Origin of the sequence: Agrobacterium sp. 22117, from assembly GCF_052045735.1 — a bacterium.
GTDB lineage: Bacteria > Pseudomonadota > Alphaproteobacteria > Rhizobiales > Rhizobiaceae > Agrobacterium > Agrobacterium cavarae.
In genome coordinates this window covers 1-461,373 of the sequence record NZ_JBQEPP010000005.1, presented here as the reverse complement: position 1 = coordinate 461,373, position 461,373 = coordinate 1, and the positions used below count along the sequence as shown (strand labels likewise).

At 57.6% G+C, this 461,373-nt stretch carries 390 protein-coding genes, 3 tRNA genes and 2 pseudogenes (1 of these 395 only partly in view); 203 read left to right on the top strand and 192 right to left on the bottom strand.

Annotated features, from left to right (window positions below; all coding sequences use genetic code 11):
- Positions 1 to 970 carry the 3' portion of a sensor domain-containing diguanylate cyclase gene (locus ACTJKV_RS16870; RefSeq protein ID WP_274101431.1) on the top strand. It extends 440 nt beyond the left edge of the window, so 970 of the gene's 1,410 nt are visible here — the last part of the coding sequence; the start codon falls outside the window, past its left edge; the stop codon is at positions 968 to 970.
- A gap of 98 nt (positions 971 to 1,068) precedes the next feature.
- On the opposite strand, the gene ACTJKV_RS16865 is transcribed toward ACTJKV_RS16870, so the two are convergent.
- The 7 genes from ACTJKV_RS16865 to ACTJKV_RS16835 all read right to left on the bottom strand — a co-directional run bounded on the left by ACTJKV_RS16865 (position 1,069) and on the right by ACTJKV_RS16835 (position 8,717).
- A complete protein-coding gene (locus ACTJKV_RS16865; protein WP_274101430.1) occupies positions 1,069 to 1,803 on the bottom strand; it encodes a copper homeostasis protein CutC in 735 nt (244 codons plus the stop codon).
- Entirely contained in the window at positions 1,796 to 3,040 is a 1,245-nt protein-coding gene (locus ACTJKV_RS16860) for an MFS transporter (RefSeq protein ID WP_274101429.1), read from the bottom strand. Before ACTJKV_RS16860 ends, ACTJKV_RS16865 begins: the two co-directional genes overlap by 8 nt.
- 225 nt (positions 3,041 to 3,265) lie before the next feature.
- Entirely contained in the window at positions 3,266 to 4,705 is a 1,440-nt protein-coding gene (locus ACTJKV_RS16855; protein ID WP_274101427.1) for a M81 family metallopeptidase, read from the bottom strand.
- A gap of 14 nt (positions 4,706 to 4,719) precedes the next feature.
- Entirely contained in the window at positions 4,720 to 6,639 is a 1,920-nt protein-coding gene (locus ACTJKV_RS16850; RefSeq protein WP_274101426.1) for a beta-N-acetylhexosaminidase, read from the bottom strand.
- A gap of 27 nt (positions 6,640 to 6,666) precedes the next feature.
- Complete coding sequence (locus ACTJKV_RS16845; RefSeq protein ID WP_274101424.1) at positions 6,667 to 7,449, bottom strand: SDR family oxidoreductase; 783 nt, start codon at positions 7,447 to 7,449, stop codon at positions 6,667 to 6,669.
- 4 nt (positions 7,450 to 7,453) lie between these two features.
- Positions 7,454 to 8,320, bottom strand: a complete 867-nt coding sequence (locus tag ACTJKV_RS16840; protein WP_274101423.1) for a MurR/RpiR family transcriptional regulator — start codon at positions 8,318 to 8,320, stop codon at positions 7,454 to 7,456.
- A gap of 10 nt (positions 8,321 to 8,330) precedes the next feature.
- Positions 8,331 to 8,717: a RidA family protein gene (locus ACTJKV_RS16835; RefSeq protein ID WP_062424125.1), complete on the bottom strand. Its 387-nt coding sequence runs from the start codon at positions 8,715 to 8,717 to the stop codon at positions 8,331 to 8,333.
- Positions 8,718 to 8,829: 112 nt separating this feature from the next.
- On the opposite strand from ACTJKV_RS16835, the gene ACTJKV_RS16830 reads away from it, so the two are divergent.
- Entirely contained in the window at positions 8,830 to 9,318 is a 489-nt protein-coding gene (locus ACTJKV_RS16830; RefSeq protein WP_274101843.1) for a hypothetical protein, read from the top strand.
- 34 nt (positions 9,319 to 9,352) lie between these two features.
- On the top strand, positions 9,353 to 10,828 hold the full coding sequence (locus ACTJKV_RS16825; protein ID WP_274101422.1) for a M81 family metallopeptidase: 1,476 nt from the start codon (positions 9,353 to 9,355) through the stop codon (positions 10,826 to 10,828).
- A gap of 138 nt (positions 10,829 to 10,966) precedes the next feature.
- Here ACTJKV_RS16825 and ACTJKV_RS16820 read toward each other — a convergent pair whose 3' ends face one another.
- From ACTJKV_RS16820 to ACTJKV_RS16800, 5 genes are all read right to left on the bottom strand, one after another.
- Positions 10,967 to 12,085: an ABC transporter ATP-binding protein gene (locus ACTJKV_RS16820; protein WP_274101421.1), complete on the bottom strand. Its 1,119-nt coding sequence runs from the start codon at positions 12,083 to 12,085 to the stop codon at positions 10,967 to 10,969.
- A 127-nt stretch (positions 12,086 to 12,212) separates the two neighbouring features.
- Positions 12,213 to 13,376 carry an ABC transporter substrate-binding protein gene (locus ACTJKV_RS16815; protein ID WP_111847223.1) on the bottom strand — a complete coding sequence of 388 codons (1,164 nt, stop codon included), beginning with the start codon at positions 13,374 to 13,376 and terminating at the stop codon, positions 12,213 to 12,215.
- A gap of 95 nt (positions 13,377 to 13,471) precedes the next feature.
- Positions 13,472 to 14,332: a carbohydrate ABC transporter permease gene (locus tag ACTJKV_RS16810; protein WP_062424129.1), complete on the bottom strand. Its 861-nt coding sequence runs from the start codon at positions 14,330 to 14,332 to the stop codon at positions 13,472 to 13,474.
- Complete coding sequence (locus ACTJKV_RS16805) at positions 14,329 to 15,213, bottom strand: carbohydrate ABC transporter permease (protein WP_112954070.1); 885 nt, start codon at positions 15,211 to 15,213, stop codon at positions 14,329 to 14,331. Before ACTJKV_RS16805 ends, ACTJKV_RS16810 begins: the two co-directional genes overlap by 4 nt.
- Positions 15,214 to 15,226: 13 nt before the next feature.
- Positions 15,227 to 16,405 (bottom strand): Gfo/Idh/MocA family protein, encoded by a 1,179-nt coding sequence (locus ACTJKV_RS16800; protein ID WP_274101420.1) that lies wholly within the window; start codon positions 16,403 to 16,405, stop codon positions 15,227 to 15,229.
- A 470-nt stretch (positions 16,406 to 16,875) separates the two neighbouring features.
- On the opposite strand from ACTJKV_RS16800, the gene ACTJKV_RS16795 reads away from it, so the two are divergent.
- The 4 genes from ACTJKV_RS16795 to ACTJKV_RS16780 are packed head-to-tail and all read left to right on the top strand — an operon-like array spanning position 16,876 to position 20,760.
- Positions 16,876 to 17,625: a GntR family transcriptional regulator gene (locus ACTJKV_RS16795; protein WP_062424132.1), complete on the top strand. Its 750-nt coding sequence runs from the start codon at positions 16,876 to 16,878 to the stop codon at positions 17,623 to 17,625.
- Positions 17,626 to 17,648: 23 nt separating this feature from the next.
- The gene (locus tag ACTJKV_RS16790) at positions 17,649 to 18,671 is read left to right on the top strand and encodes an SIS domain-containing protein (RefSeq protein ID WP_274101419.1); all 1,023 of its coding nucleotides are present in this window, start codon (positions 17,649 to 17,651) and stop codon (positions 18,669 to 18,671) included.
- On the top strand, positions 18,668 to 19,849 hold the full coding sequence (gene nagA / locus ACTJKV_RS16785) for an N-acetylglucosamine-6-phosphate deacetylase (protein ID WP_274101418.1): 1,182 nt from the start codon (positions 18,668 to 18,670) through the stop codon (positions 19,847 to 19,849). The genes ACTJKV_RS16790 and nagA overlap by 4 nt, the downstream gene beginning before the upstream one ends.
- Positions 19,846 to 20,760 (top strand): ROK family protein, encoded by a 915-nt coding sequence (locus tag ACTJKV_RS16780; protein ID WP_440599105.1) that lies wholly within the window; start codon positions 19,846 to 19,848, stop codon positions 20,758 to 20,760. The genes nagA and ACTJKV_RS16780 overlap by 4 nt, the downstream gene beginning before the upstream one ends.
- A 33-nt stretch (positions 20,761 to 20,793) precedes the next feature.
- Here the strand turns inward: ACTJKV_RS16780 and ACTJKV_RS16775 are convergent, their stop codons facing one another.
- Positions 20,794 to 21,726, bottom strand: coding sequence for a methylenetetrahydrofolate reductase (locus tag ACTJKV_RS16775; protein WP_274101416.1), 933 nt, complete (start codon positions 21,724 to 21,726; stop codon positions 20,794 to 20,796).
- Between the two features lie 262 nt (positions 21,727 to 21,988).
- Here ACTJKV_RS16775 and ACTJKV_RS16770 point away from each other — a divergent pair, with 262 nt between their 5' ends.
- From ACTJKV_RS16770 to ACTJKV_RS16720, 11 genes are all read left to right on the top strand, one after another.
- On the top strand, positions 21,989 to 24,199 hold the full coding sequence (locus ACTJKV_RS16770; protein ID WP_274101415.1) for a putative bifunctional diguanylate cyclase/phosphodiesterase: 2,211 nt from the start codon (positions 21,989 to 21,991) through the stop codon (positions 24,197 to 24,199).
- 43 nt (positions 24,200 to 24,242) lie between these two features.
- A complete protein-coding gene (locus ACTJKV_RS16765; RefSeq protein ID WP_112519834.1) occupies positions 24,243 to 25,151 on the top strand; it encodes an amino acid ABC transporter substrate-binding protein in 909 nt (302 codons plus the stop codon).
- Entirely contained in the window at positions 25,148 to 26,050 is a 903-nt protein-coding gene (locus ACTJKV_RS16760) for an amino acid ABC transporter substrate-binding protein (RefSeq protein WP_440599104.1), read from the top strand. Before ACTJKV_RS16765 ends, ACTJKV_RS16760 begins: the two co-directional genes overlap by 4 nt.
- A 456-nt stretch (positions 26,051 to 26,506) precedes the next feature.
- Positions 26,507 to 26,728: a hypothetical protein gene (locus ACTJKV_RS16755; RefSeq protein ID WP_113265322.1), complete on the top strand. Its 222-nt coding sequence runs from the start codon at positions 26,507 to 26,509 to the stop codon at positions 26,726 to 26,728.
- A gap of 42 nt (positions 26,729 to 26,770) precedes the next feature.
- On the top strand, positions 26,771 to 27,331 hold the full coding sequence (locus ACTJKV_RS16750) for a DJ-1/PfpI/YhbO family deglycase/protease (RefSeq protein WP_440599103.1): 561 nt from the start codon (positions 26,771 to 26,773) through the stop codon (positions 27,329 to 27,331).
- A gap of 668 nt (positions 27,332 to 27,999) precedes the next feature.
- Positions 28,000 to 28,680: a sugar transferase gene (locus tag ACTJKV_RS16745; RefSeq protein WP_062424139.1), complete on the top strand. Its 681-nt coding sequence runs from the start codon at positions 28,000 to 28,002 to the stop codon at positions 28,678 to 28,680.
- Positions 28,681 to 28,799: 119 nt separating this feature from the next.
- A complete protein-coding gene (locus tag ACTJKV_RS16740; protein ID WP_440599102.1) occupies positions 28,800 to 30,083 on the top strand; it encodes a polysaccharide biosynthesis/export family protein in 1,284 nt (427 codons plus the stop codon).
- A 7-nt stretch (positions 30,084 to 30,090) separates the two neighbouring features.
- Positions 30,091 to 31,362 carry an O-antigen ligase family protein gene (locus ACTJKV_RS16735; protein ID WP_144620395.1) on the top strand — a complete coding sequence of 424 codons (1,272 nt, stop codon included), beginning with the start codon at positions 30,091 to 30,093 and terminating at the stop codon, positions 31,360 to 31,362.
- Between the two features lie 117 nt (positions 31,363 to 31,479).
- Positions 31,480 to 32,241 (top strand): ImuA family protein, encoded by a 762-nt coding sequence (locus tag ACTJKV_RS16730; protein WP_144620396.1) that lies wholly within the window; start codon positions 31,480 to 31,482, stop codon positions 32,239 to 32,241.
- Positions 32,156 to 33,670 (top strand): Y-family DNA polymerase, encoded by a 1,515-nt coding sequence (locus ACTJKV_RS16725; protein ID WP_440599101.1) that lies wholly within the window; start codon positions 32,156 to 32,158, stop codon positions 33,668 to 33,670. Before ACTJKV_RS16730 ends, ACTJKV_RS16725 begins: the two co-directional genes overlap by 86 nt.
- Positions 33,667 to 36,933, top strand: a complete 3,267-nt coding sequence (locus ACTJKV_RS16720) for an error-prone DNA polymerase (protein WP_440599100.1) — start codon at positions 33,667 to 33,669, stop codon at positions 36,931 to 36,933. Before ACTJKV_RS16725 ends, ACTJKV_RS16720 begins: the two co-directional genes overlap by 4 nt.
- 49 nt (positions 36,934 to 36,982) lie before the next feature.
- Here the strand turns inward: ACTJKV_RS16720 and ACTJKV_RS16715 are convergent, their stop codons facing one another.
- From ACTJKV_RS16715 to ytfQ, 5 genes are all read right to left on the bottom strand, one after another.
- The gene (locus tag ACTJKV_RS16715; protein WP_062424144.1) at positions 36,983 to 37,714 is read right to left on the bottom strand and encodes a FadR/GntR family transcriptional regulator; all 732 of its coding nucleotides are present in this window, start codon (positions 37,712 to 37,714) and stop codon (positions 36,983 to 36,985) included.
- 21 nt (positions 37,715 to 37,735) lie between these two features.
- Complete coding sequence (yjfF, locus tag ACTJKV_RS16710; protein ID WP_082546327.1) at positions 37,736 to 38,716, bottom strand: galactofuranose ABC transporter, permease protein YjfF; 981 nt, start codon at positions 38,714 to 38,716, stop codon at positions 37,736 to 37,738.
- Positions 38,713 to 39,756, bottom strand: coding sequence for an ABC transporter permease (locus ACTJKV_RS16705; RefSeq protein ID WP_440599099.1), 1,044 nt, complete (start codon positions 39,754 to 39,756; stop codon positions 38,713 to 38,715). Before ACTJKV_RS16705 ends, yjfF begins: the two co-directional genes overlap by 4 nt.
- Positions 39,756 to 41,279, bottom strand: coding sequence for a sugar ABC transporter ATP-binding protein (locus tag ACTJKV_RS16700; RefSeq protein WP_440599098.1), 1,524 nt, complete (start codon positions 41,277 to 41,279; stop codon positions 39,756 to 39,758). Before ACTJKV_RS16700 ends, ACTJKV_RS16705 begins: the two co-directional genes overlap by 1 nt.
- Positions 41,280 to 41,452: 173 nt before the next feature.
- Positions 41,453 to 42,412, bottom strand: coding sequence for a galactofuranose ABC transporter, galactofuranose-binding protein YtfQ (gene ytfQ, locus ACTJKV_RS16695; RefSeq protein WP_062441680.1), 960 nt, complete (start codon positions 42,410 to 42,412; stop codon positions 41,453 to 41,455).
- Between the two features lie 495 nt (positions 42,413 to 42,907).
- Here ytfQ and ACTJKV_RS16690 point away from each other — a divergent pair, with 495 nt between their 5' ends.
- Entirely contained in the window at positions 42,908 to 44,719 is a 1,812-nt protein-coding gene (locus ACTJKV_RS16690; protein WP_062424148.1) for an IlvD/Edd family dehydratase, read from the top strand.
- A gap of 80 nt (positions 44,720 to 44,799) precedes the next feature.
- Here ACTJKV_RS16690 and ACTJKV_RS16685 read toward each other — a convergent pair whose 3' ends face one another.
- Together ACTJKV_RS16685 and ACTJKV_RS16680 are read right to left on the bottom strand one after the other, a co-directional pair.
- Positions 44,800 to 45,522: a metallophosphoesterase gene (locus ACTJKV_RS16685; RefSeq protein WP_130978693.1), complete on the bottom strand. Its 723-nt coding sequence runs from the start codon at positions 45,520 to 45,522 to the stop codon at positions 44,800 to 44,802.
- 170 nt (positions 45,523 to 45,692) lie between these two features.
- Positions 45,693 to 46,613: a LysR family transcriptional regulator gene (locus tag ACTJKV_RS16680; RefSeq protein WP_274101404.1), complete on the bottom strand. Its 921-nt coding sequence runs from the start codon at positions 46,611 to 46,613 to the stop codon at positions 45,693 to 45,695.
- A 109-nt stretch (positions 46,614 to 46,722) separates the two neighbouring features.
- Here ACTJKV_RS16680 and ACTJKV_RS16675 point away from each other — a divergent pair, with 109 nt between their 5' ends.
- From ACTJKV_RS16675 to ACTJKV_RS16620, 12 genes are all read left to right on the top strand, one after another.
- Positions 46,723 to 47,499 carry an SDR family NAD(P)-dependent oxidoreductase gene (locus tag ACTJKV_RS16675; RefSeq protein ID WP_274101403.1) on the top strand — a complete coding sequence of 259 codons (777 nt, stop codon included), beginning with the start codon at positions 46,723 to 46,725 and terminating at the stop codon, positions 47,497 to 47,499.
- A 102-nt stretch (positions 47,500 to 47,601) separates the two neighbouring features.
- Positions 47,602 to 48,588, top strand: coding sequence for an aldo/keto reductase (locus tag ACTJKV_RS16670; protein ID WP_440599134.1), 987 nt, complete (start codon positions 47,602 to 47,604; stop codon positions 48,586 to 48,588).
- Between the two features lie 198 nt (positions 48,589 to 48,786).
- Positions 48,787 to 49,422: a hypothetical protein gene (locus ACTJKV_RS16665; protein WP_274101400.1), complete on the top strand. Its 636-nt coding sequence runs from the start codon at positions 48,787 to 48,789 to the stop codon at positions 49,420 to 49,422.
- A gap of 2 nt (positions 49,423 to 49,424) precedes the next feature.
- Complete coding sequence (gene alkB / locus ACTJKV_RS16660) at positions 49,425 to 50,078, top strand: DNA oxidative demethylase AlkB (protein ID WP_274101841.1); 654 nt, start codon at positions 49,425 to 49,427, stop codon at positions 50,076 to 50,078.
- Positions 50,079 to 50,257: 179 nt separating this feature from the next.
- A complete protein-coding gene (locus tag ACTJKV_RS16655; protein ID WP_274101399.1) occupies positions 50,258 to 52,000 on the top strand; it encodes a chemotaxis protein in 1,743 nt (580 codons plus the stop codon).
- Between the two features lie 253 nt (positions 52,001 to 52,253).
- Positions 52,254 to 53,147: a DMT family transporter gene (locus tag ACTJKV_RS16650; RefSeq protein WP_274101398.1), complete on the top strand. Its 894-nt coding sequence runs from the start codon at positions 52,254 to 52,256 to the stop codon at positions 53,145 to 53,147.
- Positions 53,148 to 53,251: 104 nt separating this feature from the next.
- On the top strand, positions 53,252 to 53,503 hold the full coding sequence (locus ACTJKV_RS16645; RefSeq protein ID WP_062600022.1) for a DUF2188 domain-containing protein: 252 nt from the start codon (positions 53,252 to 53,254) through the stop codon (positions 53,501 to 53,503).
- 2 nt (positions 53,504 to 53,505) lie between these two features.
- Entirely contained in the window at positions 53,506 to 54,015 is a 510-nt protein-coding gene (locus ACTJKV_RS16640; RefSeq protein WP_337993145.1) for a 2'-5' RNA ligase family protein, read from the top strand.
- Between the two features lie 51 nt (positions 54,016 to 54,066).
- Positions 54,067 to 54,726 (top strand): ABC transporter ATP-binding protein, encoded by a 660-nt coding sequence (locus ACTJKV_RS16635; RefSeq protein ID WP_274101839.1) that lies wholly within the window; start codon positions 54,067 to 54,069, stop codon positions 54,724 to 54,726.
- On the top strand, positions 54,723 to 57,131 hold the full coding sequence (locus ACTJKV_RS16630; RefSeq protein ID WP_274101397.1) for an ABC transporter permease: 2,409 nt from the start codon (positions 54,723 to 54,725) through the stop codon (positions 57,129 to 57,131). Before ACTJKV_RS16635 ends, ACTJKV_RS16630 begins: the two co-directional genes overlap by 4 nt.
- Positions 57,121 to 58,191 carry a lipocalin-like domain-containing protein gene (locus ACTJKV_RS16625; protein ID WP_116493540.1) on the top strand — a complete coding sequence of 357 codons (1,071 nt, stop codon included), beginning with the start codon at positions 57,121 to 57,123 and terminating at the stop codon, positions 58,189 to 58,191. Before ACTJKV_RS16630 ends, ACTJKV_RS16625 begins: the two co-directional genes overlap by 11 nt.
- A 106-nt stretch (positions 58,192 to 58,297) precedes the next feature.
- Positions 58,298 to 59,539 carry a glucoamylase family protein gene (locus tag ACTJKV_RS16620; RefSeq protein ID WP_274101395.1) on the top strand — a complete coding sequence of 414 codons (1,242 nt, stop codon included), beginning with the start codon at positions 58,298 to 58,300 and terminating at the stop codon, positions 59,537 to 59,539.
- A gap of 17 nt (positions 59,540 to 59,556) precedes the next feature.
- Here the strand turns inward: ACTJKV_RS16620 and ACTJKV_RS16615 are convergent, their stop codons facing one another.
- Both ACTJKV_RS16615 and ACTJKV_RS16610 read right to left on the bottom strand, forming a co-directional pair.
- Positions 59,557 to 60,297: an MOSC domain-containing protein gene (locus ACTJKV_RS16615; RefSeq protein ID WP_274101393.1), complete on the bottom strand. Its 741-nt coding sequence runs from the start codon at positions 60,295 to 60,297 to the stop codon at positions 59,557 to 59,559.
- A 52-nt stretch (positions 60,298 to 60,349) separates the two neighbouring features.
- Complete coding sequence (locus ACTJKV_RS16610) at positions 60,350 to 62,029, bottom strand: FAD/NAD(P)-binding protein (RefSeq protein WP_274101392.1); 1,680 nt, start codon at positions 62,027 to 62,029, stop codon at positions 60,350 to 60,352.
- 202 nt (positions 62,030 to 62,231) lie between these two features.
- Between ACTJKV_RS16610 and ACTJKV_RS16605 the strand changes: the two genes are divergently transcribed.
- On the top strand, positions 62,232 to 62,465 hold the full coding sequence (locus ACTJKV_RS16605) for a DUF2171 domain-containing protein (RefSeq protein ID WP_062424162.1): 234 nt from the start codon (positions 62,232 to 62,234) through the stop codon (positions 62,463 to 62,465).
- Positions 62,466 to 62,540: 75 nt separating this feature from the next.
- Here ACTJKV_RS16605 and ACTJKV_RS16600 read toward each other — a convergent pair whose 3' ends face one another.
- The 3 genes from ACTJKV_RS16600 to fba all read right to left on the bottom strand — a co-directional run bounded on the left by ACTJKV_RS16600 (position 62,541) and on the right by fba (position 66,245).
- Positions 62,541 to 64,169, bottom strand: a complete 1,629-nt coding sequence (locus ACTJKV_RS16600; protein ID WP_111847097.1) for an ABC-F family ATP-binding cassette domain-containing protein — start codon at positions 64,167 to 64,169, stop codon at positions 62,541 to 62,543.
- Positions 64,170 to 64,335: 166 nt separating this feature from the next.
- Positions 64,336 to 64,995 carry a peroxiredoxin gene (locus ACTJKV_RS16595; RefSeq protein ID WP_274101387.1) on the bottom strand — a complete coding sequence of 220 codons (660 nt, stop codon included), beginning with the start codon at positions 64,993 to 64,995 and terminating at the stop codon, positions 64,336 to 64,338.
- 185 nt (positions 64,996 to 65,180) lie between these two features.
- Positions 65,181 to 66,245 (bottom strand): class II fructose-bisphosphate aldolase, encoded by a 1,065-nt coding sequence (gene fba / locus ACTJKV_RS16590; protein ID WP_274101386.1) that lies wholly within the window; start codon positions 66,243 to 66,245, stop codon positions 65,181 to 65,183.
- A gap of 413 nt (positions 66,246 to 66,658) precedes the next feature.
- Here fba and ACTJKV_RS16585 point away from each other — a divergent pair, with 413 nt between their 5' ends.
- The 4 genes from ACTJKV_RS16585 to ACTJKV_RS16570 all read left to right on the top strand — a co-directional run bounded on the left by ACTJKV_RS16585 (position 66,659) and on the right by ACTJKV_RS16570 (position 70,895).
- The gene (locus ACTJKV_RS16585; RefSeq protein WP_111847098.1) at positions 66,659 to 67,660 is read left to right on the top strand and encodes an ABC transporter substrate-binding protein; all 1,002 of its coding nucleotides are present in this window, start codon (positions 66,659 to 66,661) and stop codon (positions 67,658 to 67,660) included.
- A gap of 152 nt (positions 67,661 to 67,812) precedes the next feature.
- Positions 67,813 to 68,700 carry an ABC transporter permease gene (locus ACTJKV_RS16580; protein WP_062441642.1) on the top strand — a complete coding sequence of 296 codons (888 nt, stop codon included), beginning with the start codon at positions 67,813 to 67,815 and terminating at the stop codon, positions 68,698 to 68,700.
- A complete protein-coding gene (locus tag ACTJKV_RS16575) occupies positions 68,693 to 69,781 on the top strand; it encodes a quaternary amine ABC transporter ATP-binding protein (protein ID WP_274101385.1) in 1,089 nt (362 codons plus the stop codon). Before ACTJKV_RS16580 ends, ACTJKV_RS16575 begins: the two co-directional genes overlap by 8 nt.
- A gap of 91 nt (positions 69,782 to 69,872) precedes the next feature.
- The gene (locus tag ACTJKV_RS16570) at positions 69,873 to 70,895 is read left to right on the top strand and encodes an LLM class flavin-dependent oxidoreductase (protein ID WP_274101384.1); all 1,023 of its coding nucleotides are present in this window, start codon (positions 69,873 to 69,875) and stop codon (positions 70,893 to 70,895) included.
- A 133-nt stretch (positions 70,896 to 71,028) separates the two neighbouring features.
- Here ACTJKV_RS16570 and ACTJKV_RS16565 read toward each other — a convergent pair whose 3' ends face one another.
- The 8 genes from ACTJKV_RS16565 to ACTJKV_RS16530 all read right to left on the bottom strand — a co-directional run bounded on the left by ACTJKV_RS16565 (position 71,029) and on the right by ACTJKV_RS16530 (position 79,468).
- On the bottom strand, positions 71,029 to 72,750 hold the full coding sequence (locus ACTJKV_RS16565; protein WP_274101383.1) for an ABC transporter substrate-binding protein: 1,722 nt from the start codon (positions 72,748 to 72,750) through the stop codon (positions 71,029 to 71,031).
- Between the two features lie 80 nt (positions 72,751 to 72,830).
- Positions 72,831 to 73,112 carry a DUF2160 domain-containing protein gene (locus tag ACTJKV_RS16560; RefSeq protein WP_113265306.1) on the bottom strand — a complete coding sequence of 94 codons (282 nt, stop codon included), beginning with the start codon at positions 73,110 to 73,112 and terminating at the stop codon, positions 72,831 to 72,833.
- Positions 73,113 to 73,126: 14 nt separating this feature from the next.
- Positions 73,127 to 73,942, bottom strand: a complete 816-nt coding sequence (locus ACTJKV_RS16555) for a carbohydrate ABC transporter permease (protein ID WP_062424172.1) — start codon at positions 73,940 to 73,942, stop codon at positions 73,127 to 73,129.
- A gap of 14 nt (positions 73,943 to 73,956) precedes the next feature.
- Complete coding sequence (locus ACTJKV_RS16550; protein ID WP_062424173.1) at positions 73,957 to 74,823, bottom strand: carbohydrate ABC transporter permease; 867 nt, start codon at positions 74,821 to 74,823, stop codon at positions 73,957 to 73,959.
- A 3-nt stretch (positions 74,824 to 74,826) separates the two neighbouring features.
- Positions 74,827 to 75,897 carry an ABC transporter ATP-binding protein gene (locus ACTJKV_RS16545; protein WP_274101382.1) on the bottom strand — a complete coding sequence of 357 codons (1,071 nt, stop codon included), beginning with the start codon at positions 75,895 to 75,897 and terminating at the stop codon, positions 74,827 to 74,829.
- 12 nt (positions 75,898 to 75,909) lie between these two features.
- A complete protein-coding gene (locus tag ACTJKV_RS16540; RefSeq protein WP_274101381.1) occupies positions 75,910 to 76,992 on the bottom strand; it encodes an ABC transporter ATP-binding protein in 1,083 nt (360 codons plus the stop codon).
- An 87-nt stretch (positions 76,993 to 77,079) separates the two neighbouring features.
- The gene (gene glpD, locus ACTJKV_RS16535; RefSeq protein WP_274101380.1) at positions 77,080 to 78,588 is read right to left on the bottom strand and encodes a glycerol-3-phosphate dehydrogenase; all 1,509 of its coding nucleotides are present in this window, start codon (positions 78,586 to 78,588) and stop codon (positions 77,080 to 77,082) included.
- Between the two features lie 82 nt (positions 78,589 to 78,670).
- Complete coding sequence (locus ACTJKV_RS16530; RefSeq protein WP_274101379.1) at positions 78,671 to 79,468, bottom strand: DeoR/GlpR family DNA-binding transcription regulator; 798 nt, start codon at positions 79,466 to 79,468, stop codon at positions 78,671 to 78,673.
- A 381-nt stretch (positions 79,469 to 79,849) separates the two neighbouring features.
- Between ACTJKV_RS16530 and ACTJKV_RS16525 the strand changes: the two genes are divergently transcribed.
- The 5 genes from ACTJKV_RS16525 (at position 79,850) to ACTJKV_RS16505 (ending at position 85,691) form a co-directional block, all read left to right on the top strand.
- The gene (locus tag ACTJKV_RS16525) at positions 79,850 to 81,448 is read left to right on the top strand and encodes a peptide ABC transporter substrate-binding protein (protein WP_440599097.1); all 1,599 of its coding nucleotides are present in this window, start codon (positions 79,850 to 79,852) and stop codon (positions 81,446 to 81,448) included.
- Between the two features lie 56 nt (positions 81,449 to 81,504).
- Positions 81,505 to 82,428 (top strand): oligopeptide ABC transporter permease OppB, encoded by a 924-nt coding sequence (oppB, locus tag ACTJKV_RS16520; RefSeq protein ID WP_274101377.1) that lies wholly within the window; start codon positions 81,505 to 81,507, stop codon positions 82,426 to 82,428.
- Positions 82,421 to 83,551, top strand: coding sequence for an ABC transporter permease (locus ACTJKV_RS16515; protein ID WP_274101376.1), 1,131 nt, complete (start codon positions 82,421 to 82,423; stop codon positions 83,549 to 83,551). The genes oppB and ACTJKV_RS16515 overlap by 8 nt, the downstream gene beginning before the upstream one ends.
- A 1-nt stretch (position 83,552) precedes the next feature.
- Complete coding sequence (locus tag ACTJKV_RS16510; protein ID WP_113180238.1) at positions 83,553 to 85,160, top strand: ABC transporter ATP-binding protein; 1,608 nt, start codon at positions 83,553 to 83,555, stop codon at positions 85,158 to 85,160.
- 183 nt (positions 85,161 to 85,343) lie between these two features.
- Positions 85,344 to 85,691, top strand: coding sequence for a hypothetical protein (locus ACTJKV_RS16505; RefSeq protein ID WP_113180239.1), 348 nt, complete (start codon positions 85,344 to 85,346; stop codon positions 85,689 to 85,691).
- 755 nt (positions 85,692 to 86,446) lie between these two features.
- On the opposite strand, the gene ACTJKV_RS16500 is transcribed toward ACTJKV_RS16505, so the two are convergent.
- The gene (locus tag ACTJKV_RS16500) at positions 86,447 to 90,250 is read right to left on the bottom strand and encodes a vitamin B12-dependent ribonucleotide reductase (protein WP_440599096.1); all 3,804 of its coding nucleotides are present in this window, start codon (positions 90,248 to 90,250) and stop codon (positions 86,447 to 86,449) included.
- 755 nt (positions 90,251 to 91,005) lie between these two features.
- Here ACTJKV_RS16500 and ACTJKV_RS16495 point away from each other — a divergent pair.
- Positions 91,006 to 91,584 carry a histidine phosphatase family protein gene (locus ACTJKV_RS16495; protein WP_440599095.1) on the top strand — a complete coding sequence of 193 codons (579 nt, stop codon included), beginning with the start codon at positions 91,006 to 91,008 and terminating at the stop codon, positions 91,582 to 91,584.
- Positions 91,585 to 91,771: 187 nt separating this feature from the next.
- The gene (soxR, locus tag ACTJKV_RS16490) at positions 91,772 to 92,239 is read left to right on the top strand and encodes a redox-sensitive transcriptional activator SoxR (RefSeq protein WP_112357923.1); all 468 of its coding nucleotides are present in this window, start codon (positions 91,772 to 91,774) and stop codon (positions 92,237 to 92,239) included.
- Between the two features lie 104 nt (positions 92,240 to 92,343).
- On the opposite strand, the gene gpt is transcribed toward soxR, so the two are convergent.
- The 5 genes from gpt to purC all read right to left on the bottom strand — a co-directional run bounded on the left by gpt (position 92,344) and on the right by purC (position 95,309).
- Positions 92,344 to 92,841 (bottom strand): xanthine phosphoribosyltransferase, encoded by a 498-nt coding sequence (gene gpt, locus ACTJKV_RS16485; RefSeq protein ID WP_062424236.1) that lies wholly within the window; start codon positions 92,839 to 92,841, stop codon positions 92,344 to 92,346.
- Positions 92,842 to 93,022: 181 nt separating this feature from the next.
- Positions 93,023 to 93,427, bottom strand: coding sequence for a hypothetical protein (locus tag ACTJKV_RS16480; RefSeq protein ID WP_111847113.1), 405 nt, complete (start codon positions 93,425 to 93,427; stop codon positions 93,023 to 93,025).
- A gap of 66 nt (positions 93,428 to 93,493) precedes the next feature.
- Positions 93,494 to 94,165, bottom strand: coding sequence for a phosphoribosylformylglycinamidine synthase subunit PurQ (gene purQ / locus ACTJKV_RS16475; RefSeq protein ID WP_062424238.1), 672 nt, complete (start codon positions 94,163 to 94,165; stop codon positions 93,494 to 93,496).
- A 119-nt stretch (positions 94,166 to 94,284) separates the two neighbouring features.
- Positions 94,285 to 94,527, bottom strand: coding sequence for a phosphoribosylformylglycinamidine synthase subunit PurS (gene purS, locus ACTJKV_RS16470; RefSeq protein ID WP_062441600.1), 243 nt, complete (start codon positions 94,525 to 94,527; stop codon positions 94,285 to 94,287).
- Between the two features lie 17 nt (positions 94,528 to 94,544).
- Positions 94,545 to 95,309: a phosphoribosylaminoimidazolesuccinocarboxamide synthase gene (purC, locus tag ACTJKV_RS16465; protein WP_027673419.1), complete on the bottom strand. Its 765-nt coding sequence runs from the start codon at positions 95,307 to 95,309 to the stop codon at positions 94,545 to 94,547.
- Between the two features lie 247 nt (positions 95,310 to 95,556).
- Between purC and ACTJKV_RS16460 the strand changes: the two genes are divergently transcribed.
- Positions 95,557 to 95,898 carry an ATPase inhibitor subunit zeta gene (locus ACTJKV_RS16460; RefSeq protein ID WP_111847114.1) on the top strand — a complete coding sequence of 114 codons (342 nt, stop codon included), beginning with the start codon at positions 95,557 to 95,559 and terminating at the stop codon, positions 95,896 to 95,898.
- 194 nt (positions 95,899 to 96,092) lie between these two features.
- Here the strand turns inward: ACTJKV_RS16460 and ACTJKV_RS16455 are convergent, their stop codons facing one another.
- The 9 genes from ACTJKV_RS16455 to bcp form a co-directional block, all read right to left on the bottom strand.
- A complete protein-coding gene (locus ACTJKV_RS16455; RefSeq protein WP_144620422.1) occupies positions 96,093 to 96,680 on the bottom strand; it encodes an RBBP9/YdeN family alpha/beta hydrolase in 588 nt (195 codons plus the stop codon).
- Between the two features lie 152 nt (positions 96,681 to 96,832).
- Complete coding sequence (purB, locus tag ACTJKV_RS16450) at positions 96,833 to 98,140, bottom strand: adenylosuccinate lyase (protein WP_440599094.1); 1,308 nt, start codon at positions 98,138 to 98,140, stop codon at positions 96,833 to 96,835.
- A 114-nt stretch (positions 98,141 to 98,254) separates the two neighbouring features.
- Positions 98,255 to 98,932, bottom strand: a complete 678-nt coding sequence (gene rpe / locus ACTJKV_RS16445) for a ribulose-phosphate 3-epimerase (protein WP_062424243.1) — start codon at positions 98,930 to 98,932, stop codon at positions 98,255 to 98,257.
- A 138-nt stretch (positions 98,933 to 99,070) separates the two neighbouring features.
- Positions 99,071 to 100,144, bottom strand: a complete 1,074-nt coding sequence (locus ACTJKV_RS16440; protein ID WP_082479279.1) for an ABC transporter substrate-binding protein — start codon at positions 100,142 to 100,144, stop codon at positions 99,071 to 99,073.
- A 149-nt stretch (positions 100,145 to 100,293) separates the two neighbouring features.
- A complete protein-coding gene (locus ACTJKV_RS16435; RefSeq protein WP_062599998.1) occupies positions 100,294 to 100,704 on the bottom strand; it encodes an NUDIX domain-containing protein in 411 nt (136 codons plus the stop codon).
- The gene (locus ACTJKV_RS16430; protein WP_440599093.1) at positions 100,704 to 102,206 is read right to left on the bottom strand and encodes a DEAD/DEAH box helicase; all 1,503 of its coding nucleotides are present in this window, start codon (positions 102,204 to 102,206) and stop codon (positions 100,704 to 100,706) included. The genes ACTJKV_RS16435 and ACTJKV_RS16430 overlap by 1 nt, the downstream gene beginning before the upstream one ends.
- Before the next feature lie 187 nt (positions 102,207 to 102,393).
- Positions 102,394 to 103,656, bottom strand: a complete 1,263-nt coding sequence (locus ACTJKV_RS16425; protein WP_440599092.1) for a peptidoglycan DD-metalloendopeptidase family protein — start codon at positions 103,654 to 103,656, stop codon at positions 102,394 to 102,396.
- 72 nt (positions 103,657 to 103,728) lie between these two features.
- A complete protein-coding gene (locus tag ACTJKV_RS16420; protein ID WP_130978665.1) occupies positions 103,729 to 104,550 on the bottom strand; it encodes a ferritin-like domain-containing protein in 822 nt (273 codons plus the stop codon).
- A gap of 24 nt (positions 104,551 to 104,574) precedes the next feature.
- Positions 104,575 to 105,042, bottom strand: a complete 468-nt coding sequence (gene bcp, locus ACTJKV_RS16415; protein WP_144620427.1) for a thioredoxin-dependent thiol peroxidase — start codon at positions 105,040 to 105,042, stop codon at positions 104,575 to 104,577.
- 175 nt (positions 105,043 to 105,217) lie between these two features.
- Here bcp and ACTJKV_RS16410 point away from each other — a divergent pair, with 175 nt between their 5' ends.
- The 6 genes from ACTJKV_RS16410 (at position 105,218) to ACTJKV_RS16385 (ending at position 116,887) form a co-directional block, all read left to right on the top strand.
- Entirely contained in the window at positions 105,218 to 108,619 is a 3,402-nt protein-coding gene (locus ACTJKV_RS16410) for a YhdP family protein (protein WP_440599091.1), read from the top strand.
- 106 nt (positions 108,620 to 108,725) lie between these two features.
- Positions 108,726 to 111,653 carry a valine--tRNA ligase gene (locus ACTJKV_RS16405; RefSeq protein WP_440599090.1) on the top strand — a complete coding sequence of 976 codons (2,928 nt, stop codon included), beginning with the start codon at positions 108,726 to 108,728 and terminating at the stop codon, positions 111,651 to 111,653.
- Between the two features lie 403 nt (positions 111,654 to 112,056).
- Entirely contained in the window at positions 112,057 to 113,295 is a 1,239-nt protein-coding gene (locus tag ACTJKV_RS16400; RefSeq protein WP_274101361.1) for an OmpP1/FadL family transporter, read from the top strand.
- A gap of 157 nt (positions 113,296 to 113,452) precedes the next feature.
- Positions 113,453 to 113,812 carry a hypothetical protein gene (locus tag ACTJKV_RS16395; RefSeq protein WP_440599089.1) on the top strand — a complete coding sequence of 120 codons (360 nt, stop codon included), beginning with the start codon at positions 113,453 to 113,455 and terminating at the stop codon, positions 113,810 to 113,812.
- Entirely contained in the window at positions 113,806 to 114,600 is a 795-nt protein-coding gene (exoR, locus tag ACTJKV_RS16390; protein WP_062424253.1) for an exopolysaccharide production regulator ExoR, read from the top strand. Before ACTJKV_RS16395 ends, exoR begins: the two co-directional genes overlap by 7 nt.
- A 301-nt stretch (positions 114,601 to 114,901) precedes the next feature.
- Positions 114,902 to 116,887 carry a methyl-accepting chemotaxis protein gene (locus tag ACTJKV_RS16385; protein WP_274101360.1) on the top strand — a complete coding sequence of 662 codons (1,986 nt, stop codon included), beginning with the start codon at positions 114,902 to 114,904 and terminating at the stop codon, positions 116,885 to 116,887.
- Between the two features lie 87 nt (positions 116,888 to 116,974).
- Here the strand turns inward: ACTJKV_RS16385 and xth are convergent, their stop codons facing one another.
- Positions 116,975 to 117,769: an exodeoxyribonuclease III gene (xth, locus tag ACTJKV_RS16380; RefSeq protein ID WP_113180485.1), complete on the bottom strand. Its 795-nt coding sequence runs from the start codon at positions 117,767 to 117,769 to the stop codon at positions 116,975 to 116,977.
- Between the two features lie 84 nt (positions 117,770 to 117,853).
- Positions 117,854 to 118,183, bottom strand: coding sequence for an iron-sulfur cluster insertion protein ErpA (gene erpA, locus ACTJKV_RS16375; protein ID WP_062424255.1), 330 nt, complete (start codon positions 118,181 to 118,183; stop codon positions 117,854 to 117,856).
- A 175-nt stretch (positions 118,184 to 118,358) separates the two neighbouring features.
- Here erpA and ACTJKV_RS16370 point away from each other — a divergent pair, with 175 nt between their 5' ends.
- The 12 genes from ACTJKV_RS16370 to ACTJKV_RS16315 all read left to right on the top strand — a co-directional run bounded on the left by ACTJKV_RS16370 (position 118,359) and on the right by ACTJKV_RS16315 (position 132,365).
- On the top strand, positions 118,359 to 119,576 hold the full coding sequence (locus tag ACTJKV_RS16370; RefSeq protein ID WP_274101358.1) for a deoxyguanosinetriphosphate triphosphohydrolase: 1,218 nt from the start codon (positions 118,359 to 118,361) through the stop codon (positions 119,574 to 119,576).
- 62 nt (positions 119,577 to 119,638) lie between these two features.
- Positions 119,639 to 121,396: an arginine--tRNA ligase gene (gene argS / locus ACTJKV_RS16365; protein ID WP_274101356.1), complete on the top strand. Its 1,758-nt coding sequence runs from the start codon at positions 119,639 to 119,641 to the stop codon at positions 121,394 to 121,396.
- 68 nt (positions 121,397 to 121,464) lie between these two features.
- Complete coding sequence (locus ACTJKV_RS16360; RefSeq protein WP_274101355.1) at positions 121,465 to 124,587, top strand: SPOR domain-containing protein; 3,123 nt, start codon at positions 121,465 to 121,467, stop codon at positions 124,585 to 124,587.
- 99 nt (positions 124,588 to 124,686) lie between these two features.
- Positions 124,687 to 125,703 (top strand): beta-N-acetylhexosaminidase, encoded by a 1,017-nt coding sequence (gene nagZ / locus ACTJKV_RS16355; RefSeq protein ID WP_274101353.1) that lies wholly within the window; start codon positions 124,687 to 124,689, stop codon positions 125,701 to 125,703.
- Between the two features lie 47 nt (positions 125,704 to 125,750).
- Entirely contained in the window at positions 125,751 to 126,596 is an 846-nt protein-coding gene (locus ACTJKV_RS16350; protein ID WP_274101351.1) for a segregation and condensation protein A, read from the top strand.
- A 7-nt stretch (positions 126,597 to 126,603) separates the two neighbouring features.
- Complete coding sequence (scpB, locus tag ACTJKV_RS16345; RefSeq protein WP_274101836.1) at positions 126,604 to 127,317, top strand: SMC-Scp complex subunit ScpB; 714 nt, start codon at positions 126,604 to 126,606, stop codon at positions 127,315 to 127,317.
- 159 nt (positions 127,318 to 127,476) lie between these two features.
- Positions 127,477 to 127,689: a twin-arginine translocase TatA/TatE family subunit gene (locus tag ACTJKV_RS16340; protein WP_113261070.1), complete on the top strand. Its 213-nt coding sequence runs from the start codon at positions 127,477 to 127,479 to the stop codon at positions 127,687 to 127,689.
- Positions 127,690 to 127,778: 89 nt separating this feature from the next.
- Positions 127,779 to 128,612 carry a Sec-independent protein translocase protein TatB gene (gene tatB, locus ACTJKV_RS16335; RefSeq protein WP_440599088.1) on the top strand — a complete coding sequence of 278 codons (834 nt, stop codon included), beginning with the start codon at positions 127,779 to 127,781 and terminating at the stop codon, positions 128,610 to 128,612.
- The gene (gene tatC, locus ACTJKV_RS16330; RefSeq protein ID WP_062424262.1) at positions 128,609 to 129,421 is read left to right on the top strand and encodes a twin-arginine translocase subunit TatC; all 813 of its coding nucleotides are present in this window, start codon (positions 128,609 to 128,611) and stop codon (positions 129,419 to 129,421) included. Before tatB ends, tatC begins: the two co-directional genes overlap by 4 nt.
- Before the next feature lie 95 nt (positions 129,422 to 129,516).
- Positions 129,517 to 130,800 carry a serine--tRNA ligase gene (gene serS / locus ACTJKV_RS16325; RefSeq protein WP_274101347.1) on the top strand — a complete coding sequence of 428 codons (1,284 nt, stop codon included), beginning with the start codon at positions 129,517 to 129,519 and terminating at the stop codon, positions 130,798 to 130,800.
- 138 nt (positions 130,801 to 130,938) lie between these two features.
- Positions 130,939 to 131,715, top strand: a complete 777-nt coding sequence (gene surE, locus ACTJKV_RS16320; protein WP_313558402.1) for a 5'/3'-nucleotidase SurE — start codon at positions 130,939 to 130,941, stop codon at positions 131,713 to 131,715.
- On the top strand, positions 131,712 to 132,365 hold the full coding sequence (locus tag ACTJKV_RS16315; RefSeq protein WP_062424265.1) for a protein-L-isoaspartate(D-aspartate) O-methyltransferase: 654 nt from the start codon (positions 131,712 to 131,714) through the stop codon (positions 132,363 to 132,365). The genes surE and ACTJKV_RS16315 overlap by 4 nt, the downstream gene beginning before the upstream one ends.
- A 74-nt stretch (positions 132,366 to 132,439) precedes the next feature.
- Here ACTJKV_RS16315 and ACTJKV_RS16310 read toward each other — a convergent pair whose 3' ends face one another.
- The 7 genes from ACTJKV_RS16310 to ACTJKV_RS16280 form a co-directional block, all read right to left on the bottom strand.
- The gene (locus ACTJKV_RS16310) at positions 132,440 to 134,092 is read right to left on the bottom strand and encodes an OFA family MFS transporter (protein WP_440599087.1); all 1,653 of its coding nucleotides are present in this window, start codon (positions 134,090 to 134,092) and stop codon (positions 132,440 to 132,442) included.
- Positions 134,093 to 134,266: 174 nt separating this feature from the next.
- A complete protein-coding gene (locus ACTJKV_RS16305) occupies positions 134,267 to 134,611 on the bottom strand; it encodes a formate dehydrogenase subunit delta (RefSeq protein ID WP_062441549.1) in 345 nt (114 codons plus the stop codon).
- Entirely contained in the window at positions 134,601 to 135,425 is an 825-nt protein-coding gene (gene fdhD, locus ACTJKV_RS16300; RefSeq protein WP_113261073.1) for a formate dehydrogenase accessory sulfurtransferase FdhD, read from the bottom strand. The genes ACTJKV_RS16305 and fdhD overlap by 11 nt, the downstream gene beginning before the upstream one ends.
- Positions 135,426 to 135,434: 9 nt before the next feature.
- Entirely contained in the window at positions 135,435 to 138,317 is a 2,883-nt protein-coding gene (gene fdhF / locus ACTJKV_RS16295) for a formate dehydrogenase subunit alpha (RefSeq protein WP_440599086.1), read from the bottom strand.
- 4 nt (positions 138,318 to 138,321) lie between these two features.
- On the bottom strand, positions 138,322 to 139,878 hold the full coding sequence (locus tag ACTJKV_RS16290) for a formate dehydrogenase beta subunit (RefSeq protein ID WP_274101342.1): 1,557 nt from the start codon (positions 139,876 to 139,878) through the stop codon (positions 138,322 to 138,324).
- Positions 139,875 to 140,354 (bottom strand): formate dehydrogenase subunit gamma, encoded by a 480-nt coding sequence (locus ACTJKV_RS16285; RefSeq protein ID WP_274101341.1) that lies wholly within the window; start codon positions 140,352 to 140,354, stop codon positions 139,875 to 139,877. The genes ACTJKV_RS16290 and ACTJKV_RS16285 overlap by 4 nt, the downstream gene beginning before the upstream one ends.
- 134 nt (positions 140,355 to 140,488) lie before the next feature.
- On the bottom strand, positions 140,489 to 141,424 hold the full coding sequence (locus ACTJKV_RS16280) for a LysR family transcriptional regulator (protein WP_440599085.1): 936 nt from the start codon (positions 141,422 to 141,424) through the stop codon (positions 140,489 to 140,491).
- A gap of 302 nt (positions 141,425 to 141,726) precedes the next feature.
- Here ACTJKV_RS16280 and ACTJKV_RS16275 point away from each other — a divergent pair, with 302 nt between their 5' ends.
- A complete protein-coding gene (locus ACTJKV_RS16275) occupies positions 141,727 to 143,328 on the top strand; it encodes a peptidoglycan DD-metalloendopeptidase family protein (RefSeq protein WP_440599084.1) in 1,602 nt (533 codons plus the stop codon).
- A gap of 51 nt (positions 143,329 to 143,379) precedes the next feature.
- On the opposite strand, the gene mobB is transcribed toward ACTJKV_RS16275, so the two are convergent.
- The 6 genes from mobB to ACTJKV_RS16245 form a co-directional block, all read right to left on the bottom strand.
- Complete coding sequence (mobB, locus tag ACTJKV_RS16270) at positions 143,380 to 143,901, bottom strand: molybdopterin-guanine dinucleotide biosynthesis protein B (RefSeq protein WP_112519640.1); 522 nt, start codon at positions 143,899 to 143,901, stop codon at positions 143,380 to 143,382.
- Entirely contained in the window at positions 143,898 to 144,530 is a 633-nt protein-coding gene (mobA, locus tag ACTJKV_RS16265; RefSeq protein ID WP_274101337.1) for a molybdenum cofactor guanylyltransferase MobA, read from the bottom strand. Before mobA ends, mobB begins: the two co-directional genes overlap by 4 nt.
- On the bottom strand, positions 144,527 to 145,753 hold the full coding sequence (locus ACTJKV_RS16260) for a multidrug effflux MFS transporter (protein WP_274101336.1): 1,227 nt from the start codon (positions 145,751 to 145,753) through the stop codon (positions 144,527 to 144,529). The genes mobA and ACTJKV_RS16260 overlap by 4 nt, the downstream gene beginning before the upstream one ends.
- Positions 145,750 to 146,652 (bottom strand): DMT family transporter, encoded by a 903-nt coding sequence (locus ACTJKV_RS16255; protein ID WP_062424276.1) that lies wholly within the window; start codon positions 146,650 to 146,652, stop codon positions 145,750 to 145,752. Before ACTJKV_RS16255 ends, ACTJKV_RS16260 begins: the two co-directional genes overlap by 4 nt.
- A gap of 148 nt (positions 146,653 to 146,800) precedes the next feature.
- Positions 146,801 to 147,850, bottom strand: a complete 1,050-nt coding sequence (gene moaA / locus ACTJKV_RS16250) for a GTP 3',8-cyclase MoaA (RefSeq protein ID WP_113225846.1) — start codon at positions 147,848 to 147,850, stop codon at positions 146,801 to 146,803.
- 275 nt (positions 147,851 to 148,125) lie between these two features.
- Positions 148,126 to 149,115 carry a carbon-nitrogen hydrolase family protein gene (locus ACTJKV_RS16245; RefSeq protein ID WP_274101332.1) on the bottom strand — a complete coding sequence of 330 codons (990 nt, stop codon included), beginning with the start codon at positions 149,113 to 149,115 and terminating at the stop codon, positions 148,126 to 148,128.
- 369 nt (positions 149,116 to 149,484) lie between these two features.
- Here ACTJKV_RS16245 and ACTJKV_RS16240 point away from each other — a divergent pair, with 369 nt between their 5' ends.
- The 3 genes from ACTJKV_RS16240 to ACTJKV_RS16230 are packed head-to-tail and all read left to right on the top strand — an operon-like array spanning position 149,485 to position 152,366.
- Entirely contained in the window at positions 149,485 to 149,865 is a 381-nt protein-coding gene (locus ACTJKV_RS16240; protein ID WP_111847146.1) for a gamma-butyrobetaine hydroxylase-like domain-containing protein, read from the top strand.
- Positions 149,866 to 149,900: 35 nt separating this feature from the next.
- Entirely contained in the window at positions 149,901 to 151,718 is a 1,818-nt protein-coding gene (locus ACTJKV_RS16235) for a monovalent cation:proton antiporter-2 (CPA2) family protein (protein ID WP_274101330.1), read from the top strand.
- 39 nt (positions 151,719 to 151,757) lie between these two features.
- Positions 151,758 to 152,366, top strand: coding sequence for a pyridoxamine 5'-phosphate oxidase family protein (locus tag ACTJKV_RS16230; protein ID WP_274101329.1), 609 nt, complete (start codon positions 151,758 to 151,760; stop codon positions 152,364 to 152,366).
- A gap of 47 nt (positions 152,367 to 152,413) precedes the next feature.
- Here ACTJKV_RS16230 and ACTJKV_RS16225 read toward each other — a convergent pair whose 3' ends face one another.
- Both ACTJKV_RS16225 and fumC read right to left on the bottom strand, forming a co-directional pair.
- Entirely contained in the window at positions 152,414 to 153,484 is a 1,071-nt protein-coding gene (locus ACTJKV_RS16225) for a GGDEF domain-containing protein (protein WP_116493582.1), read from the bottom strand.
- A gap of 263 nt (positions 153,485 to 153,747) precedes the next feature.
- Positions 153,748 to 155,139 carry a class II fumarate hydratase gene (gene fumC, locus ACTJKV_RS16220; RefSeq protein ID WP_062424281.1) on the bottom strand — a complete coding sequence of 464 codons (1,392 nt, stop codon included), beginning with the start codon at positions 155,137 to 155,139 and terminating at the stop codon, positions 153,748 to 153,750.
- Between the two features lie 421 nt (positions 155,140 to 155,560).
- Between fumC and ACTJKV_RS16215 the strand changes: the two genes are divergently transcribed.
- From ACTJKV_RS16215 to ACTJKV_RS16195, 5 genes are all read left to right on the top strand, one after another.
- Complete coding sequence (locus ACTJKV_RS16215) at positions 155,561 to 157,447, top strand: L,D-transpeptidase family protein (RefSeq protein WP_440599083.1); 1,887 nt, start codon at positions 155,561 to 155,563, stop codon at positions 157,445 to 157,447.
- Positions 157,448 to 157,507: 60 nt separating this feature from the next.
- Positions 157,508 to 158,437, top strand: a complete 930-nt coding sequence (locus tag ACTJKV_RS16210) for a glutaminase (RefSeq protein WP_274101326.1) — start codon at positions 157,508 to 157,510, stop codon at positions 158,435 to 158,437.
- A 68-nt stretch (positions 158,438 to 158,505) separates the two neighbouring features.
- On the top strand, positions 158,506 to 159,384 hold the full coding sequence (ttcA, locus tag ACTJKV_RS16205) for a tRNA 2-thiocytidine(32) synthetase TtcA (RefSeq protein WP_144620455.1): 879 nt from the start codon (positions 158,506 to 158,508) through the stop codon (positions 159,382 to 159,384).
- A gap of 44 nt (positions 159,385 to 159,428) precedes the next feature.
- A complete protein-coding gene (locus ACTJKV_RS16200) occupies positions 159,429 to 160,256 on the top strand; it encodes an inositol monophosphatase family protein (protein WP_062424283.1) in 828 nt (275 codons plus the stop codon).
- A 24-nt stretch (positions 160,257 to 160,280) separates the two neighbouring features.
- Positions 160,281 to 161,105 (top strand): inositol monophosphatase family protein, encoded by an 825-nt coding sequence (locus ACTJKV_RS16195; RefSeq protein ID WP_112357961.1) that lies wholly within the window; start codon positions 160,281 to 160,283, stop codon positions 161,103 to 161,105.
- Positions 161,106 to 161,179: 74 nt separating this feature from the next.
- Here the strand turns inward: ACTJKV_RS16195 and ACTJKV_RS16190 are convergent, their stop codons facing one another.
- Both ACTJKV_RS16190 and grxD read right to left on the bottom strand, forming a co-directional pair.
- Positions 161,180 to 162,388: a multidrug effflux MFS transporter gene (locus ACTJKV_RS16190; RefSeq protein WP_113265257.1), complete on the bottom strand. Its 1,209-nt coding sequence runs from the start codon at positions 162,386 to 162,388 to the stop codon at positions 161,180 to 161,182.
- Positions 162,389 to 162,525: 137 nt separating this feature from the next.
- Positions 162,526 to 162,861: a Grx4 family monothiol glutaredoxin gene (grxD, locus tag ACTJKV_RS16185; protein WP_062424286.1), complete on the bottom strand. Its 336-nt coding sequence runs from the start codon at positions 162,859 to 162,861 to the stop codon at positions 162,526 to 162,528.
- Positions 162,862 to 163,048: 187 nt separating this feature from the next.
- Here grxD and ACTJKV_RS16180 point away from each other — a divergent pair, with 187 nt between their 5' ends.
- Positions 163,049 to 163,765 (top strand): polysaccharide deacetylase family protein, encoded by a 717-nt coding sequence (locus ACTJKV_RS16180; protein ID WP_274101325.1) that lies wholly within the window; start codon positions 163,049 to 163,051, stop codon positions 163,763 to 163,765.
- A gap of 12 nt (positions 163,766 to 163,777) precedes the next feature.
- Here the strand turns inward: ACTJKV_RS16180 and ACTJKV_RS16175 are convergent, their stop codons facing one another.
- Complete coding sequence (locus ACTJKV_RS16175) at positions 163,778 to 164,041, bottom strand: hypothetical protein (protein ID WP_062424288.1); 264 nt, start codon at positions 164,039 to 164,041, stop codon at positions 163,778 to 163,780.
- A 153-nt stretch (positions 164,042 to 164,194) separates the two neighbouring features.
- On the opposite strand from ACTJKV_RS16175, the gene ACTJKV_RS16170 reads away from it, so the two are divergent.
- Entirely contained in the window at positions 164,195 to 165,349 is a 1,155-nt protein-coding gene (locus ACTJKV_RS16170; RefSeq protein WP_274101323.1) for a hypothetical protein, read from the top strand.
- Positions 165,350 to 165,421: 72 nt separating this feature from the next.
- On the opposite strand, the gene ACTJKV_RS16165 is transcribed toward ACTJKV_RS16170, so the two are convergent.
- The 3 genes from ACTJKV_RS16165 to ACTJKV_RS16155 all read right to left on the bottom strand — a co-directional run bounded on the left by ACTJKV_RS16165 (position 165,422) and on the right by ACTJKV_RS16155 (position 169,436).
- Positions 165,422 to 165,655: a BolA family protein gene (locus ACTJKV_RS16165; protein ID WP_003516012.1), complete on the bottom strand. Its 234-nt coding sequence runs from the start codon at positions 165,653 to 165,655 to the stop codon at positions 165,422 to 165,424.
- Positions 165,656 to 165,674: 19 nt separating this feature from the next.
- Positions 165,675 to 167,909 (bottom strand): phosphoribosylformylglycinamidine synthase subunit PurL, encoded by a 2,235-nt coding sequence (purL, locus tag ACTJKV_RS16160; protein ID WP_274101319.1) that lies wholly within the window; start codon positions 167,907 to 167,909, stop codon positions 165,675 to 165,677.
- A 114-nt stretch (positions 167,910 to 168,023) separates the two neighbouring features.
- Complete coding sequence (locus tag ACTJKV_RS16155; RefSeq protein WP_274101318.1) at positions 168,024 to 169,436, bottom strand: aminotransferase-like domain-containing protein; 1,413 nt, start codon at positions 169,434 to 169,436, stop codon at positions 168,024 to 168,026.
- A 94-nt stretch (positions 169,437 to 169,530) separates the two neighbouring features.
- On the opposite strand from ACTJKV_RS16155, the gene ACTJKV_RS16150 reads away from it, so the two are divergent.
- From ACTJKV_RS16150 to ACTJKV_RS16130, 5 genes are all read left to right on the top strand, one after another.
- On the top strand, positions 169,531 to 169,824 hold the full coding sequence (locus ACTJKV_RS16150; RefSeq protein ID WP_440599082.1) for a DUF1127 domain-containing protein: 294 nt from the start codon (positions 169,531 to 169,533) through the stop codon (positions 169,822 to 169,824).
- A gap of 225 nt (positions 169,825 to 170,049) precedes the next feature.
- Positions 170,050 to 170,124 (top strand) — tRNA-Glu (locus ACTJKV_RS16145).
- Between the two features lie 80 nt (positions 170,125 to 170,204).
- Positions 170,205 to 170,786 (top strand): hypothetical protein, encoded by a 582-nt coding sequence (locus tag ACTJKV_RS16140; RefSeq protein WP_274101317.1) that lies wholly within the window; start codon positions 170,205 to 170,207, stop codon positions 170,784 to 170,786.
- A 65-nt stretch (positions 170,787 to 170,851) separates the two neighbouring features.
- Complete coding sequence (locus ACTJKV_RS16135; protein WP_274101316.1) at positions 170,852 to 171,295, top strand: VOC family protein; 444 nt, start codon at positions 170,852 to 170,854, stop codon at positions 171,293 to 171,295.
- Positions 171,296 to 171,454: 159 nt separating this feature from the next.
- The gene (locus ACTJKV_RS16130) at positions 171,455 to 171,913 is read left to right on the top strand and encodes a lipocalin family protein (RefSeq protein ID WP_376782042.1); all 459 of its coding nucleotides are present in this window, start codon (positions 171,455 to 171,457) and stop codon (positions 171,911 to 171,913) included.
- Positions 171,914 to 171,998: 85 nt separating this feature from the next.
- Here ACTJKV_RS16130 and tyrS read toward each other — a convergent pair whose 3' ends face one another.
- The gene (gene tyrS / locus ACTJKV_RS16125; protein WP_440599081.1) at positions 171,999 to 173,252 is read right to left on the bottom strand and encodes a tyrosine--tRNA ligase; all 1,254 of its coding nucleotides are present in this window, start codon (positions 173,250 to 173,252) and stop codon (positions 171,999 to 172,001) included.
- Between the two features lie 174 nt (positions 173,253 to 173,426).
- Between tyrS and ACTJKV_RS16120 the strand changes: the two genes are divergently transcribed.
- Entirely contained in the window at positions 173,427 to 173,972 is a 546-nt protein-coding gene (locus tag ACTJKV_RS16120; protein ID WP_440599080.1) for a GNAT family N-acetyltransferase, read from the top strand.
- Positions 173,973 to 174,072: 100 nt separating this feature from the next.
- Here the strand turns inward: ACTJKV_RS16120 and ACTJKV_RS16115 are convergent, their stop codons facing one another.
- Positions 174,073 to 174,750: an alpha/beta hydrolase gene (locus ACTJKV_RS16115; RefSeq protein WP_062441481.1), complete on the bottom strand. Its 678-nt coding sequence runs from the start codon at positions 174,748 to 174,750 to the stop codon at positions 174,073 to 174,075.
- A gap of 211 nt (positions 174,751 to 174,961) precedes the next feature.
- Here ACTJKV_RS16115 and ACTJKV_RS16110 point away from each other — a divergent pair, with 211 nt between their 5' ends.
- The 7 genes from ACTJKV_RS16110 to sufA all read left to right on the top strand — a co-directional run bounded on the left by ACTJKV_RS16110 (position 174,962) and on the right by sufA (position 182,211).
- A complete protein-coding gene (locus ACTJKV_RS16110; protein ID WP_440599079.1) occupies positions 174,962 to 176,131 on the top strand; it encodes a cysteine desulfurase family protein in 1,170 nt (389 codons plus the stop codon).
- A 201-nt stretch (positions 176,132 to 176,332) separates the two neighbouring features.
- Positions 176,333 to 177,802, top strand: coding sequence for a Fe-S cluster assembly protein SufB (gene sufB / locus ACTJKV_RS16105; protein ID WP_062441476.1), 1,470 nt, complete (start codon positions 176,333 to 176,335; stop codon positions 177,800 to 177,802).
- Positions 177,803 to 177,982: 180 nt separating this feature from the next.
- Positions 177,983 to 178,738, top strand: coding sequence for a Fe-S cluster assembly ATPase SufC (gene sufC, locus ACTJKV_RS16100; protein WP_062424300.1), 756 nt, complete (start codon positions 177,983 to 177,985; stop codon positions 178,736 to 178,738).
- Positions 178,739 to 178,762: 24 nt separating this feature from the next.
- The gene (sufD, locus tag ACTJKV_RS16095) at positions 178,763 to 180,034 is read left to right on the top strand and encodes a Fe-S cluster assembly protein SufD (RefSeq protein WP_440599078.1); all 1,272 of its coding nucleotides are present in this window, start codon (positions 178,763 to 178,765) and stop codon (positions 180,032 to 180,034) included.
- Positions 180,027 to 181,280: a cysteine desulfurase gene (locus ACTJKV_RS16090; RefSeq protein ID WP_111847161.1), complete on the top strand. Its 1,254-nt coding sequence runs from the start codon at positions 180,027 to 180,029 to the stop codon at positions 181,278 to 181,280. The genes sufD and ACTJKV_RS16090 overlap by 8 nt, the downstream gene beginning before the upstream one ends.
- 23 nt (positions 181,281 to 181,303) lie before the next feature.
- The gene (locus ACTJKV_RS16085; RefSeq protein ID WP_082447347.1) at positions 181,304 to 181,711 is read left to right on the top strand and encodes an SUF system Fe-S cluster assembly protein; all 408 of its coding nucleotides are present in this window, start codon (positions 181,304 to 181,306) and stop codon (positions 181,709 to 181,711) included.
- Positions 181,712 to 181,821: 110 nt separating this feature from the next.
- Entirely contained in the window at positions 181,822 to 182,211 is a 390-nt protein-coding gene (gene sufA, locus ACTJKV_RS16080) for a Fe-S cluster assembly scaffold SufA (RefSeq protein ID WP_438370892.1), read from the top strand.
- A 68-nt stretch (positions 182,212 to 182,279) separates the two neighbouring features.
- On the opposite strand, the gene ACTJKV_RS16075 is transcribed toward sufA, so the two are convergent.
- The 5 genes from ACTJKV_RS16075 to ACTJKV_RS16055 all read right to left on the bottom strand — a co-directional run bounded on the left by ACTJKV_RS16075 (position 182,280) and on the right by ACTJKV_RS16055 (position 187,080).
- Positions 182,280 to 183,215 carry an MYG1 family protein gene (locus tag ACTJKV_RS16075; RefSeq protein ID WP_440599077.1) on the bottom strand — a complete coding sequence of 312 codons (936 nt, stop codon included), beginning with the start codon at positions 183,213 to 183,215 and terminating at the stop codon, positions 182,280 to 182,282.
- 75 nt (positions 183,216 to 183,290) lie between these two features.
- The gene (gene greA / locus ACTJKV_RS16070; protein WP_440599076.1) at positions 183,291 to 183,773 is read right to left on the bottom strand and encodes a transcription elongation factor GreA; all 483 of its coding nucleotides are present in this window, start codon (positions 183,771 to 183,773) and stop codon (positions 183,291 to 183,293) included.
- Positions 183,774 to 183,846: 73 nt separating this feature from the next.
- Entirely contained in the window at positions 183,847 to 185,055 is a 1,209-nt protein-coding gene (locus ACTJKV_RS16065; protein ID WP_440599075.1) for an ABC transporter permease, read from the bottom strand.
- Positions 185,045 to 185,767, bottom strand: coding sequence for an ABC transporter ATP-binding protein (locus ACTJKV_RS16060; RefSeq protein ID WP_062441459.1), 723 nt, complete (start codon positions 185,765 to 185,767; stop codon positions 185,045 to 185,047). The genes ACTJKV_RS16065 and ACTJKV_RS16060 overlap by 11 nt, the downstream gene beginning before the upstream one ends.
- Positions 185,768 to 185,781: 14 nt before the next feature.
- On the bottom strand, positions 185,782 to 187,080 hold the full coding sequence (locus tag ACTJKV_RS16055; RefSeq protein WP_062441456.1) for an efflux RND transporter periplasmic adaptor subunit: 1,299 nt from the start codon (positions 187,078 to 187,080) through the stop codon (positions 185,782 to 185,784).
- Positions 187,081 to 187,338: 258 nt separating this feature from the next.
- On the opposite strand from ACTJKV_RS16055, the gene ACTJKV_RS16050 reads away from it, so the two are divergent.
- Positions 187,339 to 187,415 (top strand) — tRNA-Pro (locus ACTJKV_RS16050).
- Positions 187,416 to 187,676: 261 nt separating this feature from the next.
- Here ACTJKV_RS16050 and ACTJKV_RS16045 read toward each other — a convergent pair.
- Positions 187,677 to 187,817: a hypothetical protein gene (locus ACTJKV_RS16045; protein ID WP_200924757.1), complete on the bottom strand. Its 141-nt coding sequence runs from the start codon at positions 187,815 to 187,817 to the stop codon at positions 187,677 to 187,679.
- A gap of 344 nt (positions 187,818 to 188,161) precedes the next feature.
- On the opposite strand from ACTJKV_RS16045, the gene ACTJKV_RS16040 reads away from it, so the two are divergent.
- Together ACTJKV_RS16040 and ACTJKV_RS16035 are read left to right on the top strand one after the other, a co-directional pair.
- Positions 188,162 to 188,467 carry an ETC complex I subunit gene (locus ACTJKV_RS16040; protein ID WP_062424309.1) on the top strand — a complete coding sequence of 102 codons (306 nt, stop codon included), beginning with the start codon at positions 188,162 to 188,164 and terminating at the stop codon, positions 188,465 to 188,467.
- A 31-nt stretch (positions 188,468 to 188,498) separates the two neighbouring features.
- Positions 188,499 to 188,575: transfer RNA gene (locus ACTJKV_RS16035), tRNA-Arg, on the top strand.
- A 527-nt stretch (positions 188,576 to 189,102) separates the two neighbouring features.
- Here the strand turns inward: ACTJKV_RS16035 and ACTJKV_RS16030 are convergent.
- Entirely contained in the window at positions 189,103 to 190,266 is a 1,164-nt protein-coding gene (locus ACTJKV_RS16030; RefSeq protein ID WP_440599074.1) for a M20 aminoacylase family protein, read from the bottom strand.
- Positions 190,267 to 190,506: 240 nt separating this feature from the next.
- Between ACTJKV_RS16030 and ACTJKV_RS16025 the strand changes: the two genes are divergently transcribed.
- The 3 genes from ACTJKV_RS16025 to ACTJKV_RS16015 all read left to right on the top strand — a co-directional run bounded on the left by ACTJKV_RS16025 (position 190,507) and on the right by ACTJKV_RS16015 (position 194,243).
- Positions 190,507 to 191,547 carry a D-alanyl-D-alanine carboxypeptidase family protein gene (locus tag ACTJKV_RS16025; protein WP_425532530.1) on the top strand — a complete coding sequence of 347 codons (1,041 nt, stop codon included), beginning with the start codon at positions 190,507 to 190,509 and terminating at the stop codon, positions 191,545 to 191,547.
- Positions 191,548 to 191,659: 112 nt separating this feature from the next.
- Positions 191,660 to 192,790 (top strand): CobW family GTP-binding protein, encoded by a 1,131-nt coding sequence (locus ACTJKV_RS16020; protein WP_440599073.1) that lies wholly within the window; start codon positions 191,660 to 191,662, stop codon positions 192,788 to 192,790.
- 160 nt (positions 192,791 to 192,950) lie between these two features.
- The gene (locus tag ACTJKV_RS16015) at positions 192,951 to 194,243 is read left to right on the top strand and encodes a diguanylate cyclase (RefSeq protein WP_440599072.1); all 1,293 of its coding nucleotides are present in this window, start codon (positions 192,951 to 192,953) and stop codon (positions 194,241 to 194,243) included.
- A gap of 149 nt (positions 194,244 to 194,392) precedes the next feature.
- Here the strand turns inward: ACTJKV_RS16015 and ACTJKV_RS16010 are convergent, their stop codons facing one another.
- The 3 genes from ACTJKV_RS16010 to ACTJKV_RS16000 form a co-directional block, all read right to left on the bottom strand.
- Entirely contained in the window at positions 194,393 to 196,402 is a 2,010-nt protein-coding gene (locus tag ACTJKV_RS16010; protein ID WP_440599071.1) for a hypothetical protein, read from the bottom strand.
- 131 nt (positions 196,403 to 196,533) lie between these two features.
- A complete protein-coding gene (locus ACTJKV_RS16005) occupies positions 196,534 to 198,663 on the bottom strand; it encodes a sensor histidine kinase (protein ID WP_440599070.1) in 2,130 nt (709 codons plus the stop codon).
- Positions 198,660 to 199,406, bottom strand: a complete 747-nt coding sequence (locus ACTJKV_RS16000; protein ID WP_062599891.1) for a response regulator transcription factor — start codon at positions 199,404 to 199,406, stop codon at positions 198,660 to 198,662. The genes ACTJKV_RS16005 and ACTJKV_RS16000 overlap by 4 nt, the downstream gene beginning before the upstream one ends.
- A gap of 215 nt (positions 199,407 to 199,621) precedes the next feature.
- On the opposite strand from ACTJKV_RS16000, the gene ACTJKV_RS15995 reads away from it, so the two are divergent.
- From ACTJKV_RS15995 to ACTJKV_RS15935, 13 genes are all read left to right on the top strand, one after another.
- Positions 199,622 to 200,650, top strand: a complete 1,029-nt coding sequence (locus ACTJKV_RS15995; RefSeq protein ID WP_113272752.1) for an ABC transporter substrate-binding protein — start codon at positions 199,622 to 199,624, stop codon at positions 200,648 to 200,650.
- A 98-nt stretch (positions 200,651 to 200,748) separates the two neighbouring features.
- Positions 200,749 to 201,774 (top strand): ABC transporter substrate-binding protein, encoded by a 1,026-nt coding sequence (locus tag ACTJKV_RS15990; protein ID WP_440599069.1) that lies wholly within the window; start codon positions 200,749 to 200,751, stop codon positions 201,772 to 201,774.
- A 94-nt stretch (positions 201,775 to 201,868) separates the two neighbouring features.
- The gene (locus ACTJKV_RS15985) at positions 201,869 to 204,100 is read left to right on the top strand and encodes an ABC transporter permease (RefSeq protein WP_440599068.1); all 2,232 of its coding nucleotides are present in this window, start codon (positions 201,869 to 201,871) and stop codon (positions 204,098 to 204,100) included.
- Entirely contained in the window at positions 204,097 to 205,158 is a 1,062-nt protein-coding gene (locus tag ACTJKV_RS15980) for an ABC transporter ATP-binding protein (RefSeq protein WP_312804454.1), read from the top strand. The genes ACTJKV_RS15985 and ACTJKV_RS15980 overlap by 4 nt, the downstream gene beginning before the upstream one ends.
- A gap of 30 nt (positions 205,159 to 205,188) precedes the next feature.
- A complete protein-coding gene (locus ACTJKV_RS15975) occupies positions 205,189 to 205,998 on the top strand; it encodes an inositol monophosphatase family protein (protein WP_440599067.1) in 810 nt (269 codons plus the stop codon).
- Positions 205,999 to 206,202: 204 nt separating this feature from the next.
- Positions 206,203 to 206,940 carry a FadR/GntR family transcriptional regulator gene (locus ACTJKV_RS15970; protein WP_440599066.1) on the top strand — a complete coding sequence of 246 codons (738 nt, stop codon included), beginning with the start codon at positions 206,203 to 206,205 and terminating at the stop codon, positions 206,938 to 206,940.
- A gap of 64 nt (positions 206,941 to 207,004) precedes the next feature.
- Positions 207,005 to 208,516: an ABC transporter substrate-binding protein gene (locus ACTJKV_RS15965; RefSeq protein ID WP_440599065.1), complete on the top strand. Its 1,512-nt coding sequence runs from the start codon at positions 207,005 to 207,007 to the stop codon at positions 208,514 to 208,516.
- Between the two features lie 80 nt (positions 208,517 to 208,596).
- On the top strand, positions 208,597 to 209,544 hold the full coding sequence (locus ACTJKV_RS15960) for an ABC transporter permease (RefSeq protein ID WP_062441422.1): 948 nt from the start codon (positions 208,597 to 208,599) through the stop codon (positions 209,542 to 209,544).
- Positions 209,541 to 210,413 (top strand): ABC transporter permease, encoded by an 873-nt coding sequence (locus ACTJKV_RS15955; protein ID WP_113180329.1) that lies wholly within the window; start codon positions 209,541 to 209,543, stop codon positions 210,411 to 210,413. Before ACTJKV_RS15960 ends, ACTJKV_RS15955 begins: the two co-directional genes overlap by 4 nt.
- Positions 210,414 to 210,434: 21 nt before the next feature.
- Positions 210,435 to 212,219, top strand: coding sequence for a gamma-glutamyltransferase family protein (locus ACTJKV_RS15950; RefSeq protein WP_440599064.1), 1,785 nt, complete (start codon positions 210,435 to 210,437; stop codon positions 212,217 to 212,219).
- 3 nt (positions 212,220 to 212,222) lie between these two features.
- Positions 212,223 to 214,049 carry an ABC transporter ATP-binding protein gene (locus tag ACTJKV_RS15945; RefSeq protein WP_440599063.1) on the top strand — a complete coding sequence of 609 codons (1,827 nt, stop codon included), beginning with the start codon at positions 212,223 to 212,225 and terminating at the stop codon, positions 214,047 to 214,049.
- A gap of 165 nt (positions 214,050 to 214,214) precedes the next feature.
- Positions 214,215 to 214,748: a cytochrome b gene (locus ACTJKV_RS15940; RefSeq protein WP_440599062.1), complete on the top strand. Its 534-nt coding sequence runs from the start codon at positions 214,215 to 214,217 to the stop codon at positions 214,746 to 214,748.
- 10 nt (positions 214,749 to 214,758) lie between these two features.
- Complete coding sequence (locus tag ACTJKV_RS15935) at positions 214,759 to 215,592, top strand: RibD family protein (protein WP_440599061.1); 834 nt, start codon at positions 214,759 to 214,761, stop codon at positions 215,590 to 215,592.
- On the opposite strand, the gene ACTJKV_RS15930 is transcribed toward ACTJKV_RS15935, so the two are convergent.
- The 4 genes from ACTJKV_RS15930 to ACTJKV_RS15915 are packed head-to-tail and all read right to left on the bottom strand — an operon-like array spanning position 215,521 to position 218,768.
- Complete coding sequence (locus tag ACTJKV_RS15930) at positions 215,521 to 216,315, bottom strand: class I SAM-dependent methyltransferase (protein ID WP_440599060.1); 795 nt, start codon at positions 216,313 to 216,315, stop codon at positions 215,521 to 215,523. The genes ACTJKV_RS15935 and ACTJKV_RS15930 overlap by 72 nt on opposite strands.
- The gene (locus ACTJKV_RS15925) at positions 216,312 to 217,358 is read right to left on the bottom strand and encodes a glycosyltransferase family 4 protein (RefSeq protein ID WP_440599059.1); all 1,047 of its coding nucleotides are present in this window, start codon (positions 217,356 to 217,358) and stop codon (positions 216,312 to 216,314) included. The genes ACTJKV_RS15930 and ACTJKV_RS15925 overlap by 4 nt, the downstream gene beginning before the upstream one ends.
- Positions 217,355 to 217,753 (bottom strand): 6-pyruvoyl trahydropterin synthase family protein, encoded by a 399-nt coding sequence (locus ACTJKV_RS15920; protein ID WP_062424332.1) that lies wholly within the window; start codon positions 217,751 to 217,753, stop codon positions 217,355 to 217,357. Before ACTJKV_RS15920 ends, ACTJKV_RS15925 begins: the two co-directional genes overlap by 4 nt.
- 13 nt (positions 217,754 to 217,766) lie before the next feature.
- Positions 217,767 to 218,768 (bottom strand): zinc-dependent alcohol dehydrogenase, encoded by a 1,002-nt coding sequence (locus ACTJKV_RS15915; RefSeq protein ID WP_440599058.1) that lies wholly within the window; start codon positions 218,766 to 218,768, stop codon positions 217,767 to 217,769.
- 156 nt (positions 218,769 to 218,924) lie between these two features.
- Here ACTJKV_RS15915 and ribA point away from each other — a divergent pair, with 156 nt between their 5' ends.
- The 3 genes from ribA to ACTJKV_RS15900 are packed head-to-tail and all read left to right on the top strand — an operon-like array spanning position 218,925 to position 221,572.
- Positions 218,925 to 220,031 (top strand): GTP cyclohydrolase II RibA, encoded by a 1,107-nt coding sequence (gene ribA / locus ACTJKV_RS15910; protein WP_440599057.1) that lies wholly within the window; start codon positions 218,925 to 218,927, stop codon positions 220,029 to 220,031.
- A 24-nt stretch (positions 220,032 to 220,055) separates the two neighbouring features.
- Positions 220,056 to 220,820 (top strand): CDP-alcohol phosphatidyltransferase family protein, encoded by a 765-nt coding sequence (locus ACTJKV_RS15905; protein ID WP_112519687.1) that lies wholly within the window; start codon positions 220,056 to 220,058, stop codon positions 220,818 to 220,820.
- Positions 220,817 to 221,572, top strand: a complete 756-nt coding sequence (locus ACTJKV_RS15900) for an FkbM family methyltransferase (protein ID WP_113261088.1) — start codon at positions 220,817 to 220,819, stop codon at positions 221,570 to 221,572. Before ACTJKV_RS15905 ends, ACTJKV_RS15900 begins: the two co-directional genes overlap by 4 nt.
- An 8-nt stretch (positions 221,573 to 221,580) precedes the next feature.
- Here ACTJKV_RS15900 and ACTJKV_RS15895 read toward each other — a convergent pair whose 3' ends face one another.
- On the bottom strand, positions 221,581 to 222,498 hold the full coding sequence (locus ACTJKV_RS15895) for a lysylphosphatidylglycerol synthase transmembrane domain-containing protein (RefSeq protein ID WP_440599056.1): 918 nt from the start codon (positions 222,496 to 222,498) through the stop codon (positions 221,581 to 221,583).
- 69 nt (positions 222,499 to 222,567) lie between these two features.
- Between ACTJKV_RS15895 and ACTJKV_RS15890 the strand changes: the two genes are divergently transcribed.
- Positions 222,568 to 224,193, top strand: coding sequence for a sulfatase (locus ACTJKV_RS15890; protein WP_440599055.1), 1,626 nt, complete (start codon positions 222,568 to 222,570; stop codon positions 224,191 to 224,193).
- A gap of 20 nt (positions 224,194 to 224,213) precedes the next feature.
- On the opposite strand, the gene ACTJKV_RS15885 is transcribed toward ACTJKV_RS15890, so the two are convergent.
- The 8 genes from ACTJKV_RS15885 to dinB form a co-directional block, all read right to left on the bottom strand.
- Positions 224,214 to 225,947 carry a M14 family metallopeptidase gene (locus ACTJKV_RS15885; protein WP_440599054.1) on the bottom strand — a complete coding sequence of 578 codons (1,734 nt, stop codon included), beginning with the start codon at positions 225,945 to 225,947 and terminating at the stop codon, positions 224,214 to 224,216.
- Positions 225,948 to 225,952: 5 nt separating this feature from the next.
- Positions 225,953 to 226,801: an ABC transporter permease gene (locus ACTJKV_RS15880; protein ID WP_062441393.1), complete on the bottom strand. Its 849-nt coding sequence runs from the start codon at positions 226,799 to 226,801 to the stop codon at positions 225,953 to 225,955.
- A 6-nt stretch (positions 226,802 to 226,807) separates the two neighbouring features.
- Positions 226,808 to 227,731, bottom strand: coding sequence for an ABC transporter permease (locus ACTJKV_RS15875; protein WP_062424339.1), 924 nt, complete (start codon positions 227,729 to 227,731; stop codon positions 226,808 to 226,810).
- A gap of 74 nt (positions 227,732 to 227,805) precedes the next feature.
- Positions 227,806 to 229,341, bottom strand: a complete 1,536-nt coding sequence (locus ACTJKV_RS15870; RefSeq protein ID WP_112357988.1) for an ABC transporter substrate-binding protein — start codon at positions 229,339 to 229,341, stop codon at positions 227,806 to 227,808.
- A 39-nt stretch (positions 229,342 to 229,380) separates the two neighbouring features.
- Complete coding sequence (locus ACTJKV_RS15865; protein ID WP_440599133.1) at positions 229,381 to 231,216, bottom strand: ABC transporter ATP-binding protein; 1,836 nt, start codon at positions 231,214 to 231,216, stop codon at positions 229,381 to 229,383.
- A 473-nt stretch (positions 231,217 to 231,689) separates the two neighbouring features.
- Positions 231,690 to 232,043: a hypothetical protein gene (locus ACTJKV_RS15860; protein WP_440599053.1), complete on the bottom strand. Its 354-nt coding sequence runs from the start codon at positions 232,041 to 232,043 to the stop codon at positions 231,690 to 231,692.
- Positions 232,040 to 232,816, bottom strand: coding sequence for an exonuclease domain-containing protein (locus ACTJKV_RS15855; protein WP_112519692.1), 777 nt, complete (start codon positions 232,814 to 232,816; stop codon positions 232,040 to 232,042). The genes ACTJKV_RS15860 and ACTJKV_RS15855 overlap by 4 nt, the downstream gene beginning before the upstream one ends.
- Positions 232,817 to 232,819: 3 nt before the next feature.
- Complete coding sequence (gene dinB, locus ACTJKV_RS15850; RefSeq protein WP_112519693.1) at positions 232,820 to 233,917, bottom strand: DNA polymerase IV; 1,098 nt, start codon at positions 233,915 to 233,917, stop codon at positions 232,820 to 232,822.
- A gap of 151 nt (positions 233,918 to 234,068) precedes the next feature.
- Here dinB and ACTJKV_RS15845 point away from each other — a divergent pair, with 151 nt between their 5' ends.
- The gene (locus ACTJKV_RS15845; protein ID WP_062441378.1) at positions 234,069 to 234,362 is read left to right on the top strand and encodes a hypothetical protein; all 294 of its coding nucleotides are present in this window, start codon (positions 234,069 to 234,071) and stop codon (positions 234,360 to 234,362) included.
- A gap of 125 nt (positions 234,363 to 234,487) precedes the next feature.
- Complete coding sequence (locus ACTJKV_RS15840) at positions 234,488 to 235,378, top strand: LysR substrate-binding domain-containing protein (protein WP_062424345.1); 891 nt, start codon at positions 234,488 to 234,490, stop codon at positions 235,376 to 235,378.
- 6 nt (positions 235,379 to 235,384) lie between these two features.
- On the opposite strand, the gene ACTJKV_RS15835 is transcribed toward ACTJKV_RS15840, so the two are convergent.
- Positions 235,385 to 235,651, bottom strand: coding sequence for a CBU_0592 family membrane protein (locus tag ACTJKV_RS15835; protein ID WP_062424346.1), 267 nt, complete (start codon positions 235,649 to 235,651; stop codon positions 235,385 to 235,387).
- 235 nt (positions 235,652 to 235,886) lie between these two features.
- Here ACTJKV_RS15835 and ACTJKV_RS15830 point away from each other — a divergent pair, with 235 nt between their 5' ends.
- The 5 genes from ACTJKV_RS15830 to ACTJKV_RS15810 all read left to right on the top strand — a co-directional run bounded on the left by ACTJKV_RS15830 (position 235,887) and on the right by ACTJKV_RS15810 (position 242,920).
- On the top strand, positions 235,887 to 237,449 hold the full coding sequence (locus ACTJKV_RS15830) for an ABC transporter substrate-binding protein (RefSeq protein ID WP_112519694.1): 1,563 nt from the start codon (positions 235,887 to 235,889) through the stop codon (positions 237,447 to 237,449).
- Complete coding sequence (locus tag ACTJKV_RS15825; protein WP_112519695.1) at positions 237,449 to 238,396, top strand: ABC transporter permease; 948 nt, start codon at positions 237,449 to 237,451, stop codon at positions 238,394 to 238,396. The genes ACTJKV_RS15830 and ACTJKV_RS15825 overlap by 1 nt, the downstream gene beginning before the upstream one ends.
- Positions 238,393 to 239,217, top strand: a complete 825-nt coding sequence (locus ACTJKV_RS15820; protein ID WP_112519696.1) for an ABC transporter permease — start codon at positions 238,393 to 238,395, stop codon at positions 239,215 to 239,217. Before ACTJKV_RS15825 ends, ACTJKV_RS15820 begins: the two co-directional genes overlap by 4 nt.
- Complete coding sequence (locus ACTJKV_RS15815; protein ID WP_440599052.1) at positions 239,214 to 240,827, top strand: ABC transporter ATP-binding protein; 1,614 nt, start codon at positions 239,214 to 239,216, stop codon at positions 240,825 to 240,827. The genes ACTJKV_RS15820 and ACTJKV_RS15815 overlap by 4 nt, the downstream gene beginning before the upstream one ends.
- An 89-nt stretch (positions 240,828 to 240,916) precedes the next feature.
- Entirely contained in the window at positions 240,917 to 242,920 is a 2,004-nt protein-coding gene (locus ACTJKV_RS15810; RefSeq protein ID WP_440599051.1) for a CocE/NonD family hydrolase, read from the top strand.
- Between the two features lie 139 nt (positions 242,921 to 243,059).
- Here ACTJKV_RS15810 and ggt read toward each other — a convergent pair whose 3' ends face one another.
- Complete coding sequence (gene ggt / locus ACTJKV_RS15805) at positions 243,060 to 244,817, bottom strand: gamma-glutamyltransferase (protein WP_112519699.1); 1,758 nt, start codon at positions 244,815 to 244,817, stop codon at positions 243,060 to 243,062.
- Between the two features lie 552 nt (positions 244,818 to 245,369).
- Between ggt and ACTJKV_RS15800 the strand changes: the two genes are divergently transcribed.
- The 7 genes from ACTJKV_RS15800 to ACTJKV_RS15770 all read left to right on the top strand — a co-directional run bounded on the left by ACTJKV_RS15800 (position 245,370) and on the right by ACTJKV_RS15770 (position 253,099).
- Positions 245,370 to 246,254 carry an AraC family transcriptional regulator gene (locus ACTJKV_RS15800; RefSeq protein WP_062424623.1) on the top strand — a complete coding sequence of 295 codons (885 nt, stop codon included), beginning with the start codon at positions 245,370 to 245,372 and terminating at the stop codon, positions 246,252 to 246,254.
- A gap of 93 nt (positions 246,255 to 246,347) precedes the next feature.
- The gene (locus tag ACTJKV_RS15795; protein ID WP_082479273.1) at positions 246,348 to 247,259 is read left to right on the top strand and encodes an ABC transporter substrate-binding protein; all 912 of its coding nucleotides are present in this window, start codon (positions 246,348 to 246,350) and stop codon (positions 247,257 to 247,259) included.
- Between the two features lie 128 nt (positions 247,260 to 247,387).
- Complete coding sequence (locus tag ACTJKV_RS15790; protein ID WP_062424353.1) at positions 247,388 to 248,890, top strand: sugar ABC transporter ATP-binding protein; 1,503 nt, start codon at positions 247,388 to 247,390, stop codon at positions 248,888 to 248,890.
- The gene (locus tag ACTJKV_RS15785; RefSeq protein ID WP_062599863.1) at positions 248,880 to 249,857 is read left to right on the top strand and encodes an ABC transporter permease; all 978 of its coding nucleotides are present in this window, start codon (positions 248,880 to 248,882) and stop codon (positions 249,855 to 249,857) included. The genes ACTJKV_RS15790 and ACTJKV_RS15785 overlap by 11 nt, the downstream gene beginning before the upstream one ends.
- 37 nt (positions 249,858 to 249,894) lie before the next feature.
- Positions 249,895 to 250,626: an SDR family oxidoreductase gene (locus ACTJKV_RS15780; protein WP_062424355.1), complete on the top strand. Its 732-nt coding sequence runs from the start codon at positions 249,895 to 249,897 to the stop codon at positions 250,624 to 250,626.
- An 80-nt stretch (positions 250,627 to 250,706) separates the two neighbouring features.
- Positions 250,707 to 252,317, top strand: coding sequence for an FGGY-family carbohydrate kinase (locus ACTJKV_RS15775; RefSeq protein WP_440599050.1), 1,611 nt, complete (start codon positions 250,707 to 250,709; stop codon positions 252,315 to 252,317).
- Between the two features lie 56 nt (positions 252,318 to 252,373).
- Positions 252,374 to 253,099 carry an SDR family oxidoreductase gene (locus ACTJKV_RS15770; RefSeq protein ID WP_274101245.1) on the top strand — a complete coding sequence of 242 codons (726 nt, stop codon included), beginning with the start codon at positions 252,374 to 252,376 and terminating at the stop codon, positions 253,097 to 253,099.
- Positions 253,100 to 253,165: 66 nt separating this feature from the next.
- Here ACTJKV_RS15770 and ACTJKV_RS15765 read toward each other — a convergent pair whose 3' ends face one another.
- The 4 genes from ACTJKV_RS15765 to ACTJKV_RS15750 are packed head-to-tail and all read right to left on the bottom strand — an operon-like array spanning position 253,166 to position 256,219.
- Complete coding sequence (locus tag ACTJKV_RS15765; protein WP_274101243.1) at positions 253,166 to 254,227, bottom strand: CobW family GTP-binding protein; 1,062 nt, start codon at positions 254,225 to 254,227, stop codon at positions 253,166 to 253,168.
- On the bottom strand, positions 254,227 to 254,526 hold the full coding sequence (locus tag ACTJKV_RS15760) for a hypothetical protein (protein WP_274101242.1): 300 nt from the start codon (positions 254,524 to 254,526) through the stop codon (positions 254,227 to 254,229). The genes ACTJKV_RS15765 and ACTJKV_RS15760 overlap by 1 nt, the downstream gene beginning before the upstream one ends.
- Before the next feature lie 26 nt (positions 254,527 to 254,552).
- On the bottom strand, positions 254,553 to 255,452 hold the full coding sequence (locus ACTJKV_RS15755) for a polysaccharide deacetylase family protein (RefSeq protein WP_062599858.1): 900 nt from the start codon (positions 255,450 to 255,452) through the stop codon (positions 254,553 to 254,555).
- 41 nt (positions 255,453 to 255,493) lie between these two features.
- Positions 255,494 to 256,219, bottom strand: coding sequence for a FadR/GntR family transcriptional regulator (locus ACTJKV_RS15750; protein WP_194286661.1), 726 nt, complete (start codon positions 256,217 to 256,219; stop codon positions 255,494 to 255,496).
- A gap of 165 nt (positions 256,220 to 256,384) precedes the next feature.
- Here ACTJKV_RS15750 and ACTJKV_RS15745 point away from each other — a divergent pair, with 165 nt between their 5' ends.
- A complete protein-coding gene (locus ACTJKV_RS15745) occupies positions 256,385 to 257,368 on the top strand; it encodes an asparaginase (protein WP_440599049.1) in 984 nt (327 codons plus the stop codon).
- A gap of 64 nt (positions 257,369 to 257,432) precedes the next feature.
- Here the strand turns inward: ACTJKV_RS15745 and ACTJKV_RS15740 are convergent, their stop codons facing one another.
- The 7 genes from ACTJKV_RS15740 to ACTJKV_RS15710 form a co-directional block, all read right to left on the bottom strand.
- Positions 257,433 to 258,482 carry a sn-glycerol-3-phosphate import ATP-binding protein UgpC gene (locus tag ACTJKV_RS15740; RefSeq protein WP_274101238.1) on the bottom strand — a complete coding sequence of 350 codons (1,050 nt, stop codon included), beginning with the start codon at positions 258,480 to 258,482 and terminating at the stop codon, positions 257,433 to 257,435.
- Positions 258,482 to 259,330: a sn-glycerol-3-phosphate ABC transporter permease UgpE gene (ugpE, locus tag ACTJKV_RS15735; protein ID WP_062424364.1), complete on the bottom strand. Its 849-nt coding sequence runs from the start codon at positions 259,328 to 259,330 to the stop codon at positions 258,482 to 258,484. Before ugpE ends, ACTJKV_RS15740 begins: the two co-directional genes overlap by 1 nt.
- Before the next feature lie 9 nt (positions 259,331 to 259,339).
- The gene (gene ugpA / locus ACTJKV_RS15730) at positions 259,340 to 260,221 is read right to left on the bottom strand and encodes a sn-glycerol-3-phosphate ABC transporter permease UgpA (RefSeq protein WP_112358007.1); all 882 of its coding nucleotides are present in this window, start codon (positions 260,219 to 260,221) and stop codon (positions 259,340 to 259,342) included.
- 79 nt (positions 260,222 to 260,300) lie between these two features.
- A complete protein-coding gene (gene ugpB, locus ACTJKV_RS15725) occupies positions 260,301 to 261,605 on the bottom strand; it encodes a sn-glycerol-3-phosphate ABC transporter substrate-binding protein UgpB (RefSeq protein WP_112519702.1) in 1,305 nt (434 codons plus the stop codon).
- Positions 261,606 to 261,899: 294 nt separating this feature from the next.
- Positions 261,900 to 265,091 (bottom strand): efflux RND transporter permease subunit, encoded by a 3,192-nt coding sequence (locus ACTJKV_RS15720; protein WP_440599048.1) that lies wholly within the window; start codon positions 265,089 to 265,091, stop codon positions 261,900 to 261,902.
- 123 nt (positions 265,092 to 265,214) lie between these two features.
- Positions 265,215 to 266,405: an efflux RND transporter periplasmic adaptor subunit gene (locus ACTJKV_RS15715; RefSeq protein WP_440599047.1), complete on the bottom strand. Its 1,191-nt coding sequence runs from the start codon at positions 266,403 to 266,405 to the stop codon at positions 265,215 to 265,217.
- Positions 266,406 to 266,455: 50 nt separating this feature from the next.
- Entirely contained in the window at positions 266,456 to 267,253 is a 798-nt protein-coding gene (locus ACTJKV_RS15710; RefSeq protein WP_162692974.1) for an alpha/beta hydrolase, read from the bottom strand.
- Positions 267,254 to 267,391: 138 nt separating this feature from the next.
- Here ACTJKV_RS15710 and ACTJKV_RS15705 point away from each other — a divergent pair, with 138 nt between their 5' ends.
- Both ACTJKV_RS15705 and ACTJKV_RS15700 read left to right on the top strand, forming a co-directional pair.
- Complete coding sequence (locus ACTJKV_RS15705) at positions 267,392 to 268,303, top strand: LysR family transcriptional regulator (RefSeq protein ID WP_112519703.1); 912 nt, start codon at positions 267,392 to 267,394, stop codon at positions 268,301 to 268,303.
- A 181-nt stretch (positions 268,304 to 268,484) separates the two neighbouring features.
- The gene (locus ACTJKV_RS15700) at positions 268,485 to 269,378 is read left to right on the top strand and encodes an NAD-dependent epimerase/dehydratase family protein (protein ID WP_274101235.1); all 894 of its coding nucleotides are present in this window, start codon (positions 268,485 to 268,487) and stop codon (positions 269,376 to 269,378) included.
- Positions 269,379 to 269,543: 165 nt separating this feature from the next.
- On the opposite strand, the gene rsgA is transcribed toward ACTJKV_RS15700, so the two are convergent.
- The 6 genes and pseudogenes from rsgA to ACTJKV_RS15670 form a co-directional block, all read right to left on the bottom strand.
- A complete protein-coding gene (gene rsgA, locus ACTJKV_RS15695; protein WP_112519704.1) occupies positions 269,544 to 270,554 on the bottom strand; it encodes a ribosome small subunit-dependent GTPase A in 1,011 nt (336 codons plus the stop codon).
- Positions 270,555 to 270,569: 15 nt separating this feature from the next.
- Entirely contained in the window at positions 270,570 to 270,743 is a 174-nt protein-coding gene (locus tag ACTJKV_RS15690; RefSeq protein WP_165456979.1) for a hypothetical protein, read from the bottom strand.
- A 176-nt stretch (positions 270,744 to 270,919) separates the two neighbouring features.
- Positions 270,920 to 272,503 (bottom strand): annotated as a pseudogene (locus tag ACTJKV_RS15685) (ABC-F family ATP-binding cassette domain-containing protein); the annotation flags it as partial.
- Positions 272,504 to 272,810: 307 nt separating this feature from the next.
- Entirely contained in the window at positions 272,811 to 273,110 is a 300-nt protein-coding gene (locus tag ACTJKV_RS15680) for a hypothetical protein (RefSeq protein ID WP_112519705.1), read from the bottom strand.
- 217 nt (positions 273,111 to 273,327) lie between these two features.
- A complete protein-coding gene (locus ACTJKV_RS15675) occupies positions 273,328 to 274,026 on the bottom strand; it encodes an anti-sigma factor (protein WP_112519706.1) in 699 nt (232 codons plus the stop codon).
- A complete protein-coding gene (locus ACTJKV_RS15670; RefSeq protein WP_062424375.1) occupies positions 274,023 to 274,568 on the bottom strand; it encodes a sigma-70 family RNA polymerase sigma factor in 546 nt (181 codons plus the stop codon). The genes ACTJKV_RS15675 and ACTJKV_RS15670 overlap by 4 nt, the downstream gene beginning before the upstream one ends.
- 203 nt (positions 274,569 to 274,771) lie before the next feature.
- Here ACTJKV_RS15670 and ACTJKV_RS15665 point away from each other — a divergent pair, with 203 nt between their 5' ends.
- A complete protein-coding gene (locus ACTJKV_RS15665; protein WP_440599046.1) occupies positions 274,772 to 275,560 on the top strand; it encodes a DUF4394 domain-containing protein in 789 nt (262 codons plus the stop codon).
- A 172-nt stretch (positions 275,561 to 275,732) separates the two neighbouring features.
- The gene (locus ACTJKV_RS15660) at positions 275,733 to 276,758 is read left to right on the top strand and encodes a hydroxyacid dehydrogenase (protein WP_112519707.1); all 1,026 of its coding nucleotides are present in this window, start codon (positions 275,733 to 275,735) and stop codon (positions 276,756 to 276,758) included.
- Positions 276,759 to 276,830: 72 nt separating this feature from the next.
- On the opposite strand, the gene ACTJKV_RS15655 is transcribed toward ACTJKV_RS15660, so the two are convergent.
- Positions 276,831 to 279,842, bottom strand: a complete 3,012-nt coding sequence (locus tag ACTJKV_RS15655) for a DEAD/DEAH box helicase (RefSeq protein ID WP_440599045.1) — start codon at positions 279,840 to 279,842, stop codon at positions 276,831 to 276,833.
- 468 nt (positions 279,843 to 280,310) lie between these two features.
- The gene (locus tag ACTJKV_RS15650) at positions 280,311 to 282,347 is read right to left on the bottom strand and encodes an NADH:flavin oxidoreductase (RefSeq protein WP_162743452.1); all 2,037 of its coding nucleotides are present in this window, start codon (positions 282,345 to 282,347) and stop codon (positions 280,311 to 280,313) included.
- Positions 282,348 to 282,488: 141 nt separating this feature from the next.
- Between ACTJKV_RS15650 and ACTJKV_RS15645 the strand changes: the two genes are divergently transcribed.
- Positions 282,489 to 283,127 carry a TetR/AcrR family transcriptional regulator gene (locus tag ACTJKV_RS15645; RefSeq protein ID WP_112519710.1) on the top strand — a complete coding sequence of 213 codons (639 nt, stop codon included), beginning with the start codon at positions 282,489 to 282,491 and terminating at the stop codon, positions 283,125 to 283,127.
- 138 nt (positions 283,128 to 283,265) lie between these two features.
- Here the strand turns inward: ACTJKV_RS15645 and ACTJKV_RS15640 are convergent, their stop codons facing one another.
- Positions 283,266 to 285,107 carry a putative bifunctional diguanylate cyclase/phosphodiesterase gene (locus ACTJKV_RS15640; protein WP_112519711.1) on the bottom strand — a complete coding sequence of 614 codons (1,842 nt, stop codon included), beginning with the start codon at positions 285,105 to 285,107 and terminating at the stop codon, positions 283,266 to 283,268.
- 56 nt (positions 285,108 to 285,163) lie between these two features.
- Positions 285,164 to 285,658: an oxidoreductase gene (locus tag ACTJKV_RS15635; RefSeq protein WP_162692977.1), complete on the bottom strand. Its 495-nt coding sequence runs from the start codon at positions 285,656 to 285,658 to the stop codon at positions 285,164 to 285,166.
- 803 nt (positions 285,659 to 286,461) lie between these two features.
- Here ACTJKV_RS15635 and proV point away from each other — a divergent pair.
- From proV to ACTJKV_RS15610, 5 genes are all read left to right on the top strand, one after another.
- Entirely contained in the window at positions 286,462 to 287,694 is a 1,233-nt protein-coding gene (proV, locus tag ACTJKV_RS15630; RefSeq protein WP_062424387.1) for a glycine betaine/L-proline ABC transporter ATP-binding protein ProV, read from the top strand.
- A gap of 36 nt (positions 287,695 to 287,730) precedes the next feature.
- A complete protein-coding gene (locus ACTJKV_RS15625) occupies positions 287,731 to 288,621 on the top strand; it encodes an ABC transporter permease (protein WP_112519713.1) in 891 nt (296 codons plus the stop codon).
- A 66-nt stretch (positions 288,622 to 288,687) separates the two neighbouring features.
- On the top strand, positions 288,688 to 289,587 hold the full coding sequence (locus tag ACTJKV_RS15620; protein ID WP_440599044.1) for a glycine betaine ABC transporter substrate-binding protein: 900 nt from the start codon (positions 288,688 to 288,690) through the stop codon (positions 289,585 to 289,587).
- Between the two features lie 63 nt (positions 289,588 to 289,650).
- Complete coding sequence (locus ACTJKV_RS15615) at positions 289,651 to 289,923, top strand: transcriptional regulator (RefSeq protein WP_274101221.1); 273 nt, start codon at positions 289,651 to 289,653, stop codon at positions 289,921 to 289,923.
- Between the two features lie 288 nt (positions 289,924 to 290,211).
- A complete protein-coding gene (locus ACTJKV_RS15610; RefSeq protein WP_113180499.1) occupies positions 290,212 to 291,618 on the top strand; it encodes an HD-GYP domain-containing protein in 1,407 nt (468 codons plus the stop codon).
- A 119-nt stretch (positions 291,619 to 291,737) separates the two neighbouring features.
- On the opposite strand, the gene ACTJKV_RS15605 is transcribed toward ACTJKV_RS15610, so the two are convergent.
- The 10 genes from ACTJKV_RS15605 to ACTJKV_RS15560 form a co-directional block, all read right to left on the bottom strand.
- The gene (locus tag ACTJKV_RS15605; protein ID WP_440599043.1) at positions 291,738 to 294,482 is read right to left on the bottom strand and encodes a LuxR C-terminal-related transcriptional regulator; all 2,745 of its coding nucleotides are present in this window, start codon (positions 294,480 to 294,482) and stop codon (positions 291,738 to 291,740) included.
- 92 nt (positions 294,483 to 294,574) lie between these two features.
- Entirely contained in the window at positions 294,575 to 295,663 is a 1,089-nt protein-coding gene (locus tag ACTJKV_RS15600; RefSeq protein WP_112519714.1) for a DUF917 domain-containing protein, read from the bottom strand.
- A gap of 1 nt (position 295,664) precedes the next feature.
- Complete coding sequence (locus ACTJKV_RS15595) at positions 295,665 to 296,753, bottom strand: DUF917 domain-containing protein (RefSeq protein WP_062424391.1); 1,089 nt, start codon at positions 296,751 to 296,753, stop codon at positions 295,665 to 295,667.
- A gap of 10 nt (positions 296,754 to 296,763) precedes the next feature.
- A complete protein-coding gene (locus ACTJKV_RS15590; protein ID WP_062424392.1) occupies positions 296,764 to 298,305 on the bottom strand; it encodes a hydantoinase/oxoprolinase family protein in 1,542 nt (513 codons plus the stop codon).
- A 99-nt stretch (positions 298,306 to 298,404) separates the two neighbouring features.
- Positions 298,405 to 299,463 carry an ABC transporter ATP-binding protein gene (locus ACTJKV_RS15585; RefSeq protein ID WP_112519848.1) on the bottom strand — a complete coding sequence of 353 codons (1,059 nt, stop codon included), beginning with the start codon at positions 299,461 to 299,463 and terminating at the stop codon, positions 298,405 to 298,407.
- Positions 299,464 to 299,555: 92 nt separating this feature from the next.
- Positions 299,556 to 300,659 carry an ABC transporter substrate-binding protein gene (locus ACTJKV_RS15580; RefSeq protein WP_236769456.1) on the bottom strand — a complete coding sequence of 368 codons (1,104 nt, stop codon included), beginning with the start codon at positions 300,657 to 300,659 and terminating at the stop codon, positions 299,556 to 299,558.
- 54 nt (positions 300,660 to 300,713) lie between these two features.
- The gene (locus ACTJKV_RS15575; RefSeq protein WP_112519715.1) at positions 300,714 to 301,517 is read right to left on the bottom strand and encodes an ABC transporter permease; all 804 of its coding nucleotides are present in this window, start codon (positions 301,515 to 301,517) and stop codon (positions 300,714 to 300,716) included.
- Entirely contained in the window at positions 301,517 to 302,449 is a 933-nt protein-coding gene (locus ACTJKV_RS15570) for an ABC transporter permease (RefSeq protein ID WP_112519716.1), read from the bottom strand. The genes ACTJKV_RS15575 and ACTJKV_RS15570 overlap by 1 nt, the downstream gene beginning before the upstream one ends.
- A 23-nt stretch (positions 302,450 to 302,472) precedes the next feature.
- A complete protein-coding gene (locus ACTJKV_RS15565) occupies positions 302,473 to 303,246 on the bottom strand; it encodes an aspartate/glutamate racemase family protein (protein ID WP_440599042.1) in 774 nt (257 codons plus the stop codon).
- A 558-nt stretch (positions 303,247 to 303,804) separates the two neighbouring features.
- Positions 303,805 to 304,698 (bottom strand): helix-turn-helix domain-containing protein, encoded by an 894-nt coding sequence (locus tag ACTJKV_RS15560; protein ID WP_112519718.1) that lies wholly within the window; start codon positions 304,696 to 304,698, stop codon positions 303,805 to 303,807.
- Between the two features lie 194 nt (positions 304,699 to 304,892).
- Here ACTJKV_RS15560 and ACTJKV_RS15555 point away from each other — a divergent pair, with 194 nt between their 5' ends.
- The 5 genes from ACTJKV_RS15555 (at position 304,893) to ACTJKV_RS15535 (ending at position 310,635) form a co-directional block, all read left to right on the top strand.
- Positions 304,893 to 307,019, top strand: coding sequence for a molybdopterin-dependent oxidoreductase (locus ACTJKV_RS15555; protein WP_112519719.1), 2,127 nt, complete (start codon positions 304,893 to 304,895; stop codon positions 307,017 to 307,019).
- Positions 307,020 to 307,070: 51 nt separating this feature from the next.
- Positions 307,071 to 307,376 carry a ferredoxin family protein gene (locus ACTJKV_RS15550; protein ID WP_112519720.1) on the top strand — a complete coding sequence of 102 codons (306 nt, stop codon included), beginning with the start codon at positions 307,071 to 307,073 and terminating at the stop codon, positions 307,374 to 307,376.
- Positions 307,373 to 308,713: an FAD-dependent oxidoreductase gene (locus ACTJKV_RS15545; protein ID WP_440599041.1), complete on the top strand. Its 1,341-nt coding sequence runs from the start codon at positions 307,373 to 307,375 to the stop codon at positions 308,711 to 308,713. Before ACTJKV_RS15550 ends, ACTJKV_RS15545 begins: the two co-directional genes overlap by 4 nt.
- Positions 308,713 to 309,729: a GTP 3',8-cyclase MoaA gene (gene moaA, locus ACTJKV_RS15540; protein WP_440599132.1), complete on the top strand. Its 1,017-nt coding sequence runs from the start codon at positions 308,713 to 308,715 to the stop codon at positions 309,727 to 309,729. The genes ACTJKV_RS15545 and moaA (ACTJKV_RS15540) overlap by 1 nt, the downstream gene beginning before the upstream one ends.
- A 186-nt stretch (positions 309,730 to 309,915) precedes the next feature.
- Positions 309,916 to 310,635 (top strand): SDR family NAD(P)-dependent oxidoreductase, encoded by a 720-nt coding sequence (locus tag ACTJKV_RS15535; protein ID WP_062424401.1) that lies wholly within the window; start codon positions 309,916 to 309,918, stop codon positions 310,633 to 310,635.
- A gap of 146 nt (positions 310,636 to 310,781) precedes the next feature.
- Here ACTJKV_RS15535 and ACTJKV_RS15530 read toward each other — a convergent pair whose 3' ends face one another.
- Positions 310,782 to 311,729: a 2-hydroxyacid dehydrogenase gene (locus ACTJKV_RS15530; RefSeq protein WP_274101220.1), complete on the bottom strand. Its 948-nt coding sequence runs from the start codon at positions 311,727 to 311,729 to the stop codon at positions 310,782 to 310,784.
- A 249-nt stretch (positions 311,730 to 311,978) separates the two neighbouring features.
- Here ACTJKV_RS15530 and ACTJKV_RS15525 point away from each other — a divergent pair, with 249 nt between their 5' ends.
- The 10 genes from ACTJKV_RS15525 to ACTJKV_RS15480 all read left to right on the top strand — a co-directional run bounded on the left by ACTJKV_RS15525 (position 311,979) and on the right by ACTJKV_RS15480 (position 324,633).
- Entirely contained in the window at positions 311,979 to 313,526 is a 1,548-nt protein-coding gene (locus ACTJKV_RS15525) for an ABC transporter substrate-binding protein (RefSeq protein WP_062424404.1), read from the top strand.
- A gap of 68 nt (positions 313,527 to 313,594) precedes the next feature.
- Positions 313,595 to 314,566 carry an ABC transporter permease gene (locus ACTJKV_RS15520; RefSeq protein WP_062424405.1) on the top strand — a complete coding sequence of 324 codons (972 nt, stop codon included), beginning with the start codon at positions 313,595 to 313,597 and terminating at the stop codon, positions 314,564 to 314,566.
- Positions 314,563 to 315,402 carry an ABC transporter permease gene (locus tag ACTJKV_RS15515; RefSeq protein WP_062599833.1) on the top strand — a complete coding sequence of 280 codons (840 nt, stop codon included), beginning with the start codon at positions 314,563 to 314,565 and terminating at the stop codon, positions 315,400 to 315,402. The genes ACTJKV_RS15520 and ACTJKV_RS15515 overlap by 4 nt, the downstream gene beginning before the upstream one ends.
- Before the next feature lie 2 nt (positions 315,403 to 315,404).
- Positions 315,405 to 317,108 carry an ABC transporter ATP-binding protein gene (locus tag ACTJKV_RS15510; protein WP_440599040.1) on the top strand — a complete coding sequence of 568 codons (1,704 nt, stop codon included), beginning with the start codon at positions 315,405 to 315,407 and terminating at the stop codon, positions 317,106 to 317,108.
- 125 nt (positions 317,109 to 317,233) lie between these two features.
- On the top strand, positions 317,234 to 318,586 hold the full coding sequence (locus ACTJKV_RS15505; RefSeq protein ID WP_440599039.1) for an aspartate aminotransferase family protein: 1,353 nt from the start codon (positions 317,234 to 317,236) through the stop codon (positions 318,584 to 318,586).
- Between the two features lie 17 nt (positions 318,587 to 318,603).
- Positions 318,604 to 320,031, top strand: coding sequence for an amidase (locus ACTJKV_RS15500; RefSeq protein WP_440599038.1), 1,428 nt, complete (start codon positions 318,604 to 318,606; stop codon positions 320,029 to 320,031).
- Between the two features lie 69 nt (positions 320,032 to 320,100).
- The gene (locus ACTJKV_RS15495; protein ID WP_440599037.1) at positions 320,101 to 321,186 is read left to right on the top strand and encodes a phosphotransferase; all 1,086 of its coding nucleotides are present in this window, start codon (positions 320,101 to 320,103) and stop codon (positions 321,184 to 321,186) included.
- Entirely contained in the window at positions 321,183 to 322,517 is a 1,335-nt protein-coding gene (locus ACTJKV_RS15490) for an aspartate aminotransferase family protein (RefSeq protein WP_440599036.1), read from the top strand. The genes ACTJKV_RS15495 and ACTJKV_RS15490 overlap by 4 nt, the downstream gene beginning before the upstream one ends.
- A gap of 37 nt (positions 322,518 to 322,554) precedes the next feature.
- A complete protein-coding gene (locus ACTJKV_RS15485) occupies positions 322,555 to 323,793 on the top strand; it encodes a Zn-dependent hydrolase (RefSeq protein ID WP_440599035.1) in 1,239 nt (412 codons plus the stop codon).
- Between the two features lie 129 nt (positions 323,794 to 323,922).
- On the top strand, positions 323,923 to 324,633 hold the full coding sequence (locus tag ACTJKV_RS15480; protein ID WP_440599034.1) for a GntR family transcriptional regulator: 711 nt from the start codon (positions 323,923 to 323,925) through the stop codon (positions 324,631 to 324,633).
- Positions 324,634 to 324,740: 107 nt separating this feature from the next.
- On the opposite strand, the gene ACTJKV_RS15475 is transcribed toward ACTJKV_RS15480, so the two are convergent.
- Entirely contained in the window at positions 324,741 to 326,807 is a 2,067-nt protein-coding gene (locus tag ACTJKV_RS15475) for an ATP-dependent helicase (protein WP_440599033.1), read from the bottom strand.
- Positions 326,808 to 327,167: 360 nt separating this feature from the next.
- A complete protein-coding gene (locus tag ACTJKV_RS15470; RefSeq protein WP_440599032.1) occupies positions 327,168 to 328,637 on the bottom strand; it encodes a diguanylate cyclase domain-containing protein in 1,470 nt (489 codons plus the stop codon).
- Between the two features lie 294 nt (positions 328,638 to 328,931).
- On the opposite strand from ACTJKV_RS15470, the gene ACTJKV_RS15465 reads away from it, so the two are divergent.
- Positions 328,932 to 330,143 (top strand): CHASE3 domain-containing protein, encoded by a 1,212-nt coding sequence (locus ACTJKV_RS15465; RefSeq protein WP_440599031.1) that lies wholly within the window; start codon positions 328,932 to 328,934, stop codon positions 330,141 to 330,143.
- Between the two features lie 189 nt (positions 330,144 to 330,332).
- Here ACTJKV_RS15465 and ACTJKV_RS15460 read toward each other — a convergent pair whose 3' ends face one another.
- Positions 330,333 to 330,563: a hypothetical protein gene (locus tag ACTJKV_RS15460; protein ID WP_062424414.1), complete on the bottom strand. Its 231-nt coding sequence runs from the start codon at positions 330,561 to 330,563 to the stop codon at positions 330,333 to 330,335.
- 23 nt (positions 330,564 to 330,586) lie between these two features.
- Here ACTJKV_RS15460 and ACTJKV_RS15455 point away from each other — a divergent pair, with 23 nt between their 5' ends.
- Both ACTJKV_RS15455 and ACTJKV_RS15450 read left to right on the top strand, forming a co-directional pair.
- The gene (locus ACTJKV_RS15455; protein ID WP_153310440.1) at positions 330,587 to 330,733 is read left to right on the top strand and encodes a hypothetical protein; all 147 of its coding nucleotides are present in this window, start codon (positions 330,587 to 330,589) and stop codon (positions 330,731 to 330,733) included.
- A 48-nt stretch (positions 330,734 to 330,781) separates the two neighbouring features.
- Entirely contained in the window at positions 330,782 to 331,756 is a 975-nt protein-coding gene (locus tag ACTJKV_RS15450; RefSeq protein ID WP_440599030.1) for a YihY/virulence factor BrkB family protein, read from the top strand.
- Between the two features lie 162 nt (positions 331,757 to 331,918).
- Here ACTJKV_RS15450 and ACTJKV_RS15445 read toward each other — a convergent pair whose 3' ends face one another.
- From ACTJKV_RS15445 to ACTJKV_RS15410, 8 genes and pseudogenes are all read right to left on the bottom strand, one after another.
- The gene (locus ACTJKV_RS15445) at positions 331,919 to 332,122 is read right to left on the bottom strand and encodes a cold-shock protein (protein WP_062424416.1); all 204 of its coding nucleotides are present in this window, start codon (positions 332,120 to 332,122) and stop codon (positions 331,919 to 331,921) included.
- Positions 332,123 to 332,570: 448 nt separating this feature from the next.
- Positions 332,571 to 334,880, bottom strand: coding sequence for a glycosyltransferase (locus ACTJKV_RS15440; protein ID WP_440599131.1), 2,310 nt, complete (start codon positions 334,878 to 334,880; stop codon positions 332,571 to 332,573).
- On the bottom strand, positions 334,877 to 338,119 hold the full coding sequence (locus tag ACTJKV_RS15435; protein WP_440599029.1) for a glycosyltransferase: 3,243 nt from the start codon (positions 338,117 to 338,119) through the stop codon (positions 334,877 to 334,879). Before ACTJKV_RS15435 ends, ACTJKV_RS15440 begins: the two co-directional genes overlap by 4 nt.
- A gap of 113 nt (positions 338,120 to 338,232) precedes the next feature.
- A pseudogene (locus ACTJKV_RS15430) lies at positions 338,233 to 339,372 on the bottom strand (glycosyltransferase family 1 protein); the annotation flags it as partial.
- A 71-nt stretch (positions 339,373 to 339,443) separates the two neighbouring features.
- Positions 339,444 to 340,604 carry a glycosyltransferase family 4 protein gene (locus ACTJKV_RS15425; protein WP_440599028.1) on the bottom strand — a complete coding sequence of 387 codons (1,161 nt, stop codon included), beginning with the start codon at positions 340,602 to 340,604 and terminating at the stop codon, positions 339,444 to 339,446.
- A gap of 173 nt (positions 340,605 to 340,777) precedes the next feature.
- On the bottom strand, positions 340,778 to 341,380 hold the full coding sequence (locus tag ACTJKV_RS15420; protein WP_440599027.1) for a hypothetical protein: 603 nt from the start codon (positions 341,378 to 341,380) through the stop codon (positions 340,778 to 340,780).
- A gap of 74 nt (positions 341,381 to 341,454) precedes the next feature.
- The gene (locus ACTJKV_RS15415; RefSeq protein ID WP_440599026.1) at positions 341,455 to 341,775 is read right to left on the bottom strand and encodes a PepSY domain-containing protein; all 321 of its coding nucleotides are present in this window, start codon (positions 341,773 to 341,775) and stop codon (positions 341,455 to 341,457) included.
- A gap of 537 nt (positions 341,776 to 342,312) precedes the next feature.
- Positions 342,313 to 343,374, bottom strand: coding sequence for an SDR family oxidoreductase (locus ACTJKV_RS15410; protein WP_440599025.1), 1,062 nt, complete (start codon positions 343,372 to 343,374; stop codon positions 342,313 to 342,315).
- Positions 343,375 to 343,471: 97 nt separating this feature from the next.
- Between ACTJKV_RS15410 and ACTJKV_RS15405 the strand changes: the two genes are divergently transcribed.
- Positions 343,472 to 343,849, top strand: a complete 378-nt coding sequence (locus ACTJKV_RS15405) for a winged helix-turn-helix transcriptional regulator (RefSeq protein ID WP_112519742.1) — start codon at positions 343,472 to 343,474, stop codon at positions 343,847 to 343,849.
- A gap of 432 nt (positions 343,850 to 344,281) precedes the next feature.
- Here the strand turns inward: ACTJKV_RS15405 and cydB are convergent, their stop codons facing one another.
- The 7 genes from cydB to ACTJKV_RS15370 all read right to left on the bottom strand — a co-directional run bounded on the left by cydB (position 344,282) and on the right by ACTJKV_RS15370 (position 352,886).
- Entirely contained in the window at positions 344,282 to 345,286 is a 1,005-nt protein-coding gene (gene cydB, locus ACTJKV_RS15400; RefSeq protein ID WP_440599024.1) for a cytochrome d ubiquinol oxidase subunit II, read from the bottom strand.
- Positions 345,276 to 346,700: a cytochrome ubiquinol oxidase subunit I gene (locus tag ACTJKV_RS15395; protein ID WP_440599023.1), complete on the bottom strand. Its 1,425-nt coding sequence runs from the start codon at positions 346,698 to 346,700 to the stop codon at positions 345,276 to 345,278. Before ACTJKV_RS15395 ends, cydB begins: the two co-directional genes overlap by 11 nt.
- A 332-nt stretch (positions 346,701 to 347,032) precedes the next feature.
- Complete coding sequence (locus ACTJKV_RS15390; protein ID WP_438370957.1) at positions 347,033 to 348,532, bottom strand: ABC transporter substrate-binding protein; 1,500 nt, start codon at positions 348,530 to 348,532, stop codon at positions 347,033 to 347,035.
- 34 nt (positions 348,533 to 348,566) lie between these two features.
- A complete protein-coding gene (locus ACTJKV_RS15385; RefSeq protein ID WP_440599022.1) occupies positions 348,567 to 350,240 on the bottom strand; it encodes a dipeptide ABC transporter ATP-binding protein in 1,674 nt (557 codons plus the stop codon).
- Complete coding sequence (locus ACTJKV_RS15380; RefSeq protein WP_440599021.1) at positions 350,237 to 351,058, bottom strand: ABC transporter permease; 822 nt, start codon at positions 351,056 to 351,058, stop codon at positions 350,237 to 350,239. Before ACTJKV_RS15380 ends, ACTJKV_RS15385 begins: the two co-directional genes overlap by 4 nt.
- On the bottom strand, positions 351,055 to 351,996 hold the full coding sequence (locus ACTJKV_RS15375; protein ID WP_440599020.1) for an ABC transporter permease: 942 nt from the start codon (positions 351,994 to 351,996) through the stop codon (positions 351,055 to 351,057). Before ACTJKV_RS15375 ends, ACTJKV_RS15380 begins: the two co-directional genes overlap by 4 nt.
- A complete protein-coding gene (locus tag ACTJKV_RS15370) occupies positions 351,996 to 352,886 on the bottom strand; it encodes a proline iminopeptidase-family hydrolase (protein ID WP_112519748.1) in 891 nt (296 codons plus the stop codon). Before ACTJKV_RS15370 ends, ACTJKV_RS15375 begins: the two co-directional genes overlap by 1 nt.
- A 140-nt stretch (positions 352,887 to 353,026) precedes the next feature.
- Here ACTJKV_RS15370 and ACTJKV_RS15365 point away from each other — a divergent pair, with 140 nt between their 5' ends.
- The gene (locus tag ACTJKV_RS15365; RefSeq protein WP_440599019.1) at positions 353,027 to 353,794 is read left to right on the top strand and encodes a LuxR family transcriptional regulator; all 768 of its coding nucleotides are present in this window, start codon (positions 353,027 to 353,029) and stop codon (positions 353,792 to 353,794) included.
- Between the two features lie 193 nt (positions 353,795 to 353,987).
- Complete coding sequence (locus ACTJKV_RS15360) at positions 353,988 to 354,899, top strand: proline iminopeptidase-family hydrolase (protein WP_112519750.1); 912 nt, start codon at positions 353,988 to 353,990, stop codon at positions 354,897 to 354,899.
- Positions 354,900 to 355,630: 731 nt separating this feature from the next.
- Here ACTJKV_RS15360 and ACTJKV_RS15355 read toward each other — a convergent pair.
- The 7 genes from ACTJKV_RS15355 to ACTJKV_RS15325 form a co-directional block, all read right to left on the bottom strand.
- Positions 355,631 to 356,497, bottom strand: coding sequence for a D-psicose 3-epimerase (locus ACTJKV_RS15355; RefSeq protein ID WP_112519751.1), 867 nt, complete (start codon positions 356,495 to 356,497; stop codon positions 355,631 to 355,633).
- A gap of 61 nt (positions 356,498 to 356,558) precedes the next feature.
- Complete coding sequence (locus tag ACTJKV_RS15350; RefSeq protein WP_440599018.1) at positions 356,559 to 357,215, bottom strand: nucleoside triphosphate hydrolase; 657 nt, start codon at positions 357,213 to 357,215, stop codon at positions 356,559 to 356,561.
- Positions 357,216 to 357,260: 45 nt separating this feature from the next.
- Complete coding sequence (locus ACTJKV_RS15345) at positions 357,261 to 358,118, bottom strand: sugar phosphate isomerase/epimerase family protein (protein ID WP_440599017.1); 858 nt, start codon at positions 358,116 to 358,118, stop codon at positions 357,261 to 357,263.
- Position 358,119: 1 nt separating this feature from the next.
- Positions 358,120 to 359,115 carry an ABC transporter permease gene (locus ACTJKV_RS15340; protein WP_112519753.1) on the bottom strand — a complete coding sequence of 332 codons (996 nt, stop codon included), beginning with the start codon at positions 359,113 to 359,115 and terminating at the stop codon, positions 358,120 to 358,122.
- Positions 359,112 to 360,125: an ABC transporter permease gene (locus ACTJKV_RS15335; RefSeq protein ID WP_112519754.1), complete on the bottom strand. Its 1,014-nt coding sequence runs from the start codon at positions 360,123 to 360,125 to the stop codon at positions 359,112 to 359,114. The genes ACTJKV_RS15340 and ACTJKV_RS15335 overlap by 4 nt, the downstream gene beginning before the upstream one ends.
- Positions 360,118 to 361,608 (bottom strand): sugar ABC transporter ATP-binding protein, encoded by a 1,491-nt coding sequence (locus ACTJKV_RS15330; RefSeq protein ID WP_112519755.1) that lies wholly within the window; start codon positions 361,606 to 361,608, stop codon positions 360,118 to 360,120. Before ACTJKV_RS15330 ends, ACTJKV_RS15335 begins: the two co-directional genes overlap by 8 nt.
- 162 nt (positions 361,609 to 361,770) lie before the next feature.
- A complete protein-coding gene (locus ACTJKV_RS15325) occupies positions 361,771 to 362,748 on the bottom strand; it encodes a substrate-binding domain-containing protein (RefSeq protein ID WP_113176035.1) in 978 nt (325 codons plus the stop codon).
- A 242-nt stretch (positions 362,749 to 362,990) separates the two neighbouring features.
- On the opposite strand from ACTJKV_RS15325, the gene ACTJKV_RS15320 reads away from it, so the two are divergent.
- Complete coding sequence (locus ACTJKV_RS15320; protein WP_440599016.1) at positions 362,991 to 364,058, top strand: LacI family DNA-binding transcriptional regulator; 1,068 nt, start codon at positions 362,991 to 362,993, stop codon at positions 364,056 to 364,058.
- Between the two features lie 64 nt (positions 364,059 to 364,122).
- Here the strand turns inward: ACTJKV_RS15320 and ACTJKV_RS15315 are convergent, their stop codons facing one another.
- The 9 genes from ACTJKV_RS15315 to ACTJKV_RS15275 all read right to left on the bottom strand — a co-directional run bounded on the left by ACTJKV_RS15315 (position 364,123) and on the right by ACTJKV_RS15275 (position 373,439).
- The gene (locus tag ACTJKV_RS15315) at positions 364,123 to 365,733 is read right to left on the bottom strand and encodes an FGGY-family carbohydrate kinase (RefSeq protein WP_112519758.1); all 1,611 of its coding nucleotides are present in this window, start codon (positions 365,731 to 365,733) and stop codon (positions 364,123 to 364,125) included.
- A 39-nt stretch (positions 365,734 to 365,772) separates the two neighbouring features.
- Entirely contained in the window at positions 365,773 to 366,501 is a 729-nt protein-coding gene (locus ACTJKV_RS15310; RefSeq protein WP_112519759.1) for an SDR family oxidoreductase, read from the bottom strand.
- A gap of 105 nt (positions 366,502 to 366,606) precedes the next feature.
- Positions 366,607 to 367,689, bottom strand: coding sequence for an ABC transporter ATP-binding protein (locus ACTJKV_RS15305; protein WP_440599015.1), 1,083 nt, complete (start codon positions 367,687 to 367,689; stop codon positions 366,607 to 366,609).
- 58 nt (positions 367,690 to 367,747) lie between these two features.
- On the bottom strand, positions 367,748 to 368,743 hold the full coding sequence (locus ACTJKV_RS15300; RefSeq protein ID WP_112519761.1) for a sugar-binding transcriptional regulator: 996 nt from the start codon (positions 368,741 to 368,743) through the stop codon (positions 367,748 to 367,750).
- Between the two features lie 16 nt (positions 368,744 to 368,759).
- Entirely contained in the window at positions 368,760 to 369,665 is a 906-nt protein-coding gene (locus ACTJKV_RS15295; RefSeq protein WP_062424442.1) for a sugar phosphate isomerase/epimerase family protein, read from the bottom strand.
- Positions 369,662 to 370,480, bottom strand: coding sequence for a carbohydrate ABC transporter permease (locus ACTJKV_RS15290; protein WP_062424443.1), 819 nt, complete (start codon positions 370,478 to 370,480; stop codon positions 369,662 to 369,664). Before ACTJKV_RS15290 ends, ACTJKV_RS15295 begins: the two co-directional genes overlap by 4 nt.
- Positions 370,480 to 371,382: a carbohydrate ABC transporter permease gene (locus tag ACTJKV_RS15285; RefSeq protein WP_112519762.1), complete on the bottom strand. Its 903-nt coding sequence runs from the start codon at positions 371,380 to 371,382 to the stop codon at positions 370,480 to 370,482. The genes ACTJKV_RS15290 and ACTJKV_RS15285 overlap by 1 nt, the downstream gene beginning before the upstream one ends.
- 59 nt (positions 371,383 to 371,441) lie before the next feature.
- Positions 371,442 to 371,993, bottom strand: coding sequence for an SIS domain-containing protein (locus ACTJKV_RS15280; protein ID WP_112519763.1), 552 nt, complete (start codon positions 371,991 to 371,993; stop codon positions 371,442 to 371,444).
- Positions 371,994 to 372,089: 96 nt separating this feature from the next.
- Entirely contained in the window at positions 372,090 to 373,439 is a 1,350-nt protein-coding gene (locus ACTJKV_RS15275) for an ABC transporter substrate-binding protein (RefSeq protein ID WP_112519764.1), read from the bottom strand.
- A gap of 315 nt (positions 373,440 to 373,754) precedes the next feature.
- Here ACTJKV_RS15275 and ACTJKV_RS15270 point away from each other — a divergent pair, with 315 nt between their 5' ends.
- Complete coding sequence (locus tag ACTJKV_RS15270; protein ID WP_112519765.1) at positions 373,755 to 374,558, top strand: inositol monophosphatase family protein; 804 nt, start codon at positions 373,755 to 373,757, stop codon at positions 374,556 to 374,558.
- Between the two features lie 322 nt (positions 374,559 to 374,880).
- Here the strand turns inward: ACTJKV_RS15270 and ACTJKV_RS15265 are convergent, their stop codons facing one another.
- Complete coding sequence (locus ACTJKV_RS15265; protein ID WP_112519766.1) at positions 374,881 to 375,249, bottom strand: winged helix-turn-helix transcriptional regulator; 369 nt, start codon at positions 375,247 to 375,249, stop codon at positions 374,881 to 374,883.
- 101 nt (positions 375,250 to 375,350) lie between these two features.
- Between ACTJKV_RS15265 and ACTJKV_RS15260 the strand changes: the two genes are divergently transcribed.
- The 4 genes from ACTJKV_RS15260 to ACTJKV_RS15245 all read left to right on the top strand — a co-directional run bounded on the left by ACTJKV_RS15260 (position 375,351) and on the right by ACTJKV_RS15245 (position 379,090).
- The gene (locus ACTJKV_RS15260; protein ID WP_112519767.1) at positions 375,351 to 376,316 is read left to right on the top strand and encodes an NmrA/HSCARG family protein; all 966 of its coding nucleotides are present in this window, start codon (positions 375,351 to 375,353) and stop codon (positions 376,314 to 376,316) included.
- Between the two features lie 96 nt (positions 376,317 to 376,412).
- Entirely contained in the window at positions 376,413 to 377,132 is a 720-nt protein-coding gene (locus ACTJKV_RS15255) for a helix-turn-helix transcriptional regulator (RefSeq protein ID WP_113176036.1), read from the top strand.
- Between the two features lie 47 nt (positions 377,133 to 377,179).
- Positions 377,180 to 377,548, top strand: a complete 369-nt coding sequence (locus ACTJKV_RS15250) for a DUF1330 domain-containing protein (protein WP_062424450.1) — start codon at positions 377,180 to 377,182, stop codon at positions 377,546 to 377,548.
- A gap of 222 nt (positions 377,549 to 377,770) precedes the next feature.
- Positions 377,771 to 379,090 (top strand): alpha/beta hydrolase family protein, encoded by a 1,320-nt coding sequence (locus ACTJKV_RS15245; RefSeq protein ID WP_112519769.1) that lies wholly within the window; start codon positions 377,771 to 377,773, stop codon positions 379,088 to 379,090.
- 142 nt (positions 379,091 to 379,232) lie between these two features.
- Here ACTJKV_RS15245 and ACTJKV_RS15240 read toward each other — a convergent pair whose 3' ends face one another.
- The 6 genes from ACTJKV_RS15240 to ACTJKV_RS15215 are packed head-to-tail and all read right to left on the bottom strand — an operon-like array spanning position 379,233 to position 385,721.
- Positions 379,233 to 380,117, bottom strand: a complete 885-nt coding sequence (locus ACTJKV_RS15240; RefSeq protein ID WP_112519770.1) for a PfkB family carbohydrate kinase — start codon at positions 380,115 to 380,117, stop codon at positions 379,233 to 379,235.
- Positions 380,114 to 381,154, bottom strand: coding sequence for an ABC transporter ATP-binding protein (locus tag ACTJKV_RS15235; protein WP_111846558.1), 1,041 nt, complete (start codon positions 381,152 to 381,154; stop codon positions 380,114 to 380,116). Before ACTJKV_RS15235 ends, ACTJKV_RS15240 begins: the two co-directional genes overlap by 4 nt.
- Positions 381,154 to 382,668 (bottom strand): argininosuccinate lyase, encoded by a 1,515-nt coding sequence (gene argH, locus ACTJKV_RS15230; protein ID WP_112519771.1) that lies wholly within the window; start codon positions 382,666 to 382,668, stop codon positions 381,154 to 381,156. Before argH ends, ACTJKV_RS15235 begins: the two co-directional genes overlap by 1 nt.
- A gap of 4 nt (positions 382,669 to 382,672) precedes the next feature.
- A complete protein-coding gene (locus ACTJKV_RS15225) occupies positions 382,673 to 383,515 on the bottom strand; it encodes a carbohydrate ABC transporter permease (protein ID WP_062424455.1) in 843 nt (280 codons plus the stop codon).
- Positions 383,512 to 384,453 (bottom strand): carbohydrate ABC transporter permease, encoded by a 942-nt coding sequence (locus ACTJKV_RS15220; protein WP_062424456.1) that lies wholly within the window; start codon positions 384,451 to 384,453, stop codon positions 383,512 to 383,514. The genes ACTJKV_RS15225 and ACTJKV_RS15220 overlap by 4 nt, the downstream gene beginning before the upstream one ends.
- 14 nt (positions 384,454 to 384,467) lie before the next feature.
- Positions 384,468 to 385,721, bottom strand: a complete 1,254-nt coding sequence (locus ACTJKV_RS15215) for an extracellular solute-binding protein (RefSeq protein WP_112519773.1) — start codon at positions 385,719 to 385,721, stop codon at positions 384,468 to 384,470.
- A 249-nt stretch (positions 385,722 to 385,970) separates the two neighbouring features.
- Between ACTJKV_RS15215 and ACTJKV_RS15210 the strand changes: the two genes are divergently transcribed.
- Genes ACTJKV_RS15210 through ACTJKV_RS15200 form a run of 3 tightly spaced genes read left to right on the top strand, consistent with a single transcriptional unit; the run spans position 385,971 to position 390,513 of the window.
- Positions 385,971 to 387,194 carry an ROK family transcriptional regulator gene (locus ACTJKV_RS15210; RefSeq protein ID WP_062424458.1) on the top strand — a complete coding sequence of 408 codons (1,224 nt, stop codon included), beginning with the start codon at positions 385,971 to 385,973 and terminating at the stop codon, positions 387,192 to 387,194.
- A 17-nt stretch (positions 387,195 to 387,211) separates the two neighbouring features.
- Positions 387,212 to 389,614, top strand: coding sequence for a PIG-L family deacetylase (locus tag ACTJKV_RS15205; RefSeq protein ID WP_112519774.1), 2,403 nt, complete (start codon positions 387,212 to 387,214; stop codon positions 389,612 to 389,614).
- A complete protein-coding gene (locus ACTJKV_RS15200; protein ID WP_062424460.1) occupies positions 389,611 to 390,513 on the top strand; it encodes a DMT family transporter in 903 nt (300 codons plus the stop codon). Before ACTJKV_RS15205 ends, ACTJKV_RS15200 begins: the two co-directional genes overlap by 4 nt.
- Positions 390,514 to 391,028: 515 nt before the next feature.
- Here the strand turns inward: ACTJKV_RS15200 and ACTJKV_RS15195 are convergent.
- The 8 genes from ACTJKV_RS15195 to pcaQ form a co-directional block, all read right to left on the bottom strand.
- Positions 391,029 to 391,280 carry a hypothetical protein gene (locus ACTJKV_RS15195; protein WP_062424639.1) on the bottom strand — a complete coding sequence of 84 codons (252 nt, stop codon included), beginning with the start codon at positions 391,278 to 391,280 and terminating at the stop codon, positions 391,029 to 391,031.
- Positions 391,281 to 391,404: 124 nt separating this feature from the next.
- Positions 391,405 to 392,109, bottom strand: a complete 705-nt coding sequence (locus tag ACTJKV_RS15190; protein WP_112519775.1) for a TfuA-like protein — start codon at positions 392,107 to 392,109, stop codon at positions 391,405 to 391,407.
- Complete coding sequence (locus ACTJKV_RS15185) at positions 392,106 to 393,329, bottom strand: YcaO-like family protein (RefSeq protein ID WP_335323912.1); 1,224 nt, start codon at positions 393,327 to 393,329, stop codon at positions 392,106 to 392,108. The genes ACTJKV_RS15190 and ACTJKV_RS15185 overlap by 4 nt, the downstream gene beginning before the upstream one ends.
- Before the next feature lie 33 nt (positions 393,330 to 393,362).
- Positions 393,363 to 393,581: a hypothetical protein gene (locus ACTJKV_RS15180; protein ID WP_112519776.1), complete on the bottom strand. Its 219-nt coding sequence runs from the start codon at positions 393,579 to 393,581 to the stop codon at positions 393,363 to 393,365.
- A gap of 30 nt (positions 393,582 to 393,611) precedes the next feature.
- The gene (locus tag ACTJKV_RS15175) at positions 393,612 to 395,567 is read right to left on the bottom strand and encodes a hypothetical protein (protein WP_440599014.1); all 1,956 of its coding nucleotides are present in this window, start codon (positions 395,565 to 395,567) and stop codon (positions 393,612 to 393,614) included.
- Positions 395,568 to 395,618: 51 nt separating this feature from the next.
- A complete protein-coding gene (locus tag ACTJKV_RS15170; protein ID WP_112358064.1) occupies positions 395,619 to 396,080 on the bottom strand; it encodes a helix-turn-helix domain-containing protein in 462 nt (153 codons plus the stop codon).
- Positions 396,081 to 396,480: 400 nt separating this feature from the next.
- Positions 396,481 to 397,575 carry a diguanylate cyclase gene (locus tag ACTJKV_RS15165; protein WP_440599013.1) on the bottom strand — a complete coding sequence of 365 codons (1,095 nt, stop codon included), beginning with the start codon at positions 397,573 to 397,575 and terminating at the stop codon, positions 396,481 to 396,483.
- A gap of 592 nt (positions 397,576 to 398,167) precedes the next feature.
- Positions 398,168 to 399,100 (bottom strand): pca operon transcription factor PcaQ, encoded by a 933-nt coding sequence (gene pcaQ, locus ACTJKV_RS15160; RefSeq protein WP_440599012.1) that lies wholly within the window; start codon positions 399,098 to 399,100, stop codon positions 398,168 to 398,170.
- An 84-nt stretch (positions 399,101 to 399,184) separates the two neighbouring features.
- Between pcaQ and pcaDC the strand changes: the two genes are divergently transcribed.
- From pcaDC to aroQ, 10 genes are all read left to right on the top strand, one after another.
- On the top strand, positions 399,185 to 400,396 hold the full coding sequence (gene pcaDC, locus ACTJKV_RS15155) for a bifunctional 3-oxoadipate enol-lactonase/4-carboxymuconolactone decarboxylase PcaDC (protein ID WP_113176037.1): 1,212 nt from the start codon (positions 399,185 to 399,187) through the stop codon (positions 400,394 to 400,396).
- Entirely contained in the window at positions 400,393 to 401,133 is a 741-nt protein-coding gene (gene pcaH / locus ACTJKV_RS15150; RefSeq protein ID WP_113176038.1) for a protocatechuate 3,4-dioxygenase subunit beta, read from the top strand. Before pcaDC ends, pcaH begins: the two co-directional genes overlap by 4 nt.
- A gap of 1 nt (position 401,134) precedes the next feature.
- Positions 401,135 to 401,755 carry a protocatechuate 3,4-dioxygenase subunit alpha gene (pcaG, locus tag ACTJKV_RS15145; protein WP_113176039.1) on the top strand — a complete coding sequence of 207 codons (621 nt, stop codon included), beginning with the start codon at positions 401,135 to 401,137 and terminating at the stop codon, positions 401,753 to 401,755.
- A 5-nt stretch (positions 401,756 to 401,760) separates the two neighbouring features.
- Complete coding sequence (locus ACTJKV_RS15140) at positions 401,761 to 402,843, top strand: 3-carboxy-cis,cis-muconate cycloisomerase (protein ID WP_113176086.1); 1,083 nt, start codon at positions 401,761 to 401,763, stop codon at positions 402,841 to 402,843.
- A 325-nt stretch (positions 402,844 to 403,168) separates the two neighbouring features.
- A complete protein-coding gene (locus ACTJKV_RS15135) occupies positions 403,169 to 403,837 on the top strand; it encodes an amino acid ABC transporter permease (RefSeq protein WP_062424470.1) in 669 nt (222 codons plus the stop codon).
- A 10-nt stretch (positions 403,838 to 403,847) separates the two neighbouring features.
- A complete protein-coding gene (locus ACTJKV_RS15130) occupies positions 403,848 to 404,498 on the top strand; it encodes an amino acid ABC transporter permease (protein ID WP_062424471.1) in 651 nt (216 codons plus the stop codon).
- A 113-nt stretch (positions 404,499 to 404,611) separates the two neighbouring features.
- Positions 404,612 to 405,451: a transporter substrate-binding domain-containing protein gene (locus ACTJKV_RS15125; RefSeq protein ID WP_112519782.1), complete on the top strand. Its 840-nt coding sequence runs from the start codon at positions 404,612 to 404,614 to the stop codon at positions 405,449 to 405,451.
- An 11-nt stretch (positions 405,452 to 405,462) separates the two neighbouring features.
- Positions 405,463 to 406,221, top strand: coding sequence for an amino acid ABC transporter ATP-binding protein (locus tag ACTJKV_RS15120; RefSeq protein ID WP_112358073.1), 759 nt, complete (start codon positions 405,463 to 405,465; stop codon positions 406,219 to 406,221).
- A 56-nt stretch (positions 406,222 to 406,277) separates the two neighbouring features.
- Positions 406,278 to 407,147, top strand: a complete 870-nt coding sequence (locus tag ACTJKV_RS15115) for a shikimate dehydrogenase (protein WP_112519783.1) — start codon at positions 406,278 to 406,280, stop codon at positions 407,145 to 407,147.
- Positions 407,144 to 407,581, top strand: a complete 438-nt coding sequence (gene aroQ, locus ACTJKV_RS15110) for a type II 3-dehydroquinate dehydratase (RefSeq protein WP_062424474.1) — start codon at positions 407,144 to 407,146, stop codon at positions 407,579 to 407,581. The genes ACTJKV_RS15115 and aroQ overlap by 4 nt, the downstream gene beginning before the upstream one ends.
- Here aroQ and ACTJKV_RS15105 read toward each other — a convergent pair.
- Positions 407,559 to 408,254, bottom strand: a complete 696-nt coding sequence (locus ACTJKV_RS15105) for a TetR family transcriptional regulator (RefSeq protein WP_062424475.1) — start codon at positions 408,252 to 408,254, stop codon at positions 407,559 to 407,561. The two genes, aroQ and ACTJKV_RS15105, sit on opposite strands and share 23 nt — an antisense overlap.
- A 118-nt stretch (positions 408,255 to 408,372) precedes the next feature.
- Here ACTJKV_RS15105 and ACTJKV_RS15100 point away from each other — a divergent pair, with 118 nt between their 5' ends.
- Entirely contained in the window at positions 408,373 to 410,274 is a 1,902-nt protein-coding gene (locus tag ACTJKV_RS15100; protein ID WP_440599130.1) for a bifunctional sugar phosphate isomerase/epimerase/4-hydroxyphenylpyruvate dioxygenase family protein, read from the top strand.
- Positions 410,275 to 410,521: 247 nt separating this feature from the next.
- Here the strand turns inward: ACTJKV_RS15100 and mhpT are convergent, their stop codons facing one another.
- Together mhpT and ACTJKV_RS15090 are read right to left on the bottom strand one after the other, a co-directional pair.
- Positions 410,522 to 411,754 (bottom strand): 3-(3-hydroxy-phenyl)propionate transporter MhpT, encoded by a 1,233-nt coding sequence (mhpT, locus tag ACTJKV_RS15095; RefSeq protein WP_113261149.1) that lies wholly within the window; start codon positions 411,752 to 411,754, stop codon positions 410,522 to 410,524.
- A gap of 192 nt (positions 411,755 to 411,946) precedes the next feature.
- Positions 411,947 to 412,354 (bottom strand): MarR family winged helix-turn-helix transcriptional regulator, encoded by a 408-nt coding sequence (locus ACTJKV_RS15090; RefSeq protein ID WP_162741887.1) that lies wholly within the window; start codon positions 412,352 to 412,354, stop codon positions 411,947 to 411,949.
- A gap of 179 nt (positions 412,355 to 412,533) precedes the next feature.
- Here ACTJKV_RS15090 and ACTJKV_RS15085 point away from each other — a divergent pair, with 179 nt between their 5' ends.
- The 4 genes from ACTJKV_RS15085 (at position 412,534) to pobA (ending at position 417,602) form a co-directional block, all read left to right on the top strand.
- Positions 412,534 to 413,946, top strand: coding sequence for an aldehyde dehydrogenase (locus ACTJKV_RS15085; protein WP_113261151.1), 1,413 nt, complete (start codon positions 412,534 to 412,536; stop codon positions 413,944 to 413,946).
- Between the two features lie 53 nt (positions 413,947 to 413,999).
- A complete protein-coding gene (locus ACTJKV_RS15080) occupies positions 414,000 to 414,839 on the top strand; it encodes a p-hydroxycinnamoyl CoA hydratase/lyase (RefSeq protein WP_113261152.1) in 840 nt (279 codons plus the stop codon).
- Positions 414,840 to 414,870: 31 nt separating this feature from the next.
- Positions 414,871 to 416,367, top strand: coding sequence for an AMP-binding protein (locus tag ACTJKV_RS15075; protein ID WP_440599011.1), 1,497 nt, complete (start codon positions 414,871 to 414,873; stop codon positions 416,365 to 416,367).
- A 62-nt stretch (positions 416,368 to 416,429) separates the two neighbouring features.
- A complete protein-coding gene (pobA, locus tag ACTJKV_RS15070) occupies positions 416,430 to 417,602 on the top strand; it encodes a 4-hydroxybenzoate 3-monooxygenase (protein ID WP_113261154.1) in 1,173 nt (390 codons plus the stop codon).
- Between the two features lie 15 nt (positions 417,603 to 417,617).
- Here the strand turns inward: pobA and ACTJKV_RS15065 are convergent, their stop codons facing one another.
- The gene (locus ACTJKV_RS15065; protein ID WP_113180463.1) at positions 417,618 to 418,379 is read right to left on the bottom strand and encodes an IclR family transcriptional regulator domain-containing protein; all 762 of its coding nucleotides are present in this window, start codon (positions 418,377 to 418,379) and stop codon (positions 417,618 to 417,620) included.
- A gap of 134 nt (positions 418,380 to 418,513) precedes the next feature.
- Here ACTJKV_RS15065 and ACTJKV_RS15060 point away from each other — a divergent pair, with 134 nt between their 5' ends.
- From ACTJKV_RS15060 to pcaF, 3 genes are read left to right on the top strand one after another with little or no spacing between them, the layout of a single operon-like run.
- Positions 418,514 to 419,236, top strand: coding sequence for a 3-oxoacid CoA-transferase subunit A (locus ACTJKV_RS15060; protein WP_440599010.1), 723 nt, complete (start codon positions 418,514 to 418,516; stop codon positions 419,234 to 419,236).
- Positions 419,233 to 419,934: a 3-oxoacid CoA-transferase subunit B gene (locus tag ACTJKV_RS15055; protein ID WP_272865800.1), complete on the top strand. Its 702-nt coding sequence runs from the start codon at positions 419,233 to 419,235 to the stop codon at positions 419,932 to 419,934. The genes ACTJKV_RS15060 and ACTJKV_RS15055 overlap by 4 nt, the downstream gene beginning before the upstream one ends.
- Before the next feature lie 11 nt (positions 419,935 to 419,945).
- Positions 419,946 to 421,151, top strand: a complete 1,206-nt coding sequence (pcaF, locus tag ACTJKV_RS15050; RefSeq protein ID WP_113261156.1) for a 3-oxoadipyl-CoA thiolase — start codon at positions 419,946 to 419,948, stop codon at positions 421,149 to 421,151.
- A 292-nt stretch (positions 421,152 to 421,443) separates the two neighbouring features.
- Here the strand turns inward: pcaF and ACTJKV_RS15045 are convergent, their stop codons facing one another.
- The 3 genes from ACTJKV_RS15045 to ACTJKV_RS15035 all read right to left on the bottom strand — a co-directional run bounded on the left by ACTJKV_RS15045 (position 421,444) and on the right by ACTJKV_RS15035 (position 423,048).
- Positions 421,444 to 421,758: a putative quinol monooxygenase gene (locus ACTJKV_RS15045; RefSeq protein WP_113261157.1), complete on the bottom strand. Its 315-nt coding sequence runs from the start codon at positions 421,756 to 421,758 to the stop codon at positions 421,444 to 421,446.
- 136 nt (positions 421,759 to 421,894) lie between these two features.
- A complete protein-coding gene (locus ACTJKV_RS15040) occupies positions 421,895 to 422,689 on the bottom strand; it encodes an alpha/beta fold hydrolase (RefSeq protein WP_112358084.1) in 795 nt (264 codons plus the stop codon).
- Complete coding sequence (locus tag ACTJKV_RS15035) at positions 422,686 to 423,048, bottom strand: nuclear transport factor 2 family protein (protein WP_111846535.1); 363 nt, start codon at positions 423,046 to 423,048, stop codon at positions 422,686 to 422,688. The genes ACTJKV_RS15040 and ACTJKV_RS15035 overlap by 4 nt, the downstream gene beginning before the upstream one ends.
- Positions 423,049 to 423,066: 18 nt before the next feature.
- Between ACTJKV_RS15035 and ACTJKV_RS15030 the strand changes: the two genes are divergently transcribed.
- Positions 423,067 to 423,957: a helix-turn-helix domain-containing protein gene (locus ACTJKV_RS15030; protein ID WP_440599009.1), complete on the top strand. Its 891-nt coding sequence runs from the start codon at positions 423,067 to 423,069 to the stop codon at positions 423,955 to 423,957.
- Positions 423,958 to 424,011: 54 nt separating this feature from the next.
- Here ACTJKV_RS15030 and ACTJKV_RS15025 read toward each other — a convergent pair whose 3' ends face one another.
- Positions 424,012 to 424,434 (bottom strand): hypothetical protein, encoded by a 423-nt coding sequence (locus ACTJKV_RS15025; RefSeq protein ID WP_062424489.1) that lies wholly within the window; start codon positions 424,432 to 424,434, stop codon positions 424,012 to 424,014.
- A gap of 372 nt (positions 424,435 to 424,806) precedes the next feature.
- Here ACTJKV_RS15025 and ACTJKV_RS15020 point away from each other — a divergent pair, with 372 nt between their 5' ends.
- Positions 424,807 to 425,382, top strand: a complete 576-nt coding sequence (locus ACTJKV_RS15020; RefSeq protein WP_112358086.1) for a GNAT family N-acetyltransferase — start codon at positions 424,807 to 424,809, stop codon at positions 425,380 to 425,382.
- A 211-nt stretch (positions 425,383 to 425,593) separates the two neighbouring features.
- On the opposite strand, the gene ACTJKV_RS15015 is transcribed toward ACTJKV_RS15020, so the two are convergent.
- Positions 425,594 to 426,970 (bottom strand): MmgE/PrpD family protein, encoded by a 1,377-nt coding sequence (locus tag ACTJKV_RS15015; protein ID WP_440599008.1) that lies wholly within the window; start codon positions 426,968 to 426,970, stop codon positions 425,594 to 425,596.
- Positions 426,971 to 427,070: 100 nt separating this feature from the next.
- Between ACTJKV_RS15015 and ACTJKV_RS15010 the strand changes: the two genes are divergently transcribed.
- The 9 genes from ACTJKV_RS15010 (at position 427,071) to ACTJKV_RS14970 (ending at position 438,116) form a co-directional block, all read left to right on the top strand.
- Positions 427,071 to 427,982 (top strand): LysR family transcriptional regulator, encoded by a 912-nt coding sequence (locus ACTJKV_RS15010; RefSeq protein WP_112957053.1) that lies wholly within the window; start codon positions 427,071 to 427,073, stop codon positions 427,980 to 427,982.
- 40 nt (positions 427,983 to 428,022) lie between these two features.
- The gene (locus tag ACTJKV_RS15005; protein WP_062600543.1) at positions 428,023 to 428,937 is read left to right on the top strand and encodes a LysR family transcriptional regulator; all 915 of its coding nucleotides are present in this window, start codon (positions 428,023 to 428,025) and stop codon (positions 428,935 to 428,937) included.
- A 169-nt stretch (positions 428,938 to 429,106) separates the two neighbouring features.
- A complete protein-coding gene (locus tag ACTJKV_RS15000; protein WP_111846531.1) occupies positions 429,107 to 430,051 on the top strand; it encodes an ABC transporter permease in 945 nt (314 codons plus the stop codon).
- Positions 430,048 to 430,866, top strand: a complete 819-nt coding sequence (locus ACTJKV_RS14995; protein ID WP_062599723.1) for an ABC transporter permease — start codon at positions 430,048 to 430,050, stop codon at positions 430,864 to 430,866. Before ACTJKV_RS15000 ends, ACTJKV_RS14995 begins: the two co-directional genes overlap by 4 nt.
- Positions 430,863 to 432,491 carry an ABC transporter ATP-binding protein gene (locus tag ACTJKV_RS14990; RefSeq protein WP_116493325.1) on the top strand — a complete coding sequence of 543 codons (1,629 nt, stop codon included), beginning with the start codon at positions 430,863 to 430,865 and terminating at the stop codon, positions 432,489 to 432,491. Before ACTJKV_RS14995 ends, ACTJKV_RS14990 begins: the two co-directional genes overlap by 4 nt.
- Before the next feature lie 17 nt (positions 432,492 to 432,508).
- Positions 432,509 to 433,369 carry a serine hydrolase gene (locus ACTJKV_RS14985; RefSeq protein ID WP_440599129.1) on the top strand — a complete coding sequence of 287 codons (861 nt, stop codon included), beginning with the start codon at positions 432,509 to 432,511 and terminating at the stop codon, positions 433,367 to 433,369.
- 39 nt (positions 433,370 to 433,408) lie between these two features.
- Positions 433,409 to 434,950 carry an ABC transporter substrate-binding protein gene (locus ACTJKV_RS14980; protein WP_113265123.1) on the top strand — a complete coding sequence of 514 codons (1,542 nt, stop codon included), beginning with the start codon at positions 433,409 to 433,411 and terminating at the stop codon, positions 434,948 to 434,950.
- Between the two features lie 104 nt (positions 434,951 to 435,054).
- Positions 435,055 to 436,506 carry a M20 family metallopeptidase gene (locus ACTJKV_RS14975; protein WP_440599007.1) on the top strand — a complete coding sequence of 484 codons (1,452 nt, stop codon included), beginning with the start codon at positions 435,055 to 435,057 and terminating at the stop codon, positions 436,504 to 436,506.
- A 470-nt stretch (positions 436,507 to 436,976) separates the two neighbouring features.
- The gene (locus ACTJKV_RS14970; protein ID WP_440599006.1) at positions 436,977 to 438,116 is read left to right on the top strand and encodes an RHE_PE00001 family protein; all 1,140 of its coding nucleotides are present in this window, start codon (positions 436,977 to 436,979) and stop codon (positions 438,114 to 438,116) included.
- A gap of 45 nt (positions 438,117 to 438,161) precedes the next feature.
- Here the strand turns inward: ACTJKV_RS14970 and ACTJKV_RS14965 are convergent, their stop codons facing one another.
- On the bottom strand, positions 438,162 to 440,828 hold the full coding sequence (locus ACTJKV_RS14965; RefSeq protein ID WP_440599005.1) for an ATP-binding domain-containing protein: 2,667 nt from the start codon (positions 440,826 to 440,828) through the stop codon (positions 438,162 to 438,164).
- Positions 440,829 to 441,018: 190 nt separating this feature from the next.
- On the opposite strand from ACTJKV_RS14965, the gene ACTJKV_RS14960 reads away from it, so the two are divergent.
- The 7 genes from ACTJKV_RS14960 to ACTJKV_RS14930 all read left to right on the top strand — a co-directional run bounded on the left by ACTJKV_RS14960 (position 441,019) and on the right by ACTJKV_RS14930 (position 449,271).
- Positions 441,019 to 442,035: a hypothetical protein gene (locus ACTJKV_RS14960; RefSeq protein WP_440599004.1), complete on the top strand. Its 1,017-nt coding sequence runs from the start codon at positions 441,019 to 441,021 to the stop codon at positions 442,033 to 442,035.
- A 4-nt stretch (positions 442,036 to 442,039) separates the two neighbouring features.
- Positions 442,040 to 442,459 (top strand): hypothetical protein, encoded by a 420-nt coding sequence (locus ACTJKV_RS14955; protein ID WP_440599003.1) that lies wholly within the window; start codon positions 442,040 to 442,042, stop codon positions 442,457 to 442,459.
- A 7-nt stretch (positions 442,460 to 442,466) separates the two neighbouring features.
- Positions 442,467 to 443,948 (top strand): DEAD/DEAH box helicase, encoded by a 1,482-nt coding sequence (locus ACTJKV_RS14950; RefSeq protein WP_440599002.1) that lies wholly within the window; start codon positions 442,467 to 442,469, stop codon positions 443,946 to 443,948.
- The gene (locus ACTJKV_RS14945; protein ID WP_440599001.1) at positions 443,945 to 444,958 is read left to right on the top strand and encodes a hypothetical protein; all 1,014 of its coding nucleotides are present in this window, start codon (positions 443,945 to 443,947) and stop codon (positions 444,956 to 444,958) included. Before ACTJKV_RS14950 ends, ACTJKV_RS14945 begins: the two co-directional genes overlap by 4 nt.
- Before the next feature lie 71 nt (positions 444,959 to 445,029).
- Complete coding sequence (locus ACTJKV_RS14940) at positions 445,030 to 446,082, top strand: DGQHR domain-containing protein (RefSeq protein ID WP_440599000.1); 1,053 nt, start codon at positions 445,030 to 445,032, stop codon at positions 446,080 to 446,082.
- Positions 446,075 to 447,706, top strand: a complete 1,632-nt coding sequence (locus ACTJKV_RS14935; RefSeq protein ID WP_440598999.1) for a radical SAM protein — start codon at positions 446,075 to 446,077, stop codon at positions 447,704 to 447,706. The genes ACTJKV_RS14940 and ACTJKV_RS14935 overlap by 8 nt, the downstream gene beginning before the upstream one ends.
- A complete protein-coding gene (locus ACTJKV_RS14930) occupies positions 447,703 to 449,271 on the top strand; it encodes an ATP-binding protein (RefSeq protein ID WP_440598998.1) in 1,569 nt (522 codons plus the stop codon). Before ACTJKV_RS14935 ends, ACTJKV_RS14930 begins: the two co-directional genes overlap by 4 nt.
- 20 nt (positions 449,272 to 449,291) lie before the next feature.
- Here ACTJKV_RS14930 and ACTJKV_RS14925 read toward each other — a convergent pair whose 3' ends face one another.
- Both ACTJKV_RS14925 and ACTJKV_RS14920 read right to left on the bottom strand, forming a co-directional pair.
- A complete protein-coding gene (locus ACTJKV_RS14925) occupies positions 449,292 to 450,887 on the bottom strand; it encodes an ATP-binding protein (protein WP_440598997.1) in 1,596 nt (531 codons plus the stop codon).
- Between the two features lie 4 nt (positions 450,888 to 450,891).
- The gene (locus ACTJKV_RS14920) at positions 450,892 to 452,808 is read right to left on the bottom strand and encodes a PIN-like domain-containing protein (protein WP_440598996.1); all 1,917 of its coding nucleotides are present in this window, start codon (positions 452,806 to 452,808) and stop codon (positions 450,892 to 450,894) included.
- 439 nt (positions 452,809 to 453,247) lie between these two features.
- On the opposite strand from ACTJKV_RS14920, the gene ACTJKV_RS14915 reads away from it, so the two are divergent.
- Positions 453,248 to 453,619 carry a hypothetical protein gene (locus tag ACTJKV_RS14915; RefSeq protein WP_440598995.1) on the top strand — a complete coding sequence of 124 codons (372 nt, stop codon included), beginning with the start codon at positions 453,248 to 453,250 and terminating at the stop codon, positions 453,617 to 453,619.
- A gap of 116 nt (positions 453,620 to 453,735) precedes the next feature.
- Here ACTJKV_RS14915 and ACTJKV_RS14910 read toward each other — a convergent pair whose 3' ends face one another.
- Positions 453,736 to 454,227: a CBS domain-containing protein gene (locus tag ACTJKV_RS14910; protein ID WP_440598994.1), complete on the bottom strand. Its 492-nt coding sequence runs from the start codon at positions 454,225 to 454,227 to the stop codon at positions 453,736 to 453,738.
- An 886-nt stretch (positions 454,228 to 455,113) separates the two neighbouring features.
- Between ACTJKV_RS14910 and ACTJKV_RS14905 the strand changes: the two genes are divergently transcribed.
- The gene (locus ACTJKV_RS14905) at positions 455,114 to 460,843 is read left to right on the top strand and encodes a toxin TcdB middle/N-terminal domain-containing protein (RefSeq protein ID WP_440598993.1); all 5,730 of its coding nucleotides are present in this window, start codon (positions 455,114 to 455,116) and stop codon (positions 460,841 to 460,843) included.
- A gap of 74 nt (positions 460,844 to 460,917) precedes the next feature.
- A partial coding sequence (locus tag ACTJKV_RS14900) for an RHS repeat-associated core domain-containing protein (protein ID WP_440598992.1) occupies positions 460,918 to 461,373 on the top strand: 456 nt, incomplete at its 3' end.

The following is a 461,373-nucleotide window of genomic DNA, read 5'->3' as shown; positions in this document are numbered from 1 at the left end:
TGAGCACCAGCCGAAGAAGAGCGGCATTCCGGACAGGATCTCATCAAGCAAAATCGAAGTGGTGGGGAATGACGCTCTCTTGCTGACGGCGAGCCTCTTCCAGGCCGATATCGGGACAGTCGTGCCCAATACCGACCGCGCGCCAATCCTTGTTTCGGCCATTCCAATCGCAGGCAGCCTTCAGGCGTTTTTCGGCGAGCGCTTCATGCTTGACGATGCAGCCGTCGAGCCGTCTGAGCAGGTCAAGCCCGGTCGCGCGTCTGTGGACATTGCCGCTGCCCCGCATGGGCAGGTACAGGTTTTGTCGTGGCAGGCGAACACGCCAGCCCATGATCTGCTGCGGCAGTCACTGCCCTTTGCCGCGGCCACGCTCTGCATCTTCATCGCGAGCTGTGCCCTCGCAATCTCGACATCGCGTCAGGCGCTCAGGATGCTTGTCGATGCGGAAAAGCACATGCGGCATGCGGCAACACATGATTTCCTCACGGGGCTTGCCAACAGAACACTGGTATCGACCAGGTTTACGCAGCTGTCGGAGCAGGGGCCGTTGACGGTTGTCTGCATCGATCTCGATGGGTTCAAGGCAATCAACGATCGCTTCGGTCACGCCGATGGAGACGATCTTCTGAAGCAGGTTGCCGAGCGGTTGCGTGCCGGATGCGCTGAGGATGATGTTTGCTTCCGTCTTGGGGGCGACGAATTTGCGGTGATGATGCCGAAGGTTTCCGAAGAGGAAGCGGAGGCGCGGTGCCGTCAACTGGCTGCGGTGATTTCCAAGCCTTACGAAGTGAACGGCACAATCATGGCGGTTGGCGCGTCCTATGGAATGAGCAGGGTTCTGGCAGAGGAGACCTCACCAGATCCCGTCTTCAGACGTGCAGACGAGGCGCTCTATATTGCAAAACGTCTCAACCGCGGTGGAGCCAATCCATTCCGGGGCGAAGTCGATCTGGCAGCGTCCTCTTCTTGATCATTAGCGCGTCCTTGATCGACGCATCGTGCTTTCCGAAAATCGATTCCGATTCTCGGGCCGATGCTGTAGCGACGCTGCCGTGCGCGTTGGCCAAATCAGACTTCAAGAACAATCGTCTTCAACGCGCGAATAACCTGCGGGCTGGTTTGTCTGCGCTGCTCAGGCGCAAAGCCGAATTCCACAAGAGAATGGTCCTCTTTCGAAGAGGCACTGCCTGAGGCATGGATTTCGTGGATGCCAGTTGCGGCCAGAAGCTCGGGCACGAGATCGGCCGTTACGCCACCGCCCGGCATGATGCTGATACGGCCATCCGCTTGATGCGACAGTCGCTTCAGCATCTCCATTCCAAGGGATACGTTCTTTGCGCAGCCGGAGGTCAGGATGCGGGAGATGCCGAGATCGATCGCAGTCTCGAGCGCTTCGATTGGATCGCGCACCATATCAAAAGCGCGGTGGAGGCTGATGTCCAGGCCGGATGCGGCTTCAATCAACCTCTCTAGAACCTGTCGGTCGAGGCGTCCGTCTGTGGTCGTCGCACCGATGACGACGCCGGGTAGCCCAAGCTCCCGTGCCTGCGCAATATCCGCCTCCATGATGGCGACATCGGCCTCGTCATAGATGAAGTTTCCGGCTCTTGGGCGGATGAGCGGGTAGACGGGGATTGGGCTCGTTCGTTTCGCGTGCTGCATCAGGCCGTAGGACGGCATCAATCCACCGACGCCCAGTGCGGAGCAAAGCTCGATGCGGTCTGCCCCGCCCTCGATCGCGGCGGCGAGACCCTCTGCGCTGTCGACGCAAATCTCCAGCAACCGCCCGGTGTGATCAGCCATGATGTTCGCTTCCTTGTTGGGTGTGGAGATCGTCCTTAACAGCCGGCCGCTTGTGAAGGAAGCCGAGCAATGCCACGCCGCACAGACCTGCAAATGCGCCGAGCATTGCCGTGTGGGAATAATCACTGACGGCCGTGCCGACCGAGAAGAGCAGGGAGCTCAGGCCGCCGCCCAAGAAGATGTTGACGGCAATGAGCGAGCTTCCAAGACCTGCGCGCCTGGCGATCAGGTTTTGCAGATAGGTGATGGGCAGGGAAATGATGCCGGCTGCGCCGAGACCCGAAAGAGGTGTCAGCAGGTAGACTGTCATCGGGTCTTTCGCCAAGCCGAGACCGAGCATGTAAGCGCAATAGATAAGCGCACTGGCAGCGATGGCGACTGCGGCCGATGTCTTGGTTTCCACCCATCCCCAGAAGAAGATGAAGACGATCTCGAGAAGAGCAACGATGCCGACGATCGCGCCGACATCGGCCGGTTGCCCGCCCGCCTTTCCAGTTACCACAAGCGGCAACACGATGCCGTTGACATGCAGGGTGCATGAGATCAGCGCAATGGCAAGCACGAAGGGCCAGATCTGGCGTGAGCCGAGATGGCGAATGGATGCCAGGAACGCGTAAGCCGGTTCCTGCCGTTCGGCATGGGCAACGGTTTCTTCACGCATGAAGCGGGCAAAGAGAATGAAACAGAAGGCGCATGCGATCGCCGCCAGCAGAAAAGCCGGGAGCATGCTCGTTCGGCCCGCAAGCGCGTAACCGACAATGCCGGGCACAAGGACCCAGGAGAGCGAGATCGCGGCACGAACCGCGGAGTTGACGGCAATGAGATCACGCGGCGGCATGCCGGCGCAGCTTGCGCGGACATAGGCGAAAATCAGCGAGTTGAGCGCTCCGTAAACCGGAACGGGAATGAGCAGCGCAAGTGCGAAGGTCCAGATGGTCGGAAAGGCATAAACCACGCCATAACCCAACGCCCCGGATATACATGCTCCGAGAATGGGAAGCTTATAGTGGCCGAGCCGGTCCGAGAGGATGCCCATGCTGATGCTGGCCGACACGTTGACCAGCGCTGCGACGAAACTCAGGATCGAGAAGCCGGCATCTGTCAGGCCAAGCTCGCGAATGCCGATCAGCGACATATAGGGCGCGGTCGCCGCACCGGTGAAACCGAAGACGAAAATACCGGCAGCCGAAAGCCGCAGCTGGTCATGTCGATAAACAAAGGGCAGCGCCGACAGCATGGATCGTCCACTTAAAGCATGGTCCAAGCAAAAGTGTGGAGTGATTTTGCGATGACGACATGCGGTAAAAACAGGACCCAAAGCATATCAGCGAATCTGCAACATCGCGTTACGCTTCAGGAGAGACAGCCTGCGGTCACGCAGGATGGGAAAGTTGAAGGGGCGCTCGGAAGGTATCCCGAGCGCCCGCGAGTAATTTAGCAGTCAGCGGCTTGGCCGAAAGCCTCAACGCCATCGTGCGGATAGTTTCGCAGACGGGGTATAGTCGAAGTCTTTGACGAAAGGAAATATCGGTTGCACCCGCCGCTTCGATGGCAACGTCTCGATATCCTGGTTGATAACGCCATCCGTCAGCGCCATCAGGTTGGGGTTGGACAGCGGCTGAAGCTCTGGCGAGAGATAACCGGATTTCACCACCAGTAATCTTACTTTGGCGGGATCGATGCCATGACGCGTGAAGTCTGCGATATTGTGGTAGGGGCGACGGCGGGCTGCCAGAATGAGCGTTATGCCGCCGATCTTGACGACAGCCTGTCGCTCATCCGCTGCGCCTGGATCATCGAGGCTGACAATCTCGGCACCGACCTCGACGAAGGGACTGGCCGGATCGAGTGAACCGCCGATCTTGAGGCTGAGCGTCTTGCCGATACCAGCGGCAAAACACGCTTCCACCGCCGGACGGTCGGTAATGCCGCCAATGACGGCACCTTCGAAGCCGCGCAGGATCAGCGACTTCAACACGTCCGCACGATCGCCCACGCCACCACCAGTGGGATTATCGCCGGAATCGGCAAGAATGACCGGCTGCGTTTCGGCCTTTTCGGCCAGGTCGAGCATATCGTCGAGATCGCCGGTGACGGGACCGAAGCGAAAGTCTTCTCTCGCCTGCCAATAGGACAGTGCGATCTCTTCCGCTGCGCGTTTCGCCGCTTCGGGATTTGACCCAGTCACAACAGCGCAGGCGGTTGCTCGCGGCTCATCTGCCCAGACATAGCCGACCATCAGATTGGCATCCCAAACGCCGTCGATCCGATCATGCTCCGGCAGGCGATGGTAGAGCGATTTGGCAGGCTCATCTTCCGTCGAGGTTTTCTCGCCCGGCAGCAGAACCGGAACCGGAGCCCAGGCGACACCTGGCTTTGCGCCCGTCTTCAGCGTCCTGATCAGCATCGACCAAGTCCGCACCATCGTCTCGCGCACATCGATATGGGGCGCGGTACGATAGGCGGCGAAGATGTCGATCTGATCGACGATCTTCTGGGTCACGTTGCCGTGCAGATCGTAGCTGACAGCCAGCGGAATATCCGGACCGATGATCGAGCGGGCATTGGCAATCCAGTCGCCTTCGGCATCGTCCATGCCTTCGACATTCATTGCGCCGTGCATGGCAAGATAAAGACCGTCGAGCGGCAGGGTTGCCCGCAGCTTGTCGGAAAATTCTTGCCTGAATTCCTCATAGGTGGCACGGGAGACCGGGCCCCCTGGAATGGCGCGGGCGTGAAGGAGCGGAGAGATTTCCACCCCCTCGGTCGGCAGGAAGCTGAAATACTCAGCGCCCGTCAGATCGTTACCGCGCAACACGCGAAAATCTTCCGGCTGCATGAGAACAGGCGAATAGGTGGAGCACTCCGTATGAATGCCGCCGACTGCAATGCGTAACACCATGGCACTGTCTCCGATCAAAGCGTGGGGCTGAGGCGCACGAGCGCCGAGAAGCGATCCCAATCCTTGCGCTCACGCGGTGTCCAAGCGGCTTCTGCCACGGCCGGCAGACGCGGGAAGACCAGATGGTTGAAGTAGTCGCGGTTGAGAAAGTGTTCGGTCCAGATGCAGGCCTGCACGCCACGAAGACGCGGCTTCAGGTCCTCGGGAAAATCACCCACTGCCTCATAGTGATAGGTGTGATGCGGCGGCACGGTGCCGGCCCAGCTGGCGCCCGGCTCCTGCCAGGCTTCGTCCTGCACCATGTCGAGATAATAGGCCTGGCCCGGCGTCATCACGACGTCGTAGCCCTCTTTCGCCAGCTCGACGCCGACTTCGGGCGCGCGCCATGCCATCAGCAACGTGCCGTCCGGATCGACGCCGCCGCCGTGGGAGACCTCGTCCCAGCCCGCCATGCTGCGGCCTCTGTCGGCCAGCATTTTCTGAATCCGCTTCATGAAGTGGCTCTGGAGCCCGAAGGTGCCATCCAGACCCTCCTTCTCCATCAGTTTGCGCGCCAGTGGCGAGGCCATCCAGGTGTTGTCGGCGACTTCGTCGCCACCGATATGGATGAGCTTTGACGGGAAGAGCTCGACCATTTCATCGAAGACCTTCCCGAGGAACACATAGGTCTCTTCGATGGCGGGATTAAGGGCGTTGTTCGGGAAGCCTTGAACCGAGCGATAGCTATCCGGCGCTTCCTGACCGTCAACCAGTTCGGGAAGAGCGGCCAGGATCGCAGTGCTGTGGCCGGGAATATCGACTTCCGGTACGACTTCGACATTCAGCTCGCTCGCATGGGCGATAATCGCAGCGACATCCGCCTGGGTGTAGAAGCCCCCGACCGGTTCTGCGGCGTTGCCAAGCTGCGGAAGCATCGGTTCATCGGGGCCGCGCATGACGCCCACGGTGGTCAATTGCGGATAGGCACGAACTTCGAAGCGCCACGCCTCATCATCGGTCAGGTGCCAGTGGAACACATTCATCTTGTACCAGGCGAGAATATCGATGAGGCGAAGCACGTCTGGTGCCGGAGCAAACTGGCGCGATACATCAAGGTGGCACCCGCGCCATCCGTAACGCGGTTCATCCGTGATGGTGCCCGAAGCCGGGAAGCGGAACAGCGCCGCGTTTCTGCGCGCGCCATCATGAAGCTGTGCGAGTGCTGTCAGGCCATATTGGCGGCCCGCATCGCCGCCATAGGCAAGCACGATCTCATATTCGGCGAATGTCAGCTCATATGCTTCCGCCGCAAGCGAAGCGCTCTGTTGAAAACGAACAGCCTTACCCTGTTCGACCGCGATCAGCGAAAATGGCTGATGGGCTGCAGAAAACAGGCGGCGATGAAGACTGAGGACGGTGTCCATCGCCTTCACGTCAGCCAGCGTGCTGCCCGCTGCCGGGTAGAGCACGACGGGTGTTTCCCCGGCTTGCAACTGCGCCTGTTTCGGCCAGGGCAGAAGCGAGAAAGGCTCAGTGACGCGTCCTTCCGGCAGGAGCGGCTTTTGCGGTTCGCTGACCCTGCCTTCCAGCATCAGATCGGCAACGTCGATGGTGTGATGGGTACCATCGGAGAATGTCAGATAGGCCGATTTCGCCCCGTCGGTTCTATGCTTGGCAGGCCGCCAGAGGCCGCGCACGGTAAAGCGCCAGCCGGCGCCGGGCTCCAGAACGAAGCCGGCAGGCGGCGCGTATTGGTGGAAGTTGGCGTTGCGCAGCAGGAACGTCGCGTTCTCGCAAGCTGGGTTATCCATGACGCGCGTCAATGCCGTATAGGCGAGTTTGAAGTCGCTCATCGGCGTGTCGGTGAGGTTGACGAGGGTAAAGACAAACCCGCCTGACGGGTCGCCCTCAATGGGATGCCATGCGTTTTCGAGGCGGAATCCGGTCTTGCTCATCGTCGTTCCCTTGATTTTTATGTGTGTTCAGTAATGTTCGGATTGAGAGAAGGTGTGGGCCAGCTCGGCTTGGCCCGCCGTCAGCCCGCAATCGACGGGCAGGCAGACACCGGTGATCGCCGCTGCCTGATCGCTTGCCAGAAAATGGACGGCATTGGCGACGTCGTGCGTGGTGGCGATACGGCGCAGTGCATACCAGCGTTTCACCTCTTCAAACACATTCGGATTGGCTTCGGCGCGCGCTTCCCAGGCTTGGGTGCGCACGGTTCCGGGCGCCACGGCGTTGGCTCTGATGCCGAATTTTCCGTATTCGACCGCGATCAGCTTGGTCAAATGGATCAACCCCGCCTTGGCGGCGCTATAGGCCGGATGACCGAAGACAGCCATACCGTTGACGGAGGCAATGTTGACGACGGATCCTTGCATTTCCGTCAGGTCGCGCTCGACCGCGCGGAAGGTCAGGAATGCAGCCTCCAGATTGAGGCTCGAATCCATGCGCCAGATCTCCGGCGTCGTGTCGTGTAGTGAAACGGCGCGTGCTGCACCGGCATTGTTGACGAGGGTTACGACCTTGCCGAGCGCCTCTAATTGGTCCGTCATGGCCTTGAGGCTATCGGCACTGGTGACATCGGCGACGATCGTTACGTAAGCGGCTCCGCCGCCAAGCGCGGCGACCGCGCTTTCCAGAGCGCCCGCATCATTATCGACAAGGGCTATAAGGTCATGGCTCGCTGCCAGAAGGGCAGCGATTGCGCGCCCGATATCGCCGGCAGCGCCTGTCACCACGGCGATGCGCTTATGGGTCGTCATGTCGTCAGTCTCCCAATATCTGGCGGTCGTCGCCGCCATCGCGATGCTCCAGCAACTGCTGCTTGATCTGGCGCAGCGTGATGGTGGAGTGTTTGCGGTTCTTGTAGGCCACCAGGCTGGCAAGCACATCGATCACCGCGAGATAGGCAAAGCGCGTCGAGGTGGGGCGATAAATGTTGTCGCCTTCTGGAAGGTCGATGCCGATGACATGATCTGCGAGCCTCGCCACCGGGCTTTTCACTTGAGTGAGCGCGATGGTGCGAATGCCGTTTTCTCTTGCGAGTTTGAAGCAGCGCATCAGCTCCTGATTGCGGCCCGAAAAGGACGAGCCGATGATCACATCACCCTCCTGCGCTGCTGCCGTCAGCATGAGTTGCATATTGTGGTCATTGCTGGCGGTGATGCGGGTGCCCAGGCGAAACAGCCGGTTCTGCAGTTCGAGGGCCACCATTGAGGAATTGCCGCCGGAGCCGAGGGCATAGACCATGGAGGCCGCGGCAATCCGCTCGGCCACAGCATCGAGTGCCTGTGGATCGAGCGCGCGGTGGACCATGAAGAGTGCGTTCTGGGCTTTGGTAATGATGTCTTCGGCGACATCCTCCGCCGACGTGCTCTTGGCTTCCGGGTTGAGGTAACGCACGCCGACGAAGGCGGTCTTGGCAAGACGGACCTTGAAGTCGGCGAAGTTCTGGCAGCCGAGGCGGCGGCAGAAGCGGGTCACCGTCGGCGGAGAGACATCCGCCTTTTCGGCCAGTTCGATGATCGAGGCGCCGACGGCGAAGTCGAACTCGTTCAGCAATATCTCCGCGATGCGCTGTTCGGATGGCGAAAACTGCGCTCTTTCATCCTGAATGGTCGCGAAGATATCCATCGGCCTGCTTTCAGGACTTGGGCTTATAGGCGATGCAGTCGATCTCGACCTTGCAGTCCACCATCATCGAGGCCTGAACGCAGGCGCGCGCCGGCGGATGTTCGCCGAAATAGCTCTGGTAGATGCGATTGAAGGTCCAGAAGTCGCGCGGATCATCCAGCCACACGCCGCAACGCACGACATGCTCGACGCCGTAGCCTGCTTCGTGCAGAATAGCGATCACATTCTCGATGGTCTTGTGAGTCTGTTCGATGATGCCACCGGAGATGATCTCGCCATTTTCCATGGCCACCTGACCGGAAACGTGCAGCCAGCCATCGGCCTCGACCGCGCGTGCAAAAGGAAGTGTCTGTCCACCTGCGCCGGATTTTTCAGCGCCATATCGTTTGATGCTCATGGGATTGGCCTTGCAAATTATTTTCGTTATTCATTGACAAGTGACCATAGAAAACGGATTTTTGCCAGAGATTTTTGGTCATCATGAAAATAATTTAGATATGGAGCCCTCGATGCGTGATCCCTTCAGAAACCCGTTTCCTGCCTCGGATGCGGCGCGACACGCCATTTGGGAGATGTTGGTTCCGCGCGATATCGATGCATTTCTGGCCGCGGACTGGTCAATGGTGGCAGATGACTTCGTGGAAGACGGTTTCATCGGCATCAGCGGCAATCGCGAACCGAATCCCGACAAGTGGACGCTGGCCTTCCCCAATCTTCCCGCCTACCGCGACGAGTGGCTGAAACAGGCACGCGAGTTTGCAGAAGGTAGTTACGGCGAAGACCCACGGACGGCAATTTTCACCACGACGACCCTGGAAGAGATCGAGATTTCTGACGAAACGGCGTTGGTGCGCAAAAAATTCGACGGCAGCATCAAGAAGGCTGATGGCTCGACCGATGTGATGAAGTGGCAGACACTCTATTATTGCCGCCTGCATGAAGGTCGCTGGAAGATTTCCGGCTTCACCGGTTATCTGCCGAATCCAATGGGCCAGTAAACGTCCTGCCCTTCAGCAAAAAAGGCCCAAGCCCTTGCGCATCTTTACCGCGGCTCTCGCCACTGAGACCAATACTTTCGCGCCGATCTGCATCGACAGGCGGGCTTTCGAGGAATCGCTGTATGCACCGCCGGGCCAGCATCCCGTCACACCCACGCTTTGCACCGCTCCGATCACTGTCGGTCGCACGGTCTGCGCCGCCAAAGGCTGGACGCTGATCGAAGGAACGGCGGCATGGGCGGACCCGGCGGGCCTCATCAACCGTCAGGCCTTCGAGAGCCTGCGGGATGAAATTCTCGATCAGTTGCGCGCGGCAATGCCCGTCGATGCAGTGGTGCTTGGCCTCCATGGCGCGATGGTTGCGGATGGATACCTCGACCCGGAAGGCGATCTTTTGGCGCGCGTCCGCGAGATCGTCGGGCCCGATATTCTGGTCTGCGCCGAGCTCGATCCGCACAGCCACCTGACGAGCAAGCGCGTCGATGCCGTGAACTTCTTCGTCGTCTTCAAGGAGTTTCCGCATACGGACTTCGTCGACCGCGCTGAGGATCTGTGGCGGATCGCGGTGGATACGCTGGAGGGGCGCGTCAAACCGGTCATGTCCGTGTTCGATTGCCGCATGATCGACGTGTTCCCGACGTCCCGCGAGCCGATGCGCAGCATCGTCGATCGGATGATGGCGACAGAGAAGCAGGACCCGGAAGTACTATCGCTGTCCGTTATCCATGGCTTCATGGCGGGCGATGTGCCGGAGATGGGAACGAAGACCATCGCGGTGACCGATGGCAATGCGGCCAAGGGCGTGGCGCTGGCGCGTTCCATCGGGCTTGAGCTCTTCGACAAGCGCGGCACCTTCATGATGCCGCAGATCGGTGAGGCCGAGGCTGTGTCGCTTGCGATGAAAGCGGATACCTCAACCGGTCCGGTGGTGATCGCAGACGTGTGGGACAATCCAGGCGGCGGTACGGCGGGCGATGCAACGGTGCTGCTGCGTGAATTGATGGCCCAAGGCGCTACAAGCGTCGCTGCCGGTCTCGTGTGGGATCCAATTGCCGTCCAAATCTGCATGGCGGCAGGCGAGGGGGCTGAAATTCCGTTGCGCTTCGGGGCGAAATCCGCACCCAATACCGGCGATCCCATCGATGCCCTAGTTAAGGTCGTGAAGGTTGTGCCCAATGCCGAGATGAAGTTTGGAGACAGCATCGCGCCGTTCGGTGATGCTGCCCATATCCACTTCGACGGGATCGACGTGATTTTGGGGACGGTGCGGGTTCAAAGCTATGACCCGTCTCTCTTCACGGCCCTCGATATCGATCCGCTGTCGAGGAAGATCCTGTTGATCAAATCGACCAACCACTTTTATGCCGCCTTTTCCAAGATCGCGTCGCAGATCCTTTATTGCTCGGCTGGGAAACCCTATCCCAACGACCCGGCGACCAATCCTTATCGCCGCGTCAGGCGGGATATTTGGCCGATCGTGCAGGACCCGCATGGACATAAGGCGGCGTGAACGGTCACCGATGGTCGTGAGAGCTCGCGGATGCTCTCTCGGCATCTATCGAATGAGCACATAGTATAAGGGCGCTTCCTTCAACCGAGGAAACGCCCTTAAACTTTATCTGCGCTTCAAGCCGCCTCGTAACGGAGGTCAGGCCAGAACGGGCAGCTCCTGTGTCTTCCAATCGATACGACGTTCCAGCGCGTTGCCATCGCCATCGAAGAGGTGGCAGTCCGCGCCGTTGATGGCAACCGAGACGGGCTGCTCGACTGCAACAGGCGCCGAGCCCGAAAGAAGAGCGCACCACTGCTGGCCCGTAGAAAGCGTCGAATAGGAAATGGTGTTGATGCCGAGACGCTCGATAACGCCTGGCACTGTCGTAATGGTCATGTCGCCGGTGCCGAGGCTCAAATGTTCCGGACGTATGCCGAGGGTCAGCGTATCGCCTGCACGCACGTTTCCACGCGCGACAGGCACGGTCAGTTGCTTGCCTTCGTAGGCGATGGTCACGCCGGTGTCGGAAGCTTCCACACAGGTCACGGGCAGGAAGTTCATCTTGGGGTTGCCGATGAAGCCTGCGACGAAGAGATTGTCCGGCTTGTGGTAAAGCTGCAGCGGCGAGCCGACCTGCGCGATGCTGCCGGCATTGAGAACCACGATACGGTCGGCCATGGTCATGGCTTCCACCTGGTCGTGGGTCACGTAAATCATCGTCGCTTTCAGCTGCCGGTGAAGCTTGGTGAGTTCGATGCGCATGTCGGAGCGAAGTGCTGCATCAAGGTTGGACAGGGGCTCGTCGAACAGGAAGATTTTCGGTTCGCGCACGATCGCGCGGCCAATAGCAACGCGCTGGCGCTGGCCACCAGACAGCATGCCGGGGCGCTGCTCGAGGCGATGCTCAAGCTGCAGGATCTTGGCGACCGCGTGGACCTTTTCGCGGAGCTTGTCTTCCGCCATCTTCTCGACGCGCAGCGGGAAGGCGATGTTCTCGAAGACGGTCATGTGAGGGTAAAGTGCGTAGGACTGGAAGACCATGGCGATGCCACGCTCGACCGGCGGCTTTTCGTTGACGCGGATACCATCAATGACGATATCGCCGTCGCTGATCGATTCCAGGCCTGCAATCATGCGCAGCAGCGTTGATTTTCCGCAGCCGGATGGGCCGACGAAAACGACGAATTCTCCGTGCGGAACATTGAGTTGCACGCCTTTGAGGACTTCAAAGTCGCCGTAGAATTTTTGAACGTTGTTGAGATGAAGCTGACCCACGATCGTCTCCAGAGGGCCGTTTGCACCCGGTGCATTCGGCAGCGCTGTTTGGTGTACCGCAAGGCTGTTCGTCACATGCGGTGGTGTCGAAGGGGACGTTTGAGAGAACGCCCCCTTCGGTTCGATATTACTTGTACTGCTCGAGGTCGGCCGACGCCTTCTTCAGCGCGGCTTCAGGCTCAGCCTTGCCGGTGACGACAGACTGGACCATCTCGATCATGGTGTTCTGGAAGCCCTTGTAGTCGGTGAAGAGCGGCTCAGGACCACCATAGGTGATGCCTTCGATCAGAGGCTTCCAGTAAGGATCCTTTGCAACGAATTCATCAACCTTTGCAGAAGGACGCAGAGGCGTCAGGCCGGCATCGCCCTGAAGCTCATACTCGCCCTGCGGACCGGGAGAGGTGATGAACTTGGCAAATTCGATCGCCTTGTCTTCCACGCCCGAACCCTTGAAGATGGCAAGGCTGTCGGTGATGAGCAGCGTGCCCGGACCCTTGGCCGATGGGCCAAGCGGAAGCGTTGCGATGCCCCAGTTGATGCCGGTCTTCTGCAGACGCGAAGCGGCACCCGAGCCAGCCTGGATCATGCCGACCTTGCCGTCGAGGAAGATCGCGCGGATTTCGTTCTGCTCGTAAGCAGTTGCGCCTTCGACGGAATAGGGGGTGATGTCCTTGTAAGCCTTCAGAGCGGCCAGCACTTCAGGGCTGTCCATGACGATCTTGTCGCCATCGATGACCTTGCCGTTGTTGGTGTAAACCCAGTGCATGAACTGGTGCATGGTGTTGTCGAAGGTCTTGGCAGGCAGGCCGTAACCGGCAATACCCGTCTTTTCCTTGATCTGCTTGGCGAAAGCGATTTCTTCCGCCCAGGTCTTCGGTGGCGTTTCAGGATCGAGACCTGCCTTCTTGAACAGATCCTTGTTCCAGTAGAGAGCCTTGGTGGAGAAAGCGACCGGAACGCCCCACTGTTGATCATCAATGGTGACGGTATCGACGATGTGCGGATAGTAGGACTTCTTTTCCTCGTCCGTCATCGGAACGGGAACGATCATGTCGTTTTCGGAGAACTGCTTCAGCGTGCGCGAGCCGACATAGGCCATGGCGGCTGGAGAGCCGGATGCAGCAAGCGTCGTTGCCTTGTCCTGGCACTGTTCCCAGCCCACGACTTCCGGCTTGACGGTCCAGCCCGCGTTCTTGCCTTCCCATTCCTTGATGTATTTTTCATGGATCGGGTCGATCTTGTCGCCGCAATAGATCCAGGAAATTTCCTTGTCGGCGGCGTGTGCAGACATGGCGCCCAGTGCTGTCGAAGCAGCAAGGCTCAGCGCGTAGAGGGTAAACTTGAATTTGGTATTCACGGTCAGTCTCCCATTCTCTGGTGGTTATCTTATTGTTTCACCGCGCCTGCGGTCAGTCCGCTGACGAGATAGCGTTGCAGGAAGAAGATCACGATCATCGCCGGGGCAATGCCGACGAAACTTGCGGCCATGAGTTCGTTCCAGATGACCTCCTGGCGGCCGAAATAGGCAAACAGGCCGACCGGCAGAGGCATGTATTCCGTTTTTGAGTTGAAGGTCAGTGCGTAGATGAACTGTTGCGCGTAAGAACCGATGAACGTCGTGATCGCGACCACCACGATGCCGGGCATTGCGATTGGGATGATCACGCGGCGTAGGGTGTAAAAGTAGCTGGCACCATCGACATAGGCTGCTTCATCCAGCTCACGCGGGATGCGCATCATATAGGTTCGCAGCAACCAGATAGCGGACGGGATGAGGAAGGCCACGCCCGGCACGATCATGGCGAGATATGTATTGAGAACGCCGATCGAGCGCATCAAGCGGAAGAGCGGGATGAGCAGGACCGCGCCGGAGAACATGTTGACGGCGAGAAAGGCGCCGAGCAACAGACCGCTGCCGCGAAACTCGAAGCGAGCAAAGGCATAGGCGGCGGGGATGACAAGTGCCAACACGACGGCCGTGACGATGCCGGAGATAAAGAACGAGTTGAAAATGTACCGGGCAAAACCCGGTACGCTCACCCACATCGTCCGGTAAGCTTCGAAAGAGCCATTTTCTGGCCAGAAGCGATAGGGTGACGAGAAGAGCTGGCTGAGCGGCTTCAGCGACACCAGAAAACCTTCGACAAAGGGCGACAGCACGAAGATCAGGAACAGCGCGATGCCGCAATAGATCGCGAGGATTTCGTACCACTTGTAGCGGTTGATCAGTGCGGGAGGAGGTGTCATCGCTTGTCTCCGGCAGAAAGCTTGCTGACAATGCGGAAGTAGGCAAGGCAGAAGATGGACAGGAAAATGCAGATCAACACGGCGCGGGCAGCACCCTCACCATACTTATAAGAGCCGATGGCGGTCTTGTAGGTATCGATGATCATCGTCGTTGTTTCGCCGTTCGGGCCACCGCGGGTCAAGATCCAGATGATGTCGAAGGAGTTGAAGGTCGAGATCAGCGACAGCATCGACATGGTGATCATAGAAGGCACGAGAAGCGGCAGCGTGATGCGGCGGAAACGATAGAAGCGTCCGGCACCATCAACCCAGGCGGCTTCGTAAAGATCCTGCGGAACGGCCTGCATGGCGGCGAGAAGGTAGAGCGTCACCATCGGCACGCCGATCCACACATCGGTGATCACGGTTGCCCAGAACGCGGTGGAGCCCTGCGCCAGAAAGGCAACCGGTCCATCGACCAGACCGGTGCGCTGGAGCATGCCGGAAATCATGCCGAACTGGCCATTATACATCCAGCCCCACATGAAGATGCCAATTGCCATGGGGACGATCCAAGGCGGCATTGTCAGAATGCGGAAGATTGCACGGCCTGGTACTGCGGCATTCAGCATGGTCGCGCCAAAGGTGCCGATAATCATCTTGATGGCGACCGAGAAGAACGTCCAGATGAAGGTACGGATAATGACTTCCGCAAAAGTAGCGTTGAAAATCTTGTCGTAGTTGGCCCAGCCAACCCAGTTGGTGGTCTTCTTCAGCGATGCGTCGGTAAAGGACAGAATAAACGTATCGACAAGCGGGTAGGCGACAATTGCGAGAACATAGAGGAGGGCTGGCGCTAAAAGCAGCCAGGCAAAGAAAACGGCGCTTCGTCTGGTGTCCATGATCACCCTTTCATCAGGCGGAGCGCTTTTGCGCGTCTTCGGTGCCGTGAAGGCAAGCGTCGTACTTTGCCCAGACTGGCGCCAGATCGACCACCTTGCGGGCAGCACGCGCCTCGTCCATGGCAATCGCCAGGATGCCGGCTTCGATTGCGTCGAGCGCCGAAACCGGTAGGGCAGCGCCTGTCGTGACATGGGCAAAGACATCGGTGGCCATCTGCTCGTCCGCGCCGTAATGGTGCGATTTTACCGATGGGGCCTGATAGGTGTTGCCGATCAGCTTGGCGCTGTCATGGGCGCGGTGAACGTCGAGGAAGCCACGGACGAAATCGCCTTCCGCCATGCCTTTCGCGCCGACGACGCAGAAGCGGCGGAACTCGTCCGGCACGTTGAGGTTCGTGTGGAAGGCCAGCGACGCACCATTTTCATATTCGACGATGGCGGTCTGGAAATCGATGATGTCGCCATCGCTGTCGAACACCTTGTCGGCACCCATCCAGCCGCTTGGCTTGCGGAAATAAATATCAAGATCGTTGACGCCGCTATTCTGTGGGGCGTTTTTCGGCACGAAACTACGGCGTCCGCCGAAGCTCGAAACATAGCGCGGGCGCACACCCATCACGCCGTTATAAAGGTCGAGGTCGTGGCAGCACTTTTCCAGCATGAAGCCGCCCGCTAGCTTGTCGTAACGGCGCCAGTCGCGCATGAAGAAGGCGCCATGATAGGGTGCAATATGCTCGGAGGCTTCGATCGAGGCGATATCGCCGAGAAGCCCTTGAGCCTGTGCCTGCCGCAGATCGCGGTAAAGCGGTGAGTAACGAAGGACGAGACCGACCATCAGACGGTCCTGGCCGTACTGGTTCAGAAGCCGCGCGAGTTCGAAGCTTTCTTCGATGGTTGTGACGATCGGCTTTTCGGTGAACACCGTCAGGCCCGCTTCCAGACCGATGCGAATATGCTCTAAGTGGAAAGTATTGGGGGAGCCGATCATGAGCAGATCGAAGGTTTCCTTCGCGATCATCTCCTCGGGTGTTTCGTAAGCGTGGCCAGCCGAAATATTCTCTGCCTCCAGCTGCTTCATGCCCGCTGGTTCGGGGTCGACATGGGCGACGATCTCAAAATCAGGATCGATTTCCGTAAAGACCTGGCCAAGATAGCCAAGGCGGAATCCGAGTCCGATTATTGCGACTTTCATGGCTTTGCAGCTCCCCTTTTCGTAATTTATTTTCGTAGCCTGTTGCAAATTTCCGATATGGTCAACCGGAAAAACCGCAATCGAGTGTGGCTATGAAAATAATTTTCACGCGCTGAATGTTCTTCTTTGTCTCCCGCTTTTTGGGCGTGGAGGATAAACGTCTAAACACTGGAGTCTTGGGTATTTCCCCTCGCCAGCCACTTTCGGTTTTCCGCAGGCCGGTCGTCGTTGTTAATAACTAATACCAAAAAAATACCTTCTGTCTATAGTGGAACAAAAATTTGTTTCGAAGCAGCCGTGGAATATATGTTCGGCGTTGAAATCACTGGTATTTTGGCATTTATCGATTGATTGGTCCTGCATATTGCCAATGTGGCGTTGTATTGGTATCAGTTTTGGTATGGTGTTTGAGAGGCGATTTCTGCTGTAGGTGGCGGACCATCTCCCCATGCAAAGATCGGAGAGGCGCAATGGACGGTGTTTTGCCGTTTGGTGAATTGCAGGCATTACGGGGCGGGCCGCTTTACCAGAAGTTGCGCCGCTTGATCGAGGATGCCGTATCCAATGGGCGATTGAAGCACGGCGATGCCCTGCCAGCCGAACGGGATATCGCCGATGCTGCAGCGATCAGCCGGGTGACCGTGCGAAAAGCGATCGACGAACTGGTCGAGCAGGGCATTCTGGTTCGGCGCCGCGGTTCTGGAACCTTCGTCGCCAAGCCGGTGCCGAAGATGCAGCAGCCTCTGACACGGTTGACGTCCTTTACCGAAGATATGCGTCGTCGTGGAATGGTGGCAGGATCGCGCTGGATCGAGCGCGGGCTCAAATTTCCCACAGCTGAGGAAACCATGATGCTCGGCCTTTCGGGCGGGGCTCGCGTTTCACGTATCCTTCGTTTGCGCACCGCCGACGATATGCCGATTGCGCTCGAGCGGACCAGCCTTCCGGACGACATTCTGCCCGAACCTGAGACGGTCGAAGACTCGCTTTATCTCGCGCTTGCGGCCCGCGACATTCGCCCGGTGCGCGCCAATCAGAGAATCTCCGCGGTGCTGCTGCGCGATGACGAAAGCGAGTTGCTGGAGGTTCCACCCGGTTCCGCAGCGCTTTCCGTGCAGCGTATCGCCTATCTCAATACCGGGCGCGTGATGGAAGTCTCCACTGCGCTTTATCGCAGCGACGCCTACGATCTCGTCGCAGAACTCACGATCGGCGCCTGATCAAAACCTTAGAGGCCATACTCATGACGACAATGATGCGACGCGAAATCGACGAAATCCCCCAGGCCGTGGCCCGGCTTCTGGATGCTGGGAAAGACGATATTTCGCGGGCAGGACGCGCTCTTGCGGCCCATGATCCGGCCGTTGTGGTCACCGTTGCTCGCGGCTCTTCCGACCATGCTGCCTATTTCCTGAAATATGCGATAGAGCTTGAACTCGGCCTTCCGGTCGCGTCTCTCGGCCCGTCATTGGCCTCGATCTACAAGGCGCCACTGCGCTTGGAGCGGGCTGCGGCCTTCGCGGTCTCCCAGTCGGGTGCGAGCCCGGATATCGTCTCGATGTTGGAAGGGGCGAAGGCGGGCGGCGCCTTGACCTTATCTCTGGTCAATACGACACCGTCTCCTCTCGCCGACACCGCCTCGATTGCCCTTAATATCCAGGCTGGACCGGAAATCGCTGTGGCAGCCACCAAGTCCTACGTCAATTCGATCGTCGCAGGACTGGCGGTTCTTTCCGAATGGAGCGGCTCGGACTCCTTGAAGAAGGCTGTGGCAGCGCTCCCAGACCAGCTCGATAAGGCGCTTGCGCTCGACTGGAGTGTGTTGGTGGAGCCGCTGGTCAAGGCTGAATCTCTTTACATGCTCGGCCGCGGCCCGGCACTTGCCATTGCGACGGAGGCGGCGCTGAAGTGCAAGGAAACCTGCGAGTTGCACGCCGAAGCCTATTCATCCGCTGAGGTGCTGCATGGTCCGGTTTCGCTGGTTGCCGAAAGCTTCCCGGTGATCGCCTTTGCTGCGCGTGACAAGGCGGAAGTCTCGATTGCCGAAACGGCATCGGGTCTCGTCGGCAAGAATGCCAATGTCTATCTGACGTCCGACAAGGGCAGGGGTGCCACCATTCTTCCCTTCGTAGAGACGGGTCACCCACTGACCGATGCCTTGGCCCTGATCGTTCCTTATTATGGCATGGTCGAAATGCTGTCGCGCGCGCGAGGCTTTGATCCCGACAAGCCCGCAGCTCTCAAGAAGGTGACGGAAACACGATGATTGGCTCATTCGCGCTGTGTGGCGGCCGGATTTTCGACGGGGCTGTCTTTCTGGATGGCCACGCGCTTGTTGTCGAAAACGGCCGGATCAAGGCCATTACGCCGGTGGCAGATCTATCGTCTTCCATCAAGCGTCGTGATGTGGCCGGTGGCCTCATCGTTCCAGGGTTCATCGATCTTCAGGTGAATGGCGGCGGCGGCGTATTGCTGAACAACCAGCCTGATCTCGACGGCATTCGCACGATCTGCTCGGCACACGCTTCCTACGGCACGACCGCCCTTCTGCCCACCCTGATTACCGATACGGTCGATATCCGGAGCAAGGCCGTTGCAGCGGGTATTGCTGCCTTTGCGGAAAAGGTACCAGGCTATCTCGGTCTCCATCTGGAGGGTCCGCATCTCTCGGTCGCCCGCAAGGGAACCCACGATCCCTCGTTGATCCGCCCACTTGAGAGCGACGATCTGCAATTCCTCGTGGAAAAAGCCGGTCACTTCGGCGAGGCTCTTATCACGCTAGCGCCCGAAAGTGTCTCGACCGCCGATGTCACCAAATTGGTTGAAGCCGGATATGTCGTCAGCCTTGGTCACACCAATGCCAAGGCGCAAGACATTTTGCCTTACGTGTCGGCCGGCGCCTCCATGGTCACGCATCTCTTCAATGCGATGAGCCAGATGGAAAATCGCGAGCCGGGTCTGGTTGGTGTGGCACTGGCCAATGGCCGCTTGTCCTGTGGCCTTATTGCGGATGGCTTCCATGTTGATCCGATCGTTATTCAGGTGGCGCTCGCTGCCAAGCAGGGACCGGGGCGGATATTCCTGGTCACCGACGCCATGTCGACCATCGGCACTGATCAGCAGGGTTTCCTCCTTAATGATCGTGAAGTGTTCCGTCGTGGCGGACGATTGACGCTTGCTGATGGTACGCTTGCGGGCGCCGATATCGATATGCTCTCTTGCGTGCGCTTTGCCCATGAGCATATCGGATTGCCTTTGACGGAAGCGTTGAATATGGCCTCGCTCTATCCGGCTGAGGCGATTGGCTGCGCCACCAAGGGCAGTCTCGCCGCCGGGATGGACGCCGACATGCTGGTACTGAAGCCGGATCTATCTTTGATGGCGACCTTCATCGGCGGCGCTTGCGTCTTCGGCGAAGATTTTTCAAAAGGGGCTGCGGCTTGATCGTCTGTTTCGATATTGGCGGCACCGCCATCAAGGGCGCTGGCGCCTGGGCTGTCGACGACATCCGCCCGGTTGCACGCCGGCAAACGCCGATCCATGATTTCGATGCCTTTGTCGATGTGTTGAGATCCGTGATCGAAGAAATCGGAGAGAGGCCGGACTGCGTCGCTCTGTCGATTGCAGGCGTCATCGACCCCGATACCGACCGTGCCAACATTGCCAATATTCCCTGCGCCCATGGACGTCTGTTGAAAGCAGACCTTGAGGCAGCGCTTGGGATTCCCGTGCTGATTGCCAATGATGCGGATTGCTGCGCGCTTGCGGAATATGGCGCAGGCGCAGGGCGTGGACATCGCGTCGTCTTCGGGGCCATTCTCGGCACGGGTGTCGGTGGTGGTCTCGTTGTGGATGGCAAGCTGATCAACAGCGCCGGCGGTTTTGCCGGGGAGTGGGGCCATGGCCCCGTTGCTGCCACGCGTGCCGGCAATCCCGCTGTGGAACTGCCGCGCTTTGCCTGCGGCTGCGGCCTCGATGGGTGTGTCGATGCCATTGGCAGCGCTCGCGGCATGGAGAAGCTTCACCGTCACCTGACCGGCACCGAGATGAAGGCGGAAGAGATCCTTGCTGCCTGGCAGGACGGCGATGAAAAAGCTGCGCGCACGATCGATATCTATATCGACATTCTCGCAGGACCCCTGTCGCTGGTCATCAACATGACCGGTGCGACCATCGTTCCGGTCGGCGGAGGCCTATCCAACTCGCTGCCGCTGATCGAGGCGCTCGATCACGCGGTGAGAGCGAGAATTCTCCGCAAATTCCAAAGACCGCTCGTGGTACAGGCTGAGTGTGCCATTGAGCCCGGTCTCGTCGGGGCGGCCGTGCTGGGACTGGCATTCGCTTCAAGTCGGTAGAGGCTCGGTCGCGCCAACGCCTTCTGCTCTATATTACGACGTACCAGTGGCAGCCTGAGCCTGGGTCATGGTGTTGTCTCCAACCCAGCGCGCTGCCGGCTCAATTCCGCCCAGAGGAAAGAGGTGGAGTTGCGATATCAGCGACGCCGGATTGTTCTCGACATAAGCCGTCAGCGCGTCCACCATCTCGGTCGGCTCATAGGGCATGAGCAATCGCGTCACGTCCAAAGCCCGCTTTTGCAGCACCTTCAATGAGGGGCCGACGCCGCAGGAGATGGCGGACTTGATCAGGGTCTGGAGTTTGGCCGGGCCCGCGATCCCCACATGGATTGGAAGACTGACGCCCGCCTCTGCAATTCGCTCCGCCCAAGTTGTGATCACCCCGGGCTCGAAACCGAACTGCGTGACGATCGCCATCTCGGCATCGGTCAGTCGAGAGAAGTCCGTTTTCCACTTCAAAGCGCTATCGACATTGCTGGTCGTGCCGTCCGGATCGATGTCACGGCTCCCTTCCGGATGGCCCGCCACATGCAGCCGCTGGAAACCATGCCGGTCGAAGAGACCGCTCTCCAGCAAGTGGATCGAGCTTTCGATCGTGCCGACCGGACGCGTCTCCCCGCCGCCCAGCAACAGGGCCTCGGTGACATCAGCCTCATTGCGATAAAGTTCTATCCAACTCTTCAGAGTGGCGATGTCGGGAATGCTGCGTGCGGGAAAATGCGGCATGACGGCGAACCCGTCCTGGCGTAGCCTTTTCGCCGTCGCGACCATGTCCTGGATCGATGTCCCGGTGATGTGGGCAATATAGACTCGTGTTCCAGGCGGCAGGAGCCTGGAAAAGTCAGTGATCTTCGCGGCGGTCTTCGGCGTCACCTCGATGGAATACGGATTGAGGAGAAAACTCAAATCTTTCGCGCCAAGCGCGCTCTTGTTCTTCGTCCGATCGGTAAACTTCAGTATTGCCATAAGCCGATTTTCTTTCCGCATGCCAAGCGCGATATTTAGAGCCGCAGCGATCTTCAATCCAGACCTAAAACTGGACAGCCGTGCGGTTACCCGGATCGATTTATTTGCTCTTTTTTATCCATTGCATCGAATCCTGCCGAACCATGTGAGGATATTTTTACTCTCTTGCTGAACAGTGGTGTTTCAAACTGCGACGTAACGAGACGCTAGAAGATAATTTTGACCTGATTTCTCTTTCATAAGAGGCCAAAGTGAGAGCCAGATGCTCTTGAGCACGGAAAGTGCGGATCATTTTGAGGCAGAAGCGCCAGCACGGCCGGCCAGAATTGTCTGGTATCAGTCGTTGTTCTGGAAGATCACCGTTTCGCTCGTGTCCAGTGTCGTGCTTGCCTATCTCGTTGGCGCTGCTGTCGGCTGGGTGATGGTCCAGCGGGACTCGCTTGACCAATGGCGTCGCGAGGCAGAACTGAACGCGCAGGTGACGAGTTCTGCGATCCGCACCATCTACACCTTTATCTCCATCGACAGTGATAGCAGCGGCCAGATCGTCAAGATCACCAGCGAGCGACCGCTGGGTGACGATGCCTCCATTTTGGATACGGGCTTCAATCCCGGGGACGTTCTGGCGCTTGCCGCTGCGCAAACCAAGAACAATGTCTGGATTTTTCAAAAGGACCCCGCTGGTCAGACCTTTACCAGTTCCGCCGACGCGCTGGGGGAGGTGGAGAATATCTCGCTGACATTGCCAGAAGGCACGGCGATGGATGCATTCTACGTCGGCTTTGCCGAGCTTGGTACGGTGCGGCACTTCATTGCTTTCGTTCCGGTGGTCGATCAGAATGGAAAGCTGCAGGGCAGTGTGGTCACGACGATCGGCGAGGCTTCCAAGCTTCTCGAAACACAAACGAAGCTTCTACAGAATTCGCTTGCGCTTCTGATCACCATTTTGCTCGTGACCGGCGGGGTCGTTGCACTTCTGATGCGCAAGGTCTTCATGCCGGTGCCGGCGCTGATTGAAGCACTCACCAAAATCGCCCATGACGACACGGCCTCGGTGACGCCGTTTCAACATCGCAAGGACGAGATCGGTCGCGTTGCCGTCGCGATCGAGAAGGTGCGCGAAGCCGTGGTCGAGCGGGAGAACCTGCGCCAGATCCGCGATGTGGCGAAACAGATGGAACATCTTGCCCATCACGATCCGCTGACCGGACTGCCAAACAGAGCCTTCTTCAGCAAGCGGCTGGAGAGCGAGATTGGGGAACTGGCAAATGGCCGACGGTTCAATGTCATGCTTCTCGATCTCGATCGCTTCAAGGCGGTCAATGATGTGTTGGGCCACGCGAGCGGCGATGCTCTTCTCGTATCCTTCGCAGAGCGCCTGCTGCAACTGATCGGGCCGCAGGACATGGTGGCTCGACTAGGCGGTGACGAGTTCGCGATCCTGCAGATCGTCCGTAAAAATGCGGTGCGTGAGGCCAGTCGCCTGGCGAAGGGTATCATCACGTCAGCATCACACCCGTTCATGTTGCTGGGCAAAGAGGCCTCCGTCGGGGCCAGCGTCGGTATTTCGATAGCGCCCCTTCACGGTCACGAGATGTCCGAACTGCTCAAACATGCCGATGTGGCGCTGTACTGCGCCAAGTCCGGCGGTCGCGGGAATTTCCAGTTCTTCGAACATGGCATGGAAATGTCGAAAGAACAGGACCACGAACTGCAGCAGGACCTCGACCTCGCGGTTCAGCGGGACGAATTCGTGCTGCACTACCAGCCGATCTTCTGCTTCTCCAATCCCGAGCCTGTCGGCTATGAAGCGCTGGTGCGCTGGCAGCACCCGGTTCGCGGCTGGGTGACACCCGACGACTTTATTCCGCTGGCCGAAAAGACCGGCCAGATCTGTGCGATCGGCGACTGGGTGTTGAAGCGGGCCTGCCAGGAAGCCATGCGATTGCCGAACGAGGCAACGGTGGCCGTCAACATCTCGGCGATCGAGTTACAGCAGGGCGATCTTGTCGAGAAGGTGCAAAGGGCGCTGAATGACAGCGGCTTGCCGCCATCTCGGCTCGAGATCGAGTTGACGGAAACGGTTCTGCTCTCCGGATCGGAGGCCATCACATGTCTGCAAGACATTCAGGCGCTTGGGGTCAGGATCGCGCTTGATGATTTCGGAACCGGCTATTCGAGCCTTGCTTATCTGACCAAACTACCGATCAGCAAGATCAAGATCGACCGCAGCTTCGTTGCCGACGTGATGACCAGCACCCAGAGCCTGGCAATCATTCAAGGTGTGATCCACATCGCCGCAGGACTTGGATTGAAAACGACGGCGGAGGGCGTGGAAACGCCAGAACAGCTTTCGCTGCTTCGTGCTGCCGGATGCGACCTGTTGCAGGGCTATTACCTTGGCCGCCCCATGCCACTTGCCGATATCGAGAGCCATTATCGTTCCGCACCCGCAAAGATGGTGCACCGCTAGGAGTAGAGACATGAAGCATATTTCTCTTACCCTCCATGGGCTGATGCGCCGCTCGGTCATTCCCACTTTGTTCGCCGCGCTCGTCTCTTCGCCGTTTCTCACGCTTTCTGCTGCGGCTGAGGAGTTGAAGAGCCCGACCCTCGACAAGATTGCGCGTACCAAGACGATCACGTTCGGGCACCGCCAGGACGAACTGCCGTTTTCCTATGTGACGCCGGATGGCGTCGTGCGCGGTTACTCCATCGATATATGTCAAAGGATCGCGGATCACGTTCGAGACGCGCTTAAGCTCGATACCCTGAAGACCGATTATGTGGTGGCGACGCCTGCAACCCGTTTCCTGTTGGTGAAGTCCGGCAAGATCGACATGGAATGCAGCGCGACGACCAACAATGCCGAGCGGCGAGAGCAGGTGGCATTCTCCTATCCCCACTTCATCACAGCGACCCGCTTCGTGACGAAAAAATCGAGTGGGTTGAACAGTATCAAGGATCTGGCCGGACGAACGGTGGCTTCGACCACGGGGACCATCAACATCGCGCAATTGCAAAACGTCAACAGGGAGCAAAAGCTGAACATCTCTGTGCTGATCAGCAAGGTGAATTCCGAAGCTTTCGCCATGGTCGAAAACAATCGCGCCTCCGCCTTCGTGATGGATGATGTTCTTCTGGCTGCCCACGTGGCTTTTTCAAATGCACCTGGAGACTATATGATCTCGAAAGAAACGTTCGGGCCGCCTGAACCCTATGGTATTCTTCTGCCAAAGGGCGATGATGCGTTCAAGACGTTGGTGAATGAAGCTCTCTACAAGATGTTTACGGACGGCGAAATCGAGACGATCTACAACAAGTGGTTCATGTCGCCTTTGCCGCCGGACGGGCGCAATTTCAACCTTCCGCTATCCCCAGAGCTGCAGGCCGCCTTCAAGGAGCCCAAGGAGTACCTGCAATGAGAATGTACATCTTTCATTGCTTCCTGCTTGCATTCTGCGCGCTCGGCTCGATTGCAGCCAAGGCGGAGGAAAAGGTTTTCGACACGCCCACCCTCGATCGAATTGCCCAGACCGGCAAGATCAGGATCGGCTATGGTTCGACCGCACCCTTCTCCTTTCTCAATGCGGACGGCCAGGTCCTCGGCTACTCGATCGACCTTTGCCGTGCTGTGGTGGAAAAATTAAAGCAGCGGCTCAAGGTGCAATCCATCGATGTCCAGTTCGTGCCGCGTACGCCCAGCAATCGCGTGCAGCTTCTCAATGATGGGACGATCGACATCGAGTGCAACGCAAGCACCAACACGGCAGAGCGGCGCAAGAGCGCAGCCTTCGCCTACCCGCACTTTTTCACCGTGACACGGTACGTTTCCCTGCGGAAAAGCGGTTTCAAGACATTGGATGATCTGAAGGGGCGTTCGGTGAGCGTGGCTCTCGGCACCGTCAATGTCAACGAAATCAATGAGAGCAGCCGCAGGCGGAAACTGAATATCTCCGCCGTTCCTGTTGAAAGTCTTCAGGCTGCGTTCGATATGGTCACAGAAGGTCGTGTTGCGGCCTTTGCCATGGACGAGGTTTTGCTGAAAACGATGATTGCCCGCACGCAAAACCCGTCCGATTATGTGCTTTCCGAGGAGCAGGTGACAGACGCCCAGCCCTTTGGTTTTATGATGCGCGTGAACGACAAGGCGTTTGTCGGGGCGGTGAACGAAGCACTGAGCGAGATTTACAAGTCAGAGACTGCCAAAGAGATTTACAAGCGCTGGTTCGAGGAATCCATGCCGGGGCTCAATATCAACCTTGGTCTGCCGATGAGCAATTTCCTTGCGGAAGCTCTCCGCAACCCGAAGATCGTTGAATAAGCGCAGAAGGGGGTAATATCCCTTCTCTCCTTTCGATCTACAAGCGTGCCGCGCAAACCTGTGTCACGGTTTTGCGATCACGCTACGTGGCAAAACAAGAACTAAAGCGTAAAGAGCAAATCTGAAAGATTGCAACGCGCTTAGGTCCATGCTGCGACTATTTCGCTAGACGTCGCGCCCGCGTGTCAAAGCCTGAACGCCAGCCTCGCGCGTCCCGTTTTGTCTTCTCCCCGAGTTGTTCCGGCCTTTGCGCCGTTAATTTTTCAGGAACCAATGCCTGAGGGGCACGTTCGATTGGCAGGAGACGCGCCGTGTCAAACGGACGTGATGGTGCCGGAGAACATCGGGATTTTTCCGTTTTCTCTCGATGGCCAACGAAAAGGCAGACGAGCTTCTTATCCATCCGGCCGTCTCCGCCCAATGCCAAGACAATTTGGCTGCCAAGGAGGTTTTGACGTGGAAAAGACCGAAACGCGAAAGCTTGCGGAAGAATACATGCTCCTTGGCGGCACCCGCCAGGTCATGATCGACGACAACAAGACATTTGTCCGTCAATACGACCATGAGCCGGAAGAAGCCGAGCGCTTCTGGCAGGAGCGCATCGCAATCCTCGACAAGGCACGGATCGCCGATGTCGAATTTTTTCTACCGTCTGTCAACTCAGACGTAGAATCCTAACAAGCCCACCCCAACACAAAATATACCAGGAAGGAAACAGTCATGACTGCTATCAATTCTGCCAAGATCGTCATTCTCGCGACCGACGGATATGAGCGCTCGGAGCTTCGCGTGCCGTACGAAGAGCTGCAGCGCAAGGGCGCAGACGTCAAGATCGCCTCGATCAAGGATGGCGAGATCAAGAGCTGGGACGAGAAAGACTGGGGCGACAGCGTGAAAGTCGACCTGCTTGCCAAGGACGTGCGGATCGAAGATTTCGACGCTCTAGTCCTTCCTGGCGGCCAGATCAATCCGGATGTCCTGCGCGCCAGTGACGACGCAATGCGCGTGGTCAAGGAATTCGTGAAGTCCGGTAAGGTTGTGGCTGCCATTTGCCACGCACCATGGCTTCTGGTCGAAGCCGATGCGGTTCGCGGCCGTGAAGTGACGTCTTACGGCTCTATCAAGACCGACGTGAAGAATGCCGGCGGGATTTGGAAAGACGAGAAGGTCGTTTGCGACAAGGGCATCGTCACCTCCCGCAACCCCGACGACCTGGAAGCTTTCGTTGCAAAGATCGTCGAAGAGGTCGAAGAAGGCCGTCACGAACGTAAGGCAGCATAAGCTATTTTTCATAGCTTCAAGATCGATGAAGGGCTGGTGCACCATGGGTGCGCCAGCTTTTCTTTTGGGTGCGGCGATATGAGGCGAATATGAAGAAGGAGGCGCCAGTGCAGGTGCCTTCCAATCGCGAGTCGGGGCAGGCAACACTTCGTGAGGCAGAGATTTTGCCACATTCTTGCCTTATTTAAGCCACTCTTTCGTCTCGGAAACGTTTCAGAAAGCGGTTGAAATTAATTTTTCCCAACAAAAACGGTTTATTTTTAATTATTTTATATGTGCGGCGCCATAATTTTGCTGCGCTGCATATAAGAAATATTACATGTCTCTTATTTAATCGAGCCTTAGAGAAGCGCTCCATCTTACCCGCAAGACCAGTAAACCAGAAGAACAGTTTTAATATAAATGGCTGCGCAATACATAGAGATGGTCACCATGCGTCAACTGCATGACGCCTGCCTGTCTTTGTTCCTTTTATAGGCGTTCATCAATAGTATCAGCCAACATGATGTGAGGAATTTGGGGCGGCCGGTTTTAGGCAGCCGGGTAACGTTGCCTCACAAAAAATTCAAAAGCACCAAATTCCGACCACAGACTTCATGTCTCATGATGACTGCATGACGCGCCCAACGGGTACCGACCTATCGCAAAACATAAATGGAGTTCTCTCTATGAAGTCCGCGACTCGATCGGCTGTTTCGCCGCTTAGTGGTTCTGAAGAGTCTGATGTGAGCTTTCCTATCGGGGGCATCGTGAAACGCAGTTTCGATGTTTCCTCGGCACTGCTTGCCCTTCTTGTGCTCAGCCCGATCTTTCTCATGATCGTGGTCTTGGTCAAACTCTCCGACAAGGGACCCGCTTTTTACGGCCACCGCCGTATCGGCCATAATGGCCGCACGTTTCATTGCCTGAAATTCCGCACGATGGTCGTGAACGGAGATGAGGTGCTGAAACAATATCTGACGTCTGACCCGCAAGCTGCGGAAGAATGGCGCCAGACGAGAAAACTGAAGAACGATCCGCGTGTCACAGCTGTCGGAAGCGTTCTTCGCAAGCTGAGCCTTGATGAACTGCCACAGCTCATCAACATCATTCGTGGTGAAATGAGTGTTGTGGGTCCTCGTCCTGTCGTGGACGAAGAGCTCAACTACTATGAAAGTGCCGCGCGCTACTATCTCAGCACGCGTCCTGGTCTTACCGGTCTCTGGCAGATCAGCGGTCGTAACGACGTCTCCTACAAGGAGCGCGTTGATTACGACACGCAATATGTTCAGAACTGGTCGATGATGAGAGACATTTCCATCATCATGAAAACCGTGCCAGCTGTCTGCATGTCCCGCGGCAGCTATTGAAGCCAGATTAGATACTCGGCGTGAACGCAGGCCCTCCCACCTGTGCCATGCCTTGCGGCTGCGACCGGACCTGAGCCGGTCGCACATTCACTTTTCAAGGCATCAACATGGAGTTTTACATGGTTGGCATTGCCGACGAAGCCCTCCCTAAAAAACGGCGCACCCAAACATGGTGCAAAGGTACTGCTCTGGCTGTTGCCGCGGCGCTGCTCTTCACCACTCCGCTCAGCGCGCTTGCGCAGGATAGCCAATACCGCCTCGGAACCGCTGACAAGCTTCGCATCCGCGTTGCCGAATGGCAGCCGGCAGACGGCACCATCCGCAACTGGGATGTGATCAATGGCGATTACTCGGTCGGCCCGTCAGGCACGCTGGCGCTTCCCTTCATCGGCCAGTTAAATGTTGCCGGAAAGACGGCAGGCGAGGTGGGAGAGGCGATCGGGGCGCAGCTTCAAAGCAAGTTTGCTCTGCGCAACCTTCCATCAGCCTCCGTCGAAGTTGCCCAGTTCCGTCCGGTCTTTCTGACGGGGGATGTGCAAACGCCCGGCGAATATCCCTATGCGCCCAATATGACGGTTCTGAAAGCTGTCAGCCTCGCGGGCGGTTTGCGCCGCTCCGATGCAGGGCAGCGTTTTGCCCGGGATTTCATCAATGCCCGCGGTGACGCCGCCGTCTATGACGACCAGCGCGGCCGTCTTCTGGCCCGTCAGGCAAGGTTGCTTGCCGAAGTGAGCGGCGACCAGGAGATCAAGAAGACGCCTGAAATGGAAAAGGTCGTCAATATCGATGCGCTCCTGGAAAGCGAAAGTGCGCTGATGAAGTCTCGCACCGAGCGCTATACGCTTCAATTGAAAGCGTTGAAGGATTTGCGTGAACTGCTCGATGCGGAAGTGGAATCCCTGCGCAAGAAAGCAGAGAGCCAGCAGCGTCAGTTGCAATTGGCAAATGAAGACCGGGAAAAGGTCAACCGCTTGAACGAGCAGGGTCTTGCGCTTGCTCAGCGTCGTATCTCGGCGGAGGAACGCGCAGCCGAGGTGGAAGCGACGCTTCTCGACATCGATACGAATGCTTTGCGCGCCAAGCAGGATATCAACAAGGCGATCCAGGATGAGATCAACCTGCGAAACGACTGGGACGCGCAGCGCTCCAAGGAATTGCAGGATACGCAGGCCGAATTGCAGAAGCTGAACCTGCAGCTTTCCACCAGCCGCGAACTCATGTCGGAGGCCTTGGCGCAATCGGCGGAAGCTCTGCGCTTCGATCCTTCCGGCAAGTCGGCCTCGATTTCCTATGTCGTTGTTCGTGAGGACGAAGGAAAATCGAAGGAAATCAAGGTTGACGAAACCACGGCGCTTGAGCCTGGCGACGTTATCAAGGTTTCCTCGGAAGTGCTGATGCAGTGAGGCTGCCATGCGGATTGCGAAATCGGCATTGATCGATCCTGACAGAAATGGGCTCTACGGAACGGCGGCCGTGGCGCTGTCCTTCTTCGTCTTCGCCTATTCGTCGAAGTTCGGCCAGATCTCGATCCTTGCCTATTACGCCGTCTGGCTGCCTCTGGTCGTGGTGGATTATCGCCGGGTGCTCGGCAATTACACCCGCTACTTGTGGATCTTCGCCTTCGGCATTCTGGCCGTGCTGTCGAGCTTCTGGTCGGACGCCATGTCCGTCAGCCTGCGCGCCTCCATTCAGTACATGACGCACATCGTTTGCGCGCTGATTGCCATGCGCGTCATATCGATCAAGACGCTGACGCGCGGAGCGCTGATCGGCATTACCATCGTTCTTCTCTATTCACTGCTGTTTGGAACCTATCTTTTCGATGCGCTGGATGGCACGACCAGCTTCGTCGGCGCATTCTCTTCCAAGAACCAGTTGGGCTTCTATGCCTCGCTTGGCGTCCTCTTTGCCGCAGCTTCTGTGCTTGTGCTGCGCCAAAGAGGTTTGTGGCTGCCGATCGCGGGCGTTGCTGGTCTGATCTCGGCCTACAGCCTGCTTGCATCGCAGTCGGCAACATCCGCGATCACCACTGCAGCCGTCGTCATCATGATGGCGGGTCTGCTGCCGCTCTGGGCCTTGTCCCCTAGCAATAGGAAGATGCTGTTTTTTGCAGCCGTTGGCTTGGGCGGTCTGTTTGTCGTGGCCGCGCTACAGTTCGGCCTCTTCGACGCGATCCTCGGTGTCTTCGGCAAGGACACGACACTGACAGGACGCACCTATCTCTGGCAGCAGGGCATCGAGGCGGCCAAGCGGGCGCCAATTTTCGGTGTCGGTTATCAGGGTTTCTGGGTGCCGGGCTTTTCCGATGCCGAACGGCTCTGGGACGATTTCTTCATTTCCGGTCGCAGCGGCTTCCATTTCCACAACACCTATATCGAGGTGGTGGTGGAAAACGGCTTCGTCGGTCTCATTCTGCTTGTCATCCTGCTCTACGGCACGCTTTTAGGTCACTTGCGGTCAATCCTCATGCGCAATCAGGATCCGCAGGCGCTCATCCTGTTTTCGCTTTGCGCCCTGTTTGTCGTCCGCTCCTTCGTCGAGATCGACATTATTTTCGCATACCAGATCGGCTCGTTCCTGCTATTCTACGCGGCTGGCAAACTCTGCCTGCCGCGGCGAACCCCTGCGGTCACATCGCCCTTCTTGGCAGGTATCGCGGTACGGCCATTGGCCGGGAGATAAAGGAATCGTCCACCTCTCCACAGGAGTCCGGCGGACTCGTGTTGACTCTTTTGTGAATCTAGAACAAAAAGTGAACATTAGTTTTTTAGCGTGGAATGCTCTGAGAAGTTTCGTGTCATGCAGAAGCGCGCAGAACAGCTTGTCGTGGAGGAATTGCGAGAAAGGCTGGAGAGGATCACCCAAGGTCCTGCCAGACAGCAGGAGACTCTGCCCTTCAATATTCCAGCCATGGATGAGCGTCTCCCCGGTCAAGGCCTGAAGCTTGGCAGCTTGCATGAGGTGAGCGGCGGCGGAAATGGTGCCGTGGATGGCGCAGCGTCAGCGCTCTTTTGTGCGGGCATCGCTGCCCGGTTGAAGGGCAAGATCCTTTGGTGCGTGACCCGTCCCGATCTCTTCATGCCTGCTCTCACACAGGCAGGGCTCTCGCATAACCGGCTGATCATCGTCGAATGCCGCGAAGAAAAGGGCGTGCTGGATTGTTTCGAGGAGGGGCTTCGCTGCAACGGCTTTGGTGCGGTGATCGGTGAAGTGTCGAAGCTGCCGATGAACATGTCGCGGCGTCTGCAATTGACGGCGGAAGCTTCGGGCGTGGCAGCCATAGCGCTTCGCCGCTGGCGTCATGTGAGCGGTGTTGCCGATTTTGGTCAGCCGACCGCAGCCGTCACCCGGTGGCGCATTTCCATGCGTCCCTCCACCCCGCTGCCGGTACGCGGGGTAGGGCGGTCACGCTGGTTTGTAGAAGCGCTGCGTGTCCGGGGCGGAGAACCTTTTGAACTGGAAGTGGAAGCCTGTGATGCAGAGGGTCGTCTCGCTATACCTGCCGACATGGCAGACGGATCGATACCGCAGGATGCTTGGGGACGAAGCGCCGCCGGTTGAAACTCCGGTGGTCATGATCGCCCGCCAGGGAAGCCGCCGGCTCGTGGCTGCTCTGAATAGTGCCGCGCTGAAAGCGGGCTTGCGCCCCGGCATGCCGGCCAGCAAGGCGCAGGCCATTCTACCGGGCCTGATTGTCGAAGACTTGAAGCCGGTGGAGGATGCAAAAGCTCTTGAGGATCTGGCCTTCTGGTTTCTGCGCATCTATGCCCCCATCGTCGCGCCGGATACGCCCGATGGGTTGGTGCTCGATACGACAGGGGCCGATCACCTGCATGGCAATGAAAGACTGATGCTGACGGGCATGATCAATCGCCTGCATGCGCTGGGATTTACAGCACGTGCGGCAATTGCCGAAAGCTGGGGCGCGGCCCACGCGCTTGCCCGTTTCGGGCGCGAAGCCGTCACCATTTTACCTGAAGGCAGTGCGCGCGAAGCGCTCTCGGCTCTCCCGCTTGCCGCCCTGCGACTGGATGCACATCTGGTCAATGAGCTGAAGGTCCTTGGCTTTCGCCGTATTGGAGAACTGGCAGCCGCGCCGCGCGCGCCGATCACCTTGCGGTTCGGCCCGGAAGTGGGTCGCAGGCTGGATCAGGCTCACGGTATCCTGTCGGAACCGATAGAGCCGGTCCGCGTGGCGGAACTGGTGACCGTGCGCCGCTTCTTTCCCGAACCGATTGGTGCCGCAGAAACCATTGCAAAATACACTCGAAAGCTTGTGTCCGACCTCTGTCTGGATTTGGAGAAGCGGGGTTTAGGTGCGCGCCGTGTCGATCTCGTTTTCCATCGTGTCGATAGTGGTGTGCAGGCCATTCGGGCCGGAACCTCCAAACCCGCACGCGATAGCAAGCAATTGTCGCGCCTTCTGACCGACCGTATCGAGACGATCGATCCGGGTTTCGGCATCGAGAAGATGACGCTGACGGCGACCCATGCCGAGCCGCTTCTTGCCGGGCAGGTACGCTCCATCCTTCTGGAAGAGGCGGGAGGCGATATTGGCGAGGCTGTCGATATCATCCTCAACCGTGGCCACAAGGTCTATCGCTATGCGGCGGTTCAAAGCGATGTGCCGGAGCGCTCCGTTCAGAAAATTCCAGCCGAGGCTACGGATGCGCCCGGCTGGCCGAAACATTGGCCGCGACCGGTGAGACTTCTGTTCAAGCCGGAGCCGATCCAGACAGTGGCGCTTCTGCCCGATCACCCTCCCCGAAGCTTCACATGGCGCGGGGTGCGTCACATCGTCAAGCGGGCCGACGGGCCGGAGCGCGTCTTTGGCGAATGGTGGAAGCGCGATCGAGAGCTCTCGGCAGTGCGCGATTATTTCCTTGTCGAAAACGAGAGCGGCGAGCGTTTCTGGATCTTCCGTTCCGGCGATGGCGAGCACACAGAGACAGGCTCTCTGGAGTGGTTCATGCATGGATTTTTCGCATGAGTACGGGTGTTCGTTATGCCGAACTGCAGGTCACCTCGCATTTTTCCTTTCTGCGTGGCGCCAGTTCCTGTGAGGAGCTTTTCGCTCAGGCGAAAGCGCTCGGCATAGAGGCACTGGGCATTGTCGATCGGAACAGCCTCGCGGCCATTCCTCGCGCGCACAAGATTGCCGAAGAGCTTGGTATGCGGCTGGTAGTCGGTTGTCGACTGGACCTAGTGCAGGATGTTTCCGTGCTGGTCTATCCGGTGGACAGGGAGGCCTATGCCCGCCTATGCCGCCTGCTGACATTCGGCAAGAGAGATGGCAAGGCTGGCAAGTGCTCGCTCACCTGGAGTGATCTGGTCACCTATGGCGAAGGGCTGATCGTGGTTCTCCTGCCGGATGAGACGGATGAAGGGCTTTCCAGCCATTTGCGCCGGATAAGGGCTGATTTCGGCGATCGCGCCTATGTGGCGATGAGCCTGCGTCGCCGACCGAACGATGCGCTGCGCCTCCATGAGCTTTCGCAGATGGCAGCGCGCGCCAGTGTGGCAACGGTCGTCACCAATGACGTTCTTTTTCATGAGCCCGGTCGTCGCATGCTTCAGGATGTCGTCACCTGCATTCGCCATAACTGCACCATCGACGATGCCGGCTTTCGCCGCGAGCGTCATGCCGATCGCTATCTGAAGCCGCCGGAGGAAATGTATCGGCTTTTTTCTGCCTATCCGGATGCCTTGGAAAACACGCTGAAAATCGTGAAAAAATGCCGCTTTTCGCTCTCTGAATTGAAATATCAATATCCGGACGAGCGGCAGATACCAGGCCTGACGGCGCAGGAAGCGCTGGAAAAATTCGTCTGGGATGAGGCACCGAAGCGATATCCCAATGGCGTGCCGGAAAAGGTGAAGAAGGCGCTTCGGCACGAATTGACCATCATCGCCAAGAAGGAATATGCGCCCTACTTTTTGACCGTCAATACCATCGTCAGGAAGGCACGGGAGATGAAGATTCTTTGCCAGGGACGTGGATCTGCGGCCAATTCGGCCGTCTGCTATGTCCTCGGCATCACCGCAATCGATCCGGATGAAAGCGACCTTCTGTTCGAGCGTTTCGTTTCCGAGGACCGTGACGAACCGCCGGATATCGATGTTGATTTCGAGCACCAGCGGCGCGAGGAAATCATCCAGTGGATTTATGATCACTATGGGTTCGATAAGGCGGCGCTTTGTGCTGTGGTGACCTGTTATCGCGGCAAGGGCGCCATCCGCGATGTCGGCAAGGTACTGGGCCTTCCCGAAGATCTGACCAAACTCATGTCCTCCCAGATATGGTGGTGGACGGAAGGGACCGGAGAGAAGCACGCCAAGGAACTGAATATCAATCTGGAAGATCGGCGCGTCAGGCTCGCCTTCGATCTCGCGCGCCAGTTGATCGGAACGCCCCGCCATTACAGCCAGCATCCCGGCGGTTTCGTTTTGACCCATGACCGTCTGGACGAACTCGTTCCCATTCTTCCAGCATCCATGAAGGACAGGCGGATCATCGAATGGGACAAGGACGATATCGAGATCGTCAAATTCATGAAGATGGATTGCCTGGCGCTCGGCATGCTGTCCTGCATGCGCAGAGCCTTCGAGATGCTGACGGTTCGCGAAGGCAAAGAGTTCGGGCTGACCAGCATCAAAAACAATGACGGTCCGACCTACGACATGATCTGTAAGGCCGATACGATCGGCACGTTCCAGATCGAAAGCCGGGCGCAGATGTCGATGTTGCCAAGGCTGAGACCGAGGGAGCTTTACGATCTGGTCATTCAGGTCGCAATCGTGCGGCCGGGTCCGATACAGGGCAATATGGTCCATCCCTACCTGAAGCGGCGTCAGGAAATAGCAGAGGGTAAGAAGATCGTTTACGAGCATCCCACCCTTGAAAAGGTTCTTGAGAAAACGCTTGGCGTTCCGCTGTTTCAGGAACATGCCATGCGCATTGCCATCGACTGTGCCGGCTTTACCCCCAGTGAAGCGGATAAGCTGAGACGGGCGATGGCCACATTCAAAAATGTTGGGACTATCGCGAATTTCGAAAAACGGCTCATCGGCGGGCTTATTGAAAATGGCTTTAGCGAAGAGTTTGCCAAAAGACTCTTCGCTCAGATTCAAGGTTTCGGCAGCTATGGCTTTCCCGAAAGCCATGCAGCCTCCTTTGCCTTGATCGCCTATGCATCGGCATGGGTGAAGTGCCACCATCCCGATATCTTCTGTGCGGCGCTGTTGAACTCCCAGCCCATGGGATTTTATGCACCGGCACAGCTTGTTCGCGATGCGCGCGATCATGGGGTCGTGGTCCGGCCCGTTTGCGTAAATGCCAGCCGCTGGGATTGTACGCTCGAGGAAAAGACTGCACCGGACCGCGAAGCTGTGAGGCTGGGCATGTGCCTCGTGAAAGGCTTGTCCAACAAGCATGCAGCAGCGATTATTGCATGCCGGGAGGAGCGACCTTTCCAGTCTATAGACGATCTGTGGAGGCGAGCAGGGGTACCTGTTTCAACACTGGTATGTCTCGCGGAGGCGGATGCGTTTCTAACCGCGTTCGGACTTTCGCGCCGTGAGGCGCTTTGGGCCATCAAGGGGTTGCGGGATGAGCCACTACCGCTCTTTGCCGCTGCCGCAGCGAGAGAAAACACCTTGATCGAGGAGTTGCAGGAGCCGGACGTCAACTTGACCCCCATGACCGCAGGCGGAGAAGTGGTGCAGGACTATGGACATATGGGGCTGACACTGCGTGAACATCCCATGAGCTTTCTACGTCAGGATCTTGCCCGACGGCGGATCGTCACATGCGCTGAGGCCCATAGAACCAATGACGGTCGCTGGCTGGAAGTGGCCGGCCTCGTGCTCATCCGTCAACGGCCGGGCTCTGCGAAGGGGGTCATCTTCATGACGCTTGAAGATGAGACTGGAATTGCCAATGCCGTCGTTTGGGTCAAGACCTTCGAAAAATATCGACGTGTCGTCCTGTCGGCGAGCATGGTCGGAATTTACGGCAAGCTTCAGCGTGAAGGTGACGTCGTTCATATCGTCGCCCACCGCATCACTGATCTGTCGGACATTTTAAGAAGTGTCGGGGAAAGGGATAAGCCGTTTCCGCTGCCGCATGGTCGCGGCGATGAGTTTCATCACGGTAGCCCGCCGACACGGGATAGACGGGGGTTGCCACCGAGATCAACTCTTCAGACCAGCGATGACGACCACATCATCATCAAAGGCCGCAACTTCCATTGAGAGCCGCAGCGCGCCTTCGTTGCAAGACCGATTAATGCTCTTGAGCCTCTCAGGTGAGAGCGGCGTTTTTGATCCGGTCCTTGCCGACCTCGATCACATGCCGCATGGCTTTCACAGCGGCGTTTTCATCTCGCGCTGCAATGGCGTGCACAATGCGCAAATGGTTGGCGGCAATCTCCGCGATGGTGGCCGGAGCAGAGGCTGGCGACGATAGCTTGAAGGAGATGGCGAGTGCCGCCTCGATCAGACCGCTTGCCGAACGCATGAAGGGATTGCCGGAAATGCTGGCCACGGCCAGATGGAATTCCAGATCGATCTTGGCAATGCTTTCGGCGGTATGGGCGGGGTTGTCGAATTTCGCGGCGATCGCGTAGAGCGCGACAATATCTTCACTGGATGCATGCCGAGCAGCCGCTGCCGCCGCTGCCGGCTCGAGCGCCAGGCGAATTTCGGCCAGATGCTCGATGAACTCCGGATCGAGCCCCGCCTCGCAACGCCATCCCAGCACATCAGGGTCAAAGAAGTTCCAGCTCGATTTGTCGAGAACGCGTGTACCGACTTTCGCTTTGGCTTCCACCAGCCGCTTTGCGGCCAGCGTTTTCATCGTCTCTCTGAGAACGGTCCTTGATACGCCGAAGCGAAGCGAAAGTTCGGCATCGTTGGGGAGAAGGGAACCCTCCGGTATCCGGCCCGAAACAATGGCGCTGCCAAGTTCCGCCACGACGTGCGCATGGCTGTTGCGCCGCTTTCGTCCCGATATCGTGTTTTCCAGTAGCCCCAACAACTATCTCCCTCGCTGATGTTATGCCGGGTGAGCCGCCGCCATTCTTCTGTTTGAGTACCAGATGATTGTGCGTTGCAAAACGATGAATATGAACAGAAGTATGCCGATGACGATTTTCGTCCACCAGGATGACAGTGTTCCGTCAAAAACGATATAGGTCTGAATGAGGCCCTGGATCATCAGGCCGATGAAAGTGCCGGCAACGAGGCCTGTTCCGCCTGTCAGCAGCGTCCCGCCGATCACCACGGCGGCAATCGCGTCCAGTTCGACACCAACGGTTGCCAGTGAGTAACCGGACGAGGTGTAGAGCGTGTAGACGATGCCCGCGAGACCGGAGAGAAAGCCGGATAGCGCGTAGATACCGATCGTGGTTTTGGCGACGGGTACACCCATCAGTTCCGCCGATTGCTGGTTTCCGCCGAGCGCGTAGACATTGGCACCGAAGCGGGTGCGGGCTGCCACCAATATGCCGACTGCAAAGACAATCAGCATCAGGATGGCAAGCGCCGTCAGTCGACCGCCACCGGGCACACGAATATAGAAGCCCTGGATGGCGTCGATGACCGGATGGGAGATCGGGACGGAATCGGTCGACATGAGATAGGCTGCCCCGCGTGCCAGAAACATGCCTGCGAGGGTGACGACGAAGGGCGGGATTGCGAGAAAGCGGATCATCGCGCCCATCAGGCTGCCAAAAATCGTGGCGATGACGAGCACCGCCGCGAAGGCAACGAGCGGATGAACACCATATCCGTTGACGAGCACGGCGACGAAGACGCTGGAAAAGGCGATGACCGATCCGATGGACAGATCGATGCCGCCAGACAGGATCACGAATGTCATGCCGACGGCCGCGATGCCGAGAAACGCATTGTCGGTCAGAAGATTGCCGATGACCCGTGTGCTGAGGATGCCCGGATATTGGGAAACGCACAGCGCATAGGCAATGATGAAGATCGCCAGCGTGGTGAAGAAGGGAAGGTTGCGTGTGTGTATCATCGCGCAGCTTCTCCTTTGTTGGCGGTGGGCGCCGGTGCCGCCGGGCTTGGTTTTTTCGGCGTCCTGGTAAAGCCGAGCAAAGTGACAAGTGCCGGCGATTGAAGCGTCAGAACCACGATGATGATGCCCGCCTTGATGATCAGGTTGAATTCCGGTGGGAAGCCCGAGACGAGAATACCGGTATTGATCGTCTGGATGATCATCGCACCGATTAGCGACGCGGTGATGGAGAAGCGTCCGCCATTCAGCGACGTGCCGCCGATGACGACCGCCAGGATCGCATCGAGTTCAAGCCAAAGGCCGGCATTGTTGGCATCCGCACCGCGAATATCGGCGGTCACAATCATACCGGCGATGGCGGCACAAAGGCCCGAAATCGCATAGACGAAGAACAGCAGGAAGCGGGCGCGAACACCGGCAAGGGCGGCCGCGCGGCGATTGATGCCGGTTGCCTCGATCAGGAAGCCGAGCGCGGACTTGCGCACCAGAAGACCGATCAGAATGGCACTCGCCACCCAGATCACCACAGGCAGTGGAACGCCTGCAAAGGAGCCGGACCCAATGGCGGCAAAGCTGTCATTGTTGAAGGTCAGGATGACGCCTTCGGTGATCAGCTGTGCAATGCCGCGGCCGGCAACCATGAGGATGAGGGTCGCAATGATCGGCTGGATGTCGAGGACGGCGACCAGAATGCCGTTCCATATGCCGCAGGCGATGCCGACTGCCAATGATACGGCAATCACGACTGGAATGGAGTGCCCGGCACTGATCAGCGTGGCTGCAACCGCACCGCAAATGGCGATGACCGCGCCGATGGATAGATCGATACCCTTCGTGGCAATGACCAGCGTCATGCCGATCGTCAAAAGTGCCACGGGTGCGGCGCGCACCAGAATATCGATAAGGCTGCCATAGAGGCGTCCATTTTGCATCGAGACGTTCAGGAAGCCAGGCGATATCACCGTAATGGCAGCCAGAATGATGAACAGCGCAATGAACTGCGGCGCCAGTCTCTTCAATTTCAACGTTACGCTCTTCATCACGCGGCCTCCGTGCGGGCGGAGGTGGCGATCGCCTTCATGATGTTTTCTGCAGTCACGTCGGACCCCTTGAGTTCTTCAACATGGCGACGGTCCGACAGGACGATGACGCGATGGGCGACCGCCGTCAATTCTTCCAGTTCCGAGGAAATGACGACAAGTGACATGCCCTCCTGGCAGAGCTTCTCGATCATCTTGAGGATTTCGGCGTGTGCACCAATATCGATGCCGCGCGTCGGCTCATCAAGAATGAGGAGGCGAGGCTCGGTTGCCAGCCAGCGGGCAAGGATTGCTTTCTGCTGATTGCCGCCAGAGAGGAACTTGATCGGACGTTCACGATCGGCGGGACGAATGTCGAGCGACTTGATGAAGTCGTCGGCAAGTGCTGCCTTCTGACGCTTGGAGATCGGTCGCATCCAGCCCTGACGGGCTTGCAGGGCAAGCGCGATATTATCGGCGACGGAAAAATCACCAATGATGCCATCCGTCTTGCGCTCTTCAGGACAGAAGCCGAAGCCCTGGTCGATGGCCGCTTCCGGTGATTGGATGGATACCTGCTTGCCATCGATGGTCGCCGTTCCGCTTTCCGGCTTGTCGATGCCGAAGAGAAGGAAGGCGGTTTCGCTGCGTCCTGAGCCGAGCAGCCCTGCAATGCCGACCACTTCTCCCGGACGAATATCAAGATCGAAGGGTTCGACGCTGCCGCGCTTGCCGTAGCCTTGAAACCGGATGGCAGGCGCCCCTTCGACCACATCATTGTCGGAGGGCTGGCGGTTATGGGTGACATTCTGCAATTCGCGCCCGAGCATCATGGAAATGAGCTCGCCTCTTGGAAGCTCAGAAATGGTGCGTGTGCCCACCAGCTTGCCATTGCGCAGGACCGTGACGCGGTCGGCAATGTCGTAGACCTGGTTGAGGAAGTGGGTGATGATGACGATGCCGAGACCTTCGGCGCGAAGCTGTCTCAGCACCGTGAAAAGCATCTTGACTTCATGCGCGTCAAGACTGGCTGTCGGCTCATCCAGAACGAGCACCTTGCCGGAGAGATCGACGGCGCGCGCAATCGCAATGATCTGCCGGATGGCGACCGAATAGCTGGAGAGCAGGGCATTGACGTCGATGTTCAGGCCATAGCGGCCAAGCAGCTTCTGGGCCTCGTCGCGCATCGTGCGCTTGTCGATGAGGCCGAAGCGGCGCGGCTGGCGGCCGAGAAAGAGATTTTCGGCAACGGTCAGGTTTTCCAGGAGATTGACCTCCTGGTAGACGGTCCCAATGCCAAGCGCCTGGGCTTCACCAACATCGGCAGGGGAAATCTCGTCGCCATCGAGGCGCACTGTTCCTTTGTCGCGGGTGTAAACGCCGGTCAGGATCTTGATGAGCGTGGATTTGCCGGCACCATTTTCGCCGAGCAGCGCATGGACTTCACCCGCACGAAGGGTGAAATCAACATTGTCGAGAGCGGTTATGCCGAGGAAGGACTTACCGATGGCACGTGCTTCCAGAAGGGACGGTTGTTCGGACATTCTGAAGCATTCCATTGAAGAAAAAGCGTGATGGAAACGGTGCCGAAGCACCGTTCCGATCGCCACTTCCGATATGAGGCATGTTCAGCAAAGAACCAGCGGCACTCTGCAATGCGCAAGAACGGAAGCGTTTGGATATCTGGGGTGAAGCGGACTTCACCCCCAAACCGGTCTTAGTAGCCGAGGCCTTTCTTTGCCTCATAGACCTTCATCGGATCGTCAGATGCCGTATAAAGCTTGGATTCCGTCTGGATCCACTTCTTCGGCTCTTTCTTGTCCTTGAGGTAAGCGTCAAGTGCATCGAAGGCTGGACCAGCCATGTTCGGCGTCAGTTCGACCGTTGCGTTCGCTTCACCGGCAGCCATGGCCTTGAAGATATCCGGAACGGCGTCGATGGAGACGACCTTGATGTCTGTGCCGGGCTTCAGACCGGCTTCCTTGATCGCCTGGATCGCGCCGACAGCCATGTCATCATTGTGGGCGTAAACAGCGCAGATGTTCTTGCCGCCATTTTCAGCCTTGATGAAGCTTTCCATGACTTCCTTACCCTTGGTGCGGGTGAAGTCGCCGGTCTGCGAGCGCGTGATCTTGATGTTCTTGTGCGAAGCGATGGCTTCTTCGAAGCCCTTCTTGCGGTTGATGGCAGGGGAAGAGCCTGTCGTGCCCTGAAGTTCGACGACATTGCAGTCCTTCGAACCGACATCCTTGACCAGCCAGTCGCCTGCAACCTTGCCTTCGTGAACCTGGTCGGAGGTTACAGCGGTCAGGTAGAGGCTGTCTGGAGCTTCGATTTGACGGTCAAGAAGAATAACAGGAATGTTTTCTTCTTTGGCTTCTTTCAGAACGGCGTCCCAGCCGGTGGCGACGACAGGGGCAATCAGAATGGCATCGACGCCCTGGGCGATGAAGCCGCGAACGGCCTTGATCTGATTTTCCTGCTTCTGCTGCGCATCGGCAAATTTCAGAGTGATGCCACGCTTTTCAGCCTGTTGCTTGGTGACGGTGGTTTCTGCAGCGCGCCAGCCCGATTCGGAGCCGATCTGCGAAAAGCCGACGGTGAGCGACTTTGCGGATACGCCAGAAGCCAGGCATACGGAAAAAGCGACGGTAACCGCCGCGAGTGCTTTTTTCATCTTTAATCCTCCCAGAGATGATGTCGGCTGACGGGGCGATATGAGCATATAGTATTATCTTTGAAAAGCGATTTTTTGCTTCGGATCGCCACTCAGCTTGAAATAGAACGGGTTATTCTAAATAAAGATAATTAGATTCAATGGGATAATTTAGTAATATTTTTCCAGCGGCATTGCCGCGTCTGTCTTTGCGTTCCTTGACAATTGCGTTCATCCCGAAATAGTAATACGAATACAAAGAACAATCTGCGGCATTGACCGCATTCCTCAATTGCCGCAGATCAGGCAAGGGAAGAAGAAGATTGAGGCGGGAGGAATCGTGCGAATCGTCAGCGAGAGTTTGGACGCAGTGGAAGGTTTGGGCAGATGTCCGCCTTGCCAGATGTCGTCGTCTCCGCTACGCGTCTGCGTGGTCCCATTGTCGACGCTTCACCATGAATTCGTCGCACTCCCGTTGACCTACCCGTTCGCCACTTCCGGCTGGAGACCATTATCATGACAGACTCGAAGAATTTGACCGCCCCCCAAGGCAAGCTGCGTTCGCGCGCCTGGTTCGACAATCCCGCAAATGCCGACATGACGGCGCTCTATCTCGAGCGTTACATGAATTTCGGTCTGAGCCAGGCCGAGCTTCAGTCGGACCGCCCGATCATCGGCATCGCGCAGACAGGGTCCGACCTTTCGCCTTGCAATCGCCACCACCTTGAGCTGGCGAACCGCCTTCGTGAAGGTATCCGCGAAGCGGGCGGCATTGCCATCGAGTTCCCGGTTCATCCTATCCAGGAAACCGGCAAGCGCCCGACTGCCGGTCTCGACCGTAACCTTGCCTATCTGGGCCTCGTCGAAGTGCTGTATGGCTATCCGCTCGATGGCGTCGTTCTGACGATCGGCTGCGACAAGACGACGCCTGCCTGTCTTATGGCGGCGGCCACCGTCAACATTCCGGCGATTGCTCTGTCCGTCGGCCCGATGCTGAATGGCTGGTTCCGCGGCGAGCGCACCGGCTCCGGCACCATCGTCTGGAAGGCTCGCGAACTTCTGGCGAAGGGCGAGATCGACTACCAGGGCTTTGTCAAACTCGTTGCCTCGTCCGCGCCGTCCACCGGCTATTGCAACACCATGGGCACGGCGACCACGATGAACTCGCTGGCCGAAGCGCTCGGCATGCAGCTTCCGGGCTCTGCCGCGATCCCTGCACCGTATCGCGATCGCCAGGAAATCTCCTATCTCACGGGTCTTCGTATCGTCGAGATGGTCAAGGAAGACCTGAAGCCGTCCGACATCATGACGAAGGATGCCTTCATCAACGCCATCCGCGTCAATTCGGCCATCGGTGGTTCCACCAACGCGCCGATCCATCTGAACGGTCTTGCACGCCACGTCGGCGTCGAGCTCACCGTCGATGACTGGCAGACCTATGGCGAAGAAGTTCCGCTGCTTGTCAACCTGCAGCCGGCTGGCGAATATCTCGGCGAAGACTACTATCACGCCGGTGGCGTTCCGGCGGTCGTCAACCAGTTGATGGAACAGGGTCTCATCATGGAAGACGCCCTGACCGTCAACGGCAAGACGATCGGCGAGAACTGCCGTGGTGCGATCATCGAAGACGAGAAGGTCATCCGTCCTTACGATCGTCCGCTGAAGGAGCGCGCAGGCTTCCGCGTGCTGCGCGGCAACCTCTTCTCTTCTGCCATCATGAAGACCAGCGTTATCAGCCCGGAATTCCGTCAGCGCTATCTCTCCAACCCGAACGATCCCGAGGCTTTCGAAGGCCGTGCGGTCGTGTTCGACGGTCCGGAAGATTATCACCACCGCATCGACGATCCGTCGCTCGGCATCGACGCGCAGACGGTTCTGTTCATGCGCGGCGCAGGTCCGATCGGCTATCCGGGTGCGGCAGAAGTCGTGAACATGCGTGCTCCCGACTACCTGCTGAAGGAAGGTGTCAACTCGCTGCCTTGCATCGGCGACGGTCGTCAGTCCGGCACGTCGGGCAGCCCGTCGATCCTCAATGCCTCGCCGGAAGCGGCAGCAGGTGGCGGTCTTGCCATCCTGCAGACCGGCGACCGCGTGCGCATTGATGTGGGCAGAGGTACCGCCGATATCCTGATCTCGCCGGAAGAACTGGCAAAGCGCCATGAGGCGCTGAACGCTCAGGGTGGTTACAAATATCCGGATCACCAGACGCCGTGGCAGGAAATCCAGCGCGGCATCGTCGGACAGATGGAAACGGGTGCAGTGCTCGAGCCAGCCGTGAAGTACCAGCGCATCGCCCAGACAAAGGGTCTTCCGCGCGACAACCACTAACGCATGGTCCGATGTGCCGGAGCGATCCGGCACATCATTTCTCGCCGCCGGTTGTGACACAGCCGGCGGTTTTTCTTTCTCTACCTGTCCGACGTCATGACGGTGATCTCGCCGCTGCGTTTGATCTTCACGCCTGAAAGTCGTCGCGTCATGAAGGCACCGGTGTCGACATTCAACCTGTTATGGACCATGGCGACGTTGCGCACCGGCGTATGACCGTGGACGGTCAGAAATGGGTTTGCCACCGAAGGTGCTCCCTGTTGGCTTGGTCGAATCCAGAGGAGGTTCTTGTCCTCCTGCTGTTCGAGGGGAACGTCGTTCAAAAGTCCGGCATGGACAAAACACAGCCCCGGCACCGCAATGAGCGAAGGAAGGCTGGCGGCAAAGCTAATGTGATGTGCCGGTATGGCCTTCTGCACGGCTGCTCGCAATTGCCGATTATCCTCTGGCAACCTGGCAATGCCATAAGACCGCAAGGTTTCAAGACCGCCGAATTCCAGCCAACGATGATCACCATGCGGATTTCGGATGAAATCCACCATCGATTCCTCGTGGTTCCCAGCGAGGCAGAAACGCCGAATTCCGTCGGGCTGGGTCGTGATCAACTCTTCGAGGACCGCAGAGGACTTCGGTCCGCGATCCACATAGTCGCCGAGCATGATGATCCACTTTTCGCCGACTTCACGTTCGGCGTCGGCCACAATCTTCTCCTGCAGAATGTGAAGAAGGTCGAGGCAGCCATGGACATCGCCTACTGCATAGATGACCTCCGGTCGTTCGGAGAAGAAGAGCTTCTGGCGCATGGCTGGACCATTTGATCTGGAGAAGTGGCTAGAGCCGGGAAATCTCTACCAGCCTTAGAGCACTTCGAGTTGAAAAGGAAACCTGTCAGCGCGATCCTGCGGGACTTGAAAACTCCTCATCCCCGACGCGCAACAACGCCGCGCTTCACCGACTGGCCGTCGGTCGTGTATCATCGCACCAAAGGCGGCAGTCCTTCCCGCACCCGGATGAGTTCGATCAGGTGACGCAGCGCCGGGTGGTTTTGCCGTCGGCTCGGATAATACATGTGGAAGCCTGCACCGGTCGATGACCATTGAGGCAAAACGACTTCCAGCCGTCCATCGCGCAGCTCCGCATCGGCACGGCGTTTCAGGACGTAGCCCAGACCCAAACCGTCGGCAGCGGCATCGATGGTGCTCTGCGTATCGCTGATCGTGCAGTTGCCGGGCACGTCGATCCGTATCATGGCATCACCATTGCCCAGTTCCCATCGGAACGCCGAGTTGTCACCCAGAAGAAGGCGCAGGCAGGAATGCTGCATCAGGTCGTCCGGCTTCTTCGGTCGGCCATGCCTGTCGAGATAGGCTGGCGAACCGACGATGACCCACTCCAATGGCTCGGTCAGCGCGACTGCGATCATGTCCTCAGGAACAGTGTCCCCGTATCGTATCCCGGCATCGAAGCCTTCGGCCACCATATCGACCGGGCGATTTTCGACGACGACCGTAAACCGCATATCTGGCAAGAGCTTCAGAAAACTCGGAAGTACGGGGCTGACGAGAAGGCGACTGGCGTCGGCGGGAATGTTCAGGCGCAGTTCGCCGAAAGCGCCGGCATGCCCGTCGTCCATCTCGGAGAGCGCCGAGCCGATCTCATCGAACCCTGCCTCCAGGCGCGCGGCGAAGCGCAGCCCCGCGGGCGTCGGCGCGACGCTTCGGCTTGTGCGATTGAGGAGCTTCGTGCCCAAACGCTCTTCCAGCCGGCGGATTGCGTGGCTGAGAGCAGATGCCGTGATCCCCAGTTCGATTGCGGCTGCCTTGAAACTGCGGCGACGAACGACGATCGAGAAGGCTGCAAGATCGGGCAGCTCCGAGCGGAGAAACGGCGGCATGAATGATTTCTGTTCAGTGCATCGTTGAATGTGATGCAAGCATAAGAACTTGCTTCTGTGCCTGCAAGGCCTAGGGTCTTTCCAATCGAAGCGTGCGGAGGAGCACCCCATGTGGCACGAATTGAAGATCCCGGATTTGAACGACAGAGCCGTTCTCGTCACGGGGGCCTCCACCGGTATCGGCGCGGCGGTGGCCAAGGCCTTGGCCGCGCAAGGCGCAAAGGTCGCGGTTCATTACAATGCAAGCGCTGCGGCGGCCGAGGCGGTGCTTGCCGACATTCGCCACGCTGGAGGTGAGGCCATCCTTATCCAGGGAGATGTATCAAAGCCAAGCGGGAGTGAACGCGTGGTCGAGGCTGCAGCTGAAAAGCTCGGTGGGCTCGACGGGCTCATCAATAATGCCGGAGGCATGCTCGGTCGTGTGCCGACGGCGGATATGGACGACGCCCATTATGCGCGTGTCATGGACCTCAATGCCCGCTCTGTGTTGGCTGCGACAAAGTCGGCCGTTCCGTTTCTGAGGCGGCGGCAGGGCTTCGTCATCAACACGACCTCGATTGCGGCACGCAACGGCGGCGGCAATGGTGCAATCCTCTACGCTGCCGCCAAGGGCTTCGTCTCGACGATCACCCGCGGCCACGCAAAGGAGTTCGTCGGCGACGGTATTCGCGTCAACGCCGTCGCACCCGGCATCATCGCGACACCCTTTCATGATCGCTACACCAGCCCTGAAATGCTCGACGCCCAGCGACAGAGCGTCCCGATGGCCCGTGTCGGCACACCGGACGAATGCGTCGGCGCCTATCTCTTTCTCGCCTCGCCACTCCTGTCCGGCTACATCACCGGACAGATTATTGAGGTCAACGGCGGACAGCTGATGCCGTAGGGCGCCTCTGGCGCCTTTGTCCCTCCCGATCTTTGCCCCCAACATAGCCGACCGGCACACCGCCGAAGTCGTCGGCCTTTCTCACGGAGTACATTCATGACCATTCAGACACGCCGTCTCGGTCGGACGGAATGGAATATCTCGGAAATCGGGTTTGGCGCGTGGGCCATCGGCGGCTCATGGGGAGACGTGGACGAGACTGATGCGAAGGCCAGCGTCCATGCCGCGCTTGATGCCGGTATGACATTCATCGACACGGCTGATGTTTATGGTGATGGTCGCTCCGAGCGCATCATCCGTGACGTGCTGAAGGAGCGCGGCGGTGAGCGGCCGATCGTTGCAACGAAGGCCGGACGCAGGCTGAGCCCACATGTGGCCGATGGATATACCAAGGCCAATCTCGAGGCTTTCGTTGATCGGAGCCTGATGAACCTTGGCGTTGAGGCTCTTGACCTCGTCCAGCTCCATTGCCCGCCGACAGAGGTCTACTATCGCCCCGAAGTCTTCGGCGCGATGGACGACCTCGTTTCGGCAGGCAAGATCCGCTTCTATGGCGTATCGGTCGAGAAGGTGGAGGAAGCGCTCAAAGCCATCGCCTTCCCGAACGTATCGACGGTTCAGATCATCTTCAACATGTTTCGCCACCGCCCCGCCGACCTGTTCTTCTCCGAGGCCAAGCGCCGCGACGTCGGCGTCATCGTGCGCGTGCCTCTGGCAAGCGGTATGCTGACGGGGAAGATGCGCAAGGACTCGACCTTCGCTGCTGACGACCACCGCAACTTCAATCGCCACGGTGAGGCATTCGATGTCGGCGAGACGTTTTCGGGTGTTCCATACGATGTTGCGCTTGAGGCAGTCGAGGAACTGCGAGCGCTCGTTCCGAGCAACGTCACCATGGCGCAGTTCGCGCTGCGCTGGATCCTGATGGAGGAGGCCGTCTCGGTCGTCATCCCCGGTGCAAAAAACCGCGATCAAGCAACCTCTAACGCTACGGCGAGCCGTGTGGCGGCAATCCCCTCAGAGGTCATGGATAAGGTGCGGGCGCTTTACCGTGACAAAATAGCGCCGCATGTCCATCAGCGCTGGTAGGTGAAGAGACGAAGAAGAACGCCGTGGGCCGCATCGCGCACGGCCCTGCCGCGGGTCAAGGATGTGTATCCGCCGACCTCTTGAGATCAAAAAAAGTCGTATGACGCGTTATTTGTCGATCTACTCGTTCTGACCCTAAAATGGTCCAGTTTCTGGAAACTACTGTTGATGTTGCTCTGGAAGCAAGGGAGGAAGGACATGCCGCTGCAAAACCGCGTCGATCCATTCGGGGATATTCTTGACCTGCCACTGCGAGGCCTCTTCACCGGCAATCGCGGCATCATTCACGATCCGGCCTCACGAACGCTGACGACCAAGCGATGGGCTTCGAAATCCTGGTTGATTTGCAGTTGCAGCTATAAAGACGTCCGTCGTGATGTCATGGCGTCGCGAAGCTGGACGGAGCTGTTCTTTCTCGATGAGGCGACTGCGCTGGCAGCCGGGCATCGCCCCTGCTTTCAATGCCGGCGTGAGGAGGCAGGTAAGTTCGTTGCCGCCTGGGTTACGGGCAATGGTTCTCCTGCAAGTTCCATCCGCGATATCGACGCGACACTGCACCGCGAACGCCTGCAGATGAAACGAAAGCGCGTCAATGTCCTTTTGACGCTTGTCGAGGAGCTGCCGGACGGGACGATGATTGCGGCGCAAGGCGAGGCCTATCTCGTTTCCAGTGGCAATACCTACCGGTGGAGCCCTGAAGGTTATCGTCAAACATCCACGCTGCCTTTCGTTGACGGGCTTTTGACGCCGCCATCGACGCTAAAAGCTTTGGAGGCGGGTTATCGACCGGTGCTGCACCCGTCTCTTGAAACAGCCGATCTGGATGCTGCGTAATGATGAATGACCTCTTCGCCGGGCTTGAGCCTCAGCAGGCGTCCCGGCAGGATATGGCAGAGGGTGCCGTGCTCATGCGCGGCCGTGCACTTGCCCAGGCAGATGAACTGATCGCCGATATTCACCGCATTTCATCGTCTGCCCCCTTTCGCCACATGGTCACACCCGGTGGTTTTTCCATGTCGGTCGCGATGACCAATTGCGGCACCTATGGCTGGGTGACAGATCGGCGCGGTTATCGCTATGAGCGGCAGGATCCTCTGACGGGTGAGAACTGGAGCCCGATGCCAGAGAGATTTCTGTCACTTGCGGTAAGCGCTGCCAACGAGGCCGGTTATCCCGACTTCCTGCCGAATGCCTGCCTTATCAATCGCTATGAGCCAGGCGCGAAAATGTCGCTGCATCAGGACAAGGACGAGAAGGACTTTTCCCGTCCCATCGTTTCCGTGTCGCTCGGTCTCCCCGTTGCCTTCCAGTTTGGCGGGTTGCAACGCACCGATCCTGTGACGAAGTATCCGTTGCAGCATGGAGATGTGGTGGTATGGGGCGGACCCTCCCGCCTTTTCTATCACGGTGTGCTGACACTGAAAAACGGCGTCCACGAGAAAGCCGGCCCCTTCCGTTATAACCTCACGTTCCGCCACGCTGTGGTGTAATCAAGGCGTCGCCCACGCCCACGCTGTGCTGAGGTCTCGACGATCGTCGCGGAAAGACTGGACTTTAACGAGTGTGTTAACTCTAAAAACGATCTCCGCCCTTTCCTCAGGTCGCGTTTACCTGTCGTTTCGTCATTCCTGTGTAGCGTGAAAGCACAACACGAGATCGGGAAACGACCATGGGTGCAATGCTCAAGCCGAACAGGGCCTACGATACAGACCAACAGATTGAGTTTAACAGCAAGCTGACGGCTGCGCATGCACGCATCGAGAAGCGGTTTCTTGATGGCGGCGCAGTGCTCGTTTCCGTCATGGAGATGCTCAACGATCTTATCGGCATTCTCGATGGGATCACAGGAACAATGGACCAGGGCAAGACCGAGGAGACGGTTGCCGGTCTGCGCAGGACGATGACGGATCTGGCGCATCTGCCGGAAATCGAGCGCGATCGTAAATCCGGTTTCGAAGCACTGACCACCATGTGCGCCTCGACCCGCGGCCATATTGACGACATTCACGAGACCATCCGCTACCTCAAGACCTTTGCCATAACGGTGAAGATTGCCGGTGCGGGGCTGGCGGAGTTCTCCGGTTTTGCCGACGAAATTCGCGATCGCATCCAGTCGGGTGCGGATGAGGTTGCCCGCTTCGGTGCCAATCTTGAGGCGATGCGCGCGCAACTCACCGATGCCCGCTCATTTTCATCGAAAACACTGACCGACTTCGGCTCGATCATTCCGCCCATCATCAAGGGACTGACGGAAAACTCCGCCCGCATCGTTGCCCAGCATCGGGAAATGGCGGAGATCGCAGGACAGGTCAAAAAGATTGCCCAAGGGGTGCAAGGCAAGATCGGGTCCGTCCTGTCCAATCTGCAGATCGGCGACATTACCAGACAGCGCATCGAGCATATTCAGAGCATTCTCCAACTGCTGGAAGAGTTCGTCGCCTCGTCGGAAGGCGAAGCGTTGACCGAGACCGAACATGAGGTGCTGCGCGAAGCAGTGCTGCAGCTCGTCAGTGCACAGATGGACGAAACGGCTGCGGACTTCCAGCGCGATTGCAGCAAGATTTTCACCAGCATTTCCAGCTTTATCGATGATGCGGGCCGCATTCTGTCCCTGCGGGACGAACTCGTCGATCGCAGCTCGAACGGTGACAACAACGTGCTTGCGCTGATGGAAAGAGATATTGTCGAGGCCTGCAAGCTGGCTGAACGCGTCCAGGGCAGCAGCGGCGACGCGGACAAGGTCGTGTTCTCCGTTGCCGAGAGCGCTCAGGAATTGCTGCGCGGTATCGAGGTGCTGCGTTCAATCAAGATCGACATCCATTACATGGCGCTGAACTCCAACCTGCGTTGCTCCAAGCTTGGCGAAGCTGGACGTTCCGTCAACGTCGTCAGCGGCGAGATGCGGATCTTCGCCGGCAAGCTTGAAACGCCGGCCGACGCAATCGTCGAGGATCTGCGCGGCGTAGAACTTGCCACACAGGCGCTGGTGGAACAGGGGCAGGGGCTTTCGAAGAACTTCAGCGCGCCGCTCAACGAAGCGCTGGATTCGATCCGGAATGCCAAATCTCAAATGGAGCAAGGGACGCAGGCGCTCGCCGAAGAGGGACAGGCCGTGTTCAGCCGCATCAGCGCTGTCGTCACCACCCTCGATTTCGAAAGCGAGCTCGGTGCCACCTTCAACGACTGCTGCAATATTGCAGCCCAGTTGTCGCAGGGGTTCCAGGCCGATGTATCGAGCTTCGCCGACAAGATCGAAGGCTTTTCGTCGCGCGTCTACAAGCTCTACACCATGGCCCATGAGCGCGATATCCACGTGCGATATCTGCCGGCCAACGGCGCCAGCGCTCACGCGACGGCCACACCGTCGGCGGAAGCAGACGATGACGATCTCTTTGCCGATGCGCTGTTCTGATCACTTGGAACCGTTTTAGCGCATGTGCGAAAGCCGTGGGGTTCGCTCCGCGGCTTTCTGCTATTCTAGCAAGCGTTGGTCGGAGTTAAACTGGTGAACCAGCCTGATGCATTTTGGGGTTGCAAAAGCCGGCAGGATATCCGATCCATCCTGCACTGCGTTGCCTGAGGCGGACGCATCCATGTTTGCTCGATAGTCCGGTCGCCGATCGGTATTTCAACGGGCTAGCATCGACAGCCAGTGGTGAATGAGCATGACGGGTTCTTTGGAGGCTAGGCCGCTTTTCGGCATCAGTCTCGCGGCTATGGGCTATTCCTGCTTTGCCATGCAGGATGCGTTGGTGAAGTACCTTGTGGAAACCTATTATGTTCCCCAGATCCTTTTCGTCCGTAGTGCAGTCATCGTGGCGATCACCGGAACGCTGGCTTATTTCTACGGTCACCCATCCATTTTGAAGAGCAAGTATCGCGGCACGCTGGTGCTGCGCGCAACGCTGATGCTGATCGCCTGGATGCTGTTCTACAGTTCGTCCCTCTATCTTGGGCTGGCGGAACTGACGACGCTTTACTTCTCTGCGCCGATCATGGTGGTCGTCCTTTCCATCTTTGTCTTGAAGGAAAAGGTCGGCATGGGGCGCTGGATTGCATGTGCCTTCGGCTTCATCGGCGTGCTCGTCGCAGCTAATCCGACGCACTCGCCGAACTGGCTGCCGGCGCTTCTATGCATCGTTGCCGGTTTCTGCTGGGCCTGGAGCACCATACTCGTTCGCATCGTCAGCAAGAGTGAAACGACGCTGACGCAGATGTATGCGACGAGCGCGTTGTTTGGCATCGCCTGCGCGCTGGCTCTGCCTTGGCTGTGGATGAACCCGGACATGCAGGGCTGGACACTGATGATCGGAGTCGGCCTGATTTCCACGCTCGGCCAGTTTCTGCTCTATGAGGGGTTCCGGCACGCCGAAGCTTCCTCACTCGCCTCGGTCGAGTATACCGGACTGATCTGGGCGTTTCTCTATGGCTATCTCATCTGGTCGGAAATCCCGGCCGCCAATGTCTTCATCGGCGCCCTTCTGATCGTGACCGCAAGCCTTGTGCTTGTTGGCTGGGAGCGGCGCACAGTGCGATCGCCGAAGGAGCGTATTCTTTAGACGTCCCGTGTTTGCGCTGCCCATGCTTTCGCTGTCGAAGCCACCTTGCTTGGGAACATCCACGCTGTCGCGACGTTTTCGAGAGCCTGTAAAAGGAGACTCTCATGGCAGTTGTTTATCATGTCGATCAACATGACGGTGGATTTGCGTATCGCGTCGATGATGTCTGGTCCGAGACTTTTCCAGACCATGACACGGCTCTGGAAGCCGCGCGGGATGCGGCGCGCCGCCAGCAGATCGGCGGAGACGAAGTTGAAATTTCCTACCAGCTTGCCGATGGGCACTGGCAATCGCAGCATGTAAAGGGTGGAGACCGGCCGGAAACGGACGTTGTCGACGACACCGCAGACCGATAAAAATGACGCTTCCGCCGATCATCGTCACGGCACATGCCGCGCCAGGCGATATGGCATATTTTGACCAAATGAGGCGGAAGCATTTTCCGCCCCATCGGAACTTCCTAAACGCCCACGTCACCCTGTTTCACCACTTGCCGGGACGGGTCTTTGGCGAAGCGTCCGGTGTTGCCCAAGAGGTTGTGGCGCAAACTCAGCCCTTCACGGCAGAGGTTTCTGGCGTCAGGCATCTGGGAGCTGGCGTCGCTTTCGAGATCATGAGCCTTGAATTGGAAACCCTGCGCGCCAACCTTTTTAGAGCCTTCGGATCGTGGCCCGGGCCGCAGGATCGACAGAAGTTCAAACCGCATATCACTGTCCAGAACAAGGTGGAGAAGGCGTCCGCGGATACTCTCTACGATGCGTTGCGTGCAGGCCTTGAACCGCGTCATATCACGATCCTTGGAATTGACCTGTGGGACTATCTCGGTGGACCATGGGGACACCGCGCGTTTCTGCCTTTTCCGCAGTAGGGTGCTGCTTCCGGCGTTCCGCCGGCAAATACGAAAGTGATGCCTTCAGCAATGCTTCTCACGCTCTCCAATGTCAGCAAGTCCTACCGAACCGCAGAGGGACCGATTGCTGTTTTGCGTGGCATAGACCTGTCCGTGGATGCGGCGCAAAGTGTGGCTCTGACGGGGGAATCGGGCAGCGGCAAGAGCACGCTTCTCCATCTTGCCGGCGGGCTGGATCGGGCCGACACCGGCTCGATCATAGTCAATGGGGAAGATATTACCGCGCTGGATGAGGCTGGACGCGCCAGCTACAGGCGCAAGACTGTCGGGCTGGTGTTTCAACAGTTCAACCTTATTCCTTCCCTCAGCGTCGCAGACAATATTGCCTTTCATGCGAAGCTTGCCGGCCGCTACGATGCGGACTGGGCGCGTGAACTTACCGACACCCTGGGCCTCAGTACGCTGCTCAATCGCTATCCCGAGCAACTGTCGGGCGGGCAGCAGCAACGTGTGGCGATCGCCCGGACGCTAGCGGCACGCCCCACACTGGTTCTGGCCGATGAGCCGACCGGCAATCTGGACGAGACAACCAGCGAAGTGGTGCTCGACCTGATGATCTCGCTGAGCCGAAGTGCGGGCTCGGCACTGCTGCTGGTAACACATTCAAGCCGCATGGCGAGCAAGCTGGACCGGCAGGTGGTGTTGCGCGGTGGAAAGATCGTCGCATGATCTGGGCCGTTTTCCACGCGCTGATCTCGCACTGGCGCTACCGCCCGCTGCAGCTTGTGACGCTCGTGCTCGGGATCGGTCTTGCGACTGCATTGTGGTCCGGCGTTCAGGCCATCAATGCGGAGGCCAGGGCGAGTTATGCGCGCTCGGCGTCGATCATCGAGCAAGGCAGCCTTCCGCGCCTCGTTGCCAGCGACGGAGGCTTGATCGCGCCGGAAAATTTTGGTGCGCTTCGGCGGGCGGGATGGAACGTCTCGCCAGTGATCGAGGGTGACTACCGTTTCAATACGGTGCGGATCAGGCTGATCGGAGTCGATCCGCTGACAATGACGGGTGAGGGCGGCCCGGTTCAGATCGCCGGCTCTTCCGATCTCGTGGACTTCATGGCAGACAAGGGCCTGCTGATCGTATCGCCTGCGACCGCAGCGCGACTTGAGGGTCAGACGCAGATCCCCTTGAAGATTTCGCCGGATGTGCCGGATGATGCCGCCTTCGTCGATATCGGACTGGCGGATAGGTTGTTGGTTCGAGACGGGCGATTGAGCCGCGTTGTGATGGCGCAAAACCAGCGCTCCGGCTTGCCGGATGTGCAAACCATTGCGCCGGAGCTCCACCTCCAGCCGATGGAAGACAGGGCGGATATGGCCCGCCTGACCGACAGTTTCCACCTGAACCTCACCGCCTTCGGCTTTCTTGCCTTCATCGTCGGTCTCTTCATTGTCTACTCGGCAACCGGCTTGTCTTTCGAACAGAGACGAGCCAGCTTTCGCACCATCCGCGGGCTTGGCGTTTCGCTGCCCATGCTGACCGTGCTTCTCCTGGTGGAAATCCTGGTTCTGGCGTTGCTGGCCGGAGTTATCGGCGTTGCCCTTGGCTACGTCATCGCTTCGTCCTTGCTTCCTGGCGTGTCATCGACACTGCGTGGTCTCTACGGCGCGTCCGTTCCGGGAAGCCTCCAATTGCGACCGGAGTGGTGGGCCACGGGAATGGGCATGGCGCTTGTCGGCACCCTGCTATCCTCCATCCAAAGCCTCTGGCGGGTGCGTCGCATGCCGCTTCTCGCCTCCTCGCAGCCGCAGGCCTGGGGCCTTTTATCGGCTCGTGCACTCCGCCTGCAGGCCATCGCGGGCACCGGCCTTCTCCTGATCGCGGTGATGGTGGCGCTGTTCGGCAAAGGGCTGGTCGCCGGTTTCACAGTGCTGGGCGCATTGTTGTTGGGGGCAGCACTGCTTCTGCCTGCCTTCCTGTCAAGAGCGCTCACATGGGCGCAACGGCGCGCAAAGGCGGCGCTGAGCGTCTGGTTCTGGGCGGATACGCGCTTGCAATTGCCGGGCCTGTCTCTTGCTTTGATGGCGCTGCTTCTGGCGCTCTCGGCCAATATCGGCGTGGGCACGATGGTGTCGAGTTTCCGAATGACCTTCATCGGTTGGCTCGATCAGCGCCTGGTCTCTGAGCTCTATGTCACCGCCAGAAACGACGAGGAAGCCGCTCGCCTCAGAGCATGGCTGCCACAACACGCCGATGCCGTGCTTCCGATCTTCAGTGCTGAAGGGGAGGTCATGGGCAAGCCGGTGCAGATATCAGGGGTCGCGGACCATGCGACCTATCGCGACCACTGGCCGCTTTTGTCCGAGCAGCCAGATGCCTGGGACGCCGTTGCATCTGGGGCCGGCGCTCTCATCAATGAGCAGCTTTGGCGCGGAGAGAGTTTGAAACTCGGAGAAACACTGCGGCTTGTGGACGGCTGGACCGTGCGGATCGTCGGCGTCTATTCCGACTATGGCAACCCGCGCGGTCAGTTGATGGTCGGCGCAAATGCTCTGACGACGCATTACCCGCAAGCCTCGAAACTGCGCTATGGCATCCGTGTCGAGCCCGCCCGCGCTGCCGAGCTGAAGAGGCGGATGGTTACGGAGCTTGGCTTGCCGGAGGGAAACATTATCGATCAGGCGGCGATCAAGCGTCAGTCCCGGGCAGTCTTTGAGCAAACCTTCACCGTAACGGCGGCCCTCAATATATTGACGCTTGGCGTTGCCGGTTTCGCCATGTTCGCCAGCCTTCTTACTCTTTCGGGCGCAAGACTCCCACAGCTCGCACCCGTTTGGGCTATGGGGATCAGGCGGCGCAATCTGGCGTTTTTCGAAGTGTGGCGAACGCTCGCTCTCTGGTTCATCACCTTCATTTTCGCTATTCCCGTTGGCCTTGCACTGGCATGGGTGCTGCTCGCGATCGTCAATGTCGAGGCCTTCGGCTGGAAGCTTCCGATGATGATCTTTCCGTTGGAGTGGCTGCGCCTTGGCGTCATCGCGCTGATTGCGGCGCTGCTCTCCATCCTCCTGCCCGTCCGCCGCCTGGCCTCCATCGATCCGGCGGATCTTCTCAGGGTGTTTGCCAATGAGCGGTAGAATACATCTCAGCCTCCTGCTTTTATGTCTCACCCTGGTGCAGCCGCTTGCAGCATCGGCGCAAGGATTTGCGGGGCTGGGCTCGGAGGCGCAAGGCTTTGCAATACCACAGCGTGGCGTGAGCTTGGTCTTTCCCAAGGATCATGGAGCGCATCCGGACTATCGTATCGAGTGGTGGTATGTAACCGCCAATCTGACGACCGAAGATGGCCGTGCTCTCGGGGCGCAGTGGACACTTTTTCGTTCCGCCCTTGCGCCCACCGACAAGCAAGGCTGGTCCAGTTCTCAGATCTGGATCGGCCACGCTGCGGTCACCACCCCGGAAAAGCATTTCGTTGCCGAGAAATTGGGACGGGGTGGTGTCGGGCAAGCCGGCGTAGAAATCGCGCCGTTCAGTGCCTGGATCGATGATTGGCAGATGACGGTCCGCCCGCAGGATTCCGGTGACGCCCTGGATCATTTGACGCTGACGGCCAACGGCACGGATTTCTCCTATCGACTGCAACTGGATGCCAAAGGACCTCTCGCGCTGCAGGGAGATCGCGGTTTTTCGGTCAAGTCGCTCGCGGGCCAGGCAAGCTATTACTACTCCCAGCCCTTCTATCAGGTCACAGGCAGTGCCGAACTTGATGGCAGATCGATCAAGGTCAGCGGGCGCGCGTGGCTTGATCGCGAGTGGTCGTCGCAGCCGCTTGCCGCAGATCAGACCGGATGGGACTGGTTCTCGCTTCATCTGGCATCGGGCGACAAGGTCATGGCCTTCCGGTTGCGGGATAGCAAGGGTGGGTACACGTCTGCCAATTGGATCTCCGCCGATGGCAAGACGACGCCGCTTTCGCCCGATGACGTCATTCTCGAACCGCTGCGGAGCGCCGATGTGAACGGCAAGACCATTCCAGTCGCGTGGCGGGTGAGAATTCCGGGCAAAGGTCTTGATATCACGACGCGCCCCCTCAACGAGCAGGCCTGGATGGCAACGTCCACGCCCTATTGGGAGGGGCCAATTTCCTTCGAGGGTAGCAGCAAGGGTGTGGGTTATCTGGAGATGACGGGCTATTGATACATAAGCCTATGCTCAGCATCGTCTTTTCGAGACGGAGAAAGCGAGTTTTATACATGATCTCGATGCCAGGGGCGGCTGTCGCAAAGGCGATAGCCGGACAAGAGTGCGAATAGAAACGTCCGAGTCGAACGCCTTTCCCTCCGTCAATCTTTTCGACGATATCCATCGGTCGACCTTCGACTATTTCTGGTCGGGCGCTCACCCCGACACAGGCTTGCCTTTTGACCGGCTGAGTGCCGAGGGAAAGCCGATCAATGATATCGTCTCGATATCCGGCGCTGGCTTCGGCCTCATGGCCATTCTTGTCGGTGGCGAGCAGGGATGGATCGGTCGCGGGCAAGCGCTCGAGCGGGTCGCACGCATGCTTCAGTCGCTGTCCTCCGTGGAGCGGTTTCACGGTGCCTTACCGCATTTCGTGCATGCGCAGACGCTGACGATTCTCCCCTTCGGCCGCAGGGACGATGGTGCCGATCTGGTAGAAACTTCGCTGTTTCTGCAGGGCCTCATCTGCGCTAGGGAGTATTTCGCAGGACAGGCTCCGGACGAGACGGCCTTTAGAGCTTCGGCGGATCACATCATTCAAGGCGTGGAGTGGTCGTGGTTCACCCGCAAGAAGGATGGGCCGCTCTATTGGCATTGGAGTCCAAAGTATCACTGGGCGCGCAACGTGCCGATCACCGGCTGGAACGAGGCGCTGATCGCTTACGTGCTTGCAGCTGGCGCAGAGCATCATGCCATCAAGCCGGAGAGTTACCATGCCGGGTGGGCAAGGCATGGCGAGATGGTCAATGGTAACACCTATCTCGATACGGTTTTGCCTCTGGGCGAACCCTTTGGTGGCCCGCTGTTCCTGTCGCAATATTCGTTCTGTGGCCTCAACCCGTTCGGGCTTCGCGACCGCTATTGCGATTACGCTGAGCAGGTGACGGCCCACGCGAAGATCAATCACGATTACTGCAAGTCCCAGTTTGGCGCTCACGGTGCCTGGGGGATGACGGCCTGCGATGGGCCGAAAGGCTACCGCGCCTTCTCGCCAAGCGTTGATGGCGGCATTATCGCGCCGACGGCCGCCCTTTCGAGTTTTGCGTTTCTGCCGGATGAGGCGGAACAGGCGCTGGAGATCTTCGCGTCCAATCAAAATGGAAAGCTGCTGGGACGATATGGTTTTGTCGATTCCTTCTCACCCGCCACCGGTTGGGCGGCGAAAACGCATCTGGCCACCAACCAGGGGCCGATCGTCGCGATGATGGAAAACCATCGCTCTGGTCTGCTTTGGCGGTTGTTCATGAACGCACCCGAAGTACAGCGCGGACTGGACAGGTTGGGGTTCGAGCGACCGAAGTGAAGCCAAACGGCCGGTCCTCATCCTTCGATGAATACGTCTGTTCCCGTTTCCAGAACCCCGCTTTCGACCACATCGCAATAGACGCCAAGGCATCTGTGGTTCGTGCGCAGGATGGTTCTCAAGACATCCGGCTGCTCCGGTAGCTCCGGTTGCGGGATCAGGGTAACGCCGCAGCGCTTGGTCTTCTCAATGACGATGGCGCGGATATTGCCGATATGCAGGATGGCACCGAGCCAGTCGTCTTCGGGAAAGGCATCCGCTACCGATGCCTGGAGAAGGATCGACGGTCTGAAGCGCCTGCGATCGGCCTCGCCTGAAGCCAGACGGTTTCGGATCTGCTCGACCGAGGCCGAGGAGAGAAGGTGGAGCGGGCTTGCCTGATAGGCCCTGCCGATAACGGGGAGCCTCTGTTCGAGCTTCTCCGCCGCATCGGCGTATTTGCCGATGGAGACGCTGAAGCCGAAATGCGCAGACAGTCTTCTTGGAAGATGGTGATCGTCAATGGGCAGTTCATCGCCATCGGGAAACAGAAGCCAGGTTTTTCCGGCGCCATCGATCCGGCTGGAGAGCATGAGGGCAGGGCGCCAGCGTGCGTCCTTTTCCGGTGTGGCGATGGCGCCGGTGCTGGTCTCGAAAAGTCCAAAGCACCGATCGCCGGCAATACCTCTCTCATGGAGGGTAACGGTTTCACATCTTTCGCCTCCAGTTGAACTGACGGGGTAACGCCAGATTTCCTGGATGTGGCCGACTTTATTCATGCTGCGAATTCCAACGGTTGATCAGAGTGCTTCCCTGTTACGGGAAGCGTCTTCAAGCCGTAAGACGCTCGTGCAGGTCAATTTTCGCCAAGTCCTTGATAATCGACCCTGCAACGACTTCTCCTATTTCAGCAGCACTGGTGATCCCCTGTATAAATGGATGTTTGTGCAGGAGATAGGGAATTGCGGCGCAATAGAGCGCTGTCTGAAGTGCACCCCCGGAGATAACGCGATACTCCTCATCCACATCGATGCCACCAAGATGGGCAACTGCGCGCGCATTGTCGTCCGATAATACGCTGCGTTCCAGCACGGTTGGCGCCTCGCGCACCACCTCACTGCTAACAAGGCTGGGGAAGGGAATGTCCTTGGCGGAATGGGCGCTTTGACCCGTCGCATCGATGAAGGTGTCGAACTGGAGTGTCGTATCGTCCGTCGTCACCGTCGCGCCACGGCGCCCGGGATCGGTCGCGATCTCATAATCGTTTCCGAGTTTCTGGATCGACAGCACGCCGGCATTGCGAAGCGCAAGGACTCGCTCAATAGAGAGATGCGGGACAGTCGCATACTCATCGATGAAGATGCTTTTGAAGGACTTTCCGAACCGCTTGAAGTCCTCAAGATCCAGATGAGGCACGATTCTCGCAACGATCTCATGGGTGATCATGATGGCATTGCGCCACGGCACCGTGACCTCATTGGCCATATTGCTCTTCGCTTCGGCGAGATTGAGCGCGGCCCAGGCAAAGGGGTCGGTTCCAGAGCGATACGCATAATAGGCATCGGCAAAAGTATCGACGTCGAGATCCGACAATCCGATCTGCATGGCATAGTCCGGATCGCGCAGCGAGAGTTCCTGACGGAAAAGCTCGAATGTCGCATCGAGAAGACCGCTCGGTCCCTGGGCAATCAGCGCATCGACCGCTTCTTCCGTACAGATGCTCGGCGTCTCGTAGGGAATGGGGAAATAGAAGTCGGCTTCCGGCAGCAGACCTTTTCGCGACATCAAGGTCGCTTGAAAATCACCGGCGTCGCTTGCAGCCTTATAGGTCAGCGCGCCTGCCTCGTCATAGAGGAAAGAGCCGTTCGACGTCGAGACGGTCATCAGGGCGTCGATGGCGCTCAGCGACGTTCCGAGAATGCCGAGCCGTCCGCCGCGAATGCTCTCCAGAGCGGTAGCCGGCCAAGGAGAGACGAAGTATCCGGGCTTCGTCTCGGTCGTTTCAGGCCAATCGTGGCCGGTCGCCATGATCACATGACCAAAAGCGCTCCCCAACTGCTCGGCATGCTCCGTTTTCACCTGAATGGCGCCTGGACCGACGACAATGTCCGACACGCGATGGCCAGGCTTCACCGTGACCACGTGCCCTCTCTCCTCTGCCTCTGCGAGAAGGAAACGGAATTGCGTATGGAAATAGTCTCCCAGCACCACGCGCGGATAAAACTGGCGCTCGTTGATCTCGCTTTTGACAATGCCGAAGCGCTGAAGATAAGCGTCCGGCTGCTGTTTCAGCCAGTCCGTCAAGATCTGGCCGATCAATGGAATTTCGATGCTCGGGATATTGCACAACATCACCGGGTCGTTGATGCCGGGAAGATAAGGGGTTCCCTTGCCTGCCTCGCTTTCGGCCTCGTAGATGGTGATGTCGAGAGGAGTGGCGGATTCGATCAGGTTCTTCAGCGTGTAGATGCCGGTCGGACCCGATCCGATAATGCAGATTCTGTTTTTCACGTGGATCCCGCCCAGTCCGGATGATGATAGTGACCACATTAAAGTCTAGGATCGGAGTGTTGTTCCATCGTCTCTTAAAGCGTCCGCTAACGGACGGTCAGTCTGGGTCTTTTGGGCGGCTTGAGTGATTTTTTTGTCGGAACGAAACGGCGCCGGGCTCATTTCCTTCGCATCCGAAACGATAAAACAGGAGGAAATACCAATGGTATCTGCAGACAATATTCGCGAGCATATGGAAGTCAAAGCCGCTGATGGCAGCCATGTCGGCACCGTCGATCATCTGGAGGGCCAAAGCCGCATCAAGCTCACCAAGAACGATGCCGATGACGGCAAGCATCATCTTATCCCACTTGACTGGGTCGACCATGTCGATTCCCATGTTCACCTCAGCAAGTCGGCATCGGATGTGCGCCAGAACTGGGAAACACTCAACTAATCGAGTGACACTCCTTCACGAAAAATGCGGCGTTCCAGCCGCATTTTTTGCTCATTTGTCTTGCTACGAGCGCCATCAGGCGGCGCGTTCCAGACCTGGCGCTTCCATGCCTGTCCGCTCGACATATTCGGTGTAGCCACCGTCATATTGATGGATGCCATCCGGCGTCAGCTCGAGGACACGGTTGGAGAGGGCGCCCAAGAAATGGCGGTCGTGCGATACGAATAGCATGGTGCCTTCATATTCCGAAAGCGCCTTGATCAGCATTTCCTTCGTGTCGAGATCCAGGTGGTTGGTCGGTTCGTCGAGGACGAGGAAGTTCGGCGGATCGAACAGCATCGCGGCCATCACCAGGCGTGCTTTTTCCCCACCGGAAAGAACGCGGCACTTTTTCTCCACATCGTCACCGGTAAAGCCGAAACAGCCGCTGAGCGCACGAAGGGGGGCCTGTCCCGCCTTCGGGAAGCGTTGTTCCAGCCACTGCAGGATGGTGGCATCACCATCCAGAAGATCCATGGAATGCTGAGCGAAATATCCGAGCTTCACGCTCGCACCGATCGTGACGACGCCTGCATCCGGCTCGGCGCTGCCCGTTACCAGTTTCAACAGCGTCGATTTGCCGGCGCCGTTGACGCCCATCAGGCACCAGCGTTCCTTGCGGCGGATCATGAAATCCAGGCCGTCATAAATGGTGCGGCTGCCATAGGCCTTCTTGACCTTTTTCAGCGACACGACGTCTTCCCCCGAGCGAGGGGCAGGAAGGAATTCGAAGGCCACCGACTGGCGACGACGCGGCGGCTCGACACGTTCGATCTTGTCGAGCTTCTTCACCCGACTCTGGACCTGGGCGGCGTGCGATGCGCGCGCCTTGAAGCGTTCGATGAACTTCAGTTCCTTCGCAAGCATCGCCTGCTGGCGCTCGAATTGCGCCTGCTGCTGCTTCTCGTTCTGCGCCCGCTGCTGTTCGTAAAAGCCATAGTCGCCGGAATAGGTGGTCAGCGAACCGCCGTCGATCTCGATGATCTTGTTGACGATGCGGTTCATGAACTCCCGGTCGTGAGAGGTCATCAGCAGGGCACCGTCATAGGTCTTCAGGAAGTTTTCCAGCCAGATCAGGCTTTCGATATCAAGATGGTTGCTCGGTTCGTCGAGAAGCATCACGTCCGGACGCATCAAGAGAATGCGGGCGAGCGCCACGCGCATCTTCCAGCCGCCCGAAAGCTTGCCCACATCGCCGTCCATCATTTCCTGGCTGAAGCTGAGGCCCGCCAAGACTTCGCGTGCACGGCCTTCAAGCGAATAGCCATCAAGCTCCTCATATCGGGCCTGGACCTCGCCGTAACGTTCGATGATCTCGTCCATCTGGTCAAGTTGATCGGGATCGACCATGCGGGCCTCAAGCTCGCGAAGTTCAGCGGCAATGACGCTGACGGGGCCGGCGCCTTCCATGGCTTCGGCAACCGCGCTGCGACCGGCCATCTCACCGACATCCTGATTGAAATAGCCAATGGTGATGTTCTTCTCGGCGGCGACCTGACCTTCATCGGGCAGTTCCTCGCCGGTAATCATGCGAAACAGCGTGGTCTTGCCAGCACCGTTCGGTCCCACCAGACCGACCTTTTCGCCGCGGTTGAGCGCAGCTGACGCCTCAATGTAAAGAATGCGATGGCTGGCGGATTTGCTGATATTTTCAATGCGGATCATGGGGAGCGGACCAAACTGTCAAAACGTTGCGCCCCTATGCCACGGCCTGCCTGCGGTGTCATCCGTTGAATGTTCGGCGTAGCCAAGAACAGTGCCAAAGCCGCTCTCAAATGGAAAAAGCGGCCGCTTATGGCCGCTTTTTCCTCTTCTCGCCTTGGGAGGCTGGTTATGCCTGGGGCTGCTTGGTCTTGCGCAGATAGGGCAGCACGGTATCGAACGACCCGAAACGCTTCACCGCATCTTCATTCGAAACGGCAGCGGTGATGATCACATCGTCGCCCTGCTTCCAGTTGGCGGGCGTTGCCACCTGATGCTTTGCCGTCAACTGGATGGAGTCGATCGTGCGCAGGATTTCATCGAAGTTTCGGCCGGTCGTCATCGGATAAGTGAGGATCAACTTGATCTTCTTGTCCGGGCCGATGACGTAGACCGAGCGCACGGTCGCGTTATCCGCCGGTGTGCGTCCTTCGGAGCTGCTGCCGGCGTCTTCCGGCAGCATGTCGTACAGCTTGGCAACCTTCAGTTCCTTGTCGCCGATCAACGGATACTCGACATTGAAGCCAGTTGCGGTCTTGATGTCCTGCTTCCACTGCGCATGGCTTTCGACCGGATCGACGGAAATGCCGATGACCTTGACGTTGCGCTTTTTGAATTCCCCATCAAGGCCAGCCATCGCGCCGAGCTCGGTTGTGCAGACAGGAGTGAAGTTCTTTGGGTGAGAGAAGAGTACCGCCCAGCTGTCGGCGATCCAGTCATGAAAGCTGATCTGGCCCTGGGTCGTGTCAGCCGTAAAATCCGGTGCGGTCTGGTTGATGCGCAATGTCATTGTCTGCTCCCATTCACATGTTGACGGAATAGTGCCGTGAAACCCACTGCATGTCGCCGCAGATTTGTGCTTGCTGCAAAGGTTCAAAGAAAAATGAGTCTGAATTTTGTATGAGGGCGCAAAGTTTATCCTACAAATGATCGATGGCCGAACGAGATGTTCGGCCATCGATAGGATGTGCGCTCTTAGGAAATGACCGGATCGAGCGAACCGGAGGCGTAACGCTTTGCCATGTCGCGCAGCGGGATCGGCGTGATCTTGGATGCCCGGCCTGCGGTGTTGAACAGCTCGAAACGCTCCTTGCAGAGCTTGGTCATGGCTTCGCGCGCAGGCTTCAGATACTTGCGCAGATCGAATTCAGCAGGCTCTTCGACAAGGACCTTGCGGATCTGACCGGTAATCGCCATGCGGCAATCGGTGTCGATGTTGATCTTGCGAACGCCGTTCTTGATGCCGCGTTGGATTTCCTCGATCGGAACGCCGAAGGTTGGCTTGATCGCGCCGCCATAGGCATTGATGATGTCCTGCAGATCCTGCGGAACCGTTGAAGAACCGTGCATCACGAGGTGCGTGTTTGGCAGCTTGCGGTGGATTTCTTCAATGACGTTCATGGCCAGAACGCTGCCGTCCGGCTTGCGTGTGAATTTGTAGGCGCCGTGGCTGGTGCCCATGGCAACGGCCAGCGCGTCGACCTTTGTCTCGCGAACGAATTTCACCGCTTCATCCGGGTCTGTCAAAAGCTGGTCATGCGAGAGAACGCCTTCCGCACCATGGCCGTCTTCGGCCTCGCCCATGCCGGTTTCGAGAGAGCCGAGAACGCCGAGTTCGCCTTCGACCGAAATGCCGCCATAATGGGCCATGTTCGTGACCTGGCGCGTCACATCGACATTGTAATCCCAGTCGCCCGGCGTTTTGCCGTCGGCTTTCAGCGAGCCGTCCATCATTACCGAAGTGAAGCCAGCCTGGATGGCCGTCATACAGTTTGCAGGCTCGTTGCCATGGTCGAGGTGAACGCAGACGGGGATGTCCGGGTAGATTTCCACCACAGCGTCCATCATGTGCTTGAGCATGATGTCATGCGCATAAGCACGGGCGCCACGCGAGGCCTGCATGATGACGGGCGAGTTGGTTGCGCTGGCGGCATCCATGATGGCCAGTGCCTGTTCCATATTGTTGATGTTGAAGGCGGGCACGCCATAATCGTGTTCAGCTGCGTGATCGAGCAGTTGGCGGAGCGTAATTCGAGCCAAGGTTTCTCCCCTTAATTGAGGTCGCCGTCGATTGCGGGGACCATTTGAACCGAGTGTGTGACCGATTTTTCATCACGGAAAACACTCTTGTCTTGAAGGACATAACTCGCCAAGCACTTTTTAACGGCATGAGTTTTTCAAACGATTTGGATCGAATCTTTTTTTGGGATGGTCGGTCAAAGCGGTTCCGGGACCGTCATTTTCAACCTAAGCGAGAATCGAATCGGTTCTTTCAATATGCGAATTCAAAAGAAATTAACCTGTCGTAGTTGAGCGAAAACCCGTCGCTTTCTGCGCAGGCTGTCGGCGGTCTTCACGCCATCATCCACCCAAGCTTGCAAAAGACAAGAAATGAGCCTGGTGCCAGCGGCGCACTTGCGCTTTCATAGATGCCGCCAACAAAGGGAACAGATATGAAGAAACTTCTTGCATCGACCTGTCTTGTATTTGGACTGCTGGGTGGCGCCGTCGCCGCCAACGCTGCCGAATGCGGTAGCCCCACCATTGCCAGCATGAACTGGCAGAGTGCTGAAGTGCTCTCCAACATCGACAAGATCATCTTGAACGAAGGCTATGGCTGCACCGCCGAGATCACGGTTGGCGACACCGTTCCGACCATCACTTCGATGGCTGAAAAGGGCCAGCCGGATATCGCGCCGGAAGCCTGGGTGGATCTGCTTCCAGATGTCGTCAAGCGCGGCGTCGATGAAGGCAAGCTGGTCGTTGCGGCCAAGGCGCTGAAGGATGGCGGCGTCCAGAGCTGGTGGATCCCGAAATATTTCGCGGACGCGCATCCTGAAATCAAGACCTTCGCAGATGTCTTCAAGAACCCGAAGCTGTTCCCCGATCCCGAAGATCCGAGCAAGGGTGCTGTCGTCAACGGTCCGCAGGGCTGGGGTGGCACGGTCGTAACCGCGCAGCTCTTCAAGGCCTATGGCGGCGAAAAGGCTGGCTTCACCTTGGTCGACAGCGGTTCAGCCGCGGGTCTCGATGGCTCGATTGCAAAGGCTTATGAGCGCAAGCAGCCATGGGTCGGCTATTACTGGGCGCCGACCGCTATCCTCGGAAAGTACGAGATGGTGAAGCTGGCTCAGGACGTGCCGAACGATCCGGCAGAATGGAAACGTTGCAACACGGTTGCCGATTGCCCGGATCCCAAGCCGAACGCTTGGCCGGTTGACCAGGTCGTGACGCTCGTCGCCAAGCCCTTCTCCGAAAAGGCCGGCCCTGATGTTATGGCTTATCTCAACAAGCGTTCCTGGGACAACGCCACCGTCAACAAGCTGATGGCGTGGATGACCGACAACCAGGCAACCGGTGAAGACGGTGCCAAGCACTTCCTCAAAGAAAATGCCGACGTCTGGTCGACGTGGGTATCGCCGGAAGCAGCCGAGAAGATCAAAGCGTCTCTCTAAATACTCCCCCGCGCCACGTCGTTCTTTTTTCAGGAACGCTTGGCACGCGAAACGACATGCGGCGCCCATCTGCCGCATGTCAACGCCGTGGGTGACGATACGTCACTGTTCGACCGTTCCCCCTGTCGGGGCAGCGCTCACAGGGGATGACTATGGATTGGTTTTACACATTTCCGCATATGAATGATGAGGCTCTTCGAAACCTCAAGAAGGTGATCGACGACGGCTTCCGCGGCTTTACCCGGGAATGGGGCGGCACGATCGAAACGTTCTTTTCGCCGCTTCAGCATTTCCTGATCTCGGCCGAACGCTTCATGACACAGACACCGTGGCCGATCATCATCCTGATCATCATGGCAATCGCCTGGTTTGCCAGCCGCAGCATCAAGATCGTTTTCGGCTGTCTGATCACACTCCTCCTCATCGGTTACTTTGACATGTGGACCGATACGATGCGAACGATCTCGATGATCTTCGTCTGTACGGTGCTATCCATTGCCATCGGCCTTCCACTCGGCATTGCCATGTCGCGGTCCGATCGCTTTCAGCGGATCGTCAATCCCGTGCTGGACGTGATGCAGACGATGCCGAGCTTCGTCTATCTGATCCCGGTTGTCATGCTGCTCGGCATCGGCAAGGTGCCAGGCCTGATCGCCGTCGTTATATATGCCATCCCGCCGATGATCCGCCTGACCGATCTCGGTATCCGCCTCGTCGACAAGGATGTGCTGGAAGCGGCAGATGCATTCGGTTCCTCCGGCTGGCAGAAGCTCTTCAAGGTGCAGCTACCGCTCGCCTTGCCGACAATCATGGCCGGTATCAACCAGACGATCATGATGGCACTTGCCATGGTGGTGGTCGCATCCATGATCGGCGTGCAGGGGCTGGGTCAGCCGGTGCTCAAAGCCATCGCCAACCAGTACTTTACGCTCGGCATCTTCAACGGTCTTGCCATTGTCGGCATCGCCATCATCTTCGACCGGATCAGCCAGGCCTATGGCAAGCGGCTCCAGAAGCACCAGGAGGTCGCCCATGGCTGATGGTTTCGGCGGTATTGAAATCCGCAATCTCTACAAGATTTTCGGTTCCAACCCTGCGTCCCATGTGGAGGCCGTGCGCAACGGTCTGACGAAGCAAGAGTTGAACGAGAAGTACGGCCATGTGCTCGGGCTTCGCGATATCAACATCACCATTCCGTCCGGCTGCATTCAGGTCATCATGGGCCTTTCCGGGTCCGGCAAATCCACACTGATCCGCCACATCAACCGGCTGATCGATCCAACCGCCGGCGAGGTGCTGGTGGATGGCGTGGACGTGGTGAAGATGTCACCGACGGAGCTTCGCGAGTTCCGTCGTCATCAGACGGCCATGGTGTTTCAGAAGTTCGCACTTCTGCCGCATCGCAACGTGCTGGACAACACGATCTACGGTCTCGAGGTTCAGGGTGTCGCCCGTAACAAGAGCATAGACATTGCCATGCGGTGGCTGGAGCGCGTCGGCCTGAAGGGTTTCGAACAGCGTTATCCGAACCAGTTATCGGGCGGCATGCAGCAGCGTGTAGGCCTTGCGCGTGCGCTTTCCAACGACGCGCCGGTTCTGTTGATGGACGAAGCCTATTCCGCCCTTGATCCGCTGATCCGCACGGACATGCAGACGGTGCTTCTCGATATTCAGAGCGAAATCAAGAAGACCATCGTCTTCATTACCCATGATCTGGATGAGGCGCTTCGTCTCGGCGACCAGATTGCAATCCTTCGCGATGGCGAAGTCATTCAACAGGGAACGAGTCAGGATATCGTCTTGCGCCCTGCGGACGCTTACATCGAAAGCTTCGTCAAGGAAGTGAACCGAGGCCGGGTTGTCCACGTGGAAGCCATCATGACGCCGGTACGCAGCGGCGTTGTTGCGGATGCTCCGCCGATCCCCGCCGGTACCAGCATCGAAGAGGCCATGCGACTGCTTTCTATGAGCGTGCACGAGGTTGCGACGGTGGTGGGCAAGAAGGCAGAGCCGCTCGGCATAATCACCTTCCGTCAGCTGGCAGGTGCCATGGTCAATGCGCCGGGCTCCGGACCAGCGGAAACCTCTCACGGAGATCATGTCGTGCGTGCACAGGCCTGAACGCACTGTTCACCAATCGCTTCGGTACATCCTGCTGGCGGCGCACTATATGTGGGACAACCACATCAATTAAGCCAGCAGGTTTTATCTCATGAAGAAGATCGGTTTTCTGTCCTTCGGCCATTGGAGCCCTGGATCCCATTCACAAGCGCGTTCCGCCAAGGACGTTCTGCAACAATCCATAGAACTCTCCGTCGCCGCCGAGGAAATCGGCGTTGATGGCGCCTATTTCCGCGTGCATCACTTTGCACGCCAGCTTGCTTCCCCCTTTCCCCTGCTCGCCGCAGTCGGTGCGCGCACCAGGTCGATCGAGATCGGCACGGCCGTCATCGATATGCGCTACGAGAACCCGCTCTACATGGCGGAAGATGCCGGCTCTGCCGATCTGATTTCGAACGGACGCCTGCAACTGGGCTTGAGCCGCGGATCGCCGGAACAGGTGATCGACGGCTGGCGCTACTTCGGTCATCGCCCCGCCGAGGGCGAAAGCGACGCCGATATGGGTCGACGCAACACCGAGATCCTGTTGGAGGTCCTGAAAGGCGAGGGCTTTGCCGAGCCCAATCCGCAGCCAATGTTCCCCAACCCTCCCGGTCTCTTGCGACTGGAACCCCATTCGGAAGGCTTGCGCGACCGCCTTTGGTGGGGTGCCGGCTCCAACGCCACGGCCCGATGGGCGGCAAAGCTCGGCATGAACCTGCAAAGCTCCACCTTGAAGGACGACGAGACGGGTGAACCCTTTCACGTCCAGCAGGCGGCGCAGATCCGAGCCTATCGCGAGGCGTGGAAAGAGGCCGGTCACGAACGAACGCCCCGCGTATCGGTCAGCCGCAGCATCTTCGCGCTGGTGGATGATCGCGACCGCGCCTATTTCGGTCGCGGTTCGAAGGAAAGCGATAGCATCGGTTATCTCGACGCGAATACGCGCGCCATCTTCGGACGGTCATATGCCGCCGAGCCCGATGTGCTGGTCAAGGAACTGGCGAAGGATGAAGCGGTTGCGGAAGCCGATACGCTGTTGCTGACCATTCCGAACCAACTTGGCGTCGACTACAACGTCCATGCGCTAGAGGCGATCTTGAAATATGTCGCGCCGGAACTCGGCTGGCGTTGACTTCAGGGGGCTCTAACTCTTTGAGTTTTTGCGTAGCGCTTACCGAGAACAGATTTCCGTTTTCGATAAGTGGCTGTCATAAAAAAGCCGGAGCGAATGTCGCCCCGGCTTTCTTTTTATCGGACAAGCAGGCTTACTTCTGCCAGCTCTTTACCAGTTCGTCGTAGTTCACGGTGACCGGCTTTTCCTTCTCGTTCTCGACCTTCAGCTGCGGTGCCAGGTTGCCCTTGGCGACGGCATCCTTGTGCCAATATTCGAGATCGTGCTCTTCCGCCAGCTTCGGACCTTTGTCGCCCTGAACGCCTGCACGTTCCAGGCGCTGCATGACCTTTTCCTGTTCGGCGCAAAGCGAGTCCATGGCTTCCTGCGCGGTCTTCGCACCGGAAGAAGCATCACCGACGGCCTGCCACCACAGCTGAGCCAGCTTCGGGTAGTCAGGAACGTTGGTGCCGGTCGGAGACCACTGAACGCGAGCGGGCGAACGGTAGAATTCGATCAGACCGCCAAGATCCTTGGCGCGCTTGGTGAAGCTCTCGTGGTTGATGGTCGATTCACGGATGAGGGTAAGACCCACATGTGCCTTCTTCACGTCCACCGTCTTGGAGGTGACGAACTGCGCATAAAGCCAGGCGGCCTTTGCGCGGTCGGTTGGAGTGGACTTCATCAGCGTCCAGGAACCCACGTCCTGATAGCCGAGCTTCATGCCGTCTTTCCAGTACACACCATGAGGGGAGGGGGCCATACGCCACTTTGGCGTGCCATCCTCGTTGACGACCGGCAGACCCTTCTTGACGGCATCCGCGGTGAAGGCGGTGTACCAGAAGATCTGCTGCGCCACTTCGCCCTGCGCCGGCACGGGACCGGATTCGGAGAAGTTCATGCCCTGCGCTGCTGGAGGAGCGTATGCCTTCAGCCAGTCGAGGTATTTCTGGATGGCGTAAACAGACGCAGGACCATTGGTGTCGCCGCCACGCGCTACGCAGGAGCCGACCGGCTGGGACTTTTCGTTGACCTTGATGCCCCATTCGTCGACCGGCAGACCGTTTGGCAGGCCCTTGTCGCCGTTGCCAGCCATGGAGAGCCAGGCATCGGTGAAGCGCCAGCCGAGCGACGGGTCCTTTTTGCCATAGTCCATATGGCCGTAGACCTTCTTGCCGTCGATTTCGCGACCGGTGAAGAAGGCGGCGATATCCTCGTAGGCAGACCAGTTGACCGGAACGCCGAGGTCATATCCGTACTTCGCCTTGAAGTCGGCCTTGTTCTTGGCATCGTTGAACCAGTCGTAGCGGAACCAGTAGAGGTTCGCGAACTGCTGATCAGGCAACTGGTAAAGCTTGCCGTCGGGAGCGGTGGTGAACTTGGTGCCGATGAAGTCGGGGAGGTCGAGACCTGGATTGGTCACGTCCTTGCCTTCGCCCGCCATCCAGTCTGTCAGGTTGCGAACCTGCTGGTAGCGCCAGTGCGTGCCGATGAGGTCGCTGTCGTTGACGAAGGCATCATAGATGTTTTCGCCCGACTGCATCTGCGTCTGCAGCTTTTCAACGACGTCACCTTCGCCGATGAGGTCATGGGTGATCTTGATGCCGGTGATTTCCGAGAACGCCTTGGCCAGGACCTTGGATTCATACTCGTGCGTCGTCAGCGTCTCGGAGACGACCTTGATGTCCATGCCTGCAAAGGGCTTTGCAGCGTCGATGAACCATTGCATTTCCTTTTCCTGGTCCGCACGGGAAAGGGAAGAAAGGTCACCGACCTCCTTGTCGAGAAAGGCTTTGGCTTCATTCATGCCGGCGTGAGCCACGCCGGTGATTGCCAGCAGCACCGCTGCTGTCGTGGTAAGAAGATGCATTCGCATAAGAGGTCCTCCCAAGGTTTTGCGATTGCGTCATGCGTAGAACTGCCGGGCCGTCCTCCGCCCCGGTATGTTGTCGGCAGCTATACGAAGCGGAACACGCCGATCGCATAGACAACCGAAAGAGCGAGCGCCCACCAAAGGCCTGTGCCGACGAAGCCGAGCCAGGCGAGGTTGATGAAGGCGGAGCCGAGCAGCGAGACGAAGAGCCTATCCCCCCGTGTCGTCTCGAAGCGTAGAATGCCGACGCGCGGATTGCCGCCGGGCGAAAGATACTCCCACACCGCCATGCCGATCATCAGGGTCAGGATCGTCAGGAAAAACAGTGCCGTCGGTAACGTCCACGCCATCCAGGAAAAATTCATTTCTGTTCTCCTTCTCAGACGCGACCGAGGGCGAAGCCCTTGGCGATGTAGTTGCGGACGAAATAGATGACGAGCGCGCCGGGAATGATGGTCAGTACACCGGCTGCAGCCAGAACGCCCCAGTCCATCCCCGATGCGGAAACCGTGCGCGTCATGGTCGCGGCAATCGGCTTTGCTGCTGTCGTCGTGAGTGTTCTGGCAAGCAATAGCTCGACCCATGAGAACATGAAGCAGAAGAAGGCCGCCACGCCGATACCGCTTGCGATCAGGGGCATGAAGATCTTCACGAAAAAGCGCGGGAAGGAGTATCCATCAATATAGGCGGTCTCGTCGATTTCCTTTGGGACGCCGGACATGAAGCCTTCCAGAATCCACACGGCCAGCGGCACGTTGAACAGGCAGTGGGCAATCGCCACGGCAATATGCGTATCGATCAGGCCGAATGCCGAATAGAGCTGGAAGAAGGGCAGGGCGAAGACGGCGGGTGGAGCCATTCGGTTTGTGAGGAGCCAGAAGAACAGATGCTTATCGCCAAGGAAGCGATATCGAGAGAAGGCATAGGCCGCTGGAAGCGCCGCCGCCACCGAGATGACGGTGTTCAACGCGACATAGATGATCGAGTTGATGTAGCCATTATACCAGGCCGGATCGGTGAAGATGATCGTGTAGTTGCGCAGTGTCGGGTTTTGCGGCCACAGCGAGAAGGCGCCGAGGATTTCGGCGTTCTCCTTGAAGCTCATATTCACCAGCCAGTAGATCGGCAGCAGCAGGAAGATGATGTAGATCGTCGGGATCAAAAAGGAGAAGCGGCTCATGGTGGAATTGCTCATATCGATCTCCTTTCTCACGCATCCGCGTCGCTGTTGGTCATGACGGTGTAGAAGATCCAGGACAGCGCCAGGATGATCAGGAAGTAGATGATCGACATGGCCGCTGCCGGACCAAGGTCGAACTGACCGATGGCCATCTTCACGAGATCGATGGAGAGGAAGGTCGTGGAATTGCCGGGGCCGCCGCCGGTGACGACGAAGGGCTCGGTGTAGATCATGAAACTGTCCATGAAGCGCAGCAACACGGCAATCAGCAGCACGCGTTTCATCTTAGGCAGTTGAATGAAGCGGAAGACGGACCACCGCGAGGCGCCATCGATGCGAGCCGCTTGATAATAGGCGTCCGGTATGGAGACGAGGCCGGCATAGCAGAGCAGCACGACGAGGCTTGTCCAGTGCCAGACATCCATGATGATGACGGTTGCCCAGGCGTCCACCGGGTCCTGCGTGTAGTTGTAATCGATGCCGAGCTTCGAAAGGTAGTGGCCAAGAAAGCCGATATCGACGCGACCGAAAACCTGCCAGATGGTACCGACTACGTTCCAAGGGATGAGAAGCGGTAGCGCCATCAGAACGAGGCAGACCGGAACACCTAGCCCCTTTTTCGGCATGTTCAGTGCGATCAGAATGCCAAGCGGAATTTCGATCGCCAGAATGACGAGCGAGAAGATCAGGTTGCGGATCAGCGCATCCCAAAAGCGTGGCGAGTGCAGCATTTGCACGAACCAGTCGGTGCCTGCCCAGAAGAACTCATTGTTGCCGAACGTATCCTGCACAGAATAGTTGACGACCGTCATCAGCGGGATGACCGCCGAAAAAGCGACGAGCACCAGAACCGGAATGACGAGGAACCAGGCCTTGTTGTTGACTGTCTTGTCCATGGCTCAGGCTCCTGTTCCCACGCGCCAGCTATCGGCATAGATGCCGATGGCCCTCGGATCGAAGGTCACGCGCGGGTCTGCGGGGATTTCACCGTCCTCCGGGACTACAATCGTCAGTGGCTGACCGGCAAAGCTGGAACGCACCACCTTCTGGCGACCGAGGTCCTCGACCTTGGTGATCGAAACGGGCATGCCGTCGCGGCCAAGCGAGATGAATTCAGGCCTGATGCCGAGTTCCGTCTTGGCACCCACATTGACGTCTGGAGCGGAAGACAATGCAATCGTCTCGTCACCAATCTTAGCCTGCGCGCCGTTTAGAGAAACAGGCAGCACATTCATGCCGGGCGAGCCAATGAAGTAACCGACGAAGGTGTGGCTGGGGCGCTCAAACAATTCCGCTGGCGTGCCGATCTGGACGATCTGGCCATCATACATGACGACGACCTTGTCGGCGAAGGTCAATGCTTCGGTCTGATCGTGCGTGACGTAGACCATGGTGAAGCCGAACTGGCGGTGCAGGCGCTTCAACTGCGAGCGAAGCACCCATTTCATATGGGGATCGATGACGGTCAGCGGTTCATCGAAGAGAATGGCGTTGACGTCGTTGCGCACAAGACCGCGACCGAGCGAAATCTTCTGTTTCTGGTCTGCGGTCAGGCGGCGCGCGCGGCGCTTCGCCATGGCGCCGAGATCGATCATCTCCAGGATTTCGTTGACGCGACGATCGACGTCGGGTTCGGAAACGCCGCGGTTTCGCAACGGGAAGGCAAGATTGTCGTAAACCGTCATCGTGTCGTATATAACCGGAAACTGGAACACCTGGGCGATGTTGCGCTGTTCGGTCGGCAAATTCGTCACATCCTTGCCATTGAACAGAATGCGGCCGTCGGACGGATGGATCAGGCCGGAAATGATGTTGAGCAGGGTGGTCTTGCCACAGCCGGAAGGGCCGAGCAGCGCATAGGCGCCGCCATCGCTCCAGTCGTGGTGCACCTCCTTCAAAGCGTAATCGTTGGCCGCTTTTGCTTTCGCGTTATAGGCGTGGCGGATATGGTCGAGACTGATACGTGCCATGTCTCTATCTCCTCACGCGGCAGCGAGCTTTGGGGTTGCAAGGGAGCGGCCATTCATGTCGAAGGCCATGAGATGGCGGGTGTCGAGATAGATGTCGATCTGGCGATCCGGCTCGATGTCGAGAATGCCACGGGTCAGCATGACCCAGCGATGGCCGGCAAAGTCGAGATGGATGAAACTTTCAGAGCCGGCGATTTCCGAGACCAGCGTTTTTGCCTGAAGCTTGGCCGCAGCAGCATTGGTTGGGTCAGGGTAAAGGTGATGCGGATGAAACGCCGCTGTTATCGGACCGTCGGGAATGCCGGCTAGATGAGCCGGCACGGCGAAAGCCGGTTGGTCGTTTTGTAGAAACGAACCGCCTGATTTGGTCAGTTCGACGATGTTTAATGGCGGATCGGCAAAGGTTCTGGCAGAGACGAGATCGACCGGATTGCGATACATGTCGATGGTCGGACCGTATTGGGTAATCTGACCCTGGTTCATCGTCGCAGTGTTGCCGCCTAGAAGAAGTGCCTCCGAGGGCTCCGTCGTCGCATAGACGAAAATCGCGCCGGACGAGGCGAATATCTTTGGCAGCTCCTCACGCAGTTCTTCACGCAGCTTGTAATCGAGGTTGGCAAGCGGCTCATCCAGGAGAACGAGGCTAGCATTCTTGACGATGGCGCGCGCAAGTGCGGTGCGCTGCTGCTGGCCGCCGGAGAGATTAAGCGGCGTCCGCTCCAGATAGGGCGTCAATTTCAACAGGTCGGCCGCTTTTCGAACCTCGCGGTCGATCGTCGCATTATCCTTTTTTGCAATCCGCATCGGGGAGGCGATGTTTTCGTAAACGGAGAGCGAGGGATAATTGATGAACTGCTGGTAAACCATGGCAACGCTGCGATCCTGCACGCGTTTGCCGGTGACGTCGGTGCCATCAAAGACCAGCGAGCCTTCGGTCGGTTTGTCGAGGCCTGCCATCAGTCGCATCAGCGACGTCTTGCCGGACAAAGTCGGTCCAAGCAGGACATTCAGCGTGCCCCGCTTGAGTGTCAGATTGGTGGGGTAGATGTGATAATCCCCGCCCACCATCTTCGCGATGTTGCGCAATTCAAGCATTCTGTCCCGCGGCCTCCTCCACCGGCAAGATGTCTGCAATCAATACGTCTTATGCAGCGCCGTCGCGGCGCGTCCAAATCAGTCGTCTCAGGCAGCCCTTGTCGTCATGTAATCGTTGAGCGCTGCAACTTCCTCCCGGGAAAAATGCAGGCCCTGCTTCGTTCTGCGCCAGAGCACGTCCTCGCTGGTTCTGGCCCATTCCTGTTCCATCAGCCAGGCAACTTCGCGCTCGTAAAGATCCCCGCCGAAATGCCTGCCCAGTGCCTCCACGCCGGTGGCATCTCCCAGGAAGACGGCAGCCTTCGTTCCGTAAAGGCGGACCAGCCGACGGGCATGACGATCCGAAAGAAAGCCGTAGCGGGCCTTCAGTTTCGCCACTTCAGCCTCGTAGCCGGTCGGTGCAAAATCGCCGCCGGGCAACGAACTCTTCGCGGTCCAGGGCGAGCCCTTGGTGCCGATCGCTTCGTTGATCTTTTCCAGAGCATGTTCGGCAAGACGACGATAGGTGGTGAGCTTGCCACCGAAAACGTTGAGCAGTGGTGGCTCGCCGGTGTTCTGTTCAAGCTTCAACACGTAATCGCGTGTTGCTTCCTGGGCCTTGGATGCACCGTCATCATAGAGCGGGCGAACGGCGGAATAGGTCCAGACGATATCGTCCTTCGTCACGGGCTCGGCGAAATACTCGCTGGCTGCCTTGCAGAGATAATCCGTTTCCTCTTCGCTGATCCTCACCTGCGATGGATCGCCGTCATAGTCCCGGTCGGTGGTGCCGATCAGGGTGAAGTCGGTTTCGTAAGGGATGGCAAAGATGATGCGGTTGTCGGGGTTCTGGAAGAAATAGGCGCGCGGATCGTTGAACTTCTTCTTCACGACGATGTGGCTGCCTTGAACGAGGCGTACATTATGGACCTGGTTCTTGCCCGCCGCGTTGGACAATACCTGATCCACCCAGGGACCGGCTGCATTGACCAGCATCCGCGCCTGCACGGTTTTCACATAGCCGCTCTCGATGTCCTGCACGTCGATGGTCCAAAGACCATTCTCCCGGCGAACGGAGATGACTTTCGAGCGGTTCATGATGTCGGCGCCGCGGTCTGCCGCGTCACGTGCGTTCAGCACCACGAGGCGGGCATCATCCACCCATCCATCGGAATATTCGAAGGCCTTGGTGAAGAGCGGCTTCAACGGCTTGCCGGCCGGGTCACGCCGCATGTCGAGCGACTTGGTGGCAGGCAGCAATTTGCGGCCGCCAAGGTGGTCGTAGAGGAAAAGACCAAGCCGGATCAGCCAGGCGGGACGAATGCCACCCTTGTGGAAGGGCAGAACGAAGCGCATTGGCCAGATGATGTGGGGCGCCATGGCCCACAGAACTTCGCGTTCCATCAAGGCTTCGCGCACGAGACGGAATTCGTAATGCTCCAGATAGCGCAGCCCGCCATGGATCAATTTGGTGGCACCAGAGGACGTGCCGGAGGCAAAGTCCTTCATCTCAGCAAGCGTAACCGAATAGCCTCGCCCGGCCGCATCACGCGCAATGCCGCAGCCATTGATGCCGCCGCCGACGACGAAGATGTCGCGAACCGCCTCTTGAGCCACCTGTCCCTACTCCCTGTTGTTGCGCGTGCAAGCCGAACGATTTTTTTGTTGAAGGGAAAATAAAAGGAACTCAAAGCGAATGTCAAACGAAACTATCGTCTATAGTATCTGTATTCGCTGGGGCTGTTTCGATCAGTTGGACGCCTGCTTCTCTGCAGATGTCTCGTATCGACTCCGATGGGCAATGGTCTGTAATGAAGGTCTGAACCTGCGAGAGATGGCCGATCCTCACCGGTGCTGTGCGCTCGAATTTGCTGGAGTCACTGGCGAGAATCACATGACGCGCATTGGCGATGATTGCCTGGGCCACTTTCACCTCGCGAAAATCGTAATCGAGCAAGGCGCCATCCGGATCGATGGCCGAGACGCCGATCACCGCATAATCCACCTTGAACTGACGAATAAAGTCGACTGCCGCCTCGCCGACAATGCCACCATCGGTGCCGCGCACCACACCACCGGCTATGATAACTTCAATGGAGGGGAAGATCCGCAGCCGGTTTGCGACATTGATATTGTTGGTAATGATCATCAGTTCGTGGTGATCGAGAAGTGCGTCGCCGACCGCCTCTGTCGTGGTGCCGATATTGATGAAGAGGGAGGACTTGTTGGGAATAATGTTCGCTGCCGCCTTGCCTATGGCCTGCTTCTCGCTCGCTGCAATCGAACGTCGCGCCTCGTAGCGCATATTTTCGGTGCCGTTGGGGAAAATCGCGCCACCATGAATGCGGTTCAGCGTCCGGTTTTCGCAAAGCTCGTTCAAGTCCTTACGGATCGTTTGCGGGGTGACGGAAAAGCGTGCTGCGAGGTCTTCGACGAGCACGCGTCCTTCAGATTTTGCAAGCTCTATGATCTCGGTTTGACGCGCGCTGAAAAACATCGGATGGCCCCCCTAAAGCCTTTTCGTTTTGTTTCAGTTTAGCCAAAAACGAAAGCCGCTCAAGCGTCCTTCACTTTCTATCTCAATCAGCCCTTCAGCGCAGGGATTCTCCTGGGGGATCGGCCACCTTCAGGTTTGTGGTCATCTTTTTCCACAGCTGGACACGAAATTCAGCGTAAATTTGTCAGTCAGCTAGACGGATTGCGGCTTGACGTATCCTGATATTTTTTCAGCATATTTTGCATCTGCCGCATTGTTGCGCAGTCACGGTTGTGCCTGTTCAAGGGGCAGGTTTGATGTGGCTGAAAATATTGGGGGTTGCGCGTCAAGCCAATATGCCCTTGTTTTAGGCCTCTCAAACTGTCTGGGAGCATTAAAAAAATGATTTCGTTTAAAACGACAACGCGGGCCGCACTTCTTCTTGGCTCACTTCTGATTGGCGCCAGTTCCGCTCTTGCTGAAACCGTTCTGCATCGCGGTAATCCGGGGGAACCCCAAACTCTCGATCAGGCACAGACCTCGATCAATATCGAAGCCTTCATCCTGAAGGACCTCTATGAAGGTCTGACGATTTATGACTCTGCCGGCAAGATTGTGCCCGGCACAGCCGAAAGCTGGAAGCTGTCGGATGACGGCACCGTCTATACGTTCAAGCTGCGCGACAACGCGAAGTGGTCGGATGGCTCTCCGGTCACCGCAGAGGACTTCGTGTTCTCCTACCAGCGCGTTCAGGACCCGAAGACGGCTGCCAAATACGCCAATATTCTCTATCCCATCAAAAATGCCGAAAAGATCAACAAGGGCGAGTTGCCGCTCGATCAGCTTGGCGTGAAGGCGGTGGACGAAAAGACGCTCGAAATCACCCTTGAGCGCCCGACACCCTTCTTCCTAGAGCTTCTCGCGCACCAGACGGCACTGCCTGTCTCCAAGGCAAGCTTTGACAAGAACGGCAAGGACTTCGTCAAGCCGGGCGTCATGGTCTCGAACGGCGCCTATACGCTGCAGTCGCATGTTCCCAATGACAGCCTGACTGTGGTGAAGAACCCGAACTTCTGGGACGCTGCCAATACCAAGATCGATAAGGTGATCTTTTACCCGATCGACGACCAGGCAGCCTCGGTTCGTCGCTTCGAGGCGAAGGAAATGGATCTCGCCTACAACTTCTCGGCCGATCAGCTCGATCGCCTGCGCAAGGCCTATGGCGAGCAGGTCCATGTGTCGCCTACACTTGCGACCTACTACTACACTTTCGATACGCGCGAAGCGCCCTATAGCGACGTTCGCGTTCGCCGTGCGCTCTCCATGGCTGTCGATCGCGACTTCCTGGCCAAGGAAATCTATAGCGGATCGCAGGTTCCGGCCTATTCCATGGTGCCGCCCGGCATGGACTCCTACGGCGAGCCGGCCAAGGCCGATTTCGCAACGCTCTCCCAGCTCGATCGTGAAGACGAAGCCGTCAAGCTGATGAAGGAAGCCGGTTACGGTGAGGGGGCCAAGCCGCTCTCCATCGAAATCCGCTACAACACGAACCCGAACCATGAGCGCGTGGCAACCGCCATCGCCGATATGTGGAAGAATACGTTTGGCGCCAATGTGTCGCTGGTGAACCTCGACGTGGCGTCGCACTATGGTTACCTGCAGGAAGGCGGCAAGTACAATGTCGCGCGTGCCGGCTGGGTCGCCGACTACGCAGACGCGGAAAACTTCCTGGCACTCTCCATTTCCTCCAACAAGACCTTCAACTATGCGAAGTTCAACAACGCGGAATACGACGCGTTGATGAAGAAGTCTTACGAGGAGAAGGACCCGGCTGCCCGCTCCAAGCTGCTGCATGAGGCTGAAACGATCCTTATGAAGGAGCAGCCGGTGGCACCGCTTCTGACCCAGGCCGATCTCTGGCTCGTATCGAATCGCGTCAAGGGTTGGCACGACAATGCTGCCAACGAACACTTGAGCCGCTTTCTGAGCGTTTCCGAATAAGCTGCGCTGGCACGGCGGCTGNGCCCGCCGTGCCATGCCCCGGAGCCTGAAAAGCCATGATTTCATTTGTTCTGCGCCGTCTGGCGAGCGCGGTGCCGACGCTGTTTATCGTCGTCACCATTTCCTTTTTCCTGATGCGTTTTGCACCGGGCGGTCCGTTCAACCTTGAACGGCCCCTGCCGCCACAAACGATGGAAAACCTGATGAGAACCTATCATCTGGATGAACCATTGTGGCGTCAGTATCTGATTTATCTGCGTAATGCCGTCACAGGCGATTTTGGTCCGAGCTATATTTACAAGGATAACACCGTCGCGCAGCTGATCGGCAAAGGCCTGCCTTACTCGCTGGAGCTCGGCTGCTATGCGCTGTTTCTGGCTGTGATCGGTGGCGTCATTGCCGGTACCTTCGCGGCCCTTCGGCAAAACAGCGCCTTCGATTTCTCCATCATGTCGATTTCGACGGTGGGTGTAACGGTGCCAAATTTCGTCGTCGCACCTGTGCTCACGCTTGTTTTTGCGGTTTTCCTTGGCCTTCTGCCTGCCGGCAGCTGGGGCGACGGATCGCTGCGTTATCTCATCCTGCCAATGATTGCGCTTGCTTTGCCGCAGCTTGCGGTTATTGCGCGTCTGACGCGTGGCGCGATGATCGAGGCTCTGCGCATGGACCATATTCGCACCGCCAAGGCCTATGGCCTTCCGGCGAGAAGCGTGGTCGTCTTCCACGCCATGCGCGCTGCCATGCTGCCGGTCGTCTCCTATCTGGCACCTTGCGCTGCAGCGCTTTTGACCGGTTCTGCCGTCATCGAAACGATCTTCACCATTCCAGGTGTGGGCCGTTACTTTGTTCTCGGCGCCATCAATCGCGATTACACGCTGGTCATGGGAACTGTCGTTCTCGTCGCCATCTTCGTCATCCTCTTCAATCTCGTGGTCGATATTCTCTACGGCCTTCTCGATCCGAGGGTTCGACATGACTGATATTTCGACCAATCTTCCACCCCAAGCCGAGGTGCGGAGCCGAAGCCTGTTCCAGCTGGCAGCGATGCGCTTCCGCCGCAATAGGGCGGCGATGGCGGGCTCCGTCATGCTGGTGCTGATCACGCTCTTCTCCTTTATCGGTCCGCATTTCCTCACCCACACCTATGACCAGGTGTTCTCCTCCTACGTCTCCGTGCCACCGAGCCTAGAGCCACGTCCGGATGTGAACAATTTGCAGGAGGTGATGGAAGGTGTTGCAAGCCGTGCCCGTGTCGATCTGAAGGAATTCGCCGTCAGCGGCCAGACCTTCACGGCAACGGTGACATCCAGCAGCGCCATCGATCCGCGCACGACACGCTATTTCGACCGTGCCAACGAGTTCGAAAACACCAAGGTCGTCGCAACGGAAGACGAGGGACGGACACTGAAGCTGGAAGGCGAGGTGAACCGGGAGTACTTCTTCTTCGGCACCGATACCAACGGGCGTGATATGCTGGCCCGTGTCATGCTGGGCGGGCAGATTTCGATCGCGGTCGGGGTTCTGGCGAGCCTCGTGTCGCTCGGCATCGGCGTGGTCTATGGCGCAACGGCCGGCTATATCGGCGGACGCGTCGACAATGTGATGATGCGCTTTGTCGAAATCCTCTACTCGCTGCCCTTCGTCTTTCTCGTCGTCGTCCTCGTGGTGTTCTTCGGCCGAAGCTTCATCCTGATCTTTCTGGTGATCGGGGCTGTGGAGTGGCTGGATATGGCGCGTATCGTCCGAGGCCAGACGCTTGCGCTCAAACGACGGGAATTCGTCGGGGCGGCACAGGCTTTGGGCTTGAGCGACTGGCAGATCATCCGCCGTCACATCATCCCCAATACCATTGGCCCGGTGGTTGTTTTTGTTACCGTAGTCGTGCCGAAGGTCATTCTTCTGGAAAGCTTCCTGTCCTTCCTCGGCCTTGGCGTGCAGGCGCCGTTGACGAGTTGGGGCGCGCTGATTTCGGAAGGCGCCAACAACATGCAGTCGGCACCCTGGCTGTTGATCTTCCCGGCTCTGTTCTTCGTGCTGACCCTGTTCTCCCTCAACTTCGTGGGCGACGGGTTGCGTGACGCACTTGATCCAAAGGATCGCTGACATGACGACATCTGAAACCATATTGACGGTTCGCAATCTCAAGGTGGACTTCACCACGCCGGACGGCATGGTCAATGCCGTCAAGGGCATCGATCTTGATGTTCGCCAGGGTGAGACGCTTGCCGTGGTCGGTGAATCCGGCTCCGGCAAGAGCCAGACGATGATGGGCATCATGGGGCTTCTCGCCTCCAATGGCGTCATCAATGGCTCTGCGAAATATCGCGGGCGCGAGTTGATCGGCCTTCCGGTCGATGAACTCAACACCATCCGCGGCGCGAAGATCACCATGATCTTCCAGGAGCCGATGACCTCGCTCGATCCGCTCTACCGGATCGGTGCGCAGATCGCCGAGCCGATCCTGCATCACCGCGGTGGCAGCAAGAGCGAGGCGCGCGCCCGTGTTCTCGAACTTCTGAAGCTCGTGGGTATTCCCGATCCGGAACGCCGCATCGACAGCTATCCGCATGAGCTTTCCGGCGGGCAGCGCCAGCGCGTCATGATTGCCATGGCGCTGGCAAACGAGCCGGACATCCTGATTGCGGACGAGCCTACGACAGCACTGGATGTCACGATCCAGGCGCAGATCCTCGATCTGTTGAAGTCGCTGCAGCAACGCTTCGGCATGGCTGTGGTGCTGATCACCCATGATCTCGGCGTGGTGCGTCATTTCGCTGATCGCGTCACGGTGATGCGGCGTGGCGAGGTGGTCGAGGCGGGCACGACGGAGGATATCTTCGAACGCCCGCAGGCGGACTACACCAAGATGCTGCTGGATGCCGAACCGAGCGGCCACAAGCCGCCAGTGGCAGACGGCACGCCCGTTGTGCTCTCAGGCCAGAATGTCACCGTCGATTACGACATTCCCGGCGGCTTCCTCTCCAAGGCGAGCGTGTTTCGCGCAGTCGATGGCGTGAATATCAATCTACGCCAGGGCCAGACCATCGGCATCGTGGGCGAATCCGGTTCTGGCAAGTCGACGCTCGGCCGGGCGCTGCTCCGGCTCACCAATGCCAAGGGGCGGATCACCTTTGAGAAGAAGGAGATCACCGGGCTGGATCGCAAAGCCATGCGGCCGCTGCGCCGGCGGTTGCAACTCGTGTTCCAGGACCCCTACGGTTCGCTCTCGCCGCGCCAGACGGTGGGCGAGATCATCACCGAAGGCCTCTTCGTCCATGAGCCGCAATTGAGCCGCGCGGAGCGTGACAAGCGCGCCATCGAAGCGCTGAAGGAGGTCGGGCTCGATCCTGCGGCCCGCAACCGCTATCCGCACGAATTCTCCGGCGGCCAGCGTCAGCGTATCGCGATTGCCAGAGCCATCATCCTGAAACCGGATGTCGTCATCCTAGACGAGCCGACCTCGGCGCTGGACCGGTCGGTGCAAGGCCAGGTGATCGATCTGCTGCGCGAATTGCAGAAGACGCATGGCCTCTCCTACATCTTCATCAGCCACGATCTTTCAGTCATCAAGGCGATCTCAGATTATGTGATCGTGATGAAGGATGGGAAAATAGTGGAGGAGGGAGAGACCGACGCGATCTTCAACGCGCCGTCTGCCGACTACACCAAGACGCTGATCAAATCGGCTTTCACGGCGGATGTCGCAGCCTGACGTGTTGATCCTCAATACGCACTACCAATCTCTTATGCCCCGCTTCGGCGGGGCATTTTATTGTGATCTGCGTGCCGTCCCAAGATCATCGTGAAACAACCATGAAGGAACCAGTGAGACGTCTCGACGTTATAGCGCGGTGAACATTTATGTGTGCCGAAGTAATGGCACTGAGGAGGCAACATGCGGAAGATTATTCAAGTTGCGGGACTTGCTGTTACTATGGCAGTTTCAAGCGTCGCCGTGTCCGGCGTGGTACAGGCGCAGGATGTGGAGCTGCGGATCGGCCCCGATGGCGTCCGCCCGGTTATCCGCGATCGCGACCGCGACCGCCGCGACATGGATCGCCGTGGCCCGCCACGTATGGCGGGTTGCAGCGAACGCGAAGCCCGCGCCGCTGCACGCGCATCCGGCCTGCGCGATCCCGAAGTGGTGCGTATCACGCCACGCCGTGTGGTCGTCGAAGGCGACACCCGCCGCGGCCCCGACACCATCACCTTCGCCAACCAGCGCGGTTGCCCGGAGATTTGATTGTAGGTTTTCAGAAGGTGAGAAAGGTCCGCTTGGGCGGACCTTTTTCTTTGGGATATGGCCTGATTACGAGAGATTCAATTCCGGAAGTTTGGCGGCGTAAACAAGAGCTAGAAATCAAAAAGTGGCAACGAGCTTACGGCCACACCACAGACACTCTTCTCACAGTGCCGCCACTAACCTCAATCTCGACGGCACTCTCAAGATCTCTAGCTTCTTTAGTATAAACCACGATTATATTATCTTTTTCACGTATTATCTCGCCTCGTAAGTAGATCAGATGGGTTTGCCCTCCAACTCCAGGCGGAATTATGTTTAGTATCCGTGAGGCTTGATCTTCATCGCCGAGGAAAAGCTCAATGTCTCTCTCGTCACGGATGCGCACAAACGAAGCGTCCAACGGAATTTCAACAACACAACTCCTCATGAGACTCCTTTAGCGACTCACGTTTGTATTAGACGGCTGGGGGCATCAATTCGTAGCTTCACGACAAATACTGGTGCTTTTGCTTCCAGCTGAGTCTCGAATTTCAATAATGTTTGGTCTCATTGGCTTAAGAGCCTTTTGATATCGAGCTAGTGAAGCGTATTCGCTGCGAACTCACCGCTGCAACCGTTTTTTTGTCGTCGCAGCTCCGTTGTTCTTGGCTCTACTGGAATAACTGATCTGTCTCCTTTAGAAAAAAAGCCCAAGGATGGTTTCCTCGGGCTTTTTTCGTTTTTACAACTCATCAGTCACGCCACTAAATCCTATTTTAGCTGCAACCGCTCGTCGCACCGCACGTATCGCACTTCTCGCAAGTCCCATTCCGGACCATCGTGAAGTTCTGGCACTCGGAGCACATGTTGCCCGTATAACCTTGGGCAATCGAGCGCATGCGGCGTTCGTTTTCCACCTTCTTGGCGTCGGCCTTGGCAGAGGCTGCGTCGGCAGCGGCCTTGTCCGAGAAGAGGCCGGTGGCGCTCTGTTCGGTTTCGACCACTTCTTCTGCAATCTCTTCGGCCAGTTCGCGGGCGCGTTCCTCATAGTCACGCTTGAAGGCGACGACTTCCGAGGTGGCGACTGAGACTGTTGCTTCCAGCTTGCGGGCTGCGTTGCCGGAAATTGCCGTCACATTGGCCGAGGCGCGGGCAGGGGCTGCCGTTGCCGAGCCCTTGATTTCCGCCGAGCCGCGTTCGCTTCCATTGTTGGAGACGAGTGTTGGCTTGTAGCCGCGGGTCAGGCCCTTGGAGACGACATCTGCCTTGCCTTCCGACACGCCGCGACCAAGTGCGGTGTTGGAGAAGTCCGACGTATCGACATGCGCCAGGTCGTGGCGGCCGAGATAGGAGATGGCGAGTTCGCGGAACACGTAGTCGAGGATCGACGTGGCGTTCTTGATCGCGTCATTGCCCGTAACCATGCCGGCAGGCTCGAACTTGGTGAAGGTGAAGGCGTCGACATATTCTTCCAGCGGCACGCCATATTGCAGCCCGAGCGACACGGAAATCGCGAAGTTGTTGATGAAGGCGCGCAGTGCCGAGCCTTCCTTGTTCATATCAAGGAAGATTTCGCCAAGACGGCCATCGTCATATTCGCCGGTGCGAAGGAAGATGGTGTGACCACCGATCTTGGCCTTCTGGGTGTAGCCCTTGCGGCGGGTCGGCAGCTTTTCCTGGCTGCGAACGACGCGCTCGATGATGCGCTCGACGATCTTTTCGGTGATGGTGACGGCCTGGGCTGCCTGTGGCTGAGCCAGCAGCTCTTCCATGGCATCCTCGTCGTCCTCATCTTCCACCAGCGAAGCATTGAGCGGCTGGGAAAGCTTGGAGCCATCGCGGTAAAGCGCGTTTGCCTTCAGTGCCAGCTTCCAGGACAGCATGTAGGCTGCACCGCAATCTTCCACCGTCGCATCGTTCGGCATGTTGATCGTCTTGGAGATCGCGCCTGAGATGAAGGGCTGTGCCGCCGCCATCATGCGGATGTGGGATTCGACCGAGAGATAACGCTTGCCGATCTTGCCGCAGGGGTTGGCGCAATCGAAGACGGACAGATGCTCGTCCTTGAGGAAGGGCGCGCCTTCCAGCGTCATCGCACCGCAGACGTGAACGTTTGCCGCTTCGATGTCCTTCTTCGAGAAGCCGAGATGCTCCAGCAGGTTGAAGCTGATGTCGGAAAGCTGCTCGTCGGAAACCTTCAGCGTGTCCTTCAGGAAGTCCGCGCCGAGCGTCCACTGGTTGAAGACGAACTTGATGTCGAAGGCGCTTTTCAGCGCGCCATTGACGGCGTCGATCTTCTCATCGGTGAAGCCCTTGGCCTTCAGCGAGCCGGGGTTGATGCCAGGCGCCTGGTTCAGGTTGCCGTGGCCGACAGCGTAAGCTTCGATCTCGGCAATCTGGCTTTCCGAGTAGCCGAGCGAACGCAGCGATTCCGGAACCGCACGGTTGATGATCTTGAAGTAGCCGCCGCCGGCAAGCTTCTTGAACTTCACCAGCGCGAAGTCAGGCTCGATACCGGTGGTGTCGCAATCCATGACGAGGCCGATCGTACCTGTCGGTGCGATAACCGTGGTCTGGGCGTTGCGGTAACCGTTCTGCTCGCCAAGTTCGAGCGCCTTGTCCCAGGCAGCAACGGCGTGCTTGATCAGTTCCTGATCGGTGCAATCGGCATGGATGAGCGGAACCGGGTTTACCGACAGGCCTTCGTAACCATAGGCAAGGCCCTGGGCCGCACGGCGGTGGTTGCGGATGACGCGCAGCATGTTGTCGCGGTTCGGCGCAAAGCCCGGGAAGGGGCCAAGCTCGCCTGCCATTTCAGCAGACGTCGCGTAGGACACACCGGTCATGATCGCGGTCAAGGCACCTGCAATCGCACGGCCTTCATCGCTGTCATAAGGAATGCCCGACGACATCAGCAGGCCGCCGATATTGGCGTAGCCGAGGCCGAGCGTCCGGTACTCGTAGGAGCGTTCTGCAATCTGGCGCGATGGGAACTGCGCCATCATCACTGAGACTTCGAGAACAACGGTCCACAGGCGCACCGCATGTTCGTAATCGGCAATGTTGATCTTCTTGGTCGCCGCGTCCTTGAACTGGAGGAGGTTCAGCGAAGCAAGGTTGCAGGCCGTATCGTCCAGGAACATGTATTCCGAGCATGGGTTGGATGCGCGGATGGAACCTGCGGCTGGCGAGGTGTGCCAGTCGTTCATGGTGGTGTTGAAGTGCAGACCCGGATCGGCAGAGGCCCAGGCGGCATGCGAGATCTTCTCCCACAGGTCGCGTGCCTTCAGCGTCTTCATCACTCTGCCGTCGCGGCGTGCGGTCAGGTTCCAGTCGCCGTCGCTTTCGACAGCGCGCAGGAAGTCGTCCTTCAACGAAACAGAGTTGTTGGAGTTCTGGCCAGAGACCGTGAGGTAGGCTTCCGAATCCCAGTCCGTATCATAGGTCTTGAATTCGATATCTTTGTAGCCCTGCTGGGCGAACTGGATGACGCGCTTGATGTAGTTTTCCGGAACCTGATCCTTCTTGGCAGCGCGGATTTCGCGCTTGAGGGCAGGGTTCTTGGCAGGATCGAAGCAATCGCCGTTATCGCCTTCGCAGTTGAGGCAGGCCTTCATGATGGCCTTGAGATGCTTGGCGACGATCTTGGAACCGGTGACGAGGGCGGCAACCTTCTGCTCTTCGTTCACTTTCCAGTCGATATAGGCTTCGATATCGGGGTGATCGGCATCGACGACGACCATCTTGGCCGCACGACGGGTGGTGCCGCCGGACTTGATGGCGCCGGCTGCGCGGTCACCGATCTTGAGGAAGCTCATCAGGCCGGAGGACTTGCCGCCGCCGGAAAGCTTTTCGCCTTCGCCGCGCAGATAGGAGAAGTTGGAACCGGTGCCGGAGCCGTATTTGAAGAGGCGCGCTTCGCGAACCCAAAGGTCCATGATGCCGCCTTCGTTGACGAGATCGTCTTCAACGGACTGGATGAAGCAGGCATGCGGCTGCGGATGCTCGTAAGCGGACTTGGACTTGGTCAGCTTGCCGGTGAAGGGGTCGACATAGAAGTGGCCCTGGCCCGGACCGTCGATGCCATAGGCCCAGTGCAGGCCAGTGTTGAACCACTGCGGCGAGTTCGGCGCGACGCGCTGGGTGGCGAGCATGTAGGCAAGCTCATCGCGGAAGGCGAGAGCATCTTCTTCGGACGAGAAATACTTGCCCTTCCAGCCCCAATAGGCCCAGGTGCCGGCGAGGCGATCGAAAACCTGACGCGCGTCGATTTCCGAGCCATAACGCTCAGCCTCAGGTACATCCTTCATGGCAGCCGTATCGGCAACGGAGCGCCACAGGAAGGACGGGACGTCGTTCTCTTCGACCTTCTTCAGAACCTTCGGAACGCCGGCCTTGCGGAAATACTTCTGCGCCAGAACGTCGGTCGCCACCTGGCTGAACTGCGCCGGCACATCAATATCCGCGAGACGGAACACGACGGAACCATCCGGATTCTTGATTTCGCTGATTGCCTTGCGGAATTCGATTTCCGCGTAGGGCGACTGGCCGGGCTTCGTAAAGCGGCGTTCGATGCGCATCGTTGGTGTCCTTGTCCGTTGGCGCCTGATCGGGCGCAAAATATCGTTCCGGAGTCGCATGGGCCATGCGCCACCAGTTGTCTGCCGATGAATGGAAACGCTCATCCTTGGATGTCGTTCCCTTATGTCGTGGTTATGATGGCTGCAAGCATACTATATATAGTATTAACAGTTTCTTGTCGCCAGACCCCGCCTCACGTTTTGGCAGCTCCCGAACATGGACACGACCTAGCGTTCCTCACCCCTCGTGGTTGGAACGCAAGACATCGCGTGAACAGATACAGGAGAGAACCGCAGATGAACCTGCCGATTCCGTTGCCGCCGCAACATGGATCTACTTTTAGAAAACGTGCTGATTCCGTCAAGGCCTAGTTTGTAAGGGTTCATTTACCACAAGATGTGGTGTGGATAGGGTGTGGAAAACGGGGAAAGAAAAACCTTCCATAAATATCAGGCACTTGCGGCGCATTATGGCTGGCCGCTTCCCTTGCGTGAAGCTTGCCTGCCGTTGCGGAGAGGGCGCTATGGCAGCATTCCGGGAACGTGTCGTTGTTGCGTACAAGCAACAAGTGCCGGCCTGTCCACAAGGTTTGCGATGCGTGGGGCATGCGGAAGCGGTGCGCTACAAGATATAGCGGTACCTGGAAGGGTTTCAGCTCCGGCGCCCACTCCAGAAACGGAACAGAACAACACAATCTTGAAACGACGAGCGAGCTTATCTAACCTCGGATCAACACTCATGGAAGGGATACGCGATGCAAACATCGCTGCCACTTATTTTTCTGGTTCGACACGGCGAGACTGCGTGGTCGGTGTCCGGTCGTCACACCGGAAGGTCGGATATCGATCTGACGCCCAACGGCGAAAATGCTGCAAGATTGCTCGCCGAGCGACTGAAAGGGATAACCACTGATGTGGTGTGGTCGAGCCCGTCTTTGCGAGCGCGCAGAACATGCGAGCTTGCCGGATTTGCATCCGCAATGTCCGTCAAGTCGGACCTCAACGAGTGGGACTACGGACAATATGAAGGCGTCACCACAAAGGACATCCATCAGACGGCGCCCGGCTGGCAGCTTTTCCGTGACGGCGCTCCCGGTGGTGAAAGCATTGAGCAGGTGGGTGTGCGAGCAGATCGCATCATCCAAGATATCAGGGCCAGCGGCATGACCATCCTGATTTTCTCCAGTTCGCATTTTCTGCGCGTGCTGGCAGCCAGGTGGCTCGGGCTTCCGCCTGAACACGGAAGAAGCTTCGTCCTCGATACCGCAACTGTCAGCGTATTGGGCTACGAACACAATATGGAAGAACCAGTCATTCGAGCATGGAATACGTGATCAGTCCCGATCACTGCTGCATGTGATTGATCTCGATATTTTGCAGATCAATTCGCATGTGGCCCTTGGCACGGGCGCTGCCCAGAATCATGCGGAGCGAGAGCGGTTTGTCTGTCATGGATGGATATCCCCTTTCAGCGTTGACCTCCACGTGGTAATGCCTCAAGTAAAGTTGAGGTCAACAGGCATGACGAAAAAACTTCAGCAGATACCTCTGGTTCGCGACCTCTCGGTTGGCGATGTTGCCGAGCGCGCTGGCGTGGCGGTCTCGACGCTCCACTTTTACGAGGCCGAAGGGCTGATCAAGGGCTGGCGCAACAGCTCAAACCACCGCCGCTATGGGCGAGACGTGCTGAGGCGCATCGCCATCATCAAGGTGGCGCAGAGGGCAGGCATTCCGCTGAAGGAAATACAGCAGGCTTTGAACACCCTACCGGATGGCCGCACGCCAACGGGAAAGGACTGGCAGAGGCTTGCCACCCATTGGCAAGCGCAACTGGATGACCGTATCGCGCGGCTTACGCGGCTGCGCAATCAACTCACAGGTTGCATTGGCTGTGGTTGTCTTTCAACTGATGAATGTCCGCTGCGCAATCCGGCAGATATATTGGGAGACAAGGGTCCTGGGCCGGTGCTGCTGGAGCCTGGGGAGTAAGCCAAGAGGTCTCAGGCTTGTAAGGCGATCATCTGGGAAACAGGATCGGACCGCGTCGCGCAAAACCCATCAGGATTTCGCGCGACGCGAATTTTGCGTGGTGATCAGCCGGGCGCGCCCTTGGCAATCGGCTCCTGATAGGTGAAGCCCATGTCCCACGGGAAATAGATCCAGGTGTCCTGGCTCACTTCGGTGACGAAGGTGTCGATGGTCGGAACGCCGGTTGGCTTGGCATAGACGCAGGCAAAATGCGCCTTTGGCAGCATCTCGCGCACTTCCAATGCAGTCTTGCCGGTATCGGTCAGATCGTCGACGACGAGAATGCCTTCACCGGACTTTTCCAACAGTTCTGGAGAGATGCCCTTCAGCAGAACGGTATCGCCCTGATTCAGGTAATCGTGGCGCGTCGCAATGCATACCGTGTCGATCAGGCGGATGTTGAGTTCGCGGGAAATGATCGCTGCCGGAACGAGACCGCCACGGGTGATGCAGACGATAGCCCTGAACTCCTGGTTCAGGCCGGCAAGACGCCACGCCAATGCGCGGGCATCGCGGTGAAACTGATCCCAGGAAACAGGGAAGGCTTTATCGGGAAGGGACATGGTGGGTTTGCCATCTCATTCAATTGCTGATGGCTTTGGCTAATAGCGGCAAGAAACGGCAAAAAGCAAGTCTGTGCGCTTTCGGCGATCATGATCTTGTTGACGGCGCTCGATGCAGAGCCCTGGACTTTCGGGGGTCTTTGAAAGAGGCCACAACCGGTCGTAGCCTCTCTGGTGGATGTCAGCAGCCCTTACCGCCATTCGCCCAACGCTTGATGTCGGCGGAAATGCGCGGTGCATGACCGTCGTTCATGACGGGACCGAACGCCTGGAGGTTTGCCGGATTGCCTTCGGCCTGGACCACCAGCATCGGGCGTGATTCCGGGCTGTTACGTGGAACGAGCAGAATACGGGGGCGACCGGAGAAGGAGTTGAGTTCCGGTGCCAGGCGGTAGGCCTTGAAGGCCGGATCGCCAGACTTGAACCAGCAGGCATTGGCGCCGAGCGCGACGCGCTCCATGACCGGAAGGGCGGCCTGCGACGCGGCCCTTGGGGGCTCAGGCTTTGGCTGGCATGCGGCCAGTGCGAGTGCAGCGAGGGCCAGAGCGGCAATGCCAATGGAACGTCCAGAAAGGATATGGTTCATTCTTCAATCCAGCATGAGCTGCAAAAATAAAGCCGGGCGGATGCGCCCGGCTGGATGTGTCCGATATCAGGCAGCGATCACGCCAAGCGCTGAGGCAAATATGCCTCGGCCATCCTTGCCGCCATGGGCCGCTTCGATCAGGTTTTCCGGATGCGGCATCATGCCCAGAACATTGCCCTTGTCGTTGATGACGCCGGCAATATCATTCAGCGAACCATTCGGATTGGTACCTTCGGCGTAACGAAACACCACCTGGCCATTGTCTTCCATCGCCTTCAACTCGTCGGCTTCGACGAAGTAGTTGCCATCGTGATGGGCAACGGGCGAGCGGATGATCTGGCCCTTGTCGTAGGTGCGGGTAAACTCCGTGTCGTTGTTGACGACCTCGAGCTTGACTTCACGGCAGACGAATTTGAGCGAGGCATTACGCATCAAGGCGCCTGGCAACATGCCGGCCTCGACCAAGATCTGAAAGCCGTTGCAGACACCCAGAACCTTGACGCCCTGCTCCGCCTTTTCGCGGATCGCCTGCATGACGGGCATGCGGGCGGCGATGGCACCACAGCGGAGGTAATCGCCATAGGAGAAGCCGCCGGGGATGACGATCAGATCGACATCCGGAATCTGGGTTTCCGTCTGCCAGATGGTGACGGGCGCCTGACCTGAAATCTTCGTCAAGGCCGCGATCATGTCACGGTCGCGATTGAGGCCAGGAAGCTGGACGACTGCGGATTTCATGGGCCTTGGCTCCGAAATTCAGAGCATTTCCAGCAAGAGTGCCTGCGGTTCTGCATGGAAAATGCGTCAAACAAAGAGTTGAGAGCAGTGGGGGTGAACCATCGTTCACCACACTTGCCCTAGAGGATGGCGATCGCGTAGTTTTCGATGACGGTGTTGGCGAGCAGCTTCTCGCACATCGCCTTCAGGTTTTCTTCGGCTTTCGCCTTGTCGGTGGTGTTCAGTTCAAGATCGAAGACCTTGCCCTGACGGACCTGGCCCACGCCATCAAAACCGAGGCTGCCCAGCGCGCCTTCGATTGCCTTACCCTGCGGATCGAGAACGCCGTTCTTCAGCGTAACAGTCACCCGTGCCTTGATCACCTGATGGTCTCCTGATTTCACTTGACGAGAACCGGGCCTGTGCCGCGGATCGGTTCGTTTTCATTGATGATGCCGAGACGGCGCGCGACTTCCGAATAGGCTTCCACAAGCCCACCCATATCGCGGCGAAAGCGGTCCTTGTCCATCTTTTCCTGCGTCTCGATATCCCACAGGCGGCAGCTATCCGGCGAAATCTCATCCGCAAGGATAATGCGCATCATATCGCCTTCGAACAGACGGCCGCATTCGATCTTGAAATCGACGAGCTGAATGCCGACGCCGAGGAAAAGACCGGAGAGGAAATCGTTGACGCGAATGGCAAGCGCCATGATGTCGTCGAGTTCGGCGGGATTGGCCCAGCCGAATGCAGTGATGTGCTCCTCGGACACCATCGGGTCTTCCAGCGCATCCGACTTGTAATAGAACTCGATGATCGAGCGCGGCAGCACGACGCCTTCATCGATGCCGAGGCGCTTGGAGAGCGAGCCTGCCGCAACGTTGCGCACGACAACCTCGAGCGGGATCATCTCCACTTCCTTGATCAACTGCTCGCGCATGTTCAGGCGGCGGATGAAGTGGGTGGGAATGCCGATCTTGTTCAGATGCGTGAAGACGTATTCCGAGATGCGGTTGTTCAGAACGCCCTTGCCGTCGATGACTTCATGCTTCTTTTTATTGAAAGCAGTCGCATCATCCTTGAAGAACTGGATGAGCGTTCCGGGTTCCGGACCTTCATACAGGATCTTGGCCTTGCCTTCGTAGATTCGGCGGCGACGGTTCATAGTGACATATCTCTTGTTTTAGCGCCGGTGCTGATGGCGGTCGTTTCGTTTCTTGAAGCGGTCCCATAGCGGAAAAGAAGCCATTTCACAATGCGACGGCACGCGGTTGTTTGCAATTCTTCAACCCTGTTTTTGGCTGTTCCAAGGCAACATCTCAAAGTTACGCTTTTTCAATAGTTGTATTCTAGAACAGTGGTGTCCCGATCAAGAGGACGCAAATAACGACACAGTAAAACGGGGTATAATCATGGGTCTGAGACAACGCGGTAAAGCGCTCGAGAATTTGTATTTTCACGAAGAAGAACTGAGCTTCCGTCTTCACGGCATGCGTAGCAGGTTGATGGGCCTTTGGGCTGCATCCCTGATGCACAAGGACGACGCCAATTCCTATGCCAGCGAGATCGTTGCCGCTTCCATCGGCCGCGAAGGCGACGACGCGATGTTCAACAAGCTCCATGACGATTTCGTCGCCGCCGGCGTCGGCGTTACCGATGATGTCATCCATGATCAGATGACCAACCTTCTGCGCTGTGCCGCCGACGAGCTCCGCAATGGGATCGCGCAATTCGACGGCAAGCGCGCTGCCTGAACTTTCATTCCGTATTTTAACCATCTGACAGGTCTGAGTGTCGTGCGTGGAGATCGTCCATTCTCCATGCGAGCTGAGATGCGGGATGTTTGAGCGCAAGTGCCGAAAGGCCGGAGCCGCGCAGGGTATACTTGCGCGGCATTTCCGTTTTACTTTCTATTCGCCAAAGCAGTCGCGAACAGAGCTGATCTTGTTCAGCTTTTATTCTCAGTAATCGCAAAGCCCGACGGAGGCTTGAGCTTGCTCAGGAACTGAGCAAAGACCATGGTGCCTTCCGGCCACGGGCCATGGCCCGATTCCGCGTTGATATGCCCTGACATGCCAGCATCGATCAGAAGCGAACCCCAGGCGGCGGCAATGTCATCGGCATGCTCATACGTTCCGAATGGGTCGTTACGGCTGGCGATGGTGATGGCCGGGAATGGCAGCGGATCGCGAGGATAAGGTCCGAACGTCATCAGATGTTTCGGGCGGATGTCGGGATTGGCGACATCTGGCGGCGCGACAAGCATTGCACCAGCCACTCTGGGCGCGATTTCCGGCAAGGCGTGCAAGACCGTCGGCACCCCTAGCGAATGCGCGACGAGGACCACAGGCTTCGTCGAGGCGTTCACCTCCTCGACAAGGCGAGCGACCCAGTCTTCACGCACGGGCTTCGACCATTCCGCCTGCTCGACGCGGCGTGCTGTCGACAGCTTCTCTTGCCAACGGGTCTGCCAATGGTCGGGGCCGGAATTGGTGTAGCCGGGAACGATGAGGATATCTGCTTCTGATGCTTTCATGCCGCTTATCTTGGTGTGTTGGCTGGCGTTATCAAGGTGCAAAGCAAGGGATCGCTCACAAAGCTCCAGGGTTCTTTGGTATCAGAATATAGTGGCGCTCACCTCGGTACTGGCCGAGGTGAGCAATTCCTACCTTTGCCGGCTACCAAGGATCAAGCCTCGCCGAAAACGCGCTTGAAGATCGTGTCGACATGCTTGGTGTGGTAGCCAAGATCGAACTTTTCGCGGATCGTCTCTTCCGGAAGGGCTGCGCGCACTTCCTCATCCGATAGCAGTTCTTCGAGGAAGTCCTTGCCTTCTTCCCAGACCTTCATCGCATTGCGCTGAACGAGACGATAGGAGTCCTCGCGCGAAACACCGGCCTGTGTCAGCGCTAGGAGCACACGCTGCGAATGGACGAGGCCGCGGAACTTGTTCATGTTCTTCAACATGTTTTCCGGGTAGATCACCAGCTTCTCGATGACGCCTGCCAGACGGTTGAGGGCAAAATCGAGGGTGATGGTGGTGTCTGGACCGATGCCTCGCTCCACGGACGAGTGGCTGATATCGCGCTCGTGCCACAGGGCAACATTTTCCAAAGCAGGAACCACAGACATGCGCACCAGACGGGCGAGACCCGTCAGGTTTTCGGTCAGAACAGGGTTGCGCTTGTGCGGCATGGCGGACGAACCCTTCTGGCCGGGCGAGAAGAACTCTTCCGCTTCCAGAACTTCGGTGCGCTGCATGTGGCGAATTTCGATGGCGACGTTCTCGATCGACGAGGCGATGACGCCGAGCGTGGCAAAGAACATGGCGTGGCGATCCCGCGGGATGACCTGCGTGGAGACAGGCTCCGGCGACAGACCAAGGGCCTTGCACACATGTTCTTCGACGGATGGATCAATATTGGCGAAGGTGCCGACAGCGCCGGAGATGGCGCCGGTGGCGATTTCGGCGCGGGCGTTGACGAGGCGGGCGCGGTTGCGGTCCATCTCGGCATAGAAGCGCGCAAATGTCAGACCCATCGTCGTCGGCTCGGCATGAATGCCGTGGCTGCGACCGATACGAACGGTGTTCTTGTGCTCGAAGGCGCGGGTCTTCAGCGCGGTCAAAACCCGGTCCATGCCGGTGATCAGCAGGTCGGCAGCGCGGACCAATTGGATGTTCAGCGTCGTGTCGAGCACGTCGGATGAGGTCATGCCCTGGTGGACGAAGCGGGAATCCGGACCAACGAATTCTGCAAGATGGGTGAGGAACGCGATGACGTCATGCTTGGTGACGGCTTCGATTTCGTCGATGCGGGCAACGTCGAACTCGGCCGCGCCACCCTTTTCCCAAATGGTCTTTGCCGCTTCCTTCGGGATCACGCCGATGTCCGCCAGCGCGTCGCAGGCATGCGCCTCGATTTCGAACCAGATGCGGAACTTGGTTTCCGGCGACCAGATAGCGACCATTTCCGGCCGGGAATAACGAGGGATCATGGCAAAGCCTTCTTGAACTGAGAAATCTGGTGCCCGTTTAGCAAAGTGTTTCGGCAATCTCAACGCATTCGGCGCGTCAGGGTAAACCCGGCAACACGGACGTCTGCCTGGAGATCAAGCTCTGCCGCTTTCGGCCGATGCTCTGAGAGCGGAGACGGTTTTCGTATAGTCATCCACACCATCGCCCTTGAAGACGGCAGAACCGGCAACCAGCACATTGGCGCCAGCTGCAATGGCGCTGCCTGCCGTCTCGGTGGTGATGCCGCCATCCACTTCCAGTTCGATCGGGCGATTGCCGATGAGCGACTTTGCCGCGCGGATCTTGTCGAGCATGGCTGGAATGAACTTCTGGCCGCCAAAGCCCGGATTGACGCTCATGATGAGGATGAGGTCCACATCATCCAGAACGTTTTCGAGCACCGAGAGCGGGGTTGCCGGATTGAGCGTGACGCCGACCTTCTTGCCGAGCGCGCGGATGGTTTGCAGCGAGCGGTGCAAATGCGCGCCGGCCTCGGCATGGACCGTGATGCTGTCGCAACCGGCCTTGGCAAAGGCCTCAAGATAAGGATCGGCGGGCGCGATCATCAGATGGCAATCGAAGAAGGCCTTGCTGTGGGGGCGCAGTGCCTTGATCACATCCGGCCCAAAGGAAATGTTTGGCACGAAGTGACCGTCCATCACGTCCAGATGAATCCAGTCGGCGCCAGCGGCCGTGACATCAGCGACTTCCTGTCCGAGCTTGGCGAAGTTGGCTGCAAGAATGGAGGGGGCGATCCGGACGGGGAGGGTCATCTGCAAATGCTCCTGATTGGCAAGGCGTAGCTGGCCCTTAGCATCGCACGCATGGCTCAACAAGCGTCGATCCGAACCTCGAAAGGGGCAAATCGATTAGATAGAAACCGATCGTCCGATACCATGTTGCTGGAGGGCCTAATTCAACGCCTTGTCGACGACGACGAAGTCGGTACCAGTCCAGCGCTGAAGCCGGTAGGGATTGTCCTGCAACTCGTGGCGTTCGTTGAAGATGACGGGGCCGATGACCGTATTGAAGGTTGTACCAACCATCACGACAGGTGTTGGTTTCGATTGTTCCGATGCCTTCTCCAGCGCCTGGGCTGAGAGTTGGGCGGCGGCATAGGCCGGAAGAACGTAGCCTTCGGGTTCGATACTGGCAGCGCGCAACTGCTGCACCGCCTCTGCCGCGGAGGGCAGTGCTGCGTAATCCGGCAAGGCGACAGCAAGCGTGCCAGGCTGCAGCGGAACAGGCGCGTTTGCCGCCCGCAACGCATCGCTGCCCATAAGCACGAGGGGAATTTTCTCTGCGGCGGCGTCGCGTGCGATGATCGATAGGTCGTTGCGTTCTGTCGCCGCGAAGACATGTGTCACGCCGGTGCGGCTCAGGCGACGCACGAGCGCAATCTGCTGTTCCTGCGAAGGGCGTAGCGTGTCCGTGAAGGTCGGTTTCAAACCTGCCTCTTCCAATCGCGCACGTACACGATCCACGAGTTCACGGCTATAGATCGTCCCGTCATCAAGAAGCGCAAAGGGCAAGCCCTTCCAATCGCGCAGCATGATCTCCGCAACCGCCGAGGTTTCATCGTTTTCCGAGGGTGCCATACGGAAAAGCGGCCAGCCGCGCTTCAATGCATCTTCCATCAGAATGGGCGAGCGGCTCGAGAGAGTGATGGCCGGGATGGCGGCATTCTTCAATGTCGGCAGAGCATCCGCGAGAGTTTCCGTACACAGGAAGCCGACGACCACGGAGACTTTCGACGCCACAAGACCGTCGGCGATGGCACCACCGCTGCCGTCCTCGCAGCTTTCATGAATTTCCATGACATCGAGGCCAACCTTCGCGGCTGCCGCCTTCACACCCTGCCGAATTTGCAAGCCCAGCATCTCATATGCGCCGTTCTGCGGAGCAACGACTGCAATCGTCGCAGCATTTGCAGCGCCAGCGATGCTGAGACTAAAGGCAAAACTGAGCAGGCGGAGTGAATTCATGGACGGCATTATCCTGTGCGATTGTCCGATGTTATCGAGGCTGAGCAGGATGCAAAAGGTTCAATACCTAGAAAAATGCGCTTTATGACAAAGAATGCTCGTTCGTCGCGTGATTGGCGAAATGCCGACGCCGGCAGAGCGTTATCCCGTCACGATGCGAGATGGCGAAACGCATCCCGGGCGAAAACAGAGAGAGGGGAGGGCAGGTCGTCGACATCGAACCAGCCCATGTCGGATAGCTTGTCCGGCTCCGTCAATTGGGCCGTTCCCGTCACGTCGTCAGTCACGTAAATCAGTGACAGCCAGTGTTGCCTGTCGGCTGCTATGATCTGCTCGCTGATACAGAGGAAGCGGACGTCACCGATGGTCAGCCCGCTTTCTTCCTCAGCTTCGCGACGGGCAGCCTCAAGGGCGTGCTCCATGTGATCGACCTTGCCGCCCACAATGCTCCAGTGGCCGGCTTCGGGTGATTTCACGCGCTTATAGAGCAGCACCTTGCCGTCCCGCCTGATGACGAGACCGCATCCGACACCGGGAAAATCGATGCCTGGCTGTGCCATCAGCCTTTGGCGTTTGCGACGATCAGCATGAAGGCCGGGATGTCGTCGCCGAAGCCGACGGGTGTCGGGCCATCATCATGGTCGCGGTAGTGGCGGCGGCGATCACGATTGTCGTCATTCGCATGGGAAGCACCGTGGCTCCGCTCGAAATTACGCGGTGCCTTCTCGTGCCTGCGCTCTGCCTTCACTTTGTCGCCTCCATTTGCCGCAACCTGGATGGTGTCAGCCGGTTTCACATTCGGGATTTCCGCTTCGACCTCTTGAGGCGCTTCGCGGCGGCTCCGATCGCGGCCACGACCACGATCCTTGTCTTTGTCCTTGCCGCGGCGCGGACGATCGGTGGCGAAACTTTCCATGGGTGCGGGAAGTTCCGAAAGATCTCCGCTCAGCCACTCAATCTTTTCGCCAATCAGCTTTTCGATGGCGTCGAGATACTTGGTGTCACGGCGATTGACGAGCGTGAAGGCAGCACCCGAGCGACCCGCGCGGCCGGTACGGCCGATGCGGTGGACATAGTCTTCCGCATGGATCGGGACGTCGAAGTTGAAGACATGGCTGACATCTGGAATGTCGAGGCCGCGTGCGGCAACGTCGGACGCAACCAGCAGCGTGATCTGATTGTCCTTGAAGCCCGCGAGCATCTTCGTGCGCGAGTTCTGGTCCATATCGCCATGCAGGGCACCGACGGAGAAACCGTGCCGTTCAAGCGAGCGGTAAAGATCGGCCACGTCCTTCTTGCGGTTGCAGAAGATGATCGCGTTCTTGAGCTCGGTCTGCACCTTGATGAGTTCGCGAAGCACGGCGCGCTTCTCGTAATCCTTGTCGTGGGTCGCAACGATGCGCTGCGTCACGGTCTTTGCCGTCGAAGAGGGCTTGGCCACTTCGATGCGGACTGGATTTTGCAGGAAGCGATCGGCCAGCTTCTGGATTTCCGGCGGCATGGTGGCCGAGAAGAACAGCGTCTGGCGCGTGAAGGGAATCATCTTCGCAATGCGCTCGATATCGGGGATGAAGCCCATGTCGAGCATGCGGTCTGCCTCGTCGATGACGAGGATTTCCACGCCCGTCATCAGAAGCTTGCCGCGTTCGCAGTGGTCAAGCAGACGGCCGGGGGTGCAGATCAGGACATCCGCGCCACGCTCCAGCTTACGATCCTGCTCTTCAAACGAAACGCCGCCGATGAGAAGCGCAACGTTCAGCTTGTGATTCTTGCCGTATTTTTCGAAGTTCTCGGCAACCTGTGCCGCCAGTTCGCGCGTCGGCTCCAGAATGAGCGTCCGCGGCATTCTTGCGCGCGCTCTGCCCTTTTCAAGCAGGGTGAGCATCGGCAGCACGAAGGAGGCCGTTTTGCCGGTTCCCGTCTGTGCAATGCCGCAAATGTCGCGTCTTTCCAGCGCCGGAGGAATAGCGCCCGCCTGGATAGGTGTTGGCGTGCTGTAGCCAGCATCGGCAATAGCGGAAAGGACTTTTTGGCTCAGGCCAAGATCAGAGAATGTTGTCAAAGGAAAAACTGTTTCCGTTCTGGTTCGAAGAACAAACGACTGTCGTAGCGTTAGTGCCGCAGATCGTGGTCCGCGACATAGGCCTAAATCGCCGAAAAGTCAAGGAAACAGGGATTTGTCCCAAAATGGCACATGAAAACTGGCCGATGGAAGAAAATCCGGCTCGAATTCTGATGCGTGACGGTCTTTACTGCAGATAGGTCTTTAATTCGGTGCCCGCAACGAGGAAGCGCATAGGGTCGACCGCCTCGTCATTTAAGCGCACTTCGTAATGCACGTGGGGTCCTGTGGAGCGCCCAGTGCTGCCAGCCTTGCCGATGACATCGGACAGCTCGATCTTTTCGCCGGTACGAACGAGGATTTGCGACAGATGGCCATAGCGCGTCGTGACACCCTTGCCGTGATCGACCTCTACCATGTTGCCGTAACCGCCTGAATAGCCTGCAAAAGACACGGTTCCGGCACCGGTGGCTCGCACATCGGCGCCGGTTTCGGCGCGGAAGTCTATGCCGGTATGCAATGCGGGCCGACCGAGGAACGGGTCCATGCGATTGCCGAAGCGGCTGGTAATGTCGCGACCGGGTGCCGGATTGCCGAGCGGCAGGCGCTCTGCAGTGCCACGAACGGTTTCCAGACGGTCCAAGGCGTTGTCAAGATCTGCGAGCGAGGCCTGAAACGGATTGGTCGAGGCTTCCACAAAGGGACCGCCAACGGCATCGTCAGCCTTGTCATCGATCTTCAGGCCGGTGCTACGAATAATATCGGCCATGGCATCGGCCCGGCTCTTCGCGCCGATCGTCAGCGAAGCGATTCGCCCGAGCTGGTCCGATTCGATGCGGTTGAGCGAGACGAGCATGCGTGTCAGCGCGCGACCGGATACCGCGTCCCTGTTGTCGCTATAGGTCAAGCTGCCTTTAAGCGTCGATCCTTTCTCCGGACCACGCAGTGCACGGTCGATGGCGGATGCCCCGCCGGAAAGGCTGGCCTTTTTCTGGGGGGCGAAAGCGTTGGCCGACGGCGTGACACTCTGTTCATCCGGCGCCGATCGAGTGTCTTCCTCATTGAGGAGTTCGTTGGCGCGTCCGTGGCGGGAGGAAAGGGCATTCTGCTGGGCAAGAAGCGTTTCAACCTTCTTTTCAACAGCTTGCTGATCAAGGAGCTGACGCGAAGTAATCTGATCCACCTGCGAGCGTAGTGCTGCGATGCGGTCCTCATAATCCTTTTGCATGCGCGATTGCCGCGCGATCATTGCGCCCAGCATATCGTCCCGGAAGACGAGATAAGCCGTCGAGCCGATAAAGCCGAGGCTCATGACGAGGATAATCAGCAGTGTGGGGACGACGAGCAAGGGTCTGATCGTGACATGGCGAACCTTTTCGCCGTTCGCCAGAATGAGGAGGTGCTGCTTGCGCTTCTTGCCAAAGGCCAGGTTTGTCCTCGCTTCCGTCATCTCTGCTCCAGCGGTTCGTCGTCCACTGAGGAATATAATTTGTTAGGGTTAACGAAGCTTTTACAAACGCGCTCAGCTTTGGCTGACGGCGGTGAGCGAACGATAGAAGGACGGTGTCAAACCCGCCTCGGCGCGGGCTAGATCGTTGAAAGGCGGCTTCAGTGGTCCACGAAAGTTGATCCTGACCAGTTGCTTGAATGTTTCCGCAGGGTCCTTCTTTTCCCGCGCGCACAGGAAGCGGAACCATTTCGCGCCGATCGCGACGTGACCCTTTTCGTCATTATAGATGACGTCTAGAACGGCAGCGCTCTCAAGATCGCCGGTCTCCCGCATCTTGGCCTGGAGAGAGGGTGTGACATCGAGACCGCGTGCTTCGAGAATGAGCGGCACGACCGCAAGCCTTGCGGTCAGGTCGTTGCGCGTCTGGTGCGCGGCCTGCCAGAGCCCGTCATGGGCTGGAAGATCACCGTAATCGGCGCCCATCGCCCGCAGGCGATCTCGCACCAGCCGGAAGTGCTTCGCCTCTTCGAAGGCGACCTGCATCCAGCCATCGAAAAAGGAATGCGGAACAGGCTCGCTGGCGTAGCGGGCAACGATGTCCAGTGCGAGATCTACCGCGTTGAGTTCGATATGGGCAATGGCATGCAACAGAGCGATCCGGCCCTTCACACTGTGAAGCGACCGTCGCTTGACCGCGGTTGGTGGAACAAGTTCCGGCTTCTCAGGTCGCCCCGGGCGATCCGGCAGCTTGGGATCGAGCGGTGACCGCAAGGAGATGCGCCGCTCAAACCAGCGGGTCGCGGCGTCCTGCGCCAATCCCGTCTTCCGGTCGAGATCGGCTGTGGCGATGGCCTCGGTTGCCGCGCCGCGGAGTGATGTCATCGTGAATGGCATGGTCACCGGATCAGGCTCGACCGGTCAAAGCGCCTTTGCCTCATCGAGAACTGCCTGCGCATGGCCTGGAACCTTCACTTTGCTCCAGATTTTTGCGACCTTGCCGTCCGGGGAAATAAGGAAGGTAGTGCGCTCTACGCCCATGTACTTCTTGCCATACATGCTTTTTTCCTTCCAGACGCCATAGGCTTCCAGCGCGCTCTTGTCCTCGTCGGCGGCCAGCATCACGGTGAGCGAATGCTTGGCGGCGAACTTGTCGTGACTTTTCACCGAATCGGGCGAAATCCCAATGACGACCGTATTTGCCGCTTCGAACTGTGCGCCCAGTGCGCTGAAGTCAATTGCCTCTGCCGTGCAGCCGGATGTGTCATCCTTGGGGTAGAAATAGAGGACGACCGCTTTACCCTTCAAGTCGGAAAGAGAAATATCGCCACCGCCGTTTCTGGGAAGACGGAAATCGGGTGCTTCGTCGCCAATCGTCAGTTCTGCCATGGTTCACCTTTCTTTTGCCCGGATTGTTGAGCATGGGGGCAGGTATTCGATATATACCGAATAACAGCTTCGTCCAGTCTTGTGGCGAGTCAAGCGGGATGGCAGGGTGAAACCGCCAAACTGAAAAGGCCCTGGCTTGGGGTTCAGGATATTTCCGGGAGCGGGCAGGGGACGGATGGCGGAAATTCGCGGGGAGAAGGTCAGTTTCAGCAAGCGAGACATCGTGCCGCTGCACGATTTACCGTCTGCGCAGGCCGAAGACCCGATCATCGTTCACTGCCCGGCGCCACGCTCCATGCTGCGCGCCTTCGCAAAGGTCTTTGTTGCACTCTTTATCCTCGCCTTCCTGTCCATCGGCGGCATCATTCTGTCCGTCGAAACCGGTTCAGTAGACAGTGTTCTCTCAAGCCAGGCGCAGCAGGCTTTGGAGCGCGCACTTGGTCCCCGCTACCAAGCGCGCATAGGCTCCACCGCAATTCGCTTTTCCTCTGGCCTTCGGCTCTCGCTGGTCGCCCAGGATGTCGATATTACCGATAGCGAATCGGGGCAGCACCTAAGCCGGGCGCGGTCCATCGGCATGGCACTCGATCCTGTCGCTTTGCTGACCGGACGTGTGTCAATTGCCACGCTGGAAGCCAACGGAATGGAGCTCGACACGGCGCTGTTGCCGAAGGGGCAGGCCTTCGATCTCGCGCAGCTTCGCATCGATGCGATTCCTGCGCTTCTGGAAAATGCCTTTGGCGACCTCGATCGCCTGTCGCAGACCTTCCAGCGCAGCGGCACGGAGGAAATCGATCTTTCCGATATCGCGATCCGCCTGCCGCCGCGCGACGACGGCAAGCCGCGCACGATCAATCTCAGCGAGTTGTCTCTCGTTCCCGATGGCGAGGGAGGCTATACGCTTGATGGCGATGTGGCATTCAACGGCCAGGTTGCGGAATTGGCGCTCGCCGCCACCGCTGTCGATGGCCGCATCAACAATTTCTCCGCTCGGCTCGATGGGTTCGATATCGGTCCCCTTCTGGAACAGTTCGATAACGAAGGGCTGATGCACCAGGGGCTCAACGTCAAGACCGGCATCAACATCGCTGCGGCCCGCGGTGCCGAGAATGAAGAGCCCGCCCTTGATTTATCTTTCGCGCTTGGAAACGGTGAGCTCTATATCGGCGGGGAAGCACAGCCTGTCAGCGGTGGCGTGGTCAACGCGCACTACGATTTCGACGGCAAGGCCGTTCTGGTCGACAATTCGAACCTCCAATTTGGCCGCACGACGCTGCCCATCCAGGCCAAAATCCTTGACAACGACAAGGGTTTCGATCTTTCCGTTCATCTGCCGAATGCGACGGCCGTTGCCGATGCAGGTGGCGAGGAGCCAGTGACATTCGATCTGAAGGCGGACGGCACCTTCGACCGCACGACACGCGAGATCAATGTGCCGTCCCTTTATGTTTCAAGCCAGCTCGGCAACATGGCGGGCTCGCTGAAGGTCCATTTCGGCCAAGGGTCTCCGGAAATCAGCTTTGGCGGGCAAGTCCCGAAAATGGAGTCCACGGCCGTCAAGCAGCTTTGGCCGTTCTGGATGGCGCACAAGGCGCGGCCATGGGTTATCGCCAACCTGTTTGGCGGTACGGTGCGCAACGGCTCCATTGCCGTGTTCATCCCGGCTGGTCGAATGTGCGGACCGAACTGCCCGCTGGAGCTATCCGCCAGCGAATTGCAGATCAAATTCGATGTTGAGAACACCCGCTTGAACGTGGCGGGTGACATTCCACCGCTTCGCGATGCCTACGCTCATTTCGAACTCGTCGGCGAGAAGATCGACGTGACCGTGTCGAAAGCAACCTCCTTCTTTCCATCGAACCGCAGTCTCGAACTTGAAAACAGCCGCTTCTCGATTGCCGATGTTTACGACAAGCCGCTGATGGCCGACCTCGATCTCAATGTCAAAGGATCGGCCGACAGTATTGCGGAACTGGCGTCCTTCCAGCCGATCAATGCGTTGAGGGACACCGAATTTCAGCCCGGCGATTTCTCCGGAAATGTGACCGCCCATGCCAAACTGCGGGTTGGCCTCTTGAAAAGCCAGTCTCCGCCCGATCCGGTATGGACTGCCGATCTGGCGCTCAACGACGTTTCGCTGGCGCGGCCAATCTCCAACCGCAAGGTTTCTTCGGTCAATGGCAGCCTGAAGCTCAACAATGAGACGCTGCATCTTCTCGGCAAGGGGCGGATCGATGATGTGGCGATGAACATCGATTTCACCCTGCCCATTCGCAAGACCAGCACAGCGGGCCGAAAGCTGGTGCTGAACGCGGTGCTGGAGCCAGGCCAGATTGCCAAGTTAGCACCGGAACTCTCCAGCGTGCTGGGCGGAACGACGTTGCTCGAAATCGACAGCACCGATCCCGACCGGCAGGATGTGAAACTTGATCTTTCCAATGCTTCCATGGTTCTGCCGGGGCTTGGCTGGACGAAGGGTGTGGGCGTCAAGGCGAATGCGTCCTTCAGCATGGAGACCGTCAACGGTCGTACCAGCATTCATGATCTCGCGTTGAAGGGCGATGGCTTTGGCGCCGCTGGCGATCTCGCCTTTGATAAGAGCGGTCTGATCTCCGCCAATTTCTCTCGGTTCCAGTTGTCGCCTCAAGATGATTATGCGATCTCCGTTTCCGCGGCAAAAAGAAGCTACACGGTCAATATCAACGGCAAGTCGGCTGATCTCAGGCCCATCATCGCCAAGCTGCGCAATTCCGATAGCGGACCCTCTGGCGCGTCCGCCGGTACGGCCCAAAGCGGCGATCTCGGCTCGCTCAACATCAAGGCAGATCTCGACCGGGTCTATGGCTTCAATGACGAGGCGCTATCCAACGTCACCGCCAGCGTTGGGGTCAGGGATGGCAAGGTGCGCTCGGTGGATTTCAAGGGCGTGTCCGGTCGCGGTCAGGCCGTGGTGGCGCAGACCACGAACCAGGGCGATGGCGGCACGATCAATCTGACCAGTAGCGATGCCGGCGCCTTTGCCCGCTTCACCAATCTCTACACCCGCATCCGCGGTGGTCTGTTAAATCTGGTCATGACCACGTCCAATGGCACGTCGTGGAGCGGTTCGCTCGATCTACGTAACTTCGCCGTTCTCAATGAAGCCAAGCTGCAGGATATTGTTGCGACCCCTTCCGGTCAGGATGGACGCAGTCTGAATGCGGCGGTACGGCGCAACATAGATGTCAGCTCGGAGAAGTTTCAGCGCGGCTTCGCTCGCGTCGTCGTTGTCAACGGCGTCGTGGCACTGGAGAACGGCGTGGTCCGTGGCGAGCAGATTGGCGCCACCTTCCAGGGGGTTTTGAAGGACCAGAACGGCAATATCGATATGACCGGGACCTTCATGCCTGCCTATGGCCTCAACCGTCTCTTTGGCGAGTTGCCGTTCATCGGTATCTTTTTGGGCAATGGTCGTGACCGTGGTCTTCTCGGCATCACCTTTAAGCTGACGGGTCCGACGGCCACGCCGCGGTTGCAGATCAACCCCTTGTCGCTGATTGCGCCTGGCGTTTTCCGGCAGATATTCGAATTCCAATGATAAAGCGGTTACGCATACACCTGATGCCGCGTCGGCAGCTGTTGACTCTCAACCTGCCATCCTTATTTAAAAACCAAAAATAGAACTCCAGATTTCAGGCCAGGAAATGCTCGATAAGACCTACGATTCCGCTTCCGTAGAACCCAAAATTGCCAAGGCCTGGGACGAGGCCGATGCATTTCGCGCCGGCGCGAATGCCAAGCCGGGTGCCGAGACCTTCACAATCGTCATTCCGCCGCCGAATGTCACCGGCTCGCTGCATATGGGCCATGCGCTGAACAACACGCTCCAGGACATTCTGGTTCGTTTCGAGCGCATGCGCGGCAAGGATGTTTTGTGGCAGCCGGGCATGGACCATGCGGGCATCGCCACGCAGATGGTCGTCGAGCGCAAGCTGATGGAGAACCAGCTTCCCGGCCGTCGCGCCATGGGCCGCGAAGCCTTCATCGATAAGGTCTGGGAGTGGAAGGCCGAATCGGGTGGTTTGATCTTCAACCAGCTGAAGCGTCTTGGTGCGTCCTGCGACTGGTCGCGCGAACGCTTCACCATGGATGAGGGTCTGTCGAAGGCGGTTCTCGAAGTCTTCGTTACGCTTTACAAGCAGGACCTGATCTATCGCGGCAAGCGTCTGGTCAACTGGGACCCGCATTTCGAGACGGCCATTTCCGACATCGAGGTCGAAAACCGCGAAGCCGACGGCCATATGTGGCACTTCAAATATCCGCTGGCGGGCGGTGAGACCTACACCTATATCGAGAAGGATGCCGATGGCAACATCGTCTTCCAGGAAGAGCGCGACTATATCGCGATCGCAACCACGCGTCCGGAAACGATGTTAGGCGACGGCGCCGTTGCCGTTCATCCTTCCGATGAACGCTATGCGCCAATCGTTGGCAAGCTGTGCGAAATTCCTGTCGGCCCGAAGGAAAGCCGCCGCCTGATCCCCATCATCACCGACGAGTATCCTGATCCGACCTTCGGTTCCGGTGCCGTCAAGATCACCGGCGCGCATGACTTCAACGACTATCAAGTCGCCCGTCGTAACAATATCCCGCTCTATCGCCTGATGGATACGCAGGCGCAGATGCGCGATGATGGCGAGCCTTATGCGCGCTGCGCGGAACTCGCCGGCGAAATCACCCGCTCCGGCAAGCTGCCGTCCGAAGCCGACGTCGACGCCATCAACCTCGTACCCGACGAGTATCGTGGTCTTGACCGCTACGAGGCGCGCAAGCGCGTTGTCGCGGCTATCAACGCCGATGGTCTTGCCGTCACGGTGAAAGATGCTGAAGGCAACGACGTTCCGTACGTCGAGAACAAGAAGATCATGCAGCCCTTCGGTGACCGTTCCAACGTCGTCATCGAGCCGATGCTGACTGACCAGTGGTTCGTTGATGCAAAAACGCTTGCCGAACCTGCCATGGAGTCGGTTCGCGAAGGACGCACGAACTTCGTACCGAAGAACTGGGACAAGACCTATTTTGAATGGATGGAAAACATTCAGCCATGGTGCATCTCGCGCCAGCTCTGGTGGGGCCATCAGATTCCTGCCTGGTATGGTCCCGATGGCCAGGTATTCGTCGAGAAGACAGAGGAAGAAGCGCTTGACGCTGCCGTTCAGCATTATCTTGCCCATGAAGGCCCTTGGAAGGCCTGGGTGCAGGAGAAGCTTGAGAACTTCAAGCCGGGCGAAATCCTGACGCGTGACGAAGACGTTCTCGACACATGGTTCTCCTCCGCGCTTTGGCCGTTCTCCACTCTCGGCTGGCCAGACAAGACGCCGGAGCTTGCGCGCTATTACCCGACCAACGTTCTCGTCACCGGCTTCGATATCATCTTCTTCTGGGTCGCGCGGATGATGATGATGGGTCTTCACTTCATGAAGGACGACGCCGGTCACGCCGTCGAGCCGTTCAACACCGTCTATGTTCACGCGCTGGTTCGCGACAAGAACGGTCAGAAGATGTCGAAGTCCAAGGGCAACGTCATCGATCCGCTGGAACTGATCGACCAATATGGTGCTGACGCGCTGCGCTTTACGCTTGCCATCATGGCGGCGCAGGGGCGTGACGTGAAGCTCGATCCGGCACGTATTGCCGGCTACCGTAACTTCGGCACCAAGCTGTGGAATGCCACGCGTTTTGCCGAAATGAACGGCGTAAAGCGTGATCCGCACTTCCTGCCGGCAGCCGCAACGCAGACGATCAACCGCTGGATCCTGACCGAGCTTGCCAACACGGCAAAGGAAGTCACGGCATTCATCGAGAACTACCGCTTCAATGATGCGTCCAGCACGCTTTACCGCTTCGTCTGGAACCAGTTCTGCGATTGGTATCTCGAACTCCTGAAGCCTGTCTTCAACGGAGAGGACGAGGCAGCAAAGGCGGAAGCGCAGGCCTGTGCTGCCTATGTTCTGGAAGAAATCTACAAGCTGCTGCATCCCTTCATGCCATTCATGACGGAAGAACTGTGGGCCCATACAGCGGGCGATGGTGCGAGCCGCGACCAGTTGCTTTGCCACGCCGACTGGCCCGCCCCAGAGTTTACGGATGAGGCTGCTGCGGCTGAAATCAACTGGTTGATCGATCTCGTCTCCGGCATTCGCTCGACGCGCGCGGAAATGAACGTGCCGCCAGGTGCCACCGCACCTCTGGTCGTCGTTGCGGCCAACCCGACGACCGAAATGCGTCTCGACCGCCACTCCGCCGCGATTCGTCGTTTGGCCCGCGCCGACGAGATCCTGGCTGCCGACACAGCACCGAAGGGCTCGGCGCAGATCGTCGTCGGCGAGGCGACCGTGTGCATCCCGCTCGGCAATCTCATCGATGTCTCTGCCGAACGGAGCCGTCTCGAGAAGGCAATCGGCAAGTCGGAGGCCGAACTGGAGCGTATCGACAAGAAGCTCTCGAATGAGAAGTTCGTGGCAAATGCCGATCCGGAAGTGGTCGCAGCCGACCGTGACCGCAAGGCTGAACTCGAGCTTCAGATCAAGAGCTTGAAGATCGCATTGCAGCGGGTCAACGAAGCCGGTTGATCTAACGTCGACACAAGCTAAAAGGCGCCTTCTCAACGGGGGCGCTTTTTTTATTCTCGTGGTAGGCCAGCTTAGTTGAGTCGTCGAGAAACGGCTCACGTCATAGGCTCCCAACCAAGTTCCTCAGAACGTGACAGAAATCGGACTTTTTTGAGCGAAAACTATGAATGTTGTGTCGCGGTCACACATGTTACCCGCAGGGCAAATATTTTCTTAAATTGGGCATTTGGTGGTCTCGGATTGGAAGAATATTTCGATTGGGTGCTGATTTTCGTCTGACTTCGATTATTCACGTAAAGCTTTGATCAAAGTCACCTCGGATGCTGAGACCTGGGGTGCATTGTCATTTTCTCCAAAGCATTTCAATTTCTAGTCATTGCATTGCCTTTGATTGGGGAGAGAGATGGCAAAACGAGTTTCAATTATACATGGTGCGGTATGCCTTGCTGTCGGCATCACTTCTGTCACGCCTGCATTTGCGGGTGGCCTTGAGCGCGGCGGTTATAACATTGACCAGTTGTTCGACGCATCGCCCTTCACGTTTCAGTCCGGCGTCACTTTTGTTGCGCCTCAAAGAAAGCTCAAAAACGTTCAGGATGGGCCAGCTGGTGGCGCCTTTGTTGGCGGCACGACGACGGCGGATGATACTGAGAATTACGCCATTCCATACGTAGGCTTTAAAGGCAGCTATAACGATGTAGATTGCTTGATTGACTATTCTCAGCCATTCGGGGCTCACCTCAACCCAGGCGCTAATTGGGCTGGCGCCCAAAGCAACATCGAGACGAAGCTACGAACGGATAATTACGGGCTGACTTGTTCCTACAAGTTCGACATGGGTCCCGGTCAGTTTCGAGTCATAGGCGGTGGTTTCTACCAAGAGATCGAAGGCTTTAAAACCAGGAACGTGGCGCAGATTCCTGCTGGCCTAGGAACTGGTGTCGGCAGGCTTGATCTTGGTGATGAGTCGTGGGGCTGGCGCGCAGGTGTGGCCTATGAAATTCCTGAGTACGCACTCCGGGCTAGCTTGGTCTACAACAGCAGGGTCAAGTACGATCTGACGGGCACTCTCGACCTTACGCAGATTGCGTCGGCAGTTAATCCCTTAAACCCCTATCTTGGTAGGCGCTTCAACGTTCTAGGCTCTGCGGAAGCGCCTGATTCCCTAGAACTGAAAGTCCAGAGTGGCATCGCTCCGGACTGGCTGGCATTTGGTTCGGTAAAGTGGACTAACTGGAGCTTGATCCAGTCTATTCGATTCTGTGAAGAGAATGGTGCGTTTGGCTGCCCTACTACGGGTGTCACGTCGCTTGATCTGCTCTACCGGGACGGCTGGACTGTAAGCGGCGGCATCGGCCATAAGTTCAACGATAAGCTTTCAGGTGCTGTTAGCGTGACCTGGGACCGGGGTACAAGCACCGGCATTGGCGCATCGTCTGACACATGGACACTTGGTGCAGGCGTTCAGTATGCCGTTACAGATAATATTGAATGGCGTCTGGGCGCGGCTGTCGGTGTGCTGACTAGCGGTAGTTCTGGTCAGGTCACGCGCGGCGGTGTCACGTACGGTACCGACGCGACGTACGACTACGGCAATGACGTTGTTGCTGCGATTAATACATCGGTAAAAGTGAAGTTCTAACTCTCTAAAAACACTCAATTGAAACCCGGCCGTTCGCGGCCGGGTTTTTTTGTTGCCGATCGGCAATATTGTGACGATTTGGCAACAAATTTCTGCAACCTTCACGTAGCGTAAGAATGTGGTCGTATTTGTCCATTTCCCGCCACAAAGCATGTGCTTGAGTGCTTTCGACGGCGCGGGAATGGAAGAATATGCAGACATCAAAAGTGGTGCTGCGGAAGTGGTGGAAGTGAAAACAGGTGCGGATTCAGGCTTTAAGCAAGTAAAGATGGGTTGTTCCCGTCAAAGCTTGTTTGGTGGAGTTCAGACGGCAAACAGACGCCGTGATGTTGCCGGAAACGGTGCTTATACCTGTGCTCATGAGATTGCTGATTTATTACCGCTCAGGACCACCGGCAGCACATTGAAAGCTGTTGCCGGAACGACGCAGTGTGTTGAGAGATCGCGGCCGGCTATGGACGTAAGGTTCGCCTTCGCCATGTGCGGGAAGAGTGAGAGAAGTTCGTTGAAATGCTGAGATGTGACATCAACGTTTTGAAACCGCTATGTCTGGGGCTGATGCTCGCATCGCTTTCAGTGCCGGTTCTGGCATTCGATATCAATTCAGGCGTTACCAAGGAATCGGGCCCTTTCGATCTCTTCAAGTTCGGCTTCAAGTCCTACAAGAATGGCAAGAAGGAAGATGCTGTCGAGGCGTATCGCTACGCGGCTGAAAAGGGTCACACCGGTTCTCGCTGGGCTCTTGCCAATATGTACGCCTATGGTGATGGCGTTGCCAAGAACGACTTCGAAGCCTTCAAGATTTACAGCGAGATTGCCAGCCAGGGCGTAGAGCCCGGTTCGGAAGACACGGGCTTTTTCGTCAATGCGTTGCTGTCTCTCGCCGATTATTACCGGCACGGCATTCCCGGCAGCCCTGTGAAGATGGATCTTGGCCAGGCACGCCAGCTTTACTTCCAGGTCGCATCGACCTTCGGTGTGGCCGAGGCGCAGTTTCAGCTGGCCCAGATGATCCTCGCAGGCGAGGGCGGTCGTGCGGACGCACAGCAGGCCAAGAAGTGGCTGAACCAGGCTCGCAAGCACGGTCATGCAGGCGCCATGTCGATCTTCGGCAATCTCCTGTTCCAGGAAGGACAGACGGTTCGCGGACTGGCCTTCATGACCGCCGCGCTGGACAAATGCGCAGCCGCGAACTGTGTGTGGATACAAAACCTTCAGGAGCAGGCTTTCTCTGTCGCCGCTGAAGATGACCGTCGCGTCGCAATTCAACTCGCACGCAACATTTCCTCCGGTGATGCGGATTAAGCAGATGTCTGCGGAATTTCCGGAGGTTCTGTTCTAAAGCATGTCGCGATCTTTCAGATTCGCTCCTTCGCTTTAGGCCCTTGTTTTATCGCATGTCTTTATCGCAAAACCGCTGCACACTTTTGCGCAACATGCTTTAGCGAACTCTCAGTCCTTCACAATAACGTTATATTAAACATAGAGAGCGACCATAGGTTGCTTTCGTGTCTCCTTCTACTCTTGCGGGCTGAATGAATCGCGCCCGCGTTGCTCCACAAAGCATGTCCTGTTCATCGTGAATTTTCGTCAATGGGATGCTGCTATGGCGTTGGATTTTTCCCGCATTCGTACCAAACTCGCCCTCATGTCAGGTACTGGCGTTGTCCTTGTTCTGACTGCTTCGGTGGCGGGCTGGTTTCTCTCTCAATCCGTGGATGCCGCTGTCTCAAAGGGGCGCGTTCAGGCTGACCTCGCCCGCAACATGGTGGACATGAAGGCCTCGCTGCGAGGCATGGAAATCGGTGTGGGTGACATAAGGTTAGCGTCTACGCCGACTGAACTGAAAGAGGCGCAGACCTACACAACGAAGCGCCATGAGTCGGCGGTCAAATATCTCGAGCTTGGAGCAGCCGCGATGGTGTCCTCCAGCAATAAGGACCGTGCTCAGAAAATTTCCGACGTGCTCGCAAAGTACAGCGCTGACGTCGATAAGCTCGCGACCGATCGTGCCGCAAACGCCGATATCTCTCAGCAGCTTCCTCCCTTGAAAAATGCGAGCGCTGAACTGGCATCGCTGGCTGATGAGATCGTCAATGACGCGAAAGCGAGATCGGAGGCAGCCAATGAAGAACGCCGGCAGCTTCAGGCGCTTGCCTCCACGATTACCATCATTCTCTCAGGCCTCATGGTTCTGCTGATGATCGTCTCCGCCTTCTTTGGCCGCCGGGCCATTGCGACGCCGATTACGAGAACCACCGATTGCATGAAGGCGCTGGCGGACGGCGATCTGTCCGTCGCGATCCCCTACACCGACAATAGGGACGAGGTCGGTGATATGGCCAGAGCTGTTCTGGTGTTCAAAGAAAATGCAGTGAGGGTTCGTGATCTTGCTGCTCAGGAGGCCGCGTTGCAGGAGCAGAACGCGGATCTACAGAGCAATATCGCCCAGGTCGTTTCCTCTGCGGTTGCGGGTGATTTCTCCGCTCGCATCAGCAAGCGTTATGAGAACCCAGACCTCAATCGCTTCGCGCTCAGCGTCAACGAACTGGTCACATCGGTCGACCGCGGCGTGGCAGAAACCAATCGCGTCGTCGCGGCGCTTGCGGATGGCGACCTGACGGAATCGATGCAGGGTGATTTCCGCGGTGTGTTTCTCGAACTGCAGCGCAACGTCAACGCAACGATGGACAGCCTCCGTTCGGTGATGATGGAGGTTCGTTCCGCAATCGATATGATCAGGAGCGGGGCGGGCGAGCTGCGCATCGCCTCTGACGACTTGTCGAAACGCACCGAACAGCAGGCCGCTTCGCTTGAGGAAACGGCAGCGGCACTCGAGGAAATCACGTCGGCCGTGAAGAACTCCACCGCCCGCTCGACCGAAGCCTCTGAAATGGTTGCGCAGGCCCGCCAGAGTACCGAACAATCGAGCGATGTCGTCAGAAACGCCGTTTCGGCCATGGGGCGCATCGAGCAGGCGTCCAATGAGATCGGCAACATCATCAATGTCATTGACGAGATCGCCTTCCAGACAAATCTTCTGGCATTGAATGCGGGTGTAGAAGCTGCTCGTGCCGGCGAGGCTGGTAAGGGCTTTGCAGTCGTGGCGCAGGAAGTGCGGGAGCTTGCCCAACGGTCAGCAACAGCGGCGAAGGACATCAAGACGCTGATCGTCAGATCCCGCAATGAGGTGACTGCCGGCGTATCGCTCGTGACAGAGACCGGGGGGGCGCTGGAAGCGATCCGGGACCATGTCGGGAAAATCGATGAACATGTTCATTCGATTGCCACTGCCTCGAAAGAACAGTCCACCGGCCTCAGTGAAGTGAACGGCGCCGTCAACCAGATGGACCAGACGACCCAGCAGAACGCGGCGATGGTGGAGCAATCCACAGCGGCGACCAGCAAGCTTGCTGACGAGGCAGTCAATCTCAGCAATCTCGTGGCCCGCTTTAAGACGGGCAGCAGTCCAGCCGCACCCGCGCAGACAGCAGCGAATTCCCAGCATCATGCGCCAGTGAGGAGGTCGACCGTATCGCCATATCGCGGCAATGCAGCGGTGGCCATGAAGAGCGAGTGGGAAGAGTTCTGACCTGCAGTCTCTTCCGATACCAACGAGGCACGGGGCCGGGCGTGAGATGATCGCGTCCGGCCTCATCCCATCTTATCCGCCGCGATGTCAGGCTGCTTCGAAGTCAAAGTAGCCGGAGACCGGCACGTGGTCGGATGGCTTTTCCCAGGCGCGGACATGTTTCTCGATGGAGACGGAATGCAGCCTGTCTGCTGCTTCCGATGACAGCATCAGGTGGTCAATGCGGATGCCGTTGTTCTTCTGCCAGGCGCCTGCCTGATAGTCCCAGAAGGTGTAAAGCCCGGCCTCGTCGGAGGTGGCGCGGGTGGCATCGGTGAGGCCGAGATTTTCGAACCTTCTGAAAGCCGCGCGTGTCTGCGGCAGGAACAGGGCGTCGCCGGCCCACACCCTTGGGTCATGGCAGTCGAAAGGCTCAGGAATGACGTTGTAGTCGCCGGCCAGAATCAACGGCTCTTCCAGTCGCATCCGCTCTTCGGCAAAGCGGCGCAGCCTCTCCATCCAGGCCAGCTTGTAAGGATACTTCACCGGATCATCCGGCGGGTTGCCGTTCGGCAGATAGAGCGAGCAGACGCGGATGACACCGCCCTGCACGGAAAACACACCTTCGATGAAGCGCGCCTGTTCATCAGCGTCATCACCCGGCAGGCCGCGATTGACCTCATCGGGGCGCATCTTGGAGAGAAGCGCGACCCCATTGAAGCCTTTCTGGCCGTGGGTTTCCACATGGTAGCCCAGCGCTTCGATCTCGAGGCGCGGGAAGTTTTCATCGACGGATTTGATTTCCTGAAGGCAGGCGATATCCGGGCTCGAATCCTTCAGCCATTCGCAAAGGTTTTCGATGCGCGCCTTGACGCCGTTGATGTTCCAGGTGGCAATCTTCATCGCAGGTTCCATTCCGTTTGGACCCTGTTTTACCCGATGAGGCAGCGAAAGCCACCGGTTTTCACTCTTTCAACAGGAAGCGCTCTAGATCGAAAAGCTGGTCCCGCAACCGCAGCTGGCAACCGCGTTGGGGTTCTTGATCTGGAAAGACTGGCCGAGCAGGTTATCGACAAAATCGATTTCGGAACCGGCCATGTAGACGATCGACATGCTGTCAATCAGCACCTTTGCCTCGCCGCGCGATATGACGATATCGTCGTCGGTCGGTGCGCCGTCGAGGTCGAACTTATAGGAAAAGCCGGAACAGCCGCCGCCTTCGACGGATACGCGGAGCGCCTGCTTGCCTGCCTCGGCGGAGACGATCTGGGCGATTCGTTTCGCAGCGGATTCAGAGAGTGTAACGTCTGTGGTCATGTCATTTCTCCAACCGGGGTCAAGAACCGGAGAGCAAAGTTCTGTGTAAGACCGATTATAAACCAGTCAAATTCACCGTCTATAGCGTTACCACCAGCAAACGCGCTTTGCGGCAACCTTCGCGATAGGTATGAAGGGCAGTGTAAAAGGTCAATGGGCCGATGGCAGGACAAAGATGATTATCGATCAACGTGCGTTGGGTTTTGGTAGCGGAGAGAGAGCGGTCTATGCCGCCGATCCATGGACGACGCGCGGGCGCCTGTTTCCTGAGGTCTCCAGCCTGACTCGCTCCGAGTTCCAGCGCGATCGCGACCGCATCGTCCACACGACGGCCTTTCGGCGCCTTAAGCACAAGACGCAGGTGTTTATCAGCCCGGATGGTGATCATTACCGCACGCGTTTGACCCACACGATCGAGGTCGCACAGATTGCCCGCGCCCTTGCCCGTGCCCTGAAGCTGGATGAAGATCTGGCGGAAGGCGTGGCGCTGGTGCATGACTTCGGCCACACGCCCTTCGGTCACACCGGTGAAGATGCGCTGGATGCGGTGTTGAAACCCTATGGCGGCTTCGATCACAACGCCCAGTCACTGCGCATCGTCACCAAGCTCGAGCGGCGCTACGCCGAATATGACGGCATCAACCTGACCTGGGAAACACTTGAAGGTCTGGTCAAGCATAATGGCCCGTTGTTGAATGCGGCGGGTGAGGGGACGCATGGTCCTGTGCCGCTGCCGATCCTCGAATATTGCCAGCTGCAGGATCTGGAGATCGGCACATTTGCCAGCCTGGAGGCGCAAGTCGCAGCCATTGCCGATGACATTGCCTATAATACGCATGACATCGACGATGGTCTGCGTGCAGGTTATCTGACCTTCGATATGCTGGAGGAAGTGCCGTTTCTCTCAAGCCTGATGGCCCAAGTTCGGGCAAAATACCCGTCGCTCGACGACGATCGTTTCGCACATGAGATCATGCGCCGTCAGATCACAAGGATGGTTGAAGATGTGATAGGCGTTGCGCAACAGAATCTTGGCAGTCTAAAGCCGAAAAGTGCGGCCGACATTCGCGCCGCCGACCGCACCATCGCGACCTTTTCGCCGCCGATGGCTCAGACCGACAAGCAGATCAAGAAGCTGCTCTTCGGACATATCTATCGCCACCCGGACATCATGCGCATACGCGCAGGCGCGACACAGATCGTCACCGATCTTTTCCATCGCTACATGGAAACGCCAGCGGAGATGCAAAGCCACTACTGGGTGGACAGCATTCCCGGCATGACCGAGGCTGCCAGAGCCCGCCATGTGGGCGATTATCTGGCCGGCATGACAGACAGTTATGCCCTGAGAACACACCAGCGGCTGTTTGACCATACACCCGATTTGCGATAGGCAGCGCGCAACTGCGAAGCCGATACCCGATGAATGAAAGCCCTTCGCGCAGGTAGATGATCATGAACCTTTTTGCCGATTTTGACGCACGAATCAAAAAAGCTCTCGAGACGATCGATCTCGTCAAAGCCCATCGCGATGCTGTCGATTTTGGCCGTGTCACCGTGGAATCGCCACGCGATCCAAGCCATGGCGATGTCGCGACCAACGCGGCCATGGTGCTGGCAAAGCCACTCGGCACCAATCCGCGCGCGCTGGCTGAACTGATCGTTCCGGCCCTTGAGCAGGATGCCGATGTCGATAGCGTCAATGTTGCCGGTCCCGGTTTCATCAACATTCGCGTATCGGTCGGTTACTGGCAGCGGCTCCTGGCCGGCATGATTTCGCAAGGTCTGGATTTTGGCCGGTCCAAGGTAGGAACGGGTAAGAAGATCAACGTCGAATATGTGTCCGCCAATCCGACAGGTCCGATGCATGTCGGTCACTGCCGCGGCGCTGTCGTCGGCGATACGCTGGCGAACGTGCTCTCCTTTGCCGGCTATGACGTGACCAAGGAGTACTACATCAACGATGCTGGCTCGCAGATCGATGTGCTGGCGAAGTCGGTGTTCCTGCGTTACCGCGAAGCACTCGGTGAAGATGTCGGCACGATTCCGCCCGGTCTTTACCCGGGCGACTATCTCGTTCCCGTTGGAAAGGCACTGGCGGATGAGTACGGCATCAAGCTTCGGACGATGCCGGAAGAACAGTGGCTGCCGATTGTTAAGGACAAGGCAATCGATGCGATGATGGCGATGATCCGTGAGGATCTCGCGGCATTGAACGTCAAGCACGATGTGTTCTATTCCGAGCGGACTCTTCATGCTGGCAATGCCGGCCCGATTCTTTCTGCCATCAACGACCTGACCTTCAAGGGTCATGTCTATAAGGGCACGCTGCCGCCGCCGAAGGGCGAGGTTTCGGAAGATTGGGAAGACCGCGAACAGACGCTCTTCCGCTCGACGGAGGTGGGTGATGATATGGATCGCCCGCTGATGAAGTCAGACGGCACCTACACTTACTTTGCAGCCGACGTCGCCTACTTCAAGGACAAGTACGATCGTGGCTTCTCCGAGATGATTTATGTGCTCGGTGCCGACCACGGCGGTTACGTCAAGCGTCTGGAGGCGGTTGCGCGCGCCGTTTCCGAAGGCAAGTCGAAGCTCACCGTTCTGCTCTGCCAGCTCGTCAAACTTTTCCGTGATGGCGAGCCCGTCAAGATGTCGAAACGCTCCGGCGATTTCGTTACATTGCGGGACGTCGTCGACGAAGTCGGACGCGATCCGGTGCGATTCATGATGCTCTACCGGAAGAATTCGGAGCCCCTGGACTTCGATTTTGCCAAGGTGACCGAGCAATCTAAAGACAATCCGGTATTTTATGTGCAATATGCTCATGCCCGTTGCAAGTCGGTTTTCCGGCAGGCGAACGAGGCGTTTCCGGGGCTGGATCTGGAGGTTTCCGCTCTTTCTTCCGGATCGGTTTTGATTAACGATGTCAATGAGTTGCAGTTGATCGCAAAGCTGGCGGAATATCCGCGTCTGATCGAGTCTGCGGCACAGAATCATGAGCCGCATCGCTTGGCATTTTACCTCTACGATCTGGCCAGTTCCTTCCACGGACACTGGAACAAAGGTAAAGATCAGCCGGAATTACGTTTTGTTAACGATAAAAACCGAGAATTGAGCGTTGCCAGACTAGGGCTGGTGAGTGCTGTCGCAAATGTGCTGAAGTCCGGATTGACGCTTTTGGGAGCGGATGCGCCTGACGAGATGCGATGACATCCCTCACCATTATTTGCTCACAATACGCTGGCAAGTGCTGTGATGCGTAGATGGTGGAACACGTAATGGTCGAAAAAAATGTCGCGTATAACCGAGACACTCGGTCGCAGGAATTCGCTGACAACGATCCCCTGGCTCAATTGGCGCAACTCGTCGCGCAAGAGGATCGTCCTCCCCATGTCGCTCCCCTGGCTGCGCAGAACGCTGCGCCGCCTGCCACGCGCCGGGAGCCGGAATTCAACCTCGAGGATGAGCTGCTTCGCGAGTTCGCCGTCTATGACGCGCCGCGCCACGAGCCCATCGCGCTGGATCCCGCCAACGATGTGCGCGCGCCTGTTCCGGTCAACGAGTTCATGCAGCGGGTTGAATCGGTGTTCTCCCGCCGCGAGCCTGAGCTCGAGCCGGTTGCGCCACAAGTCCCTGCGGGCCATGAAGACTATCTGGTCGCAGAGCACGCTGCACCAGCACCCCGTTCCGATCTGAGAGACGATTTCAGCGACGACCCCCACTCGGTGGCCGCTGTGTTTGATGTCAATCATCGCGACCAAGCACCAGAACCCCTTGAACCGGACTATGCCGCTGCACCCGAGGCCGTCGTAGAAGCTCCGGTCCCTGCTGCTCTTTCACCTGAGCCCCGCGCTTACGAACAGCCGGTCCAGATGCAGCAGCCGGTCGCTGCGCCGCAGCCAGCCACGCAGTACCAGCCAGCCCCTGTTCAGGAGCCGGATTGGGAGCGCATGGCGGAGACGTCCGGAGAGACGGCGATCGATCTCGCCAGCGAACTGGAAATGTCGGTCGCCGATGACGTGCCCTCTCTCCAGCCGACCGCGCCATCGCTGCGCAAGTCCTCGCTCGATTTCTCCAGCCTGCGGTTGCCGCTTGCCAATTTCGGCACGACCCGGGCGACGCCTGTCGCTCCGAAGGCTCAGCCGCAGCCTGCTCCAGCGGCGATCCCAGCCGTTGAACCACGCGCGTCTGTCGCCGATGAATTGACCGCCGATGTGCTCGCAGGTCAGAAGATGTCCGCCATGGACGAGCTGATCTATGACGTTGCACGCTACGAGATCAGCAACAAGAGCGTCGATGCTGCTGCGCCTGTTGCCAGAATGGAGCCGGTCGTCACGGCTGCCCCGATCTTGCCAGCCGTCGAGCCGGTGATCAAAGCCCAGGCCGTCAAGCCAGCGCCTGCACCCGTCCGCGCAGAGCCTGTTTTCGAAACGCCTGTTGCGGCACCAAAGCCAGTCGCACCGCAACCGGTTGTCTCGGCACCTGCCGCGCCTGCGCCGGTCGCTGCTGCCCCTGTCGCTCCAGCCCAGCGTATCTCTGCACCGGTCGCGCCAGCGCCTCGCGCTGAAGCACCGGCTCCCATCGCAGCCCCTTCTGCTGCCGATGACTTCGACGCTTTCAACGACTCTGATTTCGAGCTTGCGCTTGAGGATATCGATTTTGACATCGATTTGTCCGAGATCGCCAATATCGAAGTGGCACCTGCACCCGTCGCCCCGGCTGCGCCTGCCGCCCAACCTGCGCCTGCCCCAAAGTCGGCGCCAGTCATGCAGCCGAAGCCAGCTGCGGCACCGATTGTCGCCGCTGCACCTGTCGCTTCCCGCTCGCAGCCTCAGCCGGTCGTTGAGCGTGCGCGCTACGAGGAACGTCGTCCTGCAGCGCAGCAACCAGTTGCACCTGTCGCGTCGCTGGAAAGCCTGCCTTTCGATCCGAGCCAGATCGGTGAGACCGAGGATGCGCCTGAAACCATCACCGAGTTGGACGTTCCGGAATTGCCCGTTGGCGTTTTCGAGCCGAAGCCGGTTCCGCGCCGTCAGGAAGAAGATCTCGATCTCGACACCGAGCTTGCCTCGCTGTTTGCCTCGCCTGCTTCCGGTGGTCTTGATCGTCACAAGAATGGAGCGCCGCGTCAGGCACAGCCTCAGCCGACACAGGAAGAGGTAGACGAGTTCGAGCGTGCGCTGGAGCAGGACTTCCGCCGCAGCATGCAGGAGGCGGCAGAAGGCCGCCTCGGGTCGCAGACACGCGAAGATGCCGCTCCAGAGCAGCAGGTTCGTTATGCCGAGGATGAGCGCGAAGGCGGTGCCCGTCGTTGGTTCGTCCCAATGGCAGCGGCTGTCGGTCTCCTTCTCGTCGGTGGCGGCACCTACGCGCTGATTGGTGGCGGTTCCTCCCACATGGGTTCGAACGGCGCGCCGGTGATTATCTCCGCCGATAGTGAGCCAACGAAGGTTGTGCCGGAAAATCCGGGTGGTCGCGTCGTACCGAACCAGGACAAGGCGGTTTATGATCGCGTTGCCGGTGCCGCACCGTCTGACCCCAAGCAGCCATCGCTGATCTCGACCAATGAAGAGCCTGTGGATGTCGTGCAGCGCACGCTCATTCCTGAGCAGCTTCCGATGGAAGACGAAGCCGACCAGATGCAGGACGGTACGTCCACACCGGTTGGCGAAACGGAAGATCCGCGTCTGCTCTCCCGTGGCGAGAACACCCAGACCGCAGACCATAACGGTCAGTCCGGCGTGAATGTTTCGCCCCGCAAGGTGCGCACCATGATCGTCAAGCCGGACGGTACGCTTGTTGCACAGGAAGTGCCGGCACCTGCGGCTGAAACACCACAGCAGGATAAGGTCGAAGAACTGGCGGCTCCGGCAACCACGGAAAAGGCACCATCGGTACTCGCCACCTCTCGTGTGCCCGTGACGCCTGAGCAGCCTGCCCAGGCAGCGCAGACCTCGGCTCGTCCGGCACCTGCCGCGGCTCAGCCGGCCCAGACCCAAACGGCTGCACCGCTTCCAGCGGCCCGTCCGTCCAGCCAGCCCGCAAACGTGGTTGCCACCGTAACCAATCAGGGTAACGTCCGTCCTGCGGCACCGGCCCAGCCTGCTCAGCAGACGGCGTCCGCTGCTCCTGCAGCGGCAACCAGCACGCCGTCTTCGGGTGGCTATTACATCCAGATCGCATCTCTGCCGAGCCAGGCAGAAGCGCAGAAGTCCTATCAGAACATGTCGGCGAAGTTCGGCTCTGTCATCGGTGGACGTGGTGTAGACATCAAGGCTGCCGAAATTGCCGGCAAGGGCACGTTCTACCGTGTTCGCATCCCCGCTGGTGACAAGAACGAAGCGGCGGCATTGTGCGAACGCTTCCGCTCTGCTGGCGGCAGCTGCCTCGTCGCCCGCTGATCGCGAAACTCAAATCCAAAAGCCGGGATGGTCACGCCGTCCCGGCTTTTTTCGTAACTGATATCGATTGCACGTGCCCTCATCGACAGGACCCATACCATGACTGAATCGAAAGCTATGATCCTTGGCTGCAGCGGCTTGACGCTGACACAGGAGGAGATCGCCCTCTACAAGGCGGAGCAGCCTTGGGGTTTCATTCTCTTCGGTCGTAATATCGGTGACGCGCAGCAGATTACCGATCTGGTGGCCTCCATGCGTGAGGCGGTCGGTCGCCCGGACGCGCCGGTCCTGATCGATCAGGAAGGTGGGAGGGTCCAACGCATTCGCCCGCCGATCCTTCAGTCCTACCCGAACGCCCAGGCCTTGGGCGCGATCTATCTGCGCGATCGTGAGCAGGGTCTGCGCGCCGCCTGGCTGATGTCTCGCCTGCACGCCTTCGATCTCATGCGCTTTGGCATCAATGTGGATTGCCTGCCCGTTCTCGATGTTCCGGTGGAAGGCGCGAGCAATGTCATCGGCAACCGCGCTTACGGCTTCGATCCGAAGATGGTCTCGGACATGGGGCAGGCGGCTGCTGACGGTCTGAAGGCCGGCGGGATGCTGCCGGTGATGAAGCACATTCCAGGCCATGGACGCGGCATGGTGGATTCGCATCATGAACTACCGGTGGTGGACGTGCCGCTGGATGATCTCGATGCGCATGACTTCGTCCCGTTCCGTGCCTTGAACAAGGAACTGATGGGCATGAGCGCGCATCTGGTTTTCAATGCCATTGATCCCGAGCGCCCCGCCACGACGTCCCGCAAGGTGATCGAGGAGATCATTCGCGGACGCATCGGTTTTGACGGACTGCTGATGTCGGATGATAGTTCGATGAACGCATTGAAGGGGACGCTTGGCGAGCGCGCTGCCAATATTGTTGCGGGCGGTTGCGATATAGTCTTGCATTGCAACGGCGTGATGAGTGAAATGCTTCAGGTCGTGAAGGAAGTTCCCCCTCTCAGAGGCCGGTCACTGGAACGCGCCAAGGCCGTCGAAGCGGGTTTCCCCGCTGCAGACGATGCCGATGAGGCAAGCTTGAGAGACGAATTCAACGCCATGCTGGCGGTTGCCTGATCCGCTGAGCGGGCAGAGCGCCAGCGAAAGGCCCGACAGACGAGACGATGGCAGCAGAGAAATCGCGCGGCGGCACGCCGATGGACAAGCTCTGGCAGGATGTGACGCCAGAGCGTGCGACAGGCGAGGCAGCATTGATGATCGATGTGGCGGGCTTTGAGGGCCCGCTCGATCTGTTGCTGCACCTGGCTCGCGTTCAGAAGGTCGATCTCTCCCGCATTTCCGTTTTGGCGCTGGCGGAGCAATATCTACAATTCGTCGAAACCGCGCGCCGGGTCCGCATCGAACTTGCTGCCGATTACCTGGTCATGGCGGCCTGGCTCGCCTTTCTCAAATCCAAGCTGCTGATCCCGCAACAGAGCAAGGATGAAGGCCCAACGGGCGAGGAAATGGCGGCGACGCTGGCCTTCCGCCTCAAGCGTCTGGAAGCCATGCGCGACGCCGCCGAGAGGCTGGTGAACCGCAATCAACTCGGCCGCGATATCTTCGCCCGTGGTGCGCCGGAGCATATTCCCCATCGCAGTCGTTCCGCATTCGAGGCGAGCCTTTACGACCTGCTGAGCGCCTATGCGATGCTTCGCCAGCGCCAGGCGATCACGCAGGTGACAATCGAGAAACGCCAGGTCTGGTCTCTGGTGGAAGCGCGTGAGTTGCTGACCTCTATGCTCGGTGAAATCGGCGAATGGACGGAGCTTGACCGGTATCTCCTGCAATATGTTCCCGATCCCTCGATGCGCGCGACGGCCATAGCCAGTGCCTTTGCAGCGTCGCTGGAACTGGTGCGGGAAGGATCGCTGGAGATTCGGCAGGATGGAGCGTTTCAACCGATCTTCATGCGTAAAGGCTCTGGTAGAGCGCGGGAACGTTCTGAAAGGGCCGATGATGTCGAATGATGTGGATATGGACGGCGGCGTTTCTGACGAGGGTGCAGAGATCGGCGGCGGCACGGTTGCGGAGCGTCTTGAAAGAGAGGCGGAGCGCATTGCTGAAGCCCTGGTCTTCGCCTCAGCGCAGCCCGTGTCGGAAGCCTTCATCGCTGAGCGCATCCCGCGCGGTGTCGATGTGCCGCTTTTGATGAACCGGCTGAAGCAGGTCTACGCAACACGTGGCGTCAATCTCGTGCAGGTCGGCGGCAACTGGGCCTTCCGCACGGCGGGCGATCTTTCCTTCGTCATCCATGTCGATGAAAAGGAACCGAAGAAGCTTTCGCGTGCCGCACTCGAAGTATTGGCGATCATCGCCTATCATCAGCCCGTCACGCGCGCCGAGATCGAGGATATACGCGGTGTTCAGACCTCGCGCGGGACTTTGGATGTGCTGATGGAGGCGGGGTGGGTGCGCTTTCGAGGACGCCGCCGCACCCCTGGACGTCCGGTGACCATGGGAACGACGGTGGAGTTTCTGGATCACTTCGGCCTTGAGGAGTTGCGCGACTTGCCGGGCCTCGATGAACTGAAGGGAGCGGGGCTGCTGTCCGGCCGCATTCCGCCGAATTTCGGCATTCCCGTGCCGTCGATGAGTGACGAATTGACCGAGGACGAGGACCCGATCACGCAGCTCGATCTCGAAGAACTGGGGCTGCTTGCCCCCCGCGGTGGCGACGTAGACGATTGATTTTGTTGCGGCTGCGGGGCGATCACGTAGATGTGTCGATATGCTGCTGCATCACAGCATTTCTCGCTGGCTTACTTTGTTGAATAGCCATTTTGTTGTTTGAAAAAGCCATTCAAACGGCTTACATCGTTTCAAAGCAAAATTCAGGGAGTTTGCGTTATGGGTTCTTTTAGTGTTTGGCACTGGCTGATCGTTCTGGTGATCGTGCTGGTTCTGTTCGGCCGGGGCAAGATTCCCGAATTGATGGGGGATGTCGCAAAGGGCATCAAGAGCTTCAAGAAGGGCATGGCTGATGACGATACCACGCCACCGCCTGCCGACACCAATGTCAATGCCAAGACGGTCGATCACAAGGCTGACGAGATCAAGTAATTGATCCGGGGTAGGACGGTCACGTCTTTGCCCTGGTCGTCGGGACTTGAGGATCATGGCGCGTTGTTGCGCGTGTCGGGAGCTTTTTGATGTTTGATATCGGCTGGAGCGAGCTGCTGGTGATTGCGATCGTCCTGATCGTGGTTGTTGGCCCGAAAGACTTGCCGCCCATGATCCGCGCCTTCGGCAAGACGATGGCCGGCTTCCGCAAGATGGCGGGTGATTTTCGCGCGCAGTTCGATGAGGCCATGAAAGAGGCCGACATGGACGACGTGCGCCAGACGATCGCCGATGTCCGCAATCTAAACCCGACAAATTCCCTGCGCGATGCGATGAACCCTTTGCGTCAGCTCGGTAATGACATCCGCTCCGATCTGCAGAAGGCGGCAACGCCTTCTGGACCGGCAACCAGCGCCCCGGTCGATGCCCCGGATGTCACCCTGTCCGGTCCGGAGATGACGTTGCCCGACGTCCCGCCGCCTGCTTTGACGCCTGCGCCGATCGCCGCCGCACCGATGGCTCCAGCGCCCGTTGTTGCGCAAGCAACGCCGGTCGTAGATCCGGTTGCCGAGAAGCCGAAGCGGAGCCGCAAGGCTGCCGCGAAAACCACGCAGGAAGTCGAAGCCGAGGCGGTCGCTGCGAAGCCGAAACGCGCGCCGCGCACGATTTCGGCCAAGGCCGATGCGAAGAAGCCGAAGGTCTCTTCCATCGCTGAAATGCAGGCGGAGCCCGCAATTTCTCCTGCGCTGACGGACGTTGCGGCCAAAGCTGCGAAACAGACGTCAGCAAAGGCTGCGGATAAAAAGGTCGCATTCGCTACCGCGCCAAAGCCGAAGGCGGCGCGCACCAAGCCCGACGCCACCATGGCTGCCGAGCCAGCCAAGAAAGCAAGAACGGCCAAGGCCAAGAAGGATGAAGTATGAGTGAGGATATCGAGGATAAGCCGCAGCCGCTTATCGAACACCTCATGGAATTGCGCACGCGGCTGATCTGGTCGCTGGGGGCATTTTTCGTGGCCTTTCTGGCCTGCTTCGCCATGGCCAAGCACCTGTTCAACCTCCTCGTCATCCCCTACAAATGGGCGGTGATCTGGGCAGGGCTGGACGTCGCCAAGTCCTCGCTGATCTATACGGCCCCCCAGGAATTCTTCTTCACTCAGATCAAGGTTGCCATGTTCGGCGCCATGGTGATTTCCTTCCCGGTGGTGGCGTCGCAGCTTTACAAGTTTGTCGCGCCCGGTCTCTACAAGAACGAGCGCGCTGCCTTCCTGCCGTTCCTGATCGCATCGCCCCTGCTGTTTCTGCTTGGTGGCGCGCTGGTCTACTTTTTCTTCACGCCCATGGTCATGTGGTTCTTCCTCGCCATGCAGCAGCTGCCGGAAGACGGCGAGGTCGCAATTTCACTGATGCCGAAGGTTTCTGAGTATCTCAGCCTCATCATGACGCTGGTTCTGTCCTTCGGTCTCGTGTTCCAGCTGCCGGTCGTCACCACGCTTCTGGCGCGTGTCGGATTGCTGACCAGCGACTGGCTGAGAGAGAAGCGCAAATTCGCGATCGTCGCTGCCTTCGTCGTGGCCGCCGTTCTGACGCCACCCGATCCGATGTCCCAGATCGGTCTTGCCTTGCCAGCGATCCTTCTCTACGAGGTTTCCATCTATATGGCTCGACTCGTGGAGAAGAAACGCGCTGCCGAAAACGCTGGCCGGGAGCTTGACGGTCCCGAAGAGGCGTGACGGCTTCTTGAGTTCTTTCTTCAGACGCCGGGTCATTTGTCCCGGCGTTTTGTTTTTCAACAAGCAAAGACGTAAAACCACGGTCTGGAACCACGATGCACGATATTAAATGGATACGCGACAACCCTGAAGCTTTCGATGCGGCGCTGGCAAAGCGCGGAGCCGAACCTCAGTCCGCGAGCCTGATTGCGCTCGACGAGAAGCGCCGCTCCGTTATCCAGACGTTGCAGGATATGCAATCCCGCCGCAACACCGCCTCCAAGGAAATCGGTGCGGCGATGGCGCAGAAGAATGCTGAGCTTGTGGAGAAGCTGAAGGCAGAAGTTGCCGACATCAAGGACAGCATGCCGAAGCTGGAAGACGAGGACCGTCAGGTTACCAGCCAGTTGAACGATGCCCTGTCGCGCATCCCCAATATCCCGCTGGACGATGTGCCGGTCGGCAAGGATGAGAACGACAACGTCGTGACCCGCGTCGTCGGCCAGAAACCCGGCTGGAACCACGAAGCCAAGGAGCATTTCGAGATCGGCGAAGCGCTTGGCTACATGGATTTCGACCGTGCGGCAAAGCTTTCCGGCTCGCGCTTCACGGTTCTCACGAGCCAGATTGCTAGACTGGAGCGTGCGCTTGGTCAGTTCATGATCGATCTACATACAAGCGAGCATGGCTATACGGAAGTGTCGTCGCCGCTGATGGTACGCGCCGAAACGCTGTATGGAACGGGCAATCTTCCGAAGTTCGAAGAAGACCTCTTCAAGACGACGGATGGACGATACCTGATCCCGACCGCTGAAGTGACGTTGACAAATCTGGTCGCTGGCGAAATCCTCGATCAGGAGAAATTGCCGCTTCGTTTCACGGCGCTCACCCCATCGTTCCGTTCGGAAGCGGGCTCTGCGGGTCGCGATACGCGCGGCATGTTGCGCCAGCACCAGTTCTGGAAGTGCGAACTCGTCTCGATTACCGATGCGGAAAGCTCGATCGCCGAGCATGAGCGCATGACGGCCTGTGCTGAAGAGGTGCTGAAGCGTCTTGGCCTGCATTTCCGCACCATGACGCTGTGCACCGGCGACATGGGCTTTGGCGCGCGCAAGACCTATGACCTCGAAGTCTGGCTTCCAGGCCAGAACACCTATCGCGAAATCTCGTCCTGCTCCGTCTGTGGTGACTTCCAGGCACGGCGCATGGATGCGCGCTATCGCGGTAAGGGCGACAAGGCTACGAAGTTCGTTCATACGCTGAACGGTTCGGGCACGGCCGTCGGGCGTTGCCTGATCGCGGTTCTGGAAAACTATCTTAACGACGACGGCTCTGTGACCATTCCGGACGTGTTGTTGCCTTACATGGGTGGCTTGACTCGGATCGAGAAGGCAGCCTGAGCTTCGATATAGACTCCTGCGTCGACGGCGCAGGAGTACTTCATCTCTGCCCGGAGGAGAGCGTCTGTCCAGCAAGACATTTGGTTGAGCGGAGACGGGCGCTGTGTGCTGTAGAACGAACCGATGAGGGAGACGACCATGCGGATTTTGCTGACCAACGATGATGGCATCCATGCCGAGGGGCTGGCAGCGCTTGAGCGCATTGCCCGCACGCTCTCGGACGATGTCTGGATCGTCGCGCCGGAAACCGACCAGAGCGGTCTTGCACATTCCCTGACGCTTTCCGAGCCGCTTCGCCTGCGCAAGATTTCCGACAAGCACTATGCGCTTCGCGGCACGCCGACAGACTGCGTGATCATGGGCATTCGTGAAGTTCTGCCCGGCAAGCCCGATCTCGTTCTCTCCGGCGTCAATTCCGGCGCCAACATGGCCGATGATGTGACCTATTCGGGTACGATTGCCGGCGCTATCGAAGGTACGCTGCAAGGTGTGCGTTCCTTCGCGCTTAGCCAGGCCTATGCCTATACGGGTAATGCCGAGCGGATCGTTCCATGGGAGGTCGCCGAAACCTATGCGCCAGATCTCATCCGCAAGCTGAGCGAGATCGATTTACCGGATGGCACATTCCTCAATCTCAACTTTCCGAATTGCCCACCGAAAGACGTGCAGGGCGTGAGCGTCACGGGGCAAGGCAAGCTCGATTTTGGGCTGACGGTAGAGCAGCGCCAGGACGGCCGCGGCCTTCCTTACTACTGGCTGCGCTTCGGGGAGCGGCTCGGAAACTTCATGGAGGGCACAGATATCCATGCCGTCAAGAACAACAAGATTTCCGTAACACCTCTCAAGCTTGACCTTACCGACTACACAGTCAAGGATCGGATCGCCAAGGCACTTGGATTCGGAGTGAACGATTGAAATCCCCCATGGTGGAGAAAGAAGGCTTTGCCGCTCTCGTCCTGAGGCTGCGGGCCGAAGGCATTTCCGATCTCGATCTCCTTACCGCTGTCGAGCAGACGCCCCGCTCTCTCTTCGTCCCGGCACCGCTTGCGGCGGATGCTTATTCCAGCCGCACCATCCCGATCGACTGCGGAGCCTTCATGGAAGGTGCCGATATGGCGGTCAAGATCATCTCCCGGCTTCAGGTCAAGCCCGGCCAGCGCGTGCTTGAAATCGGCACCGGCAGCGGCTTCATGACGGCGGTGCTTGGGCGCAGAGTGGAGCGCGTGCTCTCGGTTGAGCGCTACAAGACGCTGGTTCAAGCGGCACAGAACCGGATGGATGATCTCAGCATTCGTAACGTTGTGATCCGTCAGGCCGACGGCTCCAACGGCCTTGTCGGCGAGGGCACATTCGACCGTATCGTCTCCACTGCTGCCTTTTCTGCCATGCCACGCTTTTTCACCGAGCAGATCGTGTCTGGCGGCATGATGATTGCACCGATCATTCTAGAAGACGGTCGCTGCGTGATGACCCGTTTCTCCAAGACTGGCAGCCGTTTCGAGCGCGAGGAGTTGTTCGAGACGCCTTATTTGCCGATCGAATCCCATATCGCGACCTACCTGTAGAACGCCGGGGCAAACTGGCAAAAAAAGAGCCGACTTTCGCCAGCTCTTAGTGGTCTTTGAGATCCGTCGGCAACTTACCCGAAGAGCGCAAAGCTGCTCTTCAGCGTCACCCATACGCCCCACAGAAGCGGGAGGCCAACAGCGGCCCAGGCGAGAGCTGCCTTGCCGTCGAAACCGCCCTTGCCGATGCCGAAGGAACCGGTCGGGCCGGCATTTGCGGCTGCGGTCTTGGCCTGGAGCGAGGCGACTTCCTCATCCGACATGAACCACTTGTCGGAGAGCGGCTTGACGAATGCGTTTGCGATGAGGCCAAGCGCCAGCATACCGGCAAGAATATACATGGTGCTGGTATAGAGGGCCGGCCCCGGCGCTACACCGGCGGCGATCTGCGCCTCACGGATATAGTTGACCACGACCGGACCGACGATGCCGGCCGTTGCCCAGGCGGTCAGCAGGCGACCGTGGATGGCACCAACGAATTGCGTGCCGAAGATGTCTGCCAGATAGGCTGGAATGGTGGCGAAACCGCCGCCATACATCGACAGGATAATGCCGAAGGCGAGGACGAAGAGAGCCTTGGAGCCCATCAGAGCAAGCGTGGGTGCCAGCGCATAGAGGATGATGCCGAGGATGAAGAAGCAGAAGTAGGTGTTCTTTCTGCCGATCTTATCGGACATAGAAGCCCAGAAGAAACGACCACCAATGTTGAAGAGCGACAGAAGCCCGGTGAAGCCTGCGGCGATTGCCGCAATCTGTGCCTTCTGCGCGGCATCAAGATCGGCAAAGGCAACGCCTGGCTGACCGATCAAGGAGCCAGCGAAGATTTCCTGCAGCATGGGCGAGGCCATGCCGATGACGCCGATACCGGCGGAGACGTTAAGGCAGAGAACTGCCCAGATCAACCAGAACTGCTTGGTCTTGTGAGCATCACGCAGATGCACATGACGCGTCGTGATCATCGCGCTTTTGGCAGCCGGCGGCGTCCAGCCTTCGGGGCGCCAGCCAGCCGGTGGTATGCGGTAGCCGAAAGCACCTGCCATCATGAAGACGAAATAGATCAACGCCATCACGACGAAGGTCTGCCACACGCCGACCGTCGTATCGGTCTTAAAATAGCCCATCAGCAGGTTGGCAAGTGGAGCGCCGATCATTGCGCCGCCACCAAAACCCATGATGGCCATGCCGGTTGCCATGCCGCGCCGGTCCGGGAACCACTTGATCAGGGTCGAGACGGGAGAGATGTAACCAAGACCAAGACCCACGCCGCCAATCACGCCAGCACCAAGCCACATCAGCCACAACTGATGGGTCATAACGCCGAGCGCTGCAACGAGAATACCGCCGCACCAGCAGCAGGCGGAGACGAAGCCGGCTTTGCGCGGGCCGACCCGCTCCAGCCAGCCGCCCCAGATGGCCGCCGAGCAGCCGAGCAGAACGAAGAAGAGCGTGTAGATCCATCCAAGGTCCGCCACGCGCCAATTGCAGGCGGTGGTGAAGAGAGCGCCGACGAGCGTCAGGCTTGAGCAGCTCGGATCGGTGGCCGGAAGGGCTCGCGACAAAGGCAGCCAGAACACGCTGAAGCCATAGGCCATGCCGATGCACAGATGGATTGCCAGTGCGGCTGGCGGAACCAGCCACCGGTTGAAACCGGGTTTGGCGATAATTCGCTCTCGATCAAGAAGACCGGTCCCCGCCATGCCTCCTCCGCTTACGTCTGCAACTGCCATCGACAATACCTCCCTCTTTGGAATGTCAGGACAACGTCAAATGCTCTCGCTCATACGTGATGAGCGGGCATCGATGAAAAAGGGGAAGCCGGGCTGATCAGAGACCCGTCTTCCAGGATGTAGGTTTCGACCTCATATTGGCGTGCGCAAATACCGTGCGCTTTCGGTCCACCTTCACGCCGCGCCGGAAGGAACGCTGGGTTCCGACAGAGATTCTCCAGCAATCGGACCTTTGCCTCCCGGCGCACCCTTTGCTGCGTCTTCCCCCAGGCCGACCGCCTGCGTGGTTGGGTCTCCCGGCCGCTTGATTTTTGCCGATGCCGTCACGACGAGCGGCAGGAAGCCGTCTGCGCCATTGTCGATCATTTCGAAGAAGCGCCGCCGCATGCGCGGCTCCCAGAACTTGTTGATGTGCGTGGCCACCCCATCCACCTGCACGTCCTGCGGCTGTGATGTGAAGAATGTGGCGATCTGGTTTGCCATGCGGATCAGCTTCTCATCTGTGTGGCTAAGCGACATGACTGTTCTCCCCGGAAGCCAGACGGTCGGGTCTGGTAAACACTTCAAACTCATCACCACGGGCGATACCGATCAGGCTGATACCGGCCTCTTCTGCCGTCTCGATGGCGAGTGCGGTCGGCGCCGAAATCGCAACGAGGACCGGGCATCCGAGAAGGGCCGTTTTCTGCACCATTTCGACGGAGAGACGGCTGGTGACGACCACGATGCCATCGGCTGCCGGACGTCCGGAGCGAAGGATCGCACCGGAGAGCTTGTCCAGAGCATTGTGCCGCCCGACATCTTCTCGCACCGCGACGATGCCGTTCTCTGGCCTGTAGAAACCCGCGCCGTGTACCGCACGTGTTTCGCGATTGAGGTTTTGCCCATCGCCAAGCAGGCGAATGGCTTCGCTGATCTGCCTCGGCATGAGGCGGGCCGCCGGATCTTTGACCGTTGCGACCTTGCGGGTTGCCTGCTCGATCGACTCGATACCGCAGAGACCACAGCCAACCGGTCCTGCCATGCGCCGGCGGCGCGCCACCAGCGCGTCGGCTGTCGTATCCTTCAGCGTAATCTGCACGTCGATCCCGCGACCCGCTTCAACCAGATCGACCTCGAGGATATCCTCCGCCGACGTCACGATTTCCTCCGCCAGCGAAAAACCATAGGCGAAGTCGATGAGGTCTGTCGGCGTTGCCATCATCACCGCATGGGTGGAGCCTCCATAGGAGAAGGCGACCGGTACTTCCTCCGGGACGATGCGGTGGCCCGCCTCCATTCGCCCCTGTCGGAAGCGCCATTCGTCGATCGTTCGGCTCGGTTTCTGCTGCATTCTCCGATCCTATTCCGCCGCGTCGAGTTTCGCCACGATTCGGCGCGACTGGCGGGAGAATTCCTCATAATCTTCCTGCCACTCCGTCGGACCGTTGGACGGCGAGACCTGAACCGCCGTTACCTTGTATTCCGGACAGTTGGTCGCCCAGTCGGAGAAATCCGTGGTGATGACATTGGCCTGCGTGTCTGGATGGTGGAAGGTCGTATAGACGACGCCCGGCGCAACACGGTCGGTGATCAGCGCCCGAAGCGTCGTGTCGCCTGAGCGGCTGGCGAGCTTGATCCAGTCACCTTCCTTGATGCCCCGCTGCTCGGCGTCGTGAGGATGAATTTCCAGCCGGTCCTCCTCGTGCCAGACGACGTTTTCCGTCCGTCGCGTCTGCGCGCCAACATTGTACTGCGACAGGATACGACCTGTCGTCAGCAGCAATGGGAAGCGAGGGCCCGTGCGCTCGTCGGTCGCCACATATTCGGTGCGAATGAACTTGCCCTTGCCGCGGACGAAGCCGTCGACATGCATGATGGGTGAGCCGAGCGGGAATTTCTCGTTGCAAGGCCATTGGACCGAGCCGTGCTTCTCCAGATAGTCGTAGGAAACACTGGCAAAGCTTGGCGTTGTTGCTGCGATCTCGTCCATGATCTCGGATGGATGGGTGTAGTTCCAATCTAGCCCCATCGCCTGGGCGAGCTTCTGCGTTACCTCCCAATCAGCATAGCCATTTTTCGGGCTCATCACCTTGCGCACGCGATTGATGCGGCGTTCGGCATTGGTGAAGGTGCCGTCCTTTTCGAGGAACGTCGATCCCGGCAGGAAGACATGGGCGTAGTTTGCCGTCTCGTTGAGGAAGAGGTCGTGCACCACGACACATTCCATGGCAGCGAGTCCTGCAGACACATGCTTGGTGTCAGGATCGGACTGCAGAATGTCCTCACCCTGAATGTAGATGCCCTTGAACGACCCTTCGACAGCGGCATCCAGCATGTTGGGGATGCGCAAGCCCGGCTCATTGTTGAGCGTCACGCCCCATAGCTTCTCGAAAGTCTCGCGCGTGGCGTCGTCCGAGATGTGACGATAGCCCGGCAGTTCGTGGGGGAAAGAGCCCATGTCGCAGGAGCCCTGGACGTTGTTTTGACCACGCAGCGGGTTCACGCCAACGCCCGGACGACCGATATTGCCGGTCGCCATGGCCAGATTGGCAATTGCCATGACGGTCGTCGAGCCCTGACTGTGTTCGGTGACGCCAAGACCGTAATAGATGGCGCCATTGCCGCCGCGGGCATAAAGACGCGCAGCACCGCGAAGCTCTGCTGCCGGAACGTTGGTGAACTTTTCCGTTTCTTCCGGGCTATGCTCGTCTTCGGACACGAAGGCCGCCCAGTCCTCGAATTCGGACCAATCGCAACGTTCGCGAATGAAGGCTTCGTTGAAGAGACCTTCGGTGACGATGACGTGGGCAAGTGCGGTCAGCACCGCAACGTTCGTGCCGGGCTTGAGCGGCAGATGGAAGGCAGCCTCCACATGCGGCGTGCGCACAAGGTCGATGCGGCGCGGATCGATGACGATCAGCTTGGCGCCCTGGCGCAGCCGCTTCTTCAGCCGGGAGCCGAAGACCGGGTGGCCGTCCGTGGGGTTCGCGCCAATGACAAGCACGACGTCAGACTGTTCGACACTATCGAAGTTCTGCGTGCCGGCAGATGTGCCGAAGGCCTGGCCGAGGCCATAGCCGGTTGGCGAATGGCAGACGCGGGCGCAGGTATCGACATTGTTGTTGCCGAAGCCAGCGCGGATCAGCTTCTGCACCAGATAGGTCTCTTCATTGGTGCAGCGCGAGGAGGTGATGCCGCCAATCGAGTCCTTCCCGTACTGGTTCTGGATGCGACGGAATTCGGACGCCACATGGGAGTATGCCTCTTCCCACGTCACCTCGCGCCAGGGATCGGTGATTTTTTCGCGGACCATCGGATTGAGGATGCGGTCCTTGTGGCTGGCATAGCCATAGGCAAAGCGGCCCTTGACGCAGGAATGGCCACGATTTGCCTGTCCATCCTTCCACGGCACCATACGGACCAGCTCTTCGCCGCGCATTTCCGCCTTGAAGGAGCAGCCCACGCCACAATAGGCGCAGGTGGTGACCAGTGAATGTTCTGGCTGACCAATGGCGATCACGGATTTTTCCGTCAGTGTCGCCGTCGGACAGGCCTGAACACAGGCGCCACAGGAGACGCATTCGGAATCGAGGAAGGCTTCATGCGCACCGGGCGACACGCGGCTGTCGAAGCCGCGCCCTTCGATGGTCAGCGCGAAGGTTCCCTGTACGTCTTCGCAGGCGCGGACGCAGCGTGAGCAGACGATGCACTTTGACGGATCGTAGGTGAAGTAGGGGTTCGACTCGTCCTTCGGCATCCACTGCGCGTTGATGCCGCCATCAGTCGAGCGCGCCTTGACGTGGTTGTCGCCCTCATAGCCATAGCGCACATCACGCAGGCCAACCGCACCTGCCATGTCCTGCAACTCGCAATCGCCATTGGCCGCACAGGTCAGACAGTCGAGCGGGTGGTCGGAGATGTAGAGTTCCATCACCCCCTTGCGGATCTGCTTCAACCGTTCCGTTTGTGTGTGGACGACAAGGCCTGGGGCAACCGGCGTGGTGCAGGAGGCGGGGGTGCCGTTTCGACCCTCCACCTCCACCAGACAGAGGCGGCAGGAGCCGAATGCGTCGACCATATCGGTGGCGCAGAGTTTCGGAACCTGGATACCCGCTTCCATGGAGGCGCGCATGATGGAAGTGCCGGCAGGCACAGTAATTTCGCGACCATCGATGGTCAGCGTCACCACGTCCGTGGATTTGGAGGCCGGAGTGCCGTAATCGATTTCGTGAACAAGGGTCATGGTATCACTCCGCCGCTTCAACAAGTGGGTTGGGTGCGAAATCCTCCGGGAAGTGCGTCATCGCGCTCATCACCGGATAGGGGGTGAAGCCGCCCAGCGCGCAGAGCGAGCCGAACTTCATGGTGTTGCAGAGATCGGCCAGAAGCTGGCGGTTCTTTTCAGGCTCGATCCCTTGCGCGATCTTGTCGGCAGTCTCGACACCGCGTGTCGAGCCGATGCGGCAAGGCGTGCATTTCCCGCAGCTCTCGACCGCGCAGAATTCCATCGCAAACCGCGCCTGGTTCAGCATATCGACGGTGTCGTCGAAGACGACGATGCCAGCATGACCGATCAGGCCGCCGGCGGCGGTGAAGGCTTCATAGTCGAAAACCGTGTCGAAGAGCGATGGCGGGAAATAGGCACCGAGTGGACCGCCCACCTGCACCGCCTTGACCGGGCGACCGGAAATGGTGCCGCCGCCGATCTCGTTGACGAGTTGGCCGAGCGTCATGCCGAATGCGGCTTCGTACAGACCGCCATGTTTCAGGTTGCCGGCGAGCTGGATCGGGATCGTGCCATTGGACCGACCGACGCCGTAGTCGCGATAGAACTGCGCGCCGCAATCCATGATCACCGGAATGGAAGCCAGCGACATGACGTTGTTGACGACGGTCGGCTTGCCGAACAGGCCCTGGAGGGCGGGAAGTGGCGGCTTGGCCCGAACGATACCGCGCTTGCCTTCCAGGCTGTTGAGGAGGGAGGTTTCCTCGCCGCAGACATAGGCACCAGCACCCACGCGCACTTCCATATCGAAGGCGTGAGGCGAGCCCATCACTGAAGGGCCGAGGATGCTAGCAGAGCGGGCAATCTTTATCGCCTCGTCCATGACGGCGATCGCATGCGGGTACTCGGAGCGGGTGTAGATGTAGCCCTTGGTCGCACCGACTGCGATTGCGGCGATCGCCATGCCCTCGATCAGGACGAAGGGATCGCCTTCCATGATCATGCGATCTGCGAAGGTACCGCTGTCGCCCTCATCGGCGTTGCAGACAATGTATTTCTGGTCAGCGGAAGCGTCTGCGACGGTCTTCCATTTGATGCCTGTCGGGAAGCCTGCACCACCGCGTCCACGAAGGCCGCTGTCGGTGACCTGTCGGACGATGCCCGCAGGAGGCATCCCGATCGCCTTCTCCAGGCCGGTCAGGCCCTGATACTGGCGATAGTCATCGAGCGACAGAGGATCGGTGACGCCACAGCGGGAAAAGGTGAGGCGTGTCTGGCCTTTAAAGAATGGGATATCCTCTGTCAGGCCATGGCCGAGCGGGTGCTCGCCGCCATTGAGGAAACCCGCTTCGAAAAGAGACGGGACATCAGATGCCTTGACCGGACCATAGGCGACACGACCCGCGTCCGTCCGTACTTCGACCAGCACTTCCAGCCAGAGCATCCCGCGAGAGCCGTTGCGGACAATGTGGACATCATGGCCGCGGGAAACGGCTTCTCGCTCGATGGCTGCTGCCACCTTGTCGGCACCGACAGCAAGGGCTGCCGCATCACGGGGAACGAAGACGGTGATGGTCATTTGCTGACCTCCGCCACGATGTCGTTCAGACAGTGCTCATCCACGCGACCATAAAGCTCGCCATCCAGCATAGCCGCCGGAGCGGAGGCGCAGAGGCCGAGACAGAAGACGGGCTCAAGCGTGACGGAGCCATCGGGTGCGGTTTCGTGCCAGTCGAGGCCAAGCCTCGCTTTCGCGCGTTCGGCAAGCCTGTCGCCGCCCATCGACTGACAGGCCTCGGCGCGACAGAGTTTCAGGGTGTGGCGCCCGGCGGGGTGGTCGCGAAAATCGTGGTAGAAGGTGATGACACCATGCACTTCGGCGCGCGAGACATTGAGCGCAGAGGCGATCAACTGCTTGGCACTTTCCGGAATATAGCCGAACTCCACCTGCACCTGGTGCAGGATAGGCAACATCGGACCTTCCAAGTGGCGACAGTGATCGATGATTTCGGATATCCGGCTTGCCTCGGTACTGGCAACCGCTCGAATGTTCATGGTCAGTCCTCCCAAACCGACGCCAGACAGACAGAGACTTATCTCCGTGAAACCCGCGATACCGAGGAGCCGAGTGCTCGTAGGTTGCGCGTGTTCCAATCTGGCTTTCGGGAAGGATGGCGAGAATGCATCCGTCAGGTCAATAAAGACGTCCCGTTGTGCGATAGAAAATTTCTATCAAAAGCGGATGCCGCCGCGCGGGATCTGGCTTCATGGAGAAGCGCCGAAACGAGAGGTGTGTGAGGCTCACGATGGGTTGCGACCAATCCCACCAAGTGTTCAGCATCCGGCTCGGAGATCGGTATCATCCGGATCTGCTCCGGAAAACCGAATGATTCCGCCACGTTACGTGGCATGATGGAAGCCCAATGACCGGTTCGTATGTGGGAAAACAGCACGATCATCGAATTCGATTCAAGTGTCGGCTTGGCTTGGACGCCAGCTTCAGCCATATGCGCATTGATGATACGACGGTTTTGCATGTCCGGTGTTAATAGACAAAGCCGAAGACCGGAGACCTCCTTCCACGTCACAACTTCGCGATCGGCAAGCGGCGTTCCGGCTGCTGTAATGAGGTGGTAGCGTTCCGAATAAAGAGGAACGGTCGTGACCCGGCCCAGCGGTTCATTGTCCAGGTAGGTGATTCCCGCGTCGATCTCGAGATTTTCCAGCTGACTGAGAACCTGCAGAGACGTCCGAGAGGTGACCGAGAAAGTAACGTCCGGGTGACGTGCCTGAAAAGGCTCGGTCAGCCTTGGCACCATGGCTAGCGCTGTGGGGATAACGGCGATCCTGATATGCCCCGCGAGACCCTTTCGGGCTGCGCGCATCTCTTCGCGCATGGTGCGAGCATCGCCGACGATCCGCCTTGCCCATTCGAGAACGCGCTGGCCTTCCGGGGTCAGCCCCTGATAGCGCGACCCACGCACGACCAGTACGACGCCCAGCTGATCCTCAAGCTGGCGGATTGCTGCCGAAAGTGTCGGCTGCGAGACGCGGCATTCTTCGGCTGCCCGACCGAAATGTTCCGCGCGGGCCAGAGCAATGAAAAATTCCAGCTTGTCAATCATTGTGGTTCCTCCCCTCCATTCCGGTTTGGCGCGGATGAGGGGTCGCGGTCAACTGGTGGGAATCAAGCAGGGCCATGCATTGGCGACGGATGAGACCCCATGCTGGATGTCGCTGAGGCCGGCATGGTTATCGAATTGTCAAAAAATATGCGAAGAGCTTAACGTTTTAACGGCGTGGTAACACTAACGCGCTTTAATCATCTCATCGACGCATGGTTTTTCCGTTCGGAAGAGGGGCCTTGCAAGTGTTTGTTCAGCCGGATCGATTCCGATGCGGCGTTTGCGTCAGTGTAGATCGAGTCATGCGTATGAGTCATTCGCCTAAAACCGGAAAATCAATCGCAAAGATGTTCGCAGCGGCATTGCTGGCAAGCGTCGCAACGGGTTGCAGCTCGGACGCGACACGCTTTAGCGGACTCTTTTCCAGCAACAATACGGACCAGATGACGACCGCGTCCATTCCTCAGCGCAACGGTGCCGGTGCCTATGGTCAGGCGCCCGTTCCCCAGGCTGACATGAATGGTGGCGGTTATGCTGCCGCCCCGCAGGGCGGTTATGGCAACCAGAACGCGGCCATGAACCAGCCTTATCCGGCTTCGAATGGCGGCTATGGTTCGGTCCAGCCATCAACGGCCCGTTCGGCATCCTCTGCCGCACCTGTTCAGCGCGCCGAGCTCTCCGCTCCATCGCCGGTAGCAAGCCGCGATCCTGCGACGAGACGCGAAGCCATGGCACAGCCATTCCCATCTGCGACCGCAAACGGCGCGCCCTCCATGGCGTCGGCGCGGCTGCCAGCGAACAACAGCGCCGATACGCTGTCGACCGGCTCCGTCAAGCGCGACAATAATGGCTGGCACACGGAAGGCGCGTCTTCGGTCACGCTGAATTCCGGCGAGACCGTCGCAACGCTCTCCAGACGCTACGGCGTGCCGGAGAAGGCAATCCTGCAGGCAAATGGCCTGAAGAGTGCATCGGCTGCGCGTCCTGGTCAGTCGATCGTCATTCCGCGCTTTGGTCAGACACCCAATGCTGCCCGTGCTGCGTCCAACAATATCGATTTGAGCAAGAACAACGCCCCGGCTCCAACCCGTGGTCAGGAACAAAACCTCGCTGTCCTACCCGCACAGGGCGCTGCTCGCGACAAGGTTTCGGCTGAGAACGGCAAGCTGACCCCTCCAGGTGGCAAGCCGCTGCCCCCAACCGGTGGCTACAAGGTCAAGCCGGGCGACAGCCTTGCCAAGATCGCTCGTGAAAACGGCGTCTCCGTTGCCGAGCTGAAATCTGCCAACAACATTGCAGATGGCAGTATTCGCATTGGTCAGACGCTCGCCATTCCAGCCGCTGGAACAGACGGTATCAAGACCGCCTCAGTCAAGCCGCATGAGACTGCTGCGCCCGCGGCGGCTGCAAAGGCTGTCGAGACACCTGTTGCCAAGACAGAAGTGCCGAAGGCGCCGGCTGCCGAAGCAAGTGTCAGCGATGTCGAGAAGAAGTCCGATGTCGCGTCGATCGCGCCGGAATCCACCGGAATCGGCAAATATCGCTGGCCGGTTCGCGGTGCCGTGATTTCCGGCTTCGGCGAGAATGTCGATGGCAACCGCAATGACGGCATCAATATCTCCGTTCCGGAAGGCACGCCGATCAAGGCTGCCGAAAACGGTGTTGTCATCTATGCCGGCAACGGCCTGAAGCAGCTCGGCAACACGGTCCTGGTGCGTCACGACGACGGCAAGGTCACGGTTTACGGCAACGCTGCCAACCTCGATGTTCAGCGCGGCCAGAAGGTTCAGCGCGGCCAGACAATTGCCACCTCCGGCATGACTGGCAGTGCCAAGCGTCCTCAGGTTCACTTCGAAGTCCGTAAGGACGCAACGCCAGTGAACCCATCCTCTTTCCTTGAATAGTGTTTTGCGTATCAAGGTAAAGGAAAAGCCGGGTCGGAAGGCCCGGCTTTTTCATTTTGATGGACGTTCAAGTCCGACCGTCGCCTCGATGAAGTCGGCGATACCGCCTGTGTCATCGAGATCGAAAACGGGGAGAGTACTTTCCGGGATCAAGTGATCGGCAGCGATTGCAATGATATGCGGATCGCTCGGCGCCAGCGGGTCCGTCTTTGCGGCGTCCTTCCGACGGGCCTCTATTTTCGGCACGGGCTCGTATTTATAGCCTTCGATCAGAACCAGATCGCAGGGCGCGATGCGCGCGAGGATTTCCTCGAAAGAGGGTTCAGCCGCGCCGCGCAGCTCATGCATGATGGCAAAGCGCGTGCCGGAAACGATCGTCACCTCATGCGCGCCAGCCTGTCTGTGCCGCCAGCTATCCGCACCCACCTTGTCGATGTCGAAATCATGATGGGCGTGCTTGATCGTGGAAACTCGGTAGCCGCGCGCGGTAAGCTCCGTGACGATGCGCACTGCCAGCCCAGTCTTGCCCGAGTTTTTCCAGCCGGAAATGCCAAACACTTTTTGACGCGTCATGGAGTGAGACTCTTCAGGAAGGTTTGCGCTTGCGACAGCTCTTCCGGGGTGTTGATGTTGAAAAACGGATCGATGGAACTGGTGGCGCTTTCCACTGGTGGAAAGGACACGCCGATCGTGGGGTGGCGCGCCAGAAAGCTGCGGATGCGACGGTTGTCGTCCTCCGCAAGCCAGTTCTCCAGATCCTCGACGATAGCAAACGGCCAGAGAGCAAAGACGGGATGAACCTGTCCCTTGGATGCGGCGATGACAATGGTGTTCTCGTCCGGTAGGTGATCCAAAAGCTTCGAGGCAAGATCGTCCGGAAAAAACGGGCTGTCTGAAGGTGCCGTCAACATGTGGCTCGCGCCAGATGGGTGGTCTCTAAAGTGCTGCAAGCCTGCGAGAACGCCGGCAAGAGGTCCTGCATGACCCATCTTGGTATCTGGCACGAGAGGCAGGTCAAAGGCCTTGCCCCACTCGCCGGTGGCATTGAGCGCCAGCGTCGAAATCTGTGGCGCCAGTCTATCAATGACGTGGTGCAGGAGGTGTCGCTCGCCGAAGGGACAGAGAGCCTTGTTGGAGCCCATGCGTCGCGAAAGACCGCCGGCCAGAATCAGGCCAGGAAGGGAGCGTGCGGTTTTCATCATGCCTCACCTCTTAGCAGACGCTGCGCGTGGCGGCGCTCCTGTCTGCCCGCATAAGCGCTTGTCGCCACGGCAAGCACGCCATTCACCAGCATGACGAGGAGCAGATGCGTCGTTCCAGCTTCCTCCGATAGCAGAGACGAGGCGACAACGGAAAGCATCGCTCCACCGCCAATCGTCAGCGCGCCTCCAAGTCCGGAGGCGGAGCCTGCCAGATGGGGCTGGGCGCTAACCATGCCGGCATTGGCGCTCGGCAGTGTCACGCCGTTGCCGACGCCGATGAGCGCGAGCGGAATGAAGAACTCATAGTGGCTGCCGAGATCAAGATGAAGGAGCAGGTATGCAACGACGATGCCGACAAGCGCGATCACATTGCCAGCCAGCATCATCACCGGGATGCCGATGCGGCTGGCGTAGCGGCCGGAAACGAAGTTGCCCAGCATATATCCTGTCGCCATGAAGAAGAACTGCATGCCCAGCACCGCTGGCGTCAGCCCGTAGAGCACGCTGCCGACGAAAGGCGCGCCGCCGAGGAAGGCGAAAAACAGGCCGGAGGAGAGCGTGCAGGTCAGTGCATAGCCCCAGAAACGGGTGGAGCGAAGAAGCTGCGGCCAGGCCTGGAACTGGGCTGCGAAACTTGCAGATTTCTGCCGGTTGGTTTCGCCCATATCGAAAAAGACGAGCAGCAGAACCGCCACCGCCGACAGGCCGACAAAGGCAAAGCTTGCCTGCCAGCCGGCGAGATCATTGAGAAAGCCACCGACGGTGGGCCCGACCATAGGCACCACCGACATGCCCATGGTGACGTAGCCGATCATCGAGGCTGCCTGCTCGGCAGGCACCATGTCGCGAACGATGGCTCTTGCCAGCACGAAACCCGAGGCAATAGCCGCCTGCAGAACGCGGCCAATCATGAAGACGGTGATGTTCGGCGCGAATGTGCAGATCAGCGTGGCGACAATCATCAGCACGATGCTGACGAGCATAACCGGTCTGCGACCGAAGAGATCGGACAGCGGTCCGATCACGAGTTGAAGCACGGCAGTGGCGGCGAGATAGCCTGAGACGGCAAACTGCATGACGGCATAATCAGTGCCGAAATAGACCGACATTGCCGCAAGCGACGGCAGGAAGACATTCATGCTGAGTGCTGCAACACCGGCCACCAGAACGAGTGTCATCACATGCGGTGGGGTCGAGCGATCGAGAAAGCGCGCCTTGTTCATTCGATACCTATCGCTTGCTTGGCGATCGGCGCACGGTGACGCCGGCTTTCGCGGTAGAATGTGTAGAGACCGGAGGCGACGATGATGGCCGTGCCCGACAGCGTCCAGACATCCAGATGATCGCCGAAGAAGAAAAAGCCGATCGAGAAGGCCCAGATCATGCTGGTGTAGCGGAAGGGTGCGACGAAGGAGATGTCACCGCTGCGCATTGCCGTGATGACCGCCTGATAACCAATCACGACCAGCAAGGCGGCTGCCACGAGATGCGACCAGACGTAGGTGTCCATTGGCTGCCAGCCACCGAAAGGCATGATCAGCGCCGCACCAAACAAGGTGTTGACGACGGTGGTTGTCATGGTGACGGCCATGGAGGGAACATCTGCATACATGCGCCGGGTCAAGAGGTCGCGTCCGGCGGTGACGAACATCGCACCCAGCACCAGGAGTGCGCCGGAGGTAAAACCTTCCGGGCCGGGTCTAAGAATAACAAGGACTCCAAGAAAGCCGACCAAAATCGCCGTCCAGCGTCGCCAGCCCACAGGCTCCTTCAAGAAAAGTGCTGCACCGAGCGTCACCGCAAGGGGGAGGGACTGCATGATGGCCGCCACATTGGCGAACTGCATCATGCTGAGCGCCTTGAGGTAAAGGATGGAGGCCGAAATCTCGCAGAGACAACGCATCAGGATGACGGGGCGCAACATGGTCTTGAGCGGGCGCAGCGCGCCCATATGGCGCGCAATCACGTAAACCAGAACGCAGGTCATAACGCCGCGAACGAAGAGGATCTGTCCGATATTGATGTAGGGCGTGACGGACTTGGTGAAGGCGTCGTTGACCGTAAAGCTGGCCATCGCCAGAGCCATGAGCAGCGCTCCGCGCGTATTGTCCGTCAATGCCATGATGCCATCCCAAGAACGAGGTCGCGATGCGGGCCTTCCGCAGCGAGGCGACTCCGTTCACTCCTCCTGTCCCAAAGTCGTGGCATGGTGAGCGGACGAATTCAATCCATTTAATGTAAGGGTATCAAATAATAAGCTAGCGGAAGAATCAGCCGCCGGTGACGCTCATGTGGCGGGCGACAGCGGGACGCTTGCGATTCCGATCGATGATGAAGTCGTGACCCTTGGGTTTGCGCAGGATCGCGTCGTCGATCGCCTGAGACAAAAGCGCGTCGCTGTCGGAGGCGCGAAGCGGCGTTCTCAGATCCGCCGCATCGTCCTGACCGAGGCACATATAGAGCGTGCCGGTGCAGGTAATGCGGACGCGGTTGCAGCTCTCGCAGAAATTATGCGTCATCGGCGTGATGAAGCCGAGCCGTCCACCAGTTTCCTTCACTTCCACGTAGCGTGCGGGTCCGCCCGTCTTGAACGGAATATCGATGAGCGTGAAGCGCTCTTCGAGCGAAGCACGAAGGTCCGATAGCGGTAAATAGCGATCGGTGCGGTCCTCCTCGATCTCGCCCATCGGCATGGTTTCAATGACCGTAAGATCCATGCCCCGCGCATGGGCAAAACGCATGAGTTCAGGAATTTCGTGCTCGTTGAAGTCTTTCAGCGCTACTGCATTGAGCTTGATCTTGATGCCTGCCGCAAGAGCCGCGTCAATACCGGCCATCACCTTGGAGAAATCACCCCAACGGGTGATCTGTCGGAACTTCTCCGCATCGAGCGTATCAAGCGACACATTGATCCGGCGCACGCCGCAATCGTAAAGTTCGGCAGCATGAGCGGCAAGCTGCGAGCCATTGGTGGTCAGCGTCAACTCATCCAGCCGGCCCGCTTCTACGTGGCGACCGAGATTGCGGATGAGATGCATGATGTTCTTGCGCACAAGGGGTTCACCGCCCGTCAGGCGCAGCTTGCGCACGCCCTTGGCGATGAAGGCGGAACAGAGCCGGTCGAGTTCTTCGAGCGTCAGCAGATCCTTCTTCGGCAGAAAGGTCATGTGCTCCGACATGCAATAGGTACAGCGAAAATCACAGCGATCCGTCACCGAGACGCGCAAATAGGTGACCGCCCGACCGAAGGGGTCGATCATGGGAGCCCTGACTTCAGAGAGCGGACTTGCCGTTGAGGGAAAACCGGTGACGCTGTTCATGTCCAGAGTCTGGGGATGCGACTGGCTAACGTCAAGTCGAAACTCCGTAATTGCGCTTGGATTGACCGTTGTTGGATCACAATCGATTGCTGTCCCGCCACGCCCACTTGGAAAAGGCCGAGCGCGCGGGCTTGATCGAGGGCACCTTCACGCTCCGGCCATCCACTCGAAAGTCTGTGATCATCTAACACAGAGAGCCCGGGTGCAGTGTCCGTTGACGAATCTGCCCGTTTTGAAAGCGATCGCTGACCGACCGTCCCCGAGCCACTGTTCAATCAAAACAAGCTTCGCTCATCGCTCCTTAGATCACCTTCGATCTGGTGCGGCGCGTAAAGGTTGTTGCGAACCTGTTTCCGCCATGACCGCGCAAGACCTTCAGGGTTCGTCTGGATTTCTGTGACCGCAAAGGCAGGTTGACCATCGATGGGGCATTGAACCGCCCATTGCCCGTCCGGCGAAGCGATACCGGAGGGAGCACCCGGACTTTGAGGCACGAGCGTGGAGAAGCTGATCCAGTAGCTGTTGCTCGCAGCATGGCCTAGAGCCTCTGCCGCGAATGCGGGAGCTCCGGACGGTGTTCCTCCTGCGGTGGAGAACAGGACACAGTCGACCCCAAGCGTTTCGTACTCAACGAAGATTTCCGGGTAATGCACCTCCATGCCCAGCGCGCACCCGATGCGCACGCCATCGACCTCAAACGTCACGGGGTTCCTGCCGGGTGAATACATGAAGGAGATTTTCGTGTTCGAGAGAAGGCGCTCGTCATAGCGCGTCACCAACTCTCCATGATCGGAAACGACATATAGGCTGTTGTGTGGTCGATGCGGCGAAGTCAGGCGATGAACGGACCCAAACACGATCCAAAGCTTGAGTGCGCCGGCCAGTCTCCTGGTTTCCTCCAGTTCCTCGCGCAGCACGTCCCATTGGAAGCGTGTCCAATCGGAAGGCCCGATGGAGCGCGGCCCCGTTTCGGACATGATGCGCTTGCCGGGCCAGCAGGTTGTGCCCTCCGGAAAATGGAGCAGGCGAGACCCTGCTTGATGGGCATCACGCATGAGGCGACGCATCTCCGCTCCACTGGCGCGAAGTGCCGATACATCGCGAGGATCGTCGAAGAGAGACGTTTGTGCCACAGCCAACCGCAGCGACCGGAGTTCGGGACGGCCTGGCTGCTGGCGGATATTACGAAGTGCGGCGGTGTAGGATTCGCCGGTTTTTGCGGCACGGGCACGCACGCGGCGTTTGAGATTTCCATTCTGGGTCATGATCTAGCCTTTCACGTCCCGGACAGGGTTCCCCAGCAACCATCCGGCACGATCGGACCAAGATGAGCGACCCGAGACGAAAGTCCCTTTGCCTCGGTTGAAGACCATGCTGGGGAAGGTCTGAGAGGTTGGGCGCAGGCCACGCCGAGATCAAGATGTCCAGTGACCCTCGATTCGTCAAGCTGTCTACAAAAGTGGAAAGAGCCGGATTTATTCTCTCTGTAGATACCCAGTGGCTGTCATTTTGGATGAAGCCGAGCAACGTCTTTAGCCTTCTGCATAGTGGGGGCTGACGCAATAGCCATCGTCGCTGGGGACTGCTATGACGAACAGCCAAATCTTCACACCTCGATAGAACGATCAGAAATCATGAGCAGCAGCGACAATCAGGCATGGCCCACCGAATTGCGGGTTTCCAAAGATCGCAAACACCTGACTGTGGTGTTCGATAATGGTGTCTCTCACACGCTCCCCGCCGAAATGCTGCGCGTCCTATCCCCTTCGGCGGAAGTTCAGGGACATGGGCCCGGGCAGAAAGTCACGGTGCCGGGCAAGCGCGATGTGGCGATCCGCAACGTGGTCGCCACCGGCAACTATGCCGTGCGCATCGCATTCGATGACGGGCATGACAGCGGCATCTTTACCTGGCGCTATCTCCAGGAGTTGGGTGAAAAGGGAGACGCACTGTTCCAGACTTACGAACAGGAACTTACGGAAAAAGGCTTGAGCAGGGAGCCGCGGTTCCGTTAGGGAAGTTGCATGTGATTTCAATATGGAGGTGACACTTGGCCGTCGAGGGAAATGCGAATGATCTGGCCCAAGTGGTCGTCCTGCTGGCCGCCGGTGTGGTGGCAGCACCCATCTTCAAGCGCATTGGTCTCGGCTCGGTTCTTGGTTATCTCGCGGCCGGTCTCGTCATCGGCCCTTTCGGCTTAGGTGCCTTTTCCGATCCGCAGGCCATCATCCATATCGCCGAACTCGGCGTGGTGATGTTCCTCTTCATCATCGGTCTTGAGATGCAGCCCTCAAGGCTGTGGTCCATGCGTAAGGACATCTTCGGTCTCGGCGCGCTTCAGGTGATGGTCTGTATCGGCGGCCTGACGATGATCGGCGCGGCTTTCGGCTATGCTGTCATTCCCTCCTTCGTCGCAGGAACGGGTTTCGTTCTGACATCCACCGCCATCGTCATGCAGATGCTTCAAGAGCGCAACAGCCTCTCGACGTTGAAAGGGCAGCGTATCATCGCCATCCTTCTCTTCGAGGATCTGGCAATCGTGCCACTTCTGGTGCTCGTCACATTCCTCGGCAGTGGCGGCGAAGAAGTCACGATGGCGGAGCGGCTTTCCTCGATCGGTATTGCTTTGGCTGCGACCGTTGCCCTGATCTTTGCCGGTCGCTATCTGCTCAACCCTCTCTTCCGGTTGCTGGCATCTTCCGGTGCGCGAGAGGTCATGACTGCTGCGGCTCTGCTCGTCGTTCTCGGATCAGCCCTGCTGATGCAGGTCAGCGGCTTGTCCATGGCGATGGGCGCCTTTCTTGCTGGCGTGCTTCTCTCCGAATCCGCTTTTCGCCATCAATTGGAAGCCGATATCGAGCCGTTTCGCGGCATCCTGCTTGGGCTTTTCTTCCTTGGTGTCGGCATGGCGATCGATCTTTCGGTAATTGCTGCCAACTGGAAGATCGTGGTCATCGGCGTCATTGCCTATATGTTCGTCAAGGCGCTGTTGATCTACAGCGTGGCCCGCCTCGTCGGTACCTGCCAGCGTGAGGCGATCGAGCGTGCCGTGCTGATGGCGCAGGGCGGCGAATTTGCCTTCGTCCTCTATTCCGCCGCATCCACTGCAGGCATTCTCGATGCCGAAACCAATGCGGTGCTGACCGCGATGATCATCATCTCGATGATACTGACGCCCTTGATGGTCATTGCCCATGACCGGATCATGCCTGCGGCAAAGCCCAACACGGATGGTCTGGAGCTTCCCGAAAATGTCGAGGGCAGCATTCTGATCATTGGCTTCGGTCGCTTCGGTCAGATCGTCAGCCAACCGCTGCTTGCGCGTGGCTATACGCTGTCGCTGATCGACAAGGACGCGGATTTCGTCCGCGATGCGGCCGATTTCGGTTTCAAGGTCTATTATGGCGATGGCGCCCGTTCGGAGATCCTGCATGCAGCTGGCGCCGCAACCGCGCGCGCGGTGCTGATCTGCGTCGATGACAAGGAGGCTGCGATCCGCATTGCCGAGATCGTCAAGCACGAGTTTCCACTCGTACCGGTTCTGGCCCGCGCTTTCGATCGCGGTCACGCCATCGATCTGGTCAAGGCCGGCGTCGATTATCAGATCCGCGAAACCTATGAATCGGCGCTGGATTTCTCGCAGAAGGCCCTGACCTCCGTCGGTGAAGAACGGGATACCGCCGAGCGCCTCGTGGAAGAGTTTCGAGATGTGGATGTCGAGCGCTTTGCGATCGAGGTCGTGGGCGGTATTTATGCGGGCCGGTCGCTGATACGCGGCAATGCTTCGCCCGCCGATCTCGTGGCTGCCAGGACAGCGCGCGAGCGCGCGCAACGCGAAGCACGTGAAGAGGCAGAGGCCAGCGGCTGACGCGTTGTGGAAAGACAGCTTAATCGGGAGTGAGGGGTTATGGGAATTATTCGTTCTGTAGAGGAGTTGAAGGCAATCTATGACGGTTGCTCCGAGGCTTCACTGGTCAAAGTCACATCATCTCTCACGCCCGAATACCGCAAGATGATCGAGGCGGCACCCTTTCTGGCGCTGGCAACCGTCGGGCCGGAGGGAATGGACTGTTCGCCGCGCGGCGACAAGGGCGGTGTCGTTCGGGTTCAGGATGAGAAAACCGTTCTGCTGCCAGACTGGCGCGGCAACAATCGCGTCGATTCTCTCATGAACATCGTGCGCGACCCGCGTGTAGCCCTGATGTTCCTCGTCCCCGGTTCGACAACGACGATGCGCATCAACGGCAAGGCGGTGGTATCGGCAGAACCCGCGCTGCTCGCGAGCTTCTCAATGGATGGGAAGAACCCGCGCACGGTGACTGTGGTCACCATCGACGAAGTCTACTTCCAATGTGCCCGTGCGCTGATCCGCTCTGAGCTGTGGGATCCTGAGAACTTCATCGATCCGACGTCGCTGCCGACACCCGGCGCATTGTTGAAAGCGGCAAAAGCAGATTTCGACAAGGAGACGTACGACAGGGAGTGGCCGGAGCGCGCGGCGAAAACCATGTGGTGAAAAGTGCGATTCCCATGAGCTCTGCGGCCCGCCGCTGAGCCCGATCCTTACGTCCGGTAGATCAGCCAGCTTTTCCCGGAGTAGTTTTTCTGCATCCCGTCTTCAAACATGATGGTGCGGTTTCGCCCGGACGTCTTGGCATTGTAGAGCGCGACGTCTGAACGGGCGTAGAGTTCGACAGGATTTTGCGCCTGAGAGGCCATGGCGTAACCGATGGAAACAGTAATCTGCCCGTAATCCACGCCGGTCTTCGAGTTTCGGAACGGGGTCTTCTCAAGCGAGAGGCGAATGCGCTCGCACATCTCCCGCACTTCGTCGGCATTCATGTTGTCGACGATGATCGCGAATTCCTCGCCGCCATTTCTGGCCACAAAGATATCCTTACGGACCGACTTACGGATGACCGATGCAACGCTTGCAAGAATCTTGTCTCCGACTGGGTGGCCGTAAGTATCGTTGACACGCTTGAAGTTATCGATGTCCAGCAGGATCAGGGACGACAGATGGAGCCCGAAGCTCGTATCGTAGGTCGATGCGAGCCTTTCATCAAAGGCTCGGCGGTTCGACAGACGCGTGAGCGAGTCTGTATTGGCGATGCGCTTGTATTCATCCAGTTCAAGACGAACCTGCTGCATCTCTTCAGCATGTCTGTCCAAGTCTTTGGAACTGCTCTCGCCTTGGGCGATCTTGGTGCCGGTTGCCTCTGAAAGGATCGCGATGGCCGCGCCAACGAGCGAGGTGCTTGTCGCGCTTTTGACCGTGATCCGCTCGCGCGTTTCATCCAGCAGCCGATTGTATTTCTCAAGGCTTGACTGCTCGTGCTTCAGAACAGTGAGCAAGGCGTCCAGCTCGAGATGCAGCTTCTCGTGAACCGTCTCGATGATCTTGCTGTGGCTGTGGTTGAAGTAGCGGGTGCCCAGTTCGTCCAATTCTTCCTGGGTCGCCTTGCTGCCAAGCTGCAGCAGTTCCTTGGACAGAGCGGGGTTGGAGCCGATGAAGGCTTCGTAGAAAAGATTGTAATTGCGGGGGATGGGCGAGATACCCATGCTGCGCATGGCGTGCAAGATTTGGCTCGCCACGTCTGCTCCGGGAAAATTTTGTGTCGGCCCCGTACTCATGATGTGTCCCCAGATCGTCCCGTTTTTGTTCTGACCGACACGCCTCAACGACGGTTCCCCAACCGATTGTTGATGCTGCATGGAAAGTCGGCGTGTTCTTAGGCGTAGCCTTCTCCGAGAATCGCACGTGAACACGGAATCCAGTTACAGTCTCGCAAAGATTTTATCTACGAAAATTAATGGCTGTAAATAGTATTTCAGAAAAGCCTGAGATGGGAAGGGTGGTCAGACAACGAGTGCGACCCGTTGCCTGACCTTTGTCATTACTTGGGGCCGATCATGTTTTCCGGACGGACATACTGATCGAATTCCTCGTTCGACAGATATCCGCCACCGACAGCCTCTTCGCGCAGCGTCGTGCCGTTCTTGTGCGCGGTCTTGGCAATCTTGGCGCAGGCGTCATAGCCGAGCTTGGTGTTCAGTGCAGTCACGAGCATGAGCGAGTTCTCCACGCCCTTGCGGATGTTGTCTTCGCGCGCTTCGATGCCGACCACGCAATTGTCGGTGAAGGAAACGGCTGCATCGCCAAGAAGCTGGACGGACTGCAGGAAGTTGTAGGCCATCATCGGGTTATAGACGTTGAGCTCGAAGTGGCCCTGCGATCCTGCGAAAGTAATGGCAGCCTGGTTGCCGAAGATGTGGGCGCAGACCTGGGTCAGCGCCTCGGACTGGGTCGGGTTGACCTTGCCTGGCATAATCGAGGAACCTGGTTCATTTTCCGGCAATGCAAGTTCGCCGAGACCGGCGCGTGGGCCGGAACCCAGGAAACGGATATCGTTGGCGATCTTGAAGAGCGCTGCTGCCGCCGCGTTGATCGCGCCATGGGCGAAGACCATCGAATCATGAGCGGCCAGTGCTTCGAACTTGTTCGGAGCGGTGACGAAGGGCAGGCCGGTGATGGTGGCAATCTCTTCGGCAACCTTTTCGGCAAAGCCGACAGGCGCGTTGAGGCCGGTGCCGACGGCAGTGCCGCCCTGTGCCAGTTCGCAAAGGCCGGGCAGCGTCAGTTCGATGCGCTTGATCGATGATGCTACCTGCGCCGCATAGCCGGAAAACTCCTGGCCGAGCGTCAGAGGCGTTGCATCCTGAGTATGGGTGCGGCCAATCTTGATGATGTGGGCAAAGTCCTTCGCCTTCTTGTCAAGCGCGGCATGCAGGTGCTTCAGGCTCGGCAGCAGGTGATGAACGATCTGCTCGGCGCAGGCGATATGCATGGCCGTCGGATAGGTGTCGTTGGACGACTGGCTCATGTTGACGTGATCGTTCGGGTGAACCGGCTTCTTCGAGCCCATCACGCCGCCGAGCATTTCAATGGCGCGGTTGGAGATCACTTCATTGGCATTCATGTTGGACTGGGTGCCCGAACCCGTCTGCCAGACAACGAGCGGAAAATGCTCGTTCAGCTTGCCATCGATGACTTCCTGAGCCGCCTTGACGATCGTCTCGGCGAGTTGAGCGTCGAGGCCACCGAGCGCCATATTAGCGCGTGCGGCTGCCTGCTTGACGATGCCGAGCGCACGGATGACGGATGTGGGCTGCTTTTCCCAGCCGATCTTGAAGTTGCCGAGCGAGCGCTGGGCCTGCGCGCCCCAGTAGCGATCGCTGGCGACTTCGATCGGGCCAAAAGTATCAGTTTCCGTGCGTGTGGCTGTCATCGTTGGTGCCTCTCCATTGTGTTCCGGTGGCAAGGCGGCGTTTCAAGCCCGTCTTGCGCGCGGGCCGACATATAGAGCCATCCCGCAACTCTGGAAAGCCTCACGCGCCGCAGGGCGTCAGATTTTGCCGCAGATTCGAAAGTCAATTGACGTGACTTTTGGGTAACGTTCGCAAAAGAGACAATTCCATGGCGCTTCAGGCTTAACAGATGAAAAAACATCTTTCTGCAATGCTTCGAAATTAAAGAGAAATTTAACTATTCCTGCCAAAAATTAAGGAGATTGCCAGAGCTTTTTTGACGAACGGCAGGACAATTCTGGCACGAGATCGGGCTTTGCGCGTTTCCTTTTCAAGCGAAGACCAATCAGCTAGACAGACAATGTTTTATTCGCGCTTCGATGGATGATGGCGCTGGACGCAATGAGGACCAAATTGCAGATCACTTCAGGAAAAAAATCGGCGGCGTTCATACTGGCTCTCGGTGTTTCCGTCTCAGCGGGCATTCCAGCTCCAGCCAGCGCCATCACCCTTATGGATCTGCTTCGTGGCGGTCCTGGTAAGATCGAGCGCGAACGCCAAGACCGTGGCCTTCCAGGCGTCGTCCAGCAAAACGCTCCGGTCGGTGGCGATATCGATCCCGAGCCGACACCGCGCATTTCCGGTCCTCGCTATTACACCTACAAGGCAGATGGCACCCGTGCGGTTGATACGTCGAAGTTCGGCCCGGACTATGCCGGCGTAAAAGTCTCGGCAACGCCTGAGATCGCCAAGGCGCTCGAAGCTTACTATGCGGGCGGCGCAAAACCGATCTGGGTTTCCAATGGCGATATCAACGAGCGCGCGTCTGCCGTTCTCGCCTTCTTCGAAACCGTAGGCGACAGCGGCCTGGACCCGGCCGATTACAGCATCTCGGCTCCCTCTTCCGACGTCACGGCCAGCATCGCCAGTGAGCCGCAGGCGGAAGTTCAAACGGTGAGTGCCACGGAAAACGAGGACAAGCCGGTCAACCGCGCGATGATGCAGTTCGAGCTTGCCCTCTCCGCAAAGGTTCTTGGCTATGTGCAGGACACCACCCGCGGTCGTATCGATCCAAACAAGCTTTCCGGCTATCACGATTTCAAGCGCAAGACGGTCAATCTTTCGCCGGTTCTTAAGCTTGCAGCATTGAGCCCGGATGTGACGGCCTATCTGAAGTCGCGTGAGCCTTCCAGCCCGGAATATCAGGCGCTGAAGGCCGAACTGGGCAAGCTTCTTGATGAGGACAAGTCCGGTGAAAACAAGATCGCTGTCCGCGCCGATCTGGTGCTGAAGCCTGGCGAAGATAACGCTGAACTCGCCAATGTGGTGAAGGCGATCGAGCATCGCTCGTCCGAGGCGCTGAAGTCGCAGCATGCACCGGCCCTGACAGGCTATCAGCACACGACGCAATACACGCCGGAACTGGTTGATCTGGTCAAGGCTTTCCAGAGCGAAAACGGTTTGAAGGCTGATGGCGTGATTGGTCGCGCCACCGTTCGTGCAATGACGGGGGATAGCAACGAGGCGAAGATTGCCAAGCTTGAAGTTGCTATGGAACAGGTTCGCTGGCTGCCGGCAGATCTCGGCGACCGCTATGTGTTCATCAATCAGCCGGCCTTCATGGCCTATTACCATGACCAGGGCAAAGAGCAGTTCGGCATGAAGGTGGTCATCGGTTCGAAGACCAACCAGACCTATTTCTTCCAGGATGAAATCGAGACTGTCGAGTTCAACCCCTATTGGGGCGTTCCGCAGTCCATCATCGTCAACGAAATGCTGCCAAAGCTGCGCAATGATCCATCCTATCTCGATCGCCTTGGCTACGAGGTTTCGGTCAATGGCCGGGCCGTTTCGTCGTCGAGCGTAAACTGGTACGGTTCGACCAACGCGATCTCGGTTCGCCAGCCGCCAAGCAGCGACAATGCATTGGGCGATCTGAAAATCCTCTTCCCGAACAGCCATGCAATCTACATGCATGACACGCCATCGAAGAGTTTCTTCAACCGTGATATGCGCGCTCTGAGCCACGGCTGTATCCGTCTTGTCGATCCGCGCCGCATGGCAGCGGCCGTTCTCGGCACGACGATTGACAACGTCAACAAGCAGATTGCAGCCGGTGAAAACCGTGCAGTGTCCGTGCCGGTGAAGATTCCGGTCTATGTCGCCTACTTTACCGCATGGCCGGACAAGGACGGTAAGGTGCAGTATTTCGACGACGTTTATGATCGCGACAGCTATGTGATGAAGGCGTTCGCCACCACCACCAAGGCGCGCTCAACCTCCATCTGAGGCGGCTGAAACATCTGACAAAAGCGCCCTACGGGCGCTTTTGCTGTATCGGGGCAGGGCATGCAGAACATTCAGACGGTCATCGACTCCATCTATGACGAGATGAAGAACCACCTCGGAGAGGGGAAGGTCGCGGATTATATTCCCGAGCTTGCCAAGATCGATTCGAAACAGTTCGGCATTGCCGTCACCACCGTCGAAGGCGAGACTTTCGTTGCGGGCGATGCCGCCGTTCCTTTTTCGATTCAAAGTATTTCCAAAGTCTTCATGCTGACGCTTGCGCTCGGCAAAGCCGGTGAGTCCGTCTGGAAGCGTGTTGGACGCGAGCCTTCTGGCTCATCGTTCAATTCCATCGTTCAGCTCGAACATGAACACGGCATTCCCCGCAACCCTTTCGTCAATGCGGGTGCAATCGTTGTGACCGACATGGTGCTCGCGGGACACCAGCCGCGAGAGGCCATAGGCGAGTTGCTGCGTTTTGTACGGTACCTCTCCAACGATGATACGGTCTCGATCGACAACACCGTCGCCAAATCCGAGCAGGCCACCGGTTTTCGCAATTTCGCGCTCGCGAACTTCATGCGCAGCTTCGGCAATATTCACCATCCTGTCGACCATACGCTTGGTGTCTATTTCCACCAGTGCGCGCTCTCCATGAACTGCGTGCAGCTAGCACGGGCAGGGCTCTTCCTCGCCAATCGCGGACGTAATCCGCTGACGGGGCACACGGTGGTGTCGGATCGCCGGGCGCGCCGTATCAATGCTCTGATGCTGACCTGCGGCCATTATGATGGGTCGGGCGACTTTGCCTATCACGTCGGTCTTCCCGGCAAGAGCGGCGTCGGCGGGGGCATTCTGGCAGTGGCGCCGGGCAAGGCGTCGATTGCCGTCTGGTCGCCGGGCCTCAACAAGGTCGGGAACTCCGCGCTCGGGTCCGACGCGCTTGAAATGCTGGCGAACCGCATGGGCTGGTCCGTATTCGGGGCTTGATCTTACGCCTATATGAGGGCATTGCCTGTCGTTAACCGCTTTCAAGCGGATCAGACAGCGAGATGACCATGACCATTGCCGCACAGATCGATGACATTCAGAATGCCGGCGAGGTCGAAGAGGCTGGTGGCTCGCATCCTCTCTTTGCCGATGCGCCGCGCTCCGTCTCCTTCAACAAGCTGCGCAAGCGTCTGTTGCGAAACGTGCGACAGGCCTTCGACGATTTCGGCATGTTGAAGGGACAGAAGCGCTGGCTGGTGGGCCTTTCAGGCGGCAAGGACAGCTATGGTCTTCTGGCGCTGCTGCTCGATCTGAAATGGCGCGGCCTTCTGCCCGTCGAACTGATTGCCTGCAATCTCGACCAGGGTCAGCCGAACTTTCCCAAGCACATCCTGCCGGACTATCTGACGAAGATCGGCATGCCGCACCGCATCGAATACCGCGATACCTATTCCATCGTGAAGGAAAAGGTCCCGGAAGGAGCCACCTACTGCTCGCTCTGTTCGCGTCTTCGCCGTGGCAATCTCTATCGTATCGCACGCGAAGAGGGCTGCGACGCGCTACTTCTGGGCCATCACCGCGAAGACATTCTGGAAACCTTCTTCATGAATTTCTTCCATGGCGGCCGGCTTGCTGGCATGCCGGCGAAGCTGATGAATGACGAAGGCAACCTGATGGTGCTGCGCCCGCTTGCCTACTGCGCAGAAGACGACCTGGCGAAATTCGCAGCGGCAATGCAGTTCCCCATCATTCCCTGCGATCTTTGCGGTTCCCAGGACGGTTTGCAAAGGAATGCCATGAAGGACATGCTGGCCGATATCGAACGGCGTATGCCCGGTCGCAAGGATGTGATGTTGCGGGCACTCGCACACGTCAATCCCTCGCATCTGCTGGATACAAAGCTGTTCGATTTTTCCGGCCTGACTGTCACGGATCCGTCATCCTAGAGGAATAGGTGAGGCGCATTCCTCACCTATTCAGATTGTTTTCCATGACCCTTTCCGATTCAGATATCGACTTCCTCGTTGCAACCGTTGCCCATGCCGGCACCAGCGAAATCATGCCGCGCTTTCGCAATCTCAGCGCTTCGGCCATTTCCGAGAAGACATCGGCTGTCGACCTGGTCACGGAAGCGGATGTCCTTGCGGAAAAGCAGATCACTGCAGCCTTGCTGCAGCGTTTCCCCACCGCGCACATCGTTGGCGAAGAAGCCTATGATGCCGACCGCTCCGTTATTCCGGCACTTCGCGACGCGCCGCTTGCCTTCGTGATCGATCCCGTAGACGGCACATTCAACTTCGCCTCCGGTTTTCCAGCCTTTGGAACGCTGCTCGCCGTGACCGTCAAAGGTGAAACGGTCGCTGGAATCATTCATGATCCGGTGATGGGCGACAGCATCGTCTCGGTCAAAGGCGCAGGCGCCGTGCTGAAGCGCGCAAACGGCAGCGAAGCGAAACTGCGCGTCGCCGAGCCCGTCGGTCTTTCGGACATGGTGGGTATCTTCTCCTGGGGTCATAGCCATCCCGACCGCCGACCGGTGATCGCTGCAAATATGGCCAAGACGAAAATGGCGCTGTCCCTGAATTGCTCTGCGCACGAATATTGGCTGGTGGCGACAGGCAAGCTGCATTTCATCGGTCATGAGAAGCTTATGCCTTGGGACCATCTGGCAGGCGTGCTAACCCATCAGGAGGCGGGCGGCTACACGGTGAAGCTCGATGGCACGCCCTACCGCCCAGGAGATACCGAGGGTGGCATCCTTTCTGCACCAGACAAGGAAAGCTGGAAGATGCTGCGCCGGGACATTCTCGGTCTTTGATCTGAACATGTAAAGGAACCTCCCATGTCCGTCGAACTCGACATCGCCTCGCTTGCCAATGCCCTACAGGAAGCGGCGGCGGTGGAAATCCTCCCGCGGTTCCGAAATCTCGGCGAGGGTGACGTGCGGGTGAAAACCGAGGCGATCGACCTTGTGACGGAGGCAGACGAGGCGGCAGAGCGCTTGATCCGCGCCCGTGTCGCCGAGTTTATGCCCGACGCGCTGTTCGTCGGAGAGGAAGCGGTCGCTGCAGATCCGTCGCTGCTGGAGAAGCTTGGCGACGCTGACCTTGCGGTGGTCGTGGACCCAATTGACGGCACCTATAACTTTGCTGCCGGATTGCCGCTGTTTGGCGTGATGCTGAGCGTCGTCTCCAAGGGTGAGACGGTCGCAGGCATCATCTTCGATCCGATGGGCAATGACTGGGTGATCGCGGAGAAGGGCTCCGGTGCCTGGCTTTGCAGCGCCGATGGCTCCCAGACGCAGTTGCAGGTGGTTCCGGCGCCGGAACTCTCGCAGATGGTCGGTATCGCCAATACCGGCTACTTTGAGGTCGAGACGCGCCGTCGCCTCTTGAACAATCTTGCCGATGTCAGGCTCTTCACCAGTTACCGTTGCGCAGCGCATGAGTACCGCATCTTCTGCGGCGGCCACATGCACTTTCTGATGTACAACAAGCTGATGCCTTGGGATCACCTAGCTGGCACGCTGATCTCACAGGAGGCGGGTGCCTACGCGGCACGCTTCGACGGATCTCCCTATCTGCCAAACCATGTCAGCGGCGGCTTGCTGCTGGCCCCGGACAAAGAGACATGGACCGTGTTGCGCGAGAAGATCTTCACGGTCTGATCGACTGAACGACGGCACAAAAAAGGCGCGGTTGTCATGGCAGCCGCGCCTTTGCTTTACTTTGAAGGCTTGTGTCAGTGCGTCGGCTTGTTGTGAGCTTGGAACAGCGTGCCCTTTTCGCCGATCAAAACGAACACGAGACCAATGATCGAGACGATGAAGAAGCCGCTGACCATGGGCAGCGCCGTGCCATTGAAAGCCTGACCGATGCCGGCGCCGATCAGCGAGCCACCCACCGTTCCGAGAAAGCCGATCACGGACGATGCGGTTCCGGCCACGTGACCAAGCGGCTCCATGGCAAGTGAGTTGAAGTTCGAGCCAATTAAACCAAACTGGAACATCGACAGACCGAACATCACGATGAACAGCGCAAATGGCATTGGCTGCGGACCGAGGATCATCATCAGCAGCCAGATGAAGTTGATGCCGATGAAGCCCAGCAGGGAGCCGTGCGACAGCTTGCGCATTCCGTAACGCCCGACGAGCTTGGAGTTTAGGAAGGACGACAGCGACATGAACAGCGCGACTGCGGCAAAGGCGGCGGCAAACCAGGCGCCGAGATCGTAGATGCCCTTATAGACTTGTTCGGCGGAGTTGATGAAGCCGAACAGTGCACCGAAGATGATCATGCTGGCGATCGTGTAACAGAGCGCGACACGGTTGGTGAGAACGATCTTGAAGCCGGTGAGGACGGATGAGACAGTCAGCGGGCGCACGTCCTCGGGTCGTAGCGTTTCGGGAAGCCGAATGTACATCCAGACCGTCACGACGGCAGCGATCGCGGCCATGAAGCCGAAGATGAGGTGCCAGTCGCCAAAGAACAGCACGATCTGTCCTGTGCCGGGTGCGATGACCGGGACCACCATGAACACCATCATGATCAGCGACATGACTTCGGCCATCTGACGCCCGCCATAGATATCGCGAACGATGGAAACGGTGATGACACGTGTCGCCGCAGAGCCGATCCCCTGGATAAACCGAAGGGCCAGAAGGCCGGCAAAGCTCGGCACAAAGATCACGGCGATGGACGACAGGATGTAGATGCCAAGGCCAAACAGCATCGGCTTGCGGCGCCCGAAGCGATCCGCAAGCGGGCCGTAGAAGAGCTGGGCGATACCGAAGCCGAGCAGGTAGGCAGAGACGACATATTGTCGATGGTTCTCGTTATCGACGCCAAGCGATGCGCCGATTTCCTGCAGGCCAGGAAGCATGATGTCGATGGCAAGAGCATTAAGCGCCATCAGCATGGCAGCCAGCCCGATGAATTCCGCGCGCCCCATGGTCCCTGCGGGCGAAGCGGTCGTTTGTGGTGGATGTGTCACAGGATTGCCTCAAAAAGAACGGCAAAGGCGTTGCATGACGCAACGCCTGGCATAGTTTTCTGACAATCAGGGTGGGCCGGATGAACCGGCCGAAATCAGGCCGCGCCGCGGACGCTGATACCCTGCTCTTGGAATTGGCTTTGAAGTTCGCCGGACTGGAACATTTCTCTTACGATATCGCAGCCGCCGAGGAATTCACCCTTGACGTAGAGCTGAGGGATCGTCGGCCAGTTGGAATAGTCCTTGATGCCCTGACGGATGTCGGCATCGGCAAGGACGTTGACGCCCTTATAGTCCACGCCGAGATAATCGAGAATCTGGACCACCTGTCCGGAGAAACCGCACTGCGGAAACTGGGGCGTGCCCTTCATGAAAAGAACGATGTCGTTGCTCTTCACTTCGTTGTCGATCAGGTCGTGAATGCCGCTCATGGCTGTATTCCTTTCACATGCGGGTCAAGGCCGCTGCTTCGTTCGCTCTTAAATAACATGGAATATCGTTATTTCCAGTCGCAAAGGCGAAAAAACCAATGGCGGTCGGAATTGGAACAGACAGTCATGATGCTGCCCCGAAGGTGTGGTGCCCTGATGCTTCATTCAACCAAAGCCGAGGCCGGACATGCGCAAATTTGGTGTTTGGATCATCGCGCTGGTGGTGATCCTGCTCTTAGTGTTTGGGCTGTTCCAACTGAGCAAGGCGCGTGGCTATCAGCTGTTTGGAACGATCGTGCCGCGGGTGGAGACGAGCGAGCCCCTCGTGGCGCTCACTCTCGATGATGGCCCCACACTTCGCTATACGCGCGACGTCTTGAACCTGCTGGATGGAAAAAACGTCAAGGCGACATTCTTTCTCACAGGTCGGGAAATGGAGGAAACGCCGGCGCTCGCGGCCGATATCGTCCGGCGCGGTCACGAGATCGGCAATCACTCCTTCTCCCACTCCAATATGAGCTTGATGGGTTCAGACAAGGTACGCGACGAGATCGAGCGAACGGATCGCGCCATTCGTGCGGCGGGCTATCAGGGCGAAATCTATTTTCGGCCACCCTACGGCAAGAAGCTGCTGACCCTGCCGTGGTACTTATCCCAGACCGGGCGAACCTCGATCACCTGGGATGTCGAGCCGGAATCCTACCCGGACATCGCTGAAGATGCAGATGCGATCGCGGAGTATGTGATCCAGAACGCCCAGAACGGCTCGATCATTCTGCTGCATGTCATGTATCGAAGCCGCGAAGCGTCCCGCCAGGCTCTACCCAAGATCATCGATGGTTTGCGGGAGCGTGGCTTCCAGTTTGTCACCGTGTCGGAGCTGATGAAGCAGCAACAGAAGTGACCTGAATTGCGGCTATCTCGCGCGTTGCTTGCTGCGCGCGGCAGCGGTCCGGCGTTTGCTGACCTGCCTTTTGGCGGGCGTCCGCTTTTTCTTTCGCGCGGGTTTTTCACCGAGGGCTGCCTCCAGAATGCCGCCAAGGATACCGCCGCCAAGCGATGTGCCGGCTTTCGCCTTTCCTCTTGCCCGTCGTGTCTTCCGGACACCTGTTTTCGACAGGATCTCCGACATGGCGCCTTTCACGACACTCCCGATGATCTGATCAACGATTTTCGACAAGATCTTCTCCGCTCCGCAACAAAATCCTCTGGCCCGCTTATGATATAAAACATAATTAAGCCACGGTGTTTACTATATGGGCGACACCCATTGTATCAAGCGATCCTTTTGGGCTCTTCGCAACCTTCAGGTTTTGAACCCTTGGCTCGTTTTATGGCGTCTGTCTCCTCACGTCTCGTTTTCTACTTCCCCGGCTTCGATCCTTTGGATGCTGCCGCCCATCACCGTCGCTATGAGCGCAGTGCTGCTCAATCCGGCAAGACCTTTGGTCTCGACTATGAGGTCGGTCCGGTTCGAGAGGTTGAAGCTGGTAGCCGAGTGGAGGCGGTCTCGATCTCCGACGGCCAGGAGACGAAGAGCACCATCTACATTCATGATCATAACAGCATCATCTCGGACTTAAGAGCGCCTCCAATCTGGAAACAGATCCTTCTCGGTTTCAAGGCCGGGGCCGAGATCATCACCAGCGGCGCGGCATTCCGATACTTTCGTCACGCCTGGCGTTTTGGCCTGTTTTTCCTTTTTCCCTATCTACTCATCTTCACGGGCCTTTTGCTCGCGGCGTTGATCGCCGTCTTGCCGCTGCTGCTCGATGTTTCGCCGTTCCTCTGTCTTTTGAGTGTGCCAGCGGCATGGCTGTTCTTCGACAAGGGCGTCATTGCGTTCTCCGGGCGATTTCACACCTTGCATCTCTTTGCCGACTGGCGATTTGCGCTGATGGTGGGCCGCGACGAGCCGGTCGCACGTGCCTGGATCGAGGACAAGGCGCAGAAGATCCTGCTCGCTCTCCAAACATCCTCAGATGAGGTGCTGTTTGTATCGCATAGCATGGGCGCAAGCCTGGCGCTGGCGGTGGCGGGGCGTGTTTTGGAATTGAAACCGGATGCGTTCGATGGACGCAATGTCTCTTTCGTCACTCTGGGCGGTGCAGCACTTCAATGCGCTTTCATTGCCAAAGCCACGCGCCTTCGCGACAGCATCGGGACGCTTGCGCGCCACGGCGAGGTGACATGGTTCGATATCCAGTGTCTGTCCGATCCGATCCATCTCTACAAATGCAATACGGCGCACCTGACGGGGCATGGCGATGCTGGCCAGCCCAAGATCGTGAGGATCAAGTTCAAGCATTCGCTTTCGGATGACCGTTATCGCAAGAACAAGATGAACTTTCTGCGCATGCATCGTCAATATGTGCTGGGTTCGGACCGAAAGTCCGGCTTCGATTTCACGCTGCTGACAGCCGGTCCGCTGCCGGCCGCATCCTTTGTCGGCCTGAAGTCCGACGTGCCGCCGCCAGCGTTTCAGTAAACGCAATGCCGTAACAGAAAGGCCCGCGTGACGAGCATCACGCGGGCCTTTTTGTTGATCAGTGAAAGAGCCTTATTCAGGCGCGGAGGTCTGCAGGGCCAATGCATGCAGAACGCCACCCATGTTGCCCTTCAACGCGTCATAGACCATCTGGTGCTGCTGCACGCGCGTCTTGCCCTTGAAGGCGTCTGCCACGACTTCAGCGGCGTAGTGATCGCCGTCACCGGCCAGATCGCGGATGGTGACCTTTGCTCCGGGAATTCCAGCCTTAATCATGTCTTCAATGTCGCCGGGCTTCATGGGCATGGTGTCTACTCCTCAATTCTTATTCTGCTGCGACGAGTGTCTCGCCGTCCATGAACTGAGGGAACCACGATTCATGGGCATTGCGCAATTCTTTAATCTCGACCGCGCGCGCCGTACCCAGCTTTACCGAAGAGCCGCCGGTCTTGCCGATAACGGCGAGCGAAACGCCTGCCGAAGCAGCCTGCGCCTTGACGGTTTCGAGATCGGACTGCTTGACGGTCAGGACATAACGGCCCTGATCTTCGCCGTAGAACGCCAGGATCGGGTTGTTGCCGGATACCGTTTCGATCGTCGCGCCGATCTCCGATGCCATCGCCATTTCGGCAATCGCTAGAGCGAGGCCACCGGAGGAGCAATCGTGAACTGCACTCGTCAGGCCCGCTGTGATGATGGTGCGAACAAAGTCACCGGTCTTCTTTTCGTTGTCCAGATCGACATGCGGGGCAGGGCCGTCGATGCGGCCATGAATGTCGCGCATGTAAACCGACTGGGCAATGTGGGTACCAAGTCCCTCAGGCGCGCCAGCGAGCAGAATGACCTCGTTAGCTGCAGCAAAGCGAATACGCGCCATTTTCGACCAGTCCTTCAGAAGGCCCACGCCGCCGATGGTCGGGGTCGGCAGGATAGCCTGGCCGTTGGTCTCGTTATAGAGCGAGACGTTGCCCGATACGATCGGGAATTCCAGCACCTTGCAGGCTTCGCCGATACCCTTGATGGCATGGACGAGCTGGCTCATGATCTCCGGCTTTTCGGGATTGCCGAAGTTCAGGTTATCGGTTGCCGCCAGTGGCAGTGCGCCGGTAGCGGTGATGTTGCGCCAGCATTCAGCCACTGCCTGCTTGCCGCCTTCGAAGGCGTCGGCTTCCACGTAACGCGGAGTGACGTCGGAGGAGAAGGCAAGCGCTTTTGTCTCATGGCCCTCGACGCGCACAACGCCTGCGTCGCCGCCCGGCAACTGCAGCGAGTTGCCCTGGATCAGCGTGTCATATTGTTCGTAAACCCAGCGGCGCGATGAATTGTTGGCCGAGCCGACAAGCTTGATGAGCGCATCTGCAATATCGGTTTCCGGAATGTCGTTTTCGGAAAGCGGCGCGGAGACCTTTGCCGGTGTCCAAGGACGGTCATATTCCGGCGCCTGATCGCCCAGTTCCTTGATCGGCAGGTTGGCGACTTCCTCGCCATTGTGCAGAACGCGGAAGCGCAGATCGTCGGTGGTCTTGCCGACGATGGCGAAGTCCAGGCCCCACTTGACGAAGATCGCCTTGGCGACCTCTTCCTTGGAGGGCTCGAGAACCATGAGCATACGCTCCTGGCTTTCGGACAGCATCATTTCGTAGGCGGTCATACGCTCTTCGCGAACCGGAACCTGATCGAGGTTTAGCTCAATGCCGAGATCACCCTTTGCGCCCATTTCTACTGCCGAGCAGGTGAGACCAGCAGCACCCATGTCCTGAATGGCGATGACGGCGCCCGTCTTCATCAGTTCCAGGCAGGCTTCCAGCAGGCACTTCTCGGTGAAGGGATCGCCAACCTGAACAGTCGGACGCTTCTCTTCGATAGACTCGTCGAACTCGGCAGAGGCCATCGTCGCACCACCGACGCCGTCACGACCGGTCTTGGCGCCAAGATAGACGACAGGAAGGCCAACGCCCTTGGCTTCCGACAGGAAGATGGCATCGGACTTCGCCAGACCGGCTGCGAAGGCGTTGACGAGGATGTTGCCGTTGTAACGCTGATCGAACTCCACTTCGCCGCCGACCGTCGGAACGCCGAAGGAGTTACCATAGCCACCAACGCCTGCAACGACGCCTGCCACAAGGTGGCGGGTCTTCGGGTGGTCGGGAGCGCCGAAACGCAGCGCGTTCATCGCGGCAATCGGGCGCGCACCCATGGTGAAGACGTCACGCAGAATGCCGCCGACGCCGGTTGCCGCACCCTGATAAGGCTCGATATAGGAAGGGTGATTGTGGCTCTCCATCTTGAAGACGACGCAGTCGCCATCGTCGATGTCCACCACGCCGGCATTCTCGCCGGGCCCTTGGATGACGCGCGGACCTTTGGTCGGCAACGTCTTCAGCCACTTCTTCGACGACTTGTAGGAGCAGTGCTCGTTCCACATGGCGGAGAAGATGCCAAGTTCGGTAAAGGTCGGCTCGCGTCCGATCAGGTCGAGAATGCGCTGATATTCATCGGGCTTCAGCCCGTGGGATGCAACGAGTTCCGGGGTGATCTGAATATGATTTGGAAGTGTCATAGGTCTCACGGGGTTCGAGCCGGTACGGGAATTTCCGGTTCTTTACCCTAAGACATGCATTCTTGCGATAGGAAAATGCCTCGGCAGGCCTTCAATTCAGCGTCTTCGTCGCCTCTATTCAATGCTGTCATAGCCCGCAGAACCGTTGTCGAGCAGCCTTCTGAGGACGCCGAGCCCGCGTTTTAATTCGTCATGGGTCTTGGGCAGCGAAAAGCTGATCCGGACCCGATGGAAGATCCGGTCGGTTCTGGCTGGCTTGAATTCGTCTTCATCGTCGATCAGGACATTCTCGTTCATCGCCGCATTTCGGAAGGTGCCGGAAAGCCAGGGTTCGGGAAGTTTCACCCAGACGAAAGCGATGCCCGGTGCGCTATTGAAATCCACCCCCTTCAAGGTTTCGCTGACGATGGCTTTTCGCGCCTCGATCTCCTCTATGCACCCCTTTCGGATGTCCTCCGCATCGCCGCTGATCACCAGTCGCGCGGAGAGCTCTGCCATCAGGAAGGGAATGCCACCGGTCAGCATCTTGTGAGCCACGCGAATGCGTGTGACGAAGGCGGGCGGGCAGGCCACCCAGCCGCCACGCAAACCCGCGCTGACCGATTTTGAAAGGCCGTTCACCAGGAACGTTCTGTCCGGCGCAAGTTCGGCGATCAGCGGCAGGGGGTTGCCGGTCATCGCACCGTAGAGATTGTCTTCGACGATCCAGACATTGTGGCGATGGGCGATCTCGACGATTGCCTTGCGGCGCTCAAGCGGGAGTGTTGAGCAGGTTGGATTTTGACCGGCAGGCATCAGAAAAACGATCTTCGGGTGCTGCTGTGCGCAGATCCGTTCGAACTCGTCCGGGATGATGCCATCGGCATCAATATCTACGATTGATATCCGTCGACCGGAAAGCGAAGCGGCGCGGCTGATTTGCGAATAGGTGACGGGTTCGAAGACGATACGGTCCCCAGGCGCGGTCATGGCGGTGATGATGCTCATCACGCCCGCATGGGCGCCAAGCGTTGTGACGACATGTTCCGGCCTGGGAGACCAGCCTTGATGGGAAAGCCACCTTGCCCCCGCTTCCGCCCAGAAGGATGGGAAGGAGCGGGTGTAGTCCATGATCTCGGACGGCTTCTCTCTGACGATCTCGGTCACATGCGATGCAATGACCTCCTGCTGGCCATTATCTGGCGCTGCGGTGCCGTTGAAGGCGATCTGGCCGGGCGCCGCCAATGACATCCTTGTGCCGCCGAAGGGGCTCTCGACCGCCTTCTGTGCCGCCTCTGCAGGCTTGCGGTCATTCACATAGGTTCCGCGACCAACTTCGCCGCTGACGAGGCCACGCTCGTGAATCAGCGAGTAGGCTCGGCTAATGGTGCCGATCGTAACCCCCAGGTCGAAGGCGAGATTTCGTTGCGGCGGCAATTTTGTCCCTGGAGCCAGAACGCCATCTTCAATCGCAGATTCGATATGGTCGGCAAGGCGGACATAGATTGGGCCGGAGCCCTCGGCGAGGTTTGGAAGCCAATTTGTCATGGTGACAATATAAGCATTGTACCCCTATATATGTCAATTGTATTGATTGTCTCGAAGATCAAGCAGAAGGGCAGAACGCCAGGCAGGTACAATCATGCGCAGGATGGAAGAATATCTAGCACTAGCGGAACAGGAGAGCGTTGAGCCGACACCGGCAAGGTTCGTCCGAGATCAGATGACACCCGCCAGGCTTTTTGTGCCGACGGAAACGCAAAGCGTTCTTGCCCGCGTGTTGCAGCGCCTCGCATTCTGGTATGTCAAACGGCAAAGCCGGCTGAGCCTCCACGATCTTTCCCCTGAACAACTCGCAGATATCGGGCTGTCCCGGACGGAAGCCTATGAGGAGACCCGAAAGGCGTTCACATTGAGCTGGACGCGTTTTCTCTGAGGACCTGCTTCTCGATGCGGATATGCATCGAGATGAGAAGCCCGCAGCACCTGTCCCAACCGGTGCAGCGGGCTTTTTGCTATCGAACAAGCTTTTGTTTTGAATAGGTAATCCTTGTTATTCAGAGCGTTGCGACTGCGATGTCATTTTTTTGTCAAATCCTGCATTTTACCGCTTGCGGTATCGAAAACCTCTGACTATAAGGGCGCCACAAACCAAGCGCACGCGCCCTTCGTCTATCGGTTAGGACGTCAGATTTTCATTCTGAAAAGAGGGGTTCGACTCCCCTAGGGCGTGCCACTTGGCTTTGTACTCCCCCTCAAAATTGCCTTTTCCAACATCTATTCCTCGCGTTTCTTGTTGCCTGCACGAGGACGCTAATGACTGCCCGCTTGTTTCTCATCGGCGGATCTTCCCATGCCGGGAAATCGACTCTGGCCGAGGCCGTCGCCAACCATCTCGGTTGTCGTTGCATTTCAACCGACAGTCTGGCGCAGCATCCTGGACGGCCCTGGCGCGATCCGCCTGAGCTACCGCCACCGCATGTCGTTGAACATTATCGCGATCTGGCGCTGGATCAGATGATGCAATCCGTGCTCGCCCATTATCGCTCCATGTGGAGCCCACTCGTGCTGCCACTGATCGAGAGCGGAGAGCGTCTTGTTTTAGAGGGCTCGGCGCTCTTGCCGGAACTCGTTTCACAGTTGGATATGCAGCATGTGCGGGCAATTTGGCTCGTTGCTGCCGAGGGCGTGCTGGAGCGCCGGATCACAGCAGAGAGCAATTACGGTTCGCGCGATCCCCATGCTCGGTTTCTGATCGACAAGTTTGCTCAACGGGCGGTCGCGTTCAATCGCTTCGTCGGCGAGGAGGCATCACGTCTCTCCCTGCAAAAGATTGAGGTGGGTCGCGAGACCTCGGTCAACGAACTGCTCCAGCTTTGCCTGGAAGAACCCAGGTAAGGTTTGCAGTTGACCCTATCCGCCATTGCGTGATGTTTGTGAGCGTCATTCTGGGAGGATTTTTCGTGACATCGAATGTACCGTTTTCGCTTGTGGGAATAGATCACGTCGTGCTGCTGGTCGACGACATGGAAAAGGCGCTCACATTCTACCATGAGGTGCTGGGATGCCGGCCCGGCTATTCCTATCCGGCACTCGGCATGGAGCAGGTTTGGTGCGGCGCGTCGCTGATCGTTTTGTGGGATATCACTCACCCAGGCGGCCAGAAGGCTGCGCCACCGGTGGCCGGTGGACGAAATGTCGATCATATCTGCATTGCGACGGGACCGTTCGAGCACGATGCGTTGCGAGCGCACCTGGAACATCATGGCGTGATCATCGAGCGTGAGGCGATGCATGGCGGTGCACGTGGAATGGGGCATTCCTTTTATATCCGCGATCCTTTCGGTAATTTGTTGGAGGTGAAGGGACCGGCAGAATATCCGGATGGGCGCGCTGTGACCGCCTAATCCTCATCACCATCTTGTTGATGCAACCGCTCTGCAAGCCAAGCGTTTCCGGCAACACCTTTGCGGAGAACCAGCATGAACACACTGCTTCGATGGGCCAGCGCAGGCCTCGTCTCGTGCGCCTTGGGTATTAGCGTCTTTTCCCCAGCGCAGGCCGAGATGGCGAAAGCGCCAGCGGTTGCGCAGACCGACATGTCGCACTACCGCGGGAAGTGGCTCGAAATTGGCAGGACGCCCATGTGGCTGACCGATGGCTGCGTGGCGGGCTATTCGATCTATAAGCCCGGTTCCTCGCCCGGGCAGGTGCTGGTTGAAGATGGATGCCGCGAAGGATCGCCGACCGGAAAGCTCAAGACGGTCGAGGGTATTGGGACTATAACGGACGCGAAAACGACCAAGGCGAAGATGCGGGTTCGCTATCCGCTCTTCATCACCTTCAATTACTGGGTGCTCTACAATTCGCCTGACAAGACGTGGTTTATCAGCGCAACGCCGGACATGGAGAATCTGTGGATTTATTCTCGCTCCGTTCCGTCTAAAGCCAAGCTGGCTGTGATGGTCAGGAAGGCAAAGGAACTCGGCTACGATACCTCGAAGCTCGAGTTTCCCGAGTTTTGATGTCGCGAATTGTGGGGCCGCGTTGCACTGCAGCTTGGGATGATCTAAGGGCCGCTTTCGCGGCCCTTAGACTTTGGCAAATGGATTAGGCCGGGCGCACCAGAATGTGCTTCTTCTTGCCAAGCGAAAGCTTGATGATGCCATCTGCTGTCACTTCGCCCGAGCCGATAAGTTTGCGCTCGTCCGAAACGCTCTCGTCGTTGATGCGCACCGCACCTCCCTGAACGTGACGACGGGCTTCGCCGTTGGACGCGGCAAGACCGGCACGCACGATCAGCGAGAGAAGACCGATGCCTGCTTCCAAGTCTGTCTTCGGCACTTCGATCGACGGCAAGTTGTCGGAAAGCGCACCTTCCTCGAAAGTCTTGCGAGCGGTTTCGGCAGCTTCCTCCGCCGCAGCGCGGCCGTGCAGGATCGCGGTCACTTCCGTCGCGAGGATCTTCTTAGCGTCATTGATTTCCGACCCACCAAGCTTTGCGAGACGATCGATCTCGTCCATCGGTAGTGTGGTGAAGAGCTTGGCGAAACGAATAACGTCCGCGTCTTCGGTGTTACGCCAGTACTGCCAGAAGTCGTAGACGGGCAGCAAATCCTTGTTCAGCCAGACGGCACCCGACGCCGATTTGCCCATCTTTGCGCCGGAAGATGTGGTCAGCAGCGGCGATGTGAGGGCGTAGAGCTGCGGCGTTCCCATGCGATGGCCGAGATCGATTCCGTTGATAATATTGCCCCACTGATCCGAACCACCCATCTGCAGGCGGCATCCGGTGCGCCTGTTGAGCTCTACATAGTCGTAGGCCTGCAGGATCATGTAGTTGAACTCGAGGAAGGACAACGACTGTTCGCGATCGAGACGCGTCTTGACACTATCGAAGGAGAGCATGCGGTTGACCGAGAAATGCCGACCCACATCGCGCAGGAATTCGAGATAGTTCAAGCCGCGCAGCCAATCAGCATTGTTGATCATCAAGGCGGGGTTGGTGGCCCGGTCGTAATCGAGGTAATTGGCGAAGACGTGCTTCAGCGAGGTGATGTTGTCTTCGATCATGTCGATGGTCATCAGCTTGCGCGCTTCTTCTTTGAAGGAAGGGTCACCCACCATGCCGGTGCCGCCACCCATCAGCGAGATCGGCTGATGGCCGGTCGCTTGCAGCCAATGCAACATCATGATCTGCGTCAGGTGGCCGACATGCAAGCTCGATGCCGTTGGGTCATAGCCGATATAGGCAGTCACGGTTTCCTTGGCGAACAGTTCGTCGAGACCTGCCTCATCGGAGATCTGGTGAATGAAGCCGCGCTCATCGAGCGTGCGGAGGAAATCGGACTTGAACCTGGACATAACCTTTTTCTTTCTGGGATTAGTCGTGACCTTCACTGCGTTTCAGTGAATGGCAGCGGCTTTATCATTGTTTTTTGAAAATTACACCCGTTTCGGCCATGAATGTTCGCTTCGATGGACGCTTAGTCGCTACGGGGTGGGCGATAGCGGTACGGCAATGGAAAGGTAGGAAAAATGCGCGAGCAAGTCATACTCGAGACTGAGAGGCTGAAAGTGACAATGTGGGCGCCCGGCGACGTCACGCTTGTCCATCAGCTGCATTCAACAATCGAGACGACTCGCTACCTCACGGGATCGGCACCCTGGAGCAACGAGAAATGCGAGGAACGATTGTCGCGCTGGATCGATGATCACCACAGTTATGGCACTACGAAGTACAAGCTCCTGTCACGTGACGACGATCGTTTTCTAGGAAGGGCAGGTTTTTCCTTCTTTGGAGGCGAGAGACCCGATTTCGAATTGGGTTATTCGCTTTGCCAGCCGGAGTGGGGCAGGGGCTATGCGACAGAGATCGGCATGGCATTGCGAAACTGGTTCTTCGACCGAAAGATCGCCGACAAGTTCGTTGCCTTCACCCACCCGGACAATATCGCCTCTCAGAAAGTGCTGACCAAGATCGGCATGCGACCGTGCCAGTCGATGACCGTCGAGGGGCTCGCGTGTCCGACATTTGAATATACTGCTGCCATGCACGACCAGATCGCAGCGCGATTGAGTTGATGTGAGTTCGGGCCGGTCAGAGCATCAGGCTTGAAATCCATAACTGTTCCAACAAAAAACCGCCGGAGTGACCGGCGGCTCTTAAGGTTCTTTCGATCTTTTAGCGGATGCGCTTGGCCGCGGGCTCCGGCACCAGTTCGCCATTCAGGCGGCGGTCGAGATAGTCGCCGCATTCGCTCATCAACTCGTCCACCTTGCCGCTGAAGAAGTGGTTTGCGCCAGGCACGGTGCGGTGGGTGATGAGAATACCCTTCTGGGTCTTCAGCTTTTCCACCAGGCCGTTGACGTCCTTTTCCGGTGCAACCTTGTCCGCATCGCCATTGATGATCAGGCCGGACGACGGGCAGGGGGCCAGGAAGGAGAAGTCGTAGGTGTTGGGCTGCGGGGCAATCGACATGAAGCCTTCGATTTCCGGACGGCGCATCAGAAGCTGCATGCCGATCCAGGATCCGAAGGAGTAGCCAGCGACCCAACAGCTCTTGGAATCAGGATGCAGGCTCTGCACCCAGTCGAGCGCGGACGCAGCGTCCGACAATTCGCCAGCGCCGTGATCGAACTCACCCTGGCTGCGGCCGATGGAGCGGAAGTTGAAACGCAACGTCGTGAAACCGCGCTTCTGGAACATGTAGAAGAGCTGGTAGACGATCTGATTGTTCATCGTGCCGCCGAACTGCGGATGCGGATGAAGAATGATGGCGATCGGTGCGCTTTTTTCCTTGGAGGGCTGGTAGCGGCCTTCGAGACGACCTGCGGGGCCGTTGAAAATGACTTCAGGCATAGGTACTCCGGTCGGTTTTTATGTTTCTGACTCTTTCCCCGCGCAAGAAGACTTGACGTGGATGGTCAGCTTTTCTAAAACCTAGTTTAGAACTGTTCGAAACTTGCGTTCCGTGGCGCTGTTGGTGGTGTCATAAGGCAAGGGTGACGGAAATTTCAAGGAAAATGCGCTTTGAGGCGCGAATGATCGGGATAAAGGCACGATTTGCGCCATGGGCACAGCGGAGCGCACATATCTGGACTGGAATGCGACAGCACCTTTGCTGCCGGCCGTCCGTGATGCGCTTCTCTCTGCTCTCGATCTATCCGGCAATCCGTCGTCTGTTCACAAGGAAGGACGTGCCGTTCGCGCCGCCGTCGAGACTGCGCGTCGTGATGTGGCTGCGCTGGTAGGCGCTGAGGCGTCGCACGTCGTTTTCACCAGCGGTGCGACGGAAGCTGCAAACCTTGTGCTGTGCCCGCACTTTAAAATGGGCCGTTCACCCTTAAATATAAGCCACCTCTACGTATCCGCGATCGAGCATCCGGCAGTTCGCGAGGGCGGAAGGTTTAGTCGGTCCGCAGTCACGGAAGTTCCGGTGACGGAGCAGGGTCTACTCGACATCGAAGCATTGGAAAGCCTGCTTTCGCGACACGACCGGGCACTGGGCCTGCCGATGGTGGCGTTGATGCTGGTCAACAATGAGACAGGCATCATACAGCCAGTAAAAGAGGCGGCGCGGCTCGTTCATGCTGCCGGTGGCTTGCTCGTGGTCGATGCCGTGCAGGCCATTGGGCGCATCCCGGTGGAGATCGAAGCGCTGGACGCAGATTTCCTGATCGTGTCGTCGCACAAGATCGGTGGCCCGAAAGGTGTTGGCGCCCTGGTCTCCCGCGGTGAAGTGATGATGCCTTTGCCGCTGATCCATGGTGGCGGGCAGGAAAAGGGGCATCGGTCTGGTACCGAGAACACGCTCGCAATTCTCGGCTTTGGTGTGGCCGCAAAAGAAGCGGCGCGGATGCAAAAGGCGGAAAGCGCGCGTTTGGCCTCGTTGAGGACCCGGCTGGAAGACGGAATGCGCGTCTCCGCGCCGGATGTCATCATCCACGGTGCGGATGTCGCGCGCGTCGGCAACACGACCTTCTTCACGCTTCCCGGCTTGAAGTCGGAAACCGGGCAGATTGCCTTTGATATCGAAGGTGTTGCTCTCTCCGCAGGTTCAGCCTGCTCTTCGGGCAAAGTCGGAGAGAGCCATGTGCTGACGGCCATGGGGCAGGATCCGAAGCTCGGTGCTCTGCGCATTTCGCTCGGGCACGCGACAACGGTAGATGATATAGAGAAGGCGGTCCGCGCCTTTAGCAAGATTGCAGGACGGCGCAAGCTTTCCGGTCAGGCAGCCTGAGGGCTGGGATAAACTGCGAAATGTCAAAATTTCGCTTGCGGTGCGGTGGGAAAAACGCCAACCCGCTCTTAAATAAACGCATGAAAGCGCTGGCCTCAGATGGCTCCCGCATTTATGTGAAGCGCGAATGAAGGCGGGGGTTCCGTCTTGATACGTTGACAAGCCACCGGACCTTGTATCCGGCGAGATTGGAGAACGACAATGGCAGCGGTTCAGGAAACAATCGATCAGGTTCGCCAGATCGATGTGGACCAGTACAAATACGGTTTCGAAACCGAGATCGAAGTCGACAAGGCGCCTAAGGGTCTGTCGGAAGAGGTTATCCGGTTCATTTCCGCCAAGAAGCAGGAGCCGGAGTGGCTGCTCCAATGGCGCCTCGACGCTTATCAGCGCTGGTTGACGATGGAAGAGCCCACCTGGGCGCGCGTCAATTATCCAAAGATCGACTTTAACGACCTTTATTACTACGCGGCTCCAAAGAGCACGCCAGGGCCCAAGTCGCTTGAAGATGTCGATCCTGAACTGTTGAAGGTTTATGAGAAGCTCGGTATTCCGCTGAAGGAACAGGAAATCCTGGCCGGCGTCGAGAACCGTCGCGTGGCCGTGGATGCCGTGTTTGACTCGGTTTCCGTCGTTACGACCTTCAAGGAAGAACTGAAGAAGGCGGGCGTGATCTTCATGTCCATCTCGGAAGCTGTTCGTGAGCATCCCGAACTGGTGAAAAAGTATCTCGGCTCCGTCGTTCCGACGACCGACAACTTTTATGCCACCCTGAACTCGGCGGTCTTTACAGACGGTTCATTCGTTTTCATTCCGAAGGGTGTGCGTTGCCCGATGGAGCTTTCCACCTATTTCCGCATCAATGAGAAGAACACGGGCCAGTTCGAGCGCACGCTGATCATTGCGGAAGAAGGCGCCTACGTTTCCTATCTGGAAGGCTGCACCGCACCGCAGCGCGATGAAAACCAGCTTCACGCCGCTGTTGTCGAACTCGTTGCGCTCGACGATGCCGAGATCAAGTACTCCACCGTCCAAAACTGGTATCCGGGCGACAAGGAAGGCAAGGGCGGCATCTACAACTTCGTGACCAAGCGCGGCGATTGCCGCGGTCATCGCTCGAAAATCTCCTGGACGCAGGTCGAAACAGGTTCTGCCATCACGTGGAAGTACCCATCCTGCATTTTGCGTGGTGATGACAGCCGCGGCGAGTTCTACTCGATCGCTGTCTCCAACGGTTACCAGCAGGTCGATTCCGGCACCAAGATGATCCATCTCGGCAAGAACACGTCGAGCCGTATCATCGCCAAGGGTATCGCAGCAGGCTTCTCGGAAAACGTCTATCGCGGTCAGGTCTCGGCCCATCGCAAGGCGACCAATGCGCGCAATTTCACGCAGTGCGACAGCCTTCTGATTGGCGACAAGTGCGGGGCGCATACCGTGCCTTACATCGAAGCAAAGAATGCCTCGGCGCATTTCGAGCATGAAGCAACGACATCCAAGATTTCCGAGGATCAGCTGTTCTACTGCTTGCAGCGTGGCATTCCCGAAGAAGCCGCGATCGCGTTGATCGTCAACGGCTTCGTCAGGGACGTCATTCAGGAACTGCCGATGGAATTTGCTGTCGAAGCGCAGAAGCTGATTGGCATCTCGCTGGAAGGTAGCGTCGGCTAAGGCCTTGCTCCGCGTCATCCTCGGGCTTGACCCGAGGATCCACTGACGCGGCGTCGCATATCGAATTGACCGGTTGGATCCTCGGGTCAAGCCCGAGGATGACGGATGTGAGAATTGAGAACGGCCTGCACCGGCCTCTGAGGCGGTCCTTGAAGCCGCACTACGAACAGGAATTGAAACATGCTTGAAATCATCGACCTGCACGCAAAGATCGCCGATACCGAAACCGAGATCATCAAGGGTCTGAACCTGAAGGTTGCCGCTGGCGAAGTCGCCGCCATCATGGGTCCTAACGGCTCCGGCAAGTCCACGCTGTCCTACATCCTTTCCGGCCGCGAAGACTATGAAGTGACCTCCGGCGACATCCTCTACAATGGCGAGAGCATTCTGGAGCTGGACGCTGCCGAACGTGCTGCCAAGGGTATCTTCCTCGCCTTCCAGTATCCGGTCGAAATTCCAGGCGTTGCGACCATGCAGTTCCTGAAGGTTGCGATGAACGAGCAGCGCAAAGCACGCGGCGAAGCTGAACTTACAACGCCTGACTTCATCAAGAAGGTGAAGGAAGCGGCAGGCGATCTGAAGATCGACATGGACATGCTGAAGCGTCCGCTCAATGTCGGCTTCTCCGGCGGTGAGAAGAAGCGCGCGGAAATCCTGCAGATGGCCCTGCTTGAGCCGAAGCTCTGCGTTCTGGACGAGACGGACTCCGGTCTCGACATTGATGCGCTGAAGATCGTTGCCGATGGCGTCAACGCATTGAAGTCGCCGGATCGTGCGACCGTCGTCATCACCCACTATCAGCGCCTGCTCGATTACATCGTGCCGGACAGCGTCCATGTTCTTTATAAGGGCAAGATCATCCGTTCGGGCGACAAGGCACTGGCGCTGGAACTGGAAAACAATGGTTACGCCGACATCATCGGTGAAGCGGCCTAATCAACGGGCCAGGAGACCATGTCCATGAATATTCAAACGACAAACCGGCTGACACCTGCGGAAACCGCACTGGTAGAAGCCTTCACGGCCAAGTTCACCGAGCTTCCCGGCAATGGCGATGTCGTTGCTGCGCGCGACGTGCTGTTCGACGACCTGAAGACCGCCGGTCTTCCGACGCGCCGCATCGAAGCCTGGCACTATACCGATATGAAAACCCTGCTGCGCAGCATCCCCGAGGATGCCTCTGCGCCGGTGATCGAGAAGCGTGATTCAGCCGTTGCCGGATCGCAGGTTGCCTATCTACGCCACGGCAAGTCGGCAGATACCGAGATCGTCGATTTCGAAGTCGCAAGCTTTGCCGAAAGCCTCCTGGATGGCACGGCTGCCGGATCGCTCGTGGCGGCTGACAAGGACGACATGATCGGCCGCCTGAATGGCAGCTTCGTGCGCGATGGTTACTCGGTAACCGTGCCGGATGAGGCCCAGATCGAGCGTCCGCTCGAGCTTCAGGTGATCCATGGCGCCGGGCAGGTTCACACCCGTTCGCCAGTTCGCTTCGGCAAGGGCTCCAAGGCCACGATTATCGAGCGTCATCTGTCGGTTGCGGCGGAAGCAGCACTCGTCACGCATGTCACCGATCTTGAGGTTCAGGACGGGGCGGAAGCCACCTATATCCTTTTGCAGCAGCAGGGTGCGGCCGATACGCATCTGGCTCAATTGCGCATCAAGCTTGGCGCAGACGCCAATCTTCGTCTCTTCATCATCAATGCAGGCGGCAAGCTCGTGCGCCAGGAATTGCGCATTGATGTGGAAGGTGAGGGCACCGATCTCTCCGTGCGCGGCGTCAACCTGCTGGGTGGCGAAACCCATACGGATGTGACGATGGTTCTCGGCCACAACGTGCCGAACACGACCTCGACGGAAATCTTCCGAAACGTCGTCTTCGATCGTGCCAAGGGTATCTTCCAGGGTATGATCCGGGTCGCGCCCGATGCCCAGAAGACAGACGCCAAGATGGCCTGCAACACCCTGCTGATGTCCGACGATGGCGAGTTTTCGGCAAAGCCTGAACTTGAAATCTTCGCTGACGACGTTCAGTGCGGCCATGGCGCAACGGTTGCCGATATCAGCGACGAACACCTTTATTACCTGATGGCGCGTGGCGTACCGCGGGCGAAGGCGCGTGCCATGCTGGTGAACGCATTCGTCGCGGCAATCGTCGAAGAGTTGGAAGACGACAATCTGGTAGAGGCGCTGGAAGGTATCATCTCCAGCTGGCTGGAAGATCATGCCTGATAACAGCGAACGCGCCGTCAAAGCGGCTCCCTACGATGTCGAGGCCGTGCGCAAGGATTTTCCAATCCTTTCGCGTGAGGTCTATGGCAAGCCGCTTGTCTACCTGGACAATGGCGCGTCCGCGCAGAAGCCGCAGGTGGTCATCGATGCGGTGTCGCATGCCTATTCCGACGAATATGCCAATGTGCATCGCGGCCTGCATTTTCTCTCCAATGCGGCAACAGATGCCTATGAAGCATCGCGCGAAAAGGTGCGGCGCTTTTTGAATGCCGGTTCGGTGGATGAAATCGTCTTCACCAAGTCCTCCACCGAGGCGATCAACACGGTCGCCTATGGCTACGGCATGCCGAAGATCGGCGAGGGCGATGAGATCGTCCTCTCGATCATGGAGCACCACTCCAATATCGTGCCTTGGCATTTTATCCGTGAGCGGCAGGGTGCCAAGCTCGTCTGGGTGCCGGTGGATGACGAAGGCGCGTTTCATATCGAGGCGTTCGAAAAAAGCCTGACGGAGCGCACCAAGCTCGTCGCCATCACCCATATGTCCAACGCGCTCGGCACTATCGTGCCGGTCAAGGAAATTTGCCGCATTGCCCACGAGCGCGGGATTCCCGTGCTGATTGATGGCAGCCAGGGTGCGGTTCACATGCCGGTCGATGTCCGCGATATCGATTGCGACTGGTACGTGATGACGGGCCATAAGCTCTATGGCCCATCGGGTATCGGCGTTCTCTACGGCAAGGCCGACCGGTTGAAAGAGATGCGTCCCTTCCAGGGCGGCGGGGAAATGATTCTCGACGTCTCTGAGGACGAGATCACCTATAACGAGCCGCCGCATCGTTTCGAGGCGGGCACGCCGCCGATCGTCCAGGCGATCGGTCTCGGCTACGCGCTGGACTATATGGACAATCTCGGACGCGCGGCGATCGCTGCACATGAGGCGGATCTTGCCGCCTATGCCACCGAACGTCTGCGTGACATCAACTCTCTGCGCATCATTGGCAATGCGCCGGGGAAGGGTGGCATCTTCTCCTTTGAGCTTGAAGGCATCCATGCCCATGATGTCTCGATGGTCATCGACCGCCGCGGCGTCGCCGTGCGCGCCGGTACACATTGCGCCATGCCACTCTTGAAACGCTTCGGCGTGACCTCCACATGCCGAGCATCATTCGGGCTTTACAATACCCGCGCGGAAGTGGATGCGCTGGCCGAAGCACTCGATTACGCCCGCAAATTTTTCGCCTGACATCGGAATTGAGGATCAGGATCATGAGCACCGATACGACCGAACAGCTGCAGGATCTGGCACAATCGCCTGCAGAAGAGGCTGTGCAAGCCCCTGCCAAGACCTCCAGCATCGCCCCGGATGAGCTGGCGCGGCTCAGCGACGACGTCGTCGCCGCGCTGAAGACCGTCTACGACCCGGAAATTCCCGCCGATATCTTCGAGCTTGGTCTCATATACAAGATTGACATCGAAGACGACCGGATGGTCAAGATCGTCATGACGCTGACTGCACCCGGTTGCCCCGTTGCCGGAGAAATGCCGGGCTGGGTGGAAAATGCGGTTGGCGCCGTCGAGGGCGTATCCGGGGTGACGGTTGAAATGACCTTCGATCCGCCATGGACGCCGGATCGCATGTCGGAAGAAGCGCAGGTTGCGGTTGGCTGGTACTGAGCGGCGTCGATTGCACAATCGACAACACTTGATACCGTCTCGACGCAGGACTAGATTTAAGTCCATAAACATCGGGCCTTGAACCCGACTGTCGAAGGAGTGATGAGCCCATGGGCTTTGCAGTGATGACAATGACGGAGGCTGCGGCCTCTCGCGTCAAGGCGATCGTCGATAATTCCGGCGCCGAGGCCAAGGGCGTGCGCGTCGGGATCAAGAAGGGCGGCTGCGCCGGGATGGAATATACCATCGATCTCGTGACCGAGCCTGATTCCAAGGACGACCTGATCGAGCATGGTGGTGCAAAGGTCTGGATCCAGCCTTCCGCCGTGCTCTACCTGCTTGGCACGCAGATGGATTTTGAAGTCACCAAGATGCGCTCCGGCTTTACCTTCAACAATCCGAACCAGACATCGGCATGCGGCTGCGGCGAGTCCGTCGAACTGAAGGCCGCAGATCTTGCCATGCTCGCCAAGCAGCGTGAGGCTGAGGCTAGCGTCTGAGAAATGCCTGTTGGCATTGCGGTGCTTGTTCCCAAGCACCGCACCGGTTCATTTTCTACAAAAGATATTCAAGCAGATGTCCGCTCTACTAGGGCTTCCTGTGTGGCGATTTCCGCCATCGTCATTGCCGCTTCGCGCGTCTTTGCAGCCGCGATAAAGCGACCATTGTGACAGAAGGTTGCGCCTTCAACGCCGCTCGCCTGTTCCAGATCGCCATTGGTCAAGCCAGCCCAAGAGACCGGCAGATCGGCGCGAAGCTCGAAGCCTTCTTCCGCGCGGCGGATGCCTGTGACGCACCAGTCCTTGTCACGGGGATGAACGACGAAGAGCAGATGATCCGCACCGGCCTTGACGATCGCTGGTCTGAAAGGCATGCCGATCGGCAATTCCAGGATACGGCTTTCGCCGGTGCGCTCTATGGCTTTGAGAACGAGCGTTTCCGCTCGCAGCTTTGCGGCCTTCTTCTCGATGCCGGCTTCGACAAATGCGCGAGCAATCGCAAGCGCGCTCTGGAAGGCTGCGTCGTCAGCACCTGGTTCACGGTTGTCGAATGAAGGTTTCAAGGTTTCCAAAAGAGACGGCAAGGTGAGACCGGCAAGCTCGCCGGCAATGGCCGGGCTCAGCGCCCCATTGTCGGTAAGGTCGATCGGTAGCACAAAGTTCTTGTCGAAAGACGCGTGGACGTTTTCAATATCGGAGCCAGCAACGCCAAGCGCGGTGAGATAATCTCGACCGTAATGTTTCCACACAAGGCCAAAAGAGCTGTAGGGCTGACCATCGTCACGCAGCGGCGCGCCGCGCTGGTGGTGATCGAAAATCTGCGCCTCGGCATCATAGGCCCCGCCAACATCATAGATAATCCGGTCTTGCGCAGGGGTGATCCACTCCGGCGCGCGGCTGCGAACGATCTTGGCCGTCGGATAAAGCCGGGTGAGAATGACGCTGGAGAGCAATTCATCGGCATGGAAGCCGCCGGAATGAGTGACGAGGAATTCCACCGCCATGGCGCAGTAAACCTTTTGCTGAAAGTCAAGTAACCGGGCAGTTACCCGTTATTTCGACCTGCTGCAACTGGCGGCTCATTGAATGGCTGTAATTTCCAACTCTTGCTCGCCGACCGTGACAATATCACCAACGACCTTGCCGTTGAGAGCGCGAGCGACGGGGGAAACATAGGAAATGGACCCGGCCTTCGGGTCGGCCTCATCTTCGCCGACTATACGGTAGGATTGCACGCGGCCATCTTCACGCGTGAAGGTGACGGTACTTCCGAAGGAGACGACATCGTTCGTCTCGGGTGCGGGCATAACCTGCGCGGTGCGCAGCCGCTCCGCCAGATAGCGGATATCGCGCAGATGTGGCGCGATCTGGCGCCGGCGTTCGTTCACGTCCTCCACCGCATTGGCGATCTCATACGCGGCGCGGGCAGCTTTCATCTGTTCTTCAAGGAGCTTGAGACCTGCTTCGGTAACGAGGTTGGGATGTTGTGAGACAGGGCGATCCGGCAGCTGGGTTTCCGCTGCAGTTTCCGCACTCTCTTCTTTCACAAACGCAACGCTCACGGTCCGACTCCCTCAATTCTTGCTTGTTTTCATATGGGGAGCGCAGGGCGCTTCAGCAAGTTCGGCAGCCCCGTTACTCGTGGCGCAATGCCTCGATAGGGCTGAGGCTTGCGGCACGGCGAGCCGGGAAATAGCCGAACACCACGCCGATGGCGGCCGAGAAGGCGAAGGCGACCGCGATGATCACCGGGCTGGTGACGAAGGGCACCCCCAGGAAGCTGACGACCGCATAGGCCAGGCCAAGGCCCGTCAAAATCCCCGCGGTCCCACCGAAGGCCGAAAGCATGACGGCCTCGACGAGGAACTGTGTCAGAACCTGCTTTTCCTGAGCGCCGATGGCAAGCCGGATGCCGATCTCGCGCGTTCGTTCCGTCACCGACACCAGCATGATGTTCATGATGCCGATCCCGCCCACCAGAAGACTGACGGCGGCGACAGCGCCGAGCAACCCCGTCAAAAGGGTGGTGGTACCGGTCATGGCAGACGCGATCTGCGCCATGTCGTTGACAGTGAAATCGTCCTGGCGGCCAAGCCCGATGCGCCGACGCTCGCGCAGCAGATTTTCCAGGTCGGACTGCACTTTTGCAGTCGAGACTCCATCCTGGGCGGAGACCATGATGGAGGAAATCGTCGTCGTGCCGCCAATGCGGCGCTGATGGATTTTCAGCGGCATGATCACGGTGTCATCCTGATCATCGCCGAGACCTGATTGCCCCTTGCGCGCCAGAACAGCGATGACCGGGCAGGAGATGTTGCTGACACGGATCGTCTGGCCTACCGGATCGGACGATCCAAACAGCTCCTGTCGAACGGTTTCACCGATGATGCAGCCGATCTGTCCACCACGGTCTTCAGCGGGCAGAAACTCGCGGCCCAGCGCTATCGTCCAGTCCTGCGCGATCAGATAGTCGTTGGTGGTGCCCACGACGCTTGTCTGGTGGTTCTTGCCGCCATAAATGACCGTTGCCGCAGATGACCGGTTCAACGGCGCGACAGCCCGCACACCGCTGATCTGGTCGCGGATCGCCTGCACGTCGCTATCAGTGAAGCGTTTGGCATCGACACTGGCGCGACCGGGGCCGAATTGTCCAGGCCTGACGAAAAGCATGTTGGTGCCGAGGCGAGAAAGCTCGGACTTTACCTGTTCCGTCGTGCCGTTGCCGATGGTGACCATGGCGATGACCGCTGCCACACCGATAACGACGCCGAGCACGGTGAGGAAGGAGCGCAGCATGTTGCGGCTGATGGCGCGCATGGCGAGCCTGACGGTCTCAAAGAACATCGGTGGCCTCCATTCCATGCTTGACGGCGCTGTCCGAACCTAGACGGCCATCGACGAAGCGCAGCAGGCGCTTGGCGTGGGCGGCGATATCTTCTTCATGGGTCACCATCACGACGGTGATGCCGCGATCGCGATTGAGCGAGGTGATCAGGTCCATGATCTCGATGCTGGTTTTGGTGTCGAGATTGCCTGTCGGCTCGTCGGCAAGAAGTAAGGCCGGCTTGGTGACGATGGCACGGGCAATTGCCACGCGCTGCTGCTGCCCGCCGGACAACTCCTGCGTGGTATGGTGTTCACGCCCCTTCAGCCCGACCTGCGCCAGGGCTTCCATGGCGAGCGCGCGCCGCTCTGCTGATTTCATGCCGCGATAGATCAAAGGCAGTTCGACATTCTCGACAGCCGAGGTGCGCGACAGCAGGTTGAAGCCTTGAAAGACAAAACCCAGCATGTGGCGGCGAAGCAGCGTCAGGTGCTCATTGTCAAAGCCGCTGGTGGGCACGCCCTGAAACAGATATTCTCCCGATGTGGGCGTATCCAGGCAGCCGATGATGTTCATTGAAGTGGACTTGCCGGAGCCGGATGGTCCCATGATGGCAACGAAGTCGTGTTCATTGATAGACAGGCTGACGCCGTCCAGCGCCCGAATGGCCGCTTCGCCTTTGCCATATTGCTTCACGACATCGCGGAATTCGATCAGAGGCGGTGCGCTCATGCTTCCATTCCCGCCTAGCTGCTGCGTTGGGTTGCGTCGGTGATCACCTGGTCGCCGGGCTTCAACTCGTCCGAGGTCACGGCGGTGAACTGGCCGTCGGTGGAGCCCGTCTGGACCGATACGCTGACAGGCGTGCCGTTGCGCAGAACCCAAACCTGACGCTTGCCCGCCGCTGCCTGCTCGGCGCCGCTGCCGCGCGAGCGGTTCATGCGTGGAGGGCGGAAAAGGCCCATCAGGCCGCCGCCGCGCGAAGCGTTCTCCCGCGGTGGGGTGTAACGCAAGGCGGCGTTGGGCACGAGCAACGCATCTTTCACATGTTCTACCACGATATTTGCGGTCGCCGTCATGCCAGGGCGCAGCAGGAGTTCGGCATTATCCACCGTCAGAATACCCTTGTAGGTCACGACGTTGGAGACGGTTTCTGACGCAAAACGAACGGTTTCGATTTTCGCCGGGAAGCGTCGCTCTGGATAGGCATCCACATTGAAGGTGGCCTCCTGACCAGCCTCTACCTTGCCGACATCCGCCTCATCGATCGAGACCTGAAGCTCCATGCGGCGCAGATCGCCGGCGATGGTGAAAAGCACCGGCGCGTTCAAGGACGATGCCACGGTCGCACCGGGATCGACATCGCGCGTCAGGATCACGCCATCGATCGGAGACACAATCTTCGCCTTGCTGAGATTGACTTCCGCAAGCCGCAGATCCGCCTCGGATGAAAGCACCGTCGCTTCATTGACCTCCAGCGTTGCCGCAGCCGCATCGCGGTTGAACTGCGCCGCATCAAGATCCTGCTGACTGGAGACGCGGTTCTGCACCAGCGATCTCAGCCGCTCCAGCGATGTGTTGGCCGAGCCGAGATCGGCTTTCGCTTTTGCGACATTGGCTCTGGCGGAGGCAAGCTTGGCGCGCGCGCTCTGCACATCGGCCTCAAGTTTGTTGGTGTCGAGTTCAGCCAGAATGTCGCCCGCTTTCACCGGACTGTTGAAGGTGACGTTGACCTTGCGGATCGTGCCGGAGAGCTCGCTCGATATATCCACCTGGTCGGTGGGCTGCACCGAACCGGTGGAGGTAACAATGACGGAGAGATCGCCGCGCTTTGCTTCCTGCGTCGTGTAGGTGTAGGCGACCCGAGCACCGGCAAAGGCAAAATAGTAGGTCGCCGCGCCAGCAATCATCAGCAGCGCGAGAATGATATAGAGCGAACGCCTGGATTTCTTTTTTCCGGTTTTCGAAGACACCAGAATGTCGCGAAGATCGGGCTTCGCTTCCTGGCTGGTCGTTTTCTCGCTACTGGCGTCCAAGTGGTTCATTCCCATTGTCTGAGAGATTGCAGTAGTTATGCCTTGATAGGTGGCTATCTGAGGAAGCTACTGCAACTGCTAAAATACGACTGCTGGATCGCACGGCTGGAAGGGTGGGTGAAGTGAAAACTTCGTAATCTTCCCGCCACCTGCATCCCATCCCACAGTCAGGGACCCCGGAGCCGATTGAGAAAAAACAAACGAAAAGGTGATTTTAGCTGTTGCAGGGTCTGCGGTAACCGTGTATCTCCCCGCTCACGACATCGGCGGAGTGTAGCGCAGTCTGGTAGCGCATCTGGTTTGGGACCAGAGGGTCGGGAGTTCGAATCTCTCCACTCCGACCATTCGACAAATAATCGATTTGTCTTAACTTTATAATTCCCCATTCAAAGTTGAAATTGCTCTGGTAAGCGTGTGAGAAAGTTAAGCGTTTTCTGTTGCGCTTGCTGTTTTCACTGTGATCGACGTCTCGCAATGTGACGTCGAGGCGCCGATGGATTGCGTTTTGCGGTGTTGTCTAAAGCCTTGGTAATGTCCCTTGCCTCTGACCGCTCTCCTCCTGGACGATGGGCGGGCTCTTGCCGCGCGCCTTGAAGCCTTAAGCCTCATACTCCGTATTGGAAGTGCACCCAGATCAAAACACAGAGCGCGATGCCGCCGATAATAACTGCGAGCAGCTTGCTCTGGCCGGGACGGGGCTTCTTCGGCGGTTGTGGCTTGCGAAACTTGATGACGTTATCGCTCATGATGCGTGTCTCCTCGTAGTTGTCGCGATAGAATATGCTTCGCGCGTCTCATTCAAGCGTGGCTTTCGCTTTTTCTGTTGGTTAAGGCTCTCATGTTTCGTAGAGCGCTGGTCTCCTCGCGGAGGTATAGCGGAGGCTCTATCGTCTTTGAACCGAGGCATCGTGCTTTCGGAAAATCGGTTAGGATTTTCAGGCCGATGCTGTAGCATCTACAAAGCAAGCGGCTTGACTTCGCGCAGGAGTCAGTCCAAGTGAAATTCTGATGCCGACCGTAATAAACTGGTTACGGGAAGCCGCGTAGAAAGAGCGTCATCGCGCTTGATCGCAAGACTGGAGCAGTTGAAATGTCTGCAAAAATTTATCGTCCGGCAAAGACCGCCATGCAGTCCGGCAAGGCCAAGACGAATATCTGGGTGCTGGAATTCGACGCCGAAGTTCCGCGCAAGATCGATCCGATCATGGGCTACACGTCCTCGTCGGACATGAAGCAGCAGGTCAAGCTCAATTTCGACACACAGGAACAGGCCGAAGCCTATGCACAGCGCAAGGGCATCGAGTACCGCGTGATCCAGCCTAAGGAAGCTGAGCGCCAGACGGTTTCCTACACGGACAACTTCCGCTATACGCGCACGCAGCCTTGGACACACTAACCGTTTTCGGCGCCACCACGGCGCCGCGAGTGGCCCCTTAGCTCAACTGGATAGAGCAACTGCCTTCTAAGCAGTAGGTCGCAGGTTCGAGTCCTGCAGGGGTCGCCATTTTGCTACTGTGCAGACTGAATACATGTAGCACTCCGTAACTCTGACACTCACATTACATTTGTCGATCACCAAGGCGATAGAGATCGCTAATTAAGCTTGTCTTAAGCTATTGAATTCTCAGGATTATGGTGTCCACGAGAGGATTCGAACCTCCGACCCCAGGATTCATACCACTTCGGCTTTCGCCGCCGTCCCGCCGTTAGGTGGGCGCGTTCGTGGTCTGGACTGTCCCTTCACCATGGGCGTAAACGCCTTTAGGTGCTGCCCATCCAGTCTCTACACCTTCAACGGATTTCTCCGAAGCTTGGCTCGGGATTGGCATGCTGGAAGCCCAGCGAAGCGTTCCCCGACTTTGAGCAGATCGATCGCGTCGTTTCCGGGCGCGACCCCCAATTTCACTTAGGAATCCTGTGCTCTATCCTGCTGAGCTACGTGGACACACAATGGCGCTTTTAAACCACTGGTCTTTCAGGATCAACCGCGTTCTGAGGCACATTTGTGATGTGCCCAGAAATTTTGAGACATCACCCCTGCAGCCGCTGCTCCGCAAGCTTCACCCAGTAGGAAATGCCATAGGCAAGCGCCTCGTCGTTGAAGTCGTAGCTTGGGTTATGCAGTCCTGCTGTGTCGCCATTGCCGATGAAGATGAAGGCACCGGGGCGCTCCTTCAGCATGTAGGAGAAATCCTCGCCCGCCATGGAAGGATCGACATCGGCATCGACATTATTGGCGCCGACCACGTCGCGGGCAATTTCGGCTGCATAGTCGGTCTCTGCGGGATGGTTGACGGTTATGGGACAGTAGCGGTGATACTCCGCTTCCGCTTCAGCGCCGTTGGCAAGAGCGATGCCTTCGGCAATCTGGCGGATCCGCGTTTCCGCCATGTCGCGCACATCTTCATCGAGTGTCCGCACCGTGCCGGCGATCAGCGCCTCGTTGGGAATGATGTTGTGGCTGGTGCCGGCCTGGAAGCGGGTGACCGAAACGACGATCGAGCGCAGGGGATCGGCATTGCGGGATGCGATCAATTGTAGATTGGTGACGATCTGCGCGCCGATGGCGATCGGATCTGCGGTGCGGTGAGGCTGAGCGGCATGGCCACCACGGCCTTTGACGGTGATGGTGAACTTGTCTGGCGCGGCCATGATGCCGCCCTTGCGAATAGCGAACTGGCCAAGCGGAATGCCCGGCATGTTGTGCATGCCATAGACCTCGTCTACCCCGAAACGATCCATCAACCGGTCTTCCACCATGGCGAGCGCGCCAGCGCCACCTTCTTCGGCAGGCTGGAAGATGACCACCACCGAGCCGTCGAAGTTGCGGGTCTCGCAAAGATATTTGGCGGCACCCAGCAGCATGGCCATATGTCCATCATGGCCGCAGGCGTGCATGTTGCCGGGCGTGAGAGAGGCCCAGGGCTTTCCGGTTTCCTCAAGGATCGGCAGGGCATCCATATCGGAGCGGAGGCCGATCGTTCGGCCGTTCCTGCTGCGGCCGTGGATGACGCCAACAACGCCGGTGCGGCCGATGCCATTGACGATTTCGTCGACCCCGAACTCGGTCAGCTTCTCGGTGACAAAGCGCGCGGTCTCCTCCACATCATAGAGAATTTCCGGGTTCTGATGAAGATGGCGGCGCCATTGCGTCGCTTCTTCCTGCAACTCGGCGGCTCTATTCAAGATGGGCATTCTCTTGGGTCCTGACTTTAGAAAAACGGCATGCGTGAATCGTGCTTCGGCTTGCCCCGATATTGCGCCGCATAATTGACGCAATCAATCTAGTTTGCCATTGCTAGGCCATATATGGTGACTATTGCCAATCCCGCAAAGAAGACGGGAATTTGAGGACAGGCCTTGCAAGACGATCGCAGAACACGCCGCGCCGCCGGGCGACTTTCGAAAACTGTTGCCGCTGTGGCCGCCAGCATAATGGCGCTGACATCGGTTGCTGCGGCCAATCCCAAGATGGTGGTCGATGTCAAGACAGGTAGGGTGATCGCGCATCAGGAGGCCTTCCGCAAATGGTATCCGGCATCGCTGACAAAATTGATGACGGCCTATATCGCCTTCAGCGCCATGAAGTCCGGAAAGCTCAGCCCCGATACGCCTGTCGTCTTCAGCAAACACGCCTCCGATCAGCCAGCCAGCAAGATGTATTTCAAGCCGGGCTCCAAGCTTACGCTCGATAGCGCGCTGAAGCTGCTGTTGATCAAGTCGGCTAACGATGTGGCTGTGGCGATTGCCGAAACCATCGGCGGTACCGAAGGCAATTTTGTCGCGCAAATGAACGCGCAAGCCGCGCGTCTGGGCATGTCGTCGACGCATTTCATCAATCCGAACGGCCTTCCCGGCGCTGGACAATACACGACCGCGCGCGATCTGGCGCTGCTCGCGCTCATCATCAAGCGTGAGTTCCCGGACTATGCCAGCTACTTCTCTCTCGAGGGTGTGACCACGGGCAAGAAGAACTACGCCAATTACAACATGCTGGTCGGCCGCTTCGAGGGAGCCGATGGCATGAAGACGGGTTTCATCTGTGCCTCCGGTTTCAACCAGGTGTCCTCTGCAAAGCGGGACGGACGGCAGGTTATTTCCGTGGTTCTCGGCTCCGACAGCCTTGCCGGGCGCACCGATGAATCCGCCGAGCTGTTGCAGCTTGGGCTGACGTCGCCAGCTGGCCAGGGGGTATCGCTTGCCTCTCTGGCACCCTATGGCGATACGCTTGCGGTGAATGATATCAGCAAGGAAATCTGCAATCCCAAGGCCGCCAAGGTGCGCAGCGAAAGCCGCGACGAGGCTGGCCGCATGATCATCAAGTCGCCCTATGTTCGCGAGATGACGCGCCCGCCGGTCTACTCCTTCGCAGGCCTTATACCCGGCACGGAACCCGTGGCGGTGGCGGAGACCAAGGGCAAGGGCGGAAGCGAAATGGCCAATGTGCCGATCCCCATCCCGCGTCCGGCTTTCTGACGCTTTGCATCTGCGGAGAAGTGGCAAATCCGTTGAGACGCGTTGCGGCTTTCCCAACCCGCGTTAGATGCTATAAGCGGTCTATTGTAACATTGTAACGAAAAGGTGCCTTATGGCATTCGAACGGATTCCCGTGTCCATTCTCACCGGCTTTCTTGGCGCCGGCAAATCGACCCTGCTCAATCGGCTGTTGAAAGATCCGGACATGGCCGATGCAGCGATCATCATCAACGAGTTCGGTGATGTGAGTATCGATCACCTGCTCGTGGAGCGTTCGGGCGATGGCATCATTGAGCTTGCCGAAGGCTGCCTATGCTGCACGGTGCGCGGCGAATTGGTGGATACGCTGGCCGAGTTGATGGATGGCATCCAGACGGGACGTTTGAAGCCCGTAAAGCGCGTGGTGATCGAAACAACGGGGCTTGCCGATCCTGCACCCGTCATGCAGTCGATCATGGGTAATCCTGTCATTGCGCAGAACTTCATGTTGAACGGCGTCATCACGGTTGTCGACGCGGTCAACGGTGCCTCGACGCTTGATCATCATGAGGAAGCCTTAAAGCAGGTGGCCGTTGCCGACCGGCTGGTGCTGACGAAACGGAAGCTCGCCTCTGCAGACGCCGTCGCCGCACTTGCTTCCCGCATCGGTCATCTCAATCCCCGTGCTGCGGTTGAGGATGGCGATCAGGAGACCTGGAGCGCCGCCGTTCTTCTGGACAACGGTCTTTATGATTTTGCCAGCAAAAGCGCGGACGTCAGCCGTTGGCTGGGTGAAGAAGCCGCGCATGACAAAGATCATCACCATGGCGATCATCATCACCACGACCACGACCACCATCATCACCATCACGATGTGAACCGGCACAACGCATCGATCCGGTCTTTCTCCATCATGCATGATCGCCCCATCGATCCGATGGCGATTGAGATGTTTGTGGATTTGCTGCGCTCGGCTCATGGGGAAAAGCTTTTGCGCATGAAGGCGATCGTTGCGCTCTCAGACAATTTAGATCGACCGCTCGTTCTGCATGGCGTGCAGTCCATCTTCCATCCGCCACAGCGCTTGCAAGCCTGGCCCGACCCTCAAGATCGCCGCACCCGCATGGTTCTCATCACTAAGGATTTGAGCGAGGATTTCGTCAAGGATTTGTTCGCGGCCTTTACCGGGACAGCGACGATCGACAGGCCGGATCGGCAGGCGATGACGGACAATCCTCTCGCTGTGCCGGGTCTGACGTTCTAGCGCAACAAGCGGCATTCCAACGAAGATGCCGCGCGCTGCGCGTCGTTAAGTCGTTCGTCCCAGGAATGCGATGAGACTAGACCATGATTTCTTGTGCTTGAATCAATTACATTCGTGCCTACTAATTAATAGGCAGTGTACTTGGTTTTAGGAGAAGATTTTGCATAGAGGAGCGCAGTGGCTGAGAGAAAATGCGCAAGCCCGCTTAGCGCTTTTTGACTTTGCTTTCGAACATGCCCCTGTCGGCATCGTGTTCCACGATGTCGCCGGTCGCATTCGCCGGGCGAACCAGGCCTTCTCGAGACTTGTCGGAATTCCCCTCGATACGCTTCAGGGCATGTCATTCAAGAAGTTTGCCCATCCTGACGATCTCGACAGGGACGAGACGCTCTTCAATGCCGTTATTGAGGGTACACGCGATGGCTACTCCATCGAGAAGCGGTATATCAATCACCAGGGCGCTATCGTTCATGTGGTGATCCATCTGACAGCAATGCGGGATGCGGTGGGAAATATCGTGCAGTTGCTGTCACAAGTGCAGGATATCTCCGCGCAGAAGGAGAGCGAGCGCCAACTCGCGGAGAAGGCGGCGCAACTCGAGCTGGCCATGGAAGCCGTGCGTGGAGGGTTCTGGCACATGGATGTGGCGGCCGGACGCTTCGAGACCTCCGAACGGCTGGCGCAGTTTATTGGTGGACCGGACGCTGGGCGGCTCGATCTGGAACTTTATCTGGCGCGGGTCAATCCCAGCGACATGGCCTCCGCTGATCTCACGCCTCTGCTTTTGGGCGAAGTCGATCACTCCTGTGCCGAGTATCGGTTGAACACCGTGTTCGGCGAGAGATGGATGCGCTGCGACCGTCGTCTCCTTCGCAACCCGGATGGAACTCCGCGCCGGATCGTCGGGGTCGCTATCGATTTCACTGACGAGCATATGCGTCTCAAGGAATTCGAGCGTCGTTCGGAAACCGACGCTCTGACCGGCCTTCTCAACCGGCGTGGTCTTGCCATGCGCTATCCGCTGTTGCCATCATCTTCTGGATGGACGGTGTTGCTGATGGACCTCGATGGCTTCAAGACCGTGAATGACGTTCACGGTCACTCCGCCGGCGACAAGGTGCTGCTGGAGACAGCCAGACGTCTGGAGCAGGACGTCCGCGCCGAAGATCTGGTCTGTCGAACAGGCGGCGACGAGTTCGTGATCGTCGTTGCGGGCGATCTTAGCGTTGCGGATCAGGTCGCAGCCCGCATTGTTGAAGGCATGCGCGCACCCATCGCTGTTGGCGCAACAACTGTCGAGGTTCGTGCCACCATCGGCGGGGTCTGGATACCTGCCAAGACATCGCTCGACGAGCTTCTGGCCGATGCCGATGCCTTGCTTTACAAGGCGAAAGCTGCCGGGAAGGACCGGTGGCACCTGCAAGCCAAAAATGTACCAGCCGCTGCGCACTGATATGCCGGGTCGACAACTGGCCATGGTTCGATTGACCGAGGTCTGCGTGTCTTACAACGCCCTTTGGTAAAGCACTATGCATAGATTAAAAAAGGTAAGGCGCCGTGCGTCCATTAGGACGCACGGCGCTTTAATGGTTCGCGTTCCGATTATTCAGCCGCAGCCTGAATATCGACCTTGTCGAGGAGAATGAGCGGATCCTGCGATGCGGCCGCGAGATCGAAGATCCCAAGTCCATTCGGGTTCTTCGCCTTGACGGTGACGGTGAGGGTGCCTGGCTTGAGGGCGAAGGCGGCAAGTGCATCGGTCGCGCCTCTCAACTGTGGCCGCTCGGCGGCGAGTTGCTGCATCAGGAAGCTTGCGCCCAGCGTCAACGTCGTGCGCGCTTGTGCTTCGCTGATATTATTCTGCAAAGCGTAGAGCTTGGTCAGGAGTGCTACCCCACCTTCATCCTTCCAGGTGAACTTGATCTCACGACCCATCACGCTGAAAAGCGCCGCGTAAGCATTGGCGACGTCGAACGAGAAGAACTCTTTGGTGATCCCGCTCAACAGGCCTGAGAGTTCGATTCGGCCAAAATCCTTGCCGCTTACAGAGATTTGGCGAATTGCCAGGCTGCTGTTTTTTTCATCCCATGCGCTTGAGAGCGCGTAGGAGAGTGTCAATTCCTTCAAGCCGAGAGCGCGTGCCTCGGCAAATTCAGAGGAACCCTCCGGGACTGGGATAACGAGATCTTCCATCTTGTTTTCGAAATCGGTCGGAATGCCGTTAACCGGATTCTTCAGCACCGTTTCAAAGTTCTTGAGCGCGAACTTGATGCGCTCAGGCTTGCCGGTCGCGGGTTCGTCGGTCTTTTCCGGCGCCGAGGTGTCGAAGTCTAGGCCGCTGATGCGGAAGCGTTCGAAGCTCGGCAGGAACTGTCTGTAGGGGAAAGTCGCAAGCTCGTCTGGCTCCAGGGCAGCGGCTTTGGAAAGTCCCTCTGCGGGTAAGGTCCAATCAAATGCCTTGATGCTCGCCTCTTCCATCGAGACCTTGTCTTCACCGTTGGCGATGGACAGGCCGTGCAGGCCGAAGTCTGTCTTGTAGCCCTCGATCTGCATTTCAATGCGATCGATGGTGGCGATCGACCGTTTATCTTGCGTCCCTGAAACCTTTTCGGGAGCATCGATTTTGAGGCCGATCAACTGGATGTTGCTCTTTCCAATCATACCGAAGATCGAGAGGACCTTGCCGAAATATGCCTGGCGTTGCTCAGATGTCAGATCGTCGATGTTTTGGACGGCAGTGATTGCTGCAAGCGTTTCGACAAGTGGTTGAGCGGGCATTTTGGCGCTGAAGCCGTCGCTGCGCAGTTCCTCATAACTAAATCCACCCGACTGATCGGACATGGACAGCTTGCGCACGGAAAGAGGGCCATAGACCTGCTTGGCCTCCTTGTCGTCCGGACCGGCCGTTTCCGTATAGAGCCTCGCCGCGTAGGCAACGTCGACATCCTGGCCTTTGATCTCGCCGGTCGACATCGTCATTGGTTTCGGTTGAGACGCGCCGTTGCCGCCGCTTGCAGCAATGGTGGCATCGATATTTGTCTTGTCGATCGTGTATTGGGCGATCCGACCATGGGCAATATCCGACATGGCCGCGTTTGTATAAACGATCTTCTGCTGCACGCTCCCTACGGATTGCGAGACCGTCATAACAGGTATGGAGATGCGCTTTGCCGACAGGCGTTCGATGCGCTTGGAGAGCGAGATGTCAGCATCTTTCCCTTCTGCTTCCGACGAAGCAGGTCGTTCGATCTCGGCATTCTCGATGCGGGCATTGGGAATGGCGATATTGGTTTTCGCCACCTCCATGGAGATGTTCTTAAGCTCCAACACGCCGTCGGCAAAGGGGAGTTTCGGGCGTCCGTCAACCGAGGCGACGCTGATTTTCTCGCCTGTCTTCAAGGGCAACGTCAGCTCTTTGATGTGAACCTGTCCCAGAAAATCGACATCGACCGAAGCCGCGGTTGCACCTCTTTCGGCAATGAGTTTTTCGACCTGCTTCTGGTAGTATACCTTCGCCCCGATCGCGCCTGCGCCAATGATGACGATTATCGCCGTTGCGGCCAAAAGGGCCTTCTTCGCTCCGCTGCCGGTCTTGGTGTTTTCCTGTTCCACGATGCCTGTCCTCTCCGGCGCAAATTACGATCCAGGACTTCTTAGGCACGGCAAAGTAGCGAGGCAAGGGGACAATCGCCGACCGGCACAACATATTGCAGGGTTCTTCGCGTCTTCGGCGAATCAGCAAATCAGAACGTCGAATTACCGCCTTGCTCATCGCCACGGGTCGGAAATGTCAGTGCAACACGGACACCTTGCTCAGGCTTTGACGTGATCTTTGCATCGCCGCCGCTCTGGCGCATGAAGCCATAAACCATGGCAAGGCCAAGGCCCGTGCCGCCCTGCTGGGCGCGCGTGGTGAAGTAAGGTTCGAAAGCCCTGTCTATCGCGTCCTGATCCATACCGTGCCCGTTGTCTTCAACCGACACTTCCACCTCTTGCTCCAGCAGCCGTGCCGAAATGAGGATCGACCCACCAGTCGGTAAAGCGGCTGCGGCGTTGAGGCAGAGGTTGAGAATGGATTGTTCGAACAGGGCGGCATCCAGTGCGAGCCTGGGCAAACCGTCTTCAATTTCAAGCGCAATCTCGTTGTTAGGCCCGACCGCAATCTCGAGCACATCCATCATTGCGCGCAAAAGCGCGCCGATGTCGATGGAGGCTGGGTGAATGGGTTGCTGACTGCCAATCGAGAGCATGCTGCTGGCAAGTTCGCGCCCGCGATTTGCCGCCTTGCGAATCCGATTGATGTTGCGCTGCTGGCGCTCGCTAAACCCCGTCTCGCGCTCCAGAAGTCCAAGACTTCCCGTGATGATGCCGATCATGTTGCCGACCTCGTGGCTCAGTTGATGGGTCATGCGCATGATGCCATCGAGCCTTTGGGCTTTCGCCGCTTCTGCCTCCTGTCGATCAAACGCTGTGACATCGCGCGCCAGGATGACAATGCCGCCATCTGGCTGGCGTGAAATGGCAATTTCCGTGACCTGCTGATCATCGGTGCGATGACGCAGGGTGATCCGATTTGCAAGCGTTCCAGGGGCTCCGTCACGCGGTAATAATTCGGGGTCTATCGCAGGGATCGTGTCGATGAACTTGCGCAGGGACAGCTTTCTTGACGATCCACCCCGTCTGCCGACAAGCTCGATGACCCGCCTGTTCATGGTGATGGGATGGCCTGTCGCGTCGAAGAGCGCGATTCCCTCGTTCATGGTCCGGAACGTCGAGCGGATCGTTCTCGCTGCCGCTTCGGCCGTGCGGCGCAGACGCGAGACTCGATCGACGCTGTCCTTGAAAGCGTGGAATGCATCCGACAGACGCACAAGCTCGGTTTCCGAGCCTCTATAGGCGGGAAGGGTGACATCCTGCTCACCCTTGGCAAGCGAGTTCATGCCGGTGGACAGTGCCGTGATGCCGCTCGATACCCGCATGACAGAGCGGATCGACAGGGTGGAGAGAATGACGACGATGAAAAAAGCAATCGCGACCATGACAATCAGTCGCGTCAGTGCGGCCGAAGCTGAATTAAGTCCGTTGGTCAGCCTCTCGGCGACCGCTCCGCTTTGCGTTTCCGTCGTGTGAGACAGGGTGCGGGACACAGTGTGGAGTTTCGACACGGACGACTGGATGGAAAACATTTCCAGAAGATACTGCGTCTGCGCGTCGAACACGCTCTTGTAAAGCGCAAGCCCTTCTTTGCCGACCTGCGGAGCCGCTGCCGGGTCATTCAAGAAATAGCCGGTCTCTGCGGTGAAGCGGCGCTGTAGTTCGCCCAGTTGGAACAGGCTCGCAGAATTGGCGGCGGCCTGGACAAGAGCATTGAGACGCTGGCGAAGCGCATCTTGGTTTACCGTCTGCTGGGTCGCAATCTGGCCAAGCGCTGCAGCTGCCTCCGCCTTGTGTTGTTGTGCCGCGTCTGCATCCGCTGCAAGCGACATGGTTTGCTGACGAATGGACTGCAGAAGGCTGACGATATCATCATTGGGAAGAGCGTTCTGGCTGTCTCCGTGCTTGTACTGCGCGATCGTCTGAAGAAGCCCATCGACTTGTGCCACGACCGCTCGGCTCTCGCTGGAGACCCGGTATGGAGACGTGGCGTTCATCAGCAGAGGCGCGCTGGACACCAGATCGGCCACCTGGCGGGAGACGAGGGACGCCCGGGCGAGGCTAGAAAAGGCCTGCAGGCTATAGGCCGCCATCTCCGTCTTCGCCTTATGCAAACCGTAGATCGCAACTGACGAGAGAATGAAGACCGACGAACAGATGAACACGATGGCGAAGGGCAGCCGAAACGCGATGGACTGGAGGAAGCGCCGCTCGATCACAATGGTGGCTCTGCTGCTTCGGTGTGCAGGACATATCCCTTGCCCCTGCGTGTCTGGATATGCTGCGGCAGGTCTGGATTGCGCTCGATCTTCCGGCGCAGGCGCAAGACCAGCACATCGACATTGCGATCGATGAAGCGATCACTCTCCGCACCGAGGCGATCGAGGATCTGGGACCGGCTGACCGGTTTGTTCGGTGTCTGCGCCAATATTTCCAGGAGAGCAAACTCGGCGCTGGTCAGCGTCTTGCTGCGATCGGCAAGGCAGAGAGCGCGTCGCGCGGACAGATCGACCGCCCAGTCACCAAGCCGCAAAGAACTCGCCTCATGCTCGCGCTCCGGCTCCTTCTCTACCTTGAGCGATGGCGCGATGCGGCGAAGGACCGCCTTGATGCGAGCCGTCAGTTCGATCGGCTCGAAGGGTTTTACGACATAGTCGTCGGCCGCTGTTTCCAGCCCCAGGACACGTTCGGTGGCACTGCCGGCGGCCGTGACCATCAGGATGCCGACATTGAGCCCGAGGTTCGTGCGGATGCGTTGAGCAAATGTCCTTCCGGAGATCCCGGGCAAATTGTGGTCGAGCAGAACGATATGGAACTGGTCGCGCCCTAAAATCGCGGTAGCGTCTTCGGCAGAATGGACGACCGTCGGTGACCAGCCCTCGGCTTCGACAAGATCCGCAATCAATTCTGCCATATCCGGATCGTCCTCGACGATCAGAATCTTGATCCTCTGGTTTTGCAAAATCAAGTCCTCCCAGCATCGATCATAGGCAAGAGCGCGGGATTATTCAAAAGGTCGATGATGACCGGCTTTGTCAGATTTGTAACATTCGTAACGGAATGTCCTTGCATGATCCAACTGCTGAAAAATCGGTAACCATTCAGCGATTGCGCAAGCGGTCGGTTCTGGCATTCTCTGCGGCAAGAATGGAACGGGGAGGTTCCAGGGAGGATCGATTGAAATCACTGCTTGCGGCATTGAGCGCCGGGCTGATCCTGTGGGTTGGCGGCGCGGCCTTTGCACAGGACGGCGGGAAGCTAAGCGTGCTCTGCGCGGCGGACGAAGCCTGGTGTGGGGCAATGCAACGCGCCTACGAGCTGAAAAGTGGCGTCCAGACCGTGATGGTGCGCAAGAGCACGGGTGAAGTTCTCGATCAGATCAGACGAGAAAAGAATGCACCAACCGTTGATGTCTGGTGGGGCGGCACCGGCGACACGCATCTGCAGGCGGCGTCCGAAGATTTGCTAGAGGCCTACGCTTCCGTACATGAAACCGAGGTTCTTCCCTGGGCTCAGAATTTCTTTGCCATGTCGGGTGGGCAGGCGGCGGGGATTTACGCCGGTGCGCTCGGCTTTGCCTACAATAGCGAGCTTCTGCAGAAGCAAGGCCTTCCGGCGCCAACGTGCTGGAAGGATCTGATTAGCGAGGCCTATCGCGGTAAGATCGTCACGCCCAATCCCAACTATTCGGGTACGGCCTTCACGATGCTTGCGACACTCGTGCAACTCTTCGGTGAGGACGAGGCATTCAGCTACATGACGGCGCTTAATCGCAATGTCACCGATTATACCAGAGCAGGTTCCGCACCGGTAAAGGCTGCCGCTCGTGGAGAAGCCCTGATCGGGATATCCTTCATGCACGATGCGGTGACGCAGAAGGAGGCGGGCGCGCCGCTTGTCATCGTCGCCCCTTGCGAGGGCACAGGATACGAGATCGGCGCGGTCAGCATCATTCGTGGCGCGAAGAACAGGGACGAGGCAAGGCATTTCGTGGATTTTGCACTGAGCCCAGAAGGGCAGGCGACAGGTGCTGCTGCCGGGCAGAACCAGGTCCCTTCCAACGCGAAGGCCGTCCTGCCACCGGGAGCACCCGACCTCTCGCTTATCAAGATGGTCGATTATGATTTTGCAACATTTGGCAATCCAGAGGAAAGAGGCAGACTTCTTCTAAGGTTCGATACGGAAGTCCATCCGCCTAGCCAGTAAGCGAGCAACCTTGAACGGGACAGACGGCAGCGACGGCATGCCGAATGGCGAAGCCATGTCCTGAGATCAGCATTCAGACGCACATCATGGAGGAAAACATGCGACTGACACTTATTTCCAGCCTGCTTCTGGCAGGTACAACTTTGATGAGCTTACCCGCCCATGCGGCCGGTGACCTCAACCTCATCTGCGCTGCAGATGTGGTCATCTGCGAACAAATGAAGGGCGACTTCGAAAAGAGCCACGACATCAAGGTCAACATGGTGCGCATGTCGTCCGGCGAGGCATACGCCAAGATCCGCGCAGAGGCGCGCAATCCGAAGACCGATGTCTGGTGGGCTGGTACCGGCGATCCGCACCTGCAGGCAGCATCTGAAAACCTGACGCTCGAATACAAATCCAAGATGTTGGACCAGCTGCAGGATTGGGCAAAGAACCAGGCAGAGAGCGCCGGCTACAAGACGGTTGGCGTCTATGCCGGTGCTCTCGGCTGGGGCTACAATACCGACATCTTCAAGAAGAAGGGTTTCAAGGAGCCGAAGTGCTGGGCAGACCTGCTTGATCCAGAGTTGAAGGGCGAAATCCAGATCGCCAATCCGAACTCGTCGGGAACGGCTTACACAGCACTCGCGTCGCTTGCGCAGATCATGGGAGAAGATCAGGCCTTCGATTATCTGAAGAAGCTTAACGTCAACATCTCCCAATATACCAAGTCAGGTTCGGCGCCCGTAAAGGCTGCCGCCCGTGGTGAGACAGCGCTCGGGATCGTCTTCATGCACGATGCCGTCGCGCAGACAGCGGAAGGCTTCCCTGTGAAGTCGGTCGCCCCTTGCGAAGGCACGGGTTACGAGATCGGCTCCATGTCGATCGTCAAGGGCGCGCGCAATATGGAAAACGCCAAGATCTGGTACGACTGGGCGCTGCAGGCCGATGTGCAGTCGCGGATGAAGGATGCCAAGTCGTTCCAGCTTCCATCCAACAAGAATGCTGAAATACCAAAAGAAGCTCCACGCTTTGAAGATATCAAGCTGATCAACTACGACTTCAAGACCTATGGCGACCCCGCAAAGCGCAAGGCCTTGCTGGAACGTTGGGACAAGGACGTCGGCGCAGCCGCCAACTGATAGCTCCCTCCTGCCGCCTTCGTCTTCAAGTCTTCTACTGGTTGAGGGATGAAGGCGGCCCCTTTCCGATACACTCAAATTTGTGAGGTTGACCATGACACATGGCAATCGCCGGCTGGACATTGTTCTGGCCGTGGGACTAGCGGCCCTTGTGCTTGTTCCCTGGTACCGCATTGAAGGCGGTTTCTACGGCCTCGGCTGGCTGGCGGAATTCCCGCTGTCCAAGGCGGTCGCTCCCGGCATTCTTCAGATGGTGTCGGAAGGTCGCGTCTGGCTGTTCGGCGTTCTTGGGTTTTTCCTCCTGGGGGTGACAGCACGGATCGTACCGGACACCGAAAAGCGTGGCGCCTTGCTGGTGATCGCGGGCAGCCTCGGTCTTGGGTTCCTCGTCCTTCAGGGACTGGCAATCGGGTTTTCCGGCTGGACTTGGCAGGCGACAGAAGGTCTCTTTGGCCCCTTGGCGGATGGTCAGCCCTCTATGGGTGCAGGCGCGGTGACAATGGCTTTCGTCTTTGTCCTTTTCATTTCCTTCGGGCTTGCCGAACGGGGCTTCATGAAGGGCGATGCCTTTATCGTCTCATGCATCTCGCTGCTGATTTTTCTTGTGAGCGTCTTCGTCTTTTATCCGATCGGCAGCATGATGGTCGGGGCGCTTCAGGACTTCGACGGTTCCTTCAATCCTGACGGCTTCATCCGCAACATGCGCGATCCAGGCATCTGGAGCCTTGACTGTGTCATGGGCGGTGGCCGTTGCGGCGTGGCATGGAGAACTCTGTTTCTGGCGATCATGACGGCAGCAGGTTCCACCATCCTCGGTCTTGCCTTCGCACTGGTGGCGACAAGAACACGCTTTCCTTTCAAGACGGGTTTGCGTTTGTTGACGGTGCTGCCGATTATCACGCCTCCATTCGTGATCGGCCTCGCACTCACGCTGCTTTTCGGGCGCGCGGGTGTCGTGACCGAATTCATGTCTGGCGTCTTTGGCGTCGAACCGGGTCGTTGGCTCTATGGTCTTCCGGGTATCTGGATCGCCCAGGTTCTCTCGTTCACGCCCATCTCCTTCCTCGTCCTCATCGGCGTTGTCGAAGGGGTGAGCCCTTCCATGGAAGAGGCATCTCAGACGCTTCGTGCCGACCGCTGGCGGACCTTCTGGCGCGTATCCCTGCCGCTGATGAAGCCTGGCCTCGCAAACGCGTTCCTGATCGGCTTCATCGAAAGTATGGCCGACTTCGGCAACCCGCTGGTGCTGGGTGGAAGCCATGGCGTTCTCTCGACCGAAATCTTTTTTGCAGTGGTTGGTTCTCAGAACGACCCTTCGCGAGCGGCCGTGCTCGCTATCGTCCTGCTTTGTTTCACGCTCTCTGCCTTTATTGCGCAGCGCTTCTGGCTGGCGGGAAAGAACTTTGCCACGGTGACGGGCAAAGGAGACAGCGGCGCGCATATCGCGCTGCCGAAGTCGATGTCCATTGCAGTCCACGCGCTGGTGGTTCCGTGGATGATCTTTACCGTCGTCGTCTATGGCATGATCCTTGTCGGTGGGTTTGTGAAGACCTGGGGCTTGGACAACACTCTGACGATCGATCACTACGTTCGTGCCTTCTCCGTCAGCATCAGCAACGGCTCCATCGCCTGGACCGGCGTTGCCTGGAACTCCTTCTGGACGACGATGGAAATCGCGCTTATTGCTGCACCCCTGACGGCGGCCGTCGGCTTGCTTACCGCTTACATCATCGTCAGGCAGAAATTTGCCGGGCGCAATCTCTTCGAATTCGCGTTGATGATGAGCTTTGCCATTCCGGGCACAGTCATCGGCGTCAGCTACATCATGGCATTCAACCTGCCTCCGCTTGAAATGACGGGCTCGGCCCTCATCCTGATCCTGTGCTTCGTGTTCCGCAACATGCCGGTTGGCGTACGCGGCGGCATCGCTGCCATGAGCCAGCTGGACAAGAGCCTGGATGAAGCCTCCATGACGCTGCGCGCAAACAGCTTCCGCACCATACGGCTGGTGGTGCTGCCGTTGCTTCGTCCGGCGATCCGCGCGGCACTCGTCTATTCCTTCGTGCGCGCCATCACGTCCATCAGTGCTGTGATCTTTCTCGTCAGCGCCCAGTACAACATGGCGACATCCTACATTGTCGGTCTCGTTGAAAATGGGGAATACGGCGTGGCGATCGCCTACTCGTCCATGCTGATCGTCGTCATGATCACCGTCATTGCCGGCTTCCAACTTGCCGTTGGGGAAAGACGCCTTCGCCCTGAAAACCGCGTTGCCGGCGTGCCCCTAGCTACATCCCCATCCAATCCTCAGGAGAAAGCCGCATGATTACCGTCAAACCCGGCTCAGTCGTTTTCCAGAATGTTCGCAAGACCTTCGGCGCGTTTACTGCCATACCGGATCTCTCCTTGACGATCGAGCCGGGCACGCTCGTGACGCTCCTCGGTCCATCCGGTTGCGGGAAGACGACGACCCTTCGAATGCTCGCTGGCCTCGAGCATCCGAACTCCGGCCGTATCCTGATCGGCGACAAGGATGTCACCATGCTACCCGCCAATGAGCGCGACGTGTCGATGGTGTTCCAGTCCTATGCGCTGTTTCCGCATATGAGTGCGCTGGACAATGTGGCCTACGGCCTTCGATCCTCCGGGCTAAAGAAGAACGAGGCGCGTGACAAGGCGGAGGAAGGGCTGCGCCTCGTCGGTCTCGCGGGCATGGGCCATCGTCTACCTGCCGAACTTTCCGGCGGGCAGCAGCAGCGCGTGGCAGTTGCGCGAGCCCTTGTGCTGGAGCCGCAGGTGCTCCTGCTCGACGAGCCCTTGTCGAACCTCGACGCACGTCTGCGCCGAAGGGTCCGCACCGACATTCGTGAACTGCAACAGCGCATCGGCTTTACGGCTGTCTACGTCACGCACGACCAGGATGAGGCGCTGGCGGTCTCCGATCGCATCATCGTCATGAAGGAGGGTGAGATTGCCCAATCGGGAGCACCGCGCGAGCTCTACGAAGCCCCGGCATCGTCCTTCATTGCGGACTTCATGGGCGAGGCAAATGTCGTGCCTTGCGAGGTCATCTCACAGTCGGGCGAGGAAGCGATCGTCCGGATCGGTAAGACGGAACATCGCATTCCAAGCAGGCATCCGCGCGCTGGCGCGGCGAAACTCGCCGTTCGTCCAGGGTCTATCCGGATCGGCGCGCCGGGCGAGGCCGGGATGCCGGGACGCGTGCTGCACACCGCCTATCTCGGCGGGCACCTGGAATACGAAGTCGAAACGGAAGTCGGCACGCTGTTCATCGTTGATCACGACATGAACCAGACTGTGAACGAGACCAGCGATGTCACACTCAGTTTTAAAAATCGTGGCATAGCGCTCATCGACGCGTGACCTAAGTGAATTCAATCAAGGACATTGGAAATGACAGAACGGAATGACGGCCTCGAACAGCGCTTTGCGCTTGCACAGGAATTGGCGGCTGAGGCCGGTGCGACGGCGCTCGACTATTTCAACAAGCGCGACAGCCTGGTGATCGAGACGAAGAGGGATCTTCAGGACGTCGTCTCGATCGCCGATCGCAACGTCGAAACCATGCTGCGGGAGCGCGTCGCTGCGACCTTCTCCGGTGACGGCTTTCTTGGCGAGGAGCATGGCTATGATGACGGTGTCTCTGGCTACACCTGGGTGGTAGACCCGATCGATGGGACCGCGCCCTTCGTCAACGGCATGCCGAGTTGGTGCGTCTCGATCGCCGTGGTCCGGGAAGGAAAGCCAGTCATCGGCGTGATCCGCGTGCCATGTGCCGACGAGACTTATGCATCTGCTGAAGGACATGGCGCGACCTTGAACGGCAGGCGTTTGACGCTTGATCCTTCCAGAAATATTCAGAACGCTCTGACCGGTATTGGTTCCAACAATTACGTAACGCCGGAGAGAGTTGGTCGGATCATCAGTGATGTGATGGCGCGTGGCGGCAATTTTATCCGCAACGGCTCCGGCGCGCTGATGCTGGCCTATGTGGCTGCAGGCCGGCTAGTCGGTTACTATGAACCCCATATGCGGGCCTGGGACTGCATGGCCGGTTTCTGTCTGGTGAAAGAAGCGGGCGGGCAGGTCATGCCATTCTCGCTGGAGGGCGAAAAGCTCTTCGAGGGTCAGCCTGTTCTTGCAGGAAATACATCATGCTATCAGGAGCTTGTGGAAATTCATCAAACCGGTTTGGCAGCTTGAGCTTGCTCTAATTTAAAAATCATCTTTAGTGATTTTAGAAAGCAGCGGTCCGTACCATGGCCGCTGCTTTTTCCATCTATCTCAGGCAAGCATATTCGCTCGGTGGTGCGTTTTCTGCATAAAATTTCTGCGTGGATAAAATTTGTGCTTGACGAATGGGCTCGTTCCGCATTCATTGAACCAATGTGAAATTGGTACGCACCAATGAATGAGAAATCCAACATCGCTGGTCTCGACAATGCGAACTACGCGCTTGAACGTCTGCGCGAATTTATCGCTGTAAGTGCTTTTGGCCGCGATGGAAAATTGCCGACGGAGCGCACGTTGAGCGAGCGCCTTGGTGCGGGCCGCCGTGAAATTCGGCGAGCACTGGAAGTGCTTGAAGCAGAAGGCTTGATCTGGCGTCGCCAAGGGGCAGGCACCTTCCTCGGTCAGAAGCCCGATAGCTGGGGCGACCATGCGGCAAGCCTCGTCCCCGGCACGAACTTCATGGAAATCATGGAGGTGCGTCTTCGCATCGAACCGCAACTGGCGCAGCTTGCCGCCATGCGAGCCAAACCTTCCGATATTCTGCGCATGCGCGAAACCTGCGCCAAGATCTATGAGCGCACCGATGCGGATTGGCGAGAGCTTTGGGATGGTTCGCTCCATCGTCTGATTGCGCAGAGCGCGGGCAATCAGCTTTTTCTGTCGCTCTTCGACGTCGTCAATCGCGTGCGCCAAGACCCGTCCTGGCAGGCGGTTCGCGAACGTGCACGCCGACTCGATGACACGCTGAAGGAATCGCGCGACCAGCATGCCGAAATCATCGACGCGATTGCGGCACGCGATCCGTCCAAGGCGGGTGAAGCCATGCGCAATCACCTCCTGACATTGCAGGAACGCCTTATCCGCCAGACATCGATGGATCATCTCGATCACGGATCGAAGGGAGAGATCTGACAGACATCACCGCGGCAAGAACCGGAACACCGGCTGCCTGAACACCATCCAGAGGAAGAACGACATGAGACAGATCACCAAATTTTCCGCCACTCTGCTGACCGCAGCATTGCTCTCCACCTCGGCCTTTGCCGCGGATATTCGCATCGGCTTGCAGGACGACGCCGACGTGCTCGATCCTGCCCAATCACGAACCTTCGTGGGACGCCTCGTCTATACCAGCATGTGCGACAAACTGGTGGACCTCGACAACAATCTGTCCGTCGTTCCGCAACTGGCCACCAAATGGGCCTGGGGCGACAATGGCAACACGCTGACGATGGACCTGCGCGAAGGCGTCGTTTTCCACGACGGCACGCCATTCAATGCCGAGGCGGCCGTCTATACGATCGAGCGCAACATGACGATGCCGGAATCGCGCCGCAAGAGCGAGCTCGCCTCCGTGGCGAAGGTGGAAGCGACCGGCGAGTATCAAATCAAGTTCACGTTGAAGAAGCCTGATGCCAGCCTGCTGGCCCAGCTCTCTGACCGCGCCGGCATGATGATTTCGCCGAAGGCTGGCAAGGAACTCGGTGCGAACTTCGGTTCCAAGCCGGTTTGTGCCGGACCGTTCAAGTTCGTCGAGCGCATTCAGCAGGACCGCATCGTGCTGGAGAAATTCGCCGATTATTGGAACAAGGACAACATCTTCCTCGACAAGGTGACCTTCCTGCCGATCCCGGACACCACCGTACGTCTGGCAAACCTGCGCGCCGGTGATCTCGACATGGCGGAACGCATCTCTGCTTCGGATGCGGCGTCGGTCAAGGACGATCCGAAGCTGACCTATGGCGAAGTCGTGGGGCCGGGCTACATGGCCATGTATGTCAATATCGGCAACGGTCCGAAGGCCAATAATCCTTTTGGCAAGGACAAGCGTCTGCGCCAGGCTTTCTCGCTTGCCATCGACCGCGAGGCGATCAACCAGGTCGTCTTCGAAGGGACGGCAATGGCCGGTAATCAGGCGTGGCCACCGACAAGCCCCTGGTACAACAAGGACGTCCCCGTACCGGCGCGCGACGTGGAAAAGGCCAAGGCACTGATGAAGGAAGCTGGCTTCGACCGCTACGAAATCGAATTGCAGCATGCAAACAACACCACCCAGACGCAGATGATGCAGGTCATCCAGGCCATGGCGGCGGAGGCTGGCTTCGATGTGAAACTGAAGGCAACCGAATTTGCGACACTGCTTTCCGAGCAGACGGCGGGCAACTACGTGCTTTCACGCTCAGACTGGTCTGGTCGTTCCGATCCCGACGGCAATATTCACCAGTTCGTGACCTGCAAGGGTGGCATCAACGACACCAAATATTGCAATCCGGAAGTGGACAAGCTGCTCGACGAGGCGCGTGCCTCGACTGACGATGCGGTTCGCAAGGAGAAGTATGACGCGGCGACTAAAATCCTCGATGACGATCTGCCGCTGATCTATCTCGGCCATCAAGCCTATCTCTACGCGACCTCCAAAGCGGTGACCGGCTTCACCCCTTCATCCGATGGCATGATCCGCCTGACCGGTGTGAAGAAAGGCTCATAAGCACTTGATGTTCCGTCGCAGGCGCTGGCAACGGCGCCTGTGCCAATCTCCGGCACACCGGTGTTTCAAGGATCGATCCAATGCACATCTATATCGGCAAGCGGCTCTTGGTTGCCATACCGACGCTGCTTATCATTTCCATTTTTGTTTTCTCGCTGCAAAAGCTTCTGCCGGGCGATCCCATTCTCGCCATGGCGGGCGAGGAGCGCGATCCTGCCGTCATCGAACTCCTGCGCGAGCGGTATCGATTGAATGACCCGGTCGTTTACCAGTATTTCTACTGGCTCGGATCGGTGCTTCAGGGGGATTTCGGCATATCGCTGAGGACCAATCAGCCGGTTCTTGAATTGATCGGCCAGAAGCTGCCGGTCACCATCCAGCTTGCCGTGATGTCGATGTTCTTCGCGCTGATCATCGGTGTGCCGATCGGCATTCTTGCTGCCGTCAAACAGAATACGTGGATCGATTATCTTTCGAACATCGTGGCTCTGTCCGGTCTCTCGATCCCGAATTTCTGGCTTGGTATCATGCTGATCCTGCTGGTGTCGGTCCATCTCGGATGGCTTCCGGCATCAGGCTACGAATCTATTTTCGTTGATCCTGTTCGCTCGATCCAGACCATGATCATGCCGTCCTTCGTTCTCGGTAATGCGCTGGCCGCGACGCTGATGCGTCACACGCGATCTGCCATGCTCTCGGTGATGAAGTCCGACTATATCCGTACCGCGAGAGCCAAGGGACTATCCAGCTGGCAGGTGGTGCTCAGCCATTCCTTCAGAAACGCTCTTCTGCCCATCATCACTTTGTCGGCGCTGCTCTTCGGAGAATTGCTGGCCGGTGCTGTTTTGACCGAGCAGATTTTCACCATTCCAGGCTTTGGGAAGCTCATCGTCGATGCGGTCTTCACGCGTGATTATGCCGTCGTCCAAGGTGTGGTGCTGTGCACTGCGATCGGCTTCATCCTGATGAACCTTCTGGCGGATGTCGTCACGGTTCTGCTCAATCCACGCATGAGGGCTGCCATATGAGTGCGACCGTTCAGATAGCCGCCCCGGTCGCCAAGCGCTCGCAAAATCGCGCATGGAAAAAGATGAAGCGCAACAAGAGCGCCATCGCAGGTCTCATCATCATCGTGTTCTTTGCAGTTGTCGCTCTGCTCGCACCCGTTCTGCCGATCGCCGATCCCTATGCCACAAGCTGGAGCGCCATCCGCAAGGCGCCGTCGGCGGCACATTGGCTTGGCACGGATGATATCGGTCGTGACATCCTCTCGCGCATGATCTGGGGAGCACAGGCCTCGCTAATGGCGGGCGTCGTCTCCGTGTTCATCGCGGTCATCACGGGTGTGCCGCTCGGTCTTATCTCCGGCTATTTCGGCGGTTGGCTCGACCAGGTGATCTCGCGCATCACGGAAGCCTTTCTGGCAATGCCGTTCCTGATCATGGCGATCGCGCTTGCCGCCTTTCTTGGCCCAAGCCTCACCAACGCAATGATCGCGATCGGTCTTTCTGCCATGCCGATCTTCATCCGGTTGACACGTGCACAGGTGCTTGCAGTCAAGACGGAGGACTATATCGAAGGGGCGCGCTCGATCGGGCTCGGTCATCACGATATCATGCTTCGCTACATCCTTCCCAACATCGTGCCGCCTATCATCGTTCAGGCGACATTGACGGTGGCAACAGCAATCATTGCCGAGGCAAGCCTCTCCTTCCTCGGCCTTGGACAGCAGGCGCCGGCGGCAAGCTGGGGCTCGATGCTCAATGTCGCGAAGAACTATCTTTCACAGGCACCCTGGATGGCCATCTGGCCGGGTGCAGCCATCTTCCTCGTGGTGATCGGTTTCAATCTCCTGGGCGATGGCCTGCGAGATGCGCTCGATCCACGTGAACACTGATAATCCCGAAGGACTGATCCTATGACTGTATTCACAACTCGCCCTGAAATCCTCGGTACCTTCGGTGTCGTGACCTCCACGCACTGGATCGCATCCTCGGTCGGCATGAGCATTCTCGAAAAGGGCGGAAACGCCTTCGATGCTGCCGTGGCAACGGGCTTCGTGCTCCAGGTTCTCGAACCACATCTGAATGGTCCAGGCGGCGATATGCCCGCGGTGATCTATTCGAAGAAGAAGGACAAGGTCGAGGTCATCTGCGCGCAGGGTCCGGCCCCTGCTGGCGCCACTATCGAGCACTACAAAGGCGAAGGCATCGACATCATCCCCGGCGACGGGTTGCTGGCAACCGTTATTCCGGGCGCCTTTGACGGCTGGATGCTGATGCTGCGCGACTACGGTACGATGAGTGTCCGGGACGTGCTGGAGCCCGCCATCCATTATCTGGAAAACGGCCATCCGCTGCTGGCGCGCGTTTCCGCCTCGATTGCCGGGCTGGCGCATTTCTTCGAGACGGAATGGCCGACATCTTACGAGACGTGGGTGCCCGGCGGTCACGCTCCGCAGCCACTGTCAAACTTCAAGAACCCGGTTCTTGCCGAAACCTGGAAGCGGATCGTCAAGGAGTCTGAAGCCAAGCCTGGTCGTGAAGCTGGCATTGAAGCGGCACGCGATGCATTCTACCGCGGCTTTGTCGCTGAGAAGATTGCCGACTATCTCGCTGGAGCTGAGGTGATGGATGCCAGCGGTTCGCGCCACAAGGGTGTCCTGACAGCCGATGATATGGCGGGCTATCAGGCCACCATCGATGCGCCGACCACCTATGATTATCACGGCTGGACGGTTGCCAAGACAGGTCCGTGGGGGCAGGGGCCGGTGCTGTTGCAATCGCTTGCGCTGTTGAAAGGCCTTGATATCGGTAAGATGGATCCGGCTGGCCCGGATTTCGTCCACACCGTCGTCGAGGCGATGAAGCTCGCCTATGCTGACCGCGAGGTTTACTACGGAGACCCGGACTTTGCGCAGGTGCCGGTGCAGACCTTGCTGTCGGACGCTTACAATGACGAGCGCCGCAAGCTTATCTCGGACCAAGCATCGATGGACCTGCGGCCGGGACTCGTGCCCGGCTTTGAGAACCAGCGCGATCTGACGCTCTCCATGCTGAACTCGATGCAGGGCACCGGTGCGGTCTATGAGCCGACCATGTCGCATCTGACCGAAAAGCGCGGTGACACCGTCCATATCGATGTCATCGACCGGGAAGGTAACATGGTCTCGGTCACGCCGTCCGGTGGCTGGCTGCAAAGCTCGCCCATCGTTCCTGGCCTTGGATTCTGCCTGAATTCCCGCGCGCAGATGTTTTGGCTGAAGCCCGGTCTTCCGACCTCTCTTGCGCCGGGCAAGCGCCCTCGCACGACATTGACACCGTCGCTGGCACTTTTAGAGGGTCGCCCGACATTGGCGTTCGGGACGCCTGGTGGCGACCAGCAGGACCAGTGGCAACTGTCCTTCTTCTTGCGCTATACCCACTTTGGACTGAACTTGCAGGAAGCAATCGATCTGCCGCTCTTCCATACGTCGCACTTCCCGGGGTCGTTCTATCCGCGGACCCGCCAGCCCGGTAACGTCATGATCGAGACGAGCGTCGGTGACGATACTCTGCGTGAATTGCGCAGCCGCGGTCATGACGTCACGCCCGCCGAACCTTGGACCGTGGGCCGTTTGACGGCAGCGCGACGCGATAACGATGGGCTGCTGCGCGCAGCGGCCACACCACGCCTGATGCAGGCCTATGCTGTGGGGAGATGAGCCATGACCGCCAATGGGCAGACGTCTAGCGAAACAGTTCTGCGTGTCAAAAACCTGACGACCTCGTTTAAGGTCGATGACGAATGGAAGACGGTGGTCCGCGGACTTTCCTTCGAGGTGAAAGCCGGTGAGACGGTGGCGATTGTGGGTGAAAGTGGTTCGGGCAAAAGCGTTACCTCGCTATCGCTGATGCGGCTTCTCGATCCCCTGGTCAGCCGGATCGAAGGTGAGGTGGAACTGAACGGCAAGGCCATTCTCTCGCTTTCCGAGCAGGAGATGCGCCATGTGCGCGGCAATGATGTTGCGATGATCTTTCAGGAGCCGATGACATCGCTCAATCCGGTCTTCACCATCGGGCGGCAGATTTCTGAGGTGCTGATCCGGCACAAGGGGATGACCAAGGGTCAAGCCAGGGACGAAACGATACGGCTGCTGGAAAAGGTACGCATTCCCAATGCTGCTGGCCGTTTTGACGAGTATCCGCATCAATTTTCCGGCGGCATGCGCCAGCGTGTCATGATTGCCATGGCGCTGGCCTCGAAACCGAAGCTTCTGATCGCCGATGAACCGACGACCGCACTCGACGTGACGATCCAGGGGCAAATCCTCGATCTGATCAAAACCTTGCAGGAAGAGGAGGGCATGGCCGTCCTCTTCATCACCCATGATATGGGTGTCGTCGCCGAAATTGCCGATCGCACCATCGTGATGTTCCGCGGCGACCAAGTCGAGACCGGTGACACCGCGGATATCTTTCACCGTGGACAGCATCCCTACACGCGCGCGCTTCTGGCAGCAGTGCCGAAACTTGGTTCGATGGATGGACATGGCAGACCTTTGCGCTTCCCCAAGGTCGATATGCAGACGGGAGAGGTGGGCGAGAGCGTCGAGGTCGCGGACACCGTGGAGGGCGGCCTGACGCCGGTTCTTTCGGTCAAGAACCTTGTCACGCGCTTTGCCATCCGCTCCGGTCTCTTCGGCCGGGTGACGGGCGCTGTGCACGCTGTCGAGAATATCAGCTTCGATCTCTTTCAAGGTGAGACGCTTTCCCTGGTAGGCGAGTCAGGTTGCGGCAAGTCCACAACGGGCCGGTCGATCACCAGGCTCGTGGAGCCGGAGTCCGGTGAAGTCTCTCTCGACGGTTACGATGTGCTGAAGCTCGGCCCAACGGACTTGCGTTCGTTACGGCGAAGCGTGCAGATGATCTTCCAGGACCCGTTCTCGAGCCTCAATCCGCGCATGACAGTGGGTTCGGCTGTGGCGGAGCCGATGATCAAGCACCGCATCGCGTCGCCATCGGATGCGCGTCGAAAAGCGGCTGATCTGCTGGAGCGGGTCGGATTGTCATCGACCATGATGGATCGCTACCCGCACGAGTTTTCCGGCGGTCAGCGTCAACGCGTGGCGATTGCTCGCGCTCTGGCGCTCAATCCGAAAGTCATCGTTGCTGATGAAAGCGTCTCCGCCCTTGATGTGTCGATCAAGGCGCAGGTCTGCAATCTGCTGATGGATTTGCAGGAACAGTTCAAAATCGCCTTCCTTTTCATCAGCCATGATATGGCGGTTGTCGAGCGCGTCAGCCACCGGGTGGCGGTGATGTATCTTGGAGAGATCGTCGAAATCGGCCCGCGTACGCAGATCTTTGCCAATCCACAGCACGCCTACACGAAAAAGCTGATGGCAGCGGTTCCTGTGCCAGACCCAGCCCGCCGCGGCATTCGGCGCAATGCCGGTATCGAAGAGCTGAAAAGCCCTGTCCGCAATGTTGGCTATGTCGCGCCCAAGAGGGAGTATCGTGAAGTTTCGCCGGGACATCTTGTGCTGGCCTGATCGGGCTGCGACGAATGTGATCAACAGCGTGACCTGACATCGGGTCACGTTGGGGTCACTCGGTGCCTCGCAAACGTACCGCACCGATTTCCATCCATGCCGACAACTATCCTTGGCTCCGTCCGTTGTGGCATGATGATGCTCAATCCTGGAGGAGTCATGAGGATGGGTGATCGATCGCTGCCGGATATTCCAAGATACAGTGCCGCTTCTCGGCTGCTGCACTGGATCGTTGCCATCCTGGTTTTTCTGACATGGCCGCTCGGGCTGATGATTGGCTTCGTAAAAGATGAAGTGAAGCTCGACTTCTACCTCGTCCATGAAAGCCTTGGCTTTCTCATTCTTTGGGTCATGTTGCTGAGGGTTGGAGTCAGGCTGTATAGACGGGCGCCGCCAATTGAGGGACCGGCGCTGGAGCGGATTGCCGCCCACTCAGTCCACGGTCTGCTCTACCTCTTCCTCATCATTATGCCGGTGTCGGGTTTTCTCGCCACGAATGCGCATGGCTTTCCCCTGCAGTGGTTCGGACTGGTGCCCATCTGGAGCCCGATCGGAAAATCTCCAGACATCGCGCCGATATTTTCAGCGATCCATGAATGGAGCGCGTGGATCATTTTGACGTTGGTCGCGTTACACATGCTGGCTGTGATCTTCCACCATTTGATCCGCCGGGACGCCACGCTTTACCGCATTCTTTAAAGGGACGTCGATGCGCAACCTTCACATGACCGACAGGCTCTGGACGAAGCTTCTTTCCATTCGCGATGGGAAGGACACCCTCCGCCGTAAGGAAGCCGACCCGGCGCTGATGCTCTATGGTTCAATTGCAGCAGGAAGGGACGGTTTCGTCATCGCGCAGGTCGGTCAGTCGCTCGATGGGCGCGTCGCAACGCCGACAGGCGATGCCCGCGACATTTCCGGACCCGATGGTTTGGCGCATCTGCATCGGTGCCGCGCGCTTGTGGACGCGGTCATCGTCGGTGTTGGTACAGTCCAGAACGACAATCCCCGCCTCTCCGTGCGCGAAGTCAAGGGACCAAGCCCAACGCGTGTCATCATCGACTGCAAAGGTGAACTGACGGGGAAGGAAGGACTGTTCAATGATGACGGTGCGCCGGTGATCGTCATTCAAGGGCATGACGCTCCCGCAACGTCGTATCGCGCCGAGGTGGTAAAGCTCCAGCGCAGCGGCCGCGGTCTTGATCCGCGCGACATTCTTGATTGTCTTGCAGAGCGTGGCCTCAAGCGCATTCTTGTCGAAGGCGGAGCGCGCACAATCGCCCGCTTCATCGACGCGGGACTGGTCGACCGACTGCATGTCGCGATTGCGCCCCTGATCATTGGTTCAGGCCCGTGCGGCATCTCGCTTCCGCCGATCGCACAGCTTTGCAATGCTCACCGCCCTCAGGCCGATATTTACAGCCTTGGAAGCGATGTGCTTTTCGACTGCTGTCTGAAGCCGCAGGCAGATTCAAGCGTTCGGAAGGGCCAGGAAATCCGTGTGGCCGACGATGCACCGGCTTCCATCTATGCCAATGCGTGACAGACGAAAGTCGAGCCACTGCTTGAACTCTGCGGGGTCGATGTTTCCGATTTCGTGGATAGGGGTGGCAAGCCCAGCAAGAAACTCGATTTGAAGCGCCTCGGATTCCGGTCCAAGCTCCCATGGGCTGGAGGCCGTCTCAATGGAGAATCCCGCTTCTTCGCATAAGCCCGATAAATAATCGGTGGCATCTGGTCCCAGAGCGGGTCCGAAACCCTTGTCCTTGCGCTGATGCGCGTTGAAATCGGCCACAACGGCACTATCCAAAGAGTGCTTGATCGACCATTCCATGACGCCATCATAGTTGAGCGCGGCATAAAGCCCGATCTTTTTGCGTGCCAATCGCTCGACAAATCGGCGGCAGAAATCCTCCGAACAGAGGTCGAACAAAGCGGATGCGGTGACGACCGCGACATTCTCGAGCAAACTCTCGTCCAGCGTATTCAGGTCGGCGCAATGAAATGATACATCGTCCCGCGATCCGATCTGGCGTTTTGCTTCGTCAAGCAACACCGTCTCATAATCCAGCAGTTTCCACTCCACATCGGCCAGAAGCGGTGAGAGGGTACGGAAGGTCGATCCGGTACCGCAACCGATATCCATGACGACATGCTGAGAGTGGGATTCTATGTAAGCTTTCACCGTCTCAACAAGAGAGGACGATCGTGCCGCGCGATCGGCCGGTTCACGAAGGCGAAGCCATTCCTTGTCAAAGCCGCTCATATCAAATCTTTCAATCTGTTGGAAATGATGGTGGACGTATCGGTCCAGGTCGGAAGCTCTGCGCCCGCGAATGCGGCAGCCTCGGCCCGGCGAGTTCGCTCGTCGGGATCGATCAAGAGGCGTCTCAGCGCAAAGGCCATAGCCTCGACATCATCCACCGGGACCAGGAAACCGGCATCGCTTGGGACGACATCCGGCACGGCGCCCGAATGACATGCAACGATCGGCAGGCCGTAAGAGAGTGCTTCCGCAAACACCATGCCGTAGCCTTCATACCGGCTGGCAAGGGCAAAGATATCAGCACCGGCATAGGTGGCCGAAAGATCATCGCATTCGCCCGCAAGCGTGATGCGGTCGTTGAGGCCAAGAGCTCTGATCTGCTCCTCCAGAGCCGAGGAGACAGAAGGGTCGAGATGTGGGCTGCCGATGATCGTGGCCTGCCACGAAAGATCGACGATCATTGCGAGCGATGCGATCAGGACATCGTGGCCTTTCCGTCTCGTGAGGGAGCCGACGGAGAGGATCTGCGGGATCTCGTTGTGTGTCTTATGACCTTGCAGCGGTTTTGCTGTGCCGGGCACAGCGACGCTAACCTTGGATTCCGGCACATCAAAGTTCTCGATCAATTCGCGCGCCGTCATCGGTGAGGTGACGAAAACATGCTGCGTGGCGGCAAGCGCGTTTGTTTCGGTGCGCCGCAAGCGCATTTGATCGCTCTCGCTGACGCCGGTCTCGAGCGCCAAGGGATGATGAACGAGCGCCACGATCTTGAGACGCGTTTCCTCCCGCTTTGCCCACTCGTCCATAACGCCAAAAGCAAGCCCGTCGATCATCACGGGCATGCCGTCAGGCAGCGCACAAAGCCGCCTTTCAGCCTCTCTCAGAACGTTTGAAGACGGGGAGGGGAAACCCTCCCCGAGGGGAACGAGATCGATCGCCCATCCAAGCCGCTCGAGCCCTGCTATGATTTCGCGATCATAGCCGTAGCCCCCGGTTTTCAGCTCGAGATCACCGGGGTAGGCAAAGGCCAGCCTTGATATCAAAGGTCGGCCTCATACCAGCCGCGCGCGGCATGCGATTCATGCAACAGCACCCGAATGCGGCAAATCCGATGGCTGCCTGGGCCAAGACGCTTGACGGCAACGGCTTCAGCCAACTGATCGAAAATGTGTTTTGCGATGACTTCAGTGGTGCTGACCTTGCCCTTGAAGATATCGAGCTCATCAAGGTTCTGGTAATTCAAGGGTTTAAGGGTTTCGGAGAGAACGGTCGTCGCTGCCCCGATGTCGACTGCAAGACCGTCTTCGTCCACGTCTTTCGTGAAGAAAGCTGCATCGACGACGAAGGTGGCGCCATGCATGCCCTGTGCCGGTCCGAATACCGGACGCGGAAGGCTGTGGGCGATCATGATGTGGTCTCGGACTTCGACTGCGAACATGGTCTCTCTTTCGTTAGTAGCGGATGCGGTGGCAGAGCGTCGTCTGCGATGAAAGGATACGGGGATAATCCTCGGCCAGATCAGCAAAGTCTGTCTCGCCGGAAATGAGGTGATCGAGGCTATCGTCCGCCAATAGGTCCAAAGCTTTCGCCATGCGTCGGCCAAAACTCCAGCGCGCTCGCCGTGCAGGGGGCACGGCCCCGACCTGCGAACTTATCAGTTGCAGGCGCTTTGAGTGGAACGCGCCGCCGAGCGGAATGGAAATGATCTTGTCGCCATACCAGCTTGCCTCGATGATACGCGCCTCGGTGCCAGCATGTTCGATGGCTTCGGAAAGCGCCGCGCCGGCCGCTGATGCGTTGATCAGTACGTCAAATTCGCCCTTGAGCGTGCCAGCCTCTGCAAAGGAAATACCCATGGCCTCAGCATGCGCGCGCCGATCGGTATTGGTGTCCACCAATACCGTATCGGTGCCCGCAATTCTGCGAGAAAGGTTGGCGACTAGCGTTCCCACGACGCCGGCGCCAAAGACAGCGACGCGGTCACCGGGTTGGATCATGGCATCCCAGACGATGTTGAGTGCCGTCTCCATATTTGCTGCGAGAACGCCACGCTCCGGGGGAAGACCTTCCGGCAATACAGCGATCATGTCCTTCGTGGTGACGAAACGATCCTGATGCGGATGGAGGCAGAATACCGTCTTGCCGATCAGATCGTCCGGGCCGGCTTCAATCCTCCCGACTGTGGAATAGCCGTACTTTACCGGAAATGAGAAGCTGCCTTCCATGTGAGGGCCGCGCATTCTGTCAAACTCGCTCTGCGGCACCTTGCCAGCAAGCACCAGAGATTCGGTACCACGGCTGATCCCACTGTAGAGTGTGCGGACAAGAACCTGATCTGCCTGAAGAGGTTCGATGCTCTCTTGCCTGATGGCGCAACGGTTGGCCGTCTCGATCCACAGCGCCCGGCATAATGTGGTCTTGTTACTCAAAGTTTCGGCCGATGCTGATGCCAAAATGGTGATCCTAATAAATGCGAATTCCAATGGAGCGTATTGCCGAGACACGCGTTTTGTTCCGTACGGATTGTTAAAATAAATTCCGTGTCTGCGAGAAATCCAACCATGATCTTCTCCGTAGAAAACAAAAACCGTCTAGGGAGAGTATGTCACATGTCGTCTGCCACCCATGCTGCTTTTCAGTTTTCCACCCCTGAGATTGAAGTCGAGCGCGCCGTTTCGGAACTCCGCTACGGTCGCCCAATCCTCTTCTCCTCAAACGAGCGACGCCTCGCTGTTCTTGCACTGGACGCCGTTGCGCCTTCGATTTACGACCAGTTTGCGATGGCGACCGAAAACAGCCATTCTCTCCTTCTCACTGCACCGCGCGCAACGCGCCTGGGCATTGTGGGTGGTGGAGACGTACTCACGCCGCTTTCGGGCGTCAGCTTCGAGGAGGCGTCGCGGCTGTCCTACGTTCTTGGCGCAGACCGTCCCCAGAATTGGACGACAGCCGACGAACTTGCATCGCAGACGGCAGAATTGGCGCGTGTCGCGCTTCTCCTGCCTGCTATGGTCATGGCCGATGTTTCTTCCTCGCCTGAGCGTTTTGCCGGATGCTGCGAGCTCTCTGCGTCACGCCTGCTGAATACAGAAATGGCGCTCCAGCGCTTCGAGAAGGTGGTAAGAACGCGCGTTCCACTCAAAGACCTGGGCAATTCCGAGTTTGTCGTTTTTCGCGGCGGTCTTGCGCAAAAAGATCAGGTTGCGATCGTCGTTGGCAATCCGGACGTGTCGCGCACCGTACCGATCCGCATCCATTCGTCCTGCATTACGGGTGACCTCTGCAACTCGCTGAAATGCGACTGTGGGGATCAGTTGCGCAATGGTCTCGCACTGTTGAAGCAGGCGGGTGGCGGCGTGCTGCTTTATCTTGACCAGGAAGGTCGTGGCACTGGCATCGGCGCGAAAATGCGTGCCTATGGCTACCAGCATCTCGGCCTTGACACGATCGACGCTGACGCCGAACTTGGCCTTTCCGAGGACCACCGTCGTTATGAAGCGGCGGTTGCGATGTTGGGTCATATGAACATCAAGAAGGTCGCCGTCTACACAAACAATCCAACCAAGATCATTGGCCTTCGTGCCGGAGGTATCGAGGTGGAGGCGCGCGCTCCGGTAACGGGCACCGTCACCGCCGAGAACCAGAACTACCTCCGCACCAAGACCGTCCGTGCCGGGCATCTGATGGACCTTGAAACGCTCGTTGCAGCCGAATAAGTCCATGATCCCGGGAGGATAAAAATGGCACTAATACAGGGCGAGTCGCTCGCGACCTTGAGAGACCGAAGGCCTCTCGTGCGAAACACGTTGGCAAATCTCGCCTGCCTGCTGCTCGGCACCATCGCCGTAGCGGTCTTGGTGCGTGTGGAAATGTCGCTGGGTTGGGATTTTGTCGTTGCCGCAACGCTGTCCCTTTCGGCGATATTCGCCTTCGTGCTTTATCTGCTTCCGCAATATCCGCATCGGCGGTTCGGTTATGCCAATACGGTGACGGCCATTCGAGCCTCGCTCGTGAGTTTGACAGCAGCAACTGTGCTCTGTTTCGAAAGTCTGCAGCAGGCGGACACGGTCTTATGGATCCTCGTTGGCGTCGTTGTGGTAGCGCTGGCGCTTGACGGAATAGATGGCTATCTCGCACGGCGGTATCGTCAAGAATCCGAGCTTGGCGCTCGCTTCGATATGGAAGTCGATGCCTTCCTGATCCTCATCCTCTCGGCCGCGGCCGCTCTTCTGGACAAGGCGGGTGCCTGGGTGCTGCTGATCGGACTGATGCGGTATTTCTTCGTCGCGGCCGGTTGGCTTGTTCCGGGGCTCGCAGCCGATCTCCCGTCATCGATCAGGCGCAAGTTCGTCTGTGTGGTGCAGGTGTCGATCCTGTGCCTCATCCTCGTTCCAGCCGTGGTTGCTCCAGTCTCGAACTATCTGGCCGCGGCGGCACTTCTGGCGCTCGTCTACTCATTTTCAGCAGACATCGTTTATCTCATGCGCAAACGGGTGAGCGCATGACGGTGGCCAAAACGCTATCGTCATCGCTCGGTCTTGCTCGCTCTCTCGTCGTTTATTACGGTCAGCCGTGGCGGCGCTTTGGATTGAAGCGCTTTTACCGCTCTCTCGTCTCTCCCGGACAGCTTGTCTTCGACATCGGCGCTCATGTGGGAAGCCGCAGCCGAACGCTGATCGAGATCGGAGCGAGGGTCGTCGCAATCGAGCCTCAGCCTCTCTTCGCGGACTTCGTCGAAAAGCATCTTGGCAAAGAGCTTGAGGGCTTCGAAAGGGTGGCTGTCGGTGCAACGCGAGGAAGCGTCGATCTGCTGATCTCCAGCCGTCACCCAACGGTCACCAGCGTTTCGTCCAGCTTTGTCGAGGCGGTTAAGAAAAATGCAGGGTTCTCCCACGTCAAGTGGGATGGGAAGGTCACCGTGCCCATGGTGCGACTAAATGATCTCATCGAAAAATACGGGGTGCCCGCCTTCATCAAGATCGATGTGGAAGGCGCCGAAGCCGCGGTTCTGGCAGGCCTGAGCCAGCCCATCGACCTGATTGCGTTCGAGTACATTCCCGCCATGCCGTCGGTTGCCAACGACGCGATCGCAAAGCTTGCCTCGATCGGCGACTATCGTTTCAATCGCGTCGAGGGCGAAACGCATCGCTTCGTTTCGCAAGGGTGGAAAACGGGAAGCCAGATGCTGACGGAACTTGCTGCGATGCCGGCCGATGCCAAATCGGGCGACATCTATGCGCGCATTGATCGTCGGTGAGGCAGTGGTCAGGCGTGGCTCGGTCGTCTCTTCAAGGCGCTCGCGGCAAGAAAGATCACGCCGGGCGCCGTGCCAAGGAGCGACAGCCAGCCATAGGTGATGCTCGCCGCCAGTCCATCGAGCGGCGCGGCTCCCAACAACGGCCAGAGCGCCATTGCCGCAGCCTCACGCGTGCCCCAGCCGCCAAAGCCTGTCGGAATGAGCATTGCCACGAGACAGAAGGGAATAATGGTCAGACAGGCGACCCAGGGCAGCTGCGTGCCCGTCGCGCCAGCGGCAATAAAGAATATGATCACATAGGTCGAAAGCACGCCCGCACTTGTTGTGGATTGCACGATCCAAGCTCCCCTTCGCACGAAGGCTTCGGCTAGGTCTTCACGCAGCGCGTTTTGCGTGGCCCATTTGGGCTTGGCGACATAAAGAGCGACGATCGCGGCGAGAAGCAATGCGCCGGCGAACAACAGGTAGTGCCGCAGCTGATGGCCGAAATCCGTTTGCGTCACCAACGGCCAGACGCTGAGGCCGACGATCGCAAGGATGAAAAATGCGATCTGTCCGGACAGTCTCTCAAATATCACTGCCTTGGCAGGTTGCCGCCAGCCGCCTGGTTCGTCACCCCGCATGCGCCAAGCTCTGATCGCATCTCCACCCACGCCGCCAGGGAGCGTCTGGTTGAGAAAACTTGCGACATAATATTCGCGTATTGCCTTCATCGGGGCGATGTCCTGCCCAAGACGGCGGGAGGTGAAACGCCAGCGAAGTGCAGAGAGAACGATTTGCAGCTGGACGAGCGCAAGACACACTGCGACAACGATCCACGAGGTGCGGGAGAGCGATTGTCCAAGCGCATTCAAATCTGTTCTCAGGACGATCGCCGCCAGAAAAGCAAGCGTGATGAAAGAGACGACTATTCGCAGTTTGTTCAAGCGGAAGACCTTTGCATTTTGGCTGCTTTTCCAGCTCAGTGATACGCACTGCATTGAGAGTGGATTGAAGTGAACGGGAAAATCGGGTTCAGCCGCAAACACATTAACTTGAAAGCCGCGATCGGCGCATTGCTTTTCTCTGGTGCTGCATTGCTCGCTTTCAACCTGCCTGATCACCCCGACGCGTTCGGTGTGGGAGCTTTCGCGAGGCTACCGCTCGAATGGGCGCTCATCGGCCTTCCCACGCTTTTGACGAGGGGCTGGCTGCGGCGCATCGTGATTTTCTTATGCGGCTTTATTGTCTTTCTCGTCCTTTTCCTGAAGCTGGCTGACATCGGCGTCCAGTCCGCCTTCCAGCGCTCATTCAATCCCTATCTCGATCTGAAGATGCTGAAGGATGGCTGGAACCTGATTTCAGGTACGATCGGCACACCGGCAGCGCTCGCAGCGCTGATCGGCGGCGGTCTGCTTTTCCTTCTTGTTGCAAGCATCTTTCTGAGGTCGCTCAAATGGATGGCCAGCGCAACGGGATCGACGCGGCGGATTTTGACTGCGGCGTTTGCGGCAATCCTTGTGAGCGGGGCAGGGCTTATGTGGCTCGGCTTGCCTTGGGTCGATCTTCGCACGCCTGTCTATTTGTCGAACAGACTTAGCCTCGTCGTCCGCTCCGCGGAGGATATGCAAGCTTTCGAAAAGGAGCTGGCGACCGGGCTCGGTCCGACGGATGGACGCGATCTTTTCCGAAGGGTCAAGGGCAAGGATGTCATTCTGGTCTTCGTGGAATCCTACGGGCGGTCCGCAGTCGAAGATCCTCTTTACGCCGATGTCACAGGTCGGCGGCTCGGTGCCATCGATCAGCAGCTCAAAGCCGCGGGCTTACACGCGGCCAGTGGCTGGGTCACGTCTCCAACGGTTGGAGGTCTGAGTTGGCTTGCTCACGGCACCTTGCTGTCCGGGCTGTGGGTCGATAGTCAGGCACGCTACGATCGGCTGATGATCAGTCACCAGCCGAGCTTGAACCGGCTGTTTTCTCAAGCCGGATGGCACAGCGTGGCGGTCATGCCGGCGATCACCATGGCTTGGCCGGAAGCGGACTATTTTGGCTACAACCAGATCCTGTCGGCATCCGGCCTTCAATATCGTGGCAAGCCATTCAACTGGGTCACGATGCCGGATCAATACACCATGTCTGCCTTCGATCGGTTGGCGCTGAAGCCTGCCCATGAGCGCGGACAACGGCTCATGGCCGAGATTGCGCTCATATCCAGCCACGCGCCCTGGACGCCGGTGCCGACGCTCATCGATTGGGGCAAGGTCGGCGATGGCTCCGCCTTCAATGACCAGGCTGTCAGCGGCGACCCGCCGTCCGTCGTCTGGGCCGTTCCAGACCGGGTGCGTCGCCAATATATACAGACCATCGATTATTCGCTGGCGACGCTTGGGGAGTTCATGAAAAGGCAGCGCCGAGATGTGGTCTACGTCATCCTCGGTGATCACCAGCCGGCGTCGATCATCACGGGGCAGGGTGCGTCACGCGCGGTGCCGGTGCATATTGTCAGCGATGATGCAGACCTTGTTGCGCGCTTCGAAGCCGAGGGATTTGCCAGCGGTATGATGCCCGCTGACACGACGAAGGAGCAACCGATGAGCACGCTTCGCCAAACTCTGATCGATACCTTCAGTGGCGCGCCCTGAGAAAGGCGCGCCTGCCTGCATCAGGCAGATGCGCGTTCGCGCATGATGTCCTGCCAGGCATCATAGGCCGAGAGAACCGTTTCCATCTGCGCCGTATGGCCGGTGATAAAATCGTCGCCATAGATCGTTTCGTCCGGGTACTCCGTGATCAGGGTCATCGGGACGGTATGCCGATCATCGACGGATGAGAGGCAGGGGAAGCCGTTGATGATCCGAAAACCGGTTTCGCCAGCGTGGATTTCATAGAGCGCGATCTGGCGGTTGTTGTAATCGAGAAGCCCAGGGATAGCACCGAGATGACGGGTCACCCTGTCCAGTAACGCTTCGGCCTGACGTTCCCAGTCCGGGTGATGGCGGATGATGAGGAAGAAGCCCTTCGGCAATGTCCACATGGCGAAGTTGCGGGGCACATAGCCGGAAAGCGGTCGCGTCCATTCATGCGAGGGATAGCCATGCAGATTCACATGCAGCTTGGCATCGCTCCTTTTCTCAGCCTTGAAACGGATTTCCTTCTCGAACAGGTTAGTGCCCGCGTTCTCGGAGGTCCGATATTCGAGATCGTCGCCCAGCGCGGTGTAACGCGCGGCATGGTGCATGTGGCGCGGGTTGTCGAGGCGAAGACGCTGGTGCACGGCATATCCGTCGGGGTTCTCCAGCGGCGATATCGTAAAGTGGGCCTGCTTCCTCTGGCCGAGCTTCCGGGCCGCGCGAAGAGCGCCGACAATGCCCGTCGTTTCGTTCGGATGTTGCCCGCCGCTGATCATCACCGCGGCATCGTCGCCGGATTTGTAGCGGGCAGAAAGGATGCGTCCGGAACGGGACCGTGCTTCGAAAGCGTCTCCGCCGACTTTGGCCAGGAGCTTCCTCACCTGGCTTTCCGCAATCGGCTCTTGAGCGGTGTCGAGCGGCTGCTCATTCCCGTCGGAGAAACCTGTGGTAAGCGCCCGCGTCTCAATGACGACAGAAATTTCGCCATTGCTCTTGGCGATTTCAGGCACGATCTGTCCCGGTCTCAGACCTCGATCACCCAATGGGCGGCCCGACTTCTTCTGGAAAAATTCGAGAAGCGAAAAATAGAAATCCTCGTGCAGCGCCTCGCGAAGGCTGACGACCTCATCGCCCACCGGCAACGAGATGTCTTTCGCGGGGTGAACAACGCGGATGTTCAGCTCTTCGAAATAGGGCTCCTGATCGCCCCAGGCATGATCGGCTATGGCTTTGTTGCCTGCTTCGAAGAGCTCCTCGTAATCCGTTGCCAGTCGCTCGCCCGGCTGCCCGCCAAGCTTCAACCAACCTGTGGGCGAGACATTGATTTCGCCGACGATATCCGTATGCACCCGGTTCGGCGCGAGGACGGTCACGCTCTCGATCTGCTCCCCGCGCTTCAGCGAGACATCATAGTGAAAGTCATCGTCGTTACGGGCAATGAAGTCAATCTTCGCCTCACCACCCAGAGCCGCGAGCGGATAGGCCTCCAGGCGGAAGCGGTTTGCCGGGGCGTTGGCATGGACCGGATAGTGCACTTCGATCGCCTCGACACCATCGAGGTCGATCTCTTCCAAGAAGGCAAAGAGAAGAGGTTTGTAAGCGCTGCGAATGCGGGCAGTCACGCCCTTCTCCTGCAACTGTCTTTCCGCCTCTCTCCGGCTTTCCGTGTCGTCGAAGGTCCAGGCTTCCAGCGGTTGGCCAGGAATGGCGAGCTCGACAATAGCGTCCAGCGTTCGAGTGAAAGTCTGGTTTAAAAGCGGGCTCATGGCGATTACCTCGAGGTTCTGCCGGTCGGATCGAGGCTATCGCGCAGCCAGTCGCCGAGGAGGTTGAGACCGAGAACGGTCAGAAGGATCGCCAAGCCTGGAAAGACGCTGACCCACCACGCGGTCTGAAGATAGGTACGCCCGTCCGCCAGCATGCCGCCCCAGCTTGGGATAGTGGGATCGACGCCGAGGCCGAGGAAGGTGAGGCTGCTTTCGAGCAGGATGTTGTTGGCGACATTCAGTGTCATCAGCACGATGACAGGACCGATCAGGTTTGGCAGCAAATGCTGGAGGATTATGCGCCAGTCCTTCACGCCGATAGCACGGGCCGACAGAATGAATTCGCGCTCCCTGAGTGTTAGCACCGAGCCGCGCACGAGGCGGGCATATTGCACCCACTGAGAAACGATCAGCAGGATGATGGTATTGGTGAGGCTGCCCCCAACAATCGCGATAAAGGTGATCGCGAGCAGGATAAAGGGCATGGCGAGCTGAATGTCTGCAAAGCGCATCACCAGCATGTCCCAGAAGCCGCGGTAGTAACCCGCCACAAGCCCGACCGCCACGCCGAAGATCACCGCGCCGATGACAGAGGTGAAGCCAACGAGGAGTGAGATTTTGCCGCCGGCGACGACGCGGGCCAGCACGTCACGGCCAAGCGGGTCGGTGCCGAATGGATGGGCGGCATTCGCAAACGGCTTTGCGAGCCGCGCCATCAGATCGATTTTCTCCGCGCCACCTGGAAAGAGGACATCAGAGAAAACGACGGCAAGGCAGATCACGACCGTCAGCGTTGCGCCAAGGATGAATTCAAGACTGTTGAAGCGCGAGAGGCGCGAGGTGTTGGCAGCCATCGTCTCTTACTCCGTGCGGATGCGCGGATCGACAAGCCCATAGGCAATATCGACCAGAAGGTTGATGCCGACGATCATCAGCGACAGGACAGTGATGACGGCCTGGAGAACCGGATAATCACGAGCGCCGACCGCATCGAAGGCAAGCGTACCGAGCCCGGGCCAGTTGAAGACGCGCTCGATGACGACGATGCCGCCGAGCAGACCACCGAACTGAAGGCCAAAATAGGTGATGAGCGGAATGGCGCAGTTGCGCAGCGCGTGCTTGTAGAGCACCTTGTTTTCGCTCAAGCCCTTGGCGCGTGCCACCATCACATATTGCGAGCGCAACGTGTCGAGCATCGCCGTGCGCACAAGCCGGACATTGGTCGCTGTCAGGATGACGCCCATTGTCACGGCCGGCATGATATAGCTTGCAAATCCCCCCATGCCGCTCGGCGGCAACCAGCCGAGCGTGATCGAGAAGAGCAGAACCAGCATGGTTGCGAGCCAGAAGTTCGGAAACGACAGGCCGACGAGCGAGAAGATGCGGATCACCTGATCCGCCGTCTTGCCGCGTGACGTAGCAGCCTTGATCCCCAGCGGAATGGAAAGCGCGATCGACACAGCCATAGAGATGAAGGCGAGCGCCAGTGTGGCTGGGAGTGCGTCTGCAATCAGTCGAGAAACAGGGGTACTGCCTGTAAAGCTGCGTCCGAAATCAAGCGTCACGAGACCTTTCAGGAAGCTGAAATATTGGACGAAGAATGGCCGGTCGGTGCCAAGCGCTGCACGGATGCGCGCAAGATCGTCCTCCGTCATGCTGCCGCCGCCCTGGAACATGGTGACCGCGGGATCGCCCGTCAGACGGATCGCGAAGGAGACGAGAAGGGTGATGGCGATGACGACAAAAATCGCCTGCAGCAATCGCTTGATGAGAAAACCGGCCACGAGCTTTTCCTTGAGAAATGTCCTGCCTTGCCCGCGCAAAACGGGCAAGGCGATGCGTCAAAGGGTCGAGAGACTTATTCGACGGTGACGTCGGTGAGCTTCAACCGGTTGTCCGGTGGTGCGACGAAACCCTTGACCCGCTTGTTCATGCCGTAGATGGCATTGGTGTTGTAAAGCGGAAGTTCGAGTGCGCGATCAGCGGTGTAACTGCCGATCTCCTTGAGGATCTTTTCGCGTTCGGCACGGTCGGTCAGCGGGCGCTGGGATTCCAGCATCTTGTCCAGCTTCTCGTCCTTGTCGTAAGGGTTCCACTTCTCGCCGGAGTGGTACATGGAGTAGGCCGTGTTGTCGTAGTCGAAGGTCCAACCGCCCCATTTCTGCTGGAACATGGCGCCGGTCTTGCCCTGCGGGATGATGTCGTTCAGCAGCACGTTGGTTTCGTAGGGCTTAATCGTCGCGGTGATGCCGACCATCGAGAGGTAGCTTGAAATGACCTGAGCCACTTCGTTCATCGTCGCGTCATTGCCGCGAATGTCGATCTGGAGCGTCGTGCCCGGCTTCACTCCGGCTTCGGCCAAGAGCTTCTTGGCAGCTTCCGGATCGTAAGGCAGCGGCTTGAGTTCAGGATCGTAGCCAAAGGACAATGCACTCTGGAAGCTGGCGATTTCCGAGGCCTGACCGGCAAGGATCGACTTCACGATCGTGCCGCGATCGACCGCCATGATGATCGCCTTGCGGACCTTCGGATCGGCTGTGACGCCGTCGCGCGTGTTGAAACGCAGCGCATCGACCGTGGGCCCTGGAACGCTGACGATCTCAAGTTTGGAGTCGCCTTCGATAACAGGGATCATGCCGATTGGAATGGTCGGCGGGATGACCAGATCCACACGGCCAGCCTGAAGTTCCGCCACTGCGGTCGCCGGTTCGGCGATGAAGCGGTATTCCAGTTCCGAGAGCTTCGGAGCGCCGCCCCAGTAATCCGGGTTGGCTTCCAGCTTGATGTTATTTTTCGGTGCGTAGGACACGAACTTGAACGCGCCGGTGCCGACAGGATTGAGGTTGAAGTTGTCCTCGCCCTTTTCCTGGATGTATTTCGGTGGCACGATCATGGCGCCGTAGCCTGCCAGCTTGGTCAGCAGCACTGGATCGGGCGCCTTCAGCTTCATGTCCACGGTGTAGTCGTCAATAACATCGACGCTTTCGATCGACACATAGTTGGAGCGCTGTGGGCCCTTTGCACCTTGTTCGCCTAGAAGGCGCTCGAAGGTGAACTTGACCGCGGCTGCGTTAAAGGGCTCGCCGTTGTGGAACTTGACATTCTGGCGAAGCTTGAAGCGGATACGCTTGCCTTCATCCAGTTCTTCCCAGGATTCGGCCAAGCCCGGCACCAGTTTCAAATCCGGGCCGCGATAGGTGAGACCGTCAAAGATGTTGGTGGCCACCGCCGCCCACTGAACCAGAAAGGTGTCGATCGGGTCCCAGCTACCCGGGTCCTGCGGGCTGGAAATGGTCATTTTGCCGGCGGCAAGAGCGGGCGATGCCACGAATGCAACGCTGGCCAAAGCCAGCGATGTCACAGCAGCGGATATTCCCCTTTTGATTATTCTCATCTTCTGTTTCCTCTTCAGATGGTGTGAACGTTGGATCGGTCAGGCGCTTTGAGCGATGAAGTGGCCTGGGTTGATTTCCCGATGGACAAGGATTGGTGGTTCGTCGCCCACGCGGCGCACCGGATTGGGGATCTCACCTTCGATCATGGCGATGCGACGCTCGATAGTCGGGTCGGCGACCGGCACGGCGGAGAGCAGCCTGCGGGTGTAATCATGCGTCGGGGTTTCGAACACCTGGCGACGGCTTCCCATCTCCATGATCTGACCGAGATAGAGTACCGCCACGCGGTGGCTCATCTTCTCAACCACGGCCATGTCATGGCTGATAAAGAGATAGGCCAGCCCGCGTTCGGCCTGCAGATCCATGAAGAGATTGATGATCTGGGCCTGAATGGAGACGTCGAGCGCCGAAAGAGCTTCATCGGCAATGATCAGCTTTGGATCGGATGCGAGGGCACGGGCGATACACACACGCTGCCGCTGGCCGCCTGAAAACTCGTGAGGATAGCGCGAGGCGTGTTCGGACGTTAGTCCAACGCGCTCTAGCAGTTCATCAACACATCGTTTCACGGCCTTGTTATCGTTGATCAATCCGTGAGTGTTGATGGGCTCGGCAATAGAAAAGCCGACTGTCTTGCGCGGATCAAGCGAGGCGAAAGGATCCTGGAAGATGTACTGAACTTCCTGGCGCATGCGGAAGCGCTCGGAGGCGGACATCTGCGAAAAGCTACGCCCATTGAAAGAGATATCGCCGGACACAGCGTTCTGCAATTGCTGGATGGTCCGTCCAATGGTGGACTTGCCGGAACCGGATTCACCGACCAGCGCCAGCGTTTCGCCTGCATGAATGTCGAAGCTCACCTTCTGGACTGCACTCAGACGATGGGTCGTCTTGCCGAACAGGTTCTTGCGGATGTCGAAACGCACGAAGAGATCTTTTACGGAGAGAAGCGGCTTTTGATCGTATTTTGCCGTGTCCTGGACACGCTCTTCCCCGACGGTGACGGGCTCGCCATTCTGCAATACTGTCAAAGGCAAGCGTTTGGGATAGTCTTCGCCTTCCATGCTGCCAAGGCGGGGAACAGCGGAGAGCAGGCCGCGCGTATAAGGATGTTTCGGATTGGCAAAGACCTCCCTGACCGGACCTTCCTCGACCTTTTTACCCTTCCACATCACAACGACATCATCGGCCATCTCTGCCACCACGCCCATATCGTGGGTGATGAAGACCATGCCCATGCCGAGCTTTTTCTGCAGGTCGCGCATGATGTTGAGGATCTGCGCTTGAATGGTGACATCGAGTGCGGTTGTGGGTTCGTCGGCAATCAAAAGTTTCGGCCGGCAAGCGAGCGCCATGGCGATCATCACGCGCTGGCGCATGCCACCGGAGAGCTGGTGGGGATAGCGATTTAACAGTTCGGCCGCATCCGGCAGACGCACCATGTCCAGAAGCGAGCGAGCTTGTGCCATCGCAGCCTGTTTGCCAAGCTTTTCATGCAAAATCAGCACTTCGCAAATCTGGTCGCCGATGGTGAAAACCGGATTGAGAGAGGTCATCGGCTCCTGGAAGATCATGGCGATCTCCTTGCCGCGGATCGACCGCATCTCCTTCTGAGAAGTTCTCAACAGATCCTTGTTTTCAAATAGAATTTTCCCCGTCGGATAGGTCGCACCCATCATATCTGCCAGACGCATCGTCGAGAGTGAGGTGACGGACTTGCCCGATCCTGATTCACCGACAACTGCAACAGTCCGACCCGCCTGCACCGTAAAAGACAGATCGTCCACGACGCGGCTTTCGCCAAACTCAACGCTCAGACCTTGGACGGAGAGGAGCGGCTTGCTGTTGTCCATAAAAGTAATGTCCTTCGTCATGCTCATACCAGCACTCTTGGTGCAAGGACCGTGCCAGTGTCGCAAAGGTGAAGGACATAAGCATCGTCCACGCCAGCTGCGCAGGCGCTAAAATTGGTCACAAGGTCGCTTTTGGGGCCGATGAGCAGCATCGTACTGGTTTCCTCCACAATACAGGACGACGCTAACAAAGGCGAACAATCCTGTCCATCCTGTTGAACAATTTTTGCATATTGCCCTACAAATAGTCACATGCTTTTGCATTGGGCGAGAGGTGCACGCGATGGGCACTACGTAGCATGGCATGATCACGCGGTTTGAAACTGGATGCGGTCCGGCCGAACTATTCGGGTTTGAGGCATCTTAGCCGGATGCCGCCGAGCGCGGATGAAAAAGCCGAACGCGATCCGCTCGACGGGAGTGACATGGAGGGACTGGAACCCTTGGGGGGCCTTTGACGAGGCATTCAGAAATTGAGCTGACACCCTATCTGCTCAGTCACCGTTGGCGCGGTCTTCTTCGGCAAGCTGCGAAAACCAGGCCGCATAGGCTGTGTTTTTCACGAGATGCCGATTGAGATCCGGCTCCCCATCGTCCCACCACACCTTTCCCCTCTCGCCGAGAGCGATCTTGGCTTCGTCGACCCGCGCTCTCGCTGGCGCCAGCGCTACACGATCGCCTCTTGCTTGCCGAACTGCTCGCCTCGCGGCCATCAGTTCCTTGACCAACCGTATCCTGGTCTCTTCATCCAGAGCGGGATCGCTTTTGCGCCAGAGGCGCCCGCGGACCACGAAGTACCGACCATCCGGCGTGTCGGGGTAAGAGAAGGGCTTTTCACGACTGCTCACAGCAACGACCCCTGCGCCGGTTCCAAGTCCTGCTGCGTTTCCATTTCACCGCGCCTTGTAAGCTCGGTTTGTGCGCTGAAGCGCACGTCGCTATCCCGGTCTTGAAGATAACTGATCAGCGTTTCGGTGCTCAGGCGGTCCCAACCTTTGCCGCGATCCGGACCGGCGGGCACGCGCGGCAGCAGCCCTGGCTCGGCGCTCCAAGCCAAGAGCTCTTCGAGCGAGGCGGCGTTCAGCATATCGCGCAGGTGATGGGCGGTCACATAGGCGTCTGGCATGGCGCGGTGTGCTGGCAGACCAATCTCATGCACCAGGCCTTCCGGCATGCGCAGATAGCGTAACATCTGATTGGAAAAACGCGGCAATTCGGGCCAAACCCGCAGCGCACATTTCCACGTGCAGATCCATGGCAATCCTCCCGTCAGCCGAGCCGTGCAATATCTCTGTTCGAAGGCTGCGCGGTGGGCTGCAAAGGCCACCACGCCTCCCTCGGGGCGCAAGACGCTTGGCGCCACTTCCTTCCAAAACGGGGCGTCCGCGACCTGCTCGTCAAGAATATGATGGATGGCCATTGTGTCAGCCGTGATCGGGCGACCGGGATTGACGAAGCGGGCGCCGCGCTCATTCGTCAGCGCCCAACGTCCCCCTTCTACGAGTGCGACATCCTGCCAGCCGATTTCGCAAACATCATTGGCGCCGTTGCCGGCGGTCTCCAGATCAATCACGCGGATGCGTTGCGCTGATACCTTCAACTCTTCTCTAGGCTCTTTCATCGATTATAAATCGAAGCCGAGCTGAGGTTGTTCCCCATCGTCTGACATGCTCTCGTTGGTGAGGGAGGAAAGAGTGACTCCGAGCAAGCGAACGGACCGTTTGAACGGATAGACGGTCGCGAGCAGTCCCGCAGCGGTTTCGAGGATTGCGTTGCCGTTGGCGAAGGGGACAGCGCTGCTTCTGCTGCGCGTCGCTTGCGTGAAGTCGGAGTACTTGATCTTCACGGTGACGGTCTTGCCGCTGAAACCTTTGGCCTGGCAGTAGCTCCAGACCTTCTCGGCAAGTGGCTTCAACTCGTCGGTGGCCAGATTGAGGTCATCAATATCCTGCATGAAAGTGTCTTCAGCACCGACTGATTTTCGCACACGGTCGGGTCGGACCCGGCGCTCGTCGATGCCACGCGCGATGCCATAGAAATATGGCCCCGACTTGCCGAAGTGATGTGTCAGAAACTGCAGGGTCTGCGCCTTGAGATCGGCGCCGGTTTCGATCCCCAATCTGCGCATCTTCTCCGCAGTTGCCGGTCCAACGCCGTGAAACTTCTTCACCGCGAGGCCCTCGACGAATGCAGGCCCGCGCCTGGGCGTGATTACCGCCTGACCGTTGGGCTTGTTGAGGTCCGACGCCATCTTGGCGAGAAACTTGTTATAGGAAATCCCGGCGGATGCATTGAGGCCAGTCACCTCTTTGATCTTTTCGCGGATTTCCAGCGCAATCTCAGTCGCGATCGGCATGTCCTTCAAATTTTCAGTGACATCCAGATAGGCTTCATCAAGCGATAGCGGTTCTATCAATGACGTGTATTCGGCAAATATCTCTCTGATCTGCTGCGAGACGGCGCGGTAGACTTCGAAGCGTGGTCTGACGAAAATCAGGTCGGGGCACTTTCGGGCTGCGGTCACGGAGGGCATGGCTGAATGCACGCCAAAGGCGCGCGCCTCGTAGCTCGCCGCCGCCACGACGCCACGCGCCGCAGCACCGCCCACGGCGAGAGGCTTTCCGCGAAGATCAGGATTATCACGCTGCTCGACAGACGCGTAGAATGCGTCCATGTCCACATGGATGATCTTGCGAAGCGGCGAGGGGTCGTTGAAGCTCATGGAGGCCAGAGAAGCTGTTTCGAACAAAAGAAGAACATAGCATGTGTGGTGGCATGCGCCAAGACATCGCGGCCAGAAGTTTGTTGCGTTGATGAAACCAGCGGACCGATGGGGAGTTTGACCTACTCACTATGTCTCAGGGAGATCCGTCATGGCCGACAACGCCACCAGTACCATTCGCGCGACATTCGAAACCCGCGAGGCCGCCGACCTTGCTGTCGAACATTTGGTGCAGCAGCACGGCATTGCTCGCCCAGATATCTTCATCCAGTCGGCTTCCGACGAAAACACCACCGGAACGGAATCGTCACGCGGCGACGTGAAGCGCGCCGACGCTCCCCACGAAGGTGAGATCGAAGTGTCGGTCGATATTGCAGCCGACCAGCTGCAGGCCGTTCAGCGCAGTTTTGGTGATGCCGGTGCGATCCGAGTTTCAGGCCGTTGAGGCGAAGCGATAAGCTTAGGTGGCAAGCCATGCGTTCATGCATGTGAGCTTGCCGCCTAAGTCAATAACGACGTTGATGATCCCGCGTTGTGGATGTATTTGATCCGGCAACGTCAGGGATCAAAATGCAGACCTTTTCTAGATTGCCGCCACTTGAAGCGCTGGTTGTTTTCGAAGCGGCATCGCGTCTCGGTAGTTTTTCCCGTGCAGGCGTCGAACTCGGCCTGACCCAAAGCGCGGTCAGTCGCCAAATCGGCAAGCTGGAAGCATTCATCGGCTCGAAACTGTTCGAACGGGTGCCGACAGGCGTGCGATTGACGACGGTTGGTGAGAATTATTCGATTGATGTCTCCCGACTGATCCTAGATATCGCAAGTGTAACGGATGGTGTTCGCTCCTGGACGGGGGCCAGCCAGATCACGATCGCCTGTTCCAGAGGGATCGCCGATCAGTGGTTTATGCCTCGCCTCAAGAAACTGAAGAACGATATTGCGGGGCTTGAACTCAGGCTGCGCGTTACCGACGACGTTGCGCATTTGCGGCTCGACGAATTCGATCTTGCAATCTTCTACCGCAAAGAAAGACCGATCGGGGTTTGGCTCTCTGAGCTCGGCCAGGAAGAGGTGGTCCCGGTCTCTGGCGCTGGCGCATTGTTGCTGGAAGAGCAGAAGGCGCCGGTCCTCATTTCCATTGAAGACTCCATGCGCGAGTGGCAGGATTGGGGAGATTGGTGGCGATCATCAAAGATGTCCCCGCCGCAGGATGCAGTGCACTGGAAACTTGGAGATTACGGTTTGTGTGTCGCGGCTGCCTCCCAGAGTCTCGGCACGACGCTCGGCTGGACATGGCTCATCCGCGATCAACTGGACAGTGGCGTCCTCGTTCCGGTGCATAGCCACACGATGCGATCCGAAGGACGATTTTATCTCATGCGGCCTGCTGACCGACATCAGCGAAAAATCGTGCGCGAAGTGGCCGACTGGCTGATTGCAAACAACAAGCAAACCGCGCGCTGATCATCGTTACGCTTGCACCAGACGCGCTCTGCGCCGACGATCCAGCATGAAACGTGCGTAACCGATCAAAGTGAATATCAGCCAAGCCACCTGCGAAATCAGGGAGCCAAGATTGAAATTCCATATCAGTGAATAGATCAGGAGAACGCCGCCGAGGATGTTGAGAATGGTGTAGCGACCGTCTTCAACGCTCAGAATGCGCAATTGCAGCAGGGCATATGCGATGAGATAGAAAATTGCTCCTGCAAGGCCAACAATGTCCGCAAGCCCCATTTATACGCACTCCGTAACCGCCTAGTATAGACGCCTGGCCACGCCGGCTCATTCCGGCGACGCTCGTGTACTCCGCTTCGCAAACAAGCGGATACGCTTTGATTTCATGACCCCATGCGCAAAAATCATACCCCAGCTTATGGCTCCGTCTCTAGTGCCGAACCGCTGAGTACGATAGGCCAAGCCCCCGAGAGCCGTCCCATGAACGGCGATGATAAAAACAGGGAACTGCACCATGACACACTCCCCATCTTCCTTTTCGCTCGACCGACGTAGCTTCCTCATCGGCGCTGCCGGTCTGACGGCGCTTTCTGCGGGCTTCATCACACATGCCAGCGCGCAAGACGCTCAAACGCCGAAGAAAGGGGGCGTGCTGAAACTTGGTATCGGCGGCGGTAGCACGACTGACAATCTCGATCCGCGCATCTTGAAGGACTGGGTTCCCGTCAATCAGGCCTTCATGATCATGAATGGTCTTGTCGAGATCGACGCCAACAATCACGCGGTTCCAGAATTGCTCGAAAGCTGGGAAGCGCAGCCGGGTGCCAAGGAGTGGGTGTTCAAGCTGCGCCAAGGGGTGACCTTCCATAACGGCAAGGCGCTGACCGTCGAAGATGTGATTTACTCGATCAATCTCCACCGCGGCGAGACCACCTCTGCAGCGCGTTCGATCGCGTCTGCGCTGAAAAGCGTCGAGAAAGTCTCAGACAGCGAAATCAAGATCGTCCTTGAAAGCGGCAACGCCGACCTTCCCTACATTCTCTCCGACTACCACTTCCTTGTCGTTCCCGAAGGATGGACGGATTTCAACAAACCCGTCGGTACGGGGCCGTTTGTGTTCGAAAGCTACGATCCCGGCGTCCGGTCGCGTTTCACGCGTAACCCCAACTATTGGAAGCCGAACGCCGCGCATGTCGACGCCGTCGAAGTGATCGTCATCAATGATATCGCTGCGCGCACCAACGCCATGATGTCCGGCCAGGTTCATGCGATCAACCAGCTCGATTTCAAGACGGTCGATCTCCTGCGTCGCAACCCTAACCTCAACATCGTCCAGTCGGCTGGTGGCCAGCATTTCACATTCCTGATGGATTGCACGCAGGCGCCTTATAAGGACAACAATGTCCGCCTCGCCATCAAGCATGCGATCGATCGCGAGCAGCTTTTGAAGACCGCCCTGCGTGGCTATGGCCGCCTCGGCAACGATCATCCGATCCCAAGTTCCGATCGCTTTTACGCGGCCGACCTGCCGCAGCGCCCTTACGACCCCGAGAAGTCTAAGTTCTATTTGAAGCAGGCTGGGCTCGATACGTTGAAGGTCGAGATATCGGCCTCGGACGCGGCGTTTTCCGGCGCGGTCGACGCAGCAGCGATTTTCCGCACCAGCGCTGCCAAAAGCGGGATCGATGTGTCGATCAAGCGCGAGCCAGCGGATGGATACTGGGACAATGTCTGGATGAAGGCGCCGTTCTGCATGTCCTATTGGGGCGGACGTCCGACTGCCGACCAGATGCTGACCATTGCATACCAGTCCACCTCGGCACAGAACGATACGCACTGGAAAAACGAGACCTTCGACAAGAAGCTGATCGAAGCCCGCGCACTTCTGGACGATGCCAAGCGCAAGGAAATCTATGCCGAGCTCCAGGCGCTGATCTCGAACGAAGGCGGCGCGATGATCCCGATGTTCGGCGATTATCTCGACGCCACCTCCAAAAAGCTCAAAGGCGTCACCACGCACCCGATGTTCAACTTCATGGGTGCTCGTCTTGCTGAAAAGGTATGGTTGGACGCGTAATGACTATTCTTATCCTGAAGCGCATTGCTTTGGGTATTCTGACGCTACTGCTCGTGTCGGCGCTTATTTTCGCCGGCACGCAGCTTCTTCCTGGTGACGTGGCGTCAGCAATACTCGGACAGAATGCAACGCCCGAGTCTCTCGCTGTGCTGCGCACGGACCTCGGTCTCGACCAACCGCTGCTGCATAGATATTTTGCCTGGCTCGGCGGGTTTGTAACCGGTGACCTGGGCAATTCTCTCGCCAGCCGGCAGCCCGTCGCGGATCTTCTGTGGCCACGGTTCTGGAACACCATGGCACTTGCGTTCTACGCTGCCGTGATCTCGGTGCCGGTTGCCGTTCTTCTGGGGCTGTTGAGCGCGATTTGGCGAGGCACTGTCTTTGACCGTGCCGTCAATATCGCTGCCCTCGCATTTGTGTCGCTTCCCGAGTACTTCCTCGGCCTGCTGCTGATCCTGTTCGTTTCCGTGCAATACAATCTCCTGCCGAGCCTTGCGGACACATATCCAGGAATGAGCATGGGAGACTGGCTGAAGGCGACGACGCTTCCGGCTCTAACGCTTGTTCTGGTGACGGTTGCCCAGATGCTGCGAATGACCCGGACGGCGGTTCTGGCCGTCATGGATCAGGCCTATGTGGAGACCGCTTATCTGAAGGGTCTACGCACGAAGCGGGCCGTTCTCCGCCACGCGCTTCCTAATGCTGCGGCCCCGATCGTCAATGTCGTATCCTTCAATATCGCCTACCTCATCACCGGCGTCGTTCTGGTCGAGGCGGTGTTTAATTACAACGGGCTTGGCCGCTTCATGGTCGATGCCGTTTCGAAACGCGATCTACCGCTGGTGCAAGCGGCGGCGCTCGTGTTTGGCACCGCCTACGTCATCTTGAACATTATTGCCGACGTCACGGCCATCGCGCTCAATCCGCGCCTGAGGCATGCCCGATGAAATTCCTGCGTACTGTTTCACCGACGGCATGGATCGGTCTGTTCATCATTTCACTCAACATTATCCTGTTCTTGGCCGGCCCCCATATCGCTCCTTTCGGGCAGGAGGAGATCGTTGGATCGCCCTTCGATCCGCCTTCGGCTGCCCACTGGTTCGGTCTCGATCAGAATGGCCGGGACATGCTGTCGCGCATTCTCGCTGGCGCGCAGATGTCCATTGGCGTTTCGCTCGCCGCATCTTTGTTGTCGTTTACCATCGGCATCACGCTTGGTTTCATCGCCGCTATTTTCGGCGGCTGGCTCGACACCATCCTCTCGCGCATCGTCGATACCGTTATGTGCATTCCGGTGTTGATTTCGGCTTTGGTCGTCTTGCAAGCGTTGGGATCGTCAATCCCGGTTCTCGTCGTCACCATCGCACTGCTGGACTCGACCCGCGTGTTTCGTCTGGCACGCATCGTTGCGCAAGGGATCAATGTTCTCGAATATGCCGAAACCGCACGTCTGCGGGGCGAAGGTCTGTTGTGGCTGGTATTCAAGGAAATCCTGCCGAATGCGCTGCCGCCGTTGATTGCGGAATTTGGTCTGCGTTTCTGCTTTACCTTCCTCTTCGTTGCCGGCCTGTCGTTTCTTGGCCTCGGTATCCAGCCGCCTTTCGCAGACTGGGGCGGTATGGTGAAAGATAATCAGCAGGCTATTCTTTACGGCCTTTATGCGCCGCTTTATCCCGCTGCCGCGATCGCCATCCTGACCATCGGCATCAATCTTGTGGTCGACTGGTTGCTGGCGGGCCGCAGTGCAATTCAAGGAGCGGATCGATGAGCGAAGACAAAGTCCTTCAAATCCGTGGCCTGAAGGTTGCAGCCCCCAACGGCACCATTCTGGTCGATGGCATCGATCTCGACCTGTCCCGCGGTGAGGTCAAAGGCCTCATTGGTGAATCGGGGGCGGGGAAATCCACGATAGGCCTCGCCGCCATGGGCTACGGTCGAAATGGCTGCCGCATCGTTGACGGCGAGATCGTCGTCGATGGCATCTCTTTGATGAAGATCGGTCGCGCTGGACGTGAGGCGGTGCGTGGCGCGCGTATCGCCTATGTCGCCCAGAGCGCTGCTGCGGCTTTCAATCCCGCGATGAAAATCGGCGATCAGATCGTCGAGGGGCCTCTCTATCACGGCATCATGAACCGGCAGGAGGCACAAGCCTGGATGCTGGAGCTGCTTGAGGCGCTGCAACTGCCGGATTTTCGCAATTTCGGCAATCGCTACCCGCATCAGGTTTCCGGTGGTCAGTTGCAGCGCGCCATGGTTGCCATGGCGATGTCATGCCGCCCAGACATCCTCGTGCTGGATGAGCCGACCACGGCTCTGGACGTCACGACACAGATCGAAGTTCTCGCGCTGCTGCGCGATCTCATCCAGCGGTACAAGACTGCAGCCCTTTATATCACGCACGACCTGGCGGTGGTGGCGCAGGTGGCCGATAGCATCACGGTCTTGCGCCATGGAAAGCGGGTGGAGGAGGGGAGCGCCGAGCAGATCCTCGAGCATCCTCAGGAAGAGTACACCAAGCGTCTTGTCTCGGAACGCGAAACGAGCATGGCGGGGCAAGGCGTTCACCACGAAAGTGGCGAGGTCTTGCTCGATGTGCGTGACGTGACCGCTCATTACGGGCGCAAAAAGGTATTGGACAATGTCCATCTGATGCTACGCCGCGGTGAAACGCTGGCCATTGTCGGCGAATCCGGATCGGGCAAGTCCACGCTCGCACGCGTCATCGCGGGTCTACCGCCTCATTCGTCGGGAGTGATCTCACTCGCCGGACACAGGCTGGCCGATAGCTACAAGAAGCGCAGCCGGGAAGAGCTGCGCCGTATACAACTCGTCTATCAGCTACCGGATGTGGCCCTCAATCCGCGACAGACGGTTGGCGACATCATCGGTCGTCCCATGTCATTTTATTTCAACATGAAAGACGATCAGCGCTCCTCCGAGGTCGGACGGTTGCTCGATCTTGTCGGACTACCGCGAGACTTTGCCGAGCGACTTCCAAAGGCGCTTTCGGGCGGTCAGAAGCAGCGCGTCTGTATCGCCCGCGCTCTTGCAGCGCGTCCCGATCTCATCATCTGCGATGAGGTCACGTCTGCGCTCGACCCCCTCGTGGCAGAAGAGATCTTGCGATTGGTGCGCTCGTTGCAGGATGAATTGTCTGTCTCCTATCTGTTCATAACCCATGATCTGGGTGTCGTTCGCAGACTGGCGGACCGGACGATGGTGATGCAGCATGGCGTGATCGTTGAAACGGGCATAACCGCAGATGTTTTTGCCCCGCCTTACAAGCCCTATACCGAGCAGCTCATCACCTCAGTGCCGGAACTGCGACGAGACTGGCTTGATGGGGTGCTGGCAAAACGCGCAATCCCCGCCGCTTGAGGACGATGGCGATCTCGGATCGCCGTTCAAAATCCTGTCGTCGCTACTGGAGCGCCAGTAAGGCGCATAATCTGACTGGAATATTTGAAATGACAGTGCATGTCCAAGAACACATCTGGATTCCGTTGAGCGATGGTACGCGCCTTGGGGCGCGGCTCTGGTTGCCGGAAGACGCAGAACAATCGCCGGTCCCGGCAATCCTTGAATATATTCCCTACCGCAAGCGCGACGGTACTCGTGGGCGCGACGAGCCGATGCATGGCTATTTCGCAAGCCAGGGCTACGCGGCCATTCGCGTCGATATGCGTGGGACGGGCGAGTCCGATGGACATATGGCGGATGAATATCTGAAGCAGGAGCAGGATGACGCGCTTGAAGTGATTGACTGGATTTCCCGCCAAGCCTGGTGCAGCGGCAATGTTGGGATGATGGGAAAAAGCTGGGGCGGCTTCAACAGTTTGCAGGTGGCGGCGCGCAGACCTCCCGCGCTGAAAGCGATCATCACCGCCTACTCGACAGATAATCGTTATACGGACGACATCCATTACATGGGCGGTTTGCTGCTCAATGATAATTTGTGGTGGGGCACAATCATGCTGGCCTACCAGAGCCGGCCTCTGGATCCAAAGATCGTCGGCGACGTGTGGAGAGAGCGGTGGCTGGAGCGGCTCGACAAACTCCCTTTCTTCCCCGCCCTCTGGCTCGAACATCAGCGTTATGACGACTACTGGAAACACGGATCCGTTTGTGAAGACTGGAGCGCCATTGAGTGCCCGGTGCTGGCAATTGGGGCATGGGCCGACAGCTATACCAATCCTGTGTCCCGACTCTTGGAAAACCTTCAAGTCCCACGTCGCGGGATCATCGGCCCCTGGGGGCACATTTACCCTCAGGATGGTGTTCCAGGTCCTGCCATCGGCTTCCTTCAGGAGGCAACCCGCTGGTGGGATCAATGGCTCAAGGGTGAAGAGACAGGCGTCATGGACGAGCCCATGTTGCGTGCCTTTGTTTGTGACACGATCGAACCCACGGGCACGCGCACCACGACGGAGGGTCGGTGGGTTGGTGAAGCAGAATGGCCATCGCCTGAGATAACTGCAAAGCAGTTCGATCTTGGCGCTGATCGTCGCCTTGGCGGAAACGCATCGCAGGCAGCGATCCTGCAAATCCGTTCTCCGCAAAGCCACGGAAAAGCAGGTGGCGAATGGATGGCAACGGGTTGCCCAGGCGAACACCCGACAGACCAGCGGCTTGATAATGGGGGCGCGCTCGTCTTCGAAACCGAGATACTGGAACAGGATCTCGATGTGTTGGGTGCACCTTCGGTCCGCCTTCGCGTTGCTGCAGATTGCCCGGTAGCGCAAATTTCGCTGCGGTTGAACGATGTTCTGCCGGATGGCCGCGTGACGCGGGTAAGCTATCAGGTCTTCAACCTGACCCATCGTGATAGCCATGAAGAGCCGGAAGCATTGGAGGCGGGCAAATTCTACGATGTAGCGATCAAGCTCAACGATTGCGGCTATCGCTTTGCCAAAGGTCATCGCGTTCAACTGGCCATCGCCACTGCCTATTGGCCAATGGTCTGGACGTCTCCATACAATGCGACGCTCAGCATCTCCGTGGCGGAGAGCAGACTTGAGCTCCCTGTTCGTGCGCCCTCGCATGAGACGAAAGTGTGTTTCGATGCACCCGCTCACGGGCCGTCGACTCCGATGTCGCAGGTCGATGCCGGCACGGTCAGGCGCTGGACCGAACAGGACCATGAAACCGGAATCAATACCTACATCACGGAAGGCGTGGGCGGCTTGTTCGGAGAGGGCGTCATCTGCTTCGACGAGATCGATACTCAACTTAGTCACAGTCTTCGCCGTGAGTTGACCATCAAGGACGACGATCCGCTCTCGGCGAAATACGTGCTGACGCAGAGCTATGAAATGGGGCGTGACGGCTGGCGGATAAAAATCGAAAGCCGAACAGAAATGCGCTCGGACGAGAACAAATTCTACCTGGCCGGAGAGTTGTCAGCATTCGAGAATGGAACGCTGGTCAAGACGCGCCAATGGGACGAGCGCTTTGACCGGGATATGATCTGAGCCCCATATCGGATGACCAGCAAGAGCGAACGGTGCTGAGCGCACCCTTCGCTCAATTGCCTGAGGCATGGCAGAAAGAGTGCGTCTCAGTTTCCCATTGGTGCTTTTGGCCAAGCGAAATGAGCCTTCGAGGTCGCTCTTATTCCCCTGCGGCAACGCCTTCTCTGCGTGGATCGGCGCTGCCAACCAAGCCTTTGCCGGTGATCTCAATGGCGTGCAAGCCGGAATTCATTTCGCCCGGCTTCACGTCGTACCCGAGTGATTTGAGAGGTTCGGCCATGTCTTCCGCCTTGGTGCCGGCCTCGATATCGTAGGTCCCGAAGCGATTGATGAGATGCGGCTGGGCCACGATCTCCTCCACGGGCATACCCCAGTCGATATAGGCAATGAGCGCCTGCGCCACATATCCGATGATCTGGCTGCCACCTGGCGAGCCGATGGCGAGCAGTGGTTTTCCGTCCTTCATCACGATGGTTGGTGCCATCGAGGAGCGCGGCCGCTTTCCAGGCTCGACCCGATTGGCAATCGGCAGGCCGCCGTCATGAGTCTTGAAGGAAAAGTCCGTCAACTCATTGTTGAGGAGAAAGCCGTTGGTCATCAGACGTGAGCCAAAGCCGTTTTCGATCGTTGTCGTCATGGAAACGACGTTGCCCTCCTTGTCGACGATGACGAAGTGACTTGTGGATGGCAATTCCAGTGCCGCATCCCGGCCGAAGAGGAGCGCGTGATCCCAGCCGGGTTCGCCGGCTTTGACTGCTTCCTTGCTCAAGGCCTTGTCGCCATCCAGCAGCCTTGCGCGCTCACCCAGATAGGATTTGTCGAGCAAGCCCTTGATCGGCAACGGCACGAAGTTTGGATCGGCCACGTAACGTTCACGGTCGGCAAAGGCAAGACGTTGGGCATCGCCGATGATGCGCCAGCTTTCCACATTCTGTGGCCCCAAAGCCTTGAGATCGAAATTTTCCGAAAGGCCGAGGATTTGGCTGACGGCGACTGCTCCTGACGACGGCGGACCCATGCCGCAGACATCGAGTGCGCGATAGGTGAAGCAGACCGGCTCTCGCTCGATGATACGATAATTGGAAAGATCGGCGAGCGAAAGTACGCCGGGATTGCCGGCGGCTTCCCGCACGGTCTTGACGATGTCCTCCGCAATTTTCCCCTTGTAGAATGCGTCAGCACCATCTTTCGCGAGAAGCGCAAGCGTGTCTGCGTATGATGGATTTTTTAACACGGTGCCTGCCTTCAAAGCCGCCCCTGAGCTATCGAAGAAATAGGACGTGGTCTCCTTGTAGGTCTTCAACCGGTCACCCTCGGAGGCGACCAGGGAGGCGAGGCGTGGCGATACCCTGAAGCCTTGTGTTGCCAAGGTCTGGGCGGGCTTCAGGAGGCTTGCCCATTCCGCTTTGCCGAAGCGTTTGTGGACGTCCTCGAGAAGGCGGACGGTTCCAGGCGTACCAACCGAGCGGCCCCCCACCACGGCGTTCATGAACTTCAGGGGCTGGCCTTTCGCGTCGAGAAAGAGTGTCGGGGTGGCCTCCATGGGTGCCGTCTCCCGGCCATCGAAGGTGGTCAGCTTCCCGCTTGTCGCATCGTAATAAACGAGAAACGCACCGCCGCCGAGACCGGAACTCTGCGGTTCGACGAGACCGAGCAGGGTCTGCACCGCAACCATCGCATCAATTGCGTTCCCGCCATTGGCAATCACATCACGCCCCGCCTCAGCCGCGAGCGGATTGGCAGCCGCGACCATAAAGCTTTTGGCTTCCACGCGTTGAGCCGTTGCAACCGCCGTTGCTTTTTCCGGGGCAACGGTGTCGGACGCCTGCTGAGCTGAGGCCACGGAAGAGCAAAGGGCCAGGGCAAGAAAAGTTCGGCTGAGAAGTCTCGGTTGCATTTGTCCTATCCTTCTAATTGGCACCACGGCCAATGGCAGTGAGACGCGACACCCCGCGAGCCCATGTGGGTCCACCGCAAAACGATTTGGTCACACTATGAGGACTGTGTCACAGCCTGTCCACTCTGACTGATGACAGGTGCACGACGCGCGGATGGGGCCCTCCGATGATAGTCCGCCATTTTACCGCCGATGCTTTTCTGATGATTATCCATCACCGGATGCGCGAAAAAGTATAAGCCAGGCGCCTGTGTAGCAGCCTCTCGAAGCGCGAAAATTTTAGCCTTTCAGCGTGCCGTTGCACGGGTTGTGAACACATCACGCGAAGTTGTTGGCTAAAATCGATGCAGGATTGGTGTTCATTGTTAGGCCCAATGCACTGCTATTCCTTTTTCAGCATAGAGCAGTCAAAAAAGTATCAGCAATTTCTGCGGCGTGAGGTGGAGTAATAGCTCCGGTCGCGCCTATGCTCCACCTCAACGCCTGGGGCGAGCCATAAGAGGAATGGTCTCGTTTCGACTTGAGGCGGACGTGTGTGAGGGAGGAACCATGATGCAGCCCGATCTGGAACTGGTCCACATTCGCAAGGGCGAGTCTTTCGCTGCTTGGCGGCATGGCTACCCGTTCCGTACGGTTCGCTGGCATTACCACCCCGAATACGAAATCCACCTCGTCGTGGCCACGTCCGGCACCTTCTATATTGGCGACTTTGTCGGACGCTTCGACCCCGGCCAGCTGATCATGACCGGCCCCAATCTCCCCCAGAACTGGATCAGCGAGATAGAGCCCGAGGAAATCGTTCCGACGCGCTCTCTCGTGATCCAGTTTCCGGAAGCGTTCATAGAAGAAGCCAGTGCATGCATGTCAGAGATGGAGCCGGTTCGCAGTCTGCTGGAACGCAGTCGCCGTGGCATTCTGTTTGACGATGAGACGAGCAATCGCGTCCGGCCTTTGGTCGAAAGGTTGATCGAAGCGCAGGGGCTTACGCGCCTCGCGGTCTTCTGGGAAATTCTTGACCTTCTGGTCAAAGCGCCATCTCCCGAGGTTCTGGCCAGTCTCAGCTATGAGCTGGATTTGGCAGGCACTGGCGATAGCGGCATCAATCGCGCCTTGTCGCATCTGCGCCAGCATCTGACCGCGCAGGTGGATGAAATTGATCTGGCTGAGATCGTCGGCCAGAGCCCCAGCACGTTTTCACGCGCCTTCAAGCGCCACACAGGCACGACGCTCGTGCGTTACCGCAATCAACTCAGGATCGATCTCGCCTGTCAGATGCTGCTGGCGGATCAGGACGTCAAGGTTGCCGAAGTCTGCTACGACGTGGGCTTCTCCAACCTTTCGAATTTCAACCGGCATTTCTTGAAACTGAAGGGAATGTCGCCGTCGAGGTTCCGAACCATATTCGCGGCCCAAAAGGCGGCAGTCATGGCGGAATAACCCACCGGCACATCGCAGATTTCATCAATTCGGACAGACGACTGTCCGGAAACGGGTAGTTGCTGCCCAAATTCCAACGGGAGGAAGAGTAATATGAAAATGAAGTCGAAGTTTCTGATGGCGACAGCCGCCCTCGCACTGATGGCCGCGCCGGCTCTGGCACAGGAAAAGCTGAAGATCGGCATGACGTTTCAGGAGTTGAACAACCCTTACTTCGTGTCCATGCAGGAAGCGCTGAAGGAAGCCGCAGCGAGCATCGGAGCCGATGTCGTCGTAACCGACGCTGGCCATGATGTTGCAAAGCAGATTTCCGACGTTGAAGATATGCTTCAGCAGAAGATCGACATCCTTCTTCTGAACCCAACCGACAGCGCGGGCATAGAAGCCGCCGTTCATGCAGCCAAAGCCGCAGGTGTCATCGTCGTCGCCGTGGATGCCAATGCAAACGGTCCGGTCGACACCTTCGTGGGTTCGAAGAACCGCGATGCGGGCTACATGTCCTGCAAACATCTCGGTGAAGCCGTTGGTGGCAAGGGCGAGGTCGCGATCCTCGACGGTATTCCGGTTGTGCCGATCCTCCAACGCGTCGAAGGCTGCAAGGCCGCACTGGCGGAATTCAAGGACATCAAGCTCGTCGACACGCAGAACGGTCGTCAGGATCGCTCCGTTGCTCTTGGCGTGGTCGAGAACATGATCCAGTCGCACCCGAACCTCGTGGGTATCTTCTCCGTGAATGACGGCGGTGCCATGGGTGCGCTTTCGGCGATCCAGGGTTCCGGCAAGGACATCAAGCTGACCTCTGTGGACGGCGCTCCCGAAGCGGTGAAGGCCATCGCCGATGGTACGCCTTTCATCGAAACCACGGCGCAGTTCCCACGTGATCAGGTCCGCGTTGGACTTGCCATGGCACTTGCTCAGAAATGGGGTGCACGCGTTGTGCCGAAGGAAGTGCCGATCGACGTCATGGTCGTGGACAGCAAGAACGCCGGCGAATTCAGCTGGTAATAACTCCTCCCAGGCTCCGTTCCCGCTTAGGCGGGGGCGGGATGCTTGGATCTAAAGACATTAGAGCGTCCTTTGTGCGTCCTGAAAGACGCGCGGCGCTCTAAATCCCGACTATTGAGGAGGGTAGAGTGCTCGAACTGAACGGAATAAGAAAAAGCTTCGGCAAGATCGAGGTCCTGCGCGGCGTCGACCTCCAGGCACGCCCCGGTGAGGTGCACGCGCTTCTCGGCGAAAACGGTGCCGGCAAGTCGACCTTGATGAAAATTCTCTGCGGCATTTTGCAGCCCTCCGGCGGGACGATCCGCATTGACGGACGAGAGCGGCAATTCGCCAATTATGACGAGGCGATTGCTTCCGGGATTGGCATCGTCTTTCAGGAATTCAGCCTGATCCCCTATCTCAACGCCGTGGAGAACATGTTCCTTGCCCGTGAGATCCGCGGGCCGCTTCGCCTGTTGAACAAAGGCGCCATGCGCAAGAGGGCCGCCGAGATCATGAGCCGCTTGGTGGTGGATGTTCCTCTCGACGTGCCGGTCAATCGGCTCTCGGTCGCCCAGCAGCAATTCGTCGAAATTGCGAAAGCGCTTTCACTGGACGCGCGCATTCTCGTGCTCGACGAGCCAACGGCAACGCTCACTCCGTCCGAGACTGAGCACCTCTTCAATGTGATGCGTGAGCTGCGTCGTCAGGGTGTGGCGATCATCTTCATTTCGCACCATCTCGAGGAAATTTTCGAAATCTGTGACCGCATCACCGTTCTGCGTGACGGCGAGCTCATCGGGTCTTGCATGACATCCGAAGTGGACAACGACCGCCTGGTTGAAATGATGGTGGGCCGGCGCATCGAGGCGAGTTTCCCGCCGAAGCCGAAGCTTGATCCGTCGGCCGAGGTGGTGATCGATGTCGAAGAACTCCAGCTGAAGAAGGGCGGGCCCATCTCGCGGTTTTCACTGCGCAAAGGAGAGATCCTCGGCTTTGCGGGGCTGGTTGGCTCGGGTCGCTCGGAAACGGTGCTCGCTATGCTTGGCGCACATTCGGCTTCACGGCGCAGAATAAAGCTGGATGGCTCCGAAACACGGTTTTCCGGTCCTGATGACGCGCTGATCCGCGGCATCGGTCTGCTGCCGGAAAGCCGAAAGGAAGAGGGGCTGATTACCAGCTTCTCCATCCTGCAGAACATTTCGCTGAACAACTACCGCAAATATCGGAAAGCCCACTGGTTCCTCGACCTGAAGAAGGAGCTGGAGCACACGAAGAAAGCAATGGCGCAGGTTCAGGTCAAGGCGCAGGGACCCTATGCCCGCGTTGACACCCTATCCGGTGGCAATCAGCAGAAGATCGTGATTGCCCGCTGGTTGAACCATGACATGCGGGTGCTGATCTTCGACGAGCCTACGCGCGGCATCGACGTTGGCGCGAAGGCCGAGATTTACGCGCTGATGCGGGCATTCGCCGCGAGCGGCCACTCCATCATCATGATCTCGTCGGAACTGCCCGAGGTGATCGGCATGTCCGACAGGGTCTGCGTCTTCCGCTCCGGCGGCATCGTCGCCACGCTTCAGGGCGAAGATATCAATTCCGAAACAATAATGACAAACGCTACCACCGGGAGAGTTGAACATGTCGCTTGATGCTAACACCGGCGTTGCCGCGAAGACGGGCGGCTTCAAACTGAGCGGCCTGCTGCATTCGCCGCTGGCATTGCCGCTCGCAGGTCTGATCGTCGTCTCGATCCTGATGGGTCTTGCAAGCGACAATTTCTTCAGCGTTAACAACATCATGAACGTGCTTCGGCAGGTGTCCGTCGTTGGCATCCTTGCCGTCGGCATGACTTTCGTCATCCTGACCGGCGGCATCGACTTGTCCGTCGGTGCGGTCATGGCGCTTGTGGGAACGCTCTCGGCGGGATTGATGGTCAATACCGGATTGCCGGCTTCGATCGCGCTGCCTGCCGGGCTGTTCATCGGGCTCGGTATCGGCATATTCAATGGCGCACTCGTCGCCTGGGGAAAAATGCCAGCCATCATCGTCACGCTGGCGACAATGGGAATGGCGCGTGGTCTTGGCCTCATCTATTCAGGTGGCTATCCGGTCAGCGGCATTCCGAGCTGGATTTCGTGGTTCGGTGTCGGCCGCATCGGTGCCGTTCCAGTCCCCGTTGTCATCATGGTCGTCATCTACGCCATCGCTTGGGTCCTTCTCCAGCGAACAGCCTTTGGTCGTCACGTCTACGCCCTTGGTGGCAACGAACTCGCAGCCCGGCTTTCGGGGGTGAAGACGCAGCGCGTCAAGCTCGCCGTCTATGGCATTTCAGGTGTCACCGCCGCACTTGCCGCACTCATTCTGACCGGTCGCCTGATGAGCGGTCAGCCCAATGCCGGCGTTGGCTTCGAGCTGGATGCGATCGCTGCGGTGGTGCTTGGGGGGACGGCGATTGCCGGCGGCCGGGGACTTATCCTCGGCACTTTGATCGGCGCCGTGCTGCTTGGCATTCTTAATAACGGCCTCAACCTGATGGGCATCAACCCCTATCTGCAGGACGTCATCAAGGGCTTCATCATTCTGCTGGCCATCTATATCGGGCGCGAGTGGCGCTAGGTCATCCGGAACATCTTCATAAACGCAGGAGAACTAAATGTCTGAATCGCTGCAAGGCAAGATCGCGGTCATCACCGGTGCCGCCTCCGGTATCGGGCTTGCCACCACCGAAGCGCTCTTGGAGCAGGGCGCCACCGTGGTCATGGTCGACTGGAACGAGAAGGCCTTGAATGAGCTTGTCGCAAAGCTTGGCGAGCGTGCCATTGCGCAGGTCACCAATCTTCTGGATACCGACAGCTGCAATGCCATGATCCCCGAAATCCTGGCAAAGGTCGACCACATCGACATTCTCTATTGTAACGCCGGGACTTACATCGGCGGTGACCTGACGGAGACCACACCGGAAGCCATCGACAAGATGCTGAACCTCAACGTCAACGCCGTCATGAAGAATGTCCACGCCGTCGTGCCGCACATGTCGGAGCGCAAGACTGGCGATATCATCGTTACCTGCTCGATTGCCGGACACTTCCCCACCTATTGGGAGCCTGTCTATTCCGGTTCCAAGTGGGCGATTACCAGCTTCGTCCAGGGCATGCGCCGCCAGATGATCCCGCACGGCGTACGTGTCGCCCAGGTCTCGCCCGGTCCGGTTGTCTCCGCGCTGTTGGCAGACTGGCCGGAGGAAAACCTTCGCAAGGCCAAGGAATCGGGTAGCCTCATCGACGCGAGCGAAGTGGCCGATGCTATTGTCTACATGCTGACGCGCAAGCGCACCGTCACCATCCGCGACATGCTGGTTCTGCCGACCAACTTCGATCGCGTCTGATAATCGAGTGGCGGCTATCACATCAATGGGTTCAGCCGCTTCTCTCATGTGTTGTGTGATCCGCTCGAGGAGTACTGCAAATGGCTTCCTACCTGATTGGCGTCGATGTCGGCACCGGATCTGCTCGGGCAGGTGTCTTCGATGTGGAAGGTAAGCTTCTCGCAACGGCCAAACGGCCGATCTCAATGCACCGGCAAGATGTCGGTATTGCCGAGCAAACAAGCGGTGAGGTGTGGCAAGCGGTTTGCGAGAGCGTCCGGGAAAGCGTTTCGCGAGCCAGTATCGATCCGGTAGACGTGACGGGTCTCGGTTTTGACGCAACGTGTTCGCTTGTGGTCTGCGGTCCGGACGGTGAGACGCTTCCGGTTGGCGACCCCGACCATCCTGAGCGGGACATCATCGTTTGGATGGACCACCGCGCGGTTGGGCAGGCTGAGCGGATCAATGCCGGCGACCATGCCGTCTTGCAATATGTCGGCGGGCGCATTTCGCCAGAGATGCAGACGCCCAAGCTGTTATGGCTCAAGGAAAACAGCCCCCGTGTTTACGTCCGCGCTGCGCACTTTTTCGATCTGACGGATTTCCTGACATGGAAGGCCACCGGATCGCTCGACCGTTCTGCCTGCACCGTGACCTGCAAATGGACCTATCTTGCCCATGAGGATCGGTGGGACGCTGATTATTTCAATGCCATCGGTCTCGGGGACTTGGCGGAGCAGGGCTTCCGTCGCATTGGTCAAAACGTCGTCCATCCAGGCACTGCGCTCGGCGCCGGGCTGACGGATGAGTCCGCGAAGGCAATGGGGTTACGCCCCGGCACCGCTGTCGCCGCCGGTCTGATCGACGCGCATGCCGGCGGGGTGGGGACGGTCGCGGCAGGCGGAGACGCCTCGCGATGCCTCGGTTATGTGTTTGGCACCTCATCCTGCACCATGACGACCACCGCCGAACCAGCTTTTGTACCAGGTGTCTGGGGTCCGTATTATTCTGCCATGGTTCCAGGCGCCTGGTTAAATGAGGGCGGGCAGTCCGCCGCAGGTGCTGCCATTGATTATCTGGTGCAACTGCACCCGGCGTTTACGGAGGCGAAAGATCGCGCAAACAATGAGGGTAAGGCCTTGCCGGTCTGGCTCGCCGATCGCGCGTTGAGCTTAGTTACGTCGGCTTCTAGCGCAGTGGATATCGCCAGGGATTTTCATTTGGTGCCGGAATTTCTCGGTAACCGCGCACCGTTCGCCGATCCTCACGCGCGCGCGGTCATCGCTGGTTACGGTATGGAGACAGGGGTGGATTCGCTCGTCGCGCTTTATGTTGCTGGACTTCTTGGCCTCGGCTACGGGCTCCGCCAGATCATCGAGACGCAGGCCCGACACGGTGCGCCGGTGGAAACCATCAGCGTCAGCGGCGGCGCCGGTGCCCATCCGCTTGCCCAGCAATTGCTGGCTGACGCAACCGGCATGCCCGTCGAGTTGACGGAATGCGAAGAGCCGGTTCTTCTTGGTTCGGCTATGCTTGGCGCAGTTGCGGCGGGAACTTTCCCGGATCTTTCGTCGGCCATGACGAAGATGTCTCGGGTTAAAAACCTTGCCTCGCCAGAGGCCGCGTTTCGCGAGGTGCATGACGTGCGCTACGAAGCGTTCCTGGCGCTGCAGAATGCAGCCCGCGCCATTCGCTCCAATACCCATTCCTGAATACCGTCGAAGTCAAAGATCAGCAGGCCAACGCGGCCGCATTACGCGAGGATATCATGCAGTTTTCTGGAAAGTCCGTCATCATCACCGGAGCCGGCAAAGGGATTGGACGCGCCTGCGCCCGCCTCATGGCGGCACGCGGTGCAGAGGTTGTGGCTATCAGCCGGACGCAGTCCGATCTCGACAGCCTGAAAGCCGAAATTGGTGGACGTTCGATCCGTGCCGATCTCGCCGATGCCGTCGCCACTCGTGCTGCGATGGCAGAGGCAGGCACCTGCGATTTTCTGATCAACAGCGCCGGGATCAATGTGTTGGAAAGCGTATTGAATATGACCGATGCAGGCTATGAAGCTGTGCTCGGCATCAATCTGCGCGCCGCTATCATCACCTGCCAGGAGTTTGCCCGGGCACGCGTCGCAAAAGGCGGTGGTGGTGCGATCGTCAACATCACGTCGATTGCCGGTCACCGCGGGTTTCAGGATCATCTTTGCTATGCCGCGTCCAAGGCGGGGCTTGAGGGCGCGACACGCGTGCTCGCCAAGGAGCTTGGTCCACATGGCATCCGCGTCAACGCGGTCGCCCCCACCATCACGCTGACCGAACTTGCTGCGGAAGCATGGAACGATCCGGTGAAGAGCCAGCCGATGATGGTTCGCCATCCGCTTAATCGCTTCGCAGAAGCGGAGGAAGTGGCGGAGAGCATCGCACTTCTGCTGTCCGACGACAGCAAGATGATTACCGGTGCCATACTGCCGATCGACGGTGGTTTCCTGGCTGTTTGATCGGTGGTTTTGCGAAGCTGATCCGCAGCGAAGCCGCGCGCTTGGCGTTCTATGAGCGAGGCGCGACTATTGCTCCGCCTGCTTCGGAGAGTCTGTTATTGCAAGCGGATCGGCCTCGACGAAGGCGGCAAAGGATTGGGCGATATTCCCGATGTCGCCATCGACAATAAACACGAGAACGCTTGTGCGATCCTCTGCGGGCCAGGCGGCCATGTGGACGGGCTGGTGGATGAGATGTTGAACGCCGTGGATCACCACCGGTGTCTCGTGTCCGTCGACGCCGATGATACCCTTGACGCGCAGGAGCTTCTCGCCATGCCTGTTGACCAGCAACGAGAGCCATGTCGAAAACCGAGGCCATGACACCGCGTTGGGCGTGGTTAGGGATATGGCGCGGATCGCCCCATGCGCGTTGACGTCCTGCGACGGTGCATGCGCATGGTCATGGTAGCGCTCCGCTGCGACCCAACGCCGTGCTTCGGCTGGCCGGGCTGAAAGGTCGTGGATGTCCTCCGTCAGGATCAGGCTCGCAGCAGGATTGGCAGGATCACTGATTTCAATGCTGGCCGTCGGATTCATGGTCGACAGCTTGGCGATGAGCGCAGCTACCGCATCGGGCTCGGCAATGTCCGTCTTGGTGATGACAAGTCGATCGGCGACGGCGACCTGCCGCGCGCTTTCGGTATAGGTCTCAATGTTGTGTTGGCCATTCGGAACCTCGACGACGGTGACGATGTTGCCCATCGAAAAATGATATTTCAACATCAGATCAGCCGTCAGCGTGGCGACGATCGGTGCTGGGTCGGCAAGTCCTGTTGTCTCGATGATGAGCCGGGTGAAAGACCCTATACGACCTGCCTTGCGCTTTTCGAAGAGCGACAGGATCGCCTGCTTCAGATCGCCGCGGATTGTACAGCAGATGCACCCACTCTGCAGAAGGACAGTATCGTCTTCGATTGTCTCAACCAGCAGGTGATCGAGGCCGATGCTGCCGAATTCGTTGATGATCACGGCGGTGTTGGAAAGATCGGGACCCGACAGCAACGCGTTAAGCAGGGTCGTCTTGCCTGAGCCCAGAAAGCCTGTGAGGACGTTGACGACGATGGGTGGTTGAGCGCCAGATGGCATCACGCCTCCCGCATTTTCGACAGAAGCGTTGGATCGAGAGGGTCGATCACCTTGCCGGCAAAAGCCTCAGCCAATGGCCACAATTGGCCCAGATGGTCTACGACCGCACTCTTTCCCGTGCGGCCGGAGAGAACATATCGATCATTCCAGACCTTCAACCGCAGCCCATAATGACCAAGGACTGCATTGACGGCGCTGGCCTGTCGGTAACGCTCGGCGGCGGGCGTCATCGACGCAACGCCTTTGCCGCCGCTGCTCCAATGATCCGCCGCGCCAAGCGCACCGCACAGGCCGCACATTCGCTTTCTCCCTTATGCCTTGAGACTTATGATTGGGGACGCGCCGTGCCGCTGCGCGGGTAACGCTTGGCAAAGTCAGCGGCGATTTCTTCCATGGTGACGAACTTCACGCCCTCAAACTGACGGATGTGGTCGAAGATGCGCTCGTGCATCTTGAGGACGTGGGGTTTGCCGGAAACATCCGGGTGGATGGTGAGCGGGAAGACGGCATAGTCATAATTTTCATAGACCCACTCGAACTGGTCGATCCACATTTGCTCGAGGTCGCGCGGGTTGACGAAGCCGTGGCTATTGGGCGCGGCCTTGATGAACATCATCGGCGGGAGGTCGTCGAGGTTCCAGGACGCAGGGATTTCGATCAGGTCGGTTTCGGGACCTTGGGTAAAGGGTTTCATCCAGTGCGACGGATGCTTGGAATAATCGATCTTCGTCCATTCGTCACCGACGGTGACATAATAGGGGTGGTGGTCGTTGTGCATCAGGGAGTGATCGTAGAGAATACCCTTTTGCTTCAGCAGTTCGTTGGTCTTGGAGCCGAACTCCCACCAGGGGGCCACATAACCGCGCGGCGGCTTGCCGGAAAGCTTGGTGATGAGATCGACGCATTTGTCGAAGATCGCTTCTTCCTGTTCGGGCGTCATGGCAATCGGGTTTTCATGGCTATAGCCGTGCATGCCGATTTCGTGACCGGCATCGGCAACCTGCTTCATCTCATCCCAGAATGTCTCGATCGAGTGCCCGGGAATGAACCAGGTGGTCTTGATGCCCCACTTTTCGAAGAGACGGAGCAAACGCACAGAGCCGACCTTGCCTGCAAAGACGCCGCGGGAAATATCGCAGGGGCTGTCTTCGCCACCGTAAGAGCCAAGCCAGCCCGCGACGGCATCGACGTCGACACCATAGGACACCAGTATTTCCTTCGCCATGATCGCTTCCTTCTGTAATGGCCGGGTCGGCCTGATTGAATTCAGGGCAGTTCGGTTGGAGAGAGGCCCGAGCGGCTGCCCCCCATGCTGATATGTTTGCGCATGTAATAAAGCGCACCGTCCGGATCGCCGCGTTCGATCGCCTCCAAGATCAACTCATGCTCCTTGACCGCAGGCCAAAGATCGCCAGGGTGCAGGACCGGCATGCGCTGGCTCTCCTGCATGACGCCGGCGAATGTTCGATGCATATCGACGAGGAGGCGGTTGCCGGAGATCGCCAGGATCTGGCGGTGAAACTCGGTATCAGCCTCCACGTAACCGCCCAGATCTGCGTCCTGTGCCGCGCAGCGAAAGGCGGCTAGCGCGCTTCGCAACGCAGCAAGATCGTGCTCCGTGCGAGACATCGCAGCAAGTTGCGCAGCATAACTTTCGACGACATGCCGCAACTGGTAAACCTCGCGAAGAGAATAGGGTGCGCCTTGCGGCCAGGCACCGTTCGTCTCATCGTTACCATCGGCGATAACGAAACCGCGACCATTGTCTTGAGCTTTGATTTTGCCGGTGGTCAACAAAACGGAGATGGCCTCACGAAGCGTCGCTCTGCTGATGTCGAGCAGCCTTGCGAGCTCCCGCTGCGGTGGCAGCGCGGATCCCTGCGACCAGTGGCCTTCAGCGATCATCGAGGCGAGTGCTCTCACCGTTGCCGCGACAGCGCTTCCGCCTGCGCTTCCCGCTTCTGCTTTTTTCCCGATCGCTGTTTCAACCAAGTGTGCGCTCCATCTTGGTCTGACCAAGAGTTCCATTCAATGCAGAAGATCGGATTTCGGTCAGGCCGTCAACGTCAAAGAATAGGCATTTGGTGCCCAATTCTTCGCCATTTGACAATCTTGGTCAGACCAAGTTAGCTGACGTAAAGATTTAGGGGAAAGATCATGACGAAAACTGTTTGCCTCATCACCACGGGCGGTACGATTGCGTCGCAGAAAAATGCGAGCACAGGCCATGTGACGGCGAAGCTTGGCGCAAGCGAGCTTCGGGCGTCGTTGGGAAGCCGTCTCACCGGTGTCGAGCTGGTGGTCGATGAATTCATGACGGTCGGGAGCTTTGCCCTCTCGCTCGAAGACGCTTTTGCTCTCGCCTGCAGGATAAGAGACCATCTCGCCGACCCCAAGATCGACGGTGTCGTCGTGACGCACGGAACCGACACGATGGAGGAGAGCGCCTATATGGCCGATCTTCTCATCGATAGCGGGAAGCCGGTCGTCTTTACCGGTGCGCAGCGCGCAGCCGATGAACCGGATGGCGATGGTCCACGCAACATTGCCGACGCGGTTCGCATCGCTGCATCTGAGACCGCCCGCGGTCTGGGCGTCCTCTTGTGTTTTGAGCAGGAGTTTCATGCAGCCCGCGACGTGACGAAGTCCCACACCTCTCGCACCGACACGTTCATCTCTGCCGAACATGGGAAGCTGGGTGAAGTCGATGGTGACTTGGTCATCGTGCACCGGCGCCCGGTGGCCCCGGGCAAAATTCCTGCGACACGTGTCGAGACGGATATCGAGATCGTCAAGCTCGGAATCGGCACGAGCGACAGGTTCCTGCGCTTCGCCGCCTCGGAGGGAATGCGTGGCATCGTGATCGAGGGCTTTGGCCGTGGCAACGCCACACCTGCCGTCACGGCTGCCGCTATCGATCTCGTCAAGAGCGGTGTTCCGGTCATCATGACGAGCCGGTGCCAACGCGGTCGCGTCAAGCCAATCTACGGAAATGGTGGCGGCAAGACCCTTGCGGAAGGCGGTGTTATCTTTGCAGGGGATCTCAGTTCGCAAAAGGCGCGCGTTCTTCTGGCGTTGCTTCTCGGATCCGGGTTGGGGATGGAAGACATACGCCGTGACATCGAGCGCTTCGGTCTTTAGGCGGTGTTTCGGTCTACCGAATGGTTGAAGCGGGACCTTCGGAGGTCCCGCTTCATTCTTGCAGTCAGTCGATACGAGCGCCGCTGGCGTTGAAGAAGTGCAAATCTGCCGCCTTTGCGCCGATCTGCACGACGTCGTCCATCTCGATGCGCGAGCGTCCGGCCACACGAAAGACGATGGCGCTGCCATCTGCCAATATGCCATGCACGTAGCTTTCCGCGCCGACCAGTTCCACCGCAGCAACCTTGACGGAGGCGGTAAAAGCCTCGTCCTGGTGAGCGTCTGCGATCAGGTGGAGGTCTTCCGGACGGATGCCGAGAGTGGCTGCTGTGGCCGGAATTGCCGCGGTCTGCGTCATCGACCAATTGCCGGAAGATGTCGGGATCGCAAGCAAGTTCATTGATGGCGAGCCGATGAAGGTCGCGACAAAGGTCGTTGCCGGGCGCTCATAGAGTTCGATCGGCGTGCCGACCTGTTCGATGCGCCCTGCATTCAAAACCACCAGCCTGTCGGCCAGCGTCATCGCTTCCATCTGATCATGCGTGACATAGACGCTTGTCGTCGCAAGCGAGCGCTGAAGCCGCTTGATCTCGACGCGCATCTGGACGCGAAGCTTGGCATCGAGGTTCGATAGAGGCTCGTCGAAGAGATATGCGGCGGGTTCGCGCACGATGGCGCGGCCCATCGCCACACGCTGGCGCTGGCCGCCGGACAGTTGCCTCGGCTTGCGCTCCAGAAACTGTTCGATCTCAAGCGCCTTGGCTGCCTGCTCGATACGGCGATCGATCTCGTCTTTCGGCGTATTGCGGTTCTTCAACCCGTAAGCAAGGTTCTGCCGCACCGTCATATGCGGGTAGAGCGCGTAGTTCTGGAACACCATGGCGATATCGCGCTCGGACGGCTCCAAGTCGTTGACCACCCGATTGCCGATCGAGATTTCACCGCCTGAGATGCTCTCAAGGCCCGCGATCATGCGAAGCAAGGTGGACTTGCCGCAGCCGGATGGGCCTACGAGGACAACCAGTTCCCCATCGGCGATCTGCAGGGATACACCTTTGATGGCTTCGATATTGCCATACATCTTGCGGACATCGTTCAAAACAATCTGGGCCATTACTTTTCTGTCTCCACAAGACCTTTAACGAACCATCGCTGCATCAAAACAACGACGATGATAGGTGGGATGATAGCGAGGATCGCGGTTACCATGACGTAGTTCCAGGGGGTGGAGGCGTCAGTGAAATCGACCATGCGGCGCAGGCCGATGATGATCGTGTTCATCTTGGCATCGTTCGTGACCAGAAGCGGCCAGAGATATTGGGTCCAGCCATAAATGAACAGGATCACGAAGAGCGCCGCAATGTTGGTGGTCGAGAGCGGAAGAAGGATGTCCTTCATGAAGCGGAAGGGTCCGGCATTATCGATGCGCGCTGCTTCGACCAGTTCTCCCGGGATGGTCAAGAAGAACTGCCGAAACAGGAAGGTTGCCGTCGCTGATGCCATCAGAGGCAGGGTCAGGCCCGCATAGGTGTCGATCAAACCGAGATCAACGATCACCTTATAGGTTGGCAGGATGCGCACCTCGACCGGAAGCATCAGCGTGATGAAGATCATCCAGAAGAAGAACATCCGGAAGCGGAAGCGGAAAAAGACGATGGCGAAGGCGGAGAGGAACGAGATGATGATCTTGCCGACGGCAATCGCCATTGCCACGACGAAGGAGTTGAAGAGCAGGCGTTCAAGACTGACGCCGACCACACGTTCGACACCACCCGCCACGGCTTCCCGATAATTTTCTATCAGATGTCCGCCCGGGAGCAGAGACATGGGCGGGCGGATGATGTCTTGCGACGTCATCGAGGAAGCAATGAACGTGTAGTAGATCGGGAAGGCGACAATGATGATGCCGATGATGAGGATGAGATGGCCAATGCCATTTGCGATGGGGCGTTTTTCAATCATGTTCGGTCCTCATCCGTAATGGACCCGCTTCTCGACGAAGCGGAACTGGAAGGCAGTCAGGCCGATCACGATGATCATCAGGATCACGGACTGGGCCGCGGATGAGCCAAGGTTCAAATTGACGAAGCCATCATTGTAGACCTTGTAGACCAGCGTTTCGGTCGCCTTGGCGGGACCGCCTCCGGTTACGGCATGGATGATGCCAAACGTGTCGAAAAAGGCGTAGACGGTGTTGACCACCAAGAGGAAGAAGGTGGTGGGGGCCAGAAGCGGGAAGATGATGGTCCAGAAGCGCCGGCTCCCACGAGCACCGTCGATGGCTGCGGCCTCAATGAGCGATTTAGGGATTGCCTGAAGACCGGCCACGAAGAAGAGGAAATTGTAGCTGATCTGCTTCCAGGCGGCTGCGACGACAATCAGCGCCATTGCCTGGTCTCCCTTAAGCAACGGGTCCCACTGGAAGCCGGTCGAGCGTAGCAGATAGGCGAGAGTTCCCATGGCAGGGTTGAACATGAAGAGCCACAGCATGCCGGCAACCGCTGGTGCCACGGCATAAGGCCAGATAAGCAGCGTGCGATAAAAGGTCTGTCCGCGCACGACCTTGTCGGCGGCCGTTGCAAGCAGCAATGCTACGGCCATGGAAACCAGGGCCGTCAACGCACTGAAGACGATCGTGACCTGAAGCGCGTGGAGATAATTCGGGTCCGAAAGTGTATCGGAAAAATTGGCGAGACCGACGAACGTCGTTTTAAGCCCGAATGCATCTTCCTGCAGCACCGATTGATAGATCGCCTGGCTTGCGGGCCAGAAGAAGAAAATCGCCGTCAGGATGATCTGGGGTGCCAACAGGAGGTAGGGCAGGATTTTGTTCGGGAAGTGAACCGTGTGCAAGGGTGATGCTCCTCAGCCGGCCAGGGAAAAAGCATTGCCCGCATCCAAAGATGCGGGCAGCGGCTTCAGCTTATGGTGATTACTTGGAGGCAGCCGCGATGGCTGCATTGCCGCGCTCGACGATCTGGTTCAGCGTCGTCTTGGCATCCTGCTTACCAGCCAGCATGGCTTCGAACTGCTCGTTCATGATGTCGCGGACCTGTGGCAGGTTCGGCAGGCGAACACCCTTGGAGTTTTCCGTCGGTGCCTTGCCCATCATCTGAAGGATCGGCGTTTCACGCGCCGGATTCTTTTCGTAGAAGCCGGAAGCCTTCGTGGCTTCGTAAGCGGCATTGGTTACAGGCAGATATCCGGAAACCTGATGCAGGCGTGCCTGGATCGGCGTTTGCGACAGGAAGTGGAAGAACTGGGCAATGCCCTTATATTCTTCATCAGACTTTCCGCCAAAGACCCAGAGGCTCGCGCCGCCTGGAATGGTGTTCTGTGGTCCGTGACCTTCGTAATAGGGAAGCTGGCCGATGCCGTAATTCATTCCCGACTTTACGATGTCGCCAAGACCGCCGGAAGACTCGGTCAGGATCGCGCATTCACCCGACAGGAAAAGCTGTTTCGCTTCTGACGTGCGGCCGCCGTAACGGAAGGTCCCGTCCTTGGCCATATCGGCTATCGACTGGAAATGCTCGACAAAGAGAGGCGCGTTGATCTTCAACTCCACTTTGCCGCCGCCGAGGCCGTTCTCGTTCGTTCCGTAGGAGACGTTGTTCCAGGCGGCGAAGTTCTCGGTCTGGATCCAGGTCAGCCAGGTCGAGGTGAAGCCACAGGGTGCCGCACCGCTTTCCTTGATCTTGCGAGCCGCTTCGAAGACTGCGGGCCAGGTCTTTGGAGGGTTCTCCGTGTCGAGGCCCGCTTTCTTGAAGGCATCCTTATTGTAGTAGAGGATCGGCGAAGACGAGTTGTAGGGGAAGGACAGCATCGTGCCATCCGGCTTGGAATAATAGGCAACGATTCCCGCCAGATAGTCGGCCTTGTTAAAATCGAATCCACCCTTCTTGAGAACATCGGCGACCGGCATGATGGCGCCTTCTGCACCCATCATGACACCAGAGCCAGCATCGAAAACCTGAATGATGGCTGGAGGCTGCTTCGACCGGAAGGCTGCGATCCCCGCATTCAGGGTTTCTGGATAGGTGCCCTTGAACACCGGTGTGATCTTGTACTCGCTCTGGCTCTCATTGAACTCCTTGGCGAGCTGATCGACCACCTCGTTGTTCGCACCGGTCATGGCGTGCCACCATTGCAGCTCGGTCGCGGCAAAGGCAGAGGTGCCAAAAGAAAGCGAAATAGCAAATGCCGCCGCGGATGCAGCGAGACGTTTCGTGGACATGATGCCTCCCTAGTTTTACGCATGGTCCAGCAACAAGCTGTCCAGGATTTTTTTTGCGCCGGAACCTCCCAGAACCAGCGGCAACTCGCTTCATTCGAAGCGTGTCATATAGAAAACGAAAACAAGTGAACGTGCAACGAAATTATGACAGTTGGTTTTCGCGGGTTGTGCAAAACCAAAGGCTGAGAACATCGATGGGCCGCTGGCTGAGGCCTGGAACACTCCAGACAATGTAGAGAAGCCCCGAAGACAATCGTCCTCGGGGCTTGTGGTTTGACGATATTGTGATCGCCGTCACACCGCTTCGCTCATTTTGTAGTCGGTGTTTGCAGGCTCTTGCTTGTGCTGGATCAGCGGGCGGTTGCCGGAGAGTTTGCGAACGAGCACATAGAAAACCGGCGTCATGAAGATGCCGAAGATCGTGACCCCGATCATGCCTGAGAAGACCGCGACGCCCATGGCTGCACGCATCTCGGCTCCGGCGCCCGTAGAGATGACCAGCGGCACCACGCCCATGATGAAGGCAAGCGATGTCATCAGGATCGGACGCAGGCGAAGGCGGCTGGCTTCGATGGCCGCGGCAACCGGTGAGCGGCCTTCAAACTCCAGTTCCCGAGCAAACTCCACGATCAGGATGGCATTCTTCGCCGATAGCCCGACAAGGACGATGAGGCCGATCTGGGTGAAGATGTTGTTGTCTCCGCCCGTCAGCCAGACGCCGGTCATGGCGGCGAGCACGCCCATCGGCACGATCATGATGATCGCGAGCGGCAGAGTGAGGCTCTCATACTGTGCGGCCAAAACCAGATAGACCAGCAGCAGCGCCAACGGGAACACCAGCAAACCTGAGCTTCCGGCAAGGATCTGCTGATAGGTCAAATCCGTCCACTCAAAAGAGATGCCCGATGGCAAGGTCTCACTGGCAATGCGTTCGATGGCTGCCTGGGCTTCGCCGGAAGAGAAGCCGGGCGCTGGGCCGCCATTGATATCAGCCGACAGGAAGCCATTGTACCGCGTTGTGCGCTCCGGGCCGGTCGTGGCATTCACCTTCAACAATGCGGACAGGGGTATCATCTGTCCATTCGATGAGCGAACTTTCAACTGACCGATATCTTCCGCCTGGGAGCGGAACTTGGCATCGGCCTGCACACGCACGCTGTAGGTGCGACCGAAGGCGTTGAAGTCGTTCACGTAAAGAGAGCCAAGATAGATTTGCAGCGTCTCGAACACGTCCGTTACCGAGACACCCAGTTGCTCTGCCTTGGCACGATCGAGATCGGCGTAGAGCTGCGGCACATTGATCTGGAAGCTTGAGAACAGGCCAGCCAGTTCGGGCGTCTGATAGGCTTTGCCGAGGAAGGCCTTGGTGACCTCGTCGAGCGTCTGGTAACCGAAGCCTGCGCGGTCTTCGATCTGCATTTTGAAGCCGCCTGTGGTGCCAAGTCCGTTGACGGGCGGCGGCGGGAACATGGCGATGAAGGCATCCTGAACCGCGCCGAATTTCTGGTTGAGCGCCATGGCAATAGCGCCGCCAGAAAGCTCCGGTGTGGTGCGCTCTTCAAATGGGCTCAAGGCGACGAAAACGACGCCCGCGTTCGAGCTGTTGGTGAAGCCGTTGATGGAGAGACCCGGAAACGCGATTGCATGTTCGACGCCTGGCTGCTGCATGGCAATATCACTCATGCGCTTGATGACGTCTTCCGTCCGGTCGAGACTTGCAGCATCCGGCAACTGCGCAAAGCCGATCAGATACTGCTTGTCCTGCGCAGGCACGAAGCCGCCGGGCACCGCATTAAACATGGCATAGGTTGCGCCTGCGAGCAGCATATAGACGACCATGACGATGCTCTTACGATTGAGCAATCCGCCGACGCCCTTGCCATACCCGTTTGAGGCTGCTCCGAAGGCGCGGTTGAAACCCCTGAAGAAGCCACCCAGCACCTTGTCCATGCCGCGGGTCAGCCAATCCTTCGGCGCGTGGTGATCCTTGAGAAGCAGGGCTGCCAGTGCAGGAGACAATGTCAGCGAGTTAATGGCGGAGATGACCGTCGAAATCGCGATCGTCAATGCAAACTGACGGTAGAACTGTCCCGAGAGCCCGGAGATGAAAGCAAGCGGCACAAAGACGGCCACGAGTACCAGGGCGATCGCGATGATCGGACCCGAGACTTCCTTCATGGCGCGATAGGTCGCCTCGCGCGGAGAAAGACCGTTCTCGATGTTGCGCTCGACATTTTCGACAACGACGATCGCGTCATCCACGACGATGCCGATCGCCAGCACAAGCCCGAACAGGCTGAGCGCATTGATGGAAAAGCCGAAGACATACATGACGGCGAATGTGCCGATGATCGACACCGGAACGGCAATCAGCGGGATGATCGAGGCGCGCCATGTCTGGAGGAACAGGATGACGACGATGACGACGAGAGCGACGGCTTCCAGCAGTGTGTCGATGACCTTGTCGATCGAGGCGCGGACAAACTCGGTGGTGTCGTAGACGATTTCGTATTTCACGCCATCGGGCATCGCTTTCTGCAGGTCCTGCATGGTCGCAGCGACCTGGTCTGAAATGGTGATGGCGTTTGAACCGGGAGCCTGGAAGACCGGGATAGCCACAGCGGATTCGCCGTCAAGCAGCGAGCGCAAGGCGTAATCGGCTGCGCCGAGTTCGACACGCGCCACGTCACGCAGGCGGGTGATCTCGCCATTCGAGCCGCTTTTGACGATGATGTTGCCGAATTCTTCCGGAGTGGAAAGCCGACCTTGTGCGTTGACGTTGAGCTGCAAGTCGACGCCATTCGGGCTTGGCGAAGCGCCGATCGTGCCGGCTGCCGCCTGTACGTTCTGTTCGCGAATGGCGTTGCTGATATCGCTGGCGGCAAGGTCGTGCTCGGCGGCCTTCTGCGGGTCGATCCAGATACGCATGGAGTAATCGCCGGCACCGAAGATCTGTACCTGGCCCACACCCTCGATGCGCGCCAGCCGGTCCTTGATGTTGAGGACGGCGTAGTTGCGCAGGTAGGTGAGGTCGTACCGATTGCCGGGAGAGACGAGATGCACGACCATCATCAGGTCGGGAGAACTCTTGACGGTGGAAACGCCGAGGCTTCTGACTTCAGCGGGAAGACGCGGCTCGGCTTGCGAAACGCGGTTCTGCACAAGCTGCTGCGCTTTGTCCGGATCGGTCCCCAGCTTGAAGGTGACAGTCAGCGTCATGACACCGTCGGAGGTCGCCTGGCTGGACATGTAGAGCATGTTCTCGACGCCGTTGATCTGTTCCTCGAGCGGTGTCGCCACCGTCTCGGCAATCACCTTCGGGTTCGCGCCGGGATAGGTGGCACGAACGACGATGGAAGGTGGCACGACTTCCGGATACTCGGAAATCGGCAAGGCGCGCATGCCAATCAGGCCTGCCACGACAATAAGAACCGATAGGACGCCAGCAAAAACTGGCCGGTCTACGAAAAATCTGGAGATGTTCATGGATTAGCCCTCTCCGGGTGAATTCTGAACGCGGGAGACCACCCCGGTGGCGTGTCGCCACCGGCAGGGATCTTTCTGCATCGATTGGGAATAGGAAGGGCCGAGGAAGGCCCGTCGGATCAATTATTGGGCTGCGGCGAGCTTGTCGTCGGCCTGCGGAGCCACGACCGCACCGGGGCGGATGCGCTGCAAGCCGCTGACGACGATCTTGTCTCCGACCTCAAGGCCGCTTTCGACGACGCGCATTCCCTCGGCCGATGGGCCGGGTTTGATCTGGCGGTAGTTCACCTTGTTGTCCTTATCGACGACAAAAACGAACTTCTTGTCCTGATCGGTGCCAATCGCGCGGTCGGTGATCACGATGCGCTTTTCCGACTTCGGCTCGCCCAGTCGGACGCGAACGAACTGACCGGGAATGAGATGCCCATTGGTGTTGGCGAATACCGCGCGGACGCCGATGGTGCCGCTCGCACCGTCTACCTGATTGTCGATCAGATGCAGGGTACCCTTGATGGGCGTTCCCTCATCGGCGAGCGTGCCGACTTCAACGGGGATCTGCTCCAGCGCCTGAAGTGCCCCGTTTGAGGTGGGCAGTTGCGACAGCGCCTTGGCGACGATCTCCTCGCTGGCATTGAAGCTTGCATAGATCGGATCGACAGACACAAGCGTGGTGAGAGCAGGGGATGCGGAGCCGGCGGCAACCAGATTGCCGACCGTCACATCAAGCTTGCCGACGCGTCCTGAAATCGGTGCGCGCAGCTCCGTGTAGCTGAGATCGAGCTGTGCCGTCGTCAGTGCTGCGCGGGCGGCCCGCAGTTGCGCTTCGGCCTCCGCCACATTGCTTTGGCGTTGATCAAGATCGCTTTGCGAAATAGTGCGGTTGTCGGAAAGTCGCCGACCGCGCTCCAGTTCGGTTTTGGCAAGGCCGATCTTTGCGTCCGCCGAGGCAACCTGTGCCTCCGCACCCGCAACCGCTGCCTGGTAGGGAGCTGGATCGATGGTGAAGAGCAGATCACCAGCCTTTACCAGTGCGCCTTCACGGAAGTGAACCGCTTGAATCTGGCCAGCAACGCGGGAGCGGACCTGAACACGCTCGACAGCTTCGAGCCTGCCGGAAAATTGCTCCCAGTGGGTGATGTCTTTGCTTTGCACAACTGCGACCGTCACTGGAACCGCAGGCGCCTCCGCCTGCGGAGCCGCAGCAACGGCGCCCGTCGTCATGGGAAGATCGAATAGCAGCGCTGCGGCTGCTACGGACATGGCAAGTCCTATGCCGGCACCCGCAAGGGCACGGCGCTTGTTCTTGAGCGTCATGGGATACTCCTTGGCTTCGTAAGGAAGCCGATCAGTGATTGTCTAAAATGCTAATTCTTGAGGTCTTGAACAAAACCCGAAAACTCGTCGCAAACAGCCGAAAGCCACTTGCCACCTTCACCTCGATAAAGCCCTGTCCAGCCGGAGCCGGCAGGGAAAACATGCAGCCGAACCTGTATTCCTGCATCACGCAGGCGCGCGGCATAATTCACTGTCTCGTCACGCAGAGGGTCGTCCTCGGCGGTAAAAATCAAAGCTGGGGCCACACGGTCGAGCCGTGTACACTGGCACGGTGCCGCGTAAGGGTGCGCTACCCCACAGGCCTTTGCCAGATACCGGCTCCAGCCTTCGGCCCAACGCTGCCGCATGCCGATCTTGTCGGCATCCCGAAAGGAGGTCGATGCCATCAGCGGATCGATCATTGGTGATAGCAAGATTTGTCCTGCCAGTTTCCCAGGCATCCGATCACGCGCCTTTAGCGCCAGGCCTGCGGCAACATTCCCGCCAGCCTCTTCTCCTGCCACGAACAGCAAGGATTTGGCGCTACCATACTGCTTGCGGCTATTGCTCAGACAATCGAGCGCATCGAAAGCCCGATCAATCACCGCCGGAAACTCATTGCAGGAGCCGGTGCTGTAATCCGCCTCGATGACCACCGCTCCACTTTCGGCAAGCGCTTTCGCGACCGGTAGCTCCTCGCACTGAGCCCCTTCTGCCAGAAAAGAGCCACCCCTAAGATAAAGGACCAGCGGAGGCGTCCGCACTTTGCCTTCGTTGCTGTAGACACGCACGGACAGGGGCGTGCACATTGTGCCGCTCGTCTCGATCTCGTGCCACTGGGTGTCCATCATCATTTCCTCGAGAGACTCTGTCTACGTCTCTTGTAGTGCTTTCTAATATGGATATATTGTTCGGGATAAGTTGCGCAAGCATCCAAATTCGAAAACACTATTCCAAATTCACGGACAATCGAGCGAGGTTGACAGATGGACCAGCTAGCGGCGATGCGCGTCTTCGCACGGGTCGTTGAGACAGGAAACTTCACCAAGGCTGCCAATGCCCTGAATATCCCCAAGACGACCGTGACCAATATGGTGCAGGGTTTAGAGGCGCATCTGCGTACGACGCTACTGAACCGAACGACGCGCCGCGTCATGGTGACCACAGACGGTGCACTTTACTATGAGCGTGCAACGCAAATCCTGGCGGAAATCGACGAGTTGGATGGTAGCGTTTCGAGCGCCAACGTCCAGCCTTCCGGTCGCCTGCGTGTGGAGATGGCCGGGATGTTCGCCGATAAGATCATTATTCCGAATCTTTGTGATTTTTACCAGCGCTTTCCGCAAATCCGGCTCGACATCGGTGTCGGAGACCGTCTTGTCGATTACATCGCCGAAAACGTGGATTGTGCCTTGCGCGTGGGCACACTGCGTGACCAGTCGCTTATCGCGCGAAAGGTCTCGGAACTCGACTTTCTTACGGTTGCCTCACCCGCTTACATCGAGCGCTTCGGCATGCCAAAGACGCCGGAAGATCTGGAAGTCGATCATCACTGTGTCGGTTACCTGAATGCCAATGCGGGACAAGTAATGAGCATGGCCTTCGACGACGGTACCCGTTCCGTTGAAATTAGCCCGCGATACATCGTATCGGCGAACGATGCGAGGACCTATCAGCATGCCGTTGTTGCCGGAATGGGCGTCGGACAATTGGTACCGTTCTCGATAAGGGACGAGATCAAGGAGGGAAAGCTGGTGCGTGTTCTTCCCGAATGGAAAAGCGAGCCCATGCCGATCTACATCGTCTACCCACAGACCAGACATGTGACGAACAAGGTTCGTGTTTTCGTTGATTGGGTGGCAAAGCTGCTGAACAGAAGCGCATTGGGAACTTTATGATTTACTTTCATAAAGTTTTTTAAACGACTGAAAAACGTGACATACAGTCTCGTTATCATTTCCTTCGTTGCGTCAATGATGGATTTGCTGTCGTATGGATAAGGAGGCGCAAGTGGTGTCAGCGATCAATTCAGAACGATCGACCATCACCAAGCGCGCGCGTTTCAAGAGGAGGCAAGACATGAGCAAACGTATCGTTTTCACCGGGGGCACAGGCAAGGCTGGGCGCCATGCCGTTCCCAAGCTTCTGGACAAGGGATACTCCGTCCTGAACATCGATTTGAAGCCCTTGGACTTGCCCGGAGTGAATACGCTGATCGCGGATATCACCGACAGTGGTCAGGTCTTCAATGCCCTGACGACCCATTTCGGTTTCGATGGTTTCGAAAACGGCGCTCCGCCTTCTGCGCCCGACGCCGTCGTGCACTTCGCGGCGATCCCTCGGGTGTTGATCGAGCCGGACAATGAAACATTCCAGGCCAATGTCGTCGGCACATACAATGTCATTGAAGCTGCGATGAAGCTCGGCGTCCGTAAGGTCATCATCGCCTCAAGCGAGACCACCTACGGTGTGTGCTTTGCGGAAGGAGACAAGGACTTCCATTCGTTTCCTCTCGAAGAGGATTACGATAGCGACCCAATGGATAGCTATGGTCTTTCCAAGCTCGTAAATGAGAAGACGGCACGTGCCTTCGCCATGCGATACAAAGCCGATATATACGCCCTGCGCATCGGCAACGTGATCGAACCGCACGAATACGGAAACTTCCCGGCCTTCATTGATGACCCCATGTCTCGCAAACGCAATGCCTGGAGCTATATCGACGCGCGCGATCTCGGCGAGATTGTTCATCTGTGTATCGAGAAGGACGGCTTGGGCTTTCAGGTGTTCAACGCGGTCAACGACACGATCACGGCCGATCTTCCGACCGCCGAATTCCTCGCCAAATATGCCCCCAATACGCCGGTGACGCGCGAAATGGGAAGGGACGAAGCACCGCTGTCCAATCGTAAGGCGCGAGAAGTTTTGGGATTCAAGGAAGAGCATCCCTGGAAGCGCTATGTGACAAGGTAGGCTCGGCCTGTCTGACCACGACGTAAAAATGATGGCGGGTCCAAATGCGGATCCGCCATTGGCCTCTTTTCCCGTTGATGCGTGAGCCTCCCCCCCGCTTCAGGTCGTTCTTGTTTCGTATGTCGTTATCGCAAAACCGCTGCACACTTTTGTGTGGACCATGCTTTAACGCTTTTTCTTGATCGTCTTGTTGCCGCGCGGTCCGCTCAGCACTGGAGTACGGCTGCTGTTTTCGGCAGACAGGCTTCTCCAACGTTCGAGGCGATCGGCATCGACATCGCCTTTTGCTATCGCGTCTCGTACCGCGCATCCAGGCTCATGCGCATGGGTACAGTCGCGAAACCGACACAGAGGCGCTAACTCTGTGATCTCGGCGAAGAGCGTATCTATTCCATCGGTGATGTCGCTGACGTAGAGCGTCCTTATGCCCGGCGTATCGATGACCCAGCCACCGCCTTGAACCCCATGCAGGGACCGCGCCGTCGTGGTGTGCCGGCCCTGTGCATCGTACTCACGGATGGTTCCGGTTTTCTGCATAGAATCGGAGGCGGTCAGTGTGTTCACCAGCGTTGACTTTCCAACACCGGATGATCCCACCAGTGCAACGGTTTGACCCATGCCTAACCATGGCATCAACGAGACGACAGCATCTGCAGAACGCCCATTCAGCGCAATCACAGGGAGATCGCGCTGCAATGCCTCTGCTTTTGACTGAAAATCGCCAACGTCTGCCGTCGTATCCGCCTTGGTCAGCACGATCACGGGCTTGCTTCCGGCCTGGTCTGCCATGATCAGATAACGCTCCAGCCGGGCGGGATGGAAGTCCGCATTGCATGAGGTCACAATTAACAATGTATCGATGTTGGCGGCAACCAGTTGCTGGCCACGTCCGCCCTCCTGGCGTCTTTGAAACAGGCTTTTTCTGGCAAGTCTGGCGACAAACATTCCGGTCAGCGGATCGGCGAGGATCCAGTCGCCGACTGCAAAGTCTGCCGTGTTGCTGTTGGCTGGTAGTTCCAACGCAGCAGACCCCGCTACATCGATTGCCTCCACGCGTGAGCGGTGAACCGATGATATGCGTCTTGGCGCCAAGCCGGAGTCTTTCTCGCTCACTTGATCGGCAAAGAAAGGGGACCAACCGAGTTGCTCGAGAGACGGGGTTATCGCAGTCGTCATGAACTGTTGTCTCGCCTACTTCTGGGGATCGCGGCTCGGCAGAGATCTTGCATAAGCGGCGGCTTCTCCGGAGTAAGGGAAATCTTCGCCCAATTGACGATCGCCATCGAGCACCTTGAACGTTGGACCATCGACCTCAGCGATCTTGTAGCCATTCACGTACTCAAATTTCGGCGTTCTAAAACCCATCGGCGTTCCTTCGCTCAGGCGAAATTGCTCTTGGAACTACCTGTCTATCAGGCAGCACCCTAAAATACGACGTGCAAAACCGCCGCGTCACTCGATACTCGATAGCGCGTCGATATCTTGTCCGATGGCACAAGCTGGGGTCGCTCGGATATGAAGGCGATTGGACCTTAGTTTTTCTTCTTCTTTTTCTTTTTGCCGGACGAGACGACGATATCCCGGTACTCGTCCATATCCCCCTCGAAGGTGGTGACAGTGCCATTGTTTACAAGCCACAGGCGGTCTGCAGTCGCTTCGATGAGATGACGATCATGCGAAATCAGGATGACCGCACCATCATAGTCGTTGAGAGCCTCGATCAGAGCTCGACGACTATCGATGTCCAGATGGTTCGTGGGTTCGTCGAGGATGAGCAGATTGGGCGCATGGAATGCCGCAAGCCCCATCAGCAGACGCGCCTTTTCTCCACCGGATAGATCCTTGGCCGCGGTTGCCATCTTTTCGGTGGCAAGACCCATTTGCGCGACGCGTGCACGCACCTTGGACTCAGGCGCCTGCGGCATCAGCTTGCGCACATGATCGACTGCGGAGTCCTCAGGCACCAGGTCATCCATCTGGTGCTGAGCAAAAAAACCGACCTTCAGCGAAGGCGCTGTGCGCAGATCTCCAGTCTCCTGCGCGAGACGGCCGGAGATGAATTTGGCGAACGTCGATTTGCCGTTACCGTTCGATCCCAGCAGCGCGATGCGGTCATCATTGTCGATGCGCAGATCGATACCCTTGAGGATTGGATTTCCCGGCTCATAGCCAACCGAACCACCATCGATGGCAATGATCGGCGAAGCAGGCTGCTTTTCCGGGGTAGGAAATGTCATGGGTTGAACGTGGTCTTCGATTACAGAAGACACGGTACCCATCCGCTCCAGCGCCTTGACGCGCGATTGTGCCTGCTTGGCCTTCGATGCCTTGGCCTTGAAGCGGTCGATGAAGCTCTGCAGGTGCTTGCGCGCTGCTTCGTTCTTGACCTTGGCCTTGTTTTGCAGCTCGTCGTTTTCGGCCTTCTGGCGTTCGAACTGGTCGTATCCACCACGGTAGAAGGTCAACTTCTTCTGGTCTAGGTGGACAATCGCATTGACGGCGTTGTTCAACAGGTCGCGGTCATGGCTAATGATGATGACTGTGTAAGGATAGCGGCGAATGTAATCCTCAAGCCAAAGCGAGCCTTCCAGATCGAGATAGTTTGTCGGCTCGTCGAGTAGTAGCAAGTCAGGTTCGGCGAACAGCACCGATGCCAGCGCCACGCGCATACGCCATCCACCGGAAAAGGATGATGCGGGGCGAAGCTGGGCCTCCTGATCGAACCCAAGGCCTGCCAAGATGCTGGATGCGCGCGCCTCGGCCGAATGCGCGTCGATATCAACGAGCCGCATCTGGATGTCAGAGATGCGTTCCGGATCGGTCGCTGTTTCCGATTCCAGCATCAGCGCAGCACGCTCCTTGTCGGCAGCCATGACAATCTCGATGAGACTATCTTCAGTGCCTGGAGCTTCCTGAGCCACCTGACCAATCCTGGCATTCTTTGGGATCGAGACCGACCCGGTTTCGGCGCCGTGATCGCCTGTGATGACTTTGAACAACGTGGACTTGCCGGCACCATTGCGGCCGACAAGGCCTGCCTTGGTGCCGCTTGGAAGCGTAACGTTGGCTTTATCAAGGAGGAGGCGTCCGGCGATACGGGTGGAAAGATCAGAAATGGAAATCATGAAGACGTCTTGGTCAAACTTGCGGGTGATAGCAAGCGCTGGAGGTTCTGCGCCTTTGATTAGGGAAAATAGAATTGTTTGTGGATGCTGCGTTGCAACACGTTACGCGTACCATGCAGGTTTGCCTGACGCAGAGAACCGCAAACAAGCCGGCGCCAAGGCATCGATCGAGTGACGCCTAAACGGCGCGCGCGCAGGAAGCGAGCTTTCACAGGCCGACAAGGGATATCGAACCAGAAGTAAGGCTTGCATAAGACCCACTGGTGGGCGGCAACTGCGGCCCCGGTGCATGATCGTGCACCTGCCCTTAGGAGAGGTTTCGGCCGTAGATCTGCAACGCTATCAGAAACGTCAGACAGCCAATCGCCGTCAAGATCAGTGCTTTCTTCCCGGCCTCCTTGTCTCGATACACAAGCGCCGCAATGAACGTGCTCACTGTCCAGATACCCGTCGTCAGCATCAACAGCCATGAGTAGATGAAGGGTCCGAGATCGTATCCGCCCCCGCCGATGGAAGGCCCGGCAGACAGATCAATCTGAAGCGAGATCAGTACGGAAACCGGAACGGCAAGCGCCGCGAGCCAGAGCCAGAACGACCATCTGCGCATTGTCACTCCATCTGCCTAGATCGACCGCAGCGGCTTGGCGGTTCGACGCAGCAATCTGCTTTAGAAGGAAATGTGCTGCTTTTCATGGCCTTCCCAATGATGGGGTTTCGCTCTTATGATCTTGCGCGGTACGAGGTGTTCAACCTACACCGTTGTGACGCAGGCGCACGAGGTCATACAGATGACAGTTGTTGAGCGTGCCCTCAAAGAGTGAAAGCTAGCGCGGCATGCGTGCAAATCCCTTCGCCAGGATCGGTCCCGTTGGACGCCCTGTTGGCGAACCGCCCGCTTGCTCAAGCGTCAGCTCGTAAAGCTGATCTGCGCGTGGTTTCGGAAGGGCTGGTCCTTGAAGGCGAGCCGAATGCACACCGTCAAGTAGACCAAGCGAGATAGGCCCCACATCGCGCGATGGCAGGGTCCAGACCTGGATCGTCTTGTCGCGCGGAACGGTGAAATCGGCCAGCAGCCGGACAGAGGCTTCGTCATTGCCGAAATCCTCCACGACCGCCTGGACTTCGCCGGCATCATTGACCAGCACCGCGATGACCAGCGGTTCTACCGTTCTGGTCAGGCTGTAGACGAGCCCAACGGCCAGAAGCAGTGACGCGGCGAGAGAGGTGAGCGCTGCGAACTTCCAGCGCCTTAGACTGTTGTCGTTTGCGACTGGCCGGTCAGGGGCGCGATGGTCTTGACGGGGCAGAGCAGACTCGATGCGCCGCCAGAGGTCTTCGCTGACCGATTGAGGAGCCAGGCTCGTATCGAGTGGCAGGAACCGATCCCTGCTTGCCGCGATCGCGGCCTTGAGTTCAGGATCACGTTTCATGGCATCCTCGATCTCTCTGGCTTCAACCGCGTCGAGCAATCCCAGTACATACTCGTCGGCAAGATGAGGCACGTCCTTGCGGTCATAGTTCATGCCAGGCACTCCCGCAGTGCCGACAGTCCACGCCGGATCCATGATTTGGCAGTACCGAGCGGAATTCTCAGGCGACCGGCTATTTCGCCGTGTGAGTAACCGCCGACATACGCCATCAGAATGCCTTGCCGCTTCGTGTCCTCAAGAGAGCCGAGGCATTCATAGAGTCGGGAGTTGCGGTCCAAGCGATGCCAGGCCGCCATGATCTCATCTGCCTGCTGATCGTCGCGAAGCGTCTCAACGTCTTCGACCACATGCTCTCGTCTGCCGTCACGAAGCAGATTGAGCGCTCTGTTGCGAACAATGGCATAAATCCAGCCGCGTGCCGAACCGCTATCGGAGCGGTACTGATGGGCGTGCGTCCAGATGCGGATGAAGGCGTCCTGCACCACCTCTTCTGCAAGCTCACGACGCCGAACGATACGTTGGGCCACGGCGATTAGCTTGCCTGCCTCCTGATCGAATATCTGACGCAAAGCCAGCCGGTCGCCGTTGGCGCAGCCATTGAGCGCTTTTTCTAGATCAACCGGCAAAGAGCCCATCGCTGTCAAACTCATCTCCTCGGATCGGAAAGGGAAATCCGCTGTCTTTGCCATCTATACCCGGGTCGCGGGCACTTAGATGCAGCTTTCAAAAAAATTTTCACCGGCTGCATCCAATCGCATCCCCCGTGGTGTCTTCAAGATGGAGGGTTGAAAGCCATGTGGCGAAACCTTCTTCGATTTTAAACGCACGGGAGAAGAATATGCAGACCATTCGTTTTGCTTTGGCAGCCTCCATATCCGTCATCGCTACGGCGACATCCGCGCTGGCAGCGCCGGTATTGGGATTGAGCGGCGACAAGACACTCGTCATGTTCGACACGGAAAAGCCCGCGGTGTCGAAGACGATGGAGGTCACAGGCGTCGATAAGCTTGTCGGCATCGATTATCGCCCCGGCAACAAGACCGTTGTTGGCGTTACGCCCGATCATCGCATCGTCAGCATTAATCTGGAAACGGGCGCTGCAAGCGATATAGCGAAAATGGACAAGATGCTGACGATCACCGATGCTCCGGTGGTGGTCGACTTCAACCCGATGGCGGATCGTCTGCGTTTCATGAGCGGAACCACCAACCACCGGGTTCACCCTGACACGGGTGCGGTCACGGTTGACGGTACGCTCGCCTTCGAAGAGGGCGATATGCACAAGGGCGAAACGCCGAATATCGTCGCGGCCGCCTATACGAACTCCATCGGAAAGCCGGAAAAGACGGCGATGTACAATATCGACGCCACCATCGGCGCGTTGATCCAGCAAACGAAGCCGAATGATGGGACGCTGAAGGCAATTGGTAAGCTTGGCCTCAAGGATAAGCCGGCGACATACGCCTTCGATATTCAGGGCACGGAAGGTGGCAAGAACACGGCCTACCTTGCTGCAAACAAGATGCTCTATACGGTCAATCTCGAGACCGGCAAGGCGACCGAAGTCGGCGCGATCACCGGCGTGGAGAATGAAGTGAGAGACATCGCCGTTCTGCCGGCGATGTAAGGAACGAGGGGGCAGGCGGCCAAAGCTGACTGCCTCCTTCCATCTCATAGACTGTGGGGAGTGACGCCGGGTACTTGCGCCTGTCGACTGTCATCATCGCCGAATTGAGCTTGCCCGGTGAGGGGGTATTCACGCTAATCTGCCGCTCACGCGATTCTCGAGGGAGGAAACGATGAGCCGCAACATCATTCTGGTCGATCCACTGCCGAGAACGCTGGACCTGATCATGGAGCCTTCCGTTCGAGCCCGTCTGGAGGCGCTCGGCGAGGTAATCGTATCCGAAGACCGCCAGATGCCCGCCGAAGAGGTGGAGCGCTACCTTCCAGACACGGTTTTGATATTCGGCCAGACTGACATGCCAAGAGAGCGTTTGGATCGCGCGCCGCGATTGAAGGCGATCATTAATGTGGAATCGAATTTTCTGCCCAATGTCGATTATCAGGCCTGCGTCGAGCGAGGCATATGGGTGATCACACCGGCGTCGGCTTTCGCATCACCGGTTGCGGAAGCGTCGCTTGCCATGGCGCTGGACCTGGCACGCGGCATTACCGCAGCGGATCGTGCGTTCAGGCAGGGCACCGAGCGTTATGGACTTGAAGGGAATTCGGAGACATTCCGCTTTGCCGGAGCCCCGGTCGGCATCATCGGTTTCGGCGATCTTGGTCGTGAACTGCGTGAGCTCATTCGACCGTTCCGAAACACGGTCCGCGTGTTCGATCCCTGGCTACCGAAGGAGATTGTCGAGCGGCTCGATTGCCTGCCATCGACGCTTGATGAGCTCCTACGAGAAAGCCAGGTGGTCTTCGTCTTCGCCAGTGTCACAAGCGAGAACGAAGGTTTCCTCGGCAAGAAGGAATTCGCCTCGATGAAACCGGGTGCGGCTTTCCTGTTGATGAGCCGTGCCGCCGTCGTAGACTTTCCGGCGATGCTTGAGGCTGCAGCATCAGGCCATATTAGGGTGGCAACCGACGTGTTTCCGGAGGAACCAGTCAAGGTAGATGATCCGGTCCGGAGCGCGCCTGGCATCCTTCTCTCTGCTCACAGGACGGGCGGTACACGCGATGCCTTCTATGCTTTGGGTTCGATGGCCGTCGCGGATGCAGAACTTATCATGAAAGGGCTTCCACCGAGGCTTTGCCGTCGTGCTGATCCAGCAACGGCAAGCATGATGAGGTCTAAGCCGGTTTCCGTTTCATAATCATGAGCTTATCCGCGTAACCTAACCGGATATGGCTGCTCGACTCTAGGTCGGTCATAAAGCGTTTCGCTGCTACCTCATGCTCGTGTTGGCTTCCGCCAGAATCTGCTCGAACTGTTTCAGTTGCTTTTCGCCGTTGCCGCTTGAAACCTGGAAGATCAGCCTGTCGTCCCGTCGCACTGCTCCTGCCTTTTTTGTAAGGTGTGCGAGCACCTTGGCTGGGGTCTTTGATGTGAATGTCAAGGCGAGCGCCTTCGGTCCCGCCTCGAGCTTTGAGATGCCTAATCGCGCCGCGCTCAGTTGAACGCGGCTTGTTCGCAGCAGGATGAGTACTTCCGAAGGCAATTCACCGAACCTGTCCTCAAACTCTTCCTTCAGATCATCTATCTCGAGGAGACTGGAGGCACGGGAGAGCTTGGCATAGAGATTGAGTCTGGTGGCGGGATCCGACACATAGTTCGCCGGTATCGTCGCCGCTGTGTCGAGCTGAAGGATCGTCTGTTGCGGGAAAGGTGATGATTTCTTGCCCAGTTCCGCGACAGCCCCAGCCAAAAGCTTCTGGTACAGTCCGACGCCGATCACCCTCATATGCCCAGCCTGATCATCACCGGCGATGTCGCCACCGCCACGCAGATCGAGATCTCGCACACTGATCGCCAAACCGGACCCCAACCGGTCACTCTCGACAAGCGTGGAAAGCCGCGACAAAGCGTCTTCGCCCAGATCTGCGCCCTCTTTCAACAAGAGGGTCGCTCTGCCCTGCGCGCCAGAACGGCCGACGCGTCCGCGCAGTTGATGAAGTTGAGCAAGCCCGAAGCGCTCTGGGTGCCATATGAACATGGTATTGGCCCGCGGCACGTCCAGCCCATTCTCGATGATGTTGGTGGCGAGCAGGACATCTCCATCGCCTCCCGCAAAACCGACAATTGTCTCGTCGATTTTTGCTGCCGGCATCCTGCCATGCGCCACCTTGACCGACAGTTCTGGAACGATGTTCTTCAGTATGGTTTCGACACCTTCGATGTCTTCAATACGAGGAACGACGACGAAGCTCTGTCCCCCTCGGCGATGCTCCCGCATCAAACCCGTTCGCATCGATGCGCGGTCGAAAGCAGCGAGTGAGGTACGCACCGGACGCCTTCGCGATGGCGGCGTGGTGAGAAGGCTTACCTCCTGAACGCCAACCATAGCCGATTGCAGTGTTCGCGGAATTGGTGTCGCCGACATCATAAGCGTGTGGAGGGAAGGCGCGAGCTTGTTCATCGCACTCTTCTCTTTCAACCCGAAACGATGCTCCTCATCCACGATCAACAGCCCAAGCCGCGCAAAACGCACATCTTTTGCGAAGATCGCTTGCGTCGCCACGATGACCCCGATTTTGCCCTCAGCCAGAGCCGCTTTGGTTTGCTTGCTTTCGGCTGGCTTAACCAGCCGCGACATCATCCCGACAGAGACGTCTGTCCCTTCGAAGCGTTGCTGGAAGGTCTGGAAGTGCTGACGCGCTAAAACGGTGGTGGGCGCGATGACGGCAACCTGTCCGCCAGAGAGGGCCACCGCCGCCGCGGCGCGCAGCGCGACCTCCGTCTTGCCGAAGCCGACGTCTCCGCACACGAGGCGGTTCATTTCCTTTCCCGATGCGAGATCAGACAAAACATCGTTGATCGCTTTTGATTGATCGCGGGTCTCGGCAAAAGGAAAACGGCGCGTAAAGGCTGCAAATTGAGTGCGAGGAGGGATGAATGTCTGCGCCTGTGAGGACTGCCTCTGCTTGGCAATCTTCGAAAGGTGACGGGCGGTTGAAACGATGTCCTGCGCAATCTTCTGGCTCTTTTTGCTCCATGCCTCGGTGTGGAGACGATCGAGCGAAACAGCATCAGGCTCGGATCCATAACGCCAGAGCTTGTCGAATTCTCGCATGGTAACGAGGATGGAATCTCCATCGCGATACTGCAATCGGGCTGCGTCGCGCGCTACGTTTTCGACAAGGATCGTCTCGAGATCCTTAAGAACGCCAATGCCATGATCTTCGTGCACAACCACATCACCGATCCGAAGCTCGGGCTCGGTTAGCAATTGATGAGAGTTGGTGTCGGCCATCGGTGCATCGGGTGCAGCAACGACGACGATACCCTCACTCGTATCGAGAAAACCTTCCTGGAGATTGCTGGCAATCTTCATGAGACTGCCAGGCGTCGCTCTCAAAACATCATCCCATCGGCCGACCGTACCGTTGGGAGCGTCCGCTCCCTTCTCCAGTCGCCGATAAAGGGCCTCGGCGCGCTTGCCGTTACCCGCGATCAGAACCTTCTTATGCTCTTGGAGGGCGTCCTGCGCGAATCTGGTGATCGACTTTCGGTAATCGGCGTCATAGGGCTTCGTCGGCAGATCCTCACCATCGTCGACTTTTAGGGTCCCTAACCGCATATGACCGGTCTGCTCGTCCCATTCGCCGCGGTCGAGATACAGCGACTGACGCGACGCTGCATCCGCTACGCCGAAATCAATATGGGCCTGCTGCGCGTCGTCGATGATGTCCAGATAGTGTTCGAGCCGCTGATTGATGCCCTGTCCCAGGATCAGGGTCGTATCACCGAGGAGATCAAACACGCTCGGCATGAGATCGTACTGGCGAATGAGCGAGTTCTCGATGGTACTTGCAGATGGACCGGCGTCTTGAGAAGCGTCATCACCTTTGATAATTTCCGAAGCGGGGCCAATCGATACGTGCTCCAAAGAACTTTCCGTGCGCTGCGATAGGCGGTCGAAGCCGTGCAACTCCACAAGGTTGTCATTCTCATCAAGCACAATCCGCATGGGCCCCGGAGCACCGGCGGGGTAGATGTCGATGACGCAGTCACGGACAGCCAATTCCCCCGGATCGTCGGCAACGCCTTCTTCCGTATATCCTGTGCGTGCGATGAAATTCATGAACGCATCGCGGTTGAATGATGTGCCGACCTCCAATTCGAAAACGCTCTCGGAGATGGCGTCTGCTGGCGGGACGCGTTGAAGGATTGCTTCCAATGACGTCAGCATCAGGCGGCGGCTGGAAGGTCCACCAATCCATAGTCGCAGCGCGTCCATTCTCCGGCCCATGCAGTGGCGAGACGGGAGAACGCGGTCGTATGGAAGACAATCCCACGGAGGAAACACAATATGGTTTATCTCTGGGAAAAGAGCAGTGATGGCCTCCGCTATCCGGTCGGCTTCTCCCTCACTCGCCGCAACATAGCAGAGTGACGTTTCGGATTGGGCAAGCAAAGCAGCAAGCCTCGTTGCAACGAATCCTGGCGGTAGCTTTGGTGGCTGGATCGGCTCAGGGGCGTTGTTAGATGCGGCGGCTCTTTTCTTATTAGGTCTAGACGCGCTCACATCCATTCGCATTTCTTTCATAAGCAATTTCACCAGCCATCGAGAACAAAGTTCCCAACAGCTTGTTCCTTGCCAACGTCATCTTTGCAGCGCGTGAGCCCGTGCGGATGAACGATTGTGACGGCCCTTTAGCGAGCCGTCGAGGATGCGTCCATTTTCGCTTCGATTGGATTTGAACGATCAGAGATCCTTTGCAATACGCAGACCGTCGTAGATTGCGGCGTGGGTGTTACGCGCCGCTACTGCATCGCCAATCCTGAAAAGCTGAAACGTGCCATTCTCGTTTCGCGTCACGGATTGGGAATCGCCTGCAATAAGCTGATCGTGGGAGACTTCACCACCGTTGATCGATTGCGGCTTGAGCTCGAAGTAGAGTTCATCCAGCGGCCGTGTTCCGTGGTTGACCACTACCTGGTCGAAGAGCTTGCGCTTGTCGACACCACCATAATCGCTGCCGATGTGGGCCAGCAACTGGTTTCCGCTTCGCTCCACTGCCGTCAACGTATAGGTCACCGTGAACGTGGTTTCGAGCTTCTGCAATGCTCTGATATAGGGGACGAGATTCATGCCCATGACCTCCGGCGCAAAGGCGCGGTCGCGTGTCATGATCTCCACCTTCGCTCCGGACTTCGCGGCAATCTCGGCAGCTTGAAGGGCTGCGTGGTCGCCGGCATCGTCGTAGATCAGGACGTTCGTGCCGGGTTTGACGTCGCCCGAGATGATGTCCCATGAAGACACCACGAGTTCGTTGCCGGCCACCAGTACATCGGTATGGGGAAGTCCGCCCGTAGCGATGATCACCACGTCTGGCATCTCAGCCTCTACGGTCTCCACATCCGCCCAGGTGTTGAAGTGAAACTGAACGCCGAGCTTTTCGCACTGGCTCATCCGCCAGTCGATAATACTAATCATCTCCCGGCGGCGCTCGCTTTGAGCCGTCAAACGGATTTGCCCACCGGCGTTGTTGGCGGCCTCGAAGACGACAACCGAATGGCCGCGTTCGGCAGACACCCGGGCCGCCTCAAGCCCCGCGGGTCCCGCCCCAACGATGACCACTTTTCTACGTCGCGTGGCTTTGGGGATGGTGTGAGGGATGTCGACCTCTCGTCCCGTTGCGGCGTTGTGGATGCAGAAGGCCATGCCGCCCTGGTAGATGCGATCGAGACAGTAATTCGCCCCGACGCAGGGTCGTATGTCATCCTCCCGCTTTTCCATGATCTTACGGACAATGTGGGGGTCTGTCATATGGGCGCGCGTCATTCCAACCATATCGACCTTGCCGGAAGCGATGGCGTGCCGAGCCGTTGCAACATCGGGAATTTTTGCGGCGTGGAACGTCGGGAAATTGGTTGCTGACCGGATCTGACCGGCGAAATCGAGATGCGGCGAATTGGCCATCCCCTGGATCGGAATGACATCCGTCAGTCCTGGGTCTGTATCGATATGGCCGCGGATGACATTGAGGTAGTCGATCAGGCCGCTTTCCTTTAGGCGTCGCGATATTTCGAGACCTTCCTCCGAGCCCGCGCCATTCGCTACCCGCTCATCTGCCGTGTAACGAATGCCGAGAATGAATTCGTTGCCAACGCGCTTTCTAATCGCGCCAAGCACGTCGAGACAGAACCGCATGCGGTTGTCGAGCGAGCCGCCATATGGGGCATCCAGCTCATTGGTTCGAGGCGAGGTGAACTGCTCGAGGAGATGGCCGTATGCCTCCAGTTCCACGCCATCCATGCCGCCTGCCTGCATCCGCTCTGCGGCGTCGGCGAAGTCCTTGATGATCCGCTCGATATCCCAGTCCTCTATCTTCTTGGGAAAAGCGCGGTGCGCGACTTCGCGATGATGGGATGGGGCGACGACCGGGAGCCAGTCGCCCTTGTCCCATCGCGTGCGACGGCCAAGATGGGTGAGTTGAACCATGATCGCCGAACCCTGCTCATGCACGGCATCGGTCATTTCCCGGATCCAGGGAACAATCTCGTCCTTATAAGCGAGCAGGTTGTTGAAAACCGGAGGGCTGTCTTTCGATACGGCTGCTGATCCGGCCGTCATCGTCAGTGCAACTCCGCCTTTCGCCCGCTCCACCGTGTATGCGCGATATCGCTCCTTTGGCATCCCGTCTTCCGGATAGGCCGGTTCGTGCGCTGTGACGATGATGCGGTTTCGGAGCGTCAGGTGCTTAAGTTGAAAAGGCTGGAGGAGGGGATCGTTCGACATCGGCTTTCTCCGCAAGAGGGTTGTCGTCAAACTAAAAAAAATGTACATAGGTGTCAATATTAAGAGCATGGCAGTACATTGGTTCGATGCATGTGTGATCAGGCAATTGTTTGAGATCCACCGGTTTGATAGGAACCGACCATGACAGAGATTTCTCACGACAGCGGTTGGCGCGGATCGCAAGAGGTGTGGCTGCAGGCTGCCTATGAAGCCTTGTTGGAAACCGGCGTCGAGTCGGTGAAAATCCTGCCGCTTGGAAAAAAGTTGAACTTGTCCCGCACGAGCTTCTACTGGTTCTTCAAGGACCGGGAAGAGCTTCTGTCGGCGCTTCTCACCCGCTGGCGGGAGAAGAACACTGGCAATTTGGTCAAGCAGTGCGAGGCTTATGCTGAGAGTATCGTTGAGGCGATGTTCAACGTCTTTGATTGTTGGATTAGCCCCGAACTGTTCGATCCACGCTTTGAATTTGCGGTTCGGAGTTGGGCCCTGCAGTCTGAGGACATTTCGACAGAGATAGAAAATGCCGACCGCGCAAGGCTCTCCGCGCTACAGAATATGTTCATGCGGTTTGGCCACGCCGAGCTGGACGCGGATGTTCGGGCCCGCACGACCTATCTCGTTCAAATCGGCTACGTTTCGATGCGCACGAAAGAGAACATTTCTTTGCGCATGAAACGCATTCCTCACTACATCGAGGTGTATACCGGTATCGCGCCCCAGCAGCGCGATCTCGACCGCTTTTTTGCCCGCCATAGCTTCAAGGGTGCCGATCTTGGATGATTTTACGACCTTCCACGGCAACTCGATTTGAGTTTCCTGCGAAAATTGCCGACGAAATGTTGTGCCTACGGTGTCAGAAGCTAGGTCGACGCTTAAGCAGTTTTATCAGGCAGCGTAGGCCCGCCTAGGATCGCCCCTCTATCCGCGCTTCTTGAAAGCGTCCGGTCCTGCCTCGAAGGTGAGCCTCGATAGGGATGCTTCGGCGGTCAACGGCTTGTCGAACAAATAGCCCTGACCCAAGTGGCATCCTGCGGAACGCACAATTTCACGATGTTCTTCGGTTTCGATGCCTTCGGCGACGATCGTCAACTTCAGCCGGTGGGCAAGATCGCATGTCCCGGCAATGATTGCGGCGGCTTCCTCGGAATGTGATGCGCCGCGCAGGAATGACTGGTCGATCTTTATTTTATCGAAGGGGAAGCGACGTAAATAGCTGAGAGAAGCGTAGCCGGTGCCAAAGTCATCAAGGGAAATTCGGCAACCCATGAGCCGGAGTTCATGAAGAACGGAGAGCGCGCGTTCGTCATTCTCGATCAACGTGCTCTCCGTGATCTCGATCTCGAGGCGCTCGGGTGAAACGCCATTTTTTGTCAGAGATGCGCGCGTATGGAGCACAAGGGATGGATTCGTCAGCTGAGCTGCGGACACGTTGACAGCAATAAAGGTGTTGGTCGGAAGAAGGGCTGCCTGCTGGCAAGCGGCTTCGATAACCCAAGATCCGATAGGGCCGATCTGGCCGCTCTCTTCAGCGATCGGAATGAACTCCACAGGGGAGATGAGACCGAGTTCAGGATGTTGCCAGCGTAACAATGCCTCGAAGCCTCGCGTCGTGTCGGTGGCAAGATCGACGATCGGCTGAAAAAGCAGAAATAGCTGTCCTGTTTCCGTAGCAGTCGCGAGATCGTTTTGCAGACATTGCCAACGTGTCAGGTGTTGGTTCATGTCCGGGTGAAAGATCATGAACTGGTTGCGTCCAGCCTTCTTTGCTTCGTAAAGTGCGATATCGGCGTGTCTGAACAGGGTTGAGCCGCGATCGGAATTAACGTCGCTTGAGCTGACACCGAGGCTGACGCTTGAGGTGACGAGCCTGCCATCGATGTCGAAAGGTGCACGGACTTCCTGCAAAATCCGCTTGCTGCATTCGACGGCCTCATTTGCTGCGTTCGAGCCAGTGTATAGAATGCCGAATTCGTCACCGCCAATTCGTGCAATGACGCTGGCGCCGATGCACGATGTGCTCAGTCGCTTAGACAATTCGACAAGCAATCGATCGCCAGAGGCGTGCCCCAGCGTGTCGTTGATCATCTTGAAGTGATCGACGTCGAGGATGATCAGTGACTGTTCGACATTCTGTTTACCCGAAATCGAAGCGTGGAAGCCAATCCGGTTTGCGATACCCGTCAAAGAGTCTATTCGTACGACGCGGTCCAACTTGGCATTTTGGCGGAAAACAAACACCAGCAGAACGGCGCCAAAGGCAACGAATGTCATCGTGACAAAACAGATCGTGGCAAAGATGATGCTGAGCTGACTCTGGTTCTGTTGAATCTCGTCTCCGACAGTCGCATGCGAAAGCGAACCTAGTCGCAGCACGGGCGCGATGAAAGGCTGAAGTTTTGATACGCCTTCGCGCATGGCCGTCGGAGAATGCGGCTCGGAGACCAGCGGCGCAAGCGTCGATACAACGGTTTTCAGGTCTTCCAGCATCGCCTTCTGCTTGGGGTCGCTGCTAGACGAACTGGATGACAGGATCTTCAACCGGTTATTGATGATGCTGAGCCGAAACGCGACATCACCGATTTCGCCTGATGTCTGACTTTGCTGGAGAGCAAACTGGAGGCGCAGCAACTCGACCGCGGTTTGGCCTAGATCGAAGGTGCGATTATAGCGGGATGCTTCGACGATATGGCGTTGGTAACTGAAAGCCAGGAAAGAACTCGCAACAGCGATCAACGCAAGTGCCGCCGTGACAAGTGTCAACGTTATCTTGGTACGCCGGTAGCGGACTGGAAGGTCAATTGTGTCCCCGATCGCTCTCACTGGACGTTGATTTCCGCAATTTGCCACACAGCACGACTGTAATAGGTCTGATGCTGCAATTCGGGGCGGCTATCGAATGGGAAAACCAGAAACACCGGACCCTTGTCACTGACCGGCATAATCGTGCCGTTTTGGCGGGTCGCTAGGAGCGCACCGGCCTCTTGCAGCTCGGATATATCCGCTTCCACTTCGTAGTCATTCAAAGCGATGATCTGTAACTTCGTGCCGCTGAGCTGCGTAGAAGACAGGAAATCTTTCAGCGACACACCACTGAATTCCGTCACGCCATTATGCCAAGGCGTCGTGGTCGAGAAGCTGGTCTGGGGCATCTTGTCCATTGCCGGCAGATCAAGAGCGATCGAAATTGGCTGCCCAGAAGCAAGTCCCTGAATCTTCAAGATTGGTTCTGAAGAATGTGCAGTATTACCGCCAACAACACCAGCAAGCATCAGCCCGGTCAAGAAACGAATAACGTGTCGGCGAGTTGGCATGGATCATCCCCAATTTGATTGCCAAGCCTTACCTCAAGTTTCGTTGTGTTCAATCTTATTCGATTGCGGTATTATGTTATGTGTAACAATTATTTAATGCCGCTGCAGGAACCGGTCGCATTTTAAGACTTTTGGGTGCGGTGCTTAAGTTTCCGGCTCATAATTTGAATTTGCGCATGTTGTATCAAGTCGAAGTAGTCAAGCAGTGCTTCTAAAGCGTCGCCAGCTCGCAGGATGGTACAGCTTTCTAGCCGAGTGGCATCCGATGCGCCTGAAAAATGTCAGGGCGATCAAGGGGCTCGTGGTCGGTGGAGCTTTGCGAGAGTCCGGCGATCATACTAAGCTCCCTGTGCGTTTTTACGTGTGGCATGTCGCAAATAGACGGATTCTGGCTGGGGATGTCTGCCCCCGAATCTCGCGATCACGTGGATTTTACGAAGTGCCTTTTTGGTACGACACGGCAGTGCATTTGCGTCTCATGCAGCGTCTGAACGCAAGTACCGACCACTTCGCGAAAAATATTTGAGGTTTTTTTATGGACATTGGAAAAAAATTGCCGTAAATTGTCCGCCTTGGTAAGCTTCACGCTCGCCACTCCGTATTTTCATTCGGGTTAGATAACGAGCATGCGAAAGCATCATCACGGATCTGAGCCCTCGTTCCAAAGCTTGCGGTAGCGGTGATGTCGCAAACAAGCTGTAATCCTGTCGATGTCCCGATCCTCTCGAACCGTGAGGTTGTCGGGGTCCCACTGCGATAAAGAAGGAGAATGCCCTTGCTCTATGCTGGGCTGAATTAAATTTATGAATTCTCAAACTGAAAATGACGCACTGGCTCCGCCGGTTACGACCAAAATCAGTCTCAATAACGTCTATAAGATATTCGGTGAGGACACCGACAAGGCGCTGGATATGGTTCGCGCCGGGAAGACGAAATCTGAAATCCACTCCTCGACTGGATGTTCGGTTGGCGTCAACAAGGCAAGCTTCGATATTCAAGCCGGCGAAATTTTTGTCATCATGGGCCTCTCAGGCTCGGGCAAGTCCACCCTCCTGCGATTGCTTAACCGGCTGATCGAGCCCACGGCGGGTTCGATTGAGATCGATGGCCAAGATATCACCAAAATGTCCCGTCGCGACCTGATCGAGGTGCGCAGGCGCGATATCAGCATGGTATTCCAGTCCTTTGCTCTTCTGCCCAACCGCACAGTGATCAACAATGCCGCCTTCGGACTTGAGGTTGCCGGTATGGGAGAAGCTGAACGTAACGCAAAGGCGCTCCTGGCGCTCGAAGCTGTCGGTCTCGCCGGTTACGCAGACAGCATGCCCGATCAGCTTTCAGGGGGGATGAAGCAACGCGTTGGCTTGGCTCGCGCGCTTGCCAGTGAACCCACAATCCTGCTCATGGATGAGGCATTTTCCGCTCTCGATCCATTGATCCGCATGGAAATGCAGGACGAACTTGTCCGCCTCCAGGCAGAGCACAGCCGAACCATCGTTTTTGTCAGTCACGACCTCGACGAGGCGATGCGCATCGGCGACCGGATCTGCATCATGCAAAACGGCGATGTCGTTCAGGTCGGCACGCCAGACGAAATCGTGATGAACCCGGCAAACGACTATGTGCGCTCCTTCTTTAGAAACGTTGACGTGACACACGTCTTCAAGGCCGGCGACGTCGCACGAAAAACGCAGGTTACCATCATCGATCGGCAAGGTGTAACCGCTGCCGCAGCGCTCGAGCGAATGAAAACATTCGACCGCGAATACGCAATTATCCTGGGGCGTGACAAAACCTATCACGGCGTTGTTAGCCAGACCACGCTCGTCGAAAATATGCGTTCCGGACATTCGGACCCCTATAGGGCAGCGTTTCTATCCGAGATCGAACCGATCCCAGCTGACGAGCCGTTGTCGAACGTCCTCGGACGTGTCGCTGCGAGCCCATGGCCGGTTCCAGTTGTCGACAACTCCAGGCGCTACCTCGGCTCCATCAGCAAATCGACACTGCTTGAAACGCTCGACCGCGCGAGCTGATTTCAGCATTTCCCCCAACCGGCCAACAACCGGAGTTTGACTATGAATTTCGATATAGGGGACGGCGTCGATGCCGTCGTCAATTATGTTCTGGACAATTTTTCGCCCTTCTTGGACTTCGTCGCCACTGTGATCGGGTTCGTGACAAGTACCATCCAGGAAACGCTCACTGCCATTCCCATGCCTGTGGGCATTCTCATCTTTGTCATTCTGTCGTTTTGGCGGGTCGGCGCAGCTTTTGGTGTGTTAGCTGGACTTGCGCTTTGGCTCGTTGACCACATGGGACTCTGGACAGCGATGATGGAAACGCTGTCACTTGTCATAGCTTCAACATTGATGGCTATGATCATCGGTCTTCCGCTCGGGATCGCCATGGCGCGAAAGGATTCCGTTGCTGCGCTCGTCCGACCGGTCCTCGACCTCATGCAAACCATGCCCGCATTCGTCTATCTCATTCCTGCGGCAATGTTTTTTGGCCTTGGTGCAGTACCCGGTGCTATTGCGACCGTCATATTCGCCATGCCGCCGGTGGTGCGGCTCACCAATCTTGGTATTCGCCAGGTGCATGTTGAGTTCATCGAAGCTGGAAACGCCTTTGGCTGCACTCCTGCGCAGTTGCTCTTCAAGGTTCAGTTGCCGAACGCCATGCCCTCGATCATGGCGGGCATCAACCAGACGATCATGCTGTCGCTTTCCATGGTTGTCATCGCATCCATGATTGGCGCAGGCGGCATTGGGAACACGGTTCTCACCGGTATTCAGCGTCTCGACGTGGGAACCGGTTTCGAAGGCGGTCTTGCTGTCGTCATCCTCGCGGTGATCCTCGATCGCCTTACCCAAAGCCTTGGAAAGCCTCAATCTGCCATTTGGTCGGGGCTTTTCAAGAGAAAGAGCGAGCGCAAGGAATTGTTTCCGGCAACCGCCTGAGCGCCTGCGCCGCCCAATGATGCGGATGCTGAATCCGCAAATTCAAACCTTCCAAAAGGAGAACATATGTTCAAGATACTTTCCTCGACCCGCCGGGCCGCACTCGGTGGCGCCATTGGCTTTGCTGCCGCTGTGCTTTTTGGCTCGACAGCGCCGGCGATGGCGCAAGATGCAAAAACCGTCAAGCTCGGCTTCGCCCCGTGGTCCGACGCTGAGTTCGTCACTAAACTTGCTGCCAAGCTGATCAAGGAAAAGCTCGGCCAGGATGTGGAGCTTGTCCAGACGGATGTCGCCCCGCTTTACCAGGGCGTGAGCCGTGGCGACATCGATGCAATGATGATGGCGTGGCTGCCGGCAACCCATGCGGATTACTTTGCGAAGGTGAAGGACAAGGTCGAAACGCTCGGCACAGTCTATGACGGCGCGAAGCTGGGTTGGGTGGTGCCGACTTATGTTCCTGAAGCAGAGATTTCTTCGATCGAGGACCTTAAGAAACCCGACGTTCAGAAGAAGTTGTCCGGCACTATACAGGGCATTGATCCGGGTGCTGGTTTGACCCGCCTTTCACATCAGGCGGTCAAGGACTATGACCTCGGCGAATACAAGCTGCAGATTTCCAGCGAAGCAGGCATGCTAACGACAGTTGACCGGGCGATGAGAAGTGAAAAGTGGTTCGTCGCCACGTCCTGGAGCCCGCACTGGATGTTTGGAAAGTACAAGCTCCGCTATCTGACAGACCCGAAAGAATCCTTGGGTCAGGCGGAGCATGTCGACATCCTCGCATCGAAGAAATTCAGGGAAGAAAACCCCAAGGCTGCCGAGTTTCTTTCACGCATGAAGGTGCCGCTCAACGACCTGGAAGCGGCAATGTTCACAGCCCAGGAGACCTCTTACGAGGCTGCGATCGAAAAATACATTAAGGATCATCCAGATCAGGTGAAGGCCTGGGTTGGGGAACAGAGTTAATGAAATCCGGCCTCCTCAGACGATAGTCGAGGAGGCCGGTTCATTGCCGGGGTAGGGGATATGATGCAAGGAACCAATCACAAAGCGCTGACCGATACCGACACGCTCGGAGGACGCATCTCGTTGGCGCGTGATGCATCTGCGCTGTCACTCGATAATGCTGCGAAGATGGTCGGCGTGGAGAGCGACGTTTGGAGCGCGTGGGAAAATGACCGGAGCGAGCCGGGTCGTGAGTACCTCGAGACGATCGCCGCGTCTCTGCAGGTGAGCGGAGTATGGCTTTCGACAGGGTTCGGTCTCGGGCCGCGATGGCCAGGTGATGAGACGCTTTTCTAAAATTCTCCAGGGAGATCTGAGCACCCGCTATATCCATCACCCGCATGCGGACCTTGCAGCATGTCTAGCCGACGATATTTTAAAAATGGCGCACCTGTACGGGGTGCGCCAGCTGACGGCGACGCGTGGTCATAGTGATGGCCGCATGGGCACACGCGCTCATGTTTGTCTTCATCGATGACGCTCATCATACGCTCCGAAGAAATTTCAGTCACAAAACGTTTGGGCTCATAACTGTTCTGAAACCCTCATTTGATAGCGTCAGCCTTCAACCAGGGTTCGGTTATGATGCAAGTACAGATACGTTTGGCCGAGATTATCGAAGCCCTCAGCAAGGCGCTCGATATGACCGAGGGCCAACCAGACGGGCATTGTATCCGCTGCTGTTACATCGGAACGAGCATTGGACGAGAGATCGGCCTGAGTGAGCTAGAGCTGCACGACCTCTACTACACACTTCTGTTGAAGGATCTCGGCTGCAGCAGCAACGCTTCGCGTATTTGCGAGCTTTATCTGGCGGACGACATCAGCTTTAAGAATGATTTCAAGCTGGTCGATGGAAGCCTGGGGCAGGTCCTGAAGTTCGTGATCAGCCACACCGGGGCAAAGGCCGGTCTTGCTGAACGTTTTCGCAGCCTCCTCAATATTCTTAAAAATGGGGGCGAGATTTCCACGGATCTTATACAGACGCGGTGTCAGCGCGGCGCGGACATTGCGCGACAAATGCGATTTTCAGAAAACGTCGCGGAGGGCATCATTGGTCTGGATGAGCATTGGAGTGGGCGCGGAAAGCCGAGCGGACTTGCCGGAGAAGAAATCCCGCTTTTTTCGAGAATAGCGCTCTTGTCCCAGGTGATCGACGTGTTCCAGGCCAGCAGCGGCCCCCAAGCCGCTCTTGACGAGGTTGCAAAGCGCAAGGGAGATTGGTTCGATCCTGCTCTCGTTGATGTCTTTGTAAGGATCGCGTCTCAGCGAGAATTCTGGGAGGAGCTGGCCTCGCCCGACTTAGAGAGAATTGTTCTTGATTCCGAGCCCGGGCAGCACGGGGTCTTGGCCGACGATGATTATCTTGATGATATCGCCGCTGGTTTTGCGAAGGTGATCGACGCCAAAAGTCCGTACACATCGGGCCATAGCGAGCGCGTTGCGCTATACTCCGATCTTATAGCGGAGGAAATGGACATAGATTTCGAAACCCGGCGGGTTTTGAAAAGAGCGGCTTTGCTGCATGACATCGGCAAGCTTGGTGTCAGCAGTACTGTGTTGGACAAAGCTGGGAAACTCGATGATGAAGAGTGGAGCCAGATGAAGCGACACGCGGAATTTTCAGAGCAGATTCTTTCTGCGATTGGAGCGTTTGCCAACGCGGCCCTGATCGGTGGCGCTCACCACGAGCGTCTGGACGGAAAAGGATATCCGCGAGGATTGAGCGCAGAGCAAATCCCGATGGAGGTTCGGATCGTTTCCACCGCCGATGTCTTTGATGCACTGACTGCAGACCGACCTTACAGGCAGGCTATGCCACTGCAGGAGGCATTCTCGATACTTTGGGACGGCGCGGGCCGATCACATGATCCCATCTGCATCAGCGCCCTTGAACGTGCCTTAGCACGAACCCCTCTTACGACATTTGCCCGTCAGTTGGCGCTGCAGGAGAATACTTCGTCCTCACATGAGGCAACGAAAGCGGCCTAACGCGTGCCCCGGCAGGCGATGGGCGATCCGGCAGTAAGGGTCCAAATGGCTGGGCAGTTGCCAGAAGCCACACCTCCCTGACCATCGGTTGCGCGGGGCTGGTCACAGTAGCTAACCACTCACTTTGGTTCTGTCAGCTTAAGGTGTTTGCTGACGGAGACTGCCATACCGCGGCGGCTGACGCCGAGTTTGGCGAAGATGTTCTTCAGATGAAACTTAACGGTCGCTTCCGAAAGTCCCAGTTCCCGGGCGATCTCCTTGTTGCTTCGTCCTTCGGATAGAAGCCTGAGCACGGTGATTTCGCGAGCGCTCAGCAAGCCGGGCGCAGCCGGTGCGGCCTCCTCTTCCGGCAGATTGGGCGCGACACGGCGCGGCTTACGGTCCAGCCCGTGGCCGACAATACGGCTCATAAACTCCACCGCATTTGGGCTGAAGACCTTGAGCCCGAACCGACGGACGATGGCGCGCATGGTCGTTGCCAGATCATGGCCCTCGTCAGTGAAGAGTTGCGTCGCTTCGTGTGTGCGGGCAAGCGCGATCGCCGATTGCAGATAGGCGAAGGCCTGTTGCTGTCGGCCCGCCTTCCAGGACGCCTGGACGGCCATGATCTCTGCCAGCATGCGATGATAGGCGCGGCCCGAGGTTCGGGCGGAGATAATAAGGGCTTCAAGAAGCTCCAGAGCCTGGAGGGCCTGCCCGTGGGCAAGTGCCAGCCGCGCAGTCGCGATGTCGAAATCATAGGCTTCTCGCCAAGTCCAGTTGTCGGCGCCGCTTGTCTCCTTCAGAGATGTTGCCCTCTCCACAGCCTGGCTTGCGGACTCGATCATGCCGGCGCGAACAAGAAGATCGATCCGCATGATGGCGACCGCCGTCTTCAGCCGCGGTAGGTTGCGCTCTACTGCCACTTCCTCTGCTTTGTCCAGGGCAGCTGCTGCGGCATCGAAGCCACTGACCTGCAGACGGCTGCGGGCCAGAAGCCAGAAGAGTCGAGTGAACAGGTCCACCCAGCTTTCACCCCTGATCAAGGACTCCATGCACTCGGTGAGACTCTGCTCTACTTGCAGTACATCACCCTGTTGATACAGCACATCGGCTATGGCGAGACGTACGATTGCCAGCAGATTTCGATCGGTCCAGTGTACCCGCTCCACGAGCTCTTCCGCCTCACGGCAGAATTGCAAAGCGGCGGAAAATTCACCTTTCAGCGTGCTAACAAGGCCGAGATGGATGAGCATGAAGACCTGCGCATAGGCTGTTTTTTCCTCGCGGTAATAACCGAACGCCTTCAGCGCGGCGCGTCGGGCTTCTTCCAGATCTCCTGTGCGGGTATAGATGATGCATAGGTGATTGAAGAGCCATGCCAGCTCCCAGGTGGCATGTGGTGGCAGGGCGGCTGCAGCGCGCTCAAGCCGTCCAGCCTGATCTATCGTCATGCGGCGGTCTTCATAGACATCAATCAGGCTGTCGATATGATCGAGGACGCTTCGGTCAACGGCGGCAAGGGCTGCCGCCGACCATTCGCCGTTTTCTTTGAGACTATCTAGCCGCTCGCGTCCGGCAGTGGCATTTCCGCGTTTCGACAGCACTACCGCATAGGACACCATCAATCCGGGCGAAGCATGCAGCACATCGGGCGGGAAATTATCAATCAGATGCTCCAGCACTTGATGGCCGGCTCTGAGGAAGATATCGACGCCGCCGGCCTTACCTATGATCTCTTCTGCCATATGGAAGTCGCCGCTCTGGGCGGCATGGGACACGGCACGCTCCAGATGGGTGCGCGTGGCAAACCAAAGCGCGGCCTGGCGATGCAGCGCTTTTTTGTCGGCGTCCGAGACAAATGCGGCATCGCGCTCAAGGCAGATGCGAAGTACGGGATGAAGCGAGAGCCAGCCATTCTGCCCGTGCTCTATGACCGGATGCATGGTCTCGATCGTCGCTAGGTCTTCTTCCGACAGATCGCTGAAGCCGAGGTCGGATGCGAGATCCAGACGAAATTCCTGAAAAGGCGACAAGCTTCGCAACATCGAAAGAACGGCGGAAGAGAGCCGGTTGACGACGGTTTCACGGGCATAATCCGTGAGATCCGGGTGGGCGCCCGCAAGTAGGAGGCGACGCTCTTCCTCCGTCGGGTCGCCCGCCACGATACCTGCGGCGAGCTGTGCCAGTGCCGGCCATCCGCGGGTGATCTCCATAATGGGATCGACAAGCGCCGTCATGGCGCTGCCTGACAGAAGCCGCCGCAACTCAGATCGTCCAAACTCCATGTCCCGCGCGGTCAGTTCCGCCAACACGCCACGCGCTTTCAGCCGGGCGAGCGGCAATTGCGCGGGCGAGCAGGAGGATAAGGCAATCCGCAGGTTGTCGGGTGCAGACAGGATCAGCCGTTCAAGCAGCCGGTGGCGATCGGCGCCTTCGATATCATCGATATTGTCGATGAAGACAACGGTCTCCCCCTCACGCCTGGCAATGCTTTCCATGGCATCGGTCAGCGCTTCCTGCTTGCCCGTTAGGGCCGCAAGCCCAAGCGATTGAAGCAGCTCGCTGACGAAGCGTTCGGGTGACAAAATACCGGAAGCATTCAGCCAGGAGCAATGAGAGATTGCCGTTTCGTGCAGTCCCGGCAAGGCCAAGCTTCCATCCACCAACCGTTCATAAGCTGCCTTCATGAGGGCGGTTTTGCCAAACCCGGGAGGAGCTCGCAACACGACGATCTGCCGGGCGAGGCCCGCTGCCAGTTTCGATAGAAGGTAAGGTCTTTCGATGCCGGAAAAGAGCATACGGGGCGGGCTGAAGCGCAAGCCGGCCGCCGCGAAGGTTCTGACGGTACGAAACGGCTTTTCTCGCAGAAGACGGCTCGGCATGAATTCTCTCACATCCCTGAACGACCCTCTCATGCCAGGACAAAAAATGCTGGAAGAGAGAGCCGTTATCAGTGCCCGACACCGATCGTTCGTCAAGAGCCAAGTGGCTGATAGGCTTGCGACAGGCCGAAGGCGCTGGGACCGAAGACGGCGAGAGCCTCCTGCGTGCGCATGATTGGCGGCACCCTGACAGCTAGCACATTGACGCGTTGACCGTAACGCAACCGCTCTGTGGTGATCGCCTCTGCGGTATCGATATCCAGAATGGTGATGAGATCGGGGACAATGGCAAGCACCCGACCGTCTTCCTCCTCGGCGACGAGATTTTCGTTCTGGATGCGGATTTTGACTTTCGGCTTGGATGGGTCGAATGGTTCGATGGTTGCAATGCCGACCGACCAGCCATTCTGTTCCTTGCGTGCCACATCGGCTATCTTGCCCGCGGTGATGACCTCGGCGTAGCCATAATGGGTGCCGGAGAAATACGAAATCAGCGCTTCGACCAAATTGCGGTGCTGTGCCGCGGCTTCACGCAATGTCCGGCCTATGCCGATGGCAAGAGACATGGTGGCTGGGACAGAAACCCTTTTCGTTGTGCGGCCGTCCATGCCGTAATTGACGATATAGGCCTGGCCGCCCATGCGGATCGTCACTCCGCGCGCCAGCCATTCGGCCTTGGCCGCATCCTGCGTTTCGATCAGCACGCGGTTGCCGCGTTCATCCGCGACCGCAACCGGGCTTGCCGGCACGCCGTAGACGTTGAAAGTCTCCATTTCGAGCTGCGGAAAGGCTCGGCCCATGCCGTCGGCATCAATGACCGGGACACGTTTCTTGGCGGCAAGGATGATCGGCACCATGGAATTGATGCCGCCTGCCTCGAAGGGGATGATCGCATCAACATTGACGCCGGTATGATCCTCATAGCACTCCAACGCCAGATTGCCCTCGTCGCCGGACGGGATTTTCTCAATGAGGATGGTGGGTGCGCCCATGGCGCCGCAGGCGACCACGGTTGCGCCATCCGGCACATCTTCGAGCGCGATCAGATCGACTGGGCCATATTGTTCGATTGCGGCCTTGGCCAGAAGCTTGCCAATATAAGGATCGCCGCCGCCGCCGGTGCCTAGCACCGCAGCACCCACGGCCAGATCGTCAATGTCCTGATCAGTGATGATTGCCATCTCAGTCAATCTCCTCGATGGAGGTAAAGGGTTCTTTCAGACCGAAGCAGGCAGGTCCGAAGACGTCTAGCGCTTCCGGCGTGCGCATAAGTTCTGGAACAGACACAGCAACCACCGTCACGCGCTGGCCATAGCGCAGGTTTTCGCTGGTGATCGGCTCTGCGGTCTCCGTATTCATGATCGAAATCAGGTCGGGCACGATGGCCCTGACCTTGCCGTCCTGCCGTGCAATGAGGTTCTCGTTCTGGATTTCGATTTCCATCTGCGAAGAAAAGGGTGTGATCCCGTCGATGAGTGCACGGCCGATGGTGAAGCCTGCCTTCGTTTCGCGCATGACATCGACAATCTTGCCTTTGAAGATGACGCGGCCATAGCGATAGAGCGTCGAGGGCAGAAAACCCAGCAGCGCCTCGATGGGGTTGCGATGTTCCTCACGCGCTTTTCGCAAAACCTCACCGATACGGATCGCGAGGGTCAACGTGTTGGGGATGGCGGTGCGCTTCACCTCAGCGCCGCTCATGGCATATTCGGCAATATAGGCGCAACCGCCCATGCGGATGGCCACGGCGCGCGACAGCCACTCCATCTGCCGGTTGTCAACCGCCTCGATCAAAGCACAATCTCCCCATTCGTTGCTGACCGCCATGGGCGAGCCGGAGACGCCGTAAACGCCGAAGGTCTCCATTTCCAGAAACGGAAAGGCGCGCCCCATACCGTCAGCATCGACGATCGGTAGGCCAAGCCTTGCGCCGACGACCAGAGGGATGGTGGAGTTTATGCCGCCGATCTCAATCGGCATGGTGTAGGCGGCCTTTCGGCCCAGGCGCTTTTCCAACCGTCTAAGCGAGGCAACCGCTTCGTCGCCCGAAGGGATTTTTTCCACAAGCACGGTTGGCGCGCCCATCATCGCCGTCGGGATGACGAGGCAATCGTTCGAAAGATCCTTAGGATCGATCAGTTCCACTTCGCAGCCTTCGTCCAGGCATTGCTGCACCATCAGACGACCAACGTAGGGATCGCCGCCACCGCCGGTGCCGAGAAATGCAGCACCCACGGCAAGATCGGCCAAATGTTCTCGTGTGAGTTTCATTACCGTCCCCTCAACCAATCACAAGATCGCCGACCGCCTTCACGCGGATGCGTGTGGCGCTGCCCGGCAGATAGGCGAGCGGCACTTCTTCGATGTCCATGATCTTGACAGAGGAGGGTGTCGCACCTGCCTTGATCGCACGTTCGGATGCTTCCGCTTTGGCCCCTGCCAGAACGGCATCGCGCGAGGTTCCTTCCAGCGAGAAGATGCGGTCTACCTCGCCACCCACCTGAGCGATGGCCGCGCCGATGGCATTGGCGACGGAAGCGTTTTCCGGTCTCAGCACCTTAGAGGCGGAGGGCAGGTCGCGTGAGACCAGAATCGAACCGCCGCCGACGAGGATGACGGGAAGTGGCTCGGCGCTGGTCTTCATGCGGTCTACTGCCTCATCGACCATGCGGTGCATGGTGGCGAGCGCGGTTTCAATGGTCTTTGTCGGGATGTGCGCGACGCGGGAGCGGTCGCCAATATCTTCCAAGCCCGCGGCCACCACGATATCCGTCGTCGTCAACGTGTCGCCGCCAAAGACGAGCGCCTTGGTGGTGATCTCGTAGCCGACCGAATCTGGCCCGATGCGCTCCCCATCGTCACGCACCAGCGAGCCGCCGCCGAGACCGATGGCAAGCACGTCCGGCATGCGGAAATTGGTGCGCACGCCGCCAATATCGACAGCAACGGCAGATTCGCGCGGAAAGCCATGGACCAGCATACCGACATCCGAGGTCGTACCACCGATATCCACCACCATGGCTTCCTTGGCACCTGCCAGCATAGCGGCGCCGCGCATGGAGTTTGTGGGGCCGGAGGCGAAGGTCAGCACCGGATAGCGCTCCACATAATCCGGCGACATCAGTGTCCCGTCATTCTGGCTGATGAAGAATGGCGCCTTGATCTCTAATTCCTTTAGCGCATCCCGGAAGGAGGAAACGACCTTCCTAGACAGTTCCGCCAGCGACGCATTCATGATCGAGGCATTCTCGCGCTCCAAAAAGCCGACGCGGCCGATTTCATGGCTGAGCGAAAGGGCAATATCCGGCACTTCATTCTTGAGGATCTCAGCGGCTCGCAGTTCCATTTCCGGCGTGACCGGTGAAAAGACCGAAGTAACGGCAGCCGTTTTCAGGCCGCGTTCGCGTACGGTGCGGGCGACCTCCATCAGGCCCTTCTCATCCAGCGGAGCGATGGTACGCCCGTCGAATTCATGGCCGCCGCGCAGCATGAAGGTGTGTCGGCCGAGCGTATCGGCCAGATCTTTCGGCCAGTCTGTCAGTGGCGGCAGGCCCTTCGTGGCTGGAAGGCCGAGGCGAATGGCGGCTACTTCCAGCAAGCGCTTGCGCTCGACCACAGCGTTGGTGAAATGGGTGGTGCCGATCATCACCGCCTGGATCTGCGAGACCGAAACCCCGGTCATGGACAACAGCTTCTTCAATACCGCCACGATGCCTGAGCCGACATCGGCGGTCGTGGGGCTTTTGCACGCGCCAAGCACCGCCGCGCCGTCCATAAGGGCGGCGTCCGTATTCGTCCCGCCCACGTCAATGCCTATACGCATGTCTTTCTCCTATGACTGACAAAGGAAACCCTTCGCCCGCGACGCTTCATCCGAGGGCGTGTCGTTTCGCTCGATTGTTTTGTTTGGATGCGTGGGCCGTCAGGCCACAAGCACCTCTGACCGTTCGGGATCCCAGCTCACGCCGCAGATTTGCCCAGGCGACAGTCTTGCGACATGGGACTGGTTCTGTCTTTCGGCGACCATGTCCTGTCCGGCGACCGAAAGACGGTAGCGCACAAGCGCCCCCTGGTATGTTTCCGAGACCACGGTGGCGGGTAGGCCAGTGCCCGGCTCGCCGATGATGAGGTTTTCAGGCCTCACCACCAGTTTGACGGAAGACCCACTCGCAAGGTCGCCGGCGGGAAGGCGGGTCAGCGCCGTCTCTGCGCCGAACCCGACCGCCAGGCGATCGCCGTCGCGGCCCTTCACCGTTACATCGATGACATTGGACTGGCCGATGAAGGTGGTGACGAAGAGTGTTTTCGGCCGCTCATAGATTTCCTGCGGCGTACCGACCTGCTCGACACGCGCCTCCCGCATGACCCCGATCCGGTCAGACATGGTCAGTGCCTCATCCTGATCGTGCGTGACATAGACCGTGGTGATACCGAGCGTTTTTTGCAGTTCCTTGATCCAGTATTTCATTTCTTCGCGCAGCGCCTTGTCGAGCGCGGATAGCGGCTCGTCCAGAAGCAGGATTCGCGGTTGCGTTACCAGCACGCGGGCAAGCGCCACACGTTGCTGCTGCCCGCCCGACAATTGCCGCTGATAACGATCCTCGTAGCCCATGAGGCCGACCTGTCTCAGGGCGAAGGCAACGGCCCTATCGATTTCGGCGGGCGACTTTTTCCTGAGCTTCAGACCGAATGCGATATTTTCCGCGACACTCATATGAGGGAAGATCGCGTAGTTCTGGAAGACGATACCGATGTCGCGCTTTTCCGGCGGCAGGAACGTCACGTCATCCGAGCCGATCAGGATCTGGCCGGAGGACGGCCTGATGAAGCCTGCGATCATTCGCAGCGTTGTGGATTTGCCGCAGCCAGATGGGCCAAGTAGCGAAAAGAACTCGCCCTGTTCGATATGTAGATCGACACCGGCGACCGCTACGTTATCGCCATAGGACTTGACGAGAGTTTTGAGTTGAATGTCCGACATCGTATCCGATCGTCCTTCAGGTCCGCGCTTCATGCCTGTCGTCACGTGTGGTTTTGACGGGCGGTCGTTGCGACCGCCCGCTCCGCTTGGAATCAGCCAGCGAAAATCTCGTTTACGGTCTCGACGATTTCGTCTTCGTTCTTGAGATAGGCCTTCCAGTCCGGCAGCCAGAAATTTTTAATGGCATCGGCGCTGTTGACGATACCGGCCTTGACCAGATTGTCGGGTAGCACGGCATTGGAGACGGTGGGACGCAAGTAGAATTCCTTGCCCATATTGGTCATGAAGGACGGCTCAAGTGCGCGGTTTAACAGCGCGTAGGCAAGCTTCTTCTGGGTCGGCTCGGAATAGCGGCTGATAGTGTATGTCTGGGTAAGGATCGGCTGAAGCTCCTTCCAGTACATGACGGCGAAGGGCGCACCCTTATCGCGCGCCTGCATTGGCTCGGCATCGCTCTGCACCGCAATCACCACTTCGCCGCGATCCATCAATGTCTGCATGTTGCCGGTGAAATCGGAGATCTTAGCGGGCATCAACTCCTTCATCGCCTCGAAGCCGGCTTTCAGGTCGTATTGATCCTTGCCGAAGAGTGAGCAGGCGACGAGGAAGAAGTCCATCTGCAGCGTGTTGGAAGTGATGTAAGTGCCTCGCTTGCCCGCAAATTCCGGCTTCCACATATCCTTGAAGCTTGTGGGCGGCGGGTTCACGAGATCGGTGCGGTAGGCGTAGACATATTGGTTGAAGGCCCAGGTGACGCCGACGCCATTGGATATGGCGAAGGGCCAGAGGTTCTTACCGTTCGGAATATTGGGCAGGATTTCGTCGATGGTGTGGAAGAAATCTCCCGCATCTGCCGTCTTGAACATTTCCGGCAGATTCCAGTTGGTAATGTCGAGCGGCGGCTTCTTCGGCCCGTTGGCCACGAATTTCGGAAACCACGGCCAGGTGGAATCATATTCGATCTTGCAATTGAAATCCTTGGCGAAGTCGTCCAACAGATATTTGTGGACGAGTTCGCCCCACGGCCCGCCCCATTCGCCGACGCGCAACACTGCGCCGCCAGCATCGAAGACGGAACCGTCATACGTCACGTCCTGCGAGAAGGCGTGGTTGATGTTGAAAAGTGGCAGCGTTGCCGCGGCAGCGCCGAGTTTCAGAAGCTTGCGGCGGTTGGGATCGAAGGTCTTTACGGTCATGTCCATGTTCCCCTTGTTGTTCGAACTTATGGATACGGGTCTATCCCCGGCGGTTCAGCCGCCGAAAATGCGCTTCAGATTGACGAGTTTCGAGGTCGCCACCATCGAGACGACGACGAGGATGATGGCGAAGATGCCGGCTGCTGCCGCTGTGGGTTCGAAGGCGTAGCGTAGTGCCACGTACATGGCCATCGGCAGCGTTTGCAGGTTCGGCGTCGAGAGAAATAGCGTCACCTCGAACTGGCCGAAGGAAATGATGAAGGCGAAGATCGTGCCTGCCGAAATGGCGGGCGAGATGATTTTTAGCGTCACCAGCCGAAAGGCGGTGAACGGCGAGGCACCAAGCGAGCGGGCGGCCTCTTCCAGGCTGCGGTCGAAGCCGACCAGGGCCGCTGTCACCGTGGCGATGACGAACGGGCAGGTGACGATGACGTGGCCGATGACGAGGCCTGCCATGGTCCGGGCAAGGCCGATATCGGTGGTGACATAGAAGACGTAGAGCGCAAGGCCGAGTACGACGCCGGGCAGCACGATCGGCATCATGAAGAAGGCGCGCATCGGGCCGACCACACGGCTTGACGAGCGGGTGAGAAAGAGGGCCGCCATGGTCCCGAGCACGGTGGAAATAACCGTCGAAATGCCGGCGACCATGAAGGACACGCCGTAGGCCGAGAGGAAGGTTGGCGAGGTTAGGAACGCGTAGACCCACCGCAGCGACAGTCCCTGTGGAGGGAAAGTCAGATAGTCGCCGGAATTGAGGCCGGACAGGATGACGATGACAACGGGTGTTAGCAGGATTGTCAGCGTCAGTGCCGAGAGGAACTTGAAGACCAGCGGAATGGATGTCTCTTCGCGCATCAGCTGCGTCCTCCCGTGGTGCGCATGGCGGCGCGGTGGTAGACGGCGATCGCCATCAGGCTTGTCACGAAGAGGACAACGGCAATGGCCGCGCCGAATTGCCAGCGGCCGGTCTCTGCTACCTGCTGGTAGATGTGTATGGGCATGACCATGACCTTCCAGCCACCCATCAATGCTGGGACGACATAGGACGATATGGCAAGCGCAAAGACGAGCAGTGTTCCGGCCAGAATGCCGGGCATGGACAGTGGCAGCACGACGGAGAAAAACGCTTTGCTGCGGGAGGCGCCCAGTGACCTGGCTGCTTCCTCCAGTGATGGATGGATGGATTTGATGATGCCGATGAGCGAAAGCACCATGAAGGGCAGGGTGATCTGCACCAATCCAACGACGACGCCGAAGATATTGTACATCAGCGGCAGCGGTGCCGAAATGATGCCGAGGCGAAGCAAGGCACCGTTTATGAGACCATTGTCGCCGAGCAGCACCATGAGGCCGTAAAGTCGTATGACCATGTCGAGCTGCATCGACGACAGGACGAGGATCATCAACATCGTGTTGCGGCCGGGGTTGACCGTCTTGGCAATCACATAGGCCAGCGGATAACCGAAGACGAGGCAAACGAGCGCGACGACCGCTGAAATGCCCGCAGAGCGCAAGATCGACTCATAATAGATAGGCCGGGTGAAGATACGCACAAAGTTGTCGAAGGTGATATCGCTGGAAAGCGTGATGACGCCCGCGACCGACTTGTTGAAGGCGAGACCGAAGAGCGAAGCCGTCGGTACGACGAAGAAGACGATAAAGAAGAGTAAGGCGGGCAGGATCAGCAGCCACAGGCCATGGCCGTGGATAAAGCCGCCTTTGCGGGCGCGGGGCGCGGACGCATCGCCCTCTTTTCTGGATACCGATGTGAGTGCCGATGATGCCATTTGCCCGGGTCCCGCTTATTGTCTCATTGCGCCGCCTGCGGCAGCATCGCTGCGCGCAGTGCGTCGTAACCCAGCAACTGTTTTTCAGGCGGTGCGGGATAGGTCATCCGACTTTGGGTCAATCCGGCCCGAACGATACCTGCGGCCACGGAGATGGCCGTCGGGATCGGGTCGATGACGGGCGCGTCGATACCTTCTGCCAGCAATCCTTCGCGCAGGCCTGCCGCACAGCCCATCAGCCCGGTGCAGCCGAAGATCAGGGCTTCTGCACCGTCTTCCTCGACGGCTCTTCTGCCTTCCTCCACCAACCGCTTGGCGGTGGCGGCAAGATCTACCTCTAGCTCGAGGACCGGAATATCGACGCTGCGGACGGAGGCAAGCTTGCTGGAAAGCCCGCAAAGAGCAGCGGTGTTTTCAAAGGACGGGATAAGCCGGCGCATGACGGTGATCACGGAGAACTTGTGTCCCAGCATTGAGGCAACATGCATGCCGGTTTGACAGGGGCCGGCGACCAGCATGCCCGATAACTCACGCGCTGCACGTAGACCGGGGTCACCCATGCAGTCGATGATCACGGCATCTACACCTTCGCGCTCGGCGCGCAAGATTTCGACGAGAGTTCCTGGAACAGACATTGCCGCTTCGAACTCGCTTTCGATCGAACCCGGCCCTGTCGCGATTTCTGCATGAGAAATGCTAATCCCCGGATATTCTATCGCTTTTAGGTCTTCAAGCTTGCGAAAGCCGCGTGTGACGAGCGGCGATACGATCCGAACATGGACTACATTGTCACGCATTCTCGATACCTTATCCGATCACTAAGACGTGCTAGCTGGGTCGAAGCCCGAGTCGTACCAGTTGTGGTCTCCTCCGCTGTCGGGAGGGAACCGTTTTGCTTGCTTCCACGCTTACGGTGCATCGGCTTTGCTCTGGACGAAAGGGCTGCGGCGAATAGGAGGCTCGATTTTTCGGATGGGTAGGAGGGGTGGTTTAGAACTCCAAATCCTATCCTTTAGAATAGGTGGGTTTGCGTGTAATTAATGCATTTGAGATTGCTGCTTAAAAAATACGCGAATAGTTTGGGCTCTGGCACTTTTCTGAACGTGCGAAAGTTGCTTGTTACGTGTGGACAGGGGAGGTGGGGTTCGCTTTACAGGCATCGTCTTTTTGCTAACAGCCGCGCGCTTATCTCAGTCGCTAAAGCGGCGCATCATAGATTAGGGGAGGAGCTTTGAAGAGGTTGGGCGGGCGTTAAATCCTAGCGTGACCACTCTATACTTGAAGTCTTTTCTACGGGGGCGAGACCACACAGATTGTCGCCTTTAGCGACCTCAGCGCATCCTCCGGGAGCTGTGTCACTCTAGGTGCGCTATGCCGCGAAACGCATTTGGTGTTATCCCAGTGGTTTTCTTGAAGGCGCGCGTGAAGTTGGCGTGGGACGAAAATCCAGCGGCCAACGCGACGGCTTCAATGGTCCAGTTCTCGTCGGAGAGCCTTTGCTTGGCGAGCGCCATTCGCCTATCGTTGACGAAGGCATGCGGGCTCTTTCCGGTTGCCAGCTTGAATGCCCTGGTAAAATGCCCGACACTCATGCACGCGACCGAAGCAAGATCGGTGACCGTCAGATCATCGTCTAAATGAAAATCGACATATTCTTCCACGCGCATAAGCCTCTTTGCATCGAGTGGCTTTTCCGCCCTCACAGTCAGCGCGCGGCTTGTCGAGCGACCGGAGTAGGACCTTATGAGATGGGCCGAAAGAGACATTGCGAGGGTTTCGATAAAAAGCCGCCCGCCGGCGCTTTCGCAGGACATTTCCTGTAAAATCTGGCCAGCCGCAAACTCGATGAACGGATCCTCGTCGATCGCTTCGTACCGAAGTTCGATGCGCGCCGGATCGAGGTCGTATTCCCGCAGCATAGTGTCGGAGAAAGGCTGTCCCGGCAGGAAGATGTGAAGACAGTCGTCCATCTGCTCGGATACGGAGATGAACTCTTCCTCAACGCCGGCGGGACAGAGCCAGATTGTGCCCCGTTTGGCCACTGTGTGCTGACGCATGCCACCGCCGCGCCGGTCCACCACGGATCTCCCGCGTAGAAGCACCGCGATCTCGGTGTCCCGCGGGACGAGGGAGGGAAGCTCTCCGGCATCATGACGCCATCGTTCCGCAAGCAGGTTTTCCCAGCCATTGGCGTTCGATGTCTGAACCATGGTTCCGGTGACGTATTTATCGACGGAATGACCCAGCAAGTGTCTTCTCCGCGCCTTGTGGTTTCGCCAATATCAATAGAAGCAAGATTGAGGCCACTTGCAGCACGATGGTGATTTTCGCAGAAACTGAATAGCCAATCGCAGAAGCGGATAAAGGCAAGCCGACGAAACGCTGCCAGACTGCCCAGAATTGAAGCGCTGCCTATCGAAGGCGCAATGACTGGGAGTTGAACATGTCACGCACCACTGTCGTCGGAGCCTGCCCGCATGACTGTCCAGATACCTGTTCCATCCTGACCACTGTCGAGGACGGCAAGGCGATCGCAGTTCGCGGCAATCCAGACCATCCCTTCACGCGCGGGCGTCTCTGCGTAAAGGTCAATAACTATCAGGATCGCGTTTACAGCGACAAGCGCGTGCTCTACCCCATGCGGCGCTCCGGCCCGAAGGGCAGCGGCCAGTTCACCCGGATCACCTGGGATGAGGCGCTGGCGGAGATCGCTGCGAAGTTCAAGGACATCATCGCGACCGATGGCGCCCAGGCAATACTTCCTTATAGCTATCTCGGAACGCAGGGCATCATCAACGGACTGAATGTCGGTGATCCCCTGTTCAACAAGCTCGGCGCAACGGTCAGCGAGCGCACCTTCTGCGATTCCGGCTCCTGCACGGCCTACATGATGACCATCGGCCACACGCCCGGGGTTGATCCGGAGGCCTTCATCCACTCGAAATACATCATCCTCTGGGCTTGCAATACGCTCAGCACAAACTCGCATCACTGGCCCTTCGTCGAGCAGGCAAAGAAGAACGGCGCGAAGCTGGTGGTGATCGACCCCGTGCGCACCCGGACAGCACGCTTGGCTGATTGGCATATTCCAATCCGGCCGGGGACGGACGGCGCGCTGGCGATGGCAATGATGCATATCATCATCAAGGAAGGACTGATTGACCGCGACTATATCGATGCGCACACGGTGGGCTTTGCCGAACTCGCCGAGCGTGTGGAGCAATATACGCCGGAATTCGCCTCTGCCGAAACCGGCATCCCACTGGAAGATATTTATCAGCTGACGCGGGAATATGCCTCGACCCCGCCTGCCGTCATCCGCATTGGCGTTGCGGTGGAGCGCCATGCCGGCGGCGGCCAAACGGTACGCTCCATTGCCTGTCTTCCAGCTCTGATCGGTGCCTGGAAGCATGTCGGGGGTGGGCTTCTGCAATTGCCGATCTGGGCATTCCCCGTCAACTGGGGTGGATTGATGCGCCCAGACCTTCAGCCGGAAAAAATGCGCGTGATCAATTCCTGGCAGCTTGGCCCGGCGTTAATTGGCGAGATCCCGCTCGATCCACCTATCCGCTCGCTCTTCGTATACAATGCCAATCCTATGTCGATGGTGAGCCAGCAGGGCAAGCTGGAAGCTGGTCTCGCGCGTGACGATCTCTTCACTGTCGTCAGTGAGCACTTCATGACCGATACCGCCCGCTACGCGGATATTCTTCTGCCGGCTACGACCCAACTCGAGCAGAAGGACATTATGTTTTCCTGGGGCCATCTCTACTTGTCTTACAACAATCCGGCGATTGAGCCGCTGGGTGAAGCTGTGCCGAACACCGAGCTATTCCGGCGTCTTGCCGGAGCGCTCGGGATCGACGACCCATTCTTCCATCGCTCGGATGACGAAATGATCGCGCAGTCCATGGACTGGACGAGCCCTGTGATGGAAGGCATCGACCTGGAGACCCTGAAAGAAAAGGGCTACCTCCGGCTGAACATGCCCGCTGCAGGTGAATGGGCGCCACACCGAGACGGCAACTTTCCGACGCCGACAGGAAAATGCGAGTTCAAATCGACGCTTGCCGAGACCGGCAACTTCGTCGCCCCACTTTTCCGCCAGGGTTATAATGGCGACCAGTCGGGAGAGCCTGTCGATCCGCTGCCGCACTATATCGCGCCGAACGAGAGCCCTGCCAGTGCCCCGGCACTTGCCGGTAAATATCCGTTGAGTCTTATTTCCCCAAAGAGCCATGCCTTTCTCAACTCGAACTACGGCAACCTGCCTGCACAGCTAGCTCAGGCCGGTGAAGAACAAGCCGTCATCCTCCATCCGAGCGACGCCGATCTTCGCGGCATCACCGCCGGTACGCCTATCCGCGTCTTCAATGATCGCGGCGTCTTCGAGGCTTTTGCGACGGTTTCGCAGGATGTGATGCCCGGTGTGGTGGTCGCACCTGCCGGTTACTGGCAGCGCTCGAACCGCCGCGGGCCGACCGTCCACGCGCTGACGCCGCCGGCATTCGCCGATCTCGGACGCGCTCCGACCTTCTCGGATGTGCTGGTCGAGGTCGCTCCAACGTGACAGCCCCTGTCGGTTTCGTACCAATTGGATTTTTGAAAGGGCATAATAGACATGACCTACGTCGTGACTGATCAATGCACGGGATGTCGTTACACGGAATGCGTGACCGTGTGTCCCGTCGAATGCTTTCATCTCGATGATGAAATGACCTATATCGATCCCGAAAATTGCATCGACTGCGGCGGCTGCGTGCCAGCCTGTCCAGTCGGCGCGATCCAGGCGTCCTATTTGCTTGCGCCCGGACAGCAGAAGTGGATCGAGATCAATCGTCGTCGGGCGGCGGAAACGCCTGTGATTACCAGCCGTCTGGCACCGCTTCCCGGTGCCGACGAGCGAAAAAAGGCGCTCGGCCTATGACGACGCCGCAGTATCGCGTTGCCATTGTTGGGGCCGGACCGAGCGGTTTCTACGCTGCGGAAGCCCTTTTGCGCGCCCAGAAGGATGTTGCCGTCGATCTGTTCGAGCGGCTGCCGGTCCCCTACGGCCTGGTGCGCTTCGGCGTTGCCCCCGATCATCCGAAGCTCAAGCAAGTCACAGCCGTTTTCGACCGGATCGCTGCCATGCCCGGCTTTCGCTTCGTCGGCGGTGTCGATGTGGGGACGGATATTAGCATCGCGGCTCTGCGGCGTGCCTATCATGCCGTTGTCCTTGCGACAGGCGCGTCGCTCGGTCGGGAGATTGGCCTGCCGGGCGAGAAACTGGCGGGTAACCGACAGGCAAGTGACTTTGTCGGCTGGTACAACGGCCATCCCGACCATCGTGACCTTGCTTTCGATTTTTCAGGTGAGCGGGCTGTGGTCATCGGACATGGCAATGTCGCGCTGGACGTGGCGCGCATTCTCCTCAAGACGCCGGATGAATTGCGCCGGACGGATATCGCCGCGCATGCGCTGGAGGCACTTGCCGAAAGCCGGGTTCGCGACGTGCATCTCATCGGGCGGCGCGGCCCAAGCGAAACTCGATTTTCGGCTAAGGAGCTGGGCGAGTTCGATACTTTGACGGCCTGTGATCCGGGAATTGATCCAGCCGATCTTCGGGCCGATGCCTTCTCGCATGGCGATGGCTTCGACATAGAGCGAAAAGCCTCGTTGGACCTCCTTGAGCGCTTTTCCCGCCGTGTCGCGACCAAGGAACGACGATGCCTCTTCCGCTTCCACCTCGAACCCGTCTGCTTTGAAGGCGGTGAAGGGGTCCAAAGCGCCGTCTTCAGGCGCAACTTTGTGGAAGGAGCGGCGGACGAATGCATTAGGATCGACACGAAGCTCGTGTTTCTCAGCGTCGGCCGCCGAACGTCACCGATCGAAGGTATCGCCTACGATGGATCGCGCGGCGTTCACGCTAACCGAGGCGGCCGCCTGATGGTCCACGATCGGATCGATCACGGCCTCTATACGTGTGGTTGGAGCAAGCGTGGCCCGCAGGGAACTATTGGCACCAACCGCGCGTGCGCGCTCGATACCGTGGAGAAGATTCTTGTTGATCTCGATAGCCTGCCGTCGCCGGAACCAGGCGCCATTGACAGGCTCGTCTCTTCCATTGGCAGACGGCACGGAGTGCCCCTCGATTTCGATGCCTGGCGGATTATTGATAGCGCGGAGGTAGCGCGCGGCTGTGTTAACGGCAAGCCACGCGAAAAGTTCGTGTCGGTGGACGACATGGTCGCTACAGCGCGAGAAAGGGGGATCGCATGCTGATGGAAACCTCTCAGGCCTCTGCTCGTCCTCTCGTGGACACCTTTGGCCGCAGCGTCAGCTATTTGCGTCTGTCTGTGACCGACCGTTGCGATCTGCGCTGCGTCTATTGCATGCCGGAGCGAATGATCTTCATGCAAAGGCAACACCTTCTGTCTTTGGAAGAACTGGAGCGGGTCGCACGCGCCTTTATCCAGCTTGGCGTAACCAAGATCCGCATCACCGGCGGAGAACCATTGGTGCGCAAAAATGTCATGACCTTGTTTAACAACCTCTCGCCGTCTCTGCGGGACGGCTCCTTGAAAGAACTAACGCTCACCACCAACGCCACACGTCTTGCAGATCATGCAGCGGCGCTGGCAGAGGCCGGCGTGAGGCGTGTCAACGTGTCCCTCGACACGCTAGATCCTCAGCGCTTCACCGAACTAACACGCGGTGGTTCACTGACGACAGTTCTCAAGGGGATCGAGGCCGCACGGCTTGTGGGACTCGCCATCAAGATCAACACGGTTGCGTTGAAGGGTGTAACGGAAAAAGAGGTAGATCAACTCATCCGTTTCGCCCACGGAGATGGTATGGACTTGACGCTCATCGAGACGATGCCTCTGGGTGAAACCGGCGAGGATCGGCTGGCTCAGTATCTACCGCTAGACAGCTTGCGCCGGCAGATGGAAGAGCGTTGGACGCTCAATCCCGTTACTCTACGCACAGGCGGCCCGGCACGCTATGCTCGCATCGAAGAAACCGGTGGTTTGGTTGGCTTCATCACGCCGCTCACCCACAATTTCTGTGAAGGTTGCAACCGCGTTCGGGTCACTGCCGCAGGCTTGCTGCATACCTGTCTTGGGCAAGAGGGTGCCGCCGACTTGAAAGACATCATGCGCGCTTCACAGGACGACAGAATGTTGGTGGACGGCATCCGCGCCGCGATCCGGAGCAAACCAAGAGGCCATGACTTCGTTCTGGACCGAATGTCGGCGCCCACAATCACTCGTCATATGTCGAACACGGGCGGCTGACGACTGACAAGAATGGCTCGACGGCCCGGCTTGACTGTCGCTGGCCGCAGGCTTCCACGACTGGCTAACGTCGCTTGGGTCCCAAATCGCTTGCAAACCTCTTGGTAGACGTTAACCTAGCGATATATCGCGCGTGCCACATGCGGCGAAATGATTGGAGTTCCGCCCTTGGTAGACTTACCCTATATGCTTTTGACGGGTGCTAGTCGTGGGATCGGGCACGCTACGGTCAAGCTGTTCTTGCAGCACGGCTGGCGAGTATTGACGGTGTCGCGGCAGCCATTTTCGGAGGAGTGCCGCTGGCCATCGGCTCGCGAAAGCCATATTCAGGCCGATCTCGCCGATCTTTCCGGTATCGACGAATTGGTCCAAATGGTGCGCAGCCGTCTTCCTGATGGCAAGCTGGCGGCGCTGGTAAACAATGCAGGTATCTCGCCGAAGGGGCCTGAGGGCAGCCGCCTTGGGGTGGCCGAAACCGATGCGGCGACCTGGACAAAAATTCTGAATGTCAACCTGGTTTCCACCGCTCTCCTTGCTCGCGCGCTACTGCCTGAACTCCAGGCCGCGCGGGGTTCCATCGTCAATGTGACATCGATTGCGGGCTCTCGCGTCCATCCCTTCGCCGGGGTTGCCTATGCCGCGTCCAAGGCCGGACTGGCCGCGCTGACCCGTGAACTTGCGCACGAATTCGGGCCCCGCGGTGTTCGAGCCAATGCGATTGCTCCGGGCGAGATTGCCACCTCAATTCTATCTCCCGGCACAGATGAGCTAGTTGAGGCCGAGGTGCCGCTGGGGAGGCTCGGCACGACGGACGAAGTTGCCAGGACCATCTACTTTCTCTGTACCGAACAGTCGTCCTACATCAATGGCGCAGAAATCCACATCAACGGCGGACAGCACGTCTGATGTTGCGAAACGTTCTTGCCATGGGAGTGTCGCTGTTCGCCTCTCGGGCAATTTCGGCAACAGCCAGCACTGAGGCTCCGTGCGTCAGTCTACACGCATAAGCGCTCTCTCTTTTCAGAGTCTATGCATCGGCTGAGGCGTGCCTTTTAGTATCCGCTGTCTCGATTACCTTCATTGAGTGGCGGCATTCCCGCCAACACGCGTGTCGCATTCTCGAAGATCTGCGCGACGACATCTTTGGGATCTGGCATGGACGCGATGTGAGGCGTTGTGAAGATCTTGGGATGATCCCACAGGGGGCTGTCCTCGGCAAGTGGCTCCTTCGTGAAAACATCCAGCATCGCTCCGCGAAGGTGGCCGCTGTCGATTGCTTCGATCAGATCAGCTTCGACCAGGTGCTCACCGCGGCCCATGTTGATGATTGCAGCACCTTTCGGGAGTTGGGCGAACAGTTTGGCATTCATAATTCCGCGCGTGGCGCCGGTGAGGGGAAGCAGGCAGATCACCGCGTTGCAACCGGAGAGAAACACCGGCAGTTGCTCGTCGCCGTAATAGGTGATGATACCCGCTTCTTCCTTGGGTGAGCGTGCCCATGCGCGGACGTTGTAGTTGAGGGCAAGAAGGCTGCGTCCGACCGTCCGTCCGATCGCACCAAATCCTAGTATGCCCACCGAGTAATCGCGTGCTGGGATCTGCGAAGGGCGTTCCCAGCATTTCAGTGTGGCATTTTGCAAATGTCGGTCCATCTCGCGATGAAACAACAGGACCGACCAGATGGCATATTCTGCCATGCCAAGCGCATGCCGGTCGTCCACGACACGGCAAACGGGGAGAGAAGGGAGGCCTGGATCGGCGAAAATGTTGTCCAGGCCGGCAGCGATACTATGGACCAATCTAAGGTTGGGCATAGTAGCAAGAAGCCCGTGAGGCGGATTCCAGGCGACCGCAACGTCGGCGGTCTCAAATCCGGCCTCTGGATAAATGCTGAGTCTCGCGCCCAGCCCGGACGCTTTGAAGGCGTCTTTCAGAAAGCTGAGGTCGAGAGTGCTACTGATTAGAGCTATGTGCGGCTTGTGATTTAGTGCCTCATTCATCGTCTCAATCCTGTCCAAGCCCGTTCCGGGGTAGCGCATTTTTGGCACAAAGCCGCAAATGCGTGCCATCCGCTTAATTTTTGATCCACATTTTAGTGAGTTCAACTTTTATGCAAAAATGGCGCGGTCTTGCTTGACACCTCGCGCTCAAGGGAGTCAAGATGATGTACCAATATATTGGTATATTGTTACTGCGATGAGATCGCAAAGTGACGTCTGCAAGAAACGAAAATCCATAAGGGGAACTTCATGCGACGACTGATTTCTGCATCCCTAGCCATTTTCATGATGACAACCGCTGCATCAGCGCAAGCTGTTCCAGGGGGTAAACTGAACCTGATCGTTCAGCCCGAACCGCCAAGCGTTATGATCGGCACCACAACAAATGGGCCGGCCCTACTGGTCGGTGGCAATATCTACGAAAGCTTGCTCCGCTACGATGAAAACCTCAAGCCCGAACCATCGCTCGCCAAATCCTGGACCATTTCCGACGATGGCCTGACCTATACGTTTACGTTGCAGGATGGCGTGAAGTGGCACGACGGCAAGCCGATGACATCGGCTGACGTTCTGTTCTCCGCCAACGACTATCTTATGAAGATGCAGCCGCGTCATCGCAACTTGATGACCCATGTGGAAAGCGTGACCGCGCCGGACGAAAAGACCGTCGTGTTCAAGCTGAAGCAACCTTTCGAAGCCTTTATCCGCGGTTTGGCCTTCTACACGATGCCGATCGTGCCCAAGCACATTTATGAAGGTACCGACTACGCGACGAACCCAGCCAACGACAAGCCGATCGGAACGGGCCCTTTCAAGTTCGACGAATGGAAGCGTGGCAGCTACATCCATCTCGTCAAGAACAATGACTATTACATTAAGGGTAAGCCTTACCTCGATGAGCTGTACTATCAGGTCATTCCAGACGGTGCGTCGCGGTCCGTTGCATTCGAGACAGGCAAAGTCGATGTCTTACCGGGCGGATCGGTTGAGAATTTCGACATTCCCAGACTGAAGGATTTGCCCAACAGCTGCATAACGGAAAAAGGCTGGGAGTACTTCGCTCCGCTATCGTGGCTATGGTTGAACAACCGCAAGGCACCGATGGATAATGTGAAATTCCGCCAGGCAGTTATGTACGCGCTCGATCGCGAGTTTGCCAAAGACGTTTTGTGGAACGGCTATGGAAAGGTTGCAACCGGTCCACTGTCGTCAAAATTGCCCTTCTACAAGGATGTTGAACCGCATTATCCACACGACGTTGATAAGGCCAAAGCACTGCTTAAGGAGGCCGGCTATGACGGCAAACCTCTGAAGCTTCTCCCGCTCCCATACGGTGAAACATGGCAGCGCTGGGCAGAAGCGGTGAAGCAGAATCTTGAGGAAGTCGGTATTCCGATCGAGATCGAAGCGACGGACGTTGCGGGTTGGAATCAGCGCACGTCGAACTGGGATTACGACATCGCCTTCACATATCTTTACCAGAATGGCGATCCGGCCATAGGCGTGGATCGCAACTACAAGACCTCTCAGATCGCAAAGGGCAATCCGTTCAACAATGTCGAGGGCTATTCCAATCCGGAACTCGACAAGCTGTTCGAACAGGCGGCCGTCGCCTATCCAGCCTCCAAGCGTCAGGAACTCTACGATCAAGTCCAGAAGAAGCTTCAGGAAGACGTGCCGGTCGCCTGGCTGCTCGAGCTCGGTTTCCCGACGATCTATAACTGCAAGGTTCAAGACATCGTCACGACGGCGTCAGGCCTTCCGGAATCCATGCGCGACGCCTGGATCAAGAAGTAAGTCGATATTTGGCGGAGATCAGTCTCCGCCAATCATTCAGACCGAAAACCCTAGTCGGAGCCACGCTCATGCTCAGATTCATCTCGGGGCGCCTGTTAAAGGCAGCCGTGATCTTGATCTGTATCACCGTGCTCAACTTCTTTCTCATTCATGCTGCGCCGGGAGACCCGGCTTCGGTGATGGCGGGAGAAGCAGGTGATGCCGATCCCGCCTTCCTTCAACAGCTCCGAGAACGGTTTGGTCTCGATCAGCCACTTTATGTGCAGCTTTGGATCTATGTGTCTTCGGTCCTTCGGCTTGATCTCGGTTACTCCTACCGTCAGCAGCTACCGGTGCTTCAGCTCATTAGCGAACGTTTGCCGGCGACGTTGCTTCTCTCACTCTCCGCTTTTGTGATCTCGCTCGGTCTCGGTGTTGCGGCTGGCGCTTTTGCTTCTGCTAGGCAAGGAAAGTGGGCCGACACGATTATCTCGCTGGTGGCGCTGATCTTCTACGCGACACCGCTGTTCTGGCTGGCGCTGATGGGCGTCTTATTGTTCTCCGTCGAACTCGGCTGGCTACCCGGCTTCGGTTACGAAACGGTCGGGGCCAACTACACCGGCGTTGCCCGTATGCTGGACATATTGCGGCACCTTATTTTACCCGCAATGACGCTCGGCCTGTTTTTCATGGCCGTCTATGCCCGCATGACCCGCGCCTCGATGTTGGAGGTTGGCAGGCTCGATTTCGTCAAGACTGCGAAGGCCAAGGGTCTGCGTCCAGGCATCATCCAGCGCCGCCATGTGCTGCGCAACGCTCTCTTGCCGGTCGTAACCCTTGCCGGTTTGCAGGCAGGTCAGTTGGTCGGTGGAGCCGTGCTGATCGAGACTGTCTTCGCGTGGCCGGGCATCGGCCGGCTGATGTTCGATGCATTGTCGCAACGAGACTATAATCTTTTGCTTGGTGTGTTTGTCGTCTCCGCCGCGATGGTCCTGCTCTTCAACCTCATCACCGACGTGCTTTACCGCCTCGTCGATCCGCGCATCAAGGTGGCGTCATGAAGGATTTCTGGAAACGCTTTTCGCAGAATCGCGGTGCTGTCGTCGGCCTCGTTATTTTGCTCCTGGTCGTCATTGTATCGATCGTTGCTCCCTTCCTTTACACCAAATCCCCCTGGGCAATGGTCCAGCGGCCGTTCATTCCGCCTTTCACCATGGATGCCTTCTTCCTCGGTACGGATCCGATGGGGCGTGATCTCGCTGCAGGTCTCGCTTACGGTGCCAGGGTGTCGCTTCTCGTTGGTCTTGTCTCGACCGTGGTCTCTCTGCTGATCGGTATTCCGATCGGTGCGATCGCCGGTTACTTCGGCGGTTGGGTCGATGATGTGCTGATGAGGTTCACCGAGTTCTTCCAAAGCGTTCCGAGCTTCGCGCTTGCAGTGGTACTGGTGGCCATTTTTCAGCCGAGCATCTATTCGATCGTGATCTCGATCGCCATCGTCTCCTGGCCTCCTGTCGCCCGCCTTTTGCGCGGCGAGGTGATGTCGCTCCGGTCGCGTGAATTTGTCGAGGCAGCTGTTCTTTCCGGCCAAAGGCACTCCACGATTATCTGGCGGCAAATTCTGCCGAATACACTTTCGCCGATCATCGTGCTTGCCTCGATGATGGTGGCTGCGGCGATCCTGATCGAAAGTTCGCTTTCGTTTCTCGGATTGGGCGATCGTAACATCATGTCGTGGGGTTACATCATCGGCGCCGGTCGCACCGTGATCCGTCAGGCCTGGTGGGTGAGCTTTTTCCCCGGCCTTGCAATCCTGTTGACTGTGCTGGCGCTGAACCTAGTCGGGGAGGGGCTGAACGATGCCCTCAACCCTCGCCTTGCGCGAAAGGGGAAGTAAATATGGCCGACACCATAGATACCGATGACGTGAGCTTTGAAGGGACTGCTGCGGCCGTTCTTCATCCGGGAGCGCTGGAGAAAGAAGGGCGCGGGGAACCGGTCGTCCATATCGACCGGCTGAGCATCGCATTACCGGATGGCGCAGACCGGCCCTTTGCAGTCGACCGTGTCAGCTTCAAGCTCTTTCCTGGAGAAATGCTTTGCGTGGTCGGCGAAAGTGGCTCAGGCAAATCGATGTCTGCCAATGCGCTGATGGGACTATTACCGGATACGGTGCGCGTGGCGCAGGGCCGCATCCTCCTAGGCACAACAGATCTCGTTACTATGCCAGCCGACGCGCTCTACGCCATTCGAGGGCGCCGCGTTGCGATGATTTTTCAGGAACCGATGTCTGCGCTCAACCCGCTGATGAAGGTTTCGGCGCAGATCGAGGAGGTTTTCGAAGCGCATGGGTTGCTGACACCAAAGGAGCGAAAAGAAAAAGCACTGTCGCTTCTTACGGAAGTCGGCCTGCCAGATCCGCCGCGCGTTGCAGCCAGCTACCCGTTCCAGCTTTCCGGCGGTCAGCGCCAACGCGTTATGATTGCCATGGCGCTGGCGTTGGAACCGGAGGTGCTGATCGCAGACGAGCCGACCACCGCGCTCGATGTGACGACGCAGGCGCAAATTTTGAAACTGATCGCCAAGCTCCAGAAGGAGCGCAATATGGCGGTCATGTTCATTACCCATGATTTCGGCGTCGTAGCCGAGATCGCCGACTATGTCAGCGTCATGCAGCTCGGTCGAATAGTCGAACAGGGGACAGCGGAAGAAGTCCTTTTCTCGCCGAGACACCCCTATACGAAGAAGCTGATCGCTGCCATTCCCCGCGCTGGCGAGGGCGTCAAGCACGTTGACGACCGGGAGCCACTGCTCACTGTCGAGAACCTTTCGAAGGTTTATCGTATGGGCACGGGGCTGTTCTCCAAGGTGCGCGAGGTGAACGCGGTCAAGAATGTGTCCTTCACACTTTGCCGTGGCGAAACGCTGGGCATTGTGGGGGAAAGCGGATCCGGTAAATCCTCAGTGGGACGTTGTCTCGTACGGCTGCAAGATCCCAGCAGCGGGCGCATCTTGCTTGGCGGTCAAGACATGGCGCATTTGAAAGGCGAAGAACTGCGAACCATGCGCCGGCGGATGCAAATGATTTTTCAAGATCCTTACTCATCGCTCAATCCGCGCGAAAAAGTCGGGCGCATCATTGCCTCAGGGCCTATTGCTTATGGCGAAGATGAAAAGAAGGCGTTGGCACGCGCGGCCGAATTGATGGAGATGGTCGGTCTCGATCCGAAGGCGACGAACCGTTTTCCGCACGAGTTTTCTGGCGGTCAGCGCCAGCGTATCGGCATTGCGCGGGCGCTGGCGCTCGAACCTGAGATCATCATCGCCGATGAGGCTGTTTCAGCCCTTGATGTGTCGATCCAGGCCCAGGTCCTGGAACTGCTGGGCCAGCTCAAGAAAGACCTCGATCTCTCTCTTGTCTTCATCACTCATGACCTTCGCGTAGCGGCAAAGATCTGCGACCGTGTGATGGTAATGCAGAAGGGCGAGGTGGTCGAACTCGGTAACGGGAACACGATCTTCGATAAACCCCAGCACCCCTACACGAAGAGCCTGATCGAGGCCATTCCCGGTCGGGCGAAGGAAGCGCTCATGACGGCCTAGTGCAATGAATTTGACACTTGATGCCGACGTGAGCCGGCCTCGATGATGAAATGTCAAAATCAGACCACTCGTCCGGTCGATATTAACCAAGTTGGGGGCCTAAGAGCCCGTTTGTGGAGCAGTACATGACGATTATGCCGAATTCTGTGGAAGCCCGCGACATGGCCTATCAGATGCATCCGATGGTCAATCTTCGAAAATACGAAAAATCAGGCGGTCTCGTGATCGAGAGCGGCGACGGGATCTATGTCACCGACAATACGGGAAAGCGTTATATCGAGGGACTAGCCGGGCTGTGGTCGGTGGCGCTGGGCTTCGGCGAAAAGCGCCTGGTGGAGGTGGCCAAGGCACAGATGGAGAAGCTGCCCTATTATCATAGCTTCGCCTACAAGACTCACGGACCTTCGGTCGATCTGGCGGAGATGTTGATCAAGCTCGCTCCCGTGCCGATGTCGAAAGTGCATTTTACATCCTCGGGTTCGGAAGCCAACGACCTTGCCTGCAAGATGGTGTGGTACCGTTCCAATGCGCTTGGCAAGAAAGACAAGAAGAAGATCATCGGCCGGATCAAGGGCTATCATGGCGTCACAATCGCTTCCGGTTCAATCACGGGCCTGCCTCGCAATCATGAAAGCTTCGATCTGCCGCTTGACCGGATGATCCACACGTCATGCCCATCCTACGTGCATTTCGCCTTGGACGGCGAGAGTGAAGCCGATTTCACCAAGCGCATTCTGAATGATCTGGAAGAGCTCATTCTGAAGGAAGGTCCGGAGACGATCGCTGCCTTCTGGGGTGAGCCTGTGATGGGCGCTGGCGGCGTGCTGGTGCCGCCGGATGGTTACTGGGCCGGCGTTCAGGAGATCCTGAAGAAATACGATATTCTTCTTGTCGCCGACGAAGTGATCTGCGGCTTCGGCCGCACGGGCAAGATGTTTGCGTGCGAAACGCTCGGCATTGAGCCGGATGTGCTGGTCGTGTCGAAGCAGATCTCGTCGTCCTACATGCCGCTTTCCGCGATTATCATGAATGATCGCTTTTATCAGCCGATCGCCGATGAATCGGATCGGATCGGCGTCTTCGGTCACGGGTTCACCGCGTCCGGTCATCCCGTCGCGACAGCCGTCGGTCTCGAGAATCTGAAGATCATCCAGGAACGCGACCTTGTCGGCAATGTGGCGCGCCTCGAAGGAAAGTTCCTCCACGGACTGGCGGCACTTGCAGAACATCCGCTTGTGCATTCGTCGCGCGGCATTGGCCTTCTTGGTGCGCTGGAGGTTAACCCATGGGCGGATGCAAATGCTGGGGACGCCGCTGCGGCGGTTGCGGCGGAATGCCAGAACGAAGGCCTGATCATCCGCAATATTGGAGAAGCGATCTGCTTCTGCCCACCGTTGATTATCACTGCCGAGCAGATCGACGACATGTTTGGTGCCGTCAGTCGCGCACTGGCCACCGTTCAAGCCACGCGTGCCTAAGCCTTGAGGATTGAGATATGGATGTGACGAACAAAACCGACCTTGGCGAGATGACGGCCGTACAGCTCTCGCAGCTCTTCGCCTCGGGCCAGGCGTCCCCCGTTGAGGCCGCAAAGGCATCGCTGGCACGGATTGAGAAATTCAACCCAAGCGTAAATGCATTCGCTTATGTCGTGCCGGAACTGGCACTGGCAGAAGCGAAAGCATCGGAATCGCGCTGGAAGAAAGGAGAGCAACTTTCCCCCATCGATGGTGCGCCGACAACAATCAAGGAATTGACCCCCGTGAAGGGTATTCCCTGGCGACGAGGGTCAGCACTGGGTTCGACAACGCCATCGGAGAAAGAGTTTCTCATCATGGAACGCCTGCGTGGCGCTGGCGTCACTGTCCTTGGCACAACAACATCGCCGGAGTTTGGCTGGAAGGGAGTGACCCACGGCCCGGCCTTTGGAAAAACGCTCAATCCGTGGCGTACAGATCGCGCCTCCGGAGGCTCGTCTGGCGGTGCAGCCGTTGCAGCAGCGCTCAATATGGGTGTCCTGCATGAGGGGTCTGACGGCGCCGGCTCGATCCGTATTCCGGCCTCTTTCTGCGGAACATTCGGTATCAAGCCGACCTATGGCTGGATCCCTTCCGACACGCCGACGCCGCTCTTCGAGCTTGCGCATCGCGGCCCGCTGACTCGGACGGTTGAAGATGCGGCGCTGTTCATGAATGCAACAACGGGTCCGACCCCAAAGGCGATGTATGGCTGCTGCCCCACTCCCGTGCCGAACTGGCATGAAGGAACCAAGGCCGCCAACATCAAGGGCATGAAGATCGGTTACAGTCGCAATCTTGGCTACGCCGAGGTCCAGCCGGACGTGGCCGCGGCCGTCGAGCGCGCCGCCAAGCGGCTGGCCGACATGGGTGCCATTATCGAAGAGGTCGATCCGGGGTTCTCCAATCCGCAGGATGCTCTTCTCGCCCTTTGGTACGCCGCCGAAGCCAGAACTGTAGAGTTGATCAATCCAACGGAAGAGCAAAAAGCGCTTATGGATCCGGGCCTGATCCGCATTTATGAGAAAGGCTGTGCCTATACCGCGCGGGACTATGTCGCGGCCGAACAGGTCAGGGCTGATCTTAAAGTGACGATGGCGCTGTTTCATCAGACCTACGACGCGCTCATGCTACCGACCATGCCGACGACAGCAATTGAGGCAGGTGTGGATTTCCCAGGCGGCATCGAAGGCAAGGACTGGTCGGACTGGTCGCCATTCACCTATCCGTTCAACATGACCGGCCAACCGGCCGTGTCGGTACCCTGCGGCTTCGATCAAGGCGGCCTGCCTATTGGTTTGCAGTTTGTTGGTCCGCGCTATCGCGATGACATCGTGCTCGCGCTGGCCGCGGCCTACCAATCGGCCTTTCCGGAGGAGACGATCAGCGCGCCGAGGCTCGTCTGATCAGACAATGTGCGGGGACCGACGATGGCCCCGTGCTCATCATTCAATGCAATATCGGGGAACGGGAACATGTCTTCCACGGCACACCAGGAAGCGGCAAGTGCGCTTGGCGCGGAGCTGAAGACAAGCGCAACCACCGTGCTTGCGGATCAGGCAGAGCAGATCGCGCGGGAGAAATACGGCTTCGTCGGAAGGGCGGAATGGCTCTGGGGCGAAAAGGACAGCAATTACCGCCTTACGCTCGGTGACGGTTCGGAATATCTCCTCAAGATCCTCAATCCGGCCGAAAATCCTGCCATGACCAGCATGCACAGTCAGGCGCTTTTGCATGTCGAAGCTGCCGACCCGGGCATTCCAATCCAAAGGATCATCCGAACGCTCGACGGCGAGGCGGATTTCCGGATGACCGATGATGAAGGTGCCACCCGTGGGGTACGCATGGTTACATTTGTTCCGGGAAAATCCCAGAAATCGCAGCCGCATTCTGCGATCCAGCGCTATCGCATTGGTGCGTTGTTGGGTCGGATGCAGAAGGCTCTTCAAGGTTTCACACATGAAGCCGCCCATCATCGTATCACCTGGGACATGTCTCACGCAGCGGGGCTGCGGGACTTGCTGTCCATCTTCGGCGACGAGGCGCAACGAAGGAGGCTGGAGGCGGCGATGACGGACTTCGAAAGCCTGATCCTGCCGCGCATAGCGCAACTGCCCGCGCAGGTTATCCATAATGATTTCAACATGGAAAACATTCTCGTCAGAGAGGAGAATCCAGACGCGATCAGCGGCATCATCGATTTCGGTGACATGGTGCATGCACCGGTCCTATTCGATGTTGCGGTGGGTGCGGCCTACCAGATGGGGGACGCTGCGGACCCCGTCGAAGCGATGTGCGATTTCCTCAAAGGATATGCGACGGAAAAGCCGCTGTCCGATCAGGAACTCGAACTGATGTATCCGGCAATCTTGACACGCATGCTGATGCGACTTGCGATACAGGAATGGCAAGCCAAACTATTTCCGGAACATAAGGAACGTTACACCCGAAATAGTCCCACCGTCTGGGCACAATTTGCTCGCCTCGATGCATTGCCAAAGGATGATACTATTGCGCGACTAGCAGCGGCTTGCCGCACGTCCGTGGAGAGACCGGCATGAACAAGCCAGCAACGACGATGATCAACGGCTTCGACGCGTCGCGTCTGGCCAGTCTGCCGGAGCGGGAGCGTTCGATGATCGAACGTCGTCAGGCGTTGCTCGGCCCGTCATACCGATTGTTTTACGAAAATCCTCTACACCTTGTGCGCGGAGACGGTGTCTGGCTCTATGACCCTGACGGAAATGCTTATCTTGACGCGTATAATAATGTGCCCTCGGTCGGCCACTGCCATCCCCGCGTGGTTGCTGCGATTGCCGAACAAGCTGCAGTATTGAACACACATACGCGCTATCTCGACGATAAGATCCTTGCTTACTCGACGAGACTGCTTGCAACATTCCCCGAGGAATTGAACCGGGTCATGTATTGCTGCACCGGTAGCGAAGCTGTTGACCTGGCACTACGCATTGCCGGCTATCAAACCGGTGGAACCGGTATCATCATCACCGAAAACGCTTATCACGGCACGACAGCTGTAACGGCCGCCATCTCTCCATCGCTGGGCCCCAACATGCCGCTTGGCATGCATGTGGTCACCGTGCCGGCACCCGATGCCTATCGTGCCGATGGCGGAGACGTCGGCGATATGTTTGCGCAGGAGGTTTCCAAGGCGATTGCTTTCATGCGCCGCCGTGGGATCAAGCCCGCCGCCTTCATCGCCGACAGTATCTTTTCGACCGACGGGATATTCTCGGAGCCAGCTGGCTTCTTGAGAAAAACATTGGAGGTTGTCCATGAGGCCGGGGCACTTTACATCGCCGACGAGGTGCAACCGGGCTTCGGTCGTACAGGCTCTCACATGTGGGGCTTCATGCGCCATGGCATTGTGCCGGACATCGCTGTGATGGGTAAGCCGATGGGCAACGGCATGCCTATCGCCGCTGCGGTGATGAAGAGCGAGGTGCAGGAGCGTTTTGGCCACGACATTCGCTATTTCAACACCTTTGGCGCCAACCACGTGTCGATTGCCGCCGCCAATGCCGTCTTGGACATCATTGAAGACGAGGGGCTGACCGACAATGCGTTATCGACGGGCAACTACATGCTGGAGGGCATGCGTAAGCTGCAGCAGACATTCGACGGCATCGGAGATGTTCGGGGCGCGGGCCTCTTTCTCGGCCTTGAATTCGTGAGCGATCGCAAGAGCCGCACTCCGGATGGTGCCCGCTCGCTGGCGGTGGTCAATCGCATGCGTGAACATCGTATCCTCATCAGCGCGGCAGGCATTTACGGCAACACGCTGAAGATCCGTCCACCGCTGCCCTTTGGACACGAACACGCCGATATCTTCCTCAACACGCTCGAATCCGTGCTGCACGAAACGAATTGATTTCGAGAATTGCTTTTAGACCATCCAAGGATAGACCATGACAGCGTCACCTGACATTAACGCTGAACGCTTGTGGGCCGACATCATGACGATGGGGGCAATCGGCGCCACCGAGGGCGGCGGCAGCTTTCGCCCGGCCCTTTCTGACGCAGACAGGGAAGGCCGCAACCTGTTTCGTTACTGGGCGCAGGAGGCCGGCCTCACAGTCACGGTAGACGAGATCGGCAACATGTTTGCAAGGCGAGAAGGTGAAGACCCGTCTCTGCCGCCACTGATGATTGGCAGCCATCTCGACACCCAGATGCCCGGCGGCAAGTTCGATGGCGTCCTCGGCGTGCTCGCTGGACTTGCTGTTGTGCGATCGTTGAATGCCGGAGGCATTGCGACAAAACGGGCAATCGAGATCGCCAACTTTACCAACGAGGAAGGCGCGCGGTTTCAGCCGGGCATCATGGGGTCCAGCGTTTTTGCCGGGCTCTCGCGGCTTGATGAAGCCTTGTCACGCAAGGACGATGAAGGAACGCTGCTCGGCGACGAGCTTGTTCGCATCGGGTATGCGGGATCCCGTCCAGTCGGTGGTCAACCGGTACATAAATATTTAGAACTGCATATCGAGCAGGGACCAGAGATGGAGGCGGCCGGTGTCACGATCGCCGCCGTTTCCAATAGTTCCTGGGGTTGCAGCGGATTCATCGATATCAAAGGCGAGAATGGCCATTCGCAGACCGCACCGATGTCAAAGCGTCGGAATGCTCTGGTTGCGGCAGCTCAACTCATTATAGAGATCGAGGCGATAGGCGCGGAGAACGAGCCCGATGGAATGGTGAGCGCCACAGTCATCCGGAATTGGCCGAACAACCGAGTAAACATTCCGCACTTGACCAAGCTATCATATGTCGTCGTTCATGCGACGGAGCCGGGTCGGGCCGCGATTATCAACCGCATCGAGTCTGCTGTAAAAGGGATTGCAGATGAGACTGGGCTATCGATACACAACGCCAATTCGCATTATCGCCAACGGCTGGATCTATCGAGTGAGCTTTGCGGACAGGTACTGGAAGCAGCGGCGGACCGTGGCTATCCATCCATGACGCTGCCGACGCTGACGTCGCATGACGCCCTATCGATGACGCAGATATGCCCCACCGCCATTATCTTCGTCCCCTGCAAAGGCGGCATCTCCCACAGTGAGAAAGAGTGGTGTGAACCATATCAAGTTGCAGCAGGTGCCAGAGTTCTCCTCGACATGACCCTTAAGATCGCCAACGAGCTCTGACGCTCAGCGGCAAAACATCATCCCATGGTACGGGAAACGGGCGATGTGATACTATGTTGTACTTATTGAACTGCGCGAAAGAGGCATTGGGTGAACTTACACACGAAACTGGGATTAGGTGACACGAGCGTGACCGAAGGCGCGGGCCTACCCAAGGCACTGTGGGCCTATAATGTCATCCGCGACGCAATCATTACCATGAAGCTGGCACCCGGAGAGACGCTTAGCGAAAAAGATACCTGTGCAGAGTTGGGTATCTCGCGCACCCCGATGCGCGAAGCAGTCTTGCGTTTGGCCCAAGAAGGTCTGGTCAACATCGTTCCCAGCGGCGGCACCTTCATCAACAAGATCGTCATGAAAAAGGTCATCGAAGGCCATCTGGTTCGCTCAAGCCTTGAGACACGCACCATAAGGCTTGCGGCGCGCAACTTCGATCCGGTTTATGAACGCGACCTTGACCTTTTGATTTTCCGCCAGCATGACGCGGCCAAGCGGCGCGATGTGAATGAGGCCTTCAACGTCGACAACGAATTTCACCGTCTCTTGTGTAGGATTTCAGGCTTTCCGGACATTTGGCAGACAATCCACAATGCCACCGGTCAGCTTGATCGCGTGCGCCGCCGTGGCTTTCCAAAGATCGGTTACTTCGATGAGGTAATCGCAGAGCATGTAGCACTCTCTACGGCCATAAAGGCCCGTGATGAGGATGAGGCCGTGACTTTGCTCAGACGCCATCTCAGTGGCATTTCGGCCGTGATAGAGTATGTCGTTCAAACAGATGCAGACGCAATCAGTGGACGAGACCATATCGCTTTGCTTAATGGACTTGAGGACCTTTAACCCTTCTGGTCGATCGCCGGTCTACGGGCAAGATGCTGTGTGCGCGCATCCATACTTTCCGAACGATAACGGGTCCGCCGTCGCTTAAAGGGCGCGCCCTGGCAATACTACTTCCACATTTCGCGCATCCGCGCGCCGACATCGATGCGAATTTGCTGTGCACTACGCTCAGATGCCGCAGCCGAAACTTTGGGCCAAGTCATAGTTTCGAAATATTGAAGCAGAGTTGCTGGGATGAACCTGGAACGTGATGCATAGACGTGTCGATCGCCCTGCGAGTTCTGCCCATGGGTAAAAAATCGCTGCGGCGTAATCAGCGCCAGGCTGTCCTTCGCGCGTGTCATTCCTACATAAAGCAGACGCCGCTCTTCTTCGAGTTCCTGTGTCGTCCCCGTGCCTAGATCAGACGGTATGCAGCCATCGACAACATTCAGCATGAACACGGAGCGCCATTCCTGGCCTTTCGCAGAATGTATTGTCGAGAGGATGAGGTAGTCCTCATCGAGCAAAGGGACTCCTGCCTGGTCGCTCGTAGCATCTGGAGGATCAAGGGTCAATTCGGTCAAAAACCGTTCGCGGGACGCGTATCCGCCAGCAATTTGCTCAAGCTGTAGGAGGTCAGCTTTACGCGTATCGGCATCTTCATGCATCCGCTCAAGATGGGGTTCGTACCAAAGACGGGCCTGAGCTACGTCCGAGGGCCACCCTTGCTGCGTTTTCCCAAGACCAGCGAGGAGCGTCACAAAAGATGTCCAATCTGCACCCGTCTTTGGTGGCGGCGGGATTTCCGCAAGTGCCATGATCGGTTCAGGATCAGACGAGATAGTATCGAGAATAACACCAGCCTTCTTCGGACCGATGCCTGGGAGCATCTGCAGCAGGCGAAATCCGGCAACCCGATCACGCGGGTTTTGCGCGAAACGGAGGACGGATAGCATGTCCTTTACATGGGCGCTGTCGAGAAACTTGAGACCGCCAAATTTGACGAAGGGGATGTTGCGTCGGGTAAGCTCAACCTCAAGTGCACCACTATGGCTTGATGTTCGAAAGAGAACGGCCTGCTGCTTGAGCGTCATTCCCGTTTCGCGATTGGCAAGCACCTGATCGATGATGAAGTTAGCCTGTTCGGTCTCGTCCTTGACTGTGACAAGTTTCGGGCGCTCGAGTGACTCCCGCTCCGTCCACAGGTTCTTGGTGAAACGCTCGCGTGCAAGTTCGATGACACTGTTCGCTGCCGCCAAGATCGGTTGCGTCGAGCGGTAATTGCGGTCGAGCGTGATGATGTCAGCGGCTGGGGTGAAGGACGACGGAAAGTCAAGAATGTTACGGACCGTCGCAGCGCGGAAGGAATAGATCGACTGGGCATCGTCGCCAACCACAGTCAGACCGCGACCACCCGGCTTCAGCGCCATCAAGACCGAGGCCTGCAATCTGTTGGTGTCTTGATATTCGTCAACCATAACGTGGTCGAACCGCTTGCCGATATCATCGGCTAGATCCGGATCGCCGACCATTTGCGCCCAGTATAGGAGGAGATCGTCGTAGTCGAGAACGTTCTGGCTCTGCTTTGCCTCTACATAGGCCGCAAACAATTCCTTAAGCTGCTCTTCCCACGTCGCCACCCAGGGATAGTGCTGACGCAGTATCTCGCTTAACGGTGTCTGGGAGTTTACCGTGCGGGAATAGATCGCAAGACAGGTCCCCTTGGTGGGAAATCGGCTTTCAGTTTTTGAAAAGCCTAGCTCATGACGCGCCAGGTTGATCAGGTCCGCACTGTCTTCCCGATCGTGAATCGTAAAGTCCACGTTGAGACCGATCTGCTCGGCATACATTCTCAGCAGCCTTGCGCCGATACCGTGGAATGTGCCGGACCACGCAAGTGCGTCCGTCAAGATCGCAGAGTTAGACCCCAGCACATTGCGGCAGATTCTCTCAACGCGGCGGGACATTTCTGATGCTGCTCTGCGTGAGAAGGTCATGAGAAGAATGCGCCGAGGGTCGGCACCATTGACGATGAGATGAGCGACGCGGTGCGCCAGCGTGTTTGTCTTACCGGAGCCTGCACCGGCGATGATCAGCAGTGGTCCTCCCGTCTCGCCCTCAGCCAATCCAACGCCGTGCTCGACGGCCTTACGCTGTTGCTCATTTAGTTTCTCGAGATAGGCGACGGCCATAAGATCTTACTTAATGCTCAGATTGCAAAGGAGGAATGAGGAACAAAGACTGAACATACGTGACTCTTGAGCTGTATGGAAGGTTCTCATGCCATCGAGCGATGATTTCTTCCAGAAGAGCAGGAGAATGGTCGGACGACAATCCGATGCGGCTCGCTTTAAGAGCATGCGCCTTTGATTTTCAAAGCATGCGCAAGTTTTGGCGGCGGCGCTCCGGCTGTCAATTGCGCGATCAGTGCGCCAACTCTAGCGACTTAAATAACCGATGATGCTTGGTGCGGCCTAGTAGGCACCAATCACTAGTACCCAAACGTCTTCGACACGTGACCGCCTGGAGTCAGGGTGCGATTCTGCCGCGGATTATCGTCTCCGAGCTTCCGCTCGGGTCAGCGCGCCACCGAGATTGATAGAGGCGTAATGCGCCTTCTTGTTTTCATACATGAGGGCGTCAGCACGTTTGACGACAGACTCGATTGTCTCGTCTGCTTCACTGGTCGCCACGCCGTAGGACATGCTCAGAGGAGCAGTCGAGTAAAACTGATTGTTGATCCGCAGAAGTTCAAGGATTGTTTCCATCATTGTGGCAGCGGATTTTGCATCTGCGCCGGGCAACAGGACCGCAAATTCATCCCCGCCTATCCGGCAGGCATGGTTCGGCGCCGCCACCGCGCCATTGAGGATCTCGCCGAAGCGGCGCAAGAGTCCATCGCCTGCGTCGTGCCCAAGTTGATCGTTTGCCTCCTTCAAGCCATTGAGGTCAATGATGACGGCTGAGACAGGGCGCAGCGATTTGCGCTCGAGGCGGTTCATCTCGTCGGCATAAAAGGCGCGATTGTAGAGTTTGGTGAGGACGTCATGCTTTCCGAGATATTCGAGATAGGCTTCTGCCTTCTTGCGTGCTGTGATGTCGGCGAGCGCCACCTGTACGCGAGACCAATCGCCTTCGTGACCCGGGAACACGGAGAAATGCAGCAAGATGTGACGCATTGAACCATCTAGCGCGTAATTCACCACTTCGCGGTGATGAAAGAGATTGCCGTTCCAAAGCTCCATCAGTTGTTCTCGGAAGGGTTTCTCCATGTCGTCACGGAAAATTTCGCCAAGCCGGTGCAGAAGATCGTTTTGATCTCGTGCTCCAAACAGATCGAGCGTTGACTGATTGACGTCGATAACCCTGATCTCGCTCATACATTGGCGCACAAATTCCGGGTGAACGTCCATGAATGTGCGGAAGTCGGTAATGCCGCGGTCACGGATGTCTTCAATCAGCGTGCGGATGCGACTGAAATCCTCAATCCATAGCGATACCGGGGAATGCTGGAAAATGCCCTCCGCCTGACGCCTTTGTTCGGCTTCTGCACGACGGGCGTCTTCGCGCTCGGTGATATCCTCGGTGGTCAAAAGAACCCTGCCGAGCGTCTCTTCATGACCCGGTAGAACTGTTCCTCGCAGCTGGATGTCGAGCCTGCGCCCGGAAATTGTGTAATTGACGGTCGTGCTCGAAAAAGACATTTCGCCATCGAAGAGCGCGGAAAGTTCGTTGATATGAGTGTCCAGCATATCATCGCGGAAGACCGCAGTGATATTGGCGACCAAGTGCTCGAGACTATCCGCTTCGAACAGGTCCAGAGTTTTGGCGTTGACAGCGGTGACGCGGATCCGCGTCGAACAGTCATGAATCCGACTGCGATCCTCTCTCAGGAACGCTTTGATGTCGGTCACTCCGTTGGAACGCCAGTTATCGAAAAGCGCCTGCACTCCGCTGAAATCTTCGATCCACATGGCGATCGGCGCAAGATTGAAGATATCGGACTCTAAAGCATCGATCATCGGATTTCCTGGGGTAACTTCGAGCACTGGAGGGGACCGCGCTGCCGAGACTTTACGAATAATATGTAACCGGTGCTTTAATAGTATTGAAAGTCCTCGATCAAAAGATGGGTTGGCGCGTGCGAGCCCGTAAGGATCGGCATTTCCGCAGGCGCGACACACAAGGTCAATCCAAGCGAATGTTAACGGGCGGAACGTTGAACAATGTTCGTCGTCGTTCGTTTGTCTCCGCAAGCTGCGGATTGAACCTCCCGATTGCTTTTCGAAGTCTTTTATCTTGGTGGAGCCGCACGCATGCGCCGAACTTCATCTATCGAAACCAGTATTTCCAGACAGCTCGCAAAGAAGGCAATGCCAATCGCGCTTTCAGTCGTTGCGATCGGTGTGTGCATGACAATTTACCTGTCGTTCTGGATATCGTCAGAAGACAAAAAGGCAGACGAGGCTGTCCGGGGAAACGTTGCATATCTCACAGATGTCTCCAGCCTCATGTCCCACATTCAAGACGCAGAAATCGGACAGAGAGGGTTCCTCCTCACGGGCGACCAGCTTTACCTTAAGCCATATACCACCGCGATGGAGTCGCTTGATGGGATGCTGGATAAGCTTGCTGCGGGAGCGGAAGACGCATCTGTCGAAACAGGAAGCGTCCCGACCCTGCGGAGTCTGGTTGCCCAGAAGAAGTCCGAGCTCGAACAAAGTGTGGAATATCGCCGCAATGGGGACGACAGCGGCGCGATAGCGCTCGTCAAAACCGGGCAGGGTAAAATCCTCATGGATGGAATCCGGTTTGTGTTGGCTCAGATGGAGAAGGATGGACTGGAGCAGCTTGCGAAACGTTCCGACGCAGCCAGCGCTGCGAAGACGCGGATGCACTTTCTCCTTTTGTTGTTCGCCATAATGGTCGGCGGTATGGCGATACTGGTCGTGCGCGCCACGGTCACGCGGGCGAAAGCGGCTGAAAGGACGAGAGATGAACTTCTTTCACATGCGGATCGGCGTCTGATGGCGGTCATGGCAGCCGACCTTGTTGGTTACAGCAGGCTGATGGAAAACAATGAGGCCGACACTCTCGAGCGTTTAAAGGCGGCAAGAGACGTCATCGACACGATAATTGAAGACAATAGTGGTGTGATCATAACGACAGCAGGCGATAGCATCGTTGCGGCATTTCCAAGCGCGCTTTCAGCGATCGACTGTGCGCTCCAGATCCAGAAATTTATGGTGACGCACAATGCCGACAGGCCAAACGACGATCGCCTTCTCTTTAGAATAGGAATGAATGTCGGGGACGTCATCATAGATAACGGAGACATATTCGGTGACACCGTCAACATCGCCGCTCGGCTTGAGGGCATCGCTGAGCCCGGAGGCATATGTGTTTCCCGGTCCGTCAGGGATCACATCAGGAAGCAGAGAAAACTAAAGTTTGAAGACGCTGGTTTCCAGCAGGTCAAAAACATTTCTCGACCGATCAGCACGTTTAGGGTTCGCGAAGCCGCCTAGGTATGTTCAACGCTCTCGGTGCCACGGACAAGGGGTATGCTGAGGGCCTTCGGAGCGAGAAACGTTCTCAGCCAGAAACGCTACCTTGTAAGCACGAAATCAGCGCGATCGCGGATCTGTTCGGATGAGGGTAAAGGAAACCCTCCAACTTGGAGGGTTTCGCAGGAAACCCGATCTTCGATTGTTTGGTTAGAGCGCGCTCTGCCGAACAACGGTGATTTTGCCAAGTTCAACCAGCGGCGTGACGTCTAGGCTTGTACCTTTGTCAGCCATGTCGAGGCTGTAGAGAAATTCCCGCCCAGCCGGATCGTTATCCGTCGCCTGGATTTTTTCTCGACCGATGTATGGACCAGCCGGGATGGAAATTCCTGAAGCCTCACAGTCCTCTATTGCTCTAAAACGTACGGGTGCACCTTCCATTTGTACCTCCTCGGGATTTGCAAATGAAGAATATGCAGCTGGTACTGCCGGATTATGATGCCCTGAAACAAACCGTGATGCAATTACCGGTGCCGATTTTCTTGAAGAAGAGACAAATTCTGTTCGGAATGGCATGGGGAAAAAGCAACTTAACAGGCGATAAACGTTAGCTATTTCGTTTATGATGCGGTTTCAGAACGAGCATGCTGGAGAGATCAATGAGCGACGACACTGGGGGCGATCGCGGCCGTGACGCCGAGGCACCACAGGACATTCCGGCAAAGGGTTTAAGGGATGTGTTCTGGCGCGTCGTCAAGGCGATCATGGCTGATCGCGTGACGTTGATTGCTGCTGGCGTCACCTATTTCATGTTGCTGTCGCTGTTTCCGGCACTCGGTGCCTTGGTGGCACTCTACGGATTTGTCGCAGATCCCACGGCGATTATGGCCCACATCGGTTTCCTTGCAGGTGTCTTCCCACCTGGATCGTTCGATTTGATAATGAACCAGCTGACATCTCTCACGCAGCAGGCGACATCGACAAGAAGTCTGGCGTTCTTTGGCGGCTTGCTCGTAGCGATCTGGAGCGCCAACAGCGGTATGAAGGCATTGTTCGACGCGATGAATGTCGCGTATCAAGAAGATGAAAAGCGCAGTCTGGTTCGTTTGAACCTTCTATCCCTGGGGTTCACTTTTTGCGCGCTTGTCGTCGCAATCATTCTGATTGCAGCTATTGGCGTGCTGCCCGCAGTTCTGAAGTATCTGTGGCTTGATGATTGGCAGGAGTTTCTTGCCCGTCTAGCGCGTTGGCCATTCATCATCGTTGTCTTCGGCTGCGGAATTTCAATGATCTACCGGTACGGTCCGAGCCGCGAAGAAGCAAAGATCAAATGGTTAAGCTGGGGCGTCGTCTTCAGCACGGTGCTCTGGCTGGTCGCCTCCGTCTTGTTTTCGTTCTACCTTGAGAATTTCGCGAACTATAATGCGACCTACGGCACTCTCGGCGCCCTCATTGGGTTGATGGTGTGGGTGTGGATTTCGGTCGTTATCCTGATCGTCGGAGCAGAGATCAACGCCGAACTCGAGCATCAAACGCGCAAGGATTCGACAACCGGCTCACCGAAACCAATGGGGGAGCGTGGGGCTTATGTTGCTGACACTGTTGGTGAAGCGGCCAGGGACGGGAGTTTGTGATCCGGCGAGGCGCGGGCAGCATGCAGCGACTGGGTGGAGGCGGCATTTTACGCCCAAACATGTGCTCTCGTTGAGGCTACCATTTTTGCGATCACAACGAGTCTGCTGCGGTGTTGTCAGGTTGTGCGTGGCCCCGGCAATACAGACGGGGCCATAGCGTAATTACAGAACAGTTACGTTCTCTGCCTTTGCCTTGCCCGTCTTACGGTCCTGGCCGACATCATAGCTAACCTTCTGTCCGTCGGTCAAAGCGCCACCGAAGCCCACCGCGGAGATGTGAACAAAGACGTCCGGACCGCCGTTGTCTGGAGTAATGAAGCCGAAGCCCTTATCCTGTGCGAAAAATTTAACAGTACCAGTTGCCATGTTGTCCTCGTTTTATCGATTGGAAACTGCCGCAATATCGACTGTTGCGTTCAACTTCAAGTTTTTCCGTACGCTACCGACGCTGGGCCGCAAATGGAGATGCCTCTTTCGCCCAGCCGCGCATGTGCAGGGTCGCTCTCCATCCTGGAGCCCAGAGCATGGCGACGCTCATCTGGCGTCTCGACTGGAAGAGGGAAACTGGCATGACCGTGACCAGCGGCTCGGTTGGGCACGATTGCGTTATCAACGCCACAAGATCGGATTGGCGGCCAGTATCCAGGCGTTCGTGAAACCGGCGACGGTCATCGTCCTCTCACTCAGGAGAAAACTCGGAGAGAGCGTGACCTAAAGCGTGTCGCGATCTTTCAGATTCGCTCCTTCGCTTTAGGCCCTTTTTTTGTCGCATGTCGTTATCGAAAAACCGCTGCACACTTTTGCGCGACATGCTTTAGGGGCGCTGTTCGTTTCCATTGTAGACTAAAGATGGGAGAGGGCTGTGTGAGTGAAGACGACCTCCGTCTGGCATCTGGTTCGATCTCAATACATCGGCGAGGGGCTGGTAGACCGAGCGGGTATTCTCTGCGGTGATATCGCTGGAAAGAAGTCCGTTGAAGCAGGGCCGGTTATCGTCCCAACCGGGATGATTGATGATAGGATAAAGGCAGATCCCCTCGAGAGGCACACCTGCCTGCATCGCTTTCGCTCCCTGAGAAGCTACATATTCGAACCATTCCGCTCGCCGCTCGTCTTCGATACCCGTCTCGGCAATCAGAATAGGTCGGCCATAGCGGGCATAGGTTTCAGCCAGTATCTTGCTCAGCGGCTTGTAAAGTGGATGGCCGATATCGATCGGAGGACCGCCATGGATCCACTGATTGTTGAAATAGTAATTGACGCCGATGATATCGAGAAGCTCCGGCCGGCCGCCGATTTGGGGCCAGATTCTTCCGGCAATCAGGTCCCAACCTTGAAACTGTGCTTGCCTGTGGCCCTCGCTGGCACCCGCTTCCCAAGGTCGGGCGGGATCGGTAATGACGTTGATAACCGGATCACAGTGAACGAAACGCGCTCGCGGCTCGATCATGAGGATAGTTTCCATCGCAGCAATCGCCGCTCGGGCAAGCTGTACCTTGAGCTCATATCCGCGGCCATTCGCAAAGGGGTTGAGATAGCCGGCATCCCCGCCGCCCCAGGAGAAGAAAGAGATTTCGTTGACGGGGCAATAGAACGGGACATCATCGCTCTCCTCACGCACCAAGCGAGCACATGCGCCGGCAAACAGGGCGAATCGATCCACAAACTGCGGCGACCAAATGTCGAGATCGTCTGGCCATCCATAGTGCAGCAAGTCCCAGATCACCTGCGTTCCGGTTGATTGGGCCGCCCTTAGCATCGGACGAATGCTTGACCAGTCATAGCCGCCTTCTCTTTCGATAAGATGCCAACGAAAGCCATCGCGAACGGTTCGAATGTTGAAGTCTGCAAGCTGGTTGTAATCTCGAGCCGCATGCACGTCGTGACCGACCGCAGCAATCATGTCGAGACGTCGACCTTCAGCTGAGCCGGTAGAGCGGAGCCGGTGCGTCGAGCATTCGAAGCCGCCTTGCAAAAAACTCTTGAACAGACCCGTCGGTCCGGAAGGCTTTCGCCCACTCAGCACCTCAGCAAACAGCTTTTCCCATTGAGGAAGGACAGCTGTAACGCTGTATGTGGCTTCCACCTTCCGTCGGAGCACTTGTCCCAGGGACTCACGCAAAGCGGGGTTTGCGATCAGCCGTTCCATGGCTTCGGCAACGACGGAGGGCTCATTATACGGCACGAAAATACCGCTCACACCGTCTTCTATCTGCTGTATCGCGCCGTCATCGGGTGTGGCAATGACGGGGAGGGCGGCAGCGCCGGCTTCCGCGATGACATGTGGCATGCCTTCGCCCTTTGACAACCAAACAAAAATATCCATCGCCGACAGCAGGGTCAGGATATCCTTTCGATCACCCAGAAAGCGCAACACGCGGTCCAAATTTCGGCTCGTTGCAAGTGACTGCAGGTGTACAGCATAGTCTGGAAGGAAGGCGTCCGGTCCGCCGATGATCACGAAGCGGGTTCTCGGATCGCGGGCATGAACCAGTGCCGCGGCTTCGATGAAATCCTCGACGTTTTTCTTGGGATCCAGCCTGCCGACCCAGCCGATAAGGGTCTCGTCCGGATTCACGCCAAGCGATGTTCTTATGGCGGCCCTTTGAGGGACTTCGAAATCCGACAGTTCTACCATCGACGGAATTTCGATGGCATCACCTCCTCGCCCCGGCATGACAGATGCGGCTGCGTCTCGGATAGAGCGGCATACGCCGACATAGCGACTGGTGAAATGCTTCGGTCCGGCAAGCGCCTCAGAGACCAGCCCGCCATGTTCGATAAGCGGCGGGCGCCAGTGCATCCGTTCCAGCGCAGGATAAATATCGGCGACGTTCTGGCAGGATATGACGATGTCATAACCTGGTATCTTGTTGGCGAGATAGGCAACAGTGTCTTCAAATGAAAGGTGGTAGGGGGTGGTATCCACCTCTACTCCAAGTTCTCGCAGTTGCTCGTGCGTCTGGTGCGGCATGTTCGGCTTGTGGAAACAGGCGACTACATCCAGACGAAAGCGGCTGCGATCCAGATGCCGGGCGAGAAGCCTGACTTCCGTCTCCTCGCCGCCCACGACCAGCCATGCGAAGACGAAGAGAATGCGAATGGGTTGTTCGTGAAGCGTCATTCGTTTACCGCGAAGATGATTTGCAGAAAATCCGGGCGGTTCGTGACGAGGTCTGCCAGAAATTGCGGACCGTCTGCAAAGGGGACAACATGCGTGATCATGTGCTCGCGAATGATCTTGCCGTGTGATTGGAGGAGCCCGATGGTTTCGTGCGACAGGCGCCGCCTTGTCCACAGGCCATCCAGTCCGCGCGGGACGCGATTGATCTGGGCACAGCGAATGTTGAGGCCATTGTGGTGGAATTCCTCACCAAGCCGCAGCGCGTCAGCCCCGCCCTGATAGAAGGCGAGATCGATAACCGTGCCTTGCGGACGAAGCGCTTTAAGCGCGACGTGCAGACTTTGGGGGTGCGCCCGGGTCTGGAACACGAAGTCTGCGCCGCGATCCCCTCCGCCATTGTGCCAACGCGCCTTGGTGTGCTGCCAGGCAGCATCCTCTGTCATGGCCGTCAATCCCATTGATTGCGCCTTGTTGCGGCGAAATTCCGAGGGATCGGCGATGATGACATCGAGTGCACCTGCCCTTTGTGCAAATAGCGCCGTCATCAGGCCGACCGTGCCTGCACCGATAATGACAACTTGGCGACCCGCAGTTCCTGAACCGAAGTTGGATATCGTCTGTCCCAGCGCATCCGCATCCGCGTGGAGAATGCCGTTGGCGGCGATTGGGCCCATCTGCGCAACGAAGACGCCGAGCATGGGGTCGATGTCCTCAGGCATCGGCACCAGCACATCGTGAAACGGGTCCGCCGTGTGACCGGATTTATGCGCATAGGTGGTCGCGAGAATATCGCCTTCACCAAAACCGGAGGCGCGGGATTCTGCAACACGTGCCACTTCCATATAGCCGAGGAAGGGGACCGGATAATTCAGGTCCGGTTCGTTTTGCAGGAATACGCCGCGTCCCGGATCAAACCGGGAGTGAAAGTAAGGATTTGTGTTTTTCATGAAGGTGAGCTCGGTACCTGCCGAAAAACCGGTGTAGAGCGTGTCCATCCGCACCTGACCGTCGCCGGGAGGACCCTCCTCGTAATCAAAGAAAAAAGCCTTTCCCGGTGCCTCGATGCCGAGCGAACGGATGATGCGGTGACCAGGCGCCAGCCCAGGTGGCGGGTCATTTCGCGGCTCATGATGGAGCGGTGAAGCAGGGTTGCGAGTGACGGTGGGTTGGTCGACCGCCACGGGCTCGCCGCTGCGAGCCGATTGCACAACGGCGAGGGCGATGCGATGGGTGGCAAGCGCATCCTGATAGGTGCAGCGTATATGGTTTTCACCTCCACGCACCGCGTCGATGAAATCGCGGTCTTCACGCCAGACGGGATCGCCATCCGCACGGCGGGTCGGTCGCCCCGCACCAACGTCGACCATGATATCATGGTCGGTCAGCTCAATGGCCAAACGATCCGCAAAAATGTTGAGACCGATGCGGTGACTCCAGCCAAGCAGGCATGTGGATGAGATGTTGGCGATGACCCCGGACTGAAAGGTGAGACTTGCGGTGGTGACGCCGGGCACGTCGAAACCGGGAAAATTACTCCGATCCTTGAAACCGACACGGCCATAGACATCGGTGACTTCCCCGACAAGATAGCGAGCCAGATCGATGATGTGGGTGGTCTGCTCCACAATCTGCCCACCGGACATCTCCGACTTCCACCACCATTGCGGCGGCGGGGTTTGGTCCAGCCAGTAGCCCGAAAGAAGCTGGGCGGGATTATCCTGGAGCAGGTTGCGAGCTTCCTCGACTGTATCGAGGTAGCGCCAGTGATAGCCGACGCCGGTAATCAGATCGGCAGTCGTGACGGCGGCGCTCAGTTCTTCCGCCAATGCCAGATCCAGGGTGATCGGCTTTTCAACGAAGAACGGGATGCCTTTGGAGATCAGATCCCGCTCGGCCTCACCGTGGGCAAATGGTGGCACGCAGATATACACGGCGTCCAGCGGCTGTGCTTCCAGCATGTCGCGGTGGCTCTCAAAGGCCCTCGCACCGAAGCGGCTGGCGGCCTGTTCGGCGCGGGCGAAATCCGGATCAGCAAAAGCGACGAGCGCGACATCCTCAAAACGGCTGAGAATATCCAGATGGCGGTTGGCAATGCCGCCCGCGCCGATGAAGCCGATACGCGTTTTTTCCATGGAAGCGTGTCCTTGTGTGAGGGGCGCGGCGTGCGAAAGAACGCGCTGGTAAACGGAGGCGGTCTCGGTCGCCATGCGCTGGGCGGAAAAGAGTGTCTGAAAACGTTGCGCGCCGAATTGCCCGGCGACCCTTGCGGCTGCGGGATCTTCAAGCGCGCTGATAAGCACCTGCGCCAGCGAGGCAGGATTGCCGGGGTCGGCGAGAAAGGGATGGCAGGAGCCGAGCGCTTCGATATTTCCACCGATATTGGTCGCGACGACCGGGAGCCCGATGGACATGGCTTCCAGCACGGCCAGCGGCAATCCTTCAAATTTGGAAGGAAGAACGAAGAGATCGGCCAGCGCCATGAGATAGGCGATATCGGTTCTGTGGCCCAGGAACAGGATCTGCTGTTGGAGGGACGCTGCCTCTACCAGAGCCTTGATCGTTTCCAGTTCTTCGCCCCTGCCGACAAGAAGGAGGACAGTGTCGGGGTGAGCAGCTAGAACGGCTGGCATTGCCGCGATAAGGCTTGCATGGTCTTTCTGCCTGGAAAAGCGCGCAACGGACAGGAGAACTGTTTTACCGTCAAGTCCGTCGACTGGAGGCGCGTGTCTCTCCCCCTCCGGTCTCAGTGCGAAGATACCGTTGCGGACAAGGCTGATATGTTCTGGATCGACACCATTATCCTCGAAACTGTCGAGGGCGGCTTGTGATACGGCGATGCGGTGGGAAAGCGATGCGCACTGGCGGGCGTAGTTCTGCTGTTGGTCCGTGTCCGTCAAAAGATAGGGCAGGTGTTCGGTTCTTATGACAGCTATGTTGGCATCAAGACCCGCCGTTGCAATGTGATGACCCTCCCAGCCGATACCCGCATGGACGTGCAGGAGCGATGTGCCGGTGGCATGCAGCCAATACCCGAATGTCTCGATATCATCGATGGCCTTGATGGCGAGCCCCGAGCGTGCGGCTCGCGACAGGAGATCGCCCTCGGTGTCGGCATAGGCCGCAACGGTTACGCTCCACTCCTCGTCAAGAGCACGGGCCAGTGTCAGCATGTGCTCGCCCATGCCGGATGGATCCAGACTATCGGTTGCAAGGACGATCCTGCGAGGTTTTTCGCTCATAGACCGGGCACGCCTACGACTTCGCCGAGGATAATTGGTTTGCTGGCAGCTGTCTTCCGCGAGGTGCCTTTAGCAGCCTGCATATGGGCAAAACCGGTGCTGGAAATGACGCCGTCCACGAGCCCCTCCATCGCCAGGAATGTCTTGTCCCAGGACGAACCTTCCAGCATCTGATCGACAGGTTTCCACCATGCGTTGCCGCTTCTTGCCAGCAACAGAGCATCGTCGCAGGCTTGCGCAAAATGCTGCGGATCGCTGGCGATAAAAACCCCTTCCACCTCTCCATAATGACGGATGACATCCTTGATCGCCGTGCTGATCACAGGACGACCGGCGGCCAGATATTCTGGTGTCTTCGTAGGGCTGATGAATTGGGTGGAACCGTTCAATGCGAAAGGCATGAGGGCAGCGTCCCAGCCTGAGACATAGGCTGGCAATTCGCCGTAATGTTTCTGTCCGAGATAGTGGATATTCTGTGCCCTCGGCAAATCCTCCGGCGCGATCTTGGCGATCGGTCCGATGAAAATGAAGGAATAATCCGGCTTTGCCGCAGCCAGGGCTGCAATGAGTTCGAGGTCCAGACGCTCATCGATGACGCCGTAATAACCAAGCTTTGGGCCGGAGATGGCTTGCTGATCGGCCGGTTCAACAACCCTTTGCCGGGCTTGGTGAAAATGATCGACATCGACACCAGATGGGAACGGGTGGATGTTGCTATGCTGCTTGCATTTCGCCTCATAAAGGCTGTAGCCGCCGGTGAAGACAACATCGGCCCGCGCCATCAATGCAGCTTCCATGTCCCTCATGCGGTCCGGTGCGAACCTGAAGTTCGCAAGCTCGTCCATGCAATCATAAATGACCGCGGCCGCATCGATATGACGCGCAAACTCGTACATCGCGGGCGTGTAGAACCAGAGAATTGGCCGTCTTGCGCCTGACATGGCTAGAAACTCATCCAGAAGTCGACTTAAGGCCAGGTTACGCTCGGCTGCATTCCACCAATGAGGAACACGCGGGCGTATCGATTTGACGGTAGTGCCCTCGAATGGATGGATTTCAAAGTAAGCGAGATGGTGGTCTGTAGGTATATATTCTTCGAAGAAGAAGACAGCTCTCTGCTTCGCAAAGCGGGCCATCAAATGCTGGGGACGCTGTAGGACGAAATCCCACCGCAGATGCGAAAAACAGATGAGCGGTGCTTCCCGCTCGTTGATTGCAAGTGACTGCGAGGAGATCGAGCTAGAAAGGTTCATTGAGGCATCCGGGTTTGAGGACGTAACCGAACCGGACGAAATAAGCTTTGTTCCGGACGAGGGGAAACTTTCTAACTCTTTGACCTGCGCATGATTTTGCGCAGTTTTTCAACGGAGTGCGGCCACGTCCAATTGTCGATCACGGCTTGCCGGGGAGAAAAATTATCGAGTTTTTCCAGCATCAACAAAATCGCTTCGTGAAAGCTTTCTGCCGGTGCGGCCCATCCCGTCTTGGGAGTGATGTATTGCAATCCGCAGCGCAGCCGACTGTTGGCGAGAACAGGAAGACCGGCCAGCATATATTCAGTGAGGATCGCGGGGGCACCGTCATCAATGCCACAGACGACGCCGATCTTGGCGAGGTTCATCAGTTGGTTGACCTCTGCGAAGGGAACACCTGGCGGGCCGATGAAGTCAACGTCAATACCGAGGTCAAGCGCACGTTGGCGCAAGTCATCGCCCAGTTCCCCATAGCCGAAAACGCACAGACTGCGGATCGATCGCGGCAGCTTTTCCAAAGCGTCGAACAGGATGTCGTGACGTTTGTAGGCTTGGGCAGCAGCGACATAGACGATGTCGTAGGGCTTCGGTCCAACAATGGGATAGAACTGCGTTTCTGATGCGAATTCAGGTCCGATCGGCAAAACCGTGGTTGCCATCTGCGGATGGCGTTGCCTCACCTCCTGTGATTGCCATTCAGCTCCAGTCAAAATCAGATCGAAGCACTGACTCACCTCTGGTGGAATGCGTAGAGAAGGGGCATCAATGGAATTATATATTTTATAGCTTGGCCCGCAGGCGTTCAATATGTCCTGTGAGACGCCAAGGCCCCATATGCAAAGGATTTCCGGCGGGCCGAATGTGGCAAGATGGGCCACCATATCATTGGAGTGAAACGGCGCATCCGGTCCGTTCATCTGAAACGCACGGCGGATGATAAGGGGCGCTTGGCGCATGTCCGGCGAGGGAGGGCTCTCACCGCGCCAATGTGTCCAAATTTCCACGACATCGACCAGACCCGCTTTTACGCAAGCAAGGGGCAGGCGTTCAATATAACCGCCTTCGACGCGAACATCAGCCAACTCTGTGCATTGCGATGCGGGTTTGCCGCGTTCGCCGCTCTGCCATTGCATTTGGAACTCTTCAATAGACGGCACGACGCCCGAAAAGGCATCCCCGTCCTGGAAGTCGCTGATCACAACGAGGCGTCTGAGTGTTTGAGTTTCTCTCATCGCGAACGTATTCCAATGTCGCACGAGTGGTTTTGGACGGCGCCCATTTTAGGAGTGGTGAGTTCCCCCCCCTAAGGAAAAAGGCCGCCCGAAAGCGGCCCAAATCATTTCCGGCGTGCGGCAGGTACCCGCAAACCAGGGGGGCAGCGGCAAGAGCCCCTACCGATGTCAGTTCAGAGAGCGGGACGGTTGTAACGATCGCGCTCGGTCTTGATCTGGTCGGCGTCATAGGGATCAAGCGTGTCGTCGAAGCGGTTCCAACCCTCTTTCTTGTAAGCGTCACGGCGCGCTGCCGGATCGACCAAGTTCGATCGCTTGAGAATAGCTGCCGCTTCCGGAACCATGCCGTCGTCCACCTTTGCGGTCACGATAGTGCCGCCACGGCGTACGCCTTCCGCATAAACGTGAGCGTCTTCTTCAGAGACACCTGAGTCCGTCATGGCACCTACGATGCCACCTGCCGCACCACCCGCCACGGCACCAGCGGCGACGCCAGCAGCGGTCGCTGCGAGCCAACCGGCGGCCACGACAGGGCCGACACCCGGGATGGCCATGAGGCCGAGGCCGGTCAGCAGACCACCTGCACCGCCCACAACTGCACCTATGCCAGCGCCCGTTCCAGCGCCTTCTGCGGCCTTGGATTCGCTGCCATCGTGGTGATGAGCGTTGTTCGAGACGATGCTGATGTCATTCGATGGCACACCTGCTGCTTCTAGTTGAGTCACTGCCGAATGCGCATCCGCATTGTCGTCGAATAGTCCAGTTACAGCTTTCATCGGGTTGTCCTCGATTGCGTAAATAGTTGTGATCCAAGGTCTGGCCTTGAGATCACCGCCGGATGCACGCCGCTTTACTTGGCGACAATGTTGCCCTGGTAATCCATGGAGATCATGACGGACTTGCCGTCCTTCATTCCAGCGGCCATCCAGATTTCCTTGTCGTCCTTCTTGAGGTCCTTGACGTCGGAATAGCCGGCTTCTTCTATGCGGCTTTTTGCCTGCGCTTCGGTGAAGCTGTTGGCACCCTCGACAGGAGCAGTCGGATTCTTGGTTTCAGGAGTCGCGACTGCAGGCGTGTTACCATCTGTGCTGGTTGCTGGAGCCGACGTCTGGGCAGCAACAGACATCGCTGTGGCGCTCAGCAGCGCCACTGCTAGGATGATCTTTTTCATGATGGTTTCCTCTCGTGGGGGTTGCGTTTCGTGTTTCCCCTAAGACCTAACTGGAACCCCCACCATTCGTTCCTGTCGTTGAGAAATTTAAGCACGGGCTAAACCGCGTTTGTCGTGATAGGCTCGTGATCACGAAGGACAGCGAAAATGGATCGATCCGTCACACCCGGCGTCACGGGTTTATTCCCGTCACCCCTGTTGGGTGGAAATTATCTATGTTGAAGCAGGCGCTGTCCCACAACTGACGGCAGCACCAAAGGTAGGAAAGTTCAGCTCCAACTGCCCGAGTTTCATCAATTCCGCTAAACCTCGGCACGATCTATCCTTCATCTAATGCCTGTTCACCGCGGTCTTACTTTTTCACTCGACTAATTTGTCGTGACTTTTGAAGGCGCGGTAGAATCTCGCGATCGAGCGACAGCATCGGCCCGAAAATCGGACTCGATGTTCGGAAGGCACGATGCGTCGATTCAAAAAGGGTAAGCGTCCCTTGGGCGTCCAATAGGACGCCCGGCGCTCTAGCAGCAATCCTCTCCTTCATGGAATAAGGCGGTTTTTACGCAAGCTCTCGAAAAGGGCGAAAAACGCATCGTCTGTGGGTTGATATTCTCTGAAGCCCAGACGTCGGCTTTTGCCCATGTCGGTGACCACCTCGATGGGACGCCCCAGATCCGCATCGGTGTGCCATGGAGATGCGAGGCGGTCTATGTCGGACTCCGCCAGGCTGTCGCGTTTCGCGATGTCGCTCCAGATCGCAGCATCCTCACTCATCTGCTCTGCAAGAGGACTAATCGTGCCATCGAACTCGGCAGGCTCGATGTCAAACCAGTTGGCGATCCGCTCCCACATCCACTTCCAGCGGAATATGTCTCCATTGACCACATTGAACGCCTCGTTGTGGGCCTGCGGTGTCTCTACCGTCCACAGCAAATGCTTCGCCAAGAGGTTGGCGTCTGTCATGTCGCTCAGACCGTTCCATTGGGCCGAAGACCCAGGAAAGCGGAAAGCACGTCCCGTCTCTCGGCAGATGGTAGCATAGACGGCAAGGGTTGTTCCCATGTTCATGGCATTGCCAACGGCCTGCCCTATGACTGTATGCGGACGGTGCACGCTCCAGGTAAACCCATCACGGTTGGCGGCAGCAAAAAGCTCATCCTCCTGCGCATAATAGAAGTTCTCGACGTCAAGCCGGCCCTGTTCTTCACGAAATGGGGTTTGCGGCAAGGTGCCATTGCCATAGGCCTCAAACGGACCGAGATAGTGCTTGAGACCGGTGACCAACGCCACGTGCATGTTGGGATTGCTCGGGCTCAGACCATGCAGCAGATTCCGGACCATGGACGAGTTCACGCGGATATTTTCTGCCTCGGTCTCCTGACGCGCCCATGTGCTGATGAAGACGGCATCAGGCTTCACATCGCTCAGCGCCTGTGCTGTTTGGCGCGCATCCTGCAGGTCGGCAGCGACGGGAATGATCTGTGCGTGATCCTTTGGACGTCTTGCCAGACCATAGACTCTCCAGCCTTCTTTCAGCAAAAGCTCTGAGGTCGCGCCGCCGACGATCCCGCTTGCACCAACGACCAATGCTGTTCTAACCATGATGATACTCCACTTGCGATCTCGTTAGAGTTGGGCATCCAGTCGCTCGACATCCAGACGGCACCAGTTGGGGACATAGATACCAAGAGGTGACTACATGAGGCCGGGCAGCGATGAGGAAGAGTGGCGCGAGGACTGCGCTCCCCGCCGGGTGCTGGAGCTTTTCTCGACGAAGTGGACGAGCATGATCCTGCATACGCTGCACAAGCTTCACCAAGGTGCAGCCAGGACCGGCGTGCTGGAACGCAGCCTGCCGGGCATCTCAAAGAAAATGCTCACGCAAACTTTGAAGGAGATGGAGCGTTCAGGTCTGGTCTCGCGCCATGTGCATTCGACGAGACCACCGGCCGTCGAATATCGATTGACCGATTTAGGCAATCGTTTCGTCGAGCCCGTAGAGATGCTCTATGGCTGGGGGAGGGACAATGCTGATGCACTGGATGCACTCGAACCTCGCACCACCTCAAGGCGCTAACGCGCGATGCGGTCAATTTAGTGTACCCATCGCGATTTTCGAAGCTCGATTCAGATTTTAGCGCCGATGCTGCAGAGCGTGTAAGGCTAAAACGTGAAAGCGCTAGATCACGTTTCTTGCAAGAAGATCGCTCAAGCGACGTCATTCCATCCCTCATCGCGCTCAGTCCGGGGGGCTTTTAAACAAGGCCGCCGCTGCAATGCACCTGTTATCGCAGAGGCCGAGAGCCGGAGTGCTTCGGCGTTTCTAAGAAACGGCTGGTCGCCTTAGAGCTCGCTCGTGGCTCATCGCCCCTGTTTCCGCATGCTTCACTGAGAGGGCAGCTGAGCTATTTCAAAAACAGGCGGATGACGAGCCCGATCACCGCGACAGTACCAACGCCGGCCAGCCATAGGGCGATAAACCAGGCGGTCTTGCGAAGGGCCTCGGCCATCAGTGATATCCTTCTTCCGGATCGATCTTGCCGCGGAAGACCCAGTAGGCGTAAGCGGTATAGGCAAGGATCATGGGGACCAGTATCATGGCGCCGACGAGCAGGAACCTCATCGAACTCTCTGGTGCGGCCGCTTCCTTGATCGTCAGGACACCGGGTATCATGTACGGATAGAAGCTGATCCCAAGTCCGACAAAGCTCAACACGAACACGCCGAGCGCCGACAAGAACGGCTGTAGGTGCTTCCCTTGGGTCAGCCCGCTCCAGAGCGCAAAAGCGCAAGCCGCTAGCAGCAACGGTACCAATGCCGAGAAAAAGGCGGTTGGCCAGGCGAACCAGCGTTCGAAGTAGATCCGGTTGATGAACGGTGTCCAGAGCGACACTATGGCAATCAGCGCCAGAAGCGCCAGGCTTAGGGGACGCGCGAGCTTTGCCGACCGCGCCTGTATATCGCCCGAAGTCTTGAGATTGAGCCATGTAACGCCGAGCAGCGCGTAGCCTATGAGAACGGCGACGCCGGTCAGGATTGAGAAGGGTGTGAGCCAGTCCCACCAGCCGCCTGCGTATTGCCTACCGGCGACCGCAACGCCCTGCACAAGTGCGCCGAGAGAAATGCCTTGCATGAGAGCTGCTAGCGAAGACCCGATCCAGAAACCAAAATCCCAGAGATGGGATTCATGGTGGGTTCGCCATCGAAACTCGAATGCGACTCCTCGGAAGATAAGGCTGACCAGCATCAGTATGATCGGCATATAGAGCGCTGGCATGATGATTGCGTAGGCGAGCGGGAACACGGCCATGAGGCCGCCGCCCCCGAGAACCAGCCATGTTTCGTTGCCGTCCCAGACGGGAGCTATCGAATTCGTCATGACGTCGCGGTCGCGACGCTTTCGGAAGAACGGGAAGACGATGCCGATCCCGAGGTCGAAACCGTCCAGTACAACATAGGCGAGGACGGCGAAGGCGATGATCCCCGCCCAGACGAAGGAAAGATCAATGTCCATGGCGGCCTCCAAGCGAATGATCCTGCGTTGCGCCGGGCACGATGCCTGCGGTCCGGATCGGGCCGGCGTCAAGTTCCTGATCCGTGTCGAGCGGGGTTGGCGGACGTCGCATAAGCTTCAGCAGGTAGTAGACGCCCACGCCGAAGACGACAAAATACACCGTGATGAAGATGAGCAGCGAGGTCCCGACTGCGGGAGCGGAAACCGGCGACAGGCTCTGTGCAGTTCGCAGATGCCCATAGACCGTCCAAGGCTGACGACCGACCTCAGTCGTGTACCAGCCGGCAAGGACAGCCACGAAACCGGAGCCGCCCATGGCCACTGCGACACGATGAAGCGATGGCGTGTCATATAGCGTTCCTTTCCAGCGGGCCCATAGCGACCAGAGCCCGACACCGAGCATCAGGAAACCGAGGCCGACCATGATCCGGAAGGTCATGAACGGCATGAGCGCCGGGGGACGTTGGTCGCGCGGCCATTCCTTCAGACCCTTGATCTCGCCGTCCAACGAGTGCGTCAGGATCAGCGAGCCGAGCTTGGGAATCTCGATCGCGTAGCGAGTGGTCTCTGCTTCGTCGTCCGGTATGCCAAAGAGGACAAGAGGGGCGCCTTCCTTATGAGTCTCGTAGTGTCCCTCCATAGCTGCGATCTTCGCTGGCTGATTTTCGAGCGTGTTCAGGCCATGCAGGTCGCCGACGAAAATCTGAACGGGCGTGACGATCGCCGCCATCCACATCGCCATCGAGAACATGATGCGGGCCTGGCGGTTCGTCCGGTCCTTCAGCAAGTGCCAGGCGCCGACCGCGCCCACGGCAAAGGCTGTGGTCAGGAAGGCTGCCAGCACGGTGTGGGTCATTCTGTAGGGGAAGGAAGGGTTGAAGATGATCCTCCACCAATCTTCAGGCACGAAAACGCCGTTCGCGTCGACGCTGAAGCCAGCTGGCGTGTGCATCCAACTATTGGCCGACGTGATCCACGTTGCGGAAATCAGCGTGCCTACAGCTACCATGGCGACCGCCACCATATGCGCGGTGTCGCCAACACGCTTGCGGCCAAACAGCGCGATACCGAGGAAGCCCGCCTCAAGGAAAAATGCCGTCAGGACCTCGTAACCCATCAGCGGTCCGATAACAGGTCCGGCTTTGTCTGCAAACGCGGACCAGTTCGTGCCGAATTGATAGCTCATGACGATCCCAGACACGACGCCCATCGCGAAGGTCACTGCGAAGATAGTCTTCCAGTATTCGAAGAGCTTCAGGTAGGCCTCGTCCCGCTTCCACAGCCATAGTGCGTTTAGAACGGCTAGGTAGCTCGCTGTCCCGATCGAGAACGCGGGAAAGAGAAAATGGAATGAGACGGTGAACGCGAACTGTATTCGCGCCAGCATTTCTGCTTCGAGGCCGAGGAAGGTCATGGTGACTCCATCACTGAGGACCCTCGAACTTAGCAATGTAGCCCGATGTTCCGGGCAGGCATTACCACTTCATAGAGTCGATGGAGTGCATAGTAAGCTCATCTCAAGAGCTTCCAAGGACGCATGGCGTCGCGTGACGCAATGTCACGTCTATTGTCGCCACCATCTGCTTACTTGGGACGTTGATCTTGGAAAGCCACGCTCAGGGCTCGCAGGACATCGATCGGAATATCAAAGGCCCTTTTTGGGAGCCGATTCTGATGTCCTAATTTTGTGGACATAATTTGTCGTCCGCGGAGAAGTAAGTCTCCGCGGACAAGCCTTTGATCTGCTCAGTTCTTCACGGTGTCTTCGAGGAAGAAGCGGCCGAGTGGGTTCTGGTAGAAGTTGGAAACGTTCTTGCGCATCACGTTGATATAGGGGCTGTAATAGAGGTCGATCCAGTTCACGTCTGCCTTGGCCGTCTTCTGTAGCTCGACATACATGGCCTCGCGCTTGGCAGGGTCCGTTTCGAGACGCGCGGCGGCGACCAGATCCTTCACTTTGTCGTTCTTGTAGCGCGTCATGTAGTTCATGTTCGTGTCGTGGCCGAGTACGAAGGTCGTCTTCTGGTCAGGGTCGAGAATGTCATTTGTCCAGTACATGACTGAAATGTCGTAATCGCCGGCGATCAACATATCCCAGCTCTGGCTGGAGTCGACCTTCTGCAGATTGGCCGTCACACCCGCTTTGGCGAGTTGCTGCTGAAGGAGGACCGCTATCTGCTCGTCGGTCTCCTTACCGGCGTTGACAATGTAGTTCAGCGTCAAGTCTTCGGCACCTGCCGCTTTCAGCATCTGCTTGGCCTTTTCCGGATCGTATGGGCGCTGGAGATTGTCGGCATAGTGATAAAGCGCACCCTTCGGGATATAAGAGTTGGCGACTTCGCCGAGGCCGAACGTGGCGGCTTCAACAATCGCCTTCTTGTCGATTGCAAGATCAAGCGCTTCGCGCACTTCCTTCTTGGCAAGTGCGCCGTGCTCGTGGTTGATCAGCAGATGATCTTCACGCGTCGAGGGATCCATGCGCACTGTCAGGTCCGGATTCTTCTTCATCTCGGCAACGCGGGAGAAGGGGACGGTGATCGCCACGTCTATCTGACCGGTTTGGACGTTCAGCATGCGCGTATTGTCGTCGGGAATAACGACCCATTCGACGCCGTCGAGGCTGACATGGCCGGCATCCCAATAATTCGGGTTTTTCTTCAAGATGATGCGATCGCCTCGCTTCCAGTCTTCAACCGCGAAGGCGCCGGAGCCGACTGGCTTTTCGGCAAAGGCGTCGGGATTGGCTTCCACGATCTTCTTCGGCAGGACGGAAGCATTCGGCAACGCCATCATGGTGATAAAGGGTACCGACTTGCTTTTCAGCTTGACGACCAGTGTCTTGTCGTCTGCCGCCGTGGCGGTATCAATGATCTTAAAACTGTCAGCCCAAAGCGAGCCCTTGTCGTCACGGATGCGTGTCAGCGAGAAAGCAGCGTCGTCGGCCGTAACTGGGCTGCCATCGGAGAATTTCGCGTCACGCAGTTTAAACGTGTAGGTCAGACCATCGTCGGAAACAGTCCAGCTTTCGGCAAGGCCGGGCAGCAGTTTGGTCCCCGAGGCATCGACACGTACGAGCACGTCAAAGACGTTGGAAAAGACCCAGTTATCGACGTTCTGTGCCGACTTGATCGGGTCGAAAGTGGTGGAGTCCTCATTGCGACCGATGGTCAGGACACCCGCGGCCTCTGCGTAGGAGGCCGACAAGGAGAGGATGGCGGCGAAGGCGGCGATTTTGGCTTTTGTCATTTTAAACTGCATGTGAACGATCCTCTGGTGGTTATTATATTTTGGAGTGTCTCGACAGCGGCTTGTCCGGGTCGATATCGGGAATGGCCTCTATGAGACCGGCCGTATAGGCTCCGGATGGTCTGGCGAAGACATCTTCAGACAAACCTTCCTCTACGATGCGGCCTCGGTGCATGACGACGACCCGCTGGCAGAGCGAGCGGACGACCGGCAGATCATGTGCGATAAACACCAGTGTCAGATCCATCGTCGCAACCAGCTTGCGGAAAAGGGCGACGATCTGGGCCTGTATCGTGACGTCGAGAGCGGCGATACATTCGTCGGCGACGATGACGCGTGGATCAATGGCGAGTGCGCGAGCGATGCCGGCGCGCTGGCACTGCCCACCACTCATCGTGCGCGGCTTGCGTTGCGCGAAGCTGCGATCTAATTCCACGAGATCGAGAAGTTCATTTATCCTCTCCGGTATCTGGGCGGGGGGAATCTTCTTCTGGACTTTCAAGACTTCGGAAAGCGTCTCACCGATCGTCATGCGTGGATTGAGCGAATTGTAAGGGTCCTGGAAGACCATCGCAGCCTGGGTTCTAAGCGCGCGTAATGCCTTTGTATGATGGAGGCGGAGGCTTGCGCCGGCGAAGCTGACATGGCCGGACGAGGCGGGCGTCAGTCCGAGCATAGCCCTAGCCAGCGTCGACTTGCCTGATCCGCTTTCTCCAACGATGCCGACCGTATCCCCCGGCCAGATCTGGAGCGATATGCCATCTACGGCACTGAAGTGCTTGCGCTTCGAAAACAGCCCGCTACTGGCAGGAAAACACACGGAAAGATCGTCGATCTCGATCAGCGGTCGAATGTCTGCATGTCGTGCGACGTCATCCGTAGCCTTGGCCGCTTCAACCAGCATGGACGGATGGCTGGATATCAGCATCTTGGTGTATTCGGCTTGCGGTGTCTTCAGGATCTGCCGCTTCTCGCCGGTCTCAACAATACGACCGTTTCGCATCACGGCGATACGGTCGCACGTCTGGGCGACGACACCGAGATCGTGCGTGACAAGAATGATGGAGAGCCCACGCTTATCGCGCAGGTCCAGCAGAAGATGGAGGATCTGCGCCTGGATTGTAACGTCAAGCGCCGTTGTCGGCTCATCGGCGATCAGGATATCCGGGTTGCAGGCAAGCGCAATCGCAATCATCGCCCTTTGCCGCATCCCGCCCGAGAACTCGTGCGCATAGCTGCCAAACTGGCGGGGCGGATCGGTAAAGCCAACCTGGCCCATGATGTCGAGTGCCAGCGACTTCGCCGCCTCACGCGAAAGATGTTGATGATAGACTATGCCTTCAAGGATCTGGTCGCCGATGCGCATGACCGGATCGAGATGGCTTGCCGGGTTTTGGAAAATCATACCGATCCGGTCGCCACGGACTGATTGCAGCGTCTTCTCGTCTGTGCCGGAGAGCTCCTGTCCGTCGAACAGGATCGAGCCGCCGGTGCGGTTAATAGTGCGCGATGGCATCAAACCTACGAGCGTGCGGCAGAGCAGGCTCTTGCCCGAACCACTTTCCCCGACGAGCCCTAGAACCTCTCCACGCGCGATATCGATGGAAACCCGGTCGAGGAGGGAGCGTTTTCCTTCAGTCGTCTCGACCGCAACCGAAAGGTCACAAACGGAGAGGAGAGGGTTTTGGGTGAGGACGTATGTGGTCATCCGTTCACTCCCAGTTGCCTGGCCAGCCCATCGCCGATGAGGGAGAAGCCGAAAGCCAGTACGACGATGGAAAGCCCAGGGAAGAGCGTTATCCACCAGGCCTGCGTCACGAAGCTCTGGCCTTCCGCAACCATCACCCCCCATTCGGCCGTAGGTGGCTGAACGCCAAGGCCGAGATAGCTGATCGCTGCGCCAGACAGCAGAACCAGCACCACATCGGACATGGAAAAAACAATCGATCCCGCAATCGCATTAGGTAGGAGGTGGCGGAAAAGGACGCGTGGGCGCGAGAAGCCAAGGCTCTCCGCAGCCATGGCGTAATCGCTATTTTTGAGCACAAGGATCTGCGCGCGGATGAGGCGCGCATATGACACCCAGCCGACCAGCGCCATAGCGATATAGAAGCTGCCGAGGCCCGGTCCGAGAATGGCGATGATGGACAGCATAAGAACCAGGAAAGGAAAGGCGAGGATCACGTCGATCAGCCGCATCAGGACTGCATCGACCAATCCGCCAAGGAAACCGGAAACAGCGCCGATGACCGTGCCGATGACAAAAGGGAAGGCGACCCCGATCAACGCCATCTGGAGATCGACACGTGCCGAATGGATGACGCGCGAAAGGATATCGCGGCCAAAATTGTCAGTGCCGAAGGGGTGAGCAAGGCCAGGGGCCATGAGCCGTGCCCCAGCATCTTGAAAGATCGGATCGTAGGGCGCGACAAGCGGCGCAAGGAGTGCCATCAGGACAAACAGGCCTAGGATGGCGAGCCCGGCATAGAGCGTGTCGTTGCGGGCCCTGAGCGTGCCCCCGCTCATAGCTTCACCCGCGGGTCTGCAGCGACGGTGGCGATGTCAGCCAGGAAGTTGACAAGGACGGTGGCACAGGCAAACACCATCGCCACGCCCTGGACAACCATGTAATCGCGCGAGAATATAGCCCGCACCAATAACTGGCCCATGCCTGGCAAAGCAAAGACGCTTTCGACGACGACCGTTCCGCCGATCAGCCAGCCGATATTGACGGCCAGAAGATTGATCGTCGGAACCACGGCATTCGGCACGACATGGCGCCAAAAAACGACATGCTCGGGCATGCCCCTGGCTCGGGCGGCGGTTGCGACATCAGATTTTAGCCAGTCAATCATCGATGCGCGCAGCGAGCGCATCAGCACTGTGGACAGCGATAAAGCGATAGTCAGCGATGGCAGCACAAGATGTGTGAGCTTGTCTGACAGTGTATTGCCGTAGCCTGAAACGGGCAGGAGCGGAATGCTCACCGAAAACAGCAGGATCAGCATCAGCGCCAGCCAGAAGGATGGAAGGCCGATCCCGAAAGTGGATACGACGCGCACCGTGTGGTCGACAAGCTGGCCTTCGTTACGCGCAGCGACAGCTGCCAGTGGCACGGCAATCAGGACAGACAGGAGCACCGAAGAGAACACAAGCGCCAGCGTCGGCTCGATGCGATTGGCGATGAGTTGCAGCACATCGATCTTGAAGGTGATCGAGCGACCCATCTCTCCATGCATCAGGTTTTTGATGAAGTAGAAATATTGCTGCCAGATCGGTTGATCGAGGCCAAATTGCGAGCGGATATTGGCTATGGCTTCCGGCGTCGCCTTGGTGCCGAGCAAAACGCGCGCCGGATCGCCAGGGATCAACCGGACCAGGACGAAGGTGATGATGGAAACACCGACGATCACCGGCAGGAACTGCAAGGGTCTTGCTAGAATGAAGCGATAGCGGTGTAGCATCAGCCTTTTACATCCTCCAGGAAGGAGAGCAGCGGCGGGTAGTAACCCTCCGGATTTTCGTAGAAGGGCATATGGCTGGCATTGCGCACGACATTGATCCGAGCGCCGTCGGGCAGGGCGTTCTTCATACGCAGCGCGCATGCCGGCGTGAGCTCATCGTGCTCGCCGACGACGATCAGCACCGGCGCTTTGATCTTCGGTAGGTCCGGAATGCGGTTCCAGTCCTTCATATTGCCGATATAGAGGAATTCGTTCGGCCCCTGCATGGCCATATAGGGTTCCATATTCCAGTCTTGCAGCGACTGGTTGACAGGGGCTGGCCATTCGGACAGGCGGCATACATGGCGATAGTTCAAAAGGGTGATGGCCGCGAGATATTCCGGGTGATCATAGGACCCTGCTGCCTCATGCGCCTGCATCATCGCAACGGTCTCAGATCCGAGCGCGGCACGCAAACGTTCCAATTCGCTGGCAAGATGCGGCATGTCGGCAACGGTATCGGCCAGGATCAAGCTTTTCACGGCGTCCGGAAAGGTCAGCGTGTAGTCGATGGCAAGCCATCCGCCCCACGAATGGCCGAGCAGGTGGACCCGCCCGAGCCCCAGCGTCTGGCGCACTGCTTCCGTCTCCTCGACATAGCGTTCAATGGTCCAGAGGCCATTGTCTTCTGGACGCTCGGATGCGCCAGTGCCGAGCTGGTCGAAGGCGACCACGCGGAAGCCCCTGTCGATCAGACAGGAATGCGCCTCACGCAGATAGTCGCAAGGTAGACCCGGTCCACCGTTCAAGCAAAGCACGGTTTCCGGACCGTCGCCGAAAACATAGGCTACGACTCGATAACCCTGGATCGTCAGCTCGTGTCTCTCGTCCGGTTCGATTTTGCGCCACATGATTTTTCTCGCGTCTGCACAACATTTATGCAGGATTATTTCTAGAGCAATTCGGGCTCTACACTAGCTATCAGAAGTGATAGGGTGAAGATGTCCAAATGGCAGGTTTAAAATTGGGCGTGGAGCCACGAGAGGTCGGCATGGACGTTAAAGATGTCGAAGGGCGGTTTGCTGCGGCAACGAGCCTAGACGATCAGATCGATCAACTTTTCCTAGCCATGCAGAACTATGGCTTCGATACGCTTATCTACGATTATACGCCCGGTCGCTATGATCTTAGCGGCCAACTGATAATCCCGACTGTGCTGGAACTGCGCAACGTCGACGAGACGATGCGTGATTATTGGTGCCAACGCGGCTACTTCCGTCACGACCCCGTGCAGCATGTGGCGCTTAGCACGACAGGGCCATTCTTTTGGAACTATGACCCAAAGGCGAAGACGCTTATTCACGCTTTCATGAACGAAGAAACCGTGCCCGTCGCTGAATTTCTCTGGGAACGAGGACTGACGGCGGGAGTGACTGTGCCGATCCATCTGCCGGGCGGCGATTACGCCACCGTTACCGGCATTCGTGCAGGCGACCCGGTGCGGCTGGAGCGCGACGTACAGCTTTGTATGGGCGATTTCAATCTGGTGGCACATCTCTTTCAGCGCACCGCGGCGCTACGCATCGGCAGGGAACGGACTTTGTCCAGCCTGCCGCGCCTGACCGCGCGCGAGCGCGAATGCCTGCGCTATTCGGCGGAAGGGTATTCGGCCAAGGAGATATCCCGCCTGATCGACAGGGCCGTGCCGACTGTGGTCATGCATCTCAACGCCGCAACTCGCAAGCTCGGCGCGCGGAACCGCACGCAGGCGGTCGCTCGCGCGGCGCATCTTCGCATGTTCGACCAACCGCGCGCCTAGAGCGCTGTGCGTCCGTTTGGATGCAGCGCTCTAACTTTTTGAATCGAAGCATCGTGCTAATTCGAGAATCGATTCTGATTTTTGGGCCGATGCTGTAGGTCACCCCAACCCTATCAGTTGTGATAGCTGCCGCCCCGGCCGTCATTCGCCTATCGTACTGCTCCATGATCATCGTATCCAAGGGAGCGCCAAACTGACATCCGTTCAAACTCGTGAAGGCTATCTTTCATTCCGCGACTATCGGACTTGGTATCGTGTTACCGGGGACCTGAAAGCAGGCAGGTTACCGTTGGTCGTCGCGCATGGCGGTCCCGGCTGCACGCACGACTACGTCGATAGTTTCAAAGACGTTGCGGCGCTCGACGGGCGCGCTGTGATCCACTACGACCAGCTCGGCAATGGCAAATCGACCCGTCTGCCGGAAAAGGGTGCTGATTTCTGGACAGTGTCTCTCTTTCTCGAAGAGCTGGATGCGCTACTGGCCCACCTTGGCATCGCGGATCGATACGCTTTCCTCGGTCAGTCCTGGGGCGGCATGCTTGGCGCGGAACATGCGGTGCGCCAGCCGCAGGGATTAAAGGCGCTGGTCATCGCCAACTCGCCAGCCAACATGCATACCTGGGTCGCGGAAGCCAATCGTCTGCGCCGCGATCTTCCGGTCGACGTACAGGAAATTCTGCTTGCCCATGAGGAGGCCGGCACGCTGACGCATCCAGACTACGTTGCCGCCTCTCGCGTTTTCTATGACCGCCATGTCTGCCGGGTGACACCCTGGCCCGAAGACGTTGCGCGTACGTTCGCTGCCATGGATGAGGACAACACCGTCTACCGCAACATGAACGGCCCGACCGAGTTTCACGTCATCGGCACAATGAAAGACTGGACGATCGAGGACCGGCTTGAGCGGATCAAGGCCCCGACACTTTTGATTTCCGGTGCCTATGATGAAGCCACACCGGAAGTCGTGCGTCCCTATCGCGAGCGCGTTGCAGACATCCGCTGGGTGCTCTTCGAGGAGTCCAGCCACATGCCGCATGTTGAGGAAAAGGAGCTTTGCCTAAAGACGGTCTCGGACTTTCTTTCAGATTACGATGCGGTCCCCTGAGTAAAATTTTATAACTTGATCAAAATCCTTTCTCCTTCACTCAAGAGCTTCTGCTCAATGATTCTACGCGAAAACAATCGGGACAACTCTGCTCTCGCCCCAAAAGCTTCGTTTCGGGCTGAGACCTAACGGAATGCTCGTTGCCCCGTTTAGGATTGGCCTTAGATGCGGTGGTAGCAAACGCGCGTCTAAGGTTTTTTGTAAACGACCGCGACGGTGCCGTGCTCACAACAGAGCGCGTCATGAACCCGTTGGCTTCGAGCCATCGAAGACATCGCGCCACGGCCTTCTTGGTGATGCCACCGTTGGACCCGTCGCATCGCGTTGAAACGCAGTGGCTTTTGAAAGGATAAGCGCGGTCCAGCTGTATAGTTTCCAACTGTCGGCTATTTGAGAAGTAGAAGGAGTGCAAAGCCCCGGAGCCGCGGTGGGCATCTCTGGTTTGTGTGAGTAGATATTAAAGACATCGCGTTAGGATTTGACGTGATTGTGATATCTCCCCTAAAGGGCCCCAAAATCGGGAAATGACAGCATCCTGTGCATTTGGCAGATTCAGACCCGCGATTTAATTGACAGCAGTCGATGAAGCCGAAAACATCTGGTCGGCTTCATCGCGATCACTAAGCCATGAACATATACTGGCTTGGCGTCGTGCGCCGTCTAGGCATACAGAAGAGCCACGCCTAGATGCGTCGAGAATTCTTGGCAAAGCTGGCTTTGTGTATGCGAGTTTAACCCAACACGAAGCGTGAGAAGGCGAGGGAATTCCTTGCATCCTCGTCCATTTTTGCAGGACTGGCCCCTTCGGTGAGATCGCGCCAGACCTTGATGTCGGAGCCGATCGTGCCGCCGGTTTTGACGAAGGGCTCCATGACGACTGCGCCGGCATAGTTGATCTCCCGTAGCGCTGCGCCAATCTCATGCCATGGCATTCTGCCCTTGCCCGGGACACGGCGGTTGCTCTCACCGGTGTGAAAATGACCGAGAAGAGGGCCCGCAGTGCGGATGGCATCGCCAAAGCTGTCTTCCTCGATGTTCATGTGGAACGTGTCGAGCATGACTTTGACGTTGGACTTGCCAACATCCTTCACGAATGCAACGCCTTCGGCAGCCGTGTTGAGAACGTGGTTCTCGAAGCGGTTCAGGACTTCGATACACAGATTGATGCCGAGGTCATTGGCGAAATCCGCAATGTCGTGAATACCTTCCACGCCACGTGCACGGTCGCCTTCCTTGTCCACAGGCTGCGAGTAGTCGATCGGCCAATAGGAATGCAGCGCGCCACCGATCGTGTGAATATCGAGCTTGGCGACATTACTCAGCGTCTTCTCGAAGAACGCCTTGCCTGCCTCCCGTACAGCTTTATCGGGCGAGGACAGGTTCTTCGACTTGGATGGACCGATACCAGCCGTCAGAATGATGCCGTTGTCGCGGGCGCTTTGCTTGATGGTCGCAAGTTCGGCATCGCTATAGTCATTGATATGATGAGCGGCAACTTCGATCACGTCGAAGCCGAGCTTGGCGACCTTCTCTACATAGGGGCCGAACTTGGCGCTCCACTCATGTTCCCAGTAGGAGTAATAGATTCCGTGTTTCATAGCAGGCTCTCGCTGTTGTCGTTTGATGTCTGTCTTGATTGCAAAAGTGGTGTTCGGGGCTTCACTCTCTCCCTGGATTCTTCAGCCTGAGATCGGGCTCGGCGGCGGTTTTCATGATGAAGATTCCGTTTGGCAGATCGTTTTCCTCGACCTTGCGATCCATTTCGGCCTCATCGAGACCGAAACCGCGCCAACGCGCCCGTAGCCGCTCACGCAGGTCATCCTCCTCGACATCGACGAAGACCGTGAAATCAAAGATTGATTTCAGCCTGTCCCACGGAGACTGCTTTGCCAGCAGATAGTTGCCCTCGCAGACGATGATTTCCACCGATTGCGGAACGAGCCGGCCGCCGGCGCGCGCGATCTCGATGGACCGATCAAAGACAGGAATGGCGATAACGTCGTCTTCGTTGGCCTTTAGACGCTCCAGCATGTGCCGCAGGCCGTGAACGTCGAAGGTATCGATCGCACCCTTGAAGGCGCGTCTACCCATAGCCTCCAGAACTGCGTCGTCGTAGTGATAGCCGTCCATGGGAAATAGCGCTGCAGCGATACCGCTTTCGCTGATAATAAGGTTCACGACACGTTCGGCGATGGTGGATTTGCCCGATCCGGGCGCACCGGCAATCGCGATCATGAGCCTCTGCCGCTGATTGTCGGAGAAACGCTTCATGGCGAGGCTGGCGATTTCACGGGCGTTGTCTTCAATGATAGTCAAGGCTTTGGCTCGCATAATGATTTTTAAGAGGGCTTTCTCGGACCGTTAGCGGCTGGCAAAGACGCCGTATTGAACGGCCTTGTCGCGCAGGAACGGAATTCCCTTGTCCAGTACATCCTCTGCACCGGGGGCGACCGCTCGCCAGGTCGAGGTTGAGCCTGCCATGAAATCAGGCAATCCGCCGAAGCTTTCCAGAACCAGAAGTCCGTCGAAATCAATGGCCGCAAGCGCACCGAAAAGTTCGTCCCAGGCGATGTTGCCAAAACCGGGAGTGCCGCGGTCGCTTTCCGACATGTGCATGTATTTCAGGTGATCACGCGCAGCGACAATTCCGCTCGCCAAACCCTTTTCCTCAAGGTTCATGTGGAACGTGTCGAGATGGACGAAGACGTTGTCCATGCCGATGCGCTCGACGAGATCAACCACTTGTTGCGCGGTGTTGAGGAGATGGTTTTCGTAGCGATTGACCGCTTCGATACCAAACTGCAGGCCGAGCGATTTTGCGTGTTTTGCGACGGCACCCAAGGCACGGGTCAGATTGTCATATTCGCCTTGCGTCGGTGCAAAGCCCGTACGTTCGGTCGTTCCACCGAAAGTGACGCCGGTGAGTGCTTCGGCACCGATCTCCGCAGCCTTGTCGAGAGCAGCCGTCAGGTAATCGATCGCCGCGTCAGGGCGAACCGAGGCCCAGGCATGTTCCGGCAAAACCAGCGAACATGTTGCCCGCAGCTCATGCTTTTCGAGAAGCGCGCGGCTATGGGCTGCATCGACCGAGGAAATGTCGAAAAACGGTATTTCGATATAGTCCTGATTGTAGCTAGCGGCTCCCGCAATGGCGCGTTCGGCGCTTGCGTGGTCCCATACGCTCGTCCACATCATTGCGTGAACACCAAATCCTTGCATCTTATGCTTTCCTTCTGCGCGATGTGGCGAACCTTGACGCCCACGTCCTTGCCGCCATGACGACGATCATCAACACGCCCCATAGCGCCGTGGCAAGATGCTGGTTCGCGCCCATGAGGTTTAGACCGGAGGACAGAAGCTGGAGAACGATCAGCGCGACGAAGACCGGCAGGACACGACCGAAGCCGCCGAATGGATTGATACCACCCAGAAATGCGGCGAGTACCGTGATCAGAAGGTAGGACTCGCCATGTCCGACACGCACGGAGTTGAAACGGGCCAGCATGATAAGGCCTGCAATCGCGCACATCACACCCGACAGTGTGTAGACAAGGATCAGGATACGCCGGGTATTAAGGCCTGAGTAGCGGGCAGATTCGATATTGGAACCGATCATCAAGAGCCCGAAGCCGAGCTTTGCTCTGGTCAGCAACACATGCCATAGCCCGACGCAAGCGATGAAAATGATGAGCGGGATGGGCAGGCCGAGAGCCGAACCGTGACCGATTGTGGACACGTAATCAGGAAAGCCGGAAATATCGCCGCCGCGCGTGAGGAATTCACCAAGCCCGCGCAGGAAGATCATCATCGAGAGGGTGATGAGGATGGGATGCGCCCGCGTGTAGGCAATGGCCGCACCTGTGAGCGCGCCAGCTGCTGCGCCGGTAAGGAGCGCCGCAAGGCAAGCCAGAAGAAAGGCGCTCGGCGGTGCGTTTACCCCGCCGTGGGCCTGCAATACCCATGCTGCGGCAAGGCCCGAAAGGTTGGCAGCGAATGTGATCGACAGGTTGATCCCGCCGGTCAAAAGCGGAAGCAGCATGGCGAGCGTTAGAAGCCCGAGTTCGGGCAGCTGGAAAGCCACGGAACCGAAGGTCCCAGCCGACAGAAAGTTATCCGCCAGCGTTCCGAAGACAACCATGACAGCGACGAAGGCAACGAGGGGTCCCGCCATGTCCGCGCCGAATATCGCGTTGAACTTTTGCGTCAAGGATGTCATCGGCGCGCGCTTCCCTGTTTTGAACTCTTCATGGTGGACGGCAGAAGTCTATCAAAGCGGGTCGAAGAGAGCGTTATGGCGATGAGAATGATGGCGCCGACGACCATCTTGAAGGCGAAGGGCGAGACGCCCATCAGGTTGAGACCGTTCTGAGTGATTGAAACAAGTAGAACGCCAAGCACGCAGCCGATGACCGACCCCTTGCCGCCGCCAAGCCGGGCACCGCCGAGAACGGTTGCGGCGAGAACATCGAGCTCGCGGCCATAGAGCGCGTTTGGAACAACCTCCTGCGCATAATGCGCCTGCATCAGCCCGGCAATTCCAGCCATGAGGCCGAGCCAACCAAAAGAAAGATAATGCATCGCGCCGATGTTGATGCCGAAGCGTCGAGCGCCTTCCGGATTGTCTCCGAATGCATAGAGCTGACGGCCGAAGGTGGTGCGCGAGATCATGAACCAGGTGGCGATGCAGCAGAGGATCATGACGACGACCGGCAGCGTCAATTCAATCCAGGACCCGTCGCTCATTTCGTGTTCGTAGAAGACGACACGGGTAGAGAGCCACTCCGGCAGATCGTAGATCGAGACCCCCTTGGTGAAGAACATCAAGAGACCGAAGAAGATGTTGAAGGTGGAGATCGTCGCAACGATGGAGATGATCTTCAGCCGCCAGACGAGAAACGCATTGATGAGGCCAAGGCCGATACCGACACCACCGGCGATGATGAGGCCCTCTGCCCAGTTGCCACCGCCGAGCGCGGAAAGAGCAAGCACAGTCACATATTGGACGACGGACGCCGCGACGGCAAAGGAGATGTCGATGCCACCTGAAATCAAAACGACCAGCAGGCCGACGGCGAAGATGATGTTGACGGCGGAAACATTCAGCACGTCGAAAGCGTTCGAAACGGTCAAAAAGCGATCGGTCCCGAGCGACAAGCCTGCGCAGAGCAGGATCGTCACGACGACCAGCGCGAATTCGGTAGTATTTCCCAGGATCAGCCTACGCATAGATGGCAGTCTCCAGTTCGGTCATAGACATGGCACGTGGATCGTAGGTTGCGTGGAAGCGTCCTTCGACCATGTGAACGATCCGGTCTGAATTGAAATAGACCTCCGGTGCTTCATCGGAGATCAGGATGATGGAGAGGCCTTGAGCCGCAAGCTTGCGAACAATCTCGAAAATACCGGCGCGTGCGCCGACATCGACGCCAACGGTCGGTGCATCGAGTATGAGGATTTTCGGGCCGATCGCCAGCCATTTGGCAATGGCGACACGTTGCTGGTTACCGCCGGACAGCGTGCGGATCGGGTCTTCCGGCTGGCCGATCTTGACGCCGAGCGAGCCGATCCAGTTCTTGACGACCGTGGCTTTTTTCGACGGCGAAATCAGCCCGCCGACAAGCAATTTACCGAGCGAAGCCATGATGAGATTGTCGGCAATCGATTGCGGCTGGTTGAGCCCGAGTGACAGACGGTCTTCGGAGAGATAGGCAATACCTGCCCGAATGGCGTCGCGGTTCGAGCCGAACTTCACCGGTTTGCCTTCGAGCCGAATTTCACCGGCATGCGGACGATGCATTCCAAACAGCGTCAAAGCGAGTTCTGTGCGGCCGGCGCCAAGCAGACCAGTAATGCCGAGCGTTTCCCCCCGGCGCAGTTCGAAGGAAACATCTTCGAATTCGCCATGCCGCGTCAGTCCGCGAACGGAGAGTACAACAGGCTGATCGTCATGGTCGGTAGCGATGACGGCGCTATCGAAGAGGCGGCCAGTCATGAGTTCTGTGACGCGCGACTGCGTCATGCCCTCGACCGGATAGACGCCGACAAGCGAGCCGTCGCGCAGCACCGTGATCCGGTTCGATATTTCGAGCACTTCGGCCAGTCGATGGGAAACGAAAACGACGGCCACGCCCGACGCTGACAGATTGCGCACGATGTCGATCAGATAATCGGTTTCAGATTGCGTCAGTGAGGCTGTCGGCTCGTCCATGAAAACCAGACGCGCCTCACCGACCAGCGCGCGCGCGATGGCGACGATCTGGCGCTGCGCAATGGGAAGTTCCTTGAGTGGACGATCCAGATCGATCTCGACCCCGAGCCGGGCCAAGGCCTGTTCGGCGGCATGTCGGATTGCGGTCTTATCGACCAGCCCGAATTTGCCCTTCATGGCGTGCTGGAAGCCAATATTCTCAGCGACCGTCATTTCATCGAAAAGCGCCAGATCCTGCCAGATCACCTGAATGCCAAGAGACTGAGCAAGCGCCGGCGTCATGGCTGGGACTGCCCTGCCGTCGAACAGCAGTTCCGCGCCCGCTTCCGGTTTGTAGACGCCGGTGATGACTTTGATGAGCGTGCTCTTGCCGCAGCCGTTTTCGCCGGCCAGACAATGCACCTCGCCAGGATTGACCTCGAAAGCAACGCTCTTGAGCGCTCTAACGCCGCCGAAGGTTACGCTGATATTCTTCAAGGACAAGAGCGGTTTGTCGCTCATGGCGCAATTATCTCCCTTCGCCCGGCCGGAGCAGGGCGTTATTCATTTTCTTGTTTTTGTTGATGATACCGTCGCGTAAACGGTTGGACTACGCGACGATAATCCGATTGACCACCCGTGATGCGTCAGCGTCACGGGTGCAATTGCTGTGCCTGAAGCGGCTTAGAGACCCATGCCGACCAACTTGTCGATGCTTTCCTTGTCGATCTTCAGCAGCTGATCGACAACGATCGTGTTACCCTCGGGGTTGATCTTCCCAAGACCTGGGATATCGTCGCCAGCCTTGGGTGTTTCACCCTTGGAGAGACGATCTGCCAGGGTGACGAAGACTTCGCCGGCCTGCTTGGGGTTCCACATGAAGCCGCCGGTCAGAGCGCCGCTCTTGATGAGCTTGGCGCCCTGTCCGGGAGAAAAGGGACCGATGACAAAGACTTTGCCATCCTTGCGGCGTTCTTCCACAGCGCGTCCAGCGCCGATAGGGCCTTGCGAACCGAAGGCCAGGAAGCCCTTGAGATCCTGATTTGCAGACATGAGGTCGAGCGCTGTGGAGCGGCTCTTGTCCAAATCTTCTGCAACGCCATAACGGTCGCCGACGAGCTTCATGTCCGGATAATTCGCCTTGATGTAGGCAATTGCTGCGTCAGCCCAGGCGTTGTGCAGCGGAACGGTGAGCGAGCCGACGAAGACGGCATAGGAGCCCTTGCCGCCCATCTTTTCACCGAGAAGCTTGCCGTGCGCTTCACCGAAGCCTTTGGCGGATGCTAGTTCGAAATCCCAGTCTGCGCCCTGCTGCTTCGGGGATTCATGCGTGATGACCTTGATGCCGGCTTCCTGTGCCTTTTTCAGCACGGGCTCAAGCACCTTCGCATCGTTTGGAACGACGCCGATGACATCGACCTTCTGTGCGATTAGGTCTTCGATGGCGCGAACCTGAAGGGCAGGGTCGGCGCTGGTTGGGCCGACCATGAAGCCGTTTACGCCGAGCTTGGCGCTTTGCTCCTTGATGCCTGCCTCCATGGCATTGAACCACGGAATACCGCCGATCTTGACGACGACGCCCACCTTGGGTCCTTCAGCAAAAGCCGTGGATGCGAGCAAGGCAAGAGACAGACCCAGTGCGGCTGAAATGATTTTCTTCATGAATGTTCCTCCTCCAAAAGACGTGTACAGCAGGTGTCTCGCCACAGCTTTTGAGCTCTGTGTGCGATTGCTTCGATCTCGGCTATTCGAGATTTTCCTCCTGCTACTCCCATAGCGCGCATCGTTTGCACAATCGATATTTCAAAGTTGCACAATCGATGGTGCATGGAGGTTAGGCGCGATTTTTACTTCCGTCAAGAGGCGGATTGCTCTACACATCGATTTCGCAAGGAGGACGAGAAATGTCAGACCTGACCTCGAAGAAGGCCACGATCTACGATCTGTCGGTATTGTCGGGGGCTTCGGCTTCGACGGTCAGCGCAGTGCTGAATGGAAGCTGGCGTAAGCGCCGTATCTCGGAGGAAACTGCCGGGAAAATTCTCTCGCTGGCAAAGGCCCAACGCTATACCGCCAACCTTCAGGCGAGGGGGTTGCGCAGCTCGAAATCGGGTCTCGTCGGATTGCTGGTCCCGGTTTATGAGAACCGGTTCTTTTCCTCCATGGCGCAGGCGTTCGAGGCCGAAGCGCGCAAGCGGGGCCTCTCGCCGATGGTGGTCTCCGGGCGGCGTGATCCTGAGGCAGAGCGCAAGACAGTTGAGACATTGATCGCTTACTCGATCGACGCGCTGTTTATCGCGGGTGTCGCCAATCCCGATGGCGTTCATCAGGTTTGTGCCGGTGCAGCCCTGCCGCACGTCAATCTCGATCTTCCTGGCAAGCTTGCGTCATCCGTCATTTCCGACAACAGACATGGTGCGGAGATACTGACACGTGCGATACTGGAGCATGCGTCACGCGACGGCGCGCTTTCGCCTGATGACGTGGTGCTGTTCGGTGGACATGACGACCATGCGAGTCTGGAACGTATCGCAGGATTTGATGCAGCCAAGAATGCTTATTTCGGAACGGTCTGCAGCAGAGTAGCGGTGGAAAAGACAGGCTACTCACCGCGTATGACGGATATTGTCCTTGAAAACTATTTCATGCGCCACGGCCGTTTGCCGCGTTGCTTCTTCGTCAATTCGTCCATCAATTTCGAGGGTCTTCTGCGTTTTATGGGGCGGCATGATCCGGCGGTGGTCGCGAACATCGTGGTCGGCTGTTTCGACTACGATCCCTTCGCGTCGTTCCTGCCGTTTCCGGTCTACATGATCAAACCCGATATTTCGAAAATGCTGGAAGTCGGTTTCGAACTTCTGGATTCGTCGCCGGGCGAGCCGTGTGTGACCATTATCGAGCCACAGCTGATACCGCCGCGCACTGCGCTGACCGGCCCGCTCGACGATGTCAGTGAAACTCTGCGCGCTTAATGAACAGCGAGAGGGCATGATCAAGCCCAGGTCACGCGCAAGGCGTGCCTCGGCCAATCCATGATCAGGAATCCCGCAGCGATCTTATACTTGCCTGAAGGGTGCAAAAGGCGTGGTAGCGCCGATCATGCAGTTGCTGGAGCGTTCCAGAGGCGGGCTCGCATGTCTTGCCGGGCTTGCTGAGCTTTTGCATTCCCTGTTTGAGGTCGGTGAAGACCTGCGCAGCGGTGGCGCCGAGAAGGGCCGCTCCCAAGAGGACAGGCTCCGCGGTCTGCGGCGCGATAACGGGCTTGCCGCTGGCATCGGCAAGAAGTTGGCGAATGAGATCATGCTGGCCGGCGCCGCCGCTGATAATGATCTGGTCGATCCCTGCGCCCGCCTTCGTCTGTGCCTCGATGATCTGTCGAAGCCCGTAGCCGATCCCGCACAAACCGGCCACATAGAGGGCGACGAGACTGTCGAGATCGCGCTCCATCCCAAGCCCGGCAATGACGGCGCGAGCAGCCGGATCGGCAAACGGTGCGCGGTTTCCGAGGAATTCAGGGACCACATGAAGGCCTCGGGCCAGCGTGACGACCTGAGAAGGAGAAGCGCTGGTGGCAGATGCCATATTGGCGAGCATGACGGGAAGCGCAACGCCGGTAGCGCGCGCCTTTTCATGCGCCTCGGGAAATGCGGGATGAAGGCTGATCAGATGGTCGATGGCCGCACCGGCAGCACTTTGTCCGCCCTCATTCAACCACAGGCCAGGCACCATGGCAGAGTAGTAAGGACCCCAGACACCGGGAACGAATTTCGGCTCCTCGGTCGAGGTCAGCGTACAGGAGGACGTGCCGAAGACATAGGCGAGGTTTGATTCGGGCGTTCCGCCGATCCCCACCGTGCCGATGCCGCCTGCATGCGCATCGATCATGCCGGCAGAGACAGGCGTACCCGGTAAAAGGCCGAAATCTTCCGCAGACTTGGCCGTCAGCCCTTGACCGACCGGCGTACCGGGCTCGACGATCTCCTGCCCAATACGGGCAAAGTTCTCGTCAGCCAGTTCCGCTAGACCGATCTGGCGGAAATAGCTCGGGTCCCACCGCTGCTCATGGGCAATATACGTCCATTTGCATGCCACCGTGCAGGTGGAACGCGCGAGACTTCCCGTTGCTCTCCATGTGAGAAAATCAGCGAGATCGAAGAACTGCCATGTCTTTGCAAAGATCTCCGGCCGATTTTCCTTAAGCCATAACAGCTTTGGCGTCTGCATTTCAGGTGATATGCGTCCGCCGACATAGCGTAGAACATCGTGGCCCTGCGCATTGATGCGCTCTGCCTGTTCTACGGCACGGTGATCCATCCAGACGATGATGTCGCGCGCCGGGCTTTCAGATGGGCCGACCGGCAAAGAGCACCCGCCTTCGCCCAGCACCACCAGCGAGCAGGTGGCGTCGAAGCCAATGCCCACGATATCGTCTGGCGAAACGCCTGCGCGTGAAATAGCTGTTCGTACGGCATATGAGACTGCCTGCCAGATATTCTCGCTCGACTGCTCCACCATGTGGTGGGCATCCCGATAGATGTCGATGTCGTGCTTGGCCGTTCCAAGGCAGTCGCCTTCCTCATCAAAAATGCCGGCACGCGCACTGCCGGTGCCGACATCGACGCCGATGAAATATCTGGAACGGCTCATGGAAAACTCTCCCGCATTACAACTCCACCTCAATCCCGGCTACAGATCGACGCTGTTGGGCAGGATCACGAGATCTCGTATCACGACATTGCGGGAGCGGGACAGCATGAAATAGACAGCTTCGGCGACTTCTTGCGGCTGCATCAGGCTTCCATTGGCGAGCGCCTCTTCCATCTTTGCTTTCGGCCAGTCATCCAGAAGAGCCGTGACAACCGGGCCGGGCAACACTGCGCCGACGCGCACGCCATGGGGCGCGACTTGGCGGCGAGTGGAATGGACGAAAGCCTGGACGGCGAATTTGGACGCGGTGTAAATCGGCTCCCAAACGACAGGAACCACACCGGCGACAGAGCTGGTAAAGAGAATGTCGCCGCTCTTTTGAGCGATCATGTGCGGAAGCACGGCGTGAACGCTACGAAAGGCAGCGTTGATATTCAGATTGAGCATCCTGTCCCAGCTGTCGGGATCGCCTTCTGCGACAGCACCGCCGATATAGGCGCCCGCATTGGCATGGAAAATATCGAGCCGTCCGGCTTCAGCCAGAATGCGCGGAAGCATCCCTGAAACCTCTTGGCCGTCAAGGAGATTGACGACGAGCATACGGCAACGCTCTCCAAGCTCTGAACAGAGCGCCCGCAACCGGTCCTCGGCGCGATCGATCAGAACAACTGTCGCACCCTCATCGAGAAGTTTGCGTGCGCAAGCCAGGCCAATGCCGGATGCCGCACCGGTGATGGCTGCAACCTTGCCTTCAAAGCTATCGGTCATGTGAGGCTTCCTCCCTACAGTCATTATGCCATTGTCAATCGAACGTTTGTCCGATCTCTTGTTTTGCGTCCCTGAACGGCGATGAACGCTTTCTCGACCTCAGTCTCAGAGCGCCTTGCCGTCTGCGGTGAAAAGATAAATGTGGGCATGGTCGATATCCGCGCTGATTGTCTCGCCCTGCGTCACATCCGGCCGACCGTTCACCACAATGGTGACTTGTTCTGCTGGCGTACGGGCGTAGACTTGGGTAGAGCCCCCCAGATTTTCGGCGAAATCGAGGGTGAGGTTGAGCATGGCGTGGTCAGTGCCGATCCTGATATGCTCGGGCCTGAGGCCAACGGTAACGATATCTCCAGGGCGGAGCTTGTTGCTTCGCGGATGGTTGAGCACCAGGCCTTGCCCTTCAAATGCGGGATGGGAAAGACGCAGGCTCGTCGCATCCGCAACCTCGACTTTTGCGGCCAGGAAGTTCATTTTCGGCGAGCCGATGAAGCCTGCGACAAAGGTATTGGCTGGACGGTCATAAAGTTCTGTCGGCGAACCGATCTGCTCAACCAGACCGGCGCGCAGAACCACGATACGGTCCGCAAGAGTCATCGCCTCTACCTGGTCGTGTGTGACATAGACCATCGTGGCGCCGAGATTGCGGTGAAGCTTGGCAATTTCGACGCGCATCTGGCTTCGCAACTCTGCATCGAGGTTGGACAGCGGCTCGTCGAACAGAAAGATTTTCGGATTGCGTACGATCGAGCGGCCAATGGCGACGCGTTGGCGCTGGCCACCGGACAAGGCGCGTGGTTTGCGTTCGAGAAGCGGCTCGATCTGAAGGATACGGGCGGCATCGCCGACGCGCCGTTTGATCTCCTCTTCGTTCAGCTTCGCCATACGCAGACCAAACGCCATGTTGTCGAACACGCTCATATGCGGATAGAGCGCATAGGACTGGAACACCATCGAAACTTCACGCTTGGCCGGCTCTTCGTAGGTTACATCCTTTCCATCGATCAGGACCTTACCCGAACTCACATCCTCCAATCCGGCAATCATGCGCAGCAGCGTGGACTTGCCGCAGCCAGACGGGCCGACGAAAACGACGAATTCCCCCTTGGACGCCGATATATCGACGCCCTTGATGACGCCAAGTTCGCCGAACTGTTTCTTGATGTTTTCCAGCTGAAGGAAGGTCATTCTTCGTTACTCCCAATCTGTGAGCGGTTACCGCGCAAGCGGTGCGACGCCCGCTTGACTATTGACGTTTGCTGCGGTCCGGCGGTGCATCCCGCAGAAGCGCCTCCGCGGATGCCTGATCTGTCACCAGTTGTTTGACGTAACCGGCACGCAGGATCGCGCGGATGATTTTGAATTTGTAAAGGCCGCCCGAAGCCAGGATCGAATGCCGCACCGCTTTAAGATCCTTCAGTGACAGAGAAAGGACGCGCTCTGCCAGCGGATGATCGATCGGGTTGCCGTCCTCGTCGAGAAAGACACCGAGCAGGTCTCCAATCGCCCCGGCGTCCAGGAGCGAAGTAATGTTCTCCGAAACGGTCGGCGTCTTTACCAGTAGCGAGCGGGGCGTCATGTCTCCGCACGAAACGAGCGCGATGTCGACCAAGGTTGCGCGCCGCATCGTCTCGCGAATGCCATGATGGGACAGAAGCGCTTCCCGGCTTTCCGCTGTCGGAAAATAAAGCGGCGCCGTCAGATACCAGCATTCGGCGGAGATCGCCCGAGCGTAGCCTGTCGCAACCTCGAATGTGCTCGAGCCTGACCCGCGCGTTAGTCCGCCCATGATCGACGTGACCCAGCTTTCGGGCAGGGCGCGTGGCGTCAGCCGTTTGAGACCGGCGGACAGGGTTTTCCCCCAGCCGACGCCAAGCCCCATTCCGTCCTGCAGCATTCCATCAAGCAAAGCACCGGCGGCCTCGCCAATCACGCGTTGATTTTCGGCGTCATCCGGCAGCGTGGGGGTCACACATGCGCCTTCCAGGCCAAAGCGTTCTTTCAGCTTATGCTCAAGATCGATGCAATCGGCCATCGGCAGACGAATATCGACCACGACGGAGCCATCTGTGCGGATCTGTCCAAGGATCTTGTTGACCCGCAACCGTGTCAATCCCAACTGATCGGCGATTTCCTGTTGGGTCATGCCTCCAATGAAATAGAGCCATGCTACGCGGGCGCGGGTCTGCTGCGCATTGAAATCATCCGCAGCCACACCATTATCCGTTCCTTTGTTCACCATCACTGTCACTCCTGGCTTAAGCAAAGTCCTGCTTAAGGGTGCTGACGGTGCTCTTCAATGCGTCGAGTATGGAGACGCTGTCGCGTTCGAACGGGTAGAAGACCTCAAGAAATACGGGGCAGGCCGAAAGACCTGTCCGCGCGAGCTCAGCCTTGACCTCGCGCGGCTTCACACGTCCCGCTTCAGTGAAGTCCCAATGCCGGTCAAGAATAAAGTCTGTCTGCTGGATATGAACGGCGGAGATCACGTCCTGCAACTCGGCAAGCCATGGCTCCATCGTGTCTGCCTGCTCGCCATAAAGCGGTAAGATGGTGCCGTGGCCCCAGTCGACGCAGAAGGTCCAGGGTGTGGCGCTGCCGGCCGCATCTGTCATCATCCGTCGCGCTTGCGCAATCGTCCATGGCCATTCCCGGCGCATGGGCGTCGGCTCGACATAAAGCGCAGACAGGCCTGCGGCCTTTGCCTTTTGGCCGAGCCGCATCATTCTCTCGAGCAGGCTATCATAGTCGCGTTCGTCGATGGCGTCAGCCTCGGTGCCATCCGGCCTTGAGGCAACGGCGCCCAAAGGACCGCCGACTGCGGGAATGCCCGCTTCGGCGGCGAAATCATAGGCGCGCTCCAGCCAATGTTCGGCGTAGGCCCGTACCTCTTCGTCCGGATGAAGCAACTGGTTGAAGGTGTAATGAGCCAAACCGATGAAGGCACTGTGAATAACGATACCGTAATCGGCGGCGGCATTGCGGACATCTTTGGCATGCCGCGATACGACTGCCGAAGGCCACATCGGGTCGACGAGATCGAAGGAAAACTGGATCTTGTCCAGTCCAAGAGTATCGCGCACGACAGGTGCCCAAAGCTGCGGCGTGATCCACCGCTTCACGCAGAAGGAAAGGTTGATACCAAGTGGGTTCGATGCGCTCATTTGGTCGCTCCCATCGTCAGGCCGCGAACCATGTGTCGCGAAACGATCAGTGCGAAGATTGTCACCGGCAGAACGATGACTGTGCCGGTTGCCATGATCTTGCCCCAGGGCAGCTCATAGCCGGACATGAAACTGGTGGCGGCGACGGGCGCCGTCTGGACATTGCGTCTCGTCAATACCAGTGCGTAAAGTAATTCGTTCCAGGAGAAGATGAACGAGAAGATTGCAGACACCGCAATTCCCGGGGCGCCAAGCGGCAGATAGATTTTGCGGAAGATCGTGAACTGATCCGCGCCATCCAGTCGCGCCGCCTGTTCCAGATCCGGCGGAATGGACTTGAACTGATCGGTGCATATCCACACGACGATCGGCAGGTTGAAGGTCAGGTAGATCAGAATGAGGACAAGATGCGTGTCGAGAATATTGAGTTGCAACGCTAGAATATAGACGGGCAGTGCGAGGACGATCGGGCTCGTCATGCGGTTCGAGATGAACCAGAACCACAGGTCAGATTTGCCGCGAAAGTCGTAGCGGGCTAGGGCATAGGCCGCAGGTGCTCCGAGTGCGACGGCGAGTGCCGTGGTGCAAATGGCGATGATCAGAGAATTACCGACGCCTCCAAGCACCTTGGAGTCGGCGAAAATCTCACGGTAGTGATCGAGCGTCGGCGTAAAGAGCCAGACTGGCGGAGAGGCCAGAATGTCAGACTGCGACTTAAAGCTTGCAGAAACCATCCAGAAGAAGGGAAACAGCGTAAAGAGGACGACTGCGGTGAGCCCTAGGGCGTGTAGAACCTTGCCGGATGACAGGCGCATCAGTTCACCTCCTTATAGAGAACGCGGATATAGAGACGGCTGAGAAGGATTGTGATGATCAGCAGCAGGATCGCCTGGGCGGACGCCGTGCCAAGATCGAACACGCGAAAGCCGATACGTTGAATGTAGATCGATACGAGATCGGTCGCCGATCCGGGCCCGCCACGGGTCATGACGAAGACCATGTCGAAAAGCTTCAGAACGTCGGCCGAGCGCAGGATCAAAAGGGCGGTCAGTCCCGGCATCAGATAGGGAAGTTGGACAAAGCGCAACAAGGACAGCTTCGATGAGGTTTCCAGCCGCGCAGCCTCCTCGATTTCACCCGGCACCATGGAAAGCCCGGCCAGGAAGATCAGGGCGCAGAAGGGTGTCCACTGCCAGATATCCATGATTGCGATGGCTGCGAAGGCGCCGCTTTGCGATCCAAGCCAGTCAATACCACCGATCCCAAGGATATCCAGAAACCAGTTGGCGACGCCGAAATCACCGTTGAAGATCAATCTCCCGATAAGGCCGACGACGGCATAGGTGGTCGCAAGCGGCACGACCAGCGTCACTCGTGCCAGCGATTTGAGAAAACCCATGCCAGGCTTGTGCAGCAGAAGCGCAATCATCAGACCCAGCACGATCTCGATCGGCAATACGGTGACATAGAATTTGGCAGTCAGGAACAATGACGCCCAAAATGTGCTGTCGGACAGAACGGACGCGTAATTTTCAAACCCGACAAAGGGGAAGCCTTCGCGCGGGCGCGCGATATTGTAGCGACGAAACGATGTCACCAATGCAAATATCGTCGGGTAGATCCCGATGAAGAACAGCGTCAATACCGCGGGCGCCAGAAACCAGAATGGTGTCCACCGGCCATAGCCGCGGTTTGGTCTGGAGGTGGGTTCTGACATCGGTCTTTCCTCTCGATGCATAGCAGGCGTCGGCACTGCTTTCGCCGCAATGCTCGGCTTTATTCAAGGTTCGTGTGATTGGCGCGCATCGCCTGGGGCGTCACGTTCAGACGGTCACGCACGGCGAGAACGAGAAGCTCGAAGGCAACGTAGAGCGCGCCCTCATAGAGCGATCCCATCGGCAGGACCGATTGCGTGTCTCCCTGATCGTCGGCCATGGTTTGCGCCGGTATATGCAACACACAATCAGCCTGGCTTGCCGCCGTGCCTTGAGGTTGTGCCGTCACGACGAGAATGCGGGCACCAGCGTTACGCGCAACGCCGATCAGAGCCGAGACGGTTGAGAAATCGCCAGGACCTGCCGAAACGATCAACAGATCGCCTTCAGCCACGGGCGGCGTGGTCATGTCGCCCACCATGGCGCAATGCAGTCCCAGATGGAAAAGGCGCATCGCCAGTCCCTTGATCTGGAGACCTTCGCGCCCGACGCCATAAAGGGCGATCCGCCGGGCTTTTGTGATTTCCGCAACCGTTGCTTCGAATTGCTCCGTGGCGATGTTGCGCAGGCAGACGCCAATCTCGGCAAGGGCTTGGTCTGAGAGATGCAGCATGGATCGGTTCCGGTTAAAGGATCGGCAGGGGGTGGTGACAGCAGTTGCCGCCACCCCCTGCCGTGCAACGACCTCTTGTAGATTTGCGCTAGAGGGTTACTGCAACAACTGCTTCTTGCCGTCGTAGTAGCCTTCCTTCTTCAGGATATCCTCCATGCGCGTGCCGATTTCCTTCGATCCTGCTTCGACCGAAACCTCGCCGAGCATCATCTTGGAACCCCACTCGGCAACGACTTCGGAGATGGCTGGCCATGCCGGGAAACGTGGACGGAATTCCGGAACGCCCTTCTGCCAAGAGGCGACCATCGGCTCGACGAACTTGTACTTCGCCTTGATCTCCGGGTCGTTATAGACGGACATACGGCCGGAAACGCCGCCAGCTTCCACATAGGCCTTGGCGATGTCCTCAGAGGTTGCCCACTGAATGAACAGCCAGGTCGCCTTCTTCTGCTCTTCGGTAGCCTGCGCGGCAACCGCCAGAGAGAAGCCGCCAAGGGCAGGGAGACGGCCAGCAGGGCCTGCGGGTTCCGGTGCTACTGCGAGGCAGTCTCCGAGCTTGGAGGTGGCAGGATCGACGAGCGTACCGTAGAAGGCAGACCATTCCGTGATCATTGCGACCTGACCCTGGGCCAAGGCATTGACAGCTTCTGCGTGGTCGAAGGACACGATGCCGGGTGGCATATATTTCATCAGATCCTGACGGAAGTTGAGGCCGGCCTGGCTTTCCTTGCTCATCAGGTTGGACTTGAACTGCTTGTCGAGCAGCGAGCCACCGAAGGGCCAGAGCATACGCATGAAGCTGTCGGCCGACTGCGTTTCTCCGCGTAGCGATTGCAGGGCGTATGCATATTGGTTCTTCGATGCGTCGGTCAGCTTTGGCGCGTAGACCTTCATCAATTCGTCCCACGTTGCCGGTGGCTTGTCGAAGCCGGCATCCTTGAGCTTGCAGGAGTTGTAGAACATCAGGCCTGAATAGTTGTCGAAGGGAAGGCCGTATGTTTTTCCACCCCAGGAGCCGAACGCATTGAGCAGAAGCGGGAAGAAACCATCCAGCTTGAGGTTCGGATCTGTGATCGACTTGTCCTTGGTGAAATTGTCGATCGGGTCGATCCAGCCGTTTTCGGCAAATTCCCCGATCCAGACGAGATCGACCAGGGCCATCGTGAGGTCGCCTTGCGAGGTGAAGTTTAGCACTTCCTTCTCGCGCGTATTCTCATAAGGAACAATTTCGTAGTTGACCTTGATGCCGGTCTTCTTTTCAAACTCCGGAAGGAGCTTGATGATCGCCCGATAACCTGGGCGATCGAGGAATATACCGCTGATCTCCGTACCCTTCAGCGGCTTGGCTGCATCTTCCAGCCAATCGGCATGCGCCAACATCGGCGCACCAGCGGCTCCTGCAACCAGCGCCAGAACGCTAACGCACACTCTCAACAAACGTTTCATGCCACTCCTCCTATGGTGCCTGCCTGATCGCGCAAGCTTGTTTCAGTCTTTAGTCACTTAAACAATATCTGCCGAAAAGCGCTGCTCGTCGCTCGACACCGCCTCTTCCAAAAAATGCGCTTACCCCTCGAACCTTCGCTTTTGGCACAGCTTGCAGTCTGCGCAAGACGCGCCTTCGTGAAGCGATATCAATGGATTGGGCTCGCCGTCCTCTCAGCGAGAATGCTCAATCGATACACATGTAAATTTAAATTTGCAATAGTAATCATTCGCGAAATATGATTTTACTGAGGTCGGTTAGGGCAGAGGCAAAAAATGACTGACGTTCGATCAGGACAGGGCGAAATCCATCAACGCAGGGTGCTGGCAGAGCGCATTGCGAAAGTCGCAGGAGCCAGAGCAAAAGGATTTCTTTCGAAACCGGAACGGCTGAAAGCAGAGTTGAAATCATCCACGCAAGATTTGGTAAGCATCGCAGACCGTGTGACCGAGAGTTATCTGCGCAGAATGATCAAGAAAAACTTCCCGGATGATGGCATCGTTGGCGAAGAAGCGGGTTCGACGATTGGAAGTTCAGGCTACACCTGGGTGATTGATCCGATCGACGGAACAATGGCTTTCCTCGTGGGGCAACCGAACTGGTCGGTGTCAATCGCGGTCACTCGGAGTTGTGAACCTGTGATCGGCGTCATCTACGCACCAGTTATGCGCGAACTCTACGTCGCAGAGGCTGGTTGTGGCGCTACACTCAATGAGAGAAAATTGATCATGAGAAGCGACTGGACAGTCCAATCAACAAACATAGGCTATGGGGGCACCGAACGTGCCGATCCTGTTGAAGTTGGTGCCTTTGTGACGCAGCTCTACAAGGAAGGTGGAGTTCTTTTTCGCATAGGCTCGGGCGCGCTTATGCTGGCGTATGTCGCCGCCAACCGCCTTGGGGGCTATTATGATCCGACTCTCTTTTGCTGGGATTGTCTCGCCGGAGTGGCGCTCATACGCGAAGCGGGTGGCCTAGCGGAGTTCGCAGGCGATTTAAGTAGCCCGGGGCCAATATGGGCGGGCAATCATACCGTTTTTGCTGACCTTAAGCGGCTAAGCATAGTTCGCAAGGAATAGCTGGAAAGAAAGTCTAAAATTGTGAGAATTGACGCGGCAGTGTCCTCGCATGTCTATGCGTCCTGCTCTCCAGCGCCGAGGCGACGGTGATGATCCTGGAGTGATCTGGTAGAGAGATGCAATGAAGCATTGTGGTCCCCTCGCGCTCTTCGCCGAAACTGATGGCTCCGGAGACGATGCCGGGGCATTTGTTGACGGTACCATCGTTGGACTCTTTCTCGCGAGGCAAGATAACTGAATAGTGTGATGGTAGCCAACGACAGCTACTCGGAATTACCTCTTCTTCAGTCACGATATTGTTTTAAATGATTACAATGTAAGCTCAGCGGGAAAGCTCAGGCGTCCCCCAAAACCGTCGTTGCGCGGCCAAAACCTCATCGCGATGTTGGTCTGCCCAGTTAAGGATTGCCTGCAGATGCGGTTCGAGCGAACGCCCCAAGCGAGATATTTCATAAACGACTGCAACGGGCGCGGTGCTGACAACCGAGCGGGTTATGAACCCGTTGGCTTCAAGCCGGCGCAGACATTGCGTCAGAGCCTTCTGCGTGATGCCATCATTGGCCCGTCGTAGCGCGTTGAAACGCATAGGCCCGCCGCACAGGCATCCTAGCACCAGCAACGACCACTTCGTCGTGATTTCCTCAAGTACGAGCCTGTTTAGTTCGAGGCTTTCCGGTGGCATGGTGGCCATGGGCAGGGATACTCCTGGAGACGTGGTAGCATTCAGGTGCGTAATTGTACTCACGTATAATATGTATACCTATATTGCCTACTCGCATCAAGGAGGCTCAAATGATATCCAGCAATGATCACGCTAGCAGTCCGGAAATATCCAAAACGACTTCGGAAAATGTCATCCTCGTATTCGGCGCAACCGGTCAGCAAGGCGGCGCCGTCGCGTCAGCTCTGCTGGCAGATGGTTGGTCAGTCAGGGCTCTCGTCCGCGACCTGAAGGCTCCCAAGGCCCGGGAAAAAGCGTCTCTTAATATAGAGGTAGTACAGGGAGACTTTAACGACGAAGCTTCGATCAGATCAGCGATGACGGGTGTCTACGGCGTGTTCAGTGTTCAGCCGAGTTCGGGGCAGGGGGCGGCCTATGGCGTTTCTGACGAGGATGAGGTCAGATACGGCACGATGATCGCTGATATCGCCGCACAAGTCGGCGTCAGTCATCTTGTTTACACTTCGGTAAATGCCGCGGGGCCGGAGAAGACAGGCATGGGACACTTCGACAGCAAGTCGCAAATTGAGGCCCATATTAGGTCTTTGGATATCTCCAGCACCATCATCCGTCCGGCGGGCTTTATGGAGTTGCTTATGCTGCCGGGTTTGGGTCTGGATCAAGATGCCTATGTCTCTTTTTTGCGACCAACGCAAATCGGGCAAGTGATAGCGGTACGCGATATCGGTAAGATCGTTGCGGGTATCTTCTCCAACCCGGGCCGCTTCGCCGGTCGAACAATTGAGATCGCCGGGGATGAATTGACAGGAGAAAGCCTGCAGCGAAGCCTCAGCCGTGCTGCGGGTCGACCGATCGGATACAGCAGGTTTCCCGATGCTGTCTTGAAGGAGAACGAGTTTCTGCGGCGATTGACTGCGTTATTCGATGACGGGCGGCTCGCGGGACATGCAGATATCGGCGAGCTCCGCAGAGAGTTCGGTCACCTGCTGAGCTTCGATGAATGGCTCGACGGCCCGGGTAGACCGCTTTTTGAAGCGGCACAAAACGCCAGTAGCTCAGCAATCGCTCTGCGTTGAACTCTATGCATCCGACATGAAGCCGCTACCTGCTACTTGGCCACAGTGTTGTTCGATCATAGATATCTGCTTGGTCAATGACTGGAAGATTGCCGAATGTCGAGAATAAGCCGCCTGTTCGAAATGCTCGGTATGCTGCGCGCGCGTCGGAGACCGGTCACGGCACTCGAGCTGGCAGAGGAGCTCGGCGTCTCGGAGAGAAGCGTTTACCGGGACGTCGAGACGCTTCGTCTGCTCGGAGCGCCTCTCGATGGCCAGGCTGGGGTCGGGTTCGTCCTTAGGGAGGGGTTCTTCCTCCCTAATTTCGCCTTCTCGCCGGAAGAACTAGACGCCCTTGTTCTCGGGCTAGGATGGGTGCGGGAAAGAGCGGATCATTCTCTAGCCCAGAGCAGCGAAAGCGCATTGGCAAAGATTATTTCGAGCAGGGCCGACCGATCTTCGGCCGCCGCCGACGCGCCTGCTCTCCTCGCAGCCGCTTCGATTTCCGAGCGCTCTGACCCAGAGCAGGTCGCCTCCCTGAGGGCGGCGATCCGCCTGCTACGCAAGGTCTCGATCAGCTATGAAGACGGTGCTGGCTCTGTTACGGAGCGCGTCTTATGGCCGATCATAATTGTCTATTTCGATGACGTTCGCGTCCTTGCTGCCTGGTGCGAGAGACGATCAGCCTTTCGGCATTTCCGCGTCGATCGCGTTAGAATGGCGACGGTGCTCGATGAGCTGTATCCAGAAAGGCGGTCTTCACTCATGAGGCGGTGGCGGGAGCAGGATCGAGACTGGCGTTCGTTCCTGACAGTTTCTGACGGAGCACCGGGTTAGACTTTCAAACGCGCGCATCAAGAGCGCTTCGATGAAAGGATAATGATATGGTTGCTTTTTCACCTGACGTCTTCGCGAGGTTCCTGGCCAAGGAAGACGATGATCCCGTCGTGATGTTGAATCTTATCCGCTTCTTGCCCGATGGCGGACGCGAACGACATCTTGAGTATTTGCGACTGGCAGAACCAATCCTGGGTCGTTTTGGTGTCCGGATACTGTTCCGAGGCGATGGCCTCGAAGTGCTGACCACAGGCGATGTGCAGGGATGGGATGCGGTCCTGCTGGTTCAGTATCCTCGACGGACTTCTTTCAAGGAGATGGTGGAAGATACGGAATATCAGGCCGCTTTTCAGGTTGGGAGGTCCGCCATTGCAGATATCGTTCTGCAGCCGCTGAAGATCTCTGAACACTTCTAGAAGCGCCGCAGAGATGACGCGGACAATGCATCGCGGTGGGACGCGTTGCAAGCTGCCACCGCGTCATGGGTGAAAACTCACCCATCCTTTTATACGAGTGGGCATGATCCCACCCAATCTGAACAAGAATTCCCTCGAGGCAGCGAATGATTTTTCTTCAGCGTTGTCACCCATTCCCATTCCTGTAGCATCGCAGTGGGGATGGGAGAGGAGGAAAATTTCATGCGTTTCAGCACAACGCTTTTACCGGCGATTGCGTTTATTGCGATCGCTATCGGCAGCGCCACAGCACAACAGGGTGACGGCGAAGAGCCAAAGAGGGCAGACTGCCCTACAGCCTTGCCAGCCGGTACAGAATGTTTCGCAGGCCAGGATCTGCATGGCGCCTATTATTGGATTGCAAAACCAAAGAATTGGAACGGTACTCTGGTCGTGCATGCCCACGGTGGTCCGCGCACTGCGAAGCCACAAGCGGATGACCCGGTAGAAGATCTTACGCGCTTTGTCGTGACGGTTCAGGAAGGCTACGCTTGGGCGGGATCCAACTATCGTCGGCAGGGTTACGGCGTGCGCATGGCCGCGGAGGATACCGACAGCGTAAGGCGCATCGCCATTCAACAGCTTGGCAAGCCGAAACATGTCCTGCTTCACGGCCAGTCGTGGGGCGGCAATGTTGCTGCGAAGACCGCGGAGCTTTATGCGCTCGACTGGCAGGGTCGTAAAAACTACGACGGCGTCGTTCTGACCAGCGGGCTTTTAGCCGGAGGGAGCCGTGGATACGATTTCCGCGCCGATCTACGCGCAGTCTACCAGTATTATTGCAAGAACCACCCGCGAAAAGACGAAATGCAATATCCCGTTTGGCAAGGCCTGCCAAAGGGGGCAACGATGAAGCGCGAAGAACTTGAAAAACGTGTCAATGAATGCACAGGCTTGGGGCTTCCAGCGAATGAGCGCACAGCGCAACAGTCTAGAAACCTGAAAAACATCCTTGCGGTCACCAAGGTGCCGGAGAAAACTCTTGTGGCTCACCTTTCTTGGGCGACCGGACTTTTTTCGGATATCGTTTGGCGCCGACTGGATGGAAAAAATCCTTTTGACAACTCCACGGTCACGTACACGGGGTCCGATGACGATACGGCGTTGAACAAGGGTGTTGAACGCTTTGAAGCCGACCGTGAGGCACGTCGCGCAATGGCCTACGACGCCGATCTCACCGGCCAGATCGTTTTGCCTACAATAACGCTCCACGCAGTCAATGACCCTACAGTCTTCGTAGATCACGAGGCGATCTACCGCCAGACGGTAGAGAAGGCCGGGAATAGCGAACTGCTTGTACAGAATTTCTCCGACGAGGCGGAGCATTCAAAACTATCAACTCCGCAGTACGCAGCGCTGTTTACTGCAATGCTGACCTGGATCGAAGAAGGTAAAAAACCCACCAAACAATCCGTGGCCTTGCTTTGCGAGGGAAAGCGCAAGATTTACGATGAGGCATGCAAGCTTTTGCCTGACTACGAACCAAAACTCCCGGCGGAGTGAGTTTTATCTGTATGTGTGAACCGCGATAGCCGCCTGTCAGCGGCTGTCGCAACTACGAACATTTCAGCTCCTCTGAGCAGCGTATCGACTCAATGGTAAAACTAGGCGCTGCCCCGCCACTAAAATTATTGAGGCCCATAGGTCACGACGATCTTGGTCCCCCACCCCTGACTTGAACTGAGCGACTGCCCGCTGTTATGCCAGCTTCAAGGCACCTCTTAGGATCGAGTTGTTCGAGCCATGCATCGATGAAGCCCGCATTGAACGCATCACCTGCACCTGTGGTATCAACGACATCGACATCGTGAGCTGGTGCATGCCAGATACTTCCATCGGACGAAATCCAGGCTCCTGCTCCCCCGACTTTAAGAGCAACGGTTGGGAAAGCTTCTGAAAGTTTTCTGATCGCTGCGTCCGGGGCCTCATGGCTTGTGATCGCGGTGGCTTCCTCAAGGTTGGGCAAAAAGACATCTACGCCGGCACAAGAATTCAGGAACCCATCATCATAGATTAAAGAGGCGTCCCAACTCGGGTCCAATGAGACGGACATTCCCTTATCTTTTGCGCGCGACACCAAGTCCGGGATTTCGTGGAGAGTGGCAAACTCCGCGATGTGCAGATGGCGTGCTTCTTTCCAAGCTAGAGCATCGTCCAGCGTTGAGGGTAGGGCTGACCCAGCGCGGCGGGTCAGAAATGCTCTGTCCTGACCGACTACTGCCGCCACGGTCACCTGTGGTCCCGCATCCGGTGAGTGATCTATAAATTGGAGTTCAACGCCGCTGTCTTTCATTTTTTCGCCGATTATGGACGAAAGCGCGTCATTGCCCAACCTCGCCAGCAAAGCAGCCGGTCGGCCGATGTAAGTGAGGTGTGCTGCCGCGATGTAGGCGCCACCACCCGCCGCAATTTCCAAGTCGCCCGCAAACAATTCGCGGCCCAATACAGGCAACTCCTCTAACCCAGTGAAAATAAGGTCGCAATAGATTCGGCCGATACTGATAACCGCTGCTTTTTCTCTCGTCATCATGCGCGGCCCAGAAGTTTTTCCGTCTTTGCATCGAAAAGGTAAAGCGTCCCGCGCTCTGCCCGGCAGTGCAAGTGACTACCCACGTCAGGGATGGATTTGTCGCGCGCTGTGGCTATGACCGAACCGTTGTCTATGTCCAGGTGCACCAACGTTTCTGGACCTAGCGGTTCGACCGCCGTCACAATGCCTTCCAGCGCAAAGCTCCCGGTATCGGACATGCTTTCCCCGACCAGGAGATCATGGGGGCGCACACCTATCAAAAGCTCACCCGTTGCCGAAGGGACCGCGCTGGTAGCAGTTCTGGTTCCCCGGAGAAGGTTCATCGAGGGACTACCTATAAATCGGGCGGTAAAAACATCGACCGGAGATTCATAGAGCTCCGTTGGTGTTCCGACCTGCAAAATGTGCCCGTCCTTCATCACAACGATCCGATCCGCCATGGTCATGGCCTCGACCTGATCATGAGTTACATAAACCGTCGTCGTTTTGAGACGCTGATGTAGACGCTTAATTTCGATGCGCATCTGTGATCTGAGCTGCGCGTCGAGATTGGAAAGCGGTTCATCGAAAAGAAATGCTGCTGGATCACGCACCATGGCCCTTCCGATGGCGACACGCTGGCGTTGCCCACCCGAAAGCGCAGCCGGTCGACGATCCAGGAGGGCTTCAAGTCCGAGGACTTTCCCAGCATCTTCAATGCGCCGCCTTTTTTCTTCGCGATCGAGCTTGGACGTGTAAAGTCCGAAACCGATATTCTGGCGAACAGTCATATGCGGATAGATCGCATAATTCTGGAACACCATGGCGATATTGCGCTGTTTTGGCTCCTTTTCGTTGACGATCTTTCCGCCGATCTTCAATATTCCGTCAGAAATCTCCTCTAGTCCTGCAATCATACGAAGTGTCGTGGATTTTCCGCAGCCTGATGGTCCGACAAAAACCACGAATTCTCCGTCGCCGATAGCGAGATCTATACCCTTTACGGCCTCGACTTTGCCGTAGCGCTTTACCAGTTGATTGAGTTCAATAGTCGCCATTATCGTGCTCCCGTAAGGGCAGTGAATTTTTGCTCCAATTCGGCTGCCATTGCGGCCTCATGATCGGCTGCCCGCTGTGCCTCCTTCTCGAACGCGAGAAGTGTGTCGCGATATACGGCGATCGCGTCCCGCATCGGGTCAGGCGCAGGCCCACCGAACCGGGCACGGACTTCAACAAAATGTTCTGGAGAGACGATGTGCCTGAATTGCCCCTCGTCCAATTTAGTTTCTCGTTGTGTGAGCCCGGCAAAGGCTTGCCGGAAAGGCTGGTAACCAGCGTTTGGGAGATCGCCGCCAGAGGCGACCACGCTCTTTGCCACTTGTGCAGCGATTTCGTGCGCCTGACGGAAAGAAAGGTCTTCGATGCGCACGAGAGAGTCGGCGAGCTCGGTTATCGTAATACACGAGCGCCGGATGTTTTGGTCAACGCGATTGGGGTCGATGATGATCTGGCTGACGAGGCTGGCAAATAGATCTAGCACGCGGCCTGCAGTCGCAAACGCCTCATAACCAGTGCCTTGGCTCTCGCCCTCGCTATCGTTCATGTCTGTAAATGGTGTGTTGTGCATGATGTCCAGCATGGTGCGTGCCCGGCCAAGCGTCTGGCTGGCGAGATGCCTCAGATGCTCGATTGGAACGGGATTTCGCTTCTGGGGCATAATGGACGAGATCTGCACCAAGGAATTCGGCACGTAAATCTGTCCGACTTCGAAGCTTGTCCAGAACTGGAAATCCTGAATAACCCTTCCAAGGTGCAGGAACATAAGCTCGATGGCCGAGTAAGTTGATGTCGTGTAATCAACAGCTGCTATGCAAGAGTATGAGTTGCGAACAGGTGCGGCAAAACCAAGGAGGTTCGCCACACGGGCGCGATCAATGGGAAAGCCGGAGGTTGTGATGGCAGCGGCGCCCATAGGCGACAGATCGACAATACGTCTGGCCTCGCCCAAACGCTCGATGTCCCTGATCAGAACCTCGATCGCCGCGGAAAGATAATGGCCGAAGGTCGTGGGCTGAGCGGGCTGTCCATGTGTGTAGGCGACGATCAGGGTTTTGTCGTTGCGCTCGGCCGCATCGATCAATGCTTCGAGTAGAATTCGCGACTTACCGCTTAGCCGGTCGATCTTATCTTTAAGATTAAGCTTGAACAGAGTGTGATCGATGTCGTTGCGTGACCGTGCTGTATGCAGTCTTCCTGCAACATCGACGCCGATGCGGGATTTCAGCTCTTTTTCAATTAGGAAAAAGAAGTCCTCTACCTCGCCGGTATAGACGAGGGTCGAGGGATCTATTGCTTGATCGATGTCCTCTAATGCTTTTGCGATTTTTGAAGCGGTGTCGAAATCAAGAATTCCGGTCTCGTGGAGCATGACAAGGTGGGCGCGATCAATGCGCCGAAAGCCCTCGGCGTGATGGTGTTTAGCGCCATCGAATAGCGGGCGAAGGACAGTTTCCTTATACACATTGTCTGGAAACACACTGGTATCGGAGATATTTGGGCTGTTACGGGTCATGATGTTATCCTTTCAGTCCCGCCAGCATCACTCCACGCACTATGTAGCGTTGCAGTACGATGAAGACGATGAGGGTGGGGATGGTGGCGATAGCGGCACCCGTCATGATCATCTCCCACTGAATCTGCTGTTCAACCGCAAAGCTCGAAAGCCCAACCGGCAATGTGTACAGTTCCTTGCTTGTTGTGACGATCAGGGGCCAGAAGAAGGCCGTCCAGTTGCCCAGGAACGTAAAGATGGCAAGCGCTGAGAGCGCTGGCGTCACCAGAGGCAGCGCGACTTTCCACCATATCTGGAATTCATTGAGGCCATCGACACGCGCGGCTTCGAGAAAGTCATTGGGGACGGTCTCGAAGAATTGCTTCATCAAGAATGTTCCGAACGCTGTCATCATGCCGGGGAACATGATCCCCCAATAGCTATCGAGCCAGCCGAGCTGACTGGACATCAGATACCACGGTATGACGAGCATCTCGGTGGGGATCATCAAGGTCGAAAGTATTGCAAGGAAAATAAAATAACGGCCTCGGAACTCGAACTTCGCCAGCGTGTAGCCCACAAGGCTATCGAAAAAGCAGTTGGAAATCGTCACCAAGACGGCAACAACCGTCGAGTTGAAGAACCAGCGCAGGAAACGTCCGTCCGCCAGAACGGTAATGTAGTTATCGAGGGTCGGCGCTGCAGGGATTAGCCGAAGATCGTAGACCTGATCGGCTGTCTTAAAGGAGGTAGCGAACATGAAGAGCAGCGGTGAAACCATGATCAGGCCACCGAGGAATAGCAATGTCCAAGCAAGAATACGACCTGGCCGGATGCGGGCATGGGAAAGCGGCGGAGTTTCGCTCATTTCTTTTCCCTCAATATCCAGAGTTGGAGCAGTGAGACGAACAACAGGATGGTGAAGAGGACGACTGTCTGAGCCGCGGCGTAACCCATCGCGTAGGAATTGAAGGCCGTTTGGTAGATCATCAAGACGAGCGGCTTGGTTGAGCCAAGCGGACCCCCCGGGTCGTTTGTCGTCATATTGTAGACTTGGTCAAAAATGCGCAGGAAGCCGATCGAAGAAAAGACCACGAGAAAAACGGTCGTTGGCTTTAGAAGCGGAAGTGTGATCTTCCTGAGGATGGCCCACTCCCCAAGCCCGTCAATTCGGGCAGCTTCGTAGAATGTCGTTGGGATCGCACGCAATCCAGCCATGAAGATGATAATCTGGAAGCCCAATCCCGCCCAAATGGCTGTCACCATAACTGAATAGAGCGCCTGATCGGTGGACCGAATGAACGGTTGTTGGGGTACCCCCAGCACGCCGAGAACATCATTTATGATGCCGATCGGGGGAGGCTGGTAAAACCAGCGCCAAACCCAAGCCATCGCGGCGGCCGTCGTCAGGTAAGGCAAGAAATACAGTGCCCGGATGAAACCGTGCAGGATCCGTACTCGGTCCAGGAAAAAGGCGATCACGAAGGCCAGTACGAGACTAATCGGGGTGCCGACGATGAGGTAGGTAAAGGTGTTTTTGAACACTTTCCAGAACTGCGGATCTTTGAAGAGCTTCACATAATTGGCGAAACCGATGAATTTGGCCGGTCTTAAAAGATCCCAGTTCGTGAATGATAGCCAAAAGGCCTGAAAAGTCGGGTAGAAGCGGATCACGCTGTAAAACAGGATAGGGATCGCTAGGAAGCTCCATATCCATATGAGACGCTTTGTCCGCATGGGAAGGCGATCTCGCAAGGAGCCGCCGGGGCGGCCATTCGCCACCCCATCTTGATCAATCGCCGCCATGGCAGAAACTCCTATCAGGGTTGCGCCGCGTCGATGATTTCCTGCTCGGCCTCAGCCGCCTGCTTGATCGATTCCTCTACCGACTGGCCTTCAAGAAGGACACGGTTTGTCATGTCAATGGCGTTTTGGCGCTGTGCGGCTTCGTCCAGAAATATCGTTGTGTGGGCATATTCGAGACCCTTCAGGAACGGGCCGTAGATAGGATCTTTGAGGTTTGCGTCCGTAAGAGCCGCAGACCGACGTGCAGGGAGCTCCCCAACAGTTTTCAACCAGATCGACATTGCCTCCGGCGAAGAGATATAGGCGAGAAATTTCTTCGATGCCTCGAGCTTTTCACCGGTGGTCTTTGCACTGATACCATTGGCGAAATAGCTCGCGTAGTTGGAGCGGATATTCTTGTCGTTAGTTGGAAGTTCGGTAACGCCCCACTCGAAATCTTTGATGGTGCGGAACGAGCCGAGGCGAAACGTCCCGTCTATGGTCATTCCAGCTTTGCCAGCACGAAACGCTGCCTGACCTTCATCCATAAAGCCGGCTTGTCCGATCTTCTTTTCGAGCTGGAGGCTGGTATAGAATTTCAGGGCCTGGATGCCAGCGTCGCTGTCATAGGCGACCTTACGGTCATTGTCTGTATAAGGTTCCCCGCCATATTGCCGAATGAGAACTTCGCGCCACCACTGATGGTCCTGTCCACCCATATCGAGCGTTGTTCCAGCGACAGTCAGGTTTCCGGCATCGTCATGCTTGGAAATCTTTTCAGCCGCAGCCACGAACTCGTCCAGGGTTTTGGGAGGATTAGCGGGGTCGAGACCCGCTTCCGTGAAGAGCTTCTTGTTGTAGAACAAAGCAAGTGACCGTACAGCCGTCGGCAGGCCATAATAATCATCTCCCCGCTTCATGGCGCTGACGATGGGGAAAAATTCGCTTTCGATCTTGTCATGGGGGAAGGCGTCCGAGGGTAGTGGCTGCAAGATCCCTCCTGCGGCAAACTTGTCGAGCCAACCGTAGAACAGCTGCATCACATCCGGCCCGTTGCCAGACATATTGGCCGCAATCACGCGTGTCTGATAGTCGGCGTAAGGAAAAGTAACCTGCTTGACGGTGATGTCTGGATTGGCCTTTTGGAAATTAGCGATCAATTCATCCATCGCTTTGACCCGTGTATCGAAGACATACTGCCAATATTGTATCTCAACGGCCTGCGCGGCGTTGAATGCAAATGTGCTGAAGCCGGCGACCAATCCGGCAAATAGAGCTGTCCTGCGCATGTGAGCCTCCTGTTTCTCCGTCCGGTCTTCCGGGTACGGAGTGATCGTTCCCTTTATTCACGCCTTGGCGCGTGACTCATCGACTTCAGACCGTAACGTTTCGTCGAAGCGCAACTGAGCCGGTCGTCAAGATCGGCTATACGGTTCTCTGAAGGCGCGCATTTGTCAATAAGATAATTTACTTGAATTAATGTATTGCGTGTATTCTCGTTCCGGAGTTATGTGTTTCAAGCGGACCGGAAGTGAGAAATGACGTTACACACGATGGAAGCCTATCCAGTCGCTATCGGAAAAAATCCTGAGCGAAGCCGTGAGCATAATCGGCGGGTCGTTCTCGATATCGTGCGCCGGCATGGATCGCTCGGACGAGCTCAACTTGCGAAAATCACCCATCTTACTCCCCAGGCAGTTGCCAACATTGTCGATGAACTGGTCGGTGAGAAGCTTCTGAAAGAGTTAGGTCGACGGCGTACAGGTCGGGGACAGCCGCCAATACAGTTTGCCGTTAATCCAGACGGTGGGGCGACCATCGGAGTGGAAATCGCCGCCGATCACATGGTTACAGTGGGCCTCGACCTAGCCGGAATTCTGCGCGCGCATCGCGTAACGCCTTTGACCGACACGTCGCCCGAAGCCATCCTTAAAACCTTTTCAACAGATCATGCTGCAGTCGCAGACCAGGTGGGATGCCGATTACTTGGCACGGGCGTCGTCATGCCGGGGCCGTTCGAGATCGATGGTATGACCTCGGTTGGTCCCACGACTCTCTCCGGTTGGAACGGGATTGACGCGCGGCAAATGCTAAGCGAGGCATGCGGCCAACAGGTCGTAGTGGAAAACGATGCAACGGCTGCGGCTGTGGGCGAGCGCCTGTTCGGTGCGGGGCAATCTATCCCGAATTTCTGTATGATCTATTTCGGAGTTGGTATCGGCCTTGGCATGATCCAGGACGGCGCCCCTTATCGCGGTGCCTTCGGAAATGCTGGCGAAATCGGTCATGTGACTGTTTCGCCGCGGGGTCGAGCATGTCCTTCATGCGGCCAGAAAGGCTGCCTGGAAGCCTATGCGTCCGTCTACGTCCTCAAGGAGCGGCTGGGTCAAGCAGGTATTGCCAACACCGAGCTCGACAACCTGGAATCCCTATTCAAGATGCAGGATCCAACGGTCATCGACTGGATCGATGATGCGGCAGCGCATCTCGCTCCCATGATCGCCATGCTCGAAAACATTCTTGATCCGCAGACAATCATTCTGGGTGGGGCACTACCCGAGGCGATCATCGCGAGCATCATCCAGCGGATGGGAACACTGCCGACTTCGGTTGGTAGCCATCGTCAGCGCGAATTACCGCGGGTCATGACCGGGAAATCCGGTCAGCTGACCGCCGCGCTTGGCGCTGCTGCCTTGCCGCTATTCGACATCGTGACACCAAAGCTAGAGACATCTCTGGGCACCGCAGCCGTTATCGACTGAAATTAAGGGAGACAAGCATGCTTAGTCCTCGTGAGCGCATCGAACGCCAGATGGCCGATCCCTGGCTCATTCGTCTCCATCGTAGGCTGAGTGCGCTGACTTCCACAATTACCGTCATGCATACGGGTGCGCATCCAGATGATGAGCAGAACGGGTTGCTGGCCTATCTTCGGATGGGGCTTGGCATGCGCACGATCATCGCATGTTCGACACGCGGAGAGGGTGGACAGAACGCGTTGGGGCCGGAGCGTCTGGGCGCGTTGGGCGTCATCCGATCGCGTGAATTGGAAGAGGCCGCCCGGATTATCGATGCAGATGTCAGCTGGCTTGGGCACGGCCCAGCGGATAGAATTCACGATTTCGGCTTCTCCAAGAATGGTGACCAGACGTTCGATCGATGGGGAGAACAGCGCATTGTGGAACGATTGGTTCGCGCCTACCGTAAAGAGCGGCCGGATATCGTCATCCCGACCTTCCTTGATGTGCCCGGCCAACACGGCCATCACCGGGCCATGACGCGAGCTGCCAGAAGCGCTGTTGCGCTCGCCGCAGATCCTGCCGTATTTCCTGAGCACGCTGCCGAAGGATTGCGGCCTTGGAAGGTGGCGAAGTTCTACCTTCCAGCATGGTCTGGTGGTGGCGACACCTATGATGACGAGGTTCCTCCGCCGGACACAACGCTGGTGGTCGAAGCGGTCGGCAAAGAGAAGGCGACCGGCGCCGAATATGACCGGATCGGCGAGTGGTCCCGCTATTATCACGCGTCGCAGGGCATGGGGCGCTGGCCAGAACAGCCGCAGCGTATCTGGCCCTTGCATCTCGCCATTCCAGGAGAAGGGGTGGGTGAGGAAACTTCTATCCTCGACAATCTCCCATCCTCATTGGCGGACCTCGCAGGTTTTGATGGCCTCGATCCGGCTCTCGCAAAGGCGCTTATCGAAGCCGACGGGGCTATTGCTGAAGCCATTTCAGCCTATCCGGATACTCAGCGGATAGCACGGTCGCTGCTCACCGCAGCCCATTTCCTGCAACAGGTCGACGAGAGCTCTGGTCAGCCGTTCCGAGAACTGCATGAGCACAGGATTGTCACCAAACGCAGGCTGGTGGATTTAGCGATTTTGACCGCACTCGACCTCTTCGAACGAGCTTACAGCGAGCCAGCTGATATCGTTCCAGGAGGGACTGCAACGCTTCGGGTCGAGTTATCCGACAGAGCCAGTGAGTTTCAAGCCGACGTCAAGCCGGTTCTTCCTGCGGGTGTAAGCTATGATGTTCGATCGCTTTGTCGGCCGGTCGTTTTTTCTCTCGCGGCGGACACTAATGCTGCTGTTTCTAGTCTCTACCACCCAGGCTGGAAGGCCGCAGGGGGCAACGGCCACGCGTATGTGCAGATATCGGCCGTTGTGGATGGGCGAGAAGTGTCTGGTTTTTTCGACTTGGAAGAACCATTTTTTGTCACCCCCCCTCAGTCGTTGACGCTGAAACCCGATGCTCTCCTCGTCCCAAAGGGACAACATCAGAACAACATTCGTTTTGCGGTAGATATAGACGGGGGACATGCCCCGATCTCTTTCAAAGCCGCAAGCGGTTGGAGCGTGCGCCACTCAGGAGGCGACTGGTTTGCTGAGCTCGCAGGCGAAGGCGCAGCAGGTCTTGTCCAGCTGGAGGCGCTTTCCGGCGGGCAACCGGCCTTTCAGATCACGCCGATTGCTTATCCGCATATCGGTCGGGCACGCTTTCTGTCGCCCTCGACTTTGAAGATTTTGTCGCTGGATCTCAAGCTGCCTAAAAATGCGCGCGTCGGCTATGTTGGCGGCGGCGCAGACAGAGTGGGTATGTGGCTCGCGCGCATGGGCTTAAATGTCACTGAGCTCGACGCGCATGCGCTTGGTGGCGATCTCTCCGCCTTCACAACTATCGTCGTTGGTATATTTGCTTTTGGGATTCGCAGGGATCTTGCAGAGGTAACCGAAAAAATTCATCACTTCGTCGAGAGCGGCGGGCATCTCGTTACCCTCTACCACCGACCGACCGACGGATGGTACCCCGAAGCGACGCCTGTGTGCCGGCTTGAAATTGGCAAACCCTCGCTTCGCTGGAGGGTAACGGACCCAGCAGCAGAGGTCATAGTGTTGCAACCCGATCATCCGCTGCTCATCGGTCCCAATATTATCGATGCCTCAGACTGGACCGGCTGGGATAAGGAGCGCGGTCTGTATTTCGCCTCGAATTGGGACGACGTCTACGAGCCGCTGCTGGCCATGCATGATGTTGACGAGCAACCCTTAAAGGGCGCACTGGTCTCGGGTGTGATTGGAACAGGGAGACACACCCATGTCAGCCTCGTGCTGCATCACCAGATGGACAAGTTGGTTCCAGGTGCTTTCCGATTGATGGCCAATCTTGTGCAGCCGGCGTGAACGACGAAGAAGAACACGACAGGCACCTTGGCCCGCAGAGGAGCGACGTCCATGCGGGTATTGGCTGGCTATTGCTGGACATGGCTCTTGTCGCTGGCGGGATGACCGCGCTGGTGAAAGCTCAGGGTGTAAATTATCCTGCCTTCCAACTCGTTTTCGTTCGGGCGATGATCGGCCTGCTCTTCATCCTGCCGCTCATCTGGCGACACCGAAAAGAGATGAGAGCCGTTCGATATCCCTGGCGCAACCTTTTCCGCATTTGCTGTAATGCTATCGCGTTGACGAGCAATTTCATTGCGATCGGCTTGCTTCCTCTGGCGACTGTGAATGCCGTAGGCTTTTCGCGGCCACTTGTGACAATGGCGCTTGCTGTTACCTTGCTTGGCGAGAGCGTGAACCGGTATCGATGGGCTGGAGCCTGTCTTGCTTTTGTAGGTGTGGTCGTTGTCATCAATCCCGTAGGTGGAGAGATCAATGCAGGTGTTCTGGTTATCCTCCTCTCTGTTATCTTCGGTGCTTTAGCGGTAATACAGGCGCGCGCCCTGCGGGCAGAAAACACGACCGTGATGATGGTCTTCTATACGGTCGGACTTGCCGTTATCACCGCCATTCCAGCCGTATGGACATGGAGGCCAGTCGCCCCATTTGACTGGATTCCCCTCCTCGGAATTGGGCTATTGGCGCAACTTGGGCAGTATTGCTTCCTGCAGGCCTATCGTAAGGCCGCTGCCAGCATTCTTGCGCCTGTCAGCTATCTGTCCCTTCTGGTCGTCACAGCTGTTGGATATTTCGTGTTCCAAGAGGTGCCTGAACAAAGGGTGTTGCTGGGGATCGCGATCATTCTGATTTCGCTACTGTCGACGGCGATCCTTGAACGAATTGCCAGGCCCCGGATGTAGGGTGGATGTACAATTTTGATCACAGGGTTGACGAAAAACATCCCAGAGAGATCCTACTGAATGTACTCGCCGACACCGACGATAGATTTTAGCTTAAACGCTGCGCTTGGAAACCGCAGTTTGGGCATTCAACAACCCATGATCCGCCGGCTGCCCAACGACTTATGATGCCACTGCGCGCCTTCTGGACAAAGACCATGCGATGTTGAACCTATGCTTCGTCGGGACCTAAAGGCGTTGGAACGTTGCCGTCAACGATATGGTGGTCGGCGCCTTCCCCCAAGGCTCTAGAAATTTGTGAACTTGAGCCCTTCCATGTTGTCAACGATTCCAACATCTTCCGCCCTTATCATCCCCGGCAACATATGATGACAGAAAACCTCACCTCAGGAGAAACGCTCGCGAATGATGGTCGACCTCGCTCAGCAGTATCATTGATGACGGCGCGGCACTCGAGCGCATCATCGACGAGTTGACGACAAGACCAGTCTTGATTGGCAGGGTAGATCGCGCAGTTAGTGCGATGCTCCGGAGATGACGCTCGGGATGAATTGGCCATCATCGCTGCCTTCAGTATTATCCACTCCACGTTTTCTGATCTCTTCGACCAGCGAACCTAAAGCCAAATCGAGGCAGTAGGTCGAGAATTCAAGGTCGAGATCCTTAGCGCTGTTGCGCGCATAGGTCACAAGCCGTGCAATCGAAACCAGCTCTGGTGCGATATCGTCGTTTTGATCGGCGTTCTTCTCACGAGTATTTAGTGCCATCATCAATCCTTCATTCCAAATCAGTGTTCTAGGTGAAGGATAAATTAGAAGTTACGGAATTGCGCGTGACATAGGCGTGACACAGCTTGGGGTGCCGAGCAGGATCGGACTACAACCAGCGTCCCTAGAGGATTTTTCGCCACTGCCTCGTCGAAGCGAAGGTCCATGCCGTAGGAACTTCTACTCGGCGGTCGTCAGCCGTCGCTATTGCATCCAGCAACTCCAACGCATCGCGCCGCTTCTGGTTGATAGCGTTCTTCCGCAAGAGCATTTGTAGAGTTTCTCGAGATGAGTTGTTCGGTAGATCGGCGTTGGCGACGATTGCCCGGTAAGTTCGCTCTTTAAAGAACGTTCGTTTGGCGCTTGTCATGAGGCCCACATATTCCGCGTGATCAAGTTGGCACCGCAAAAACAGATCTTCGAGAGTTGCCAAGACGTTCACCAAGGGCTCGGACAGGGACACGTAGTTCATCTCTCTTGGACCATGGATTTGCGCGACATCGGAATCGTCAACGAGTTCGCCACTTTCATAACGGCTATAAATCTTGCCAATCCCGATCATTCCAAATGCGGCACATTCCGCAGCCCTCAAAGCGCCCATACTGCTTGAGCCATAGACGCGAACGCCCTGAGAGAGAGCGAATAAAATTTCCTTGTGCCAGATGGGGGCTACATCTTCGAAATATCCGTCAATTAAACCGATCACCGTGGCACCTTCGGTGACGGCTGCTACGAAATCTCCGTGCTTGGCCGGGCCGCGGACTTCGACATCCGTCGGTACCAGATTCACTGCATCCGGAAGCGTCGGGCCGGCGAATACAACCTTCATAGCGAAAACAACGCCTTCGATATACCTCGGGCCCCAAAACGTCTTTTTCGCTCCCCTGGCGGATTTTCAAGGTCAGGCACCAAGACTTTGGCGACTGAGAATGGAAAATCCGGCGGTGTCAGCGGAGCGACGACGACAGAGCCCACAGATGCAGTTTCAAGATGCTTGAGCACGGTTTCGAACATGTCTTCCAGCGGTCCAAGGCCTACCGTCTTGCGGGGAGGGAGGGGCCTCGGCTCGGCGTTGAAATAGTTCCGAACTTCCTGCGGTAGGGGCCGTTCGAACGTCTCAGGATAGATGTCATCCCTTGCGCCGCCGATATAAGTCAGGCGGGATTGAATCGCTTCCGTAATTGCCCGGATTGCGGCTCGCGCGGGATCGAGATGCGCACCGCTTCCCTTTGTCACGTCGATGAAGCGCGAATTGCTTCCTGATGTGATTGAGGCCGACCCCAAAAACGCTACGAGACAGGCGATGCCGATGTCGCTCGTAATGTCGAACAGCCGAAGTTCTAGACCTGCCTTTTCAATTTTACTGACGAGCCCATCTATGATTGGATCCAAAAGGCTGCGAGGGTCGAGGCAGGTCTTAAGACGCTGATCTGCGTTCGCTATATTCCACAAAGTTTCTGCATCGCGCTCGATGCGTTCCAGGACTCCATGGAAGCTCGCTTCCAAGAGTGTATTTCCAGATGCAAGGCCATCCGAAGACTGCCAGAACCTAACCACCTCTGGAGTACGATCCAGGATGACAGCTTCATAGGGAACCCAGGTTTCAACTTTGGATAAAACATCTCTTGCCCGAACCCATGTTAGCATCTCGTCGTCGGCTATGTCGTTCCGACCTTGGGCGATGAGACCCACGAGGTTATTGACCACCCGCCCTTCCAGTTCGAGGCTTGCTTGTGTTGCAGTGATTGTGTCGATCGATGGACTGCCGGCGATGGCGCGCTCGAGCGCCTCCATCGTTGCAGACACTTTAGCATCAGCATCAGTGATACCCTTGCCGTGATGGATGACGATCGAGCGAGCGTTAGGAGTAACTGCGCTCCAGACGGGAACACCGATATTGTCGAGACCAGTCAATCGAGATACGCGAGTGATCCCGTAGCGTGGTAGGAAGGATGTGACGCGCTTGAGCGTCTCCTCTGGCGTGCAGATACGCGCCGAGTAAGTGGCGTAGCGGGCCTCAGGAAGGTACGGCATCTGATCGTTTAACATCACTATCTTCCCGAGGCCGCATCATTGGCTAGCTTATCCGTCGAGATGACCGGAGAAGGCGTCGTCTGCCGATTTCACGGAGACAGCGAAATCCACGCCTTTGATGATCGTAGCTCCGCTAGCCCGGAGTTTACCCGCTGCCTCCAGCGCGGTTCCTGCCGGCGGCTGAAAGGGCTTAACAGTTCCTGCATCAAGATCTGCAACCCATAGGCCAGTCTCACCTGGCGCTCCGATAACGACGATTCTTGCCATGCTAAAAATCCTTCTTTTGGCTCATTTGCTTCAAAAGCCTGCTTTTCGCAGGCCATCACGGTAGTGATCTTTCTGCCATTGCTCCTTGAACGGCACGGCGGTCAGCCAAGTATCCACATCGAAGTCGGGATTGGTTTCCCGAGCCTTGCGCACGAAGCTCTTCGCCCTTTTTTGGTCGCCAATCATCGCCCAGCTTGCGGCGGAGAGGCGGTTAGCGAGCCCTCTGTCGGCCATGCGCTCGATATAGGATAAGGCTTGCTCGTACTCTTCGAGGCAGTAGGACGCGCCGGCTGCTGTCCAAAGGTAGACATCGGGGCTCAAGGGGTTGAGCTCGATGGCTTTTTCGATTTTCTCGAGTGCTAGGCCGGGCTTCGATGCATGGACAAGGGTGTCGGCGTAGTCCGCGGTGACATCGGCATAATGGGGGCTGAGCGTCTCGGCCAACTCCAAGGCCTCAACGCTTTCATCAATGCCGCCTAAGAGCATCTTAGCAACACCGAGTTCTCTGTAGCCGCCGACCATGTCTTGGCCAGCCGCGATCGCTTTGTTAGCATGTTTCTCGGCTTCTTTCAGAAGTTGAGCGTCTCCACGTGCCGTGATTAGCCATTCCCTTGAATAAGTTCGAGCGATACCGCTCAATGCTGGCGCGAAATAGGGAGAGTGACTGAGCGCTGCTCGAAATTCTTTGCGTGCACGGCGAATATCTGGAAGACCAAGGTTCTTGAGATGTCGCTGTCCGAGGAGGTAATGGTGGTATGCGACCGGGCTTTGCTCGAAATATTCCCGCGCCAGCTCGTTGCGCTCTATTTCCCCGGTGATCGCCATGGAAATTCGGCGAGCTATCTGACGCCGCTGGACGGCCAGACTGTCTTTTTCCATGTCGTAACGGTCCGCCCAGATGACCTCATCGTTTGCGAAGTAAACCAACTGCACGAAGAGGCTGCATTGGGTGCCTTGGCCTGAAAGCCTGGTATCGAGCACGTAGGAGATGGAATGCTGCGCGATCGTGGTGGCCTTATCCGACTGCCGGCTGATCTGGGCGGCCGTGTAGGGAGCGACCACAGACACTGAGGTCAAGGAACATAGCGCGATGGTGACGTCCTCAATAAGTGCGTCAGCGAAAGGGAGCAGAGGCTGGCGACCGGCAATGCTCTCCACTGGCGGCAGGAGTACAAGCCTCGGCATGGGGCGCTTGAGGCCTGTGCCTGCTTTAGCGCCCAACTGGTCCCCAATTCCTTGCTGCGAAACGGCAAGGAGAGTGCGCTGCCTCTCAAAGACCTTTTTGACAACATTCAGGGCACGGACATCGGGATCTAGTGTCAGGTTACCCCACAGCTTCTGTTTTTGGCCTTCGTAGATGTTTCGGAAGGCCTCTACCTTGCCCTCGGTGGAATAGGTCTCCGCAAGCAAGCTGACGATCATCTCGTCATCCGGGTCGTGCTGAAATATGCGCAGGGCCGCATCCTTGACGAGCGCGATATCCTGCGCAGATTTCGCGATCGGTATCGCAGTGATTAAGGCTTCCCGCAATCGGGATAGGTGTTGTACCCTTTGCTGTCCAATCCAGGCTGAAAGTGCGGCTCCTGTGCTGTCGACGTTTTCGAGAAACGCATGACTGAAAAGTCCGACTAACGAGCGCAGATCAATCAGTGCGTCCGAAACAGGCGGGGCTTCCAATTCCGCAATGTCGCAGTCGATAGCCTTAGCATTGAGCTTTACATCGGAAGCAGTGATTTGAACGAATTGATGACCCAATTCATGCTGGCGGCCGTCGATCCTCGATAATGACTTGCGCATATTGGTATATGCCTGCGGCGGCTCGACCGCGTCCCATAGCAGCTTCGACAACGCCGTCCGCGATTGGGCACGTTGCGGGTGGACAAATAGGTAGGCAAGGATGATTAAACCCTTCTCGGAGAAGGCAACAGCATTCCCCGAAGGATCAACGAGCCGAAGTTCCCCAAGTGTCAACAACCTGAACGCCATTGATCCCCACTACAGTTCCGTCATGGTTATCCAAAAGCCCAGATCTGCGACCTAGCTGTTCAACCTAACTTCCACCGATGAACGCCCTTCAGGGGCAATAGGAAGAAGCTCGTCCATCTCGGCCATAGCCTTGACGAGCGCCACAATCTTTTGGCGGACGTTTGCATCGGGAATTTTTAAAAACGACTGGTTTAGGGCCATGCCCTCACGGGATTGAAGAAATTGCGAAACGTAGTTCATCGTCGTGAAATCTCCGATGCCTGCCGTGGTGACCAGTTCTTCACTCTCTTGGTAGAAGAAGAAGCTTGGCGGGACGCCGAGGACATTTGCGATCTTTTGCAGACGGCTTGCGCCAACACGGTTCGTGCCCTTCTCGTATTTCTGGACCTGTTGAAACGTCACTCCGAGTTCGTTCGCCAACTGCGTCTGGCTCAACTTCAGCATCATACGACGCATGCGGATACGACCGCCCACAAACACGTCGATCGCATCGGGACTTCTCTTGTGGACCATGGATGAACTCCTAATACGAAAAGTTTTATAGTTCCGAGAAACGACGTCGGCGTCCCTCGGGAAACGCGCGTTTATGCTACAGCTTGTATTGAAATTCAGTACAATTTCAATCTCTGGTGCACACACATTTAAGAATTCAACAAGATTACTTAACTCTAGCAAACGCTGCTCTGACGCCCCTGAATGAAAATGCAGGTGATGGATTGCTGTCGTTGGCCGCGTGCACGCCAAATTTCTTGGATCTAGACTCAGGGTAACGGGCGCCGTTGTGGCAGTTCTGTGAGACGGGAACTCAGCTTGGGGATCAGGTTCGAAAGCGATCGCTTAAAGATGAGCACGGAGTTGGTCCATGTTCAAGGTGCTCATCCCAAAGAGCTACATCGTGGGATGACTTCTTGTCCTAGACTGCCCGCAACTGATGAGGCAACGGATCGGCTGAGGGGTGCAGCAGCAATTCGTTTGGGCTTGCGGTCTCAACGCGGTTCCGCCCAAGGGCTTTTGCGCGGTAGAGCGCGCTATCGGCGCTTGCGAGCATCCCGGAGAGGTCGTTGCAGTCCGGCGCCGCAAGGCCGATACTGACTGTGGCGCGAGTCTTCAAGCCCTCTGCCCGAGCGGCTTCTTCGGCGAACCGGCTTGCGATTGCTTGGCCGCGACTGAGAGCTTGGGAATGGTCGCACAATGGCAGAAGCGCAGCGAATTCCTCACCGCCCAAACGGACAAGAAGTGCGCCCGGGCCTGCTTCTTTGCGGGCAGTGTCGGCGAACAGCTGCAAAACCTTATCTCCGGTTGGATGTCCATGACGGTCGTTGATTGCCTTGAAGTGGTCGAGGTCGAAGGCGAGCAGTGAGACGGGGTTATCATGCCGCTCCCGCAGCATCCGAGATGCCTGCTCGAAAAAGGCATGGCGGTTCGCAAGTCCAGTCAGTTGGTCGGTTTGTGACATACGGAGCAGGTTGAGCTTTTCCTCCTCTCGTATAATCATCAAAAAGGACATTGGCATCGCCACCGAGTACAAGACAGCCTCGTACATCGTCGCCTTCCCGATGATGGAGATCATATCGTGCCCGTAGCGCTCAATGAGAACAGGGGCAATGAACGCTCGGGCAAAATAGAACAGGGCATGGAAGGCCAAAATCGTTACTGCGACCGGACGGGAGCGCAATCGCTGCACAGTGCGGCTGCGCAGGAGCATCCATGCTGTCAGGCCGCAGGTCAGAGCGATGGGGATAGACGAGACATGGTTCCAGAATGCGGCCGGGAAGTGCGTGCCAGCGATTGCCCAAGCGATGGCTAGGAAGCTTAGCGCTGCGACGGACGAGCAGAAATGCCGTTGACCATCAAGCCCGGCGACTGCATTAAGGACCAAGAGGTATCCTGACATCATCAGGATGTTGATCGCCGCCATACCGAGCACGACCGGAAAGTGGCTGCGGTTCATGGCGAGCATGCACCCAAGAACGAACGCGAAGAGTGCCGCGGCCAGAACACCGAGCACACGTGCGCGACCTGGATGGGCCTGCCTTTCCCAAAGGAGAAGCGAGGCTGACACCAGCAGCGTTCCGACGGTCAAGTACCAAAGTGTTTGTAAATCGATCTGCATTGCTCTGCCTGCCTTACGTCAAAGCCTACAGGGTGGTCTCTATAAGATTCCTTACGTCGTCTTTTATATCGCGGATATGGTTGGCGTAACGTTAAGCGTGCTGGGTGCTAAAATTAAATCTAGGGATGTGTTCAGGCGGAAGGGTTTGGCGGCTGATTGAATGCGGCCGTCGACGGGCCTGCCTGGCGAGAGTAGATGGTCAGTCAGATCTCGCAACGGTCCATATCGCAATGTTTCGCGGCTCCACCAACAAAGTAGCTAGGTTGCCATGCCAAGCCGCTCGATAGGGTCGATTTAGCTAGACGTTGAGAACGTTCTCCCCATCTGTGCATGTTTCATGAAGCTGGAAGACGTTGCCCGCGAAGCGCTCGCGGTACCTTTACACGTGCTTAAACAATCGTTGCCGGCACGTGCCGTGAACAACTATTCATCCGATAAATAATCCCACTTTAGCGGTTTGATCCCAGGCAAGCGGTCTTGGTTCAGATCACGCCATCCGCCCAATAGTCGCAGCCATGCGAATTGCCTCGATCATGAGGGCGAGCGAGGTGAACACTGCAGTATCCGTCCGCATTGTCAGCCCTACGGGGCCGCTAGTATCGGAGGTGTTAAAGGGCAGAATCGCAAGTGCGCCCGCTGCGACGTCGTCGACGACTACACCTTCTGAAATGATCCAGATGGCGTCGCTCATGCGGACATAGGCGCGTCCAAACGAGTCTGAGACTGTTTCGATCTGCGTCTTCGGCATCGCCACGCCCTGTGCGATCAAAAACTGTTCGACGATCGGGCGGATCACCGAATTGCGGGTCGGCATCAAAATTGGGTAATTTGAAAGCTCGGTGAAGAGATCGGCCTTGCCTGACAGCAGTCGATGGCCGGGACGAACGACAAAGACAACCTGCTCCGAGTAGAGGTGCTCGAAGCTGAGGCCTGTCATTTTCTCCGGTGTGGCAAGCCTGCCGACTACAAGATCAAGGTCACCCTGGCGCAATTGCTCAAGCAGGATGGCGTTTTCTCCAGTGACAATCTTAATGGGAGCCTGCGCTGCTTCAGCGAGAAAGTGCGTCATGGCCTCGGGCATGATGCGCGCCGATACCGTCGGCAGTGCGCCGATGCGCACCGGCGGGTCGGTATGCGCCGCTTCCCGTGACACAGCGTCGACCGCCTGGCGAAGGGCGGCCATCGTGGCGCCCGCATGGCGCAGGAAGATATCGCCGAGACGCGTGGGACGAATACCGCGACCTTCGCGTTCGAAGAGTGCGACACCTAACACATCCTCGAGTTCTCGCACCGTTTTGGTGACTGCCGGCTGGCTGATATGCAGTACGTTGGCAGCTCGCATGACGCTCTTTTGTCGCGCCACCTCGATAAAGGCTTGCAGATGCCGGAGTTTGATACGTGGATCGATGAGAGAAGTCATAACCACCAAGTTATGAGAAATGCCGAAAATCTCATTTTACTTAACCAGCGCGATCTTGCAATCTCCGCGCAAGAGGAGTGAAAGATGAATTTTCTTCAGGTCGGCGATGCCGCGATTCACTACCGGACCAAGGGTCTGACGGCTGGCAAACCGGTCATCGCGTTCGTCAACTCGCTTGGCACGGATTTCCGTATATGGGATACCGTCATCGACGAGCTTGGCGATGCTTATGCCTATCTGCTTCACGACAAGCGCGGCCACGGCCTTTCCAGCGTCGGAACGCCGCCCTATACGATAGAGACTCATGCGGACGATCTTATCGCCCTTCTCGATCATCTGAAGATCGGCGAGGTCATCGTCTGGGGGCTTTCGGTCGGTGGCCTCATCGCGCAGTCGGTCGCGATAACACATCCCGAGCGCGTTGCGGCCCTGGTCCTTTCAAATACAGCGCAGAAAATCGGCACGGCCGAGATGTGGAATGCGCGCATCGACGCCGTCCGCGCAAACGGGCTTGAGAGCCTTGTCGATCCCGTGATGGAGCGTTGGTTTACCCCTGCATTTCGCCGCGACGACAATCCGCTTTACGCGGGCGCTCGCGCCATGCTGCTTCGCCAGTCGGCCGAGGGCTACTGCGGCACCTGTGCGGCGATCCGCGATGCCGATTACACCGATGCTCTTGCTCGTCTCGTTGTCCCAACACTTTGCGTCGCTGGCGATCAGGATGGATCGACTCCATCTGAACTCGTAGAGTCGCTGGCCGGTCTCGTTGCCAACAGCTACTTTGTTAGGGTCTGCAACAACGGACACATCCCGCCGCTTGAGCAGCCGACTGCCTACGCAGCTGCGGTCGCGGACTTCCTGAAGGCCCTTCCGCCAGGCGATACCGAACCACTATCCGTCGACCGCCACAGCCGCGGCATGGCCACGCGCCGCGCGGTGCTAGGCGATGCCCATGTGGACCGGGCGAGCGCGCAGGCATCATCCTTCGATCAGCCATTTCAGACATTGATCACCGAAAGTGCCTGGGGCACAGTCTGGTCCAGCGATCGCTGGACAAAGAGAGAGCGCTCAAACGTGACCATCGCGCTTCTTGCAGCACTTGGGCAATATGAGGAGATGGCGATGCATGTCCGGGCGACCGCCAATACCGGTTCCAGTGAGGACGATATTCGCGAGGCGCTGATGCATGTGGCGATCTATGCTGGAGTGCCTGCCGCCAATCATGGCTTCAAGATTGCCAAGCAGGTGCTGGCAAACCGAAACGCATCCTCCCCGCTGAAGGAGCAGACGACGTGAGCAATCAACCACCGGAAACCGGCCCCTTCTTTGCCCGTGATCGGGAGATGCAGCCGCAAGCCTACACGCCCTGGTACAAGACCTCCGTTTTGCGCTCGCCACAGCGTGCGCTGATTTCGCTTGAGGGCACCAAGAGCGAAATCAGCGGCCCGGTTTTCGGTCATGGGTTGCTGAACCCGCTCGATAACGACCTGATCCTCAACTATGCCAAGCCCGGCGAAATGCCGATCGGGCCGCGCATTCTCGTGCATGGCCGCGTGCTCGATCAGCGCGGTGCGGGTGTCGCCGGTGCGCTTTTAGAGTTCTGGCAGGCCAATGCCGGCGGGCGCTATCGGCACAAGAAGGAAAGCTATCTCGCCGCCGTCGATCCAAATTTTGGCGGTGTCGGTCGCACAATCACCGACGGGAATGGCTATTACTGGTTCAAGACCATTCAGCCCGGTCCCTATCCATGGCCGAATGGCGTGAATGACTGGCGCCCGGCCCATATCCATTTCTCAGTCTTCGGTCATGGTTTTCAGCAGCGGTTGATTACCCAGATGTATTTCGAGGGCGATCCGCTCATCTGGCGGTGTCCGATCGTCAAGACGATCCCTGACGAGGAAGCCATCCGTCGATTGATCGCGCCGCTCGACATGAATGCGACCATTCCCATGGATATGCGCGCCTACAAGTTCGACATCGTGTTGCGTGGTCGCCGCTCCACCTTCTTCGAGAACCGCCCGGAGGGGAACTGACATGGTGCAGCCGCTCGATTATCTGAAGGAAAGCGCCTCCCAGACGGCAGGACCCTACGTCCATATTGGCTGCACACCGAACTTCGTTGGCATCAACGGCGTCTTCAAGCAAGATCTCGGCGCGGGAAAACTCTATGACGACAAGGCCACCGGCACCCGCATCACCATTCGTGGCACCGTCTTCGACGGCGGCGGCTATGCGCTGAAGGATGCGCTGGTGGAAATCTGGCAGGCCGATGCTCAAGGACTCTATAACAGCCCGAGCGAAACGGCCGGCGCTCCCGACCCCCATTTCGCCGGCTGGGGCCGGTCGCCTGGCGATATGGATACCGGTGAGTTCCTCTTCGAAACGATCAAGCCCGGCCGCGTTCCATTCAAGGATGGACGCTTCATGGCGCCGCACATCACCTTCTGGATTGTCGCGCGCGGCATCAATATCGGTCTACATACGAGAATGTATTTTCCGGAGGAGGACGCGGCAAACGTGGCTGATCCAGTGCTGGCCCGCATCGAACACAAGGACCGCGTTCCGACGCTGATCGCAAAGCCGGATGGCGAGAATGCCTATCGCTTCGACATCCGCCTGCAAGGCGATGGCGAAACCGTCTTCTTCGATATATGACCGCGATGACCCTCTCGCCCTTCGATCATCCTTTCCTCTCCGGCCTCTTCGGCGATGCCGAGATCGCGTCGCTGTTTTCTGCAGAGGCCGATATTGCCGCTATGATCCGCTTCGAGAGGGCTCTGGCACTGGCCGAGGCAGATTGCGGTATACTCGCCGTCGATATTGCGGAAACGATCGACGCCGCGCTTGGCACCTTCGTGCCGGATATGGCCGCGCTTGCGGATGGAATGGCGCGTGATGGCGTCGTCGTTCCTGCGTTCATTCGACAGATGCGCGCGGCAGTCGGTGGGGTGGCTGCGGAGAAGGTGCATTTCGGCGCAACTAGCCAGGATGTAATCGATACCAGCTTGGTGTTGAGACTGAAAGTAGCGAACGACATCATCCAGGCTCGGTTGGATGCGCTGATCGGCGATCTCGACGGACTTCTGGAACGCGACGGCGACAAGCTGTTGATGGCGCATACGCGGATGCAGGCTGCAATCGAGATCAAGGCTGCCGACCGGATCGGTGCCTGGCGATCACCCCTGGAACGGACGCGGTCCCGGCTCGCTCATTTTGCCGTCGACGGGTTTGCCTTGCAGTTCGGTGGCGCGGCGGGAACGCTCGAACGCTTCGGAAATGATGGTCCGGCTTTGCGGGCTGCACTCGCCGGTCGCCTCGGTCTTCACGATCAGGCCCAATGGCACAGCCAGCGTGACATGATTACGGAGTTCGGGGGGCTGCTTTCGCTTGTCACCGGCAGCCTCGGAAAGATCGGCCAGGACATCTCTTTACTTGCCGATGCAGGGGCCGAGATAAGCCTCGCAGGTGGCGGCGGGTCTTCCGCCATGCCGCACAAGCAGAACCCCGTTGCAGCAGAACTGCTGGTCACGCTGGCGCGTTTCAACGCAACACAGGTTTCGGCGCTTCATCAGTCGCTTGTTCATGAGCAGGAACGGTCGGGTGCCGCTTGGATGCTTGAGTGGATGACGCTGCCACCCACGGTATTGGCGACCGCCTCCGCACTACGGACTGCGCGCCGACTGCTAGGCGACATCAGACGGATCGGGCGAGAGCCTGAAGAATGTGGCGGTCATCACACTTAGGAAATGACCTGTGAGAGAGGGTGTTGAAACATTATCGCTCCTTGCCGCGTGATGTTTCCTTATGTGTTGAAATAATTGGATAAATAGGAATAAAGTCGCTCCGAAAATCAGTCGTAAAAGCTGCATTTTCACCCTTCCTGAGCGTTGACTTTAAAATGAACTAACTGGTACAAACATTCAGAGGTCGGATATGGAGGGGCTTAGGAGAGCTCTTCTTGGAACACAGTCCGGCAAGAACAAGGGAGCGTTCGAAGCCTGAGTGCGGAGAACGGGGAGACGACCCAACGGCGGGCTGATGCCTTAACCGGAAGGTTGTGGAGGAACCATGTCATACAGTCTCGACTTCTCGGCGGTCATCGATCGCCTTCCCGAGTTGCTCGTCGCGTGTCTTGCCACCATCGGCCTGGCGCTTGCCGGCATGTCGCTGGCGACCGTCATCGGGATTCTGGGCGTCGTAGCACGTCGGTCACGCTTCAAGCCGTTGCGCGGCTTTGTCATCGGCTTTGTAGAGCTGATCCGCAATACGCCCTTTCTGGTCCAGATATTCTTTATCTTCTTCGCGCTGCCGCAGCTCGGTCTGCGTCTTAATCCGACAGTGACTGCTATCGTCGCGCTGGCGCTTAATGGTGGCGCCTATGCGATCGAAATCATTCGCGGGGGTGTGGATGCCGTCCCAAAGGGGCAGGTGGAAGCAGGGCTCGCGCTTGGCCTCGGTCGCGCGCAAATCTTCCGGCACATCATTCTCAAGCCTGCGCTGCGGGCAGTCTACCCCTCGCTCACCAGCCAGTTCATCATGCTGACGCTGACGACCTCCGTTTGCACGTCGATCGCCGCTTACGAACTCACCTCGGTGGCGCAGAAGATCGAGGCGGATACCTTCCGCTCCTTCGAAGTATATTTTTCCATCACGCTGCTCTACCTCGTGATTTCCTCGCTGATGATGGGCGTCTTTGGTCTCATCTCGCGCATCTCTTTCAGCTACCCGGTCAAGTGAGGAGACGATCATGGCAAGCATAGGCCCCAACGAACTGTTCTTCCTCATGCAAGGCCTGAAGTGGACCATCGCATTGACCTTGATCGGCTTTGCTGGTGGTGGTGTCTTCGGCCTTCTCGTGGCATTGGCCCGCACTGCCGAAGTCCCATCCATCCGTCGCGCAACGGCTGGCTATATCGCGGTCTTTCAGGGTACACCGCTCCTCATGCAGCTCTTCGTGGTTTATTACGGCGTGGCTCTGCTCGGCTTCAACATCGATGCGTGGATCGCTGTCGCCATCGCTTTCACACTGCATGCCAGCGCCTTTCTTGGTGAAATCTGGCGCGGTGGTATACAGGCTGTTCCGAAGGGGCAGACGGAAGCGGCTCGTGCGCTCGGCCTGCATTACAGGTCGATCATGAAGGATGTTGTCCTGCCGCAGGCATTGCGCATTTCGTTGCCGGCCACCATCGGTTTCCTGGTGCAGCTCATCAAGGGCACGTCGCTCGCTGCCATCGTCGGCTTTGTCGAATTGTCGCGCGCCGGCCAGATCGTCTCCAATCAGACGTTCCGTCCGCTTACCGTTTTCGCCATCGTTGGCCTCATCTATTTCCTGATCTGCTGGCCGCTCTCTCTTTGGGGTGCCGGCGTTGAGAAACGCCTTCAGACCGCCGCTCGATAGAGCGTCGTGGAAAGACCCGTCGGCTTTTCGAAAATCGGCTTCGATTTTCCGGACGATGGTGGAGGAGATCTACTTTCGTGACCATGCATTCATCAGTTTACAAGGAGGATAATATGATGAAATCCAGCATGACTTTCGGTCGCCGCAGCGTACTTGGGCTAATAGCCGCCGCTGCCGCTCTGCCCTTCATGGCCCCGGTCGATGCCGCGGCCGGCACGCTTGAGGAGGCGAAGGCGAAGGGCAAGGTTGTTATTGGCATTCAGGGAGACAACTCGCCTTGGGGCTTCGTCAATTCTAGCGGGATCCAGGATGGCCTCGACGCGGATATTGGCAAAGCCTTCGCCAAAAGCCTCGGTCTTGAAGCCGAGTTCGTACCGCTCGCCGTTGCCAACCGTATTCCGGCGCTCATGACCGGTAAGGTGGACGTGCTTTTTGCAACGATGGGCATGACGCCGGAGCGCGCCAAGACGATCCAGTATTCGCAGCCCTATGCCGGCAACGTTCTGTCGGTCTATGGGCCCAAGGACAAGAAGATTGCCGGTTTTGACGATCTGAAGGGACTGAATGTCGGGGTACCGAAGTCGAGTGCCATGGACACCGCCATCACGGCGGGCGCAGGCGACAAGGCAAGCATTCTGCGCTTCGACGACGATGCCGCCAATATTCAGGCGATCGTCTCCGGTCAGGTCGAGGCCGTAGGCGGCAACCAGTTTTATGGTGATCGCCTGAACGCTGCGGCCCCCGGCAAGTATGAGTCCAAGTTCGACCTGACGACCCTTTACAATGGCGCGGGCACCCGTCCGGGAGAGAAGGACTGGAACCAGGCCATCAACACCTTCCTCGAAAAGATCAAGGCCGATGGTGAGTTGCAGGCGATTTACACCAAGTGGATGAAGCGCGAGGTTCCGAAGTTCCCGGAATCCATGCCTGACGTCCCCTTCACCGTGAAGTAAGGGAGGTTTCCATGCCGCAATCCGCCGCCCAGGCTCCGCTGATTGCCCTCGAGGGCGTCGGAAAGTGGTATGGAGCCTACCATGCACTTAGGGATATCAATCTGACGGTTCGCAAAGGCGAGAAGATCGTTCTTTGCGGCCCGTCCGGCTCTGGGAAATCGACACTGATCCGCTGCATCAACCATCTGGAGGAAATCCAGGAGGGGACGATCACCGTCGAAGGCACCAAGCTCACCGATTCCGTCCGCGCCATCGATGCCGTGCGTCGGGAGGTGGGCATGGTGTTTCAGAGCTTCAACCTTTTCCCGCACAAGACCATCATGGAAAACTGTACGCTTGCGCCGATGCGGGTGAAAGGGCTGTCCAAAGCGGATGCTGAGGAAACCGCACGCAAATATCTCGCTCGCGTGCGCATCCTCGATCAGGCCGACAAGTATCCCGCCCAGCTCTCCGGCGGCCAGCAGCAGCGTGCGGCAATCGCGAGGGCGCTGTGCATGGAGCCGAAGGCGATGCTCTTCGACGAGCCGACCTCGGCGCTCGACCCGGAAATGGTCAAGGAAGTGCTGGATACGATGATCGGCCTTGCCCGCGACGGGATGACCATGATCTGCGTGACCCACGAAATGGGCTTTGCTCGTCAGGTGGCGGATCGCGTGGTGTTCATGGCGTCGGGCGAGATCATCGAGGAGGGGCCGCCGGAAGAATTCTTCCGCGATCCCAAACACCAGCGCACGCGCACCTTTCTCGGCGAAATCTTGGCGCACCACTGAAGCAAGCGGCGGGATGACCCGCCGCGCCTTTCACGCCGCATAAACGGTCCATATCCATGACAGAACGAACCGCCTATCAGGTCGGCCTTATTGGCGCCGACATCCAGCTTTCGAAATCGCCGGCGCTCCACATGCGCGAGGGTCGCGCACACGGACTCGACTATTCTTACGAACTCGTGGACATCAATGTCCGCAACGTGCCGGAGACCGCGCTGCCCGACCTTCTCGCGGAATTGGAAGCCCGCGGCTTTGCCGGAACCAATATTACGCATCCGTTCAAACAGGCGGTAATCTCCCATCTGGACGAGCTTTCCGAGGACGCCCGCATGCTGGGCGCCGTCAACACGGTCGTCTTCCGAGATGGCAAGCGCATCGGTTACAATACCGACTGGTACGGTTTTTACGAAAGCTTTCAGCGCGGTCTACCCGATGCCTGGCGCGATCGGGCGCTTCTCATTGGTGCAGGTGGCGCCGGTGTCGCGGTTGCCCATGCCGCATTGAAACTCGGCATCGGCAGGCTGGATATTTTCGACCAGGACGCGGACCGTTCGGCACGGCTTGCGCGTGAACTCAACATCCGCTTTGGAGAGGGGCGGGCGACGCCAGCCAAAACGCCCGCAGCCGTGCTCGGCGATGCTGATGGTCTCATCCACGCAACACCCATTGGCATGCCCGCCCATCCCGGTATTCCCGTTGATCCAGATCTGATTAGTCCGCGCCACTGGGTTGCCGATATCGTCTACATGCCCCTCATCACCAGGCTGATCGAGACCGCTGCGGCGAAGGGTTGTCAGACATTACCGGGCGGCGGCATGGCGATTTTCCAGGCTGTCGGTGCATTCAGGCTATTCTGCGGACGTGAGCCGGATGCGGAGCGGATGAGCGCACACTTTGCGGAGATGTTTCAAGCGGAGGCGGCCGCATGAGCCTATTTTTCGTTCTGAACGGACCGAACCTCAACCTGCTCGGACAGCGCCAGCCGGAAATCTACGGTCGCGAGACTCTTGCCGATGTCGAAGCAACGTGTCGCGAGGTAGCGATGGCCTCAGGTCATGAACTCTTCTTCGCCCAAAGCAATCGGGAATACGAGTTGATCGACTGGATCCACGAGGCACGCGGCAAGGCCGCAGGCATCGTCATCAATCCTGGTGCTTTCAGTCACACGTCGATTGCCATCCTTGATGCGTTGAACGCATATGAGGCGCCAGTGGTCGAGGTCCATATTTCCAACATCCACAAGCGGGAGGTCTTTCGCCACCACTCCTATGTATCGATGCGAGCCGACGGCGTTATCGCGGGTCTCGGTATCGACGGCTACTGCGTGGCGCTTCGCCATCTTATCGCTCGTCAGACCCTATAGCGTCGATATGTTCGGGCCGCACCACATAGCGCAGGACCATTACAGCCACGTGGCGGGCCAGCGTTTGTTGCGCTTGCGGCGTGAAAAGGTCTTCGCCGAAGATGGAAGAGAAGGTCGGAGCGTTAGAGACGTTGAAGAAAGAGAGCGCACTGATCTGCCAGTGGAGCTCCAGTGCCTCGATGCCTTCACGAAAGACACCGCTATCCTGACCGCGCTTCAGCACCGCCTCGAGCGCGGCAATGGCGGGACGGTTGAGGCTTCGGATGGACTTCGACATCTGCACATGCCGGCCGTGATGGATATTTTCGATCATGACCATGCGGATGAAGGCCGGACTGCGGCGGTGATGCTCGAAAGTGTAGCGACAGAGTGCGTCGAGCGCAGCCATCGGGTCAAGATGGTCCAGTGCCAGATCGCTTTCGCCACCGCGCACCTTACTGTAGGCTTCTTCCAGAACATGCTGGTACAGGCCTTCCTTGTCGCCAAAATAATAATAGATCATGCGTTTGGACGTTTTCGTCCGTGCCGCGATTTCGTCTATCCGCGCCCCAGAAAGACCGTTTTGGGAAAATTCCTCCATCGCGACCGCCAGTATGTCGCGCCGCACGCCTTCCGGATCGCGCTTTGCCGGACGCGCCTTTTTACCCTCAGTAGTCGTCGCGGTGCTCGTCATGTTTCCCCCGGATGCTTTGCATCCGCGTTTTTCCACGTTCCATATTAACCAACTCGTACATAAACACAAAAGGTAAGGCAATATGGCCCAGTACCAGACAGACAAGCAGAGCGTGATGATGCGCACGTCGATGGCGACAGTGTCGATCAGCGGCGAGTTTCCTGAAAAGCTGGCAGCGATTGCCCGTGCTGGCTTTGACGGCGTCGAGATATTCGAGAACGACTTTCTAACCTACGATGCCTCGCCACGCGAGGTGGCAAAGATCGTCCGTGATCATGGTCTGGACATCACGCTTTTCCAGCCGTTTCGAGATTTCGAAGGCATGCCGGAGCCTCACCGCAGCCGCGCCTTCGAGCGGGCGGAGCGCAAGTTCGAAATCATGCAAGAGCTTGGCACTGATCTCATGCTGATTTGCTCGAACGTATCGCCGATCTCTCTTGGCGGGATAGACCGGGCGGCAGCTGATTTCCACGAACTCGGGGAGATGGCCGCCCGGCATGGCGTGCGTGTCGGTTATGAAGCTCTTGCCTGGGGACGCCATATCAACGACCATCGCGATGCATGGGAAATCGTGCGGCGGACCGATCACCCGAATGTCGGCATCATCCTGGACAGTTTCCACACCTTGTCCCGCAAGATCGATCCCAATTCGATCCGCTCCATTCCCGGAGACAAGATCTTCATCGTGCAGCTTGCCGATGCGCCACTCTTCGACATGGACCTCCTCTACTGGAGCCGCCATTTCCGCAACATGCCGGGCGAGGGCGATCTGCCAGTCGTCGATTTCATGCGTGCTGTGGCAGCCACCGGCTATACCGGCCCGCTCTCCCTTGAAATCTTCAACGACCAGTTCCGTGGCGGATCAGCCAGGGCTTTGGCAGAGGACGGACATCGCTCGCTCGTCAATCTGATGGACCGCGTCCGGCGCCACGAGCCCGATATCCGTCTTTCCATGCCGGAGATGCCGGACCGTATCGAGGCGAAAGGGGTGGAGTTCGTTGAGTTCACCTCGGCACCCGACGAACAACAGACCCTCATCGATCTTCTGCAAACGCTGGGCTTTAGACGCACCGCCCGGCACCGCAACCGCGCCGTCGATCTCTATACCCAGGGCGATATCCGTATCCTGATTAATACGGATGAGAGTGGCGATAGCTTCGCCGGCGCTTCCTATGCCGTACATGGCACCAATGCCTATGCATTTGGCCTCAGGGTCGATAATGCCGAGCAAGCGCTCGCCCGCGCGCGCGCACTCGGTGCGCCTGTCTTTTCCGAGCCCCGGCAGCCCGGCGAAGTCGCGGTGCCCGGCATTCAGGGCGTCGGCAACGGTGTCATCTACTTCCTCGACGATAATGCGCCGCTTGGCAGTATCTGGGAGAGCGAATTCGAGGCTTTGGTCGACGAGGGCGGGTCGCCCACAGCGCGTCTTACCCGTATCGACCATCTTGCCCAGACAACCCATTATGACGAGATGCTGACGTGGCTTCTATTCTACACATCGATCTTCTCGACCCGGCGCACACCGATGGTCGATGTCGTTGATCCTGGCGGACTGGTCCGGAGCCAAGCCATCGAAAGCGAGCCGGAACCGCTTTTCCGCCTCACCGTGAACGGTGCTGAAAATCGCAAGACCTTTGCCGGCAAATTCCTGGCAGAAGGCTTCGGCACCAGCATCCAGCACATCGCATTTGCGAGCGACGACATCTTTGCGACTGCCGAGGCGCTGAAGGCCACCGGCTTTCAGGCGCTGCCGATCTCGCGAAACTATTATGATGACCTCGAGGCGCGCTTCGGTCTTGAACCGGATTTCTCCGATGCGCTGCGTGCTGCCAGTATCCTTTACGACCGCGACGAACACGGCGAATATTTCCAGATCTATAGCCGCACTTTCGGTGAAGGGTTCTTCTTCGAAATCATCGAGCGACGCGGCGCCTATAACGGCTATGGCGCCATGAACGCGCCCTTCCGCATTGCCGCCCAGCGTCGCCTACTGCGACCGGAGGGCCTACCGAAGCTATAGTCGTTCTTTGTTGCAACACACGGACACCGTGTTGCTAGCGGTGGCTCAGACGGGGGTATGGCACCGGTGGTAGAGAACGGCATCGCAACTTGGAACAATGCCCGGACGTTGCAGTGCTATCGAGGATGCTATGCGGCAAATGCCAATGAGGAGCACATCTCTCGCGAGATCACGCTCCTCATCAAGGCAAGATATTTTTTGTTTGCCTAAGGACGCCCACCTCTACGCGGCAGAATTTGCGATCCGATCAAGCTTGGCCCAGGCGTCTCGACATTTCCTCCCGTGTCTTCCCGCTACGGTGCAGGATGAGGATCACGGTGGTGGTGCCGCAGATGGCCGCGATGGGCAGCAGCGTGTAGAGAAGTTGCTGCGGACCCATGCCGCTTGCCAGGAGCCAGCCAGCGACGAGAGGTCCGACGATTGAACCAAGCCGACCGACAGAAACGGCAAGGCCTACGCCGGTGCCGCGCACCTCGCTTGGATAGCATTGTGGGGCAATACCATAGAGCAGCGCCTGTACGCCGATGACCGTCGCGCCGACAAAAGTGCCAGCCGCCAGCGCCGCCGCAACATTGCCCGCGGGCAACATGGCAAGAGATGTGATTGCCAGCATCAGACCGATAAAGCAGAGCGCTGCGGAAAAGGCAGGCCTGTTGCCGTCCAGCAGCCGCCCGCCAAGGATGGCGCCAGCTGCGCCGCCGATATTGAAAACGATCTGCACGGTCGACGCCGTTTCACGCGCAAAGCCCAGTGACACGAGAATCTGCGGCAGCCAGTTGAGAAGCAGATATACGACGATGAGGCCGAAGAAGAAGGCGGCCCAGAGCAGCAGCGTCTGTGGCAGTGCACCCGGCGCCATCAGCACGTCGCGGCGACGGGCAGGTGCCCTTGCATCGCGTGTCACGCGGAACGGTCCCATCATGAGTTGGAGCGGCAGGGCCAGCAGCAATGGCAAGATGCCGCCTACCAGGAATATCGAGCCCCAGTCGTCATGCAGGCCAAGCAGGGCGATGAGGCTGGCGAGTGCGCCACCAAGCGGCACGCCGGCATACATGATCGCAACTGCCCTGCCGCGCCGCTCAGGCGCAACGGATTCAGCGGCAATTGCGATGAGATTAGGCAGCGCGCCCCCAAGGCCGACGCCGGTCAGAAACCGCATCGCAACCAAATGCTCGAACGTGTCGGAGAAAGCCGTGCCGATCGAAAACAGGCCGAACACGATCAGCGAAAGGGCAAGCCCGTTGCGCCGTCCAAAGCGATCAGCGATAACGCCGCCGCACAGCGCGCCGAGCACCAGTCCGAAGGTCGCCGATGAGAGGAAAACGCCCAACTGTGACGGTGAAAGTCCAAAAGCGGAAACAAGTTTTGGCACGGCGACACCCGCCGCCTGAAGGTCGAAACCTTCGATAATCGCGGCGAGAAACACAAGCACGAGCGCACGCGTTCCCGTCCCCGCATGTCTATGCGTGGCTTCAGTCATGATATTCTCCTCCCAAAGGCCGCCTTAGCGGCAATCATGCTTTCATTTGGCCTGCGTCTCACGCTGCCTCAGCGATGTATCCCGCAGTCCTCCCAAGCCCGCCTCTGCGAGTAAGGGCTCCCTCTTTTCAAAGCCGCCGCCCGCAGGCGATGGATGAAATTGCGACCGTGCCATCAGCGCGTATGGCTGGTGTCACGCGCCATTCCAGATGCGCGACAACAACCGGCGCAGCACTTCACGTTCTCTTGGCGTTAGCGCACTGAATGTGCGTTCCTCCTGCGCCATGACCCGCGCGTGCCATTTGGCGACGGCCTCAGCACCCGTTTCACTCAAGTGCAGATGTTGAATGCGCTGGTCTTCATCATCGGCAAGGCGTTCGATCCATCCCTGGCTGTCGAAATGCGCAAGGATCGGCGCGAGATTGGCCCGTTGCAGCCGCGCCTGTCGACCGATCTCGGCGGCCGTGATGCCAGGCGTCTCATCGATCAGGCAGAGAACCGTGAAAGGAATGGGCTTGATCTCGTCGCCGAGCGCCTCGGCAAAACCCGCCAGATCGAGGATCGAGGCCCGACGCAGATGGTAACCGAGGAGATCGTCCATGACAGGCGCTCTTAACCCTTCAATGTCCCGCATTCTCGCCTTCACGCGTCGCCCTTCTCAAAAATAGTAAAAATTGACCCTTGTCAGTTTTGTATCGCTATGTGATATAGCAGTCAATCGCTATTTCACATAGCAATGTTTGAGGTCGGGAGCCTCGGACGCTCTAGGGAGGAGAAACCATGACATCGACATCGAAGTTGTTTCGACGCGTGAATCCGATTAGTGGCGAGGTGGCGAGCGAAGCGCCGGCGCAAACGCCTGATGAGGCGATAGCCGCAGTCGATGCGGCCGCTCGCGCCATGCCGGCCTGGGCCGCACAAGGGCCGAATGCGCGCCGCGCCGCGCTTCTGAGAGCGGCTGATGCCGTCAGTTCAAAGGGCGACGCCTTTGTGACGGCGATGATGGCCGAGATCGGTGCGACCGAAGCCTGGGCGCGCTTCAACGTCATGCTTGCTGCGTCGATGCTGCGCGAGGCCGCGTCACTCACCACTCAAGTTGCTGGCGAAGTTATCCCTTCCGACAAGCCGGGCTGTCTTGCCATGGCCATTCGCGAACCAGCGGGCGTCGTGCTTGGCATCGCGCCGTGGAATGCGCCGGTCATCCTAGGTGTGCGTGCGTTGGCCACTCCTCTGGCTTGCGGCAATGCAGTGGTGTTCAAAGCAAGTGAACTGTGCCCGAAAACCCACGGCCTTATCGTCGAGGCCCTGGCGGAGGCCGGATTGCCCGAGGGTCTCGTCCAGCTTGTCACCAATGCGCCGCAGGATGCGGCAGACGTCGTCGGTGCCTTGATCGATCATCCGGCTATCCGACGTGTCAATTTTACCGGCTCTACGGCCGTCGGGCGCATAGTCGCCATGCGTGCGGCACAAAACCTCAAGCCCTGTGTTCTGGAACTTGGCGGCAAAGCGCCGCTTGTAGTGTTGGACGATGCGGATCTCGACGAGACAGTGAAGGCAGCAGCCTTTGGCGCTTTTTTCAACCAGGGCCAGATCTGCATGTCGACGGAACGGATTATCGTCGTCGATGCTGTGGCGGATGCCTTCCTTGAAAAATTTGCCGCCAAAGTGCGGATGCTCACCGCTGGAGATCCGCGCCAGGGTGCGGCACCGCTTGGCGCTGTTGTGGATATCAAAACCGCCGATAAGCTTAAGGGCCTGATCGACGACGCCGTCGCCAAGGGTGCAAAGGTGATTGCGGCGGGCGAGCCGAACGGCGTGCTCGTTCCTGCCCATGTCGTCGCGGATGTCAGCGCTGGAATGCGCCTCTATTCCGAGGAGAGCTTTGGGCCTGTCGTCGCGGTGATCCGGGCGAAGGACGAGGCCGACGCCATCCGCGTTGCCAATGACAGCGAATACGGTCTTTCGGCTGCCGTCTTCACAGGAGATGCGGCCCGCGGCCTGAAGGTCGCCCGACAGATTCGCTCCGGGATTTGCCATGTTAATGGCCCCACGGTGCATGACGAAGCACAGATGCCTTTCGGCGGCGTCGGGGCTTCGGGCTACGGGCGCTTTGGCGGCAAGGCCGGTATTGCGGAATTCACTGAGCTTCGCTGGATCACGGTCGAGACCGAAGCCGGACGCTTCCCGATCTGATCTTACGTCGAGCCCGTCCTCGCCTTCAAATCATGTAAAAGGAAACCAATCTCATGACCGAGACTAGCAACAAGACGGACGTCGTCGCCGTCGATATTGCCGAAGGCATCGCCTGGGTCCGTTTCAACCGTCCGGAAAAGCGCAATGCGATGAGCCCCGAGCTGAACCGCCGGATGCTGGACGTGCTGGACGAGCTGGAGTTCCGCGAGGATGTCGGCGTTCTTGTCCTTAGCGGCGAAGGCACAGCCTGGACGGCTGGCATGGATCTCAAGGAATATTTCCGTGAAACTGAGGCCAAGGGTCTGGCTGGCGTGCGCCAGAGCCAGCGCGAGAGCTATGGCTGGTGGCGTCGTCTGCGCTGGTACCAGAAGCCGACTATTGCGATGGTCAATGGATGGTGCTTCGGTGGCGGTTACGGTCCGCTCTTCGCCTGCGATCTGGCCTTTGCAGCGGATGAGGCTAAGTTTGGTCTCTCCGAGATCAACTGGGGTATTCTGCCAGGCGGTGGCGCAACGAAGGTAGCAGTGGAGCTGATGCCCTTCCGTCAGGCCATGTATCACGCCATGCTTGGTGAGCCGATCGACGGTCAAAAGGCCGCTGCCTGGGGCCTCGTCAACGAAAGCCTGCCGCTTGCCTCGCTGAAGGACCGGGTGGCCGAGGTTGCCAAGGTCCTGCTGGCCAAGAACCCCGTAGCCCTTAAGGCGACCAAGGATGCGGTGCGCCGCGTCGGCGTCATGACGTATGACGAGGCTGAGGATTATCTTGTGCGCGCCCAGGAAGCCGCCAATTCCTACGACAGTGAAGGTCGCAAGGAGGGCATCCGCCAGTTCATCGACGAGAAGACCTACAAACCGGGTCTCGGCTCTTACGACAAGAGTAAAATCCACAGCTGATAGAGGTTTTACTGGGAGGAGGACCAACATCATGCATAACTGGCTAGCCCCCGATCCGGTGGGCCTGCATGCGCAGGCGCGCCCGGAAAAACTCGCCCTTGTCGATCTGGCGTCCGGGAGGCGCTGGACCTATCGGGGCCTCGACCGGGCGATCGAGCAGGCAAGAGCGGCGATCGACACGCTCGGCCTTGGGCCGGGTGACAGGCTCGCGTCGATTGCACGCAACTCCGCCGATCTTGTGATTGCGCAGCAGGCCTGTCTGCGGTCCGGCCTTATCTTCACGCCACTGAACTGGCGGCTCGCGGCTGCCGAGATCGATTCTATTCTCATCGACTGTACCCCCGCACTGATCCTCGTCGACGGATCGTCGGCAGGTTTCGCGGTGCCGGACGGCGCAAGACTGCTTGATATCGCGGCGTTTACTGCGCGTTGCGAAAGTGCGGCGGCAGGCGAACGAGGCTCTCCGCATGATGCCAACCGGCCTTGCGTCCTTCTCTACACCTCCGGAACGTCCGGCGTGCCGAAGGGCGTCATTCTAACTCCCCAGACACTGTTCTTCACCGGCGTCAATTTCGGTGTGCTGGGGCAGGTGACGTCGGAGTCGGTCTTTCTCGCGGAATCGCCCTTCTTCCATGTCATTGGCCTGGTAACCTCCGTCTGGCCGCCATTGGTTCAGGGCGGTACGGTGCTGGTCTCATCCGGCTTCGATCCGGTCGTTACCAATTCCCGGCTTGCGGACCGCGCGCTCGGCATCACCCATTACTTCTGCGTCCCGCAGATGGCGACGGCGTTGAAGGATGCCGATGGTTTCCAGCCGGAAAACTGGTCGCTCGCTGCGCTTTTCACCGGCGGCGCTCCGAACCCGCCTGCCAATATCCGTTGGTGGCTGGAGCGTGGCGTTGCCATGGTGGATGGCTACGGAATGACCGAGGCCGGAACGATCCTTGGCATGCCGCTCGATCCAGCGCTGATTTCCAATCATGCCGGCGCGGTCGGCCAAGCGGGACCGGCCACGGCCATTCGCATCGTCGATGCCGAGGGCCGGGAGGTGCAGGACGGGACCGCTGGCGAGATCATCGTCAAAGGGCCGCATGTCACGCCCGGTTACTGGAACCGACCGGAAGAGCGCGATGCCGCCTTCACGCCGGATGGCTGGTTGCGCACCGGCGACATTGGACTTCGAGATGCCGATGGGTTCGTGACCGTTGTCGATCGCCGAAAGGACATGTTCATTTCGGGCGGTGAGAACGTCTATCCGGTAGAAATCGAAAGCGTCCTCGCCGAACATCCAGCGGTCCTCCAGGTGGCCGTTATTGGTGTGCCGGACCCGCGCTGGGGCGAGGCGGGGCATGCCTTCGTTATCCTGTCACCAGGATGGGAAGACGCGGAGGGAGAACTTCGTGCCCATTGCGAGGCGCGGCTTGCCCGCTTCAAGGTGCCGAAACATTTCCGGATCGTCACGGAACTGCCCCGTACCAGCACCGGCAAAATCCGCAAGAACAAGCTCCGTGAGAGTCTTTCCGCCTGACCGTCCCGTTCCCCCCATCCAGCAGCGCCGCCAAGCGACGCTAAGCCAGTTAGGAGACAATCATGCGCACGCAAGTCGCTATCGTCGGAGCCGGTCCCGCCGGACTTATCCTTGCTCATCTCCTCCATGCCTCGGGCATCGAGACAGTGGTGATCGAGCGGCAGACGCGCGCCTATGTGGAGGGACGGGTGCGGGCAGGGGTGCTGGAACAGGGAACAGTGGACTGCCTGTCCCGCCTTGGGCTGGACCAGCGTTTGCGCGAGGAAGGGCTGCGCCATTCCGGCACGCATCTGTCCGCCGACGGCGATGATTTTCGCATCGATCTCGAACAGGCTTCGGGCGGTGCTTGCGTTACGGTCTATGGCCAGCAGGAGGTGACGCGCGACCTTTTCGAAGCCGCCGAGGCGCGGGGTCTGACGATCCTCTTCGAAGCGAGCGACGTCGGTCTCCACGATATAGAAGCGGAAAAACCCTTCGTTACCTTCGGTACGCCGTCCGGGGAGGTCCGGGTCGACTGCGATTTCGTGGTCGGCTGCGACGGGTTTCATGGCATCAGCCGCCAGGCGATCCCCAACCATGTTTTGCGCATCTTCGAGCGTGTCTATTCGTTCGGCTGGCTCGGCATTCTCACCGAGCGTCCGCCTGTCAGCGAGGAACTCGTCTATGCCAGTCACGAGCGCGGCTTCGCGCTTGCCTCGATGCGTTCCATGACGCGCAGCCGCTATTACATCCAGTGCGACATGGGCGAGCGGCTGGAAGACTGGCCGGACGAACGTATATGGGATGAACTGGCCGTGCGGCTTGGACCCAATCTCGGAGCACGGCTCCAGCGCGGGCCTTCCTTTGAAAAAAGCATTGCGCCGCTGCGCAGCTTTGTTGCCGAGCCGATGCGCTATGGCCGACTGTTCCTTGCCGGAGATGCTGCCCATATCGTGCCGCCGACTGGAGCGAAGGGCCTCAATCTCGCAGTGTCTGACGTGACCATGTTGGGTCAAGCGCTGGCGGAATTCTACATTGAGCGCTCGGGCGCGGGGATCGACACCTATTCGGCGCGAGCGCTGGGGCGCGTCTGGAAGGCTGAGCGCTTTTCCTGGTGGTTCACCACCCTTACGCATCGTTTCCCCGAAACGGGAGCTTTTGAGCGACGAATGCAGGTGGCAGAACTCAGCTATCTACGGAGCTCACCACGTGCGCAGGCAAGTTTTGCCGAAAACTACGTCGGCTTGCCCTTATAACGGGTGACGGCGCGCTTAAACCAGAAGCCCTTTCAACTCCGCCTGTACTGCACCCAGCGCAGGGAGATAGCGCTCGACCAAATCCTGCATGGAAGCTGCGGAGGCGGCGACACCGACATTGAGGGCGGCGATTGTCTTGCCCCGGGCGCTCTTCAGCGGCACGGCCAGCGAGCGCAGACCGATCTCGACTTCCTGATCGATCATCGCGTGACCACGAGCGGCGGTCTCTTCGATTTCAGCCATGAGAGCATCGATATCAGTAAGCGTCATCGGCGTGCGTGCAACGATGTCGGAGCGCTCCAGAAAGGCGCGGCGGTCTTCCAGTGATCGGGAAGCCAGAAGGACCCGCCCCATGGAGGTGCAATAGGCGGGCAGCCGCGACCCTGGCATCAGGGCAATCGACATGACGCGACGCTGGGCGGCACGTGCGACATAAACGATTTCGGTATCATCGAGGATTGAAACGGATGTGCTTTGTCCGATGTCTTCCGACAGTTGATCGAGAAAGGGCTGCACGATGCGTGGCAGTGGCATTGAAGCAAGGCACCCCGTTCCAAGTCGAAGTACCTTTGGTGTGACCGTGAAGAATTTTCCATCATAGGCGGCGTAGCCGAGCTCGGCCAGCGTCAAAAGACAGCGTCTTGCTGTCGCACGATCCAGTTGGGCGATCTCCGCCGCCTCGGAAATAGACAGTTTCGGCCGTTCGGCGCTGAAGGCTTCGATAATGCTCAGCCCTTTGGCGAGGCCACCCATCATGTCGCGTCCACTCACAGCCATGTGCCGCCTCCTTCAATATTGTGCGATAATCGAACAAACATACTATATCGCACAAATAGGCTTGATGTCGATCCGAGTTGGGATTTACCTGAATCTTGAGCGGGCCAAATGACAGGTCGCTGGAGGACAACGGTATGGATAAGAGGATACACAGCCTGGCGGATGCTGTGGCTGATATCGAAGATGGGGCAACGTTAATGATCGGCGGCTTTGGTGGCTCGGGCGCGCCCATCGAGCTCATTCACGCTCTTATCGATCGCGTCAAGGAAACGGGTAAGCCCTCAGGGCTCACGGTTATCAACAACAATGCCGGCAATGGCCGTATCGGCATCGCGGCGATGATCGATGCTGGCATGGTCAAGAAGATGATCTGCTCCTTTCCGCGTTCATCCGATCCGCGGGCCTTTACAGATCGCTACCTCGCAAGCGAAATCGAGTTGGAACTGGTGCCGCAGGGTACGCTTGCCGAGCGCATTCGCGCCGGCGGTGCCGGCATTCCCGCCTTCTACACGCCGACCGGTTTCGGTACCGAACTTGCTGACGGCAAGGTGATCGCCGAATTCGACGGTCGCAAATATGTGCAGGAGCGCTGGTTGAAGGCCGATATAGCGCTGGTCAAGGGGCATCTCGGCGACACCCACGGCAATCTCACCTACCGTCTGGCCGGGCGCAATTTCAATCCGCTGATGTGCATGGCGGCCAAAAGGACCGTCGCGCAGGTGTCGAAAATCGTGACGCCAGGAGAGATCGATCCGGAGCAGGTGATCACGCCAGGCATTTTTGTCGATGGGGTCGTGGAAGTGGCTGATCCGCAACAGGAAGAAGCGTTGATCCGAGCAGGAGTGGCATACGCATGAGTGACGCACCCATGATTGATACTCGCGACGACATCAAGCTTTCCAACGCCCAGATTGCCTGGCGGGCCGCTCAGGATATTGCCGACGGCGCCTATGTAAACCTCGGCATCGGCTTCCCGGAAATGGTCGCAAAGTTCCAGCCCAAGGGCCGCGAGGCGATCTTCCATACGGAGAACGGCGTCCTGAATTTCGGTGAAGCGCCGCCCCCTGGTGAAGAGGATTGGGATCTCATCAATGCCGGGAAAAAGGCCATCACGCTGAAGCCCGGTGCGGCCTTCTTCCACCACGCCGACAGCTTCGCCATGGTGCGGGGCGGGCATCTGGATGTGGCGATCCTTGGGGCCTATCAGGTCGCTGAAAATGGTGATCTTGCCAATTGGCGTGTCGGCTCCAAGGGCGTGCCTGCCGTGGGTGGCGCGATGGATCTTGTCCATGGCGCAAAACAGGTGGTGGTCATCACCGAGCATGTCACCAAGGACGGCAAGCCGAAACTGGTCGAGCGTTGCACCTTTCCCCTCACTGGCGTCGGCTGCATCACGCGCGTCTATACTAGCCATGCAGTGATCGACATTGTGAATGGCAAATTCGTCGTACGAGAGAAGCTTGCAGCCATGACTATGGATGAGCTTCAAGCCATGACGGGCGCGAAGCTCCATATCGATGGCCATGTCGACGACCTCGTGGTTCCGGCGCTGTAAGGAGTAAATCAATGACCGAAGCCTTTATCTGCGCTTATATTCGCACGCCCATCGGCCGTTTCGGCGGATCCTTGTCATCTATTCGTGCTGACGATCTCGGCGCAGTGCCGCTCAAGGCGCTGATGGCACGTTATCCGACCGTCGATTTCGACGCCGTCGATGACGTCGTCTATGGCTGCGCCAACCAGGCGGGGGAGGATAATCGCAACGTTGCGCGCATGTCGTTGCTGCTGGCAGGTTTGTCGGTTTCGGTTACAGGCACCACGATCAACCGCCTGTGCGGTTCCGGCATGGATGCTGTCATTACCGCCGCTCGGGCGATCAAGTCGGGCGAAGCTGAATTGATGATTGCGGGGGGCGTGGAATCTATGAGCCGCGCGCCGTTCGTTCTGCCAAAGGCGGAGTCTGCCTTTTCGCGCAACGTGGAAATCTATGACACCACCATCGGCTGGCGCTTCATCAACCCGATGATGAAGAAGCAATATGGCGTCGACTCGATGCCTGAAACTGGCGATAATGTCGCGATCGACTTCAATATCGCCCGCGAGGATCAGGACGCCTTTGCCGTGGGAAGCCAGGCGAAGGCCGCTGAAGCCCAGGCCAATGGCCGCCTTGCTAAAGAAATCACGCCGGTGAGCGTGCCGCAGAAAAAGGGTGATCCGCTGATCGTCGATCGCGACGAGCATCCGCGTGCGACATCGATGGAAGCGCTCGCCAAGTTGAAGCCGGTCAACAAGATTGAAGGAGGCACGGTGACCGCTGGCAATGCCTCCGGCGTCAATGACGGCGCGGCAGCGCTCATCATCGCTTCCGAAGCTGCTGCCAGAAAGCATGGCCTGACCCCCATCGCCCGCGTTCTGGGTGGCGCGACGGCAGGGGTTCCCCCGCGCATCATGGGCTTCGGTCCCGCACCGGCAACCAAGAAGCTGCTTGCCCGCCTCGGCCTCGCTCAGGAGCAGATCGACGTCATCGAACTCAACGAAGCGTTCGCCTCCCAAGGCCTAGCGACGCTGCGGGATCTCGGCATTGCCGATGACGACCCGCGCGTTAACATCAACGGTGGAGCCATCGCGCTCGGCCATCCACTCGGCATGTCCGGCGCCCGCATCACCGGCACGGCAGCGCTTGAGCTTTCCTTGTCCGGCGCGCGTTACTCGCTTTCCACTATGTGTATCGGCGTGGGGCAGGGCATCGCGGTCGCGCTGGAGCGGGTGTAAGCTGGGTTCAATCCTGAAGTGCGTCTTGCGGATGATATCAGTGGATTATCAGCCACAGGGAAGATGTAGTGGGACGGCAACAAATTCCATGGTGGGTCGAGAAGCAGCCTTGGCGATCGCTTCAGCATCGACGGCATCATTGTTCTGACGCTTCACTAAAGGCTTGACGTGCTCAGGGGCCTTAAGACGCACATCCTGGCCCAGCTTTCTAATCTCGCGACACCAGTGATGGCCCCCGGCGCAGGCCTCCAGCGGGAGGGGGGGCACAGGCCTGCCTGGCGAGAGTAGATGGTCAGGCAGACCTCGCAACGGTCCATATTGCAATTTGTCGCGGCTCCACCAGCAGAGCATCGATGTTCTCATGAAAAGCCGCTCGATAGGGCCGATTTAGCTGAACCTTGAGCACGTCCGCCCGATCTGTCCATGTTTCATGAAGCTGGAAGACGTTGCTCCGCTCCGGATCGACGTGCAACGTGTATCGCACAAACGTCTGCTCATGGCGCATTGCGTCTAGTACCGGGTTGAGAAGGGCGAGGAAGCGGCCAACTTGCTCAGGTAAAACGTGGAAGGTGATGACGTAGGTTTCAGGCTGTGTGTGCGAGGTCATCTTAGCGCCTCCGGAAACAGGACGGTAATGTTTGTAGCGCCTTGCAAAGTATATCTGCGTGACACTCTTCGGATCGGAATCCGTGAGGGCGCTGATAGTTGATACCTGCGGGGTGCCGGATCAGAGGTAGACTTGATCATGCCAACACCCGGCCGCTAATGTCGTTGGCAAGCCTTGAAGCGTGCGTGACCATAATTCCATGTGCCACCCCTTCGTAAACGACAAGTTCCGCGCCGGGTATCGTAGCAGCGTACACGCGCCCACTGGACTCCAGCGGCGCGGAGACGTCGCAGTCGCCGTGGATTATCGTGACTGGCAGTTTCAAGTCGTGGGCTTCCGCCGAAAGGTTACTCAGCGCGATCGTCTGTTGGAAAGCGACCAAAGCCCGGCGAGAGCAATCCATAGCCATTGAGCCCATCCAGTCCTTGACGCGTCTATGGGCGCCGGGAGCGAAGGGGTCGATGTTGGCGTCGATCCAGCCCGACAGGTTGGAGGTGAGTTCTCCGCACAGCCTTTCCACCATTTCCGGAGTTACTCCACCGACGCCAATGACTCTAGGCCCGGTTGCACCCACTAGAATGAGCCTTTTGATCCGGTTGCCATTGTACCGCGAAAGGTAGCGTATTGCTTCGCCGCCGGCGCCGGAGTGCGCCACAAGCGTCACGTTCGAAAGGTGGAGAGACCTCATCACCTCAGCGAGATCGTCGGCCAAGTCGTCGTAAGAGTAAGTCGCCCGATCGGTAGAACGACCGTGTCCGTTTCGGTCGTAAGCGATGGTCCTGAGACCTGCGTCATTGAGACGAAGCCTAGTTTCACCCCAAATTCGGCTGTCCATAGCCCATCCAGCCAAGAAGAGCACGGGCGGACCATCACCCCAATCGCTGACGTGAAGAAAATGCCCGTCTCCGCGTGAAACAAATGCCGGCATCATACGAACTCCTTGTCGAGGAACCCGATGACCTCTTCGATTTGACCGTCCTGCGTTGTGCGGATGATGTCGGTCCCCGTGGCGATCAGCCTTCCGTCCTCGCCTGAGAGCGTCCAGGAGAACCGCGCAAATGAGCCATGCCCGTCAGGTTCGCCCCGAAGTGTAAAGGTGTGGCCAGGGAGTTGGGCCCGGACACCTGCGATCATTGTAGAGATGCCCTCCCAACCTTCGCTTGCCATTATCGGGTCGGCGTAGCGAGCTCCCGGTGTCCAGGCGTTGGCCAGTCTCTGGTCGCGTGATGTGGCGTCAGGATCATTCCAGAGCGCGAGATACTCACTGGCCAGCAATTCGGGATTTGTCATTGTCCGCCTCCATATTAGATGACGAACCAAGAATGCCGCAGCCGCTGGACGAAGACGATTACCTCCGAGGTAATGACTTCGACGATCCAGACCGTTAGTCTCCGCCAAATGAGCGCAATATCGACGACCCTTGGTGAGGCATTGAGAATGTGGCGGGCAAGACGCCGACTTAGCCAGCTTGATCTCGCGGGCGAAGCGGAGGTCTCTACTCGCCATCTCAGTTTCATTGAAAGCGGCCGTGCGTCTCCTAGCCGCCATGTGCTATTGCGTCTTGCGGAAGCACTTCGCTTACCTCTGAGAGAGCAAAATCAACTACTGCGTACCGCGGGCTTCGCCCCGATCTATGAAGAGCGTGGATTCTCCTCTCCAGACATGGAAAACGCTTTGGTTGCCGTGGAAGCAGTGTTGCGAGCGCATGCGCCCTTTCCGGCGCTGGCCGTCGATCGGCACTGGAACTTAGTGCTTGCCAATGATGCCGCGCGTCAGATGCTGATCGGCATCGATGAGAGGCTGCTGAGGCCTCCCGTAAATGTGTTGAGAGCGACGTTCCACCCACAGGGGCTGGCGCCACGCATTTTGAACCTCGCCGAATGGCGTCACCATGTTTTGTCACGACTTCGAAGAGACATCGATCAATCTGCTGACCCGGTACTAGAAGCGCTCCACACCGAACTCTCCGGCTTTCCTTTTCCCGCTAGTCGCCGCCCGCCAAGCTCTACCCAGCGCATTGCCGTGACGCTTTCCATTCGCAGCGAAGCAAATCGCGGCGTGATGTCGTTTCTGTCAACAACGACCGTGTTCGGCACTGCGGTGGACGTTACGCTCGCAGAACTGACGCTGGAATGCTTTTACCCGGCAGACGAGAAGACGCGAAAATCTCTAATGGAGGGAATGACCAAGCCATTATGAGCCGTTTGTTCAGCAGTCCGAGCGTTCTTAGACCAGCTTCACCGCACGAACATGTTAGTCATCTTGCCATGCAATGGCGGCAATGCGCCAAGCATTCTGAGTCCGCACCAACTGAATGAGCTTTGCGCCGCTTCCACCGTAGGGTTCGCCCGAGAAGATTCCACTCTTTGCGTAGGTCGAATGGCGGCAGGCTATGCCACGCAAGACCTGGGTGGTCGCTGAAGTCTCCCACTCATGAAAGTTGATAAGCGAGCCGTCGCTGAGCATCCGCTCGCGCGGTACGATGAACGTATCCACGTTCATCGTTTCCACCTCAGCAGCATTGGCTCGCACGATGACTGCCTCAGGAAGAAACATTTCCCGCAGCCCTCGCACGTTAATGACCCGTCCGCTGCGGTTGTCGAACGCGGCATAAAATCTGCCGACCAATTCGTTGATTGCTGCGTGCAAATCAGGATTGTCACGTTCGGTGGTCATAGAAGCCTCGTTATTCCTATCTATGGAATTTACACCTACCTTGATAATGCAGCGTGGTTCAACGACAGCGCTATGTGGCGTCTACGAGGGACACTGATAAGGGGAGCGCATGAATGCATTCCGCAGGCGAACGGATAGCTGCCAAAAGACTGTAACTGCTCGCCAACTTCTCTGACGTCAACTCGCCTCCTCTTCGCGGCTGCCGGATCACTCGTCGATCGCAGATTGCCTGGAACTCTGGTCATATTCCACCAAGCCGCCTTTGGCCGCCGTTGACGTTCCGATCCGTGCAAGCGTCTCTTCCAATATGTTCGGTATCAACTTAGTTTGACGCGACCAGATAATGTAAGAGCTGATGACGACTGAGGTTCGATGGACGCACTTGCCACGCAAAATGAAGCCCCGAATGTCATTTTGACCGATCGTCTTACGATGCGGTTGCCAGAAGTGTCTGATTTTGCGGACATGGTTCAGCTCTGGAGCGATCCCGATGTCGTCCGCTATATCGGAGGCCGTACTTCCACTGACGATGAGGTTTGGCAGCGCCTTTTACGTTATAGAGGCCTCTGGGCGCTGGTTGGTTATGGCTATTGGACTATTCGTGAGACCAAGACCGGTGATTTCGTAGGGGAGATGGGTTTCGCGGATTGGCACCGCGCCGGCCTTCCTCAACTGAAGGGCGTGCCTGAAGGTGGATGGGTTCTTACCTCCGCAATGCAGGGAAAAGGTTATGCCCGAGAGGCATTGATCGCTGCGCTGCAATGGCTTGATAGATCCATAGCACCGCGTACGTCTGCGTGCATCATTGCACCTGAAAACAGGCGATCCCTCCGCCTTGCCGAGCAATGTGGCTATCGGGAGGTATCACGAACCGCCCACCGGCAAACCGATACGCTAGTTATGGTGCGCGATCATTTGCCTAGGGACCATGATTGCGGCGCTGATTGAATTTTGGTTGAAAATTCGCTCAAAATTGCTCGGCTGGGAAACCTTGAATTTCAGAAATTGCTTGTTGGAAAAGTCTTGAAATCCCATCTGTTTTTCCATCGCGAGCGACATTGGTTGCTACCTTTTTGCATTGGGTTTGGGCTTAGTCAACCGGGCGTGGGCGCAGGAATAATTTCCGCTTCGTGCCTCAAGAGGGCACATAGGTGATGGTTTAAATTCGGGACAAACTAAAAAATTGTTGCAACGTATCATCGCAGACGGTCCTCACGCTTTTTCCGGAGCAAATTGCTTTCAATTCGGAGTGGGTGATAAGCGCCCTGGAATGTCCTGCCCACCGCAAGCAATCTTCAAGTTTTGCAAGCTTCTGCCCGCCATTTAAAGGTGCGACTATAGAGCCGTTGGCGTGAAGGCGCTCGGTGGAGAACCTCCGGCCATCCATTAACGAGATATGGACTTGATGCGGTAGGCGCTCAACGCCGCGCTCTTCTTCTGCGCTGTAAGAAGTAATACTGATCTTCGCCATGTGGGCTCGGAAACTTTGCCGCGTAGCAGCTTGAGGAGTGAAATCACGGAGTGATAGTCCTCCGCCCGAGAGCGCGACAGCCAAGCAGTAATGCATGGAAAACCTCGCCTGCATTTCATCGGTAGGATCGTCATAGGGAAGGTTGTCAAATGCAGATCTTCCAACTTTTGTATCGATCCGTTCGATGTCATCAAGCGAAAATCCGTATTTCTTTTGAAGGTCCAACGCCGCGTCAATGGCTCTGTGAGTGGATGCGCAGCATGGATGAAGTTTCGTGACCAGACCGCGGGTTTCGATGATGTGCTCCTCGTTCCATGTGAGGTCCGCCCACCCCGTCGCTTCGTTGCCTCCGAAGAGATCGAGGAAGCCTTGCGATCGTTCGAGGATATCGAGCCTGCCGCCCAAACCCGATCGGGCAAGTAACGCGGCCTCGATCGCATTTCGCGCCGCGATGCCTGCGTGAAAGGGTTTTGCTCCGGTGCCAAATTGTCCTTTTGGACCCGAGGCCATGCTTGTGGCGAGGCTCATTGCGTTTGCTATCTTAGCTTCGTCAAGTCCGAGAAGGACGGCCACACCTGCGGCGGCTCCGACGCAGCCGATTGTCGAGGTTCCGTGCCAGCCCCGATTATAGTGCGAGGGGATGACGCCGAAGCCAATGGATCCCTGCGCTTCCAGCCCGGCAAGATATGCTCTGACCATCATGTGGCCCGAAAACTCGTCGCTGCTCGTCGCGACGGAGAGAAGCGCTGGCACCAGGACCGCTGATGCGTGGGCGCGTGCGGGATGAAAATTGTCATCGAAATCGAGGCAGTGGGCGGCAGTGCCGTTGATGAGGGCAGCGATGGAGCGCGATGCGCGGCCTCCTGTGAAAACCAGCGATGCGCCAATTTCATTGATCTCGTCACGAAAAGCTGCGGCCACAGACCGTGGGGCAGCGTCATTCCTGCCCGCAATCATACAGCCGATAGTATCCACAATCGCGTCTTCCGCCCGCTCTATTGCGATTGCTGAAAAGGACGTTCTTGCAATGACCTGTCGGGCAATCTTTTCGAGAACGGTTGTCATTGACGCGCTTCCTTGCAAAACTCGGAGAGAGCTGCATTGATGAACGGGCAGGTCTATCGGCGCAATCTTATGCAAATGACGGGTGACGTTATCCGGGAGAATGAGACTGAAAAAATCGGGCGACGTTCAGATCAGCATCAAGCATATTCAGGCCTTCGAAGCGATTGCGGCCACAGGCTCAACCATTGCCGCTGCCGTTGATCTCGGTATTTCTCAATCCAACACCAGCCGACTTCTGCATCAGTTGGAGATCTACCTCGGTGTTCGGTTGTTCGACAGGGATAAGAACCGACTTTCGATGACGCGTGAGGGGTTGAAGCTAGGACCGGAAATCCGCGCCATTGCGGACAAGCTTACGGCTCTGAAAATAACGGCGCAGGAACTGGAAGAGGGACGCTCGACGGAAATCCCGTTGAGGATAGCATTTCCTGCGAGCCTTTCCGCAACGCTTGTGCCGCGTCTGATCAAGAGATTTCTGGCCGAAGCAGGTCCCGTCAGAATCGAAATTGCCTCTGGGAATTATCTTGCGATAGAACGGATGGTAGCGGAAGGGGCGGTCGATCTTGGTTTCACGCGCCTGCCGTCGCCGACGCCGGGACTTCGCGAAGAGCACGTCATGCCGACGCGTAATATTTGTGTTCTCCGTAAGAGCCATCCGCTTGCCGGTCGGGAGAAGATCAACGTTGAACAATTGAAGACCGAGGATCTGATACTTCTCAATCGGGAGCGGGCCGTCCGTCATGAGTTGGAAGCGATCTTTTATCGCGCAGGACTTCGCCGCCGCCCGGCAATCGAAGCGCATTCCGTCGGTTGCGGCTGCGCTCTTGCGGCGGAAGGGCTGGGCATCGCAATCGTCAGCGAATTGCTGGCGCTTGAATATCAGGCCTTGCCACTGGCATTCGTTCCGCTTGAACCGACCATCTCCGTCGATTACGCAATCGTCAGTTCCGAACTCTCCCCGCTTCCGAAAATCGCTCTGCCGTTCTTGAACTACATCCGGGAATGGGCTTAAGCGTTTTCATATCGGCGGGAGAGGGAGTGGCGAAAGCATGATCAATTTCAGGCAGCTTGAGGTTCTGAAAACCCTGCTTGCAACAGGGTCGACGATCGCTACCGCCAAGAGCATGGGGCTTAGCCAGTCCGGCGTGAGCCGTCTCCTTCAGCAGTTAGAGACCGATCTGGAACTGAGGCTTTTTGATCGAGATAAGGGCAGACTTATCCCAACGCCTGAAGCCAGTATTCTGGCGCGGGATGCCGAAACGATCCTGCTTGGATTGAACAGGTTTTCAGGACTGGCGGAAGATCTCCGCAGCGGTGCAAAAGGGCCAGAACTGGTGCGGGTAGGGCTTCCCAGCAGCATGTGGGAAAATTTCGCGCCCGCGATGATGAAGGAATTCGTGCGTGATTACCCGTCGGTCCGGATCGAAACCTTTTTCGAGACGACATCCAACATCGCACGTCTGGTTGAGCAGAAGGTCATCGATTTCGGCTTTCTGCGCAACGAACATCCCGCTTTACCTGGGATCGATATGGAAATTGTGGCATCAGGCACCAGCGTTTGCGTTCTGCCCGAAGGTCACGAACTTGCGTCGATGAAGGAAATTAGTGCACGGGACCTGCGTGGGGTGCCGCTTATTCTCATCGGTCGGCAAAGGCCGACACGTATGCTGCTCGATCAGACCTTTGCGCGCGAAGCCGTGAGGCAGAACGTGAAAATCGAGACTCATACCAACAGTTCGGCCTGCTCCTATGTGGCTCACGGTTTGGGAGTTGCCATATTGAGCAGCTTTTTTGCCAATCTCTACCAAAACCTTCCTATCGTGCAGCGCCCATTCGTTCCGGTCACCAAGCAGGAATTTGCGCTCGCAACCCCCTCTGGCACGTCTGCTTCTCTGGCAGCAAAAGCCTTGATGGACGCGCTCAAGCGCCAAATCGAAATCTCACAAAAGCATTGCTCTAGCTGTTAAGCACCGCGCCACAGATCAAACTCAACGCGCACCTGCGTCTGCAAAATATGCATTAGCCTATGAAGATAATGCATAATATTGCGCTCATTTTTTTGATCCGTCATAGTTTCAAACATAACAGCCGGTGACTTTGTAGATCCGGTCCCGCCAATCGCGTTCAGGGGAACCGATGATAAGATTCATATTCCATCGATTGCTGATGGCGATCCCGACATTGTTGATCGTCGCAATCACAGTCTTCGCTCTTATTCGTTTCATCCCAGGTGATCCGGCAGCTCTGATGCTGGGAGACATGGCGACACCAGATCAAATTGCCGAGATGCGCACTGAACTTGGCCTCGATACGTCACTGCCGCAGCAGTTTTTCGTCTGGGCGGGCAATGTGCTGAGCGGTGATTTCGGCCAGTCTATCGTGAACAAGGAGCCGGTGCTTCCGCTGGTTGTTTCGCGCTTCATGGTTTCAGCCGAGATCGTCGTGGTCGCGGTCATTCTGGCAAGCCTCATCGCGGTGCCAGCCGGTGTCATAGCGGCGTGGCGCCAGAACAGCGCCACGGACCTCGTACTGATCGGCACGGCGACAGTGCTGCTTTCGATCCCGACCTTCTGGCTGGGATTGCTTTTGCTTCTTTTCTTCGGACTGAAGCTCGGCTGGCTGCCGGTGCTGGGATATGTGTCTCTCTCGGATGATTTCGTGTCCGGGCTGTTGTATCTGATCCTGCCCATCATGACGCTTGTCATCCATGAGGCCGGGGTTCTGATCCGCATGGCCCGCGCCTCCACACTGGAAGTGCTGCGGCTGGACTACATCACCCATGCCCGTGCCAAGGGACTCTCGGAGCGGGCGGTTCTCTGGAGGCACGCTTTCAAGAATGCCTTCGGTCCAACATGGACGATGATCGGCCTGATCCTTGGAAATCTGCTTGGCGGCATCGCCGTCATCGAAACGGTGTTCACCATTCCGGGCCTTGGTCGCCTGATGGTCGATAGCATCTTCCAACGCGACTACCCCGTCATTCAGGGCTGCCTTCTCTTCGTCGCCATGTCCTATGTGGTCGTCAACCTGATTGTCGATCTCCTATATCCCCTCTTTGATCCGCGCGTGGTGGCCGAATGAAACAGGTTTCTCTCAATGGCCTGATCGGCGGCGTTCTGATCGCTGCTCTGCTCATCGTCGCAGCCCTGAGCCTCTTCTGGACGCCTTTCGATCCAATGAAGCTGAGCTTCACGGCAAAACTGGCTTCTCCCGGCTCACTGCATCTCCTCGGCACTGATGAGTTCGGGCGAGATGTACTCAGCCGCCTTATGGTCGGCGCACGAGCAAGTGTCTGGATCGGCTGCCTTACGGTCGGTTTCGCCGTTGTGGCTGGTACGTTGATCGGTCTCATCAGCGGGTATGCCCGTGGCTGGATCGATGGCCTGATCATGGCCGTGAACAATGCACTGCTGGCATTCCCCGGCATTTTGCTGGCACTCGGACTTCTCGCGGTGTTCGGCGCAAATCAATACGGCATCATCTTCGCGCTGGGCATCGCATACACGCCGTCCATGGCGCGCGTCGTTCGAGGAGCCGTGCTGTCATTGCGGGAACGCGAATTCGTCGAAGCGTCCCGCGTGATGGGCAATGGCGAAATCTTCACGATGTTCAGACACATCCTGCCCAATTGCCTTGCCCCAATTACCGTACTTGCAACCTCGATGTTCGGCTGGGCCATCCTTTCGGAAAGTGCCTTGAGTTTCCTCGGTCTCGGTGTTCCGCCTCCCGCACCGACATGGGGCAACATGCTGGCTGCAGGTCGGCCTTTCATCGAACAGGCTGTCTGGCTCGGACTCTTCCCCGGCCTCTGCATCGCACTCACATTGCTTGGCATCAACCTTCTCGGAGATGCTCTGCGCGATAAACTCGACCCACGCATGAGAGGTTTGAAATGACTGAAGGAAAGCTTCTCAGCGTCCGCAATCTTTCGCTGGAAATCGTCCGTCGCGATGTCGGCGTGGTGAAGGATGTCAGCTTCGATGTCGCGCCGGGTGAAATCTTCGGCATCGTCGGCGAAAGCGGTTCGGGAAAATCTCTTGCGACAAGGGCGATTGTTTCTCTGCTGCCGCCCGTCATTCGCAAGACGGCAGGTACGGTCATCTTCAAGGGCCGCGACATCACCGCAATTAGTGAAAAGGACTTGCGCACGCTGCGTGGTGCGGAGATTGGATTGGTTTTTCAGGAGCCCATGACCTCGCTCAACCCGTCCATGACGATTGGACGGCAACTGGAGGAGGGGCTCGCACTGCACACGCAGGATCAAGCCTCCACGAGGCGCGAGAAAATTCTCTCCATGCTGCAACGTGTCGGCATTCGCGATCCTGAGCGAGCACTGACGTCCTATCCACATGAGTTCTCCGGCGGCATGCGCCAACGCATCATGCTGGCATCCGTCATGCTTTTAAAACCGGCGTTGCTGATTGCCGATGAACCAACGACGGCGCTCGATGCGGTCATTCAGCGCGATGTCATGGAACTGATGGTGGAACTGACGAAGGCAGAAGGCACGGCAGTCCTTCTCATCAGCCATGACCTACCGATGGTGGCCCGCTACACAGACCGGATCGTCGTTATGGAAAAGGGCTCCATCGTTGAAGCCGGTACGACTGAGCAGATACTGGAACTCCCCCAGCACCCTTACACGCGCAAGCTTCTGTCATCCTTGCCCGTGCGCGGTGAAGTCAGGCCTATCGATACGATATCCGCACCGATGATTTCGGCCCGCAACATCGTCGTGGATTATCCTGGACGGAAGTCGTTTCTCAAGAAGGGCGAGCCAAAACGCGCACTGCATGGAGTCTCGATTGACATTCATGAAGGCGAAGTTGTGGCTCTGGTCGGCGGTTCCGGGTCTGGCAAGACGACCTTGGGACGCACGATTGCCGGATTGGTCAAGGAGACTGAAGGCGAGGTTCTTTTCCAGGGGCGCACGCGCGATCAGGACTGGCGCGACTATCGCCTCAATTGCCAGATGGTTTTTCAGGATCCCTATTCCTCGCTTGATCCTCGCATGACGATCCTTGCTCTCGTTGAAGAGGCGCTGCGTCTCGTTCCCGGAATAGACCGGGTGGCGAAGATGAAGCGCGCCTACGAAACGTTGGAAGAAGTTGGTCTCAACGCCGAATTCGCCCTTCGCTATCCGCATGAACTTTCGGGCGGACAGCGGCAGAGAGTGGCCATTGCCAGAGCGATTGCGCGACGACCACGATTCCTCATTGCCGACGAGCCCGTTTCGGCGCTGGACGTGACCGTTCGCGCGCAGGTGCTCTCGCTCTTTTCCGATTTGCAGAAACGATATGGCTTCTCCTGCCTGTTTATCAGCCACGATCTCGGCGTCGTTGAACAGGTCGCTGATCGCGTCATCGTCATGCAGGACGGCAGGATCATCGAGGAAGGTGACCGCAACACGATCTTCGACATGCCGAAGCAGGCCTACACCCGGCGCCTTCTCTCGGCAATCCCCGCGCTCGATCTCAACGAGACCGGCGGCGTGAAACTCAAGTGGCGCTTGGAGGCGTGACGATGAATACAGCACCCATGACATCCGGCAACCTCGGATCAACCGCCGAAAGGCTGAACGCGATCTGTAACGGACAGCCATTCGTCACGCGCTTCAGCATTAAGAACCTGCGCAATGGCGAGATATTTGAACGCGGAGCGGATGAGGAAACTCCGTCTGCCAGCACCCGCAAGACCTCGATCATGATGGCTGCCCTGAGCGCGGTCCAAGAAGGCAGGCTCGATCTGGATGAGCAGATTGTCTACGAGGCGCGCTTTGCCGAAGAAGTCGCAAGCGGAATGTTTCGCTATCTTACGCCGGGCATCGTGATCTCGCTTCGCGATGCCATCACCGGCATGATGGTGCTTTCCGACAATGTCTGCACCAAGATGGTCTTCGAGCGCCTGACGCTGGAGGAAGTGAACAGCTATTGCAGGGCAATCGGCATGGAAGGCACGCATCACCGCTTTCTGATCCCGCCGCTCGCTCTGTCTCCCGATCATTCCTTGAAGTCCGTTACGACGACAACGGCGCGCGATCAAATGTTCCTGCTCCAGTCGATTCTCGATGCTCAGGGTTCCGAAGAGGCTTCGAAGCGGCTGGGCGTTTCTCAAGAATTGAGTGCCTACGCCTTGCAGACGCTGAAAAATCAGATTCTGCGATACGCTATCCCTTCACGTCTGCCGTTCGGCACGGTCGTCGCTCATAAGGGCGGCACAGGAAAGCGCGGGAGGATGAATGCAGGAATCGTCTACAGCGATGGTCAACCGCTCTACATCATCACCGCTTTTACGGACCAGGTGCCGCAGGAAATGCCGGATGGAACACCGGGATACACCGTGTCTCTTGAAACCATCGGACGCCTTTCGCGCGTCTGCTGGGATGATTTTCGAGCTTGAGCCAACAGCATTAAAACCAACAATAACAGAGGGTAGAACATGAAAAGCTTACTTCTTGCTGGAACTATATTGATGGCGCTTTCAGGCGCGACCCACGCGCGCGATATCGTGATTGCGCAGAGCTCGGATCTTCGCAGCAACATCCCCGGCGTTAACCGGGATGGGAATACGGATGGCGTCATCCTTCATATCGTCGAAGGGCTCGTGGGCTACGCCAACAACGGCGAAGTAAAGCCTTTGCTGGCGGAAAGTGTTGAAACCTCGAGCGATGGTCTGACATACACATTCAAGCTTCGCCAGAACGTCAAGTTTCACAATGGCAAGCCGCTGACCGCGGATGACGTCGTTTGGAACTGGAACCGATACATGGACCCCGCCACGAAGTGGACGTGCATCAAGGATTTCGACGGCGGTACGGTGAAGGTGACAGCGATCAAGGCTGTCGATGCGCATACCGTCACGATGTCGCTCGATAAGCCCTCCGCGGTTTTCCTCGGCCTGATGGCGCGGCCGGAGTGCGGCTACACAGGCATGATCTCGAAAGACTCCCTCAACGCTGAAGGTGCATTCGATAAGCCAATCGGAACTGGTCCGTTCAAATGGGATGGGTGGAAGAAGGGCGAATACATCCACTTGGCCAAGTTCGATGAGTACCAGTCTCCGGCCAATGACGGCAAACCGGATGGCATGGTCGGCTCGAAGCGACCACTGGTGGATGGCATCAAGTTCATGGTCATCCCCGATGCATCCACTGTGAAGGCAGGTCTCCAATCGGGTGTGCTCGACACTGCGGAAATCTCGCCTGATCTCATTCCGGAGTTTGAGAAGAGCGAAAAGGCCAAGGTCATTATTTCGCAGAACAACGGCAAAAACCTCTTCTACATCCAGACCCGCGACCCCGTCATGAGCAAACCCGGGGTTCGCCGTGCAATCGCGATGGCGCTTGACATGGACGAGCTTGTTGCTGCGGCCTCCAATGGTACCGGAAAGGCCAACGGCTCGATGGTGGCGTCGGACTCTATCTACTTCAGCGAGACACAGAAGAAGCGTCTTCCTTACGATCTTGATGCGGCGAAAAAGGAACTCGAAGCATCCGGCTACAAGGGTGAGCAAATCAACATCATCGCCAACAAGCGTGGCAATGTACCCAGCTTTCCGGCAGCCGTCATCGCTCAGGCGATGTTGCAGCAGATCGGTCTGAACGTGCAGATCGAAGTTCTGGACTATGCAACGCAGGTTGATCGCCGCCGCTCTGGCAATTACCAGATCATTTCGCAATCCGTCGCACCCCGTCTCGATCCTGCGTTGATGTACAGCTTCTATGTGGGCGATAAGGACAAGAACGCTTCGCTCATGTGGGATAATCCGAAGGCGATCGAACTGATGAAGGCTGCTTATGCGGAAATCGACCAGCAGAAGCGTCAGGCAATCTTCGACCAGTTCCACGAGCTCATGTTGCAGGATATGCCAGGCATCTTCCTCTACGACATGATCGACGTTTGGGGAGCGACCAAGTCGCTTGAGGGTCAGCCGGTCTGGCAATCCAACGCGCGGCTTTGGGAAGTGTCGGTCGGTAAATAATCCAGTCATTAGGCACCGCGAATAAGCGGTGCCTTTCATATGCACAGAAGCCCTCTGCCATCATCGATGCGCGGTGCCGGTTTCGCTTTGTCTCGAGGAACAGCATGCCAGATCAATCAGCCCTGAAATCACTAACGCAATCGATCGACGACCTAGCTCCTAATTTTACATCCATAAGTGATCAAATATGGGATCTGGCAGAACTGAAATATGATGAATACAAATCTGTTGATCTCCTTGTCGGGGCGTTGAAACAGCATAGCTTCGCCGTCGAGAAAGGCATCGCGGGAATGGAAACCGCATTTGTCGGCCAATACGGCCATGGCAAGCCCGTCATCGCCTTCCTTGGCGAATATGACGCTCTGGCAGGGATGAGCCAGATTGCGGACATAGATGAGCATAAGGCAGGTGAACCAGGTGCCAGCGGTCATGGTTGTGGCCATAACCTGTTGGGGGTTGGTTCGCTCCTGGCGGCAATTTCGCTGGCGAAATATCTAGAAGCTAAGGGATTGCCGGGCACCGTCCGATATTACGGTTGCCCTGGAGAGGAGGGCGGTTCCGGCAAGACCTTCATGGTGCGGGCAGGTGCGTTCAACGATGTGGACGCTGCGCTCACCTGGCACCCCGCACCATTCAATGGCGTTAGATCGACGAATAATCTCGCTGTGCTAGAATATTACTACCGGTTCAAGGGCACAGCAGCGCATGCCTCCAACGCCGCTCATCTTGGGCGGTCTGCCCTTGACGCTGTCGAACTGATGAATGTCGGCGTCAATTTTCTTCGTGAGCACATGCCGCAGGATTGCCGCGTGCATTACGCCATCACCGATGCGGGTGGGCGCGCCGCTAATGTTGTCCAGGCTAAAGCAGAGGTGCTTTATCTCGTTCGCGCACCTGAAATGTCCCAGGTTCTAGCATTGGCGGAGCGCGTGGATCAGGTCGCGCGCGGTGCCGCGATGATGACCGGAACTGAAGTCGAGATCGTGTTCGATACCGCCGCCACTAACCTGCTGCCAAACCTCACGCTCGAAAACGCAATCCACGAAAATCTGGTGGCCATTGGGCCGGTGCCATTCGATGAGGAAGACATGGAGTTCGCCCGTAAAATCCAGGCGACCTTTACGCAGGAGGCAATCAGAAGCAGCATCAAACTCTACCAAATCAAGGGCGATGTCTTCTCTAACGAAAAAATCGATGGATCAACACCATTGCATACGGGCCTGCGCGCTTTCGAAGGCCAATCTCACTTCCGTGCAGGGTCTACAGATGTCGGTGACGTGAGCCGCGTTACTCCGACCGCACAATGCTGGGCTCCGACTTGGGCAATCGGAACCAACCCACATACGTGGCAGGTGGTAGCACAGGGGAGAAGCCCTGCGGCTCATAAAGCGATGGTGCATGCCGCCAAAGCCTTGGCCGCCACTGGTTTGGATCTGGCTACTTCGCCAGAGCTTTTAGCGAGGGCAAGGGAAGAGTGGCGAACCGCCATGCAAAACGAGCCTTATGTTTGTCCAATCCCGGATCACATTATGCCGGGCGCCCATTGTTCTGTTTAAAAGGACAAGTCGGGATAACGTTTTCGGAAGGGATGAAGTACGAAAAGGGACAGGCTCCAGCGCATCGTGGTGCGCTGGTGACGGTCTCGCGCTGTAAGAGTCGCCCGCCTGACCAGGTACAAATCTACAAGCCCTTTGGCAGCCTCCGGTCCCACGTGTAGCTTCGTGCGGCACTATTTTGTTGGCCTGAGAAGTGGATCCGTTGCGGTCATCGCCAGGAGCGCCGTTTTCGGTGTAGTAATCACCTCGGACAAGTTGAGGTAAGTAAGAAATTTTGCTACCAAAGTAACCATTTTGAAAATATTGCTGTTCTCGCAATGCGAAATGCGAAAGCTACGCTTAGTGATGTAAATATATGTTTGTTTACTTTCGATAATGGATACTTATCGATGGTTATACGACCAACCAGCAACCATGCTGTGTGGCGAACCATAACATTTAAATAGAGTTACTTTAGCAAATCATTTACCATGATTTCAATGACTTATGATCTCGCGAAAATCAGCATGACAGCCCTGATGCGGCCGGCTTTTGACGCCGGCGTCGCTCTGACCCGTCTCGACGAGCGCATCGCCCGCTCGCCCGTCGGAAGCGGCTTCTTGGAACGCACCCACTTCACCGATGCCTCCGCGTCGTTGTGGATTGACGGCGAACTCGTCCACCTCGAGGACCTCGTCCTTCACGACGCCTTGCGCGATACCCGCGCCCCGACCCACGAACTCACCATCGCCCGCGACGTGCTTCGCACCCGCCGGCGGATTGCGGCGCAGTCAGCCGACTGGGCTCTGTCTGCGGAGGGTATTCGGGTTTTGCGACAGACGTCGGACACGGGCACGGGCGGCGCAGACGAGGGAGAGAGGGCCGGCGGGATTCCGCGCGCGGACGCGTCGGATCCTGAAGGGGAGGGGGAGGATGTCGACGACGTCGAGAGCCTCCCGGGTGTCGAGTACGCCGCAATCGATGCGGTGCTGGCCCGGTCGGAAGCGGCGATCGAGAGCGCAATGCGGCCTGGGCGTGGCAGCGTTCAAGACAAAGATCCGATGATTTACGATCTCGATTGGGACGAGGATGCCCGGCTGGAGGAATGGCGCGGCGTTGTGCGTCAGGCCGAAAAGTTGCCGGCGGTGCTGCAGGCGATCGTCGCCCTCGATGCCTGGAACGAGCTCTCCGTGCTTCAACACGCGCCGTGGCTCGGCCGGCTGCTGGCCGCGTCGATCTTGCGCCAGGCCGGCATCACCACCGGCGCACATCTCGCCGCCATCAACCTTGGCCTCAAAACCATCTCCGTCGATCGGCGCCGGCATCGCGATCGCGAAACGCGGCTGCTCGCCATCGCCCACGGATTTTTGGCGGCCGCCGAGATCGGCATGAAGGAGCATGACCGGCTTGTCTTGGCGCGCACTCTTTTCGAGCGGAAGCTGGAAGGGCGGCGGACATCTTCAAAATTGCCGGAGCTGGTCGAGCTCGTTATGGCGAAACCGTTGGTGTCGGCGGGAATGGTGGCGAAGACGCTCGACGTGACGCCGCAGGCGGCGCGGCGGATCGTTTTCGACCTCGGCCTGCGCGAGATGACCGGGAGGGGGAGGTTTCGGGCTTGGGGGATTTTGTAATCTATTCCAAGACAACCGCTACTTTCCCGGACCGGATTCACCACCCTACCATTTCTGCTCAAAGAGCGGTTCGAGGTGTTTGACACGATCCGGCAAAAATTGAGCGCAGGTCAACCCCAGATACGATGCCGCACGTGTTGCCCCGACATACAGGTACTTGTCGAATAGGTCGGGTAAATTGGCCGCCAATGTGTCGACGCCCACGAAAAAGACGGCCTCGAACTCAAGCCCCTTAATATGTTCGACATTGAAGACCCGGACTGCGCCCTCTCGACCGCGGACTTGACCATCGGGGCAGGGGATGACGCGAATGTTATTATCGAGGAGAACCTCTCCCAGAGCGTCTGCAATCGGGCGGACATCAGCTTCACTGTTGACTAAAACGGCAATGGACGGGAGTTCGCGAACGGTCTCCTCGATTTCAATGATCCGGTTTGCGAGCCAGCGTGCCGTTTCTGCAAGGTCACTCATTCCCGTTCCCAGGACCGGTGATACGCCTTCGTTGTCAGCGAAGTCAGAAAGGGCAACTTCCGCGGCACTGTCTCCACCAAGGGCGACCAGTTGGCGGGCCAGGGCGTGAAGTTTTTTGCTTTGCCGATAGGCAATTGAAACATACCGATTATCTATATCTGGCAACACCCATTTCATTTGCTCGAGCGACCGGGTCCCCCATGCCGTTACCCGCTGGTTGAAGTCACCGCAAGCGAAGAACGAACGGCTCACGGGTCGGGCGAGCATCGACATGCAGGCAAGCTGTATGGGAGAAAAGTCCGTTGCCTCGTCAACGAGGACCTGAGTCCGGTAAAGTTCGCTCATGCGCGTCAGAATCCGCTGAGCCGGATTTTCCGGCGTATCAAGCCGTCGGGCTCGGCGCACGAGTTCGTCTGAACTGCGCATCATGGCGAGCAGGATGAGATCTGCTTCCAGGGGATGAAGGTCCGTCACTGCATGTCCGTGCGGAGCGAACCACAATCCCTCCGCCTGCCTGATGCGGCGAAAGCGGCGATAGCGTTGCGGGACACCGTCGACGTAGCGGCGCACCGGATTGACGAACCATCTGAGTGCGGATTGCACCACGAGACTTTCTCCGATGCGCTGCAAATCCGGGTCGGCCGGCATCCGGCCGGCAAGCCAATCGATAATGCGGCCGGTACGGCTCGCTTTCGGAACATTCCTTCGACGCGCGCGTGCTCGCGCCTGCGTTCGCAGGACCCGGAGATAGTGGTTCATCGCAGCCGCTCTGCCCACGCGCGGCTGGTTTGTCTCCTCTTCATCTTCCTCCTGATCATCCGCGTCGTCAGGCACATCGGACAAGCCTTCGATGAAGGCTCCAAAACTGTCGAGAAAGCCCCTGTCCCGGTTAACCTGCAGGTTTAGGGACTTTTTTAATTCGGTGTCTGTGGCGGCCTTGCGCGCCTCCACCATGGCCCTGATGTCTTCAGCAATGGGAAGGAGACTGACAAATACCTGCGTGCTTTCGCTCCCTTGCGGACCGATGGCAGAAGAAAGTCGTGCCCCAACCTGGGCGACATCGGGCGCGGCCTGTTCGCTCAAAGCTGCTGCGGAACTGCGCATCTCATCCCAGAACGCTGCCCTTTGCCATTGGTCAAAATCCTCGAACCAGGTAATCGCGTCATCCTGAGATCCCGGCCTCAATGTCAGCGCGTTGTCCTTCAGAACATAGCTGCTTGAATTAGAGGTCGAGCGGAGGATGGGGAAAGTGTTCCTCGCGAGTTCCTCGCGGTAGTCTGACCAAGTGCTGATGCGGTCGTCGGGCGCTGGGATTTCTTCGCGATTGAATGCCTCCTTGACGTAGAGTTTCAGGAGTTCAGTTGGGGTAAACATGATCCAGTCGCGAGCGTAATCACTTTCACGGCTCGGCGATGTCGCGCCAATGGCGCGGCGCTCGTCCTCTTCGAGGAACGCGATATCAAGCTTTTGGCCGAGCCTTTTGATCAGGGTCGTCGTTTTGCCGGTTCCCGGAGCGCCCAGCAAAAGCAGCCTGCTGTTTAGTGGAAGGCGGAAAATTTCGTCCTGGTACTGGTCGAGCAACGGCTGGTCGCGCAGATCCATTCTGGTAATGACGCTTCGATGCAAGCCCGCGCGGCTAATGGCGGCTGCTTTTTCTTCTTCCAGCAAGGCGTCGAGCACACTTGCATCGACATCGGGCTGGATCCGCTCCAGCCACCGGCGGAACGATTCGATGCTCAGTGGACCGTAGTCGCTCCCGGCGACAACGGCGTTATGCGCATCCCATTCGCCATCGACTACTCGTGGCTGGAAGCGGGCAGATTCCACGACTTCGACCGTAACGGGGCGGCCGTCTCTAAAAATGGTATGATCCGAGCCGACAGGAAGCGAGGCGAGCCTACCAACCGGGGAGCGATAACTAGCAAGCTTTATGCCCTTGTTTGTGAGGGGGACGGGGCTCGTGCGGCAGATGTAATAATCGGTGGTCGCACCGTCCTCATCGGTGACCCTCACCCGGGCAATGGCGGGTTCTTCGATCAGCAAACGATGAGTTTCGGCGTTCTCCTGGTCGATACGCCTGCGGTATTGGTCAGCATTCGGATTGGTCCAGCTGTTATCGGCAATTTGAATAGATGGCGCACGTGCAGCTTCCAAATGGTCGCGAGCCGTACCGGATATCATTGCGAAGCTTTCGAGGCTTTCGTTTGCCACTGCTTCGATCTGTGCTTCATGCTCGCTCAAGCTTACCCCCCCCCAAAAAAAAGCTCAGGCCAACCGGGGCAATTCACCACGGTGCCGTTAGTTATTCTGCGGCACTGTGCCCGCTATGTTAATGCTGTCCACTAAAAGTTGCGGCCGAACTCATGTTGCTGCTTGGAATCGCCTGCAGGTCAACAGTAAAATGTCTAGCAACAGCGGGGGGAGAATCAAATTGGTCAATGCGGGTACACACCAAAATATTGCAGTGGACACGATCGAGCTCGATCGCTCAAACCCCCGCATCCGCAAGTTCCTTGAAATGTACGGAGACAATCCCTCACCCGAGGCGATCTACCTGGCGCTCGGAGCCGGTAACGAGGAAGAGCCAGGCAGTTCAAGCAGCACCACATTCGAAAAGCTGAAGCAATCCATCCTGACGAACGGCGGCATTATCCAGCCGGTGATCCTCAATCGCCGGGCCGATGGAACCCTTGTCTGCGTCGAAGGCAACACCAGGGTTGCGCTCTATAAAAGCTTCCTCGACGATGGTGTCAAAGGCAGCTGGACGCATATTCCGTCGCTCGTTCATGACGAGATTGACGAGGCGTCCGTTCACGCGATCAGGCTTCAGATACACCTGGTGGGAACCCGACCATGGGATCCTTATTCGAAGGCGAAATATCTTTACGAGCTGAGGACGCAGGAGCACCTTCCCTTTGCCACCATCGTTGATTATTGCGGCGGACGCCAGTCTGAGGTCCTTGAGAGCATCAACGCCTACGCCGACATTGAAAAGTATTACCGCCCCGTAGTGGGGGACGATGGGGAGTTCGACACAACACGCTTCAGCGGCTTTGTGGAGTTACAAAAAGCAGGGATAAAGCAGGCAATCAATCAAGCCGGCTTCGATTGTTTCGATTTTGCGCGGTGGATTCACGGCGGTAAATTGCACCCCTTGCAAAAGGTGCGCGTCTTGCCTCGCGTTTTGCGCAATGAAAAAGCCCGAGAAATATTCCTCAAGGACGGTATCAAGAAAGCGGAAGCTGTCCTTGAGAAGCCGGACCTGACGAAAACGCTGCAGGAGGCTCAACTCGGACAGCTTGCTCGGGCACTGGTGGCCCAGATTGCGGCTCTTCGCTACGATGAGCATCAGCGTATTGAAGCCGACCCCGGCGGTGAAACGGCTCAGGCGTTGATCGACGCTCAGGCGGAACTGAGCAAGTTGATATTAAGCCTCAAACTTGGCTGATGTTATGGGTGAGACAGCCGTCCATGCCAGATTGGTCGATGCATTGATTGTTTATGCCGAAATCGAACTCGGCCAACGAAGCAACCTTTGCTTACGGAATGACGCCGTCCGACCGGTCAGAGGCGAACGGCCGCCAAGGATCAATGGCTTCGTTCCTGATTTGTACGCCACGGACGTCCCAACAACGGCAACGCTAATCGGTGAGGCGAAGACGAAGGCCGATCTTGAGACCGACCATACACGCGTCCAAATCGAGGCCTTCCTCGGCTATTTGTCGCAAACGCCGAATGGTATTTTCGTCTTGAGCGTACCGTTGAGCGCGGCGGCGACGGCACGCCGGCTAATTTCACAGCTCAAGGCGCCGTTCATTGAGGCTCAGACTCGGACCGTTGTTATTGACCGCATGAGGGCTGTAGTTTGCTGAGGTCGCCATGCTGAGGATACAGAAAGCCGCAAGCCTTGACGCCAAACGCTCGGCCTTCCCGCATCAAATGGAGGCGTTCGCTGCCGTAAAGGACCTTCCCTATGCGGCGGTTTTTCACGAACAAGGCTTGGGCAAGACGAAGATCGGCCTTGATCTCGCGTTGTTTTGGCTTGCCAACGACGTAGCGGACTCCGTCCTGATCGTCACTAAGAAGAGCCTTATTGAGAACTGGCGCAACGAGATTGCCGATCACAGCCATCTTCGCCCGCGAATACTGGGCCAGGACCGGAACGCAAATTTCTATGCGTTTAATAGTCCGGCCCGCCTCTATCTCATACATTACGAAGCCATCGTTTCGGAGAGAAAGCGGCTGGAGCTGTTTTTAAAAACGCGCAAGGTCGCCGCGATTCTTGACGAGGCTCACAAGATAAAGAACCCCGAAGCCGAGATCACCCAGGCAGCGCATGTGCTCGCTTCTGGATTTGTTCGCCGAGTGATCATGACGGGAACGCCTGTCGCAAACCGGCCATATGACTTATGGTCACAGATCAAGTTTCTTGATCTTGGAGAGAGCCTCGGCGACGAATTTGCAGCTTTTAAGCGGGACTTGGACTTAAGTAATGAGCTTCGCAACAACGATAGGCGAGCCCAAGCCTTCGCAGACGAACTTGAGGCGGTCTTCGAAAAGGTTCGGCCGTTTTCAGTCAGAGAGACCAAAAAGACCGCAGGGCTAAAGCTGCCGGACAAAACGATACGCAATCTGGAATGCGAACTCGAACCGCGGCAGGCGGAAATATATGCCCAGTTCCGCGATGAACTGGCGGCAATCGTCGTGCGGCAGGGACGCCCCGTTCTGGATGACGCCGAGGACATCCTCAAGCGGTTACTGCGACTGGTCCAAGTCGCTTCCAATCCGGCGATGGTCGACCAGGCTTACAGGTCCGTGCCGGGCAAGATGCGTGCTCTCGATGAACTCGTGACAAGCGTCATCGATGCTCGGGAAAAGATCGTTGTCTGGACTAATTTTACGATGAATGCCGAGGCGCTGTGTCGCCACCTTGGAGAATTTGGAGCAGTATTGGTTCATGGCGGCATCGAGATTGCCAAGCGCGAGGAAGCCTTGACTGCCTTCAAGACGGATCCTCAAACCAGAGTTCTAGTCGCAACACCGGGTGCGGCGAAGGAAGGGCTGACACTCACCGTCGCCAACCATGCTGTCTTTTACGATCGCAGCTTCAGCCTCGACGATTATCTGCAGGCCCAGGACCGAATTCATCGGATTTCGCAGGATAAGCCCTGCTTCGTTACCAATTTAATCGGCATGGATACGGTCGATGCCTGGGTCGACGCGCTTTTGTCCGCCAAGCATCTGGCCGCACAATTGGGGCAGGGCGACATCGACCGCGAGGAATATGATAAACGCGCAGACTACGCCTTCGCCGACATGATCCGCGAGGTGCTAAGGCTCAACACGCAGGAGGAAGAATGAACGCGATGGATAAGCATCCGCTTAAGGCTGGCGAACCGATCCTAATACGCGGGGTTGAGGTGCCTGTCGAAACCGGATCTTTGCCGCAGAAGCATCTGCAGTTCTTCGTGGAAAATCCGCGTGTCTATTCCATCCTGCGATCCCATGGCGAAGAACCCAGCCAGGCCGACATCGAGCGCAAACTCCTTGATATGGACCATGTGAAAGCGCTAATCCAAGACATCAAGCGCGATGGAGGGTTGACAGATCCGGTTGTGGTGCGGGCCGGCACCCTGGAAGTGCTAGAAGGCAATAGCCGACTTGCAGCTTATCGAGCGCTCGCGAAAAACGATCCTGTAAAGTGGGGATACATGAAAGTGCGGCTGTTGCCGCAAGACATTGATGAGGCTTTGATCTTTGCCCTATTGGGCCAATACCATATCAAGGGAAAGAAGGATTGGGCCCCCTTCGAACAAGCTGGCTTTCTTTACCGTCGCCATAAAACCCATGACGTCGATACCGGCAAGTTGGCGATCGAAATTGGTCTCTCAAAGCGCAAGGTCGAACATCTGATTGCCGTTTATCAATTCATGCTCGACCATGATGAAGCCGACACGGCGAAGTGGAGCTATTACGACGAGTATTTGAAGTCCTCGAAAATCAGAAAGGCCCGCCTCGCAAATGTGGCTTTCGACAGCCTCGTTGTTGGAAAGATAAAGAGCGACGAGATTGCGAAGGCCGTCGATATCCGCGACCGCTTGCCAATCATCTGTTCGGCGCCAAAAGCGTTGCAGAAGTTCGTCAATGGAACCGAAGGGTTCGAGGATGCCTTCGATCATGCCGTCGAAGCGGGCGCTGATAACACCCCCCTGAAGAAGATCACCAAATTTCGAACCTGGCTTGCCCTACCCGAGACAGAATCAGCGCTCAACCACGCCCAGGATGAAACCCGCAAGAAAATCCTGTTTGAGCTCGGCAAGCTTTCAGGGCGGGTTGATACACTGCTGCAGAAGTTGAACCCCAAGAAATAGCTGGACGACGAATCTGCGTGTTCTTTCGCACTTGACTTGCTCGCGCGAAATGCAGAAACTGCAGCCAACGAATGCAGATTTTGCAGCTGAGGGGTGCGATGGCGGAATCAATTTGGCTCAACTGCTCGACTGGCGTCTCGGTCGACAGGCCGGTTCTCCTAGGGTTTGCACCGGCGAAACTCCTGCATCGATACAGCTTTGCCGACGTGTTGAACGAAGACACAGGTCTTGGCTATCAGCGTCGCTTCAACTCGCAGCACAGCCAAGATTTCCGTCGGTACATTCGACAGACCGGCGCCTCGACGATCCCCCTCACTTTGAATCTGCGGCCTTACGAAAAGGGTTGGAAAGTCGAGAATGTCGGATGTGGACAGGCTCGGTTAGAGATCGAGCTGGACGCCGGCAAGATCATGGCGCAGGTCGATTGCCAACATAGGCTCGGTTGCCTTGAGGATCTCGACATCCAGCTGCCGTTCATGTGTTACGTGGGGCTCAGTCTCAAAGAAGAGATGGAAGTCTTCAGTACCATCAACAGCAAGGCAAAAGGCCTGAGCAACAGTCTCCTGGACTTTCATGATGCACACCTGGCTGGAGACCTGGCGAAAGATCGCCCGGAAATCTTTATCGCTCTTCATCTGAACAATGACCCGGATTCGCCTTGGTGCCGACAGCTTGATCTCGGCGGAGAGAGCACTTCCGGGATGACCCGGCGTGCGTCGCTTCGGACGATGCAAAAGGCCATAAAGCGATTTCTCAACTCGACCCGGTCGCTCAAGACGCGCTCACCGGAAACCGTCACGCAGATCGTCATGTCCTTCTGGCGTGCAGTTGCCGAGGTGCTTCCTGCCCAGTGGAGCACGCCGCGCAAGCACATCCTGACCAAGGGTGTTGGCGTATACGCATTAATGGACATCGCTGCCGATCTTTACAACGAGGCCGAGGATGGGGCCAAGCTGGACCGTGGCTATTTCGTCAATCGCCTCGCTGACTTTGCCTATGATATCGACTGGTCAACGACCGGCCGCCTGAAAGGACTTGGCGGCGAGGGTGGGGTCAACGAGGCCGTCGAATATATCCGCGAAACCCGCAAGCGCTCTCATTTGAAAGTTGTCAGCAATGGCTAATAAGAAAATTCTGCTTATCGAGCCGGGCTACAAGAACAAATACCCGCCGCTTGGACTGATGAAGATTGCGCAATATCACGGCCCCCGGGGAAAGCGTGATAACGTGCGTTTCATCAAGGGTGAGGATCGTTCGGTCATGAACGAGGCCTGGGACCGCATTTACGTTACCACGCTATTTTCCTTCGAATACCCCAAGATCTCTCAATCGATCGATTTCGCGCTGGAAGTGGCAAACGGCCAGGCCGATAAAGTCTTTGTCGGCGGAATCGCAGCATCTCTCATGCACGAGCGGTTCTTGGACGAGCGCCGCTGGCACGGCATTAGGTTTATTAAGGGACTGCTGTCGGACGCACCGGCAGTCTCTCTGCAGCTCGACGAATTTGCGGAAGAACTCTATTCCAGTGATACAAACGGCCGGCCGATTGAGGATCTCGTCCCGGATTATGATATCCTTTCTCAGATCGACTACCGTTATCCGGTACGGGATGCATATTTTGCCTATACGTCGCGCGGCTGCATTCGCAAATGCCATTTCTGTGGTGTGCCGAAGCTTGAAGGCATGCAACGTGATACGGAGTCGCTGTCCGATCTGGTGCGTGCCATTGACGAGCATTACGGTCCGAAAAAGGATCTTATCCTCATGGACAACAATGTTGTCGCTTCGGCGCGATTCAAGGAAATCATTGCTGAAATCCGTGACCTCGGATTCGTTCCGGGAGCAAAGCTCATGAGACCGGGCGCCAAGGTTGCCGTTCAGCGCCGGGTCGACTTCAATCAGGGCGTTGATGCTCGGATCCTGTGCAAAGATCCGATGTATTTGCGCGAACTGTCGACCATTTGCCTTAAGCCGCTTCGCATCGCGTTCGATCATCTGGGCGTGAAAAAACCCTACGAGCAGGCGGTGCGCTACGCCGCTGAATATGGACTGACAGAGTTGTCGAACTACATGCTGTACAATTTCCATGACGGTCCGGAGGATTTGTTCGAGCGCATGCGTTTGAACGTGACCCTCAACGAAGAGCTTGGCATTCGTATCTGGTCGTTCCCGATGCGCTATCAGCCGACAAATCGCCCCAATCGTGGGCATATCGGTGAGAAGTGGTCGCGCTATCAACTGCGATCAATGCAGATCGTGTTGCAGGCAACCCACGGTATCGTCAGTGGCGCGCCGGACTTTTTCAAGCACGCGTTCGGCGACACGTTCGAGGACTATGCGCGCATCCTGATGATGCCGCACGATTTCATCTTCAATCGTACCTGGTACGAGCGATACGATCAGGATCATAAGCTCTACGAATTTCAGGCCGAGTTTAGTTCTCTCGATAATTATGAGCGGGCAGAGCTGATGGAGCTGTTGTCCTCCCGCGATCCGCGCGAGTTCGTCACGCTGAGTGATTTTGCGGCCAACGATAAAGTCCGGCGGATTTTGCGCTTCTATATTCCAGTCTCCAAGGATGAGCTGACCACCATTTGGGCGACGCAGAAGGAACTGGTTCGACTGGAAGCCATGTCGGACCTCGGGCTCGCCGAAGACGAGCGCGTGGAGGACGCCGGCTTGGACTATGAGGAAGAGAGCATCGCTATCACTGCAGAGCTCGCACCAAAGCAAAGGGCTGTTGCATGACGACGGAAGCCACCACACGATTGAACCGTTCGGCAATTCTTGCTGCGAAAGCTGATGGCCAGAGCGAACCTTTAGAGGAAATAACCATTGGGCGGGATGTGTTGGAACTGGTTTCCAGCGCTATGTACATCGACCCGATGACAATCTACCGCGAGTATGTACAAAACTCCGCAGACGCAATCGACGACGCCCGCAGCCGCGGCTTAATTTCCGCCGAGGAGGCTGGGAAAGTTCTAATAACCATCGATCCGATGACGCGGAGTATCCGCATCCGTGACAATGGATCGGGCCTTTCAAACGAAGAATTTTCCCGAAAAATGGTCGCGCTCGGCGCCAGCGGGAAACGTGGGACAAACGCCAGAGGCTTTAGAGGCGTCGGACGCCTCGCCGGACTAGGCTACGCGCAAGAGCTGGTTTTTCGCTCACGCACGGCGTCGGACGATAGCGTGGCTGAACTGACATGGGATTGTAAGCGGCTAAAGGCGGCGCTACGCGAGGGTGATGGCGATATTCAAAGCCTGATACGGTCCGTCGCGACTTTACGGAAGAAACCGAAAGCTGACTATCCGGACCGCTTCTTCGAAGTCGAATTGCGGGGTGTTGTTCGGCTGCGAAGTGACAAGTTGATGAGCCCTGCAGCTGTCGATGAGTATCTCGGCCAAGTCGCTCCCGTTCCATTCGCACCCGAGTTCCGATTCGGCTCTGAAATTCGTGATATCCTTGCTCCGGTGGTTGGGCTTGGGGATTTGGAAATTTGGATAGAGGGGAGCGAGCGGCAAATATTCCGACCACACCGCGACGTATTGACGCCAGCCGACCATCCTCCAATTCAATTCAATCGCCTGTCCGTCAGTGAGATCTCGGCAATTGATGGTGAGCTTGCGGCCATCGTGTGGGTTCTCCACCATGACTATCAGGGCGCGTTGCCAAATGGCGTCGGGGTAAAGGGGTTGAGGCTGCGTGCCGGAAACGTCCAGATTGGCGAACATAACCTTCTCGAAGAGCTGTTTTCTGAAGTTCGGTTCAATGCTTGGGCTGTCGGTGAAATCCACGTCGTCGATCGGAAAATAGTTCCGAACGGGCGGCGCGACCATTTCGAGCAGAATGCCCACTATCATAACCTGACCAATCAGCTTGCGCCGATTGCTCGCGAAATTTCAAGGCTTTGCCGCACGAGCTCGATCAAACGAAAATGGCTGAGAGACGTGGAGCTGCAACTCCAGTCCGTCCATCAGCTAACCGACGTTATTGCCCAGGGTACGATTAGCGATGAGGAGCGTGCACGCTACGAGACGCGCGCCAACGACGGTATCGCGCGTGCGGAAAAAACGCTGAGCAGCGGTGTCCTCGATGACGAGGACGTTGTGGAAAAGTCTGCTGAACTCAGTGAGCTGCGTTCGAGATTAAGCACTGTAGCGGCAGAGGCGGGTACGCCGGTTGAGTTCCACCAGCTCGATGAACAGGAGCTCGCGATCTTTAAACGTTTCTGCGACCTCGTATACCGATGCTCGACCAACACCGTCGTGGCCAAGTCGCTTGTCGACAAAATCCTACAGCAACTTTAAGCTCGACCGGGTGGTCCTTTCTAGAAATCGTCCGAGCCCAGCAGCTCGGACGCAATTTTGGCAACCTTTGAATAGGTTGGCGGATCGAGCTTTTCTCGAAAAGCTGCCATTAGCTCGGAAATAATATCGAGCTGCGCTTGCTCCCGCACTTCGGAGAGGTCCACTTGCTGAGAGACGCCGAGATTTCGCACGGCACGGGTTTTGACATCGAGAAGTTTGTTCTCGAGCGAGCGCAGCTGTGAACTGGTTTCCAGATCAGCATGTCGTAGAGCCCGACCAACTTTGCGCTGCAGCTTATTCACGGCGTTCGAAAGCTCAATAACCTTGTCCGTGTCGGTCCCGGCAGCCGCAATCGACTTTCCTTTCTCTTCAATCTCTTTGGTGTTTCGCGCCAAGGTTCGGATGGATAGCTGTGCTCGCCTGGAAATGTCATAGGCCTGCCGACCCAAATCGGCGCAGAGGTCGGCCAACTCGCCCTGCATTTTTATCCAATTGTCGTCCTCCTCAAAGCCGTCACGACGAGCGTTCGGGATGACAAACGTCGGGTCCACGAAAATTTCTCCCGCGTACCAGTCATTGAATCTGCCAAAGGATGCAGCCCCTTCAACGGAAGAGAATTGCTTTCCCATGAGTTCGGTGCCGTCAATCTGGATGTTTCGCATGCGCACGCGCATCGCCCGGACGCGGTCGTCTTTGTACACGCCTGGCTCTTTCTTCAAAGCAATCCAGGCCCACCACCGACGGCTAGGCGGATCAAAAATCTTGATGTCATAAATCGGAACATCGTCTTTCCCGACGGCTGCTTGGTTTCGGTAAGGTTTGCGGACGTCGGTCTCCTCGTCGCCGCGCTTGATCAATACTCGGACTTGATCGAGCAGAGATTTCTTGGTCGCATCCTTTTGCGAAGCTGAGGGGAAGCGGCGCTCCTCGCCAGCCTTTAGAATTTGCGCAGCAAAGCTAAAATCGTCGCGGTAACCCACCGGTGCAACCTGACCGACAAAGTCCGACATCAGCGAAGAATCCAGGCACTCCTTCGGTGGGTTGACCAGCCCCTCGAGCCTGACTTCGAAAAAGTGTTCGTCTGCCTTGTGGCCGTCGCTCTGGCTGGCGTTGATGTTCTTTTCCAACAGCTCCGTAAGGGTGTACTTTGCCCCGTGCGACGGCGACATTTGTTGCCTGAGTTGCTTCGCATTGAACGTCACCGTTGTCTGAACAGTTTCGCCTTGAGCCTTCGTGACGAACTTGAGGTTGGTGCAGAAGACGATGCCTGCAAGCCTTCCGATGCCACGGAACCCGGCTTGGGACCGGAAATCCTTCAGCGATGCGCCAACCGAGGTCAGCACTGACACCGCCCTAGCGGAACCAAGCCCCATCCCATTGTCGCGTATAACGAGCATCGAGTCAGACATGGTGATGTCGATGCGAGCCTCGCTTACCTGCGTAATTTTTTTCTCGATCGCCAGCAGCAGCGAATCGAAGCTGTTTTGCAAATATTCTCGAATTGCGCTCTTTGAATCCCCGTACATTCCGATGGTGAGTGTTTCGAGGATGAAGCCACCGAAATAAGGATCAGCCTTTTTGGGGATCTCGGTTCCGATTTCTGAAGTTTCGGTCATAATCTCACTCATCGATCAAGAGTACGGTTTCCGACGGCGCTATCAGGCCTATTGTCGGGCTGAACTCGACCACGCGGTCAAGCTCTGCGGTGTTTAGTAATTGCGCCACTGGAAATCCTAACAGCTGGCTCGCTCTCTCGGCGATGCTTCTCACGGTAGCGCTGGCCTGTCCGTCCAGTAAATGGGACAAAGTGAGTTCTTCCTCCGACTGCGTTGCGTCCAGTACTCCAAGGCCGCCGATCTGTAGTCCAAAGATAGACGACCTGCCGCCAGACACGTCTTTCAGTTGCACCGTTACAGGGAGCGCAGGCATTGCAGGGTCTGGTGAGTACAAGGGCTTTTTGTGGAGTTTGCGAAATCTTCCTGTTATGACGGCAATTGGCTGCGCAGCGAACGGTCGGTCTTGAAGACTCAGAAGGGATTGAAAGATGGGAGCGGACGGTGGCGCGCGTAAATCATCGCCATCGAAATACGCTCCGGCTAGAAAGCCGAGGTAAAGGCATGTCGCGGTCCCGCTCGGTAGCTCGTCTATCATCCCGAGGAGGTCGGAGCAGTGAGCGACGGCAAGAGAATCGCCCGCTTGGCTTCTTGAAACCAAGGCTCGCGCCAGCCAAACCAAGGTGCCGGTGTCTGCAGCCTTGAACAGCTCCAGCTGCAGGAAATTGATTATGCCTCTTGCTTCAGTATTTTCGTCCAGAACTGCCTTGACCAATGCGTTTCCAGGGGGATGCTCCAGCTTTCCGCTGGTGGTGAAGGCAAGGTTCAACTTAAGCGGAGCAACCAGGACATTAGGGCCGTCTTTGAATAGCGTTCCTGCACGGATGTCATCGCTCTTTCCGCGGGGCTCGCTTCCGACCATCGCGGCGGTTGCTTTAAGACCCTTGCGAACGTCTTTGTCAAACTCCGAGGGCTCGGGCAGTTCAACGTCGACCGCAGCATTGAAGAAAGACTGGCAAGGAATTCCTGCCTTCTTGAAGTATGTGGCAAGATATACGGTATCGGTCAGAACAAGCTCTTCCACGCCGGCGGACGCGTGCGCTTCGAATAAAAGCATAGGATGAGCGCGAGGGATGGGATTCCAACTTCTCTTCGCTGCAATGACTTCATCCTCGCGGTCAATCGTAGGCGCGGGCTGGGCACCCATCAACCAATCATTTTTGCGGTCGTTGCTGAGGATGATCACGGATTTTGCGCGGACATCTTTCGAATGTCGCAGGATCTCTCTCCAAAACTCGAGGTCACCAAAGCTGTTTGAGCCGACACCGTCGCGCTCTTTCTTTTTTTTATCCTTGAAGCCAGGGGGAATTCTCCCGGTATAACGGCTTTTTTCCAGAATCTCGATGTCATGCAGATTGTCGAATACAGAGCCGCTTTGTACGCCGTAATCGTTTATCATCTTAAAGACGTCGTTCACATGAGACTGATAGTGCTCAGTGCTCCATTTGGATGCAAATCCGGCCAGCCGTTTGACGTCGATCAGTGTTTTTCGGACATTTGTATGAATTTCCGCCAGTGACCGGTGCTCTCCTCTTACCGGGGTATCCAGGTACGGCCGCAAAGCGGCATAGGAATCATTAGCAGCGGTGCGAAGATTACCCGCTACCTCTTGCAGCTGGTTGGAGATCAATCCTGTGACATGGTGGCGGAAATACTCATGAGCCGCCCAGACAGGAATGTGAATGCGGCTTCGCCCTAATGCGTGCAGCCATGAGAGTAGCTCTGCGCGGCCGTCACTGGATACGCCCGTTAACCAGACAAGAAACGACGTGTCGAAGTAGATATGGGTATCGGAGCGGCTTTGCAGGATTTGTAGCCGTGCAAAGTAATCCTCGAAAGTTTGCACATCGGTCGGGATTGTCAGCTTCGGCAAGGGTCGCTTTATTTCCTTTGCAGCGACAAACCTTTTATGCTTACCGCGCATACAAAGTATCTTTCCAATTCGTGTTAGCTCACAGGCTAGCGTTGTAGCAAAACGGTTCCTAACACTCCATTACGAATACTCCCACAGGTTGGTAGTCGCAGGCGTGGGCGGGGCCAACTGACCAACCTGTCGGCACAAAAATAGTGGCTTTGGAAATGAGGCTAACCGGGGCATTGGATGGGTGGCGTCTCCGTTTCGGTTTCAGCATCAATCCCTGTCACGTCAATGAGATATGCCCGCAAGTAGGAAGCTCTTGGATAAAATCGAATCCGTGTAGATGACGACGTGCAAGCCGCCTTTACGCCGAACGAAGTCGGCTCGCTCATAGCGCCGGTCACGCCATCGCTCAGGCACCTAGTCTGTCTGTCTATTGGGAAGACCGGGGACTTAGGCAACTGATGTGGGTTGTGCAGACCTGTCAAGTGGGGAGACAATTTGTTTGGCACTGACCAAATTGATGTTTCCATCAAAAGCCCCCGAAGCTCCTTATAAGATCAAGCATCTTCGCAACATTCCTAAGTGTGGAAAGGTTTTCAGAGGTCAAGGGATCTGGATCGAAATGCATAACGTCATTTCTTATAGAATTAACCTCAATCAGTTCTCTACAAAAATTTGCGCGATCGAGCTGAAGCCCGAGTTTCGCCCAGTTATCGTCATTCTCAAGAATACGGATGTAATTACCGAAGGTGACGTCCGCGACGTTCTTGAAGTATTTGAGAAGAAATTCATCGCTACATGCTTTCTTGATATCGTTCACCGTGAGTTTCTTCGAAATCAAAGCACTCAGATGGTTTTCTATTTCTGCGAGTAGCAAGAATGGCGTGCTAGTTTCTTCGAATTGGTGAGTGATATCTGTTGATGTGACAATTCCTGCGATGCGTTTGTCCGACGCGCGTATCAAAACATAATTATGATCTAATATAATCTTTATGCCTGCAAACAGCGATGCTGATGCTGAAATTTCTTGCGCGTCGTCCATAAAATGCTGAGCTTGGGTACCTCCGTCTTAGTGATGTTGCGCGCTCCGATAGATTCCCAGCTAATCACCCCTTTGACCTCTCGGTCTGTTGTCATCACTGGTAATTGCGAGAAATTTCGAGCGAGCATCAAGGTGATGGCCTCCTGTAAACTCGCGGTTGGCCGGACACTCATCGGGGCGCGGTTGGCAGATTCAATTTTACCGATTCGAAAGGATGGATCGTCAGCCGATTTGCTATCGGTGAATGTTATTTCCGTGGAATTCTCGACAGCTGGTGCTGGCGCTGTGCTGTCAGGCCCATCGCCTCTGCGCTTAGCGGTCAGCTCAAAAGTAATAGGCGTGTCTACCCAGATATCCAGATAGTTTGGAACGGTACGAACACCAGCTGCCTTGAGCTGAGAATTAATGTATTCAACATTGGATGCAGTCCGGCGTTGCATTCCAAACCAGGAGAGGAATGTTCTTATGGTTACCGGGGTCGCGGTTTTACCCCCTTAAGATCTTTAAGCACCGCTCGTAGTTCGTCTGCCAAGTCTACCATTTTTTTCCCCCGTTGGATCTCTCCTGAATATACTGGCAAATACGAATTTTCTGTTTTCTTCGAGACTTTGATCGGATGGTGGCTCTTTTGCCAGTTGCGGACCCGATCGTGTAACAGCGCGCCTGGGCTTCATAGCCATCGGTAATATCCTTCAGGTTGGTCATAAGCACCGACTCTACCGCAAAGAGCGATGGCTATGACGCAAAGCTACACCACGCGCTCGGGCACGATAAAAGTGAAACGAGATCAATATGATGAGACGCCAGTACGCCCTGAAGAATTGGCACGTCGAAGGTTCTGATCTCATCAAGGCGGCAAGAGGCCCTTGGCAATGTCGTCAATCTGAGTTGTATTCTCTATACGTTGCGAAGTTGCGATGAGACGACGAGCTGCGGTCGACAGTCTGATTGCACTGAAAAGCTTATAGCTCGCCCCGCTACGAAACCTCGCGATTGCCACCGTCTTAAACGTCTCAATTGGCAGGATTACAGGAGTTCCGCAGATGCTCCTGTCTGTTCTACGGTGCTTCACGAGTCCGCGGGCTACCTCAAGTTAACCAATGTCATTAAGACCTCGACGCTGACGCATTTGTCTATTCCCCTGCATGTTATACTCGTAAGCATGTCTCCAGCCACGATTCTTTCGAGCAGCTTAACGAATGACGCGGCTGGAAGAATTCAGCTAAAAATTGTAGAAATTCCCTATCTCGCCTTGCAAAAAGTTGAGCCTGATGATCATGAATATCGAGTCAGTTCCATTGTTTTCTTGATTCGCGAGAGGGTTTGATGCGAAACATTTCTCTGGGGTTAGCGGCTTTAGCTGCCACGGTCCCGCTTGGGCTTTTGATTCCTGAAATCTACGACGCAAGTCGTGGCGGGGTTTTCAACATCAGCGCTTATGCAGCGGAAAACAATGTAAGCTCGCACGTTGAATTTGGCACATCTAGCGCGTTGGGACGAACGGCCAACGCCGCTCCAACCGCCGTCGTCGACAGTAGTGGTGCGAGCACCACTGTTTTGTCAACTTCTTCGCATCCATCACGCAATGTTTCCACGGATGCCCGTGACGTCGATCGGGCTAACTCTACAAGTGGACGTTTTCAAAGCCTTGAGGAACAAAAGACTGATCTTGGCGGAACCCAGGAGCAGCTTGATGTAGAGAAACAACCAAGCGCGGCGAAGACTGCCACCCAGACAAAAGCGGTAGCTGCAGCTAGCTCTGGGTCGGGAATCGATCCTAGCTTAGGGTGGAAGAATCCACTAACAGTTGCCGCCGATTACAAGCCGCGCACTCCCGAGAGCTTAGGGAGCGGGATGCTGTCCGAGGCTGTCGAAATCCATTTGCCCGCGTTTCGTGGCTTGGAGCCAAAGTTGACATTGCAGTATTCATCCGGCGGAGGTCTTGGAGCGGGCGGTTTACGCGCTGGCTGGGTCGGTGTCGGCTGGGACCTTGATGGTGTGCCTGATATTGTTCGAACGGCTCCGGTTAACGGAACGCCGAACTTTGACGCTAGCGACGTCTACCAACTCGGGGGCCAAGATATGATTCCCTGTGCCACGGGCGTCTCCTCTCCCTCTTGTTCGGCGGGTGGAACACACGTAACTAAGTCGGAGAGCTACCAACGCATAAAGTTTGAAAACAACATTTGGACGGCATGGAGCAAAGAAGGTGTCCGCTCGGTCTTCAAACCGGTCTCCAACTGGGGCACGGTCGTTGATGCCGGCGACACCAATCCTTCCCTAATACGTGACGGCTATCGCTGGCTGCTTGCGCATCGCATCGACACACACGGCAACGTGGTAAACTACAATTACAACTGCCAGACATTGCCAGTCTGCTACCCCGACACAATCACCTACAGTGAAGCTGAGATTAAGTTTGTCTCAACAGCGCACCCAGGTTACCAGACCAAAGCGACGGGCCGCGGTCTTGCCAAACTGGAACGACAATTAAAACGGATCGAGGTGCGTTTTGGAGGTAAGCAGGTCGGGGCGTATGTTCTTACACAAGCGACAAGCCCGTCGACCGGCCTCCAGCGACTTGAACAGGTGCAGCACTTAGGCAATGACTGGACGGTCACCGAAGACGGAATTCTCGGCGCAAGTGCGCAGCCGCCAACAAGGTTCTCGTACTCTGACTCGCAAGTAGAGTTCGCTAAAGGACTACAAGTTATTCATCCTCCTGTGTCCGATATCTATAAGCGCCCTTTCGATCTTGCTGGAGATTTCAATGGTGATGGCCGCCAAGACGTTCTGACTGTCACTCCTTTCAATCCTTGTAAAATAGGTATCCAGTTATCGACACCTTCCGGGTTCTCCCAACCTTCAATAGTCCATGGTGAACCGAACGGTGCCTATCCATGTGGTTCTCCCATGACAAGCAACCCGTCTGCGCCTCCTTCGCCTACCCTTGGATTTTCGATCGCGGACTTCGATGGCGATGGGCTGTCCGACATCTATAGATTGTACAAAGCGGATCTGACGATTTACTTGACAAGATATGATCAAACTCTTTCCGAGGTGCGTTTTGATAGACATCTTATCCCAAATGTGAGGCACTCCGACATGCCGGCTGGCGCGGGCCTCTTGGTGTCGGAATTTCACTTAACGGGAAAATCGGAAATATATTCTCTTCAAAATCAGTTGCTCTACTCTTATGAAAACGGCGCGTTTTCCGGGACGCCGCTCGCTACATCAGTGTATTATGCTGGCTACCTTCAGCCCCTGCCCCCTCACGACATCAACGGTGATGGCCGACCGGACCCAGCTGCGGTTACCAACTACGCTACACGTGCTTTGACGCAGTATACCGTTAAGGATGCCGCGTTCTCTCAGTTATTTTCAGCAATTTATCCAGAAGTTGAAGGGAAAACGTCGGCATTTGCTTCAGGTGATTTCAACGGAGATGGCGCTTCGGAGTTGGCGACCTACCGAAATTTTATAGGGATTCCGCTGAGCTTTACCGTTCCTCCAATTCAGGTTGAACTATCGTCTGGATCGGCTCTGCAGGGTCCAACGACCTTGGTGCCACAGATGCAATGCCGCACTGTGATGGATCCTTGGTATGGCACAACGCCACAACCGACAGGAAGCTGTAGACACAAAGTCCAAGCGGTCGATATCGATAGCGATGGTCGCTTAGATATCGTTGTTTCCGTACCTGTAACTAGTTCTGCACTGCCACCGATGGAAGTTTTCCTGAGTCGCGGTGGCGGCGTGTGGGAGCGCAAACTGCTACAGGCACTCTCTCCTTACTCCTTTGCGGACCTTAACGGTGATGGGAAGGTTGATATTTTCCATGCACGAGAAAGTCATACTACTTTCTTCGAATATCCCTCCGGCGAGGTTTGGTATTCGACTGGCCCCATTCCTGATTTGCTGACGTCGGTTACGTATCCTGAGGGTGGCGTTGTTGAGGTTGAGTACAAGCCGTCGAGTGAGTGGGGTCTGACGGCTGGGACGCGGATGCCGTTTGTGACGCAGACGGTTTCGGCGATCGTGGAGAAGGACGGTCGGGGTGGCGTGTCGCGCACGGAGTACAGCTATCGTGGCGGTCGTTATGATTACAAGGAGCGCAAGTTCCTGGGCTTTGCCGGCCTGACGGCAAAGCTGCCCTGCGCGTCTGGCGAGACGGCTTGCCCGAGCATAGACATCACGTTCAGCCAGGCTTACGCAGCCATCGGCAAGCCGTTGCAGATCGAGTATCGTGATGGTGCGGGCGTGGCGCGCAAGACGGTTGTCAGCACCTATGCCATCGAGAATACGACTGCACCTTACACCGCGTTGAACACAGCGACGGAGACGACGTTGTCGGAGGGTGGCTCGTCGATCGTCCTGCGTCGAGAGAATGAGTTCGATGCCTATGGAAATGTCACGCAGGCGCGCGACTTCGGCCGCAAGGATATCACAGGTGACGAGACATGGTTGGTCACGTCGTATGTTCCCAACACGGCGGACTATATCGTATCGCTCCCCAGTGTGAGCAGCGCGCGCTCCCTGACCAATGGCGTCTTCAGCACCGATAGTGATGTTTTTGAAGAGCAGACCGCTTTCTATTACGACGGTGCAACGAGCGAGACGACAGCGCCCACGAAGGGTAATCTGACGATGAGGCGCTTCTACAAACAGGTGGAGCCCGTCAGCTCTTATGTGGAGAGCTTCACCTACGACACCAATGGCAACAAGTTGTCGCATGTGGATGGAGCAGGTAACCGGACGGAGTGGGATTATGATGCGACATACAAGTTGCACGTGATCAAGGAACGGGCGCCGAAGTATTTTGCCAATGGTAGCCTGTCGGCCGATACGCGTTTCGTTACGACCTTCACCCCCAACTTCGTGTGCGGCAAGCCTGCGGCCAAGGTCGACTGGAACGGCATAACCCATACCTACACATATGATGCCTTTTGCCGGCCCTATGGCGAGACGAACTCGGGCACGGGTGGCTACGTCAACACCCGCTACGAGAACGAAGGCAATCCTCAAACCCAGGCTGTCGTCACCTATAAGGCAACGGCGACTGGTTCGGGAACGGTGTTTGACCGCAGCTATTACGATGGTCTCGGCCGGACATGGCGAGTGGAGACCTCAGGTGAGACTGCCAGTGGGCAGACCCGCATTACCGATACCACCTACGATGCACGTGGCAACAAGGCGCAGACAGCGTTTACCCGTTATGCCAATGAAGCCGCGCAATGGACGGTCAACTCCTACGACTGGCAAAACCGGGTGGTAAAGACGGTCAATCCGGATGGCTCTCAACGGACCTACTCCTATCTGCTGCAGCCGCAAAGCCTTGCGAACACAACCAGCGTGCCGGTTGTCGATATCCGCATGACGGACGAGGAAGGCAAGCTGCATCGCACCGTCAAGGACAAGAACGACAACATCATCCTGAAGGCGTCACAGCTGTCGGGATCATGGGTGGCCGAGACCAGACGCTACGATATGAAGGGCCGTCTTCGGCAGGTCAAAGATCATGGCGGCGCGACCTGGACCTACACCTACGATCTTGTCGACAACCGCCTGACCGCAAAGGATCCGGATCTTGGAAGCTGGTCCTATCGTTACGACAATGCCAAGCGCCTGACCGGCCAGACGGACGCACGTGGTGCGGTGACGACACTTGCCTACGACCAAATCGGGCGGCTGAGGACGAAGTCGGTCAAGGGAGCAGGAGAAACGACGGCCACGACCACGGTGACCAACACCTACGACACCGCCGCCAGTGGCATCGGTGCGGCACCCTTCCATAATGTCGGGTTGCTGACACGGGCGGTGAACGGAACTGCGACCCACCATTACAGCATGAGCCAGACGGGCAACGGGACCATCCTGACCACCACCTCGATAATCGATGGTATCACCCATACGATGACCGAGAGAAAGGGAAAGCCCGATCTGACACTTGCGATCAGCTACACACCGGCCCCTCTCGATGTAGGCACCTCAGCAGCTCCCTGGTCCTATAACGCCGCCAATGAACTGCTTGCCATACCTGGTCATGTCACTGCGGCTACTTACGAAGCGGATGGCCAGACCAAATCGATTGCCTACGCCAATGGCGTGACGACAGAGTTCACCTATTCGCCAACCCGGCGCTGGATGACCCGGGTCGTCACAAAGAAGGGCACCACTGTGCTCATGGACAACCAGTACACCCGTGACAAGCTGGGGCGCATCAAGACAATCACCGGTCTGACGCCATCGGAGAACTGGACCTACACTTACGATGACCTCGGGCAACTGACACAGGCCGTCAATGCTGGCAATAGTGCTCTAAGCGAGACCTACACTTACTCACCCTCCGGCAACCTCTTGAGCCGTAGCCGCGTAAGTGGCGTCTATCAATATCCGAGCGGTACAGCCAGCAGGCCCCATGCAGCGACCCAGATCGGCGCAAAAACCATAGCCTACGATGCCAATGGCAACATGACATCCGACGGCACACGTACATTGACCTGGGACCGCTCGAACCTGCTGGCAAGCGTAACCGAAGGAACATCGACTGCCACCTTTGCCTACGGTCCTGACGGATCACGGGCAATCAAGGCATCGCCCTCCAGTAAAACGCTCTACGTGAATGCCAACATCGAGATCGACCGGACCACGCCAGGGTCGGAGGTCTATGTCCGGTATCCGCACCCCGATGTCAAAATCTCGACGACGGCGACCAATGCTACCACGCCGAGCTATCTGCATCGCGACCATCTCCAGTCGGTGCGCCTGGTTACCGGCCAGTCCGGCGGGATCACCGAACAGACGGGGTACGCGGCCTACGGTGAGGCGACCAACCAGAACATGCAGACCAAAAAGGGCTACATCGGCGAGCGCTTCGATGCCGAAACCGGCCTCATGTACCTCAATGCAAGGTACTACGATCCAACCTTTGGCCGGTTCATTCCGCCTGATGAAGAGGCTGGCCCCAATATCCATGACGAGGACATCGACCCGATCGATCTTCAGGGGCTGCAGATAAACCTCCCGCAGAGCACGAACCTCCCTGCCCACCACTAGCGATCATTGCTGCGGAGCGCGCATCGGCTCCGCAGCTTCGCCCTCACTGTCATTCCTCACAGCGGAAACCCTCCATGCAACAGCATTCAGGCTTCAAAAGCATGCTGATCAGGCTTCAGAGCATCTTGCTCATCGCCTGCCTCCTCGTCGTTCCCTTCGCTCAAGGGGCCAATGCCCGTTTCATCTCGCCTGACGACTGGGATCCAACACAGGAAGGCGTAGGAACAAACCGATACGCCTACGCCGGAAACGATCCAGTCAATCAATCTGACCCAAACGGACATATCTTCTGGGCTGTACCAATTGTTATCGGCGGTTTCCTCGGACTACTGGGCGGAACCAAGCCCGCAAACGCGCCGACCACAACGAGTGGCATCGTCCAGATGAGCGAAACACAATCCCTCGGGAACTCTGCGTTGTCGGCGGCCGCAGGCACCAAAGCAGCCTCCGTGTTCGGAAGCTATATCGGAAGCATCTTCCAACAGACAAAACAAATAGAAAACACGAAGGAAATCGCTAATACAGAAAGT

Coding starts and splice junctions, on each gene's coding strand:
- ACTJKV_RS16795 (WP_062424132.1), top strand. CDS start 16,876: ATGGACGGTGTTTTGCCGTTTGGTGAATTGCAGGCATTACGGGGCGGG.
- ACTJKV_RS15795 (WP_082479273.1), top strand. CDS start 246,348: ATGAAAATGAAGTCGAAGTTTCTGATGGCGACAGCCGCCCTCGCACTG.
- ACTJKV_RS15330 (WP_112519755.1), bottom strand. CDS start 361,608: ATGAGCGACAAACCGCTCTTGTCCTTGAAGAATATCAGCGTAACCTTC.
- ACTJKV_RS15120 (WP_112358073.1), top strand. CDS start 405,463: ATGCCGCAATCCGCCGCCCAGGCTCCGCTGATTGCCCTCGAGGGCGTC.
- grxD (WP_062424286.1), bottom strand. CDS start 162,861: ATGAGCGGCATTCACGACCTGATCGACAACGAAGTGAAGAGCAACGAC.
- purQ (WP_062424238.1), bottom strand. CDS start 94,165: ATGAAATCCGCAGTCGTCCAGCTTCCTGGCCTCAATCGCGACCGTGAC.
- ACTJKV_RS14940 (WP_440599000.1), top strand. CDS start 445,030: ATGCAGATTTTGCAGCTGAGGGGTGCGATGGCGGAATCAATTTGGCTC.
- ACTJKV_RS15720 (WP_440599048.1), bottom strand. CDS start 265,091: ATGAACATCTCCAGATTTTTCGTAGACCGGCCAGTTTTTGCTGGCGTC.
- ACTJKV_RS15440 (WP_440599131.1), bottom strand. CDS start 334,880: ATGACGCTTCACGAACAACCCATTCGCATTCTCTTCGTCTTCGCATGG.
- purC (WP_027673419.1), bottom strand. CDS start 95,309: ATGAACCGTCGCCGCCGAATCTACGAAGGCAAGGCCAAGATCCTGTAT.
- pobA (WP_113261154.1), top strand. CDS start 416,430: ATGCGCACGCAAGTCGCTATCGTCGGAGCCGGTCCCGCCGGACTTATC.
- ACTJKV_RS15185 (WP_335323912.1), bottom strand. CDS start 393,329: ATGTTAAACGATCAGATGCCGTACCTTCCTGAGGCCCGCTACGCCACT.
- ACTJKV_RS15755 (WP_062599858.1), bottom strand. CDS start 255,452: ATGGCGAAGGAAATACTGGTGTCCTATGGTGTCGACGTCGATGCCGTC.
- ACTJKV_RS15970 (WP_440599066.1), top strand. CDS start 206,203: ATGAATGAGAAATCCAACATCGCTGGTCTCGACAATGCGAACTACGCG.
- ACTJKV_RS15325 (WP_113176035.1), bottom strand. CDS start 362,748: ATGAAGAAAATCATTTCAGCCGCACTGGGTCTGTCTCTTGCCTTGCTC.
- ACTJKV_RS15140 (WP_113176086.1), top strand. CDS start 401,761: ATGACCCTCTCGCCCTTCGATCATCCTTTCCTCTCCGGCCTCTTCGGC.
- ACTJKV_RS15780 (WP_062424355.1), top strand. CDS start 249,895: ATGTCTGAATCGCTGCAAGGCAAGATCGCGGTCATCACCGGTGCCGCC.
- ACTJKV_RS15210 (WP_062424458.1), top strand. CDS start 385,971: ATGACGTTACACACGATGGAAGCCTATCCAGTCGCTATCGGAAAAAAT.
- ACTJKV_RS16740 (WP_440599102.1), top strand. CDS start 28,800: ATGGTTGGCATTGCCGACGAAGCCCTCCCTAAAAAACGGCGCACCCAA.
- ACTJKV_RS16120 (WP_440599080.1), top strand. CDS start 173,427: ATGCGCGAGCAAGTCATACTCGAGACTGAGAGGCTGAAAGTGACAATG.
- ACTJKV_RS16085 (WP_082447347.1), top strand. CDS start 181,304: ATGAGCACCGATACGACCGAACAGCTGCAGGATCTGGCACAATCGCCT.
- ACTJKV_RS15220 (WP_062424456.1), bottom strand. CDS start 384,453: ATGGCGGCGATTGATCAAGATGGGGTGGCGAATGGCCGCCCCGGCGGC.
- soxR (WP_112357923.1), top strand. CDS start 91,772: ATGACGAAAAAACTTCAGCAGATACCTCTGGTTCGCGACCTCTCGGTT.
- ACTJKV_RS15760 (WP_274101242.1), bottom strand. CDS start 254,526: ATGTGCGGCCTGTGCGGTGCGCTTGGCGCGGCGGATCATTGGAGCAGC.
- ACTJKV_RS15675 (WP_112519706.1), bottom strand. CDS start 274,026: ATGAACTATGACCGCAAGGACGTGCCTCATCTTGCCGACGAGTATGTA.
- ACTJKV_RS16530 (WP_274101379.1), bottom strand. CDS start 79,468: ATGTTTTTCAGCGCGCGTCAAACCGAGATCATAGAGCTTGCAAAATCT.
- ACTJKV_RS16480 (WP_111847113.1), bottom strand. CDS start 93,427: ATGAACCATATCCTTTCTGGACGTTCCATTGGCATTGCCGCTCTGGCC.
- ACTJKV_RS14970 (WP_440599006.1), top strand. CDS start 436,977: ATGATTTCAATGACTTATGATCTCGCGAAAATCAGCATGACAGCCCTG.
- ytfQ (WP_062441680.1), bottom strand. CDS start 42,412: ATGAAAAAAGCACTCGCGGCGGTTACCGTCGCTTTTTCCGTATGCCTG.
- ACTJKV_RS15385 (WP_440599022.1), bottom strand. CDS start 350,240: ATGACCACATACGTCCTCACCCAAAACCCTCTCCTCTCCGTTTGTGAC.
- gpt (WP_062424236.1), bottom strand. CDS start 92,841: ATGTCCCTTCCCGATAAAGCCTTCCCTGTTTCCTGGGATCAGTTTCAC.
- ACTJKV_RS15305 (WP_440599015.1), bottom strand. CDS start 367,689: ATGACCTTCCTTCAGCTGGAAAACATCAAGAAACAGTTCGGCGAACTT.
- ACTJKV_RS16540 (WP_274101381.1), bottom strand. CDS start 76,992: ATGCTTGAATTGCGCAACATCGCGAAGATGGTGGGCGGGGATTATCAC.
- ugpE (WP_062424364.1), bottom strand. CDS start 259,330: ATGATTGAAAAACGCCCCATCGCAAATGGCATTGGCCATCTCATCCTC.
- ACTJKV_RS15785 (WP_062599863.1), top strand. CDS start 248,880: ATGTCGCTTGATGCTAACACCGGCGTTGCCGCGAAGACGGGCGGCTTC.
- ACTJKV_RS15015 (WP_440599008.1), bottom strand. CDS start 426,970: ATGACAACCGTTCTCGAAAAGATTGCCCGACAGGTCATTGCAAGAACG.
- ACTJKV_RS15680 (WP_112519705.1), bottom strand. CDS start 273,110: ATGCGCAGATGGTCGTTCTGGCTCTGGCTCGCGGCGCTTGCCGTTCCG.
- ACTJKV_RS15605 (WP_440599043.1), bottom strand. CDS start 294,482: ATGCCGAGCCGTCTTCTGCGAGAAAAGCCGTTTCGTACCGTCAGAACC.
- ACTJKV_RS15055 (WP_272865800.1), top strand. CDS start 419,233: ATGAGTGACGCACCCATGATTGATACTCGCGACGACATCAAGCTTTCC.
- ACTJKV_RS16060 (WP_062441459.1), bottom strand. CDS start 185,767: ATGAGCGCACCGCCTCTGATCGAATTCCGCGATGTCGTGAAGCAATAT.
- fdhD (WP_113261073.1), bottom strand. CDS start 135,425: ATGCAGCAGAAACCGAGCCGAACGATCGACGAATGGCGCTTCCGACAG.
- aroQ (WP_062424474.1), top strand. CDS start 407,144: ATGAGCCTATTTTTCGTTCTGAACGGACCGAACCTCAACCTGCTCGGA.
- ACTJKV_RS15080 (WP_113261152.1), top strand. CDS start 414,000: ATGACCGAGACTAGCAACAAGACGGACGTCGTCGCCGTCGATATTGCC.
- ACTJKV_RS16805 (WP_112954070.1), bottom strand. CDS start 15,213: ATGGACACCAGACGAAGCGCCGTTTTCTTTGCCTGGCTGCTTTTAGCG.
- ACTJKV_RS15575 (WP_112519715.1), bottom strand. CDS start 301,517: ATGCGCGAAGAGACATCCATTCCGCTGGTCTTCAAGTTCCTCTCGGCA.
- ACTJKV_RS16410 (WP_440599091.1), top strand. CDS start 105,218: ATGGCGGAAATTCGCGGGGAGAAGGTCAGTTTCAGCAAGCGAGACATC.
- ACTJKV_RS16570 (WP_274101384.1), top strand. CDS start 69,873: ATGAAGAAGATCGGTTTTCTGTCCTTCGGCCATTGGAGCCCTGGATCC.
- ACTJKV_RS15420 (WP_440599027.1), bottom strand. CDS start 341,380: ATGAAAGCTGTAACTGGACTATTCGACGACAATGCGGATGCGCATTCG.
- ACTJKV_RS15135 (WP_062424470.1), top strand. CDS start 403,169: ATGTCATACAGTCTCGACTTCTCGGCGGTCATCGATCGCCTTCCCGAG.
- ACTJKV_RS16650 (WP_274101398.1), top strand. CDS start 52,254: ATGACGGGTTCTTTGGAGGCTAGGCCGCTTTTCGGCATCAGTCTCGCG.
- ACTJKV_RS16180 (WP_274101325.1), top strand. CDS start 163,049: ATGCGCAAATTTGGTGTTTGGATCATCGCGCTGGTGGTGATCCTGCTC.
- ACTJKV_RS16230 (WP_274101329.1), top strand. CDS start 151,758: ATGGGAATTATTCGTTCTGTAGAGGAGTTGAAGGCAATCTATGACGGT.
- ACTJKV_RS16580 (WP_062441642.1), top strand. CDS start 67,813: ATGGATTGGTTTTACACATTTCCGCATATGAATGATGAGGCTCTTCGA.
- ACTJKV_RS15115 (WP_112519783.1), top strand. CDS start 406,278: ATGACAGAACGAACCGCCTATCAGGTCGGCCTTATTGGCGCCGACATC.
- ACTJKV_RS14985 (WP_440599129.1), top strand. CDS start 432,509: ATGACATCCGGCAACCTCGGATCAACCGCCGAAAGGCTGAACGCGATC.
- ACTJKV_RS15545 (WP_440599041.1), top strand. CDS start 307,373: ATGACGACGCCGCAGTATCGCGTTGCCATTGTTGGGGCCGGACCGAGC.
- ACTJKV_RS15320 (WP_440599016.1), top strand. CDS start 362,991: ATGTCAGACCTGACCTCGAAGAAGGCCACGATCTACGATCTGTCGGTA.
- ACTJKV_RS15955 (WP_113180329.1), top strand. CDS start 209,541: ATGAGTGCGACCGTTCAGATAGCCGCCCCGGTCGCCAAGCGCTCGCAA.
- ACTJKV_RS15190 (WP_112519775.1), bottom strand. CDS start 392,109: ATGAAGGTTGTATTCGCCGGCCCGACGCTTCCGGATGCAGTGAATCTG.
- ACTJKV_RS16110 (WP_440599079.1), top strand. CDS start 174,962: ATGGGCACAGCGGAGCGCACATATCTGGACTGGAATGCGACAGCACCT.
- ACTJKV_RS15240 (WP_112519770.1), bottom strand. CDS start 380,117: ATGATGACGAGAGAAAAAGCAGCGGTTATCAGTATCGGCCGAATCTAT.
- ACTJKV_RS16305 (WP_062441549.1), bottom strand. CDS start 134,611: ATGTCGCTTAGCCACACAGATGAGAAGCTGATCCGCATGGCAAACCAG.
- ACTJKV_RS16460 (WP_111847114.1), top strand. CDS start 95,557: ATGGGTCTGAGACAACGCGGTAAAGCGCTCGAGAATTTGTATTTTCAC.
- ACTJKV_RS15355 (WP_112519751.1), bottom strand. CDS start 356,497: ATGAAACACGGAATCTATTACTCCTACTGGGAACATGAGTGGAGCGCC.
- moaA (WP_440599132.1), top strand. CDS start 308,713: ATGGAAACCTCTCAGGCCTCTGCTCGTCCTCTCGTGGACACCTTTGGC.
- ACTJKV_RS15245 (WP_112519769.1), top strand. CDS start 377,771: ATGCGTTTCAGCACAACGCTTTTACCGGCGATTGCGTTTATTGCGATC.
- ACTJKV_RS16040 (WP_062424309.1), top strand. CDS start 188,162: ATGTCTGCAAAAATTTATCGTCCGGCAAAGACCGCCATGCAGTCCGGC.
- fumC (WP_062424281.1), bottom strand. CDS start 155,139: ATGACAGCCACACGCACGGAAACTGATACTTTTGGCCCGATCGAAGTC.
- ACTJKV_RS15580 (WP_236769456.1), bottom strand. CDS start 300,659: ATGACCGTAAAGACCTTCGATCCCAACCGCCGCAAGCTTCTGAAACTC.
- ACTJKV_RS16860 (WP_274101429.1), bottom strand. CDS start 3,040: ATGCTGTCGGCGCTGCCCTTTGTTTATCGACATGACCAGCTGCGGCTT.
- ACTJKV_RS16680 (WP_274101404.1), bottom strand. CDS start 46,613: ATGCCGCCGTTTCTCCGCTCGGAGCTGCCCGATCTTGCAGCCTTCTCG.
- ACTJKV_RS15510 (WP_440599040.1), top strand. CDS start 315,405: ATGGCCGACACCATAGATACCGATGACGTGAGCTTTGAAGGGACTGCT.
- mhpT (WP_113261149.1), bottom strand. CDS start 411,754: ATGACTGAAGCCACGCATAGACATGCGGGGACGGGAACGCGTGCGCTC.
- ACTJKV_RS15615 (WP_274101221.1), top strand. CDS start 289,651: ATGCAAGGAACCAATCACAAAGCGCTGACCGATACCGACACGCTCGGA.
- ACTJKV_RS16360 (WP_274101355.1), top strand. CDS start 121,465: ATGGTCGAAAAAAATGTCGCGTATAACCGAGACACTCGGTCGCAGGAA.
- ACTJKV_RS16435 (WP_062599998.1), bottom strand. CDS start 100,704: ATGGCACAGCCAGGCATCGATTTTCCCGGTGTCGGATGCGGTCTCGTC.
- ACTJKV_RS16600 (WP_111847097.1), bottom strand. CDS start 64,169: ATGATCCGCATTGAAAATATCAGCAAATCCGCCAGCCATCGCATTCTT.
- ACTJKV_RS15105 (WP_062424475.1), bottom strand. CDS start 408,254: ATGACGAGCACCGCGACGACTACTGAGGGTAAAAAGGCGCGTCCGGCA.
- ACTJKV_RS16245 (WP_274101332.1), bottom strand. CDS start 149,115: ATGACCCAGAATGGAAATCTCAAACGCCGCGTGCGTGCCCGTGCCGCA.
- ACTJKV_RS15180 (WP_112519776.1), bottom strand. CDS start 393,581: ATGGCAAGAATCGTCGTTATCGGAGCGCCAGGTGAGACTGGCCTATGG.
- ACTJKV_RS16835 (WP_062424125.1), bottom strand. CDS start 8,717: ATGAGCATCAAACGATATGGCGCTGAAAAATCCGGCGCAGGTGGACAG.
- ACTJKV_RS16830 (WP_274101843.1), top strand. CDS start 8,830: ATGCGTGATCCCTTCAGAAACCCGTTTCCTGCCTCGGATGCGGCGCGA.
- ACTJKV_RS16385 (WP_274101360.1), top strand. CDS start 114,902: ATGGCGTTGGATTTTTCCCGCATTCGTACCAAACTCGCCCTCATGTCA.
- ACTJKV_RS15740 (WP_274101238.1), bottom strand. CDS start 258,482: ATGGCCCAGATTGTTTTGAACGATGTCCGCAAGATGTATGGCAATATC.
- serS (WP_274101347.1), top strand. CDS start 129,517: ATGCACGATATTAAATGGATACGCGACAACCCTGAAGCTTTCGATGCG.
- ACTJKV_RS15830 (WP_112519694.1), top strand. CDS start 235,887: ATGACACACTCCCCATCTTCCTTTTCGCTCGACCGACGTAGCTTCCTC.
- mobB (WP_112519640.1), bottom strand. CDS start 143,901: ATGACGCGTCAAAAAGTGTTTGGCATTTCCGGCTGGAAAAACTCGGGC.
- ACTJKV_RS16505 (WP_113180239.1), top strand. CDS start 85,344: ATGCGGAAGATTATTCAAGTTGCGGGACTTGCTGTTACTATGGCAGTT.
- ACTJKV_RS16850 (WP_274101426.1), bottom strand. CDS start 6,639: ATGAGCAAGACCGGATTCCGCCTCGAAAACGCATGGCATCCCATTGAG.
- ACTJKV_RS15600 (WP_112519714.1), bottom strand. CDS start 295,663: ATGGCAATCATCACTGATCAGGACATTGACGATCTGGCCGTGGGTGCT.
- ACTJKV_RS15535 (WP_062424401.1), top strand. CDS start 309,916: ATGCTTTTGACGGGTGCTAGTCGTGGGATCGGGCACGCTACGGTCAAG.
- ttcA (WP_144620455.1), top strand. CDS start 158,506: ATGACCATTGCCGCACAGATCGATGACATTCAGAATGCCGGCGAGGTC.
- nagZ (WP_274101353.1), top strand. CDS start 124,687: ATGACTGAATCGAAAGCTATGATCCTTGGCTGCAGCGGCTTGACGCTG.
- ACTJKV_RS16735 (WP_144620395.1), top strand. CDS start 30,091: ATGCGGATTGCGAAATCGGCATTGATCGATCCTGACAGAAATGGGCTC.
- ACTJKV_RS16030 (WP_440599074.1), bottom strand. CDS start 190,266: ATGCCCATCTTGAATAGAGCCGCCGAGTTGCAGGAAGAAGCGACGCAA.
- ACTJKV_RS14935 (WP_440598999.1), top strand. CDS start 446,075: ATGGCTAATAAGAAAATTCTGCTTATCGAGCCGGGCTACAAGAACAAA.
- ACTJKV_RS15855 (WP_112519692.1), bottom strand. CDS start 232,816: ATGAAAGAGCCTAGAGAAGAGTTGAAGGTATCAGCGCAACGCATCCGC.
- ACTJKV_RS15130 (WP_062424471.1), top strand. CDS start 403,848: ATGGCAAGCATAGGCCCCAACGAACTGTTCTTCCTCATGCAAGGCCTG.
- ACTJKV_RS16255 (WP_062424276.1), bottom strand. CDS start 146,652: ATGGCATTGACGGACAATACGCGCGGAGCGCTGCTCATGGCTCTGGCG.
- ACTJKV_RS15470 (WP_440599032.1), bottom strand. CDS start 328,637: ATGATCGATGCTTTAGAGTCCGATATCTTCAATCTTGCGCCGATCGCC.
- ACTJKV_RS15885 (WP_440599054.1), bottom strand. CDS start 225,947: ATGAGCCCGCTTTTAAACCAGACTTTCACTCGAACGCTGGACGCTATT.
- sufB (WP_062441476.1), top strand. CDS start 176,333: ATGGCAGCGGTTCAGGAAACAATCGATCAGGTTCGCCAGATCGATGTG.
- ACTJKV_RS15930 (WP_440599060.1), bottom strand. CDS start 216,315: ATGAGCGGCTTTGACAAGGAATGGCTTCGCCTTCGTGAACCGGCCGAT.
- ACTJKV_RS16075 (WP_440599077.1), bottom strand. CDS start 183,215: ATGGCGGTGGAATTCCTCGTCACTCATTCCGGCGGCTTCCATGCCGAT.
- ACTJKV_RS16725 (WP_440599101.1), top strand. CDS start 32,156: ATGCAGAGGGTCGTCTCGCTATACCTGCCGACATGGCAGACGGATCGA.
- ACTJKV_RS16525 (WP_440599097.1), top strand. CDS start 79,850: ATGATTTCGTTTAAAACGACAACGCGGGCCGCACTTCTTCTTGGCTCA.
- ACTJKV_RS16810 (WP_062424129.1), bottom strand. CDS start 14,332: ATGACACCTCCTCCCGCACTGATCAACCGCTACAAGTGGTACGAAATC.
- ACTJKV_RS15315 (WP_112519758.1), bottom strand. CDS start 365,733: ATGAGCCGTTCCAGATATTTCATCGGCGTCGATGTCGGCACCGGCAGT.
- ACTJKV_RS15495 (WP_440599037.1), top strand. CDS start 320,101: ATGTCTTCCACGGCACACCAGGAAGCGGCAAGTGCGCTTGGCGCGGAG.
- ACTJKV_RS16155 (WP_274101318.1), bottom strand. CDS start 169,436: ATGACAAATTGGCTTCCAAACCTCGCCGAGGGCTCCGGCCCAATCTAT.
- ACTJKV_RS15205 (WP_112519774.1), top strand. CDS start 387,212: ATGCTTAGTCCTCGTGAGCGCATCGAACGCCAGATGGCCGATCCCTGG.
- ribA (WP_440599057.1), top strand. CDS start 218,925: ATGTCGTCTGCCACCCATGCTGCTTTTCAGTTTTCCACCCCTGAGATT.
- ACTJKV_RS16455 (WP_144620422.1), bottom strand. CDS start 96,680: ATGAAAGCATCAGAAGCAGATATCCTCATCGTTCCCGGCTACACCAAT.
- ACTJKV_RS15275 (WP_112519764.1), bottom strand. CDS start 373,439: ATGAAACGTTTGTTGAGAGTGTGCGTTAGCGTTCTGGCGCTGGTTGCA.
- ACTJKV_RS16690 (WP_062424148.1), top strand. CDS start 42,908: ATGACAGACTCGAAGAATTTGACCGCCCCCCAAGGCAAGCTGCGTTCG.
- ACTJKV_RS15300 (WP_112519761.1), bottom strand. CDS start 368,743: ATGGTGAACAAAGGAACGGATAATGGTGTGGCTGCGGATGATTTCAAT.
- ACTJKV_RS15425 (WP_440599028.1), bottom strand. CDS start 340,604: ATGAGAGAAACTCAAACACTCAGACGCCTCGTTGTGATCAGCGACTTC.
- ACTJKV_RS14920 (WP_440598996.1), bottom strand. CDS start 452,808: ATGCGCGGTAAGCATAAAAGGTTTGTCGCTGCAAAGGAAATAAAGCGA.
- ACTJKV_RS15410 (WP_440599025.1), bottom strand. CDS start 343,374: ATGGTTAGAACAGCATTGGTCGTTGGTGCAAGCGGGATCGTCGGCGGC.
- ACTJKV_RS15820 (WP_112519696.1), top strand. CDS start 238,393: ATGAAATTCCTGCGTACTGTTTCACCGACGGCATGGATCGGTCTGTTC.
- ACTJKV_RS15620 (WP_440599044.1), top strand. CDS start 288,688: ATGTTCAAGATACTTTCCTCGACCCGCCGGGCCGCACTCGGTGGCGCC.
- ACTJKV_RS15945 (WP_440599063.1), top strand. CDS start 212,223: ATGACCGCCAATGGGCAGACGTCTAGCGAAACAGTTCTGCGTGTCAAA.
- ACTJKV_RS15980 (WP_312804454.1), top strand. CDS start 204,097: ATGATTACCGTCAAACCCGGCTCAGTCGTTTTCCAGAATGTTCGCAAG.
- ACTJKV_RS15515 (WP_062599833.1), top strand. CDS start 314,563: ATGAAGGATTTCTGGAAACGCTTTTCGCAGAATCGCGGTGCTGTCGTC.
- ACTJKV_RS14925 (WP_440598997.1), bottom strand. CDS start 450,887: ATGACCGAAACTTCAGAAATCGGAACCGAGATCCCCAAAAAGGCTGAT.
- ACTJKV_RS16700 (WP_440599098.1), bottom strand. CDS start 41,279: ATGTCCGAACAACCGTCCCTTCTGGAAGCACGTGCCATCGGTAAGTCC.
- ACTJKV_RS14950 (WP_440599002.1), top strand. CDS start 442,467: ATGCTGAGGATACAGAAAGCCGCAAGCCTTGACGCCAAACGCTCGGCC.
- ACTJKV_RS16775 (WP_274101416.1), bottom strand. CDS start 21,726: ATGGCAATACTGAAGTTTACCGATCGGACGAAGAACAAGAGCGCGCTT.
- ACTJKV_RS15555 (WP_112519719.1), top strand. CDS start 304,893: ATGTCACGCACCACTGTCGTCGGAGCCTGCCCGCATGACTGTCCAGAT.
- ACTJKV_RS15990 (WP_440599069.1), top strand. CDS start 200,749: ATGCGACTGACACTTATTTCCAGCCTGCTTCTGGCAGGTACAACTTTG.
- ACTJKV_RS16275 (WP_440599084.1), top strand. CDS start 141,727: ATGCGTATGAGTCATTCGCCTAAAACCGGAAAATCAATCGCAAAGATG.
- ACTJKV_RS16630 (WP_274101397.1), top strand. CDS start 54,723: ATGATCTGGGCCGTTTTCCACGCGCTGATCTCGCACTGGCGCTACCGC.
- ACTJKV_RS16625 (WP_116493540.1), top strand. CDS start 57,121: ATGAGCGGTAGAATACATCTCAGCCTCCTGCTTTTATGTCTCACCCTG.
- ACTJKV_RS15585 (WP_112519848.1), bottom strand. CDS start 299,463: ATGTCGGACATTCAACTCAAAACTCTCGTCAAGTCCTATGGCGATAAC.
- ACTJKV_RS15250 (WP_062424450.1), top strand. CDS start 377,180: ATGGTTGCTTTTTCACCTGACGTCTTCGCGAGGTTCCTGGCCAAGGAA.
- fdhF (WP_440599086.1), bottom strand. CDS start 138,317: ATGACCCTTGTTCACGAAATCGATTACGGCACTCCGGCCTCCAAATCC.
- ACTJKV_RS16605 (WP_062424162.1), top strand. CDS start 62,232: ATGGTATCTGCAGACAATATTCGCGAGCATATGGAAGTCAAAGCCGCT.
- ACTJKV_RS15295 (WP_062424442.1), bottom strand. CDS start 369,665: ATGAGCGCATCGAACCCACTTGGTATCAACCTTTCCTTCTGCGTGAAG.
- ACTJKV_RS15345 (WP_440599017.1), bottom strand. CDS start 358,118: ATGCAAGGATTTGGTGTTCACGCAATGATGTGGACGAGCGTATGGGAC.
- ACTJKV_RS15310 (WP_112519759.1), bottom strand. CDS start 366,501: ATGACCGATAGCTTTGAAGGCAAGGTTGCAGCCATCACCGGTGCGGCA.
- ACTJKV_RS15460 (WP_062424414.1), bottom strand. CDS start 330,563: ATGGAAGGTGCACCCGTACGTTTTAGAGCAATAGAGGACTGTGAGGCT.
- ACTJKV_RS16310 (WP_440599087.1), bottom strand. CDS start 134,092: ATGGCAGTTGCAGACGTAAGCGGAGGAGGCATGGCGGGGACCGGTCTT.
- ACTJKV_RS15700 (WP_274101235.1), top strand. CDS start 268,485: ATGAGCAAACGTATCGTTTTCACCGGGGGCACAGGCAAGGCTGGGCGC.
- ACTJKV_RS15660 (WP_112519707.1), top strand. CDS start 275,733: ATGAGCCGCAACATCATTCTGGTCGATCCACTGCCGAGAACGCTGGAC.
- ACTJKV_RS15455 (WP_153310440.1), top strand. CDS start 330,587: ATGAAGAATATGCAGCTGGTACTGCCGGATTATGATGCCCTGAAACAA.
- ACTJKV_RS15225 (WP_062424455.1), bottom strand. CDS start 383,515: ATGAGCGAAACTCCGCCGCTTTCCCATGCCCGCATCCGGCCAGGTCGT.
- ACTJKV_RS15870 (WP_112357988.1), bottom strand. CDS start 229,341: ATGAGAATAATCAAAAGGGGAATATCCGCTGCTGTGACATCGCTGGCT.
- ACTJKV_RS15665 (WP_440599046.1), top strand. CDS start 274,772: ATGCAGACCATTCGTTTTGCTTTGGCAGCCTCCATATCCGTCATCGCT.
- ACTJKV_RS14945 (WP_440599001.1), top strand. CDS start 443,945: ATGAACGCGATGGATAAGCATCCGCTTAAGGCTGGCGAACCGATCCTA.
- ACTJKV_RS16730 (WP_144620396.1), top strand. CDS start 31,480: ATGCAGAAGCGCGCAGAACAGCTTGTCGTGGAGGAATTGCGAGAAAGG.
- proV (WP_062424387.1), top strand. CDS start 286,462: ATGAATTCTCAAACTGAAAATGACGCACTGGCTCCGCCGGTTACGACC.
- bcp (WP_144620427.1), bottom strand. CDS start 105,042: ATGGCAGAACTGACGATTGGCGACGAAGCACCCGATTTCCGTCTTCCC.
- ACTJKV_RS16215 (WP_440599083.1), top strand. CDS start 155,561: ATGAGGACCAAATTGCAGATCACTTCAGGAAAAAAATCGGCGGCGTTC.
- ACTJKV_RS16495 (WP_440599095.1), top strand. CDS start 91,006: ATGCAAACATCGCTGCCACTTATTTTTCTGGTTCGACACGGCGAGACT.
- ACTJKV_RS16195 (WP_112357961.1), top strand. CDS start 160,281: ATGTCCGTCGAACTCGACATCGCCTCGCTTGCCAATGCCCTACAGGAA.
- pcaG (WP_113176039.1), top strand. CDS start 401,135: ATGGTGCAGCCGCTCGATTATCTGAAGGAAAGCGCCTCCCAGACGGCA.
- ACTJKV_RS16285 (WP_274101341.1), bottom strand. CDS start 140,354: ATGAACATTCGAGCGGTTGCCAGTACCGAGGCAAGCCGGATATCCGAA.
- ACTJKV_RS16705 (WP_440599099.1), bottom strand. CDS start 39,756: ATGAAGAGCGTAACGTTGAAATTGAAGAGACTGGCGCCGCAGTTCATT.
- ACTJKV_RS15365 (WP_440599019.1), top strand. CDS start 353,027: ATGGACGTTAAAGATGTCGAAGGGCGGTTTGCTGCGGCAACGAGCCTA.
- ACTJKV_RS15610 (WP_113180499.1), top strand. CDS start 290,212: ATGCAAGTACAGATACGTTTGGCCGAGATTATCGAAGCCCTCAGCAAG.
- ACTJKV_RS16130 (WP_376782042.1), top strand. CDS start 171,455: ATGGCGAAAGCGCCAGCGGTTGCGCAGACCGACATGTCGCACTACCGC.
- ACTJKV_RS15650 (WP_162743452.1), bottom strand. CDS start 282,347: ATGTCGAACGATCCCCTCCTCCAGCCTTTTCAACTTAAGCACCTGACG.
- ACTJKV_RS15935 (WP_440599061.1), top strand. CDS start 214,759: ATGCGCAACCTTCACATGACCGACAGGCTCTGGACGAAGCTTCTTTCC.
- ACTJKV_RS15175 (WP_440599014.1), bottom strand. CDS start 395,567: ATGGCGTTCAGGTTGTTGACACTTGGGGAACTTCGGCTCGTTGATCCT.
- ACTJKV_RS16290 (WP_274101342.1), bottom strand. CDS start 139,878: ATGACCATCACCGTCTTCGTTCCCCGTGATGCGGCAGCCCTTGCTGTC.
- tatB (WP_440599088.1), top strand. CDS start 127,779: ATGTTTGATATCGGCTGGAGCGAGCTGCTGGTGATTGCGATCGTCCTG.
- ACTJKV_RS16560 (WP_113265306.1), bottom strand. CDS start 73,112: ATGAATTTTTCCTGGATGGCGTGGACGTTACCGACGGCACTGTTTTTC.
- ACTJKV_RS16260 (WP_274101336.1), bottom strand. CDS start 145,753: ATGAACAAGGCGCGCTTTCTCGATCGCTCGACCCCACCGCATGTGATG.
- rsgA (WP_112519704.1), bottom strand. CDS start 270,554: ATGACGACTGCGATAACCCCGTCTCTCGAGCAACTCGGTTGGTCCCCT.
- erpA (WP_062424255.1), bottom strand. CDS start 118,183: ATGACCACAGACGTTACACTCTCTGAATCCGCTGCGAAACGAATCGCC.
- ACTJKV_RS15595 (WP_062424391.1), bottom strand. CDS start 296,753: ATGAAACTCACACGAGAACATTTGGCCGATCTTGCCGTGGGTGCTGCA.
- pcaQ (WP_440599012.1), bottom strand. CDS start 399,100: ATGACTTCTCTCATCGATCCACGTATCAAACTCCGGCATCTGCAAGCC.
- ACTJKV_RS15040 (WP_112358084.1), bottom strand. CDS start 422,689: ATGATGCCGGCATTTGTTTCACGCGGAGACGGGCATTTTCTTCACGTC.
- ACTJKV_RS15810 (WP_440599051.1), top strand. CDS start 240,917: ATGACAGTGCATGTCCAAGAACACATCTGGATTCCGTTGAGCGATGGT.
- ACTJKV_RS16350 (WP_274101351.1), top strand. CDS start 125,751: ATGGCAGCAGAGAAATCGCGCGGCGGCACGCCGATGGACAAGCTCTGG.
- oppB (WP_274101377.1), top strand. CDS start 81,505: ATGATTTCATTTGTTCTGCGCCGTCTGGCGAGCGCGGTGCCGACGCTG.
- ACTJKV_RS14910 (WP_440598994.1), bottom strand. CDS start 454,227: ATGCAACGCCGGACTGCATCCAATGTTGAATACATTAATTCTCAGCTC.
- ACTJKV_RS16210 (WP_274101326.1), top strand. CDS start 157,508: ATGCAGAACATTCAGACGGTCATCGACTCCATCTATGACGAGATGAAG.
- ACTJKV_RS14990 (WP_116493325.1), top strand. CDS start 430,863: ATGACTGAAGGAAAGCTTCTCAGCGTCCGCAATCTTTCGCTGGAAATC.
- ACTJKV_RS15475 (WP_440599033.1), bottom strand. CDS start 326,807: ATGGCCGTCGCCTATCTCGAGAAACTAAATGAGCAACAGCGTAAGGCC.
- ACTJKV_RS14955 (WP_440599003.1), top strand. CDS start 442,040: ATGGGTGAGACAGCCGTCCATGCCAGATTGGTCGATGCATTGATTGTT.
- ACTJKV_RS15235 (WP_111846558.1), bottom strand. CDS start 381,154: ATGGCGACTATTGAACTCAATCAACTGGTAAAGCGCTACGGCAAAGTC.
- alkB (WP_274101841.1), top strand. CDS start 49,425: ATGAATGACCTCTTCGCCGGGCTTGAGCCTCAGCAGGCGTCCCGGCAG.
- yjfF (WP_082546327.1), bottom strand. CDS start 38,716: ATGATACACACACGCAACCTTCCCTTCTTCACCACGCTGGCGATCTTC.
- ACTJKV_RS14980 (WP_113265123.1), top strand. CDS start 433,409: ATGAAAAGCTTACTTCTTGCTGGAACTATATTGATGGCGCTTTCAGGC.
- ACTJKV_RS15010 (WP_112957053.1), top strand. CDS start 427,071: ATGAGACTGAAAAAATCGGGCGACGTTCAGATCAGCATCAAGCATATT.
- ACTJKV_RS15060 (WP_440599010.1), top strand. CDS start 418,514: ATGGATAAGAGGATACACAGCCTGGCGGATGCTGTGGCTGATATCGAA.
- ggt (WP_112519699.1), bottom strand. CDS start 244,817: ATGCAACCGAGACTTCTCAGCCGAACTTTTCTTGCCCTGGCCCTTTGC.
- tatC (WP_062424262.1), top strand. CDS start 128,609: ATGAGTGAGGATATCGAGGATAAGCCGCAGCCGCTTATCGAACACCTC.
- ACTJKV_RS16790 (WP_274101419.1), top strand. CDS start 17,649: ATGACGACAATGATGCGACGCGAAATCGACGAAATCCCCCAGGCCGTG.
- ACTJKV_RS15035 (WP_111846535.1), bottom strand. CDS start 423,048: ATGACAAATCCCGAATTGCTGGCCAGTGAGTATCTCGCGCTCTGGAAT.
- ACTJKV_RS16575 (WP_274101385.1), top strand. CDS start 68,693: ATGGCTGATGGTTTCGGCGGTATTGAAATCCGCAATCTCTACAAGATT.
- ACTJKV_RS15290 (WP_062424443.1), bottom strand. CDS start 370,480: ATGCGCCTGTCATCCGGCAAGGTTCTACACGCCCTAGGGCTCACCGCA.
- ACTJKV_RS15465 (WP_440599031.1), top strand. CDS start 328,932: ATGCGCCGAACTTCATCTATCGAAACCAGTATTTCCAGACAGCTCGCA.
- ACTJKV_RS15765 (WP_274101243.1), bottom strand. CDS start 254,227: ATGCCATCTGGCGCTCAACCACCCATCGTCGTCAACGTCCTCACAGGC.
- ACTJKV_RS16645 (WP_062600022.1), top strand. CDS start 53,252: ATGGCAGTTGTTTATCATGTCGATCAACATGACGGTGGATTTGCGTAT.
- ACTJKV_RS15125 (WP_112519782.1), top strand. CDS start 404,612: ATGATGAAATCCAGCATGACTTTCGGTCGCCGCAGCGTACTTGGGCTA.
- ACTJKV_RS15000 (WP_111846531.1), top strand. CDS start 429,107: ATGATAAGATTCATATTCCATCGATTGCTGATGGCGATCCCGACATTG.
- ACTJKV_RS15655 (WP_440599045.1), bottom strand. CDS start 279,842: ATGGACGCGCTGCGACTATGGATTGGTGGACCTTCCAGCCGCCGCCTG.
- ACTJKV_RS15380 (WP_440599021.1), bottom strand. CDS start 351,058: ATGAGCGGGGGCACGCTCAGGGCCCGCAACGACACGCTCTATGCCGGG.
- ACTJKV_RS15800 (WP_062424623.1), top strand. CDS start 245,370: ATGCAGCCCGATCTGGAACTGGTCCACATTCGCAAGGGCGAGTCTTTC.
- ACTJKV_RS16140 (WP_274101317.1), top strand. CDS start 170,205: ATGACTGCCCGCTTGTTTCTCATCGGCGGATCTTCCCATGCCGGGAAA.
- ACTJKV_RS15450 (WP_440599030.1), top strand. CDS start 330,782: ATGAGCGACGACACTGGGGGCGATCGCGGCCGTGACGCCGAGGCACCA.
- ACTJKV_RS15965 (WP_440599065.1), top strand. CDS start 207,005: ATGAGACAGATCACCAAATTTTCCGCCACTCTGCTGACCGCAGCATTG.
- ACTJKV_RS16595 (WP_274101387.1), bottom strand. CDS start 64,995: ATGACATTGCGCATCAACCAGACCGCACCGGATTTTACGGCTGACACG.
- ACTJKV_RS15715 (WP_440599047.1), bottom strand. CDS start 266,405: ATGACGCTCAAGAACAAGCGCCGTGCCCTTGCGGGTGCCGGCATAGGA.
- ACTJKV_RS16425 (WP_440599092.1), bottom strand. CDS start 103,656: ATGACGGAAGCGAGGACAAACCTGGCCTTTGGCAAGAAGCGCAAGCAG.
- ACTJKV_RS15395 (WP_440599023.1), bottom strand. CDS start 346,700: ATGACCTTCCTCGGCCTCGAAGCAGAAATGCTGGCGCGAATACAGTTC.
- ACTJKV_RS15845 (WP_062441378.1), top strand. CDS start 234,069: ATGGCCGACAACGCCACCAGTACCATTCGCGCGACATTCGAAACCCGC.
- ACTJKV_RS16760 (WP_440599104.1), top strand. CDS start 25,148: ATGAGAATGTACATCTTTCATTGCTTCCTGCTTGCATTCTGCGCGCTC.
- ACTJKV_RS16025 (WP_425532530.1), top strand. CDS start 190,507: ATGGCGCTGACATCGGTTGCTGCGGCCAATCCCAAGATGGTGGTCGAT.
- ACTJKV_RS16765 (WP_112519834.1), top strand. CDS start 24,243: ATGCGCCGCTCGGTCATTCCCACTTTGTTCGCCGCGCTCGTCTCTTCG.
- ACTJKV_RS15435 (WP_440599029.1), bottom strand. CDS start 338,119: ATGAGCGAAAAACCTCGCAGGATCGTCCTTGCAACCGATAGTCTGGAT.
- ACTJKV_RS14995 (WP_062599723.1), top strand. CDS start 430,048: ATGAAACAGGTTTCTCTCAATGGCCTGATCGGCGGCGTTCTGATCGCT.
- ACTJKV_RS15840 (WP_062424345.1), top strand. CDS start 234,488: ATGCAGACCTTTTCTAGATTGCCGCCACTTGAAGCGCTGGTTGTTTTC.
- ACTJKV_RS15520 (WP_062424405.1), top strand. CDS start 313,595: ATGCTCAGATTCATCTCGGGGCGCCTGTTAAAGGCAGCCGTGATCTTG.
- ACTJKV_RS15020 (WP_112358086.1), top strand. CDS start 424,807: ATGGACGCACTTGCCACGCAAAATGAAGCCCCGAATGTCATTTTGACC.
- ACTJKV_RS16420 (WP_130978665.1), bottom strand. CDS start 104,550: ATGCCATTCACGATGACATCACTCCGCGGCGCGGCAACCGAGGCCATC.
- ACTJKV_RS15825 (WP_112519695.1), top strand. CDS start 237,449: ATGACTATTCTTATCCTGAAGCGCATTGCTTTGGGTATTCTGACGCTA.
- ACTJKV_RS14905 (WP_440598993.1), top strand. CDS start 455,114: ATGCGAAACATTTCTCTGGGGTTAGCGGCTTTAGCTGCCACGGTCCCG.
- ACTJKV_RS16225 (WP_116493582.1), bottom strand. CDS start 153,484: ATGAGTACGGGGCCGACACAAAATTTTCCCGGAGCAGACGTGGCGAGC.
- ACTJKV_RS15285 (WP_112519762.1), bottom strand. CDS start 371,382: ATGTCAGAACCCACCTCCAGACCAAACCGCGGCTATGGCCGGTGGACA.
- ACTJKV_RS16340 (WP_113261070.1), top strand. CDS start 127,477: ATGGGTTCTTTTAGTGTTTGGCACTGGCTGATCGTTCTGGTGATCGTG.
- ACTJKV_RS15670 (WP_062424375.1), bottom strand. CDS start 274,568: ATGGGCTCTTTGCCGGTTGATCTAGAAAAAGCGCTCAATGGCTGCGCC.
- ACTJKV_RS15075 (WP_440599011.1), top strand. CDS start 414,871: ATGCATAACTGGCTAGCCCCCGATCCGGTGGGCCTGCATGCGCAGGCG.
- ACTJKV_RS15550 (WP_112519720.1), top strand. CDS start 307,071: ATGACCTACGTCGTGACTGATCAATGCACGGGATGTCGTTACACGGAA.
- ACTJKV_RS15960 (WP_062441422.1), top strand. CDS start 208,597: ATGCACATCTATATCGGCAAGCGGCTCTTGGTTGCCATACCGACGCTG.
- ACTJKV_RS15370 (WP_112519748.1), bottom strand. CDS start 352,886: ATGTGGCGCAAAATCGAACCGGACGAGAGACACGAGCTGACGATCCAG.
- ACTJKV_RS16550 (WP_062424173.1), bottom strand. CDS start 74,823: ATGGACAAGACAGTCAACAACAAGGCCTGGTTCCTCGTCATTCCGGTT.
- ACTJKV_RS15940 (WP_440599062.1), top strand. CDS start 214,215: ATGGGTGATCGATCGCTGCCGGATATTCCAAGATACAGTGCCGCTTCT.
- ACTJKV_RS15710 (WP_162692974.1), bottom strand. CDS start 267,253: ATGGACACCCAGTGGCACGAGATCGAGACGAGCGGCACAATGTGCACG.
- ugpB (WP_112519702.1), bottom strand. CDS start 261,605: ATGTCCACGAAACGTCTCGCTGCATCCGCGGCGGCATTTGCTATTTCG.
- ACTJKV_RS15645 (WP_112519710.1), top strand. CDS start 282,489: ATGACAGAGATTTCTCACGACAGCGGTTGGCGCGGATCGCAAGAGGTG.
- argH (WP_112519771.1), bottom strand. CDS start 382,668: ATGACCCGTAACAGCCCAAATATCTCCGATACCAGTGTGTTTCCAGAC.
- ACTJKV_RS16400 (WP_274101361.1), top strand. CDS start 112,057: ATGGCAAAACGAGTTTCAATTATACATGGTGCGGTATGCCTTGCTGTC.
- ACTJKV_RS15905 (WP_112519687.1), top strand. CDS start 220,056: ATGGCACTAATACAGGGCGAGTCGCTCGCGACCTTGAGAGACCGAAGG.
- ACTJKV_RS15100 (WP_440599130.1), top strand. CDS start 408,373: ATGCGCACGTCGATGGCGACAGTGTCGATCAGCGGCGAGTTTCCTGAA.
- ACTJKV_RS16640 (WP_337993145.1), top strand. CDS start 53,506: ATGACGCTTCCGCCGATCATCGTCACGGCACATGCCGCGCCAGGCGAT.
- ACTJKV_RS16745 (WP_062424139.1), top strand. CDS start 28,000: ATGAAGTCCGCGACTCGATCGGCTGTTTCGCCGCTTAGTGGTTCTGAA.
- ACTJKV_RS15705 (WP_112519703.1), top strand. CDS start 267,392: ATGGACCAGCTAGCGGCGATGCGCGTCTTCGCACGGGTCGTTGAGACA.
- surE (WP_313558402.1), top strand. CDS start 130,939: ATGCGGATTTTGCTGACCAACGATGATGGCATCCATGCCGAGGGGCTG.
- ACTJKV_RS16150 (WP_440599082.1), top strand. CDS start 169,531: ATGCGCAGGATGGAAGAATATCTAGCACTAGCGGAACAGGAGAGCGTT.
- ACTJKV_RS15865 (WP_440599133.1), bottom strand. CDS start 231,216: ATGACGAAGGACATTACTTTTATGGACAACAGCAAGCCGCTCCTCTCC.
- ACTJKV_RS15920 (WP_062424332.1), bottom strand. CDS start 217,753: ATGTTCGCAGTCGAAGTCCGAGACCACATCATGATCGCCCACAGCCTT.
- purL (WP_274101319.1), bottom strand. CDS start 167,909: ATGACACTTCCAAATCATATTCAGATCACCCCGGAACTCGTTGCATCC.
- ACTJKV_RS15445 (WP_062424416.1), bottom strand. CDS start 332,122: ATGGCAACTGGTACTGTTAAATTTTTCGCACAGGATAAGGGCTTCGGC.
- ACTJKV_RS16750 (WP_440599103.1), top strand. CDS start 26,771: ATGACTGCTATCAATTCTGCCAAGATCGTCATTCTCGCGACCGACGGA.
- ACTJKV_RS16065 (WP_440599075.1), bottom strand. CDS start 185,055: ATGTTCTTTGAGACCGTCAGGCTCGCCATGCGCGCCATCAGCCGCAAC.
- ACTJKV_RS16545 (WP_274101382.1), bottom strand. CDS start 75,897: ATGGCACGTATCAGTCTCGACCATATCCGCCACGCCTATAACGCGAAA.
- ACTJKV_RS16020 (WP_440599073.1), top strand. CDS start 191,660: ATGGCATTCGAACGGATTCCCGTGTCCATTCTCACCGGCTTTCTTGGC.
- nagA (WP_274101418.1), top strand. CDS start 18,668: ATGATTGGCTCATTCGCGCTGTGTGGCGGCCGGATTTTCGACGGGGCT.
- ACTJKV_RS15280 (WP_112519763.1), bottom strand. CDS start 371,993: ATGCTGCATCTCTCAGACCAAGCCCTTGCCGAGATTGGCGTCTGCCTG.
- ACTJKV_RS16240 (WP_111847146.1), top strand. CDS start 149,485: ATGAGCAGCAGCGACAATCAGGCATGGCCCACCGAATTGCGGGTTTCC.
- ACTJKV_RS16055 (WP_062441456.1), bottom strand. CDS start 187,080: ATGAACCACTTGGACGCCAGTAGCGAGAAAACGACCAGCCAGGAAGCG.
- ACTJKV_RS16665 (WP_274101400.1), top strand. CDS start 48,787: ATGCCGCTGCAAAACCGCGTCGATCCATTCGGGGATATTCTTGACCTG.
- ACTJKV_RS14930 (WP_440598998.1), top strand. CDS start 447,703: ATGACGACGGAAGCCACCACACGATTGAACCGTTCGGCAATTCTTGCT.
- rpe (WP_062424243.1), bottom strand. CDS start 98,932: ATGACCCTCCCCGTCCGGATCGCCCCCTCCATTCTTGCAGCCAACTTC.
- ACTJKV_RS16090 (WP_111847161.1), top strand. CDS start 180,027: ATGCCTGATAACAGCGAACGCGCCGTCAAAGCGGCTCCCTACGATGTC.
- ACTJKV_RS16685 (WP_130978693.1), bottom strand. CDS start 45,522: ATGCGCCAGAAGCTCTTCTTCTCCGAACGACCGGAGGTCATCTATGCA.
- ACTJKV_RS15770 (WP_274101245.1), top strand. CDS start 252,374: ATGCAGTTTTCTGGAAAGTCCGTCATCATCACCGGAGCCGGCAAAGGG.
- ACTJKV_RS16635 (WP_274101839.1), top strand. CDS start 54,067: ATGCTTCTCACGCTCTCCAATGTCAGCAAGTCCTACCGAACCGCAGAG.
- ACTJKV_RS15900 (WP_113261088.1), top strand. CDS start 220,817: ATGACGGTGGCCAAAACGCTATCGTCATCGCTCGGTCTTGCTCGCTCT.
- ACTJKV_RS15985 (WP_440599068.1), top strand. CDS start 201,869: ATGACACATGGCAATCGCCGGCTGGACATTGTTCTGGCCGTGGGACTA.
- ACTJKV_RS15090 (WP_162741887.1), bottom strand. CDS start 412,354: ATGGACGATCTCCTCGGTTACCATCTGCGTCGGGCCTCGATCCTCGAT.
- scpB (WP_274101836.1), top strand. CDS start 126,604: ATGGACGGCGGCGTTTCTGACGAGGGTGCAGAGATCGGCGGCGGCACG.
- ACTJKV_RS16170 (WP_274101323.1), top strand. CDS start 164,195: ATGGCGTCTGTCTCCTCACGTCTCGTTTTCTACTTCCCCGGCTTCGAT.
- mobA (WP_274101337.1), bottom strand. CDS start 144,530: ATGATGAAAACCGCACGCTCCCTTCCTGGCCTGATTCTGGCCGGCGGT.
- ACTJKV_RS15975 (WP_440599067.1), top strand. CDS start 205,189: ATGACAGAACGGAATGACGGCCTCGAACAGCGCTTTGCGCTTGCACAG.
- tyrS (WP_440599081.1), bottom strand. CDS start 173,252: ATGTCCAGGTTCAAGTCCGATTTCCTCCGCACGCTCGATGAGCGCGGC.
- ACTJKV_RS15690 (WP_165456979.1), bottom strand. CDS start 270,743: ATGGGTTTTAGAACGCCGAAATTTGAGTACGTGAATGGCTACAAGATC.
- exoR (WP_062424253.1), top strand. CDS start 113,806: ATGCTGAGATGTGACATCAACGTTTTGAAACCGCTATGTCTGGGGCTG.
- ACTJKV_RS16510 (WP_113180238.1), top strand. CDS start 83,553: ATGACGACATCTGAAACCATATTGACGGTTCGCAATCTCAAGGTGGAC.
- ACTJKV_RS15525 (WP_062424404.1), top strand. CDS start 311,979: ATGCGACGACTGATTTCTGCATCCCTAGCCATTTTCATGATGACAACC.
- ACTJKV_RS16500 (WP_440599096.1), bottom strand. CDS start 90,250: ATGCGCATCGAACGCCGCTTTACGAAGCCCGGCCAGTCGCCCTACGCG.
- ACTJKV_RS16675 (WP_274101403.1), top strand. CDS start 46,723: ATGTGGCACGAATTGAAGATCCCGGATTTGAACGACAGAGCCGTTCTC.
- ACTJKV_RS15745 (WP_440599049.1), top strand. CDS start 256,385: ATGACGAAAACTGTTTGCCTCATCACCACGGGCGGTACGATTGCGTCG.
- ACTJKV_RS16855 (WP_274101427.1), bottom strand. CDS start 4,705: ATGGTGTTACGCATTGCAGTCGGCGGCATTCATACGGAGTGCTCCACC.
- ACTJKV_RS16615 (WP_274101393.1), bottom strand. CDS start 60,297: ATGAATAAAGTCGGCCACATCCAGGAAATCTGGCGTTACCCCGTCAGT.
- dinB (WP_112519693.1), bottom strand. CDS start 233,917: ATGAGCTTCAACGACCCCTCGCCGCTTCGCAAGATCATCCATGTGGAC.
- moaA (WP_113225846.1), bottom strand. CDS start 147,850: ATGAACAGCGTCACCGGTTTTCCCTCAACGGCAAGTCCGCTCTCTGAA.
- ACTJKV_RS15045 (WP_113261157.1), bottom strand. CDS start 421,758: ATGACCTCGCACACACAGCCTGAAACCTACGTCATCACCTTCCACGTT.
- ACTJKV_RS15490 (WP_440599036.1), top strand. CDS start 321,183: ATGAACAAGCCAGCAACGACGATGATCAACGGCTTCGACGCGTCGCGT.
- ACTJKV_RS16585 (WP_111847098.1), top strand. CDS start 66,659: ATGAAGAAACTTCTTGCATCGACCTGTCTTGTATTTGGACTGCTGGGT.
- ACTJKV_RS15775 (WP_440599050.1), top strand. CDS start 250,707: ATGGCTTCCTACCTGATTGGCGTCGATGTCGGCACCGGATCTGCTCGG.
- ACTJKV_RS16655 (WP_274101399.1), top strand. CDS start 50,258: ATGGGTGCAATGCTCAAGCCGAACAGGGCCTACGATACAGACCAACAG.
- ACTJKV_RS15215 (WP_112519773.1), bottom strand. CDS start 385,721: ATGCGCAGGACAGCTCTATTTGCCGGATTGGTCGCCGGCTTCAGCACA.
- ACTJKV_RS15195 (WP_062424639.1), bottom strand. CDS start 391,280: ATGGCACTAAATACTCGTGAGAAGAACGCCGATCAAAACGACGATATC.
- ACTJKV_RS16190 (WP_113265257.1), bottom strand. CDS start 162,388: ATGGGGCGCGCGGAATTCATCGGGCTGGCTGCCATGCTGATGGCGCTT.
- ACTJKV_RS15030 (WP_440599009.1), top strand. CDS start 423,067: ATGACGAACCAAGAATGCCGCAGCCGCTGGACGAAGACGATTACCTCC.
- ACTJKV_RS15530 (WP_274101220.1), bottom strand. CDS start 311,729: ATGAATGAGGCACTAAATCACAAGCCGCACATAGCTCTAATCAGTAGC.
- ACTJKV_RS15085 (WP_113261151.1), top strand. CDS start 412,534: ATGACATCGACATCGAAGTTGTTTCGACGCGTGAATCCGATTAGTGGC.
- xth (WP_113180485.1), bottom strand. CDS start 117,769: ATGAAGATTGCCACCTGGAACATCAACGGCGTCAAGGCGCGCATCGAA.
- ACTJKV_RS16565 (WP_274101383.1), bottom strand. CDS start 72,750: ATGCGAATGCATCTTCTTACCACGACAGCAGCGGTGCTGCTGGCAATC.
- ACTJKV_RS16515 (WP_274101376.1), top strand. CDS start 82,421: ATGACTGATATTTCGACCAATCTTCCACCCCAAGCCGAGGTGCGGAGC.
- ACTJKV_RS16440 (WP_082479279.1), bottom strand. CDS start 100,144: ATGAATTCACTCCGCCTGCTCAGTTTTGCCTTTAGTCTCAGCATCGCT.
- ACTJKV_RS16555 (WP_062424172.1), bottom strand. CDS start 73,942: ATGAGCAATTCCACCATGAGCCGCTTCTCCTTTTTGATCCCGACGATC.
- ACTJKV_RS16845 (WP_274101424.1), bottom strand. CDS start 7,449: ATGACGACCCATAAGCGCATCGCCGTGGTGACAGGCGCTGCCGGCGAT.
- ACTJKV_RS15375 (WP_440599020.1), bottom strand. CDS start 351,996: ATGCTACACCGCTATCGCTTCATTCTAGCAAGACCCTTGCAGTTCCTG.
- cydB (WP_440599024.1), bottom strand. CDS start 345,286: ATGGACATTGATCTTTCCTTCGTCTGGGCGGGGATCATCGCCTTCGCC.
- ACTJKV_RS15265 (WP_112519766.1), bottom strand. CDS start 375,249: ATGGCCACCATGCCACCGGAAAGCCTCGAACTAAACAGGCTCGTACTT.
- sufA (WP_438370892.1), top strand. CDS start 181,822: ATGGGCTTTGCAGTGATGACAATGACGGAGGCTGCGGCCTCTCGCGTC.
- ACTJKV_RS15835 (WP_062424346.1), bottom strand. CDS start 235,651: ATGGGGCTTGCGGACATTGTTGGCCTTGCAGGAGCAATTTTCTATCTC.
- ACTJKV_RS15565 (WP_440599042.1), bottom strand. CDS start 303,246: ATGCGTGACAATGTAGTCCATGTTCGGATCGTATCGCCGCTCGTCACA.
- argS (WP_274101356.1), top strand. CDS start 119,639: ATGAACCTTTTTGCCGATTTTGACGCACGAATCAAAAAAGCTCTCGAG.
- ACTJKV_RS15570 (WP_112519716.1), bottom strand. CDS start 302,449: ATGGCATCATCGGCACTCACATCGGTATCCAGAAAAGAGGGCGATGCG.
- ACTJKV_RS15340 (WP_112519753.1), bottom strand. CDS start 359,115: ATGACATCCTTGACGCAAAAGTTCAACGCGATATTCGGCGCGGACATG.
- ACTJKV_RS15335 (WP_112519754.1), bottom strand. CDS start 360,125: ATGCGTAGGCTGATCCTGGGAAATACTACCGAATTCGCGCTGGTCGTC.
- ACTJKV_RS15270 (WP_112519765.1), top strand. CDS start 373,755: ATGACTGACGTTCGATCAGGACAGGGCGAAATCCATCAACGCAGGGTG.
- ACTJKV_RS15485 (WP_440599035.1), top strand. CDS start 322,555: ATGACAGCGTCACCTGACATTAACGCTGAACGCTTGTGGGCCGACATC.
- ACTJKV_RS16280 (WP_440599085.1), bottom strand. CDS start 141,424: ATGATTGACAAGCTGGAATTTTTCATTGCTCTGGCCCGCGCGGAACAT.
- ACTJKV_RS16200 (WP_062424283.1), top strand. CDS start 159,429: ATGACCCTTTCCGATTCAGATATCGACTTCCTCGTTGCAACCGTTGCC.
- ACTJKV_RS15880 (WP_062441393.1), bottom strand. CDS start 226,801: ATGGCTGCCAACACCTCGCGCCTCTCGCGCTTCAACAGTCTTGAATTC.
- ACTJKV_RS14975 (WP_440599007.1), top strand. CDS start 435,055: ATGCCAGATCAATCAGCCCTGAAATCACTAACGCAATCGATCGACGAC.
- ACTJKV_RS15255 (WP_113176036.1), top strand. CDS start 376,413: ATGTCGAGAATAAGCCGCCTGTTCGAAATGCTCGGTATGCTGCGCGCG.
- ACTJKV_RS15065 (WP_113180463.1), bottom strand. CDS start 418,379: ATGGCTGTGAGTGGACGCGACATGATGGGTGGCCTCGCCAAAGGGCTG.
- sufC (WP_062424300.1), top strand. CDS start 177,983: ATGCTTGAAATCATCGACCTGCACGCAAAGATCGCCGATACCGAAACC.
- ACTJKV_RS15390 (WP_438370957.1), bottom strand. CDS start 348,532: ATGACAAAAGCCAAAATCGCCGCCTTCGCCGCCATCCTCTCCTTGTCG.
- ACTJKV_RS16405 (WP_440599090.1), top strand. CDS start 108,726: ATGCTCGATAAGACCTACGATTCCGCTTCCGTAGAACCCAAAATTGCC.
- ACTJKV_RS16865 (WP_274101430.1), bottom strand. CDS start 1,803: ATGGCTGATCACACCGGGCGGTTGCTGGAGATTTGCGTCGACAGCGCA.
- ACTJKV_RS16840 (WP_274101423.1), bottom strand. CDS start 8,320: ATGGATATCTTCGCGACCATTCAGGATGAAAGAGCGCAGTTTTCGCCA.
- ACTJKV_RS16815 (WP_111847223.1), bottom strand. CDS start 13,376: ATGTCTGCACACGCCGCCGACAAGGAAATTTCCTGGATCTATTGCGGC.
- ACTJKV_RS15950 (WP_440599064.1), top strand. CDS start 210,435: ATGACTGTATTCACAACTCGCCCTGAAATCCTCGGTACCTTCGGTGTC.
- ACTJKV_RS15635 (WP_162692977.1), bottom strand. CDS start 285,658: ATGCCAACTCGCCGACACGTTATTCGTTTCTTGACCGGGCTGATGCTT.
- ACTJKV_RS15505 (WP_440599039.1), top strand. CDS start 317,234: ATGACGATTATGCCGAATTCTGTGGAAGCCCGCGACATGGCCTATCAG.
- purB (WP_440599094.1), bottom strand. CDS start 98,140: ATGATCCCTCGTTATTCCCGGCCGGAAATGGTCGCTATCTGGTCGCCG.
- ACTJKV_RS15405 (WP_112519742.1), top strand. CDS start 343,472: ATGAGGCCGGGCAGCGATGAGGAAGAGTGGCGCGAGGACTGCGCTCCC.
- ACTJKV_RS15170 (WP_112358064.1), bottom strand. CDS start 396,080: ATGGTCCACAAGAGAAGTCCCGATGCGATCGACGTGTTTGTGGGCGGT.
- ACTJKV_RS15500 (WP_440599038.1), top strand. CDS start 318,604: ATGGATGTGACGAACAAAACCGACCTTGGCGAGATGACGGCCGTACAG.
- pcaF (WP_113261156.1), top strand. CDS start 419,946: ATGACCGAAGCCTTTATCTGCGCTTATATTCGCACGCCCATCGGCCGT.
- ACTJKV_RS16115 (WP_062441481.1), bottom strand. CDS start 174,750: ATGCCTGAAGTCATTTTCAACGGCCCCGCAGGTCGTCTCGAAGGCCGC.
- ACTJKV_RS15415 (WP_440599026.1), bottom strand. CDS start 341,775: ATGAAAAAGATCATCCTAGCAGTGGCGCTGCTGAGCGCCACAGCGATG.
- ACTJKV_RS15025 (WP_062424489.1), bottom strand. CDS start 424,434: ATGACCACCGAACGTGACAATCCTGATTTGCACGCAGCAATCAACGAA.
- ACTJKV_RS16770 (WP_274101415.1), top strand. CDS start 21,989: ATGCTCTTGAGCACGGAAAGTGCGGATCATTTTGAGGCAGAAGCGCCA.
- ACTJKV_RS16045 (WP_200924757.1), bottom strand. CDS start 187,817: ATGAGCGATAACGTCATCAAGTTTCGCAAGCCACAACCGCCGAAGAAG.
- ACTJKV_RS16800 (WP_274101420.1), bottom strand. CDS start 16,405: ATGAAAGTCGCAATAATCGGACTCGGATTCCGCCTTGGCTATCTTGGC.
- pcaDC (WP_113176037.1), top strand. CDS start 399,185: ATGAATTTTCTTCAGGTCGGCGATGCCGCGATTCACTACCGGACCAAG.
- ACTJKV_RS15260 (WP_112519767.1), top strand. CDS start 375,351: ATGATATCCAGCAATGATCACGCTAGCAGTCCGGAAATATCCAAAACG.
- ACTJKV_RS16720 (WP_440599100.1), top strand. CDS start 33,667: ATGAGTACGGGTGTTCGTTATGCCGAACTGCAGGTCACCTCGCATTTT.
- ACTJKV_RS16165 (WP_003516012.1), bottom strand. CDS start 165,655: ATGCCCATGAAGCCCGGCGACATTGAAGACATGATTAAGGCTGGAATT.
- ACTJKV_RS15590 (WP_062424392.1), bottom strand. CDS start 298,305: ATGCGTATAGGCATTGACGTGGGCGGGACGAATACGGACGCCGCCCTT.
- ACTJKV_RS16370 (WP_274101358.1), top strand. CDS start 118,359: ATGATTATCGATCAACGTGCGTTGGGTTTTGGTAGCGGAGAGAGAGCG.
- ACTJKV_RS15815 (WP_440599052.1), top strand. CDS start 239,214: ATGAGCGAAGACAAAGTCCTTCAAATCCGTGGCCTGAAGGTTGCAGCC.
- sufD (WP_440599078.1), top strand. CDS start 178,763: ATGAATATTCAAACGACAAACCGGCTGACACCTGCGGAAACCGCACTG.